Origin of the sequence: Companilactobacillus ginsenosidimutans (genome assembly GCF_001050475.1) — a bacterium.
Classification (GTDB): Bacteria; Bacillota; Bacilli; order Lactobacillales; family Lactobacillaceae; genus Companilactobacillus; species Companilactobacillus ginsenosidimutans.
In genome coordinates this window covers 977,225-1,438,597 of sequence record NZ_CP012034.1, presented here as the reverse complement: position 1 = coordinate 1,438,597, position 461,373 = coordinate 977,225, and the positions used below count along the sequence as shown (strand labels likewise).

437 protein-coding genes, 5 tRNA genes, 2 pseudogenes, 1 riboswitch and 1 other annotated feature (2 of these 446 only partly in view) are annotated in these 461,373 nt (G+C 37.0%); of the genes and pseudogenes, 323 read left to right on the top strand and 121 right to left on the bottom strand.

The features are described 5' to 3' along the window. Positions 1–223, bottom strand: the beginning of a protein-coding gene (locus ABM34_RS07425) for a C69 family dipeptidase (protein WP_048704669.1). The gene continues 1,190 nt to the left of window position 1, outside the view; only the first 223 of its 1,413 coding nucleotides appear in the window; the start codon lies at positions 221–223; its stop codon lies beyond the left edge, outside the window. 278 nt (positions 224–501) lie between these two features. Here ABM34_RS07425 and ABM34_RS07420 point away from each other — a divergent pair, with 278 nt between their 5' ends. The 5 genes from ABM34_RS07420 (at position 502) to ABM34_RS07400 (ending at position 4,324) form a co-directional block, all read left to right on the top strand. Further along, positions 502–1,365 (top strand): hypothetical protein, encoded by an 864-nt coding sequence (locus ABM34_RS07420; protein WP_048704667.1) that lies wholly within the window; start codon positions 502–504, stop codon positions 1,363–1,365. 215 nt (positions 1,366–1,580) lie between these two features. Then, the gene (locus ABM34_RS07415; RefSeq protein ID WP_048704665.1) at positions 1,581–2,504 is read left to right on the top strand and encodes a TerB N-terminal domain-containing protein; all 924 of its coding nucleotides are present in this window, start codon (positions 1,581–1,583) and stop codon (positions 2,502–2,504) included. Between the two features lie 95 nt (positions 2,505–2,599). Next, the gene (locus ABM34_RS07410) at positions 2,600–2,956 is read left to right on the top strand and encodes a DUF898 family protein (protein ID WP_048706439.1); all 357 of its coding nucleotides are present in this window, start codon (positions 2,600–2,602) and stop codon (positions 2,954–2,956) included. 399 nt (positions 2,957–3,355) lie between these two features. Then, positions 3,356–3,802 carry a hypothetical protein gene (locus ABM34_RS07405; protein WP_048704663.1) on the top strand — a complete coding sequence of 149 codons (447 nt, stop codon included), beginning with the start codon at positions 3,356–3,358 and terminating at the stop codon, positions 3,800–3,802. 6 nt (positions 3,803–3,808) lie between these two features. Next, positions 3,809–4,324, top strand: a complete 516-nt coding sequence (locus tag ABM34_RS07400; RefSeq protein WP_048704662.1) for an SHOCT domain-containing protein — start codon at positions 3,809–3,811, stop codon at positions 4,322–4,324. Positions 4,325–4,366: 42 nt separating this feature from the next. Here ABM34_RS07400 and ABM34_RS07395 read toward each other — a convergent pair whose 3' ends face one another. The 3 genes from ABM34_RS07395 to ABM34_RS07385 are packed head-to-tail and all read right to left on the bottom strand — an operon-like array spanning position 4,367 to position 6,874. Continuing rightward, complete coding sequence (locus ABM34_RS07395) at positions 4,367–4,795, bottom strand: hypothetical protein (protein ID WP_048704660.1); 429 nt, start codon at positions 4,793–4,795, stop codon at positions 4,367–4,369. 59 nt (positions 4,796–4,854) lie between these two features. Continuing rightward, positions 4,855–5,289 (bottom strand): universal stress protein, encoded by a 435-nt coding sequence (locus ABM34_RS07390; protein WP_048704658.1) that lies wholly within the window; start codon positions 5,287–5,289, stop codon positions 4,855–4,857. A 19-nt stretch (positions 5,290–5,308) separates the two neighbouring features. Then, a complete protein-coding gene (locus ABM34_RS07385) occupies positions 5,309–6,874 on the bottom strand; it encodes an Nramp family divalent metal transporter (RefSeq protein WP_048704656.1) in 1,566 nt (521 codons plus the stop codon). 265 nt (positions 6,875–7,139) lie between these two features. Between ABM34_RS07385 and ABM34_RS07380 the strand changes: the two genes are divergently transcribed. The 4 genes from ABM34_RS07380 to ABM34_RS07365 all read left to right on the top strand — a co-directional run bounded on the left by ABM34_RS07380 (position 7,140) and on the right by ABM34_RS07365 (position 10,486). Beyond that, on the top strand, positions 7,140–7,520 hold the full coding sequence (locus ABM34_RS07380) for a hypothetical protein (protein ID WP_048704655.1): 381 nt from the start codon (positions 7,140–7,142) through the stop codon (positions 7,518–7,520). A gap of 17 nt (positions 7,521–7,537) precedes the next feature. Further along, a complete protein-coding gene (locus ABM34_RS07375; protein WP_048704653.1) occupies positions 7,538–8,383 on the top strand; it encodes a helix-turn-helix transcriptional regulator in 846 nt (281 codons plus the stop codon). 220 nt (positions 8,384–8,603) lie between these two features. Next, complete coding sequence (locus ABM34_RS07370; RefSeq protein ID WP_048704651.1) at positions 8,604–9,860, top strand: MFS transporter; 1,257 nt, start codon at positions 8,604–8,606, stop codon at positions 9,858–9,860. 62 nt (positions 9,861–9,922) lie between these two features. Further along, positions 9,923–10,486 (top strand): GNAT family N-acetyltransferase, encoded by a 564-nt coding sequence (locus ABM34_RS07365; RefSeq protein WP_083988279.1) that lies wholly within the window; start codon positions 9,923–9,925, stop codon positions 10,484–10,486. Here the strand turns inward: ABM34_RS07365 and ABM34_RS07360 are convergent. Next, positions 10,464–11,330: a LysR family transcriptional regulator gene (locus ABM34_RS07360; RefSeq protein WP_048704648.1), complete on the bottom strand. Its 867-nt coding sequence runs from the start codon at positions 11,328–11,330 to the stop codon at positions 10,464–10,466. The two genes, ABM34_RS07365 and ABM34_RS07360, sit on opposite strands and share 23 nt — an antisense overlap. A 102-nt stretch (positions 11,331–11,432) precedes the next feature. On the opposite strand from ABM34_RS07360, the gene ABM34_RS07355 reads away from it, so the two are divergent. Both ABM34_RS07355 and ABM34_RS07350 read left to right on the top strand, forming a co-directional pair. Next, a complete protein-coding gene (locus tag ABM34_RS07355) occupies positions 11,433–12,455 on the top strand; it encodes a YeiH family protein (protein WP_048704646.1) in 1,023 nt (340 codons plus the stop codon). 78 nt (positions 12,456–12,533) lie between these two features. Then, on the top strand, positions 12,534–12,986 hold the full coding sequence (locus ABM34_RS07350; protein WP_048704644.1) for a hypothetical protein: 453 nt from the start codon (positions 12,534–12,536) through the stop codon (positions 12,984–12,986). A gap of 120 nt (positions 12,987–13,106) precedes the next feature. Here the strand turns inward: ABM34_RS07350 and ABM34_RS07345 are convergent, their stop codons facing one another. Continuing rightward, the gene (locus tag ABM34_RS07345) at positions 13,107–14,234 is read right to left on the bottom strand and encodes an NAD(P)-dependent alcohol dehydrogenase (RefSeq protein WP_048704643.1); all 1,128 of its coding nucleotides are present in this window, start codon (positions 14,232–14,234) and stop codon (positions 13,107–13,109) included. Between the two features lie 427 nt (positions 14,235–14,661). Here ABM34_RS07345 and ABM34_RS07340 point away from each other — a divergent pair, with 427 nt between their 5' ends. Beyond that, positions 14,662–15,246, top strand: coding sequence for a peptidylprolyl isomerase (locus ABM34_RS07340; protein ID WP_048704642.1), 585 nt, complete (start codon positions 14,662–14,664; stop codon positions 15,244–15,246). Between the two features lie 19 nt (positions 15,247–15,265). On the opposite strand, the gene ABM34_RS07335 is transcribed toward ABM34_RS07340, so the two are convergent. Then, positions 15,266–15,622, bottom strand: coding sequence for a DUF2200 domain-containing protein (locus ABM34_RS07335; RefSeq protein ID WP_048704641.1), 357 nt, complete (start codon positions 15,620–15,622; stop codon positions 15,266–15,268). Positions 15,623–15,713: 91 nt separating this feature from the next. Between ABM34_RS07335 and ABM34_RS07330 the strand changes: the two genes are divergently transcribed. From ABM34_RS07330 to ABM34_RS07310, 5 genes are all read left to right on the top strand, one after another. Continuing rightward, a complete protein-coding gene (locus ABM34_RS07330) occupies positions 15,714–16,358 on the top strand; it encodes a Vat family streptogramin A O-acetyltransferase (protein ID WP_048704639.1) in 645 nt (214 codons plus the stop codon). 76 nt (positions 16,359–16,434) lie between these two features. Further along, positions 16,435–17,292 (top strand): GRP family sugar transporter, encoded by an 858-nt coding sequence (locus ABM34_RS07325; RefSeq protein ID WP_048704638.1) that lies wholly within the window; start codon positions 16,435–16,437, stop codon positions 17,290–17,292. Between the two features lie 244 nt (positions 17,293–17,536). Next, a complete protein-coding gene (locus ABM34_RS07320) occupies positions 17,537–18,142 on the top strand; it encodes a TetR/AcrR family transcriptional regulator (RefSeq protein ID WP_048704637.1) in 606 nt (201 codons plus the stop codon). A 15-nt stretch (positions 18,143–18,157) separates the two neighbouring features. Further along, positions 18,158–19,006: an aldo/keto reductase gene (locus tag ABM34_RS07315; RefSeq protein WP_048704636.1), complete on the top strand. Its 849-nt coding sequence runs from the start codon at positions 18,158–18,160 to the stop codon at positions 19,004–19,006. Positions 19,007–19,090: 84 nt separating this feature from the next. After that, complete coding sequence (locus ABM34_RS07310) at positions 19,091–19,447, top strand: DUF1516 family protein (RefSeq protein ID WP_048704634.1); 357 nt, start codon at positions 19,091–19,093, stop codon at positions 19,445–19,447. Positions 19,448–19,768: 321 nt separating this feature from the next. Here the strand turns inward: ABM34_RS07310 and ABM34_RS07305 are convergent, their stop codons facing one another. Together ABM34_RS07305 and ABM34_RS13550 are read right to left on the bottom strand one after the other, a co-directional pair. Beyond that, on the bottom strand, positions 19,769–20,578 hold the full coding sequence (locus ABM34_RS07305) for a Cof-type HAD-IIB family hydrolase (RefSeq protein ID WP_048704632.1): 810 nt from the start codon (positions 20,576–20,578) through the stop codon (positions 19,769–19,771). Positions 20,579–20,756: 178 nt separating this feature from the next. Further along, positions 20,757–21,284 (bottom strand): type II toxin-antitoxin system RelE/ParE family toxin, encoded by a 528-nt coding sequence (locus ABM34_RS13550; protein ID WP_064505409.1) that lies wholly within the window; start codon positions 21,282–21,284, stop codon positions 20,757–20,759. 330 nt (positions 21,285–21,614) lie between these two features. Here ABM34_RS13550 and acnA point away from each other — a divergent pair, with 330 nt between their 5' ends. From acnA to icd, 3 genes are read left to right on the top strand one after another with little or no spacing between them, the layout of a single operon-like run. After that, a complete protein-coding gene (acnA, locus tag ABM34_RS07295) occupies positions 21,615–24,227 on the top strand; it encodes an aconitate hydratase AcnA (RefSeq protein ID WP_048704630.1) in 2,613 nt (870 codons plus the stop codon). A gap of 32 nt (positions 24,228–24,259) precedes the next feature. After that, positions 24,260–25,369, top strand: a complete 1,110-nt coding sequence (locus tag ABM34_RS07290; RefSeq protein WP_048704629.1) for a citrate/2-methylcitrate synthase — start codon at positions 24,260–24,262, stop codon at positions 25,367–25,369. 20 nt (positions 25,370–25,389) lie between these two features. Beyond that, positions 25,390–26,646 (top strand): NADP-dependent isocitrate dehydrogenase, encoded by a 1,257-nt coding sequence (gene icd, locus ABM34_RS07285; protein ID WP_048706433.1) that lies wholly within the window; start codon positions 25,390–25,392, stop codon positions 26,644–26,646. A gap of 355 nt (positions 26,647–27,001) precedes the next feature. Here the strand turns inward: icd and cobT are convergent, their stop codons facing one another. Then, the gene (cobT, locus tag ABM34_RS07280) at positions 27,002–28,039 is read right to left on the bottom strand and encodes a nicotinate-nucleotide--dimethylbenzimidazole phosphoribosyltransferase (protein ID WP_048704627.1); all 1,038 of its coding nucleotides are present in this window, start codon (positions 28,037–28,039) and stop codon (positions 27,002–27,004) included. Positions 28,040–28,336: 297 nt separating this feature from the next. Here cobT and ABM34_RS07275 point away from each other — a divergent pair, with 297 nt between their 5' ends. Beyond that, on the top strand, positions 28,337–28,762 hold the full coding sequence (locus tag ABM34_RS07275; RefSeq protein WP_048704625.1) for a hypothetical protein: 426 nt from the start codon (positions 28,337–28,339) through the stop codon (positions 28,760–28,762). A 23-nt stretch (positions 28,763–28,785) separates the two neighbouring features. Here ABM34_RS07275 and ABM34_RS07270 read toward each other — a convergent pair whose 3' ends face one another. Both ABM34_RS07270 and ABM34_RS07265 read right to left on the bottom strand, forming a co-directional pair. Beyond that, positions 28,786–30,435, bottom strand: coding sequence for a hypothetical protein (locus ABM34_RS07270; RefSeq protein WP_064505408.1), 1,650 nt, complete (start codon positions 30,433–30,435; stop codon positions 28,786–28,788). A 154-nt stretch (positions 30,436–30,589) separates the two neighbouring features. Next, positions 30,590–32,431, bottom strand: coding sequence for an FAD-binding protein (locus ABM34_RS07265; RefSeq protein WP_048704622.1), 1,842 nt, complete (start codon positions 32,429–32,431; stop codon positions 30,590–30,592). A gap of 192 nt (positions 32,432–32,623) precedes the next feature. On the opposite strand from ABM34_RS07265, the gene ABM34_RS07260 reads away from it, so the two are divergent. The 3 genes from ABM34_RS07260 to ABM34_RS07245 all read left to right on the top strand — a co-directional run bounded on the left by ABM34_RS07260 (position 32,624) and on the right by ABM34_RS07245 (position 36,201). Next, positions 32,624–33,487: an aldo/keto reductase gene (locus tag ABM34_RS07260; RefSeq protein WP_048704621.1), complete on the top strand. Its 864-nt coding sequence runs from the start codon at positions 32,624–32,626 to the stop codon at positions 33,485–33,487. Positions 33,488–34,120: 633 nt separating this feature from the next. Next, positions 34,121–34,906, top strand: a complete 786-nt coding sequence (locus ABM34_RS07255; protein WP_048704619.1) for a glucose-1-dehydrogenase — start codon at positions 34,121–34,123, stop codon at positions 34,904–34,906. Positions 34,907–35,424: 518 nt separating this feature from the next. Continuing rightward, positions 35,425–36,201 (top strand): hypothetical protein, encoded by a 777-nt coding sequence (locus tag ABM34_RS07245; protein WP_048704615.1) that lies wholly within the window; start codon positions 35,425–35,427, stop codon positions 36,199–36,201. Between the two features lie 45 nt (positions 36,202–36,246). Here ABM34_RS07245 and ABM34_RS13515 read toward each other — a convergent pair whose 3' ends face one another. After that, positions 36,247–37,545, bottom strand: coding sequence for a glycoside hydrolase family 73 protein (locus ABM34_RS13515; protein WP_053084455.1), 1,299 nt, complete (start codon positions 37,543–37,545; stop codon positions 36,247–36,249). 546 nt (positions 37,546–38,091) lie between these two features. After that, positions 38,092–38,511: a MerR family transcriptional regulator gene (locus ABM34_RS07235; protein WP_083988276.1), complete on the bottom strand. Its 420-nt coding sequence runs from the start codon at positions 38,509–38,511 to the stop codon at positions 38,092–38,094. Positions 38,512–38,695: 184 nt separating this feature from the next. Between ABM34_RS07235 and ABM34_RS07230 the strand changes: the two genes are divergently transcribed. Next, entirely contained in the window at positions 38,696–39,298 is a 603-nt protein-coding gene (locus tag ABM34_RS07230; RefSeq protein ID WP_048704614.1) for an NAD(P)H-binding protein, read from the top strand. Between the two features lie 70 nt (positions 39,299–39,368). Here the strand turns inward: ABM34_RS07230 and ABM34_RS07225 are convergent, their stop codons facing one another. Continuing rightward, positions 39,369–40,187: a helix-turn-helix domain-containing protein gene (locus tag ABM34_RS07225; protein WP_048704612.1), complete on the bottom strand. Its 819-nt coding sequence runs from the start codon at positions 40,185–40,187 to the stop codon at positions 39,369–39,371. 144 nt (positions 40,188–40,331) lie between these two features. Between ABM34_RS07225 and ABM34_RS07220 the strand changes: the two genes are divergently transcribed. Further along, complete coding sequence (locus ABM34_RS07220; protein ID WP_048704610.1) at positions 40,332–41,339, top strand: NADP-dependent oxidoreductase; 1,008 nt, start codon at positions 40,332–40,334, stop codon at positions 41,337–41,339. Positions 41,340–41,653: 314 nt separating this feature from the next. Here the strand turns inward: ABM34_RS07220 and ABM34_RS07215 are convergent, their stop codons facing one another. Continuing rightward, entirely contained in the window at positions 41,654–42,676 is a 1,023-nt protein-coding gene (locus ABM34_RS07215) for an LCP family protein (RefSeq protein ID WP_048704608.1), read from the bottom strand. Between the two features lie 163 nt (positions 42,677–42,839). Continuing rightward, on the bottom strand, positions 42,840–44,192 hold the full coding sequence (locus tag ABM34_RS07210; RefSeq protein ID WP_048704606.1) for an aminotransferase-like domain-containing protein: 1,353 nt from the start codon (positions 44,190–44,192) through the stop codon (positions 42,840–42,842). A 45-nt stretch (positions 44,193–44,237) separates the two neighbouring features. On the opposite strand from ABM34_RS07210, the gene ABM34_RS07205 reads away from it, so the two are divergent. Continuing rightward, the gene (locus ABM34_RS07205; protein ID WP_048704605.1) at positions 44,238–44,876 is read left to right on the top strand and encodes an FMN-dependent NADH-azoreductase; all 639 of its coding nucleotides are present in this window, start codon (positions 44,238–44,240) and stop codon (positions 44,874–44,876) included. A 355-nt stretch (positions 44,877–45,231) separates the two neighbouring features. Here the strand turns inward: ABM34_RS07205 and ABM34_RS07200 are convergent, their stop codons facing one another. Then, on the bottom strand, positions 45,232–45,693 hold the full coding sequence (locus ABM34_RS07200; RefSeq protein ID WP_048704603.1) for a Fur family transcriptional regulator: 462 nt from the start codon (positions 45,691–45,693) through the stop codon (positions 45,232–45,234). Between the two features lie 283 nt (positions 45,694–45,976). Between ABM34_RS07200 and ABM34_RS07195 the strand changes: the two genes are divergently transcribed. The 7 genes from ABM34_RS07195 (at position 45,977) to ABM34_RS07165 (ending at position 55,118) form a co-directional block, all read left to right on the top strand. Further along, complete coding sequence (locus ABM34_RS07195) at positions 45,977–46,666, top strand: VIT1/CCC1 transporter family protein (protein ID WP_048704602.1); 690 nt, start codon at positions 45,977–45,979, stop codon at positions 46,664–46,666. 21 nt (positions 46,667–46,687) lie between these two features. Next, on the top strand, positions 46,688–47,392 hold the full coding sequence (locus ABM34_RS07190) for a VIT1/CCC1 transporter family protein (protein WP_048704601.1): 705 nt from the start codon (positions 46,688–46,690) through the stop codon (positions 47,390–47,392). A gap of 157 nt (positions 47,393–47,549) precedes the next feature. Then, positions 47,550–48,977 (top strand): prolyl oligopeptidase family serine peptidase, encoded by a 1,428-nt coding sequence (locus tag ABM34_RS07185; protein ID WP_048704600.1) that lies wholly within the window; start codon positions 47,550–47,552, stop codon positions 48,975–48,977. 49 nt (positions 48,978–49,026) lie between these two features. Continuing rightward, positions 49,027–50,463, top strand: a complete 1,437-nt coding sequence (locus ABM34_RS07180; RefSeq protein WP_048704599.1) for a prolyl oligopeptidase family serine peptidase — start codon at positions 49,027–49,029, stop codon at positions 50,461–50,463. Between the two features lie 174 nt (positions 50,464–50,637). After that, on the top strand, positions 50,638–52,641 hold the full coding sequence (locus tag ABM34_RS07175; protein ID WP_048704597.1) for an Ig-like domain-containing protein: 2,004 nt from the start codon (positions 50,638–50,640) through the stop codon (positions 52,639–52,641). Between the two features lie 160 nt (positions 52,642–52,801). Next, complete coding sequence (locus ABM34_RS13355; RefSeq protein ID WP_048704595.1) at positions 52,802–54,805, top strand: hypothetical protein; 2,004 nt, start codon at positions 52,802–52,804, stop codon at positions 54,803–54,805. Positions 54,806–54,872: 67 nt separating this feature from the next. Beyond that, the gene (locus ABM34_RS07165; protein WP_048704594.1) at positions 54,873–55,118 is read left to right on the top strand and encodes a DUF3923 family protein; all 246 of its coding nucleotides are present in this window, start codon (positions 54,873–54,875) and stop codon (positions 55,116–55,118) included. A gap of 131 nt (positions 55,119–55,249) precedes the next feature. On the opposite strand, the gene ABM34_RS07160 is transcribed toward ABM34_RS07165, so the two are convergent. The 3 genes from ABM34_RS07160 to ABM34_RS07150 all read right to left on the bottom strand — a co-directional run bounded on the left by ABM34_RS07160 (position 55,250) and on the right by ABM34_RS07150 (position 57,374). After that, the gene (locus ABM34_RS07160; RefSeq protein ID WP_048704592.1) at positions 55,250–56,275 is read right to left on the bottom strand and encodes a lipoate--protein ligase; all 1,026 of its coding nucleotides are present in this window, start codon (positions 56,273–56,275) and stop codon (positions 55,250–55,252) included. A 71-nt stretch (positions 56,276–56,346) separates the two neighbouring features. Then, positions 56,347–56,988: a TetR/AcrR family transcriptional regulator gene (locus tag ABM34_RS07155; protein ID WP_048704590.1), complete on the bottom strand. Its 642-nt coding sequence runs from the start codon at positions 56,986–56,988 to the stop codon at positions 56,347–56,349. A 104-nt stretch (positions 56,989–57,092) separates the two neighbouring features. Further along, positions 57,093–57,374 carry a hypothetical protein gene (locus ABM34_RS07150; protein WP_048704589.1) on the bottom strand — a complete coding sequence of 94 codons (282 nt, stop codon included), beginning with the start codon at positions 57,372–57,374 and terminating at the stop codon, positions 57,093–57,095. A 344-nt stretch (positions 57,375–57,718) separates the two neighbouring features. Between ABM34_RS07150 and ABM34_RS07145 the strand changes: the two are divergent. From ABM34_RS07145 to ABM34_RS07135, 3 genes and pseudogenes are all read left to right on the top strand, one after another. After that, a pseudogene (locus ABM34_RS07145) lies at positions 57,719–58,488 on the top strand ((S)-acetoin forming diacetyl reductase). A gap of 306 nt (positions 58,489–58,794) precedes the next feature. Continuing rightward, on the top strand, positions 58,795–59,283 hold the full coding sequence (locus ABM34_RS07140; protein WP_048704587.1) for a cysteine hydrolase family protein: 489 nt from the start codon (positions 58,795–58,797) through the stop codon (positions 59,281–59,283). 124 nt (positions 59,284–59,407) lie between these two features. Beyond that, positions 59,408–59,935: a ClbS/DfsB family four-helix bundle protein gene (locus tag ABM34_RS07135; protein WP_064505407.1), complete on the top strand. Its 528-nt coding sequence runs from the start codon at positions 59,408–59,410 to the stop codon at positions 59,933–59,935. Between the two features lie 87 nt (positions 59,936–60,022). On the opposite strand, the gene ABM34_RS07130 is transcribed toward ABM34_RS07135, so the two are convergent. After that, positions 60,023–61,132: an SLC13 family permease gene (locus ABM34_RS07130; RefSeq protein ID WP_048704584.1), complete on the bottom strand. Its 1,110-nt coding sequence runs from the start codon at positions 61,130–61,132 to the stop codon at positions 60,023–60,025. Between the two features lie 228 nt (positions 61,133–61,360). Then, a complete protein-coding gene (pgtP, locus tag ABM34_RS07125; protein WP_048704583.1) occupies positions 61,361–62,719 on the bottom strand; it encodes a phosphoglycerate transporter protein PgtP in 1,359 nt (452 codons plus the stop codon). 258 nt (positions 62,720–62,977) lie between these two features. Between pgtP and ABM34_RS07120 the strand changes: the two genes are divergently transcribed. The 3 genes from ABM34_RS07120 (at position 62,978) to ABM34_RS07110 (ending at position 65,216) form a co-directional block, all read left to right on the top strand. Then, the gene (locus ABM34_RS07120) at positions 62,978–63,169 is read left to right on the top strand and encodes a hypothetical protein (protein ID WP_048704581.1); all 192 of its coding nucleotides are present in this window, start codon (positions 62,978–62,980) and stop codon (positions 63,167–63,169) included. Positions 63,170–63,274: 105 nt separating this feature from the next. Next, complete coding sequence (locus ABM34_RS07115; protein ID WP_048704579.1) at positions 63,275–63,760, top strand: PH domain-containing protein; 486 nt, start codon at positions 63,275–63,277, stop codon at positions 63,758–63,760. Next, entirely contained in the window at positions 63,750–65,216 is a 1,467-nt protein-coding gene (locus ABM34_RS07110) for a PH domain-containing protein (protein WP_048704578.1), read from the top strand. The genes ABM34_RS07115 and ABM34_RS07110 overlap by 11 nt, the downstream gene beginning before the upstream one ends. 40 nt (positions 65,217–65,256) lie before the next feature. Here the strand turns inward: ABM34_RS07110 and ABM34_RS07105 are convergent, their stop codons facing one another. Then, positions 65,257–66,201: a Dyp-type peroxidase gene (locus tag ABM34_RS07105; RefSeq protein ID WP_048704577.1), complete on the bottom strand. Its 945-nt coding sequence runs from the start codon at positions 66,199–66,201 to the stop codon at positions 65,257–65,259. A 168-nt stretch (positions 66,202–66,369) separates the two neighbouring features. Here ABM34_RS07105 and ABM34_RS07100 point away from each other — a divergent pair, with 168 nt between their 5' ends. Next, positions 66,370–67,380 (top strand): choloylglycine hydrolase family protein, encoded by a 1,011-nt coding sequence (locus ABM34_RS07100; RefSeq protein WP_048704576.1) that lies wholly within the window; start codon positions 66,370–66,372, stop codon positions 67,378–67,380. Positions 67,381–67,497: 117 nt separating this feature from the next. Here the strand turns inward: ABM34_RS07100 and ABM34_RS07095 are convergent, their stop codons facing one another. Continuing rightward, positions 67,498–68,397, bottom strand: a complete 900-nt coding sequence (locus ABM34_RS07095; RefSeq protein WP_048702931.1) for an IS3 family transposase — start codon at positions 68,395–68,397, stop codon at positions 67,498–67,500. Continuing rightward, positions 68,394–69,068 (bottom strand): helix-turn-helix domain-containing protein, encoded by a 675-nt coding sequence (locus ABM34_RS07090; RefSeq protein ID WP_157023232.1) that lies wholly within the window; start codon positions 69,066–69,068, stop codon positions 68,394–68,396. The genes ABM34_RS07095 and ABM34_RS07090 overlap by 4 nt, the downstream gene beginning before the upstream one ends. A gap of 819 nt (positions 69,069–69,887) precedes the next feature. On the opposite strand from ABM34_RS07090, the gene ABM34_RS07085 reads away from it, so the two are divergent. From ABM34_RS07085 to ABM34_RS07075, 3 genes are all read left to right on the top strand, one after another. Next, a complete protein-coding gene (locus ABM34_RS07085; RefSeq protein WP_048704574.1) occupies positions 69,888–70,616 on the top strand; it encodes a GntR family transcriptional regulator in 729 nt (242 codons plus the stop codon). Between the two features lie 91 nt (positions 70,617–70,707). Further along, a complete protein-coding gene (locus ABM34_RS07080) occupies positions 70,708–73,065 on the top strand; it encodes a phosphoketolase family protein (RefSeq protein WP_048704572.1) in 2,358 nt (785 codons plus the stop codon). Between the two features lie 701 nt (positions 73,066–73,766). Then, the gene (locus ABM34_RS07075) at positions 73,767–73,952 is read left to right on the top strand and encodes a hypothetical protein (protein ID WP_048704570.1); all 186 of its coding nucleotides are present in this window, start codon (positions 73,767–73,769) and stop codon (positions 73,950–73,952) included. 51 nt (positions 73,953–74,003) lie between these two features. Here the strand turns inward: ABM34_RS07075 and ABM34_RS07070 are convergent, their stop codons facing one another. After that, positions 74,004–74,720: a DNA alkylation repair protein gene (locus tag ABM34_RS07070; RefSeq protein ID WP_048704568.1), complete on the bottom strand. Its 717-nt coding sequence runs from the start codon at positions 74,718–74,720 to the stop codon at positions 74,004–74,006. 365 nt (positions 74,721–75,085) lie between these two features. On the opposite strand from ABM34_RS07070, the gene ABM34_RS07065 reads away from it, so the two are divergent. Next, entirely contained in the window at positions 75,086–75,742 is a 657-nt protein-coding gene (locus ABM34_RS07065) for an HD domain-containing protein (RefSeq protein WP_048704566.1), read from the top strand. Here the strand turns inward: ABM34_RS07065 and ABM34_RS07060 are convergent. Together ABM34_RS07060 and ABM34_RS07055 are read right to left on the bottom strand one after the other, a co-directional pair. Continuing rightward, positions 75,739–77,817 (bottom strand): HelD family protein, encoded by a 2,079-nt coding sequence (locus ABM34_RS07060; protein WP_048704564.1) that lies wholly within the window; start codon positions 77,815–77,817, stop codon positions 75,739–75,741. The two genes, ABM34_RS07065 and ABM34_RS07060, sit on opposite strands and share 4 nt — an antisense overlap. A gap of 665 nt (positions 77,818–78,482) precedes the next feature. Further along, on the bottom strand, positions 78,483–79,283 hold the full coding sequence (locus tag ABM34_RS07055) for a tyrosine-protein phosphatase (RefSeq protein ID WP_048704563.1): 801 nt from the start codon (positions 79,281–79,283) through the stop codon (positions 78,483–78,485). A 69-nt stretch (positions 79,284–79,352) separates the two neighbouring features. On the opposite strand from ABM34_RS07055, the gene ABM34_RS07050 reads away from it, so the two are divergent. The 15 genes from ABM34_RS07050 to ABM34_RS06975 all read left to right on the top strand — a co-directional run bounded on the left by ABM34_RS07050 (position 79,353) and on the right by ABM34_RS06975 (position 92,873). Next, complete coding sequence (locus ABM34_RS07050) at positions 79,353–80,489, top strand: glycerate kinase (RefSeq protein WP_048704561.1); 1,137 nt, start codon at positions 79,353–79,355, stop codon at positions 80,487–80,489. A gap of 70 nt (positions 80,490–80,559) precedes the next feature. Then, positions 80,560–81,045, top strand: a complete 486-nt coding sequence (locus ABM34_RS07045) for a universal stress protein (protein WP_048704559.1) — start codon at positions 80,560–80,562, stop codon at positions 81,043–81,045. A 241-nt stretch (positions 81,046–81,286) separates the two neighbouring features. Further along, positions 81,287–81,832 (top strand): DNA-3-methyladenine glycosylase I, encoded by a 546-nt coding sequence (locus ABM34_RS07040; RefSeq protein WP_048704557.1) that lies wholly within the window; start codon positions 81,287–81,289, stop codon positions 81,830–81,832. A 42-nt stretch (positions 81,833–81,874) separates the two neighbouring features. Beyond that, complete coding sequence (locus tag ABM34_RS07035) at positions 81,875–82,366, top strand: hypothetical protein (protein WP_053084454.1); 492 nt, start codon at positions 81,875–81,877, stop codon at positions 82,364–82,366. Between the two features lies 1 nt (position 82,367). Then, on the top strand, positions 82,368–83,186 hold the full coding sequence (locus ABM34_RS07030; protein WP_048704555.1) for an ATP-binding cassette domain-containing protein: 819 nt from the start codon (positions 82,368–82,370) through the stop codon (positions 83,184–83,186). Further along, entirely contained in the window at positions 83,176–83,850 is a 675-nt protein-coding gene (locus ABM34_RS07025; RefSeq protein ID WP_048704553.1) for a hypothetical protein, read from the top strand. The genes ABM34_RS07030 and ABM34_RS07025 overlap by 11 nt, the downstream gene beginning before the upstream one ends. Positions 83,851–83,926: 76 nt before the next feature. Then, positions 83,927–84,451 carry a GNAT family N-acetyltransferase gene (locus tag ABM34_RS07020; protein ID WP_048704551.1) on the top strand — a complete coding sequence of 175 codons (525 nt, stop codon included), beginning with the start codon at positions 83,927–83,929 and terminating at the stop codon, positions 84,449–84,451. Positions 84,452–84,576: 125 nt separating this feature from the next. Beyond that, positions 84,577–85,746 (top strand): metallophosphoesterase family protein, encoded by a 1,170-nt coding sequence (locus tag ABM34_RS07015; RefSeq protein WP_048704549.1) that lies wholly within the window; start codon positions 84,577–84,579, stop codon positions 85,744–85,746. 13 nt (positions 85,747–85,759) lie between these two features. Continuing rightward, positions 85,760–87,664: an asparagine synthase (glutamine-hydrolyzing) gene (asnB, locus tag ABM34_RS07010; protein WP_048704548.1), complete on the top strand. Its 1,905-nt coding sequence runs from the start codon at positions 85,760–85,762 to the stop codon at positions 87,662–87,664. A 362-nt stretch (positions 87,665–88,026) separates the two neighbouring features. Beyond that, entirely contained in the window at positions 88,027–88,278 is a 252-nt protein-coding gene (locus ABM34_RS07005; protein ID WP_048704547.1) for a hypothetical protein, read from the top strand. After that, complete coding sequence (locus ABM34_RS07000; protein ID WP_048704545.1) at positions 88,275–88,649, top strand: type II toxin-antitoxin system PemK/MazF family toxin; 375 nt, start codon at positions 88,275–88,277, stop codon at positions 88,647–88,649. Before ABM34_RS07005 ends, ABM34_RS07000 begins: the two co-directional genes overlap by 4 nt. A 43-nt stretch (positions 88,650–88,692) precedes the next feature. Further along, positions 88,693–89,523: an aldo/keto reductase gene (locus ABM34_RS06995; RefSeq protein WP_048704543.1), complete on the top strand. Its 831-nt coding sequence runs from the start codon at positions 88,693–88,695 to the stop codon at positions 89,521–89,523. Between the two features lie 150 nt (positions 89,524–89,673). Next, positions 89,674–90,528, top strand: a complete 855-nt coding sequence (locus ABM34_RS06990; protein ID WP_048704542.1) for a DegV family protein — start codon at positions 89,674–89,676, stop codon at positions 90,526–90,528. A 644-nt stretch (positions 90,529–91,172) separates the two neighbouring features. Next, positions 91,173–92,393 carry a carboxylate--amine ligase gene (locus ABM34_RS06980; RefSeq protein ID WP_048704538.1) on the top strand — a complete coding sequence of 407 codons (1,221 nt, stop codon included), beginning with the start codon at positions 91,173–91,175 and terminating at the stop codon, positions 92,391–92,393. 15 nt (positions 92,394–92,408) lie between these two features. Next, positions 92,409–92,873, top strand: coding sequence for a universal stress protein (locus tag ABM34_RS06975; RefSeq protein ID WP_048704536.1), 465 nt, complete (start codon positions 92,409–92,411; stop codon positions 92,871–92,873). On the opposite strand, the gene ABM34_RS06970 is transcribed toward ABM34_RS06975, so the two are convergent. Beyond that, positions 92,870–93,142 carry a hypothetical protein gene (locus ABM34_RS06970; protein WP_048704534.1) on the bottom strand — a complete coding sequence of 91 codons (273 nt, stop codon included), beginning with the start codon at positions 93,140–93,142 and terminating at the stop codon, positions 92,870–92,872. The two genes, ABM34_RS06975 and ABM34_RS06970, sit on opposite strands and share 4 nt — an antisense overlap. A 17-nt stretch (positions 93,143–93,159) precedes the next feature. Between ABM34_RS06970 and ABM34_RS13180 the strand changes: the two genes are divergently transcribed. After that, the gene (locus ABM34_RS13180) at positions 93,160–93,300 is read left to right on the top strand and encodes a hypothetical protein (protein ID WP_157023241.1); all 141 of its coding nucleotides are present in this window, start codon (positions 93,160–93,162) and stop codon (positions 93,298–93,300) included. Positions 93,301–93,367: 67 nt separating this feature from the next. Here ABM34_RS13180 and ABM34_RS06965 read toward each other — a convergent pair whose 3' ends face one another. Next, entirely contained in the window at positions 93,368–93,913 is a 546-nt protein-coding gene (locus tag ABM34_RS06965; protein ID WP_048704532.1) for a hypothetical protein, read from the bottom strand. Positions 93,914–94,386: 473 nt separating this feature from the next. Here ABM34_RS06965 and ABM34_RS06960 point away from each other — a divergent pair, with 473 nt between their 5' ends. Next, the gene (locus ABM34_RS06960; RefSeq protein WP_048704530.1) at positions 94,387–94,707 is read left to right on the top strand and encodes a hypothetical protein; all 321 of its coding nucleotides are present in this window, start codon (positions 94,387–94,389) and stop codon (positions 94,705–94,707) included. Between the two features lie 296 nt (positions 94,708–95,003). Here the strand turns inward: ABM34_RS06960 and ABM34_RS06955 are convergent, their stop codons facing one another. Then, positions 95,004–95,534, bottom strand: a complete 531-nt coding sequence (locus ABM34_RS06955; RefSeq protein ID WP_048704527.1) for a DUF1697 domain-containing protein — start codon at positions 95,532–95,534, stop codon at positions 95,004–95,006. A 218-nt stretch (positions 95,535–95,752) separates the two neighbouring features. Between ABM34_RS06955 and ABM34_RS06950 the strand changes: the two genes are divergently transcribed. The 11 genes from ABM34_RS06950 to ABM34_RS06900 all read left to right on the top strand — a co-directional run bounded on the left by ABM34_RS06950 (position 95,753) and on the right by ABM34_RS06900 (position 106,857). Then, positions 95,753–97,660 carry a M13 family metallopeptidase gene (locus ABM34_RS06950; RefSeq protein ID WP_048706424.1) on the top strand — a complete coding sequence of 636 codons (1,908 nt, stop codon included), beginning with the start codon at positions 95,753–95,755 and terminating at the stop codon, positions 97,658–97,660. Positions 97,661–98,031: 371 nt separating this feature from the next. After that, entirely contained in the window at positions 98,032–99,705 is a 1,674-nt protein-coding gene (locus tag ABM34_RS06945; RefSeq protein WP_053084453.1) for a subtype B tannase, read from the top strand. Positions 99,706–99,943: 238 nt separating this feature from the next. Then, entirely contained in the window at positions 99,944–100,594 is a 651-nt protein-coding gene (locus ABM34_RS06940; RefSeq protein ID WP_048704526.1) for a M57 family metalloprotease, read from the top strand. A 673-nt stretch (positions 100,595–101,267) separates the two neighbouring features. Further along, positions 101,268–101,714, top strand: a complete 447-nt coding sequence (locus ABM34_RS06935) for a MerR family transcriptional regulator (protein WP_157023238.1) — start codon at positions 101,268–101,270, stop codon at positions 101,712–101,714. Positions 101,715–101,838: 124 nt separating this feature from the next. Beyond that, positions 101,839–102,159, top strand: coding sequence for a carboxymuconolactone decarboxylase family protein (locus ABM34_RS06930; RefSeq protein ID WP_048704524.1), 321 nt, complete (start codon positions 101,839–101,841; stop codon positions 102,157–102,159). Between the two features lie 5 nt (positions 102,160–102,164). Continuing rightward, on the top strand, positions 102,165–102,581 hold the full coding sequence (locus ABM34_RS06925) for a cupin domain-containing protein (protein WP_048704522.1): 417 nt from the start codon (positions 102,165–102,167) through the stop codon (positions 102,579–102,581). A gap of 1 nt (position 102,582) precedes the next feature. After that, positions 102,583–103,326 (top strand): SDR family oxidoreductase, encoded by a 744-nt coding sequence (locus tag ABM34_RS06920; protein ID WP_048704520.1) that lies wholly within the window; start codon positions 102,583–102,585, stop codon positions 103,324–103,326. Positions 103,327–103,358: 32 nt separating this feature from the next. After that, entirely contained in the window at positions 103,359–104,306 is a 948-nt protein-coding gene (locus tag ABM34_RS06915) for a D-2-hydroxyacid dehydrogenase (protein ID WP_048704519.1), read from the top strand. 66 nt (positions 104,307–104,372) lie between these two features. Beyond that, the gene (locus tag ABM34_RS06910; protein WP_048704517.1) at positions 104,373–104,819 is read left to right on the top strand and encodes a Fur family transcriptional regulator; all 447 of its coding nucleotides are present in this window, start codon (positions 104,373–104,375) and stop codon (positions 104,817–104,819) included. Between the two features lie 276 nt (positions 104,820–105,095). After that, a complete protein-coding gene (locus ABM34_RS06905; protein ID WP_048704515.1) occupies positions 105,096–105,722 on the top strand; it encodes an ATP-binding cassette domain-containing protein in 627 nt (208 codons plus the stop codon). Next, positions 105,709–106,857 (top strand): EMC3/TMCO1 family protein, encoded by a 1,149-nt coding sequence (locus tag ABM34_RS06900; protein WP_048704513.1) that lies wholly within the window; start codon positions 105,709–105,711, stop codon positions 106,855–106,857. The genes ABM34_RS06905 and ABM34_RS06900 overlap by 14 nt, the downstream gene beginning before the upstream one ends. 303 nt (positions 106,858–107,160) lie before the next feature. Here ABM34_RS06900 and ABM34_RS06895 read toward each other — a convergent pair whose 3' ends face one another. Together ABM34_RS06895 and ABM34_RS13350 are read right to left on the bottom strand one after the other, a co-directional pair. After that, entirely contained in the window at positions 107,161–108,030 is an 870-nt protein-coding gene (locus ABM34_RS06895) for a metal ABC transporter solute-binding protein, Zn/Mn family (RefSeq protein ID WP_048704512.1), read from the bottom strand. A gap of 27 nt (positions 108,031–108,057) precedes the next feature. Beyond that, on the bottom strand, positions 108,058–108,195 hold the full coding sequence (locus tag ABM34_RS13350) for a putative metal homeostasis protein (RefSeq protein WP_198141143.1): 138 nt from the start codon (positions 108,193–108,195) through the stop codon (positions 108,058–108,060). Between the two features lie 501 nt (positions 108,196–108,696). Here ABM34_RS13350 and ABM34_RS13490 point away from each other — a divergent pair. Beyond that, the gene (locus tag ABM34_RS13490) at positions 108,697–108,819 is read left to right on the top strand and encodes a hypothetical protein (RefSeq protein ID WP_257719933.1); all 123 of its coding nucleotides are present in this window, start codon (positions 108,697–108,699) and stop codon (positions 108,817–108,819) included. 527 nt (positions 108,820–109,346) lie between these two features. Then, the gene (locus ABM34_RS06890; RefSeq protein ID WP_048704510.1) at positions 109,347–109,562 is read left to right on the top strand and encodes a helix-turn-helix domain-containing protein; all 216 of its coding nucleotides are present in this window, start codon (positions 109,347–109,349) and stop codon (positions 109,560–109,562) included. 102 nt (positions 109,563–109,664) lie between these two features. Here the strand turns inward: ABM34_RS06890 and ABM34_RS06885 are convergent, their stop codons facing one another. The 3 genes from ABM34_RS06885 to ABM34_RS06875 form a co-directional block, all read right to left on the bottom strand. After that, complete coding sequence (locus ABM34_RS06885) at positions 109,665–110,912, bottom strand: glutamate-5-semialdehyde dehydrogenase (protein WP_048704508.1); 1,248 nt, start codon at positions 110,910–110,912, stop codon at positions 109,665–109,667. Between the two features lie 18 nt (positions 110,913–110,930). Continuing rightward, positions 110,931–111,734, bottom strand: a complete 804-nt coding sequence (gene proB / locus ABM34_RS06880; RefSeq protein ID WP_048704506.1) for a glutamate 5-kinase — start codon at positions 111,732–111,734, stop codon at positions 110,931–110,933. 139 nt (positions 111,735–111,873) lie between these two features. Continuing rightward, entirely contained in the window at positions 111,874–112,491 is a 618-nt protein-coding gene (locus ABM34_RS06875) for a histidine phosphatase family protein (protein WP_048704505.1), read from the bottom strand. Positions 112,492–112,806: 315 nt separating this feature from the next. Here ABM34_RS06875 and serC point away from each other — a divergent pair, with 315 nt between their 5' ends. Both serC and ABM34_RS06865 read left to right on the top strand, forming a co-directional pair. Further along, on the top strand, positions 112,807–113,892 hold the full coding sequence (gene serC, locus ABM34_RS06870; RefSeq protein WP_048704503.1) for a 3-phosphoserine/phosphohydroxythreonine transaminase: 1,086 nt from the start codon (positions 112,807–112,809) through the stop codon (positions 113,890–113,892). Further along, positions 113,892–115,061, top strand: coding sequence for a phosphoglycerate dehydrogenase (locus tag ABM34_RS06865; RefSeq protein WP_048704502.1), 1,170 nt, complete (start codon positions 113,892–113,894; stop codon positions 115,059–115,061). The genes serC and ABM34_RS06865 overlap by 1 nt, the downstream gene beginning before the upstream one ends. 63 nt (positions 115,062–115,124) lie before the next feature. Here ABM34_RS06865 and ABM34_RS06860 read toward each other — a convergent pair whose 3' ends face one another. After that, complete coding sequence (locus tag ABM34_RS06860; RefSeq protein WP_053084452.1) at positions 115,125–116,057, bottom strand: ABC transporter substrate-binding protein; 933 nt, start codon at positions 116,055–116,057, stop codon at positions 115,125–115,127. Positions 116,058–116,203: 146 nt separating this feature from the next. On the opposite strand from ABM34_RS06860, the gene ABM34_RS06855 reads away from it, so the two are divergent. From ABM34_RS06855 to ABM34_RS06800, 13 genes are all read left to right on the top strand, one after another. After that, positions 116,204–116,998 carry an ABC transporter ATP-binding protein gene (locus ABM34_RS06855; RefSeq protein WP_048704500.1) on the top strand — a complete coding sequence of 265 codons (795 nt, stop codon included), beginning with the start codon at positions 116,204–116,206 and terminating at the stop codon, positions 116,996–116,998. Next, positions 116,995–117,993, top strand: a complete 999-nt coding sequence (locus ABM34_RS06850; RefSeq protein ID WP_048704499.1) for a FecCD family ABC transporter permease — start codon at positions 116,995–116,997, stop codon at positions 117,991–117,993. Before ABM34_RS06855 ends, ABM34_RS06850 begins: the two co-directional genes overlap by 4 nt. Continuing rightward, positions 117,990–118,988, top strand: coding sequence for a FecCD family ABC transporter permease (locus ABM34_RS06845; RefSeq protein ID WP_048704497.1), 999 nt, complete (start codon positions 117,990–117,992; stop codon positions 118,986–118,988). Before ABM34_RS06850 ends, ABM34_RS06845 begins: the two co-directional genes overlap by 4 nt. 56 nt (positions 118,989–119,044) lie before the next feature. Beyond that, on the top strand, positions 119,045–119,335 hold the full coding sequence (locus tag ABM34_RS06840) for a hypothetical protein (RefSeq protein ID WP_048704495.1): 291 nt from the start codon (positions 119,045–119,047) through the stop codon (positions 119,333–119,335). Between the two features lie 317 nt (positions 119,336–119,652). Continuing rightward, positions 119,653–120,750 (top strand): carbamoyl phosphate synthase small subunit, encoded by a 1,098-nt coding sequence (locus ABM34_RS06835; protein WP_048704494.1) that lies wholly within the window; start codon positions 119,653–119,655, stop codon positions 120,748–120,750. Then, positions 120,734–123,901 (top strand): carbamoyl-phosphate synthase large subunit, encoded by a 3,168-nt coding sequence (gene carB, locus ABM34_RS06830; protein ID WP_048704492.1) that lies wholly within the window; start codon positions 120,734–120,736, stop codon positions 123,899–123,901. The genes ABM34_RS06835 and carB overlap by 17 nt, the downstream gene beginning before the upstream one ends. A 680-nt stretch (positions 123,902–124,581) precedes the next feature. Continuing rightward, the gene (locus tag ABM34_RS06825) at positions 124,582–125,499 is read left to right on the top strand and encodes a LysR family transcriptional regulator (RefSeq protein WP_048704491.1); all 918 of its coding nucleotides are present in this window, start codon (positions 124,582–124,584) and stop codon (positions 125,497–125,499) included. A 101-nt stretch (positions 125,500–125,600) separates the two neighbouring features. Next, positions 125,601–127,076 (top strand): FAD-dependent oxidoreductase, encoded by a 1,476-nt coding sequence (locus tag ABM34_RS06820; RefSeq protein ID WP_048704489.1) that lies wholly within the window; start codon positions 125,601–125,603, stop codon positions 127,074–127,076. 153 nt (positions 127,077–127,229) lie between these two features. Continuing rightward, positions 127,230–128,192, top strand: a complete 963-nt coding sequence (locus ABM34_RS06815; RefSeq protein WP_048704488.1) for a 2-hydroxyacid dehydrogenase family protein — start codon at positions 127,230–127,232, stop codon at positions 128,190–128,192. Between the two features lie 72 nt (positions 128,193–128,264). Then, positions 128,265–128,423 (top strand): hypothetical protein, encoded by a 159-nt coding sequence (locus tag ABM34_RS13545; protein WP_335337485.1) that lies wholly within the window; start codon positions 128,265–128,267, stop codon positions 128,421–128,423. 3 nt (positions 128,424–128,426) lie between these two features. After that, positions 128,427–129,176 (top strand): amidohydrolase family protein, encoded by a 750-nt coding sequence (locus ABM34_RS06810; protein ID WP_335337490.1) that lies wholly within the window; start codon positions 128,427–128,429, stop codon positions 129,174–129,176. 108 nt (positions 129,177–129,284) lie between these two features. After that, the gene (locus tag ABM34_RS06805) at positions 129,285–129,761 is read left to right on the top strand and encodes a GNAT family N-acetyltransferase (protein ID WP_048704486.1); all 477 of its coding nucleotides are present in this window, start codon (positions 129,285–129,287) and stop codon (positions 129,759–129,761) included. 545 nt (positions 129,762–130,306) lie between these two features. Beyond that, positions 130,307–131,086 carry a hypothetical protein gene (locus ABM34_RS06800; RefSeq protein ID WP_048704484.1) on the top strand — a complete coding sequence of 260 codons (780 nt, stop codon included), beginning with the start codon at positions 130,307–130,309 and terminating at the stop codon, positions 131,084–131,086. 82 nt (positions 131,087–131,168) lie between these two features. Here ABM34_RS06800 and ABM34_RS06795 read toward each other — a convergent pair whose 3' ends face one another. From ABM34_RS06795 to ABM34_RS06785, 3 genes are read right to left on the bottom strand one after another with little or no spacing between them, the layout of a single operon-like run. After that, on the bottom strand, positions 131,169–131,357 hold the full coding sequence (locus ABM34_RS06795) for a hypothetical protein (RefSeq protein WP_048704482.1): 189 nt from the start codon (positions 131,355–131,357) through the stop codon (positions 131,169–131,171). A gap of 14 nt (positions 131,358–131,371) precedes the next feature. Next, positions 131,372–131,566, bottom strand: a complete 195-nt coding sequence (locus ABM34_RS06790) for a hypothetical protein (protein ID WP_048704480.1) — start codon at positions 131,564–131,566, stop codon at positions 131,372–131,374. A gap of 16 nt (positions 131,567–131,582) precedes the next feature. Continuing rightward, positions 131,583–131,807, bottom strand: coding sequence for a hypothetical protein (locus ABM34_RS06785; RefSeq protein WP_048704478.1), 225 nt, complete (start codon positions 131,805–131,807; stop codon positions 131,583–131,585). 219 nt (positions 131,808–132,026) lie between these two features. Here ABM34_RS06785 and ABM34_RS06780 point away from each other — a divergent pair, with 219 nt between their 5' ends. From ABM34_RS06780 to ABM34_RS06765, 3 genes are all read left to right on the top strand, one after another. Then, positions 132,027–132,449 (top strand): hypothetical protein, encoded by a 423-nt coding sequence (locus tag ABM34_RS06780; RefSeq protein WP_048704477.1) that lies wholly within the window; start codon positions 132,027–132,029, stop codon positions 132,447–132,449. A 989-nt stretch (positions 132,450–133,438) separates the two neighbouring features. Further along, the gene (locus ABM34_RS06770) at positions 133,439–135,805 is read left to right on the top strand and encodes a M13 family metallopeptidase (RefSeq protein WP_048704474.1); all 2,367 of its coding nucleotides are present in this window, start codon (positions 133,439–133,441) and stop codon (positions 135,803–135,805) included. A 261-nt stretch (positions 135,806–136,066) separates the two neighbouring features. Next, entirely contained in the window at positions 136,067–136,333 is a 267-nt protein-coding gene (locus ABM34_RS06765) for a Txe/YoeB family addiction module toxin (RefSeq protein ID WP_064505406.1), read from the top strand. Between the two features lie 63 nt (positions 136,334–136,396). On the opposite strand, the gene ABM34_RS06760 is transcribed toward ABM34_RS06765, so the two are convergent. Then, on the bottom strand, positions 136,397–136,648 hold the full coding sequence (locus ABM34_RS06760) for a type II toxin-antitoxin system RelB/DinJ family antitoxin (protein ID WP_048704472.1): 252 nt from the start codon (positions 136,646–136,648) through the stop codon (positions 136,397–136,399). Between the two features lie 370 nt (positions 136,649–137,018). Between ABM34_RS06760 and ABM34_RS06755 the strand changes: the two genes are divergently transcribed. Together ABM34_RS06755 and ABM34_RS06750 are read left to right on the top strand one after the other, a co-directional pair. After that, on the top strand, positions 137,019–137,285 hold the full coding sequence (locus ABM34_RS06755; RefSeq protein ID WP_048704469.1) for a hypothetical protein: 267 nt from the start codon (positions 137,019–137,021) through the stop codon (positions 137,283–137,285). Positions 137,286–137,365: 80 nt separating this feature from the next. After that, the gene (locus tag ABM34_RS06750) at positions 137,366–138,118 is read left to right on the top strand and encodes an alpha/beta fold hydrolase (RefSeq protein WP_048704467.1); all 753 of its coding nucleotides are present in this window, start codon (positions 137,366–137,368) and stop codon (positions 138,116–138,118) included. 514 nt (positions 138,119–138,632) lie between these two features. Here ABM34_RS06750 and ABM34_RS06745 read toward each other — a convergent pair. Both ABM34_RS06745 and menB read right to left on the bottom strand, forming a co-directional pair. Further along, entirely contained in the window at positions 138,633–140,090 is a 1,458-nt protein-coding gene (locus ABM34_RS06745; protein WP_048704466.1) for an o-succinylbenzoate--CoA ligase, read from the bottom strand. Positions 140,091–140,107: 17 nt separating this feature from the next. Further along, a complete protein-coding gene (gene menB, locus ABM34_RS06740) occupies positions 140,108–140,923 on the bottom strand; it encodes a 1,4-dihydroxy-2-naphthoyl-CoA synthase (RefSeq protein ID WP_048704463.1) in 816 nt (271 codons plus the stop codon). A 24-nt stretch (positions 140,924–140,947) separates the two neighbouring features. Here menB and ABM34_RS06735 point away from each other — a divergent pair, with 24 nt between their 5' ends. Next, positions 140,948–141,328 carry a PaaI family thioesterase gene (locus tag ABM34_RS06735; RefSeq protein WP_048704462.1) on the top strand — a complete coding sequence of 127 codons (381 nt, stop codon included), beginning with the start codon at positions 140,948–140,950 and terminating at the stop codon, positions 141,326–141,328. A 1-nt stretch (position 141,329) separates the two neighbouring features. Here ABM34_RS06735 and ABM34_RS06730 read toward each other — a convergent pair whose 3' ends face one another. Beyond that, positions 141,330–141,857 (bottom strand): HdeD family acid-resistance protein, encoded by a 528-nt coding sequence (locus ABM34_RS06730; protein WP_048704460.1) that lies wholly within the window; start codon positions 141,855–141,857, stop codon positions 141,330–141,332. A gap of 197 nt (positions 141,858–142,054) precedes the next feature. On the opposite strand from ABM34_RS06730, the gene ABM34_RS06725 reads away from it, so the two are divergent. The 3 genes from ABM34_RS06725 to ABM34_RS06715 all read left to right on the top strand — a co-directional run bounded on the left by ABM34_RS06725 (position 142,055) and on the right by ABM34_RS06715 (position 146,848). Beyond that, positions 142,055–143,779, top strand: coding sequence for a pyruvate oxidase (locus ABM34_RS06725; protein ID WP_048704458.1), 1,725 nt, complete (start codon positions 142,055–142,057; stop codon positions 143,777–143,779). A gap of 175 nt (positions 143,780–143,954) precedes the next feature. Then, entirely contained in the window at positions 143,955–145,325 is a 1,371-nt protein-coding gene (locus ABM34_RS06720) for an aspartate aminotransferase family protein (protein ID WP_048704456.1), read from the top strand. Positions 145,326–145,345: 20 nt separating this feature from the next. Further along, positions 145,346–146,848 carry an APC family permease gene (locus ABM34_RS06715; RefSeq protein WP_048704454.1) on the top strand — a complete coding sequence of 501 codons (1,503 nt, stop codon included), beginning with the start codon at positions 145,346–145,348 and terminating at the stop codon, positions 146,846–146,848. A 445-nt stretch (positions 146,849–147,293) separates the two neighbouring features. On the opposite strand, the gene ABM34_RS06710 is transcribed toward ABM34_RS06715, so the two are convergent. After that, entirely contained in the window at positions 147,294–147,722 is a 429-nt protein-coding gene (locus ABM34_RS06710; RefSeq protein WP_232298631.1) for a type II toxin-antitoxin system HicB family antitoxin, read from the bottom strand. 120 nt (positions 147,723–147,842) lie between these two features. Beyond that, positions 147,843–148,082 carry a hypothetical protein gene (locus ABM34_RS06705; RefSeq protein WP_048704453.1) on the bottom strand — a complete coding sequence of 80 codons (240 nt, stop codon included), beginning with the start codon at positions 148,080–148,082 and terminating at the stop codon, positions 147,843–147,845. A gap of 586 nt (positions 148,083–148,668) precedes the next feature. Between ABM34_RS06705 and ABM34_RS06695 the strand changes: the two genes are divergently transcribed. The 4 genes from ABM34_RS06695 (at position 148,669) to ABM34_RS06680 (ending at position 154,019) form a co-directional block, all read left to right on the top strand. Continuing rightward, on the top strand, positions 148,669–150,135 hold the full coding sequence (locus ABM34_RS06695; RefSeq protein ID WP_048704449.1) for an amidase: 1,467 nt from the start codon (positions 148,669–148,671) through the stop codon (positions 150,133–150,135). Positions 150,136–150,238: 103 nt separating this feature from the next. Then, positions 150,239–151,075 carry a transporter substrate-binding domain-containing protein gene (locus ABM34_RS06690; protein ID WP_048704447.1) on the top strand — a complete coding sequence of 279 codons (837 nt, stop codon included), beginning with the start codon at positions 150,239–150,241 and terminating at the stop codon, positions 151,073–151,075. A 3-nt stretch (positions 151,076–151,078) separates the two neighbouring features. Continuing rightward, the gene (locus ABM34_RS06685; RefSeq protein ID WP_048704446.1) at positions 151,079–151,747 is read left to right on the top strand and encodes an amino acid ABC transporter permease; all 669 of its coding nucleotides are present in this window, start codon (positions 151,079–151,081) and stop codon (positions 151,745–151,747) included. Positions 151,748–153,680: 1,933 nt separating this feature from the next. Further along, a complete protein-coding gene (locus ABM34_RS06680; protein ID WP_048704444.1) occupies positions 153,681–154,019 on the top strand; it encodes a hypothetical protein in 339 nt (112 codons plus the stop codon). A gap of 53 nt (positions 154,020–154,072) precedes the next feature. Here ABM34_RS06680 and ABM34_RS13485 read toward each other — a convergent pair whose 3' ends face one another. The 5 genes from ABM34_RS13485 to ABM34_RS06665 form a co-directional block, all read right to left on the bottom strand. Continuing rightward, complete coding sequence (locus tag ABM34_RS13485) at positions 154,073–154,198, bottom strand: hypothetical protein (protein WP_257719945.1); 126 nt, start codon at positions 154,196–154,198, stop codon at positions 154,073–154,075. A gap of 194 nt (positions 154,199–154,392) precedes the next feature. Beyond that, entirely contained in the window at positions 154,393–154,542 is a 150-nt protein-coding gene (locus ABM34_RS13175) for a hypothetical protein (protein ID WP_157023234.1), read from the bottom strand. A gap of 481 nt (positions 154,543–155,023) precedes the next feature. Next, entirely contained in the window at positions 155,024–155,923 is a 900-nt protein-coding gene (locus ABM34_RS06675; RefSeq protein ID WP_048702931.1) for an IS3 family transposase, read from the bottom strand. Then, positions 155,920–156,594, bottom strand: a complete 675-nt coding sequence (locus ABM34_RS06670) for a helix-turn-helix domain-containing protein (protein WP_157023232.1) — start codon at positions 156,592–156,594, stop codon at positions 155,920–155,922. Before ABM34_RS06670 ends, ABM34_RS06675 begins: the two co-directional genes overlap by 4 nt. Before the next feature lie 546 nt (positions 156,595–157,140). Then, entirely contained in the window at positions 157,141–157,986 is an 846-nt protein-coding gene (locus ABM34_RS06665) for a hypothetical protein (protein WP_048704443.1), read from the bottom strand. Between the two features lie 304 nt (positions 157,987–158,290). Between ABM34_RS06665 and ABM34_RS06660 the strand changes: the two genes are divergently transcribed. The 10 genes from ABM34_RS06660 to ABM34_RS06615 all read left to right on the top strand — a co-directional run bounded on the left by ABM34_RS06660 (position 158,291) and on the right by ABM34_RS06615 (position 173,664). After that, positions 158,291–158,500 carry a DUF1659 domain-containing protein gene (locus tag ABM34_RS06660; RefSeq protein ID WP_048704441.1) on the top strand — a complete coding sequence of 70 codons (210 nt, stop codon included), beginning with the start codon at positions 158,291–158,293 and terminating at the stop codon, positions 158,498–158,500. A 27-nt stretch (positions 158,501–158,527) separates the two neighbouring features. Beyond that, positions 158,528–158,740, top strand: a complete 213-nt coding sequence (locus ABM34_RS06655; RefSeq protein ID WP_048704440.1) for a DUF2922 domain-containing protein — start codon at positions 158,528–158,530, stop codon at positions 158,738–158,740. A 391-nt stretch (positions 158,741–159,131) separates the two neighbouring features. Continuing rightward, the gene (locus ABM34_RS06650; protein ID WP_048704438.1) at positions 159,132–160,628 is read left to right on the top strand and encodes an SLAP domain-containing protein; all 1,497 of its coding nucleotides are present in this window, start codon (positions 159,132–159,134) and stop codon (positions 160,626–160,628) included. 631 nt (positions 160,629–161,259) lie between these two features. Then, entirely contained in the window at positions 161,260–162,759 is a 1,500-nt protein-coding gene (locus tag ABM34_RS06645) for a hypothetical protein (RefSeq protein ID WP_048704436.1), read from the top strand. A 167-nt stretch (positions 162,760–162,926) separates the two neighbouring features. Next, positions 162,927–163,751, top strand: a complete 825-nt coding sequence (locus tag ABM34_RS06640; RefSeq protein ID WP_048704435.1) for a hypothetical protein — start codon at positions 162,927–162,929, stop codon at positions 163,749–163,751. A 257-nt stretch (positions 163,752–164,008) separates the two neighbouring features. Then, the gene (locus ABM34_RS06635; protein WP_048704433.1) at positions 164,009–165,586 is read left to right on the top strand and encodes a hypothetical protein; all 1,578 of its coding nucleotides are present in this window, start codon (positions 164,009–164,011) and stop codon (positions 165,584–165,586) included. 634 nt (positions 165,587–166,220) lie between these two features. Beyond that, positions 166,221–167,690, top strand: a complete 1,470-nt coding sequence (locus ABM34_RS06630) for a hypothetical protein (protein WP_048704431.1) — start codon at positions 166,221–166,223, stop codon at positions 167,688–167,690. A gap of 416 nt (positions 167,691–168,106) precedes the next feature. Continuing rightward, complete coding sequence (locus ABM34_RS06625) at positions 168,107–169,465, top strand: hypothetical protein (protein WP_048704430.1); 1,359 nt, start codon at positions 168,107–168,109, stop codon at positions 169,463–169,465. A gap of 294 nt (positions 169,466–169,759) precedes the next feature. After that, entirely contained in the window at positions 169,760–171,319 is a 1,560-nt protein-coding gene (locus ABM34_RS06620; protein ID WP_048704428.1) for a hypothetical protein, read from the top strand. A gap of 779 nt (positions 171,320–172,098) precedes the next feature. After that, on the top strand, positions 172,099–173,664 hold the full coding sequence (locus ABM34_RS06615) for a hypothetical protein (protein ID WP_048704426.1): 1,566 nt from the start codon (positions 172,099–172,101) through the stop codon (positions 173,662–173,664). 123 nt (positions 173,665–173,787) lie between these two features. Here the strand turns inward: ABM34_RS06615 and ABM34_RS06610 are convergent, their stop codons facing one another. Continuing rightward, positions 173,788–174,003, bottom strand: a complete 216-nt coding sequence (locus tag ABM34_RS06610) for a hypothetical protein (RefSeq protein WP_048704425.1) — start codon at positions 174,001–174,003, stop codon at positions 173,788–173,790. Between the two features lie 180 nt (positions 174,004–174,183). Between ABM34_RS06610 and ABM34_RS06605 the strand changes: the two genes are divergently transcribed. The 22 genes from ABM34_RS06605 (at position 174,184) to arsC (ending at position 198,049) form a co-directional block, all read left to right on the top strand. Continuing rightward, positions 174,184–174,423 (top strand): hypothetical protein, encoded by a 240-nt coding sequence (locus ABM34_RS06605; protein ID WP_048704423.1) that lies wholly within the window; start codon positions 174,184–174,186, stop codon positions 174,421–174,423. Positions 174,424–174,603: 180 nt separating this feature from the next. After that, positions 174,604–176,790: a glycoside hydrolase family 73 protein gene (locus tag ABM34_RS06600; protein ID WP_048704421.1), complete on the top strand. Its 2,187-nt coding sequence runs from the start codon at positions 174,604–174,606 to the stop codon at positions 176,788–176,790. Positions 176,791–176,956: 166 nt separating this feature from the next. Continuing rightward, positions 176,957–177,661 carry a hypothetical protein gene (locus tag ABM34_RS06595; protein WP_048704420.1) on the top strand — a complete coding sequence of 235 codons (705 nt, stop codon included), beginning with the start codon at positions 176,957–176,959 and terminating at the stop codon, positions 177,659–177,661. Between the two features lie 174 nt (positions 177,662–177,835). Beyond that, on the top strand, positions 177,836–178,321 hold the full coding sequence (locus ABM34_RS06590; protein ID WP_048704418.1) for a sigma-70 family RNA polymerase sigma factor: 486 nt from the start codon (positions 177,836–177,838) through the stop codon (positions 178,319–178,321). Positions 178,322–178,431: 110 nt separating this feature from the next. Then, positions 178,432–179,409 (top strand): peptidoglycan recognition protein family protein, encoded by a 978-nt coding sequence (locus tag ABM34_RS06585; RefSeq protein WP_048704416.1) that lies wholly within the window; start codon positions 178,432–178,434, stop codon positions 179,407–179,409. Between the two features lie 151 nt (positions 179,410–179,560). After that, the gene (locus tag ABM34_RS06580; protein ID WP_048704415.1) at positions 179,561–181,066 is read left to right on the top strand and encodes a DUF6056 family protein; all 1,506 of its coding nucleotides are present in this window, start codon (positions 179,561–179,563) and stop codon (positions 181,064–181,066) included. A gap of 345 nt (positions 181,067–181,411) precedes the next feature. Then, positions 181,412–182,380, top strand: coding sequence for a peptidoglycan recognition protein family protein (locus ABM34_RS06575; RefSeq protein WP_048704413.1), 969 nt, complete (start codon positions 181,412–181,414; stop codon positions 182,378–182,380). Positions 182,381–182,650: 270 nt separating this feature from the next. Further along, entirely contained in the window at positions 182,651–183,607 is a 957-nt protein-coding gene (locus tag ABM34_RS06570) for a peptidoglycan recognition protein family protein (protein ID WP_048704412.1), read from the top strand. 271 nt (positions 183,608–183,878) lie between these two features. Then, positions 183,879–184,694 (top strand): YdcF family protein, encoded by an 816-nt coding sequence (locus ABM34_RS06565; RefSeq protein WP_048704410.1) that lies wholly within the window; start codon positions 183,879–183,881, stop codon positions 184,692–184,694. Positions 184,695–184,706: 12 nt separating this feature from the next. Next, a complete protein-coding gene (locus ABM34_RS06560; RefSeq protein WP_048704409.1) occupies positions 184,707–185,759 on the top strand; it encodes an AI-2E family transporter in 1,053 nt (350 codons plus the stop codon). A gap of 81 nt (positions 185,760–185,840) precedes the next feature. Continuing rightward, on the top strand, positions 185,841–187,409 hold the full coding sequence (locus tag ABM34_RS06555; protein ID WP_048704408.1) for a hypothetical protein: 1,569 nt from the start codon (positions 185,841–185,843) through the stop codon (positions 187,407–187,409). Positions 187,410–187,489: 80 nt separating this feature from the next. Next, the gene (locus ABM34_RS06550) at positions 187,490–188,179 is read left to right on the top strand and encodes a 2,3-diphosphoglycerate-dependent phosphoglycerate mutase (RefSeq protein ID WP_048704406.1); all 690 of its coding nucleotides are present in this window, start codon (positions 187,490–187,492) and stop codon (positions 188,177–188,179) included. Positions 188,180–188,596: 417 nt separating this feature from the next. Next, a complete protein-coding gene (locus ABM34_RS06545) occupies positions 188,597–189,220 on the top strand; it encodes a nitroreductase (RefSeq protein ID WP_048704404.1) in 624 nt (207 codons plus the stop codon). A gap of 510 nt (positions 189,221–189,730) precedes the next feature. Then, positions 189,731–192,127: a phosphoenolpyruvate synthase gene (gene ppsA / locus ABM34_RS06540; RefSeq protein WP_048704402.1), complete on the top strand. Its 2,397-nt coding sequence runs from the start codon at positions 189,731–189,733 to the stop codon at positions 192,125–192,127. A gap of 147 nt (positions 192,128–192,274) precedes the next feature. Next, positions 192,275–192,472, top strand: coding sequence for a type II toxin-antitoxin system HicA family toxin (locus tag ABM34_RS06535; protein WP_048704401.1), 198 nt, complete (start codon positions 192,275–192,277; stop codon positions 192,470–192,472). Between the two features lie 15 nt (positions 192,473–192,487). After that, on the top strand, positions 192,488–192,757 hold the full coding sequence (locus tag ABM34_RS06530; RefSeq protein WP_048704399.1) for a helix-turn-helix transcriptional regulator: 270 nt from the start codon (positions 192,488–192,490) through the stop codon (positions 192,755–192,757). Between the two features lie 248 nt (positions 192,758–193,005). Next, complete coding sequence (locus ABM34_RS06525; RefSeq protein WP_048704398.1) at positions 193,006–194,427, top strand: hypothetical protein; 1,422 nt, start codon at positions 193,006–193,008, stop codon at positions 194,425–194,427. A 93-nt stretch (positions 194,428–194,520) separates the two neighbouring features. Further along, entirely contained in the window at positions 194,521–195,324 is an 804-nt protein-coding gene (locus ABM34_RS06520; RefSeq protein WP_048704396.1) for a hypothetical protein, read from the top strand. 85 nt (positions 195,325–195,409) lie between these two features. Continuing rightward, positions 195,410–195,874 carry a VOC family protein gene (locus ABM34_RS06515; RefSeq protein ID WP_048704395.1) on the top strand — a complete coding sequence of 155 codons (465 nt, stop codon included), beginning with the start codon at positions 195,410–195,412 and terminating at the stop codon, positions 195,872–195,874. Between the two features lie 157 nt (positions 195,875–196,031). Further along, positions 196,032–196,715: a GTP pyrophosphokinase gene (locus ABM34_RS06510; protein ID WP_048704393.1), complete on the top strand. Its 684-nt coding sequence runs from the start codon at positions 196,032–196,034 to the stop codon at positions 196,713–196,715. Positions 196,716–196,886: 171 nt separating this feature from the next. Continuing rightward, positions 196,887–197,624, top strand: a complete 738-nt coding sequence (locus ABM34_RS06505; protein ID WP_232298630.1) for a matrixin family metalloprotease — start codon at positions 196,887–196,889, stop codon at positions 197,622–197,624. Between the two features lie 23 nt (positions 197,625–197,647). Further along, on the top strand, positions 197,648–198,049 hold the full coding sequence (arsC, locus tag ABM34_RS06500) for an arsenate reductase (thioredoxin) (protein WP_048704392.1): 402 nt from the start codon (positions 197,648–197,650) through the stop codon (positions 198,047–198,049). Positions 198,050–198,093: 44 nt separating this feature from the next. Here the strand turns inward: arsC and ABM34_RS06495 are convergent, their stop codons facing one another. Beyond that, entirely contained in the window at positions 198,094–198,765 is a 672-nt protein-coding gene (locus ABM34_RS06495) for an HAD family hydrolase (protein WP_048704390.1), read from the bottom strand. 194 nt (positions 198,766–198,959) lie between these two features. Between ABM34_RS06495 and ABM34_RS06490 the strand changes: the two genes are divergently transcribed. The 7 genes from ABM34_RS06490 (at position 198,960) to ABM34_RS06450 (ending at position 204,363) form a co-directional block, all read left to right on the top strand. Then, complete coding sequence (locus ABM34_RS06490) at positions 198,960–199,334, top strand: GntR family transcriptional regulator (protein ID WP_048704388.1); 375 nt, start codon at positions 198,960–198,962, stop codon at positions 199,332–199,334. Further along, a complete protein-coding gene (locus ABM34_RS06485) occupies positions 199,327–200,037 on the top strand; it encodes an ATP-binding cassette domain-containing protein (RefSeq protein ID WP_048704386.1) in 711 nt (236 codons plus the stop codon). The genes ABM34_RS06490 and ABM34_RS06485 overlap by 8 nt, the downstream gene beginning before the upstream one ends. Continuing rightward, a complete protein-coding gene (locus ABM34_RS06480) occupies positions 200,030–200,812 on the top strand; it encodes a hypothetical protein (RefSeq protein ID WP_048704384.1) in 783 nt (260 codons plus the stop codon). Before ABM34_RS06485 ends, ABM34_RS06480 begins: the two co-directional genes overlap by 8 nt. Before the next feature lie 148 nt (positions 200,813–200,960). Continuing rightward, entirely contained in the window at positions 200,961–202,442 is a 1,482-nt protein-coding gene (locus tag ABM34_RS06475) for an MFS transporter (RefSeq protein WP_048704382.1), read from the top strand. A gap of 229 nt (positions 202,443–202,671) precedes the next feature. Continuing rightward, positions 202,672–202,947: a hypothetical protein gene (locus tag ABM34_RS06470; RefSeq protein ID WP_048704380.1), complete on the top strand. Its 276-nt coding sequence runs from the start codon at positions 202,672–202,674 to the stop codon at positions 202,945–202,947. Between the two features lie 710 nt (positions 202,948–203,657). After that, on the top strand, positions 203,658–203,849 hold the full coding sequence (locus tag ABM34_RS06455) for a hypothetical protein (protein ID WP_048704376.1): 192 nt from the start codon (positions 203,658–203,660) through the stop codon (positions 203,847–203,849). Between the two features lie 43 nt (positions 203,850–203,892). Next, complete coding sequence (locus tag ABM34_RS06450; RefSeq protein ID WP_048704374.1) at positions 203,893–204,363, top strand: glutathione peroxidase; 471 nt, start codon at positions 203,893–203,895, stop codon at positions 204,361–204,363. Positions 204,364–204,564: 201 nt separating this feature from the next. Here ABM34_RS06450 and ABM34_RS06445 read toward each other — a convergent pair whose 3' ends face one another. Together ABM34_RS06445 and ABM34_RS06440 are read right to left on the bottom strand one after the other, a co-directional pair. After that, complete coding sequence (locus ABM34_RS06445) at positions 204,565–204,930, bottom strand: type II toxin-antitoxin system PemK/MazF family toxin (RefSeq protein ID WP_048704372.1); 366 nt, start codon at positions 204,928–204,930, stop codon at positions 204,565–204,567. Continuing rightward, positions 204,908–205,216: an antitoxin of toxin-antitoxin stability system gene (locus ABM34_RS06440; protein WP_232298629.1), complete on the bottom strand. Its 309-nt coding sequence runs from the start codon at positions 205,214–205,216 to the stop codon at positions 204,908–204,910. Before ABM34_RS06440 ends, ABM34_RS06445 begins: the two co-directional genes overlap by 23 nt. A gap of 120 nt (positions 205,217–205,336) precedes the next feature. On the opposite strand from ABM34_RS06440, the gene ABM34_RS06435 reads away from it, so the two are divergent. Beyond that, positions 205,337–207,586, top strand: a complete 2,250-nt coding sequence (locus ABM34_RS06435; protein ID WP_048704370.1) for an ATP-binding cassette domain-containing protein — start codon at positions 205,337–205,339, stop codon at positions 207,584–207,586. 330 nt (positions 207,587–207,916) lie between these two features. Here ABM34_RS06435 and ABM34_RS06430 read toward each other — a convergent pair whose 3' ends face one another. The 3 genes from ABM34_RS06430 to ABM34_RS06420 all read right to left on the bottom strand — a co-directional run bounded on the left by ABM34_RS06430 (position 207,917) and on the right by ABM34_RS06420 (position 209,529). After that, positions 207,917–208,198, bottom strand: coding sequence for a helix-turn-helix domain-containing protein (locus tag ABM34_RS06430; protein WP_048704368.1), 282 nt, complete (start codon positions 208,196–208,198; stop codon positions 207,917–207,919). A 32-nt stretch (positions 208,199–208,230) separates the two neighbouring features. Then, on the bottom strand, positions 208,231–208,506 hold the full coding sequence (locus tag ABM34_RS06425; RefSeq protein ID WP_048704366.1) for a helix-turn-helix domain-containing protein: 276 nt from the start codon (positions 208,504–208,506) through the stop codon (positions 208,231–208,233). A gap of 174 nt (positions 208,507–208,680) precedes the next feature. Further along, positions 208,681–209,529: an alpha/beta fold hydrolase gene (locus tag ABM34_RS06420; RefSeq protein ID WP_048704365.1), complete on the bottom strand. Its 849-nt coding sequence runs from the start codon at positions 209,527–209,529 to the stop codon at positions 208,681–208,683. Positions 209,530–209,708: 179 nt separating this feature from the next. On the opposite strand from ABM34_RS06420, the gene ABM34_RS06415 reads away from it, so the two are divergent. After that, positions 209,709–210,251 (top strand): TetR/AcrR family transcriptional regulator, encoded by a 543-nt coding sequence (locus ABM34_RS06415; RefSeq protein WP_048704363.1) that lies wholly within the window; start codon positions 209,709–209,711, stop codon positions 210,249–210,251. A 1-nt stretch (position 210,252) separates the two neighbouring features. Here the strand turns inward: ABM34_RS06415 and metF are convergent, their stop codons facing one another. Together metF and metE are read right to left on the bottom strand one after the other, a co-directional pair. Further along, entirely contained in the window at positions 210,253–211,131 is an 879-nt protein-coding gene (metF, locus tag ABM34_RS06410; RefSeq protein WP_048704360.1) for a methylenetetrahydrofolate reductase [NAD(P)H], read from the bottom strand. A 1-nt stretch (position 211,132) separates the two neighbouring features. Then, a complete protein-coding gene (gene metE / locus ABM34_RS06405; protein ID WP_048704359.1) occupies positions 211,133–213,391 on the bottom strand; it encodes a 5-methyltetrahydropteroyltriglutamate--homocysteine S-methyltransferase in 2,259 nt (752 codons plus the stop codon). A gap of 141 nt (positions 213,392–213,532) precedes the next feature. Between metE and ABM34_RS06400 the strand changes: the two genes are divergently transcribed. Further along, the gene (locus tag ABM34_RS06400) at positions 213,533–214,462 is read left to right on the top strand and encodes a LysR family transcriptional regulator (protein ID WP_048704357.1); all 930 of its coding nucleotides are present in this window, start codon (positions 213,533–213,535) and stop codon (positions 214,460–214,462) included. A gap of 493 nt (positions 214,463–214,955) precedes the next feature. Here ABM34_RS06400 and ABM34_RS06395 read toward each other — a convergent pair whose 3' ends face one another. From ABM34_RS06395 to ABM34_RS06370, 6 genes are all read right to left on the bottom strand, one after another. Then, positions 214,956–215,321: a type II toxin-antitoxin system PemK/MazF family toxin gene (locus tag ABM34_RS06395; RefSeq protein ID WP_048704355.1), complete on the bottom strand. Its 366-nt coding sequence runs from the start codon at positions 215,319–215,321 to the stop codon at positions 214,956–214,958. After that, positions 215,299–215,526: a hypothetical protein gene (locus ABM34_RS06390; protein WP_048704353.1), complete on the bottom strand. Its 228-nt coding sequence runs from the start codon at positions 215,524–215,526 to the stop codon at positions 215,299–215,301. Before ABM34_RS06390 ends, ABM34_RS06395 begins: the two co-directional genes overlap by 23 nt. 654 nt (positions 215,527–216,180) lie before the next feature. Beyond that, positions 216,181–217,092: a LysR family transcriptional regulator gene (locus tag ABM34_RS06385; protein ID WP_048704352.1), complete on the bottom strand. Its 912-nt coding sequence runs from the start codon at positions 217,090–217,092 to the stop codon at positions 216,181–216,183. 14 nt (positions 217,093–217,106) lie between these two features. Beyond that, positions 217,107–218,525, bottom strand: a complete 1,419-nt coding sequence (locus tag ABM34_RS06380) for an anion permease (RefSeq protein ID WP_048704350.1) — start codon at positions 218,523–218,525, stop codon at positions 217,107–217,109. A 2-nt stretch (positions 218,526–218,527) separates the two neighbouring features. Further along, a complete protein-coding gene (locus ABM34_RS06375; protein ID WP_048704348.1) occupies positions 218,528–219,928 on the bottom strand; it encodes a flavocytochrome c in 1,401 nt (466 codons plus the stop codon). 18 nt (positions 219,929–219,946) lie between these two features. Continuing rightward, positions 219,947–221,332: a class II fumarate hydratase gene (locus tag ABM34_RS06370; protein ID WP_048704347.1), complete on the bottom strand. Its 1,386-nt coding sequence runs from the start codon at positions 221,330–221,332 to the stop codon at positions 219,947–219,949. A 318-nt stretch (positions 221,333–221,650) separates the two neighbouring features. On the opposite strand from ABM34_RS06370, the gene ABM34_RS06365 reads away from it, so the two are divergent. Continuing rightward, entirely contained in the window at positions 221,651–223,213 is a 1,563-nt protein-coding gene (locus ABM34_RS06365) for an MFS transporter (RefSeq protein WP_048704345.1), read from the top strand. A 516-nt stretch (positions 223,214–223,729) separates the two neighbouring features. Here the strand turns inward: ABM34_RS06365 and budA are convergent. Beyond that, positions 223,730–224,443 (bottom strand): acetolactate decarboxylase, encoded by a 714-nt coding sequence (gene budA, locus ABM34_RS06360; protein WP_048704344.1) that lies wholly within the window; start codon positions 224,441–224,443, stop codon positions 223,730–223,732. A 16-nt stretch (positions 224,444–224,459) separates the two neighbouring features. Beyond that, the gene (gene alsS, locus ABM34_RS06355) at positions 224,460–226,136 is read right to left on the bottom strand and encodes an acetolactate synthase AlsS (RefSeq protein ID WP_048704342.1); all 1,677 of its coding nucleotides are present in this window, start codon (positions 226,134–226,136) and stop codon (positions 224,460–224,462) included. 92 nt (positions 226,137–226,228) lie between these two features. Here alsS and ABM34_RS06350 point away from each other — a divergent pair, with 92 nt between their 5' ends. From ABM34_RS06350 to ABM34_RS06340, 3 genes are all read left to right on the top strand, one after another. Next, positions 226,229–226,660, top strand: coding sequence for a MarR family winged helix-turn-helix transcriptional regulator (locus tag ABM34_RS06350; protein ID WP_157023231.1), 432 nt, complete (start codon positions 226,229–226,231; stop codon positions 226,658–226,660). A 511-nt stretch (positions 226,661–227,171) separates the two neighbouring features. Continuing rightward, the gene (locus ABM34_RS06345; RefSeq protein ID WP_048704341.1) at positions 227,172–228,320 is read left to right on the top strand and encodes a hypothetical protein; all 1,149 of its coding nucleotides are present in this window, start codon (positions 227,172–227,174) and stop codon (positions 228,318–228,320) included. Between the two features lie 84 nt (positions 228,321–228,404). Continuing rightward, positions 228,405–229,907, top strand: a complete 1,503-nt coding sequence (locus ABM34_RS06340) for a hypothetical protein (protein WP_048704339.1) — start codon at positions 228,405–228,407, stop codon at positions 229,905–229,907. 30 nt (positions 229,908–229,937) lie between these two features. Here the strand turns inward: ABM34_RS06340 and ABM34_RS06335 are convergent, their stop codons facing one another. Next, positions 229,938–230,927 carry a cation diffusion facilitator family transporter gene (locus tag ABM34_RS06335; RefSeq protein WP_048704337.1) on the bottom strand — a complete coding sequence of 330 codons (990 nt, stop codon included), beginning with the start codon at positions 230,925–230,927 and terminating at the stop codon, positions 229,938–229,940. Positions 230,928–231,157: 230 nt separating this feature from the next. Here ABM34_RS06335 and ABM34_RS06330 point away from each other — a divergent pair, with 230 nt between their 5' ends. The 6 genes from ABM34_RS06330 (at position 231,158) to ABM34_RS06305 (ending at position 236,371) form a co-directional block, all read left to right on the top strand. Then, positions 231,158–231,718 (top strand): TetR/AcrR family transcriptional regulator C-terminal domain-containing protein, encoded by a 561-nt coding sequence (locus ABM34_RS06330; protein WP_048704335.1) that lies wholly within the window; start codon positions 231,158–231,160, stop codon positions 231,716–231,718. A gap of 132 nt (positions 231,719–231,850) precedes the next feature. Next, on the top strand, positions 231,851–232,927 hold the full coding sequence (locus ABM34_RS06325) for a hypothetical protein (protein ID WP_048704334.1): 1,077 nt from the start codon (positions 231,851–231,853) through the stop codon (positions 232,925–232,927). A gap of 377 nt (positions 232,928–233,304) precedes the next feature. Beyond that, positions 233,305–233,979, top strand: coding sequence for a helix-turn-helix domain-containing protein (locus ABM34_RS06320; RefSeq protein WP_157023198.1), 675 nt, complete (start codon positions 233,305–233,307; stop codon positions 233,977–233,979). Beyond that, on the top strand, positions 233,976–234,875 hold the full coding sequence (locus tag ABM34_RS06315; protein ID WP_048702931.1) for an IS3 family transposase: 900 nt from the start codon (positions 233,976–233,978) through the stop codon (positions 234,873–234,875). The genes ABM34_RS06320 and ABM34_RS06315 overlap by 4 nt, the downstream gene beginning before the upstream one ends. Before the next feature lie 169 nt (positions 234,876–235,044). Beyond that, a complete protein-coding gene (locus ABM34_RS13345; protein WP_198141163.1) occupies positions 235,045–235,683 on the top strand; it encodes a hypothetical protein in 639 nt (212 codons plus the stop codon). 187 nt (positions 235,684–235,870) lie between these two features. Beyond that, positions 235,871–236,371 (top strand): NADPH-dependent FMN reductase, encoded by a 501-nt coding sequence (locus ABM34_RS06305; RefSeq protein ID WP_232298628.1) that lies wholly within the window; start codon positions 235,871–235,873, stop codon positions 236,369–236,371. 318 nt (positions 236,372–236,689) lie between these two features. Here the strand turns inward: ABM34_RS06305 and ABM34_RS06300 are convergent, their stop codons facing one another. Continuing rightward, entirely contained in the window at positions 236,690–237,157 is a 468-nt protein-coding gene (locus ABM34_RS06300) for a VOC family protein (RefSeq protein ID WP_048704332.1), read from the bottom strand. Between the two features lie 64 nt (positions 237,158–237,221). Continuing rightward, on the bottom strand, positions 237,222–237,632 hold the full coding sequence (locus ABM34_RS06295) for a peptide deformylase (protein WP_048704331.1): 411 nt from the start codon (positions 237,630–237,632) through the stop codon (positions 237,222–237,224). Positions 237,633–237,720: 88 nt separating this feature from the next. On the opposite strand from ABM34_RS06295, the gene ABM34_RS06290 reads away from it, so the two are divergent. The 5 genes from ABM34_RS06290 to ABM34_RS06270 all read left to right on the top strand — a co-directional run bounded on the left by ABM34_RS06290 (position 237,721) and on the right by ABM34_RS06270 (position 241,031). Continuing rightward, complete coding sequence (locus ABM34_RS06290; RefSeq protein WP_048704329.1) at positions 237,721–238,605, top strand: hypothetical protein; 885 nt, start codon at positions 237,721–237,723, stop codon at positions 238,603–238,605. Between the two features lie 25 nt (positions 238,606–238,630). Further along, positions 238,631–239,470 (top strand): glycosyltransferase family 8 protein, encoded by an 840-nt coding sequence (locus tag ABM34_RS06285; protein ID WP_083988273.1) that lies wholly within the window; start codon positions 238,631–238,633, stop codon positions 239,468–239,470. Between the two features lies 1 nt (position 239,471). Then, positions 239,472–239,696: a DUF2829 domain-containing protein gene (locus ABM34_RS06280; RefSeq protein ID WP_048704326.1), complete on the top strand. Its 225-nt coding sequence runs from the start codon at positions 239,472–239,474 to the stop codon at positions 239,694–239,696. Further along, positions 239,696–240,430 (top strand): 3-oxoacyl-ACP reductase, encoded by a 735-nt coding sequence (locus ABM34_RS06275; RefSeq protein ID WP_048704325.1) that lies wholly within the window; start codon positions 239,696–239,698, stop codon positions 240,428–240,430. Before ABM34_RS06280 ends, ABM34_RS06275 begins: the two co-directional genes overlap by 1 nt. Before the next feature lie 88 nt (positions 240,431–240,518). Beyond that, complete coding sequence (locus ABM34_RS06270; RefSeq protein ID WP_048704324.1) at positions 240,519–241,031, top strand: QueT transporter family protein; 513 nt, start codon at positions 240,519–240,521, stop codon at positions 241,029–241,031. 508 nt (positions 241,032–241,539) lie between these two features. Here ABM34_RS06270 and ABM34_RS06265 read toward each other — a convergent pair. Then, positions 241,540–242,229, bottom strand: a complete 690-nt coding sequence (locus ABM34_RS06265; protein WP_053084451.1) for a MarR family transcriptional regulator — start codon at positions 242,227–242,229, stop codon at positions 241,540–241,542. A gap of 277 nt (positions 242,230–242,506) precedes the next feature. Between ABM34_RS06265 and ABM34_RS06260 the strand changes: the two genes are divergently transcribed. The 4 genes from ABM34_RS06260 to pglX (ABM34_RS06245) are packed head-to-tail and all read left to right on the top strand — an operon-like array spanning position 242,507 to position 250,982. Continuing rightward, entirely contained in the window at positions 242,507–243,100 is a 594-nt protein-coding gene (locus ABM34_RS06260; RefSeq protein ID WP_048704322.1) for a DUF1819 family protein, read from the top strand. Position 243,101: 1 nt separating this feature from the next. Then, positions 243,102–243,680, top strand: coding sequence for a DUF1788 domain-containing protein (locus tag ABM34_RS06255; RefSeq protein WP_048704320.1), 579 nt, complete (start codon positions 243,102–243,104; stop codon positions 243,678–243,680). A gap of 14 nt (positions 243,681–243,694) precedes the next feature. Continuing rightward, positions 243,695–247,390 (top strand): BREX system P-loop protein BrxC, encoded by a 3,696-nt coding sequence (gene brxC / locus ABM34_RS06250; RefSeq protein WP_048704318.1) that lies wholly within the window; start codon positions 243,695–243,697, stop codon positions 247,388–247,390. A gap of 58 nt (positions 247,391–247,448) precedes the next feature. Further along, positions 247,449–250,982: a BREX-1 system adenine-specific DNA-methyltransferase PglX gene (pglX, locus tag ABM34_RS06245; protein ID WP_048704317.1), complete on the top strand. Its 3,534-nt coding sequence runs from the start codon at positions 247,449–247,451 to the stop codon at positions 250,980–250,982. 56 nt (positions 250,983–251,038) lie between these two features. On the opposite strand, the gene ABM34_RS06240 is transcribed toward pglX (ABM34_RS06245), so the two are convergent. Both ABM34_RS06240 and pglX (ABM34_RS06235) read right to left on the bottom strand, forming a co-directional pair. Then, positions 251,039–252,127 carry a tyrosine-type recombinase/integrase gene (locus ABM34_RS06240; RefSeq protein ID WP_048704315.1) on the bottom strand — a complete coding sequence of 363 codons (1,089 nt, stop codon included), beginning with the start codon at positions 252,125–252,127 and terminating at the stop codon, positions 251,039–251,041. Next, positions 252,127–254,331: a BREX-1 system adenine-specific DNA-methyltransferase PglX gene (pglX, locus tag ABM34_RS06235; RefSeq protein WP_417924673.1), complete on the bottom strand. Its 2,205-nt coding sequence runs from the start codon at positions 254,329–254,331 to the stop codon at positions 252,127–252,129. Before pglX (ABM34_RS06235) ends, ABM34_RS06240 begins: the two co-directional genes overlap by 1 nt. A 66-nt stretch (positions 254,332–254,397) precedes the next feature. On the opposite strand from pglX (ABM34_RS06235), the gene pglZ reads away from it, so the two are divergent. From pglZ to ABM34_RS06195, 8 genes are all read left to right on the top strand, one after another. Beyond that, on the top strand, positions 254,398–256,929 hold the full coding sequence (gene pglZ / locus ABM34_RS06230) for a BREX-1 system phosphatase PglZ type A (protein ID WP_048704312.1): 2,532 nt from the start codon (positions 254,398–254,400) through the stop codon (positions 256,927–256,929). A gap of 14 nt (positions 256,930–256,943) precedes the next feature. Beyond that, positions 256,944–259,004, top strand: coding sequence for a protease Lon-related BREX system protein BrxL (gene brxL, locus ABM34_RS06225; protein WP_048704310.1), 2,061 nt, complete (start codon positions 256,944–256,946; stop codon positions 259,002–259,004). A 53-nt stretch (positions 259,005–259,057) separates the two neighbouring features. Beyond that, positions 259,058–259,157: riboswitch (TPP riboswitch) on the top strand. 71 nt (positions 259,158–259,228) lie between these two features. After that, positions 259,229–260,029: a hydroxyethylthiazole kinase gene (thiM, locus tag ABM34_RS06220; protein ID WP_048704309.1), complete on the top strand. Its 801-nt coding sequence runs from the start codon at positions 259,229–259,231 to the stop codon at positions 260,027–260,029. Beyond that, positions 260,022–260,849 (top strand): bifunctional hydroxymethylpyrimidine kinase/phosphomethylpyrimidine kinase, encoded by an 828-nt coding sequence (gene thiD / locus ABM34_RS06215; RefSeq protein WP_048704308.1) that lies wholly within the window; start codon positions 260,022–260,024, stop codon positions 260,847–260,849. The genes thiM and thiD overlap by 8 nt, the downstream gene beginning before the upstream one ends. Then, the gene (gene thiE / locus ABM34_RS06210) at positions 260,839–261,480 is read left to right on the top strand and encodes a thiamine phosphate synthase (protein WP_048704307.1); all 642 of its coding nucleotides are present in this window, start codon (positions 260,839–260,841) and stop codon (positions 261,478–261,480) included. Before thiD ends, thiE begins: the two co-directional genes overlap by 11 nt. A gap of 66 nt (positions 261,481–261,546) precedes the next feature. Next, positions 261,547–262,872: a hypothetical protein gene (locus ABM34_RS06205; protein ID WP_048704305.1), complete on the top strand. Its 1,326-nt coding sequence runs from the start codon at positions 261,547–261,549 to the stop codon at positions 262,870–262,872. A gap of 893 nt (positions 262,873–263,765) precedes the next feature. Then, positions 263,766–265,856 (top strand): SpaA isopeptide-forming pilin-related protein, encoded by a 2,091-nt coding sequence (locus ABM34_RS06200; protein ID WP_048704304.1) that lies wholly within the window; start codon positions 263,766–263,768, stop codon positions 265,854–265,856. Between the two features lie 845 nt (positions 265,857–266,701). Then, positions 266,702–267,841: a DMT family transporter gene (locus tag ABM34_RS06195; RefSeq protein WP_048704302.1), complete on the top strand. Its 1,140-nt coding sequence runs from the start codon at positions 266,702–266,704 to the stop codon at positions 267,839–267,841. A 10-nt stretch (positions 267,842–267,851) separates the two neighbouring features. On the opposite strand, the gene ABM34_RS06190 is transcribed toward ABM34_RS06195, so the two are convergent. Then, positions 267,852–268,475 (bottom strand): helix-turn-helix transcriptional regulator, encoded by a 624-nt coding sequence (locus ABM34_RS06190; protein WP_048704300.1) that lies wholly within the window; start codon positions 268,473–268,475, stop codon positions 267,852–267,854. Positions 268,476–268,666: 191 nt separating this feature from the next. Between ABM34_RS06190 and ABM34_RS06185 the strand changes: the two genes are divergently transcribed. The 13 genes from ABM34_RS06185 (at position 268,667) to ABM34_RS06125 (ending at position 282,788) form a co-directional block, all read left to right on the top strand. Continuing rightward, the gene (locus ABM34_RS06185; protein ID WP_048704299.1) at positions 268,667–269,290 is read left to right on the top strand and encodes a GyrI-like domain-containing protein; all 624 of its coding nucleotides are present in this window, start codon (positions 268,667–268,669) and stop codon (positions 269,288–269,290) included. Positions 269,291–269,419: 129 nt separating this feature from the next. Continuing rightward, positions 269,420–269,689, top strand: a complete 270-nt coding sequence (gene rpsN, locus ABM34_RS06180; protein WP_048704298.1) for a 30S ribosomal protein S14 — start codon at positions 269,420–269,422, stop codon at positions 269,687–269,689. A 227-nt stretch (positions 269,690–269,916) separates the two neighbouring features. After that, positions 269,917–270,975: a M24 family metallopeptidase gene (locus tag ABM34_RS06175; RefSeq protein WP_048704296.1), complete on the top strand. Its 1,059-nt coding sequence runs from the start codon at positions 269,917–269,919 to the stop codon at positions 270,973–270,975. A gap of 336 nt (positions 270,976–271,311) precedes the next feature. Next, positions 271,312–271,446, top strand: coding sequence for a teichoic acid D-Ala incorporation-associated protein DltX (locus ABM34_RS13050; protein WP_417924672.1), 135 nt, complete (start codon positions 271,312–271,314; stop codon positions 271,444–271,446). Between the two features lie 18 nt (positions 271,447–271,464). Next, positions 271,465–272,982 (top strand): D-alanine--poly(phosphoribitol) ligase subunit DltA, encoded by a 1,518-nt coding sequence (dltA, locus tag ABM34_RS06170; protein ID WP_048704294.1) that lies wholly within the window; start codon positions 271,465–271,467, stop codon positions 272,980–272,982. Continuing rightward, positions 272,975–274,195, top strand: a complete 1,221-nt coding sequence (gene dltB, locus ABM34_RS06165; RefSeq protein ID WP_048704292.1) for a D-alanyl-lipoteichoic acid biosynthesis protein DltB — start codon at positions 272,975–272,977, stop codon at positions 274,193–274,195. Before dltA ends, dltB begins: the two co-directional genes overlap by 8 nt. Positions 274,196–274,206: 11 nt before the next feature. Further along, positions 274,207–274,446 carry a D-alanine--poly(phosphoribitol) ligase subunit DltC gene (gene dltC, locus ABM34_RS06160; protein WP_048704291.1) on the top strand — a complete coding sequence of 80 codons (240 nt, stop codon included), beginning with the start codon at positions 274,207–274,209 and terminating at the stop codon, positions 274,444–274,446. A gap of 3 nt (positions 274,447–274,449) precedes the next feature. Further along, positions 274,450–275,703, top strand: a complete 1,254-nt coding sequence (gene dltD, locus ABM34_RS06155; RefSeq protein WP_048704289.1) for a D-alanyl-lipoteichoic acid biosynthesis protein DltD — start codon at positions 274,450–274,452, stop codon at positions 275,701–275,703. Between the two features lie 628 nt (positions 275,704–276,331). Next, complete coding sequence (locus tag ABM34_RS06145) at positions 276,332–277,531, top strand: quaternary amine ABC transporter ATP-binding protein (protein ID WP_048704285.1); 1,200 nt, start codon at positions 276,332–276,334, stop codon at positions 277,529–277,531. Then, complete coding sequence (locus tag ABM34_RS06140; protein ID WP_048704283.1) at positions 277,524–278,372, top strand: ABC transporter permease; 849 nt, start codon at positions 277,524–277,526, stop codon at positions 278,370–278,372. Before ABM34_RS06145 ends, ABM34_RS06140 begins: the two co-directional genes overlap by 8 nt. 9 nt (positions 278,373–278,381) lie before the next feature. Beyond that, on the top strand, positions 278,382–279,287 hold the full coding sequence (locus tag ABM34_RS06135; protein WP_048704281.1) for a glycine betaine ABC transporter substrate-binding protein: 906 nt from the start codon (positions 278,382–278,384) through the stop codon (positions 279,285–279,287). 329 nt (positions 279,288–279,616) lie between these two features. Further along, the gene (locus ABM34_RS06130) at positions 279,617–280,477 is read left to right on the top strand and encodes a helix-turn-helix domain-containing protein (protein WP_048704280.1); all 861 of its coding nucleotides are present in this window, start codon (positions 279,617–279,619) and stop codon (positions 280,475–280,477) included. Between the two features lie 13 nt (positions 280,478–280,490). Next, positions 280,491–282,788, top strand: coding sequence for a nitric-oxide reductase large subunit (locus ABM34_RS06125; protein WP_048704278.1), 2,298 nt, complete (start codon positions 280,491–280,493; stop codon positions 282,786–282,788). Between the two features lie 462 nt (positions 282,789–283,250). Here ABM34_RS06125 and ABM34_RS06115 read toward each other — a convergent pair whose 3' ends face one another. Further along, entirely contained in the window at positions 283,251–283,874 is a 624-nt protein-coding gene (locus ABM34_RS06115) for a pyridoxamine 5'-phosphate oxidase family protein (protein ID WP_048704275.1), read from the bottom strand. 531 nt (positions 283,875–284,405) lie between these two features. On the opposite strand from ABM34_RS06115, the gene ABM34_RS06110 reads away from it, so the two are divergent. Beyond that, entirely contained in the window at positions 284,406–285,584 is a 1,179-nt protein-coding gene (locus ABM34_RS06110) for an ammonium transporter (protein WP_048704273.1), read from the top strand. A 230-nt stretch (positions 285,585–285,814) separates the two neighbouring features. Here the strand turns inward: ABM34_RS06110 and ABM34_RS06105 are convergent, their stop codons facing one another. Both ABM34_RS06105 and ABM34_RS06100 read right to left on the bottom strand, forming a co-directional pair. Continuing rightward, positions 285,815–286,714: an IS3 family transposase gene (locus ABM34_RS06105; protein ID WP_048702931.1), complete on the bottom strand. Its 900-nt coding sequence runs from the start codon at positions 286,712–286,714 to the stop codon at positions 285,815–285,817. After that, positions 286,711–287,385, bottom strand: coding sequence for a helix-turn-helix domain-containing protein (locus ABM34_RS06100; RefSeq protein ID WP_157023198.1), 675 nt, complete (start codon positions 287,383–287,385; stop codon positions 286,711–286,713). The genes ABM34_RS06105 and ABM34_RS06100 overlap by 4 nt, the downstream gene beginning before the upstream one ends. A 580-nt stretch (positions 287,386–287,965) precedes the next feature. On the opposite strand from ABM34_RS06100, the gene ABM34_RS06095 reads away from it, so the two are divergent. The 8 genes and pseudogenes from ABM34_RS06095 (at position 287,966) to ABM34_RS06060 (ending at position 297,574) form a co-directional block, all read left to right on the top strand. Beyond that, positions 287,966–289,129, top strand: a complete 1,164-nt coding sequence (locus tag ABM34_RS06095) for a 2-isopropylmalate synthase (RefSeq protein WP_053084450.1) — start codon at positions 287,966–287,968, stop codon at positions 289,127–289,129. Further along, entirely contained in the window at positions 289,126–290,205 is a 1,080-nt protein-coding gene (gene leuB, locus ABM34_RS06090) for a 3-isopropylmalate dehydrogenase (RefSeq protein ID WP_048704272.1), read from the top strand. The genes ABM34_RS06095 and leuB overlap by 4 nt, the downstream gene beginning before the upstream one ends. Further along, positions 290,183–291,556: pseudogene (leuC, locus tag ABM34_RS06085) on the top strand (3-isopropylmalate dehydratase large subunit). The gene leuB and the pseudogene leuC overlap by 23 nt, the downstream one beginning before the upstream one ends. Before the next feature lies 1 nt (position 291,557). Beyond that, complete coding sequence (gene leuD, locus ABM34_RS06080) at positions 291,558–292,142, top strand: 3-isopropylmalate dehydratase small subunit (protein ID WP_048704271.1); 585 nt, start codon at positions 291,558–291,560, stop codon at positions 292,140–292,142. Positions 292,143–292,220: 78 nt separating this feature from the next. Continuing rightward, positions 292,221–292,961, top strand: coding sequence for a sulfite exporter TauE/SafE family protein (locus ABM34_RS06075; protein WP_083988271.1), 741 nt, complete (start codon positions 292,221–292,223; stop codon positions 292,959–292,961). Between the two features lie 90 nt (positions 292,962–293,051). Further along, a complete protein-coding gene (locus ABM34_RS06070; protein WP_048704270.1) occupies positions 293,052–293,972 on the top strand; it encodes an aldo/keto reductase in 921 nt (306 codons plus the stop codon). 183 nt (positions 293,973–294,155) lie between these two features. Further along, entirely contained in the window at positions 294,156–296,126 is a 1,971-nt protein-coding gene (locus ABM34_RS06065; RefSeq protein ID WP_048704269.1) for a hypothetical protein, read from the top strand. Between the two features lie 215 nt (positions 296,127–296,341). Further along, positions 296,342–297,574, top strand: coding sequence for an MBL fold metallo-hydrolase (locus ABM34_RS06060; protein ID WP_048704268.1), 1,233 nt, complete (start codon positions 296,342–296,344; stop codon positions 297,572–297,574). On the opposite strand, the gene ABM34_RS06055 is transcribed toward ABM34_RS06060, so the two are convergent. Next, positions 297,575–298,750, bottom strand: coding sequence for a CynX/NimT family MFS transporter (locus tag ABM34_RS06055; protein ID WP_064505403.1), 1,176 nt, complete (start codon positions 298,748–298,750; stop codon positions 297,575–297,577). 137 nt (positions 298,751–298,887) lie between these two features. Between ABM34_RS06055 and ABM34_RS06050 the strand changes: the two genes are divergently transcribed. Then, a complete protein-coding gene (locus tag ABM34_RS06050; protein WP_048704267.1) occupies positions 298,888–299,313 on the top strand; it encodes a CopY/TcrY family copper transport repressor in 426 nt (141 codons plus the stop codon). Between the two features lie 62 nt (positions 299,314–299,375). On the opposite strand, the gene ABM34_RS06045 is transcribed toward ABM34_RS06050, so the two are convergent. The 12 genes from ABM34_RS06045 to ABM34_RS05990 form a co-directional block, all read right to left on the bottom strand. Continuing rightward, the gene (locus tag ABM34_RS06045) at positions 299,376–299,702 is read right to left on the bottom strand and encodes an AzlD domain-containing protein (RefSeq protein WP_048704265.1); all 327 of its coding nucleotides are present in this window, start codon (positions 299,700–299,702) and stop codon (positions 299,376–299,378) included. Next, positions 299,689–300,396, bottom strand: coding sequence for an AzlC family ABC transporter permease (locus ABM34_RS06040; protein ID WP_048704264.1), 708 nt, complete (start codon positions 300,394–300,396; stop codon positions 299,689–299,691). Before ABM34_RS06040 ends, ABM34_RS06045 begins: the two co-directional genes overlap by 14 nt. Positions 300,397–300,814: 418 nt before the next feature. Then, a complete protein-coding gene (locus tag ABM34_RS06035; RefSeq protein WP_048704262.1) occupies positions 300,815–301,408 on the bottom strand; it encodes an NAD(P)H-dependent oxidoreductase in 594 nt (197 codons plus the stop codon). Between the two features lie 18 nt (positions 301,409–301,426). Next, positions 301,427–302,644, bottom strand: coding sequence for an MFS transporter (locus ABM34_RS06030; RefSeq protein ID WP_048704260.1), 1,218 nt, complete (start codon positions 302,642–302,644; stop codon positions 301,427–301,429). Positions 302,645–302,790: 146 nt separating this feature from the next. Beyond that, entirely contained in the window at positions 302,791–305,562 is a 2,772-nt protein-coding gene (locus tag ABM34_RS06025; RefSeq protein ID WP_048704259.1) for an efflux RND transporter permease subunit, read from the bottom strand. Positions 305,563–305,679: 117 nt separating this feature from the next. After that, a complete protein-coding gene (locus ABM34_RS06020; RefSeq protein ID WP_048704257.1) occupies positions 305,680–306,237 on the bottom strand; it encodes a TetR/AcrR family transcriptional regulator in 558 nt (185 codons plus the stop codon). Positions 306,238–306,265: 28 nt separating this feature from the next. After that, positions 306,266–306,739 (bottom strand): nucleoside 2-deoxyribosyltransferase, encoded by a 474-nt coding sequence (locus ABM34_RS06015; protein ID WP_048704256.1) that lies wholly within the window; start codon positions 306,737–306,739, stop codon positions 306,266–306,268. A gap of 341 nt (positions 306,740–307,080) precedes the next feature. Beyond that, on the bottom strand, positions 307,081–308,121 hold the full coding sequence (arsB, locus tag ABM34_RS06010) for an ACR3 family arsenite efflux transporter (RefSeq protein WP_048704254.1): 1,041 nt from the start codon (positions 308,119–308,121) through the stop codon (positions 307,081–307,083). 59 nt (positions 308,122–308,180) lie between these two features. Beyond that, positions 308,181–308,492 carry an ArsR/SmtB family transcription factor gene (locus ABM34_RS06005; RefSeq protein ID WP_048704252.1) on the bottom strand — a complete coding sequence of 104 codons (312 nt, stop codon included), beginning with the start codon at positions 308,490–308,492 and terminating at the stop codon, positions 308,181–308,183. A gap of 126 nt (positions 308,493–308,618) precedes the next feature. Then, the gene (locus ABM34_RS06000; RefSeq protein WP_048704250.1) at positions 308,619–309,470 is read right to left on the bottom strand and encodes an amino acid ABC transporter substrate-binding protein; all 852 of its coding nucleotides are present in this window, start codon (positions 309,468–309,470) and stop codon (positions 308,619–308,621) included. A gap of 12 nt (positions 309,471–309,482) precedes the next feature. Further along, positions 309,483–310,121: an amino acid ABC transporter ATP-binding protein gene (locus tag ABM34_RS05995; RefSeq protein WP_048704249.1), complete on the bottom strand. Its 639-nt coding sequence runs from the start codon at positions 310,119–310,121 to the stop codon at positions 309,483–309,485. Between the two features lie 18 nt (positions 310,122–310,139). Further along, complete coding sequence (locus tag ABM34_RS05990) at positions 310,140–310,793, bottom strand: amino acid ABC transporter permease (RefSeq protein WP_048704247.1); 654 nt, start codon at positions 310,791–310,793, stop codon at positions 310,140–310,142. Positions 310,794–310,956: 163 nt separating this feature from the next. Beyond that, positions 310,957–311,178, bottom strand: a binding site (T-box leader). A gap of 151 nt (positions 311,179–311,329) precedes the next feature. On the opposite strand from ABM34_RS05990, the gene ABM34_RS05985 reads away from it, so the two are divergent. The 4 genes from ABM34_RS05985 to ABM34_RS05970 are packed head-to-tail and all read left to right on the top strand — an operon-like array spanning position 311,330 to position 314,154. After that, positions 311,330–311,647 carry a PadR family transcriptional regulator gene (locus ABM34_RS05985; RefSeq protein WP_048704245.1) on the top strand — a complete coding sequence of 106 codons (318 nt, stop codon included), beginning with the start codon at positions 311,330–311,332 and terminating at the stop codon, positions 311,645–311,647. Further along, on the top strand, positions 311,637–312,299 hold the full coding sequence (locus tag ABM34_RS05980; RefSeq protein WP_048704244.1) for a DUF1700 domain-containing protein: 663 nt from the start codon (positions 311,637–311,639) through the stop codon (positions 312,297–312,299). Before ABM34_RS05985 ends, ABM34_RS05980 begins: the two co-directional genes overlap by 11 nt. After that, entirely contained in the window at positions 312,292–313,281 is a 990-nt protein-coding gene (locus tag ABM34_RS05975) for a DUF4097 family beta strand repeat-containing protein (protein ID WP_048704242.1), read from the top strand. The genes ABM34_RS05980 and ABM34_RS05975 overlap by 8 nt, the downstream gene beginning before the upstream one ends. A gap of 54 nt (positions 313,282–313,335) precedes the next feature. After that, entirely contained in the window at positions 313,336–314,154 is an 819-nt protein-coding gene (locus tag ABM34_RS05970) for a DUF975 family protein (RefSeq protein WP_048704241.1), read from the top strand. A 299-nt stretch (positions 314,155–314,453) separates the two neighbouring features. Here the strand turns inward: ABM34_RS05970 and ABM34_RS05965 are convergent, their stop codons facing one another. Both ABM34_RS05965 and ABM34_RS05960 read right to left on the bottom strand, forming a co-directional pair. Continuing rightward, positions 314,454–316,226, bottom strand: a complete 1,773-nt coding sequence (locus ABM34_RS05965; protein WP_048704239.1) for an oleate hydratase — start codon at positions 316,224–316,226, stop codon at positions 314,454–314,456. 220 nt (positions 316,227–316,446) lie between these two features. Next, positions 316,447–317,112 (bottom strand): metal-dependent transcriptional regulator, encoded by a 666-nt coding sequence (locus ABM34_RS05960; protein WP_048704237.1) that lies wholly within the window; start codon positions 317,110–317,112, stop codon positions 316,447–316,449. 119 nt (positions 317,113–317,231) lie between these two features. On the opposite strand from ABM34_RS05960, the gene ABM34_RS05955 reads away from it, so the two are divergent. From ABM34_RS05955 to ABM34_RS05930, 6 genes are all read left to right on the top strand, one after another. Continuing rightward, positions 317,232–317,753: an HdeD family acid-resistance protein gene (locus ABM34_RS05955; RefSeq protein ID WP_048704235.1), complete on the top strand. Its 522-nt coding sequence runs from the start codon at positions 317,232–317,234 to the stop codon at positions 317,751–317,753. A 49-nt stretch (positions 317,754–317,802) separates the two neighbouring features. Then, positions 317,803–317,876 (top strand) — tRNA-Thr (locus ABM34_RS05950). A gap of 165 nt (positions 317,877–318,041) precedes the next feature. Next, entirely contained in the window at positions 318,042–318,980 is a 939-nt protein-coding gene (locus tag ABM34_RS05945; RefSeq protein ID WP_048704234.1) for a hypothetical protein, read from the top strand. A 120-nt stretch (positions 318,981–319,100) separates the two neighbouring features. After that, positions 319,101–321,314 carry an alpha-galactosidase gene (locus ABM34_RS05940; RefSeq protein ID WP_048704232.1) on the top strand — a complete coding sequence of 738 codons (2,214 nt, stop codon included), beginning with the start codon at positions 319,101–319,103 and terminating at the stop codon, positions 321,312–321,314. Positions 321,315–321,583: 269 nt separating this feature from the next. Then, positions 321,584–323,527 carry a sugar MFS transporter gene (locus ABM34_RS05935; RefSeq protein WP_048704229.1) on the top strand — a complete coding sequence of 648 codons (1,944 nt, stop codon included), beginning with the start codon at positions 321,584–321,586 and terminating at the stop codon, positions 323,525–323,527. A 164-nt stretch (positions 323,528–323,691) separates the two neighbouring features. Beyond that, positions 323,692–324,075 (top strand): hypothetical protein, encoded by a 384-nt coding sequence (locus ABM34_RS05930; protein ID WP_053084449.1) that lies wholly within the window; start codon positions 323,692–323,694, stop codon positions 324,073–324,075. Between the two features lie 271 nt (positions 324,076–324,346). Here the strand turns inward: ABM34_RS05930 and ABM34_RS05920 are convergent, their stop codons facing one another. Both ABM34_RS05920 and ABM34_RS05915 read right to left on the bottom strand, forming a co-directional pair. Continuing rightward, complete coding sequence (locus ABM34_RS05920) at positions 324,347–325,306, bottom strand: beta-galactosidase small subunit (protein WP_048704226.1); 960 nt, start codon at positions 325,304–325,306, stop codon at positions 324,347–324,349. Beyond that, positions 325,290–327,179, bottom strand: a complete 1,890-nt coding sequence (locus ABM34_RS05915; RefSeq protein WP_048704224.1) for a glycoside hydrolase family 2 TIM barrel-domain containing protein — start codon at positions 327,177–327,179, stop codon at positions 325,290–325,292. Before ABM34_RS05915 ends, ABM34_RS05920 begins: the two co-directional genes overlap by 17 nt. A 292-nt stretch (positions 327,180–327,471) precedes the next feature. On the opposite strand from ABM34_RS05915, the gene ABM34_RS05910 reads away from it, so the two are divergent. Genes ABM34_RS05910 through ABM34_RS05895 form a run of 4 tightly spaced genes read left to right on the top strand, consistent with a single transcriptional unit; the run spans position 327,472 to position 332,173 of the window. Then, a complete protein-coding gene (locus ABM34_RS05910) occupies positions 327,472–328,638 on the top strand; it encodes a galactokinase (protein ID WP_048704222.1) in 1,167 nt (388 codons plus the stop codon). 33 nt (positions 328,639–328,671) lie between these two features. Then, positions 328,672–329,676, top strand: coding sequence for a UDP-glucose 4-epimerase GalE (gene galE / locus ABM34_RS05905; protein WP_048704221.1), 1,005 nt, complete (start codon positions 328,672–328,674; stop codon positions 329,674–329,676). Further along, the gene (locus ABM34_RS05900) at positions 329,676–331,148 is read left to right on the top strand and encodes a UDP-glucose--hexose-1-phosphate uridylyltransferase (RefSeq protein ID WP_048704219.1); all 1,473 of its coding nucleotides are present in this window, start codon (positions 329,676–329,678) and stop codon (positions 331,146–331,148) included. Before galE ends, ABM34_RS05900 begins: the two co-directional genes overlap by 1 nt. Positions 331,149–331,171: 23 nt before the next feature. Next, complete coding sequence (locus tag ABM34_RS05895) at positions 331,172–332,173, top strand: LacI family DNA-binding transcriptional regulator (protein ID WP_048704217.1); 1,002 nt, start codon at positions 331,172–331,174, stop codon at positions 332,171–332,173. A gap of 664 nt (positions 332,174–332,837) precedes the next feature. Here the strand turns inward: ABM34_RS05895 and ABM34_RS05890 are convergent. Continuing rightward, positions 332,838–333,638 (bottom strand): alpha/beta hydrolase, encoded by an 801-nt coding sequence (locus ABM34_RS05890; protein ID WP_048704215.1) that lies wholly within the window; start codon positions 333,636–333,638, stop codon positions 332,838–332,840. 572 nt (positions 333,639–334,210) lie between these two features. Here ABM34_RS05890 and ABM34_RS05885 point away from each other — a divergent pair. The 3 genes from ABM34_RS05885 (at position 334,211) to ABM34_RS05875 (ending at position 338,583) form a co-directional block, all read left to right on the top strand. Next, positions 334,211–335,188, top strand: a complete 978-nt coding sequence (locus ABM34_RS05885) for an ABC transporter substrate-binding protein (RefSeq protein WP_048704213.1) — start codon at positions 334,211–334,213, stop codon at positions 335,186–335,188. Between the two features lie 388 nt (positions 335,189–335,576). Then, positions 335,577–336,437, top strand: a complete 861-nt coding sequence (locus tag ABM34_RS05880; RefSeq protein WP_048704212.1) for an aldo/keto reductase — start codon at positions 335,577–335,579, stop codon at positions 336,435–336,437. A 283-nt stretch (positions 336,438–336,720) separates the two neighbouring features. Next, positions 336,721–338,583 carry a collagen-binding domain-containing protein gene (locus ABM34_RS05875; RefSeq protein WP_053084448.1) on the top strand — a complete coding sequence of 621 codons (1,863 nt, stop codon included), beginning with the start codon at positions 336,721–336,723 and terminating at the stop codon, positions 338,581–338,583. Positions 338,584–338,605: 22 nt separating this feature from the next. Here ABM34_RS05875 and ABM34_RS05870 read toward each other — a convergent pair whose 3' ends face one another. Then, on the bottom strand, positions 338,606–339,439 hold the full coding sequence (locus ABM34_RS05870) for a class I SAM-dependent methyltransferase (protein ID WP_048704210.1): 834 nt from the start codon (positions 339,437–339,439) through the stop codon (positions 338,606–338,608). A 95-nt stretch (positions 339,440–339,534) separates the two neighbouring features. Between ABM34_RS05870 and ABM34_RS05865 the strand changes: the two genes are divergently transcribed. From ABM34_RS05865 to ABM34_RS05855, 3 genes are all read left to right on the top strand, one after another. Then, on the top strand, positions 339,535–340,089 hold the full coding sequence (locus tag ABM34_RS05865; RefSeq protein ID WP_048704208.1) for a M15 family metallopeptidase: 555 nt from the start codon (positions 339,535–339,537) through the stop codon (positions 340,087–340,089). A 145-nt stretch (positions 340,090–340,234) separates the two neighbouring features. Beyond that, entirely contained in the window at positions 340,235–340,432 is a 198-nt protein-coding gene (locus tag ABM34_RS05860) for a type II toxin-antitoxin system HicA family toxin (protein ID WP_048704206.1), read from the top strand. Continuing rightward, the gene (locus ABM34_RS05855; protein WP_232298625.1) at positions 340,422–340,844 is read left to right on the top strand and encodes a type II toxin-antitoxin system HicB family antitoxin; all 423 of its coding nucleotides are present in this window, start codon (positions 340,422–340,424) and stop codon (positions 340,842–340,844) included. The genes ABM34_RS05860 and ABM34_RS05855 overlap by 11 nt, the downstream gene beginning before the upstream one ends. An 85-nt stretch (positions 340,845–340,929) precedes the next feature. Here the strand turns inward: ABM34_RS05855 and ABM34_RS05850 are convergent, their stop codons facing one another. Beyond that, on the bottom strand, positions 340,930–341,124 hold the full coding sequence (locus ABM34_RS05850; protein ID WP_048704204.1) for a hypothetical protein: 195 nt from the start codon (positions 341,122–341,124) through the stop codon (positions 340,930–340,932). Further along, positions 341,121–342,200 (bottom strand): acyltransferase, encoded by a 1,080-nt coding sequence (locus ABM34_RS05845; protein ID WP_048704203.1) that lies wholly within the window; start codon positions 342,198–342,200, stop codon positions 341,121–341,123. Before ABM34_RS05845 ends, ABM34_RS05850 begins: the two co-directional genes overlap by 4 nt. Positions 342,201–342,308: 108 nt before the next feature. Here ABM34_RS05845 and ABM34_RS05840 point away from each other — a divergent pair, with 108 nt between their 5' ends. The 3 genes from ABM34_RS05840 (at position 342,309) to ABM34_RS05830 (ending at position 344,885) form a co-directional block, all read left to right on the top strand. Beyond that, a complete protein-coding gene (locus tag ABM34_RS05840; RefSeq protein WP_048704201.1) occupies positions 342,309–342,974 on the top strand; it encodes a CPBP family glutamic-type intramembrane protease in 666 nt (221 codons plus the stop codon). A 579-nt stretch (positions 342,975–343,553) separates the two neighbouring features. Next, entirely contained in the window at positions 343,554–344,546 is a 993-nt protein-coding gene (gene moaA, locus ABM34_RS05835; protein WP_048704199.1) for a GTP 3',8-cyclase MoaA, read from the top strand. A 3-nt stretch (positions 344,547–344,549) separates the two neighbouring features. Further along, positions 344,550–344,885 carry a metal-sulfur cluster assembly factor gene (locus tag ABM34_RS05830; protein ID WP_048704197.1) on the top strand — a complete coding sequence of 112 codons (336 nt, stop codon included), beginning with the start codon at positions 344,550–344,552 and terminating at the stop codon, positions 344,883–344,885. Here the strand turns inward: ABM34_RS05830 and moaC are convergent. Further along, entirely contained in the window at positions 344,863–345,363 is a 501-nt protein-coding gene (gene moaC, locus ABM34_RS05825; protein WP_048704195.1) for a cyclic pyranopterin monophosphate synthase MoaC, read from the bottom strand. The two genes, ABM34_RS05830 and moaC, sit on opposite strands and share 23 nt — an antisense overlap. Positions 345,364–345,438: 75 nt before the next feature. Between moaC and ABM34_RS05820 the strand changes: the two genes are divergently transcribed. Continuing rightward, positions 345,439–346,605 carry a SufD family Fe-S cluster assembly protein gene (locus ABM34_RS05820; protein WP_048704193.1) on the top strand — a complete coding sequence of 389 codons (1,167 nt, stop codon included), beginning with the start codon at positions 345,439–345,441 and terminating at the stop codon, positions 346,603–346,605. A 346-nt stretch (positions 346,606–346,951) separates the two neighbouring features. On the opposite strand, the gene helD is transcribed toward ABM34_RS05820, so the two are convergent. Beyond that, a complete protein-coding gene (helD, locus tag ABM34_RS05815; protein WP_048704191.1) occupies positions 346,952–349,225 on the bottom strand; it encodes an RNA polymerase recycling motor HelD in 2,274 nt (757 codons plus the stop codon). Between the two features lie 279 nt (positions 349,226–349,504). Here helD and trpS point away from each other — a divergent pair, with 279 nt between their 5' ends. The 7 genes from trpS (at position 349,505) to ABM34_RS05780 (ending at position 354,642) form a co-directional block, all read left to right on the top strand. Then, entirely contained in the window at positions 349,505–350,527 is a 1,023-nt protein-coding gene (trpS, locus tag ABM34_RS05810; RefSeq protein WP_048704190.1) for a tryptophan--tRNA ligase, read from the top strand. A gap of 125 nt (positions 350,528–350,652) precedes the next feature. Beyond that, positions 350,653–351,087 carry a MarR family winged helix-turn-helix transcriptional regulator gene (locus tag ABM34_RS05805; RefSeq protein ID WP_048704187.1) on the top strand — a complete coding sequence of 145 codons (435 nt, stop codon included), beginning with the start codon at positions 350,653–350,655 and terminating at the stop codon, positions 351,085–351,087. Between the two features lie 101 nt (positions 351,088–351,188). Next, entirely contained in the window at positions 351,189–352,643 is a 1,455-nt protein-coding gene (locus tag ABM34_RS05800) for an MDR family MFS transporter (RefSeq protein ID WP_048706388.1), read from the top strand. Continuing rightward, positions 352,643–353,365, top strand: coding sequence for a DUF4811 domain-containing protein (locus ABM34_RS05795; RefSeq protein WP_048704185.1), 723 nt, complete (start codon positions 352,643–352,645; stop codon positions 353,363–353,365). The genes ABM34_RS05800 and ABM34_RS05795 overlap by 1 nt, the downstream gene beginning before the upstream one ends. A 234-nt stretch (positions 353,366–353,599) precedes the next feature. Continuing rightward, positions 353,600–353,968 carry a DUF2975 domain-containing protein gene (locus ABM34_RS05790; protein WP_232298624.1) on the top strand — a complete coding sequence of 123 codons (369 nt, stop codon included), beginning with the start codon at positions 353,600–353,602 and terminating at the stop codon, positions 353,966–353,968. A gap of 9 nt (positions 353,969–353,977) precedes the next feature. Beyond that, entirely contained in the window at positions 353,978–354,445 is a 468-nt protein-coding gene (locus ABM34_RS05785) for a DUF2975 domain-containing protein (RefSeq protein ID WP_048704182.1), read from the top strand. Beyond that, on the top strand, positions 354,442–354,642 hold the full coding sequence (locus ABM34_RS05780; protein ID WP_048704180.1) for a helix-turn-helix domain-containing protein: 201 nt from the start codon (positions 354,442–354,444) through the stop codon (positions 354,640–354,642). The genes ABM34_RS05785 and ABM34_RS05780 overlap by 4 nt, the downstream gene beginning before the upstream one ends. A gap of 766 nt (positions 354,643–355,408) precedes the next feature. Here ABM34_RS05780 and ABM34_RS05770 read toward each other — a convergent pair. Further along, on the bottom strand, positions 355,409–356,236 hold the full coding sequence (locus ABM34_RS05770) for a 2-keto-4-pentenoate hydratase (protein WP_048704177.1): 828 nt from the start codon (positions 356,234–356,236) through the stop codon (positions 355,409–355,411). Beyond that, the gene (locus ABM34_RS13480) at positions 356,193–356,321 is read right to left on the bottom strand and encodes a hypothetical protein (protein ID WP_257719944.1); all 129 of its coding nucleotides are present in this window, start codon (positions 356,319–356,321) and stop codon (positions 356,193–356,195) included. Before ABM34_RS13480 ends, ABM34_RS05770 begins: the two co-directional genes overlap by 44 nt. A 576-nt stretch (positions 356,322–356,897) precedes the next feature. Here ABM34_RS13480 and ABM34_RS05765 point away from each other — a divergent pair. The 3 genes from ABM34_RS05765 (at position 356,898) to ABM34_RS05755 (ending at position 359,306) form a co-directional block, all read left to right on the top strand. Next, positions 356,898–357,545 carry an ABC transporter ATP-binding protein gene (locus ABM34_RS05765; RefSeq protein ID WP_048704175.1) on the top strand — a complete coding sequence of 216 codons (648 nt, stop codon included), beginning with the start codon at positions 356,898–356,900 and terminating at the stop codon, positions 357,543–357,545. After that, positions 357,538–358,311: an ABC transporter permease gene (locus tag ABM34_RS05760; RefSeq protein WP_048704174.1), complete on the top strand. Its 774-nt coding sequence runs from the start codon at positions 357,538–357,540 to the stop codon at positions 358,309–358,311. Before ABM34_RS05765 ends, ABM34_RS05760 begins: the two co-directional genes overlap by 8 nt. Positions 358,312–358,382: 71 nt before the next feature. After that, entirely contained in the window at positions 358,383–359,306 is a 924-nt protein-coding gene (locus tag ABM34_RS05755; RefSeq protein WP_048704173.1) for a Ppx/GppA phosphatase family protein, read from the top strand. Here ABM34_RS05755 and ABM34_RS05750 read toward each other — a convergent pair. After that, positions 359,303–359,812: a YbhB/YbcL family Raf kinase inhibitor-like protein gene (locus ABM34_RS05750; protein WP_048704171.1), complete on the bottom strand. Its 510-nt coding sequence runs from the start codon at positions 359,810–359,812 to the stop codon at positions 359,303–359,305. The two genes, ABM34_RS05755 and ABM34_RS05750, sit on opposite strands and share 4 nt — an antisense overlap. Before the next feature lie 37 nt (positions 359,813–359,849). Between ABM34_RS05750 and ABM34_RS05745 the strand changes: the two genes are divergently transcribed. The 11 genes from ABM34_RS05745 to ABM34_RS05695 all read left to right on the top strand — a co-directional run bounded on the left by ABM34_RS05745 (position 359,850) and on the right by ABM34_RS05695 (position 370,875). Then, the gene (locus ABM34_RS05745; RefSeq protein ID WP_048704169.1) at positions 359,850–360,806 is read left to right on the top strand and encodes a hypothetical protein; all 957 of its coding nucleotides are present in this window, start codon (positions 359,850–359,852) and stop codon (positions 360,804–360,806) included. A 24-nt stretch (positions 360,807–360,830) separates the two neighbouring features. Continuing rightward, positions 360,831–361,532 carry an NAD-dependent protein deacylase gene (locus tag ABM34_RS05740; protein ID WP_048706387.1) on the top strand — a complete coding sequence of 234 codons (702 nt, stop codon included), beginning with the start codon at positions 360,831–360,833 and terminating at the stop codon, positions 361,530–361,532. 64 nt (positions 361,533–361,596) lie between these two features. Then, complete coding sequence (gene metG / locus ABM34_RS05735) at positions 361,597–363,618, top strand: methionine--tRNA ligase (RefSeq protein ID WP_048704168.1); 2,022 nt, start codon at positions 361,597–361,599, stop codon at positions 363,616–363,618. Continuing rightward, a complete protein-coding gene (locus ABM34_RS05730; protein ID WP_048704166.1) occupies positions 363,618–364,382 on the top strand; it encodes a TatD family hydrolase in 765 nt (254 codons plus the stop codon). The genes metG and ABM34_RS05730 overlap by 1 nt, the downstream gene beginning before the upstream one ends. A gap of 1 nt (position 364,383) precedes the next feature. Further along, positions 364,384–364,962, top strand: a complete 579-nt coding sequence (rnmV, locus tag ABM34_RS05725; protein ID WP_048704165.1) for a ribonuclease M5 — start codon at positions 364,384–364,386, stop codon at positions 364,960–364,962. Beyond that, on the top strand, positions 364,949–365,839 hold the full coding sequence (gene rsmA, locus ABM34_RS05720) for a 16S rRNA (adenine(1518)-N(6)/adenine(1519)-N(6))-dimethyltransferase RsmA (RefSeq protein WP_048704163.1): 891 nt from the start codon (positions 364,949–364,951) through the stop codon (positions 365,837–365,839). The genes rnmV and rsmA overlap by 14 nt, the downstream gene beginning before the upstream one ends. Before the next feature lie 80 nt (positions 365,840–365,919). Continuing rightward, positions 365,920–366,192, top strand: a complete 273-nt coding sequence (locus tag ABM34_RS05715) for a Veg family protein (protein ID WP_048704162.1) — start codon at positions 365,920–365,922, stop codon at positions 366,190–366,192. A gap of 190 nt (positions 366,193–366,382) precedes the next feature. Next, entirely contained in the window at positions 366,383–367,225 is an 843-nt protein-coding gene (gene purR / locus ABM34_RS05710) for a pur operon repressor (protein WP_048704160.1), read from the top strand. 74 nt (positions 367,226–367,299) lie between these two features. Continuing rightward, the gene (gene glmU / locus ABM34_RS05705; protein ID WP_048704159.1) at positions 367,300–368,688 is read left to right on the top strand and encodes a bifunctional UDP-N-acetylglucosamine diphosphorylase/glucosamine-1-phosphate N-acetyltransferase GlmU; all 1,389 of its coding nucleotides are present in this window, start codon (positions 367,300–367,302) and stop codon (positions 368,686–368,688) included. Positions 368,689–368,703: 15 nt separating this feature from the next. Further along, a complete protein-coding gene (locus ABM34_RS05700) occupies positions 368,704–369,681 on the top strand; it encodes a ribose-phosphate diphosphokinase (protein WP_048704157.1) in 978 nt (325 codons plus the stop codon). A 162-nt stretch (positions 369,682–369,843) separates the two neighbouring features. Then, the gene (locus tag ABM34_RS05695) at positions 369,844–370,875 is read left to right on the top strand and encodes a hypothetical protein (RefSeq protein WP_048704156.1); all 1,032 of its coding nucleotides are present in this window, start codon (positions 369,844–369,846) and stop codon (positions 370,873–370,875) included. A gap of 417 nt (positions 370,876–371,292) precedes the next feature. Here ABM34_RS05695 and mscL read toward each other — a convergent pair whose 3' ends face one another. Further along, the gene (gene mscL / locus ABM34_RS05690) at positions 371,293–371,703 is read right to left on the bottom strand and encodes a large conductance mechanosensitive channel protein MscL (protein ID WP_048704154.1); all 411 of its coding nucleotides are present in this window, start codon (positions 371,701–371,703) and stop codon (positions 371,293–371,295) included. Between the two features lie 163 nt (positions 371,704–371,866). On the opposite strand from mscL, the gene ABM34_RS05685 reads away from it, so the two are divergent. Beyond that, entirely contained in the window at positions 371,867–372,400 is a 534-nt protein-coding gene (locus ABM34_RS05685; protein WP_048704153.1) for an SLAP domain-containing protein, read from the top strand. A gap of 301 nt (positions 372,401–372,701) precedes the next feature. On the opposite strand, the gene ABM34_RS05680 is transcribed toward ABM34_RS05685, so the two are convergent. The 3 genes from ABM34_RS05680 to ABM34_RS05670 all read right to left on the bottom strand — a co-directional run bounded on the left by ABM34_RS05680 (position 372,702) and on the right by ABM34_RS05670 (position 376,659). Next, positions 372,702–374,393 carry a glycerol-3-phosphate dehydrogenase/oxidase gene (locus ABM34_RS05680; RefSeq protein WP_048704151.1) on the bottom strand — a complete coding sequence of 564 codons (1,692 nt, stop codon included), beginning with the start codon at positions 374,391–374,393 and terminating at the stop codon, positions 372,702–372,704. A gap of 111 nt (positions 374,394–374,504) precedes the next feature. After that, entirely contained in the window at positions 374,505–375,845 is a 1,341-nt protein-coding gene (locus tag ABM34_RS05675; RefSeq protein WP_048704149.1) for an HD domain-containing protein, read from the bottom strand. Continuing rightward, entirely contained in the window at positions 375,835–376,659 is an 825-nt protein-coding gene (locus ABM34_RS05670; RefSeq protein WP_048704148.1) for a lipoyl protein ligase domain-containing protein, read from the bottom strand. The genes ABM34_RS05675 and ABM34_RS05670 overlap by 11 nt, the downstream gene beginning before the upstream one ends. 56 nt (positions 376,660–376,715) lie before the next feature. Between ABM34_RS05670 and ABM34_RS05665 the strand changes: the two genes are divergently transcribed. From ABM34_RS05665 to ABM34_RS05640, 6 genes are all read left to right on the top strand, one after another. Beyond that, positions 376,716–377,156: a YwiB family protein gene (locus tag ABM34_RS05665; RefSeq protein ID WP_048704146.1), complete on the top strand. Its 441-nt coding sequence runs from the start codon at positions 376,716–376,718 to the stop codon at positions 377,154–377,156. Positions 377,157–377,202: 46 nt separating this feature from the next. Continuing rightward, on the top strand, positions 377,203–377,862 hold the full coding sequence (gene rpoE, locus ABM34_RS05660) for a DNA-directed RNA polymerase subunit delta (RefSeq protein WP_048704145.1): 660 nt from the start codon (positions 377,203–377,205) through the stop codon (positions 377,860–377,862). 163 nt (positions 377,863–378,025) lie between these two features. Then, positions 378,026–379,639 carry a CTP synthase gene (locus ABM34_RS05655; RefSeq protein ID WP_048704143.1) on the top strand — a complete coding sequence of 538 codons (1,614 nt, stop codon included), beginning with the start codon at positions 378,026–378,028 and terminating at the stop codon, positions 379,637–379,639. Positions 379,640–379,690: 51 nt separating this feature from the next. Further along, a complete protein-coding gene (locus tag ABM34_RS05650) occupies positions 379,691–380,971 on the top strand; it encodes a UDP-N-acetylglucosamine 1-carboxyvinyltransferase (RefSeq protein WP_048704142.1) in 1,281 nt (426 codons plus the stop codon). 248 nt (positions 380,972–381,219) lie between these two features. Beyond that, entirely contained in the window at positions 381,220–382,719 is a 1,500-nt protein-coding gene (gene abc-f, locus ABM34_RS05645) for a ribosomal protection-like ABC-F family protein (RefSeq protein ID WP_048704140.1), read from the top strand. A 100-nt stretch (positions 382,720–382,819) separates the two neighbouring features. Next, positions 382,820–383,068: a type B 50S ribosomal protein L31 gene (locus ABM34_RS05640; RefSeq protein WP_048704138.1), complete on the top strand. Its 249-nt coding sequence runs from the start codon at positions 382,820–382,822 to the stop codon at positions 383,066–383,068. A gap of 57 nt (positions 383,069–383,125) precedes the next feature. Here the strand turns inward: ABM34_RS05640 and ABM34_RS05635 are convergent, their stop codons facing one another. Then, positions 383,126–384,352 carry a multidrug efflux MFS transporter gene (locus tag ABM34_RS05635; protein ID WP_048704136.1) on the bottom strand — a complete coding sequence of 409 codons (1,227 nt, stop codon included), beginning with the start codon at positions 384,350–384,352 and terminating at the stop codon, positions 383,126–383,128. 88 nt (positions 384,353–384,440) lie between these two features. Here ABM34_RS05635 and ABM34_RS05630 point away from each other — a divergent pair, with 88 nt between their 5' ends. The 4 genes from ABM34_RS05630 to alr all read left to right on the top strand — a co-directional run bounded on the left by ABM34_RS05630 (position 384,441) and on the right by alr (position 389,013). Further along, positions 384,441–385,802, top strand: a complete 1,362-nt coding sequence (locus ABM34_RS05630; RefSeq protein WP_048704134.1) for a UDP-N-acetylmuramoyl-tripeptide--D-alanyl-D-alanine ligase — start codon at positions 384,441–384,443, stop codon at positions 385,800–385,802. An 80-nt stretch (positions 385,803–385,882) separates the two neighbouring features. After that, positions 385,883–387,430 (top strand): degradosome RNA helicase CshA, encoded by a 1,548-nt coding sequence (gene cshA, locus ABM34_RS05625; protein WP_048704133.1) that lies wholly within the window; start codon positions 385,883–385,885, stop codon positions 387,428–387,430. Between the two features lie 111 nt (positions 387,431–387,541). Further along, on the top strand, positions 387,542–387,898 hold the full coding sequence (gene acpS / locus ABM34_RS05620) for a holo-ACP synthase (RefSeq protein WP_048704131.1): 357 nt from the start codon (positions 387,542–387,544) through the stop codon (positions 387,896–387,898). 2 nt (positions 387,899–387,900) lie between these two features. Next, entirely contained in the window at positions 387,901–389,013 is a 1,113-nt protein-coding gene (gene alr, locus ABM34_RS05615) for an alanine racemase (protein WP_048704129.1), read from the top strand. Positions 389,014–389,287: 274 nt separating this feature from the next. Here the strand turns inward: alr and ABM34_RS05610 are convergent, their stop codons facing one another. Both ABM34_RS05610 and ABM34_RS05605 read right to left on the bottom strand, forming a co-directional pair. After that, complete coding sequence (locus ABM34_RS05610; protein WP_048704127.1) at positions 389,288–389,797, bottom strand: DUF6933 domain-containing protein; 510 nt, start codon at positions 389,795–389,797, stop codon at positions 389,288–389,290. Between the two features lie 361 nt (positions 389,798–390,158). Beyond that, entirely contained in the window at positions 390,159–392,489 is a 2,331-nt protein-coding gene (locus ABM34_RS05605; RefSeq protein WP_048704126.1) for an ABC transporter ATP-binding protein/permease, read from the bottom strand. A 181-nt stretch (positions 392,490–392,670) separates the two neighbouring features. Between ABM34_RS05605 and ABM34_RS05600 the strand changes: the two genes are divergently transcribed. Continuing rightward, positions 392,671–393,213 carry a TetR/AcrR family transcriptional regulator gene (locus ABM34_RS05600; RefSeq protein ID WP_048704124.1) on the top strand — a complete coding sequence of 181 codons (543 nt, stop codon included), beginning with the start codon at positions 392,671–392,673 and terminating at the stop codon, positions 393,211–393,213. A gap of 65 nt (positions 393,214–393,278) precedes the next feature. Here ABM34_RS05600 and cbpA read toward each other — a convergent pair whose 3' ends face one another. Both cbpA and ABM34_RS05590 read right to left on the bottom strand, forming a co-directional pair. After that, positions 393,279–393,941: a cyclic di-AMP binding protein CbpA gene (cbpA, locus tag ABM34_RS05595; RefSeq protein ID WP_048704122.1), complete on the bottom strand. Its 663-nt coding sequence runs from the start codon at positions 393,939–393,941 to the stop codon at positions 393,279–393,281. A gap of 93 nt (positions 393,942–394,034) precedes the next feature. Beyond that, positions 394,035–395,018, bottom strand: coding sequence for an L-lactate dehydrogenase (locus tag ABM34_RS05590; protein ID WP_048704121.1), 984 nt, complete (start codon positions 395,016–395,018; stop codon positions 394,035–394,037). 146 nt (positions 395,019–395,164) lie between these two features. Here ABM34_RS05590 and pth point away from each other — a divergent pair, with 146 nt between their 5' ends. From pth to ABM34_RS05510, 16 genes are all read left to right on the top strand, one after another. Then, positions 395,165–395,722, top strand: a complete 558-nt coding sequence (pth, locus tag ABM34_RS05585; RefSeq protein WP_048704120.1) for an aminoacyl-tRNA hydrolase — start codon at positions 395,165–395,167, stop codon at positions 395,720–395,722. A 25-nt stretch (positions 395,723–395,747) separates the two neighbouring features. After that, positions 395,748–399,278: a transcription-repair coupling factor gene (gene mfd, locus ABM34_RS05580; RefSeq protein WP_048704119.1), complete on the top strand. Its 3,531-nt coding sequence runs from the start codon at positions 395,748–395,750 to the stop codon at positions 399,276–399,278. Beyond that, the gene (locus tag ABM34_RS05575) at positions 399,275–400,843 is read left to right on the top strand and encodes a putative polysaccharide biosynthesis protein (protein WP_048704117.1); all 1,569 of its coding nucleotides are present in this window, start codon (positions 399,275–399,277) and stop codon (positions 400,841–400,843) included. Before mfd ends, ABM34_RS05575 begins: the two co-directional genes overlap by 4 nt. Beyond that, the gene (locus ABM34_RS05570) at positions 400,843–401,085 is read left to right on the top strand and encodes an RNA-binding S4 domain-containing protein (RefSeq protein ID WP_048704116.1); all 243 of its coding nucleotides are present in this window, start codon (positions 400,843–400,845) and stop codon (positions 401,083–401,085) included. The genes ABM34_RS05575 and ABM34_RS05570 overlap by 1 nt, the downstream gene beginning before the upstream one ends. A 101-nt stretch (positions 401,086–401,186) precedes the next feature. Beyond that, positions 401,187–401,582, top strand: a complete 396-nt coding sequence (locus tag ABM34_RS05565; protein ID WP_048704114.1) for an FtsB family cell division protein — start codon at positions 401,187–401,189, stop codon at positions 401,580–401,582. Between the two features lie 22 nt (positions 401,583–401,604). After that, positions 401,605–402,009, top strand: coding sequence for a S1 domain-containing RNA-binding protein (locus ABM34_RS05560; RefSeq protein WP_048704113.1), 405 nt, complete (start codon positions 401,605–401,607; stop codon positions 402,007–402,009). Positions 402,010–402,070: 61 nt separating this feature from the next. Next, a complete protein-coding gene (gene tilS, locus ABM34_RS05555) occupies positions 402,071–403,390 on the top strand; it encodes a tRNA lysidine(34) synthetase TilS (RefSeq protein WP_232298622.1) in 1,320 nt (439 codons plus the stop codon). A 2-nt stretch (positions 403,391–403,392) separates the two neighbouring features. Continuing rightward, complete coding sequence (hpt, locus tag ABM34_RS05550; RefSeq protein ID WP_048704111.1) at positions 403,393–403,938, top strand: hypoxanthine phosphoribosyltransferase; 546 nt, start codon at positions 403,393–403,395, stop codon at positions 403,936–403,938. A gap of 80 nt (positions 403,939–404,018) precedes the next feature. Then, complete coding sequence (gene ftsH / locus ABM34_RS05545) at positions 404,019–406,241, top strand: ATP-dependent zinc metalloprotease FtsH (protein WP_048704110.1); 2,223 nt, start codon at positions 404,019–404,021, stop codon at positions 406,239–406,241. Between the two features lie 50 nt (positions 406,242–406,291). After that, positions 406,292–407,173: an Hsp33 family molecular chaperone HslO gene (gene hslO / locus ABM34_RS05540; RefSeq protein ID WP_048704108.1), complete on the top strand. Its 882-nt coding sequence runs from the start codon at positions 406,292–406,294 to the stop codon at positions 407,171–407,173. A gap of 71 nt (positions 407,174–407,244) precedes the next feature. Beyond that, complete coding sequence (dusB, locus tag ABM34_RS05535) at positions 407,245–408,249, top strand: tRNA dihydrouridine synthase DusB (protein ID WP_048704106.1); 1,005 nt, start codon at positions 407,245–407,247, stop codon at positions 408,247–408,249. 55 nt (positions 408,250–408,304) lie between these two features. Then, positions 408,305–409,795: a lysine--tRNA ligase gene (lysS, locus tag ABM34_RS05530; protein ID WP_048706382.1), complete on the top strand. Its 1,491-nt coding sequence runs from the start codon at positions 408,305–408,307 to the stop codon at positions 409,793–409,795. A gap of 84 nt (positions 409,796–409,879) precedes the next feature. Continuing rightward, positions 409,880–409,952: transfer RNA gene (locus tag ABM34_RS05525), tRNA-Val, on the top strand. Between the two features lie 30 nt (positions 409,953–409,982). Further along, positions 409,983–410,065: transfer RNA gene (locus ABM34_RS05520), tRNA-Leu, on the top strand. A 35-nt stretch (positions 410,066–410,100) separates the two neighbouring features. After that, a tRNA-Thr gene (locus ABM34_RS05515) sits at positions 410,101–410,173 on the top strand. 4 nt (positions 410,174–410,177) lie between these two features. Beyond that, positions 410,178–410,249, top strand: a tRNA-Gly gene (locus tag ABM34_RS05510). 183 nt (positions 410,250–410,432) lie between these two features. Here the strand turns inward: ABM34_RS05510 and ABM34_RS05505 are convergent. After that, positions 410,433–411,362, bottom strand: a complete 930-nt coding sequence (locus ABM34_RS05505; protein WP_048704104.1) for an IS30 family transposase — start codon at positions 411,360–411,362, stop codon at positions 410,433–410,435. 756 nt (positions 411,363–412,118) lie between these two features. Here ABM34_RS05505 and ABM34_RS05495 point away from each other — a divergent pair. From ABM34_RS05495 to ABM34_RS05480, 4 genes are all read left to right on the top strand, one after another. Then, positions 412,119–414,638 carry an ATP-dependent Clp protease ATP-binding subunit gene (locus ABM34_RS05495; protein ID WP_048704101.1) on the top strand — a complete coding sequence of 840 codons (2,520 nt, stop codon included), beginning with the start codon at positions 412,119–412,121 and terminating at the stop codon, positions 414,636–414,638. 261 nt (positions 414,639–414,899) lie between these two features. Beyond that, positions 414,900–418,520: a DNA-directed RNA polymerase subunit beta gene (gene rpoB, locus ABM34_RS05490; RefSeq protein WP_048704100.1), complete on the top strand. Its 3,621-nt coding sequence runs from the start codon at positions 414,900–414,902 to the stop codon at positions 418,518–418,520. A 34-nt stretch (positions 418,521–418,554) separates the two neighbouring features. After that, positions 418,555–422,232, top strand: a complete 3,678-nt coding sequence (gene rpoC / locus ABM34_RS05485) for a DNA-directed RNA polymerase subunit beta' (RefSeq protein ID WP_048704098.1) — start codon at positions 418,555–418,557, stop codon at positions 422,230–422,232. Positions 422,233–422,338: 106 nt separating this feature from the next. Next, the gene (locus tag ABM34_RS05480) at positions 422,339–423,163 is read left to right on the top strand and encodes an alpha/beta hydrolase (RefSeq protein ID WP_048704097.1); all 825 of its coding nucleotides are present in this window, start codon (positions 422,339–422,341) and stop codon (positions 423,161–423,163) included. On the opposite strand, the gene ABM34_RS05475 is transcribed toward ABM34_RS05480, so the two are convergent. Continuing rightward, positions 423,164–423,832: a prepilin peptidase gene (locus ABM34_RS05475; protein ID WP_048704095.1), complete on the bottom strand. Its 669-nt coding sequence runs from the start codon at positions 423,830–423,832 to the stop codon at positions 423,164–423,166. A 238-nt stretch (positions 423,833–424,070) separates the two neighbouring features. Between ABM34_RS05475 and rpsL the strand changes: the two genes are divergently transcribed. From rpsL to fusA, 3 genes are read left to right on the top strand one after another with little or no spacing between them, the layout of a single operon-like run. Next, complete coding sequence (gene rpsL, locus ABM34_RS05470; RefSeq protein WP_048704093.1) at positions 424,071–424,484, top strand: 30S ribosomal protein S12; 414 nt, start codon at positions 424,071–424,073, stop codon at positions 424,482–424,484. Between the two features lie 31 nt (positions 424,485–424,515). Beyond that, positions 424,516–424,986: a 30S ribosomal protein S7 gene (gene rpsG, locus ABM34_RS05465; RefSeq protein ID WP_048704091.1), complete on the top strand. Its 471-nt coding sequence runs from the start codon at positions 424,516–424,518 to the stop codon at positions 424,984–424,986. Positions 424,987–425,019: 33 nt separating this feature from the next. Next, on the top strand, positions 425,020–427,116 hold the full coding sequence (gene fusA / locus ABM34_RS05460; RefSeq protein WP_048704090.1) for an elongation factor G: 2,097 nt from the start codon (positions 425,020–425,022) through the stop codon (positions 427,114–427,116). Positions 427,117–427,168: 52 nt separating this feature from the next. Here fusA and ABM34_RS05455 read toward each other — a convergent pair whose 3' ends face one another. Continuing rightward, positions 427,169–428,338: a CPBP family intramembrane glutamic endopeptidase gene (locus tag ABM34_RS05455; RefSeq protein ID WP_048704088.1), complete on the bottom strand. Its 1,170-nt coding sequence runs from the start codon at positions 428,336–428,338 to the stop codon at positions 427,169–427,171. A 464-nt stretch (positions 428,339–428,802) separates the two neighbouring features. Between ABM34_RS05455 and rpsJ the strand changes: the two genes are divergently transcribed. The 44 genes from rpsJ to ABM34_RS05235 all read left to right on the top strand — a co-directional run bounded on the left by rpsJ (position 428,803) and on the right by ABM34_RS05235 (position 454,664). Next, positions 428,803–429,111, top strand: a complete 309-nt coding sequence (gene rpsJ / locus ABM34_RS05450) for a 30S ribosomal protein S10 (protein ID WP_048704087.1) — start codon at positions 428,803–428,805, stop codon at positions 429,109–429,111. 31 nt (positions 429,112–429,142) lie between these two features. Beyond that, entirely contained in the window at positions 429,143–429,778 is a 636-nt protein-coding gene (gene rplC / locus ABM34_RS05445; protein WP_048704085.1) for a 50S ribosomal protein L3, read from the top strand. Positions 429,779–429,795: 17 nt separating this feature from the next. Then, complete coding sequence (gene rplD, locus ABM34_RS05440) at positions 429,796–430,419, top strand: 50S ribosomal protein L4 (RefSeq protein ID WP_048704082.1); 624 nt, start codon at positions 429,796–429,798, stop codon at positions 430,417–430,419. Next, entirely contained in the window at positions 430,419–430,706 is a 288-nt protein-coding gene (rplW, locus tag ABM34_RS05435; RefSeq protein ID WP_048704081.1) for a 50S ribosomal protein L23, read from the top strand. Before rplD ends, rplW begins: the two co-directional genes overlap by 1 nt. A 16-nt stretch (positions 430,707–430,722) precedes the next feature. After that, the gene (gene rplB, locus ABM34_RS05430) at positions 430,723–431,556 is read left to right on the top strand and encodes a 50S ribosomal protein L2 (RefSeq protein WP_048704079.1); all 834 of its coding nucleotides are present in this window, start codon (positions 430,723–430,725) and stop codon (positions 431,554–431,556) included. A 34-nt stretch (positions 431,557–431,590) separates the two neighbouring features. After that, on the top strand, positions 431,591–431,869 hold the full coding sequence (rpsS, locus tag ABM34_RS05425) for a 30S ribosomal protein S19 (RefSeq protein ID WP_048704078.1): 279 nt from the start codon (positions 431,591–431,593) through the stop codon (positions 431,867–431,869). A gap of 19 nt (positions 431,870–431,888) precedes the next feature. Continuing rightward, on the top strand, positions 431,889–432,242 hold the full coding sequence (gene rplV, locus ABM34_RS05420; protein ID WP_048704077.1) for a 50S ribosomal protein L22: 354 nt from the start codon (positions 431,889–431,891) through the stop codon (positions 432,240–432,242). Between the two features lie 17 nt (positions 432,243–432,259). Beyond that, positions 432,260–432,931 (top strand): 30S ribosomal protein S3, encoded by a 672-nt coding sequence (gene rpsC / locus ABM34_RS05415; RefSeq protein ID WP_048704075.1) that lies wholly within the window; start codon positions 432,260–432,262, stop codon positions 432,929–432,931. A 3-nt stretch (positions 432,932–432,934) separates the two neighbouring features. Continuing rightward, positions 432,935–433,366, top strand: a complete 432-nt coding sequence (gene rplP, locus ABM34_RS05410; RefSeq protein WP_010624918.1) for a 50S ribosomal protein L16 — start codon at positions 432,935–432,937, stop codon at positions 433,364–433,366. After that, on the top strand, positions 433,356–433,550 hold the full coding sequence (gene rpmC / locus ABM34_RS05405) for a 50S ribosomal protein L29 (protein WP_048704073.1): 195 nt from the start codon (positions 433,356–433,358) through the stop codon (positions 433,548–433,550). Before rplP ends, rpmC begins: the two co-directional genes overlap by 11 nt. 23 nt (positions 433,551–433,573) lie before the next feature. Beyond that, positions 433,574–433,846 (top strand): 30S ribosomal protein S17, encoded by a 273-nt coding sequence (gene rpsQ / locus ABM34_RS05400; protein ID WP_048704071.1) that lies wholly within the window; start codon positions 433,574–433,576, stop codon positions 433,844–433,846. Between the two features lie 31 nt (positions 433,847–433,877). Next, positions 433,878–434,246, top strand: a complete 369-nt coding sequence (rplN, locus tag ABM34_RS05395; RefSeq protein ID WP_048704069.1) for a 50S ribosomal protein L14 — start codon at positions 433,878–433,880, stop codon at positions 434,244–434,246. 32 nt (positions 434,247–434,278) lie between these two features. Further along, complete coding sequence (rplX, locus tag ABM34_RS05390) at positions 434,279–434,563, top strand: 50S ribosomal protein L24 (protein WP_048704067.1); 285 nt, start codon at positions 434,279–434,281, stop codon at positions 434,561–434,563. 16 nt (positions 434,564–434,579) lie between these two features. Then, entirely contained in the window at positions 434,580–435,122 is a 543-nt protein-coding gene (gene rplE / locus ABM34_RS05385) for a 50S ribosomal protein L5 (protein WP_048704065.1), read from the top strand. A 15-nt stretch (positions 435,123–435,137) separates the two neighbouring features. After that, a complete protein-coding gene (locus ABM34_RS05380) occupies positions 435,138–435,323 on the top strand; it encodes a type Z 30S ribosomal protein S14 (protein ID WP_048704063.1) in 186 nt (61 codons plus the stop codon). A 30-nt stretch (positions 435,324–435,353) separates the two neighbouring features. After that, positions 435,354–435,752 (top strand): 30S ribosomal protein S8, encoded by a 399-nt coding sequence (gene rpsH / locus ABM34_RS05375; RefSeq protein WP_048704061.1) that lies wholly within the window; start codon positions 435,354–435,356, stop codon positions 435,750–435,752. A gap of 30 nt (positions 435,753–435,782) precedes the next feature. Then, on the top strand, positions 435,783–436,313 hold the full coding sequence (gene rplF / locus ABM34_RS05370; protein ID WP_048704059.1) for a 50S ribosomal protein L6: 531 nt from the start codon (positions 435,783–435,785) through the stop codon (positions 436,311–436,313). 16 nt (positions 436,314–436,329) lie between these two features. Beyond that, positions 436,330–436,695, top strand: a complete 366-nt coding sequence (gene rplR / locus ABM34_RS05365) for a 50S ribosomal protein L18 (protein WP_064505402.1) — start codon at positions 436,330–436,332, stop codon at positions 436,693–436,695. 18 nt (positions 436,696–436,713) lie between these two features. Then, positions 436,714–437,214 carry a 30S ribosomal protein S5 gene (gene rpsE, locus ABM34_RS05360; protein WP_048704055.1) on the top strand — a complete coding sequence of 167 codons (501 nt, stop codon included), beginning with the start codon at positions 436,714–436,716 and terminating at the stop codon, positions 437,212–437,214. 17 nt (positions 437,215–437,231) lie between these two features. Then, entirely contained in the window at positions 437,232–437,417 is a 186-nt protein-coding gene (rpmD, locus tag ABM34_RS05355; protein WP_010624907.1) for a 50S ribosomal protein L30, read from the top strand. 30 nt (positions 437,418–437,447) lie between these two features. Next, positions 437,448–437,888 carry a 50S ribosomal protein L15 gene (gene rplO / locus ABM34_RS05350; protein ID WP_048704053.1) on the top strand — a complete coding sequence of 147 codons (441 nt, stop codon included), beginning with the start codon at positions 437,448–437,450 and terminating at the stop codon, positions 437,886–437,888. After that, positions 437,888–439,183, top strand: coding sequence for a preprotein translocase subunit SecY (gene secY / locus ABM34_RS05345; protein WP_048704052.1), 1,296 nt, complete (start codon positions 437,888–437,890; stop codon positions 439,181–439,183). The genes rplO and secY overlap by 1 nt, the downstream gene beginning before the upstream one ends. 24 nt (positions 439,184–439,207) lie before the next feature. Beyond that, complete coding sequence (locus ABM34_RS05340) at positions 439,208–439,861, top strand: adenylate kinase (protein WP_198141162.1); 654 nt, start codon at positions 439,208–439,210, stop codon at positions 439,859–439,861. Between the two features lie 102 nt (positions 439,862–439,963). Further along, positions 439,964–440,182 (top strand): translation initiation factor IF-1, encoded by a 219-nt coding sequence (gene infA / locus ABM34_RS05335; RefSeq protein ID WP_010624903.1) that lies wholly within the window; start codon positions 439,964–439,966, stop codon positions 440,180–440,182. 35 nt (positions 440,183–440,217) lie between these two features. After that, complete coding sequence (gene rpmJ / locus ABM34_RS05330; RefSeq protein ID WP_010624902.1) at positions 440,218–440,334, top strand: 50S ribosomal protein L36; 117 nt, start codon at positions 440,218–440,220, stop codon at positions 440,332–440,334. Positions 440,335–440,356: 22 nt separating this feature from the next. Continuing rightward, positions 440,357–440,722 carry a 30S ribosomal protein S13 gene (rpsM, locus tag ABM34_RS05325; RefSeq protein WP_048704044.1) on the top strand — a complete coding sequence of 122 codons (366 nt, stop codon included), beginning with the start codon at positions 440,357–440,359 and terminating at the stop codon, positions 440,720–440,722. Positions 440,723–440,738: 16 nt separating this feature from the next. Next, positions 440,739–441,125, top strand: coding sequence for a 30S ribosomal protein S11 (rpsK, locus tag ABM34_RS05320; RefSeq protein WP_010018549.1), 387 nt, complete (start codon positions 440,739–440,741; stop codon positions 441,123–441,125). A gap of 62 nt (positions 441,126–441,187) precedes the next feature. Further along, positions 441,188–442,129, top strand: coding sequence for a DNA-directed RNA polymerase subunit alpha (locus ABM34_RS05315; RefSeq protein WP_048704042.1), 942 nt, complete (start codon positions 441,188–441,190; stop codon positions 442,127–442,129). 30 nt (positions 442,130–442,159) lie between these two features. Then, positions 442,160–442,540, top strand: a complete 381-nt coding sequence (rplQ, locus tag ABM34_RS05310; protein ID WP_048704040.1) for a 50S ribosomal protein L17 — start codon at positions 442,160–442,162, stop codon at positions 442,538–442,540. A 157-nt stretch (positions 442,541–442,697) separates the two neighbouring features. Next, entirely contained in the window at positions 442,698–443,528 is an 831-nt protein-coding gene (locus ABM34_RS05305) for an energy-coupling factor transporter ATPase (protein ID WP_048706381.1), read from the top strand. After that, positions 443,504–444,358: an energy-coupling factor transporter ATPase gene (locus ABM34_RS05300; protein ID WP_048704039.1), complete on the top strand. Its 855-nt coding sequence runs from the start codon at positions 443,504–443,506 to the stop codon at positions 444,356–444,358. The genes ABM34_RS05305 and ABM34_RS05300 overlap by 25 nt, the downstream gene beginning before the upstream one ends. Then, the gene (locus ABM34_RS05295; RefSeq protein WP_048704037.1) at positions 444,359–445,159 is read left to right on the top strand and encodes an energy-coupling factor transporter transmembrane component T family protein; all 801 of its coding nucleotides are present in this window, start codon (positions 444,359–444,361) and stop codon (positions 445,157–445,159) included. It abuts the gene before it with no gap. Beyond that, entirely contained in the window at positions 445,156–445,899 is a 744-nt protein-coding gene (gene truA / locus ABM34_RS05290) for a tRNA pseudouridine(38-40) synthase TruA (protein WP_048704035.1), read from the top strand. The genes ABM34_RS05295 and truA overlap by 4 nt, the downstream gene beginning before the upstream one ends. A gap of 127 nt (positions 445,900–446,026) precedes the next feature. Beyond that, positions 446,027–446,470, top strand: a complete 444-nt coding sequence (rplM, locus tag ABM34_RS05285) for a 50S ribosomal protein L13 (protein ID WP_048704034.1) — start codon at positions 446,027–446,029, stop codon at positions 446,468–446,470. 13 nt (positions 446,471–446,483) lie between these two features. Next, a complete protein-coding gene (gene rpsI, locus ABM34_RS05280; protein ID WP_048704032.1) occupies positions 446,484–446,876 on the top strand; it encodes a 30S ribosomal protein S9 in 393 nt (130 codons plus the stop codon). A 206-nt stretch (positions 446,877–447,082) separates the two neighbouring features. Continuing rightward, positions 447,083–447,910 carry a metallophosphoesterase gene (locus ABM34_RS05275; RefSeq protein ID WP_048704029.1) on the top strand — a complete coding sequence of 276 codons (828 nt, stop codon included), beginning with the start codon at positions 447,083–447,085 and terminating at the stop codon, positions 447,908–447,910. Positions 447,911–447,976: 66 nt separating this feature from the next. Continuing rightward, positions 447,977–448,540, top strand: coding sequence for an SOS response-associated peptidase family protein (locus tag ABM34_RS05270; protein WP_048704028.1), 564 nt, complete (start codon positions 447,977–447,979; stop codon positions 448,538–448,540). Between the two features lie 361 nt (positions 448,541–448,901). Then, a complete protein-coding gene (locus tag ABM34_RS05265; protein ID WP_417924663.1) occupies positions 448,902–449,954 on the top strand; it encodes a phosphate/phosphite/phosphonate ABC transporter substrate-binding protein in 1,053 nt (350 codons plus the stop codon). An 18-nt stretch (positions 449,955–449,972) separates the two neighbouring features. After that, a complete protein-coding gene (gene phnC / locus ABM34_RS05260) occupies positions 449,973–450,728 on the top strand; it encodes a phosphonate ABC transporter ATP-binding protein (RefSeq protein ID WP_048704026.1) in 756 nt (251 codons plus the stop codon). Then, complete coding sequence (locus ABM34_RS05255; protein ID WP_083988269.1) at positions 450,728–451,531, top strand: ABC transporter permease subunit; 804 nt, start codon at positions 450,728–450,730, stop codon at positions 451,529–451,531. Before phnC ends, ABM34_RS05255 begins: the two co-directional genes overlap by 1 nt. Beyond that, positions 451,528–452,394, top strand: a complete 867-nt coding sequence (locus tag ABM34_RS05250) for a PhnE/PtxC family ABC transporter permease (protein ID WP_053084447.1) — start codon at positions 451,528–451,530, stop codon at positions 452,392–452,394. The genes ABM34_RS05255 and ABM34_RS05250 overlap by 4 nt, the downstream gene beginning before the upstream one ends. A 13-nt stretch (positions 452,395–452,407) precedes the next feature. Next, the gene (gene phnX, locus ABM34_RS05245; RefSeq protein ID WP_048704024.1) at positions 452,408–453,196 is read left to right on the top strand and encodes a phosphonoacetaldehyde hydrolase; all 789 of its coding nucleotides are present in this window, start codon (positions 452,408–452,410) and stop codon (positions 453,194–453,196) included. Positions 453,197–453,200: 4 nt separating this feature from the next. After that, positions 453,201–454,298 (top strand): 2-aminoethylphosphonate--pyruvate transaminase, encoded by a 1,098-nt coding sequence (phnW, locus tag ABM34_RS05240; protein ID WP_048704022.1) that lies wholly within the window; start codon positions 453,201–453,203, stop codon positions 454,296–454,298. A gap of 108 nt (positions 454,299–454,406) precedes the next feature. Continuing rightward, the gene (locus ABM34_RS05235) at positions 454,407–454,664 is read left to right on the top strand and encodes a hypothetical protein (RefSeq protein ID WP_048704021.1); all 258 of its coding nucleotides are present in this window, start codon (positions 454,407–454,409) and stop codon (positions 454,662–454,664) included. A 38-nt stretch (positions 454,665–454,702) separates the two neighbouring features. Here the strand turns inward: ABM34_RS05235 and ABM34_RS05230 are convergent, their stop codons facing one another. Continuing rightward, positions 454,703–455,572 (bottom strand): DegV family protein, encoded by an 870-nt coding sequence (locus ABM34_RS05230; protein ID WP_048704019.1) that lies wholly within the window; start codon positions 455,570–455,572, stop codon positions 454,703–454,705. Between the two features lie 210 nt (positions 455,573–455,782). Between ABM34_RS05230 and ABM34_RS05225 the strand changes: the two genes are divergently transcribed. Continuing rightward, the gene (locus ABM34_RS05225) at positions 455,783–456,028 is read left to right on the top strand and encodes a hypothetical protein (RefSeq protein WP_048704017.1); all 246 of its coding nucleotides are present in this window, start codon (positions 455,783–455,785) and stop codon (positions 456,026–456,028) included. 45 nt (positions 456,029–456,073) lie between these two features. Here ABM34_RS05225 and ABM34_RS05220 read toward each other — a convergent pair whose 3' ends face one another. Together ABM34_RS05220 and ABM34_RS05210 are read right to left on the bottom strand one after the other, a co-directional pair. After that, positions 456,074–457,492 (bottom strand): amino acid permease, encoded by a 1,419-nt coding sequence (locus tag ABM34_RS05220; RefSeq protein ID WP_048704015.1) that lies wholly within the window; start codon positions 457,490–457,492, stop codon positions 456,074–456,076. A gap of 346 nt (positions 457,493–457,838) precedes the next feature. Beyond that, positions 457,839–458,768: an IS30 family transposase gene (locus ABM34_RS05210; RefSeq protein WP_048703591.1), complete on the bottom strand. Its 930-nt coding sequence runs from the start codon at positions 458,766–458,768 to the stop codon at positions 457,839–457,841. 324 nt (positions 458,769–459,092) lie between these two features. Here ABM34_RS05210 and ABM34_RS05205 point away from each other — a divergent pair, with 324 nt between their 5' ends. After that, a complete protein-coding gene (locus ABM34_RS05205) occupies positions 459,093–459,404 on the top strand; it encodes a hypothetical protein (RefSeq protein ID WP_048704012.1) in 312 nt (103 codons plus the stop codon). A gap of 40 nt (positions 459,405–459,444) precedes the next feature. On the opposite strand, the gene ABM34_RS05200 is transcribed toward ABM34_RS05205, so the two are convergent. Next, positions 459,445–459,969, bottom strand: a complete 525-nt coding sequence (locus tag ABM34_RS05200) for an NADPH-dependent FMN reductase (RefSeq protein ID WP_048704010.1) — start codon at positions 459,967–459,969, stop codon at positions 459,445–459,447. Between the two features lie 87 nt (positions 459,970–460,056). Between ABM34_RS05200 and ABM34_RS05195 the strand changes: the two genes are divergently transcribed. Together ABM34_RS05195 and ABM34_RS05190 are read left to right on the top strand one after the other, a co-directional pair. Beyond that, a complete protein-coding gene (locus ABM34_RS05195) occupies positions 460,057–460,524 on the top strand; it encodes a MarR family winged helix-turn-helix transcriptional regulator (RefSeq protein ID WP_048704008.1) in 468 nt (155 codons plus the stop codon). Positions 460,525–460,644: 120 nt separating this feature from the next. Next, positions 460,645–461,373: the start of a M13 family metallopeptidase gene (locus tag ABM34_RS05190; protein WP_048704007.1), read on the top strand. The gene runs 1,497 nt beyond the window's last position; only the first 729 of its 2,226 coding nucleotides appear in the window; its start codon is at positions 460,645–460,647; its stop codon lies off the right edge, out of view.

Here is a 461,373-nt window from a genome sequence, read left to right as displayed (position 1 = left end):
GAATTGATGTGTAGCGAAGTGGGTTGTCAGGAAGCTCAACCTTAACTTTGCTAATAACTGATTGGTAGTGTTTTGGTTGATCCTCAGGATTAACAACTACAAAACGCTCTGGATCCAAAGCTTCATGACCATCATCGTTACGAGAAATGATAGTAGAGCCATCAATAGAGGCCTTCTTACCAACTAAAATAGTAGTACATGAGCCCTTAATTCTTTTTGTCATTTTCAGAAGCACTCCTTTTTGTTATTCATGTTTCATTATAACCTTTGTGGAATTAGTTCTAAACCGTCCGCAAATTTATTCATAGAAAAATCATTGTTCAGCAATATGTAGAATTGTGTCAGTTTCAAGTTAGATTAACTATAAAAGTAGTGTAGTATATTTATTGATAGAAATACTTATAACTATTGAATGAAATACAAGTAATGTGAAGTTAGAAATAAAAGAGGGCAACTAGCTGTTACTAGCTGCTCTCTTTTATTTGGTGGGGAGAAAATTAATTGGAAACAAGGACATCAAAATATCATAGCAAGACAAATAAGCCATTATATAAAAGATGGTGGGTATATTTAATAGCAATATTCGTATTATTCATACTATATCGAGGAATTTCAAATTTAGTTGAAAAAAATTCAATGTATTTAGAAGTTCATAATGCCCATGATACTCTTAAAGACGGATCAGGTGTAAAAGTTACATTTGATACTAACAAAAATAATTCATATAAAGTAATGAATGTGAAAACGAAAAAAGTTGAAGTCAAAGATAAGGCGGATACGGGTAAAGTTGTTTTAGTTGTCCATTATCCTGGGAAATACAAGATAACTGTTTCTGATGGTCGATACAGTAAGTCAAAAACTTTTTCTGTAAAAAAGGGTACAGTGGAAATTATAAATAAGGTCACACATTCTGAAGATAAGAATTCTGAACCAGATGACGATGAAGCGGAGGATGATTCTTCCAAGTCGGAAATGGCATTTGGAATAGCAGCAATTGTGGGAAATGACGATATGGTTGCTGATATTACTGTAAATTCTGTCCAGAGAGTATCTCCTGATGATGTTTCGGTTACAGATATATCACATAATTATGAAGGCATGCAACAGTATGTAATAGTTAATTACCATGTATCGGCAATAAAGGGAGATATCACCATGGATGATTTTGATGGGTCTGAACTATCTGTTGCAGATTCTAATGGAACAATTGGAACAGCTTCTAGTAATCGTGACAACGGTATCCCCGATACACTATCCCAGGGTCAGAATGCTGATCTTAGAATTGGTATTGGACTCAAGCATACTGGTGATAATGTAACTGTCACATTCAATGATTCAGTATGGAAGGGTCAAATTACTCAATAGTAAGAAAGCACCATTCCAAATAATTCAATATTAATTACAATTAAAACGTTGTACAAAACCATTGATACAGATGAGTTTTGAACAACGTTTTTTTCATGAATTATAGAAATTATTCGTTACCAAATTGGTCTAGATATATGCTAAATTTTAACTTAGATAAGTAAGTATTGATTGGGAAAACATGCTTACATTACACACGTACAGGGAGAAAATATATGAGCTTTTTGGCAACGATTTTTGGGAGAGATTTATTGTCACGTGATTTAGCACATCAACATGCTAATCACTATGTAAAACGAATTAGAGTTGGTTCACACCACTTTGATATTTCAACGGAAATTTTGGATTTGTTGTGGTTTGGTGATGGACGTCGCAAAAATACTGAAGACTTTGAAGCTAATTCAATCTCAGAGCCTTCAGAAATTTTAACTCATGATCAGATTTATCGTGAAAATATTGATGTGGTGGGGAGTTATCCTACTTTTCATAACCTTGGACCTGGTCAGAAGTATTCATTCTTGAAATGGTTAGAAGATATTGAGCGTAAAGACGACATTGGCTTTGCCTTTCTACTATTGTATGCACTTGAACGTCGCATTTATATGGGTAGTAAGGTGGAACCTGCAGTTAATTTGATCTGCAAGATGCACCAACAAATTGAACATGAAGGTTTTATTCGTAAATCTTCTGACACGCTGGTTTGGGCGGCCTATAAGTACAAACGTGTGGAATTTTTGAATTGCCTTAAGGAAGACGAAATTCCTGAACACACTCAAATATTGGTTAAGTTGTACACGCATGGTTATTTGTCAGCTAAAGATATTATGTTGATTTCTGAAAAATTGGGGATGGATAATCAACGTTATATTACCGGAAAACCAAGCTTATTTGAGGAAATTTTGAATCGTAAATTGGCTGAAAAATATGCTGAAGGACATTTCTCGATTAACAATCTAACTCATTCTGGTGACACTACAATTGATGTTTTTCTATCAAACTTTTCCATACCTAAGGATGAACGTCGCATGAAGATTCCTGATTTATTGAAGAATAAAGATGTTCGCAAGCCACTTCTACGAATGTTGGAAGAAACCAGTACGGAAGTTCAAGAAGAATTAATTGGACATCATGGATATTAATTTTTAGGGGGTGATTCTCAAAATATAAATTCGTTCTATCCAGTTAAAAAATCTGTTACACGGGGGAAATAATGGATCAACAATTTGATGGAAACATGGATGTCGCTACACAAGGAAGAAATGCTGCTAGTGGCGAAATGAAGCATGGAAGGAATTCGTTTTTTGATGGGGGACTCTTAAGCTATATTTTGAACACGATTATTGGAATATTGATAACTGTGTGTTCATTTGGAATTCTATATCCTTGGGCAGTTTGTATTGCCTACGGATGGAAAATTAATCACACTGTAATTGAAGGTAAGAGAATGCAATTCACAGGAAGTGCAGTTGGACTTTTTGGAAATTGGATCAAATGGTTACTTCTATCAATCATTACTTTAGGAATTTACTTGTTCTGGGTCAATCTCAGAATTGAAGACTGGAAAGCTAAGAATACAGTTTTCGTTAATTAATATTGCTTTTATTTGTCTGTAAATTTAAAAATGAAATTGAGGGGATGCTAGACAGCATCCTTTTTTAGCTGAGTCATCTGTTTCCAAGCTTAATCAGTAGGTTATTGATAATATCCATGTGATAATTGTAGTAGGTGTTGGAACGTGAATTACAAAGCACATAAATTATCAATATAGTTAAAAGTGCCAGAGCAAGTAATAGTAATTGTTTTCCAAATATATATTGTTGAACACAATCAGCTTAGATGGTAGTCTTTAGGTGAATGAAATAGTTGCTAACTGTTTACAGTCAATGCGACCAAGAAAGCGTCCTCCTAATTGGGGGATGTTTTTTTTGACAAATAATAGTGAAAATATTTTGAATGCTTGGAAATGGAGTAATTTTTAGAGGTAACAATCATGGCAAGACAATGTTTAATTTGTAAAAAGAATCTATCGTTCATTTCACCGGGAATCCTCGTGCGTGATGGGCGTGTTTGTGCTGATTGTATTGAAAAAGCCGGTTTGTCTGCATCAGATGCAGCAATCATGACTAGTGCAGAAATTTCAGCAGTAATCAACGGAGTAGAACCACCTAAAGAAATAAAAATCGATCCTGAAAAGTCACGTCAGGATACTTCAACTAGGGATTTGAACAAAAACTCTGCTCAGAATATTAACCAGCCTAATAGTAGAGCTGAGAAACGTTCAGTTAAACCCAAACCTGCTAAAACTCCAAAGCAGGAGTATGCCGATGTTTATAAAGAAAAGCTTGCTCTGATGAATTCACATCAAGCTACGACACTTGGTAGCTTGGTATTTGATGATCAGGATAAGAAAGTTATGATTAAGAAGTCATTTGGATAACCATACATGATTTATGATTATTCAGACCTTGTTAGTTTCCATCGGAATACTGTCTACAAAAATGTTAGTAAGCATCATCGAATTACTCGTGGCGCTGTTGGTGGAGCGTTATTTGGAGGTGCTGGTGCGGTGGTTGGTGCTATGACTGGTGGAAAAGATTATCGTGCTGTTAAAAAGATGTCTGTGTCGGTGTATTTCAAGAATGGTCCTGAATTTGAACAGAAATATGTTCAATTTGAAACTAAGGAAGATAGTTGGAGTTATCGAACTGCCTCTAGTTCTGCGTCTCAATTGGAAGGACATTTGAGATTTATTATCAACCAAAATGCAACTCCAGTTCAGGTTGTCGCTGCACCAGACTCAAGACAGCAACCACAGCCTGAAAACGAATCTAAAGTTGAAAACGATACAAGTGATAAGGAATCATTTGATCAACTAAGAGAGCTCAAGAAGCTTCTAGATGAGGGCGTCATAACTCAAGATGATTTTGATAGTAAGAAAAAGAAAATATTAGGAATCTAAAAAAGCGTGCTGAAAACTTCTCAGCGCGCTTTTGCTTACTTATTAGGCTATATCTTCATCGTTATCTTTGACTAATTTTTTGTATAATGTAATTGCTCCCAACACTACAACTACTGCTGCGGCTAGGGTATAAACAACCGCAAATATATAATCGATCACAAGAATATATTTAGCATGGTGGGTTGCGGTTACGATGGAAATAAAATCGGTTATTGGTAGGAGTGTTAGGGCGACTACTCTTGGTAGAGCAAACGCTTCTTTGGGTTTGTAGAAGAATACTACAATTACTACCAATAGGGACAGGATAACGCCTAATCCCCAGCCATTAAATGCACGGAGCATGTTCATTGTTTCTGGCGCGTCACGGGTGATGACAACCAATTGATGCATTGCAAACCAGATGAATGCACTAACCGCAATGATGCAAAGTAGTACAATTGTTTTTTTCCAAAAAGTGTATAGCTTTTCCAAATTGATAATCCCCTTAATTACAGAAAAAGGCAGCCGTTAGGCTGTCTTTTTCGTGCTTATTATCTGAATATCATTACTGATATGTCAGCGTATTTTGCCATATAGGCTGCTTGTGAACCGAAATGCTTTTTGACACCTTTGCGAGCTTCAGAACCGATTACTAGTAAGTCAGGTTTGACTGCTGGAATAATAGTTTTGATGATTGTCTCGCCAGGTTGTCCTTCGTCAACTACAGCTGTGACGTTTTTAACGCCGGCAGCTTCGGCTAACTTTTTGTAATCGAGAATATGCTTTTCTAGATCAGCACGTTCTCCGTGGACAAAGTCTTTACTTAAGACTTCAAATACATTCATCTCATTGCTTTCCAAAACGGAGGCGATGAATAACTCGGAATCGTCTTCTTTTGCAGTGTGGATGGCGTATTTGAGTGCTAACAATGAATCTTCGGAGTCGTCTACACCGACTAAAATTCGTTTGAAAATATTATCACTCATACTTTTCCCCCAGAAAAATTTATTTTGTTTCTAAAGCAACTTTTCTTGCGAAACGTTTGTTTCCTCGACGTAATTCTACAATCGTCCATACTAATAATGCTAGCACACCAGCGATTAATACGTAGGCAATACTGTCAGCAATGTGAAGTTGTAGGGCTGTTGGGTGTTCACCGAAAAATGCTTCAATTTGAGCTGGCAAACCTTTCATGTTTAAGACAGTTAAGGCGATTACTGAGAACCAACCGAAAATTTTCACCCACATGGCATTTTTAAAGCGTTCTCCCATTTCTACACGACTGTCAGTCATAAGTAGTAATGGCAACATTGAAAATGGTAGGGCGAAAGCTAGGAATACTTGTGAGTTGTTCATCAATGTATTCAAGGCTTGATGTTCTTCAACAGCAGTTTTCCCACTTGTTAATAGAACACAGATTAATACTGGAACAACTGATAGTAAACGTGTGATCAAACGACGTAACCAGATTGGCATTCTTAAGTGAACGAAACCTTCCATGATTACTTGACCAGTTAAAGTACCTGTAATAGTTGAGTTTTGACCGGATGCCAATAGGGCAACGGCGAATAATGTAGCAAGTGCACCTGATTTGGCAACACTGATTAATAATGGGTTACTTAATGTTGATGTATCTTTAAGCGCATCGTATAGACCGAAGAATGATGGATCAGAAACGGCACCATTCTTGAATACTGCAACACCCATGATTAGTAATAGGGCATTTACGAAAAAGGCAGCTGTTAATTGGATATTTGAATCCCAAGCTGTAAATTTAACTGAACGTGCAACTTCATCTTCATCCTTGTGGTTAATCTCACGTGTTTGTGAGATAGCTGAATGTAAGTACAAGTTGTGAGGCATAACTGTAGCACCAATGATACCTAATGTACCAGCTAATGGTGTCATACCACCAACGGCATGTCCCTCAGAGAATGCTTCAGCTGATGGTACTAAACCTTTGATAATTGCTCCCCAGTTAGGATCTGAAAGAGCTACTTGATAACCGAAAACGAAAATAATAACGAGAATCAAAGCAACAACGATTGCTTCAATTTTTCTAAAACCAATTTTTGTTAAAAGTAATAATAGTAGAACATCGAATACGGTGATGAATACGGCTACTACTAATGGAATGTGGAACAGTAGGTACAACGCAATGGCTGCACCAATTACTTCGGCGATATCTGTCGCCATAATGGCTAACTCGGTTAGGATCCATAGAACAATCCCTAGTGACTTACTTGTTCTGGCACGAATTGCTTGCGCCAAATCCATTTGAGTCACAATCCCTAGTTTGGCTGCCATGTATTGTAGAAGCATGGCGACCAAACTAGAAATCAGGATTATCGACATTAACATGTATTGGAAATTTTGACCACCAGTGATAGATGTTGACCAGTTACCTGGATCCATGTATCCAACTGCGACCAGAGCACCGGGACCTGAGTATGCTAACAGCGTTCTCAAGAATCCCTTGCCCTTTGGTACCTTAACTGTACCGTTGATTTCTTCCAAGGAAGGTCCGTTAGCGTAGGTTAACAGCCCCTTAGATTTTTTATTATCTGACATAAATATAGTTCCCCTTTCACTTGTCCACTACATTCTAGTCCATCTATTAGAAGAGGTAAATAACAAATTTAGGGTAGACTAATTTATTAGTTATACCCAATAAACATTATGGAAACGCTTAATTTGTCGTCGGAGTAATGTTTATAGTGTTGTACATTTGAAAAAATTTAGCTTAAAATAAATAAATAAATAAATTCAAATACGCAATAACAATACAATTTGAAATTATTTGTCAAAAAATTAAATAGAATTGAGGGAGAAAGTGATGAAAGCCATAATTAGTATGGATTTATCAGACGTACCGATCGTGCCAGATGACGTAACAGTATTCACCGTCTTGAATAAAGCAAACAAGAAGTGGGCAGATAAGCACAAAGGAGTAGGAATTCACTTCACCAAGATACCTGCATACGTCAAAACTGGGGACAAAGTGGTAAATACCTTCGTGCAAAAAGTTTTACATATTAAGGATGTAGTTGAGTATGAGAATATGCTGCATTTCGTGTATTTCTCACATCTAGTTTCGCATTACATTTCCAATAAAAATTTTGATAAAATATTATTCCAAAATCAAGACCTCTGTGAGAAGGTATTACTTCAATTTAATAACAATGAGAAGTATATTGATAAAGTAGAAATACTTTAAAAAGTGAGGGTTAATTCATGGATCAAGACCAAATCTTTGCTACCGTATTCGAGTTACTTAGAAACGATGAATTAACCAACGAGGATTTATGTGTCTATTTAGATGCATCCCCTGCGGAAGTTCGAAGTTACATTCAAATTCTCAAACAATCAGGAATCAATATTGTCGAAGATTTCAACTTTGATGATAGCTATCGATTAGTCGCAGACGAAGTGATGGAGAAACGGTTCTTGAGGTTTGAGGATTTTTTAAACTTGCGAACAATGGATTATTCGAATCGAAAGTTATCGTCGAAAACCTCCTATGTTAGATTTGCTAACCTGTTAAACGATGCACAGGTGGAAATTCCCTATGATGATTTAGGATTAGAATACTTGCCGGAAAATCAGCGATTAGGTTATGAAATCGCAACTGCTTTTGTTGCTAAGATGAAGCATAAGATTATTCATCTCAACTATGTAGATGTTGCTGGGGCAAAAACTGTAAGAGATATCGAGCCGATGGAAATTTTTTATCGCGATGAATCATGGTACATTTGGGCATACTGTCATCTACGAAGTGCACTTCGTATTTTCAAAATCACCAAAGAAATTAGTATGGAAGAGACCGCGGAAACCTTTATACCACGTCCTTTCAACATAATTGAAGGGACAAATGATCCACGCAATTTTAATGAACGTTATTTTGTAACGCTCGAATTCGAGAAATCAGTTCGAAAACAAGTTCGTACCGATTTCAGACGAGATAAACTCGTTGAATTGCCAGATCGAATTCTAGTTTTGGAAAAAGATTTGTATAATCCAGACTACGCCAAAAAGTTTTTAAGCAAATATGGTAAAAAAGTTGCCGTAAGTTATCCGTAATACGAAAGGCCAATCACTATTAACGTGCAGTGATTGGTCTTTTTGAATTTCAAAATTTAGCTAATTGATTGTATTATTAAGCGCAGATGTAACTGAAATAAGATTTTTCTCAAAAATGGTGTTTTAATCAAGTTAGTGATGTATTTTACAAACATTCTTGACTAGTCCATCCTCAACATTAGTAGACCAGGGTTTTGTTTAAGAGAAGGGAGGGCGGAACATGTCTGACAATCAACCAATAACCAGAAGCTGGCAGAAAAATATTTATCCGTTTTTAACCGGACAGTTTGTCTCAGGCGTCACAAGCATGATTGTTCAATATGCCATCATTTGGTACCTAACCAAACGCACAGGTTCAGCAACCATTTTGAGCTTGGCAACTTTAGTAGGAATGCTGCCAATGGTGTTGTTGAGCCCATTAATTGGTCCCTTCGTCGACCGTCATAATAAAAAAGGATTATTAATAATACCCGATATTGTGTCAGCCTCAGTGGCGATTGTCCTTTCCATCGTTGCACTTATTAATACTAATATCCCAATTTGGATAATATTTATCGGACTGTTCATTCGTTCTGTTGCTCAGACCTTCCAGATGCCAACAATCCAGTCGATGATGCCGCCAATGGTACCAAAGAAGCAGTTGACTAGGGTGAATGGTCAACTAGGAGTGGTCCAAAATTCCAATTTGATTATCGCACCCGCTTTGGGCGCATTGTTATTTGCGATAGTTCCTCTACCTTTATTAGTATTACTGGATCCAATAGGTGCAATGTTTGCAACACCAATAAATCTCTGGATAAGAATTCCTGAACATCCAGTGTTTGACCAAAAGATACGATTAATGGATGACGTGAAATTTGGATTGAATAAGCTCCGTGGCAAAAAAGGTTTATGGATATTAACGCTGTTGGGAACAGCCTATACGCTGCTATTCATGCCGGCAACGACAATGTATCCATTGATGACACTCTCATATTTTCATGGAAGTGTTGGTGAAGCAGGTATCATTGAAGGAATCTTTTCTGGAGGGATGTTGATTGGTGGCGCGATAATTGGTGTCTTTGGAAAATGGAAAAACCGTGTGCTGCCAATACTTCTGTCAATGTCAGTCTTGGGTATTGCCTTTATTTTTAGTGGTAATTTATCGGGCGACATGAAAGGCCTTATTTGGTTTGGAATTCTGAATGGAATTGCTGGAATCGCCTCACCATTTTTCAGTACGCTTTTAATCGCCATGCTTCAACAAAGCTTCCCATCAGAAATGTTAGGCAGGGTTATGGGAATATTCAATTCATTGATGAATATATCCGGCCCAGTTGGATTGATTCTAGCAGGTCCTTTAGCTGATAAAATAGGTGTTAATAGTCTGTTTATTATTGCAGGCATTGGGACTTTGATTTGCGGATTACTATTAATAGCAATTCCAGTTGCACGCAAATATGATGTCAATTTACAGATTTCACTGGATGAAAAGTAGAATACTATTTTTAATGCATCTTCAATTTGTTATAGTGGCAATGAAAATACAAAAGAGAGGTAATCAATATTTTAACTAAGAAGATAATTACTCGATCATTACCTGAATACAAGCAAGCTAAGAAATTATATTTTGAAGCATTTCCAAAAGCAGAACGTGAGCCTTGGTTTTGGCTAATGTTACGTTCCAAAAAACAATATATCGAATTTATTGGATTCTTCAATAACGGCAAACTTGTTGGTACTGCCTACAATATGAGTAAAGGTGACTTGACGTATATCTTTTATTTGGCTGTTAACCCAGAACTTCGTGGTGGTGGATACGGAAGTAAAATTTTGAAAGACATTGTTCAAATGTATGCCGGACATCGTTTTTGCTTGAGCGCTGAAAAGCCTGATTCGAAAGCTGCCAATGCAGAGCAACGTGAACGTAGAATAGCGTTTTACAAACGAAACGGATTCAATGATTTTGGAAAAGTCGCAGTCGAAGATGGTGTAACATATACTATGCTGTCATATGGTGATGCTGATTTTGAGAAACAAGAATATATTGATCTACAAGCTTATTTCTCTGGAATATTTACTCCGTTTGCCAAGATTAAATTTATTGATGAAGAACAGAACTAACTAATTGCTGATAGGTGTCAGTAAAATAACTATTTTTTGAAAAAACTAGATGGATAGGGTGCTCAATTGAGAGCCCCTTGAGATCTAGTTTTTTTAGCTGGCCATTTTCAAGTTCAGTTTTAACCAATGATTCATAAATAAAACTAATACCAGGGCTTTGCTTCAAAAGTTGGATTATGACATTTGGACTGGCAATTTCGACGATGTGTTGAAAATCTGATATTTGGTGATTTTGTGTTCCTAGCCAATGTTCAAAAATTTCACGACTACCAGAGCCTGGTTCCCTTACGAAAATATTTTGTGAGAATAATTCTTCTATTATATACTTCGATATTCTCAAATGAGGATTAGCAACACAAATAAAATTCTCGTTTTGTATGAAGATAGAATCGAATTCATCTTTATTGAAATTACCTTCGATCAATCCAAAATCGACTTTGCCGTCACGAATGTCTTGTAAAATATGTTCAGTATTATTGATTTTAGTAGTCAATACCTTTGATTTCCCAGCCAAATGGTGGATGAATTTCGGTAGCAAAATTGAGCTCAGTGATAGAGTACAGCCCATTTTGAATGGATTAGAATTGTCTGTTTGCTGAAGGATATCAATTATTCGGCCACCCTCAATTTCAACTTGCTTACAATACGCAGCTAATTTTTTTCCCTCATTAGTCAGACTTATTTTGTGATTGGTAGAATCAACTAGTTTCAAATTTAGTTCATCTTCCAAAGAATAAATTTGTTGGGATACCGCTGGTTGAGTGATAAATAGTTTTCGGGCAGTCGCAGTGAACGAAAGTGTTTCAGATACGACTATCAAAGTTTGAAATCTTTTATCTAACATATATTCTCCTTATAAGTACAACTTATATCATTACAATAAATACTAATTTTTACTTATACTAATTTTACTTTACAATTTAAATTACGCAAAGGGGATGGATATATGTTTGTTAAATTTATGGAACGTGGATTTATTTATGCAATATTAATGACTCTGGTATGTTCAATATTAGGAACACTTTTAGGCGGATTGCCTTACCTGTCAATCATTGGGGCGTTAGTCATGTCATTAATTCTCGGGATGGCTTTCCAATTATATCGACCAGCAATTCAAAAAGCTGAAGTCGGAATCGGATTTATCTCCAATAAATTTTTACGATTAGGAATTATCCTATTGGGATTTAAATTGAACCTAATTGATTTGGCTCACGCCGGTGTTAAAACAATTCTTGTTGCAATGGTAGTTGTAACAGGTGTCATAATTCTGACGTACAATATCGCTCGAAAACTTGGTGTGAACAAACAGCTGGCTATCTTGACAGCTAGTGGGACTGGAATTTGTGGAGCTGCGGCCGTTATGGGGATTTCACCGCAAATTAAAGTTAGCAAGGATCAAGAACATAATAAGCGAAATGACGAAGTGCTAGCCGTTGCTATTGTGGCAATTTTAGGGACACTCTTTACTTTGATTGAAATATCGATTAAACCGTTGCTACATATGTCACCTTCACAATTTGGGGTTATGGCTGGTGGCTCACTACATGAAATTGCACATGCAATTGCTACCGGTGGAGCTGCAGGTCCAGTTAGTTTGGATGCAGCTATTATTACTAAGCTTTCTAGAGTGTTGATGCTTGCACCAGCAGCCTTGATTATTGGAATTTGGTATCACCATTCTGAGAAAAATTCAACTGATAATACTAAACAGAAATTACCTATTCCTTGGTTTATGGCTGGGTTCTTATTGGCCAGTGTTATCGGCACGTTCGTTCCTATGCCAGCCAATGTGTTGAGTTGGTTAGTTAAATTAGCTTATCTGGTTCTAGGTATGGCTATGGCTGCATTGGGAATGTCAGTCAACTTCAAAGCGTTCGTAAGTAGTGGGAGAAATGCCGTTATAGCAGCGTTATCATCTTCAGTTATATTATTAGCATTCATGATAATCGTAGCTAAATCATTCTTTTAATTAATTCATCGATATTTCTTCACAATTCTAGGCTAAACTTATATTTTACGAGTCGCAAATAAGTTGAGGTATGGTGTTTTGAAGAGGTTTTCGATTCAACAAATTCAGCATAAGTGGATCTTGGCAATTTCAGTTGTAATTTTTTTCAGTACGTATCTAATTGATCTGATGAGTCCACGTGAAAAGCCAGTCAGCCTGTTTATTATTGGATGTGTATTGGCAACGCTTGTCGCCGCAGTGTGGGCAATCGTTAATTATATTAGTCACCTACAGGTTAATCCACTATATAAGACTGACAATGAAGTAAGCAATCGACAACCAATTTTCCAATCCGAGCAACATCAATATTTATGTTTCTGGGGTGGAATTGGAATTTTAGTTGGTGTTATTATTTTTATCTTTTGCCTGCATCCAAGTTTCAGATTACCGATAGTTGTTGATATAGGTGCAACTTTAACAGCCTATGGAGCTGGATTTTATTTAACATTTTTCATGTATCTGTTATTAGATTGGTTACTTGGACAAAAATAAAAAGCGTTGAGACGAGGATCTCAGCGCTTTTTTTGTTAAGAAATGTGAAGAGTTGGGGTAATAGTTGTCTGGGGACAGGATGCTCACCAGGGGGATGGCTAAAGGTTGCCCCAGCTAGAATTAAACCGTGTAGTCCTCGTCGATAATGAGAACTGGTTTGATAACTTTACCACTGGCAGAGTCAGCATTTGCTTGATTTATTTCATCAAATTTATAAAATTTCTCTAGTTTATCAAACGGGAATTTGCCATCTTTCCAGAATTCGATTAATTGTGGAATTGATTTTTGTGGAACTGCATCTCCCATTAGGACACCGATAACTGATTTTTCGTAGGCTGTTAAGTCAGCAAAGGGATGTTCAATCTTGAATTCATGTCTTGTAACAGCTAGTGGAGCAACTTTACCACCAGATGTTAATGAATCGAAAGCTTGTTGCATGACAGGAGAAATACCAGTAGTGTCAATTGCATAATCGGCACCACCGCCTGTAATCTCACGGATTCTTGCGACTGCATCTTCTTCTTTACTATTGATAGTGTAGTCTGCACCGATTTCTTTAGCAGTCTCCAAACGTGAAGGAACAACATCAACACAAATTAATTTGGAACAACCGCTGATTTTACCAGCCATGAGGGCACCTAAACCAACAGCACCAGTTCCGAAGATTACTAGTGAACTACCAACTTCAGGTTTCAATCCATTGAAGACGGTTCCTGATCCGGTAACAAATCCACAGCCGAGAGGTCCAACTTTTCTGAGGTCAATATCGTCATCAATTACAGTAATATTTCTATCATCAACAATTGTTTCTGTTGAGAAAGCTGATTGGTTGAAGAAATTGTGTACAGGTGTTCCGTCTAATTTTGAAAATGGAGTACCACCATCACCGTTAACACCTTCCATGTTTAAAGCATTCCAGTTAAGACATGCTGCTGGACGACCATTTAGACAGTTTTTACAGTAGCCATCATAATCGTAACAAAGGATAACGTGATCGCCTGGTTTACAAGAACGAACAGCTGTACCAATTTCCTCAATAATACCTGAACCTTCATGACCAACGACACCAGGGAATGGATAATCCCCACCTTGACCATTTCTAACAGCTTCATCGGTATGGCAGATACCACTTGCGACGATATGGATTTTAACCTCATGAGGCGCTAATTCTGGGGCTAAGTTAAGTGTTTCTAGTTTGAATTCACCATTTAGTTCTTCAAGAACTGCTGCTTTAATTTGATTTGACATGGCTCTTTCATCTCCATTTTTTATTTTGGTAACGCTTACATTCTCAATATAATGTCCATATACCAATTAGTCAAATGTGAATCACAACGTAGGCAACTCTGCAATCGGTTGCCTGACACCATTTATATTGGATTAACATTGTGATTGTGAAATTAACGCCAAACAAATTATAAAATGTATATCATCTATAACTAGCCCGTCTTAAATGAAATTTGTTGAAAATGATTAGTTTAAATATATGTCATGTATTATGAATTTCTAAACAGCAAACAAATTTCACAAAACATAAAAAAATATTTTTTTATTTTAAAATACCAACAAACAATGGGTTTATTGAAGAAATCATTTTCCCAAAGTCTTTTGATGGATTGTGCTCTTGAAATACAGTATTATCATATTGATATAGTAATTAAGGGAGAAATTATAAATGGCATATCCACAATTAGATTTAGATAATCAAACTGGAACAAAAGTCACTATGAAGACTAATCACGGTGACATTAAGATTCAATTATTTGACGAAATTGTTCCTAAAACCGTTAAGAACTTCGTTGAACTCGCAGAAAAAGGTTATTACAACGGAGTTATTTTCCATCGTGTAATTCCTGATTTTATGATCCAAGGTGGCGACCCAACTGGTACTGGTGCAGGTGGTGAAAGTATTTACGGCGGTCAATTTGAAGATGAGTTCAGCGATGAACTTTTCAATCTTGACGGTGCGTTATCAATGGCTAACGCTGGTCCTAACACAAATGGCAGTCAATTCTTTATTGTTTCAAACGAGAATATGCCTAAGCGTATGTTAAAAGATATGGCTCGTTCAAACTATCCTGAAGAAATCATTGCTTGTTATAAAAAGGGTGGTACACCTTGGTTGGATCACAGACATACCGTTTTTGGTCAAGTTTTTGAAGGATTGGACGTTGTTCAAGAGATCAGCCGTGTTAAACGTGATGGAGCTGACAAGCCTAAAGACGATGTTGTAATAAACGAAATTGAAATCAGCAAATAAAAAATGATGCCGAAAGGCATCATTTTTGTTTTCTCAAAATATTTTCCATCTTTTTACCTTTAGCAACTTCATCAACTAATTTATCAAGGTAACGGATTTTCTGCATCAATGGATCTTCAATGTTTTCAACTCTTACTCCACAAATAACTCCAGTAATTAGCGACGCACTGGGATTTATTTCAGGTGCTTGGTCGAAAAATTCGGTCAATGTCACGTTCTTATCAATTTGTTTCTGAAGCGATGCTTCATCATACCCAGTTAACCAATAAATGACTTTATCCAGATCATCGACATTTTGGTTTTTTCGATCGACTTTCTGAACGTACAGTGGATAAATTTTACTGAAGGGCATTTTATAGAGTCTTTCGCCTGCCATGATTAATCTCCAATCATCATTTTTATCTATTATACCAATTAAATGTAAGCGTTTGTGTTACGATAAAATTAATTAGCAAGAGGGTGATTTTATGGCGTTACCAAATCCTAATTCGATTTATCCAAACCAGAATTTGCGGGAGATGGTTTTTGTAAAAAATGTGATCACGCGTCCTAATATCGAGGTAGGTGATTATACCTATTATGATGATATTAATAATCCTGAAAATTTTGAGAAGCATGTTACACATCACTATGAATTTCTCGGTGACAAGCTGCTTATTGGAAAATTCTGTTCAATTGCATCTGGAATTGAATTTATAATGAACGGAGCTAATCACGTGATGAAGGGTATCACAACCTATCCGTTTAATATTTTCGGTGGCGATTGGGCTGACAAAGTTCCAGAACTGGAAGACCTCCCACTTAAGGGTGATACAGTCGTTGGAAATGATGTTTGGTTCGGCCAAAATGTCACCGTCATGCCAGGTGTTCACATTCATGATGGTGCTATAATCGCCGCAAATAGTACGGTTACAAAAGATGTTGAACCTTATGCAGTAGTCGGTGGTAATCCTGCTAGATTTATTAAGTATCGTTTTACAGCTGAAGAAATAATGCTTTTGGAAAAATTAGCATGGTGGAATAAAGACATCGATTGGGTGTCAGACCACATTACAGAATTAACCACAAAAAAGATTAGTGTTACTAATCTTCAAAAATGGATTAATGAATAATTCTTGCAATAAATTATTTTGAGTTTTATGATGTTTTTTATGTATCCGTAACTTACAAATGAAAAGAGTGATTTTAGTGGGTGTTTTGTTAGCGCTTATTCCAGCGTTTGGTTGGGGTATTCAACCCCTCATTGCCAGCAAGGTAGGGGGTAGTCCTTCAAACCAAATATTTGGTACAGGTTTAGGTTCAGCAATTATTGGTTTAATTATTTATTCAATGTACGGAAGTGTTTCGGGAATTAATTTCTGGATCAGTTTTGGTGCCGGATTCCTTTGGTCTTTAGGCCAAGTTGGTCAGTACATTTCTTACACACAAATAGGTGTGACACGGACCATGCCTATTACCACAGGTCTACAGGTGGTAGGTACTTCACTAATTGGGGTTATCATTTTCGGCGAATGGACTGGTGTGACAGCTAAATTAATCGGCTTGCTAGCAATTATTTTGGTAGTAATCGGTGTAACATTTACTGCTGTTCAGGAAAAACAACAAGGCGCATCAGCTAAGGGTTCAATGACAAGAGCCTTGGCTGTCTTGGTTCCAACTACTATTGGTTATTGGGCATACGGGGCACTTCCTAAAGCAGTCGATGCTTCGGGAATCCACTTGTTCTTCCCAGAAATGTTGGGAATTTTCGTTGGAGCCATCATCTTCAACTTGGTTACAACGAAAGGTAAGAGTTTCGTACAAAAAGAAAGCTGGATGAATGGTCTTATCGGAATAGACTTTGGTATTTCGTCACTAGCATACTTATTTGCAGCTCAAGCAGCCGGAGTAGCAACTGCCTTTGTTATCACTCAATTGAATGTTGTTGTGGCAACACTCGGCGGGTTGTACATCTTGCATGAAGTTAAAACTCCAAAAGAGTTAACTTATACCTTGTCAGGATTAGCACTTATCGTTGTCGGTAGTGTTATGACTGCATTTATATAATTAAAGAGCGAAAAAAGCATGGTCTTAAATACGGAACACAAGACGACCATAAGCGGAGTGGGTGTGTAACACCCCGCAGCTCTGGGCACCTTGTGTGCAGTATTCAATGCCTCTTTTCGCGTTTCTGATAAGAAAATCAAACTTGGAAATTATCCAAGTTTATTTTTTTATAATTTCAGTGACTCACGGTCATTGACTTATAGTCACTTTAGAATTAATATACTTGTCGAAAGGAATGATCCTATTGAATAAACGACAAGAACAAGCCAAAGCTACAGAGGAAAAAATCAAGCAAACAACAATGAATTTGCTTGAGACACATAGTTTTGCTGATTTATCAGTTGAGGACATCACGAATGCTAGTGGTGTTGCCAAAGGTACTTTTTATCGATATTTCAAGAAGAAGGAAGATATTATTCTGACTCTTGGATCACAATCTTTCGTTGAGCTAGAAAGTTCGAGCTTAAATCTCAACAAGAGTGATATTTCGCAACGAATGCGATATTATTTTATTCACTTTATGGAACTTGTTGAGAAACAAGGAATTGAGTTAGCTCGTCAATGGGTTAGTTACGTAGTTGTCCCCAAATATTTGAATCATAAATTTACCAAATGGGATACGGACACCGCAGCTATTCGAAAAATTTTACAAGACGGTATTGACCATCGTGAGTTGAAAGAAGACACCCCTGTTGAGACTTTAGCCAATATTCTTGGTACCGAATTATATGGAATGGTTTCTGTCTGGTGCATGACTGGTGCAGATTTCACTCCAACTGATTGGACCGTAAGATTTTGTGATGTTCAACTACCGCAATTGATTGAGCCTTATCTAACTGAACAAAAATGATTTGAGGAGGAAATTATGGATTACGTTACTTTAAATGACGGCATGATGATGCCACAACTTGGTTTGGGTGTTTACCAAATCGATGATCAAAATGTTACAAAGCAAACTGTTATGGATGGTTTGAAAAATGGCTACCGCTTGATTGATACAGCTTCAGCATACTTCAATGAGGAAGGTGTTGGCGAAGGAATCAAAGCTAGTGGTGTTGCTCGTAAGGATATTTTCTTGACATCAAAACTTTGGTGGCAAGATTATGCCTATGAGGATGCCAAGAAGGGTATCGATACTTCTTTGGAAAAATTAGGTACCGATTATCTTGATTTGTATTTGTTACATCAGCCAGTTGGCGATATTTTTGGTGCTTGGAGAGCTCTTGAGGAAGCTCAAAAAGCTGGTAAGATTCGTTCAATCGGTGTTTCTAATATGAATTCAGGACGCTTGACCGACTTAATCGCCAATAGCTCAGTAGTTCCTTCCATTAATCAAGTTGAGATACACCCATTCTTCCAAGAAAAAGATCAAGTTGAATATATGAAGAGTCAAAATGTGACTCCAGAAGCCTGGGGTCCATTGGCTCAAGGAGCACACGATATTTTTAACAATTCAATTTTGAAAGAAATTGGTGAGAAATATAATAAATCCGTTGCTCAAGTGGTTCTTCGCTGGTTATTGCAACGCGGTGTTGTTGTAATTCCAAAGAGTACTCATGAACAACGTTTGATTCAGAATATTGATGTATTTGACTTCAAACTTTCGGACGACGATATGAATAAGATTGCTACATTAGATTTGAACAAGGGTGTTGCAGATTATTCAGATCCTGATTTTGTTAACATGCTTCTGAAGTTGCGTGTACGTAACTAAATATTATTTAAGGCAGAATTCCAACGAATTCTGCCTTTTTAATTATTAATGTTATGATTAAATATATTCAGGAGGGATATATTTATGGCTATTTTATGGACACATTTAATTACTTGGATAGTAATGGCAATCACGATTTGCATGGCACTATTCACTAATTCACATAATAAAGTTTACGAAATGATCACAAGAGTAGGATACATTGTGATTATCGTTACTGGTATTTTGATGTTTGGTAACGCTTGGAAGGTAGAACCAACGTTATTAATTGTAAAAATCATTTTAGTACTAATCTTTATTGCATTAACAGAAATCGCCTTTGCACGTAAAAACACAGGAATGCTTTCTACTCAGTTGATTTGGGCAGTAGTTGTATTTTGTATTGTCGTTGCTTTGGTTGGATTTGCACTTTCTGGCTGGTATCCGTTTGTTACTAAATAGGGGTTAAAAAACGGTTCACTGCCGTCCTCCGGTCAGAATTTTTGGGGCCGTGGACGCTGTGGGCACGTTCGGAATCCATAGTGCGGTATCCCGAAGCGGCCTCCATGTAAGCATGCCCCACGGCATGCCAACATGGATTTCACGGCTTTGGCCCCAAAAATTCTGACCTGCGGACTAAGGTAGAGTACCAAAACATTATCTTTTTTGGTGATGATGTTCACTCTAGTCTTCACGATACTCGGATGTTAGTAAGAATATATCAGGTAAATATTAAAAAAAGAGATTTAGTCATTCTTGACTTAAATCTCTTTTTTTATTTCCCTAAATTTTCGGTAAATAGTGTTCCAAAGCATATCCCACTCCGTCTTCCTCGTTTGATTTGGTAACAAATCTTGCTACTTTTAATACCTCCGGCAGTGCATTTTTCATAACTACTGGGTGGGCTACCATATTTAGCATTGGTAAGTCATTGTGACCATCGCCCATTGCTAACATTTCTTCTGGCTTGAGTTTTTCTTGATCAATTACGAATTGAATTCCTCTAGATTTTAATGCTTGATCACTGGTTATTTCTAGATAGGTATCGCTGGATTGCTGGATGCTGACACCTGTTAAATGTTGGGATTCTAAATACACTTTCAAATCGTGCATAGTTTGTTTATCAAAAATAATCATCATTAGTTTGAAAATTTTTGCATCGGGATTGTTGAAAAATTCTTTTGAATTCATGATTGTTGGTTTTCGGTTTGTGTAGTTTTCTTCAAGGCGGATTCCATCGTCAATTCTTTCAGAATACCAATCATTCAAACTGTACCAACTTAGACTTACGTCCTCGAATTTTGTCTGTATAATATTAAAAACTTTTTCAGCAATATCCAAGTCAATGTGACGTTCACTTAAAACATTTACTTCTCCATCAACTTTTTGGAAAATCAGTCCTCCATTAAATCCAATTTGTGGTGCGGTTAGATTTAGCTTAGTCATCACATCGTCCATTTCCATTGGTGCTCTGGCTGATACAAGTGTGAAGGGGAGGTTGGTCTCTTTGATAATTCTGACGTTGGTGTCAGTAATGTTGCCTGCATCGTTGAGAATAGTCCCGTCCATGTCCGAAAAAATGTGTTTAATCATAGAATTTTACCTTTCGTGTTATGTCTGAAATAGAATAACTTCTGAAACGTGTTTTAGGTCAAGAAGTATATATATTCAAAATCACTTAATAAAGATAGACACAGAAAATGGAAGCTAGATAGTAGCTTCCATTTTCTTCATTTACTTGCGTTAACAATCACTCAACGATGAAATCTGTTCAGGCTCTCTTTTGATCTTTTGATTTCTGCATGACACTTGTGTCATCAGAGCTTGATTTTTCTAAAATAGGTAAAGCCTTTAATCTCTTCATTTCTTCTTCGTAAGCTTTTCGAACCACTGGATCTTTTAATTGTCCTTTTAAATAATCATCAAATTTAACGTTTGCCATTTTTTCACTCCTAAAATATTCTCTTCTGATTTTTATTGCTCTATCAATTTGTCTAATTGGTGTTCTCTGGGTCTTTTTTGTAAAACCGTGGGTGATGATGTAAGAGTTATTAGAAATACTAAAATATAACAGTCGCTGGATGTTGTGATTTAAGCTAGATCTAATTTCGAAAATATTTGAATCGAGTTTCTTTACAATTTGCTTATTAATCGCGATCAACATACCCTCGCTCTTAATATACTTTAGCTGAGAAATTAACTTACCTCGATCTTTCCTTGGCAAAGAGTCCATAAACTCTAATCCCTCATTATGACCATTTTTTCGTTCATAAAATGTAAATTCTGGTTTCTTAACCACTAGTATACGTCCGCCTTTTCGGTTAAGCAATATATTGGGTCAAGTGTAATCACTGTACATTTTTCTAATTTAATTTTAATATTTCGACTAAAATATAGGATTGGTCATGAATTGAATTATCATATCCAAATTAATTATTTTTTTAAAATGTGTCTATATATGATTTTTATTAAGCATAAGCATCATATTTACTTTGTTTAATAAAGTTAAAATGCTGTTTTGCCATTTTTAAATAAATTCTCACTTCAAAAAATGATGATTCATTAACATAAAAATTAAGATGGTGTTAGACTTATTAGAAATAATCTAATTTATAGGACGAGGTGCGAAATGGAAGATAATTACGAAAAACAGTTCCATGTTAATGGAAGGACTTATTCCTTTTACGATATTGCGGGATACTTGGCTGCACATCACCAGCAAGTTTCTAAGATGCCGTATTCAATCCGAGTTCTCTTGGAATTAACTTTGCGCCACAGTGCCACAAAACCAATTATAAAAAAATTTCTACCATCGTTTATCGATTGGGATAAGAATCATGACGAAGATGTTGCTTATAAACCTGAACGTGTAATCTTGCAAGATTTTACCGGTGTTCCAGCACTTGTCGATCTCGCCGCTATGCGTGATGAGGTTAAGAAACGTGGTGGTGATCCAAATAAAATTAATCCGGATGTGCCAGTTCACTTGGTTATTGATCACTCCGTTCAAGTTGATATGGCAGCTAATGAACAAGCATTCGATTTCAATGTTAAGAAAGAGTTCAAACGTAATCATGAGCGTTATACATTTTTGAAATGGGCGCAAAATAGTTTTGATAACTTGACGATAATTCCACCTGATACCGGAATTATTCACCAAGTTAATTTGGAATACTTATCTGAAGTAATTCGTCAGGAAAAAGTTAACGGGAAGATGGTTGCTTTTCCAGATACATTAGTTGGAACTGACTCACACACGACCATGATAAATGGACTAGGTGTTCTAGGCTGGGGCGTTGGTGGAATTGAAGCTGAGGCTAGCATGTTGGGGCAAGAATCATATTTTCCAATGCCTAATGTTGTCGGTGTTAAGTTGACGGGTAAATTACCTGATACAGCTACTGCTACTGATTTGGCGTTAACTATTACTAACCTTTTGAGAAAACATAATGTTGTTGGAAAATTTGTTGAATTCTATGGACCTGGCTTGAAGAACCTTCCTTTAGCAAACCGTGCAACTATTGCTAATATGGCGCCAGAATACGGTGCTACTTGTGGTTTCTTCCCAATTGATGATCAAACATTGGCTTACATGAAATTGACTGATAGATCACCTGAACAAATTGAATTCGTTGAAAAATATGCCAAGGAAAATGGCTTTTTCTACGATGAATCTGAAGATGCTTACAGACATTACTCTGAGAACGAATCGCTTGATTTAGGTATTGTTCAAAGCAGTTTGGCTGGTCCAAAGCGTCCTCAAGACCTTATTTATTTGAAGGATATGCCTAGTCATTTTAGACAATATGATGAAATGGGAGATTTCCCAGTTAACGTTGAAGATACTGACTTTAAGCTTCGTCCCGGTGACTTAGGAATTGCTGCTATTACTAGTTGTACCAACACTTCTAATCCTGAAGTTTTGATTGCCGCTGGACTGCTCGCACAAAAGGCGGTCGAGAGGGGTCTTAAAGTTCCGAAGTATGTGAAGACTTCATTTGCACCCGGATCACGTGTTGTTACTAAGTATCTTGAAATTTCTGACTTACAAAAATATTTGGATGCCTTAGGCTTCAATATTGTTGGTTACGGATGTACAACTTGTATTGGTAACTCAGGTAAGTTAAAGGAGAATCTGCAGTCGAAATTGGCTGACAATCCTTATCCAATCGCTGCGATTGAAAGTGGAAATAGAAACTTTGAAGGTCGTGTAAATCCATTGACCAAAGATACTTTCTTGGCTTCACCACCACTAGTTGTGGCTTACGCGCTTGCTGGAACTGTCGATATTGATATTACGAAAGATCCCCTTGGGAATGACAAAGATGGAAAACCAGTTTACTTCAAGGAATTGTGGCCAGATGTAAATGAGATTAGTTCTGTTATACACAAATATCTCAGTCCACAATTATTCTCAACAAACTATGCTAATATTTTTGATCAAAATAAAACTTGGAATGATTTGCCCGCTGCTAAGTCGACTACTTATCCTTGGGATGAAAAGTCGACTTACATTGCTAATCCACCATTGTTTGAAAACACTGAAACTAGTGATTTGAAAGATATGCGTGTGTTAGCTAAATTAGGCGATTCAATCACAACTGACCACATTTCACCAGCTGGATTTATTGGAAAAACTTCACCTGCTGGTAAATATTTGTTGGCACACGGAGTTCAAATGCCCGATTTTAACTCATACGGTTCTCGCCGTGGTAACCACGAAGTTATGATGCGAGGGACACTTGGAAATGTTCGTCTCCAAAATGAACTGACACCTGATAAATTAGGTGGCTTTACTCATTCATGGTTGACTGATGAAGATACAACTATTTATGAAGCTGCCATGGATTACAAGAAACACAATGTTGATACTGTAATTTTGGCTGGTAAAGATTATGGGATGGGTTCATCTCGTGACTGGGCCGCAAAGGGTGTGGAACTTCTTGGTGTTAAAGCTGTTATTGCGGAAAGCTATGAAAGAATTCACCGTTCAAACTTGGTTATGATGGGTGTTTTACCTTTGCAATATAAACCAGGCGACAGTGCTAAATCACTCGGATTAAAGGGTGACGAACAAATTTCAATTACACGTGATGACAAAACAGCGCACGTCGTAGCTAAGAATAATGATCATACGATTAAATTCGACACTAAAGTCAGATTTGATGCGCCAATTGATAAGAAATATTATCAAGCCCACGGTATTTTGCCGATGATGGTTGATAACAAATTAGGAGTTTAGACAATTGAAAAATTGATAAGGAGGTATTGAAGATGGATCATCCAAAAGGATTAGCAGGGATTGTTGTTGATGAAACTCATATCAGTTCAACAAAAAATGAACGATTAACTTATGCGGGTTATTCTGTAGAAGAAATGGCCAAAGCACACGCGAGTTTTGAAGAAGTGGTGTATTTGCTCTGGAAGACACACCTTCCTAATAGAGAAGAACTGGAAGATTTTCGCAAGGATTTGGTAAGCAAAATGGTCTTGCCAGCTGAAACAATTCGTCTTTTGCTGTATATCGCTAGAGAGCCACAGCATCCGATGAGTATTTTGCGTACAACTACTTCGCTACTTGGGACAACCAATGATGTTGATCACGATGAACCGCCCAAGATTTTGGCGAAAATGTTAACGGCAATCGCTGCAATTATTCGGATTCGTGATGATAAGCCATTTCTCGAGGTTGATCCAGATCTTGGAGTTGCTGACAATTTTCTCTACATGATGACTGGGAAAAAGCCAGATTCTGAATTATCTCAAATGTTTAATACAGTTATGATTTTGCACGCGGACCACGAATTCAATGCCTCGACATTCACCGCCAGAGTTGTCGCTTCAACTTTTTCAGATTATTATTCATGTCTAACTGCTGCAGTCTGTGCATTGAAAGGACCTCTACACGGCGGTGCAAATGAGCGTGTTTTCGAAATGCTGATGGACATCGTTCAAGGCGACCAAGATCCAATCGATTTTGTTAAGGATCAGATGGCGCAAGGTCGCAAGATTATGGGATTTGGCCACAGAATTTACAAGCATGGTGACCCTAGAGCCTGTATTCTAAAAGGTATTGCTGAAAAACTTGCTGAAGAAACTGGGAATATTGATTTGTACAATATCCAACAGACTTTGGCTGACTACATGCTCGAGAAAACTGGTCTACATCCAAATGTCGACTATTACACTGCTTTGATTTATCACTGCTTAGGGCTTGAAAAGGAAACTTTCACTTTGGTATTTGCAGCTTGTCGGACATCTGGTTGGTTAGCTCACGTCATGGAACAACGACGTGAAAAAACTTTGATTCGTCCGAATTCTGAATATGTGGGACCAACGGATAGAAGTTATATAGATGATACTTGCATCAAGGAGGTTCTATAGTGAGTTCAGAAAAAATTACTATGCAAAATGGAAAACTTGTCACACCTGATGAACCAACTATCCCTTTTATAGCAGGGGATGGAATTGGTCCAGAAATTTGGTCAGCAGCAAAAGTAGTCTTCGATGCAGCCGTAAAACAAGCTTATAACGGGAATAAAAAAGTTGACTGGAAGCCACTTTTAGCCGGTGAAGTTGCATACAAAAAAACTGGCGAATGGTTACCTCAAGAGACACTCGATACTTTAGTTGATAACTTGGTTGCGATTAAAGGTCCCTTGACGACTCCAATTGGCAAAGGCCACAGGTCCATTAATGTTACATTACGTCAAAAATTGGATCTTTACGCTTGCTTCAGGCCGGTTAAATATTTTAAAGGTGTACCATCACCAGTAACACATCCTGAAAATGTTGATATCGCGGTCTTCCGAGAAAATACTGAAGACATTTATGCTGGAATTGATTTTTCGGCAGGTAGTGATGAGGCAACTGGATTGCTAAATTTATTGAAAGAAAATAACCAATTAGATAAAGTTAGATTCCCTAAGACTTCAAATTTTGCGATAAAACCTGTATCTTCCGAAGGATCAAAACGAATTGTCCACGCGGCACTGGATTATGCCTTCCGACACAATTTGAAGAAACTTACTTTGGTTCATAAGGGTAATATTATGAAAAAAACAGAAGGTGGCTTCAAACAGTGGGGATACGAAGAGGCTGAAACGTATGGTGATAATGTATTTACCATGAATGAATACGCTGAAATTAAAGCAGAAAAAGGTCAAGAAAAGGCTGATGAGGCTTTGACGGCTGCTGAGTTTGCTGGAAGGTTAATTGTAAATGACGTGATAACCGACAATTTCTTCCAACAAGCTTTGTTACATCCGGAAAACTTTGACGTGGTTGTTACGATGAATTTGAATGGTGATTATATTTCTGATGCCTTGGCTGCACAAGTTGGCGGTATTGGAATTTCACCTGGTGGCAATATTAATTATCAGACTGGTCAGGCTATTTTTGAGGCCACTCACGGAACTGCCCCTCAATTTGCTGGTCAAAATAAATTGAACCCTACTTCTTTAATGTTGTCGGGCGCTATGATGTTTGATTATATTGGCTGGCATGAAGTTGCTACATTGATTGAGCAGGGCATCGGGGATGCTATTGCTGAGAAGCATACTACGATGGATTTTGCCCGCAATGTCAGGGGTTCTGAAGAGTTAAGTACTAGTGGGTTTGGTGATTTTGTTGCTAAGAATATAGAGAAAACTCGAGTGTAGGGGGTTCACTGCCGCACTCCGGTAAGGTTCCGCGGGGGCCGTGGACGCTGTGGCTCGTTCGGAATCCATAGTGCGGTATCCCGAAGCGAGCTTATTGTAAACGAGCCTTTTGGCTCGTCAACAATAAATTCACGGCTTGGGCCCCCGCGAAACCTTACCTCCGTGCTGAATTGGTACTAAACTCTTTAGTTGGTGGGGTTATTAGTTGACTGCTGCCATTTGCTTACTTATTTTTAGTTGGTGGGTTTGGGGTTCACTTTATAGTGTTCTTAGTAAAAATTTGGAAAATTGAGAAATGATGGTTTCAAAAAGAAGCTTACTCCGTCTGGAATAAGCTTCTTTTTTGGTATTGAGGTTATTTTGCAAAGTGTACGTTTAAATCTTTGAGTGTTGCCATATTTTTTATTAGTTGATCTATTGCGTCTAACCAGGGTAGTAATAGTGCTGCGCCTGATCCTTCTCCTACAGCTAAATCTAGGTTGTAATTTGCTTCTAGATTGAGTGCTTCTAATGCTAATTTTGTTCCTAATTCGTGTGATGCGTGTGAGGCTATTACGTGTTTTCCGATCCCGGGGATGAACTTCTGGGCTAGGATGCATGATGAGTAGGTTAGGAATCCGTCTAGTACTATTGGTACTCCTGAGTTTGCTGCTTCAATTATTGCTCCGGCCATGGCTCCAATTTCGAATCCGCCTACTTTGCTTAGGATATCAATGGCATCATCTGAGTCGCAATTTCTGTTTTTCAATGCAGTTTTTACAACTTCGATTTTGTGTACCAATCGTTCGTCAGAAATGTTTGATCCACGACCGACTACTTTTTCGGCTGGTAGATTTAAGGCTGCGGCAATGATGGCACTGGCTGAGCTTGTGTTGGCGATGCCTAACTCGCCTATTAGTAAAATATCGTTACCTTCGTCGATTGCTTGTTTAGCGCAAGCCATGCCAATTTTGATTGATGTTTCGGCTTGGTCACGCGTCATGGCGTCCTCGTGAACCATATTTTTAGTTCCATTTGAGATTTTACAGTCAATGATTCTGGAGTCGTGAAAGGTGTAATCAACTCCAACATCGGTAACTTTCAAGTCGCAATGATTTAACTTGGTCAAAACTCCGATTGTTGTGGTTCTTTTGACTGAGTTAATGGATTGAAGAGCAGTGACTTCTTTAGGTGTAGCGGAAACGCCTTCTTCAACAACTCCGTGATCTGCAGCAAAAAGTAGACAGCATCGCTTGCTGACATTGATGTGAGTTGTTCGTTCGATACCGGCTATTTTTACGGCTAAGTCCTCTAAATTACCCAGTCCAGCAATGGGTTTGGCAAGTCCATCTAACAGTTTTTGCATATTGATTTCCGTATTGTGATCAATGTTTACAGGTGATATTTGTATCATGTTCGACCTTTCGAAAGCGCTTTTATAAAATAATTATAGGTTAAAACGATTTCAGAATGGTTTGAGAACACAAATCCACCAAAATATTGTTAAACACCACATATTTCTAAAATGTGGTTATTTGTTAGATTTGATAATCAATCAAATTGAATAAAATGATCGAATTTCCTGAGTAATAAGATAATAAAATTATATTTTTACCAAAAATTATTTCTGAATATGACTGCTAATTAGTTGTATACACCCCGTGGTTGAGCTGTTATTCTGATGCTAGAAAAAGGTTCAGGGGAGATTATTATGAAAAGTGTCGGCAATGTTTTGACGATATTGAGTACAATTTTTGTACCAGCATTTGTGGTGATATTTATACTTGGGGTTCCACCAATCGTACAAATTTTAATAGGAGCAGCATATGTATATTGTTTGTATAAAATCATTAAACAATATATGTTTTCAAAAATATTAATTTGGAATGGATATTGTTATTGGTATTTGAAAAGCCTGTTAAATACCATAGATTTTAAAGCGGTTGTTTATAGTTTGAGCATTCAAGATCATGTCAAATTACACGAAAGAATCTCCTCCGGAGAATATGAAAAAGTGTTGGATTTGATTCCGGAAGAACAACGTTTGATGATTGAACAAGTTCAGAAAGATCATTTCAATCAGCGTATTGTTAAAACATGTCAAGGCATGGGAAATTTCACACACAAAAGAGCATAGGAAATTAATCCTATGCTCTATTTTTACGGCATCGTTTGTTTGCGACGCCAGATGATGAAAAAGCAGTAAAGTGTTGAAATGAGTGAAACAGTCAAACTCAATTTTTGAACTGTTGTGTAATGATATTGAACTGAAACTGTTCCGGAACCGTTAAGGTAAATTTTGGTTTGCCCGTTGTCGTTGTTTAAGACTGGAGTAGTTGAACTACCGGTGCCAGTGACCTTTGCTTGATATCCCTTGTAGAAAAATAGGGGTAAAACGACTTTTGCATCTTTATTTTTAGTATTGAAAGAGAATTTAACGTTATTATTCGTAATTTCTTTATGTGAGACTGAAACATCAGTTGAATCATAGCCGAGCAACCTGGGTTCGTCAGTCTTGATTTCATTGTAGTTGATCTCGCAAGGTAAATATTCGTGGCCAGCGCCAATCAAATAAGTGCTGATATTGTTGTAAGTCGAGTATTGATTCATGCGCCATGGTGAAGCTTGGGTCGTGAATTGTGCAAACGCAACAGTAAGACCCATCAATCCAACCATTAAAGCAGTCGTCGCATATTTAATTTTGAATAAATTGAGGTCGTCGTTAGCAATAAAGTAGGCGACAATCAATGAAATCAGTGAGAAAAATCTCCATGGAAATTGGAATGATGCAAAGATTGAATTTCGAATGGAATACCATGGGAAAAATTGTGTGCAGGATATGAAAAGAAAGAGCGCAATTAGTGTCAAACTAATATTCTTACATTTGATGAAGTTGTAGATGGTGTAAACCACGAGCCCGATGAATATTACGAATCCAATGTTTACAGTGCCCGCGTGAAATACTTGGTTTGAGAACGAATGTGCCACTAGTTCTGTAAGCGGCTGTGTTTCTTCATAAATTCGAATTAAAGGGTCAGTTGAGACGGTGAAATCTTGACTGATCATTTGTTCTAGGATCGGTGCGTAAATTCCAAATACAATTCCGATTGTCAGCCCGGCGGCTTTGAGAATATTTCGAATTGCATTTTTGTTCCAGAAATATTTAATGTTCAATAAAACGAATAGAACACAGAAACAAAGAATCATGAACAGTGAAATTAGGTGAGACAATCCAATCCCAATCATCGCGAACGAGAAAATATACCACTCATTTGTGTCACCTTTTTTGAATTTTAATAGTTCGGACAGTACGAGTGGGAAGAAAATCATTCCCATTAACTCTCCTAGATCTTGACGACTATAAAGTACTTGAAGGCGATATGTACTAAGGAAGTATATGAAGGTGAAAATCAAGTTATTCTTGGTTGAAAAATTCAACCTTTTTCCAGCAATGTAAGTAATAAACAGTGTGAAGAAATTTATTCCCACTTGGGTTAATAAGTAGGTCACAAGGACTGGAACCCCGAGCAGTCTAAGAATGGCAGCTGGGTATAAAAATATATCAGGATAAAATAAACTTGCAGCGTATCCATATCCACCTGCGAAATACTCGTCTACTTTGGGTAGGAAATTGAAATGTTGAATCGAAGTTGTCAGTGCTCCTATTCGATTAATGTGGAAACGATAGTCTCCGGTCGAAAATGCATAGCCCGGATGCCAATTGACGAGGAGAACGACCAAAATACTTATTAATAAAAAAATCGAATATAGGTATCTTTTTTGATTTAATTTCTGCATTAAATTATTCATGGTTATATCCTAATAGTTTTAATATGATAAGTCGATAGTAATTTATTTGTTGATCAAGATACTATAAATATAGCACTATATATATCATGTATATAAATTATTTTGGAGAAAATAAAAAGCCCGGTAAGCTAGGCTTATCGAGCAATTTTACATCTTATGCAGGTTGATTTGCTTTTGATAGTGCATCTTTTACAGCGTCTTTAATAGCACGACTTGAGGCTGATGCTCCGGAAATTGAATCAACATCGTAAGTATTTTGATCAACGATTCTCTTTGGTAGTTCTGCAAGTGCGTCTGAGGCAACATCATCGCTTTCGCTTTGTTGAAGGATTTCAACATTTTGGATGTTGCTACCATCATCAACTGTGACTCTGACGACTACTTCGCCACCCATACCAGAATTACTTTTACCTAAGTATTGGTTGTCAGCAGTTGTGAATTCTTCGTTGTTAGGCTTGGCATCACTACCTAAGTTGACTGCTACAGCGACTGGTTCTGCAGGTTGATTATTTTCTGCAGGTGCAGTCGTTTGATAAGTTGCCTTTGGTACAGCAGCGTTTTCTCCAGCTATTTTACCGAAAATAAGGCATTCAGCAAGGTTTTGACCACCTTGATATTCGTTGGCGTTGATACCACCAAATTCACCGGCACTGTATAGATGTGGAATTAAGTTGCCACTTGGGTCGAGAACTTCGGCGTGTGTATTACGACGAGCTCCACCTTGTGTGTTCAAAACGTTGTGTGTCAATGGTGCGGCATAGAAAGGACCATCTGAGAAGGCAATCATTGATTCTGGATCACGTCCCCAAGCATAATCTGTGCCATTTTCGGCGAATTGATTGAAGTTTTTAACTGTCTTGTTCAATGTCTTAGGGTTAACATCAATTAGTTTTGCTAAATCTTTGATGCTATCGGCTTTTGTCAGTACGTTAAAGAAGTCCTTGTATGGTAAATCTTTAGCAGCTTTAATTCTATCGTATTGTGCTTGATCGAAAATTAAGTAGGGATGTACATTTGTTGCAGGAACACGCCAGTGACCATTTTGGAAAATGTGACCGTGACGATTTGATGTACTTTCGTCGAAGTAACGGCTACCATCATCACCAACAGTAATTACACTACCATTAACAATTTCTGGGAAGCTGAGGATTAACTGTGCGCGAGTTCCTTCAGGAACATCAAATGCTAGTCCGTGAAGCAATCCTAGTGATTCATAGTTGTGCATGTGCCACATGTCTGCACCGATTTCCTCAGCCATTTTGACACCGTCACCCTTATTGTAAATTGAGCCAAGTGGTGCGGCCTTAAATGCGCCAGTATAATCTTGCATCATTTGCTTGTTGTTTTCGAAACCACCCATGGTCATAATGACACCATTCTTAGCACGGATATTACGGACAACATGCTCACGCTCAATTTGAACACCAATAACTTCTTTTGTGATAGGATCTTGAATCAAATGTTGAGCTGGAGACTTATACCAAACATCAATCATATCCGCACGGTCCAATACTTTTTGACGCAAAATTTTCCATAGGGCAGCATCGAAAATCCCGTCATGAACCATCAAGTAATTGTTGGCTTCACTGCCGCCATATTCGGGGTATTCAGCAATCATTGAAGCAAAGATTGAGTCGGCTGAAAATTTGTCTTTGGCGTTGATTGGGGATTCGACACCGAGATATTTTGTTAAATAATTTGGCATATCGACCATACCCTCAACGTATGTGTCGATCATGTCTTCATCTAAGTCCATTGGCTTAGTTAAGTTCTTATAATATTCTTTTTCACCGTCAAAATTGTCACCGCAGTTAATTAGTTGTGCGGCGTAACGAGTGTTACCACCTTCGTGGCCTTCTGGGGCTGAATCGACTAATAGTGTCTTTGCTCCATCATCCGCTGCAAAACGGGCAGCAGTGGCACCTGCTCCACCAAATCCTAAAACTACAACGTCGTAGGAAGCGTCCCAACGACCTATATCATGTTGACTAACCATTATAATTCCTCCAAAAAATATTCTTGAATTCACAGTTTGTGAAAACCTTTACAACATCAATTTTACGCTAAATTTTATAAAAATAAAGGATTCGATAAATGAGAAAAAATATATTTTTGAAATAAATGTTGCGTTCGAGTATGGTCGAAGGTATACGATTGATATTGAAATTGATCGAAAGAGGGTTAATAAATGACAAAATTAGATGAAACATACACATTAAACAATGGTTTAGAAATTCCTAAAGTAGCTTTTGGTACATGGCAAATGCCTGCTGAAAAGACTCGCCAATCAGTTCTTGACGCCTTGGAAGCCGGATATCGTCATATCGATACTGCTTTAGCATATGGAAATGAAAAAGAAGTGGGACAAGCTGTCCGTGACTCAGGAATTCCCCGTGACCAAATTTACGTCACATCAAAATTGCCTGGTGAAACAAAGACATATGAAGGTGCCAAGAAGGATTTTGAAACAACTTTCAACAATCTAGATATCGACTACCTTGACTTGTACTTAATTCACGCACCATTCCCATGGCAAGAAATGGGTAACGTACCAGCTGATCCTGCAAAATATGACAAAGCCAACCAAGAAATTTGGAAAGCAATGGAAGAAATCCTAGCAACAGGAAAAGTTAAGTCAATCGGCGTGTCAAACTTTAATGTCAGAGACATGAAAGCATTGATCGACAACTCAAACGTAAAACCAGCAGTTGACCAAATCCAATATTACGTAGGATACACAGAACCAAAGATTTCTGCATATGCTAAAGAAAACGACATTCTAGTAGAAGCATATTCACCACTAGCAACAGGTAGAATGCTAAGCAACCCAACAGTAGAACGCATCGCAGAAAAATATAAAGCCAGTGTAGCTCAACTAGCAATCCAATTTGTAATTCAAAACGGAGCTCTACCACTGCCAAAGGCAACCCACAAAGAACACATCCTCGACAACGCAAAACTCGACTTCAAGATTTCTGAGGAAGATATGGAAAAACTAAATAGCTTATCAGATACCGCCGTTGACATGTGGCATAATGGACACCAAGAATAAAAAGAGCCAAAAATCACACGCCCTTCAACACGGAGCACAAGACGACCATAGCGGAGAGGGGTGCGTAACACCCCCGCAGCTCTGGGCGCCTTGTGTGCAGTGTTGAGTGTGATTTTTAGCGTTTCCGCTACATAAAAGTGAACAAAGTAAAACCAATCATACTCAAAAAATCATTCAAAACCAATCCCACAAATAATAAGTTCACCTCAATTTCCAATCATAGGAGTACGTAACACCCCCGAAGCTCTGGACGACTTATATGTGTGCCCCAGTTTTGTTTTTAGCGTTTCCACAGTAATCAAGGGGAGCGAATCACTAAACTAAAATTAACAATCATTAAAACAGTCACAACTAACACCTACAAACTCAAGTGACCGATAAATACGAATTTAATCACGAAAAAAAGACATTCGAACTTTGAATGTCTTTTTGACTATCACAACAAAAACTCACCACCGCAAAACTAAATTCCAAGCAAATAAAACTTTTTTCAAAAAAGTTGTTGCCTTCGACCTAACTGGAAGGTCTACTATAAGCTTCGTTCAAAAGATATGTGGCAATTTCGTTGACAAAACAGCCGGCATATCATCTAATAGAACCGAACATACCAAGTAAAAGAAGAGAGGGAATCCTATGTACACAGATTTGAATGGAAAAGTAGCCGTCGTAACTGGCGGATCAAAGGGAATCGGGCACGCCATTGCCAAGCGTTTCGGACAAGAAAAAATGTCCGTTGTAATCAACTACCACAGTGATAAAGCAGGTGCAGAATCAGCTGCCAAATCAGTCACCGACGAGGGCGGAAAAGCAGCAATTGTCCAAGCCGACATCAGTACTGAAGAAGGAGCAAAAGCCCTTTTGGATGCTGCTGTCGAAAACTTCGGCGGCATGGACATTTGGATCAACAACGCCGGAATGGAAATCAAGTCACCAACTCATGAATTGAGTCTCGATGACTGGAATAAAGTGACAGCAGTCGACCAAACAGGAGTATTCCTCGGATCAAAAGTTGCCCTAGATTATTTTGTAAAAAATAATAAAAAAGGAAACATCATCAACATGTCGTCAGTCCACGAAGCAATCCCATGGCCAACATTTGCCAGTTATGCCGCCGCAAAAGGTAGTGTAAAACTATTCACCAAGACAATCGCAATGGAATACGCCAACCAAAACGTAAGAGTAAACGCCATCGGCCCAGGAGCCATTAACACACCAATCAACGCCGAAAAGTTTGCCGACAAGAAACAATACGACAAAACAGTATCAATGGTACCAATGAACAGAATAGGAACCCCAGAAGAAGTAGCAGCAGGAGCAGCCTGGCTAGCATCAGACGAATCCAGCTACGTAACAGGAATTACACTGTTTATCGATGGAGGGATGACACTTTATCCCGCTTTTAAAGATGGGGAAGGATAAAAAATAGAGCCAAAAAACAAACGCACTTGGGCACGGAGTGTAAGATGCGACACAGCGGAGAGGGCGCGTAACGCCCCGCAGCTTTGTCCAGCTTACACGCAGTGTCCAGTTTGTTTTTTAGCGTTTCCGCTACATGAAAGTGAACCAAGAGAATATAATCATATTCAAAAAGTCGCTCAAAACCGATATCACCAATCAAGATTTCACTTAAAAATTCAAGCAGAGGGGTGCGTAACACCCCCGCAGCTCTGGACGACTTATATGTGTGGGTCAGTTTTGTTTTTAACGTTTCCGCTACATGAAAGTGAACCAAGAGAAAATAATCATAGTCAAAAAAATGTTCAGCACAAGAAGATTATTTGGAGTTCACAACAAACTCAGAATAGTGTAAACCAAAGCTATAGTTTAAAATTAACCAACCACCCAAACAAAAGTCAAGATTGTCCAAACCACAATCTTGGTTTTTCATACCCAAAATCTGCTATAGTGTACAAAACCCCAAAGGAGCCACCAAACCCATGACAAAATCCCAAGACATCAACAAAATAGCCAACTTTCTATCCCAAAGAGATATCCCAAATCTAGAAGTTGAAACTCTAAAATCTCAATACGGAGTAACAAGATTCGATGTCTGTGTACTGTTTGGTGGCAGTATCATAACTGGCGGAAATCTATTTGCTCAAGCAATCAAAAATCAAATTGCAAAGCACTACGTAATAGTAGGGGGCGCAGGTCACACAACACCCGATTTGATTAAAGTGGTAAACGAACTATATCCCGAACTAGATATAACAGGGATGTCAGAAGCGGAAATTTTTCAGAGGTATATCCAACATAAATATAATGTTCAAGCAGATTGTTTAGAAACAAAGTCGACTAACTGTGGTAACAATATAGATAATTTGCTCAGTCTCCTAGACGTACACAAAATAAACCTACAGACGATTTTAATGATGCAAGATTCAACGATGATGTTGAGAATGACAGCCAGAATGAACAAAATGGCTCCCAATGTCTTAGTGACTGATTTCTCAACGTATCAAGCAGAGGTTGAAGAAGTAAATGGAGAACTTCAATTTACCGAAAAGATTCCTGGCATGTGGTCAATGGAGCACTATATCAGTCTTTTACTTGGAGAAATATCCAGGTTAACAGACGATGAAAATGGATATGGTCCAAAAGGTGAGAACTTCATCTTACACGTGGACATTCCAAGTGATGTCGATGCGGCATACAAGCGTCTTTCCTTGATATATCCAAATTTAATCAGAACAGCAAATCCAAAGTTTGCATAAAAAAATTCGACTAGATCAAATGATCTAAGTCGAATTTTTTTTATCTTAACCTTGTGTAATTGTAGCGTATGTATCTTTGATCCATTCATTAGTAGAAACACGATAATAAGTGTGACCATCTACGACACGAGTCTTATCAACAGCCCAGTAATTGTCGTTAGCTAAACCACGATTACTATCTTTCATCTTGTTGTTTTCATGGAAAGATACGAGTGGAACGGCATAACTATCAGGGTTAGTAGCCTTGATAATCTTGTGTGTTGTCTCGCCTTCAGTTGAAGATTTCAATTGAATATCTGCAGCCTTAACGTATTCTTTAGTTGAAACACGGAAGTAAAGTTCACCTTGGTTTGAAAGAACTTTACCAGTTACACGCCAGTTTGATCCATTTGGTAATGTACGTTTTGTAGGATAATTTGGGTCAGCCTGAACATACATTTTGGCGCCATTAGCGTTTTTGATTGTACCGATATCTTCATAGTTGAAGAATTCACCATTAAGTGGTGCATCCATACCCGCATCAACTTCTGGTTCTTGAGGAACTGGTTTAGAGTCCCATCTTGTTAAATCATATGAGTCGATGATGTTATTCAATACTGAAGCATAGTTAGGTGCAGTAGCGTAACGACCTTGCAACCAAGCAGTAGCATCACGGTATGAACGAGTATTTTCTTTCCAAGTACCTTTGTAGAAAGCACCATTCCAAGTTAAACCATAACGAAGTTTTACACCGTTATCGTTGAATGATTCTTCATAAGTAGGGTATTTGGCAAAAGCAGCATTGATATAGTACCAACCATAAGTTGAACTATATTCAGCTGTTCTCATATAAACTGATTGGCCATTGTAACTACCTTTAATACCGAAAAGGTTATGGTTAGGTGGCAACGCTAAAGCTGATCCACCCCAGCCAGATTCAATAATAGCTTGAGCCATCATAACTGAAGCATATAAGTTATATCTTTGAGCTGAACGTTGAGCCATAGGTCCAACTGATTCAGCCCAACGTTGTTGAGAAGACCATGAACGTGATAAAACATTAGCTTCAGCAGCTTCAAGACCTTCCATATCCATAGAGTGAGCCACAGTAGGATCAGCTTTATCAACATGAGGTCCCACAATAGTATTAGCCGCACCATTACCAGTAGCCACATCTGGATCTTCAGAAGCCTCAGTAATAACAGCATCACTGTCAGAAGTATCTTCCTTAGTAGGTGTAACTTCAGTTTCATTATTTGTATTTTGATCTGTATCAGTAGTTTCAGCAGAAACAACACTAGGTACAGCCACTGTTGCTAAAGTATTTAACACCGCAACACTAGTTAGTAGCAAGTTTTTACGCATTTAATTTCTCCTCCTGCATTTCTTTGCTGTTACAGAATACAAAAATTTAAAGCCAGCTTCAACAGAACACGACGTATTGTAAAGTGATGTTCACATGGTTGTAATTTATTATAATATTAATAAGCTTATGCGAATATGTAATCGAAATCATATGTTCCAAAAAAATTGAAAAAATGAATAAAAAAAGAGGAGACCACCGAAGGGCAGTCTCCAGGAACGTGAAATAATGATTTAAATTCCTGAATCTTTTGATATTTTCAAATAAAAGATATCGATATCAAATAAAAAACCAAAATATTACATAAAACAAAATAAACAAACATCCAGAAAATACCAGAAAAAAAGTTACGCGGAGAACCAGACGGAGAAGGGAAATCGATTTGACCTCAGTGGTGAAATTTGAGTTAGTCGGGGAACCGTCCCGACTTACCTCAAAGGCCAAGTTTGGAAACATCTCGCACTATGAGATGGTTTCAAATTGTGCCCACCACGTTCCAGGTCAGAAATCGATTTCCCTTCGCAGTCGACAGTGAACCGCCCCAAAACCTATTTTTCGGCAGATTTTTCTCGAATGTTAGAAGGCTCAAACGAATCGGGCTGATGATTAATCAACAAATCCGCATAATGAGCAACCTTGAAATTAATAGTTTTCAAATGATTTTGTAACTCATTAATCTCATCAAGAGTTTTCTGTTGTTGCTTAAGCATAATCTGATAACGCTCAGGAACAGTATCTTCACCCTCAATAACCAAGTCAAAATATTGCTTGATTTGGTCCAAAGGCATACCAGTTGCACGCAAACACGTAATCAATTTAACCCATTCAAGATCTGCATCATCAAAAACACGATTGTTGTTCTTATCACGTTTTACAAAAGGAAGTAACCCGTGATCATGATAATAACGAACAGTATAAGTTGTAAGATCCATTTTTTTAGCTACTTGTTGAACAGTATATGTTGCCAAATTAAACACTTCTTTCTACTTCGACTAACTGTAATAATGAAGTAATTGTACAACTGATATATGTGATGTCAATATGGTGGCATAAGTAAATAAAACTTTTTTCAAAAATATTTAAAATAACTGTTGCCTTACACCAACTATAAGGTAATATAATGAATTTTGTTAATAAGAGGAGGTCATGATTATGACTAATGTATTGATTATTGGAGCCACTGGTTCCGTAGGTAGCACAACTAGAAGTTATTTTTTGCAAAACACAGATGACAAGCTAACTTTAATGGCTAGACATGCAGCCAGATTGCGTAAGGTGAATCCAGATCGTGAGAAAACTATTTCTGGTGATGTAACTGATCAAGCTGTTCTAGCACAAGCCTTAGAGGGACAGGATGTTGTATTCGCAGCCTTAAGTGGAAATTTGGGTACGATGGCACAATCAATCGTTACTGCCATGGACAAGTCAGACGTTAAACGTCTTTTGTTCATCACATCAATGGGAATTTACAACGAGATTCCTGCTTCAATGGGTGGAGGAAACTTGAATTCTAACCCAATGCTCAGCTCGTATCGTAAAGCTGCAGATATTATTGAAGCTTCAGATTTGGACTACACAGTTATCCGTCCTGGTTGGTTTGATAACAGTGACGACACCGATTATGAAATCACTAAGAAGGGTGAACCCTTTGGTGGACATGATGTTTCAATTACCAGTATCGCTGATTTAGTAGTGAGATTGGCACATGATCCAAAACTAGGATTGCGTGATAGCTTAGGAATTAATAGGAAATAACAAAAAGGTTGTGACAATGTCACGACCTTTTTTTCGTTTCCAGACCTAACTATAGGACGACGATTTTGGTTTATATATCTTCAAAAACATTTTCCTCATATAAATCTGTGAATAAGTTTGAACGCTTTGAAGCTTCAATCTTCTCGACATCGTTGTTCAATTTCTCGGCAATCAGTGACAGCAAATAATATGAGTTAGCCAGCATGTAATGTGAGTTGTGACTAGTGATAAACTTGATGCCGTCCTTGAGCTTGTTTGCAGAGCCTTCATAATCCTGCAGCTCATAATCAATTAATGCCGCCAAGTAGAACAAGATGTTCTGATCTTCGTCATATTTCAATTTTTCCAAATTATTGAAAGCTAAGTCTTGATTTGCACGCGCCAATTTACCCTTATGTTGAGTTGCGTGCGCATACGCCAAAGAAATATATGCCAAGCGCGTAAGAGTACTGGGTTCACGATCATTAGCTTCAGCTATGGAAAGTTTTCCAGAGGTAAAGGCGTCATCCGTGTGGCCAGTTTGCATTTGCGCAACCGCCAAATAGTAATAGTAGGCTTGAGTTTGGGTACCTTCTTCGAGTTGGTCAATGACCTCATCTTGTTGAAGAAAATCCAGTAACTGTTGATACTTATGTTCTCCACACAATTTGGATAGGGTGTCGTTAAAATTTTTTTGGGAGCTAATATCAAAATTATTAGCCAAACCAATTTGGTTGAGATCGATATTCAATCTTTTCGCCAACTGAATAAAAATCGCAGCGTTTGGTAAGTATTCGTTATTTTCAATAGCTGACAACATTGATTGTGAGCAAATACCACTAGCGACAGATTTCTGAGTCTGATGCTGGTCATGTCTAATTGATTTAAGAAGTGTTCCTAATTTTTCCAATATACAGCCTCTGTGTTTTGTAATTAATCGAAGTTTATCATAGAAACTTACTGGTAACAAATATTGTGATTTGTAACCAGAAGGTGTATATTTGTTTCAACAAGTAACATAATGACTAGTTTGTCACCAAATGAAGGAGAGCCCATGAAAGCTGCACAATTAGATTCGTATAATAAAAATTATCAATTGACTGTTAGAGATATACCTACACCAAAAATTTCCGATACAGAAGCATTGGTTCAAGTGAAATACGCTGCTGTCAATCCGCTGGAAAACTTGATTGGTACTGGTAGCGTCAAAATTATTCAAAACTATAAAATGCCACATACAATGGGAAATGAAATAACAGGTGAAATTGTAGAAATTGGTTCGAAGGTTAATGCCTTCAAAGTTGGGGATGTGATTTATAGTCGATTACCAATTAAAACTGGTGGTGGCTTTGCCGAATTTGTTGCCGTTGATAGCGATGCAATTGCTTTATTACCTAAGAATTTAAATCCACAAAACGGTGCTGCGGCGCCTTTAACCGGATTAACAGCTTATCAAGGATTACATGAAGAACTCAACGCCCATGCTGGTCAAACGGTGCTTATTCCCGGTGGGTCAGGTTCATTTGGTCAAATGGCAATTCCCATTGCTAAAGACATGGGACTGCACGTTATCGTCACAGGTAGTGGTGCACAAAAAGAACGCACAATTGCGATTGGCGCTGATGAATATCTAGATTATAAAACTGAAAACTACTGGGAAAAATTGAAAGATGTTGATTTAGTTATTGATACACGTGGTGTTCAAGAACTTAACCACGAACTTTCGGTAATCAAACCAGGTGGACGTTTGCTTTCTCTAATCATGGGACCAAACAAACAGTTTGCAAAAGATCGTGATTTTGGATTTGTCAAAAGCTTTTTATTCTCAATGAATGGTAAGAAATTTGATAATGCTGCTGCTAAAAAGGGTGCTAGTTATAGATTTATATTTGTCCGCAGTGATGGCGAACAACTTAAGAAAATTACCAAAATAATTGAAGATAACAATATTGTTCCAGCAGTTGATCCAACTGAATTTACTTTAGATGATATTAATGATGCCCTCAAACTAATTACCTCTGGTCGTCCAAAGGGAAAAGTTTTAATAAAAGTTTCAGACTAATAGACTATAGTGGGTGTAAATGATATCGAAATTATTATAATGTTCAGGAGGTACTGCTATTTTCAAAAATTGGATTCTCCCTAACATCTCAAAGTCTTGCTGCAGTATTCAAAGTAGATACAGACTCTAACCCCAAACGCAGATGCTTCAATTCGATTACTGATTATGCAACAGTTATATTCGCACGGTCAATGCCAAACACTTATCGTTTTGTTAAGTCAAAATTGGTGTGGTTAAAGCATCAAAAAGGAATGATGTATATAAAGCTAATTAATAAAAAACAGTCGAGAAAATTTTCTCGGCTGTTTTTGTGTCTAATGAGTATTATTTGTGTAATAAGTAGTATTCAAACCATTTGTATCATAATCAGTATCGTCATTATTTTTAAAGAATTTACCATTCAACTTGTTCAAAGTGGTTTCAGTATTACTAATTGTTTCAGTAGATAATCCGAGGGATGTTCTCAATGTGTCAGAACCATCTTGAAGATTATTAGTTGGAGCAACTTGATAAGAACTACCGTTGATCCAAGCGGTCTTACCTTGCAAGTGACCAGTATCGAAATCAGTTGAAACACTGTGATATTTCATTGGTATTTGTCTGATTTCCTTATCCGTTAAGTCGGTATTGACGTCAACACCTAATTTTTTAATCAGACCGGGCAATTTTACCAGATATTCAGGAGTCTTAAGTTTCTTAACAACGGCTTTCAAAACTTGTTGTTGACGTTGTTGACGACCATAGTCGCCACGGGGATCTTGATATCTCATACGTGCATAAGTGAGAGCTTCTTTACCATTCAAATGATGCTTACCTTTTTGAATAGTTACTCCGTCAAAACTAACCTTCATTGGAGAATCGACATCGATTCCACCGACATAATCGACAGTGGTTTTAATAGCGTTCATATCAACTGCCATACTGTAATCGATGGGAACATTCAATAATTCACTAATAGAATTTTTTGCCATGGTGCTCTTACCAATATTGTACGCGGCGTTGATTTTTTGAACATTTTTCTTCTTGTCACCAACCATTTCGGCCAAAGTGTCACGAGGAACAGAATACATAGTAGCTTTATCAGTTTTTGGATTAACTGTAATAACAATAATAGTATCGGACATTCCACGGTCAGTACGACCATCAGCACCAGTATCGGCACCTAAAAGTAAAATTGAAAAAGGTTTACCATTTTGAATCTTATTTGAAGCACTAGTTTTACTAGTATGAATACCATCAAGGGCGTTGTCGATACTCTTGTAATAACTGAATCCAGCAATCAGAGCAATAACAATAACAACTCCAAGAGCAATTAGAATTCTTTTTATGTGTTTCATATAAATATTCCCACCTTAAATTAACGTGTCATCTGAAGATGTAATTATAGAATATTTTGTACCAGGAAAGCAAATTGAGTAATATTTTCAAAACTGGCACCCTGAATAATTTACTAACTGGACCTTTGAAAATCCCTTAAACAATCTAAACTAGTACTTGTGTTCAAAGCAACTGGTCCCAAACTTCTGCCAAAGCCTTGACTCCATCGATAATTTTATCATCGTCAACTTGTCGGAAACTCATGATGATGCTTTTATCATCTTTAGGCTGGTTATGCCAACATCGGTCGGGATTAACAATTCCAACACCAACTTCACTGGCAGACCGAATTAGTTTGGAGATTGATTGGTCTGTTTGAAGCTTAGCCACAATAAATGTACCAGTATTCGTGCCAGTAAATTCAATTTTTGACCCCAGACTCTTTTTTAAAGAAGCAATTAATAACTCACGTCGGTTACGATAAACAATTGTTAATTGTCGAATATACCTTTCCAAAGAATCGTTAGCAATCATACGACTAAGAATTTGTTGCTGCCATAAAGAATTTCGATTGGGAAGTTTTCCATACTTTTCTTTATAAATGGGGAGCAGTTCTTTTGGCAAAACAAGAATCCCCATGCATAGAGCAGATCCTAAAGTATCGTCGTAATTAGTATAGTAGAAACTCTTTCGACCATCCAAAAAGTGATGGATTGCTGGAGTCTGATTACCATCATAAATCAGTGTTCCATCAGTATCGAGTTCAATCAAGTAACGGTTATTTTTAATCAGCCATTTTGAAAAAGTTTGACGCTCATCGTTATCAAGACCATGCCCATCTGGAAAATTATGAGTCGGACAAATTACGTATGCTGATGCTTCAGGCAAACAATCGATATCGTCAAAGTCTATGACATCGACACCTAGCCGATTCCAGATGCCACTAGCATTTGGAGCAATTGGATTTGCCACAGCAATTTTATTTTCAGCCAAGTTAGGAATTAGATTCGCAATAATTCCCGCAGCTTCGTTGAATCCATTCGTAACAACAATTTGGTCAGCGTCAACATCAATATTTTTCAATCGTGCCAAGTAATTTACTAGTTGCTCTCGATATTGTAAATCTCCATTTGCTGGTTGAATATGAGTCAAACCACCGAGCATCATACTTTGTTCAGCATCAAGCCAAGCTCGTTTTGGAAATAAAGTCATGCGATCATAATCATCAGTGAAATCGTATATAAATTTTTCTTGAAGAGGCTCTTGATCAGTAATGTTGGACTGAGCTGAAAAAATTGGAAGGTGAGTGGCGACATGATATCCAGCACCCGGCCTACTTTCCAAATAACCTTCAGCTACTAAGTCTTGGAATGCATGGTCGACAGTATTTCGACTGACGGAAAGAGACTTTGCCAAAAATCGAGTGCTCGGTACAGCTTGCGTAGGAAGACGGACACCAGTTTCAATTTCCGCACGTAATTGTCGATACAATTGTAGATAAATTTGTTCATGACTATCTCGGTTAATATGGAACATTAGATCACCACCTCAAATAAATTGTACTAGAAAGGTAATAACAATATGAAGGTTTTAATTATAAATGCACATCCAGATTACAATAATCCAGCTAGAACGATTAATAAACTAGAAAAACACAGCATCGAAATGATTAACAAACTTGCTCCAGAAGACGAAATTGAAGAGTTAGAACTTTACAATCCTAAAAACAATATTCCGGAAATTTCAGCAGAAACATTAAATCATCCAGAAATAGTCGAGCCAATCCAAGATAAACTAATAAACCAATGGAAAAGATCCGACTTAATCCTAATAATGATGCCACTACACAATTTCAATGTAGTAACAAAATTAAAAGATTACATAGATAACATATTCATAGCGAAGAAAACCTTCAAATACACGGCAGAGGGATCGGTAGGCCTATTAGACGGACATCAAAAAGTAGCCTACATCCAATCCAGCGGAAGTGACTATGAGCATGATTTAAAATACGTAAACGCCGACTTCGCCCCAAACTACATAAGAACCATAATGAATTTCATGGGAATAATACAAATGAAATTAATAAGAGCCCAGGGCATGGATCTAGTAGGAAGTAACAGATCAGCAATAGTAGAAAAAGCAATGCAAGAAATAACACACTATCTAACCGATGCGTTAGCGAGGGATGAAGTACCAGAGGGTAGCGTAACAAAGTGAATATGAAATAGAACAAAAAATAAGGTCGAAAACAATAAATTTTGTTTTCGACCTTATTTTTTTTGTACTCAATTTTTAACAAATTTACATATAAAAACCAAATCCACACCCAAAAAGATAAAGCTTAGAATACCACCAAGCTTATAAACAGAGTGAGAACTAGGTGGAGGAAGGAAATAGATTTTGGCTCAGCCGCCAAATTTCACTTTGCTGACGAAGTCAGCTTAGTGAAAGGGTCGCTTTGGAGATATTTCGAACTTTGAAATAGCTTCAAACGATCCCGGCAGCGTTCCAGCCAAAAAATCTATTTCCTTCCGGAACCGGCAGTTTTCGCACATCTGCTTTTAACACCAACCTAACCTCGAGAAATTCCAAGCTTAATCTGACACTCAGGACACAAACCGTAAACCTCCATATGATTACCAGAGATCATATACCCAGATAACTCAGCAGTTTTCTTTTCGAATTCCTTCTCATCTTTGCCAAATCCCTCATATGAAACATCAACAATTTTTCCACAGTTAGTACAAATAGCGTGGTAGTGGGGAGTTCCGAAATAATCGTAATGAGTACTTCCATCGCCATTTTGAAGTTCAATGACGAGTCCTCGTTCAACGAATGTATTCAATGTGTTGTAAATGGTTGATGCACCTAAATTGGGAAGCTCCTTATTTAAAGCAGCGTGAATCGTGTCAACTGATGGATGATTATGATGACTAGCAAGATATGACAAAATTACATGACGCTGTGGAGTGACACGCAACTTGTTGTCTTTTAAAACCTTTAAAGTCTCGTCTGCAACATTCTTCGTAGCCATAAGAGTACTTCCTTTCTTATTATCAATGATTATTAATTTTTCTTATCGATAATGATTACAAGATGATTATACTTCTTAATTGTAAGTCAGTACACTTTAATGTTTATTTATCAGAAAAATCTTTTATAAACCAGTGATTAATAGTTTACATTTATTGGTCATAAGGTTAATATAGAGTCGCTAACAGATAAGAACCATTCCAATGTAGCTTTAAAACTTGATTAGAATCAATTCAATTTTATTCGAACTCAAATAAGATTAACGGTGTAAAGGGGCGAGAAAAATGGAAAAAGCCAAGAAGAATAGAAGCCTTGCTGAAAAAATTAATGTTATGCGTGCCAGTGTTATGGGTGCTAATGATGGCATTGTTTCAGTAGCAGGTATTGTCATCGGTGTTGCCGGTGCCACAAATAATAATTATGCAATATTTTTAGCCGGGATCGCCGGAATGTTAGCCGGAACAATTTCAATGGCAATGGGCGAATGGGTATCAGTAAGTACCCAAAGAGATTCAGAGAAAATGGCTGTTTTAAAAGAAAAATCTGCTCTCGATTCACATTATCAAGAGGAATTTGATTTTATTAAAAATAAATATCAGAATACTGGAATCCCAGGTGAACTCGCCGCGAAAGCTACAACCGAGATGTTAGACGGAGATCAACTTGACACAGCAGTCAGAGAACGTTATGGATTTAATCCTAAAGAAAAAACTAGCGCCATCGCCGCAGCTTTAGCGTCAATGATTTCATTTCCAACCGGATCATTACTCCCACTATTATCAATTACACTTTTTCCAGAGAGAATTAAATTAGTTGCGACAGTAATTGCCGTCGTTATCGCATTAGTAATTACCGGATATTCAGCCGCAGCATTAGGTAATGCAAATAAATCTCGTGCCGTCTTGAGAAATGTAGTTTCAGGATTATTAACAATGATCGTCACATATGGAATTGGATTGTTGTTCGCACACTAATAGGAAAGGGATAAATACAGGATGAAAACAATGAGTATTCCAAAGCCAAAAAAACGCAAACAAACAATGGCAGAACGGTCAAATACCTTACGTGCCGGAGTCTTAGGTTCTAATGACGGAATCCTAACCGTTGTCGGTGTTCTATTCTCAGTCGCCGTAGCAACAACCAATCAATTCACAATATTTATCGCCGGCCTTTCCGATTTACTAGCATGTGCCTTCTCAATGGCATCAGGCGAGTATGCCTCAGTCAGTTCACAGAAGGATACGGAAAAAGCTGTCGTTGAACAAGAAAAAGAATTATTGAAGACTGATTTCCAAAGTGAACTTGATGCAGTTGCTGAATTTTATGTCAATCGTGGTGTCACTCAGGCAACTTCCTACGACATTGCAAATGCACTAATGAAAAAAGACGCTTTAGGAACTGTTATCAGAGTTAAATACGATCTAGAATTAGGCCACTACATGAGTCCTTGGAATGCAGCGTTCTCATCACTAATCGCAGCATCTTCAGGTGGTATTTTCCCACTTGCTGCAATGACTTTGTTGCCAATTGGATGGCAGTGGCAAGGTACAATTTTAGCGGTTATTGCTTCAGTTGCTTTGACGGGTTACTTGAGTGCCAAATTAGGTGATGGATTAGTCAAAACAGCCATCATCAGAAATGTCATCGTTGGTATCATCACAATGTTTATTCACTACGGAGTCGGATTATTATTAAGATAATTGAATAATCATAGACTTGAATTTCTACTTAATTAGAAATTCAAGCCTTTTTTTTGATAGATTTTCTTTGTAAAAGAGCATAAAAAAATCCATTATTTGTGTAGTAAACTGTGATTGTACGTTAACGGTTACATTGTTGTACAGGAGGGGTTTTATTATGCATAAAATGGGGAGACTTTTTGCGTGGCTGACTTTTGTAATTGCATTAGTTTGTGGCGCTCAGCTTGTCACAAATACAGCGACGGTTCATGCGCAACTCATTAATTCAGATTATCTGATGATCGAACACGCATATGATTGGGGACCGGCCGTTGATCAGGTGGTGATACGAGTTAATCAACCAATCAAGGGGACAGATTTAAACGCAAAAACGTTCAGTGTTAGCAACAGCAACGAGTATATTGACAGTACCCCAAGAACAGTCACGAAAGCTTATTTATCAGATATTGATGGAAAAAAAGTTGATTCCACTAGTAGCAGATTTATAACGTTAAACATGACTGTGCATCCAACCTTGAATGTTGCCAGAGCTCTGTCGTATAGGAATGACTCCGGATTAAGCATTCCAGTGAAAATGCAGTACCAAATCACTCAGGAACACAAGCTTTATACACAGTCGGGACAAGTGATTGATGATATTGCACCAATCCAAACTGACACCCAAGTTAAAGCTCCGCAGGCAAAAGTTTTCTCGCCAGAGCGTTCATTTACTTACCAGGACAAACATTTTGGAACACAGTATATGAATTACACAACTTATTCACCTAAAAATGAGCAAAAGCATGCCTTGGTTATTTGGCTTCACGGTGCTGGTGAGGGTGGTTATGACAACAATCAAGTTGGATTATATGGAACAAACTTAGTTGACCTTGCAACAAATAAGTTCCAAAAATATTTCGACGGTGGTTTTGATATTTTGATTCCACAAGCTAAGACTTATTGGATGGATTCTAGGAAAACTACTGTTGAGAATAGGGATGATATTGGTGGCTTGGGGACTAAAGATACCACGTCTGAAGATGCCATTACTCAACACACTCGTTACGAGGATGCGCTTGATGCACTGATTCAGGATTATTTGGCCAGCCATCCTAAGGTTGATCGAAGTCGGATTTACATTGGTGGATGTTCAAATGGTGGTTATTTAGCAATGAGAATGTTAGTGAAGGATCCAAGCAAGTATTCGGCAGTATTTCCTATTTGCGAAGGTTATCTTGATAAAAATATCAGCGATTCTGATATCTCAGCTATCAAAGATACACCAATTTGGTTCACACAATCGGCTGGAGACAAAGTTATCGATTCGCAACAAAATGGAATTCCAACTTATAAACGGTTAGTTGCTGCCGATGCTAAAAACGTTCACTTTACACTATTAAATGGTGTTTATGATGAAACCGGTCAATTTAAAGATTTGGATACTGGCAAACCATATCAATATAATGATCACTTCTCATGGCTAAATGTTTTGGATGATTATCCCGCCACAGAATTCGACGGAACACAGACAAAGAATAGTAACGGAACAGACACTACAGTGTTTAGTTGGTTAGCAAAGCAACATAAAGTAACATCTTGGAAATAATTATTGATACTCTACAATTTTCGACAAAAGTAATATAGGGGGTTAAGCAATGAGATTTAAAAAAGTATTTCTAGTTTTAGTCGCATTCATAGCTTCAATTTGTGGGCTACAATTCATGGGGAATTATGAATCAGTCCACGCCGATTCAGTGAACTCAAATTACCAAATGGTTGCTCACGGATATGACTGGGGACCAGCCATAGACCAGGTGGTCATTAATACCAGTACGCCAATTAACTCACAAAAGTTAAGCACGGATACATTTAATGTAAGTAATAGCGATACCTATATTCCTAGTACAAAAAGAACTGTTACCAAGGCTTATGTGTCTGATGCAAAAGGGAATCCGGTCGATTTCGCCAGTAGTAGATTCATTACACTGAATTTACAAGTTGACCCAGATTTAACCGTTTCAAATCCATTTTATTTTCACCAGGATTCGCAGTTAAATATTCCTGTTTCCGTACAATTTCAAATTACGCAAAATAGTCCTCTGTTTACCTCATCAGGTGCAGAAATAACAAAGATTGCTCCAACTCCAAGAACGACGGATGTTTCATATCCAGAATTAGATAAATTTTCCAAAAATTATTCGTTCACGTACCAAGATAAACATTTTGGGACGACGAAGATGCAATACACTTATTACCAAGCTCCAACCGATCAGAAGCATGCGCTGATTATTTGGCTTCATGGTGCTGGTGAGGGTGGCTGGCAGCCTAAGCCTGTCTCACTTCTTGGTAGCAAGGCGGTTACTTTGGCTCAAAATAAGATTCAAAGTTATTTTGGCAATGGTGCTGATATTTTGGTTCCTCAGGCGAGAACTTATTGGCTCGACACGAGAACTGCTAATGAAGCTGGTGCTGATGATTTCGGTGCTTTAGGGAGTAACAGCACGACTTTGGGCTATCCAAACACTGTTGATGGCAACCAGCAGCGTTCACGTTATGAGTCAGGTTTGACTGAATTAATCAAAGAATATATCAAGAGTCATCCCAACATCGATCAGAATAAAATTTATATTGGGGGATGCTCAAATGGTGGCTATATGGCGTTGAGAATGATGATTATTCATCCTGATAAGTTCTCAGCAGCTTTCCCAACATGTGAAGCTTATCTTGATAAAAATATTTCAAATAAACAAATTTCTACTATTAAAAATGAGAATATTTGGTTTACTCAATCTAGAAATGATCCGATAGTAAATCCACAAACGAGCACAGTTCCAACATATAAACGGTTAATGGCTGCCGGTTCAAAGAATGTTCATTTCACATTTATGGATGACGTTCATGACAGAACTGGCTTGTATAAAGGTAAAGACGGATTGCCATATCAATATCTCGGACATTTTTCTTGGATCGATGTGCTAGATGATTATCCAGCACCAGATTATGACGGTTCGCAGTCTGAGAATCCTGATGGCACACCAACTACAGTGCTAAGCTGGGTCAGTCAACAGACAAAGAAAACCAACTGGAAATAATAAAATATTTCTAACAAAAAATACTGAGATTTTTCTCAGTATTTTTTTATTTCCAAAAGAATTCGAATATATTTTTATACTAATTTTGTACTGTTAAATAGTTTCATAATTTCGTATACTATATTGAATTCTAAATGGAATATACCAATTGAAATTGATAATAGGCGGTAAAAAATGATTAACATTACATTTAAAGTAACCGTTGGATTGTTAGCGACTTTTGGCTGTTACATATTGTTTCAAAACAAATTAATTGCTAATAATGTTTTTGCTGGTCAAACGGAAGAAATTAATCAAAATAATAATGAAGTTTCTGAACAGACTAATGGAGAAAGTGAGATTGATGTGGTCAATTTTAATAGACCTATTTCACCCAATCCTGTACATGTTCCTGGTTGGTATTTTGTCCCGGGGTTTATTACTCAACCAATGAAGGAATATAATGTCCATTTAAAAAATGATTTTCAAATTACGGCTAAAGTTGGTTTGAATAATACTGCCAGTAGTGGGTTTGGTGGAAATTATTTCTCATGGTTCGTTTCTTCAGATGGGGTGAACTGGGATAAAGTCAGTCAAAATAAACATTCTCGCGATACAATTGATACCTCTGTGTTAACTGATTCATCTGATACAGAAGGAGTCAGATATTATCAAGCTTATTCGGAGGTTCAACCTCAAGTATTCAACAAGCCGATTTATTCTGAAATTGCGACTGTTCATTTTATAAAGGGAGACGTTAATGCGACAGAGATTAAAGTAAATACAAGTAAAGATTATCTAGTTTCCAATCCCAACTTTGATCAATATATTTCGGCAAGTGCCATAACACAACCCAAGGGAGCTACTGGAAGAGTCATTTGGAGTTCAAGTGATACAAATTTAGCAACGGTTGATCCATATACTGGAAAAATTACGGCAAATCCTAACAGGAAAACTGGTACTGTGAAAATAAATGCGGAAATAATTAATCCACGATATATGCGAAACAGCAATGTTTTTGGTTATAAAGAACTGCAAGTAAAAAAAATGCTGGAAATCGACGGGGAAACAAATTTTCAAAATACAGTACTGTTCAGACTAAATCCCGATTTTGATTTATCGAAATCAAAAATTGAATGGTTTCAAAAACTAGATAACCAAGTACATAAATTTACTAATATTTCCGATCAGATAATTAGCAAGGAAATCAAATTACAAGATAATAATTCTGAAATTTATGCTGTGATTACACCCTTGGATATTGATGATAAGCCACTACCAAACAACGCTACGGAATCAAATCATGTGAAAATCCAGGTTAAGGATATGCCACCAGGTGCTAATAGAAATGTGCATATTAGACAATCGTTGTCCAATATTTCTATTTACGGGAATTCAGAAAATATTGGTGTTCATCAATTACTTAAGCACAAAATTACATTTAATGATGATTCCGAAACATATGGCTATAATGATGACAATGTTGATGGAAATTTGAGAATTCCAATTAGTATAAATGAAACCAACATAAAAATAGAGTCTATTCCAAGTGGATACGTTCCCGATTATCGTATTGAGAATGACGGATTACACCAAGATATTATTTTTGAAAACTTTCCGATTAAGCGACATTTTGGTTTTGATTTAATTGTAAGTACGAGAGTTGATAAAATAATAGATTCTTCTTTTGACTACAATCCAGTTTATAAATACAGAACCCTCTTTAACACTGATGAAACCGTCATTGGAAAGCCAGTTCACGCTGAATTTAGCACGAATACTATTGAAATTAATCCAAAGGACATCAATTTTGGGGAACATTCTAAATTGGAAAAAGATGATGTTAATCGTGAACAAGATCTGGATAATGAAAAATTTGTGGACATACGTGACAAAAGAATTAAATATTCTCCTATTTCACTTTTTGTTTCAAGCAGTGGATTCCAAAGGAAGGGAGCACCTGTTAGAAACGTTCCAATTACTTTGGCAAACTATGATGAAAACGGGATAGAAATTTCTCCAAAAGGAAATTATTTCGAAGTTGCAAGCTCAATGAATAATTCACCGTTAAAGTCAGTTTTTTGGAATCGAAAGCAAGGGCTAAAACTAAAATTTAACAAGCTAAATTTTCCTGACGGTGACTATCACACAACGCTTTACTGGACACTTGAAGACTCAATCAATTCACAAACTAAATAATATTCGGAATAAAGGCTGAAAAATATTCAGCCTTTTTTGTTTTGAAAAAAATTTATATGAATTTATATATCAAACTTGCTGTGTTCAATCCATGGTTCCATAGATATAATATCGATAGAAAAAATCTTATGGAAAGGATTACATAAATATGAGATTTAACATGAATATGAATTTTAATCATTCAAGATTAGTGCTGAGATTATTGTTCTTAGTACTTATTGTATTTTCATTTATTTGGATTAAGAATGATCATTTTAAATGGGATAAAGTAAACGCTGAAACAAACGATTTCGCCGTTGTAGAAGGTAAGGAAGATAGTGAAGAAATTCAGGTTTCAACGCTGGAGGACGATGGTAAGCAGACAAAGGTTCATCCATATCGGGAGCCATCGCCACCACCAATTCACTTTGTTGGATTAACTTTTCGATCTGGATATCGAATTCAACCTAAAAAGGAATATTATTTACACACGAATGAAAAGTATTTGATACAGACTAGAGAAACTCATCCATTTGAATTATTTGCTCCAAATTACAAGTGGTATGACAAAAACGAAAGTTATGGGTGGAAAGAGATTCCCGATGAGACCTCGGAAAATATTGAGGTGTCATCCAAAAAGCCAAGGACAGTATACTTACAGGCAAGTACACACTATGGGCATCTGTTTTCAGATGATTATATTTATTCTGAAATGGCAATTCTGCATTTCACATCGGAGACAATTAATGCGGCATCCGTAAGCGTTACAACCGACGCGGATTATTTGTTTGTTAACAAAGATTTTAAAAACCAAAAAGCTCATGCGCAGGCTCATTTGAATCCAAAGGACTCAACTGCAAAAGTAAAATTCAAAAGTAGTGATACAAAATTAGCAACAGTTGATTCAGAGCTGGGTGAAATATCGGTCAATCAAAATCATCATGTTGGAAAACTTTATATTGAAGCATTGGCAGAAAATGCTGACGGGACGACAGCAATAGGTCGCAAAGAAATTGAAGTAGGGTGGTTATTAAGTGGAACTGAACATGCCGCAATCGGTACTAGTGCTGAATATCATTTGAACGGCGTTCCTAAAGACAATCAGGCAATAATTCGTTGGCATACTGTTACAAGGTCGTTCTTCATTGATCATGACAGAGTAGAAAAATCTGGAAAAGATTCAAAATTTGTCATTCCAAATGTAAGTCGTAAAAATAATAATACGGATGTGTATGCAGAAATTATTAGGAAGAATCCTACTAATGGTGAAACAAAATCTGTGAAATCAAATGTAATTAATCTTAAAGTCTCCGGGACAGAAAAACATCCTTCCATTCACACTAGGCAGACGATTAAAAATATTACACACCCGTATGCGGATTCGTCAGATGAAAAGATCAATAACGTTGTTCCTGGGGATGAAATATTACATTCTTTAAAATTGGTAGATGTTTCGTACAGCACGGATGTTACTGGGAGACCCGGAGAATTACATTTTCCTATTGTTGAAAATGAAAAGATAGAGAGTGTAACTGTTAATGGGAAGGATCTAACTTTGGATGAAGTTCTGTTTAAGGATAATGAAGGGAAACAATCAATAACTATCACAAACGTGGTGATTCCTCATAAAGAAACTGTTGATGTTGAGATTAGATCTAAAATTACCTCAACTAAAGTAAAGGAATATATTTATGAACCGGAGTATGCCTATGTAAATATTACCGACGAGGAATTATACGAGAAGTTCAATATAAATAAATCTGAATTTAACGAGAACACTTTAGAAATTAATGCTTTACCAATTGATTTTGGGACTAGCTTAAAAGTTGGAAATAAGCTTGTACATAGAGCATCAGAAGAGGAATTTCATCCTGTGTTAGATGTAGTGGATAAGCGCAGACATCCGCCTAAGACCACTTTGGGTATTCAAGTAGTCGATGAATTTAAACATGTTGATGATTCAAGTAAAATTGCACCTATTAGTTTCAGATACTTCAAGAGTAAAGACGAGCACGTTACCATTGGGAATGACGTTTATACAGTTGGTGACACAGTCTTTGATGAAAAAATGAATTCGGTTCAATGGCACAAAGATCATGGGCTTAAACTATTTATCCACCACGGCGACTTCGATGACGGACAATATCAGTCAACATTACTTTGGACGATAAGTTATACGCCATAGCCTTGTATAAGTCTAAAAAGGAATATATACTTAATATAATTATTTTATATATTTCGGGGGCTATACTATGCTAAATTTTAAGTTTTGGTGGGGATTGAATATTTTCTGGGTAATTGTTTTTGCATCAGTATTTGTCTTCATAATGAATAAACAAATTGTCCTTTCTGGACCTGTACGTGTTTATCAAATGCGTATGGTTGCTTTGGCAATTTTGTTATACTTCTCAGGAATTATTGGGGTAGGACAAGTTCTTTTCTACCACTACATTAAAAGTAAAATGAATATGGATAAACTTGAGGGTAAAGATAAATAGATTTAAGTACAAAAAGGGCGGTATCCGTTAGGATATCGCCCTTTTGTTTATAAACGTGTAACCAAAGGCTGCAACCTCCGCTTAGCTACAGGCTATGCTCGGTGGCAGAACGCCTTTTGTTACACTCTTTTTTATTTTGATAATAATAAATCGACTAGTGGTTTAGGCTCGATGTTGCCCAAATTGGCTTTCAAATCGACTTTTGATAAGGCATCTGTTAGTCCAGCTTCATCAAATGTTGCACCTAATAAAGCTTTCTCAATTAGGCTGATGTCACCACCGGTAATGAAATCACCGTAGATTTTGACGTCTGAGATTTTTGTGTCTTTTAATGAGAAGTTAAAGGCGACGGTACCGATATCAAAGTGTTTTGATACATAATCGGTGAAGCCGGGGTTTTCACCATAGTTCCAAGCGTCAGTATCGTATTTACCTTGAAGGCGTGAGTCGATGACTTCCCAGTCATGATCGTTTAGTTTGTATGTTTCGATATCATCTAATGAGTCGGCTTTGAAAATACGTTTTAATAGTTCAACTTTAAATTCGTCGGCTGACATGCTTCTGAATGGTTCATCCAAATAATCCTTGATGTTGGTAATACGTTTGTTGACGGATTTAACACCCTTGGATTCAAGCTTATCTTGTTCAGGAGTCAGCACTTCGCTGGCTGTATCCATGCTCAAGTCGAACATCAAAGTTCCACCAGCAGCGTATGAGTGACCAACTTTAAACATGGTCATTCCAGAAAACTTTTTGTCATCAACAACGATATCATTACGACCGCGCATTTCAACGCCCTTGGCACCCATGTCATGCAAAGCGTCAACGATAGGTTGAGCAAAGTAGCTGTAGTCACCAAAATGGTCGTCGTTATCAATAATAATATTTTCGAAGACAAGATTTCCAAAGTCGTGATATACAGCACCACCACCTGAAGTTCTACGTACTAGTTGAATGTTATTTTTCTTCAGATATGGGAAATTAACTTCAGCGTAGGCGTTTTGATGGACCCCAACGATAACAGATGGGTTGTTGATATACATAATCAATCCGTGTCCAGGTAACTTAAGATCATTAACCAAATAATTATCTAAAGATTGATTCACAATTGCGTTGTAAACAGGCTTACCGTCTCTTGATGTATCGATGAAAAACATAAAAACACTCCCTCATAATTTGTCATTAGGAATATTGTATGCCTTTACATGTCAAATCCAAAGCGATAAGGCTAAGGAGTCAGACCTTTTGTGACAAATTTAATTGTGTGGTCTAATTCTTTATCCTCGTTAAATTTCATATCAGGGAATATTAAATAATGTTCAGCAATATAACCGAATAACGCTGAAAAAATAAATCTAAATATCTCAGTATTATCCCAATTGACCATTAGCTTACGTTTTTTTAAGTCATTGGAGACGTCATTGAAGCTCTTCATATATTCATACGGAATAGCTTTTACCATTTTCTCGCGAATGCGCAAATCATAAATAAATTCATCGACGAAAATTTTCACCACGTTAAGATTATTTTTAACAAAGATATTTCTATTATTCATTAGTGTGGCTACAAAATCGTGAACAGTAGGGTAGTGAGTTTGTAAGGTTTCCTTTGAAAATTCATTTACAATTTTTGGCAAAATATTTCTGGAAAGTGGATTTAAGATTGAGAAAAGTAATTCTTCTTTGTTTTTAAATTTTTTGAAGATACTTCCTTCTGAAACACCAGCGTTATCAGCGATTTCTTTAGTGCTGGTATTCGAATATCCTTTGGCAGCAAATAATTGAATTGCTGATTTAAAAATCTTTAATTGCTTTTCGGTTAGTCCATGTGTTTCGGGTGATCCTTGATAAATACTTATAATATCGTTCATAGTAAATTCCTCACTTATTGGACAGTTACTAATAGTCTAAAACAAAAAGAGCCAAATAGCATGCTATTTAGCCCTTAGGTAGGAAAAACTTATAAATAGATTTATTAAGCTTGGTGAGTGGTGTGACTTGAGCTGTTTACGCCATGGTAACCAATGTAGAATTGAACAACTGCGACAACGATATTTACATAATTTAAAACATTGAACCATGTGTCAATGCCAGCTGTCTTTGTTGCTGCAAAGTATACCCAGAAACCAATAACGATGGCTGCGACATTAATCCATGCAAATGTTTTCTCAAGATTTGAGTTGTCCATCACGAACCACATCCAGATAACGTTAACTACGAACCAGACTGCTAAGATCCAAAACATTGTTGTAAACATAATAATCAACCTCTATTCCTAAAATAATTTCTTAATAACATTCGCAGTGAGTACTCACTATCTCAACTGCAACTTCAGTATAGTTCAATTTAGATGGATGTCAATAATCAAACACAAATAAAATCAAAATATTTGTATTATGTTTATTAAATTTTGTTTATTATGTGATAAATGGGTTATGGAAACTGCTGTTAGGGCAAGACTCTTCATATGTGATGGTTAAATTATTAAAATATTAATTTCAATATATTGATACTTTATACGATGCTTTTTGTCGCTTATCGAGTTATAATTTAATTTGTAAAGGCTTTCAAAATACATATTTTCAGAAGGAGTTCTTTCATATGGCACAAAAAGTAGCAATGATTACAGGTGGAGCACAAGGAATTGGTAAGGCAATCGCTGAAAGATTATCAAAAGACGGATTTGCAATTTCTGTCGCAGACTTTAATCTGGAAGGTGCTCAAAAAACTGCAGATGAATTGAACAAAAATGGAAAGGCAATTGCTGTAAAAGTGGACGTTTCAGACAGAGATCAAGTATTTGCAGCAGTACAAAAGACAGTCGACGAATTAGGTGACTTCAACGTTATTGTTAATAATGCTGGATTAGGACCAACAACACCAATTGACACAATTACTCCAGAACAATTTGAAAAAGTATATGCAGTTAATGTAGGTAGTGTTTATTGGGGAATCCAAGCAGCGCACAAAGCCTTCAAAGATTTAGGTCACGGTGGAAAAATCATCAGTGCCTCATCACAAGCCGGACAAGTAGGCAATCCAAACTTAGCATTGTACAGTGGAACAAAATTTGCATCAGAGGAATTACCCAAACAGCCGCTCGTGATCTAGCAAAAGAAGGCATCAACGTAAATGCATATTGCCCAGGAATCGTAAAAACACCAATGATGATGGACATCGCACACCAAGTAGGAAAAGAAAACGGCAAAGACGACGAATGGGGAATGCAAACATTTTCCAAAGACATCGCCCTAGGACGCCTATCAGAACCAGAAGACGTAGCAAACTGTGTAGCATATCTAGCCGGACCAGACTCAGATTACATGACAGGGCAAGCTTTGATTATTGACGGAGGGATGGTGTTTAACTAAATAGAGCCAAAAACAAAACGCACTTGACCCATGCATATAAGATGGCCATAGCGGAGAGGGGTGCGTAACACCCCCGCAGCTCTGGACAGCTTATATGTGTGGGTCAGTTTTGTTTTTAGCGTTTCCGCTAGATAAAAATGAACCAAGAAAACGAAATCATATTCAAAAAGTTGTTCAACATTAATCCCACCAACTTGAAATTAAAAACAAACAAATAGAATCAAATCCAACCACCTCAAAAACAGGGACACGCTAACCCAGCAGTTCCTGTTTTTTGCTACAATAAACACCAGAGGTGACCAAAAAATGCCAAGAGAAGCACAAGTACTAATAGTAATGGATATGCAAAAAGGATTTTCCGACGCGTACTATTTCAATGAACTAGTAGATAGAATCAACGACCGTATAAAAGACTACAAAGATTCTGATAAGCCGGTAATCTTCATTCAACACAACGAAAAGGGACTAACTCAAGGAACAAAAGATTGGGAACTGGCAGATAATTTAAATGCTAAACCTGATGATCTAACTGTCCAAAAGACACATCTAAATGCTTTTTATAAAACTGAATTAAATGATTTATTAACAGAAAATAATTTAGATCAATTAGAAATTTGTGGGTTACAAACTGAGTACTGTTGTAACGCTACTATCACGATGGCTCACGGACTAGGTTACCAGATTACCATGCAGCCAGAAATGACAACCACATATGACAATGATTTTATGACCGCAACGCAAACAATTGAATTTTTTGAAGATATATGGAATGGCAATTTTTTGAAATTTGTATAACGATATTTTTATAAAAATATATGCTATGAGCATATTTTCTACTATTACCTTTTAACAGGACTATAATAGATTCTGTGGGAGTCTGGTCTGAAGTCTTTCAATTTCAATGAAGGGTGGCGAAAATATGCAGGGATATAAAAATTCAGCTGATTTAATCGAGAATTTGAAATCAAGTTATCACAAATTCATTGACGAGTACGAAGGAATCACAGATAACGTGGCGGACGACAAAATAGCTCAAGTAGATAAAACACCTCGTGAGATGCTTTCGTATCAAGTCGGGTGGCTCCATATGATTCTGGCCTGGGAACAAGCAGAGGAAAGTGGACAAGAAATTACAACACCAACCCCAGGTTACAAGTGGGATCAAATGAGACAGCTGTATGAGGACTTCAACGTTAAATATGGCGCTGAAGGATTAGTTAATGAGGAAAAAGAATTAGGCACCCTAGTCAAAGAATTAGTAGAATGGGTCGATAAGATGCCAGAGGATGAGTTGTTAAAACCCGGTCAAAGAAAATGGGCAACAACTAAGGCAATGTGGCCTGTAGCTAAATGGATTAGGATTAATGCCATTTCCCCATTTACAAATTACAGCCGACAAGTACGCAAATGGAAAAACTTTACATTGCGTCAAAAAGCTGCAAACTAAGTAGTTTTTTTAGGTTAAATCAAAAACACTTCTGAGAAAATTAAGTACAAGTTTTGTACTTTTATTTTTTCAGAAGTGTTTTTTTGTTTAGGTCGGAATTAAGTCAATCAGGAAGAACCCAATCGTTCCGAGAATTATTAATAATGTAAAGTTGACGATTGAGAATGATGCCATATATTTCCCGGCATTTCCCTTGAAGTAATAACGGTATTGCTTAAAGGCTAGTAAGTTAGCTAGTGATGCAACAACAGTACCCAATCCACCAATATTAGTACCTAAGAAAATTGCATGGATATTAGTTGAAAATTTTGACATCAAAATTGTTGTTGGAACGTTACTAATGAATTGACTGGTGATAATAGAAGTTAAGTATGTACCAGTTTTAGTTTGAATCAATCCTGACAAGTGGTTAACAATTGAAGGATCACGGTTGATATTACCAACTGCAATGAAGAAACACATGAATATCAGTACAATCGAGTAATCCACGACTTGTAAAATTTTTGGATTGATGAATACTACCAATAATAGTGCTGCGACAAGTGAGGCCCACATTGGAATAGCTGAGAAAATCCCTAAGAAAATCACCACGGTGACACCTAGAGTCAATGTTAGATGTGGGATGTTCAGATCAACTTCTGGTAATTTGTGTAATTCAATTTTATCTTTTGGAAAAAACTTGGTTACTCCAAACACGGCGATGTAGTTAATTATCGTAATTGGAAGAGACATAATGAAAAATTGACTAATTCCTAAGTTGAAATGAGTTAGTAAGAATAGATTATGCGTATTACCAAATGGTGTGAAGATACTACCTAAGTTGGATGCCAACGCAATTAGGATGACAGGATATACAGGATTGATCTTCAAACTCTTGGTTATTTTGTAGAATAGTGGAACCAATGTCAGAATCGTGACATCGTTAGTTAAGAACATTGCTCCGAAAAAAGCTAAATTAGCAAGCATAAAAACGAGCTGTTGCTGTGTTTTAGCTCGTCTGGTTAGATATGCGGCGTAGTACTTCAATAAATCAAGGTAATCATAAATCTGGATAATTATCATCATTGATAACAATGAGGTAATAGTTTTCCAGTTAATATCTGAAAGCTGCGGTGGACTGATGAACGATGTGATAATCGCCGCAGCACCAGCAATCCACAACACCTTGTCCGAGAAAACTCGTTTTAAGACATTCATATATGTTCTTCCCCTAGGAAATGTACCCTCTATAAAATTAGTGTAAAAAAAATAGCGTTGCCTATATTATACATAATGATATTGATTTTTATTTATAATAACTAGCTGAATAAAATCCAATATTCATTGTGAACTTTAGAAGGTGAGGGGTCAACAGCAATAAACCTAATATTTAAATAATTATAGGAAATAAAAAAAGAGATTACCAATTAGGCAATCTCTGGGAATTTATTTTCCGTCTTTTGGAACAACTTCTTGACCACGTAAATTCCAAGTTACTGCGAATAATGCTGCAGCAATTAGACATGATGCGAAGATTGTAATGAATCCGGCTGTCCAGCCAAGGTGGTCAACTATGACACCCATAATGGCGTTAGCAGCAACTGAACCGAATAGGTAACCAAACAGTCCTGTTAGTCCAGCAGCTGTACCAGCGGCCTTCTTAGGTACTGAATCAAGTGCTTGTAGTCCAATTAACATAACTGGTCCATAAATTAAGAATCCAATCATGAATAGAGAAATGTTGATCATAACTAAGTTTGTAGCTTTCCAGTACATGATAACGAAGATACTAACAACTAGCATGAAACAGAAGCCAGCAGGTCCACGACGCCCATGGAATAGTTTATCTGATACCCAACCAGCAAAGATTGTTCCTGGAATACCAGCTAATTCGTAAATCATGTATGAATTTGAAGAACCTGCTAAAGAAATATGTCTCATTTCAGTTAAGAAAGCAGGAGCCCAGTTTTCAACACCATAACGTACGAAATATACGAAAATGTTGGCACAAGCAATAATCCAAACCCATTTGTTGTTTAAAACGTGTTGGAACAAGATTTCTTTTGCAGAAAGCTCTGTTTCAAACATTTCATGTTCTTCATTTGGGAAATCATCCTTGTAAGTTTCAATAGGTGGTAAACCTTGTGATTCCGGAGTATCCCGAATTAAGAAGTAAGCTGCGATGGCAACGATTATACCAACGATAGCAGGGATGATAAATGCACCAGTATATGATTTCATACCAGTAACATGTGCGGCGAAGAATGCAATACCACCGGCAGCAAGTGGGGCCATAAGACCACCACCGACATTATGTGCAACGTTCCAAACAGATGTCCAACCACCACGTTCTGAAACTGAGTACCAGTGAGTTAAAACACGACCTGAAGGTGGCCAACCCATACCTTCAAACCAACCAATCAAGAATAGCAAAATAAACATTGCGGTAATTGATTGAGTAAGAGCAGGAATGAAACCAAACATCAAATTAATGATAGCTGTAAGAATCAACCCAAGTGGTAGAAATATTCGTGCATTACTACGGTCAGAAATTATTCCACTAAAGAATTTACTGAACCCGTAGGCGATGGAGACGGCTGAAAATGCTACCCCCAATTGCGTCTTGGAAAATCCTTCGTTTACTAACTTAGGAATTACCAAAGAGAAATTATTGCGTAATAAATAATAACCAGCGTAACCAATGAAAATACCTAAGAATACTTGCCAACGTAATTTCTTATATGTTGGATCAATTTTATCCTTTGGTACCATCTTTTTGGCAGTTGGTGGTGTCAAAAAGCCCATAGTGTTCCCCCCTATAAAAATATATTGAATAACTGTTGAAAACAGTAACCGTTTACATAATGAACAAAATAATATACAAAGTCAATGATATTTATAAAATTTTGTTTCATGCTTAACAAAAATGTCATATTATACAATTTGATTACAATGATTATGATTATTTTGCCATATTGATGAAAGTATTAATGTAGAGCATTTTCAGTTTTAAAATGAAACAACGATTGGTATAATTAAAGTGCCAAAAGGGGGACAAAGATTATGAATATATTCCGTATTGCCTTATTTATTTTAGCCTCAATGATTCTAACGATTATTGAAATGACAGTTGATCCTTCGTTTTACGTTGGCCGGATTTTCCTAGGACTGTCGGTTGCTTCACTAGTAGTATTTGTACTAATGTTTATTAGACAAAATTGGCGTTTGGAACCAGAAAAGATTAAGAAACACTAAATGTAAAAAATGAATATAAAAATAGAGCCGTTCAAAATAAATTGGGCGGCTTTTATAATATCTCTAATATTGATATGCTTATAGAAAATATCATGAGGTTGGGATATGGATAATATAAAGAAACTACCAAAGGATGTTAAAAAGATTTGGCGTCTTTCGGCTACCTTTGATTTTGTAATAGTTTTATTAGTGATGGCTGCATTTTTATTTTGGTATGCAGCAGCTCCAGTAGGGATGAAAAACACCTTGATGACGATATCGATGATTATTCTAGCATTTGGTATTCTCGACTATATCTTTGAATTGGCCTTGGTCGAATATCGATGGAATTTTTGGACTTATTATATCGATGATAGACAAGTGGAACTTCATCACGGATTCTTTTTCAGAAAACAAATTATTATTCCAATTGCTAGAGTTCAAAACGTCACCTTAAAACAAGGACCCATCTTGCGTTGGAAAGATTTACAAAAAGTTAACATTGTTACAGCCGCCGGACATAGTGAAATTAGTGGCTTGAAAACTGATGAAGCGGACAACTTGAAAGAGATAATCATGAAGTTGGCTCGGGAGGCTAGAAATGATATCTAAGCCTCGACACCTTCATATAGCCGCATTATTATTTTTCCTATTCGACACAATAAAACAAATGGTCATACCTTTTGCTGCCGGTTTGTTTGGGGCGACTAGCTCGGATGATGACGTATTGATGATCTGGATAGTCGTGGTGTTAGTACTATTTATCATCGCGATAACGGTGCTAAAGTTTATCTTTTTCACCTATCAAATTTTGGATGATGAAATAATTGTAAAATATGGTGTGTTCGTAAAAAAGGTCAATCATGTACCTTACGAAAGAATTCAAAATATCACGACTAACCAATGGTTTTTCCTAAAGCCGTTCAACTTAGAAGAACTGGAAATCGAGACGGCTGGTCATTCAGATAAGCCCGAGGTTCAGCTGAAGGCTGTCCCAATAACATTGAAGGATGAGATCAATCATCATAGACGAAATGAGTCAGTAAAACTCAAAACTTCTGAGGTTAATGAAAATGTTCAAGAAAAACCAGACAAAATTACTGAGAATATTGGCAATACGTATACAATCAGTTGGCGAGATTTAGTCAAATTTGCACTAACATCACCAGCATTTCTGACCGGAATTGTGGTGGTTTTGGCCGCATATGGAAAAATTCAGAATGGAATCAGCCAAACGCTATATAAGAATATTGCCCAACAAGCCTCTCACATTGGTGTCCTAATCATTATCGGAATATTGGTTGCAATACTTCTTGTATTTTACATTGGCTCCGTAATCGCATTGATAATTCAGTATTATCACTTCAAATTAACTGAAAAAGACGGACAATTTATAACCGAACGCGGATTGCTACGGACACGCAAAACTACCATCAAAATGGATCGTGTTCAAGCAGTAATGCTGAAACAACCGCTACTCAGAAGCTTTCTGAAAATTGTCACCGTGCAATTAGTAATAATTTCCAATTCGAAAAAGGGTGATTCGGAAAAAGATATCATCGTCATGCCAGTAATCGCTCAGCGTGATGTAAATAAATTTTTGAAACAATTCTTTCCAAAGATACCTGCAGAACAAGTGTCAGCCTTTAGTCCGGATCATCGCACATTCTTTTACGATTTACGCAACGCAACATATTTTGCATTGGTAACCGTTGTATTGACTATCGGATTTTTACATTCGATAACTTGGCTCTGGGTAACTTTGGTCATTGCTGAATTATTGTTCTGGTACACTCCGGCATATTTTTCGGCCAAACGATCTAAAGTTGAAGTAGTCACGGACGACTTTCTAGTTATCAGGAACAACAAAGTTTTAACAAATCAGGTATTCTTCATACCTAGGTCGAGCGTTCAATTCATTGAGAAGCGTCAAAGCATTTGGCTAAAACACAAGGATATGTCTAGTTTGAATGTCAATGTTCGCTCAGGAGCCACTCAAAAGAAGATTAAAGTTAATTATCAAAATGATTCTGACATTGAACAAATTGTTAATTGGTATAAGCACTAAAAAAACGATATCCGCTGGATATCGTTTTTTGTTATGGTTTTTAATATTCACCTTCGGCAATTATATCCAAAGTTGTTTTTGATGGAATGAAGAATAAGGTGCCTGAAATAGGAGTACTGAAATCGAGAAGACGATCACTCTTAGTAAACATGTTAGTCAACATATTATTAGTAATGTGGAAACTCTTCGAATAACCAATAAAGTAAGTACCAGTTTCATCTTTAGAAGGATTTGAAAATGGCACATTCATTCTAACAATCTTGTGCTCGACGCCTCCTTCTTCATCTTTGGAAACGATGTTGTGAGCATTAGGCGATTTTTCGTCGTCATCTAATTCACGGTCAGAGAATTTGCGACGTCCAATAGTTTTTTCTTGTTCGTCAGTAGGAAGACTCTTCCAAGCATCCATATTGTGCATATATTTTTGTGAAAACGCATATGATCCGTCAGCAAATTCTTTGTCCTCATCACTATCAATCAAAGTGTAATCCATTGATTCAACACCAGCTGGATTTTCAGTGCCATCGATAAATCCAACAATCGCACGTCCTTCAAGATACCTAAATCCATGAGTTTCATCTTCAACAGTAGTAATTGGACGAAGAATTTCCATAAATTGGTCAAGAACTTCATATGTAACAGACTCAACTTTGGCACGAACATGCAAGAAAATATCACCAGGAGTTGAAGGTGCAGTATATTTAGGTCCCTTGATTTCTTTAAAAGTAGTTAGTTCCTTTGGCTTTGGAGCGTTTGGAAATAAGTAATCCCAAGCATCTGAGCTAAATCCCCAAGCAACAGCGAGTTGGTCGTTTTGGTTTCTGATGCGCATACTATTGATGATTGAATTAGACATGTCAGCAAATTCAGCGATAACTTCACGATCCTTATCTAAATCATCTTTTTTCAAATTTAAAGTAACGAAAGTAACACTTTCACCAGCATCCTTATATACATCTTGTGCATCTTTGATATTTATTGACATAAAATAACCTCCGCAAACATATTTATCTTACGATATTACTATATAACAAAAACGTTGGTAGTTTAAATATCAAATGTTTAATTTATTGATTTTGAGCCAATTTTGTTACACAATATGTGGTTAAGTAGACAATGTAATATACATGTTGAAAACGGAAGGATGACGAATATGTGTACAAGTCTAAGTTATGAAGCATTAGATGGAACAAAATTTTTAGCAAGAACTATGGATTTCGCATTTGTATTAAACGGAAATCCAACATTTCTTCCTAGGGACTACCAATGGATTAATTCACTCGATAAAAAAACTTATAAGAACAAATATGGAATCATGGGTACAGGCGCAAAGTATCGTGATAACTATATGGTTGCTGACGGCTTCAATGAATATGGATTAGCAACAGCAGAATTATATTTTGCTGGTGAAGCTGAATATGAAACAGAACCAACAGAAGGCGCAATCAATGTAGTTTCAGAAGAATTCATTTTGTGGATGCTAGGAAACAACAAGACAATCGATGAACTTCGCGAAAACTTGAAGAACGTTCACATTATCCAATCTGATAAGGGCGTGATGGGTAAGAACCAACCACTACACTGGGTAGTTACTGATGTATCTGGTAAAACATATGTCATCGAGCCAAGAGCAGGACACCGCCTAGAATTAGAAGAAGATCCAGTAAACGTAATGACAAATGCACCAGAATTTGGTTGGCATTTGAAGAACCTTTCAAACTTCTTAGCCATGAAACCAAAGTCATACGAAGCACAAACATTTGGAACATATACAGTAGAACCAAATGGTGTCAACGGACTAGAAGTATGGCCAGGAAGCTACACATCACCAGACAGATTTGTCAGAACAGTATTTACACGTGAAAATATGCCACAAGCAGCCAATGCAACTGAATCAGTTAATTCAATTATGCATATGCTTGATGGTGTCACAATTCCTAAGGGTGTAAAAGTTAAAGACAACGGTGATTCGGATTTTACTCAATATCAAATGATTATGGATATTTCACACAGATCTTGCTACTTTATTCCTTATGGAAACAGAACTGTATACAAGACTGATATGACTAACGATTTGTTGGAGAATCAGACTGAACCTAAGGAGTTTATCGTAGAGCCTGAGCAACAATTCGTCGATTTGAACGAAGAAGATGTTAAAGCATAGAGTTATATTGGATTGTTTGTTTGGAGGTTCACTGCCGCCTGCAGAAACAAGAAAATTTAGGTTGCTGTGTGAACTTGCGTTGTCAAGTTGACATTTAAACAATTAAAATATTATAAACTACTTTGCAATGGCTTTATTCCAGCATTCTTCTGGAGTAAGGCCATTTTTTGTTGGCAATCTATCAATGTTATTGAAATAATCAATTCCATCTTGTACTAGCTTAATCAGTGCTTCTAAAGTTGCTGGTCTTGGATGACTATCCATCCAGATTCCCTTAAAATTACTCCACCAGCTCTCCATTGGTGAATTATCATATGGGGTGCCTGGTCTTGAAAAACTTCTTATTACTTTGTGTTCATCCAACAATTTATTAAAGCTAACGGCTGTGAATGCAGGTCCACGATCAGTATGTACCATTGGATGAACGTCGCCCATTTCCTCAAAAGTTTCTTTGAACATCGCAATTTCAGCTTCTGCAGTCTCTGATGGACTTATAAAAGATCCAATTATTTTACGACTGCACAAATCTAGTATTCCACTGAGTTTTACTTTGTGTGTTTCTTTGATTCCAAATTCCAATTGGGTTGAATCAGATAGCCAAACCATGTTTGGTTTTTCCACTTCAAAATTCTGGTTTAATACATTGTCTTTTTCATGCTGATCATTGTCATCTTTACGACTTCGCTTTTTTGCTTTTGATTTACAACTAATACCTTCACTTCTCATTACACGCCTAACTTGGTAGTACGTGACCTCAAAATCTAGAAGGTGTTCCTTTGTAATATGAGAAAGAATCTTTCCCGCACCAATTCTTTGAAAATGATCTTTATATGTCTTAAGAACAACTTCAGTCAATAAATCATTTTTGTGTTCCCAATCTGTCTTCCTATGATGTAAGAACTTATTTAACGCTTGTCTAGAAACACCTATATGGTCTAATAGAATAGATTTCCATCCATGATTACCTTCGCTGACCTCCATTATTGCCTGGTAAGACAGCTTTCGTTGTGAATTCACCCCCTGTGCTGAAGTTCGTTTAATTTTTTTTCAAACGCCGCAATGGCTTCTTGTTCATTCAATTTTGCTTTGATTTCACGGTTTTCAAGTTTCAATTTCTCTAGTTCACTAATCTCTTCTGCTTTATGATGAATCCTATGGCCACGCTCATCTACGAGAGCTTTATAGCCATCACCTTGGACTTTCATAACCCAAAGCCGAGCTTGTTGATAAGAAACATCAAATCGTTCAGATGCTTCTGAATAGGAATGATGTTTATTAAGAATGAATTCTACAACTTCAATTCTTTCATCTATCGTTGTTTTTCTTGGCACAGCAGTGACCTTCTTCCTGACAGGCGTAGCCTTAAGAGTCTTGCCATTATTATACTGTATCAACCACATTCTGAGTTGTTTAGATGATTTCACTCCGAATTTTTCACATACTTGCTTTAGATTACCTTCACCATTCGCATATGCACGAACAGAGTTGATCTTTGTTTCAGCACTATAAAACGTACGTGATTTACTATTCCTTAGTCCTTCATAACCATTCTCTTTGTAGTAATTATTCCAGTCCCTAAACGTTTCGGGACTGATTCCTTTGGTTTTCGCAAATGTCTGTCGAGGTAAATCAGATTTTTCAAATTCCTTGATAAGGTTATATTTTTCTTTTTGAGTATATTTCCACATATTAATACCTCCGAAGTGATCAAAATTATTACATTTCAAATGTCAACCACATCGTAAGTATCTCAGTGGGGACCGGTTGGAGCCTCAGTGCGGTCTCCAACCTCGATTTTGAACTTTGAGAAGTTCGCTCAAATTTCAAAATCGTCCCGTGGTGTTAGGGCTTTCGCCCTAACGCCACTTTCACTGCTACCTAAATTTTTTGCTTCTTCCGGCTGGATTTACCTCTAATATCTTTTTTGGTGGGTGGTGGCAGTTCACTGGTATTACTCATGAGGATGACGAGTTAGTATAATGTGAGCTCGCAAACTGAACATATATGTGTTCAGAAAATAGAGAATAGAAACTAATAATAGGAAATTCGAGAAAAAATCGAGTTTCCTATTTTTTTAGCACTATTTTTGTTTGCTGGGCTGCAACCATGAAGCCAAAGTGCTGCAAACAAAGACCAATGCTCAAGCATAGGAAAAACAAAAAAGGGCTGGTCATTAACTCAAATTAGCCTGGAGGTCTGGCGCTACCGGGGCCCAAGCCGTGGAGTTATCGTTAGCTTGCCATAGGGCAAGGTTACGATAAAACCGAGTTCCAAGACTTTTCCGGTCTTGAAAAGGCTTGGAATCGTGTTCACAGCGACCACGGCCCCGGTAGCGCCAGACCGGAAGGCGGCAGTTTATCCACCACACTCCAAACTCACCACTACAAAAAAAGAAAACGCTAACACCAACTGGACTGGAAAAACAATCAAATATAAGATACAATGACACCAACAAAAAGAACCCAAAACAAAATTTGGTACGACCCAATAAATTAGGGAGAAAAAATGTGGCTGATTTAATATATAAAAAAATAATAGATTCGCTTAAAAAAGAAATCGATCAGGGTAAATTTCCTGACATGAGATTGCCTGATGAACGATCATTAGCTGAAAATTATAGTGTAAGTCGGAGTTCGATTAAGCGCGCACTTGGCACTATGGCTGAACAAGGAATAATTTTCAAAAAGAGGGGTTCGGGTACGTTTATTAATCCGCTCTATTTGAAGCAAGATTCTTACTTTAATTATAGTGGAAAAAATTTGGGTATTACTGACAGTTTTAAGGTTAAGGGTCAGAAGCCTGGAATTAAGGTTTTGAGTTTTGATGTTGTTCGTCCTGATGCTGAATTGCAAGATAACTTATTCCTGAAGCCTAGTGAGTTCGTATACTCCTTCAAGCGCTTGCGCTTGATTGATGATGTTCCATTTATGATTGAGACTGGTTATATTCCAATCAAATTGGCGCCGGAATTATCTGAAGATGTTGCTTCAGAATCTATTTTTAATTATGTAGAATCTGAATTAGATCAAGAGGTTAATAAGACTTATTTGACTATTTCTGCGGCTCCTTCTGATGAGGAAGGTCAGAAACTTTTGAGTTTGAAAGCTAATGAACCGGTTGGATTGATGGAAGGTATTTTCTTCCTGAACGACGGTACTCCATTCGAATTTTCTACGATGAAATTACACTATAAATATTTCAAATATGATTCATTTGTTGACCTTGGCAGCCGATAATATTAATTGGGACGGTCCAATTAATTAAATGGTTGACTTTTATAAAGAAACCGTATATTATACTAGATAAATACATAAGGAGCGTGTACTAATGACAGACTATTCATCTAAAGAATATTTAAACTTAGTAGATAAATATTGGCGCGCAGCCAACTACATTTCTGTAGGACAACTTTATTTTAAAGATAATCCATTATTAAAACGTGAAGTTAAAGCGGACGACATTAAGGTTCACCCAATCGGACACTGGGGAACTATTGCTGGTCAAAACTTTATTTATGCTCACTTGAACCGTATCATCAACAAGTACAACGTAAACATGTTTTATATTGAAGGACCAGGTCATGGTGGCCAAGTTATGGTTTCTAACTCATACTTGGATGGTAGTTACACTGAAGCTTATCCTGAAATTACACAAGACGAAAAGGGTATGCAAAAATTGTTCAAACAATTTTCATTCCCAGGTGGTGTAGCTTCTCATGCCGCTCCTGAAACTCCAGGATCAATGCACGAAGGTGGAGAATTAGGTTACTCACTTTCTCACGGTGTTGGTGCTATCCTTGATAACCCTGATCAAATCGCTGCTGTTGTTATCGGTGATGGTGAATCAGAAACTGGTCCACTTGCTGCATCATGGTTCTCAAACACATTTATTAATCCAGTTAATGATGGTGCTGTATTGCCTATCCTTGACTTAAATGGATTCAAGATTTCTAACCCTACAATTTTGTCACGTAAATCTGACGAACAATTGAAGGAATACTTTACTGGTATGGGTTGGGATCCTATCTTTGTTGAAGGCGATGACCCTGAGAAGATGCATCCTGAAACTGCTAAAGCTTTTGACGAAGCAATCGAGAAAATTCAATCAATTCAAACAGAAGCTAGAAAACACTCAGCTGAAGAAGCTAAGATGCCTAACTGGCCTGTAATTATTTTCCGTGCTCCTAAGGGCTGGACTGGTCCTAAAGAATGGGATGGTGTTCCTATTGAAGGTTCATTTAGAGCTCACCAAATTCCAATTCCTGTAGACCAAAATCACATGGAACATGTTGATGCCTTGCTTGACTGGATGAAGTCATACAAGCCAGAAGAATTGTTCAATGATGATGGTTCACTAAAAGATGATATTAAGGAAACAATTCCTGCTGATAAAATGAGAATGGCATCAAACCCTGTTGTTAATGGTGGTCTTGATCCAAAACCTCTTAAATTACCAGATTACAAAAACTACGCATTGAAGATTGACAAGCCTGGTCAATTTGATGCTCAAGATATGATTGAATTAGGTAAATATCTTGGCGATGTTATCCGTGACAACGAACAAACATTTAGAATGTTCGGACCTGATGAAACAATGTCAAACCGTCTATATGGCGCATTTGATGCTTCACCTCGTCAATGGATGGAACCAACACATGAACCTAATGATCAATTTGAAGCACCAGCTGGCCGTATCATTGATTCACAACTTTCAGAACACCAAGCTGAAGGATTCCTTGAAGGATACACATTGACTGGTCGTCACGGTATCTTTGCATCATACGAATCATTCTTAAGAGTTGTGGATTCAATGCTCACACAACACTTCAAGTGGTTAAGAAAAGCTGATGAATTATCATGGAGAAACAAGTATCCTTCATTGACAGTTCTAGCAACATCAACAGCTTTCCAACAAGATCACAATGGTTACACTCACCAAGATCCAGGTATCATTACTCACTTAGCTGAAAAGAAACCTGCATTTATCCGTGAGTACTTCCCAGCTGACACAAACTCATTGTTAGCTGTTATGCCACAAATCTTAAATGACCAAGAAAAAATCAACTTGTTAGTTACTTCAAAACAACTACGTCCACAATTCTTTAACATGGATGAAGCTGAAGAGTTAGCTGACAAAGGTTACAAGGTAATCGACTGGGCATCAAATGGTAATGAAGATCCTGATATCGTTATCGCTGCTGCTGGTACAGAACCAACAATGGAATCACTTGCCGCAATCGACATTCTACGTAGACAAAAACCTGACATTAAGATCAGATTTGTAAATGTAGTAGATCTACTCAAGTTGCGTTCACCAAAAGTTGATCCAAGAGGATTAACAGATCAAGAATTCAACGAAATCTTCACAGTAGACAAACCAGTACTATTCGCATTCCACGGTTTCGAAGATATCATCAAAGAAATCTTCTTCGATCGCGACAACCACAACCTTTACGTACACGGATACCGTGAAAATGGTGACATCACAACACCATTTGACATGCGTGTAGTAAACCAAATGGACCGTTTCCACTTAGCAGAAGAAGTAGCAAACGCCGTACAAGGTGCCGCAGCTAGTGACTTTGCCAACGAAATGGAAGCAATGGTTGATAAACACAACAAGTACATCCGCGAATACGGAGACGACCTTCCAGAAGTAAATAACTGGAAATGGGATCAAGAATAAAAAATAGAGCGTAAACTCACACGCTCTTAAACACGGAGCACAAGACGGCCATAGCGGAGAGGGGTGCGTAACACCCCCGCAGCTCTGGACGACTTGTGTGCAGTGTTTAGTGTGAGTTTTCGCGTTTCAAAATAGAGCGTAAAATCGAACGCACTTAACCCCGGAGCATAAGACGGGGCAGCACGGAGTGGCGCCCGTCAGGCGTCCGCAGTGTTGACACGACTTGTGCAGTAGGGGTTAGTTCAATTTTTCGCGTTTCCACCACAAAAGGTAGGATGCGAAACTCTATCTCCAAAACAGAGGTGTAACCAATATTCCACCTCAAACCCCGCACCACATTTGTTAAAACCAATAAATACATACTCCAATACAAAATAGATCTCCAATCGAGATCAAAAAAAGAAACCAGTGCCCTCCAAGCACTGGTTTCTTTACGTCTGATCTCAAACATTAGATAAAACTTAATTAGATTTAATTTTATCATCATATAAATGAAACTAAATCTCATAAACACTACGAAACACTATGTTTTTTCACAATCACTTTCTAATAATTCTTCATATACTAGAAACCCTATTTTAACAGTTCTCGAGCGCTTTCAAACTATTGAAAAAACTTTGTCAAAAGCTGTTGAAAGTGAAGAAATTCCATGTTAGTTTAGTGGTGTAGGAAAAAAACTTAAATAGAGGCGGGTGGATATTATGACAACACAAGTTATTACTTCATTGATCAAATTAGCATTGGCAGCAATTTTCGTTGCAATCACATTATTATTTTTCGTGATTCAAAGCCGATACACCCTACCTTTGGCAGCTATCTTCGCGGTAGTCTTTGCCGTATATGCAACAGGTAGAATCGCCAGAAAAGGATTGCTTAAACTAAGTTAAATCAATCTCACAAGAAAAGGTCAGGACAAATGTCCTGGCCTTTTTTCGTGTCTAATTATTTATTAATGACTGCAATTTGTCTTTTTCATCAGCAGTCGTGTGAGTAAGTGATTTAATCCGGCGAACCGTTAGTTTAGAAAGTTTTGATAGCGGATCATCCGATATTATCGAATAGATTTTACCCGGATCTTTTGGGAAAGCAGCTGAGAATAACCAGGCTTGAGCCATTTGTACGTAATATTCATCACTCTTAACACTTAGAGTCAGCTGAAGAGATTCATCAATATAATCAGGAGTGAGATAAAATTTCAAAAGAAAAACCAGCCCAGTACGTTGGAACCAGAAGTTGTCGCTCTTCAAATACTTTTTAACAACGACTAAAAATTCATCTCGAAATTTCAAAATCAATTTAAAATGCACAACCATATCAACAATCGACCAAGCGTTAGCCTTGGACAAATATTCAGTACAATATTGTTCAAACGCCTCAAGAGGTAACTTTAAGTTGGCAAGAACATAACCCTGAATAATCACAACTTCATAATTCTCCGAACCAGCTACCTTCAAGAATTCCTTTGGATTACCTTTACTAATAGATTTCCCAATCTTTTGAAGTTCACCCATTTTAATCCCAATAAGAGGATAATCAGTAACAATGATTTTTTCTTGACGAGTACGATAATTTTCATCACCAAGAGATTCCAATTCAGTTAAAAAGTTTCGATAATTTTCGTCCGTCCAAATCACTGATTCCAAGTTATTTATCATTTTTATTTATCCTCACAAATAGAATATGTAACTCATAATAGCAAGTATATCTCATACTCAACATTGTAATGATTACTAGTCGGAAGAGCTGAGAAATATTCAGAGGCAGTGAAAGTGGCGTTATGGCTTTAGCCATTACACCACCGGGCGAGTTTGAAGACTTTCGTGAACTTCGAAAGGCTCCAAACCGAGTTTCGAGACCGCACTTCAGGCTCGAAACGTCCCGCACAGCCGAAGAATATTTCTCAGCTCTGGAGACGGCATATATAGCCAACCCCTGAATTAAATTCAATATTATGTTTAATTGACGCCAATCGCAATACTTATGTAGAATATAACCACTATTTCAAAAGAGGGGTAAAAACATGGAACAAGCCGAGCAAATACAAAAGATTCAGAACTACTCCCACCAAAAAATGTCAGGCGACACAACAGGACATAACTTTGACCACATCCAACGAGTAGTCAAAATGGCCAAACGTCTATTGCAAGAAGAAAAAACGGACCCCTTAATAACCATAGCGGCTGCCTATTTGCACGATGTTGCGGATGATAAATTAGTTGATGATCCAGCTGAATTAGAGCAAGAGATCCGTGAATTTTTAAAAACCATCGAATTGACTGATGAGCAAATTGAGGAAATCTTGTACATCACTCACAACCTAGGATATAGTAAATCGCTCAGTGCCAATCCACCCAAATTATCTCTATCAGGTCAAGTTGTTCAAGACGCCGATCGATTGGATGCAATAGGTGCAATTGGGATCACACGTGCGGTTTATTATGGTGGCGCAAACGGTGAAATAATTTATGATCCTGAAATTAAGCCACGTACAAACATGGATAAAAAAGAGTACCGGAATCTTACTAATGAGACTATCATCAATCATTTTTATGAGAAACTACTTAAGCTAGAAGGTATGATGAATACACCAACTGCTAAGAAAATTGCCTCAAAACGTCAAAAGTACATGAAAGGATTTTTGAAAGAATTTTATGTCGAATGGGATTCAGAGGCTTAGGCTTCGCCAAGACTGTTAACAAATAATCGTTTTGAACCACGAGAGAAGGCAGTGTACAGTCGATTGTTTCCAAAATTTCCGCGGTAGTATTCAGAATTCACATTGGTAACAATTACATTATCAAATTCCAAACCCTTTGCCAGACTTAAAGGAAGTACCACAACTCCTGAGTCTGGTAATTTTTCTTTCTTGGAAGGAAGAACTAGTGTATCGAGCCCCACTTGCCCAATAATATCTTGAGCCTCACTGTCTGAGTCAGTGATTATTGCTGAGAGCTCATCTGATGACAAATCAGAGATTTGTTGAGAAATGTTACCTGCAAGTTCTTCAATAGTTTTTGCCTCCGCAAATACAGGTTTCTCTCCGCCTTCTTGAACTGTATGAATCAATTCAGGAAGTTTAGCAGAACCGTATTTGACAAATTGAGCAGTGATCTCACCGCTTGAACGATAGCTGGTGAACAAGTTTCTCTGTGTAACTGAAACATTGTTTTCCTCAAATAGATTCTTCAATCCATCGAAGGTTAGAGGATGTTCAACATCGGTAATTGATTGAAATTCGTCACCAACCAGTGTCCATTGAGCCTTTGGGAAAGCTTTGATCAAGAAGTATATTTGTTCCAAAGTATAATCTTGAATCTCGTCGATCATCACGAATCTCAAATTTTTTCTAGCCAAGTCGAGAGTGATTAGACGAGTAAATGCGTAATCTAGTTTATTAAGTTGATCAGATTCCAGCATTTCTTGAAGAATATTTGAAATGTTCACCCATTTTTTCAAATTGATGACCTTCAAAACTTTTCGATATTTGAATTCCAACATTTTTTTAGTGGCTCGTTGAGTCTCTTCATCCGAGTTAGGAGTTATCAACTTTCCGAAAATCTTCTCCTGTTGAGCATCAGATAATGCTGTTAAATCAGATTGTGCTTGCTTAGAAGTCGATGCCTTAGCGATACCCTGATTGATTTTTTCTTCAAGTACAGAAGTCAGGGCAGTAATTCTTTTTTGCAACGTCATCGTTTTTGGAGTTTGGTCGAATAATGACTTGATTCTGGTTTTTGAAAAAATCATATTTCCATTTAACTTAAGATTTCGGAAGTCATTTTTCGATAATTCGAAATTTGGAAGTTTTTCAGACAATTTCGACAAATGAGAGGAAGGTTCATCAAAAGCAATATCAATGTCAATGAACTGATCTAATAGTTGAGAGAAGGTCATTTGTTGAGGAGAAGTCTCGCCTAAACTTGGTAAAACTCGATTGATGTAATTAGTGAAGAGCTTGTTCGGTGTTAGTAACAAGACATCTTCTGAAATTAAGTTTTCTCGATAACGGTATAACAAATAGGCAATTCGTTGCAGGACGACCGAGGTTTTACCACTACCGGCAATTCCATTTACTAATAATGCTTGAGAGCTGGTATCACGAATAATCACATTTTGTTCACGCTGAATTGTGGCCGTGATTGAACTCATTTGATTGCCCTTATTTTGTTGAAGAGTTTTAACCAATAAAGGATCTTGAATTGCTACGTCAGAGTCGAAGACATTTTCTAGCACATCTTCGTGAACTAAAAATTGTCTTCGTTTATCAACTGTAACTGGGATGTCCATATTATTTGCAGAATAGCTAGTTTCACCTAATCGATTGTTGTAGTACAAGTCTGCTAAAGGCGAACGCCAATCAAGTACGACTGGATTATCTGCATCGGGTGAAAAACCAGCGGGACCAATATAAAAGGGGATGCTGGCTTGTTCATCGGGATACAATAAATCAATTCGCGCAAAGTAGGCTGACGGTAAAAGTCGAATTATCCGTGCCTTCATTTCTTCCATATTGGATTGTTTGGTGTTGAAGGCATCGATTTCCTTGTTCATGGATTCCATTGCGGCGAAGGTGTCGAGGTTATCTGCGTAGCTGTCGAAATTTAAGGCGACTCGCTTGCCGGAATTTTTTTTGAAATCTACGGCGGTGTCTTTGTTTTTTGACAGGGCGGTATTTAGCTGTTCGAGCGTTGTTTGCAACTGTGTGTATACCTTTGTTAAATGAGTTTGTTCTGCGTTAAAAGTTTTGTCCATATGGTTGTCCCCCTAGCCTAGTTATTACATATTAGTACCATAGCTACCTAATTAACAGTCTTGTTCTTTGGGTGGGGATGCTGCATAATTATATATGGGAGATTTGTTGTTTTATGCCGTCTGCAGAGCTGAGAAATATTCTTCGGCTGTGCGGGACGGTCCGAGCCTCAGTGCGGTCTCGGGCCTCGGTTTGGAGCCTTTCGTAGTTCGCGAAAGTCTTCAAACTCGCCCGGTGGTGTAATGGCTAAAGCCATAACGCCACTTTCACTGCCTTCGAATATTTCTCAGCTCTTCCGACTAGTTATCGGGAATATGTAATTAGTGCGGCTTCCTTTGTGTTTTTAGTTAAAACCTTTAAGCCTATGTGTATTTATTAATTCGTTCATTTAAAAGATAATTAATTTTTCCAAAATAAAAAGACCGGGAAGAAATCACTCTTTCAGGTCTTTTTTTATTTGAGTAATCAAAACTTGAGGGGGAATCGATTACTATTTGTTTTATATTATGAGAATTATATTATTTTGAATTATGAGAATTATTATGAAGAGGTATAAGTTAAGGATATCTTTCTTCGTTCCTTAGCTTATGTATACATAATAACCAGAAAATATGAAGAAATTATGATGCTTTTGCAATTTAAATTGGAAAAACTTATTACAGATTTGTTATGCTAAATAAATTTTCTTCAAATCACTTACTTCGTTGTCGCTAACTTTAAGGTCTGTTCTGATATAATTAGCTAGACTACCGGATGTTTCCTCAATTGCTTTTTGGGCGGCATTCAAATAATTTTCGTTAACTGTTAGTAGGGCACGGATTGACTCTACTAGGGTTGGATCTTTGGCCTCAACTTGTTTCAAAACATTGGCAACGTATACTTTGCTGGCAGTATTTGTCAACAAATAATCTTCTTTGATGGTTGGTAATGGAACGCCTAATGTGTATAGGAAGAAAACGGCACCCATTCCGGTTCTATCTTTTCCTGCTGTACAATGGAATAAGACGACGTTATTGTCTTTTTCGTTTCCTAACAATTCGTCAAAAAATTTACGGTATGCGCCTCGGGCTTGGTCTTCAACAATCATGTTGCGATATACTTCAAGCATATGGTTGTATCCGTCGTGTGGGTCGAAATCGATTTCAGGAACGACTCTGTCTTGAATTTTTGAAGCTTCGGTTTGGTCCTCACTAAATACTGGAAGTGAAACATACTTTGCTCCAGATGGTACACGGTCGGGTTTCTTAGTGATTTCGTCTGAAGAACGGAAATCAACGTCGGTTTTTACGCCGTAGTCTTTTAAATAAGTGATGTCATTATTAGTTAAGTCGCCTAATCCGGCTGAACGTAGGACTTTGTGGTATTTTACTAATTTGCCTGAAGTAGTTTGGTAACCGCCAAGTTCACGGAAGTTGATGCCGGCTTCAAGGTCTAAAATGCGACGTGCACTTTCAGTTGCTCTGTCCATAAAAAGAACCTCTCTTCTCAAAATTAAGTTTAAAGAATATATATATTATAGCAAAAGGAAGATTTATCCATGAAATTTCTGATCGCTCCCGGAAAATATCATGATTCGTCTATCAGCTCCAAGATGGTTGGACAAGCGATATATAGTGGTATCTCTCGGGCTTTACCTGATGCACAAATTGTCACTATGCCAGTTACGGATAGTAAATATGGAATGCCTGCTCTAGTTGCCCACACTATCGGTGGTCGCTGGGTTGATTTACCTTTTTTTGATGCCTTTTGGCAAAACAAAATGGGCAGGTATTTGTTAACAAACATTGATAGTCAGGATACCGCAATTATTGACACAGAACAAATAGTAGGTCCTGAACTTGCAATTTCAAAAAGTCGAAATGATTTATTCCACGCTACTAGTTATGGAATTGGTGAATTTATCGTTGACGCTGTTACTAGTGGTTTAAAGGAAATTGTTATTAATCTTGGGACTTCAGAAACATTTGATGGTGGATTAGGAGCCCTTCAGGCACTCGGAGCGAAGATTTATGATGAAGGTGGGGACTTAATACCGGAAGGTGAGAATCCTCTTATAAACGGATATGAGATTGATCTCGATGAAGTGTATCGATTATTGCGAAAAGTGAAGATAACTGTCCTTTTGAGTTATTCATATAGTCACGATAATAATCAACAACGAGATTATTTATCAGAAACCCAAAAAGATTTTTTAGAAGATAATCTACTTTATGTTACAGAAAAAATTAATCAGAAGTATAATCTAGATATACACCCAATGCCGCACTCTGGTTCAATCAAAACATTGGCTGGCGCTTTTGCCATGATAAGGGCTCACATTTCTAGGTCGTCCTTTGAATGGGTCGCAAATGTAACCGGTATGGACGAAACAATTCGTTCTGCCGATGTTATGATAACTGCCACAGATGAGGTTTCTGCCGAATCAATGCATGACGAAATTCTTTTCCACTTAAGTAAAATTGCTGGCTACTCAAAGATGCCAACATTTGTCTTATGTAATAACTTTATCGATGATTTTGAGGATTACGAGCAATTATTCACAGGAATATTTTCAACTCAAATGACTAGATATGGCGAAAAGAATAACGATGAACAATTATTTTTTGAACATTATGAGTCGATTGCAAATCAGTTGGCCAGAACATTGGATGCATTTCATAACGGAAATCATTGAAATAAATAAAATTATGCATTAATCTTAAGGTAAATACTTATGATTAAGGGCATTGTTGGAGGATTAAATTATGGAACAAGACTACGAAAAGATTTTGGTGCCAGTTGATGGTTCAAAAGAAGCTGAAATGGCATTTCATAAAGCCGTAAAAGTTGCACAAATGAACAAAGGTCATTTGGACGTATTGACAGTTCTTGATACAAAACAATTCATCGGATTACATGGTGGAATGTTAAATGGGGATGTAATTTACCAACTATCAGAAGATGCTCAAAAATATCTTAACGAATTAAAAGATGAAGCCGTAAAAGAAGGATTCGACGAAAAGAAAATCGACATCCACGTACGTTTCGGTGAACCAAAGACAGTCATCGCACAAGAATTCGTTGAAGAATACAAAAATGATCTAATCATGATCGGATCAACAGGTATGAACGCAGTAACAAGATTACTTGTTGGTTCAGTATCAGAGTACGTAACAAGAAACGCTCGTACTGATGTTATTATTGTCAGAACAGATGTTGATAATAAAAAAATTACTAATAAGAAAAAGTAAAGTTAGAGCGTAAAAAAGCATGCCCTTAAGACCGGAGCATAAGACAGAAAATGCGGAGTGGGTGTGTAACACCCCGCAGCGTTTTTTGGCTTATGCCGTAGGCCTCAATGCTTTTTTTCGCGTTTCCACTATAATCAAAAGAAGCGTTTTACTTTAGACAAACAAAAATATTTTATTCAAAGAGTTAAGTACACAAAAAAGGTTGGAAAATATTCCAACCTTTTTATTTGGGAGAAACCATATGAGATGTGAATGGGCAAACAGTTCAGCCGAAATGCAGCAATATCACGACAATGAATGGTGCAAACCGAGTCATGATGAAAGATATTTTTTTGAAATGTTGACTCTTGAATTGTCTCAAGCTGGGTTATCATGGTCTACAGTGATTAAACGTCGCCAAGGCTATCGAGAAGCATTCTCTGATTTTGATATTGATAAAGTTGCAAAGTATGATGATGACAAGATTGCTGAGTTGCTTCAAAATCCAGCTATTATCCGTAACAAATTAAAGGTGAACGCTACTGTCAACAACGCTCGTCAGATCGTTGAAATGCACAATAATGGCAAAAGCTTTGCTGACTATATATGGTCCTTTACAGACGGCAAGATTATTGACCATCACATAACTGCTGAAGACGAAATGCCTGCGCAAGATGAACTTTCTCAAAAGATCAGTAAGGACTTGAAGAAACGTGGATTTCGTTTTGTTGGCCCAACGATTATTTACTCATATTTGCAAGCAGTTGGGGTAATTAATGACCATTTAGAGCAATGCGATTTTAAATGAGACGATTTTTCAGTATAATGTAACCTAATTGGAGGAAATAAAATGAATTCTGAAACTATTAGTGAGTTTGGCGAATGGATGGACGAGAACCAGAAGTCTATTGAGGACAAGTCTGTTCAATTCGATCCCCAACGTGTGTTTGATGTTATCGACAATCTGGAAGTTTTGAGAAAGCCTATCAAGGATTATTTTGACATGACTGAAGAAGACTACTATGAAAATGAATCTGATCACAGATTGACTTTGCAAAACCCTGATCAAAAATTGAGTGAGCTTAAAGACCGTGTTTTGGTGAACCACATTGATGGTTCTTTGGCTGACCACAAGGTTAATTTTACATACAATCATGAGAACCCATTTCCTGAAGAAGTTTACTCAGTTAAGATTGATGTCGACTTAGTAAATTATTCATTTATTGTAATTGGCGCTGTTTTTGCTAACACAATTGTTGCTGATGTCCGCAACTCAATCTCAAAAGATGCTATCCTTTCAATTGGCTTGGCTGCAAAAGCAATCGCAGATTGGCAAGCATAGTATGAAAATATTAACCGTAAAGGATTTATCATTTGAAAATGAAGGTTACTTTGCATTCAAGCATGTAACCTTTTCTTTATCTCAAAATGAATCTATCGAAATTTCTGGCGACAGTGGCACTGGTAAATCTGCCTTGTTGGAAACTATTGTTGGTTTAAACACGCCCGATAGTGGGACGGCTAAGTATAGTTCTGGTGCTAGAATTAGTTTCATGCCACAAATTGAAACTCAGCACGTTGATATTCCAGTTGGAGAATATTTAGAAACTAGTCGTCAGCTTGCTGGAAAATTGGCGGTCGACAGTGATCAGCTGAACGATTTATCCGCTTATATGGGGATGCGTCCTTATATAGATAGAAAGGTTTCTTCATTATCATTGGGATTGAAACAGCGTGTCAGCTTTCTACAAGCAGTTGCTACACGGCCAAGTGTCTTGATTTTGGATGATCCATTTTCCTTTCAAAACAGTTTTTACGCACACAACATGGTCGATATTTTTAAAGATCTGCAAGATCATGGTTCAGGAATTATTGTTACTACTTCTAAACGTGATCCTATTAATGATGATTATTTTGATTCACGTTATGTCATGGAAGCTAAGTCATTAGAGGCTTTACGTAAAAATCATGACTGGTATTTGTTGTCGTTTAAAGCAACGACTGACTCAATGGCTATAACTAAAGAATTAGCTGGATATATGGCTAATTCATTTGGAAATATTATTGAGTTGAAAGTTCCGGTCGTTCAAAAGGAAAGCGTCATTAGAACAATGCTGGAAATGAATTACTTGTTTGAGGGGATGATGAATCTTGAAGTTTAGACTATTATTTACACATTTCTCTAAATCGTTAGTTGAAGATTTAGTTTATCCTATCTTACTTATTTTTATGGTTATGTTTGAGCTAATGTTCAATATTCTAATTGGAAGCTCAGCCGCCGTTAAATTCCCAAGTATTATTATTTTGAACTTCTTCTTTGCAATTATATTAACTATGTATTTTTTAAAGAAAGATACAGTTGAAAATAAATATTTAAAACAAAGAGTGAATAATTATTCTTTATATGTCAGCACCCAAATGTTAGTGATGATGCTTGCTAGTGTGGTAACAGGAATTGTTTCTGGTATTTTCACATTTCTATTTTCGGCATCACCAGCTGGAAATGGAATTATGTTTTTAACTTTGATGACTACAGGAATTATTGGATCGGCGATTGTCTTTACTTGCCGTTCGTTATTTACTAGTCATAAATATACCGCTGCAATTTGCTTACTAATCATAGTATTTTTCTCGTTAGCAGATAGTAATAATGAAATATTAAATTATATAAATTGGATATTACCACCAATCTCAAACATTGCTGTTACCTTCCAAGAGAAGTCTAATATGACCGTTTTATTTCCACTTGTTATTAGACAATTTGTTTATTCGATAATTCTTTTTGTTATCAGCGGATTGTTCAACAAAAAAAATTATTCAAAGTAACAAAAAATGCTTGCCATTGAATCTTCTTTTTGTTTAAATATCGGAATGAAGAATTTTAGTTAATGGAGGTCGTAAAATGAGTAGCATCTATTTACGTCAAGCAAGAGATGAGGATTTACCAAAAGTTCTAGGTATTATTGCCGGTGCCAAAAAGACATTACGTGATCGTGGTGTCGATCAATGGCAAACTGGTTATCCTGATGAAGCAATTTTGACACAAGATTTAAAAGATGGAATTAATTACGTTATGTTATTAGACGGTGAAGTTGTGGGAACAGCCGCACTTCAACAAGGAATCGAACCTAACTATGAAGAGCTAGTCAATGGGGAATGGGACAAAGATTCTAACAAAGAATACTCAGTTATTCATAGAATCGCCGTTGAACCAGGTCACCAAGGACAACATTTATCAGCTGCCTTGATTCGTCAACTACTAACAATGTCATATCAACTAGGTTATACAGATGTGAGAATTGATACACACCCTGATAACTTAGTAATGCAACACGTTATTACAACTAATGGATTCATCGAAAAAGGTGAAATCAGTATGGAAGAGGACGAAGGCGTTCGTAAAGCATATCAAATGCTCTTACATTAATGTAAGGTTCAATATACCTAAAAAAGTTGTACAATAATTATAGTGAGAAACCATCGATTATGATGGTTTTTTTGTTTGTTGCGATTTAAAACATGATAATATTTAGCTGATTAGGAGGATTTATTATGAAAATTAAATTTCTTACTAAAAAAATGTTTCGTAGAAGACCTTCTGAGTTTATTTCTGTTCAAACAGACAATTTTCTGAGAAAATTGAAATCAAGGCCATTCTTTACTGAATATATCAGTAATGTTTTCATGAAAAACGTCAAGCCAAACATCACAGACAAGAGTTTAACGTTGTCAGTTTTAACTGACTCACATGAAAAAGCCGTAGCGAGTGCATCATACTACGGCCTTAATGGCGTGCGTCATATTATTGAAGCAAATGAAGCCAGCGACAAGCTCCCAGTGGATTACAATATTCACTTGGGTGACATGATTGACGGCAGCGACAAGCCAGAAATCAGTCGTGGATTATTGCAATTTACCATGGAAAATTATCAAAAGAGCATTCATCCATTTTTTGTGCTCGAGGGAAATCACGATGAAAATGACAAGTATGATGAGCATAAATTTGTCAATTCAGCCTCATTTGGACGTGATGACTACTACAACATTGTTACCAAAGCTGATTTCGAACAACCTGAAATTAAGCGATTGAATTCAGTTTCAAAAGTTGCCTGGATTGATAAAGGGGACATCCGTGTCATTTTTCTTAACACAAGTGATATTCCTTATATCTTGAATGGTGGTACTAAGAAATACGATTTTAAAAAGGTTCGTGGAATCCGCGAGCAACAATTAGATGATTTAATTTCTATTCTAGAAAAAACGGTCGACAAACATGTCGTCGTATTTGGTCATGCTAACTTGATTAGCCCAGCTGGTAGATCAGCATTGAACTTTAATGGTGATTTAGTCCAACAGATTTTTACCAGCTTCAACAACAAAGATATTGGTGAGTTAAAAAATGAATTGTCAGGAGATTTTGGAGTTGATTTACACTTTAACTTCACTGATACCGGCATTTCAAAGATTTCCAACTACATTTGTGGTCATATGCATTATGAAAAGTACTTCAAAGTTGCGGGAATTAATCATATAATATTAAATTGTTCGGCTTTAATGGGGAAGCAACATGGCCTAACTACTGATTACAATAAAAAGTGGGACAGAAGATATAATGAAATCTCTGAATTAGCAGGGTATTTCATCAACATCAATCCTGATAAAATGCTGTTGCAGATTTTTGGATATGGCGCAGCAACTAGATTTGTAAGTTTTGAAATTTAAGGAGAAGTAAAATATGTGCGGTATCGTCGGTTTTGTAGACAATAAAATTGCTGATAAGAAACCTGTTATAGAGGCAATGATGGAAACGATTAAACATCGTGGTCCAAATAGTTCAGGGGAACTAGTTAATGAAGACACGGCACTAGGATTTCGTCGATTAAGTATTATCGATATTAATAGTGGTATGCAACCAATTTATAATGAAGATAAAAGTAAGGCCATTATTTTTAATGGAGAGATTTATAACTATCAAGATATTAGAAAAGTATTGATCGAAGACGGTCACACCTTTACTACAGAAACTGACACAGAAGTATTACTCCATGGTTTTGAAGAATGGGGTATGGAAGGCTTACTCAAACAAATTCGCGGAATGTTTGCCTTCGTAATTTATGATCTAAAAACAGGCGATATCACCGGAGCACGTGATTTCTTTGGTATTAAGCCACTTTACTATTACAACAAAAACGGTACATTCATTTTTGGCTCAGAGATTAAGTCATTCTTGAAGCACCCTAATTTTCAAAAAGAGTTAAATAAAGAGGCTTTGAAACCTTATTTGACATTCCAATATTCAGCTTTAAATGAAACATTCTTCAAGAACGTTTTCCGTATTCCAGAAGGTCACTATTTCACTTTCAAGAATGGAAAACTTCACATCAAGAAGTATTGGGATATTGATTTCAAAGAAAATCATTTAAGTTTTGAAGAAACTGTTCAAAAAATTGATGAAACATTACGTGATTCAGTTAAAGCTCACGAAATTGCTGATGTTCCAGTTGGTTCACTTCTATCAAGTGGTGTCGACTCAAGTTACATCACTGCAATTTCAAAACCTCAACACACATATTCAATCGATTTTGATACAAGTACCTATGAGGAGGGATCTGCAGCTAAATTGTTAGCTGACAAACTAGGTCTCGAAAACACTCGTGGAGTAGTAACTTCAGAAGAAGCAATGAAGTCTATTCCATTGATCCAATATTACATGGATGAACCTGATTCAAACCCTTCATGTGTGCCATTATACTTCCTAACAAAACTAGCAAAGAGGGACGTAACAGTTATTCTTTCTGGTGAGGGAGCAGACGAACTATTTGCTGGATATGCAAATTATGGCTTCCATTCTCATTCAAAAACTGTCAGAGTTTTTGCTGAAGAATTAAAGAAATTGCCTAAGGGTATCCGTTATAAGCTAGGTCACGGCTTCAAGAAGCTACCTAACTTTCCCGGAAGATTGCATTTATACGAGTCAACAGCCAAAGCTGAAGAATTTTTCATTGGACAAGCAAAAGTATTCAGTGAACAAGAAGCAGCTGCAGTTGTGAAACCAAAATTTGAGAAATCACGATCTGTAAAAGATATCGTTATGCGCAGTTATCGTAAAGTAGCAGATTACCAAGACGAAGTTAAAAAGATGCAATATCTAGATCTTCACCAATTCATGGCAAACGACATTATTCTAAAAGCTGACCGTATGAGTATGGCCAACTCAATGGAATTAAGAGTTCCATTCCTAGATAAAAAAGTTGCTGAATTAGCAGAAGGAATCCCAACAAAATACTTACTAAACAGTAAAGACAGCAAGTATGCACTTAGAGTAGCAGCAGAACGTGCCTTGCCAGCAGAGTGGGCAAAACGTGAGAAACTAGGTTTCCCAGTACCAATCAGAGACTGGATGCACACAGAAAAAATCTACAACGAAATCCACGAACTATTTAGCCAAGACTTCGTAGCTGAATTCTTCGACCAAAATAAAATCATTAACATGTTAGATGGCTTCTATCACGGATTAAATGATGACAGACGTAAAATCTGGACGATCTATACATTCTTAATCTGGTATACCGTATACTTCATCAATGACGGTAAGAAACCTCAGGTTGATCCAGAGGTTTTTGTTAGTGCAGCAGAGTAGAGCCAAAAATCAAGAGCCAAAAATCACACGCTCTTAAACACGGAGCATAAGACGACCAAAGCGGAGAGGGGTGCATAACACCCCCGCAGCTCTGGGCGACTTATGTGCAGTGTTTAGTGTGATTTTTAGCGTTTCCACTATAAACGGGGCAAACGTATAGCATATCCAAAGTGAACCCCAACCAGCAAAATACAAACATCAAAAGAGCCCGCGCAAGCGGACTCTTTTTTCCTTCTCTATAGGTTTTCAAGATCGTTTATGTGTGAATAAATTTCCCACCCTAACGTATATACAAATGTATTGCTTTAGTTATGATATGAGGTATAATACTATTACACAACATCAATGGAGGTACATATATCATGACTAAAGAAGTAATACTAAGAAAATCAGGAAATAGTCTTATTTTGACCGCACCAGCAGATCTAAGCGAAAATGTGGGTCAGAAGTATAGTGTAATGGAGAAAAATGACGGTTCTATCATCTACATGCCTGTGAAACACGTAAATATCTTCAGCAGTCCTGAACTTCAAGATTATGATTTTAGAGCTGATTTGAATAATATACCGGAAGCATCAGAGTTGAAACCCGTTGGTAAGGAGCGCTTAGAATGAGTAAATATCCATTACAAGGTGATGTCATAATAATAGACGCTGAGCCACATGCCGGCAGGGAATCAGGCGGCCATGATGTTGAATCGGGAAACATTAGAAGACATATGGTTGTGATGAGTTCAGACGATTACAATAGAAGAACTGGTTTGGTTTTAGCTTTGCCTATAACAACATCTGATAGAGCCAGTGGCTCACCAGCGTACTATCCAATTCTGATTCCTGGTGGAAGAAATGGTGTTAAAGGATATGTATTCCTATGGCAACTACAAAATTATGATTACATTGCCAGGCATGGACGGGTCGTAAACAGAATCAGTACAAATCAGTATCAAGATTTGCTATTGAATGTAAAAGATATGCTGGATATTTAGTAAAATGCTAAGCTAAATATAACTACCAGAGGAGGAATACCAAATGGAAACATATACATTAAAAGACGGTCTAACAGTACCAAAAGTAGGATTCGGGACCTACAAACTAAATGGATCCCATGGAGTAAACGTAATAAATTCTGCAATAGACCAAGGCTACCGTCTACTAGACACTGCTTTCAACTACGAAAATGAAGGAGCAGTGGGAGAAGCAGTTCGTCGTACTTCAGTACCACGTTCAGAACTAATAATCTCATCAAAACTACCAGGCAGGCATCACGACTATCATGAAGCAATCGACACTATTGAAGAATCACTTTATCGAGCAGGATTAGATTACTATGACATGTACCTAATCCACTGGCCAAATCCAATTGAAGATCACTATGTAGAAGCATGGCAAGCATTAGTTGATGCACAAAAATTTGGTTTAGTTCGTTCGATTGGGGTTTCAAACTTTTTACCAGAACACTTGGACAGATTAGAGAAAGAAACTGGTGTAATGCCAGTAATCAACCAAATTGAATTACATCCATACTTCAATCAAGCACCACAAAGAAAATATGATGAAGAGCATGGAATTTTAACTCAAGCATGGAGCCCACTCGGTCGAGCAAGTGTAATGCTAAATGATGCCACGTTAAAAGAATTAGCCGCCAAATATAACAAGAATGTTGGACAACTAATTTTGCGTTGGGAAGTACAACTTGGCACATTACCAATTCCTAAATCATCAACACCATCAAGACAAGCTGGCAACATCGATATCTTTGATTTCCAAATTAGCGATGAGGACATGTCAGTCATCAACAAATTGACCAAGTTCAACGGTCGCACACATGATCAAGACCCTTCAAAATATCAAGAGTTTTAGGCAAAATATTTTAAAAATATTTTAATATTCTGAAGTCTTTTAGTATCTAATCCGAGTTTTTCCAGTTATAATTACCTATAAAGTAAGAGTAATACTATTAGCTCGAGCAATCAAAATTTCAAGATTGCGGACAAAGAAGGGTACTAAATTATGACTGAAAGAATCGCGGTATTCGTCGACTCATGTTGTGATATTCCTGAGGAATATTTGAACAAACCCGGCGTATACGAATTACCAATGCAAATTATTTATAAAGATAGAAACTACTTAGATAGGGTAAATATAACTCCAGAAGAAGTTTATGATAACCTACCCACGGAGATACCAAAGACATCGTTACCTTCCGGAGACAGCATTCAACGGACTCTGGACGAAGCATTTGTTGATGGATACACAAAAATAATCTCAATTTCTATCTCATCAAACCTAAGTGGAACCTTCAATTTTCTAAACACCTTTTTAGAGGACGATGATCGGTTCACTTATAAATCCTTCGATACGAAACAAGTAGCCATAACTGCTGGCTTAATAGCAGTAGTGGCAAAGGATCTAATAGATAAAGAGAAAACTTTTGAAGAAGTAGTAACTGGAGTAGAAAAAGCCTGTTTAAACGCAAGAGGCTACTTCTGCATCCCAACATTAACCTACCTAAGAGCCGGAGGAAGAATCGGTCGAGTATCATCAATGGTAGGAGGCGTCCTAAAACTAGCCCCAATCATAACTTGCAATGAAGAAGGCATCTATACCGCCATCGGAAAAGCCCGAGGAATGAAAAGAGGACAAAAAATCATGCGCGAAAAGATATCTGAAGATATCGGAGACTGTCAGAATTATTATCTAGCAGTAGCACATGGTGCAGATGAAAAAGCCGGTGGACAAATGTTAGCAACACTAGAAGAACACGGAATACACGGAACCAAGGAATTCTTCAGCAAAGTAGGACCAGCATTAGGAGTCCACACAGGACCAGGACTAGTCGGAGTAGCCGTAGTTCCAATGGATTAAAAGAGTAAAGAAAGTAACAAGAAAAAGTTAAGAAAACAATAAAAATGACCCCGTCCAATTAAAAAGGAAGAGGTCATTTTTGCATGAATAAAAGCACCTAACCATGGCATTAACCACCCAAGAATATAAGAGCAATCCCAGAGTGATCATGAAACGGTTTTGAACTGAATATCTAACTCAATGTAGTGCAAGTAGGCAATAATGCACAATCAAAGTAGTAAAAGTATTGCAATAAAACAGTGAACCACCGGCCCAAACAAAAAAAGGAATTGTATTTGAAACCCAATTCGCAGGTGAAGTTCGCCGGGGGCTCAGCCGCGGCATCCTTGGTTGTTCGTTGGCGTAGCCAACTATATGACTGTTGCGCACGAGCTTTAGCTCGTACGTTCCTACTAAAATCGGGTCACAGCGTTCCAGCCCCCGCCGAACTTCACCGGAGAACGGCAGCCAACCTCCACCAAAATATAATTAAACCAATAAAAATACAATTCTACCCACAACTATACAAAAATAAACCAAAAACCAAATATGGTATAATCAAACGTGATTGTAAATAAATAAAATAAGAGAATTATAGTGAGAGGCTGATACCTATCGAAACTGAATCAGGAAAGAAATTCACACCTGTCCTTTTAGGTAGTGATATGAACGTATACGGAATGGCCCGTGCTTTCCATGACCAATATGGGGAAACCGTACAAGCCTATGCTGAAGCCCAATTGGCACCTACCCGTTATACTAAAATACTAAATCTAACACTTTTTTCCGGTTTTGCTGAAGACCCAGTTTTTATCGAAAAAATGCGTGAAATTGCTAAAAAATATGAAAAACATGAAGAACCAGTTATCTTGATTGGCTGTGGGGACGGTTATGCCGAACTCATCAGTAAGCACAAGGAAGAATTATCAAAGACATTTATTTGCCCATATGTCGACTATGACTTGTTAAAATCATTGAACAACAAGGAAAGCTTTTATAAAGTTGCCGACGAGCACAAATTGCCACATCCACTTACAACAATTGTTACAAAAGCAATGTATGAGGATCACGACGAAATCAAAGTGCCTTATGACTACCCAGTTGCTTTGAAGCCAGCTAATAGTGTGGAATGGTTAGATATTCATTTTGAAGGCCGCAAGAAGGCTTTTACGATCCATTCTGATGCTGAGTTCAAGGATATTGTTGGTAAAATTTATGACAACGGTTATACGTCAGATTTGATTTTACAAGACTTTATTCCTGGGGATGACTCTAACATGCGTGTGTTAAATGCCTATGTTGATAAGGAGCATCATGTGAAAATGATGTGTCTTGGTCACCCAATTTTGGAGGATCCAACTCCACAAGCTATTGGTAATTACGTTGCCATCGTGCCTGAATTTAACCAAGATGTTTATGACTTGGTTCAAAAATTCCTCGAAGACATCAAATTTACTGGATATGCTAACTTCGATATGAAATTTGACTCGCGTGACAACACGTTCAAATTCTTTGAAATCAATCTACGTATGGGTAGAAGTAGCTTCTTCGTTACCTTGAATGGCTATAACCTTGCTAAATATGTAGTGGAAGATTATATTGAAAATAGCCTAGAAAATGAACCAACCGTTTATGCAAATAAGAATAAAGCACAACACAAGCTTTGGTTAGGCGTGCCTGTTAAAGTGTTCCGCAAGTATGCTGCTGATAACGAAGCTAGTCATTATGCTGAAGATCTTATTAAACAAGATAGAGTCGGCACAACCGTTTTCTACGACAAAGACCGTTCTTTCAAGCGTTGGTTGCTACTAACTTATATGTTCCATAACTATGTAAAACGTTTTGACACATACTTCGAAGCTAACAAGGGACGAGATTTCAAATAATTAGGAGGCTGTACAATGGATGAATTAAAGGGATACAAGGTCACAAAGATTGAATACGATAGGATACTTATTTGTGTTGATTCAGACGACTTCGTTTCATCGAAGAATGCCTTTAACTATGCCTGTTCACTTGCGAAACACTACAATGCCAAATTAGGAATTGTATCTGTTTTGGAAACAGGTGACTTGAACATTTTCCAATCACTTGATAAGGATACCTTGTCAGAACGCCGTAATGAGATCAAGGAACTTCTTGAAACATACGGTGAGAAGGCAAAAACTTATGGTGTGGAAGATATTCATTTGATGGTTACTGAAGGTAATCCTGGTCATGTTATTGTTGAACAAGTAATTCCTAAGTTTGAACCGGACTTGGTTATTGTTGGTGTTGAGGAGAAGAACCGTAATCGTAATACTATTGGTTCTCAAGCTGCTCGTATTGTCAATGATTCTAAGGTTTCGGTTTCTGTGATTCGCTAAACTGATGCCGTCTGCGGAGCTGGAAAAAATTCTTCGGCTGTGCGGACCGGGGCAAGCCAAGGTCTTGCCCCTCGGTTTGGAGCCTTTCGAAGTTCGCGAAAGTCTTCAAACTCGCCCGGTGCTTTAATGGCTAAAGCCATAACAGCACTTTCACTGCCGGAGAATTTTTCCAGCTCCTCCGACTGGGTTTTCGGATACTTCTTGTTTTTGTTCCACTTAGCTATATAAATTATTTTAAAGGAATCCTGATGGGTTCCTTTTTTTGTCAAAATTGGGAGGTATTGTCTTGGATAGGAATGGCGTCAAGTTGATTAAATTTGGTAAGTCTTGTAGTTTTGAGATTGCTGAAGAAGATTTGAAATTGTTGCATGCTGATGATAATACTGTTTTTCTAAATTTAGACAAAAAAAGACCATACTTTCGTTAGATTATGTCTAACAATTGTATGGCACTTTACTCATACATACCTTCTTAAATAAGTTGTTAATTCTAAATTAGTAAACTGTTACAGGGCGTGAAATATTAAAATGTGGACGGGTTAGATGCATGGTTGGATCTGCAGGAACGACCTGTCCATCTATACCTACTACATGATAACCTTTGGATGCTCTGACCGAATATTGTTCGTCTACACTTGGTACATTTAACAATCGATCTCCTCCAACATTTCTTCCATCTACTTGATAGTTCCATAAATAATCCATCAACGCATTATCTGTATTACTCGAATGGAATATAAAAACAATTTGTCTGTTTTCTACCCTGATATCAAGTCTATAAAACAAATCTCCAACCCATTGGGAAATTCTTGATCCATTTTTTGATGGTTTAGTAAATGTAACTTTCATAGTAGATTGAGATATTGTTTTATCATTGGGATCATCCGACTTACTTTGGTAGAGATATATGTTTGGATTAAATACTGTTTGTATATGTGGATAAGCATTTGTATCAGTGGTTGATGAAGCTCTGGCCACGTTCCCAGTAAATAGAACTGTTGTCATTAGCAAAGTAAAAAGTAAAAAATACATTTTTTTCATTATTTTAATTCCCCCTTTTTATGCTTTAAAGTTAACACCAAATATTACAAAATAAAGTAAAAAAAAATAAGCATTTCATATTTGAAGCGATTATTTGCCTTACGAAACAATTGAATAATATATTTTATTTATATATTCATAATGCTAGTCGTCAGAAACAAACAGATATTAATGCCCAAAATCTAATTATTAATAGAGACAGACTGAATAAAAAAACAAAAAATATTATAGAAATTATATTCCGTTTTATTGATGAGAAAAATATAATCCTTGCTCAATTTACAACTAAAGGAGTAGGTTGGTATTGAAACAACAAAAGAAGACAATAAGGCAAACCCCATGAATCAGAGGATCCGATTTTCGTAAACTTGTTAATCTAAGCATAATGAGACGATATTTATCACGAGACCGGAAATACTGAGTGTTTTTATCTTAAAAACAACAATCAACAGATTATACTTGAGGTGAAACAGATGCACAATTCATACATGATTCAATTGATTGAACCTGCAAACTTGAAAGTAATTGCTCATTTTCATTATTTAGTTAGATGTAAAATTGATGGTAAACAATTTTACTTGGACCAGATGATAAAAGGAGAGAATGGATTTTACGATTGTTTAGAAAAACCCAAGAAAGTGGAACTGTTCGGAGAACTTGGCTCTCATTTGTATATAAGAGGTAAAACAATGAAGTTAGGAAAAATCTTATTTGAAGGTTATCCAATAGATACTTCAGATGTGGAGGATATTCGTTCCACTGACTCTGTTCAAATATATAAAGAAATTAATTAAAATAACAATTCAATTAGAATTAATCGTTCTTTGTAAATAGATGATGAAAAAGCATAATCAAATTAATATTAGTTTTTGACAGCCATAGCTTGTTCCCTGTATTCAACAGGGGGCAAGCTATTTTTTCTGCCTGCGATTGCTCCAGAAAATCTTATATTAGCTATTTCTGTATTGCATTCTTTCATTAATCGCATTTTAAACTCCACACCAAATTTAGAAAAAAAGTACCATACTTTCGTTAGATTATGTCTAACAATTGTATGGCACTTTAAAATTCGGGTGTCTTTTTGCGTAATTTAGAATAGAGTCGCTAATTTTGTGGTTGTGTTGAAGTTTCTTGCACTGGTTTGTTTGTAAAAGTCCGTTCCTAGTAGCTTTGAATAGAAAGATTTGCTGTAATTTATTTTGAAAGTTGAGGTCCAAAAGATTGCGTTTTGCGTAATTTTTACTTGATCGTACTCAGTCAGTTTTGTTGGTAGCCATTCGTCCCATTTCGCCTCGTAGGAATTCAATTTGAATAGGGCATTATGGCGCAATGTTTTATCTTGTCCCCACCATTCTGGTGCTTGCTCCAGGTCTGTTTTGTATTCGGATTCGGATAGGACTCGAAAGTCGATTGGGAAGTCGAAGTTTGACACTAGTATGTCAGTTACTTGGGATTCAACTTTTTCCAAAGGTCGGTCTGATGTTATGAAGAGGTTGCCACTGTTGATGTAGGTATGGACGGCTTCGTATCCAGCGGATGTAAACTCGTCTCGCAATGTTTGCATGGGGACTCTGCTGTGTCCGCCGACGTTTATTCCTCTAAACAATACTAAATATTTCATAATTCCCCCCGCAAATGTGTTGCTTTGATATTATATCGAATCGCGATTTGAGTCAAAGTGTTCAAGATTGGTATAATTAGTTTTAACAATATTTTTAGAAAATGAGCTTTGCGGTTCATTATTTTTTGTTATAAATATTTTAGTGATATAGTAGAAGTCAAATAATTAGTGGTGGTGAAGTAATGTTTACACGTAAAGTAGTAGGTGGTGCCGGCGATATGGTCGATGCAAAGCCTGCCAGCTATAAAGATAATTTATATTTAGCAGTTAATGGTGAATGGCAAGAACATGCTGAAATTCCTGCTGACAAGCCTCGAACTGGTGGATTCATGGACCTTGATGAGGATGTCGAAAAGACTATGATGAGCGAGTTCCACGAGTTTGCTACACATGAAGATAAGGTTGATGACAAGCTTTTGCTTGAGGCAGTCAAGTTGTATCGTTTGGCAAATAATGTTGAACACTTGAACAAGTTCCATCAACAACCAATTTTGAAATATATTCAACGTATTACTGATTTGAAGGATTTAAAGGATCTCTCTGATCACCTAGTTGATTTGTCAAAAGACAATTATCCACTTCCAATCGATGTCTCAATTGACGCTGACATGAAGGATACATCGACTAACATTGTGTATATTCAAGGTGCAGGGTTAATTTTACCTGATAAAACTTATTATGAGGACGACAACGAGTCCGGCGAGACTTTGCTCAAGAAGTTCAGTGAAGTCTCTGTTAAGTTGCTTTCGATGATTGGATACGACCTCGACAAAGCTCAGTCTATCGTAGATAAAGCTTTAGCATTCGACAAGATTCTCGTTCCAATCGTTAAGAGTCAAGAAGAATGGGCTGACTACACTAAGGTTTACAACCCAATGCAGTTTGGTGAATATGTGGTTAAGACTGATAAATTGGACTTAAAAACTCAAGTTACAGAACTCATTAACGACACTCCTGAAAAAGTTATTATTGAGGAACCTCGTTATTTGGACAATATCAACAAAATAGTTAATGATGCTAATTTTGAAGACATTAAGGCTTGGATGATGGTCACATATTTGACTGACAACGCATCTAATTTGGATGAAGAATTCCGTCAAACTATTGGTGAATATTCATTAGCTTTAAGTGGCGCACAAGAGCTTCAAAACAGAACTAAGTACGCTTACAACAAGGCTTCAAGAGTTTTCAGTCAAGTTGTTGGAACTTATTACGGTAAGAAATACTTTGGCCCAGCAGCCAAAGCAGATGTTCAAAAGATGGTCAAAAAGATGATTTCTATCTATGAGCAACGTATTTCAGATAACACTTGGCTTGGTGAAGACACCAAGAAAAAGGCTATTGTTAAGCTAGAAAAGATTGCCATTAAAGTTGGTTATCCCGACAAAATTGATGCTATTTACTCAAGATATCATGTTGAGGAGAATTCATCATTATACGAAAATATGATGGGATTCGATCGCATTGCAAGACAAGATGAGTTGGACAGTTATCATCGTCCAGTTGACCGTGAAAAATGGCTAATGCCAGGCCACATGGTTAACGCCTGTTATGATCCATCAAGAAATGACATCACTTTCCCCGCAGCGATTTTGCAAATTCCATTTTACAGTTTGAAGCAAACAAGTAGCCAAAACTACGGTGGAATCGGTGCTGTAATTGCACATGAAATTTCTCATGCATTCGACAATAATGGTGCTCAATTCGATGAATATGGAAATATGAACAACTGGTGGACTGACGATGATTACGCCAAGTTCAAAGAATTAACACAAAAGATGATCGACGAATTCAACGGCATTCCATATGCAGGTGAAAAAGTTAATGGAAAACTAGTAGTAAGTGAAAACGTAGCCGACGTCGGTGGATTACGCTGTGCACTAGAAGCAGCCAAAACCGAATCCGACTTAAACCTACACGAGTTCTTCATAAACTGGGCACGAGTATGGCGCCTAAAAGCAACCAAAGAATTCAACGAACTACTACTAAAAACCGACGTACATTCACCAGGCCCATTACGTGCTAATGTCATGGCACAGAATATGGACGAATTTTACAAAGAGTTCGAGGTAGGAGAAAAAGATGGAATGTGGTTAGCGCCAGATAAACGAGTAAATATCTGGTAGAGCCAAAAATCACACGCCCTTAAACACGGAGCATAAGACGACCATAGTGGAGTGGGGTGCGTAACACCCCCCGCAGCTCTGGGCGACTTATGTGCAGTGTTTAGTGTGATTTTTAGCGTTTCAACTATAAATGGGGCAACCGTATAGCATGTCTAAAGTGAACCGCTCGCCCCTAACTCCAGCTTCACCCAAAAAAACGCTAAACCTAACTAAAAGGTCCACAACCGCTCAATAACACCAACGGTTGTGGACCTTTTTCTATTCCAAAATGTAATACAACCGCACAAAACAGGAATATTACAAACCAAACATCAACCCCAATCCCCCAAATTACTATGCTATGATTTTTGTGACAAAAGGGGGATACAAAAGTGAAAAAAACTACCATAGCTTTATTTACTATGTTTCTAGCTGTCTTAGTTCTTGCTGGATGTTCGAGCAATAAGAGTTCGTCTGACAGCAAAACTATCAAGGCAGGAGATCTATCTTCAACAAGTTACAAAAAATCTCAATCTTATTATCGTGGAGGCACATCTTATTCCGGTAAGAATGTTAGCTTAAATTTTGATAAGGCTAAGTACACAATCAAGACGGTTACTTCCGGTAACAAGAAGATTAAAGTTCGTGCTTATGAAAACATCGTTTATGTAAGTAAGCCAGTTGATAAAAAATATCAAACTATGAATATTTATATTCCAGTTGCTTACTTCCAAGGTAAGAAAATTAACGGGTTTACCAAGAAAACTGCTCCAATCCTAATGCCAAATTCAATCGGTGGATACATGCCGGGTGAAGCTCAAACATTAGGTACAAGTTCTACATCAACTGATTCAACAAGTACCACAGATGCATCAACAACAGCAATAGCCGCAAATCCAGCCGCCCCAGGTGCTGGTGGTGCAGGTACTAATGCAACTGGTGGTGCTCCTGCTGGTGCTGGTGAACGTGCCATTGCAGAAGGATATATCGTTGCTGCTCCAGGTGCTCGTGGCAGAACTACCAAGAACTCAGATGGTAAATATACAGGTAAAGCACCAGCAGCCATTGTCGACTTGAAAGCTGCAGTTCGTTACTTGAAACTAAATTCTAAGAAGTTGCCAGGTAATGAAAATCACATCTTATCAGATGGAACGAGTGCCGGTGGTGCCATGTCAGCATTACTTGGTGCCAGTGGTAACAACAAAGATTACGCACCATATTTGAAAGCAATCGGTGCCGCAGATACATCAGATAATATTTATGCATCATTTGTATTCTGTCCAATCATGAACCTTGAAAATGCTGATTCAGCTTACGAATGGCAATTTAATGGAATTAACAGTTATGTGAATGGAATGCACATGCCTGGTGAAACTCCAGCTCCAACAACATTAACTTCTAAGCAAAAATCAATTTCCAATGATTTAAAGAAAGAATTCCCAGACTATGTGAATGGCTTGAAGCTTAAAGATAGTGACGGAAATGTTTACAAGATGAACAGTAATGGTTCAGGATCATTCAATAACCTAATCAAAGATACGATTAAGAATTCAGCTCAAACTGCCATTGATAAAGGTAAGAATATCACCGAAAAGAAATATCCATTCTTAACAATCAAGAACAAGAAAGTCACAGATGTTAACTTAACTAAGTACAACAAGGCAGTCGGTAGAATGAAAGCAGCACCAGCATTTGATGGTGTCGACCTTTCAAACGCCGAGAATCAAGAAATGGGTACAGCTACAGTTAACAAGAAACACTTTACAAAATACAGTCAAGACAACAATACTGCCAAAAACAAGACAGCAATTGCTGATTCAACAGTTGTAAGTTTGATGAATCCAATGGATTACATCGGCACAAATAACGCCAATTCAGCAAGCCACTGGTACATCAGATACGGTGAAATGGACGCCAACACATCAATAGCCGTACCAACAATCTTCAGTCAAAAACTAAAGAATTCCGGAAAAGATGTAAACTATCACCTCGAATGGAATAAAGGCCACGCTGGAGATTACAACTTGAATGAAATGTTCAAATGGTCAAACAAGATTATGAAATAAAACAGAGCGTTTGTTGGCATGAACTGATAACGGAGCATAAGACACGACGACGCAGAGAGGGCGCGTAACGCCCCGCAGCTTCGTCTGGCTTATGTGCAGTTATCAATGCCAATAAACGCGTTTATGAAAGAGTGGGGAGATAATTTAACCTCACTCTTTTTGATTTACGATTCAAATAATACCTTCAAAAACTCGGACTATAATAAACACGATAATAATTCTAAGAGGGAGAATTTTTATGAAAATAAGAAAAATAATTGTATCGGGCTTAGCTGTACTAACATTATTAGGAGTCGCCACATCAATAGCACCAGCCCAAACATCCAGTGCAGCACAAAGTTCCACAGTAACAAAAATTCAAGCATCAGCAAAACAAGATTCAAACGTAATCTACAAGTTGGATGACCCTCAAAATGTCACAATTTCGATAGCTTCTGGACTATCGACACAAGTAAGAAAAGCCATCCAATATTCAGTGAACCAATGGAATTCCACTAAATTAGTCAATATCAAAACATATAAAGGTACTAACAAATATGGGGCCGACATTATGATAAGCAATACCAGCCCAAAGTCAGACGTCTGGGGTGACTCGTTAAATGCCTATACAGAAACAGATAATCCCGACGTAAAAGAGTTGTTAAAAACCCAAATCACATTAGATTCAGGACTACGTGCAGGACAATACGACGAGGCAGCAGTACAGCACACAATCATGCACGAAATGGGACACGCACTAGGGCTAGATGACAATTATCTAGATCAAAACGCCATAATGTATTACACAAGTGACTATCAATCAAGCACTGATCCAACAACAAAATTGAGCGCCAGTGATTATCAAGCACTTAAATTGATTTATGGTACAAACGCAAAGGTTTCAGCGTAATCAATGTAGATAATATATTTTTATAGAGTGGGTTGCTACCTACTCTTTTTATTTTGGCACTTAGCAAATTTCATATTCGAGTAGATAAAATACAGGATATATCCAAACCCACAAGAAAGAATATGACGACCATCACAGATGGAGGAATGAAATCGATTTGGGCTAAATGGCCAAATTATTCTTAGTCGAGTGGACTTCTCGGCTTAGAATAAAGCACAGTTTGAAGACTTTTCGTACTTTGAAAAGGCTCCAAATGCGCTGGCCATGTTCCAGCCCAAAAATCGATTTCATTCCGGAATCGGCAGTGAACAACCAACTAAAAATAATTACATCTATAAAATAATTAAACACAAATAATAATTATATTTAAGCTTGAATTAAGGTGGAAGAGCAATAATAACCACATCAACTCAAGGAGGAATCATCTATGATCATTCTAAACTCATTAAGAGCAGGCATTACCACAGGCTTCCGCACAGCCGGAAATGACATTGCTGCCGTAGGTCAATTTTTCGACAACGTAACTAGCTTCCGTTAAAATATCAAATAAAAGCAGAAGAGAGTATATTTCTTACTCTCTTTTTTTTAATAGTAAATATAAATATTTATATTTAATCAAATTTGTGCTAGACTTAAAGCTAACTTCAGATAAATTACGAAAAGAGACATAATTATGACTACAGAGACAATGAAAGAAACAGAAAAACACTACCGCATTGGTGACTTCGCCGAGATGACTGGACTAACAAGTCCAACACTTAGATATTATGAAAAAGAAGGCTTAGTGAAACCTCATCGTTCAGAAAATGGTTTGAGATATTACACTGACTCAGATGTTGATTGGATCAAATTCCTCTTACATTTGAAGAGTACAGGAATGTCAATTGAACAACTTAAAAAATACGTTGAATGGCGTGCAGAAGGAGATTCAACTATTGGTAAACGTCTAGATTTACTGAAGAAAGTTCGTAATGACTTTTTAAAGAAAATGGACGATTTAGAACACAGTATGACAATTTTAAATGACAAAATTGATTGGTATGCTGGAAAAGATAGTGGAGAAATCAAAGATAGTGAGGAATTCTCTACTTATTTGAAAAATATGAATCACGCTGAATAGGTATCAGAACAGACTTTTAAAAAGTTTGTTCTTTTTTTTTCGAGAAATCCATTGACTTCGAGTGCACTTTAAGGTGTTTACTGAGGTCAATCAAAAAAATGATATTCAAAAAGGAGAAATAATTATGGCAAAACAAACAGCTGGACATGATATGCTTGGAGATTTTGCTCCCCAATTTGCTGAACTAAATGATGATGTATTATTTGGACAAGTTTGGGATAAAGAAAATGAGCTTTCTGCCCATGATCGTTCAATGATTACGATCGCAAGTATTATTTCTGCAGGTAATACAGAACAACTTGAAGCACATTTACGTATCGGTAAGAAAAATGGAATTACTAAAGAAGAAATCGTAGCTGAAATTACACACTTGGCATTTTATGCAGGATGGCCAAAGGCTTGGTCAGCATTTAACCGCGCTAAAGAAATTTGGAAGGAAGATTAATTAATATGGCTAAAAATGAAGAATTAAAAACAAACGGAGTTTTTCCAGTAGGTGACAAGAATGACGCTTATGCTCAATATTTTATTGGTCAAAGTTATTTGAAGGGACTTGTTAGTCCTGAAGCTAACATCGATTTTGGTGTTGGAAATGTAACTTTTGAACCAAGTTGTAGAAATAATTGGCACATCCACCACAACGGATATCAAATTCTATTGGTAACAGGTGGCGAAGGCTGGTATCAAGAATTTGGTAAGCCAGCTCAATTACTAAAACAAGGTGATGTTGTTGTTATTCATGAAGGTGTAAAACACTGGCATGGTGCTACTAAAGACAGTTGGTTCAGTCATGTTGCAATTACATCAGGTGAATCAGAATGGCTCGAAGAAGTCACAGATGAAGAATATGACAAATTAGGAGAATAAAATGACAGTAGAAAATAAAGTAGTTGTTATTACAGGAGCATCATCAGGAATTGGTGAAGCTACTGCTAAACTTTTAGCGTCGAAGGGTGCCAAAGTTGTTTTAGGTGCTAGACGTGAAGGTCGCCTCCAAGAGATTGTTGACGATATCAAAAAAGATGGTGGGAAAGCAGCCTATCACGTGACAGATGTCACTGTTCCTGAACAAGTTAAAGCTCTAGTTCAAACTGCTAAAGACGAATTTGGTGGATTAGACGTAATTTTTAATAACGCTGGAATTATGCCTACTTCGCCAATTAGTGCTTTGCATACGGACGAATGGGACCAAATGATTGACATTAATTTGAAAGGTGTATTAAATGGAGTAGCAGCAGTTATGCCTGACTTTGTTTCTCAAAAACACGGACATATTATTACTACTTCATCAGTTGCCGGAATTAAGAGTTTTCCAGGAGCTGGAGTTTATGGAGCAACCAAATTTGCTGTCCGTAATTTGATGGAAGTTATCCGTACAGAAAGTGCCCAAGAGGGTACTAACATTCGTACTTCAACTTTGTACCCCGCAGCTATTAATACAGAGTTGTTGAATACAATTACGGATAAGGATGCTAGAAACGGCATGGATCAACTTTATGATGCCGTCGGAATTGCACCAATTTCTATCGCCAGAGTTGTTAATTTTGCAATTGACCAACCTGAAGAAGTTAATGTTAACGAGTTTACGATTTATCCAACAAAACAAGCATAACCTGCCCAAATTTAAAAGCGTGAGGCAGGAAAATGAAGATTTTAAGTTTTATTGATCTTACTGAACAACAACAAAGTGAAATTCTCGAGTTGTCGAAAGATATCTCCCTGGAGGTGAAATCTCCAGAAGAGGCCTCAAAAGAAGATTTGACGGAAAGTGATGTCATCTATGGCTGGTCAAATCGCCTAAATGATCACTCTGTTGCTAATGGTCACTTGAAATGGATTCAAACTATTCGTGCCGGGGTCGACGCACTTCCACTGGATCATTTACGCGAAGAAGATATCGTTGTAACTAGTGGATCTGGCGCAAATGCTATAAATATTGCTGAACAAACTTTGGCATACATGCTGATGTTTGTTCGCAAGCTACATCTTTCAATGCGTGATCAAGATAATGATTACTGGAATGTTGACGAACCATACGATGAAGTTTTTGGAAAAAAAGTTTTAATCGTAGGTGCCGGAAATATCGGTAGTATTCTTGGGAGATACTGCAAGGCTCTAGGGATGTCGACAATTGGAATTAGAAGAACGGCCAAGCCAACTGAATACATGGATGAAATGATGTCGATGGATCAGTTGAGTGAAGCCGTTGGAAAAGCTGATTTCGTGGTTAACATTTTGCCTGATACGAAGGATACAGTGAATATTTTTGACAAAGTAGTGTTTGAAAAAATGCAAAAAAATAGCATCTATATCAATATTGGCCGTGGCAAAACCACAGATACCAATGATTTAATAGATGCTCTTGAAAGTGGACAAATTGCCGGGGCAGCATTAGACGTGTTCGAGCCGGAACCATTGCCAGCTGACAATCCACTTTGGGATATGAAAAATGTCATCGTAACACCACATAATGCCGGTCGCAGCAAACATTATGCCGAACGTGCATTTAAAATTTTCAAAAAGAATTTGAAATCGTTACTCGAAAATGGAGAAGTTGCAGAGAACGTCGTTGACTTGAAGCGTGGCTACTAATCGTCTAAATAGTAAATATTACTAACTTGTAGTATAATTTTCGTAATATATAAGGAGATTAGTGACATGACTCAGACGCAAGGAACATATAACGAAGCAATCGAACTTTTAAAAAATGACAATGTACGTATTACTAAACAGCGAACTAGCATGCTAGATTACCTGTTTAACAAGCGGGATTACTATGTCCCAATAACAGAGATTGATCATAAACTTCGTCAAGAATATAGCCGAATGAGTTATGAAACAGTCTACCGTAATGTTGAAATGCTAGAAGAACTGCACGTAGTAGAAACCCGAATGTTCAACAATGGACTACGAGCCAAATATCAATGCGATTTCAACAACGTCTACCACAGCCACTTCATTTGTGAAAATTGTGGTCGAGTAGTAGAACTAGAAGCCCCATCAATAGATGCAGTTCAAAGCATACTACCCAATTTCAAAATAGAGTCACAACACTATGAAGTCATGGGGCTATGCGATGACTGTGCCGAAAAAATGAATGCTTAGACAAAAATGCTCAAACACGAGAATGTGCTTGAGCTTTTTTTGTGCTTGCGATTATCATATAATAAGCTAGAAATTAATCATTATATGAATTGAAAACGTTTACACGACGTTTATTATCAACTATACTTAAGTTAATTAATATATTTGTAAATGCTGAGTGTTGACAAGCGAGGGGACTCAAACACAAGACGACACAATGTTTATTCTAAAAAGTTACTGAAATCAATAGTAGTGCAGGTGCATAACACCTGTATTTTTTTATAGGGGAGTGTTTTTATGCTAGTAGTTAAAGGATTAAACATAGGTCATGAAATTAGGTTAATTAATGATTTCAATTTTTCATTTAAGGAAGGCAATATTTACGGATTTGTCGCACCAAATGGTTCAGGAAAGACAACTTTTTTTAGATCAATTTTAGATTTAATTCCATCTCAAGGTGGAGACGTGACATTGAATAATATCCAAATAAAAAATAGCAAGAACGATATCTTTTACTTCGAATCCTCAAATTGGTTTGATAAAAATCTATCAGGATTGGAATATCTAAAATTCATAAAGAAAATGTATAACTCTGAAAAATCAATTGAAAAGTTAATAACATATTTCTCTATGGAAAGTTTTATTAAAAAACCCATTGGGAAATATTCATTGGGTATGAAACAAAAAGTATTGTTTTCAATGTACGTTATGAGTGATGCGACATTATTAATCATGGACGAAATAACAAATGGTTTGGACGAAGAAAGCAGGGCCTTATTATTTCAACAATTATTGAATTTAAAACAGTCTGGGAAAATAATTATCATTTCATCTCATTATTTAGAAGACGTTCATGATTATAGCGACTATATTATGAAAATAAATCATGAAGGCATCGAGGTGAATAAAAATGACATACTTTAATTTTTTGTTCAAGAAAGTTATTAAAAATAAAATTAACCTTATTCCCTTGATTATTATGATTCTTACAATTTGTACTTGTTTCTTTTTCAACAATAATAACGCCAATACTTATAGTTATGAGAATGATGCTGTACGGGAAGTAAAATTATCTAAGAAGAATATTGCTGAATATTCTGCATCCTCCATTAAAGATAATGAACATAAAGAAATAGATCAGAGTAATTTAAAACAGCAAAAGGAAATGTTACATCAGAACGAGAGAAAGTTAAGTGATATCAAAAATGATGATTTTCAAGAAGCCTATGATATTGATATTTTACAAACAAGTAAAGATTTTGAGATCAACAAAGATTCACAAGGCGGAAGCTCATCCGGCGAGTTAGGGCAAGCAATAAGAAGAGATAATCTGAGATTTCAATATTTAAAAGTGAATAACATTGAGAAAAACTCTGATTATTACCCGACTAAATCTATTACTTTTACAACATGGATACTGCAAAACATCGTACCTGTAATCTTCACAATATGCTTGATATTTATTCTGAGTCAAATTTTCTCGGACTCATATATTGATAAGATTGATATTACGAATCTCATTCCAATTTCCAGAAGAAAGAAATTATTTATAGAGACATTATTTGGAACCACTATTTCTCTCGCATCATTATTCTTGTTCATCTTGATCTCATACTTAATTGGTTTTTCACTTGGAGGAAGTACAAGTTGGAAGTATCCATTTTTATCATGGCAGTCAAATAACGACATGTATTTTCAAGGAACAGAGATCGTATTTTTCAAATCAATGTTGTTATCAGCTTTGTCGATAATAATCTTGGTTGAACTCGTTTACCTAATTACTTATTTGATTAGAAATAAAGTAGCAACGTTATTTGTAAACTTGTTACTGATATGTGGTTTAATTGTTGGATCCATGATTATTGAACCAATTCAAAAAATATCAAAATATCTTCCAACCACATATTTCAATAGTGTAAGTGTAGTCTCAGGACAGTTCTCGAAACAGATAGGTAATTTTTCCGTTAGTTATTCCAGTGGTATATATTGTCTAGTTATTTCGGCAATTATACTTCTAGTGATTTTGTTACTAACAACTCAAAAGTTAAAAAAATACTGAAAGCCAATAAAAGGCCAAACACAATTAAAAGTGTTTGACCTTTTTTGAGTTCATCGATAAATTCCAAATGATGAAACATTGAAACAAGTATTGATATAAATACACTAGTCGGAAGAGATGGGGAAATTTTACAGGCGGTGAAAGTGGTGTTATGGCTTCAGCCATATTACACCACCGGGCGAGTTTGGAGACTTTCGTGAACTTCGAAAGGCTTCAAACCGAGTCTCGTGACCGTACTATGGCACGAGATGTCCCGCACAGCCAGTAAAATTCTCCCCATCTCTGGAGACGACAGCAACCAGCCTACTTCAAAACATCTAAAATCTCATCCAAAGTACCATTCATCCAACTATAATAACCAACATCACTAGGAAGCGTTTCAGTCAAGTAAACGATAGGGATATTATTTTCTTTTGCGGTTGTCTTAATCTTATCAACCGTCCCACTACTTACCTGCTTATTAACCACAATAAAATCAACCTCATGATTCTTCAAACCATTCTGAATATCACGAATATCCTTAATGGAAGGATCGTTTCCATCTTCAATCGCCTTAGCGAAATGGTTGTCTTCAACAGAAACACCTAAATCTTTCAAAAGGTAGTCGGGCAATGGCTCAGTAACATAAGCTTTCTTACCATTAGCTATCTTTTTAATTTGATTTTCTTTATCAATCAGCTTATCTAATTTTTTATCGTAAGCTTGGTAATTTTTCTTATAATAATCCTTATTCAAATTATCCATTTCGGAAATTCGCTGGTAAAAGATTTTTGCCAATTTTTTCATATAACTGACATTGAACCAAACATGTTCGTTAGATCCATTTTTTAAATGAAGCACGTCATTTCCAAGACTGAGCAAGTCGTCTTGTTTATTATTCGATTCAACCAATTTGTTGATCCAATCATCATAGCCTAATCCATTTGAAACTATCAGGGGGGCTTTGGCTACGTTTTGAGAAACGTCAGATGTTGGCGTGTAACTGTGTGGATCAACATTGACGGATTTAATAATTGATTCAACTTTATATTTGTCACCAACAATACTCTTCACTGGTTCATAGTAAGTGTTAGTAGTGGTCAAAATAGTCTTCTCAGTCGAGTTTTTACTACAACCAACCAATAAGACTAGTGACAAAATAAATATTCCTAAAAGGTACTTGTTTCGTTTCATAATGATACTTCTCTCCCTTAAAAAAAGTTAATTCAGCACTTTTGCCTGTTTTAATGTTTGTTTTTGTTTTGCCTCTTTAATAATTTTCAGGGCGCGACGTCTAGTTTTAATGTTGGTACTGTGTGCTTGACGGTAAGCACTAGCTAAATCTAATTTTTCTTTCATAGCAATCCTCTTTTCCAAATGGTAATTGTTACGATTAAGAGTATAACCTGAACTTAATTAAAAGACAAATTTATTATTTGATGACGTGATTGTAATATTACAAAATTAAAAAGTTAGTATGATTTAAGCCTTCCTTAAGGTGGAAAAGCGAAGATGTAATACATAAAGGAGGTAGCTAATATGATTATTCTTAACTCAGTACGTGCCGGATTTTCAACTGGTATTCACACAGTCGCTAACGATGTTAATGCTGTAGGTCAATTTTTTGATCAAGTAACACGTTTCTAATTTAACCCTAAACAAAATCTATTAAAACAAACATATTATACGGAGGATTCATTATGATTATTTTAAACTCATTACGCGCAGGAATTTCAACAGGCTTCCACACAGCTGCTAACGATGTAAATGCTGTCGGACAATTGTTCGACAACGTAACACGCTTCTAATTTAAAACTAAAACAGAAATACCATATTGATCATACGAAAGAGGATACAGAGATGAATAATTTTCCAAATGATTTTCACGATGCAGTACAACAAGCTGCACAACCAGCACCACAAGGTAGACCAGAACCATTGAAACCCTTTATTGATAAGGCATTGAAACCTATGCCTCGTTAGTAAGACCGAAGAGTAGCTTTGCTACTCTTTTTTTGTACTAAATTTTATTTATCGATTGACATTTGAGCCGTCGTTATATAACGTATAACATGTATTATATAGCAATGTCACAATCTCAATGTTCAATTGTTATATAAATAATGTTTTAAAAATCAACTAAATATGTAATCAATCTACCACGGGCTTTGGTGCGACCCAAAGTCGAATTTATTTAATTTTCACTTTCTCCCTTTTATAATGAACTTGTGAGATTTATAAACAAATACAAATATCTGACTTTCTATTTTAATTAGAAGATACAAATTCTGATATAATAATTATTCATTTTATGTTTATTTAGTGAAAATGGATTTGTAAAAAATGATGATATTTTCAGTGAACAAGTCAAATATACGCTTAGCACATCTTATCTGACGTAATTTATACACAGGTATTGAGCTAATGATTTCTTGATAATACAATAATTAAGGCAAGTTTATAATTGGAAAAAAAAGTTCGCAAAAAATTAGTAAAGCGGAGTGATAAGATTGTTGACTAATTCTGGATTGGTGTCATACCTTGTTATTCATAAGATCAGACAAAAAGCAATTGCGGAAGCGTTAGACGTTTCAATTTCAACCGTTTATCGTAAGATTAAAGGCTTAGGCTTTACGCAGCAGGAGATATTCGTGCTAAACCAAAAGCTGGAGATTCCTGTCCACACCTTTTTTGATGAGATTATTGAACTGAGTGAACACAAATAATAATTAAATATTCAATCCAATGTAAGTATTCGGATAAGAATTTTCAGACGGATATTTGTATTGCAAAAAAAGAGATCAACCTTAAAAGTTGATCTCTTTTTTTTACTCTCTAATTTGTCCGCTACCATTAACTAAATACTTAGTGGTTGTTAATTCGTGAGCTCCCATAGGGCCACGTGCGTGTAATTTTTGAGTACTTATTCCAATTTCGGCACCGAAACCGAATTTTCCGCCATCGGTAAATCTTGTCGATGCATTTACATAAACGACGGCTGCATCGATTTGCTTTTGAAACTTACGAGCGCTTGCATAGTTTTCAGTAATAATTGATTCGCTATGCTTAGTGTTGTATTTATTTATGTGCTCAATGGCTTCGTCGAGTCCTGTGACAACTTTAATGCCGATAATGTAGTCGTTATACTCGGTGTACCAATCTTCCTCTGTGGCAGGAATTACGTCTGGTAAAATCGATTTAGTTTTCTCGTCGCCACGAATCTCAACTTTATTCTTCTTCAATTCTTCAGCAAGTTTTGGAAGAAATTCTTCAGCAATATTTTCATTGACCAAAACTTTTTCAGCTGCGTTGCAGACAGAAGGGCGTTGCACTTTTGCATTAATAATAATCTTCAAAGCTTTATCCTGATCAGCAGATTCGTCAACATATATGTGACAGTTACCAGCACCAGTTTCAATAATAGGAACCTTAGCTTTGTTAACTACCATCTTGATAAATTTCCCACTACCACGTGGAATCAAGACATCAAGATAATCACTTAATTCCATCATGCTTTGAGCAGTTTCGTGGCTAGTATCATGCAAAAGTTGAACAGCATTTTCGTCTAATCCTGATTCTTTCAATGAGGCACGCAGAGTATCGGAAAGGGCAATGTTAGAGTTAATTGCTTCTTTACCTCCACGTAAAAAGGCAGCATTTCCGGACTTAAAGCACAATCCGGCAGCATCAACAGTAACATTTGGGCGAGCTTCAAAAATAATTCCGATAACACCCAATGGTACACGCTGTTGGATAATGTCCAGATTGTCTTCGGTTGTCCAACCACGGTCAACTTTACCAATAGGATCTTCTTGATCAGCAATTGAGCGAAGTCCATCAGCCATCCCTTTAATTCGGTCAGCATCGAGTAAAAGTCTATCTTGCATAGCTTTAGACATGTCACTTTCTTGAGCGGCCTTTAAATCTTTTTCATTAGCGTTCAAAATTGTGGCGGCGTTTTTTTCCAGGTCGTCAGCCATTTTGCGGAGGGCAGCGTTCTTGTCCAGCGTCCCCAGTTGACTCAATTGAAACTCAGCTTTTTGAGCCTTTTGGCCCATTTCATTCAAATTTGTCATAATAACTCACTCCTATACCTAAATGTCAGAGAAAAGTGTACCGATATTTTCCCCAGCTAAAATATTTAAAATAATATCAGGGTCCTTACCATCGGCTAAAATCATTTGTTGATGATGTTTCAAAATCATTTTGGCAGCCTTCAACTTAGTCGTCATCCCACCAGTTCCAAATTTACTTCCATGTCCACCAGCAGCCGCAATAATCTCCTCATCAATAGCATGAACAGTGTCATATTTAACAGTTGCCGACTTTTTGGGATTACCATTATAAAATCCATCAATATCAGAAAGCATGACCAGCAAGTCAGCGTTGATCAAATTGGAAACTATGGCGGAAAGTTGGTCATTGTCACCAAACTTAGTATGATGATCCATTTCAGACACCGTCATCGAATCGTTTTCGTTAATAATAGGAATGGCGTTTGGAACTTGAAGTAACTCCTGAAAAGTATTCATCACATTAGTGTGACTTTCAGGGAAATTGATAACATCTTTCGTCATCAAAATTTGAGCAGCAACCATATCATTTTTCTGCAAGGCTTGATTGTACAGCTGAATTAATTCGGTTTGACCAATAGCGGCAACCGCTTGTTGCTTAGAAATTTTGAATGGACGTTCATCCAATCCCAAAACACCCATACCAACTCCAATGGCACCAGAAGAAACCAAAACAACTTCCTTGCCAGCTTTCTTCAAAGTGCTAAGTACATTAGCCAAACTCTGAATAACATGCATATTAGGTTGACTATTATTGTGAATCAAAGTACTCGTACCAATTTTAATAACAATTCGTTCTGCGTGAAGTTCTCGTTTATTTTGCATTAGCGTAGAGCGTAAATTGACAGGCACTGAGAGCGGAGCATAAGACGTAACAATACGGAGTGGCGCCCGTCAGGCGTCCGTAGTGTTGTTCGACTTATGCAGTAGCTCTCACTGTCAATTTGCGCGTTTCCATCCTTCCTTAATTAAAAAATTGATTATAGTATTCCAAATAAGTTTCGTCCGCTGACACAGCGTCGATTTTTGTTACGCTGGTATTTTGCGGCTCTGGCAAACTCATAAGGTTACTGGGTCGAAGGACATCCAAAGCAAATGCTTTAACGGTAAATCCATGGGTTACGACGATGATCTTTTCATCGGGATATTTAGCGACAGTCTCAACAAGGAAATCGTGTGTCCGGCCAATAACATCCTCAAATGTTTCACCATCACTTGAATATTTAGTATAAGTTGGCAAAACATCATTCCAATAATCATTGTAGACATCAGGATATTTTTGACGGAGGTCAGAGTTCTTTTGACCGTCCCATTGTCCGTATGAAATTTCTAATAATCGATCATCAAAGGTGATAGGGAGATTATGAGCGGCATTCAAAATCTCAGCTGTTTTTCGCGTACGATCCAACGGGCTACAAATAATCCGGTCGGCAAAACTAATATCAAATTTATCAGCAAGATTATGAGCTTGCTTTTCGCCGACTTCATTCAAATGGGTGATATCAGTATTGATAGTCCCTTGCTTGAGACCTAAGGCGTTGGCACTAGTTTGTCCATGTCTTATCAAGTAAAATTCCGTCATAATTTCTCCTTAGATATAATTAATTAACACAATTATGCACCGTTTATTAAACTATATCTAGTTGACAATTTAAATTCTAATTGTTACAGTGGCTTTAAGTTAATTGGAGGTTTTTTAATTATGTTTGATAAATTCAATAATAGCCTAACAGTATCCTCCTTGTCTACACGTAAACACATGTAGGCTTATTAACCGTTGTAAACCTCATGTAAGTATAGACATTCTATCTGTGAGGTTTCTAATGTTTGCACAATTGTCCTCACAGAAAGTGTCTGTGAGGGCTTTTTTTATAAAAAAAATTTAAGGAGAGAAACGATGACAATTTACAATTTTTCAGCTGGTCCCGCAACCATGCCCGATCCAGTCATAGCACAGATTAAGGCCGATATGCCTTCATACAAAAATTCGGGAATGAGCGTAATGGAGATTTCTCATCGTTCCGCACTTTTCGATGACATCATCAACACAGCTGAACAAGACATGCGTGATTTGTTGAAAATTCCTGATAATTACAAAGTACTATTTTTCCAAGGAGGCGGAACCCTCCAGTTCACCACTGCACCAATGAATCTCGCCACAAAGTATCATAAAATTGGACTCCTAGACAGTGGTCACTGGGCTGACCGAGCCGGCGACGAAGCCAAGAGAGTCGGCGTCAAAGTTGATGTCTTGAATTCAACTAAAGATATTAAATACACAAAACTACCTATTATAAAAAATTTGACACAAGATACTTACGATTATGTGCATGTATGTTTGAACAATACAATTGAGGGAACGGCTTATTCTACGCTGCCAGATACTGGTGCAACCACATTAGTAGGTGACATGTCATCTAACTTTATGGGACAACAATATAATATTGAAGATTTCGGTGCCATCATGGCCGGTGCCCAAAAGAATCTGGGAATTGCTGGATTAACGTTAGTCATCGTTCGTGACGACTTAATTGGCAAAGTTCAAAACTTACCAAGCATGCTAGATTACGATTTATTCGCTAAGAAAAATTCAATGTTCAATACACCACCAGTTTTCGCGATTTACGCAGCTGGATTAGTCTTGAAGTGGCTTAAAGAACAAGGTGGCGTTGCCGAAATGGAAAGACGCAACCGAGCAAAATCTGACTTGCTATATAACTTTTTGGATGAGTCGAAACTATTCACTGCTCCAGTTGAAAAGGCCGACCGCTCATTAGTAAATATTCCTTTCGTAACCGGAAATCCTGACTTGGATGCGAAATTGATTGCTGAAGCAACTGAGGCTGGTCTATTAAATATCAAAGGTCACCGTTCAGTTGGTGGGATGCGTGCTAGTTTGTACAATGCGATGCCATATGAAGGTGCGCAAGCACTGGTCGATTTTCTAGATAAATTTGAGAAAAATAACAGGGGGACGAACTAATGTATCAAGTAAAAACATTTAACGCCATTGCTAAAACGGGATTGGAAACTTTCGATGATAATTTCAAGATTAATCAGAGCGAAACTCCGGATGCCTATTTAATTCGTTCTGTTAACTTATTGGAAGAAAAATTCCCAACCAGTTTAAAAACAATCGTCCGCTGTGGAGTAGGTTTCAATAACGTGCCATTGGATCGAGCTACTGAAAATGGAATTGCCGTCTTCAACACACCGGGAAGTAATGCGAACGCTGTTAAAGAAATAGTTATCTCATTAATGATTGCCACAGCCAGAAATCTTTTCGCCGCAAACGATTATTCAAACAAACATACCGAAGCCGATATTTCTCAGAGAACTGAAAAAGACAAAACTAAGTTCAACGGAACAGAATTAGCCGGAAAACGACTAGCTGTTATTGGATTAGGAAATGTCGGTGCTAGAGTTGCTAATGCAGCTTTGGCTTTGGGAATGAAAGTCATCGGATACGATCCATACTTATCATCAAATGCTGCATGGCGAATCGATAACAAAGTAAAACGTGCCAGTTCAATTAGAAGAGCAGTCAAAAACGCTGACTTCGTAACAGTCCATGTTCCAAAGAATGACGATACAATTGGCTTGATCAGTACTACTGAAATGACCGCTATGAAAGATGACGTAGTCTTATTCAACTATTCAAGAATTGGAATCGTTGATAATAAAGCCGCCGTTGAAGGTGTTAAATCAGGTAAAATCAGTCATTACAACACTGACTTCGGCGAACCAATCTTAGCCGACCAACCAAATATCACAATTACTCCCCATATTGGTGGCTCAACTCTAGAAGCTGAATCAAACGGAGCCGTTCAAGGTGCCAACACTGTGATGAATTACTTGGAATCAGGAGATACGACTAATTCAGTTAATTTGCCACAAATGAATTTACCATTTGAGGCTCAATATCGTTTAACTTTGATCCACAAAAATGTACCTAACATGGTTGGTCAGATTTCGACGGAAATGGCTAATCGAGGTATTAACATTGAGAATATGTCGAATGCCGCTCGTGGTAGTGTTGCTTATACGATTATTGATGTTAATTCTATTGAGTCTGATGACCGTGAAGATTTGTTGAATAGACTTAATTCAATTAAGGAGATCCATCGAGTGAGAGTTATTGAACATAGTTAAGAAAAAAGACCCATTCCAGCAAAATCTGGAATGGGTCTTTTCATGTATTTGTGATTTAAATGACTATTTGGTGATATCAGATAAGACGTTATTAATCATTTGGGTATAAGCGATAGGTCCCTTGTATTGCCAACTTGAGTCGTTTCCATATTGGTAAACGTGATGATCTTTAACGGCAGAAATGTTTGTCCAGACTGGATCGTTAAACATGTCAGCACCCTTATCACTATTAACCAAGAAAATATAATCAGCGTCTAGTTTAGCTAATTTTTCTAATGAGACAGCTGACCAGTCAGCCGTAGCTTTGTTAGAAACCTCTTTAACTAGACTTGGTTCTTTCAACTTCAAATCGTCGTACAGCAATGTACCACTTGAGGATTTGTCACTGACGATAAAAGCTTGATTATTAGTGACCCATATTACTGCAGCTGATTTATTTGGAGCTTTTTGTTTTAATTCTGAACGTGCTGAAGTGACTTTATTATCATATTTTTTCAAAACTTGTTTAGCTTTAGCAGTTTTATTGACAGCCTTGGCTACGTCAAGGAATTGGGCTCTCCAGCCAACTTTGTCGTCATTTTTCACGACATAAGTTGGAGCAATTTTTTCGTATTGCTTATATTTGCCATTTTGGACTTGAGAGTCTGTGCCCATTAAAATTAAATCAGGTTTTGCTTTTGTGACAGCTTCGTATGGTAGAGCGTAGTCAATGGTGGGCACACCCTTTAAATCTTTTTTCAAATACTCTTGGGTGCTAGCACCATTTTTCACGGACCATTGGACGACTGGTTTTACTCCAACGGAAACTAAGTAATCCTCTAAGTAGCTTCCGACAACACGCTTGGGAGTTGTCGGAACATTAACTTCATGACCCATAGAATCTTTTAGTTCCCTCGTACCATTGTTGGAGCTACTTGTATTACTGCATCCGGCTAAAAATGCTAGCATGAACATTGCGATAAATAATGTGGTAGTGAAAAGTCTTTTTTTGTTCATAATTTTTCCCCTATCAATCTTAGTAATTACCCTTAATTCCTTTATTTTTAAAGAAAATAATCGTAAAAAAGTCTAATATATATAATGATTATATATACATTATATAACAAAAATATATAGAAAACTCAAAGCAGGGGATGACGACTATGGATATTATTGAAACTAAAAAAGTTTGTGTTAGTTACGAAAAGAAACTAACAATTCATGATCTGTCGATTCAAATTCCGAAGGGGCAAGTTACTACTTTGATTGGTCCTAATGGCTGTGGAAAGTCAACCTTGATTAGAACTATGGCTCATTTACTCAAACCATGTGACGGGGCTGTTTTTTTAGATAGTCAAAACATTGAAAATAAAAAGAATAGCGAAATCGCCCATCAAATGGCGGTTTTACCACAGACTAGTGATGTGGCGAATGATTTAACTGTCCGTGAATTAGTCACATTCGGTCGGATACCATATCGGAAGCATTTCGCAAATTTGTCGAAGATTGATCGAGAGAAAATTGATTGGGCATTGGAGAAAGCCTCATTGCAAGACTTACAAAACAGATTGTTGAGCACTCTTTCTGGTGGTCAATGTCAAAGAGCCTGGATAGCCATGGCAATTGCTCAAGACACCGACACAATAATTCTTGATGAACCGACAACTTATTTAGATTTAACACATCAACTGGATGTCATGTTATTAATTAAGGAATTAAATGAGAAGGAACATCGCACGATTATTATGGCATTACATGATTTAAATCATGCGGCAAGATTTTCCGACCAGCTGATAGCCATCAAAGGTGGGGTTTTACAAACTGCCGGTTCAGTCAAACAAGTCATAACTCGTGATAATTTGCGAAATATTTTTGATATCGATGCCAAAATTGTTCAAGAAAATAATCGACCAATGATTTTGACATATGATCGCTGGAAGAATGGTGAAGCCGTGTGAACCGCAGTGTAAAGTATTCGCTCCAAATTACGGTAAGCTTAATTATTTTGCTATTGTTATTACTTTTTAGTGTCAGATATGGTGCCAACCAAAATTCTGATAACACCGTTTTTAATGCAATTTTTCATTACGAAGCTTCAAACGTCGATCAACGAATAATCCGTGAAATTAGAATTCCCCGTGTGATTGGTGCCATGCTAATTGGCTCAGCTTTGGCTGTTAGTGGTGCCTTAATGCAAAGTGTCACCAAAAATCCTATGGCTGATTCGGGTTTGTTGGGAATTAATGCCGGTGCAGCTTTTATGTTGACGATTTGTTTTACATTTTTTCCTAAGATTTCGACGATTAACACAACGATTTTTTCTGTTTTTGGAGCTGCAATCGCCGCCGTGTTAGTTTCATTTATTAGTATGATGAAAAAAGCTAAGATGAGCCCAACTATTTTAGTCCTTTCAGGGATGGCTATTAGTGCCTTCTTCACTGCGATGAGTGAAGGAATTGCTTTGGTTGCTCACCTCAAACAAGATTTAGCTTTCTGGCATTTTGGAGGAGTTTCAGCCGTAAGTTGGGCTCAACTTCAGCGACTAGGACCTTGGATAGTCGTCGCGTTAATTGCAGTTATGTTCATGAGTTCAAATATGAACTTGTTGGGATTAAGTGATGATACTATCAAAAGCCTAGGTAAAAATGCTGATCCTATCCGGTTTCTAGCGTTAATTTGTGTAGTCATTTTGTCGGGAATCTCAGTTGCATTAGTCGGGGCAGTTGCCTTTGTTGGACTAATAGTTCCACACATTGTTCGATTCATCGTCGGCAGCGACAATCGCAAAGTAATTCCGATGACGGTGCTATTGGGTGCAGATTTGACCGTTTTAGCCGACTTAATCGCCAGAACTATTGACCCGCCTAACGAGACTCCTTTTGGGATAATAATTTCTCTCGTAGGTGTACCTTTCTTCATCTATCTCGCAAGAAAGGACAGTAGACAAATATGACGAAAAAAATTAAATTGACTAACTGGCTAATCGTGCTGGTTATTTTGATGATTGTTTTTGCGGTAATTAATCTAAATACTGGTCAGATGAAAATCGCTCCCGATAAAATAATGAATTTAGTATTTGGACATGGCTCGTATTACGATTCTATTGTTATTTTTAACTTCCGCTTGCCTGAAATTGTAATTACATTACTAGTTGGATTTGCGCTGGCAATTGCTGGAAGTGTTATCCAAACGACGACACAAAATCCGATGGCTGATACTAGTTTTCTGGGGATTAATGCTGGTGCGGGAATTGCCGTGATGCTATTTGTGGCACTTGTTAAAAATCAAGATGGTAACTTATATTTATTACCTCTGATGGCGCTAGCTGGCGCGTTATTGAGCGCTGGATTAGTATTCATGCTGGCTTATAAACGCGATACTGGAATTACATCTAATCGCCTGCTATTAACTGGTGTTGCCTTAGCAGGACTGTATTCGTCGATTATGGTGTTACTTACGTTGAAACTATCGCCAGAAAATTATCAGTTTGTTATGAACTGGTTAGCAGGTAGTATTTGGGGAACGAGTTGGGACTTTGTTTTATTGAGTCTACCGTGGTTTATCATCTGTGTAATTTTTATTTTTAGTAAACAGCGAGTTTTAGACACCTTCAATTTATCAGACGATGTGGCTCAATCCTTAGGAATCAATCTTAAACGAGAAAGAATCATTTTAATTGCGGCTGCAGTGATTATGGCTGGCGTAAGTGTTTCAATCAGTGGTGGGATTGGTTTTATTGGTTTGATTACTCCAAATCTTGCTCGAAGAGTAGTAGGGTTCAAACATTCAAAACAACTAATATTATCTGGCGTCCTAGGTAGCTTTATGTTGCTGTGTGCGGATACGGTCGGAAAACTTATTAGTTCTACTAGTGAAATTCCGGTCGGTATTTTAGTCGCCGTAATTGGTGCTCCATATTTTATTTACATATTAGTCAAGACACGTTAAATCTTGCCAAAAAGCCCGAATTAGATTACAACTAGTGTAAAGGAGGGTGACTGGATATGTATAAAGTGTTAGTAGTACTTCACGATGGTGATGAATACATTCGAATGAACAAAGTATTTGTTGAAAACATGCCTGTTGCTGGGCAATATATCATTCATTCTGATGGGTTGCCCTATAAGGTTGAAGAAGTAACCTCATTTGTCGGTTACGTTAGCAGTAAAGGTGCCACAACAATTTTAGTCGTCGTTCCAGCCGACAAAGATGCAGCTGTGAATGATTTGTATGGAATTGATATAGAACGAGATATGGATGATCCGGAATATAATCCTCCTAAAGAGGATAAATAACAGTAAATATTTAGTTAAGATTATTAGAAAATAATATAAAAATTTTTGTGAGAGCTGATTTAATAATAATCTGCTCTCTTTTTTTATTAACGAATATTAAAAATATTTTTAATCTAATTTCACAAAACTGTTTCAATGTTTCTTCAGTAGTTGTACAATTTAATACAATCACGAAACAAAAATGGGATTGTCATGGGCAATGTTCGTGTTAATCCCTTATTGATGTGGTTAACTTTATATGAAAGCTTCAGAGGTATATTTTTTTTGCCTTCTTTAGCATTTCAACAGGTCAGTTTATAGACGAAAGGGGCGGAATAATGAAGCGTTACTTGGTATTAGAAGATGGCAATATTTATCCAGGACAAGCATTCGGTGCCGAAACTGCCGCAGTGGGCGAGTTAGTTTTCAGTACTGGTATGTCCGGCTATCAAGAATCAATAACAGATCAGTCATATAATGGCGAGATCTTAATGTTTACTTTCCCACTAATAGGTAATTACGGTATTAACCGCGATGACTATGAATCAATTACTCCAACTTGCAAAGGTATAGTAGTACATGAACTGGCCCGACGAGCTAACAACTGGAGAATGGACTTATCACTGGACGAATACTTACAAGAGAGTGGCATCCCTGGCATCAGTGGTGTTGACACTCGTGCTGTTACTCGACACATTCGTGCTAAAGGTGCTTTGAAAGCAACTATTGTTGACGAAGTTACTGAAAACACAGTGAAAGATCTCCAGAACACTGAATTACCAACAAATCAAATTGCACAAAGTACTACACCAAGTGCCTATCTAGTACCAACTCATGGGCGTAAAGTTGTATTGATCGATTATGGTTTGAAGCACTCGATTCTAAGAGAATTATCCGACAGACATTGTAATTTGATGGTCTTGCCAGCAGATGCTACTGCTCAACAAGTACTAGACCAAGATCCAGATGGTGTCATGTTAACTAACGGACCCGGTAATCCTAAGAGCGTACCAGCTACTTTGGAAATGATTCGTGAAGTTGAAAAATATGTACCTGTGTTTGGTATTTGTATGGGACATCAATTATTTGCTCTCGCAAATGGTGCTGACACCTTCAAAATGAAGTTCGGACATCGTGGCTTTAATCATCCTGTAAGAGATTTAACTACTGGTCGAATCGATTTTACTTCTCAAAACCATGGTTATGCTGTTGATCGTAACTCACTTGATGGAACTCAATTAGAAGTAACTCATGAAGAAATCAATGACAAAACTGTTGAAGGATTGAGACATAAGATCTATCCGGCCTTTTCTGTGCAATATCACCCGGATGCAGCTCCTGGTCCTCACGATGCAGATTATTTATTCGATAGATTCATGAAGTTAATTGATGATAATAAAGCGAAGGGGACAATCACATATGACCAAAAGAACTGATATTTCAAAAATTATGGTGATTGGTTCTGGTCCGATTATCATTGGTCAAGCAGCTGAGTTTGATTATTCCGGAACACAAGCTTGTCTTGCATTGAAGGAATTAGGTTACCAAGTAGTCTTGGTTAACTCAAACCCTGCTACTATCATGACTGACACCGAAATTGCTGATAAAGTTTATATCGAACCAATTACCTTACAATTCGTTTCACAAATTTTGCGTAAAGAAAAACCAGATGCAATCCTTCCCACATTAGGTGGACAACAAGGATTGAATATGGCCAAGGAACTTGATGATTCTGGTATCTTGAAAGAATTAGATATCGAATTATTGGGTACTAAGATGAGCGCAATTGATCAAGCAGAAGATAGAGAAAAGTTCCGTTCATTAATGAATGAACTCGACGAACCAGTTCCTGAATCTGCAATTGTTCACGAAGAAGAAGAAGGAGTTGCCGCAGCCAACAAAATTGGTTATCCAATTATCGTTAGACCAGCTTTCACCATGGGTGGAACTGGTGGTGGTATCGCCAACAACGAAAAGGAACTCCGTGAGATCTTACAAAACGGACTGAGCCTTTCTCCGGTTACTCAATGTATGTTGGAACAAAGTATTGCTGGATATAAAGAAATTGAGTTTGAAGTTATGCGTGATGCAAATGATAATGCAATGGTTGTCTGCAACATGGAAAACTTTGATCCAGTCGGAATTCACACTGGTGACTCAATTGTTTATGCTCCCGTTCAAACTTTGTCAGACCGCGAAGTCCAAATGCTTCGTGATGTCTCACTAAAAATTATTCGTGCCTTAAAAATCGAAGGTGGTTGTAACGTTCAGCTTGCCCTCGATCCTAATAGTTTCAAATATTATGTTATTGAAGTTAATCCTAGAGTTAGTCGTTCCAGTGCTTTGGCATCAAAAGCTACTGGTTATCCAATCGCCAAAGTTGCTGCCAAAATTGCTGTCGGCCAAACTTTAGATGAAATTATCAACCCAGTAACAGGAACAACTTATGCCGAATTTGAACCAGCTTTGGATTATGTCGTATGTAAGATTCCTCGTTGGCCATTTGACAAGTTTGTCAACGCTGACCGTCGCCTTGGTACACAAATGAAGGCAACTGGTGAAGTTATGGCCATCGGTAGAAATATTGAAGAAGCTACTTTGAAAGCTGTCCGTTCATTGGAAATTGGTTTGGTATCACTAGACAAGCCAGAGTTGCATGACATTTCTGATGAGAAATTGGATGAAGGATTAGTAGTCCCTCAAGATGATCGACTATTTTATCTAGCTGAAGCAATTCGTCGTGGATACAAGATCGAGAAAATTGCTGATATGACAAAAGTTAATTTATTCTACCTTGATAAATTGCTTCATATTGTTGAGATTGAACGTGAATTACGCGACAATCCACAGGACCTAGATATTTTGCTCGACGCTAAGAAGAATGGGTTTGCTGACAAATCAATCGCCAAGATTTGGGATGTCGATATTGATTCAGTTCAAAAACTTAGAGAAGATAACAAAATCACACCAGTTTACAAAATGGTTGATACATGTGCCGGCGAGTTCGATTCACAAACACCTTACTTCTATAGTACTTACGAATTCGAAAACGAAAGCATTGTCGATAAGAAACCTTCAATCATCGTAATCGGTTCTGGTCCAATCAGAATTGGTCAAGGTGTCGAATTCGATTACGCCACAGTTCATTCAGTTAAAGCTATTCAAAAGGCCGGCTACGAAGCAATCGTTATGAACAGTAATCCAGAAACAGTTTCAACTGATTTCTCAATTTCTGACAAACTTTACTTCGAACCATTAACGCTTGAAGATGTCTTAAACGTTATTGAACTCGAAAAACCAGAAGGTGTCATTCTTCAATTCGGTGGTCAAACTGCTGTTAACTTGGCCGAACCACTTTTGGCACACGGCGTTAAAGTTCTTGGTACAAAGGTTGAAGATATCAACCGTGCTGAAGACCGTGATGAGTTTGAAAAAGTTATCGTTGCAAATAAGATTGCTCATCCAACTGGTGATACAGCCAGTGATGAAGGCAATGCTGTTAAAATTGCCGAACGTGTTGGTTATCCAGTTATGGTCCGTCCTAGTTATGTTCTAGGTGGCCGTGCAATGGAAATCATCAATAAAAAAGAAGAATTAAATTATTACATGCACAATGCCGTTCGAGTTTCACATGATCACCCAGTTTTGATTGATCATTACTTGATGGGTCAAGAATGTGAAGTTGATGCAATTTGTGATGGATCAGATGTCTTGATTCCTGGAATAATGGAACATATCGAAAGATCCGGAGTTCACTCAGGTGATTCAATGTCAGTTTATCCAGTTCAAACTTTGTCCCAGCACGTGCAAGATCAAATCGTCGATTACACAGAAAAATTGGCTCATGATTTGAACTGTATTGGTATGATGAATATTCAGTTCGTTGTTCAAAATGACCAAGCATATGTAATTGAAGTTAACCCAAGAGCTAGTCGTACAGTGCCATTCTTGAGTAAAGTTACTGATATTCCAATGGCCCAAATTGCCACAAAAGTTATCCTCGGTCAAAGTTTGAAGGATCAAGGATACAAGAACGGTGTTGCACCAGTTGGCGACTTGATTCACGTTAAAGCACCAGTATTCTCATTCTCAAAACTAGCAGACGTTGATAGCTTGTTAGGACCAGAAATGAAGTCAACCGGTGAAGTAATGGGAACTGATAAGACATACGAGAAGGCATTATACAAAGCTTTTGAAGCAACCAAGACACACATTCCATCATCAGGAAAAGTTATCTTCAGCATTAAGCCAAGCGACATGGAAGAAGCAACCGGATTAGCAGAAAGATTTGCTGATTTAGGATTCGACCTATTGGCAGTCGGCGACACAGCCGAAGCGCTGAAGAAAGATGGACTCGACGTTGATAGCTTTGACGATTCATTCGAAGGTATGATGACCTTGATTGGCGACAAAGAAGTTGGGGTCGTTGTTAATACTATTGATGATGAAGAAGCCGGTGAAACGGATGGGAAAGTTATGCGTGGCGTAACGACTGAGCATTCTGTACCATTGTTTACGGCGTTGGATACTGTCGATGCAGCATTGAAAGTTTTGGAAGCACAAAGCTTTTATATTCATTCTATTTAGGTTTGCGTTTAGTTCAAGAGCTCTAAGTTCGTTGGATAGAGTTGGACTGCCGCCTGGAGGTTCCGTTCGAGGGGGCTGGAACGCTGGCGACGCCATTTGAAGGCTTTTCACAGCCCGAAAAGTCTCCAAACTGGGTCTTTTACTAACCGTACTTCGTACGCTAAGTAAAATTTGCCGGCTGAGCGCCCCTCGTACTCCACCTCCAGGCTGAATTCAGCACTGTTCGGGAGTTACTTAAATATAAAAATTTGTGATGGGTACGTTCTAGAGAAATCTAGAGTGTATCCATCTTTTTTCATTTATATTTAATTTGGAGTATCCAGATGCCGACGATATAAGTACTGAGCATGCTGTTTATGTTTATTCTATTAGTAATGTAAAAATTTCCAGTGTTTGACACTGCGTCAAAAGGCAAATTTGAAACCAAAAGTGAGCGGTGGTATCTCTACGGGGACCATTGCGATTAATCCTTCCATTATTTTTAATGGAGGGATTTTTTGATATGGTTAAAAGAATTTGAGAGTCTTGAATCACAAATTAATACACTAAAAGCACATGGAATGAAAGATAATGATTATGATTGTTATAAAAGATTTTTGACTTAAATTGTAATCTTATTATCTTAACCGGACTAACGATATACTGAAGATATAAATTTATTTATTCAGCGAGGTAACTTTATGAATACTAAAGATCTCCAAATTTTTACGACCACATATAAGAGTCACTCGTTTTCTCAAGCTGCTGAGAAAATCTTTATGTCCCCTCAAGGGGTTTCTAAAACTATCACTAAATTAGAAGATGAGTTAGGTGTTGTTTTATTTGATAGAACAAAACAAGGTATCAAGCCAACTAATTCTGCCAATATGCTTTTTGAGAAAGCCACTGATTTAAGAGTCATTTTCCAAAGTATTTCTATGGCTGATTCGGATAATAACCTTCATCAAGAGATGATTAATTTGTTTATTGCTGATGACTTTTCAAATTACTTAGGTTTCGATTTTTTCTATAATTTCCAATTAGATAATCCTACTAAAACATTAAACTTTGTAGAATTTCCTGATTCTACTTTGAATAATGCATTGATTAGCCATGGGAATATAGGATTTATTGAAGGCCCCATCGATTTTAAAAAATTTGAGGGAATATATTTTACTACTAACCACTATTGTGCAATTTTGTCGCAACATCATCCTTTAGCAAAGGCAAAGGAAATAAATGTTAAAGATTTAAACCATGAATCCTTAGCGACTAAAAGTAAAGAGTTTCAAATTTTTAATGCTCACTTGAGTGAACTGGTTAAACATCAAGTTTTCCCAATTCATACTTTGCAGACATCAAATAATGACTTCATTGTTGAATTTGCCAGAAGAAATCTAGGAATCGGAATTGTTCCTGATTATCTATTAAGTTTGCCCCATTATAAAGAGCTGGCTAACAGTGGTGAAGTAATTCAGAAGGGTTTGTCTGGTGCCAAATTAAAAAGGGATATCTACTTCGTGCAAGTTAAGAATAAGAAGTTAACAACTGGAGAAGAGCTTTTTAAAGAATATGTCTTGGATTATTTGAAAAATAAGCAATCAGATATTGAGTTGTAACTTTTAGTTGAAAGGTAGTACCCAGAAAGTATCTTCAACAATATAAAGAAAGGGGTTACATTCTACTTGTGAATATTTTAATAATTCAAGGGGATGTAATCATGTCATTAACTAAAAATAAATCTTATGATCTTGTAATTATCGGAGCCGGTGCATCTGGCTTTACAGCAGCCTACCAAGCTGCCAAAAACGGCCTTTCAGTAGTCGTGCTGGAAAAAGGCCGTCATACAGGTGGAAGTGGTGATTGGGTCGAAGGAATCTTTGCTGTTGATTCAAAAATGCAAAAAGCGAAGAATGTCGAATTAACTAAAGACGAAGTTTTGAATGAAGAGCTCGAGTACTCACATTATGAAGCTGACACTAATAGTTGGAAGCAATATATTGATCACAGTGCTGAAATGATTGATTGGTTGAAGGATCTTGGCGTTAAATATGTCGACGTTAAAGGTCTAGGTTCTGGACATGTTACTTGGCATTTGATGGAAGGTAATGGGAAACAAGCTATTCATACTGCTATTGAGCCAAACACTGTTAAGGCAGGAGCTGAAATTGTTACTTCTGTTGCAGCTAAGTCCTTAATCAAAGATGATCAAGGTAAGATCTGTGGAGTTGAAATACAAGATCAAGCAGATCGGCATACTGAAAAAATTAATACACGTGCTGTTATTATTGCGACAGGTGGCTATTTAAATAATCAACAACTTATCGATCAAGATACTAATTACAATGCCAAACAGTTGATTCCTGTAAATTCTGGAAAGAATACCGGTGATGGATTAAAACTTGCTTGGGATGTCGGTGCACAAAAATATCGAATGGGTATGGCTATGCTTTTTGGAGGATATGTTAAAGACACAACTAATCCATCATATATTTATCGGACATCAGATATGAATGGAGCCGTTACTCAACAATCATTGCTTTGGGTAAATGAAAAGGGTGATCGTTTCACTAATGAAGAAGTAGTTGATAATTTTGCTCATGCCGGGAATGCATTATTTACACAAAACAAGATTTTTGCTGTTATTGATCAAGGAACGATTGATCATCTAATGAATGTAGGCCTATACAAAGATATGGGAACATATTTCACAACACAAAAGACTCTCGATGGTCTACAAAAAGAAATCGACGATTCATTGGATAAGAAACTTCCATTCATTTATAAGGCAGAAACTCTTGCCGACCTTGGTGAAAAAGCTGACTTGCCAAATCTTGAAAAAACTATCGATCGATACAATCAACTTAGTCAAAAAGGGGAAGATACTGATTATCATAAAAATTCTAAGTTCATGGTTAGTCTTGAAAAGGGTCCATACTATGCTTTTGAATTAGGAATCGGTGCCTTTTGTACAATGGGTGGTTTAAAAGTGGACCTTGATAATCGTGTTCTAGATAATGATGGACAAGTTATTGACGGCTTGTACGCAGCTGGAAACGATGCAGCCGGTATGTTAGTTGGAGACACTTATGGTCCAAATATGCCAGGAACAGAAGGTGGATACGCATTCTATTCAGGTCGTCACAGTGCCAATACAGTTGCTAAATATTTGAAAGATACTGCAGTTTTAAATTAATATTGAATATCCATTTGTAATAAATGAATAAAAGCACCTCTGGGGTAATACAACTCTCGGAGGTGTTTTTGTTTTAATCTGAATTTTATTTGGGTTGTATTTCATATTTATTGAAACCATAATGGAATTAATAACTGCTTGGAGGTTTTATCTATGACAAATGTTTATTTGACGGCCCGTTTTCCTCGGATTGCTTTTACTAAGTTGGAAACTAATGGTTTTACGGTTGATTACTATACCGGTAGGGATTTGATTTCACACTCCAAATTGTTGCGAAAGGTTGCTAAAGCAGACTTTCTGATCACCACTTTATCGACTGTGGTCGATTCTGAGATTATTGACGCTGCTCCCAATTTGAAATTGATTGCTAACTTTGGAGCTGGTTTTAATAATATTGATACTGAATATGCTAAATCCAAAGGGATCTTGGTAACAAATACTCCCAAGGTTTCTACTAATTCCGTCTGTGAATTGACGATTGGTTTGATGCTTGCATTGAGTCATCGTGAGGTTGAAGGTGATCAGATGATGAGAAAAGACGGCTTTCCTGGCTGGTCTCCATTGTATTTTCTTGGTCATGAAATTGCTGGTAAGGAATTGGGGATTGTCGGTCTTGGAAATATTGGTTCGGAGCTAGCTGTTAAGGCCAATGCTTTAGGGATGAAGGCTTCCTACTTCAAGCCACATCAATTATCTGAAGATGAAGAAAAGGCTCAGAACGTGACTTATAAGCCATTTGATGAATTAGTTAAAACTTCCGATTTCATCAGTATCAATGCTCCTTTAACTGATGAAAATCATCATCAATTTAACGCTGAAGTCTTCGATAATATGAAAGATTCAGCATTCTTGATAAATGTCGGACGTGGTCCAATTGTTGACGAAGCCGCGTTGTTAAAAGCTTTGAAAGCTAATAAAATTGCCGGTGCTGCCCTTGATGTATATGAGAATGAGCCCGTATTTGATAAAAAATTTACCAAGCTGAAGAATGTTATCTTAACGCCACATATTGGGAATGCGACAGTTGAAGCACGTGACGCAATGGCAGAAATTGTTGCTGACAATGTAATTTGGAGCAGTAAAGGTAAGGAACCAAAATACGTCGTAAATAAGTAATTCGAATTGACATAAACAGCACTTTAAGTTGTAAAGTCAGTGTATTAATTTAATTATTAGCAGGGAGGCCATATGACAAAAATAGATGCGTTTGCACACATCCTGACAACAAAATTTCTTTCATCAATGGAAGCAATTGACCCAACAGTATTAGATAAGTTCCCATTCATGAAAAATGTAGTTCTAACAAATATCGATAAGCATGTGGCAAGTGTTCCAGAAGGAGTTTAACAAATACTCTCATTTGTAAATCTAAATCCAGAAGATTTCACAGATCCAAAAACAGCCGCAGAATTATGTCGACAAGCTAACGATGAATTAATTGAAACCATTAACAACCACCAAGCCAAGTTTCCATTTGGTGTCGCAATGGTTCCAATGAATAACATTGAAGAAGCATTAAAAATAATAGACGACCAAGTAGTTGGAAATGATGAGATAGTCGGGATTCAACTATTCACCAGAGCAATGGGCAAGACAATCGCCGATCCAAGTTATGAACCAATCTTCAAGAAAATGAGTGAAATTGGACTACCAGTCTGGCTACATCCAGTGTTCGACTCTAGAAAATCAGACAACAACATAACCTTTAGTTGGGAATATGAATTGACCCAAGCAATGAACGACATAGTAACAAATGGAATATTCCAAAGATATCCAAATATCAAAATAATCGTCCATCACGCCGGAGCTATGGTCCCATTTTTCTCACAAAGAATTAAGCACATAATGACAAAAGACAATTATCAAGATTTCCAAAAATTTTATGTAGACACAGCAATACTAGGAAATCCCAAAGCATTAGACCTAGCCTTCGATTTCTTCGGAGAAGACCACATAGTCCTAGGAACCGATGCACCATTCGGAATTCCACCAGCAGGAGCAACCGAAGTAATCATAGACGCCATTGAGAAAATGGAAATAACAGATAAACAAAAAGAAAAAATTTATACAGATAACATAAATAAGCTAGTAGCCAAATAAGGCACTAGCGTTTTTTGATCCGTAATAATGTTGAATTTTTGAAAATGTAAAAGCAGGGGAATATAACGAAGTAAATTTATATAGAAATTTGAAATCAGATGATTAATCGTGAGTTTACAATTACAAAAATATGATAAAGAAATAATCACACAGTCCATGATTGATAATTACAAATTGGGTTCAAGTGAAAATATAGGAGGTCCCGAATCGATTATTCAAAGGTCCCGATACAATTCAAATATGAGTCCAATAATGATATTAAATGATAACAAATTAGTAGGATGCCTTTGTCTGCACATAAAAGATGGTCCAGTGACGTACGGTGGAAATTTTGACACAGATATATTATTACGGGCATTCTCAGTTGATAGAAGATGCAGACGAAAGGGCTATGCCAAAGCAGCCTTGTTGGAGTTGCCGTCGTTCGTAAGAGAAAATTTTCAAAATATACAAAGATTAGTTCTGGCGGTAAATCATAGTAACATTGCTGCCCAGAGATTGTATGAAAGAGTTGGATTTACTGATTCAGGTAAAAGAATCATGGGCAAGCTAGGAGAAATATATATCTATTACGAAGTCATTTAAAAAAATATTAAATGAGTGTAAATTTGATTTGATGAACTTAAAGGACTTTGACTTTGCTAACCAGATATAACGCAGGCATGCAAACAGTCCACACCACCCACCGAAAAAGAAAAGTTTGAGAAGTACTAGCCCGGAGGTCAGGTTCCGCGGGGGCCCAAGCCCTGAGTTTATTGTTGACGAGCCAAAGGGCTCGTTTACAATAAGCCCGCTTCTGGATACCGCACTGTGGATTCAGAACGGGCCACAGCGACCACGGCCCCCGCGGAACCTGACCGCAGGGCGGCAGTGACCCTCCAACCAATAAGTGAACAAGCTGTGAACAATGCTTTTCACAAAAACCTCATAAAGTTATAAGTTAACTTTAAGGTAGCGATGCAATAATTAGTACTTGTAAGGGAGGCAATCAACACAGCCAACCTTACATCCTCCTCATAACTCATAATTTTAAATACAAATTCTCATGTAAAACAAAGTGGAGTGATAGCCACCGAGTTTTCAAAATTCTCATTAATTTTTACAATAAACAAAAATAGAAGGTGTTACTTATGATTGAACCTAAAATTTATTTTCCGCAGGTTACCATAAATAAGATGAATGTTCCTTTCACAATTAAATTGGCGGTTACCAAGCGCGACCAAATCGTTGACCGTATCTTGGATACAACTGCAAAAATGATTGCTAAGGATTTGGATGAAATCGATGATAAGTTTTCACCTTTAAAAACGAACTCATTAATTTCTAAATTCCATCGTGGTGATTCGGAGTCGTTCTTTCAAGATACGATGTTCCAAACGGTTTACAATCAATGTGCAATCGCAAAAGTAGCCACAAATGGCTACTATGATGCTTTTAAAAATGACCGATTTGATCCAACTGGAATCCTCAAGGGTTGGTCTATTGAAACAGAATTTCAGAAGCATTTGAAGCCGTTATTAGTTGACCCTGCTATCGTCGGAGTTTCGCTGGGCTCTGATGGTGACACACAGTTGGCAACCAAAGCTAATAATAATTTTTCTTGGAACGTAGTTGTCACAAATCCTGATAATGGATGCGGTATTGTTGCTGAGTACAATATTGCAAATGGTGCGATTGCTACGGCTGTTGCTGATAATGCTGATATTGATACCCCTACACAAATTACTGTGCTATCGAAGGGTCTGACTGAGGCTGCTGTGCTGGCTAACGCTGGTTTGACTGATAGGACTGCAGAAGTTGAAACATGGATTGAAAAGTCTCGGCTGACTGGCCTATTGATTGCTAGAAACAGTGGCATGACGGTGTTTACACATGGACAATTTGATAATGTTGCACAAGCTCAAATGTAAAATATAAATACATTCATAGATTTAAAGGCGCTCAATGTTTGTGAGCGTCTTTTTTTGCAAAATAAAAATCGATTAACCTAAGTTAACCGATTATTTTTGTGTCATTTTCAAATTTTATTGCTTGGAAATATTGTTTTGCCCACACAATTCCAAATAGTAAAAGTGATGTGTCTAGGAATATTGACTCGGTGCTGTAAAAGCCGAATATAACTGTCAAAATTGCCACTGAACAAACAATAACCCAATAAGTAATATCTAGTATCCGAGACATCGATAACACCTCCGTCAGTGTTTCTTACTCGTTCTCGATACAGAATCGTCAATCTTGGTGCTGAAGAATGAGATTAGAATAAATGCGGCAACGGAATCGCCGATGAGTGCTGCACCAGATCCGGCTCCAAATCGAATATTTAAAAATATCAGAATTATTAGTATTAACAAGCTTGTTGAATCGACAAAAAAATTTAAAAATTTTGTCATTATTTCGCCTCAGAAATTATTTCTTAATATGAAGCTCATTTAAAAATTTCTTGCGAATATTGTGCATGTTCGAAGTTAAATCACTTTGTTCCTTCATGATTAAATAAATGGTAGTCCCAATCAGGAGGATGATTGCTAGCAAAACTAGTAGGGAACTGTCAGAATATAGCAGAAAGAACCAAATTATTGCTAAAGTGATTAAAATCAGTCGAATAAGATAATCAATCCATTTGTTGAGCATAGCTATCACTTCCAATTATTCTTCTCAGGAATAATAACCCCTCAGAAAAATGAAACTAGCGCAATAAACGATAATTCAATTAGTCAGAAATGAGCTAATCCATACCCCGATTGTGAAAACGAAATTTGTTGAAAAATGTTTTAATTTCTTCTTCTATATATATAGTAAAATATTATGATACAGATTAGTTTTAAATTATCACGATAAAAGGGGAAAGATATGCAAAAAGTTATCGACAGATGGAATACATTTTCACGAGTCGGGAAAGGTATTCTAATATTTATCGTAACAACACAGTTGCTGTTCACGTTCGGGATGTATGCAATGTTCACAAACCGCATTAACATCGCTGAAAAGACTTATAGTATCAGTACAATCGATCATCCGAGGTATGAGGCAGCAAGATTTGAATTTACTAAGAATGGTGAATTCAAGGGGACAACTAAATATGAACCAACTGTTTACAAGTTGAAGTACAAATTTGATCAGAAATCGATCACTGTTTTTGACAAGGTAGATAAGGAAGTCCAAATGCATTTTACCGATTTGAAGAAGAAATCTGATGGAACAATTTTGGCAACTTACCGAGTTAAGGATTCAAAAACAGCTGTGAAGATGAAGTTCACTCCGATTGATAAATAACACAACAAGCCTTATCAATGCTGACATTCGTCGGTCATTGATGAGGCTTGTTTTTTGTGAAATATTCGACATGAATTTTATTAATTTTGAAAACAAAAAAAGAGCAGAGGCCTACCACAAACCTCTGCTCCTCGGGATATGTAAGTTGAGGGACTACCACGAACCTCTATTACAAAAGTTGAGAAGGAATACTTCTGAAAATTATGAATTGAAAGGTGTACATTGAGGATGTACTTTCTAACTTCATAAGACATAATGACTAGGTCATTATATTCATCAGGATCTCTCCTAATGAACAACCCATATTATATATGCTAATTGGGCAAATTACTAGAAAAAAGCTAATCAAAATGTGTATCTTAATATAACTGTAACATGATAATAAGTATCATTATTTACTAATATCAGTGGTGGTACATACCAATATATGAGAACGTATTCATCTGTCAAATTTGACACAAAAGTTCGTGAAATAGCGAGCTAATTTCACAAAATAATTATAGTTATTGACCAACTAATGTGTTATCAGGCAATAGATATATTTGTTGCTTTTATTATATGGAGGTTATATAATCATTCTGTTGTCAGTACTAAATCGGTCTAAACGGCGCCTACCACAATAGTTGTTTAGACTGATTTTATCAGTTGTCACCGGTCATATCCCTGGATTTTACCCAATTTTCAGATCGGTGATTCGACGACTGGTTAATTCCTTTTGATAACAGATAAACTAATATATAGCAGTTTTTAAACCTTTTTCTTTGAAGGACTACCACAGACCTGAATTACAAAAGTTGAGAAAATTGAAAACTGTGCGGATAAGCAATTGTGAGGATACTTCGGTATTTTTATAATTGCTTTTTTGTTTGTCATTATTTATTAATCAGTTATCGAAAAAAATATTTTTATTTTTAGATAACAAACTTTACTTGTTTGGGTAGATTATTAGGGCGTCAAAACAGATTTTGACAGTAGGAGGAATTCCCTTTATGAAACTAAACAAGAATCTTATTGGCGTATTTACTTTTTCCGCTGTAATTCTTGGGGCAATCACTACTACACAAACTGCTAAAGCTGACACCGTTTCTGATTCTCAGCAAACTTCAACAGTAAGTAGCGCATCTACCGCAACAACCACAAGTGCATCAATTGCAACTCCAACTAGTACAAGTTCTTTAACTAGTTCCGCACAATCTGCAGTTACCGCACCTGTGAGAGTGGAAAATTCAACTTCAAATATAATTTATAATGCTTTACCAACAGCAACAGGAACTACCACAGCACCAAGTTCAGATCCTGGAACACAAACTGGTTCAGAGTATCCTTCAGGTTCTGAATATCCAACTGGATCTCAATCCAGCACACCGGTCTACACTCAGACTGGCGATTCATCAATTTCCGATTCGACAAATACCAACGGAGGTGATTGGAATGGGGATGTTGTTTATTCACGTCCGCAAGACAACTTTTATATGTATGAAAATGGTAGCTGGGTGAATGACACTGATGTCAATGATGCCACACCTGAACAAGGTACTTTCAATACTGTGACCGGAAATATTGCCAATCAAGTTGAACAAGATTTTATCAACTTTTCAAATGGTGATGACGATTCACCTGATAATGCAATGAATGAAGCTACTTGGTATTATCAATTAACTTCTAACGACGATTTGAGCAACGTTGGTGTAATTACACCGGATTTGAGCAATGAAGTTAATAGCATCTTAGATTTGAAAAATATTCAAGGTGTGAACCAAGCTTTTACCAATATGATTGGTAAAGATCAGCCGACTCCGTTTTCGATAATTATTAATCGTGATCAAAATGATCCGACAAAGAATGCATTGTATTTCTTTGGGGCACAGCCGTTGATGTTGACTGACCAAGGTATCGGATCAGACCAAGAAAATGCGGTTGTTAACTTTTTGCAATCAGCCGGATATTCTGACGATGAGATTCAAGATATTATTACGGGCACAGTCAACTATGATCAATTGTTGATGAATCTCGAGAGTGCGCAAGACTTGGCTGCAGATCCAAATGCTGCCGCCAATTATACTCAAATGAATTTTCAAGATTTGGCAAATATGTCAAACTATATTAATTTTAACGGCATCGCAGATACGTTAACCGGAACAATTCCTGATTACGTGTATGAGATGACACCTTCATATTTCAATAATATTGCAAAATTAATTAATCCTAGCACCTTCAATGATTTGAAGGGATGGCTAGTTTCAGATTTGATTTTGTATCGTGCCGGAGAACTTCAAAATATTACTAGTGGATTCCAAGATTTCTTACAAGAAACTTCGCCTTCACTGAGTCAACAATATTTGGAAGATCCTGACAATTTATCTCCACAATTACAACAGGCTGCCGCATATTATTTAACACAGTCAGCCTTTACAGATGCATTTAGCCAATACTACGGCCCACAAATTGTGACACCACAAGTTGAAGCCGCAGTAACTAAGATGACAAAACAAATTATTTATTCATATTCGCAACAAATTATTAATAGTACATGGCTAGATACAGCAACTAAACGTAATGCTTTGGGCAAGCTTAGCCGGTTGAAAATTAATATCGGCTATCCTTCAAGTACTGACTTCGACTATTACAATCGAGTTGATATCGAAGGAAATAATTCCGCATACGTCAACTATCGTAATTTAGTTGGTGCACAAGCATTACAGAATTTTGCCGATTTCAAAAATCCTGTCGACAGAAACGCTTGGACACAAGGAGATTCAGCACTTGTCCCAGATGCTTCTTATGACAGATTGACGAATTCAATCACGATCAACGCGGGTATCATGCAAAGTCCGTTCTTCAGCCTCAGCAATACTGCTTCAGAAAACTTAGGAGGACTTGGCGTGATCATCGGTCATGAATTGACTCACGGCTTCGACGCCACAGGTTCTCTATATGATGGCAATGGTGAGTTAAATGATTGGTGGTCAAGCGCTGATCGTGCAAGATTTAATCAAATGGTCGATAACATGGCCGCCGAGTTTAATGGAATTCCTTACGGTGGTGGCAGTGTGAATGGTGTTCAAACTGAAGATGAGAACATTGCCGACAATGGTGGTTTGAATGTTGCTCTAGCAACACTTGAACAAGATGATCCCGGTTATAACTTACAACAATTTTTCGAAAATTATGCCTATGGTTGGAGATCTAAATATACCTCTGACTTGCAAGCAGACCAGCTTCAAGATGTCCACACACCTGATAGCATACGTGTGAACACCAGTCTTCAAAATATTCAGGCATTTTACGATGCCTTTGATGTAAAGCCAGGTGATGGAATGTATCTCGCTCCTGATCAACGTGTCAATATTTGGTAATCAAGAGCACCAGCAACAATAATTTCTAGATTAAATTATTATCCCTCCTCCTCGAAAAAAATTGTGATAGGTTTTTTCAAAAGTCTGAGTCTACCAACCTCAGGCTTTCTTTTTGTCTTGATTTATCAATAAATAAATTTTAATTATACTGACAAAGTATAGTAAATAAACGTTAATTGACAGTAAGGAATGATACGATTGTAGTTACGATGGAGAGGAAGGTAAACGGAAAAATACACAAATAATTTAAAGAGAAAACCAATGGATAGCTATAATGTTCAATTCGCTAAAAGTGCGATAAAAGATTACGACAACTACATTTTGAAAAACGAAAAATTAAAACACAAGTTCGATAATTTAATTGTTTCGATATTCGAAGATGGCTACTTCGTAGGTATTGGTCAACCAGAGCCTTTAAAATTTGGGTATTCCGGATATTGGTCAAGAAGATTGAATCATAATGATAGACTTATTTACACAGTTGCAAATGATAAAGTTTTAATAATTTCAGTTAAGGGTCATTACTAAAAATGTCAAAAAACCGTGGGAATTTTTAAATCCCCACGGTTTTTTAATCCTATTTTAGTTATATTATTTTTTAATGTTAATCGTTCTAGTTACTGTATCGCCATCTTCTATTTCTTTCATTCGCTTTATTAATTCATATTTTGGAATTAATGATTCATTACGTAGATCGAATGGAAGTCCACCAACCGCAATACTTTTCTTAAGAAAGATATTTAGAGCAGAGGAAAGGTTAAGACCTAAATCATTAAAAATTTTTGCTGCCTCATCTTTTTCTTTTTTGTTTGCTTTGAATGAAATTGCTATATCTTTTTCCATCTTCTTCACCTCGCAATAAGAGTATACTGACTTTCAACTATGAAAGTCAATTAAATTAACTAACATTGACTATATTAATACATGTCAAAGTATTGTTAATTGTAAACCATATGCAATTTATCCCTATTAATATAAGTAAAACCATCATAATTAATTGAATCTTCAAAAGACTTTGTCCTTTTGAACTGCTTGATTATATGCTAATGGTATCAAGTTTTGATATATATCTTTATTAAGAATGGATTATTTCACATACTAAATTAAGGCACAATGTACGTTGCAAGGGGTGGTTCCCTTGAGATTTAAGGCTTGGTTTGAGGGCAAAAATCTTCAGTTCACAAAGATGTGAATTGGGAGTGGAGTAATTATTATGGACAATCGAACATTGATCACTAGTCTCGATGAGTCTGTAGCTCAATTCAATATTGTCACGGAAACAGAATTGATTGATATAGCGATGAAGTACATTGCAGAATTACAAACTCAAGAGACAACATCCACGCTAATTAATTTTCGAGCGTGTCTCAAAAACTATGACGAAAAAACAAAACACGAACATAGCGAAAGCATCAATGATTTAATCTTCAAGATTGATGCATATTTAGATGATCAAGTAGAAGAATGCACTGAAACTTAAGTGCATTTTTTTTGTGCTCCTTTAAAAATATCGATAAAATAATATAAATGATATTATGAAGAGAGAAATGAGGTGAGCTGATGATAAAAATCTATCGACGTCAATTACAAGATGTCCCAGTGCTGGAAGTTGTTGAAGAGGAGTACCGTTACAGCAAGACTCCACTGGTAATTTTTTATCATGGCTGGCGGTCTGACAAGGAACTTGTTTTGACCCAAGCTAGAAAATTAGCAAGCAAAAATATCCGAGTAATTCTACCTGATGCAATGAATCATGGGACTAGAGTCCACGAAATTTCATCCATTCCATCATTTACCTTCTGGAGCACAATTCAAGGCAACTTGGCAGAATTCTCGCTAATCAAAAATTTTTATCAAGATAGAGATTTAATCAAAGATGGAAAAATTGGTGTCGGTGGATATTCCATGGGAGGGATGACCACCGGAGCTCTATTAACGCAGCATCCAGAAATTACCGCTGCCACAATCATCATGGGAAGTCCAAAGCTCAACGACTACGCAAAATTAGTCAGACAATCAGCCAAAGCACACGATTTATATATACCCGGCGACATGAAAAAGTTAACCAGTTGGATCGACGACTATGACCTAAGCAATTACCCAGAAACCATAGCCGGACGTCCACTACTTTTCTGGCACGGAACAGAAGACGAACGGATCCCATATCAAGAATCCAAATCATTCTTCGACGAAATCCAAGGCCAACCATACGCAGAACAAGTAGCTTTCATAACCGGATACAAAGCAAAACATCTAGTAGAACCACCACTAATGGACAAAATAGCCAACTTTTTTGAATATTATTTGGAATAGTTTTCATAAAATTCCATGAAAACAACAATATTTTCAATAAAATAATTGTGAAATATTAAATTATTTGCGTTATCAATTATCGATAATTATTTTTGTTTAAATGAGAGACTAAATATTTTGATGGGCAGGTATACTGCACTTGTACCTTAATTAAGAGAATAAAAGAATATAAAAAATAAGCGTGAGATCATCACACAAAATAGAGCCAAAAATCAAACGCACTTGGGCACGGAACATAAGACGCCCATAGCGGAGTGGGTGCGTAACACCCCGCAGCTCTGGACGACTTATGTGTAGTGGCCAGTTTGATTTTTAGCGTTTCCACTGTATAAAAGGCAAAGACCAGTTCACTAGACAAGAGTTAACACAAAAAAAGACTCAACTCTAACGAATTAAATCTTCGCCAAAGGTAAAAACCATATTCTCGGTACAAACGAACCCTCCCATCAATACAGCAACAAATCACAAAAATAGCTCGATTCCAATAAGGAACCGAGCTTTCTTAGTATCTAAATCACATAACCTCAAACTCAACTTCATCAAGTTTCCGTCGAAGAATCTTCCCACTAGCAGTAAGTGGCATAGCTTCAATCAAACGAAACTCGCGAGGCACCTTATAATGAGCCAACCGATTGCGTCCATACTCAATCAAATCCGGACCATTCAAAAATGCATCCGAATCAACAGTAATGTAGGCAACTGGAACTTGCCCCCAGTCATCGTTAGGAACACCAACCAGCGCAATACTTTCCAGTCCATCAATCTTAGCGTAGACATTTTCAACTTCTTCGGGATAAATGTTTTCTCCACCAGAAATGATCATGTCGTCTTTTCGACCATTGATGTATAAAAAGTTTTCTTCATCTAAATGTCCAAGATCACCAGTCTTGTAAAATCCATCCGAAGTCATCTTAGCGGCGAACAATTCAGGCTGGTTTAAATATCCTTTAGCAACGTTAGGAGCTTTAATCTCGATATCACCAATACCATCGGCGTCAGATTCAGCGATTCGCAGTTGAACTGGGAACAAAGCTTGTCCAGATGATCCAACTTTACGTTGAGCATCTTCAAAGTTTAAAGCGACCACATTAGAACAAGTTTCGGTCATACCGTAAGACTGAATAACGGGAATTTCTAACATCTGGCAACGTAACAAAGTCCAGTTGTCGATGGGTCCGCCACCTAAGAAAACACAGCGGAAATTGGAGTTGAAATTCTGTCCTGGTTTTAAATCATTCAGACAGCGTTTCAACATGGTTGGGACTAGAGAAATTATTGAGGCACGTTCATTAATCAAAATTTTATTAATATAATCAACATCAAATTTATCAATTAAATACACAGGGATGCCGTACAACAGTGAACGCATCATGATGGAAAATCCAGAGATGTGATACATCGGAACAGTCATCACCCATGAATCTTCGTCGTTAATTCGCAAGTTCAAAGACATTCCAAAGGCAGAATAGAAGTGATTACCAAACGTTTGCAAAACGCCCTTAGGACGTCCAGAAGTGCCCGACGTATACATGATGGTTGTGACAGCATCGTTATCGAACTCAGCAACGGGCTGATAACTATCCGAACGATCCATCGACAGTAATTCCGACATTCTAGTTTTGGCAACATCAATGTTCTTCAATTGCGAGGAATCAAGGTTATCGTCAATTAATACTAACTTTGCGCCGGAGTCGGTAATCTGAAACGACAACTCATCTTCAGACAAGCGTGTGTTCAAGAAAACAATTTCTGCACCGATTTGTTGAACCGCAAGGGTAGCAATATAACCGTTGAAAGAATTTCCTGTGAAGATGGCTACTCGGTCACCAGCTTTAATGTCGTCGTTAAATAACTTGCTGGCGTACAACTGGACGGTGTCGTTTAATTCGGCGAAGGTGAAGTCTGTGTATTGATAAATTAAGGCAACCTTGTTTGGACTCAAGGCTGCGCGTTTAGTGAGCCAGTTTTCCAAAAAGTTATACCTTCTCTCTATGGGAATTTTGGAAATTTATCGAAGTCGGGATCACGTTTTTCAAGAAAGGCATCACGTCCTTCTTTTCCTTCATCAGAAGTGTAGAACATCATAGTTGAGTCTCCGGCTAATTGCTGAAGTCCGGCAAGACCATCTGTATCGGCGTTCATAGCTGCTTTGATAAAACGAATAGCGGTAGGTGACTTCTTCAAAATCTCGTCACACCATTCCAAGGTTTCTTTTTCAACATCAGCGAGTGGAACAACTTTGTTGATCCAACCCATTTGGAAAGCCTCGTCAGCTGTATAAGGCTTGCATAGGAACCAAACTTCTTTGGCACGTTTGTGTCCGATAACACGTGCTAAGTAGGCTGAGCCATATCCGGCATCGAATGATCCGACTTTTGGACCAGTTTGCATGAATTTTGCGTTGTCAGCAGCGATGGTCAAATCGCAAACTAGTTGCAAGATATTTCCACCACCAACAGACCATCCGCGAACCATGGCGATAACTGGCTTTGGAATAATTCTGATTAAATGTTGTAAGTCCAAAACGTTCAAACGGGCAACGTGGTCAGAACCGACGTAACCCCCGTTACCACGGACACTTTGGTCACCACCAGAACAAAATGCGAGGTCTCCTTGACCGGTCAAAATGATGACTCCAATGGTTGAATCGTCACGGCAATAATTGAAAGCGTCAATCATTTCTTGTACAGTATCAGGTGTGAACGCATTTCTTTTTTCGGGACGATTGATAGTAATTTTTGCTACTTTATCCATTCGTTCGAAAAGAATTTCTTTATAATCTTTAATAGTTTCCCATTTGCTCATAAAAATAACCTCCGAGGTGTAAAAATGAATTTGTTAGAAAATTTAGGGATTAATGTCACTGATCAATCGAAGACCCGTGTAATCCTAAAAATGAAGCTTGAAGATAAACATATGCAACCATACAAAATTATGCATGGTGGCATTAGTACTGTTCTCGCTGAAACCGCTGCTAGTATTGGAGCCAATTTGAATATTGACGGTGACGACGAAGTTGCCGTGGGTGTTGATATTATGACTCACCACTTAAACCCTGTTAAAGAAGGGGTTTTAGTTACTGAAGCCACACCTGTTAGGGTAGGTAATACTATCCAAACTTGGACAGTGACAACTCATTTAGAAGGACATGCTATCAGTACAAGCTTGAGTACGGTTACATTGAAAAAAGTACCGCTAAAAACAGTATAGACTATTTCTTATTTGAATATAGTCGTGAGTTGATAATTTCAAAAAACGCCAAGACAATCAAGGCTACACCAAACAATTGATATAGGAAGATAATTGTTTTTGAGGGGTTCAAAATAAAGACGATTCCGGCAATAATCAACAAGGCAGAATAAAGGTAATCTAGCCAAGGAGTGACGTTGACGGTTTTTCTTGTCTCGTGAGAGTCACGGAACTGGTTGATACCATTGGCCAGTAGTAGGATCCCCAAGACTGGTGGAACTAATGAAACTAAAAATTTTGCAACAAACAAAATCAGCACTGCCACAATTAACGCGATAATTCCGAATCCGAGACTGATATTATTTTCACCAGTTTTTCGGCGGATGCTAATTCCATCGAATAAAGCTAAAACTCCGTAAATTGCCACGTAAGCTGAGACTAGATAGATGATGAAGTCCAAACTTTTTGTTGGCTCGAGCACAATAACAATGCCCGCTGTCGCAAGAAAAACAAACCGCAACCAACGGTATAGTTGGAATTGTTTGACCATTATTTCACTTCCTAAAAGTATTTGTATATTAATAATATCAGAAATTCATATGAAAAAAATTCCAAAGATTAGATATGAATTTCACAATTAATATTTAATTTTCAAGAAACCACTGTAAACAAAAGGTCGGACTGAATACTTTTATTGTGAAAAAATAGTGGTAAAGTATATATTGATATCGTTATAGGAGGCAAATTATGAAAGTACGCGCATCAGATAAGATGGTAGATATTATGTCCAAGTGGGGCATAGACAATATTTTTGGAATCCCTGGTGATTCTGTTGATACAACGATTGACGCAATGTATCGTGCTCAATCAAAGATTAAATTCACACATGTTTTGCACGAAGAGGTTGCAGCCTTATCTGCAGCTGCTCATGCTAAATTGACTGGAAATATCAGTGCATGTTTATCAATCGGTGGACCAGGTGCTATTCACTTGTTAAACGGATTGTATGACGCCAAAATGGACCACGCTCCAGTCTTGGCAATCTTAGGTTCAGTTCAATCAAAATTGATCAATACTGACTTCTTCCAAGAAGTTGATACTCACGTGTTGTTCGAAGACGTTGCTGTATACAACAAAATCGTTATGGATCCACAATCACTACCAAGAATAGTTGATGAAGCTATTAGAACTGCCATCTCAAAGAGGGGTGTAGCTGTACTTACAATTCCTGATGACGTTCCAAACCACATGATCAACGACAATTACCAACCAAACGTTGACACATTCAAGTTGGAAGATTTACATATCGACGACAACTCAATCCAAAAAGCTTTGGACTTAATCGAGTCACATTCAAATCCAATCGTTCTTGCCGGACGTGGTATTGAGAATGCTCAAAAAGAAGCACTCGAATTCGTTGAAAAATTCAAGATTCCATTTATCCAAACTATGCCTGCCAAAGGTTTAATCGATGATTCACATCCATATAACTTGGGACAATTAGGTAAGTTGGGTACTAAACCTGCTTTTGAAATGATGAGAAAAGCTGACTTAGTAATTATGCTAGGTACAGATTATCCATATGCACCATATTTGAACAAGACTGTTGATGCTATTCAAGTTGATAACGATGAGGATAAACTTGGTAAGCGTCGTAATGTTACGGTTGCCATTCAAGGTGACACTGCTAAGGTGCTTTCTGAATTGAATAAGAAGGGTAAAGACGTTGAATCACGTCCATTCCTAGACACAGCCATGGGCAAGATCAAGCTATGGCACAAGTGGTTAAAAGACGTTTACTCAAAGAACCACAAGGGTGTACTTCCTTCATTAATGTTCCACAATGCTTCAGAAATGGCTCCAGACAATGTTGTTTGGTCAATTGATGTTGGTACTTCAACAGCCTTTGGTGCTAGATTTATTGAAGCTAAGCATACACAAAGATATACAATTTCAGCTTGGTTAGGAACAATGGGCTGTGCACTACCTGGTGCTATCGCAAGTAAGATTGCTTATCCAGACCGTCCAGTTTATGCCATTGCTGGTGATGGTGCCTTCTCAATGGTTATGCAAGACTTCGCTACAGCCGTTAGATATAATTTGCCAATGGTAATGATCGTCTTGAATAACAAATTGTTAGCTTTCATCGAATACGAACAACAATCAGCCGGTGAACAAAATTATGGTATCAGCTTGCCTGACATCGATTTTGCCAAATACGCTGAAGCTGCTGGTGGTATTGGTGAAACAATTACAACCGACAAACAATTCAAAGAAGCTATGGAAAAATATCGTAACCCAACAAAACCAGTTCTCTTGGATGTTGCTGTTACTGATGAAGCTCCACTTCCTGGTAAAATCATGATGGATGAAGCTAAGGGCTATGCTAAATATGGTTTTGTACACGTCAAAGACCAAAAGTCATTCCCTGCATTGCCTCCATTCAGAGAAATTATGAGATCATTCCTTTAAAATTAATTAAACTTATTTTAAGAAAAAAGGACAACCGCAAACTAGTGTGGTTGTCCTTTTTGTGTACCCAAAATTGACTTTTTTATCCAAAAATTGTTAATTTTTATTGCTTGTAAATTAGAAAAAGATTAGAATATCCTTATTTACCAAAAACACTACTTAAGGAGGTGTAATTATGGAAGCTAAGAAAGTTGACCATAATCACGAAAAAGACAAACGTCTGATCGAACGTGAGAATCAATATTTAGCCTCAGCTGAGCGGATAAATTACTATGATCTAGTAATTGATTCAGCTCACGGAGCTGTTCTAAAAGACGTGGATGGGAATGAGTATATTGACTTGTTGGCAAGCGCATCAGCCATCAACGTCGGACATACGAATGATTTGGTGGTCAAAGCCATTCAGGACCAGGCAGAAAAGCTTATCCATTACACACCTTCGTATTTTCACCATGAACCAGAACAACAATTAGCTGAAAAGTTAGCAAAATTAGCACCAGGACCAACTCCTAAGAAAGTAATCTTCGGAAATTCCGGTTCAGATGCCAACGATGCAATAATCAAATTTGCACGGGCTTATACTGGACGCCAATATATGGTATCTTATATGAATTCGTATCACGGATCGACATACGGTTCGATGGCATTATCTGGAGTTTCTTTGAACATGACTAGAAAAATGGGTCCACTAATGCCCGGAGTAGTACACGTTCCATATCCAGACTTGTATCGCACCGAACCAGGAGAAACCGAGCACGATGTGGCCGTCAGATTTTTCGAAGCATTTAAGCAACCGTTTGAATCATTCTTGCCAGCCGATGAAGTCGCCGCAGTTTTGATCGAACCAATTCAAGGGGATGGCGGACTCGTCAAAGCACCCGAAGAATATATGCAAATGGTCTATAAATTTTGTCATGATAATGGTATTTTATTCGCAGTCGACGAAGTCAATCAAGGAATGGGCCGCACCGGTCACATGTGGGGTATCGAGAACTACCACGACATCGAACCCGACCTGATTTCCGTCGGCAAGTCAATCGCATCCGGCATGCCACTCAGCGCAGTCGTCGGGAAAGCCGACGTCATGAACAGCCTAGGTTCACCCGCGCACACATTTACCACCGCTGGCAATCCAGTGTGCTGTGCCGCAGCCTTGGCAACCTTAGAAGTTTTAGAAAAAGATAGTTTGATTGAGAAATCTAAACGTGACGGTGAATATGCCAAAGAGCGCTTCACTGAAATGCAGTCGCGTCACCCTAATATTGGGGATGTCAGAATGTTTGGTCTCAATGGTGGAATTGAGCTAGTTGAAGACCAAGAGACTAAAGTTCCTGACGCAGATTTCGCAACCAAAGTAATCACATATGCTTTTGAACACGGAGTAGTAATTATCACCTTGCGCGGAAACATCTTACGTTTCCAACCACCTTTGGTAATCACACGTGAAGAATTAGATCAAGCGCTAGATGTACTAGATGATGCATTTACCGCCGTAGAAAATGGGGAAGTAAGTTTACCAGATACCGATAGCAAGATTGGCTGGTAGTTACAATTGGAGGAGTTTTTATGAGTAATTTATGGAGTAAAATGAATCGACGAGAGGATCCAAATATATATGAAGATAAAGATGCCCATCTATCTCGTGTTTTAACGGTTAAGGATTTCTTAGCCCTAGGTGTTGGTACAATTGTCTCGACATCAATCTTTACACTACCCGGCGTTGTTGCCGCACAACATGCCGGTCCAGCCGTTTCACTTTCTTTCTTAGCAGCCGCTATCGTTGCTGGTATGGTGTCTTTCGCCTATGCTGAAATGTCATCAGCTATGCCGTTCGCCGGTTCAGCCTATTCATGGATCAACGTTGTCTTTGGAGAATTCTGGGGCTGGATTTCCGGTTGGGCACTATTAGCCGAGTACTTTATTGCCGTCGCGTTCGTTGGTTCCGGGCTGTCCGCGAATTTCCGTGGGCTAGTCGGACCGTTAGGCCTCCGCTTTCCGAACGCGTTATCGAATACACTAGGTTCAAACGGTGGTATTCTTGATATCACCGCAGTCGTCGTAATCGCATTAGTTGCGTTTCTTCTATCATATGGTGTTTCAAACGCAGCACGTGTTGAAAATGTTCTAGTTGTATTAAAAGTTCTAGCTGTTCTTGCTTTCATCGTAGTAGGTTTAACTGCAATTCATCCACAAAACTATGTACCATTCATTCCTGCATATCACGCAAACGCTGACGGTTCAGCCTTTGGTGGTTGGCAAGGAATCTATGCCGGTGTTTCAGAAATTTTCTTAGCATATATCGGATTTGATTCAATCGCTGCAAACGCAGCTGAAGCAAAGAATCCCGAAAAAACCATGCCAAGAGGTATCATCGGTTCATTAATCATCGCCGTAGTTCTATTCGTTGCCGTAGCTTTAGTCTTAGTCGGAATGTTCCACTATTCTAAATACGCAAACAACGCTGAACCAGTTGGTTGGGCATTACGTGAATCAGGACACGGAACAATCGCAAGTATCGTTCAAGCAGTTGCCGTTATTGGTATGTTCACAGCCTTAATCGGAATGATGATGGCCGGATCACGTCTACTATATTCATTCGGACGTGACGGAATGCTTTCAAAATGGTTAGGTAAATTAAACAAACACAACCTACCAAACAACGCATTAATCGTCTTAACAGTAGTTGGAATCATAATCGGAGCAGTATGTCCATTTGCTTTCCTAGCACAACTAATTTCCGCAGGTACATTGATTGCCTTCATGTTCGTTTCACTAGGAATTTACTCAGTACGTCCTCGTGAAGGAAAAGATATCCCAATGCCAGGCTTCAGAATGCCATTCTACCCAGTATTACCAGCAATCGCCTTTCTTGGCGCATTAACAGTTTTCTGGGGACTTGATATCCAAGCTAAAATGTATGCCGGAATTTGGTTTGGTATTGGGCTTGTGATTTACTTTGGTTATGGAATTCGTCATTCTTATTTGAATAAGAAGAACGTTGAGAAGTCGTTGACTGATTTGGATCGGGCTGAGGCTGCTGAAGAAGGGGAAGATAATTATAGTAAGTAGTTTGGTTTGATGTTCACTGCTGTCTTCCGGTCAGGTTCCGCGGGGGCCGTGGTCGCTGTGAACACGATTTTAAGCTTTTCCAAACCCGGGAAAATCTTAAAACTCGGTTTTTTCCTAAGCTTGCCCTATGGCAAGCAAAGGAAAACGCCACGGCTTGGGCCCCCGCGGAACCTGACCTCCAGACGAGGGTATCATCCACCTCAGTTTTTGGGTGGGTGGTTATGCTCCATTTTCGCCCTTTGGGCTGAATGGTTGTTTACTGCGGTTCTTGCCTGTTTTGGTGGGTCACTTCCGCTCTTGCTTATATTGTGAGTTCCTTCAGACTCTGAATATCTGCCAAGTAAAAAATTAAATAAACAAAACATAAAAGTAAAAATATATTATTAATTCCAAAATAATAAGCTCATCCCAATTTGTGGGGTGAGCTTATTTGTTTGTCTTTTTATTAATCGTCATCAATATTCAGTGCACGTTTTAGTGCATCAGTCGCTACTTTGGATACATTAATATTATTTTTCTTAGCTAGATTGCTGATGTATTCAGGTACAGTAATTGTTTTCTTTACTGTTCTTGTATTTTTCTTAATCCAGCGGGTCATGTCGACTGTAATGTAGACGAGTTTATCGTTGTCTTTCAGTTTCCAATTACTTGGATCTACGGTTTCTGGATAGTCTGAGCCATTTATCATCGTTGCAATGGCATCTTCAGTCCAATATGCCGTGTCAGTTAGAGTTGTTCCTTGAGTGATCATTCCAGGGATGTTAGGTGAAGTTGCGACGTAATAATGACCATCATCATTGTATTCAGAAATAATAACAGGGTACAGCAGAATTCCGTTCTTCATGTTGTTCGATTCTTCAGACTTATTAGTCATGATATTATCCTCTAATCTAAAGAATACATACTTTGTATGTACCAAACAATTGATTTGAGAAATTCATTCAAAATTGAGCACTAAAAAAGGTATCGCATAATTCACGATACCCACACACATCTATTTATCTTTATCTAAATCAATTCCCAAGTGAGCCACAGTTTCTTCTAAGCTGTATTCCACACCATCATCGTCTTTCATAGCAGCTTCAAGATCGGCTAAATCCAGAGCATCCTCCAACCATTCAGATAGAGCGCCCTGGGCGAACTCATCTAAGTTTTCCTTAGACTTATTAAGATACTCATTCAATTCAGTATACAAGTCCTCATCAATAGAAATAGTTAAGCTTTTCTTTGCCATTTTGGAACCCTCCTGTGAATAACCATAGTTTCATCTTTATATGTCATGAACACAAATGATAAGACAAGAAATGATGAAATTAAGTCAATATAGACTGAGTGGCACTTCTCTGGTTGTCATTTTAAAAAAATATAATTGATCATGAAGAGGGTATTCTCGGGCGTGATAAAAAATATAGTCACTGACTTAATTAAATGGAGTGCAAATAATAACAGTTTAGAATCAAAAAAGAAAAATATTTTGATTAAGCAATGGAGCAAGTGTTTAACCAACTTAGAACATGATTATGTTGAAAAATCAGAGTGCTGTTCAGATGGAGGAAGGAAATCGATTTGGCCTCAGTGGTGAAATTTGAGTTAGTTGGGGAACTATCCCAACTTACCTCAAAGGCCAAGTTTGAAGACACTGCGTACTGTGCAGGGGCTCCAAATTGTGCCCACCACGTTCCAGGCCTAAAATCGATTTCCTTCCGGAATCGGAATCCAGCACCACCCATATTTTTCAACGACCAAATCATATTCCAAGTTGCATTTAACCACCACATCCAATATGCTATAACCAAAATATAACATGAGGTGAGATTAATATGGCTTTTGACGCGACTTCTTTAGCACAGCTTATCCGCACCAAACAAATTTCCCCACAAGAACTAATCAACACAACCTACGATGAAATCAACCAACTAAATTCCCAATTAAACGCAGTAATTCACCGAAGAGATGAAAAAGTAAGAAAAGATGCTGAACACATATCAAATGGTCCCTTTGCCGGAGTACCAACCCTCTTAAAAATCCTAGGTCAGTCCCTAAAAGGTGAACCCAGCACAGCCAGTTCAAAACTTCTAAAAGATTCAATCGCCACCCAGACAGATAACTTCGTACAAACCCTTCAAGATTCAGGCTTACTAATCCTAGGACAAACCAATGCCCCAGAGTTTGGTTTCAAAAATATCACCGACCCAAAACTTTACGGACCAACTCATAATCCCTGGAATCCCGACTATTCCGCAGGTGGTTCGTCAGGTGGAGCTGCCAGTGCAGTTGCCTCAGACATGGTATCGATTGCTGCCGCAAGTGATGGCGGAGGTTCCATCCGAATTCCAGCTTCATTTTCTGGTCTGATCGGATTGAAACCTACACGAGGTCGTGTTCCAGTCGGACCAACAGGTTGGCGTGGTTGGCAGGGTGCTTCGATTAACTTTGCCTTAACACGTTCAATTCGAGACACTGCTACATTGCTGGATCAGCTTCAGACTGTTCAGCCAGCAGCACCATTTCAGACACCATTAATCACACCCGGATTCCCAAATCAACTTACTCAGCCAGTTTCTCGCACCCTCAAAGTTGCATACAGTATGGAATCTCCAGTCGGCACGCCCGTTTCTGATGACGCAAAACTCGCAGTTAAACAAGCCGTCGAATTCCTTGAATCACAGGGGATTGCAGTTGAAGAGTCCGCACCTAAGACAGATGGTATTGCTTTGATGAAAGCTTATTACATCATGAATGGTGGGGAGACGGCGGCGATGTTTGATGGCATCAACCAAGCCCTTGGTCGTGAAACCACAATGGACGATATGGAGTTAACCACTTGGACTATTTATCAAGCAGGGAAACTAATTTCTGCAGTTGACTACAGTCACAGCCTTGATTTGTGGGATCAATCCAGTTATATAGCGGATCAATTTTACGACCACTATGACTTGTTGCTGACACCTACCACTGCCTTTACCGCTCCAAAAATTGACCAAGAGTTGATGTCTGACACGACACTTGAAAAAATGCGACATGTTACTGATTTTGATAAACAGGAGCGGCTTGATTTGGTCTGGGAGTTCTTTGAACAGAGTTTGGCCTTGTCACCATTCACACAACAGGCCAATTTGACTGGGCAACCGGCCTTGAGTTTGCCTACCTATGTCAGTGAAAATGGGTTGCCACTGGGAATTCAGTTCACGGCTCGTAAGGGTAATGAGGCACAGTTATTGCAAATTGGTAAGTTGTTTGAGGATGAACAGAAGTTACAATTTTTGCATCCTACCGAACAAATTTAGGCCTAAAGTTTAAATTAACCTTAACTTTAACTGTAAAGCATAGTGAAACCGTTTTCTTCCTTATATAATGTTCACGTTCTGAACAAATAAGGAGGATTCATATATGTTAAAGAAGTGGATTAAGGCAATTGGAGTATTAATGTTTTTCGGATTAATTCTGGCAGGGTGCGGGAACAAATCCGACTCAGCTAAGGACAGCAATAAACCTCTCGTAGTCGCAACATCAGGAACATTATTCCCAACCTCGTATCACGACACCAAGTCACAAAAACTTACAGGATACGACATCGAAGTCGTCCGTGCAGTCGCCAAGAAAATGGGACGCAAAGTAACCTTCAAAGAATATAACGTCGACGGCCAACTCACAGCAGTCAAAACAGGCAAAGCCGACATCGCCGCAAACGATTTTTCCGTATCACCAAAACGTAAGGATCAATACTTCTTCTCAACACCTTACAAACACTCATTTAGCAGCATCATGGTCAGAAAGTCAGATGACTCAGGCATCCACACATGGGCCGACATCAAAGGCAAGAAAGCCGCCGGAGAAGCAGGCACAGGCTACCAACGCCTAGCCAAGAAACTTGGAGCAACTTTGGTAAATTATGATAACGTATCAAACGATGTTTATTTGAAAGATGTCAAAAGTGGCAAAACAGATATGATCATGAACGACTATTATCTACAAAAATTGGCACTAACAGCCGTTCCAGATAATGGCTTGAAGCTCCTCGATAACATGTATTACAACACTCCAGAAGACAAGTCTGGTGCCGGAATGGTCATGAAGAAAGGCAACACAGACCTTCAAAAACAAGTTAACAAAGCTCTAAAAGAATTAGATGAAGATGGTACATTATCTAAGATTTCTAAGAAATTCTACAATGCCGATGTAACCAAGAAACCAACCGAAAAAATTTCTAGAACCTTCGGGGAATAGATAATGTCAGTTTTACACTATTTAACAGTACCAGGATATTTTGACGCACCACTCGCGTTTTCATCAGTACCAAAAATATTATTAGGCTTCCCAATGTCCTTAGCGTTGACAGCAATCAGCTTTTTCTTGGCCAACGTACTAGGATTTTTCCTAACCCTAGCGCAATTAAGTAAACGCCGTTGGATAAGATGGCCAGCCAGATTGTACATTTCCTTCATGCGAGGAGTGCCAATGCTAGTAGTATTGTTCATCATCTATTTCGGATTTGGAGCAGAGGCACTGCCAGCAGCAGTAATCTCATTCACAATAATCTGCAGCGCCTTCGTATCCGAAGTATTCCGCTCATCATTTTCCGCCGTGCCAATCGGCCAGTGGGAAGGTGGGTATTCAGTCGGAATGAGCTATCGACAAGTAGTCAGACACATCGTCTTTCCACAAGCATTCCGAATCTCCATCCCAGCACTCGGCAACATATTGCTAGACCTGTTCAAAGGAACATCTCTAGCAGCAATGATCACCGTCGGCGAAATGTTCATGCAAGCAAAAATAATCGCCGGCGCCAATCAAGATTACATGACCATATATATAACAATCGCTTTGATCTACTGGTTCTTCTGTTGGTTAATGACAGTTGGGCAGGGATGGTTGGAGAGATATTTGAAATTGGATTGAGTTGGACCTCTGATCTGCGTGTATGCGTGGGTTGGGGGTTTTTGGTTTTTGGGGAAATTGATGTTGTTGGGGTAGGAAGGTTGGTGTCAGGTTTGGGATATGTGCGGGGAGATGGGATTTGTTAGCGGAACTGGTAGGCAGAGCTCCGCACAGTGTAGCAATAGTAAATATGAAGCATTGGCAATCTTTCTTGAATTCTGATCAGTGGTCTCTCATTAATGCAATCTAGCGGAAACGAGCAAATCACGGCAACTACCTCCGCTTAACATGGCCATGGGCTGAATCGCCTAGTGCGCGATTAAGTCCATGGCTATGTTAATGCTCAGTAGCTGAACGCCGTGATTTGCTCTCTACACAAAAAAAGGCGCCACTTCTGGGGGGAAGTGGCGCATCTCTTGAGGGAGGGAGGAATGCTATATTATTATAAAAAATCATTTATATTTTGGTTTAATTAAGGTTTAGGTTGTAAATAAGATTTCTTTTTCTTATTTACAAGTGCAGAATACTGCCGAAATGTGAAGAAAGTGTGAAGTTGTGTTCCTGAAAAGAAAAAAATGGCAAAAAAAAAGACGTCAGCTTGTGACGTCCTCCCTCAATAGGGATATTTATCCTAGAGACCTGCGAACAAGTTTCCGAAGATAAGTGAACCATACATTAATAAACCATTAAAGATAACTGATAACATTTGATTTCCTCCTCCCATTACATAATACAAACATTATAACTCATTTCATTAATTGAAACATAGTATCTTATGTTCGTAATATAATTTTAACATTGTGATAATAATATTTGGAAATTATGAAACGATTCCAAGTACACTATGACAATGGATTGATGGAACTTTAATAAAAAAATACATTATCTTGTATTGCCGTATTGCACCTTCAAATATAAAACTTTTTTTAAATTATGACTAAATTGTGGTAATATATATCTATCGATTAGGGCGAATATCATTTTTACCTGTCGAAAAACAAACTTATAGGAGGAAATACATATGTTTTCATTTTTAAATGGTCAAGTAAGTAACTTCGCTAGTGAAGTTAAAGATGTACTTTTAGGTTGGGCTAGTGGATTGTTCAACCACCAATAAAAAGTAATTAAGATCTCCGTCAGCAATTTGCTGATGGAGATTTTTTTTTGTAAATTTTATTTTTAGTATTGGTTTATGTAATTCTGCAACATTGCTTTATCACAACGGTAATAATTCCGTAATGCTATCTTAATACACATTATTCGTGATTGTGGTAATATTGATTTATCGAATGGGGATCGTAAGTTTACCTTTCGACAATTGAACTTAGAGGAGGATACAAATATGTTTTCATTTTTATTTGGTCAAGTAAGTAACTTTGCAAGTCAAATCAAGGACGTACTATTAGGTTTCTTGGGCGGCTTATTCTAAGCTACCACTTATAATAAATTCAACAGAGCTTTTCAATTTCTCGATGGGACTACCACAAGATTGAATTAACGCATATTCGCCCACTCTGTTGTATTCTGACCACCAACTTCAGTTGGTGGTCTTTTTTTGTCGAATTTAAAAAATATTTTTATCATGCACAGAGTTCACGGTAACAGATCTATTAGAAAATAATTGCAGAATCACCTTGTTGACGCTTGCGGTATTAAATGTTTGACTTCAGGTAAATTAGAATGCAGCTGACGCCTTTAACACATGATCCCTTGGAACGGACATTGCAATAACTGAGAAGTGGCGCAAAGATTGTCCGGCCTTGATTCAAATTGATGTAATGAAATTTGGATGCTGAAATGCGAGCTATAGATGAAACACCTGTTTTACATTCTGATTTACAAGTTAGTTAGTGTGGCCATGCAACTAATGATTATCTTTATTGAGATTATTTCTGTGTAGCTTTTTTATTCCAAAGTTATCTGAATAATCCATCAATAGAAAGGATGTAGGTAAATGAGAAAAATAGACTACAAAAAATATCCACGTGATATGTCATTTTTAATCAAGGAAATAGTATCTGAGAAGGGAGAGTTTTCTAGAGAATCACTCGAAAATAATATCAGACAGTTGCGAGGCTATAGAAATATTCCATCTGATAAACTACAGAGACTGATTTTTGATGATAAATTGCAATTATCTTTTCAAGGTGAAGATGAGAGGGAATCAATTCTAGACAAACTTGTTATTCACTATAATGAAGTAACGAGTGATCCAATTGATTTTGATAATGAACCGAGTCAAGCACATCAGCATAATGTATTAATTGGATTCATTAGAAACCTATTTAACTAAGAGGGCACTGGGACACATCTGGGTGTGCCTGTACCCTTTTAGTTAAGTATTCTTTATTGTGGAATAAACCAATTAATTCTAAACATGTGAAGCTTAAATAGTAGAACCATCATCTTAAATGAATACTTAACACCTTGATTAGTTAGATATTGTTCACTCATTAAAAATGTTACTATCATAAATTATTTTTCTTCAACTTCATGTGATTGACCAACGAAGTTGTTTTTTTAAGAAGGGCCTACCATCTGATGATGAACTTGTCGATAACCAGAAGTAGATCATGCTGTATCAGGTAGTAATTCAATGGCGCTCATATGGCTTTCTGAATAATACTTTCCATGGATATCTAATACTGATTTCAAAAGACTCATAGCTAGAGTTCCTTGATGGTCATCAACAAATCAGAAAGATTCTTAACTCCCTTATTTAAATCACAACAGTTATCTTGATTTTTTTTACTTGATTGAGCCTGTCTTTGCATCATCTTTAATTCATGAACTATTATTTGATTTGCAGCCAACATGACAAAATCGCTCTTTTTTATATCAAATTTGTGGTTATCCAATTATTTTTGAACTGAAATCAAATTTTTAGTTTTTATGTTTACTCATCACTCTTAACATTGCTAGCTGATGTGCAATATGCTGATTTCTATAAATAATTCTTCTTATCAATAGTGCTAATGCTTTTATCCATGGCCGCGTTGCATAAATTGTTTTTTCCACCATTGAACAGGAACTACGTCAAGTTATTTGCCGTAATTTAGTACAAATGGTTGCTAATAAAGTTATTCCAACCGTCAATGCAATCGCTCTGAGAAGCCTTAGAATAATAAATTGAAATCTATCGTCAATCAACAGGGACATTAGTCAGGATATTGTTGCTTTTGTTAATGATTTATCCCATTGATCACAAAGGGACTTAAATGATAAGCCTTTAGGTGTTTTTTTACCAAATGAACTTGCGTTGTCAAGTTGACATTTAAACAATTAAAATATTATAAACTACTTTGCAATGGCTTTATTCCAGCATTCTTCTGGAGTAAGGCCATTTTTTGTTGGCAATCTATCAATGTTATTGAAATAATCAATTCCATCTTGTACTAGCTTAATCAGTGCTTCTAAAGTTGCTGGTCTTGGATGACTATCCATCCAGATTCCCTTAAAATTACTCCACCAGCTCTCCATTGGTGAATTATCATATGGGGTGCCTGGTCTTGAAAAACTTCTTATTACTTTGTGTTCATCCAACAATTTATTAAAGCTAACGGCTGTGAATGCAGGTCCACGATCAGTATGTACCATTGGATGAACGTCGCCCATTTCCTCAAAAGTTTCTTTGAACATCGCAATTTCAGCTTCTGCAGTCTCTGATGGACTTATAAAAGATCCAATTATTTTACGACTGCACAAATCTAGTATTCCACTGAGTTTTACTTTGTGTGTTTCTTTGATTCCAAATTCCAATTGGGTTGAATCAGATAGCCAAACCATGTTTGGTTTTTCCACTTCAAAATTCTGGTTTAATACATTGTCTTTTTCATGCTGATCATTGTCATCTTTACGACTTCGCTTTTTTGCTTTTGATTTACAACTAATACCTTCACTTCTCATTACACGCCTAACTTGGTAGTACGTGACCTCAAAATCTAGAAGGTGTTCCTTTGTAATATGAGAAAGAATCTTTCCCGCACCAATTCTTTGAAAATGATCTTTATATGTCTTAAGAACAACTTCAGTCAATAAATCATTTTTGTGTTCCCAATCTGTCTTCCTATGATGTAAGAACTTATTTAACGCTTGTCTAGAAACACCTATATGGTCTAATAGAATAGATTTCCATCCATGATTACCTTCGCTGACCTCCATTATTGCCTGGTAAGACAGCTTTCGTTGTGAATTCACCCCCTGTGCTGAAGTTCGTTTAATTTTTTTTCAAACGCCGCAATGGCTTCTTGTTCATTCAATTTTGCTTTGATTTCACGGTTTTCAAGTTTCAATTTCTCTAGTTCACTAATCTCTTCTGCTTTATGATGAATCCTATGGCCACGCTCATCTACGAGAGCTTTATAGCCATCACCTTGGACTTTCATAACCCAAAGCCGAGCTTGTTGATAAGAAACATCAAATCGTTCAGATGCTTCTGAATAGGAATGATGTTTATTAAGAATGAATTCTACAACTTCAATTCTTTCATCTATCGTTGTTTTTCTTGGCACAGCAGTGACCTTCTTCCTGACAGGCGTAGCCTTAAGAGTCTTGCCATTATTATACTGTATCAACCACATTCTGAGTTGTTTAGATGATTTCACTCCGAATTTTTCACATACTTGCTTTAGATTACCTTCACCATTCGCATATGCACGAACAGAGTTGATCTTTGTTTCAGCACTATAAAACGTACGTGATTTACTATTCCTTAGTCCTTCATAACCATTCTCTTTGTAGTAATTATTCCAGTCCCTAAACGTTTCGGGACTGATTCCTTTGGTTTTCGCAAATGTCTGTCGAGGTAAATCAGATTTTTCAAATTCCTTGATAAGGTTATATTTTTCTTTTTGAGTATATTTCCACATATTAATACCTCCGAAGTGATCAAAATTATTACATTTCAAATGTCAACCACATCGTAAGTATCTCAAAAAGCTGTTAGTTGTTTTATGACCCGTCAGTTCAAAATCGAATTAGTTTAAAGAAAAGTAACTCTTTCTTAGCTTTTATCAAAAAAGTGGATAAAAACTTAAAAAATATAAATAAATAAAAAAATATTCAATATAATTATTTTCATATCATCTTTCTTGTATTACAATTAATTTGAATTTTAAAACAAGGAGGAACTATATTATGCTTACTGCTTTTAATTATGTACTAGTATGTGTCGCTGGTGGAATTTATGACGAATTTTTAGACGGCACAAAATAATTAGGTTTCCTAATAGATATGGGACTGATAATTTAAGTACGATACAAAAAAATGTCGCATTTCAATAAAATTGAAATGTGACATTTTTTGTATAAAATTTAAACTAGAAACGGTGAGTGAGGTCGTTATTCCCAACAAAAAGCAATTCACTCTGATAACAAGAATGAATTGCGATGAAAAGCGATATATTAAATTAATACCTAATTTTTAACATCTGATGCCTTAATAGTAGAACGACCATCTTTTGCTGCGTTCTTAATTGCTTTGACGATATCGTTGTCGCTCCATGCTGCAACATTCTTAACACCTTGATCAGTTAAATCTTGTCTGGCCTTAGAAATGTCGCTATCAGAAATTGTTTTACCATCCACTTTACGTGATTGAACATCGAAGTCACCTTTAGAAGCAGGATTGCTACTGTCTGATGATGAGCTTGATGCATTGTTGTTTGTATTGTTCTTTGATGAATCGGATGAGTTTGATGTTGAAGCGGAAGAAGTATTATCTGCTAAAAGATCAACTGCCTTCTTATAGATATCAGAATAATACTTACCATTGATACCTTTGAAATCTAATACAGTCTTCAAAAGACTCATTGCCTGTGAACTTTGACCACTATCAACCATATCGGAAGCATTCTTAACACTCTTATTTAAATCACTACGGTTTGATTTGATCTTTTTAACTTGATCAAGCATGTCCTTGGCACTATCTTTCATGGCTGAACTACCATTTGATTGGCTACGAACATCATTTAATTGATCCTTAGCTGTATCAAAATCGTGATTGTCCATTGATTTTTGAGCTGATACCAAGTTTTTAGCTTGTTCTTTGTTAGCTTTTGCTGACTTATCACTTTTAGCATCATTAGCAGATGTGTAATAAGCTAAAGCTTCTGAGTAATTCTTCTTACTTACAGCACTATTACCATTATCCATGGCTGTGTTGTATAAGTTATTGTTTCCTCCATTAGAACTGGAACTACATCCAGCAAGTAATAGTAGTGAAGCACTAATAGTTACTAATAAAGTTATTGTCCTTTTCATATATACCCTCCAAAGATGTAATACTCGAATTATACCATGAGAATACAAAAAGAGCAGGCGCGTTGGACGCCTGCTCTTCTGACTAAATTGTAATTCGTTAGGAATTGACAAATTAGAACAAACTTCGATGAGAAATTTGTTAGGAACGAATACCAGTACTTAATATAACTCTATTTAATAAATTTTTAAATAGTATTAAGAAAGAAATATTTCCGATTTGACAAATTCAAACGTTATTAACTGTGTAAGTTAGCTGAGCTGGCCAGCAAGAAACCTTACAAATACAAGGAATGAGGTAATAACTATGGATTGGGAAAAGACATCACTGAAAGTTGAATTTATTAACGAAAAAAATTATAAGAACGGTAAAATGACCCGTACCTTTAATAATATTGTACCAAATCCAACATCAGAACAGATCGAATTATTCATTGAAGGTATCCTATTGTTAACTAAAGGGGATACTTTGGGTAATACAGAAATTCTCACACATAATAAATATATTAGTAAATAATAATTTTAATAAGGGGAGTAACTATATATGAAGAAACTACAACTAAGTTTTAAGACAGAAGATGGCAAGAACCGCAACTTGATCCTTAATTACATGAATGAAAGCTTAGATGACATCACTACTAAGCAAGCAATGGGTAAAATTGTTGCTAGTAAGATATTTTCTCAAAAAGATGTACTATTATTTGCAGAGGCATTGGCTGCAAAATACGTGGATCGTGTTGAAAACCCTATCTTTTAGTAACATGACAAAAATTCATCAAATTGTAACATTTCTTAATAACTTGATAAACGGGTTTTTGAAATAGTCTGTAGGTATTGTCTCGCAAGGGTTTGCGATGATGATACCTATTTTTTTATATTTCAAATTAGTGTCAAATATAAAAAAGTATCAATTTTGCACTTTCCAAAAGATGAAATATGTTGTAATATCAATCCGTTGGTATTTAGGTATGACACATATTATAAATTGATTCACCCAAATTACTTTTCAACTGTATTATTAATTCATTACTTCCTATCACGGTAATATTTATAATACGTATTTAATTATTATTGAAAAATAATCAATAGAATGTTAGTTTATAAATGTACTACCTAAGAATTATGAGAATTTTGAGGAGGAATACCACATGAAAAAATCTATTAAATACGCTGGAGTTGCTGCTGCTACATTGTTAGCTGTTGCACCTATCGCAGCACCTGCCTTTAACGGCTCAAGTGTTGCACCTACAACTGCTAATACAGCAAAGGCTACTTACGGCACTGCTTCACAAGAAGATGCATTTAACGCATTCGATGCAACATTCAAAGACTACAACAATGCTACACAAGCTGACTTCCTATACGGAGCAACTTTTGCAGGTCTAGAATCACAAAACCGTTTCACATATTCAGCTGTTAAGTTGGCTAATGGTATCGTTAAACCATTACACCCACAATATCAATCAGTTCTTAACGACCTTGATGTTGCAGCTCAACTAAATGAAATTGTCTTCGTTGTTGTTCCCGCAAACGGCGAATCAACTTCTGAATGGAAGAGTGACATGGTTGCAGCCGGCGAACACGGTGGTAAAGTTTCATACCGTATCGTTGGTTTAGCAATGTCAGATGTTAAAGATCACGCTACATGGTCAAACCAACAATTAGTTAAGTACTTTGGTGCTTACCAATTGAACGGTCACGCATTAGACAAGACAGTTACAGCTAAGACAGCTGTATCACAAGACGAAATCCACGCTATGAACATCAACTTCGACACACCTGTTGACGGTTTTGTTGGTGAACAAAAGAGTGATTTCGATTCAAACGGTAAATACCCTGTAACTATTACTGACAACAAGGGTAACAAGGTTGATGCTGAAGATATTACTTCAACATACTTCAACGGCTTAGATGCTGCTACAATCATCAATGGTACAGAACTACCTAAGGCTGGTACTGTTACTCAAAAGATGACAATCAAATTTAACCGTAACGAATATAGAGGAGCATTTGCTGACTTAGACCAAATCAACATTAACGGCCAAGGATTCTCTGGTGGTTTATTGTCAAAAGTTTGGGACAAAATCAACAACTCTGTAACAGTTACACGTACAATTAACGTTGGTCTTGACAACTACTCAGACTCATCAGTTAACGGTGTTGTTACAACACCTGTACAAGACATGGGCAACAACACTGTTGTTACACACTTGTATGATGGTAAAGGTAACAAGATTACTGGACGTGCTTTAGCACAAGGTACTGACTGGTTTACAGATACAAAACGTGTTAACAACAACGGTGGAGAAGTTATGTACCGTGTATCAACAAACGAATGGGTTAAAGCTAGTGATGTATCATATGCCGACAAGACAACTGATACTGACAATGGTGGAGACACAGATACACCTTCAGGTTTAACTGACGTTACAGCATTACCAGCTGGCTCAACAGTTTCATTAGCTGGTCCTGCAGGCTTCGTATACGCTTTGTATAACTTAGAAGGCGCAACTGCTAACCGTGGTTTAGCCGGTGATTCAGCTTGGTCAACAGACCAAACTGCTAAAGATGCTAACGGTAATGTTTACTACCGTGTATCAACAAACGAATGGATCATGCAAGGTACAGGTGTTACACTTAACTAATTCTTAGTTTAGTGGATGTCTTTACTACTTAATTGAAAAATTTAATTAGAAAGAGCTCACAGTGTGTGAGCTCTTTTTTTGTATTCATTTACAATATTATAGAAGAAACAAGAAGATCTAGAACTCATTACAGTTCTAGATCTTTTTATTCTTTAAAAAAATTAATTTACATAAGAATGCTGATTTATCAATGTTTTTAAGCCTTCAATATATTTGTATAAATTTATTAACGTAAACATATTCGATATATAAAATTAAATAATATTTTTTTCTATATAAAATTCAATCAAATATGAAGTTTAGTAGAGCTTACAAAAATCTCATGATATATATAGGAAGAAACTTCGAAAAAATCTTATAAATAACCTTCAAAAATATTTTCAAAACTTCTGAAACGTGTGCCAAATAAGGACTTGTGGACTTTGCAAATTTATATTTTTAAGTTAATATTTCAGCGTTGGTATTAGGTATTAAATAATTACAAATTAATTGAGGGATAGTGGTCAGGGAATCCATCCAAGGTTTCATCCAAAAGTAATGATCATTCAACTAGATTTCTTGATTATTTATGCCGATATTGACGTAATCGTATTATCTAGAGTTATGAGAAATTTGAGGGGGAAATACCAAAATGAAAAAATCTATTAAATACGCTGGAATTGCAGCAGCAACATTACTAACAGTTGCTCCTATCGCTGCACCAAGTTTATCAGGAGTTGCTAACTTACCTACAGCTACTCAAACAGCAAAAGCTACATATGGTCCTGCTGCATCAGAGGATGCTTACAATGCCTTTGATTCAACATTCAAGGATTACAACAATGCTACACAAGCTGATTTCTTATATGGTGCAACATTTGCCGGATTTGAATCACAAAACCGTTTTCCATACGGTGCAACAAAATATCTTAACGGAATTTTAAGACCATTACACCCACAATACCAATCACCACTTAATGATCTTGATACAACTGCAGCTTTAAATGAAATTGTCTTCCTAGTTGTTCCTGCTAATGGTGAATCTACTTCTGACTGGAAGCAAGAAATGACAGCAGCAGCTGAACACGGTGGGAAAGTTTCATACCGTATTGTTGGTTTATCATTACAAGAAGTTAAAGAACATGCACTATGGTCAAATCAAGAATTAGTTAAGTACTTCGGTGCTTACCAACTCAACGGTCACGCATTAGATAAGACCGTTACTGCTAAAACTGCTGTACAACAAGATGAAATTCACGCAATGAATGTTAACTTTGACACTCCACTTGATGGTTTTGTTGGTGAAAACAAAGCTGACTTCCGTTCAAATGGTAAATACCCAGTTGTTATTAAAGACAATAAGGGTAACAAAGTTGATCCAGAAGATGTTACAAGTACATTCTTCAACGGATTAGATTTAGCTACATTGATCAATGGTTCAGAACTACCTAAGCAAGGTGTTGTCACACAAAAGATGACAATCAAATTTAACCGTAATGAATATCGTGGTTTGTTCGCTAACATGCAACAAATTACCATCAATGGAAAAGTTTACTCAGGTGGACTACTTTCAAAGATTCTTGACAAAGTTAACAACTCAATCACAGTTACACGTCAAATCAACGTTACACTTGATAACTACACAGATACAAAAGTTAACGGTGTTGTTACAACCCCAGTAGTTAACATGGGTGACAAGAATATCTCAACTAACCTTTATGATGGTAAAGGAAATGTTATCGCCGGACGTGGTTTAGGTCAAGGTACTGACTGGTTTACAGATATCAAACGTGTAAACAACAACTCTGGTGAAGTAATGTATCGTGTATCAACAAATGAATGGGTTAAAGCCAAAGATGTTTTATTCGCTGCCAAGGACACTGACAACGGTGATGGAGATGGCAACACTTCTGATGGTGCAGGCCTTACAGGTATCGAAGCATTGCCAGATCACTCAGTAGTAACATTGGCTGGTCCCAAGGGATTCCTATACCCTCTATATCACAAAGACGGTTCTAAATCAGATCGTTACTTAGCTGGTCCTTCAGAATGGTTAGCTGACAAGAAAGCTAAGGATGCTGACGGTAAAGTATACTATCGTGTATCAACAGACGAATGGGTACTAACTGGTGACGGTGTTACTTTAGGTTAATTAGAATACGGAAAAAGACTCACGAATGTGAGTCTTTTTTTAATGCGATGGTAAAATGAGACAACTTTGCAATTATGTTAAATTATTACAAATACCTTTAAATAAGTTGTTTAATATAATACTATTAACGTAGACATACTGGAGTATGTTGAGGAGGGATATTACATATGAAAAAAATCACAAAATCATTGTTAATTTCTGCAACTGTTCTACTATCACTTGCACCAGCTGCTACTTTGGCAACAGGCGCAACAACAGCTCATGCTGAGGATGTTTATTATGACAAGGCTGGACATTTCGAAGGCCCATCAATCAATGTTACTTATAACAACGATGTTCAAGTACAATCAGGTACAGGTATGTATGCATTAACAAAGATTAATGCATCAGATCTTGGTGCCACTTCAATTTCTGATAACCAATCAATCGGTGCTACAGGATATGGTGACAACAAGTTGTATACAACACGTGAGGGTGCTACATACATGAGAACTGCAGACCTTACAAAAGATACATCAGTACAAAAAGACACAACTTACTATCAAAGAGTTTATCTAAAGGTTAATGGTTTGGATACAAACAACGCATTGTTATCAATGCAAATTCCATACTCACCAGCAAAAATCACATTTAATGGTGCAGAAATGAATTACACTAACTACGCAAATGGCAACGGCTACTTCATTATCGTTCGTGCAGTTTCAGGTTCAGACACACCAGGACAATCATCATCTAACTTTTATGACATCCCAACAAAGGGTACTGTAAAGGTTACTTCATCAACACCTGCACGTCTTTATGACGAAAAAGGTAACGCCATCGGTACAAGAGCATTAGGCCCTAATACTAACTGGTTTACAGACACACAACGTGTTGCACGTGATGGTCAAGTATTCTACCGTGTATCAACATCAGAATACGTTGCTGAAAAAGATGCCGGATTCATTCCAGCAGCACAAACAAATACAGCAACATCAGCATTAGCTGACTAATTTGTATATTATAGAAGAGAACTCAATTGTGAGTCCTCTTTTTTTTACGCTCAATTTATAACACTAAATGAAATAATCATGAGAAATCTCGGGAAAATATTAATATAATATGTAAAAATATTTTGTTAAATCGATAAAATATACAATATCGTTCTATACCAAATTCCACATTGTTTTCAGGTTAATTCTTCCATATACTTTTTAGCTGTGGGACAGCCCACTAATAAAAAAGATTTAAATCCAGGGAGGATTTATACATGAAAAAGGGAATTAAATACGCAGGAATCGCTGCTGCTACATTATTAACACTAGCTCCAGTAGCTGCACCAGTGGTAGGCGCAGGTACACAAACAGTTCAAGCTGCTGCAGAAACACCAGCAACAAAAGTTACTTTGAACACACCAGCTACAGATACTGACAAAGTTGATTTGTTCATGTCACAATATAAAAATGGCAAGCTATCAGGTATTCAATTAAAAACTTTAGTTCAACAAGCTGTTGCGGGTGATTTTTATCAAAAAGATGTGATGCATGATGCCTTTGATGCGGATGCAGCTGCTTCTGCTTTCAATAAAGATTTGAGAGATCATACAATTGATAACCTATGGACAAACACATCAGTTAAAGTTTCACTTCTTGACGCAAATGGCGCTCAGTTGAATAAACATGATTTGAAAAAAATTTACAAATTCGGAACAGGCAGTGAAGCAACTGTTACTCCTGAAGCTGTCAGAGTTCAATTTGATATGACATATGTTCAAAAGACAGATGACAAAAATCAAATCAAGCACAATGTTAAAGATTTTACATTTACAAATAGAGATGATGTAACACCTGCAGAAGACACTCATGAAGTTAAAACATTAAATGCTTCATTTGAAAATCCATTGATGGTTAAGAGTGGTTCAAAAACTGTTAATGCAACATTGTCAACTTCAGCAAAAATTAACTTATCAGATCAAACTGGTAAAGAAGTTAAACATGATAGTGTTGAAATCAGTGATATTTACAAAAATAAAAAAGCAGCAATCAATAAATCACAAGAAACTGATGACAAATTGAATGACAATGTGTTTGGTGCCAAAGGAAATACATACTATCAAGCAGTTGATGTTACAATTTCAGCAAAACAACTTGGTTTTATTGATGGAACAACTACTGCAAATAGTTTAAATGCCATTGTTAATAATTACCTAGCAGGTGAAGATGGATACGCAATCAAAATTAATGGTGAAAACGCAAAATCATATGAATATAAGTATGATAAAGGTGACGATACAGCAAACCCATCATTGACAATCTCATATTTACGTCAAGTTAAAGTGGGCGATCCAGCATCTGATTGGAAAGTAGAAGATATTGACGGTATTGTTACAGTTGGAGACAAAGTTGCTTCAATGGTAAATACAAAGAATGAAACAGTTAAAAACCGTTCACTTGGTGAAGATACTGCGTGGAGAAATGATAAGAAACGTACAAATTCAAACGGCGATGTTCAATACCGTGTATCAACAGACGAATGGGTTGATGCAAAGAAAGTTTCATACATTGCTAAAGATGAGAATATTGACGGAAATGGTAACACAACTTCTCCTGAAATCTCATTTACAGATGTAAAAGACGTTAAGGGTAAGATGGTTGTAAAACTTGACAATGCTAAGATGGTTTATAATCTTTCTAAATCAAATGGTAAAGCTGCTACACGTGGTATTGCAGGAGATTCAAGTTGGTTAGTTGATAAGACTGCTAAGAATTCTGATGGTGACACAGTTTACCGTGTATCAACAGACGAATGGCTAACTGCAGGTGAAGGCCTAACAGTTATTACTGACTAATTTTAATTAAATTTAGTTCAGAACTATCCATTTGAATTTGAATCAAATTTGATTTGAATTAATAATTAAGAAATACGCATCTGAGAGATCACATGATCGCAGATTGCGGGTCCAAGAGCTTTTATATTTTTTGACTCTTTAGTTGATGTCTTATGATGAGGCCATTAACTACTCAACAGCGTATCCCTTGATACGTCGGACCCTGATTTGGGTTAGACCAATGTAATAAAACCGACCTTTTTTACAGAAGTGGGGCTGTACGGTTTTAAACAAAAGGAAACATCAATATCTATCCAACAAAGAGATCTGCCATTTGGCAGGTCTTTTTTGTATTCAGAAATGTTAATAGTTTGTGAAATATAAAATAATACTCAAACAGGTTACATTTGTGTTAATAACTTTCTCAGTTAAACTTTAGAAATATAATTATTGGATATAAATTTGCACCAAAATGCAGAAAAGGGGCATCTATGTATTTCAAAAGTATTTCAATGCTACATTAACATTACAGTTATGAATAATATTAGTTGTTAAATTGATTCACAATAAATAAACACATATACTAGGTGTTGTGGAAAGATACCACATTTCAAAAAATTATTTCAAAAATTTTAAATCCTGGGGAGGATTACAAATGAAGAATAATATTAAATACGCTGGAATTGCTGCCGCTGCTCTATTAACAGTTGCTCCAATTGCTGCACCAATCGTAAATTCAACAACTAATGTACAAACAGCTCAAGCTGCCACTGTTGATTCAAACGTTACAACTGTCTTGAATCAATTTTTCAATTCAAGTTTGAACAATTCAAAGACATATTCAGTTAAAGATGCATTTCCTAGTTTCTCAGATATTGCTAGTAACTGGGGTACTGAAGAAGGAGCCTCAAAAGCTAAAACAGACTTATCATATACTGACTTAATGAATTTAGCTCCTATGAGCGATTTGAATAACGCAAACTTGACATTGTCTTCAGATGCAATCAATACACTTAAAGAAGCAGGTGTAACATTTGGTGTTACAGGTGTTGATTCTAATGGCAAACCTATGTTGAAGCAAAACTTTACACGTGAAGCCACACAAAATGGTAAGAACGGTGGAACTTCATATCTACAAGTTACTGCTTATAAAGATGGCAAAGCTATTGATGGCCAAAGTAAATCTTATGCATTTATAAAGAATACCGATGTTGATGAAGGTGTAACACAATTAGGTGTTAACTTTGAAAACCCATTGGATGTTGATTTAAATTCATCAACAACTACTCCATTATTAACAACTAGTGTTGACGCAAACATCACTGACCAAAAGGGTAATGATGTTAAAATTACAAAAGTTAACCCATCAGCACAAATTTATACTAAGTCAAAAGATGCATTAGATAACACAAACCAAAACACATTTACTGGTAAGACATTTGATCAAGATGGCGCAACATATTACCAAGCTGTTGAACTTACTGTAGATTCAGCGGTTAATGTTCAAAAGATTTTTGATAGCATGCAAGCTCAAAATGGTGGTTCAATCACTCTTAATGGAACACCTGCTGTAAAAGCTAACCTTTCACAATTTAATGGAAATACAATTCGTTTCGTTCGTGAAATCAACGTTGGCAAGACAACAACTACACCTGACAATGGTGAATGGGTTGAAACTGACAACAAAGGTGTTGTAACTGTTAAAACTTCACCACTAGCTAAGTTGTACGATGATGATAACAAGATTACAAACCGTTCTGTTGCAAACAATTCTGGTTGGCAAACAGATAAGTATCGTACAAACTCTAAGACTGGTGTTGTTCAATACCGTGTATCTACTCACGAATGGGTAAATGCATCTGATGTAGACTTTACAAGTAATGAAGTTACAGGTTATGGATTAGGTAACTTTAATGATATCGGCGATCACGTTGTCTCACTTGACGGTCCTGATGGATTTGTATATACATTGTTCACCGCTGCTGGTAAACAAGCTAGCCGTGGATTAGGTGGTAACACTGCTTGGTATACAAACAGAACTGCCAACGATGCTGCTGGTAATACATACTACCGTGTATCAACTGACGAATGGGTACGTGCAGGTAACGGTGTAAACTTTAAATAATCTAATTCCAACTCATAATTCGAATTAAATATAAAAATATAACTAAAGTCATCAAATATAATTTGGTGGCTTTTTTCATGCTCTGATTTAGTTATGGACAGATGATGAGAATGTGTGGCGTAAATAGAATTTAATTTTTTATACAAAATATTATACTTGGTGAAATATAGTTTGAATAATGATGTTATATCCAAGTTAATGAGTGTTACAACAGCAATATAAGCAGTGTATAAAGCATTTAATTTATAATTATTAAGACTAATTCCTATTGTAAATTTTGTGTAAATTTAAAGTTAAGTAGAAGTTAAGAAACAAAAATATCGATTGTGGAAAATGCCCATTAGCAATATTCTCAAATTGCGCAAACGTAGCGCTACAGCACCACATACCACGTTTCAAATTTGGGAGGGAATACCATGAAAAAATACACATATTTAGGAATTACAGCCGCTACATTGTTAGCCATTGCTCCAACAATCGTGACACCAACAAACATTGCACACGCCGCAGATGCAACGCAACAGAGCGTTCCTGTTCAAGGACAGGGAAATACTACACAGGATCAAAACCAAGCTCCTGTCGCTCAACCAAGGAGTGTTGAGACTTTTGATGATACACAACAAGGTACAGATACTATTGCACCTGCTGGTTTTTGGGGCAATCTTGCCAGTGGCATCAAAAATATGGCAACTGGGGCAGTTAATACGGCCGTTCACACTGCGACGGGTTTTGCAGAGGATCAAGCAAAAAAAGGTTTACAAACTGTTGTACAAAAATTTGAAGATGGAGGCAAACAGTTAGCTTCCAATGTAATCAATTCTATAACTGGAAAGAATAAGAAGAATCCAGCAAAAGATGATACTAACTCGACAATGTCAATTGATGATGCGTTAACATCTTTATCCAACGTTGTTTATGATGATAACAATCCAATGCCTGATTTTTCTGAATTTATAACTTTATATAAAACACCTATTCATAATGATAAGTTTAACCAGCTTGGATTAGTCAATTATGGTTTTGACCCTGATGCTGTTGCAACTATTGGAAAAGCCTTGACAGATAATAAAGCAACTATCGAATTTGGAGGCATTCTTGATGCTCAAACATTACAAAATCAAATTAATGCTGCAAAACAAGGTAAAGGAAAACAATTTAAGATTAGCGTAACTTTAACAGATGCCTCAAATAAAAAACATGCAACCAATATTATTTTCAAGAACAATGCCGGATTGAACAAGGTTAATAATAACAATCAACAGAAAAAACCTAACCAAACATCAAACGTTTCAACTGATGCTGCTGATTGGCAAATTATTCAAAGCAAAGGCTCGGTTACCGTAGGTAATGTTTCAGCTGAACTTCAAGATGATTCTGATTTAACTACTTCACGTGGTTTGGCTCCTAGATCTGGCTGGGCAACCAACGAGTACAGAATCAATCCTAAATCCGGTGAGATTGAATATCATGTTTCTACACACGAATGGGTACGTGAGAAATTCTTGACTGTGACACAAAAATCATCAAATCTTGCTACGACTGCTTTCTCTGGTGAAACGAACTTCGATGGTAAGCAAAATGTTAGACTTGCTGGTCCTGCCAAATATACTTACGCTTTATTTAAGGCTGATGGATCGCGTTCGGTTCGCAGTATTGCTGGTGACACGACATGGTTCACTGACAAGTTTGCGACTGACGACAACGGCAATACTTACTACCGTGTTTCGACTGACGAATGGATTAAGCTTGGCGAAGGTGTTAGTTTGACGAACTAATATATCCGCTGGTTATGTGGAAATATTGTTTGTTGATATAACGCCACGAAAGTTGTAGCTTTTGGTTCAATCGTTCGATATTATAAGAGATGGAAAATATACACCACTAATTTTTTTGATTAAGGATTAGTACCTGAAAGGCCACCCCCTTGCCGGAGTTGGCCTTTTTTGTTGTCTAAGAAATTGTTAAACATAAAAATATTGTTTGTTTGATATTATCTATTCTTATATAATTTTATTTACGCGGCTAATCTTAAGGTTAGCTTCGAAATTTCAAATCCTGGGGAGGATATAATGAAAAAAATTAAGTATATAGGAATAGCTACTGCCACATTGTTAGCTGTTTCACCGGTTGTTACTAACGCTGTTAGTCAACCACAAACAGTGCAAGCTGATGGCTTTTCAGATTTTGTAAATGTTATTAAATCAGCTTTTAAAACTGCAGCAAGTGATTTGAAGGACAAAGCAGCACAAGCAGGAAAAACGGAAGCTGCTAAGACTACAGCTGAACAAGATGCTGCAACTGCTATATCTGATTTAAAAGATGTTGTTTATGATGAGGATAATCCGCTTAATAAAGCTAGTCTTCAAGTACTTTTAGACAATAATAATAAAAAAATCAGTGCCTATCAGCTTAGTCAAATTCTTACACAGACAGGTGCTATTAAAGGGGATACAGCTGGATCAGAAACTCTTAAGAAAATTGCTAGTGCTAATTTGGACGTTACAATTTCTGGAGCAAAAGATGACAATAATTTCCAAAAATTAATTGCTAATATGGCAAATAATGGAAATGGGGAATCATTCCAAATCCTCATTACTGCAAAGGACCCCGCAGCCAAAGATGCAACAACTAATGTTGCCAACCACTTCCTTACATTTACAAACAATACAAAGGAAACTGTACAAGCAAGTTCACTTAATGTTAAATTTACCAATCCTTTAAACGTTGATTTAAATTCAAAAACTGTTGATCCAACATTGACAGATAGTGTTACTGATACAAAAGTTACAGATACTAACAATACAAATGTTACTTATACTTCAAACCCTGGTAACTTGTACAACAATACTTCTGATGCTCGTGCTAGAGGAAATAATTACGCTAAATTAGGTGCTGATTTCAATGTTGATGGAGCAGTATACTATCAACCAGTACAACTTAAATTTGATGATAAAGCTGTTAATGTTTCAGCAATGCTTGAACAAATGCACCATGATGGTTCTACTCAAATTACTTTAAATGGCACTGCAGCAAGTGATGTTGATATTGATGCTTCAACTAATTCTGTTTACTTCGTTCGTGAAATAAAAGTTGGATCATCAGATGTAGATCCTGATGATAACAACAATGGTGATACAGACACAGATACTGACACAAACACAGACAACGGTACATGGGATACAACTTCACAAGCTGGTATCGTTACTGTTGGTGGCTCAAATGCTGCTTTATCAAACGATGATAACGCTGTGACTTCACGTATGGTTGCTGCTAACTCAGCATGGCAAACTGATCAATATCGTGTAAATTCAAAAACTGGTGTTAAACAATATCGTGTTTCTACTCACGAATGGGTTAACGCTTCTGACGTAACTTTTGCTGTTAAAGATACTTCAGCTGGTTTACACAATGTTACTGATCTTTCAGGTAACCACACAGTTTCATTAGACGGCCCTGAAGGCTTCGTTTACGCATTGTTTAGCGTTAACGGCGACCGTTCAAATCGTGGCTTAGCTGGCTTGTCGGCATGGTTCACAGATAAATCAGCCACTGATGCACAAGGTAACACATATTACCGTGTATCAACTGATGAATGGGTAATGGCAAGTACTGGTGTTCACTTTAACTAATTCATTGTAATCAAAAAAGGTCAACTCGTATGAGTTGGCCTTTTTCAATATAACAATAATGATAATCGTGACTAGCACTATTACCACGAACGGCCGAACCGTCCTTCCACTAATGTAAGTTTATATTTTTCTAGTCAGTAAAACCAATGATTTCAATATATCTTCATGTTATATGCTATGATTAATCCACGACAGAGGTTTGGAGAGCGGTGGCAAATTCTAACTCAGAGGCGATGCCTATGCGGGTAAACTGCATACGTTATAAGCATTCTAGGAAAGGAAGAGCCATAACTACGATCCTATATTTGATACTGGGTGTCTTGACTATGTTAATACGTATTTCTTTGGAAACTTGTATCTTTCTGAAGGTATTAAGATGGGTCATCATTTCCTGGCGGTCATTTATCAAGAAATTAAAAAAAAAGTAGACCCTTAACAACTTTGGAAGGTTGAGGTCTACTCTGAATTAACCATGCCACCGTTTCTCTAAGCGGCTGTCTAAAAGGGTAAGCTGTGACATAGCTTGCTCTTTTTTGATACGACTGAATTATAACATGTGGTATTGAAACTTACAATTGAAATCAAGGTTGATAACAATACATGTCATGGGCTTTATTATCCCCAATCATGACAATATTTTGGCATACTAATTCAACTGTAATAGAGACCTTAAAGTTAATTCTCAATAAATTACAAATTTGATTGATTAATCACAATATATTTTATATTCTTTTATAAGTAGAGGGCTTATACAATTGAATATAAAGGGGTAAATAGGGATGAGAAAAATAAAATTTGCCGGATTAGCAGCAGCGACGTTGCTTGCACTAACGCCGGCAACAACAACCACGTTTGCATCAAGTACTAATGGGGAACAAGTACGTACTAGTCAATCTGTTGGAGCATCAAACAGTTTGAGTGATATTTTCAATACAGTAAAAGGTGTTGTGGATAAGATTATTCAAGCAGTTCAAAACAACAACAAACCTGCTGTAACGCCAACACCTGCTGATAATGCAGTTGCTGTATTAAATGGATTGAAAAATGTTAATTACGATGAGAATCACCCAGTTTTACTGAAATCATCAGAAGTAAGTAAATATTATGGAACCATAACTGGTTACCAACTTGCTGAGCTTTTACATTTATTAAATCTAACCACTCAGACACAAGGTCAAACAATTGATACGAGTGGATTAAGCTATTCAATCGGTAGTGATGGATTGAGTACTGGCGATTTGAATAAAAAAATCGATAACATTCTGAACGGGAATGGGCTGTCCGTAAAGTTAACGATTACTGCTAAAGATTCGTCAGGTAACGTAAAAGCTAGCAAAGATATTATTTTTACAAATAATACAAAAACAATTTCACAGACTAACAACTTGAAGATTGATTATAAGACGCCAATTAATGTTGCAGTTGGTAGCAATACAATTGATCTGAGTTTATCTGGCAGTGGTATGTCAAATACAACCGTTACCGATAATAATGGAAACAATGTTGCATATTCTGCTGATCCTGGTCAATTCTATTCAAATGCTGATAATGCAAGAGATTTCAAAAATCCAATTAATCTAAACGGTAAGTTCACACAAAAGGGTGCTAAGTACTACCAACCAGTTACACTTGATTTTGGAAGTAATAGTGGTGTAAATGTCTATCAAATTTCTCAAAATGTGTTCAATTATGGTAGTTCAGTATTCAAACTAAATGGAAATAATGTTGTTGGTAACCAAATTAATCAAAATGGAAAAACTAACTCAGTAACATACGTACGTGAAATCACAGTTGGTGTCGATCAACCAAATAGTAATAACAACAATAACAATCAAAACAATAATAATAACAATCAGAACAACAACCAAAATCCAGCTCCATCAGTTGGCGTTTGGAAGTCAACTGACCAATCTGGTGTCTTGACTGTCAACAGTAGTGTTGCTGACTTGGTTGACGGCAGCAGTTCATACACTGCTCGTTCACTTGCTCCTAATTCTAGATGGGTAACTGACCAATATCGTGTTAACTCTGCAACTGGTCAAAAACAATATCATGTTTCGACTAATGAATGGGTTGATGCTTCTGATGTTACATTCCGTGATCAAGCTACTAGATTCTTCACTAACGTCTTGCAACTTCCTGGTTTCCAAACTGTTTCATTAGCTGGACCAGATGCATTTATCTATCAACTATTTAACCAAGATGGAATTCGTGTAGATCGTGGTTTGCCTGGTAATACTGCTTGGGCAACTGACCAACGTGCTACTGATGCACAAGGTAATATTTACTACAGAGTATCAACTAACGAATGGATCCTTCGTGGTAATGGAGTTTCTGTTTACTAATTTATAAATGTAAAAATCCTTCACTTATCAATTTGATAAAGTGAAGGATTTTTTTGTATGTAGAAAAATAATTAAATATTTTAAATTGTTATTTGATATAACAAATAAATCAAAACTTCTAAATCAGGACTTGTTTTTCCTTGTGAAGAACAGGTAAATTCCTTCTGCTATTCCAACTAATACTAAAATTAGTATCACCCAAAAGAACAATACCCAACCGGGATGCATGACCCCAATCGAGTTCATCCAATTTGTGAATGGTGTTTTACCAATGGCTGTGATTACTAGGATGATTAACAATCCTGAGATTCCAAAGGCGCGATGTGGGCTTCTTTTCATGTTGATCCCTCCTAGTTATATTTATTAACATAATTATACTATGGAAGGAATAAAACATCTTAAGTGTTACATTAAAATGTCGATAATTTTAAAAGTTTACTAAGAGTAAGACTTCCAGCCTACTTTTTGGAAAGTTAATGTATAATGAACATTAACGAGTAATAAAAGGGTGGTAAAACAATGCTTGAAAATGTAAATGGTATCGTCAAGGTTAACCAAGACGAGCGTTATGTTGTCTTCCTATTCGATACTTATGAAGCAAACCGCAAGATGTTACAAGACAAATTTGTTAAAGGCCAATCTTCATGGTATACCGACGCAAAGGGTACTGGTGATGACGGTAAGGTCTTTTATCGTATTGCTCAAGACAACGAGTGGATTGAAGCAGAATACGTTGATTTCATCGAAACTAACGATTAATAGTTCAGACTAGCCAGTATTTTTTGGCTAGCCTTTTTGATTTTTGACGTAATTAATTTTCAAATCTTAAGTTTTTATATGGTAATTGTTTAGATAAAGTTACATTTGGTAGCTACTTATTGATGTTAAAAAACGCTCACAGTAAACTGATGTTAAGAATAAAAATTGGGGGAAACGCTAATGAATAAAAAATGGGTAGTCTCAACAGCCTTTGCAAGTTTCCTTGCGGCTGTTGGAATTTCAACGACCACGTCCCATGTAAGAGCAACAGTTTCTGCGAACGATAAAGATGAAACTGACAACGATGCTGATCAACAAGACATGTCGACAACTGGTGCAATCAAAGACCCCACAGTTGCAAGTGTCATGGATGCCCAAGGAGCACCCGTTACTGAATCAACTCCAGTGGACGAAACGAATACAACAGAAAGTTCAGATGTAACACAATCAGATGCATCTCAGAATGCTTCTGATACTTCTAAAGATACTTCAACAGACTCAACACAAACTGATGCTACACAATCAAGGACTGATGAGTTTGCTGCTTCTGAAGTTCAAGGTGTAAGTGTTGCTCCTGGACAAGCTGAATCCGATAATACATCAGAAAGCAGTCAATCTGCCGCTACTCAAAGTAGTGCAGCTGATCCTGCTACTGAGGCTTCCAGTTCTGCTGATACTGCGGTTGCTACAGCTGCTTCTGATTCTTCTGCACAAGCTGCAGATGCTTCTTCAACATCTAATACTGACACTGGTTCAACAGTTAAAACTGCGCCTGGTTTTACCAGCGAAGTGCAAGCTGCTATTGCTGCTTCTCCTGAAACTAACTCTCAAGTGTTGCCTACGAACGACGGTACTGTGCTCGAGCGTAGTGCTACTTCTGACGGCTCTGTTACTCAAGCTGCTACTAATTCTCAACAGGATGAATTCTTGGCTATGGCTGCTCCGATGGCACAAAAGGCTGCCAGCGAATACGGCTTATATGCTTCTGTTATGTTAGCTCAATCGATTCTTGAATCTGGCTGGGGTCAATCTGACTTAGCCTTGGACGCTAACAACTTGTTTGGTATTAAGGGTGACTACAATGGTGCCTACGTTTCTATGCCTACGAGTGAGTGGAGTGCCGATCAAGGTTGGTACCAAATTTATGCTAACTTTAGAAAATATCCTAGTTTCTACGAGTCATTCCAAGACAACGGAGACAAGCTTCGTAATGGTTTAGCTTGGGATTCTTCATACTACAGTGGTACTTGGGTTGAAAATACTTCATCTTACAAGGATGCAACTGCTTGGTTGCAAGGTCGTTATGCGACTGCTCCTAATTATGCGGCTTCTTTGAATAGTATTATTGAGACTTACAATTTGACTCAATATGATACTGATTCTGAATCAAATCCTAATTTGACTGACAATAACAATTCTACTGATACTGGTAATGAAACTAACGTTAATGGTGTTCAAACTAAGATTGATGATGCTGCTGTTGTTACAAATCTTGAGAATGCTCAAATTTATGACAACGCTAATATTAATACTCCTTCTGCACGTGCTTTGGGTTACGGAACTGCTTGGAAGGCTATTTCGAAAGTTGTTGATCCTAGTGGAAATGTCTTCTACCAAGTTTCAACTAATGAATATGTTTTGAGTACTGATGTTCAACTTCAATCTGAAGGTGGCACTGAAACTGAACCTCCTGTTTCTATCAATGATACTGTTCTCGTTACTGGTGACACTGGTGCGACTGTTTATAGTGCCGCAAATATGAAGTCACCTACAAGCAAGATTTTGCCATACTCATCTGAATGGAAGACAACTGCTTATGTAACTGACAACGATGGCAACACATTCTTCTATGTTGGTACTGACGCTTATGTTCTAGCATCTGATGTTGTGCAAAAATCTAAGATTACAAATGACGATTATGTGAACGATGTTACTGTTAGTTACCCTGATATTTTGAAAGTTATCACTGCACCTAGTGCAAAGTTGTACGATACAAAACACAACTTGCTTTCAACTAGTTTAACTAATGGAACTAACTGGAGAACCGACAAGAAGTCAACGCACGCTGATGGCTCTGTTTGGTATAGAGTTTCAAACGACCAATGGGTTAACGCTTCAGACGTTCAAGTATTAGGTTCAAACTACATTACATCTGTAAAAGGTACTGTAAAAATCAACTATATTCCTGGATATGGAATTAGTGTTTACAACAGTCCTGCAGTTAACAACAAGTTCATCGGAACTCGTTTAGCTGACGGAACAACATGGAAAGTAACTTCAAAACAAATCGTTGATGGCGAGACATGGTACGAAGTACCAGCTGGCTGGGTCAACGGAAAGTATTGTTTGTTTACTCCACTAAATTAATGGCTTTTTTGAGCCGGGTCCGGATTTTCGGGCTCGGTTTTTTGTTTGCTCAAAAAATATCCCTTTCAATTAATGTGTAGAGGAGGCGATCATCATTTCAAAATCCAATTTATTTCAATTTCACGATGAGATTTTAAGTCGTGAATTTTTATTGAAGAAAAGTACAATGGAAAAATTATACATCCATGAAGATTTTGTAATAGACAATAATATGATTGCAGTTATAGCAACCGACGATTGTGACTATGGTAAGTCCATCGTGATTCATAACAAGCTTGGGGTATTTTTTGTAGACAGAACAACAAAGGAATTGATGAATGAGTATCATGATGAGTTTAGCTTTGGATTCGAGATTTCACGAACTATTGCTAAAGAAAATGGTATGAGAGGATTATTGCCATTAGTAAATGGTAAGAATGTATATATGCCATTATCAGGTAAAAGAGGTGGAAGCCCTGACTGGATTGGATTACATTTTCTTGAAGATGCCAAACAATATGCCAATTATGCTGTTTTTACAACTGAGTCAGGAATTAAAATTGCACTGAGTTATACGAAGATTGATTTAAATAGACAAGTTCATGATGCATGTTTAATAAGTGAACTTCATTTGAGAATGATCCAAATTTTTTCTCAACAATTTGGTAGGTTTACTCTTTTCGAGGAAAATGTTGGACTGACCGATAAGTATAATCACTGTGAATGTAAATATCATCTGAAATTGCCAACTTCATGGCGTCAGATGATGCGTTATATCGACAATCACCAGTATTATCTTGCATATCAAATGTCATTTTTTGACATCGGAAACACCAAGGAACAGGGAGCCAGAATGAAAATGGGAATAATCCGTAAAATGAATCATTGGTAGTCGTTATTTGATTCAAAGTGTTTATGTTATAAGGTTTCATATATTTGGATATTTACTTTATTCCTTTTATAGCTTGTGGGTTTGTTATAAGTGACAATTATTATTACAGATAGTAATTAAGTTATATTAGCTCTACCACAAGCGCTTGTGAGTACATCTTAGGAGAGACTCACAATGGATTTACAAGAAGGTTTTACCAAAGCAATTGAAAATGATTTATTAATTCACGGTGTTTTAAAGCGACTTCATATATATCAAACGAATGATAATTATCAGGACTATGTTCAGGAGGCGAGGATAATCTTCGCTGAATCATTCGTGGAATACTCGCAGACTGACACTGATTTAGATAAATTCAATGTATACATTTTTCAAAAGCTTATCTGGCGGATGACTGATTTGTTGCGGAAGGAGCAGCGGTTCTCTGATGTTCATTCGTTGGAGGTGTTTGATTTTGAGCGGGTTAAGTTGGACCAAGCGGAATTTTTTGAAGAATTGGACCTGGATTGTTTATCGGAATTTGAGAAGAAGTTGTTTTATGATGCTTTTATTGCTGAAATTTCTATTCCTAAATTGGCGCGGATTTATGGTTGTAGCGACCGTAATCTGCGGTATCATCGCGATGCTATCAAGGCTAAGTTGCGTAAACTGCTTTCATAAGTTTTGGAATTTAATACTTAAATTTTACGTTAAGATTACATACGCGTGACTTTACGTTTTGGTACAGACCATTTTGATAAGATTTAACTATAAACAAATTTGGGGGATTTATGATGTTTTCAAAAAAATTAATTGCTGGTGCTGTGACTTCTGTTGCTTTAGCGGGGATGGGTTTTGTATCGACTGAGGTCGCTATTCCTATGGCTGCGCAAGAAGCTCGTGCCAATAACACTTGGGTAAACGACTATATTAGATATAACAATATCAAACCGGTTCAGATTCAAAATCAAGAGGGGACTTTCAATCGCTGGTTCGGTTATCGTGGTGGTGTTGGTAGACCTGAGGGTGTGGTGATTCACGAAACTGCAACTCCAAACGTTGGTGCTGCACAATACGCTTATGCTTTCAACAAGAACTGGCCTCACCTTTATACTTATGTTCATGCATTCGCTGATGATAAAGCTATTTTAAATATTCACAACACTGATTATGGTGTGTGGGGTGCTGGTCCTTCTGCAAATAATCGTTATATTCAAATCGAACTTTGTGAAGTTGGAACAACTGATCAGTTTGCTAGATCGATTTCTAACGACGCTTACTACACTGCTGCTAAATTGATTCAATATGGCTTGCCATTTATTCCTGGTAAGACAGTCTTGAGTCACCACGATGTCTCGAACACATTTGGTGACACAAACCATGTTGATCCAGACGGCTACTTTGGCGCTTGGAGCTATGATATGAACCAATTCTATGATTTAGTTGGTAAATATTACAACAACTTAAAGGCAACTGGTAGTGTTGACGGTGCTGCTCAACCAGCACCTGCTCCTGCTCCAGAGCCTGCAAAACCGAATCCAAACGTAACAAAAGGTTCAATTTGGGCTGACAATCCAGCAAGTTACAGTGTGCCATTGATGGCATTCCGTGCTGATGGAACTGCTAAATTGTCTAACCGTGGATTGGGTAACAAGACTCCATGGGCAACTGACCAAAGCCGCATGTACAATGGTCACAAGTTCTATCGTGTTTCGACAAACGAATGGGTAGAAGATACATACGCAAAATATACACCTGCAAATTATTAATATAAGTGATGAGAAAGCTGGACTAGTTCCGGCTTTTTTTGTGCAATTTTGAATAATTTATTTTATTAAAGATTATTTATTTTGGTATCGAATCTGCATTATATTGCTTGTAGGTAGAGGTGGGGGATGTCTCTGACTGGAGTACATCATCATGAAATCAGCAGCATCTCATAAAAATAAAATCATCCAAATATTAATAATGGTAGCCTATGCCATTTATTTTGCCGTGCTGCGAGTTTTCATCGTACCATTTGGAGATGACCAGTTTTGGTGGGGACCAAAAGGCAAGTATTTGCTGGACCATCATTTCTTCACCCTAAAGGACCAAACAGTCATAGGCGGCAGCTCAAACGGACGCTACCTTTCTAACATCACCATGATCTTCAGCATGCACCATCCAATCGTGACCTACTTACTATTTGGGATCATGAGCGCATTACTAGTCTGGCTAATCTATCGACTAGTAGGCGGCCGCCCAATAATATTCCTACTCGCACTCGTCTTCCCATTCACCCTCAGCCGCCCGTTCATGACCGGAACCTGGTTCTGGTATTCCGCATTCATCAATTACATTACCGGAATAATATTCGTCATGGCATTTTTGGTTATCTTAAAGCGCGATTTCATTGAAAAACGAGATTGCACAGGTATTTGGGTTAGTGTCATTTGTGCGGTAATCGGAATACTTGGTGGCTTAGTCGTCGAACACATTACGTTGTATCAAATAGCTATTGCGATTTTCATCGTATGGTACTCATATACACGTCGAAGAGAACTCGAACTTTATCAATTGACTTATTTATTTGGAGCAATTATCGGTGCCATAATAATGTTTTCCAATAGGACTTATTGGTCACACACGGATTATCGAAGTTCGACTTTGTCTTTAACTGCGATTCGTCACGTCTATGTTCAATCGTCACATTTTTGGATGATAAGTTTGAACTTATTTATAATAATCGTAATAACATCAGCTGTATTTATATTATTAATACAGAAGAAGCACAAACAATTAGCTGACCTAGTAATGATGAGCTTGTCAGTTGTATTTGCAGCTTACTATTTGGTTGCTAACATCGTTTTCAAACGACTGTTTAGCTTGGATAGTTTCTTGCCATTAGTTAGCCATAAATTTGCGGCTTTCGATAGCATTGTCTCAATTTTATTCATCTTGTATATGTTCTTGGCAGTTGCTTTTGTGACGACTAATAATAAATTACGCACAAAATTAGTTTTCTGTCTTTTCTCATTCATATTTTTAATTGCTCCATTTTTGATCATCATTCAGCCAAACTCCTCAAGAGAGTTTTTCGATGGAGTTGTATTCCTATATATATTCGGACTGTTACTTGTTAAACAAATTAAATTTTCACGAAAATGGATTTCAGTTGGTCTCAGCAGTTGTTTTGCATTTGTTTTGGTGATTGCTGCGTCGGTTGTTATGTATCAGAACATTGTCGATCATGATAATTATATTGATGACGATAATCACGTTGAGGCTGTCGGCGCAATTGCACCTCAAAATCGTGTTAAGTATCCACAATACTTTCCTAACGGGGATGCATACGGAACGACAGAAGGCGCAATCTATTGGAGAAAATATAAGCAATATACATTTCTGGAGCGTTTGTGGAATTTTCAATATACGCAAAGATAATATTTTATATATATGAGACGAAGAAATTCGTCTTTTTTTGTAGCCCAACATGGTATCAACTTGACCATAAAATTAACTTAAACTGCATTTTTGAAAGCGTTACATTTATCGAACTGTAATAAATTATCAATGAGGCAAGTTGATCTGATATATATCTGTAAATGCCCAAATAATAGTCTTCTGGTAATTCTAGTTCGTGTCCTAACAAATAATAAATTCAAAAACAATCGTTTTAATACTTAATAATTACCTTATTATTACAATTTTATTACTTCACACATATACCATTAAAAACTTGTTAAGATGGACTGGTTAAGAAATATTTACTGTGGGAAGGGTTATTCTATGTTTTCAAAAAAGAAGATGATTGCAAGTATCGCTACTGCTGTTGCCTTTGCAGGTGTGGGATTTGTTGCAACTAACGATGTTGCTCCACAAACATTTGCACAACAAGAAGTTAAAGCTGATTCTTGGATCAATAATTATATCGCTGAACAAGGTATTCAACCTGTTCAAATTCAATATCGTGAAGGAACTTTCAACAATTGGATTCCTTATGAAAATGGTGTTGGTAAGCCAGAAGGTGTTGTTGTTCACGAAACAGCTACACCAGGTGCTACTGCTGAAGATGAGACTTCATACTTCAACAACAATTGGCCAACAATCCAAACTTATGTCCACGCATTCGTTGATGCTTCAGAAATCATCAACATTCACAGTGCTGACTATGCCGTTTGGGGTGCTGGTCCAACTGCTAACTCAAAGTACATCCAAGTTGAACTTTGTGAAGCAAGCACAACCGATCAATTTGCACGTTCAATCGCCAACGATGCCTACTATGTAGCATTTAGATTGCACCAATATGGTTTGCCAGTTGAATATGGAAAGACAGTTCTTTCACATGATCAAACATCTAAGATGTATGGTGAAACAAATCATACTGATCCAACAGGTTACTTCGCAAACTGGAACTACGGCATGGATCAATTCGTAGCTCAAGTTAATACATATTACAACCAAATGAACGGCTCAAACACTAATGGTGGAACAGATACAGGTTCAGGTAACACCAACAGTGGTAATGGCGTATCATCAAACGGATCAGAAGGAACTATCAGTGTAAGTAATCCAGCAAGTTTCATGGTTCCACTCGTAAACTTCAACAACGACAAGCCATCAAAAGCAAATCGTGGATTAGCTAACAACACACCTTGGTATACAGACCAAACAAAGACATACAACGGTCACAAGTACTATCGTGTATCAACAAACGAATGGGTCATCGACACATACGCAACTTTCACAGCTAAATAAATTTGAATATATATGAGATGTGATTATAATTAAATTGTTAATCACGTCTTTTTTTAGTCCCACTAAGCGGCTTTGCCGCGTAGTGGAACTTATGGGGCAGCCTCGGGCTGCCGTATTCCTTAAAGCACTTAAGGGCTTTGCCGCATAGTGGTACTTATGGGGCAGCCTCGGGCTGCCGTATTCCTTAAAGCACTTGGGACTACCGTATTACATAGTGACTATTTATTATATTTATGAGGACAAATATTTTTATCTGGGGGAGATACAAATATGCTTAAAGTTAAAAAAATAATTGCTAGTTTAACCACAGCAATAGCACTTGCTGGAGTTGGTTTTCTAACAACAAATGTCGTTCTACCACAATCGACTAATCAACAAGAAGTAAAAGCTGATTCATGGATCAACCAATATATCGATGAGCAGGGTATCAAGCCTGTTCCTATCACTTATCAAGAAGGTACTTTTAGTGAATGGTTCGGTTACGAAAATGGTGTAGGTCATCCAGAAGGCGTTTTAATTCACGAAACAGCCGATTTAGGTGTATCTGCAGCTAGATTTGCACAAAGCTTTAACAACGGTTGGCAACAACGTCAGGCATACGTTCACGCTTTTACTGATGACGTACAAACATTGAATATTCATAACACTGATTATGGTGTCTGGGGTGCTGGTCCAACAGCCAATGCTCGTTACATTCAAATCGAGTTATGTGAAGTTTATACAACAGATCAATTTGCTCGTTCAGTCGCAAATGACGCCTACTATGTAGCTACAATGTTGCACAAATACGGTTTACCAGTTCAATATGGAACGACCGTTGTAACACACGCTCAAGTAGCTCAATGGTTCCACGAAACTGACCATACCGATCCAACAGGCTACTTTGCTAAATGGGGTTACGGAATGGACCAATTCATTCCACTTGTAAATACTTATTACAATGAAATGACAGATGGTGATATCTCAATTGCTTCTGGTTCAACAAATGACGGTGGCGTTTCTGGCTCAGGTCAAGAAGGTACTGTCAAAGTTGATAATTCGTCTGGCTACTCAGTTCCATTGGTTTCATTCGATAAATCAGGTAATGCTTCGAACTCAAATCGTGGTTTAGCAAACGATAGTGGTTGGTATACTGACCAACAAAAGACTTACCGTGATCACACATATTACCGTGTTTCAACAAATGAATGGGTAATGGATTCATATTGTCACTACACAGCTAAATAAATTTATATGTGGATATAATTTTAAATATAAAGATTAAAAAAGGTCAGCTTTTTAGCTGATCTTTTGTTTTACGATGAGTTTTCAAATTCACTATTTTATGGAAAGTCGTTGTATAATGTTAATATTCAAGAACTTTAGTCTTAGATTTTGAAGTTAAATACTCGATTTTTACCTTAATTTATACTGTAGATGGTTAGGAACTCGGGAACTTCCGGCATTATGCAATCTACAAACATTAAAGATTTAGGAAATATCGAATGAGGGAATACACATGTCATTTTTAGCTTATATCATCTTCGTGGCTGTGCTTGAGGTCGCGCTGGTATTCAATGTCAGATATTTATTTAGCCGACATCCTGCACCAACGTTAATCGCAGTCATCATCTTTATATTAGGCTTGATACCGCCAATTATCAGACTCCAGAAATTACCACACCTATCGCCACTTTATACAATCTTTCTGTCGTTTATTTTCAGCGTTGATTTAATGTTTTTACTTATAATGGGAATTTATTCTTTTTATGTAAAACATTATTCACGGGATGAAAAAATTGATCATGCTGACTACATTGTTGTTTTGGGTTCAAAATTTATGAGTAAAAGAATTCCACCTATTTTGATGAGTCGGCTAGAAAAAACTTTAGAGGTTTATCATTCAATGGATGATAAACCTTTGATAATAGTTAGTGGCGGCAGAAGTTCTATATCAAAAATACAAGAATCCACTATCATGAGAGAGTTCTTACTCGAGCAGGGGGTTCCAGATTCTTCAATTATTGTTGAGGGTAAATCAATCAACACTGCTGAGAATCTCGAATACTCTTCTATTTTAATAAGAAATCACTGGGAAGCTGACTCTAATCCATCAATTGTAATTGTGACGAGTGAATTCCATATTCCTCGTGCTAAGCGTTTAACAAAACGAATTGGTTTGGCTGCCAATTTTGTTCCATCAATAACTATGCCAATTTTCAAATGGCCAGCAATGTTCCGTGAGTTCACTGCTATAATCTGGTATTATAGATACACTATTGAAACTGTTATGCTGATGATAATAGTTTTGTTAATCTGTACCTTTGTTCCTTAAGGAGATTTGCGAATGAGTATTTATGATAAATTTGTTGCCAACAAAAGACTAAGAAGAACGGTCTTGTTGCTTCTAGTCATCTTTGTATTTTGGCTGTTCCGTAGCATGTTGAGTTTATTTCTACTGACATTTATTTTTACGTTCTTGTCAGTTCAATTTGTAAGATTCGTCCAAAAGCATGTTAATATTCCGCCGATTTGGATAATTGCGCCGGTGTATATATTGATAATTGCATTATTGGTATTTGCAATTACCAATTACGTTCCACAATTAATTCATCAGTCGAGTAAAATAATCGATTCGCTAACCAAATTTTACGAGAGTAAAGAGGTTAGAGATAACAAGTATTTATCTTACGTTTATGACTATTTACAACAGATCAATCTTGATAATCAGATCAAGACTGCAACATCTCAATTGGTCAACTACATTACTAGTGTTGGAGCAATTGGTTTAAATATTTTCTTATCATTCATTTTGAGTTTCTTCTATACTACTCAAGTGGAAAATATGAACTCATTCGGTCGTCAATTCTTAACCAGCAATTATGGTTGGTTGTTCGAAGATATTCGTTACTATGGTCAAAAATTCATCAATACTTTCGGTGTTGTTATTGAAGCACAATTGATGATTGCCGTTGTTAACACAGTTTTGACAACAATTACGCTACTTGTAATGAAGATGCCAGGAATAATTGCTTTGGCAGCGATGGTATTCATTCTGTCATTGATTCCAGTTGCCGGAGTTATTATTTCATTGATTCCACTCAGTTTTGTCGCATATTCGGTTGATGGATTTAAGTATGTTATTTATATCATCATCATGGTTATTGTTATTCACATGATTGAGACATATTTCTTGAATCCACAATTTATGTCATCCATGACACATTTACCAATATTCTTCACGTTCGTTATTTTGATCGTATCCGAAGAATTACTTGGTGCATGGGGTCTTATCATAGGTATTCCAATATTTGTTTTCTTCCTAGATATCTTAGGGGTTCACCAAATAGGTGGCAACAAGAAGCCGAAAAAGCGGCAGTTTAGGTTGAAAAAGTCATAAATTACACGAAAAGTACCCAATTGGGTACTTTTCTTTACTATAATGGAAGTTATAGTTAATCGTTTAGATAGGAGATTTGCCATGTCGTTTTTTGATAGAAATAAAAAATCCGCAGATAATGGCGGAAACCACCTTGAAAATAGTGAAGATACTACTCAAGTAAATAACAATCAATTCAGTAGTGTACCTCCATATCCACAACAGTCTGCCACAAGTGCAACTGCCGCACCAATCCAACCGGATCCACAAGTTGATCCTAACGTTGCTCAAAATGTTTCTTCAAACACTGATCAAAGCGTCGATGCTCATGCAGCGTTCAATTCTGAGTCACACATTACTGACAACGTACCTGATCCACAAAACTCAGTGACACCAGAAACACATCCTGCTGACAATAACTTTTCTCAAAATACATCAGTTCAACCTGATGGTCCTGAATTGAACGGTTATTATTACGAGGAGCAACCAGTTCCTGAAAAGGATAATAACGACTGGGTAAGTACTGAAGAGGATTTGCAGGGGATTATCAACCAAGAAAATGACGTGAAGAAGCAGTTGCGCTATCAATTGTTGTCGGCTCGTAGCTACTACAATTATGTTTTGCGTAGTCTTGGTAATGATCAAGAAAACGCTCGTACGGAGACGAATTCTCAAGTTGAAAAGATTAATACTTCTTTGAAAAAATGGTTTGATACCGACGATATGGCCAACGAAATTTTTCTTGATCCAAATCGTAATTACTTTATTTTCCATGATCACTTGGAAGTTAATCCAGATGACGGTGAGCGTCAAATGTGGCGTAAGTTAACGAAAACTTTTGATAACCATGGTTTTTTGGCAAATACGATCACTGTTTCATACGATGATCTCGCAAACCAAACTTGGACCGACTATCAAAACTCAGACTTGGTAAATCCTAATTCTTATTTGTTGAACATGTACAATGATTTACAAGGTCGTAACAACAATGTGGCTGTTTCTCCAGCTGAAATTCCATTTGAAGAAAATTATCGTATTGAGCACGATACTGATAAAAATATTGATAAAGTTTATGACGAGGACAACTTGATTATGGAAGTTGCTCGTAATAATCGTGGTCAATTGAAGGTTATTCGTCACTATGACAAGGACAAGTTGTTGAGTCGTGATATTTTTGATGTTAATGGAGTTAATTCTGCTACTCAATTTTACGATCCACAAAATCCTAATCGTGTTGTCCGTGAAAACTTCTATCGTCAAGACGGTACGCTTGTGATGATTAAGAGTTACACAGATTCTGAACCTTTCATCCAATTATTCTCTCAAGGTAATGTTTTGATTAGCACCTTTAAGAATGATGAAGAGTTAATTTTCTGGTGGTTAAAGAATCAAGCTCTTCGCAACATGCAAGCTACTATTTTCGTCTCAATCGATTCAATTTTTTACAAAAAGTTATTGGAACTTAGAAAATACAGTGTCGAGATTATTCCTATTATTATGACACAAGACCAGAATGCTGGAATTGTGACTGATTTGTTGAATGGTACTGACAAGGTTACTGCTGTTTTCGCTGGTAACGACAATGTTAATGGCTATTTGAATAAAAATGCCAAAGTTAAAATGGATATTTCGACATTGGAAGATGTTGAGACTCCAATTTACAAACACTAAAAGTGGTCCCGTACCACTTTTTTTTATTGGCTAAATCGTGTAATATATAACTTGTTAAAGAAATGAAAAGAGGAAATGAAATGGCAAAATTAGTTTTCATTCGTCACGGACAAAGTGAATGGAATTTATCTAATCAATTTACTGGCTGGGTTGACGTTGACCTTAGTGAAGAAGGCGTTAAACAAGCACAAAATGCTGGTAAACTTCTTAAAGAAGAAGGCATTGAATTTGATCAAGCCTATACTTCAGTATTAACACGTGCTATCAAGACATTGCACTATGCTCTTGAAGGCTGTGGCCAACTATGGATTCCAGAAACAAAAACATGGAGATTGAACGAACGTCATTACGGTGCTCTTCAAGGCTTGAACAAGAAAGAAACAGCCGAAAAATACGGTGATGAACAAGTTCATATCTGGAGACGTTCATACGATACTTTACCACCATTATTGAAAGCTACAGACGAAGGTTCAGCAGCTAACGATCGTCGTTACGCAAACTTGGACCCAAGAATTGTTCCAGGTGGAGAAAACCTTAAAGTTACTTTGGAACGTGTTATTCCTTTCTGGGAAGACGAAATTGCTCCTAAATTGTTAGACGGCAAGAACGTAATTATTGCTGCACATGGTAACTCATTACGTGCCCTAACAAAATATATCGAAAACATTTCAGACGCTGACATCATGGACGTTGAAATGGCAACTGGTGAACCAGTTGTTTATGACTTGGACGACAAGTTACAAGTTGTAAGTAAGAAGAAGCTTAATTAATAACTCTTAATGGCTATGCCATTTAGAGTTATTTATGGGGCAGCCTCAAGTTGCCGTATTCCATACCAATCAAAAATACGACCGCACATATTGTGTTGGTCGTATTTTTTTGTATTATTTAATTTAATAAAGCTGATATAATAGTACCTATTAAACTTGTTTGCACAGCTGATGGTAGTTTTGGAGAGCTGAACAGGTTCTACGGAGCTGATGGTAGTTTGGAGAGCTGAACAAGGTTCTACGGAGCTGATGACAGTTTTGTGGAGTTAAACAAGGTTCTACAGGCTGCCGTAATCCATGAACTCAAAGATCTCACGAAGTGAGGTCTTTTTTTGTTGCAAGTTATTAGTTTGTTGTTGCCTTCCACCCAACTATAAGGTTTATTGTAGGAGTATTAATCATTGAGGGAGTGCAATAATGACAAATTTAACACGTAATTCAACAAGAAGTTTTTCTGACAAACAAGTTAATTTAGATACTTTGAAATCCATAATTAGTGAAGCTCAACAGGCTCCATCATGGGAAAATAGTCAACCATATCATGTATTTTTGGCAACTGGTGATACCGCTGCAAAGATTCGAGCAGCTCATGAGAAGAACGTCAATAACAAAACTAAGAGTTGGACAGAGGTTGTGCCTCCACAGACTTGGACTCCGGCTGCTGACGCAAATATTTTGGACTGGCAATATCAGGCTAGCAATCATCCAGAGAGCAAAGAGTTTGGTGGTTTGAATACTACTTTATTTAATGCTCCAGCGATCGTTTATATTACTATAAAGAAGGATGCCTCTAACTATGTTGCTTACGATGCAGGTGCCTTTGGTTATGGAATGTTATTAGCTGCTCAAAACCATGGTTTGGGTGCTATGCCAGCATATGGTTTTGTTCGCTATCCTGAAGAAATCCATGAGTACTTTGAGATTCCTGAAGATGAGGCTATTTTCATGGGAATTGGATTAGGCTATGCATCAGAAGATGAAATCAATCAATTCCGACCAGGACGTAACGATTTAGATAAGATCCTACAAATTAAAGGTTAGTTTCGTTTTTAACAGAATTTATTAGAGTCCAAAAATTGCTTGATGAATATAATTTTATCAAGCAATTTTTTTAGCTTATTTGCTTCTCCTGAATATTGAATGGATTATGATGCCATGACAAGTTCAAATGGAGGCAGGCCTTCTTTAGATTGAAAAAGAAATTTCGTATGAATTATACTCTTTGGTCAAAAAGAAATTCTTGGATAGATTTTGCATTTATTTTTTCACTAATATGATAATAAGCTAATAAGTCAGTAATAAGTAGTAGTAAGCTGGACAAGTCAGCAATAAGTCAGCAATAAGGTCGACATGCATGAATTTAGGATCTGCCAACATATTACAAAAAAACTGTAAAACACAACACGATATATCACGTTATATATATTAAATAATACATAATATTTAAAATACACCTTTACAATTCGTGAATAAATGCACTACAATAATGTTGTAACTGAAAACGTTTTCACAATATTAATCATTTATTTTTTCATTATAGGAGGGAATTTCATGACTAGTCGTGATACAGCAAATGTTTTATGGTTTAACGAATTACATCGAGACGATGTTAACTTGGTTGGTGGTAAGTCTTCTTCACTTGGTGAGATGACTTCATCAATGGATGTTCCGGTACCTTATGGTTTCGCAACTACTGCCCATGCATACCGTTACTTTATGGATGCTACTGGACTAAATGATAAAGTTAACGAATTGTTAAATGGTATTAAGGATTATGAAAATTCTGATGAACTTCGTAATGCTTGTAAGCAGATTCGTGATTTGATTGTTAATGCTAAAATGCCTGCTGATTTGGCTGAAGGTATTGAGAAATCTTATGCTGAACTTGCTGAAAAAGTTGGACAAAAAGATCCTTTCGTTGCGATCAGATCATCAGCCACTGCTGAAGATTTACCTGATGCTTCATTTGCCGGTCAACAGGAATCATACCTAAATATTAAGGGTGCTGCTGACGTGGTTAACCGTGTTCAAGAATGTTATTCATCACTATTTACAGACCGTGCTACATATTACCGTCACAAGCAACAATTCCCATATGAAAAAGTTGCTTTATCTGCAGCTGTTCAAATGATGGTATTTTCAAAGGCTTCAGGAATTATGTTCTCTGTTGATGTTTCTAACGGTGATGATACTAAGATCACTATCGATGGAATTCGTGGATTAGGTGAATATATTGTTTTAGGTAAAGTTACACCTAACCACTTTATTATCGACAAGAAATCAATGACGATTGTTGATAGAAACGTTGTTAAGCAAACTATTCAGTTAAACCGTATTTCTGATGGTGGAACGGTTGAAGATGCTGTCCCAGCTGACTTACAAGAAAAACAAGTTTTGACTGACGACCAAGTACTCGAATTAGCTGGATATGCTAAGAAGATTGAAGAGCACTATGGCTGCTACATGGATATGGAATACGCTTTGGATGTTAATACTAACCGCTTGTGGATTGTTCAAGCTCGTCCAGAAACTGTTTGGTCACAACATAATAAGGATAAGAAACCAGATACTGGAGATGATAACGTGGTTGCACAATCAGATGCTAAGGTGGTTGTTCGTGGATTACCAGCTAGTCCTGGATTAGCAAGTGGTACTGTTCACGTCATCGACGATCCTAAGGATATCGACCAATTTAAGAGTGGTGAGGTTCTTGTTACATTGATGACATCACCTGATTGGGTTCCAGCTATGAAGAAGGCTGCTGCTATTATCACAAATAATGGTGGTATGACTTGTCACGCTGCTATCGTTTCTCGTGAAATGCAGATCCCATGTATCGTTGGTACTGAAAGTCGTAAGATTGCTGCTACTGATGCACTTCACAATGGCGACGTTGTTACTGTTGATGCCAAGAATGGTGTTGTTTATGCAGGTAAAGTTGAAAGTCTGCTAAAACCTGCCGCAACAAATCAAGCGCAAGGTCAAGTCGTTGCTGCAGAAACATTTGCCCCAACAGGTACTGGTGTCATGATGAACTTGGGTGATCCTGATTTGGCTGACAAGTACTCATCACTTCCTGCTGATGGTATTGGTTTGATGCGTGAGGAGTTCATCTGGACTTCATACATTCACGAACACCCTCTATATTTGATTGAGAAGGGTGAGCCTGACAAGGTTGTTGATATGTTGGCCGAAGGTGTGGCAAAAGTTGCTCGTGCTATGGCTCCTCGTCCCGTTGTGCTACGTTTATCTGACTTTAAGTCAAGTGAATATCGTAACCTCAAGGGTGGAGATAAGTACGAACCCAACGAACCTGCTGACTTACTAGGTTGGCGTGGTGCTTCACGTTACTACGATCCCAAATATATTGACGCATTCAAGCTTGAATTAGCTGCAGTTAAGAAAGTTCGTAACGAATTTGGATTGAAGAACTTAAACGTTATGATTCCATTCGTACGTAAAGTTGACGAAGCTAAGAAAGTTACTGAAATCATGAAAGAACAAGGTTTGGAGAGAAACCAAGACTTCAAGGTTTACATGATGGCCGAAATTCCTTCAAACATTATTTTAGCTGACAAATTTAACGAGTATATTGATGGATACTCAATTGGATCAAACGATTTAACAATGTTACTTCTAGGTTGTGATCGTAACAATGATACAGTTTCACCATTGTTCGACGAGCGTAACCTTGCAGTTAAACGTGCAATCCGTCACTTAATCAAAGCTGCTCACAAAGATGGCAAGACAGTTTCAATTTGTGGACAAGCACCATCAGAGTTCCCGGACTTTACAAACTTCTTGATTCAAAGTGGTATCGATTATGTTTCAGTTAACCCAGATATGGTTAAAGAAACAAAACGTAACGTTGCTCACTTCGAACAAAGAATTATGTTAGATAAGGCCACAGGCCGTGGTTTGGAAGATCCTACAGATTATGAATGGTAGGAATGAGTTTTAATGAAAATATCCTCCGCATTGGATTCAGTGCGGGGGATGTTTTTTGTGTTGTAAAATGCTGATGAAGATACTAATGTTACAAACTATGCGATACTGGTATTAGTTGATTAAAAGGAAGAAGTTAAATTAAATAAAATGGCATTGAAACCACACAGGTTAGTGAAACTATTAAAACAAAATGGATTTGTGAAGAAATCCCAAAATGGGTCGCATTTGAAGATGTATAATCCTAAGACAAATGTGACTGTGCCAGTTCCAATTCATAATGATAAGGAACTGGAACATGGTATTGAGAGTAAAATTTTGAAGCAGGCTGGGATTCGACACACCTAAGGAGATATTAATGGCATGTTGATATTGACGAATGAAGATTTAATCGCAATTCATCCGGGATATTATATTAAACAATATCTTGAAGATGAAAATATTTCTCAACAAGTTTTTGCTAAAAACTTGAATGTGAGTATAAGTGTAATTAGTCAGCTAACATCAGGTGAAGTAGAATTGGATACTCAACTTATTTCAAAATTATCTGCGTATTTTCATACTTCAAAACGTTTGTGGATTAATTTGAATGCTAACTATAAACAGACTATGAAGAAGATTGAGCATGGTTAATAAACTAAATTCAAAGGAAAGAATATTTGTATGGACTGGGAATATAAATTTAATGAAGAAATATTAGATCGTGGATATGACTATTTTGAACGGGGACTTGTTGGCAATATTAAAAAATCTGGAAACACTATTGTCGCTGACGTTTCAGGATCAAGTATTTATTTTGTTGAGGTTAAGATTAAGGGTAACGAACTGATCTCAGCTGATTGCGAGTGTCCATATGCTGCTGGTCATAAATATTGTAAGCATTGGCTGCAGTCCTTTTTGCTATCTTTGATGGTGAAGAGAAGTCTGCCAACCCAATTGAGAGCGATGATAAGGCTGTTGAAAAAATTGTTGCCGAAGTTTCTGATGCGGATCTTCGTGAGTTCTTAGTGAATGCGCTGAAGTTTGATTCTAATTTGCTTAATCAATTTAAGATGCGTTATATGAAAATGTCTAAAGATGAATTCGATTATTTAAAAAATGATGTGAATACCATCTTTAGAACTTATAAAGATAGATATGGTTTCATTGATTATGGAAATGCTACAGATTTTGGAATTGATTTGTCCCACTTTATTCAAGAAGATGTTCAATCTCTTGTTGATAATGGCGAATTGGAATTTGCATTCAAATTAATCAACTATATCGCTGTGAAAATGTCTAAAACTGATATCGACGACTCTGATGGTGAAATTGTTGACCTTATGGAAGATTGTTCAGACATTTGGAGACAAATCATTTCTGCAACAAATGACATAAAATTTGAACGGAAAATATTTAAATGGTTCCAAACTCATATGTATAAGTTAGAGTTTTTTGACGATACTATTAATGACATATTATTCTCTGAATTTAATGAAACTGAATTTCTAAAAAAGAAATTAACTTGGTCTAAACAAAAATTTCTTGAAGCAAAAGCTGATAAGGAGTCATATTCTGCTAAGTTTGAAGCGCAACGAATGGCATTACACTATGTAGATATGTTAAAAGAATTAGATTATCCAGCTGATACTATAAGACAGTTCTTGTTGGAAAATAGTGATTTTGCAGGTGTTCGCAGAATGTACGTTGCCAATCGTATTGATCATAAGGATTACACGGAAGCAATTCGATCATTGATTGAAGGAAAACAAGTGTTTAGTGATTTAAGTGGAATTGTTTACGATTATAGTATTCAACTAAAAGATTTATATAAAAAACTTGGATATGATGATGATTATCGAAAAGAGCTTTGGGAACTGGTTACGAAAAGTAGTAATCCGGATATGAAATTATATCGGGAACTAAAATCATTATTCTCTGAAAAAGAATGGCCAGCACAGCGAGAAAAACTTTTTGCTGATATGCCAAAGAGAGCTGAACTTCAAGAAATTTATTTAGAGGATAAATTATATCCTCAGTTGTTGGATTCAGTATTATCAGAGCGGGGTTTGTTTGGTGTTACGAGATACGAGTCAACTTTGAAACCAATATATTCTGCAAAGTTGCTTCAAAAATATGTTCAAGTTGCCACTGATATGGCAACAATTACTGGAACAAGACAGCATTATCGCGATATTGTAAAAGTATTAAAGCGCATGCTTAATTATCCAGGTGGAAACGCAGCTGCTGATGAACTTATTGAGAAATGGCAGGAAGAGTATAAGATGAGGCCAGCTATGATGGATGAATTGAATAAATTTTAGTAACTAGTTCATATTTGAATTTCTTCATAAAATAATTAGTGAAAGTATATAGTTTCTTGATATACTTTTACAAGTTATTTAGGGGGAGATTAAATGAGAAAGAAAGTTACAGCTATATTTATTGCTTTATTTTTATTAGTTGTTGCCGGTTGTAGTGCAAAAAATACTACTGAAAAGAAGTCTAGTAATGATAAGACAAAAGTAGAGTCTATGTACTACGATAGTTTGTCTTCAAAAGATAAAAAGAGTATGAAGTTCAAGTTTACTGAAGCACAAGATGAAACTCAGGATAATACTGCTGATCCAGTGTTTGTTGTGTCGATGAAAGTTACTAATAACACTAAAAAGAATATCAAATTCGATAGGTCAAAGTTCTTAGTTTTTGTATCTGAACAAACTAAATTCAAATCTGCTAAGACTGGGGTTTTCACAGTTAAAACCGGAAAAAGTACAACAATTCATCAACTTTTTGAAAATGTAGCCGAACAGGCATTAGTAGGTGGTGGAAGCCAGTTTATATATTTGAATAATGATAATAAGCTTGCTGATGCTAACTTTACGATTAAAGATAAAACTGCTTCAAAGTCAGATGATTCCGAAAGTTCAGCACAGAGTGATACTTCAGCCTCACAGCCCGATGGCAGGCCTTCATATAAGGATGCAGATGGGAATCACACTGCAACTGGGAGTTATTATGATGATAATAATCCAACAGCCGGCTGGGATGAATCTAACTTAGATCCTGCACATGATGGTAAAAGATTAGACAGAATAATTGCATGGACTGAACATTACAAGCAAGTTGGACTTGATCAAGGGATGTCAGATGAAGATGCCCAAAGTTATGCCATGGATATTGCTCAACAAAAAGAAAATGCTTATGAGCAAAACAATTAATATTTAAGACTGTAACTACACATAATTGTGTAGTTATTTTTTTGTAATGAGTTATGATTATTGCATACACAGGAGGGCTAATATTATGAATAAAATTGTTCCTAGTCTTTGGTTTGCTGACAATAATTGTGAGGAGGCAATTCACTACTACTTGGATGTTTTTCCAAACTCAACTTTGGATGATGTGAAGTATTATCCTGATGAAAAATTAGACGAACATTTTGAAGGTATGACTGGCAAAATTCTGACTGCTGTATTCCACTTGAATGGGCAAAAGTTTATGGCGCTTGATGGCGGACCATATTTCAGATTCAATGAGGCAATTTCATTTACTATTGAATGCGCTGATCAAGACGAAATTAACTATTATTGGGAAAAACTTTCCCACGTGCCTGAAGCTGAACAATGTGGTTGGGTCAAAGATAAATTTGGAATGTCATGGCAAATTGTTCCAGAAAATATGGGTGAACTAGTTCAGACGCCTGCTCAAGTTCAAGCAATGATGAAGATGAAAAAAATTAATATTGCTGAATTGGAAGCTGCTAGATAATCGATTAATCTTCAAGAAAATTATCTATAATCTTCATTATTCTTTCATTGAGTCTGTTGTAGGATATATTTATCAGGCAGACATCTAAATTTTTGGAGTGTTACCTTGTGAGTAGCGCTCCATTTTTGTTTGAAATATGTAAATTAGAGGATATTAAATGATACTTGAACGTGAAAATCAACTGAATCTTAATGATATAAAACAACAGATGAAACAAATGACGAATAATGAACGTGACGGTGAAAATTTATCCAAGTTAGTTAGTTACTATCAATTGTGCAAGGCGGCTGTTAATGAATTTGGCGCTAAGCTGGAGAATTTAGATTCCGATTATCAAGTTAGACATGATCATAATCCAATTCATCATATTGAGGTCCGAATGAAGGATCCCGCTAGTTTGCTGGGAAAACTTGAAAGAAAGGGTTTAAACCCAGATATCAATAATATTGTTGGAAATATTTATGATGTCGGTGGAATGAGGGTAATTACCAATTATTTAGACGATGTATACACGGTCGAGAAAAATCTATTGGCTCAGACTGATGTGAAGCTGTTGAAGAGGAAAGACTACATTAAGAATCCTAAGCCAAGTGGTTACAGAAGCCTGCATCTTGTCGTGACTGTTCCAGTATTCCAATCCGACAGTGTTCAAGAGACACCAGTAGAAATTCAAATTAGGACAGTTGGTATGGATATGTGGGGTAGTTTGGAACATAAGCTGAGATATAAAACTGATGTTGATGAAGGTAAGGTTTCAAAATTCTCTGAAAAACTTCAAGGTTATTCTGATGAAATAAATTCAATTGAGAATAATATGCAGAAAATTTTTCATGATTTATAAAATTCTAAAAAATTTTGAGGTTAGTCGTCTTGAAGAATTGGCTGACGAAACAAACGTTAATACTAAAGAACCATGGGAAAAACCTCTGGCTTAATTTGTTTTATAAATATATTTTCCTGAAAAATCAGTTATAATCAGAATAATGAATAATCTGATGAAAGTGAGAGTCATATGCGTCATTTTAAAAATTTACTGGGAATATTGATTTTTGGCGTATTGATATTCGAACTAGCGACTTATCCGAAATGGATGCCGTTGGTCGAACAACAAAAACTCAATTTCTCAAGCTTTGGGAAAATCGAAAATACCTTGTCGAGTGAATTGGCGAAATATTTGCCTAAATCACTTAATGGAAAGCTAGTGGCTGAATCTAGCCAGCAAGAAATTATTAAGAAGAAAACCAATCAACAGGATCTGTCCAACTCGACAACTCCTATAGAATCAATTGTGAAGGGTGTTCCATTAGCAAATACTTACTACTATAGTTTTGCCGAAGGAACTCCTAATTCCGTTAAACAAGTTTTCTCTCTGGCAATTGCTACATACAACAATACTGGAATTGTAAAACTTGTTCCAGGAACTGGTGAAGCGGGGCAAAATACTGTTGTATTTTCAACTTATTATACAACTGAAGATGATCCCGATGTACAACAATCCACTGAAGAGTTGGGTAAAGGTGGACCGGAAATTTTCAAATCATCAATTAGTAGTTACAATCATGGACGCGCACTAATTAATTTACAATATCCAGATGAAGCAATTTCTCAAGCTGTTGCAACGCATGAGCTAGGCCATGCGCTGGGACTTGGACACAGTAAAGATCCTCAATCAGTCATGTATCCGATGGATAAAGGGATGACTGCTTTGACGCAGAACGATATCAACACTTTACATGCTATTTATGATTAACAACTCGAAAGTAGGAACCTGAAATGAAACAAATTTATTTTTTATGTACTGGAAATTCGTGCCGCAGCCAAATAGCTGAAGGATTTGGCCACAAATATTTGGGTGATGAATGGATTGTTAGTAGTGCCGGAGTTGAAGTTCACGGTCTAAATCCGAATGCTGTGAAAGTTATGTCAGAAATTGGAATTGATATTTCGAATCAGACTTCCAAATTGATTGACCCTGAGTTTTTAAAAAATTGTGACTTAGTTGTAACTCTCTGTGGAGATGCACGAGACAAATGTCCTGCTTTGCCTTCAAAGACCAAGGCACTGCACTGGCCACTTCCTGATCCTGCTCAAGCAACTGGTACTGATGAAGAAATTCTTGGCGCCTTTAGGGATGTCAGAGATCAAATTAAAGATTTAGTTTTAACAATTAAATAGTAACAATAAAGGGATATCCGTTTGGATATCCCTTTTCTAGTAGCTTATACAACGACAGTGTACATATTTTCAAAATTTTGAATTCGACGAGCGATAATTAATTCGGAGGGGAGGGCAATATTTGGTTCATCTGGATCGTTAACCATTATGGTCTCGGCAACTTTGGCATTGTGTGCTCCTTTTAATCCAGTCAATGAATCTTCAAAAATCATTGTAGTATTTGGCTCACCATCAACATTTTTAATTGCCTGCAAAAACATATCAGGTTCTGGTTTTCCAGGAAGAGTACCATCATTTGCCACGACCTTGTTGATATCAAACCATTTCTCTAAATGAAGATGTTTGAAGAAGAATTCAACATTATACATTTCTGAGGCGGTGGCAATATTAATGTTAATGTTATTTTCGATGCAATGATCAAGAAAATCTGGCAAGCCTTTGACTAATTTGAATGATTCAGGCCGAGAAAGACAAATTTTACGATATATGATTTCCTTGGCTTGAGAGTAGTTATCGACAGTTGAATCTTTTAATTTGTGGTCAGCAAAATAGTTGAACGTATATTTATTGTTACGTCCACAAATTTGGTTTTGAAATTCTTCTTCGGTCATCCGGTGCTTGAATTCTTTGCTCAAAGTCATCTCCCAAGCCTGATGTTGTAGTTGGGAGTCAAAAATCATCGTCCCATTAAAATCGAAAATAATTGTCTTAATCATTGGCGCCCTCCAGAGTTGCAATATGTTTATGATACCGCTTTCATTCTTTTGGCGCTAGAGTTTGTGAAATTAAGACAAGAAATTGATATTTTATAGACCTTTATCCACTTTGATCAAATAAATTCTTGCATTTTTGGTGTAACAGTTTTATAGTGTACTAGTAAACTAATACACTAGGAAATGAGGTGGAGGATGTGAAATTTGACGACAAGATTCCGATTTATCTTCAAATTCAAAGTTATCTTTACAATCAAATAATCATTGGCGATATTCAACCTGGTGAGAAATTGCCATCTGTTCGCCAACTAGCAGTGGACGTTACAGCCAATGTAAACACAGTTCAGCGTTCACTAACTGAAATGGTGAATGACAAAATCATTGAATCTCAACGTGGTAAAGGAAATTTTGTGACGACTGATATAGAGCTAATAAATGATTTAAAAAGTAAATTAGTTCTCGAACAAATTTCTATAGCATATGAGCAATTACATTCATTGAACTTGACTGATCAGGAAATATTATCCGAATTTAAAAAATATATTGAAGATAGGGGTGCTACAAATGTCTGAAATTTTAAAGATTAAAGACTTAAATTACAGTCACCGACTGAAGAGAATTTTGGAAAACGTCAATTTAACTCTCCAAAGCGGCAAGATAATTGGATTACTTGGAGAAAATGGTGCTGGTAAAACGACTTTAATGCGTCTAATCACTGGAGTTGCCCAGGGAAAAGGTATTATCGAAGTAAACGGCGTAACTAAAGTTGCTGAACGTAAAAGTAAAGTCAGTTACATGGACCATTTAGGCGCATTTCCATTAAGCACTCGTTTGGAAAAAATTGTTAAGTTTTATGCCACTGTATATGAAGATTTCGATTCGAAACGTTTTGACGAATTGGCCGAATTCCTAAATATCGAACGCTCATTAAAACTTTCTGCATTATCAAAGGGTAATAAAGAAAAATTTGTTATTGCATTAACTCTTTCTCGTCAATGTGATTTGTACTTGCTGGACGAGCCTTTTGATGGTATCGACAGTATGAGCCGTAAGGATATTATTAACAGTATTATCAAATGGAAGCCTGAAAATTCGACTATCGTAATTAGTGATCACTATGTTTCCGAGATTGCTCCACTGCTTGATGAAATTGTCGTGATTAAAGATGAAACAATCAACTGCCAAATTGCTGCTGATAAGATTCGTGAAGATAAGGGTATGGAGATCGAAGACTTCTACGAAAGTTTGTACAGAGGGGGTAAAAATAATGACTAGTTTTAAAGACTTTTTCAAAGTTTCAATGGCTGACAAATTCCGTGAGATGAATTTCATACTATTGATTAACTTACTTGCTGTCGTTGTGTCAGCTATCTGGATACTAGTAACTGGACATTTTTCAAATGATACATTTTTACAAGTTACTTTATCATGGTCATTCTTTGCGATGTTTGTTGCGTTTATCAGATTGACCGTCAGACATGAAAAAACATATACTCGCGATAGTTACCGACTGATTCCTATTGGTGATACCAAGTTTTACTTAACAAATCTATTAACTTCATTTGTTGGATTTATATATGTTGGTGTGATTGAATTGGCCGCATTTGCTTTAACAGCAGCATTTAACTGGCAAAACTATATGGACTCATTGAATTTGGTCACTATGATGAATGGTCAGACAGATGTTCCTTGGAATAAATTAATTGTAGGAATGTTATTAATGATCTTATTGATGGTTGGTGTACTTATTTTGACATGGTCAACAATCTCACTCATTCATTTGTTAACACGTGTTGGAAATAGCTTTCTTCCATATTCAAGAAGTCGAATCATTAGTTTTATTGTCTATGTTGTAGTTATCTTAGTTGTTCTTAGAATCGTTGGGTATGTAATGAACTTCATGCAAGATTCAATCTTCATGATGAATAATTCAGGAGATGCTTGGTCATTTACATTGAACTTATTAGGTATCTTAGTTCTAGCAGCTCTCGAAATCGTACTCAATATATACTTGATGAGTCGTTGGGTTGAAACAGTTTCTGAATCATAATAAAAATAAAAGTCCTCTTGCGAGGGCTTTTTTATTTTCTGAAAAAGATATCATAATTGACTATGAATTTTCATAAGTCTAAAATTTTAAGTTATATAGTAAACATTTGCGTAATATGTTGTATGGGATTAAATAAGGGGAAATTACTTTGAGCAGAAATAGAAAGTTTATCGTTACATTCGCATTGATTTTGTCCAATGCAATGGCAGGTCTTGATGCGACAATTATTAATACAGCTCTACCGGCAATTATTAGTGATCTGCACGGAATTCAATTTATGGGATGGCTAGTGGCCATTTTCCTATTGGGGATGGCAGTTTCGACACCACTTTGGAGTAAATTTGGCGAGCGACGAGGGAATAAGACCGCCTATATCTCCGCTACAATAGTATTCATGGTTGGAGCATTGTTCCAAGGATTAGCACCAAATATTACTTGGTTCATCATCGCGCGTGGATTCATGGGAATCGGTGCCGGTGGTATGAATACAATTCCATTTATTATCTACTCACAAATTTTCAAAAACCTCAGACGACGTGCACAGGTTATTGGCGTCGCAGCCGCAAGTTTCAGTGGTACTTCAATCATTGGACCTCTATTAGGCGGATGGATTGTTGATCAATTCAGTTGGCATTGGGTGTTCTTCATTAATTTACCAATTGCGTTGATATCCATTTTAATTATTGTATTCTTCTTCAAAATTAAACAGAAACTCAATAAGTCGAAAATTGACTATCACGGCGCAATTTTAATGGTGCTTGGATTAGTTTCTATTTTAGTTGGTATTCAAGAATTAGGTGTTAGTCCAATATATGTGACACTAGCTTTCATCTTCGTAGGAATAATTTTGGTCACATGGATGGTCTTTGTTGAGAACAAGGCTGAGGATCCAATCGTGCCAAATCGATTGTTCAAGAATCCTCAATTGGTAGTCGATATGATTTTATTCGCAATATTATGGGGAGCTTTTGTGGCGTTCAATATTTATGTGCCAATGTGGGCGCAAGGTATTTTGGGACTGAGTGCGTTAATTGGTGGTATGACTCAAATTCCTGGTTCGGTGACTAATTTTGCTGGATCTGAATTGGGCCCAGTTTTTCAAAGAAGGTTGGGACGGTACAATATTATTTCTATTGGTACTGCAGCTTTCTTAGTGGCCTTCATTGGCTTATTTTTTGCCGGTCAGCACACTAGTTATGCTTTTCTATTAGTTATGGGTACCTTTGAAGGATTTGGTCTAGGACTCTGTTTTAACGTTTTACAGGTGGCCGTTCAGTATGATGCTGAACCAAGGGATGTTCCGATTGCTACTTCATTTGCATACTTGGTCAGGATTTTATCTCAGACATTTATGTCATCTATTTATGGTGTTATTTTGAATCATGCGCTGTTTGAGGGCGTTGAAAAAAGTCATGGCAGCATCACTATGTCAATGATGAACAAATTGAGTGACTCAAAAGCTGCAACCAGACTGCCACAACATTTATTGCCAGAAATGAGAACTATCTTGTTTTCGGGAATCCATAACATTATGCTGACGGCACTTATCTTGTTAATTGTTGTCGCAATACTGTTAGTTGTTTTGTATCGTATGGGATTTACAAAGACAGTTAAATCTCACGATATGTAATTTTAAATTTGGGCGAAAAAAAAGAGCCTCGGTCACTCCGAGTGCTCTGCGGCGTCATCCCAAATGGGAGCGTCAATACATATAGTGTAACATATCCACTTCATTGAATCTTCAATATTGATTATTTTGTGAAGATATTATTAAACACATATCTTAATTGGTATAGGTATGATAGTATCTACATATAAACGGAAAGCAAGATGAAAATTTACAAAGCAGGTGTGTATTTATGGAGTTAAATGATAATACAGAAGCTAAGAAGGTTTTGTCAGAGCTTTACACAGACATTAACGCGAATAAGGAAATTGATAAGGATAACTACACAAAAGATTTAGTGTTGAGAACCTATAATTTAGTAGATGATAACTACTCATTCACGTATCTTTTTGGTCGTCTTAAGGATGACGAACGCGTTATGAAGACAATTGGTCAACTTCGTATTGTTAACAATTACGAAGACCAAATCAAGTGGATGGCTAAGGGTGCTACATTCGCATTGTACTAAAAATAGAATATGATTGTGATCCCACTTTGGTGGGGTCTTTTTTTGTTTTAATTGGCATTGGACTAGCTAAATATGCCGTCTCCAGAGCTGAGAAATATTCTTCGGCTGTGCGGGACGTTCCGAGCCTGAAGTGCGGTCTCGAAACTCGGTTTGAAGCCTTACCAAAGTGCGGTAAGTCTCCAAACTCGCCCGGTGGTGTAAGGGTGGCATGGTTCGCCGCCCTAACGCCACTTTCACTGCCTTCGAATATTTCTCAACTCTTGCGACTGGTTTTGATCAAAAATGACAAGTTTGGTCAAGTTTGAAAAAAATAATATCAGCGGGACTACATTTAAATTATTTGATGAATATTTTAATGAGTATTTCAAAGCAGTAAGCTATAAAAGCAAAGAAGTCAGGTAGAATTCCAAATGGGCCTTCAATTTTATCGACTTTCTCTCGATATTTTTCAAAAATATTTATTAATTTATCTTGTTTTCTAAAAAAGTAAAATATCGAGAATATAATTCCAAAACCTATTACGACAAATGCATATACTACAGGATAGATTGGATCGTGAATAAACATTTTGGATTACCTTCCTATCATGTATTTCTTACGAATAATGTATACTTGTAATATCGTTTAGCATCAAAAGATTAAGAAATCAGTTATAAGTTATTATGTCCATTCACATGTGAATGGACATAATAAGGAAATAGGGGAATTATATGGCTAAAGCATTGAGGAAAACAATCAGATTTTTTGTATACGAATTAGTGGTACTTGGAGTTATTTATTATGGATTGGTTATAACAGGTGTTATGACAAAAAACTTTAATTATTGGATATTACTCATTGCATTAGTAATACTTTTTGTTGCTCAGTGGGTATATTTTAATTACAAACAAAAAAATAATTGAAGCAGTATAATAACCAAAAGCTTGAACGGAGAGGATGACCAATATGACAACAATTTATGATTTTTCAGAGACAGAAATGAACGGTAAAAAAATCGATTTCAATGACTACAAGGGTAAAGTCGTATTAATCGTGAATACTGCCAGTAAATGTGGGTTCGCACCACAACTAGAATCTATGGAAACTTTATATAAAAAATATCATGATCAAGGATTCGAAATATTAGGTTTACCATCAAATCAATTCCATCAAGAATTAGATTCTGATGAAGCAACTAGTGATTACTGCCAAATGCATTATGGAGTAACTTTCCCAATGACGGAGAAAGTTTCTGTTAATGGTAGTGACGAAGATCCATTGTTCACATATTTAAAAGACGAAGCTGGTCATGGAAAAATCAAATGGAACTTTACCAAGTTCTTAATTGGACGAGATGGACAGTTGGTGCATCGTTATGCTCCAGTTACTAAACCTGAGAGTTTTGAAGATGAAATAAAGGCAGAGTTAGCAAAATAGAGAGTGGAGAAGAAATAGAGAGCGGAGACTTTTGGCTTCCGGAACTCGTTTCCGCTATAAAAATAGATCGGTTAACAATTGAATTGGTAGCAGGTAAATTTCTCTGGAGCAAACAGCGGAGGAGAAATTACCAACCTTAGAACTGAACACCACAAAAAAAGGGACTCCAAACAGGGTCCCTTTTTGTTGTCAAAAGAAATACTAATATCTTAATATTTTTTTCAAAATATTGTTTACCCTGAAAAAATCCAATCCATTCAAGGTACTAATGTATTGAACGTTTCTTTCATGTATGTCGAAACTATGGATTTGCAATGGATTAACATAGCCGTCTACTTTTGAATTGAATATTGGGACAAAAAATTCTGAGTAGCGCATCGCCGAATGTTCAGCATGCGTGATTGGAGTAACAATTACCAGTCCAGTTAATTTTGAATATCCTTGAGTACTTAATACTACGGCAGGCCGTCTTTTACCAATCTCTTTACCAATGGATGGTAAGAAATCAATATAAACAACATCTTGCCGATTGGGAACATATTCGTTAATCTGGTAGCTCTTTTCCAACTAAGTATCCTCCAAATAAGTCTTTCTCCTGATGCTTATATTTTTCAATGAACTCTTCATCATCAAATGGATTAGGTCCAACTGGTGAATAGATAATAAGTCCCTCGCGACTTTGGAATACATCATATTCCTCTGCTAATGGTTCGATATTATTTGGTACGGTCAATGTATTTGAATTTCCAACTTTACGGATTTTTACAGTCATGTTTTCTATCCTCTCAATTCCTTGTGTATACAGAGTATACATTGGAAAAAGTTGAAAATCAAAATTATCGATTGATTTCAATAGTGATCCTCCTTTCTTGGTATAGGGATAAATTACACAAGTTTTCCTTAAACAATTCCCTTATTTGTGATACTCTATTAACCCGCAACAAAGTACTCAAATTCGTTTGGAGGTTTTGCCATGTCTAATGATCAATATATCGAGATAGTGAATGACCGTGAGAATAATTTGAAAAATGTTAGTTTGAAGATTCCTAAAAATAAGCTAACTGTTTTTACAGGTGTATCAGGTTCGGGAAAGTCGTCGATTGTCTTCGACACAATTGCCCAAGAAGCTGGACGTCAGTTAAATAGTACTTATTCCAGTTACACAAGATTATTTTTACCAAAATATAAACGACCTGATGCCGACGAAATTCACAATTTGTCGACAGCAATTATCATCGACCAGAAACCATTAGGTGGAAACGCGCGTTCAATTTTGGGAACAATAAGTGATATCAATCCGTTGTTCAGAATCCTTTTCTCAAGATTTGGACAACCTAAATATGGGGATGCTAGCAACGCATTTTCATTTAATGATCCACTTGGAATGTGTCCTAAATGTGATGGCGTCGGTCGAAGCTATGTTTTGAAATTAGACAAGGCGATTGATTACAATAAGTCGCTTGCTGAAGGCGCAGTCTTACTTCCAGGTTACACAACTAAGAATTCTTATTACTTACAAACTATCCTAACGAGTGGTTTGTTTGATAACGATAAGCCGGTCAAAGATTTTAATAAGCAGGAAATGGATGACTTATTAAATGGAAATAAGAAAGTCAAAGTTCAAATTAAAGGCGTTGAACATGAAGTAAATTATGAAGGAATTGAACATCAATTTTATCGTGTTAACTTTACTGCCAGCGGATCAACTAGTGATAGTGCTAAGAAGCGTATGGCAAAATTTGCTGAAATGGCTGAATGTGCTGAGTGCCATGGAATGCGCTATAACAAGAAAGTTCTAGCTTCGAAGATTAATGGTAAAAATATTTTCGACTTAACAAATATGCAATTAGATGATTTATTGAAGGAAATGGACAATTTTAAGTCCGGTCAAATGACTTCAATCGTAAATGATATTCAAAGCAGAGTAGGCGACTTAGTCGACATCGGACTGGACTATCTAAGTCTAACTAGAGAGACAACGAGTTTATCTGGTGGTGAATCGCAGCGTGTTAAAACAGTTAAATACCTGTCCAATAGTCTAACTGGTTTGACATATATTCTCGATGAACCCAGTACAGGCTTGCATCCAAGGGATGTCCACCGCCTAAATGACTTGCTGCTGAAACTTCGTGATAATGGAAACACTGTTCTAGTAGTTGAACACGATCCAGACGTTATTAAAATTGCAGACCACATTATTGATCTTGGACCAAAAGCAGGTATTCATGGTGGGAAAATAACTTATACAGGTACATATGAGGGCTTATTGACATCGGATACATTAACGGGTAAATATTTGAAGAATCATTTGCCAATAAATGACAGTCCTAGACCCGCAGACAAGTTCATTGAGAGCTCAAAGAGTTCACTTCACAACTTGAAAAACGTCTCACTCCGTATTCCTGAAGGCTTGTTCACAGTAGTTAGTGGTGTGGCTGGTTCCGGTAAGAGTACTTTAGTTGAACAAGTGTTTTCAAAAGAGTATCCCGACTCTGTCATAATCGATCAAACGCCACTTCATGCCAACAGTCGTTCAAATTCAGCCACCTATACCGGCATTATGGCTGAGATAAGAAAACTTTTTGCCAAAGCCAATGATGTTAAAGATGGATTGTTCAGTTATAATTCCGACGGAGCATGTCCTGAGTGTAACGGTAAAGGGACAATTGAAATGAACCTTTCGTTTATGGAAAACTCCGAAATTGAGTGTCCCATTTGTCATGGTGGCAGATACGATTTGAAAGTTCTCGATTACAAATTGAAGGGCAAGAACATCGTTGAAGTGATGAACATGACCATCGAAGAAGCGGTCGATTTCTTTGAAGATAAAAAAATTAGTTCTAAATTAGCAAGTATTCAAAACGTTGGCCTCGACTATTTGTCATTGGGACAAACGCTCAACACCTTGTCTGGTGGAGAAAGCCAGCGTTTGAAGATCGCCAAGGAACTGAACAAGAAGGGCAACGTCTTTATTCTGGACGAGCCAACTACAGGATTGCACGTTTCTGATATAGAAAATATTATCCGAATTATTAATGATTTAGTGGATAAGGGCAACACAGTGGTGGTAATTGAACATAATACTGATGTGATGCGTAGTGCCGACTGGATTATCGATATGGGACCCGATGGTGGATCTCGCGGTGGTTCGATCTTGTATGAAGGAGTTGTTTCTGGGATTAAGGATGTAGCTAAGTCTTATACAGCTAAGTATTTATTCTAGCTAGGTTTCGGGTAGGAGGTGGTGGTTCACTGCCGTCCTCCGGTCAGGTTCTTGGGGGCCGTGGACGCTGTGGGCACGTTCCCTAGCCATAGTGCGGTCTAGGGAATCGGCCTCCATGTAAGCATGCCCCATGGCATGCAAACATGGATTTCACGGCTTTGGCCCCCAAGAACCTGACCTGCGGACTAGACTTGAATCACCTCCAGTTTTTGTGGGATGGGATGTAAACTTACATATCTTGGGTGAAACTAATCGTTCAATATACAAAATAGAGGATAACCACGTCAATGCGGTTGTCCTCTATTTTTGTTTTGGAACATAAACTCTGAATTATAACTCTTCAAGTTCTATGGAAAGCTTGTGGTTGAAAACATTGGCTATTTTTGATAGCTCATCAATATCAACACTTGCATTGCAACTTTCAATGTCTTTAATTCGGGAAACTGGGAGATTTACTTTTTTGGCAAACTCATTTGCTGACAGTTTCTTGCTATCACGGAGAGTCCTAATTTGAATGGCAATTTCAACTCTAACTGAATCTTCATTGTACATTTGTAAAAAATTCGGATCATTATCACACATCTCTTGTATTAACTCATCAGTTTGGGTCATTTTGTTACCTCTATTTTCCAAATTTTAGGACTCTATTCAAAACTAACTCTCAAAGTACGACCAGTAGAGTGGGCAATCTCAGCTAACATGCCAATCGAAACATTAGTTGAGCCGCTTTCAATTCTGGTAATGGTTGTCTGTGACTTGCCAACAATCTTGGCAAAACGGGCTGGACTCATTTGTAAACTTTCACGAAGATGGCGTACCTCGACTGCAGCATCATGAATTGCTGCAGCTTCTGCGAAGGCCTTTTTGAACTTGGAATCATTGGTACTGAGCACATTAACGGAGCTAACAGTTTTCGTCATTTTTCCACCTCAAAAATTTATTTTCAGTATAAACATAGTCGATTTTCACAAACTTTTCAATAGATTATCATGTCATATATCAATGAATTTATTAAGTAGATATTATTTGTTGATGCAATAGGGATGTTAGTAGAAAAAAGGCGTTGAATGAAATTTATTCATTCAACGCCTTTTTTATTTTTCGCCATAAAATTCGTTAGCACTTTTTACAAATGATTCGTGATATTGTGCGATGGCACCGTGACCGGCATCAGTATAAATAATCAATTTACTGTTGGACAATCTGTCTTTTAATTGATAAGTATTAGGAGTAGTAGGGACCATAATGTCGTTGTCACCATTTACTACCAAAATTGGAGTCTTGATGCCTGATAAATCAGCGGGATTTTCTTTGCCCCATTTATTGATAGCTTTTAATTGAGTTCTGTATGCAAACCAGTTAATTGTTTTATCTCTGTCGTCTTTACGCAAATACAGACGAACGATAAAATCAGCAGCACTCTTTTTACCATTTTCTGTCCTTGTGAAGAAGAGGTAAGTTTTAATATCTTTAAAAGTAACTAAGGATCTTAATAATGAGGCGTCTGATAGTTTTGTAACATTTTCAATACCTTCACCACCTTTAGGGCCAGTACCAGCAAGGATTGCACGATTTACTAAATCTTTGTCTCGCAATAATACTTCTTGAGCAATCATTCCACCCATTGAAAATCCTAGAAGATCGACCTTAGTCAATTTTAGAGCATGGATAAAATTAATCGTGTCCTCAGCCATTGCTTGGATACTGTTGGAGGCTTTACCAGTTGAACTGCCGACGCCACGATAGTCAAAAGTAATTACCCAATGATCTTTTGCAAGTCCATCAATAATTGTTGGGTCCCAGTTATCAAGATTGGCTGATAAATGGTTCAATCCAACGATAGGTGTACCTGTTTTAACACCCACTTCACGGTAGACATAAGTAATTCCGTTGTCAGCAGTCACCTTTTTATTAGTAGCAGTAATGTAATGTGAGTTATCCATGTGATTCTCCTCTAGACAGTTTTTTTAGATTTAACTTACGAATAAGTCCGGTAACAAATTTCCACATTTGTAACTTCTTTGCTATATTATCTTGATTGGTAACAAAAGTCAAATATTGTCACTGAAAATCTTTTTTATGATAAAATCAATATAAACATATACATAGAGAGATAAATAATATGCCACAAAAAACTAGAGAAAAGATTTTAACTACAGCAGAAAAATTAATAATGGATACTGGCTCCTCAGATGTTACTCTGGATCAAATTGCTGGTGAATTGGGGCTAACGCATGCCGCATTATATAAACATTTTCGAAACAAGCAGGCACTTTGGGAAGCTGTCGCTTCAGCTTGGTTTGAGCGTGAAATAATTAAAAAAATTCAAGTCTCCAATGCGACTTCTAAAGAGGAACAACTGCATGATTGGCTTTGGTTGTTCGTTAACGCAAAAAAAACAGCATTCAATACAAATCCTAAAATGTTTGCATTGAATACTGAATATATTGATAGTAATCCTCGTGCACTGCGAAAAGTGTTAGAAGGTGCATATAAAGAAATTAATTTAATAATGGATTATCCGACAGATGATTTTGATAAATCTGAATTAATATTAGCAGCTTTTGCTATATTTACTCTGCCAAATTTCAAAGATACTTGGAATGATCCGGACTATCAAAAAAGATTTGAAATGTTATGGGATTTAATTCAAAAAGGAATTTAATTTACTCCAACTCAGCGGTTGGAGCTAAGTTAAAAAGTGAAGCAGTATTCTCATAAATATGTTTGGCAGTGTCCGATTTGTTCATGGTATAAAGATGGACGCCGTCAACATCATTAGTAACTAAGTCAACAATTTGATCGACCGCATAGGCAATCCCAGCTTCTTTCAAGGCAACGGGGTTGTCTTTATATTTGTCCAAAATTGCTAAAAACTTCTTAGGCAAGTGTGCAGAACAATTCTCAACAACGTGGAGAGCTTGTTTGCGATTAACGATTGGCATTATCCCTGCCAGGATAGGGACGTTAATCCCTGCAATGGCGCATTCTTCTTGGAATCGATAGAACTGCTCATTATCATAAAAAAGTTGAGTGATGAGTTGATCACATCCGGCATCAACCTTTTCTTTTAGATGTCTAACATCATCAATCCGATTCTTTGAATCAGGATGAACTTCTGGATAACAAGCGCCTGACACCTCGAAAAATGGTTTCTGCTGCTTGATAAATTTTGTCAAATCACTGGCATATTTGAAGTCACTCTCTGGTGCGAAACCGTCGATGATGTCTCCGCGTAATACTAAAACTTGATTGATGTTCAATTCTTCCAGTTCGTCTAGAATACGAGCTACTTGTGTCTTTGTGACATAAGCTGCTGGCATGTGGACCATTGTTGGACATTTCAATGAATCGTGGACATACTTGGCGAGATCTATGGTAGTTTTTTCATAATCTAGTTTATGGTTACTACAAGTAACACTAATAAAACTTGGATCGAGATTTCGTAATTCGTCTAATGTACTAGTTAGGTTTTCGACCCCGACTTTGGAGTTTGGAGGAAATACCTCAAACGACAAACGTGGTCTGGTAGTGTTTTTTGCCATATTACAGTTCCTCTTTTACTTCTGCTCGAACTTCCTTAGCTGCTTGAGTAAGATTTTCAACACTGGCTTTTGCTTCCTTAACACCACGTGTTTTCAATCCACAGTCAGGGTTGATCCAAACTTTTCCTTCTGGAACCTTCTCGATGATTTTATGGATAGTATTCTTAATCTCGTCAACAGATGGGATTCTTGGAGAGTGAATATCGTAAACACCAGGGCCCACTTGAAGTTTGAAGTGTTCCTGTTGTAAAGCGTCGAGAATTTCTAGATTTGAACGTGAAGCCTCAAATGAGATAACGTCAGCGTCCATGTTTTGAATAGCTGGAATGATGTCTGTGAATTCGCTGTAGCACATGTGAGTATGGATTTGAGTAGTAGGTTTAACCTTGCTGTGAACCAGTCTAAAGGCAGGCACAGCCCAATCTAAGTATTCTGAATACCAATCTGTTTTTCTAAGTGGTAGTTTTTCCCGAAGAGCAGCTTCATCAATTTGAATAATTTTAATTCCGTTCTTTTCAAGATCTAGAACTTCATCTTGAATGGCTAAAGCAATTTGAATAGTTGATTCACGTTGAGAAATATCTTCACGTGGAAATGACCAATTCAAAATTGTGACTGGTCCAGTTAACATACCTTTTACAAGCTTGTCAGTCTTGCTCTGAGCGTATTTTGACCATTTGACGGTAATTGGCTTATCACGAGCTACATCGCCCCAGATAATAGGAGGCTTAACACCACGAGTACCGTATGATTGAACCCAACCATTTTTACTGAAGAGGTATCCTTCAAGATTTTGACCAAAGTATTCAACCATGTCATTACGTTCGAATTCACCGTGAACTAAGACGTCTAAGCCAATATCTTCTTGCCATTTGAGCCATTCATCAATGTGGCCAGCAATAAATTTGTCGTATTCCTCTTGAGAAATTTCATGCTTGCGAAATTGAGCACGTGTGCGCTTAACCTCTTTAGTCTGTGGGAACGATCCAATGGTAGTAGTAGGAAGGAGTGGTAGGTTAAATTCCTTCTTTTGGATTTCGGCACGTTGTTCAAGCGAGGGATGTCTCACAAATGAATCATCATTCAATGCTGCAACACGTTCGTGAACCTTAGGATTTTCAGTCACCCGAGGCTTCTCAAATAATTTCTTGTTGCGAGCTTCAGCATCCTTATCCTTACCGTCCAAGATAGCTTGCAACTCAACCAACTCAGATAGCTTTTCCTTAGCAAAAGCAAAGTGCTGCTTGATTTCTTCAGGAAATTCTTCATTTTCAATCGTAAATGGCACATGAAGTAATGAGCAAGACGTTGATATGACTAAATTTTTCACTGGCAATGACTTCAATAAATTGATGGTGTCTTCATAGTGATTGCGCCAAATGTTTTTTCCGTTTACAACCCCAGCGTATAAAATCTTGTCGTCAGGGAAACCTGATTTAACAAGTTCCAGAGTTTTACGGCCTTCATGAAAATCAAGACCAATACCTTCAACAGGTAGATCAATCAAATCCTCATATACATCACGAACGTCGCCAAAATAAGTTTGAATCAAAACCTTTAAACCGGCTTTATTTTTCAACAAATCTTGATAGACCTTTTTGAACAAATCATAACTTTCACCAATAACGTCCTTGACTAATTCAGGTTCATCAAGCTGAATCCACTCAGCCCCTTGAGCAGCTAATTTTTCAAAAACTCCTTGATACGCTGCAACCAATTTATCGACGAATGCTTCTGGTTTTGAATCATGGAATTCACTCAAACTAAGTAATGTGAAGGGACCAACAATTACCGGACGAGTTTGAATTCCAGCATCTTTGGCTTCTTGATACTCGTCAAAAATTTTTGTGTCAGAAAGTTTGATGTCAGTATCTTCATAAAATTGAGGAACTAGGTAGTGATAATTTGTATTAAACCACTTCTTCATGGGGAGAGCCTTGATGTCACCTTTGTCACCTTGATAGCCACGAGCTAATGCAAAGTAACGATCCAGTTGTGACAAGTTAAGCTGTTTAACAGCATCGGGAACGATGTTAAATAAATATGCAGTGTCGAGTGTGGTGTCGAAGAATGAGAAATCATTGCTAGGAATCTCATCGATACCAGCATATTTCAAAAGTTGCCAATGCTTAGCACGCAAATCTTTGGCAGCAGTTTGAAGATCATCTTCAGTGATTTCATTGCGCCAATATTTTTCTGTATTAAATTTAAGCTCACGGTTTTCACCAATACGAGGAAAACCAATAATTGATGTAGTCATAAAAATTACCCCTTTGAATAGTAGTTGTTGATGAGATAAAGGTAACATCATATTTGATTATTTAATAACTGATAAAAACATGGACTGGTTATAGTTTGAAACTATAAGGTGGATTATAATGATAAAAACAAGGAGAACACTATGAGAATCCAACAACTAGAGTACTTAGAAACCATCGTAAAAACCGGCTCAATCAACGAAGCTGCCAAACAGCTGTACTTAACACAACCCAGTTTATCCAATGCTATCAAGGAATTGGAATCGGAGATGGGAATCCAAATTTTAATCAGAAGTAAATTAGGAGTTTCGCTAACAAATGAAGGACGAGAGTTTATGATCTACGCCAGACAAGTGTTAGATCAAGTCCAATTGTTGCAAGGCAGATACGAAAAGAAAGCCGTCCGAAAAACAGCTTTCTCAGTATCAGCCCAACATTATGCATTCGTGGTTCATGCTTTTGTTGAATTAATTAAGACTGTCAAAGCTGACGAGTACCAATTTACACTTCGTGAAACTGAAACGAAGAACATTCTAAGTGATCTGACAAGTTTTAAAAGTGAAATAGGAATTCTGTACTTAAACAATTTCAACAGGCAGGTACTGCAAAAGCTTTTCAAAGAACAAGACCTTGAGTTCACGCCACTGTTTAAAGCGTCACCACACGTGTTCGTGGGGAGTCAGAATCCTTTGACTAAGAAAAAAAGTGTGACACTAGATGACTTAGTTGACTATCCATATTTGTCATACGAACAGGGCGATAATAACTCATTTTACTTTTCAGAGGAAATTCTAAGTACTTTGGATCGTAAAAAAAATATCAAGGTTAGTGACCGTGCTACGATTTTTAATCTGATGGTTGGGTTGAATGGTTACACGATTAGTTCTGGGATTATTAGTAATAAGCTCAATGATGATAAGATTGTTGCTATTCCTTTGGAGGTGGATGATTCTATGACTCTTGGTTGGTTGAAGCATAACCAATTGGAGTTGAGTTCTACTGCTCAGGCTTATTTGTCGATGCTGAAGGAGCATATTCGGGGGTATGGGTTTGAGATTATTGATGAGGGTTAGTTGGATATGCCGTCTCCAGAGCTGAGAAATATTCTTCGGCTGTGCGGGACGGGTCGAGCCTCAGTGCGGTCTCGACCCTCGGTTTGGAGCCTTTCGAAGTTCGCGAAAGTCTTCAAACTCGCCCGGTGCTGTAAGGGGGCTTCGCCGCCCAACATCACTTTCACTGCCTTCGAATTTTTCTCAGCTCTTGCGACTAGTTATGTTTAGTCAATGGATTTACATCAAAAAAATCTCCATGTGGATAGGATTTATATTTCTTACTATTTAACTAATAGTAATTATGATTACCAGAGGGTACAATTGCAGTTTATTCTTCATCGTCTGATACAGAAGTATTTCCATTGGTATTTAATGGAAACTCACGAAAACAATGTTCACGTGCTCTAGTTGGCGGTTCATCTTGGTATACATCAACAGACGAATATGGTTATTAAATCTAAATTTTAACCATGCTAAAAAAACAACTGCCAGTAATTTCATTGGCAGTTGTTTTTTATTGGATTATCCAATTAAGTGTGTCCTTGATTTTCCTGAAAGTAGAATTATCAAGAACATCTATAAATTCAATGTTTCTGTTTTCGTAATCCACCGTGTAGAAATTAAAAGTATTCACATTTCCAGTAAGAGTTCTAGTTTTGAGAGGTACAGATAATTGTACAGGGTTTACATCTGAATCGTTAGAATAATGAATTAATGCAATAATCACCAAACCACTAATTGAATTGTATCCTCTATTACTAATGACAACTGCAGGAGATCGATGCCATTTTTCTTTTTTTGTTAAAGGGTTCAAATTAATATAGATAACATCTTTTTGATGTGGAATATATGATTTTTCACCATGAAATTTCTTTTCCAACAAATCCACCTCTGGTTGCTTCCGTTTGTTTTGACCGGTGAGTACGGATGAATTCCTCGTCTTTAAAAATATTTACATCATCTGGAACAATAGAAACACTACCATCTGCATCCACCAAAATAAGTTGTCCAATCATTTCAGGTGTTATACCAGATGTATCATGTGTTTTTGAACCTTCACTTTTTTTAATCCTTTTTTTATTCATAAATCTTACCTCCAAGAAAAAATTATTCGAAACTTACAACGGTATTCATCTTCATTCTCCAATCATAATATATTACGTGTAACTGAGAAATATTCTCTTTCAAAATCTTACATGTTGACAATCAATCTGAAAAATTACTTATTGAGAAAAAGAAATGAACGATTTATATTCAATTTGAAGTCTATACTCTTTTGTCCCTCAAAACTAAGAAATACATAATCCAGTCAAATAAAACCTTAATAGTACAATAGGCCATTAAGAAAATATATATAGATGATAGAAAATTTAATGACGATCAAATCGTCCTTATTGTGTAATCATACGTATCACTGAACTTAGCCCGAGAGGGTGGAAGTGAACAACCACCCCCAAAAAAGAAGATTAGATATTGCACCAATCCAACCCGGAGGCCAGGTTATTTGGGGCCCGAGCCGTGGCGTTCATGTTTGCCTGCCAAAGGGCAGGCTTACATGAAAACCGAGTTTTGAGATTTTCCCGGGTTTGGAAAAGCTCAAAATCGTGTTCACAGCGACCACGGCCCCAAATAACCTGACCGCAGGGTGACAGTGAACCTCAACAACACCAGTCCAACACTAACAAAAAAGACCTGCACAATTATGTACAAGTCTTGTCTATATACAAATATATCTAATCCTAATAATGATCCGAAGAAATATTATCAACCGCAATTTCTTTCAAAATGGAAACCAGCAACTGTTCCTCATCCTTCAAAATATAATCACTACGATAAACAATCGAGATATTAAAGTTCTCGGGAATAGGATTCTTAATCTCCAAACAAGTAATGTTTTCATCATACTTGTTAATCTCATCGCGAACCAAAATTCCAATACCGATGTCGGCACGAATCAAACTTTTGTACCATGAAATATCTGGTGTCTGCTGAATGATTTCAGGAGAAATTCCAGTATGTTCGAAGTAGTCATGCAAAATTTGACCATGAATAAATTGACCGGCGAAGTCGATGAATTTTTGATCCCCCAAATCTTTGAAGTCGATGGCTTCTTTTGATTGGGCTAGGGGATTATCGGAGCTGACGATTAAGCTGAAGGGTCTTGTTCCTAGATGAATTGCTTTGAAGTTGGGATTGTTGATTGGTAACAATGAACCGATAATGGCGATATCAATGTCACCGGATTCCAACTGATTGAATAAAGTGTGCGAACCACTTTCGAAAATATTTAATTTATCTAATAAGTTAGTTTTAGCTATTTCGCCAACTACCTGTGGAAAATATAATGTTCCAATAATTGGCGGTAAGCCAAACTTAATTTTTTTACTATTAGCAGCTTCGATCTCCTTATGAGCTAGGTCGAGGCTTTTTTGAATGGATAATGATTGTTCGAAAAGGAGATACCCGGTTCTAGTTATTTCAGTTTTTTGATGTACACGATCGACTTGAACAAGCTTAGTCGTGAATTCTTTTTCCAAACGTTTAATTGCTTGGGTGATTGTTGGTTGAGACACCTTAAAAATTTCTGCGACTTCGGTGTAATTACGTTTCTCAACTAATTTTCTGAAATAATCTAAATCCCGAGTATTCATATTTTCCCCCACTATTACCACATTCCGATTAGTTTCATCCACATTGAACCAATTACAATCCAGATTACAAAGTAAAGTATACCGAGAACTAAGTTCATTCTCCACCATTCACCTTGTTTTACGTATCCTGAACCGTAAAGAATTGGTGCTGGTCCATTACTATAATGTGTTGTTGATGAACATAAGTTACCGAAGAATCCTAGCATCAATGCACCAAGCATTGGTGGAACTCCGGCGGAAATTGCGACAGCTAAGAAAGCTGAGTACATGGCTGAGATGTGGGCTGTGGAACTTGCAAATAGGTAATGTGAGTAGAAGTAAGCTACTAACAAGATGATTAGGACAAAGATCCAGTTCATACCTTTCAAGCTTCCACCGATTGAATTACTCAACCAAGGGATGAATCCAAGTTTGTTTAGTTGAGAAGCCATCATAACGAGGACTGAGAACCAAACTAATGTATTCCAAGCACCACTTTCATTCAAAACATCTTTCCAATTGAGGATTCCAGTTAGAATTAATAATGATAGAGCGATGAATGCTGTAAGTGTTGCGTCGATACCAAGAACTCCTCCAAGAATCCAAAGTAGTAGGGCAACTACGAAGATTCCCGACATGAATTTTTCAGGGGTACTGAATTTGCCCATGCTTGCGAGCTGTTTGTCTGCCCATTGCTTTGCATCAGGTGTTTTCTTGATTTCTGGTGGATACATTTTGTAAATTACGAACGGTATTACTATCAATGAAATGAGTCCTGGAACGATACCAGCTATGAACCAACCCATCCAAGTCACTTTAACCCCCATTTGTCCGGCAAGTGATTGAGCTAGTGGGTTACCAGCCATAGCTGTTAGGAACATTGCGGCTGTGATCATGTCACCGTGAAACTCTGAGAAAATTAGGAATGAGCCCATTTTTCTTTCGGTGCCTTTTTTAGGATCTGAGCCAAATTCTTCAGCAAGTGATTTGATGATAGGGTACATGATACCACCGGCACGAGCTGTGTTACTTGGTGTTGCAGGAGCAAGAATTAGGTCAACACCTAGTAATGAGTAGGAGAGACCTAACGTACTTTTACCAAAGGTTCGAACGAAGATGACGGCAATCCGTCGACCAAGTCCAGTTTTGATAAAACCACGTGAGATGAAGAATGCCATAGCGATTAACCAGATACTTCCGTTACCAAATCCGGCAATGGCAGTGTCCATTTTGACTGTTCCAGTTAATACTGTGATGGTGAAACCTATGATGGCAACAGCACCAATAGGTAGTGGTTGTGTGATACAACCAATGATTGTTGCCACGAAGATTGCGAACATGTGCCAAGCCAAAAGGCTGACACCTGCAGGTTTAACTGGTGAGAGCAACCAGATAATTAAACCAACGATGATGGGTGCGAGAAATTTTTTATAATTTAATTTCTCTAAAGTCATCTTTACTTACCTTGTCCTGTTTGTAAGTACTTGAAAGATTGTTGACCAGCTTGTCTCCCAAAAATAACAGTTTCAGCAATGGAATTACCACCGATACGGTTGTTCCCATGTAAGCCTCCAGCTATTTCCCCAGCTGCAAATAATCCCTCAATAGTTTTGTCGTTTTCATCTAACACTTGAGTTTTGTCGTTAATTGCGACTCCACCCATTGTGTAGTGAACGGCAGGTGCAATATGGATTGAGAAGAATGGTCCGTTGACAATTCCACGATCCATACCTGTTGTTCTTCCGAATTCTTTATCCCCAGATTCTAGTGCAGAATTCCAAGTAGCAACAGTTTCATTCAATGTTTTAGCGTCCATATTGATTTTTTCAGCTAATTCATCCAAAGTTTGACCAGTTGTAACTAAGCCAACGTGGTCATAAAACTCGATAGCTTTAACACGATCACGGATACCTTGATCAAGAATCAAATAAGCGCCTTTTTCGTTTAAGTTATCAATTGCTGCAGTAACATTCTTTCTAGTATCAAGTTCATTTACAAAACGTTTTGCTGACTTGTTAACAAGAATAGCGCCTTCACCACGAACAGCTTCACCGATCAAAAATGGATGATCAGTATCTTGTTGAACGGTAGGGTGAACTTGAACTTGGTCCATATCGACAAGTTTTGCGCCAACGTCACTAGCAAGTGAAATACCATCACCTGTAGCACCAGGTTGATTAGTTGTCTTGTAACCTTTTAGGTCAGGACGATATTTTACAAGTAGTTCAGGATTGGCACCAAAACCACCAGTGGCAAGAATAACAGCGTCAGCCATGATGTTAGTGGTTTTAGCATCAATATCTACTTCAACACCACTGATTTTTCCAGCAGTTTGAAGTAACTTGTTAACGTGAATATCAGTAAATAAAGGAATACCTTCTTTTTCAATTTGCTTAAGAAGTTCCGTAACCAAGAAGCCACCGATAGGAGCCATTGAGCTAGGACGGTGAGTTCTCAAGACACTCATACCACCAGTTGTTGTCAGGTCATCCAAGATAATTCCGTGACCAGCCAACCAGTCGATTGCTAAAGCTGAATGAGTTGTAAAATATTTCAACAATTCAGGATTGTTTTTTTTGCCGCCACCTTTGAAAGTGTCGTTGTAGAAGTCTTCCATATTGTCGACGATTTTGTGATCGAGTTGAACTGTTGTTTCGGAAGCGTTCATACCAGATGAAGCACGTGTTGTGTTACCACCGATTGCCGGCATTTTTTCAAGAATAACTGGGCTGAGACCCAATTCGTGTGCTTGTAATGCGGCAGTAAGGCCAGTCCCACCAGAACCGACAATGATTAAGTCATAATTGACTTTTAATTCTTTAATATTAGTAGGTTGAAATTTATATTTTTCTGCCATAATTTCCTCACTTAAAAATTATTTTTGATCAATGTTTGTCATATTGATGGGAACGACCCATTCGTCAAATTGTTCAGGTGTTAGTAAGCCTGACTTAATTGCTGCCTCACGAAGAGTTGTGCCAGCTTTTTCAGCATCTTGCGCAATTGTTGCACTTTCGTGATAACCAATGTGTGGTGATAGAGCTGTAACAGTCATCAATGATTGCTCAACGAGTTCTTCCATTCTATCTGAGTTAACTGATAGGCCGTGAATCATCTTGTCTGCGAATCCTGTCATTGTTCCGGCAAGCAGTTCAGCTGATTCAAGGAAGGCACTGATAAGAACTGGTTTATAGACGTTCATTTCGAAGTTACCTTGGCTAGATGCAATGTCAACAACGACATCATTACCCATGACACGAACGGCAGCCATCGTAATTGCTTCAGCTTGTGTAGGATTAACTTTACCAGGCATAATCGATGAGCCAGGTTCGTTTGCGGGGATGTTCAATTCGCCATAACCTGAACGTGGGCCAGAAGCGAGGAATCTAACATCGTTAGCAATCTTCATCAAATCGGCGGCCAAAGTCTTGATAGCACCGTGAACAACGTTTAATCCAGAGTGAGCAGCAAGTCCGTAGAACTTGTTAGTGTCAGCAGTAAATTCAATTCCGTACAATTTACTCATTTCTTTAGCAATGATGTCAGCAAAGTGTGGAGCAGCGTTCAATCCAGTACCAACAGCAGTTCCACCCATAGCAAGTTCGCCGAGTGTCTTGTTCAATGTTTTAATATATGAAAGATCGTGTTCAAGCATTGAAACCCAACCACTTACTTCTTGTCCAAAAGTTAATGGAGTAGCATCTTGCAAGTGAGTACGACCAATTTTAACTGTGCGCCAGTATTTTTCTTGTTTAACTTTCAATTCATCAATTAAGTGTTGCAATGAATCTTCAAGATTATCAACCGCAATAGCAGCAGTAATGTTCATAGCTGTTGGGAAAATATCATTTGAACTTTGACCTTTATTAACATCATCATTAGGCAAAATTTCAATGTCACTATTGATTGTGGCTGCCATGTGGGCAACTACTTCGTTAGTATTCATGTTAGTTTGTGTACCAGAACCTGTTTGGTAAACAACCAATGGAAAATCTTTTCTCAAATCTTCATCGCTTAAAGCAAGCAATTTGTCGATTGATTCAACAATCAAATCAGCCTTGTCAGCGTCAATTGATTTCAATTCTTTATTAGCAATCGCAGCAGCTTTCTTAATTTGTAGCAAAGCCTTAATAATTTCTAGTGGCATTTTTTCGCCAGTAGGGAAATTGTTACGTGATCTCTCAGTTTGTGCGCCCCATAAAGCTGTTTCTGGGATTTTCACTTCGCCTAAGGTGTCAGATTCGATTCTAAAGTTTGTCATGTTGATGTCCTCCAATTTTTTTTGATCGAATGATACTTTGTGATGTTTATATCATAAATTCACATCATCCTCATAGTCAAACACTGATTACGTCATTAATATTATTTATGAGGTTGATATATCAATGAACAACAAACGCTTTCATTTATTGAATATAAATAATTATATAAAAATAAATGTTTATTCGTTCACAATGGCAGTTATGAATGGCTTGTTTAACAGTATTTGTTTATCAATTTGAGAAAAATGATTAACAATTTCTTAAGTCTGATATATTTAAAGTAAGAACTAATTTGTTATTTAGGACGGATGAGAAATATGAACTCAACCAAACAAAAGAATAGTCGCAGATGGCTAGCTTTAACAGCATTATGTATTGCGGTATTCATGTCATTACTGGATTCAACAATTGTTAATGTCGCCTTGCCAACAATTCAACAAGAACTAAAAGTTTCTTATGCGGAACTTCAATGGGTTATGAACGCCTACACATTAGCATTTGCAATGTGCTTATTATTGGCGTCCAAATTCGGCGACTTGTTCGGAAGAAAACGAATATTCCTGATAACTCTATCCATATTCACATTAGGATCATTAGGGTCATCCATGTCTCAAACGGCATTATTTTTAAATGTCTTTAGAATGATACAAGGTATTGGTGGAGCAGGGATGATGAGTTTATCCATGACCATCGTTACTGAAACATTTGATGACAACGAGCGCGGCTTAGCCTTCGGAGTCTGGAGTTCAGTAGTTGGGGTGGCCACAGCGTTAGGACCAGTCATTGGCGGATATTTAATAAAGATATTCACTTGGCGTTCGATTTTCTACATCAATTTGCCCATCGGAATCATCGCCTTGTTAATGGCATATAAATTTGTTGATGAAAGTTATGGTAATAAGGAAGAAAAAATTGATTGGTGGGGGATGATAATTTCCACCGTCATGATTTTTTGCTTAGTGTTTGGCCTAGTTCAAAAGGAGACTCATATTAATTGGACGTGGATGAACTCGCAAGTAATAAGTTATTTCATAATCGGAATCGTATTAGTAATAGTATTTATAATCCTAGAAAAAAGAATTAAAGAACCAATGATCAACTTAGAAATCTTTAAATCATGGTCATTCAACGGCACAGCTATTGCCTCTTTCTGTTTAGGAGCGGGACTATATGCGTTCTTTACATACATGACAATTTGGATGCAAAGTTATTTACGCTATACCCCAGAACAAACAGGTATCAGACAATTAGCAATTGGTTTAATGAGTCTAATAATCGGACCAATAGCTGGAATACTTTCAAACCGACTAGCCAAAAGGTGGTTAATAGGCGGTGGATTAATAATTATCGCACTAGGGTTATTTGAAATTCAAAGAGTTGTTTCACTACAAGTCACTTACTTAGATTACGTTTCAGGATTCATCATAATAGGTATCGGGAACGCAATAGTAAATCCACCACTTTCTGCAGCAGCCATGGAGAGTGTCGATCCCAACTTAATAGGAATTGCCAGTGGAGTAGTCAATGTCTTTAGACAACTAGGAAGTACTTTTGGGATTGTTATATTGGGACTAGTTTTGTCGAATGGTTATCAAAATGGGCTTAACCGTTATGTTGGTGATTTGGCTTTAGCCAAGTCAACTAAGTCTGGAATTATTAATGAGCTTATTTCTGCTGGTCCGACTGGTAGTGAAGGTGTATTGAGAAGTGCCTGGTCTAATTTGCAGCAGTTGGATGGGGGAAGTGGTTTGTTTGCTTCGCTGAAGGCTGGTGTTTGGAGTGGGTTTGATGTTGGTTATGTTTTAGTTATTGGTGTTAGTATTTTTATTTGTTTATTTGGAGCTGTTGTTGCTTTGGTTAGTATTCGAGATCGTCGGTAGTTTTGATGGTTTGGTAGTTCTGGTGGAGGTATGTTGTTTTGTTGGTGGGTTCACTGCCGCACTTTCGTGCTAAGTGGGTTGGACGTGTATTGTTTGCCCTTTCCGTTCCTTGAGTGAAACCAAACGTAGATGATAATGTATTGTATTAATAATGATTTTTTATATTTTAATAAGCGTAAGTAATCACAAATGAAAATTAGGAAACACAAAAAAATGACCTTACTCCAATCGGAATAGGGTCATTTTTGAATTGATTTTGGTTTAATTTACCAGACCAAAGGTCAGGTGTTACATTTTAGATTTGTAGCAAATTTAGCCCGCAGGTCAGGATTTTGGGGGCCAAAGCCGTGAGATTTTCCTTTGCCTGCCAAAGGGCAGGCTTAGGAAAAGGACGCATTTGGAGACCGCTCTTTGGCTCCAAATCGTCCCACAGCGTCCACGGCCCCCAAAATCCTGACCGGAGGGCGGCTATTCACCACCACTCCCCCGAACTAAACAAATCTAAAATAAACGCCACTAACCTTCAGCTTTATGAATTGAACCTAAAATATCATCAGATGAAAAATCATGATGCTTGTATGCAGGATTATCAATTGGTAAATGCTGCAACAAACTGTCAAAACACTGGAACACAACATTACCCGAGACCGACTCGAAATCAAGAATGTGTCCACCGAAGTCATGTGCATCTGACATGAAATGACTGTGGAAACCGGCAACTGCTGCTCCGTCAAATACTTGTGGAGAGTAGTAGCTTAGTAATGTTCCTTCAACAGTATCACGTTCAAAAATACTTTGAGCTTCGGCTGTTTTTGCTAATGTGTCGTATGGTTTAGAAGATTTCTTAACTGCACGGGTCTTAATGTTTTTGAAAGTTCCTTTGATTACTACTGAATAAAATGTGTTGGCACTGGCTGCCTTTTTGTCGATTAATTCTTGTAGCTCGTCACGTTTGATGTCTTCGACGTCCATCATTTCGTTGTAGGCTGCAAAGTGTGAGTTGGCAAAGGGTAGTGTGAATGAATCATCGACTATGTTTACATTTCCTGCACTGTCAACTTGATATGGAACGCCATCTAAGATGATTAATTCTCCGTCAAGTCCTTCTCCAGTACCGATTCCGGTGTCGCCATGTTCTAGCAACTCCTTCATCGTCAATGTTCCGTCCAATAATCCTGGAACTAATAATGCTAAGGTTCCGTGCTGATACAATACATTTGAATTCTTCATATGAACTTCCTTCCGATTAGCTTAAGTAGTCTGGTAATAATGTTGATAATAATTTGATGTTGTCGCTGTAATCGACAGGGATGTCAATAACTGTAGGGCCTTCTGTGGCAAAAGCTTTTTCGAGGGCACTTGTTAATTCGCCAGCATTATCGACGTGAATTCCTTGTGCTCCAAAACTTTCTGCATATTTGGCAAAGTCAACTGTACCGATTGCTACACCTGAGTTTCTACCGTATTTAGCTTCTTCTTGGAACTTAACCATATCGTAGTAACCGTCATTCCAAACTAGTTGAACAATGTTTAAGTTCAAGCGGACAGCTGTTTCTAGTTCTTGTCCTGAGAATAAGAACCCACCATCACCAGCAACTGATACAACTGGTTGGTTAGGACGTTCTAGTGCGGCTGCGATTGCCCAAGGTAGTGCTACACCAAGAGTTTGCATACCATTACTGAATAAAAGATGTCTTGGCTTGTAACTTCTGAAATGGCGAGCCATCCAGATGTAATGTGAACCAACATCAACGGTAACAGTAGTGTCATCGTTAACTTGGTTTTGAAGAGCGTGAATAATTTCTAGTGGGTGCACACCCTTTGGATCTTCACGTTCAGGAATGATATCTTTTGATAAAAAGTTTTTTTGGATTTGGTGCAAGTGATTTTTTAGTTCGTCACTTAAAGTAATTCCGTCAGGTAAGTTATTAGCAATATCGTCAAGTGTTTTCGCAATATCAGCGTGAACAATTAATTCTGGTTGATATTCATTTGAAATTTCTGGAGCGATACTATCAAGGTTGATGATTTCACCTGTACGGTCAACATTCCAAAGACGGGCTTCGTATTCAACTGGATCATAACCAATTGCAATAACTAAGTCGCTGTCTTTAAGAATTGCGTCTCCGATTTGGTTTCTGAATAAACCAACACGGCCGAAATAGTTCTTTTCTAGATCACGGTTAATAACACCGGCACCTTGGAAAGTTTCGACAACAGGAATTGAAAATTTCTTAAGTAAGTTTTGGATGGAGTTTGTAACTTCAGAACTAGATGAACGCATACCCGCAAGAATAACAGGTAACTTGGCATTCTTAATTTTTTCAACAATAGTCTTGATGGTAGCTTGGTCGGCACCACCTTGTGCGATTGGTGAAAGTGTATTGATTTCTTTAGTTGTTACTTCATCTTCGAGAACGTCCTTTGGTAGTGAGATGAAAGTTGCTCCAGATTTTGGTGCCATGGCAGTTTGGTAGGCATTCGCAAATGTCTCAGAAATATTGTTGGCGTCTTGAACTTCAACGCTGTCTTTAGTGGCTGTACTCATAAGTTCCTTACTAGGAATACTTTGGTGAGTTAATCTTGCAACGTCGTTACGGGGAACTTGCCCACCAAGCGCAACGACAGGGTCACCTTCAGAAGTTGCTGTGATTAGACCGGTTGCGAGGTTCGATACACCAGGTCCAGAAGTAGTAGCGACTACACCAGGTTTACCAGTTAGTCGACCAATACCAGAAGCCATGAAGGCTGCGTTTTGTTCATGTCTTGTAATAATTAATTTAGGTGCATTTGGGTTGTCGCTGTATTCCATTAAGTCGAAAAGCTTATCGACCTTTGCGCCAGGAAGACCAAATACATATTTGATCCCTTGGTTCATCATTGATTGAAATAAAGCGTCTGCACCGTTTCTTTTATCTGCCATAAAAGTCTCCTTGTGAATATGATGTTAAAATGCTATTGTTTAAAGATAAATCGTTGGTGTTGATTTGTCAACACGTAAAACTTGGAGCTCATATGAAAAATATTGGATATTTGGCACAAGATATTTCCATCTTACATAGACAGTATTATAAAGATACACGGGAGCAGTTCAATCAACTAGAGCTCAATCCAACAGCCGCCTGCATTTTGCTGACAATTGGAGATTATCCCAACATAACTCAAAATCACGTAGCACGACAATTAGTCGTCGATAAAGGCTTAGCCACGCGAGAAATTAATAAAATGGAAAAACTGGATTATTTGACGAAACAAAATGGAGTCGGAAAAACTAAAGTTTTACAACTAACCCAATTGGGCAGCCAAGTAGTAGAAAAAATTCAAAAGATTCGAACTGACTGGTGGGAGAATAAATTTTCCGAGACGGGATTGAACTCAGATAGTCCACTGGTCTCGGCTATTGAGACTGTTGTTGAAAGCTTTACCGCCGAAGAAGAAATTGATTAGAGTAGTAAGATCCGATTGAAATTAAAAGATATTATGCGCGGAAACTCAAGCATAATGCCTTTTTTCTTGTGCTAAAAAAATGGGGGATAGAGGTGGAATGCCGTCTGGAGGTTCCGTACTGCGGGGGCGGAACACTATGGGCAACAAATGGGCCAAAGTGCGGTCCCATTGGCTTGCCTTGTTGTAAGGCCGGCTTATGGCCGACCAAACAACAGCAGGAACGTACGAGCTAAAGCTCGTGCGCAACAGTCTTGGTGTTGGCTCCGCCAACGAACAATCAAGGATGTCACGGCTGGCTCCCCGCAGTACTCCACCTCCAGACTTAATTTGCGGTTTATTTTTTTAGCACAAAAGGATTCTGTTAAGTCCGAGGTCACTTGCTGCTTTACATATGGTTCACTGTATAAATGTTTAAGTTCACTGCAAAAAAACGTTATAACATGTGATATTTGCATACTTTTTCTTACAACTCATGTATGCTTTAGCTATTAAGATTGTGAGGACTTTTTATATGCGTAAATTTGATGTTGATCAATTGGATGGTCATTTTTATTTTGTTATTAAGTCGCCTTTGGAGGAATTGAGTTCTTCTGAGTTATTGAAGCTTGTTCAGGGCTTTTATTCTGGTGAGTCGACTGATTATATTTTGAAGAGTCATCATATTGATTTGGATTCCAAAAGGATGCGGTCGGTTTTTCCTTATGTTGAAATTGATGAGGTGTGTCCGTATGATGGGACTCCTTTGGTTATGAAACTTCCTTCTGTTAATGCGGTTGATTCATGGGCTGGGGATGAGGTTTGTCGTACTTGTGGTCACCGTAATGTTGATCCAACTTCTGGACGTATTTGTGAGTGTGATGGTTGTGTTAGCAAGCGAAAAGTATTTAATTCTGAATTGAGGGAAGAATATTCTTCTGAAAATCATTTTGTTCCTGAATATTCGGATTTACCATTATATGCAAAACTTGAACTTGCCACTTTCGTTCGTGAGATGAATGTCACTGATGTTGAGAATATTTTGTCATATGATTACGTTGAACCGCTGTTCTTTTATGATTATCTATTTCAGCTTACATATGAGAAAGTTATCGAACCTTCTGCTCAAAATCCAGTTGAACGATTCAAGTCAATGTTTCCAAAGAATGGGTCTCTGAATTATGACTATGGTAAAATTGATTGGCGGTTAAATGTCCAGGCTGAGGACGTTCCTGATGATGAGTTGGTTGAATTTCTTGGTCATCCTGATCATAATATTTTGCAGGAGAAACGAGAATCTGATGCGTTTTACCATTTAACAATCCGCAATATTTTGCTTTCGATATTTGTCGATATTTTTGATAAACAATTGGATCCTAAAGATAATTATCACGACTTGGAACAGATGAATATTGAAGATTGGCTGATTTCAAATTCACCTAAAATTGTTGCTAGTGCGATTGTTGAAGCTCGAGTTGAACCTGATGACTTTGAATTTGACGACCCAGATTTTGATCCAATTCATGCCGTTTCTTATTATATTCAGCATCCTGATGAAATTAGTGATCAAGCAGTGGAAGAAGCAACATTTGACAATAGGTTGAATCAACCTGTTTGCCAAATTTTCTTTAACGATGTTTTATTAATGCCTGATTGGATGGATAAGTTAGTTCCAATTAAGTAGAAATATATTGTAAAAATACCCCACATCCTTTTATTTTTAAGCATCTATTGTATGCTAAAAGTAATAGGATTGTGGGGTTTTTATATGCGAACTTTTGACTATAAGAAAGCTGACCGTAAATATTATTTTCTTAAAGATTCTCCATTGGAGAAGTTGAGTTCTGATGAATTGTATAAGTTTCTTTATACATATTATTCTCAGACAATAATGGACGAAGACGTATTAGCAAAACATAATATTGATTTTGATTTCAACAAAATAAAGAGATTTCTTCCAGCAGTTTCCATCGATGAGAAATGCCCGTATGATGGAACTCAACTTGTTATGAAACTTCCTTCATTAAATGCCGTTGACTGGTGGGTTGGTGACCAAGTATGTCTTAAATGTGGTCATCGAAATATTTTTCAAAATGATCGATTGTGTAAGTGTAAAGGCTGCAAGAAACGACGAGATGAATTTTCCAATAAACTTGCACAAAGATATCAAGCCCCTAATCATAGTTCAATGAATTATGAAAATTTATCTTTGAACATAAAGGTTAAATTAGCAGTTTTTGTTCGTCAAATGAAAGTGACAAACATTGAGGATATTAAGCCGATTTCTGAAATTACCCATTCATTTGAGGATGATTATACGATTGAATTACTTGATGCAGGGGTAATTGAGCCTTCTATATATTCACCACTTGAGTATTTTGATGTTGATTCTTTACAGCAAGATCAGCTCAAATATGACCTTAATAAAGTAGGGTGGAGATTGAATCTAGATACATTTCGTAAATCAGTCAAAAAATTTCTTGTGAGAATAGCAAATCCCACTAATGAAATTTTATTTAATAGCCAGGAAACCAATGGTGTTTATAGAAATATTGTTGAAAATGTTCTATATAAAATATTTGAGGATACTTTTCCATTCATTGATGAACACGAGTGGTATCAAAATGAAGCAAAAGAGGCATTACAAGACTGGCTCCAAGAATATACACCGCGAGAAATTTCTAATGCATTCTTGTCGTCAATTCCAGATGGGAATGATATGGATAAGTTAGAGAATTTTGAAACTACACAACCAATACAGATTGTTTCACCCAAATTGTCTGAAAAATCTACTGCTGCTGATAAAAACAAAATCATCAAGTATGCATTTGGCAAGGACCCCTTGGATTTAGAAGTGTTTCGAATCTTTTTCAATGAGATGTTTTCAAAACCAGATTGGATGAATGAATTGATTCCGAAACCAAATACAGAATTAACTAGTATCAATAGTGATACGTTAGACCAATTGTCATCTCAAGAAAATGACAATACACTCGATATCCCTAAAATTGAAGCTGGAGCCACAAAATTTTTAATTACTGATCATGGAGTAATTATTTTTTATGGTAAGACTGAGAAATTGATTACCACACAACTAGCTGCGTACCAATACTTCAGCACATACAATGATGTGCCAATGGACTCAAATAAGTGGTGGGTCGGACTTACCAAAGAATTTGAGATTGATGAATTTTATTCATTACATTTTATATTCAATTTGATTAATGATTTGCGTAGATCCAATATTCCAGACATGCTAAAAGATGCATAATTCAAATTTCTGAATTATGCATCTTTTTTATTATTTAAGCGACTCCGGGTCGGGGATGATGGTAATTGTGACATCAAAAACGTTGAAATCTTTGTGGAGTTTTCGCTCTATTTTTTCGTTGGTGCTGTAGATTTCCATTGCGGTTGCTTTAGGATCAACCATTATGAACATATCTACAAGTAAAATATTGCCGTTATAACGACTTCTTAAATCAACAACTCTGTGAACCTTTTTGAACTTCTCGGCAGCCTCCTTCATTTGAAGCTCGAGGACTGGATCGACGTAATCTGCTAAGTTTAATGTTGATTCTTGGAAAATTTGGATTCCTTGCCAAAGAATGAAAACACCAATTACGATACTGACGGCACTATCAATCCATGCTAGGTGAAGTGCATATGAAACTAAAACTGTAATCATCGTCCCCAAACTGGTTACGACATCACCGAGGCTGTCTTTTGACGCAGCAAGTAGCGAACCGTTACCTAACTTTTTCCCGTAATGATGATTTATGTAATAAACTCCAAACATCATGACTGTGGCAATCCCGGCACCTAATGCAGAAATTAGATTTGGTGCTGCTTTGCCTTTTAGATGGAATAATCCCGTACCACCAGTGACAATAATTTGTAGACCAATTAATACGATTATAAAACTCGTTATAAGCGTGAAAACTGTTTCCAGTCTAAAACGAGAGAGCTGCATGGAGTCTTGACTACGAACACTTTTTGCCGGTAGATCCCGGCCAATAATGTCGTCATCGTTAATATTGGTCGCTTCACGCAAGCCAATAATCAAAACACCAGTCGAAATGACGCCAGATAAATTATTCAGAGCATCAGCGCGTAATGCAACAGAATCACCAATAACAGATAGCCAATATTCAACCACAGTAATAAGAATATAAATACCAATATTAATCCACAGATATTTAATAGCAGCAGTAAGTTTATCAACCTCACGTTGCCGTTCAACTTTTTGATGATGATCCTCACGCAATAAATATTTATTTAGTTTGTCCATAATTAGAATTCCTTTTGATGTAACGTACAAAACTTATTATAGGTTTTTGTTGGCGAAATAAAAGTGTGAGTATATTGTAAATGTTTATGCAGGAGGGCAAGAAATGTGTGATTATAAATTGTGGAAATAGAAAAATGATTCTTGAGATTTACTAGCCTGACCGGAAGGTTGCAGTGAACTCTATACAAAATCAGCATATAATGAAATTAATAATGTTGAGGTGAAATTAGATGGCCAATTATACAAAAATAGAACTTGATATTATTAGCTCATTCAAAAATTTGATGACTGATCATGAATTTGAAAATATTTCAGTTGCGGAAGTTGCCAACGGAGCAAATATTACTCGTAGAGGATTTTATAATCATTTTAAAGACAAATACGATTTAGTAAATTCAATCTTTGAATCTGAAGTGTTTCCTGAAGTTATGAAAGTCACCACTCTTGATGATTGGTTCAAGGGTTCTATTTTTATCTGCAATTATCTCAAAAAGAATCGTGACTATTACCAGAAATTGTTATCTGTTAATGGTCAAAATTGTCTGAAGACAGAATTTTATAAACTGACTCAAATTCAGATGACCATGTTGATTCCGGAACTTCTTGGTGGAAGAAAGCTTTCAAAGGGGGATGAACTTTTCCTGATCGATTACTATTACAATGCCTATATGGAAATAACTAAGGAATGGCTGACTGGGAAATATGAGTTTGACACTGACCAGTTTGTTGCTCGATGGCGTCGACTTTTGGAACATTCGCTACATGACTATCTTGATAATTTTACTTACTAGCTTCACACATAGAACAAAGTGAGAAACCTTTCACATATGACCGTTAATGTAAATTGATAAATATTTCACAAAGAACTATTCTTTCACTGTAAGCACTAATAATCAATGTTTCTTTGAAAGGAGCTCATTATAATGAGTAAAACTAAAGTAATCATTTGGGGATTAGGTAACGTTGGACGTTCAGCAGTTAGAATGCTGGCCGAGCGTAAAAATTTATTCGATTTGGTAGCTGCAGTTGATGTGGATCCAAATAAGATTGGCAAGGATGCCGGTGAGGTTTTTGACTTTGATCCAGTTGGGGTTAAAGTTACGGATGACATTGATGCCGCACTAAAATTAGACGCTGACATGGTTCTAGATTTTTGTCCTACCGAAATGGATAAAAAAGGTACATTTATGCCTTCGGCTATCCGCCTAGCTAAATCGTTGGACGCAGGTAAAAATGTCATCACCACAATTCCTGTCTATCACTGCCAAGACAGCCAGCCTGAGGTATATGAATTTTTGAATGAGCACGCAAAGGCTAACAATGTAGCATTCGTACCATTTGGATTATTACCTGGCGACTATGCATCATACATGCCACTAGTAATCGCTGGTGCAATGGGAAGAGTCGACCAAATCAGCGTTCAATCAGGTGAAGATGACTGGCACAACACATCAGGTTGGGTTGACGTATTCCAATACGGCGCAGACATCGACAAGTATCCAAAGCCAGATTCAGACGAAGACTTATTGGCAAAATTTATCTACGCATATTATTCATCAGGTGTCTACGAAATGGCCGACAGAATCGGTTTGAAGTACGATGAATTCAAACCACAACACGAAGTTTTCACAGCTCCAATGGATTTGGAAACAATCAAAGGTACAGTAAAGAAAGGTACAATTTATGGACACAGATTCACCATGGCCTTATATGACAATGGAAAAGAAGTAGCAGCATTACGTTATGTCCACAAAGTTTGCCACAAGAAGACTCCAGAATTACCAATCAATAATACAATTCACTTGGAAGGCCTACCAGGCCCAGTAAATGCTGAAATTGACGGCTTGATTCCCGAAAGAGAAGGCTACGTAACATCAGCAGCCCCAGCCGTTAACTTAATCAACAGCGTAATGGATGCTGGAAAAGTAGGGTACGTAGAAGCATGTGACCTACCAGTAGCAATTCCAGCTAAGTTAGATAAAGATCAAGTTAAAATTTAATTAAAAATGGATTCACTCAATAAGTAAGAGTGAATCTATTTTTTATGTTCCGAACTTGAACTATCCTTTTATCTTTCACTACCAATAAAGAAAAGAAGCGTACAATACGTGAAATTTTCATAAAACCAAACAATCGCAACTATAGAGGAATCATGTAAATGATACTTGAGAAGCACAAGCCTGGAGGTCAGGTTCTGCGGGGGCCCAAGCCGTGTCGTTCATGTTTGCCTGCCATAGGGCAGGCTTACATGAAAACCGAGTTTTGAGATTTTCGCGATCTTCGAAAAGCTCAAAATCGTGTTCACAGCGACCTGAGATACTTACGATGTGGTTGACATTTGAAATGTAATAATTTTGATCACTTCGGAGGTATTAATATGTGGAAATATACTCAAAAAGAAAAATATAACCTTATCAAGGAATTTGAAAAATCTGATTTACCTCGACAGACATTTGCGAAAACCAAAGGAATCAGTCCCGAAACGTTTAGGGACTGGAATAATTACTACAAAGAGAATGGTTATGAAGGACTAAGGAATAGTAAATCACGTACGTTTTATAGTGCTGAAACAAAGATCAACTCTGTTCGTGCATATGCGAATGGTGAAGGTAATCTAAAGCAAGTATGTGAAAAATTCGGAGTGAAATCATCTAAACAACTCAGAATGTGGTTGATACAGTATAATAATGGCAAGACTCTTAAGGCTACGCCTGTCAGGAAGAAGGTCACTGCTGTGCCAAGAAAAACAACGATAGATGAAAGAATTGAAGTTGTAGAATTCATTCTTAATAAACATCATTCCTATTCAGAAGCATCTGAACGATTTGATGTTTCTTATCAACAAGCTCGGCTTTGGGTTATGAAAGTCCAAGGTGATGGCTATAAAGCTCTCGTAGATGAGCGTGGCCATAGGATTCATCATAAAGCAGAAGAGATTAGTGAACTAGAGAAATTGAAACTTGAAAACCGTGAACTCAAAGCAAAATTGAATGAACAAGAAGCCATTGCGGCGTTTGAAAAAAAATTAAACGAACTTCAGCACAGGGGGTGAATTCACAACGAAAGCTGTCTTACCAGGCAATAATGGAGGTCAGCGAAGGTAATCATGGATGGAAATCTATTCTATTAGACCATATAGGTGTTTCTAGACAAGCGTTAAATAAGTTCTTACATCATAGGAAGACAGATTGGGAACACAAAAATGATTTATTGACTGAAGTTGTTCTTAAGACATATAAAGATCATTTTCAAAGAATTGGTGCGGGAAAGATTCTTTCTCATATTACAAAGGAACACCTTCTAGATTTTGAGGTCACGTACTACCAAGTTAGGCGTGTAATGAGAAGTGAAGGTATTAGTTGTAAATCAAAAGCAAAAAAGCGAAGTCGTAAAGATGACAATGATCAGCATGAAAAAGACAATGTATTAAACCAGAATTTTGAAGTGGAAAAACCAAACATGGTTTGGCTATCTGATTCAACCCAATTGGAATTTGGAATCAAAGAAACACACAAAGTAAAACTCAGTGGAATACTAGATTTGTGCAGTCGTAAAATAATTGGATCTTTTATAAGTCCATCAGAGACTGCAGAAGCTGAAATTGCGATGTTCAAAGAAACTTTTGAGGAAATGGGCGACGTTCATCCAATGGTACATACTGATCGTGGACCTGCATTCACAGCCGTTAGCTTTAATAAATTGTTGGATGAACACAAAGTAATAAGAAGTTTTTCAAGACCAGGCACCCCATATGATAATTCACCAATGGAGAGCTGGTGGAGTAATTTTAAGGGAATCTGGATGGATAGTCATCCAAGACCAGCAACTTTAGAAGCACTGATTAAGCTAGTACAAGATGGAATTGATTATTTCAATAACATTGATAGATTGCCAACAAAAAATGGCCTTACTCCAGAAGAATGCTGGAATAAAGCCATTGCAAAGTAGTTTATAATATTTTAATTGTTTAAATGTCAACTTGACAACGCAAGTTCAACCACGGCCCCCGCAGAACCTGACCGGAAGGCGGCAGTGAACCTTCTCACACGCAAATTAAAATGCTAAACTTAAGTTGAAATATAAAACATATTATTTTGAATTATTGGGGATGTTATATATGAAAAACTCAAAAATGGCATTATTTAGTTGGATCTTAATTTTCGCCATCGCAGTAACCGAGCTAATAGCAACAATCATGATGGGGTTAGATAAAAGCTATTTTGGCATAGTCGTACATCTGATTATCGGAATCGCAATAGTAGTAATTGGACTACGAGCAACATCAAGACTACATTTCCAAAACGACATCAGTAAAAGTGTATTCTCGAAAAACTATGTTTATACATTACTGACATCAAATTTAGTCATGTTATTGATAATTTCTATTCATGATGTTGACCACATGCGTCAAGCAATGGGGTGGGGCTACCAATTTACAATCGGCCTCCTGCTAGTAAACATCATTGTCTACTTGCCAAATCTGATTTCAATCTACTTAGTTGGAAAAGATAAATTCAGTGGAATCATTTGGACAGCAGTCAGTGGACCAATAATTGCAGTAGCATTTTTGAAACTACACTTATTAGGAGCCTGGATACCAGTTTGGGGTCCATGGAATCGTTCATTCTTCGCACTCGGAGTCGATAAATTAAGTTGGTGGATACTCGTAATTACCGCCGTAGCAGGAATTGTAACCGGAATGATAGCAATCTATTGTTTAGGACGCATTCAAGATCGTGAGAAGTATGTAAAATAATTAAGCTGATTAATTGACGAACACGTGTCAGTCCTCTAGTCTATATATTATAATTATGTTTCTTATATAAAATAATAATATGAATGTTGAGGGAAAAGGATGAAGATAGGTGTAATTTTAGGAAGTTCCAGAAGTAATTCGCTAGGCGAAAAAGATTTTTAAATATTTGAAGTCAGTAAATCAAAACATGGATGATGTTGAATACACATGGATTGATTTAAAAGATTATCCACTACCATTGTATGATCATGAAGAAACACCATTGGAGAATGAGATCAAGGATTTAAACAGTGCTGAATCCAAATGGTTAAATGTGTTACAAGAACAAGATGGATACATCATCATGACACCAGAATATAATCACGCAATTACCGGAGCCCTAAAAAACGCCCTAGACTTCGTCGGTGGACAAGTGGCAAGAAAACCAGTTCAAGTAATAGCATACTCACACTTTAGTGACGGAGGAATAGTAGCCGCAAATCACATCCTACCAATTCTAACAATGCTAAAAATGATGGTAGTACCAGATCCAGCTCTACTTTGGAATGCAGATCCAAATTTCACAGATGGGGGAGAACTAGTACCAGCAGCTGAAAACAGTGACCACTTCGCCAAAAGATTGAATGAAGTATTCGATGAAATCAACTTTTATACAAGAGTGTTCAAAGAAAATCCTTACAATAATTAAAGAAGAAATTGAACTAAATATTCGCTTAAGTAAGAAAATCAAATAGCACAATAAAAGATATGGCCGAAAACAAAAATAAGTTTTCGACCATATTTGCGTATATATATATTAAAAAGCGAAAATACCACAAAGATTAATGGATCTAGATGGAGGAAGAAAATAGATTTGGCCTCAGTGGTGAAATTGTGCTTTGCTGACGAAGTCAGCTTAGTGAAAGGGTCGCTTTGGAGACATTTCGAACTATGAAATGGCTTCAAACGATCCCGGCAGCGTTCCAGCCCGAAAAATCGATTTTCTTCCGGAATCGGCAGCATCCATCTATTCATCTTTGTGGTCTTGAGACAAAGACCAAGGCGACTCGTGCAACATCCACTGTACTCCAAACTTATCAGTAAAGGCACCCATCTTACCACCCCAGAACTGTTCAGCAAAAGGCATCGTGATTTCCACCTCGCCAGATTGTTTCAACTTCTTATACAAAGCGTCAGCAGCATCGTGACTTTCTTTGTCTTCACTGTCGATATCTAACATCAATTGAAGTCCCTTAACAGGAGTTGAGTCTCCGTTAAAAGCATCAGCACATTCAAATTTCATTCCTAAAATAGTGAATCCACCATGCATTGTCATGCTGTCCAAGTCAGCATTTGTTGGTAAATGGAACATTTCAGCTTGTTCCTTTTTAGGACTTAGACGGTACACATCAGTAGCGTCAAAGACTCTTTCATAGTATTCAATAGCTTCTTTGGCATTTTTAAAAGCAAAGTATGGGTAAACTTGAGTTCTCATCCTATATCATCTCCACATTATTTTTACTTTTTGAGTATAACATTAAGCGCTTTCAATGGAAGAACTAAATTAGAGTACCATCGAAATGATCAATTTCATGTTGGATAATTTCTGCAACAAAACCGTTAAATTCTTGCGTATGTGGTTTGAAATTTTGATCTTGGAACGAAACTTTAATATTTTTATATCGAGTAGTTTCGCGCTCACCTTGAAGTGATAGACAGCCTTCACTAACCGTGAATGGCTCAGTTTTACTCAATATTTTCGGATTAATCATCGGCACATTCACCATACCGACATTTACCGCAATTATCTGCTTGTTGACACCTATCATATTGGCTGCCATACCGACACAGTCTTTTTTATGGGAAGCAAGGGTGTCTAACAAATCGGTGACAACTTGAGAATCAGCTGGTGTTGCTGGGTCGGATGGAATTGAAAGTGACATCCTGTCTGTATTAATTGGTTTAATCATAATTTTTCTCCTGTGGTCTAATTATACCCAAATCGTCGAATTCTTCCATGATACAATTAGGACAATATAAGAATTGAGGGATGCTTTTATGAAAAAGTTTATTTCCGTATTAGTTTTACTAGTGTCAATTATTTTTGTTGGAATAGGGATGCAACAAAATACTGCATCTTCTACACCAATTCTTCCAGAGGACCTTCAAACTACTGCTGGTAACAGTTATGAAGGTAATGGGAAATTGGTCGACGATGCTCCAGTTTACTCGCTTGATAATGGGGAAATGACATTAACTGGACGGGTCTTGAAAAAGGGCGATATGTACAAGCTTTTACAATTATCTGAGAATAATAAATTTTACCGAGTTTCCGCAAATGAGTGGATACCTTCTGATTACCACTATGTTGAAGTTCAACCGGATTACAATCTTGATATGAAGAGTGTAACTATCGCAAATGGTCGCGACGGAATTATCGATGTAACCAATACTTCCGAATACGCTACAGCTTTGTTTGAGATTTCTGACAAAAAGATGATCTATACCGGAGAGCATTTAGGACAAGGTAAGTGGGCATATTTTGATAAAATTTATGGTGTACGTGTTGGTGACAATTTGAACGAATCTGCCAGATTCTTACAAGTTTCAACGAACCGTTGGATCAGAATAACTCCAGAATTGAGATTTCCGCTGATGAATAGTTCAGTTCCCACTAATCCAGTCGATGATCCACATGGAAAGATGGTACTCACGACCAAGGGACTAACAACTTTATACGAAAGAGTTTCTGGTACTAATGATTTTCGCAAGAAAACTGATCGTAGATTAGCTCCCGATACTGCCTGGTTCTCCAAATTATTTGAGGGTGGAGAATTTGGTTCCGGTGACGATGCTGTAGTAAGTGGATATTATCAAGTTTCAACTGACGAGTTTGTCGATTATAAAGATGTAACCGTACGCTTCTTACCAGACGACTTTTAGTAATTTTTTTGAAAAGAGGATGAGGATGAACTTATTATTTGCGATAGATGACAATGTTAGCACGCAATTGATGACGTGTTTGTATTCAATTGTGAAGAATACTCCAAATGAAAAATTTGATGCGTATGTCATTCAAAAAGATAAATTGAAGTCAACTGCAGAGATTGAATCTTTTTGTGGAAAAATTGGTGTCAATTATCATGCAATTATTGTTGATCCAAAGATTTTCGCTGATGCACCGACGACTGACAGGTATCCAGAAACAATTTATTATCGCTTGTTAGCTCATGAATATTTGCCTAAATCAGTCAATCGTATTCTGTATTTGGACGTTGATATTTTAGTTATCAATTCATTAAAACAACTATATAATAAGCAACTCGGAGACAATCTTTACGCAGCATCCAGTCATTCGGGATTGACCAACAACATGACTGAGCAATTTAATAAGTTACGACTTGGAAATTATGAAGCTGAAAGTTATTACAATTCTGGCGTACTGTTGATGAATTTGGATGCTATCCGTGAAACTGTTAAGGCTACTGACATATTCGACTATATTAAAGAAAACAGTTTGACCTTATTCCTACCAGATCAAGATGTTTTGAATGCTTTGTATGGCAATAAAATTGTCAAAGTTCCAGATGAACTTTACAATTACGATGCCAGAATGAGTAGTATTTATAACTTGCTTGGTGATGGAAAATGGGACTTGGATTGGGTAATTGATAATACCGTTATCCTGCATTTCTGTGGACGTGACAAGCCTTGGAAGCGTGAATATAATAGTCGTTATGCTGGATTGTATAAACATTATGCTCACCGAGCATCGATGTTAATTAATGAAAAAATTATGGAGAATTAATATGACATTTGAGAAAATTTTGCCTCACATTAAAAATGGTGAAAAAGCTGTAAGAACTGGTTGGGAAGGCACTGAACTTTTTGTTATTTTACAACAGGAAGGTAAGTTTGAAGGGGATGTTTTGAATCCTTACTTCTTGATCAAAACTGAAGACGAAGCATACAGTATGTGGTCACCAACTGACTGTGATATCCTCGCTACTGACTGGGAATTGGTCACAGAATAATGGCTGAAGACTTCAGTGGGAAAATCGTAGTAGTCACTGGTGCAGCGTCTGGAATTGGATTGGAACAAGTTAAACTTTTTCTAGAGAATAATGCTGTAGTGATTGGGATTGATAAAAATGCTGTTCCCTTGATCAACGATAATTTAGTTACAATTATTGGGGATGTCACTGGAACTTTGGTGTTTGAGAAGTTGACGAAATTACTCGAAAATTCGTTTAAGAAAATCGATATCGTCTGTAACACTGCCGGTGTGCTGGATGATTATCGCCCAGTAATGGACACTTCGATTGAACAGTGGAATGACACTATTCAAACAGATTTAACTAGTCAATTTTTATTAATAAAAGCGACTTTGCCGTTGATGTTGAAGCAGAAACACGGTGTTTTCGTCAACATGGCATCGATTGCTGGTCTAGTTGCTGGGGGTGGCGGTGTTGCGTACACTGCTGCCAAGCATGCGGTGATTGGTATGACAAAACAGTTGGATATTGATTACGCTGCTCGGGGAATTCGTGCTAACTGTATTGCTCCGGGCGCAATTGATACGCCGATGAACGCTGCCGATTTTGCTGGTGACGGCAAGATGGCTAAATGGGTTGCTGATCAGACTCCAGCCAAACGTTGGGCGAAACCTGAAGAAGTTGCTGAGTTGACGCTATTTTTGGCTAGTTCACGTGCTGATTATATTCATGGCAGCGTGATTCCAATTGACGGCGGTTGGACTGCCAAGTAGAATGTACTGAGGTGCAAAATGCATCACTGCGATACTTATTTCCTTTGATCGTAGTTATTTAGTGGCGATTGCCATAAAGGAGCTAATAATGAAAAATATTTCTAGAACATCAAGTTCGACTGTGAAAACTATTGTGAGTACAGCTGTCATTGCGGCCATGTATGTGGCGGTAACGATGATAATTCAACCTTTTGCTTATGGACCAATTCAGGTTCGTTTGTCCGAAATGTTCAACTATCTAGTGCTGTTTAAGAAGCGATATGTTTGGGGAGTCACACTTGGTGTTTTTTTGTCTAATTTTATGTCACCAACTTGGACTTTAGATGTTCCAATTGGGACAATTTCTACTCTGATAGTTTTGTTCTTTATTCTTTGGTTATGCCGTTTTACTAAGGATTTGAGGGTTAAGTTTGTTATTATGGCTGTGGTTTTTGCGCTTTCTATGTTTACTGTGGCGGGCGAGTTGTATATTGCTTTTAAGACTCCGTTTTGGGTTAGCTATCTTAGTATTTGTGCTGGTGAGTTGTTGTCTATGGTTATTGGTGGGGTTGTTATGTTTGAAGTTAATCGTAGATTGGATATTAGTAGTTTTCGGATGTGATTTTTTTATGTGGTTCACTGCCGCCTTCCGGTAAAGTCCGGCGGTGGCTGGAACGCTGTGATGCGATTTTTAGTAGGAACGTACGAGCTAAAGCTCGTGCGCAACAGTCATATAGTTGGCTACGCCAACGAACAGCCAAGGATGTCACAGACCGAAAAATCTCAAAACTCGCATTTTGCCTAACCCTGCCCCATGGCAGGCTAACGCAAATTCCACGGCTGAGCCACCGGCGGACTTTACCTCCAGGCTGGGGGACCAAAATTCCATCATTTTTTGTGTGGGGTGGAGGTTCACTTTTATACTTGTGTTATTTATTTTTGTTAATACTTTATTGAGATTCACTTTTAAAATGCTTTAACTATTTTGTTTGTAAGTGCCATGGTGCGTACGAGCTTTCGCTCGTGCGTGATTATATGGAAATAAAAGATCCCCTTACTTTGAGATGAAGATTTGCTTCATTTCTTGGTAAGGGGATTTTTGTTTGAAATGTGTATGTTGTTTGTTGCGGTTAGAACATGTTGCCGAATCTGAAGTCGGCGTGTCCCATTCCTCTTGGGCCGCAGCCGCGCATGTGGTGCATTCCGCCCATCATTGGTCCGTGGTGGTGGATGCCCATTTTACTCATCTTTTCCTTCATTTCCTTGCGCATGGCTTTCATGTCCTCGGGTGACATGTCTTCGAAATTGTCGCCGTATTTCGCCATGATGTCGTCGCGCATCTTTTGCATGGCCTCGAACCGATCCATAGGGTCTACGAAACTGTCAGCTTGTTGCTTGAACTCATCGTCCCAGCCGGCTGAAATTTTTTCCAGGTTATCCTTCAATTGTTGTTGGTCAACATCAGATAATCCTTCGAAAAATTTTTCCGTGACATCAGCATCTTTAAATGACGCATTCTCCTGTGCAGCTTTGCGACCTTGGTCAGTTAAACTAACACGCTTGATACGCTTGTCATCCGGAGCCTCACTACGAGTAATGTCACCCTTGTCCTCCAACTTCTTCAAAAGCTCAGCAAGAGAGCTAGGACGCAAGTCCAATACTTCTTGAAGATAACTTTGAGACAAATTGTCCTCAAGATTGAGAATCGATAGGACACGTTGTTGTCCAGTCAAACGTTGCTTATTTTGGTGCATATATTGATTACTAGCTTTGCTGATGAAGTGTAATTGCTTCATTAAATCATCTGTAAGTTCAGTCATATAATTTCCTCTTTTCTACAAATAGTAAAAAACATTCGGTACCGAAATATATTTCATGAATGAGTATACTTCGGTACCGAATGAATTGTCAATAGATTGAGTCAAAGTATGTAAGAAAATATCATGAAAACGTAACACCAGTGAGATCTAGTTTAAGTTAAAATTAATATTAGACAAGTTTGTTGTCAGATCATCTGGAATTATTTCGCAATTGCTATATATTTCTAATATACTTGTTAGTAATAGCAAATAGATTTTGCGGAAAAGTGGTAATTGCATGCCAGAATATAGCGCAAATATGATTTCTCATAGTTTTTGGCAAGATGAATTTACTTTATATATTGATTTTTTGAATGACGATTTCACTGATGCTGAAATTCGGAAAATGGCTGTTGAGGATAATTGCTTTCAACAGAAAACTGAAGCTCGAAGTATTGATACATATCGGACATTGAAAAGACGTATTGGTAGTTTGGATGACGACTATCTTGAGCTTTATCCTAGTCTCGATGTTTCTAATAAGAAACTAGTAAATATAATTTCCATTATGCTTATGGATAAGTTGTTTGACGAATTCATGTATGAAGTATTTCGCGAAGAAATCATGCTTGGTGATTCTATGCTACATGATTATGAAATTGAGGCTTTCTTTACAAGGAAGCAAGTGGAAAGTGATCAAGTTGCAAATTGGTCAGATCAAACTATTACCCGATTAACTGGATTATTTAAAACATTTAATCGTAATGCTGGATTGATGATTGACAAGGGTTCTTACGACGAAATTGTTCGTCCATTTTTAGATTTTAGACTTGAAGATCTGCTTCAAGAGAAAAAACAATTTAGACAATTGGCTTCATTGACAGGGAGATAGTATGTCAAGTACAAACGATAAGTTAAACCATTTAAGGCAAAAGATTAAAGACAGTGACTTCCAACATAGTAGGGGACTTTCAAATGAAGTTTCGTATTATATTTTGGCATATGATGCTGAAGATGAACTACAGGTTAGGGAAGAAGTCAAAAGTATTGAAAGTCAGTTAAACCACGAGACTGTCGGTGTCGATATTTTGGAATTTAATGTTTATGACATTATGTGGAAGATTCTCGATGATATGGGAATCAAAGATGATGTTCTGGAAATGGAATCTGATGAAGGGATGTCATATTTGATTGAACAATTGAATAATGCACTTGAAATGACTGATTCAGAGAATATGTTTGTTAAATATATGAAGGACCATATTCCTGATAAGGATGTTGTCATCTTTGTTACTGGAATTGGGGAAATTTTTCCATTGATTAGAGCACACAAGATATTGAATTCAATGCATCAGATTATTGACGACGTTCCAGTTGTGCTATTTTATCCCGGGAAATATAATAGTCTCAACCTAAGTATGTTTGGTGAAGCCATTGAGGATAACTACTACAGAGCATTTCAGATTGATTAATAAAGGGGAAAATCATGCAAATTAAAGATATATTCGCGAAACCTATCAATCGTGATATCAAAGGTGTTATCACAATTGGTGATGATCAAGATTCCAATATTAAACAGGAATTAGAAGAATACGTAGTTACTAATGAGTTGGAAAGACACTTTAGTGATTTCTTCAAAGCATATGCGGCAAGTATCGGGAATGACACTCCTAATATGGGTGTTTGGATTTCCGGTTTCTTCGGTTCTGGTAAATCTCACTTCCTTAAAATTTTATCTTATCTACTTGAGAACCGTGAAGTTTCTGGTAAGAATGCCATTGACTACTTTAAAGATGACAACAAAATAAAAGATCAAATGACAATCAATGACATGGAAAAGACAGCTGCTAATCAAAATGATGTCATGTTGTTCAACATTGATTCAAAAGCCAAGAATGGCAACAAAGAACAAAAAGATGCAATCTTAAATGTTTTTCTACAAGTATTCAATGAACATCAGGGCTTAATCGGTGAGGACTTTTGGCTTGCTGATATGGAACGTGGTCTTAAAAATCAAGGAATGTATGACAAGTTTCAAGAAAAATTCAAAGAGCTGGATAAGCAAAATCGTGATTGGATTGAGATAAGGAGTAGTTTTGCTTTTATTAAAGGAACAATAAAAAATACATTGGTTGAAATTGGATATCTTTCAGAAGATGACGCTGAAGGATTCGTTGAACAAATGCGTAAGGATTATCCAATAAGCGTTGAATCATTTGCTAAATTGGTAAATGAATATATCGAATCTCAACCTGATCCAAATTATCATCTAGCATTTCTAGTTGATGAAGTTGGCCAATACATTGGTGATAGTCAACAACGTATGTTGAACTTACAAAGTATTGTTGAAGACCTGGGTACATACACTCATGGTCGTGCCTGGGTTATTGTGACAAGTCAACAAGCAATCGATCAAGTGACTGATAATATTAATGGTCAAGATTTTTCTAAGATTCAAGGTAGATTCAAAACCAGAATTGCCATGTCATCGGCTAATGTTGATGAAGTTATTCGTAAGCGTTTATTGGAGAAAACACCTGAAAGTGAACAACTTTTAAAAAATGATTTCGACAATGATCAACACACTATCAATAACTTAATTAGTTTTGATGGAGAAGTTGAACGTAAGAAGTTTAGCGATGATAAATCATATGCGGATGTATATCCATTTGTCCCTTATCAATTCGAATTGTTACAAGATACCTTAACGGCAATTAGAGAGAACGGATCAGATGGTAAACATTTAGCCAATGGTGAACGTTCAATGTTGGCGGTATTCCAAGAATCCGCTCAGCAACTTGAAGAACGTGATACGAGAACCTTAGTGCCATTCAGTATTTTCTTTAATGGGTTAGATCAATTCTTGGATCATACACATAAGATTGTTATTACCAGAGCTGGAGATAACGACTATATTAATCCGACTAAAGAATCAAATCCTTTCCCAGTTCAAGTTTTGAAAACGCTGTTTATGGTCAAATATGTATCCAACTTCGATGCTACTTTGAATAATGTTGTTACTTTGATGATTGATTCAATTGATACCGATAGAATTGAATTGGAAAACAAAGTAAAAGAAGCACTCAGAATTCTTATGAGCCAAGAACTAGTTGAGAAAACTACGCATGGTTATGAATTCTTAACAGATGCTGAACAGGATATTAGTAAACAAATCTCCAAGCAAAATATTGATTCAAGCGATGTTTCAAAGGCAATTGGTGAATTTGTATTTGCTAACTCCAATATCAATAAGAAATACACTTATCCTAAATTGGGTGGCCAATATACATTCAACTTCAATCAGTACGTTGACGATTATCCGATTGGAAATCCTAATCATGAGATGAGTATCAAGGTCAATACGCTTGATAGTGAGTCAAACAGGGATGAGATTGAACTGAGAAGACTTTCCCAGTCTCCAGACGATCCACAAATTATCATCGATATGCCTGCTGATGGTGAATATGCTGAGAACTATAAACAGTATTTAAAAATCAGAAGCTTCTTGATGGATCCATCTCAGTTATCATCAGATGAACGTTCACAAAGAATTATTGATTTGAAACGTGTCGAGTTAAGGACACTGCAACAAAATGCTAATGATGAACTAATAAACTCACTTGAAGATGCTGATATCTATGTAAATGGAAATAAAGTTGAGACTAAAGGTGGGTTTTCCAAACGACTTGAAGATGCAGAAAATAAGTTAATTGACGAAATTTATCGTAAGTTGAATTATATTGATGCAATTAAGTCTGACAAGGATGTTGTTTCTCTGTTTAAACAAGATGGTGGAATGAACGTTAAAACTTCAGAAAATATTCAAGCGTTGAAGTCAGTACAAGAGAAAATCAACTTTGATTACAATGGACATAATAAGGTTTCGTACAAGACAATAATTGATCGGTTTGCTGGTATTCCTTACGGCTATCGTGAAATTGATACAATTTGGCTAGTTGCTAAATTATTTGCGGATGCAAAATTAAAAGTTTATGTGAATGGTGAGCCAATCAACATTAATGATGCTAATTCAGCCAATCAAACTGCCAATTATTTCTTGAAGAAGCAAAACATTACAAAAGTTCAATTAGAGCCAAGAAGTGAAATCTCTCAAACTAAGAAAAATGATTTGAAGGAAGTTGCTAAAGAGGCATTTACTAAGAAATCATTTAGTTCTGATGAAGATGACGTTATTGTTCGCGAGTTTAAACAAACTCTGAAGAATAGGTTGGATCTTGTTCAAGGATACATGCACGAAAATTCAGCCCTAGATAGTGGTTATAGTTATCCCGGCTTAGATTTATTAGGTCAAGGTGAAACTTTGATTAAATCTTTGCTTGCTAGAAAAGATACCGATGAATTTTATGATTTTGTAAGCAAGAATAGGGATGATTTCTTAGACTGGAATGAAGACCTAGAATCCTTTGGAATTTCTGAGTTTTACGCGAATGGAAATATGAAGAAAATTTGGACTGACGCACAACAAAAAGTTCAAATTTATCGGGGCTCAAAGGAATTTATTGTTGGTGATGAGTTATCACAAATTGTTGATAAGATAAACAAAATTATCGATTCCAACAAACCAACTGGAAAAGTTCAAGATCTGAAGGCATTGTCTGAAGAATTTAATGATGTATACAACAAAGAATTTGATTCAATCTTACTAGAAGAAGAAAAACAGATTGATGTTGAACGCACTGATACTTTGGATTATGCAAATAGCAATTCGTTACTCGATCAATTTAAAGAAGAGATTGATAAAACTTTTGATCAATTTATTGCTAATGCCAAGTCTGCCCAAACATTGAATGAATTGTGTATTATTCCAAATCATGCCAATGTTACTAAAGAACGTATTCTACAAAGTATTGATAGAACCGTTGCTCAGAAAAAGGCAGAAAAGGAGAAGCAACAAGTAACAAATACCTCCTCAGATACGAATCCATCACAGGATGATAAAAAACCTGGGAATGGTGATAATGAAGAAATTCATGAAGATCAGCCAGTACCGACTCCTGTAGTAGAGGTTCACGTACCTAAACATGTTAGTTTACAACAACTTGCTATTGGTCGTTCTTGGGATTTGAAGACTGAGGCTGATGTAGATGAAAAATTAGCTCAACTCAAGAAAGAATTAATGGAACAAATTAAAAATAACGATTCAATCAAGTTGGATCTTTAATAATAAACCTTAATTGACCACCTATTAGGGTGGTCATTTTTTTAAGAAGGGAACACTAATGGACAAAACTGCAATTAAAAATTTTGCAATTAAAGCTAGAAATACATTAATTGAAGATATCAATTTAAAGACATCAATTCTAGGCATTGATGAGAATGGGATTTCTGAAAAGTTACCTACCTCAACAAATGAAATTGAATATTACATTGATGATCAAAATCCGATCACCGGGTCAGATATTCGTAAACGTCAAAAACTAGTTAATGAGTTAAACAAACGCAGTAAGAAAAATGATTTCAAGACAGCATATAATGACCTAGTTGAAGAGATTGCGTATACCTGGTTTAACCGCATCATTGCTATTCGTTTCATGGAAGTGAATGACTATTTGCCAAGCCGTACTAGAGTTCTTTCAAGCTCATCTAATCGTAATGAACCCGATATTATGATTAACCCAGTTGAGTTAGAAGATTATTTAGGTAGATTTAGTGATGAAGAGCGTTCATTGATTTCTAAGGCACAAGATACAGAAATGCCAGTTGATATGGATAACTTGTATCAAATGTTATTTATCAAGCAGGCTAATGCTTTGAACAAGATATTACCTTATTTATTTGAGAAAACTAACGATTATGCCGAATTATTGTTCACTCCAAGCTATCACGATGGTGTGATTAAGAGTTTGATTGACGATGTTAGTGAAGATGATTTTAACGTTGATGTTGGTGGTCAGGTTGAGATTATTGGGTGGTTGTATCAGTACTATAATGATGAACCTCACGACCGTGTGGTAAATATTCTAGGTGGCGCAGTTAAGAAAGCTGATATCCCTGCAGCAACTCAGCTTTTCACAACAGATTGGGTTGTAAGATACATGGTTGATAACTCGCTTGGAAAATATTGGCTTGAAAGAAATCCTGATAGCAACTTGAAGTCTGAGCTCAAATATCTTCTACCTTCTGAAATTAAATCAGAAACGAATAATATCGATATTGAGGACATCAAACTAATCGATAACGCTATGGGTTCAAGTCACATTTTGGTATATGCATTTGATGTATTTATGAAAATATATTTAGAACAAGGTTATTCAGAACGTGATGCTGCGATACTAATTCTTACTAAGAATTTATTTGGTTTGGAAATTGATAAGAGAGCATATCAATTAACCTATTTTGCATTAATGATGAAAGCAAGGCAGTTCAACCGAAGACTGTTTAGAAACGAGATTATCACCCCAAATGTTTATGAATTTGAGGACTCTGACAATATTTCAGATGAGCTGGTAGATTCTCTGCCAGATGACGTTCAATTGGATACTAGCGAGTTAATTGAATTATTTAGCAATGCTAAAGAGTTGGGATCCATCATAAAAATTGAAAAGAATTATGATTTTGAAAAGATCTCTAAAGAGGTTTCGGAGGTAAAGTCTGAAGGACTAGATGTATTCGGTATCCAAGAGTCCAAAGTAAATTTGCTGAACCTTATTAATATTGCAAAAACAATGAGTCAAAAATACGATGTAGCAACAACAAATCCTCCGTATATGAACAAGATGGATAAAGAACTAAAAAAGTATGTAAAAAAATACTACGCTGATTATTCTGGCGACATGTTCTCAATATTTATCTATCTAAATAGCAATCTAGTTAAACCTGGTGGCTATTCAGCATACATGACACCATTCGTCTGGATGTTCATTAAAACCTATGAGAACTTACGTAATTACATTGTAAAAAACAAAGAAATATCAAGTTTAATCCAAATGGAGTATTCAGCATTCGAAGAAGCCACTGTTCCAATTAATACGTTCGTATTAAAAAATGTGCCAAACGAAGAAAAAGGTACATATATTAAACTATCCGACTTCAAAGGCGGCATGGAAGTACAAAAGAACAAGGTATTAGAAGCAATTTCTGATCCAAACTGTAATTACGTTTATCGAACTAACCAAGCGAACTTTGAAAAGATTCCGGGGATACCAATTTCTTATTGGGCTAGTGATTCTGATATTATGATTTTCAAAAAGAATACGCCCCTGTCGAAAGAATCTTCGGTAAAAAAGGGAATGATAACGGGGAATAACAGTTTCTTCTTGCGCTATTGGTACGAAGTCGCATTATCAAATATTGCGTTTGGTATTTCGAGCTTAAGGGAATTAGAAAACAGAGAATACTTACCCATAAATAAAGGTGGTAAATTTCGTAAATGGTTTGGAAATCACGAGAATATTATAAAATTTGATTCAAAATCTTATCAAATGATAACTCAAAATAATGGGCATAGAGCTTCAGATTTTTATCTTCATTCTAGTATTACTTGGACAAAAATAACTAGTGGGAAAATTTCGTTCAGGTACTCAGAAAACGGATATATCAATAACGATGCAAGCATGTCAATATTTAATGACGATAGATACAATCTCTATACACAACTGGCAATCTTAAATTCAAAAGTTTCTGATCGTTTCCTGGGATTGTTGAATGAAAGTATGAATTATACCGCTGGAGATGTCTCAAGAATTCCAATCCTCAAATTGAATGATTCTATAAATGATAAAGTAAGAGAAATATCAAAACGAACAATTGAAATTTCCAAATTTGATTGGAACTCACAAGAGAACTCCTTTAATTATTATGGAACACCATTAGTAAGTTTCATCGCTGACGAGAAGCGAACACAAGTTGATGGAAAACTAAGAAATGCATTCAATATCTGGAAACAAGAAGCTCAAGAAAGGTTTGATCAACTTAAATCTAATGAAGAAGAATTGAATAAGATTTTTATTGATTTATATGGTCTTCAAGATGAACTGACTCCAGAGGTTGATGATAAGGATGTTTCAGTTAGATTGGCTGATGAAGTACGTGATATTAAGGCATTCTTGTCCTATTTCATAGGGGTAACTTTCGGAAGATATTCATTGGATCAGGATGGAATAGCGTTTGCCGGTGGTGAATGGTCTGATGACAAATATCAATCCTATAAGCCTAATGAAGATAACCTAATCGTATTAACAGATGATAATTACTTTAATGATCAAAGAGATATTATTAACCGTCTAAAAGAATTCTTGTCAGTCACATTTGGTGCGTATACTGTTGATGAGAATTTAAACTATATTGCATCAATCATTGGTAAGAAGGCGGATTCTGATGAAGATTCTATTAGAAGATATTTTGTTGAAGATTTCTTTAAGGATCACAATAAGATATATCAAAAGAGACCAATTTATTGGGAATTGACTAGTGGTAAAAATAATGGATTTAATGCACTTATGTATTTACACCGTTATGACGACAATGAAATGGCAATGATAAGAACTAATTATTTGCATCCTCTTCAAGGATTATATGAATCTCGACTAGATCAGATTAATAAAATAAGTGATACCGAAACTGTTGCAAAAGAAAAAAAGAAATTAGAAAAACAAGTTAAGCATCTGAGTTTACAATTAGAGGAACTGAAAAAATATGATCCTTTAATTCAACATATTGCGAATCAAAAAGTTGAGTTAGATTTGGATGATGGCGTTAAAGTTAACTACGAGAAATTACAATGTGGGGAAAAGATTTTAACCAAAATAAGTTAGCTAAAAGAGGACTTTCCAATTAGGAAAGTCCTCTTTTGTGCCAAAAAATGTGGCAATTAATCGTTGTCGATATTTAGTATTGAAATGATTTTATCTTGGTCCTGATACTCAAGCTCTTTAATTATATGGAGATATGTAGATTGAGTTGTTGAAACGCTGCTGTGTCCGAGTCTCCTGGATACCGAAAGGGTTGAAACGCCCTTATAAAGTAGAATTGATGCATGTGTATGTCGGAGTCCATGAAATGTAATTCTTGGTATTTTTAAGTCCTTAAGTTTACCAGTTAGTACTTTATTTATTTCTGCGCTTACCATTACATGTTTTTTTGAATCCATGAATAATAAGTCATCCGAGGTTAAATTTGATTTTCTAATGTATTGTCTGAGTTTGTTTGCTGAACTTTTATCAATAATAATTTCTCTGTTAGATGATTTTGTTTTTGTTTTTTTAAAACCAGTTTTGTATTTGTAGTCCCAGGTCTTATTGATATGCAGGGTACTTCGGGAGTAATTAAAGTCATTTACTGTGAGGCCGACAATCTCCCCATAACGCATACCAGTGACGCAGGCTATGTAAATTATCATTTCCGCACTACGATTTGTGTTTAGATTACTGACTAATTTTTTCCATTGATTGTAGTTTAATGATTTAAGCTTCTTCGGAGGGTCAATACCTACGATTACGGCTTTTCTAGTAGGGTCACTAACAATTATTCTTTCATCAATTGCATCAAGAATACATGCACGTAATTGTTTGTGTAAACAAGAAACGGTTCGTCGAGCATGTGTTTTTCCGAATTCATTGAGCTTTTTCTGATAAATCAACTTGGTTATTTCCTTTAGTTTGAGGTTACCAAAGAGTTCAGAAGCATGCTGTGAAGTGTTTTGGTACTTGTTGTAAGTGATCTCAGATACTTTACCTTTTTTATAGACATTAATCCATCTGTCAAAATATGACACCAAGGTTTCATCACCTGATCGAACAGTATAAAGGTTGGGGTGAGTGCTTTGAAGCAAGCTTGCTGCCATAACAGCTTCAGATTTCTTGATAAATCCGGACTTTCTTAACTTTTTATATTTACCATCAACATCCTTATACGATATTTCGTATTGCCAAACGTTTCCTCTTTTTTGATAACTAACCATTATATTTCCCTCCATTGCGAATAAATTGCCACAATTTTGGCACAATTGGTTAGTTCAACCAATATTTTATTGGGTAATGATAGATTCTCGTCAGCGATGTGAATTAGTAATGGAAGTCTTAAAAAGTCCCACGACCACTCATTTGAATTGTAATCATTTTTAGAAATAAGAATATTATCAGTGCTTAACTTGAAAATCACTTTTTCAAATTGTCGATTAAATAAGTAGGGGATTTTTCTGATTGCAGTTGGATTGTAATCTAAAGTTGGTGAAAGAATATTTAAAATATAGGTCGAAATAACTGAATTAAGAAGGCTCAATAAGTATGGTAAGTTTTTAGAAAAAATCATAGGTCCTTTACTATCAAAAACAAATCCATTCTCTGAATATCGGAATGAAGGATTTCCTGAACTAAGTGATGACCAAGTGAGACCTTCTTGAAAAATATATTGAGGATTTCTAAGTCCAAACTTGGGAAAATTTTTTAATTCAGCAGCATCATTAAACCAATTAATTAAATAGTCATGGTTTCCATACCATTTTCGGAAAGAACCACCTTTGTTATAAGGAAACCATTTTTTATGTGATTTAATTGATTCAGTTACATCTTCACAATTAAATTTAACCTTCGAAAATGAGACCTCGGGCCATAGTCTAAGGAATCTGGAGTTGTCTCCCGTAAAGCTGCCTTTCTTTACGTCGGCCACATCCTCGACAGTTTCCGTTGATCCATACAGATTTAATAGTTCATCTGAAGCCCAATAAGCAATTGGCATACCCGGAATCTTTTCAAAGTTCGCTTGGTTAGTTCGATAAAGGTATTTAGATTTTGGATTATTAACCGCTTCTAAGAATGCTGTCTCTTTCTTTTGTTGCGATGGAAAATCGATTAGTCTTTCATAAGTTCCCACATAATTTGTTACTTTGGTGTTTTGATAAACGAATGCTGTGGATTGAACCACTTCACCGCCAATTTCTTCAAAGGCTCTTGTTCCTAAATGAGCCATATTGATTAGAGCGTTGTTTTTGAGCTCTTTTCTTAAATCCTCAAAGCTCGATAAGAACATCCATGAATGCTGAGTTACCATGGCATAATAACCATTTTCCTCAACTAGCTGAGCCATTCTTTGCATGAATGCACCAAACAAATCTGCTTTTCCTTCTTTGAAATACTTTTTGACATATTTACTCAGAACTTGATCCATTTTTCCTGAACCCATATAAGGCGGATTTGTGATTCCAATGGTAAATTTACTAGTCAATAATTTAGAAACATTAATTGCGTCTTGCAATTGTCCGGTATTTTTAATGGAATCCACATCATCAAAAGTCATTTGTTGATTCTCTGAAGTATTATTAACTTCTGGATTAACAACTTCCCAATCAATGACGTTATCAAATTTGATTAAAGAACCGTATTCATTTCCATTTTCATAATGTTTAAGAAGGTTACTAAAAGTAGGCTCAACGTTACTAGGTAAGTGACTTATAAATGAATCTACACTATCTTCTGATAACTCGGGGATGTCATAAACATTCAATTTTAAATCATTATTCAAAATACGTCGATTGTACTGACGTCCCTTCATCATCAAAGCAAAATATGATAGTTGAAACGCTCTTGTATCAATGTCTAATCCATATAAATTTTTCTCAAGTATATTAGTTGCTGCTTCACGCTTTGAGTATCCTTCTGATTCGTATATATCCATTAATACTTCAAAGGAGTAGACCAGCACATGACCGGATCCCATTGCGGGATCTATTAATGTTAAATCTTCTGGCTTTGTATTTTGGAGTTTGGAATTACTCTGAATATTGATGTATTCCTCACTTTGTTGTTCAGCGGAAGGCATGAAATACTTCCAATTAAATTGTTTTGCGACATCTGCTTCGGAGCTTTTGTTACCCTTGGCTTGTAACACATTTATCCAGTATCGGCCCAGCGAATTCTCAACCATATATTTTACAATCCAGTCTGGGGTAAATAGTTGAGTTACTGCTGGAATGTCGGATTCGGAATACTTTTTCTTCTTAAAAGCTCTATCTTTTGGCTCAGTATTATAGTACTGATACAACCAACCAATAATCTCCACCTGACCACCAACATCGACGTTAAAATCATCTACACTAACATCGTCAATCAGATCCTTAATCACGCCATCGTGATAGCTTGGAGTGAACAATAATTTTGTGTTAAATATGTGTCTATCAAAGCATAATACTGTATGATTTAATTAACAGATTTTACTAGTAAGGGGAACACTAAAATGGCTGACGTTGACCTAAAACAGGTTGTTGAATCTTTGAAAAATAAATTCCAAGGTAGATATCAATTTATCTTCTGGTATGACAATGACGCTGAATTTGAAGATAACATTGAAGAATTATCGACTGACTTGGAAGATATAGCCAAGGTTGTGGTACTTCAACCTGGACATCAACTTGAGACTAAGATTAAATTAAATGCCATTGATGATGATAAAAAGGTGCTGGTTTATTCTCCTGCAGCTCAACCGATTCTTGATGAAAATCATTTAAGAGATATGGTGAGATATTCGGATACATTTACTGCCGATTCAAAAGAGATTCTTCGTAAGGATTTGGGATTGCCTGAATCTATGCGAGATTTTGTGGCAAATCATATGGATTTCTTTGGAAACAAAGAACGTCGTAATGCCTTTGCAACTTTTGAGTTAAGCAGTTATCAGGAGAACCCAGAATGGTCAATCATGGCAACAATTGTGAAGCTCAAGACACCATTGTTCAGCTTCTTTGACATCTTACAAGTTATCATGACTGCTAATCTTAATGATAATGAGTATTTGGCACAATTTGAGAAATTCAATGTTTTAGATACGTTTTGGGATACAGTCAAATATGAATTCAACTATAACAAAGAACATGATTTGGTGAAATTTAGTTCTGCCATGTATCTGACGACAACATTTAAGCAGATGGATGTTCAATTTCCTAAGTCATTATCTGAATATGATTTAAGTGAGAAAGTTGCTAACGTACAGACATTTATGCAGCAATTCGGTACTAAGTCATATCAATCATCTGGTGATACATATTCTGATGTTGAAGCTGCAGTTTGGGCATTTATTAATGGTGGCTCAATTTTTAAAGATATGGATATTAACGTTATTGCCAAATCAGATGTATTCAAGTACTTTGATTGGTTAGTTTTGAACTGGATTCAGGACAGATTAGGTCTTGAGGATTTGGATGCACAAATTAATGGTCAACTCATCGATGTATTGATCAAGAAACGCTCAGATATGCATTTTGGACATGTTGATCCAATTAAGTCGTATTATCAGATGATGAAGATGGCGTATTTCATTGTCTTGATGTCTCAAGATGAACCGGAGCAAAGTTTCGATAACATTGTGGGTAGTTATGTTGATGGTGGATTTGAGATGGATACTTACTATCGTAAATTCATTTACTACTACCAAGAAACTGATCAGCCTGAAGAGTTTGAGAAGACTAAATTGCTGATTGAAGATGTTTATGTTAATTCATATTTGGATAAACAATTATTGGCATGGAATAAGAATTTCCATTTTGATGCCATTTCACCACGCAAGCTTCAACGTAATTTTTACAAAAACTATGTTGAACCTGAGACTAACAGAATAGTTGTTATTATTTCTGATGCATTTAGATTTGAAGCTGCTAAGGAACTTCAAGACGAGTTGGGTAAATCTTCTCAAGTTAGTGAGCAGAAAATGGATTATATGATTACTGGATTGCCATCTGTAACTTATATGGGTATGCCGTCATTATTACCTAATGAAACGCTTTGTTTGGACGAAAAGAAGCTCCTCGTTGATGGCGGTGAAGCTACTGATATGAAGAGTCGCGAAAAGATATTACAGTCAGCAAATCAAGATAGTTGTACTTTTCCTCTTGATGATTTGAAGGGCGCTAGTACAAAAGATATTCGTGAGTGGTTTGCAGGTAAACAAGTTGTTTATATCTACCACAACCAAATTGATGCTATTGCAGATAATCGAAAAACTGAAGATGATGTATTTAAGGCTACTGAAGAGACTATCAATGATATTAAAAAGCTGATATTACGTCTTCGCAGTAGCAGTATTAACCATTTTTATGTTACAGCTGACCATGGATATATTTATCGAGATGCAAAACTTTTACCTGAGGATAAAATTGATGTCTCTCATGTTGAAAACGATGCTAAATCTCAGCGCTACATGATTACATCAGAGACGATTGATGAACCTGGAATTGGATCTCAAAAACTATCAGACATTTTGAATAATAATGATGATAGAAGCGTTTATTATCCAACTACTGCTAATATTTTCAAATCCGCTGGATCATATAATTACGTTCATGGTGGGAGTTCACCTCAAGAAATGATTGTGCCTTTGTTGGAAGTTAAATCTAATAAGGGTAAAACTGATGAAGAAGATGTTAAACTTTCGATTGTCAGCACTTCAAATAAGATTACTTCTCTAGAGGTCAAAGTTAGCCTGATGCAGGTTACACCAGTTAGTGCAACTGTGAAGCCAGCTGTTTATAGTTTGTATTTCGTTGATGACCAGAATCAACTTATTTCAGGTCAGGTTACAGTGAATGCAAATAAAGGTGAAGATTCGACGGTACAGGATCGAATTTTCTCTAAGCAAATAGTGTTAGCAGATAGGACTTATGACAAGTCTAAAAAATATTATTTAGTTATTAAAAATACGCGAAATGGAGTTGTTGAATCAATTCCTTACATCATGGATATCACGATTCCGGGTGGATTTGGTTTTGACATTTAGCGAGAGGAACAATTATGACTGATTCAAATTCAAATGAAGCAACAAATGATGTTTTATTAGATAAATTGATAAAAACCTTGCCAGGGAAATTTGTTCGCAAAGATTTGACCAACCGGATTAAGGAAGGGGCAAATGTCCCTACTTATGTCCTTGAATATTTGTTGGGGATGTATGCTAACAGCACTGATGAAGCACAAATTGAGCGTGGAGTTGAGAACGTTAAGAAAACTCTGGCAAATAATTATGTTCGACCTGATGAGGCTGAAAAAGTTAAGTCTAAAATTCGTGAACTTGGCTCATATACTGTAATCGACAAACTAACTGTTCATTTGAATGAACACGCTGATCGATATGAAGCCTTGTTTAGTAATCTAGGAATCGATGGAGTGCCGGTTGACAGCAGATATCCTCAAGACTTTGAAAGATTACTTGGCGGAGGAATTTGGTCCATTGTTCGCTTGAGATATGCTTATGATGAGAATAATAAAAATGAATCTCCATTTGTCGTTGACTCATTGACACCTATTCAAGTCGCAGATTTAAATATGCCAGAAGTTTATAAAGCTAGATCGGAGTTCACTACGGATGAGTGGACGGATTTGATTTTACGTACTATTGGTATGGAACCAACACAATTTTCAAAGCGTGAAAAATGGTTGTTTTTGGCAAGGTTAATACCGTTTGTGGAAAATAATTATAATGTGGTTGAGCTTGGGCCCCGTGGAACTGGTAAATCTCATGTTTATAAAGAATTATCACCAAATTCGATTTTAGTTTCTGGTGGACAAACGACCGTTGCAAATTTGTTCTACAACATGGGTCGTAGACAAGTTGGACTAGTAGGAATGTGGGATATCGTCGCTTTTGATGAGGTTGCTGGTATCACTTTCAAGGATAAAGATGGCGTCCAAATCATGAAGGATTACATGGCATCTGGATCATTTGCCCGTGGTAAGGATGAAATCCAAGCTAGTGCAGCAATGGTTTTTGTCGGTAATATTAATCAGAGCATTGACGTTGTGATGCGAACTTCTAACTTGTTTGAACCATTTCCTGAGGTTATGGCGACTGATTCTGCATTTCTTGATAGGATTCATGCCTATATCCCTGGTTGGGAAATTCCAAAATACAAACCATCATTCTTTACAAAAGGATATGGATTAATAACTGATTACTTTGCTGAAATCATGCGAGAATTGCGTAAGCAGTCATTTTCCGATGCCATAGATAAATACTTCAAGTTGGGTGGCCAACTCAATCAGAGGGACACTATAGCTGTTAGAAAGACTACCTCCGGCATGTTGAAGTTGCTATATCCAAATGGCGAATATGGCAAACCCGAAGTTCAAGAAGCTTTGGAGTTTGCATTAGAACTTCGTCGGCGAGTTAAAGAGCAATTAAAGAAAATTGGTGGAATGGAATTTTTTGACATTAATTTTTCGTACATCGACAATGAAACATTTGAGGAACATTATGTCTCAGTGCCTGAGCAGGGATCCAATAGTTTAATTCCCGAGGGTACAGAAAAACCAGGTCAAGTTTATACTGTTACCTATGACAAAAATGAACGATTGAGTTTATTCAAAATTGAAACTCAGATGATAGCCGGAAATGGTAAATTTGAAAAAACTGGGATCTCTGGAAATCATAAAGCATCGGAAGCCATGGATACTGCATACAAGTATTTGAAAGCTAATTCAAAATCCGTTAGTTCAAGCATCAGTTTAACCACTCATGATTATGTGGTAAATGCAGTAAATCTGAATAATAGTGAGATGACCAGCAGATTGTCACTTGCTACATACATTGCCTTAGTATCGATTTCAATGAGTAAGTCTACTTTAGATAGTTTGGTTATTCTTGGCGAACATACAATTGGTGGTTCACTGGTGAAGCTTGATAATCTTGCAGATACTTTGCAAGTTGCACTGGATTCAGGTGCTAAGAAAATATTAATTCCTAACACTTCTGCTGCTGATTTAGGGTCAGTTCCTTCAGAATTATTGGGAGCATTTACAGTTATTTTTTATGATTCGATTGAAGATGCAGCATTCAAAGCATTGGGTGTAAAATAAATCTGCGCCAAATATTATATTTTTAAATAATTTCATGATAAACTTAAATCATACTTTAGCACTAGGGGTGTTTCGAGAGAGACTGAGACGGCTATGCCGATCCCTTTGAACCTGTGAGTTAATGCTTGCGTAGGAAAGTGCGATAATCTGGGCAAACTTATGCCACGATTCTTAATCCTACGATTAGAACCGTGGCTTTTTTTGTACTTTTGGAGGAATTTACGATGAAACTCGATTTATTGCAAAAAGTTAGAACTGACAATCCGATGATTTTAAATATTGCGAATTCAGTTACTCAAAGTGATGTCGCCAATGGAATTAGCGCCATTGGAGCGTCTCCATTAATGACAAATTACGATGCAGAGTTGAAGACCCTTGCCCAGATGGCAAGTGGCGTCTGCATCAACATCGGGACGCTCGACGAACGTCAAAATGAGCTTAGCAAAGATCTGTTGAAACTAGCATTAGATTTCAACAAGCCAGTTGTACTTGATCCAGTCGGAATCGGAGCAGTACCAGAACGATTGGCATTCGTTGAGGACTTATTCAAAGTAGCCAAGCCAACGATTATTCGTGGTAATGCTGGTGAGATTGCCAGTTTAGTTGGAGTTTCATGGTCCGCCAAAGGTATTGATTCAATCGATGAGGGGCAAACTAAGTCCGTCGATGAAATTGCCAAAGCCTGTTCGAAAAAGTTTGATTGCGTAACAGTCGTAACTGGTGTCACTGACACAATTGCCACTAGAGACCTAATTTCACACACGTTTAACGGAAATAAGATTTTTACAACAAGAGTGGGTACTGGCGATATGCTTTCATCTATTATCGCAGTATTCGCAGCTGTTTCTGATGGTAACTATTTTGAAGGTGCCAAGATGGCATGTCTTATTTTTGGATTAGCTGGAGAACTAGTAATGACAGAAACACCAAATATTGGACCTGCTGCCTTTTCAACACGTTTACTTGATCAACTTTATACGATTAATACTGAAGATATAAAGAGATGGGGGAAATATGATGAATGATGTAAATAGCTTTCCACAAGCATTGACCATCGCTGGAACTGACAGTGGTGGCGGTGCTGGTATTATGGCTGACATGAAGACAATGCAGGAATGTGGTGTCTTTTCGACTGCAGTGGTTGTCGCTGTGACGGCGCAAAATACAATTGGTGTTCAGAATTTTCAGGCAATTTCTCCAAAATTGATTTCGGAACAGTTTGCTTCATTAAACGATGATTTCAAAATCAAGGCCTGTAAGACCGGAATGTTGGCTGATGCTGAACATGTTGAAGTCGTTTATGACAATTTGAAGAAATATGACTTTGGTCCATTCGTATTGGATCCAGTTATGATTGCTAAAGGTGGCTCACAATTACTTTCTGATGAAGGTATTGATGCTATCAAAAATAAATTGATCAAGCTTGCCACATTAGTTACACCAAATATGCCCGAGGCTGAGCGTTTGATTGGCAGTAAGATTGAAAGTCAAAGTGGGATGCTCGTTGCCGCCAAGAAGATTCAAGATTTGGGAGCCAAAAATGTTTTGATCAAAGGTGGCCATGGCGATTCAGAAATGGTTCGTGATGTTGTGCTTTTGGAAAATGGTGAGAGTTTCAAGATGAGCAGCAAGAGAGTTCACACAATCAGAACCCACGGAACGGGCGATACAATTTCGTCTGCGATAGTTTCAAGACTGGCATTAGGCGATGATATGAAATCTGCCATTTTATATGGAAAAGATTTTGTTGAGGCAGCAATTAAAAATACCATTCAAGTTGGTCATGGTCACGGTCCACTAAACCACTGGGCATATAATGCCGAGGGTGCCTTCGATGAAATTTAAATCAGAAATGCTTCAAGCTTATTTTGTGTGTGGAACTCAAGATATTGGTGACCGAGATTTACCAGCTATATTGAATGAAGCAATCGCTGCCGGAATTACCGCCTTTCAATATCGTGATAAAGGTGAATCCAAGCTAAATGATGAGCAGCGTTATCAACTAGGTGTGATACTTCGTGATATTTGTAATAACGCACAAATTTCCTTTATTGTTGATGACGATGTCGATTTGGCAAACAAGTTAAATGCTGACGGGGTTCACGTTGGACAAAAAGATGAGCGAATTACGAAAGTGGTTCGGGATGCCAATCCGGATATGATGATTGGACTATCTTGTCAGACCATTGAGCAAACCGAAATTGCTAACGAAATAGATCGTGTCGATTACATCGGCGCTGGACCAATATTTTCCACAAATTCGAAGCCTGATGCAGTGGCTCCGATGGGACTAGAACTGATGGAAGATATGGTGAATATTAGTGATGTGCCAATCGTAGCAATCGGTGGTATTGACAACACCAACTTACAATCGTTAAAGAATAATGGAGCTGTTGGTGCGGCATTCATTACTTTAGTCACACAGACTGATGATATAAATCGAAGTGTAAAAAATGTTTTAGATGTATTCAAATAAGACGTATGGATAAACACATGCGTCTTTTTGCGTATAATCAGGGTAACGAACTGTGAGGTTATAGTTATGCGACAAAATTTCGAAACTTTTTCTGTTGGCGTATTAAATTTGTTGGCAAATGCAGGGGTGGTCATTCCATATTTCTTTTGTCTAATGTTATATACCCAAAATAGTGGGAATCCAGTTTATGCGTTGCCTTTTTTAATGCTATATACATTCAGATGTATTGGCATGTTGCTAACTGTCTATATAAATTGGACCGCAGCAACAATGTTAAACGTCTCGAACGTCACGGGGATTATTGGTTCATTATCAATGTTGTTTGCGGGCAATCCATTTTTTGGAATTCTCGGTGGAATACTCCTAGGACTTTCATCAAGTTGGATCTGGCCATATTTTTTAACGATGAGGTCACGTGGAAAACTAGATGAGAATTTTAAGATAACTATAAATCATTGGATGGCCGCATTAGTTGCCATGATTATTCTAGTTGCAATCGGATATCTTTCAGATAAGATGCAAATTTTGAATTTAGCGTTTGGATTTTTGGCAATTGTCTTCGTCTTTAGCTGGTTTGGTGGGATTTATATGAAACGCCAAATTGATTTTTATTCAAACAGTGACTATAAGATTAGTATCCACAATCCTTCAAAATTAGTATTGGCACTAATATTCCTAGTAGTACTCGTAATTTTAATGTTCTCAATCCGCTACACAAGGCTAACAAATACCTCTAGTGTGATGGATTTACTTATTTGTTTGTTAGCTGTGATTGTTTTGGCAACCTTAATTTATTTTCAATTAGATATTCACCGAAAAATTTTTCCACTGAGCTTAGCAGCATTAACTCGCGGTGTAGTAATGAACTTCGTCCTGCTTTATTCGATTTTTGATAGTACGTTACGATTCAAATTCAATTCAACTATGATTATATTTGTAATTTACATGGTAGGATTTGAGCTTGGTCCAACGTTGTTGAAAAAGTTCACAGAGTGGAGATATCCAGTGTTAATTATTGGAATTATCTTCACAATGTGGGATCCAACATACTTCTTCGGACTGTTACTGTGCGCAATCTTTATAGGTGCTGATAATGTGATTTTGAATGATTCTTTGTATACGCATCCTAACTTAAATGGCGAGAGGGCATTTTTAATCAAATATCAGCTTTCTAGTGTTGGAAATATTTCTCAGCAACTAATCTATATGAGTGTCATTTATATTTTGAGTTTTGCGATGAACGTCAAAGTGCTTTCGTTCTTTGATAAATCAGTCTCAGGAGCAACGTATTCATTGTTAACTAATATTCATTTATTTATTTCAATTTGGATTATTTTTGTGTCAGCGATTACCTACTATTCAACACGCCGATTTAAACTTTCTTCAAAGTAATTTATGAATATCATTTAGGAAATATTATTCAAATTAATATTTATCAGAAAACGTATCAAAATGGGAAAATAATAATATGTATATTGAGAACTGAAAGCGCCTAATGATTGGTATTATATGTCTACGCTATTGAATGTGAATTGCTTAACGTTCATAGCCGGAAATTACATTAGAAGATTAAATGTTACTCTACTAGCAAGAAGTAGTTTACTAGCGGTTTAAACACTTAATGGAAGTTTGGCACATACGAAAGTATTGCCGCTGGCGAAATTCTGGCTTGAATTTCACCTTGATGCAAATTTCCCTTATTAACAACTTCGAAGAATTGATTCCTCCCAATCAAGGTTGCTGTCCTTGATGAGTCAGTTCGAGATTTAACAAACGAATGGATCAAGTATATTAGAACTTTAGCGAATACGATGATTCTGAATATCTGATATTTATTTTATTATTAAAGTGACTTTGTTTTAAAATATCGTCTGCTGCGATGACAAACTCACTGACACTACAACATCTTAATTACGAGACCTCCCATCTTTATTAAGAAAAATGTTGCGGAAATAAAATTATCAACTTACTTCGGAATGATTTGTGTCACGCCGTGATAAGATTTCAAATATGCTAACTGGTTTATGGAAAAGGCTATCTCCCAATAGTTTTGACCAATTTTGAACCAGGATGAACCGCTATTCAGTTAACTACACCTGAAATGTAAACTTCAGCCTGTAGTGTGATCGAAAGTCGACTTTTTAGTCGGCTTTTTTATTTTGTATAGATATACTTTTTATGAATTATTCGTTGACTGTTAAAATGTACCTCTGGCGCGCCCAGGATATATACTTGACTCGATTTAGAGATTAAATCAATCCATATTTTTAGGGAGATGGTTTTGTATGAAATACAGAATTTCATCGATAATGTTATCCGTGGTGGCTGTAGTACTGGCCATCTTCACATGGACAACATTTAACTCGCAAACATCTCAAGCCGCGAAGATTCCTATGTCGGGAACCTCCGGTGAGGATGCTTTAATTACTGATGCCAATGGGGAAAGTGTAAATCCTAATGGACCGCTTTATACATGGGATCACTACACGGTTTCGTATAACTGGCAAATTCCTGATGGGGTTCACGTAAATATTGGTGACACAGCAGAATTTGAATTACCCGAAGGCTTAGCAACCTTAGTAGATAGGAATATTCCAATTTATAACGAACAAAATGAACAAATAGCAGTCTTCACAATTAAAGCTGGTGAATCAACCGGTACCATGACTGCAACAGCTCAATTTGATTCAAATATTGAAAATCGTAAAGGAACACTTACATTACATGCCAAAGGGATAAGTAATCCAATTACTTCAGTTGATCCGAAAGATTGGGTTATGAATAAAGTAGGTTGGATTTCTGGACGTGATCCGAATAATGATAATGCGCCAACAGAATTTACTTGGAACATTGCCTTTAATCCGGACGAATCAAGCTTAACTAATGTTCAAGTTATTGATACATTGAGCCCTGGTCAATCTTATGTTCCATATTCTGCTTATTGTCCAACTGGTTCATATGAAGGCGGTAAGTTCATTCCAGATGGCGGACTTTTGACACCTAAAGTTACAGTCGATGGACAGAAAATAACTTTTGACTTCGGAGATGTTGATAAAGCTGTCAACATGCAATACGTAGTCAAAGTTGACGATCCAAACGCCGTACCGGCAAAATGGACAAACAACGCACAAATGGTTGTTGCTGGTGTCGTCACAAAAGAAGTTGGATCAGCAATTACTTGGAGTGGTCAAGGTACAGGGACAGGAACAGCTGTTGGTAGCGTTAAGTTAACAAAAGTTGATTCTGAAGATAATGCCATTCTGGTACCCGGGGCCACCTATGATTTGCTTGATGCAACCGGAGATGTAATCCAAAGTGGACTTGTCACAGATTCAATGGGAGCAATAAACTTAAGTCGATTGCACTCGGGTGATTATAGTTTCGTTGAAACTAGCAGTCCTGAAGGATACACAGAGAATCTCGATCCAATTCCGTTCAAGATTTACCCTGGATCAACAACTCAAGTTCAAGTCACTGCTCAAGATACCAGAGAAGTTGAAGATGAAGATAGCACTGGTAGCTTGATGTTAATCAAAGAGGATGCAGAGACCAAAGCTCCATTACCCGGAGCAGTTTACACACTTCTTGATGCCAGCGGCAAAACAGTTACAGAAGATGTAACTACAGATGCCAACGGAAAGATTTTTCTTCCAGACTTAGAGTCAGGTTCGTACACTTTAGTCGAAAAGACAGCTCCAGAAGGCTACGAACTTGATACAACACCAATTAAGATTGATATCACGCCTGGTGAAGTAACAAAATTCACCGCAACTGACAAAGTAGCAATCGTTGACCCAGGTACTGGTACATTAAACTTGGTAAAAGTTGACTCCGATAAAGACACAACAACTTTACCAGGCGCCGTATACACACTCAAAGATTCCGAAGGTACCGTGGTAAAAGATGATCTAACAACTGATGAAAAAGGTATTATCGATTTACAAGATTTAGCACCAGGAACATACACCTTAGTCGAAAAGATTGCACCAGAAGGCTATGAGCTTGATACAACACCAATTACCGTTACAATCACAGCCAACGAAGCAACCAATGTTACTGCAAAAGACAAGGCCGAAGTAACTCCACCCGTTACAGAGCCCGAACCAACACCAGAACCACAACCTGAACCAGGTCCAGAACCCGGAGTAACAGAACCAGTTAAACCAGGTGAACCAGGCACAGGCGGAATTCTAGAACCAACATATCCATCAACTTCAATGCCAGGATCTACAATTAAAGAGTCATTGAAGACTCCATCAAAGGGCAAGTATCCTCAGACTGGTAATACTGAGAATACTATCGCTACTATTATTGGTATTATTCTTGCTGGATTTATCGTATTTATGATGTACTTCAGAAAACATCGTAAGGTTTAAAATATAGTATGATTGCGGGTCGACTTTAGTCGGCTCGCTTTTTTTGTTGTTGGGTGGTTGGGTTCACTGCCGCCTGGAGGTTCCGTACGAGGGGGCTGGAACGCTGGCGACATCATTCCAAGCCTTCCAAGGTTCGGGAAGTCTTGGAACTGAGTCTTTCACTAAGTCGACTTCGTCGACTAAGAGAAATTTGCCGGCTGAGCACCCCTCGTACTCCACCTCCAGGCTAGTAATGCTCAAACTTGCCGTGTTTGGTGGGATAGAGATCATATTTTTGTTGGTCGTTTATAATTCGATTAAGTGTTGAATAAGTATGATTTGATACATCACGTATTTTTCATTGGCAATCTATAATGCAAATTTGCATACAGAAATAAAATTCTAAATCGGTTAGCTAGTAATCTTATTTCTTATTCTTTGGTCTTTGGATAAGATATGCCAATCAAAAAAAAAATAAAAACCAATACTAGTGCATATAAACCAAATCGACGTAATTAGTACTGGATTTTATGTCCGTTTTACAAGATTAGAGTTCAGATGGAAGTAAAGTCCGCAGGGTAGTTTCGCCGGGGGCTCAGCCGTGGAGTTCTTGTTGACGAGCCATAGGGCTCGTTTACAAGAAATGCGAGTTTTGAGATTTTGCCGTACTTGCAAAAGCTCAAAATCGCATCACAGCGTTCCAGCCCCCGCCGAAACTACCCGGAGGACGGCAGTGAACTTCCAACCAAACTCCCACATCTTTAAAACGGTTTCATAAAATAACCTCCGCTAATCACACAAGCAACCATCAAAAAGGAGTAAACTAAAATACATAACTAACAAAAAATTGGGGATGCTTTTAAGTTTTGAAAATCAAATCGATACTATTAATTCTTATACCGACTTTCTTATTTAGTTCGATGGAAATAGCACTGAAAATCGCCGGGGGAACCTTCAACCCAATCGAATTGAACTTCATTCGATTCTTGATAGGTGGGCTAGCACTGTTGCCATTCGCATGGTCATATTTGAGAAAACACAGTATCTTGTTATCAAGATCAGACTTGCTACGTTGTGCAGCGACTGGATTTGTCATTGTTGTTGTCAGTATGTCGCTTTATCAATTATCAATTCAGATGACAGACGCTTCAATCGTTGCCATCATGTTAAGCGCCAATCCAATCTTTGGTTTGATAATTGGATTTATCTTTTTACATGAAAAATTATCTAGAACTAATATCTTTGCACTTGTATTAACGTTAATTGGATTGCTCGTAATTATCGATCCATTCCATTTGAAAAATCCAATTGGTATCACCTTAGGATTATTATCTTCGATCATCTTTGGTGTTTATGGAGTTATGTCCCGGGTTCACAGTCACAAAATTGGAATTAACGCACTGACTATGACATGTCTGTCATTCTTGTTCGGTGCAGGGGAACTTGCAATTTTGATGGGAATTAGTCATACACCAATTGCTTCAGTTATCCCAAGTCATTACAGCGAGTTTGTTAACATTCCATTTTTCCAAGGAATCAGTTGGTCAACATTGCCACTTATTTTATACATTTCAGTCTTAGTTACTGGAGCTGCTTTTGGATTATACTTTGTCGCAATGGACGAAGTTGGAGTTGTTCAAGCTTCACTTATTTTCTTGGTAAAACCTGCTCTTGCACCAGTATTAGCCTTGGCCGTATTAGGCGAAGCTATTGCTACAAGAACAGTAATTGGTATCATAATTATTTTATTAGGTTCAGCAATAACACTTATGGGTGCCAAAATTGCCTACGGCGTTATCGGATTATTTGTTCGTGATTCCAAGCTTCCAAAAGAACAAGTTGAGGAAGAAATGGAACATGATATGGCTAACGAACCTGATGATGATTCAGAGGTTGAGGATGCAAATTTTAAGAGCACAATTAAAAATACAATTGAAACTCAAAAAGAAGTACATCAAGCTTTGAAAGAATCAATACATTCTAATTCAATGCAAAAAAACAGCTAGGGAAAAATTCCTAGCTGTTTTTGTTTCCTTGTTCTACGAAATATTGGAATATTCTATTTTTTGTAATCTTTCCGACAACCTTACGGGAGTTTTCTTTTTCAACTACTGGAAGAGAGTCGACCTCATGTTTGAGTAATAGTTTTCCAACTTTCATGATAGTCATATCAGAAGTGACCGTAATCAAATTTGGCATGCGTGTCATCACCATACTTGCAGTCATTGATTCAGTGTCGCCATTATTAACAGTTACCGCCAATAAATCTTTTCTGGAAATTAATCCGAGCAGATCTTTGTTATCGTCGATCACATAGAGTGATCCGGTATCTCTTAAGAATAGGCTGTTGACGCATTCTTGGAGTGAAGTGCTGGGCTCTACGAAGGCAGGTCGCTTGAGAATATCAGTGATTTTTTTATCGTATAAATTACCGTAGCTGATCTGGGCGTTTTTCATACCTGTATATTCATAGCCGACTTTGGGGCGTGACCCGAGGATGCCGACAGCTGTTAGCAACCTGAGGTCACCTCGTATAGTTGGGACAGATAAGTTCAATTGGTTGGCAATCTTTTCACTCGTGAGAGGACTATTCTTTTTAGTCATCGCAATAATTTCTTTTTGTCTCTTCGTAAGCTCCATCGTATCACCCCGACAAATTCCTAAATGTATTTGTATTTGACTGTGATTATTATATATATAACCACATTTTCTTGCAATAACACGTTATATATATCCACCGATAAATACCGCCGTATTGACCAATTGAACATTTTGATTACAATTAAATTTGTATTGTACGGAACTCATTATTTATGGACGGAGCTCGTAAAATGAAATATGACGTTAAAAATCAGGAGAGAAATCTTTATTTACCCAAACAGAAACCAGTAATCGTTTCTGTACCCGAACAAAAGTTCATCTCGTTGCATGGAATCGGTGATCCAAATGGGGAAGGCTTCAAGGAGAAAATTGAGACACTTTACCCAGTTGCCTATGGACTCAAGTTTGACTACAAGAAGTACAGCGAGGATAAGGATGTTGAGTTTGACGATTATGTAGTTCCCCCACTTGAGGGTGTCTGGTCACTGACTCCAGCCGGCCAGAAGTTAGATCATTTGGATAAAAATGAATTTGAATATGACATCATGATTCGTATTCCTGACTTTATCCCAGCTGGATTAATAACATTATCTATTGCAGCTACCAAGGAAAAGAAAAATCCTTCATTAATTGATGAGTTAGAGATTAAGACTTATCCAGCAATGGAAGCAGCTGAAATTCTTCACCATGGAAGTTACGATGAAGAGCCGGCAAGCTTTTTACAAATCGACGAATTCGTTGTTGCTAATAATAAGAAGAGAGCTTCAAAAATTCATCGAGAGATTTATTTGTCAGACGCTCGACGTGTTGATAAAGACAAGCTAAAAACTGTTTTGAGATATCGAATAAAATAATTGATTTATTTTGAACAAAATTCTTGATATTTAATTTAATTCCTGCTATTCTCGTCAATAGACTTAGTAATTATTACTATTAACAAACGACTTCCCGAAGTAGAAAATTTGAAAAGAGTAGGTACGTGAATGGCACGTAAAGCAAAAATTGAACGTGAAAAACGTTTGCACGAAACTGTTGCAAAATATGCAACACTCCGCGAGGAACTAAAAGAAAATGGTGACTATGATGCATTGAGCAAGTTGCCAAGGGATGCATCTCCAACCAGATTGCACCACCGTGATAAAATTGATGGCAGACCACACGCTTATTTAAGAAAGTTTGGTATGTCAAGAATCAACTTTAGAAATTTAGCACATGCAGGACAAATTCCTGGTGTTCGTAAAGCTAGTTGGTAGATCGAATTAGGCCAGTCGCTTAAACAAATAATATATATCTGATATGTCATGAACCGTTCTTTTCAGGAACTGCGACTGGCCTGGACTAATTGAGGTTACAAACTCAAGAGGTCAACGATCCTCCTCATACACAAAACCCGAGAGACCATCTCGGGCTTTTTTTTGCCCAAAATTTTTGAAAAAGTGTAATCTAATAAGTAGATTATTGTTTGACGGAGGAATTAGGGATGGACAATTCGCGTGTAATTACAATTAAAAACTACCTACATGAAAATAAGGTTGATGCATATTTGATTACAGATAAAGAAGACCAATTTTACGTTGCCAACTACACTGGCGATGATGGTTTTGTCGTGATTGATGCAGAGAATAAATATATCGTAACTGATGCAAGATTCTTTGAACAAATCAAGCTCGAAGCGCCAGAATTTGAAGTTATCGATATTAACAAACAAAGCCTGGCTGACTTTTTGTCCAGCAAATATAAGTTGGTTGCAATAGAATCAGATAGTTTGTTAACTCAGGATTATCAAGCTATTGTGGCAAAAGGTGTGGAAACAGTTTCTGCCAACTTAGTAATTAAAAAGATGAGAATGTATAAGTCAACTGAAGAAATTGGTTATATTCAAAAAGCTGCCGATATCACTGATAAAGTATATGACCATATTATTAATTTTATGAAGGTGGGGATGACTGAAGTTGAAGTGGCTGACGAAATTGAAGCCACTGGTAAGAAGTTAGGTGCTCAAAAGCTTTCCTTCGAAACGATTGTTGCCTCTGGTGTTCGTTCGTCATTTCCTCACGGGGATGCTACAGATAAGGTGATTGAAGATGGTGACGTTGTCACGTTAGACTTTGGATTTGTCTATAACAATTATTATTCTGATACTACAAGAACTGTAGTTATGGGAACAGCAACCGAGGAAGTCAAAAAGGTGTATTCAATTGTCAAGGGAGCAGAAGAATTGGGTATCAAATTTGCGCCGATGGTTGAGACTTTTGGTGATCTAGACCGTGCCGTCCGTGGATATATTGATGACAGTGGGTATGGCAAATATTTCAATCACGGGACTGGTCACGGGCTAGGATTAGTTTGTCACGATTATCCTATTATAAGGACTTCGAATGATGATCAGTTGGAAGACGGTATTGTGTTCACTATTGAACCGGGAATTTATCTTCCAAATAAGTTTGGTGTTCGTATTGAAGATGATATTTATAAAGATGACAATGGAGAGACTGTGCACGTAACTAAGTCCACCAACGAACTAATTATTATTAAGTAAAAAATTTCAATTCATGTAAATATTTTTGGTCAAAAAGGCATCCGTCTAACGGATGCCTTTTTACTATAATACTTATATAGAGATATTAAAAAACCAATTAAACGCGAAGTTATCTTGAATAAATTGACACTTCACTTTGATAATGGTTAGATATTAAGTACGTGTTTAATGCTAACTTTAAGTTTAATAATGGCGGCTGAATATCTCGTCTTACAAATTTGTAAGGTCATTGTAAGAGGATTCAATGTAAAGCTGGATATAACAGAATTAAGATAGCCAGTATGAATTTGAAAGAACTTTGGAGTAAATGAGGTGAGTGATTTGAAGATTAAAATAATTAATTTCTTTAAAAATCCAATATCTGTATTTGTTCTACGAACCGTATTTTATTTTGCAATATTTGTAATTCTTCTGTACATCTACGGTTATAGCGGTGTTGGTAGTGCCAAATTTATTTACAACGATTTCTAGTTGAAAGAAGGGAAAACAATGAACGCAATTATCGATAGAATCACTCGCATTGCCCAACAAAATCCAGATCAAATCTGTTACAGAAACGGTGATGTAACCGCAACATATCGTCAACTGTCTGAAAATTCAGACAAGATTGCTAATTTTATTCAAAGGAAGTCACTTCCTGAAAAGAGTCCAATTATTGCTTTTGGTGGTCAACAATTTGAAATGCTATGTATCTTTTTAGGCGCCATCAAGGCTGGACATGCATACATCCCCGTTGACAATGGATCGGATTCAGACAGAATTCATCAAATTAACAATGTTGCAAAACCTGCGTTAGTTTTCAATTGGAGTGATAAAGAAGATTTCGGTATAGATACTCCAATTATTTCAAAGGAAGAGATTCAACAAGCTTTAAATTCAGGTGATGCAATCTATGATTCATCTAAGAGTGTTGGACCAGATGATAATTTCTACATCATCTTCACTTCCGGCACAACTGGTACACCAAAGGGTGTTCAAATTAGTACTAACAATTTGATTGATTTTGTCGATTGGGTAAACGACGAATATCATTATACGATTGATACCAAACTTATTTTACAAGCTCCATTTTCGTTCGACTTGTCGGTATTCTCAATTTATCCAGGATTAACTAATGGTGCTACTTTGGAGGTTCTCGATAAGAAAGCCAATAAGGATTTAGCATTATTACAAAAAACAGTTTTAAGTACTGAAGCAACAACTTGGATTTCAACTCCATCATTTTTTGAAATGTGCATGTTCTTCAGAGATTTCAACTCTGAGACATTACCAAATTTGAAGAAATTCATCTTCTGTGGTGAAGAGTTAACACATGTCACAGCCAAGAAATTATTGAGTCGATTCAAGGGAGCAGAGCTATATAACACATATGGTCCTACTGAAAACACAGTTGCAATTACATCTATTGAAATCACACCCGAGAATTTGGAAACATTTGATCGTTTGCCAATTGGGTACTTGAAGAAAAATATGGATCACCGTTTAGCCAATGTAGAAGAGCATGATGGTGAGACTGTTGGTGAATTAATTGTCAGTGGACCAGATGTTTCAAAGGGATATTTGAACAATCCAGTTCAAACTGAAAAGGCTTTTGAGAATATTGATGGCAAGATTTTTTATCACACCGGAGATATGGTCAGTGAAGATAAAGACGGTTTGCTATTTTATAAAGGAAGAACCGATTTCCAAATCAAGATGCATGGATATCGTATTGAACTAGAAGAAGTTGATTCATTGTTAGCCGGACTTGACCAAGTTAAACAATCTTGTACAGTGCCGCTTTACAACAATAAGAAGCAAGTTAACAAGATTATCGCTCACGTTGTTTTGGAAGACCAATTCCAAGATTCAGATGACAAAGAATTGAATCTCCAAATCAAGTCCGAATTAAAGAAGAATACGATGGAATACATGATTCCAAACGTCTTTAAATTCGTTAAACAATTGCCTATTAGTAAGAATGGAAAGATAGATAGAAAGGCATTGATAGGCGAAATAAATGCATAACATTACACCTTATAGCAGTCCAGTTTATTTTATATATTTACTATTACTGTTATTGCCAATCATTATTGGCCTTTACAATGGCAAGCGTTATCGAGTTTACGAGACATTAGCAACCGTAGTTATCTTGATTACCGCATTTTTTGGTGGAAATATGAGCCAAGGGATTTCACTGATTGCATATATTCTCTTCGAAATGTTACTGGTTCTTTCATACTTGCGGTACCGGACAAAGGAAAATTCTAAAAATAATTTCTGGGTTTTCTTCTGGGCAGTTGTCTTAGCAATAATTCCGCTGGTATTCGTAAAGTTAGATCCGTTGCTACAAAATCCAACCATCTCACTCTTTGCCTTCATGGGTATTAGTTACTTGACCTTCAAATCAGTTGAAATGATTATGGAGATTCGTGATGGAGCTATTAAAGAAGTTAAACCTTGGGAGTTCATCAGATTCTTACTATTCTTCCCAACAATTACTTCTGGACCTATTGATAGATTTAAGAGATTCCAAAAGGATGTTTTGAAGGTCCCAACACGTGAAGAGTACGTTGAAATGATGAAAACAGGTACACATCGTTTGATGTTAGGTTTCCTATATAAATTCATTATTGGATACGTATTCGGAACACTGATGTTACCAAAGGTTGAAGCTTTGGCAATGTCATATCGAGATTCAGGACCACTAGGACTATCTTGGTGGGTACTAGCATATATGTACGTTTACAGTATGTATTTGTTCTTCGACTTTGCCGGATATTCATTGTTCGCAGTTGGTATTAGTAACTTCATGGGTGTTAAGACGCCAATGAATTTTAATCAACCATTCCGTTCACACAACATCAAAGATTTTTGGAATAGATGGCACATGACACTTTCATTCTGGTTCCGTGATTTCATTTACATGAGATTAATGTTCTTCATGATGAAGAAGAAATTAATCAAGAGCAGAATTACAATGGCCAATATCGGCTACTTGGCACTGTTCCTGATCATGGGATTCTGGCACGGTGAAACTTGGTTCTACATTGTTTATGGTTTGTTCCACGCCGGGGCAATGATTTCAAATGATGCTTGGTTAAGATTCAAGAAGAAACACAGAAAGAGCATTCCACATAACAAATTTACCGAAGCCTTCGCAATATTCTTAACCTTTAATATAGTATGTTTCAGTTTCTTAATCTTTTCAGGATTTCTAAATACATTATGGTTTAACTAAGGAGAAAAATTATGGACGTAAAAGAAGGAATTATCTCAATTTTGAAAGACGTTACAGGACTCGATGATATTGGTACAGATGCTGATCAAGATTTATTTGCAGACGGCATCCTTGATTCAATGGCAACAGTTGAAGTACTCGTTTCATTACAGGACAAATTTGATATTCAAGTTCCAGTTTCAGAATTCGACCGTAGCCAATGGTCAACAGTAAACAAAATTGCTGACCGAGTAGGAGAATTGGAAGCCTAAACTATGAAGAAAAAACTGTGGATGATTTTTGGACCTGTAATTGTTGCGATTGCAGCGCTATTAATTCTTCTATGGGCACCTATCAACTTTAAAACCGTAACTCCAGAGAAGGTTAATCAAGCTGCAACATCATTGGACGCTCGTGTATTGAAGGGTGAAAATATAAAGAATAACGCGGAAGAAGAAAATTACATTCCAATCATTGGATCCTCAGAACTTTCAAGAATGGATCCATTCCACCCATCTTCCATGGCGCAGAAATATCATTGGAAAAATCAACCCTTCCTATTAGGTAATCCTGGTACAGCATCATTGACACAAGCAATGAATGTTAGTGGGATGACTAAGCTTAAAAATAATAAAGCTGTCTTCATAATTTCACCACAATGGTTCACTAAAAAAGGTGCCAGAAGTGATGCGTTCAAATACTACTTTTCTCCATTACAGTTAACGGGATTTATTCTCAACTCAAACCATGGTGATAAAGATTTGAATCAATACATCGCTAAAAGAATTATTCAGTTAGGCATCAGCAAGGGACCAATCGAAAATGATGCAGTTAGACGTATAGCAGCTGGCGAAAAAATCACATCATATGAAAGAACATATGTCGAATTAAGCCGCTCAAGCTTGCAAAGTCAGGATGCATTATTCGGTTCCTCATTCTTACAAGATCACCAAAACAAAATTAATAAAGCAACAAGTAAATTACCAGACAATTATGATTACAAAGACTTGAATAAGCTAGCCGTTAAAATGGCCAAAACCCATTCAAGAGAGAATGATCTGCAAATTGGAGATTCCTTCTATAAGAAGCAATTATTCCATAATATGAAGAGACTAAAGAATTCTCATACACATGCAGATTATTTGCACTCACCAGAGTACAACGATTTTGAAGCACTACTATATATGTTCAAACAAAACCACGTACAAGTAATGTTTGTAATCCAGCCCGTAAATAAAAAATGGATGGAATATACAGGAATGCCTCAAAGCTCTCTAACTAACTTTGACAAGAAAATCAAATATCAATTAAGAACCCAAGGATTCGACAACGTAGTCGATTTAACAAATGTAAAGAATCCAAATTATATTGCCGAAGATACAATTCACATGGGCTGGCGTGGATGGTTAATGCTAGATAAAAAACTAGCACCATACTACAAAGACAAAAAAGCCAATCCAGAACAAACACAGTATAAGATGGATCATTACTTCCTAACAGATACATGGGCCAATGACGTCGATTTTTAATCATAAGAGCGTAAATTCTCACGCACTTGACCCCAGAGTGTAAGGCCGGCCATAGCGGAGTGGGGTGCGTAACACCCCCGCAGCTCTGGACGACTTACACGCCGGGGTCAGTGAGAATTTTCGCGTTTCAAAATAGAGCGTAAACCCACACGCCCTTGAGAACGGAGCATAAGACACATCAACACGGAGTGGGGCCTGTTGGCCCCCGCAGTGTCGATGAGGCTTATGTGCAGTTCTCAGTGTGGGCTTTCGCGTTTCCACTACAAAGCGGGCAACCGTATCACCAAACAAGAAACAATCCTCAAAAGTGGAAGTCAGCACCACCCCGCACTAATATCCAGGCACTAGCCTTAAAACCAAATACTAATAAAAAACCAAAAACAGTTAACCGCTTCGCAATCGGTTAACTGTTTTATTTTGCCTAAAAAAACCATAAATATTAAGATTCCCTTAAATTTGTCAATAACGTATAGCGTTAACCCTCAGTACCGCTAAATCGGTCATTTGAGACGGAAACCCCGGCGTGTCGTTTGAATGGAAAAAGTATATTTGTTAAGGTAGATAAGCACAAGTGATTGTTTATTCGTGTAAATAATTGCTTTTTTTATTTCCAAGGATGGAGGATTAAATGACTGTAAAAGTTGAAGTTAAAAATTTAACTAAGATTTTTGGTAGACACGTCAATCGGGCTAAGGAATTACTCAAGAAGGGTGAAACTAAACCCGATATTTTAAAAGAAACTGGTGCGACCGTGGGGGTCGACCAAGCTAATTTTGAAATTAATGATGGTGAAATATTCGTAATTATGGGACTTTCCGGAAGTGGTAAGTCTACATTGATCCGTATGATTAATCGATTAATTGAACCTACCGACGGTGAGGTTTTAATTGACGGTGAAAACTTAATGACTATGGATAAGAAAACTTTACGTGATGTTAGACGTAAAAAAATGAGCATGGTCTTCCAAAGCTTTGGACTCTTGCCTAATCGTACAGTGTTGGAAAATGCTGAATACGGTTTGGAGATTCAAGGCGTTGATAAAGATGAACGTATTAAAAAAGCTAAAACTGCTTTGGACCAAGTTGGTATCACTGGTTATGATGATGAATATCCATCACAACTATCAGGTGGTATGCAACAACGTGTTGGTCTAGCACGTGCTCTAGCAAATGACCCACAAATCTTATTGATGGATGAGGCTTTTAGTGCGCTTGATCCATTAAATAGAAGCGATATGCAAGATCAATTACTTGATCTGCAAGAAAATATGCAAAAGACTATCATCTTTATTTCTCATGATTTAAATGAAGCCTTAAAAATAGGCGATCGTATCATGATTATGCGTGATGGTGAAGTTGTTCAAACTGGTACACCTGAAGATATTTTGACACATCCAGCAAATGAATATGTTGAAAACTTTATTGAAAATGTTGACCGTAGTAAGGTTCTTACTGCTGGAAACGTTATGATTCGTCCAGTGACAATTAATGTAGACAAAGCTGGTCCACGTTTGACCTTGAAACGTATGCGTAATAATGAAGTTTCTAATGCCTATGTTATTGACAATACTAGAAAACTTCTCGGTGTCGTTGATGCTAAGGATGTTATTAGTTTAATAAGAAATAACAGTAGCGATTTGCGCTCGGTAGTTAACCCAGACGTACCAACAACACATGAGAATAAGCCAATCTCCGACTTAATGGATGATATTTCTCACACAGGTATTCCAATTGCTGTTACAAATGACAAGCATCAATTACTTGGAATCATTGTTCGTGGTGCCGTTCTAGGTGCCCTTGCTGGAAACGAGGTGAAAGATATTGACTAATATTCCACAACTTCCATTAGCTCATTGGATAGATAATTTCGTAGATTGGCTCGTTCAATTTACTGGATTCTTCAATGCAGTAACGAATTTCATCGGTGCAATTAACAATGCCTTTCAATGGGTATTCGATATTATACCTATTTGGTTGTTCATCGTTATCGTATTAGCACTAACTTTCTATGTTAACCGTAATAATCAAAAATGGTCTCTATTAATTTTTGAATTTCTGGGACTGCTAATGATTTGGAACTTAGATTTCTGGCGTGATATGACTCAAACACTTACTTTGGTTCTCACGTCAAGTTTGATTGCTTTAGTCATAGGTATTCCGTTAGGAATTCTGATGGCAAAAAGTAATATCGCCGAAATTATTTTGAAGCCGGTACTAGATTTCATGCAGACAATGCCAGCTTTCGTTTATTTGATTCCTGCTGTTGCTCTATTTGGTATCGGAATGGTACCTGGTATCGTTGCTTCTGTTATCTTTGCCATGCCACCAACAGTGCGTATGACTAATATGGGTATCAGAGAGGTCCCTGACGAGCTTATTGAAGCCGCTGACTCATTCGGTTCTACTGAGTGGCAAAAGCTCTTCAAGGTCGAATTACCACTTGCTAAGACTAGTTTAATGGCTGGTGTTAACCAAAGTATGATGCTTTCACTATCAATGGTAGTTATCGCATCAATGATTGGTGCCATGGGACTAGGAACTAAAGTTTACTTTGCTGTTGGACGTAATGATGCTGGTAACGGATTTGCTGCCGGACTTGCTATTGTTATTTTGGCAATCATCTTAGATCGTCTAACACAAGCGCTGACACGTGATCGTAAGAAAGGGTAGGTGAAAAATTTGAAAAAATTAAAAATCGCCACACTCTTCTTTTTAACGTTACTGATTGTTCCTTTGATTGCAGCATGTAGTTCAACTGCTCAACCATACAATAGTAAAGAAAAAATCGGACCTCAAATTAATTACACTGTTACAGGTATCGATGCTGGTGCCGGAATTATGGCATCAACTCAAAATGCATTAAAAGATTATGGATTGGAAAAAAAGAATTGGCAGTTACAAACTAGTTCGACTGCTGCCATGACTAGTACACTTGATAAGGCAATTAAGGACAAACGCCCAATTGTTATAACTGGTTGGCAGCCACACTGGATGTTCACCAAGTTTCCAATTAAGTTCTTGAAAGATCCTAAGAACGTTTATGGTAAGGAAGAAAGTATTCATACTATCGTTCGTCAAGGTCTGAAGTCAGACATGCCAGAAGCATATACAATTTTGGATAGATTCCACTGGAATCCTACACAAATGTCGGCTGTTATGCTAAAAGTTAACAATGGAATGGACCCTCAAAAAGCTGCAAAACAGTGGATCAAGGCTAATCCAGACAGAGTTAATGAATGGACTAAGGGTGTTAAAAAAGTTCACGGTAAGTCTATTAAAATGACTTATGTAGCTTGGGACTCGGAAATTGCTTCAACTAATGTGGTTGCTCAGGTATTGAGAGACCAAGGGTACAAAGTAACTATCCAAGCCATGGAACAACAACCAATGTGGGCTTCAGTTGCTACAAAAGCTGCTGACGCACAAGTTTCAGCTTGGTTGCCTAAGACTTCTGGATTGTTCTATAAAGATTACAAGGGTAAATTTGTTGATTTAGGAGCAAACTTGCACGGTGCAAAAGTCGGGTTAGCTGTTCCAAAATATATGACAAATATCAATTCAATTGACGATTTAAAGAATAAATAAAAAAAATCCTACAAATTTTGTAGGATTTTTTTGTACGTTTAATTACATATCATGTTATTTTCACAAGCTTTTAGTTAAATTGTGAATGAAGGAAGATAGAAGTCTGTAAACGCTTTCTGCTATATGCACCAGTCAGTTCACAATAAGTTTTCACAATGTATATATTTTAGGAATATTATATATATAAAATGGTTATTTACAAACTAATGAAATGATACTAGACTAGTATAGAAATCAGCTATTAGGAATTATTATAACTTCTATAAAAGGAGATAATAATAGTATATAATTTAATTCGTATGAAATAAATTATGATTAGGGGTGGTCGCATGAACATTCAATCTTTTGTTGATAAAAGAAAAGAATTGGGGCTGTCGCAAAAAGAATTGAGTAAGGGAATATGCACTCAGGCGACATTGAGTAAATTTGAGAATAATGGCAAGATTCCTTCAATGAAAATTTTGATTCAACTTTGTAATCGACTGGGATTAGCTTTGGATGAGATTATTGGTATCGATAATCACAAAACAAAACACCAGATCATTGCGATGAACAAAGCTGAATTTAACTTGATTATTGAAGAGTATAAGAACTCATGGGAAATCTTGAATGAAATCAAATTGGATTCCATAAGTGATGATAAACAAGCAACCATGCAATATTATTACTTAAAAGGATATCTAAATGTTCTCGACAATGGGGATTTGTTGGAAGCCGTATTCGACTTCAATCAAATATTGTCGGATCTCGATGCCAAGGGAGAAACAATTTTTACCTTCTTAGCATTCGTCGGAATGGGTATGGTATATGCTCAACAAGGCGACGATGAGAAGAGTGAATATTATTTCAGCAAAGTGTTCAATGATATTTATGGAATGCCAATTGACGATGTAACAAAAATTTGGCGATACATCAATATTATTTTCTACTGTGCGCTTTATTATTCAAACCGCAAAGAATTTGAAACTGCTAATGCATTGCTTGATTATGCAGTTAAAATTTGCCAGGACAACCATGTGACTTATTATATTGCACGTATTTATGAGCAATTGGCTCTTAATGAATGTGATGTAAATGGTCAAAGTGAGTTGGTTTTGGATTTGCTTAATAAAGCAAAAGTATTCTCTGAATTCAATCATAATGAAAACGAATTGGTTAAGATCCAAAAACTGATTAAAGACTGCAAGTAAACGAGGGGATTATATGACGTCTTATAAAAGGCTAAACAAGACGTTGCTTTGGACTTTAGTTGTTGCCTTCACAATCTTGATTGCCGGTGGACTTTTGATTTTCAAAAACGAAGCTCCACGTCCTTCAAAGATTGTTAACGAACAAGGCTCAACTGTTGTTACAAAACAACAATTACTATCAGGTCAAGCTGTTTATGAAAAATATGGTTTGACTGATTACGGTACTTACTTAGGAAATGGTACTTATTTTGGACCTGATTATACAGCACAAGCATTGCATGTATACCTAAAAGGTATGGATCAATACTATGCTCAAAAGGATCATGGTAAGAACTTTAGCGAGTTAAGTACAGAACAAAAATCAGGTATTAAGGGGAAGATTCAAAAGGAAATTCGTGAGAATCGTTACAACGATAAAACTGACGAATTGACACTTACAACTGCACAAGTTGCCGGTTTGAATCATTTAACTAAATATTACCGTGATGAATTCCATAACAACCCTAAAGAGGCTGGTATGCCTGAAAATATGATCAAGAATAACACCGATGACTTTATGCATAACGGTGATAAAATTGATCAATTGACATACTTCTTCTTCTGGGGAGCATGGATGTCATCAACAAACCGTCCACACCAGACTTACTCATATACTAACAACTGGCCATATGATTTAGATGCCGGTAACGTTATGACAGCTGATGCAATGGTTTGGACTGCTATTTCAGCCGCATTGTTTGTTGTTGGTATGGCAATCGTTATTTTCTTCTACAAGAGATATTCATTTGATATGGACTTTAATGAAGCCTATAGCAAGATGGGTGAGATCAAGACTAATGAGCCTATCACACCATCACAAAGAAAAGCTGCTAAGTACTTCTTAATTGTTATGTTGATGTTCTTAGTACAAGTATTACTTGGTGAGTTAATGTCTCACTACTATGTTGAACAAGGATTCTTCGGACTGCCATTGCAAAATATTTGGCCATTTAACTTAGCCAAAACATGGCACTTACAATTAGTTATTTTCTGGATTGCTACTGCATGGTTAGCAACTGGTATTTACATCGCACCACGTGTTCGTGGTTCAGAACCAAAGCACCAAGGATTGTTAGTTGATATTCTATTCTGGGCATTAATCATCGTTGTTGGTGGTTCAATGTTAGGTGAATGGGGATCAGTTACAGGCGTTATCAATGGTAAATGGTGGATCTTCGGTCATTATGGCTGGGAATACGCTGAAATGGGTAAATTCTGGCAAATTCTATTTATCATTGGAATGTTACTTTGGGTTGTTATTTTATGCCGTGGTTTCATTCCTGCAATCAAGAACAAGATCAACAAGGACCGTTCAGTTCTATTGACACTTCTTCTTTGTGGTTCAATCGCTATTCCATTGTTCTACCTAGCTTCACTATTTATTTTACCTAACTCACATGTAACCTTTGCTGATTACTGGAGATGGTGGATCGTCCATCTATGGGTTGAAGGTATCTTTGAATCATTTGCTGTTATCTTAATTGGTTACTTGTTAGTTGATATGAAACTTACAACAATTAAGTCAACAGTTCGTGCATTGTACTTCCAATTGATCTTACTTCTAGGTACAGGTGTTGTAGGTATGGGTCACCATTACTTCTGGGAAGGTGACCACTCAATTTGGTTAGCATTAGGTGCATGTTTCTCAGCACTAGAAGTTATCCCACTATGTTTATTAATTTGGGAAGCTTACACACACTATCGTGTATATCACGACAGTCAAAAGAATTTCCCATACAAGGGAACATTTATGTTCTTAGTATCAGTTGGTGTTTGGAATGCCGTTGGTGCCGGTGCATTAGGTTGGTTAATCAACTCACCAGCAATCAACTACTTCGAACACGGAACACAATGGACTTCAGCTCACGCCCATGGCTCAATGGCCGGTGTTTATGGTTTCTTCTCAATTGCTATCATGCTCTTCGCAGCACGTCATTTGACAAAGACATCATTCTGGACAAACAAAGTTGAGAAATGGATTAAATGGGCATGTATCACACTTAATGTTGGACTAGCCGGAATGACATTCATTACATTGATGCCATTAGGTTTCATTCAACTTAAGGATGCTCTTGAACATGGTTACTGGCACGCAAGAGAAGCCAGTTTCTATCAACAACCAATTACTCGTGCACTAACTATCATCAGATCCGTTCCTGATGTTATCTTTACTGCCGGTGTTGTTATCTTGTTGGTTATTTTCATCAGGGTTATGTTCAATTTGAAGAAGTCTTCTGATAAGCTTGATCCTATTGATTATGAGATTAAATAGTTTTTAATTGGTCTTTCTGTGGATTTATCTGCGGGAAGGCTTTTTTTGTGGTTGGTTGCAGCGGTGTTTGGTTCACTGCTGTTCTCCGGTCAAGTTCTCTGGGGGATGGGAACGCTGTGATGCGAGATTTAACGGAACGTATGAGCTGAAGCTCATGCGCAACAGTTATAAAGTTGGCTATGCCAACAAACATTCAAGGATGTCACAACCCGAAAAATCTCAAAACTCGCCTTTGTTGTAAACGTGCCCCATGGCACGTCAACAACAATTCCACGGCTGCACCCCCAGAGAACTCGATCTCCGAACGAGAGTATAAATCAATCATCGTGTTTGGTGTGGTCCGGATGTTCACTGCCATCATTGGTAATATCTCGTCTATTGAATTGTTATTCATCGTATTACGGGTGTTCAGCTGATAAAAAAAACTTCTTTCAAATTTGATTGAAAGAAGTTTTTTTGAATTTAATTAGCTGATTTCGATGCACTCGAAATTGTATCTAAGGTATTATCCTCATTTGTTGAATCTGTACTTAGTATTGCACCATTTGTATCGTAATGGATTCCCTTTGATAGTGGAGCTTTTATACCGAGTGCGGTTTGCCATTCTTTTGTTGGATGATGAATTTTTGCGGTAATGTCGGTTACTGATATTTTCCAGACTGGAACGTTTTCCATTGTTTCGGCATGTAAAGCTACTGGTATATCTAATACATAGTTGTGGATGATGGTTCTCAATGCGTGTACTTTTTCTTTGTTATCCACAATTTTCTTAACTTGCCCTTTTCCCATTACGCTTCTAAACGCGGGACCAAATGCGCCTTCTGAAGGTGGAGTGTAAGTTAAAACTTCATGTCCACCGTCGGCTTCAAAACTGATGGAGGATTGCTTATTCAATGCCTCACCCTTATCACCATTGGAAGTGCCATGAATGAAAATCACATATTGTCCATTTGATGTTTCCTCGTAACCATAATTTACAGGTACGACAAAAGTTCCTTTATCGTTAGAAAGTCCTAGATGCAATATTTTGCAGTGATCCAATGTCCAATTAATGACTGAATGATCATGATAAACTTCGTTATTCATAAAATGCCCCCAAGTTATAAATAAAGTTGGGTTAATTATATACCTGCAATTAATTTTTGAAAGATGCATCTCCAAAATCCAAGAGTGAGATTAACAAAAAACATGAACGCAAACTCACAAGATAAAGTATTACAACAACACTAAAGTGAACACCGGTCCCACACAAAAAAAGTTTTGTATTTGAATGTACTCTAGCCTGGAGGTGGAGTACGAGGGGCGCTCAGCCGGCACATTTCTCTTAGTTGACGAAGTCAACTTAGTGAAAGACTCATTTCCAAGACTTCCCGAACTTTGGAAGGCTTGGAATGATGTCGCCAGCGTTCCAGCCCCCTCGTACGGAGCCTCTAGGCGGCAGTGAACCAAATACCCAATCACATCCAAAACAAAAATATAACTCAAAATAAAAAAACTCAACTATATAATTATGATATTTATAATCTTATTAAAGAAATATAATAAAAATGGTATACAAAACAAATAAACCAGTCTACAATAAATCATTAAAATCCAAACGAAAAGAATGTGATTGTTATGAACATCGTGTTTATGCTCCTATCAACAATGTTAGTCTTTCTAATGGTACCCGGAATTGCTATATTTTATAGTGGTTTCGTGCCAAAAAGAGATATAACCAGGATCCTATTCAATACATTTTTAATGTTTGGTATAGCAGGTTTGATGTGGATAGTTGTCGGATTTCCACTAACTTTTGGTGATAGTAGTCTCGGAATTATCGGTAATTTGAAGCATATATTTTTAACTGGAATTGATTTAACCGCTCCATATGGAAATACAGGTTTGCCAACAGACGTCTATTTATTGTTCCAAATGATGTTCGCGGTATTAACACCTGCACTGTTCCTCGGAGCAGTTGCGAGTCGTGCACGGATTAAATTTATTGCGCTGTTTGTAGTATTTTGGTCACTGCTAGTTTATTATCCATTAGCTCATTTTGTTTGGGCACCAAATGGATTTTTGGCTCAACTCGGAGTACTAGATTTCGCCGGTGGGACAGTTATTCACATCAATGCTGGTATCACAGCAATGATCCTTGCAATAACTTTGCGTGGACCATATAAATATAACAATGAAAATGTACCAGGAAATCCTATGTGGATATTAATGGGAACGGTTTTGTTGTGGATCGGTTGGTATGGATTTAACGCCGGTTCAGCTTTGAAAGTTAATACTCAAGCAATTGACGCTTTCTTTACAACAACGGTAGCAGCCTGTGCCGCGTTAATTACTTGGGCAATTTTGGAAAAGTTATTCAAAGCACGAGTTAGTGTCAACGGTATTTGTACTGGAAGTATTTGTGGATTGGTCGGCATTACTCCAGGGACAGGATACGTATCGGTGATTGGAGCGTTCATCATTGGTATTGTATCCGCGTTAGGAAGTTTCTACTTCATGAATAATTTGAAATATAAATTACATCTAAATGACTATCTAGATATTTTCGGAAGTCATGGAGTTAGCGGAATTATCGGATCCTTGTGTGTCGGACTTTTTGCCAACAAAACTATCGATAACAACGTAGTTAACAACGGATTGTTCTACGGCGGTGGATTAAAACTATTAGGAGTCCAATTCATAGGTGTACTTTTCACAGTGGCATTTGTATCAATCATAGGTGTCGTAATAGTCTTTGTAGTTAGAAGATTCTTCAGCAATGAAGTAGGAATCGATGCACCACTTAATTTAGCATAATGAAAAAAGTTGTATCAAACTTGGGAAATCAAGTAAGATACAACTTTTTTTTGGTAAGAAATATTGAAAGTAGCATTATATATAATTACTCGTATTAGACTTTGTTTTTTTTGACTAAACTAGTCGGAAGGTCTGGAAATATTTGTCAGCAGTGAAAGTGGCGTTATTGCGTCAGCTATAACTGAACTTGCGTTGTCAAGTTGACATTTAAACAATTAAAATATTATAAACTACTTTGCAATGGCTTTATTCCAGCATTCTTCTGGAGTAAGGCCATTTTTTGTTGGCAATCTATCAATGTTATTGAAATAATCAATTCCATCTTGTACTAGCTTAATCAGTGCTTCTAAAGTTGCTGGTCTTGGATGACTATCCATCCAGATTCCCTTAAAATTACTCCACCAGCTCTCCATTGGTGAATTATCATATGGGGTGCCTGGTCTTGAAAAACTTCTTATTACTTTGTGTTCATCCAACAATTTATTAAAGCTAACGGCTGTGAATGCAGGTCCACGATCAGTATGTACCATTGGATGAACGTCGCCCATTTCCTCAAAAGTTTCTTTGAACATCGCAATTTCAGCTTCTGCAGTCTCTGATGGACTTATAAAAGATCCAATTATTTTACGACTGCACAAATCTAGTATTCCACTGAGTTTTACTTTGTGTGTTTCTTTGATTCCAAATTCCAATTGGGTTGAATCAGATAGCCAAACCATGTTTGGTTTTTCCACTTCAAAATTCTGGTTTAATACATTGTCTTTTTCATGCTGATCATTGTCATCTTTACGACTTCGCTTTTTTGCTTTTGATTTACAACTAATACCTTCACTTCTCATTACACGCCTAACTTGGTAGTACGTGACCTCAAAATCTAGAAGGTGTTCCTTTGTAATATGAGAAAGAATCTTTCCCGCACCAATTCTTTGAAAATGATCTTTATATGTCTTAAGAACAACTTCAGTCAATAAATCATTTTTGTGTTCCCAATCTGTCTTCCTATGATGTAAGAACTTATTTAACGCTTGTCTAGAAACACCTATATGGTCTAATAGAATAGATTTCCATCCATGATTACCTTCGCTGACCTCCATTATTGCCTGGTAAGACAGCTTTCGTTGTGAATTCACCCCCTGTGCTGAAGTTCGTTTAATTTTTTTTCAAACGCCGCAATGGCTTCTTGTTCATTCAATTTTGCTTTGAGTTCACGGTTTTCAAGTTTCAATTTCTCTAGTTCACTAATCTCTTCTGCTTTATGATGAATCCTATGGCCACGCTCATCTACGAGAGCTTTATAGCCATCACCTTGGACTTTCATAACCCAAAGCCGAGCTTGTTGATAAGAAACATCAAATCGTTCAGATGCTTCTGAATAGGAATGATGTTTATTAAGAATGAATTCTACAACTTCAATTCTTTCATCTATCGTTGTTTTTCTTGGCACAGCAGTGACCTTCTTCCTGACAGGCGTAGCCTTAAGAGTCTTGCCATTATTATACTGTATCAACCACATTCTGAGTTGTTTAGATGATTTCACTCCGAATTTTTCACATACTTGCTTTAGATTACCTTCACCATTCGCATATGCACGAACAGAGTTGATCTTTGTTTCAGCACTATAAAACGTACGTGATTTACTATTCCTTAGTCCTTCATAACCATTCTCTTTGTAGTAATTATTCCAGTCCCTAAACGTTTCGGGACTGATTCCTTTGGTTTTCGCAAATGTCTGTCGAGGTAAATCAGATTTTTCAAATTCCTTGATAAGGTTATATTTTTCTTTTTGAGTATATTTCCACATATTAATACCTCCGAAGTGATCAAAATTATTACATTTCAAATGTCAACCACATCGTAAGTATCTCAAACACCACCGGGCGAGTTTGAAGACTTTCGTGAACTTCGAAAGGCTTCTAACCGAGGGCCAAGACCGCACTTGGGCTTGGCCCGTCCCGCACAGCAGACAAATATTCCCAGACCTGCAGACGGCATCCTTCAGAGTACCAAACTGTTCTTACTTTATTTTTTCTTAATTTTCCAAAATATCGATTGAAGCCGTGATTATTAGGCTTAAAGGAATTATCTATTTCTAAAATAATAATTAAATTAAAATTTATGGTTGAACATTAAAAAATCTAATGCTAGTATACAAATATCAAATAAGGAGGTTACATCACATGTTTAATACAACTAATGCCAAATCAGTAAAATCAAACAAATCTGTAGCCTTCTTACTAGCCTTATTGCTCTGACCAGGACTCTGACATATTATGTCGAGTCCTATTTGCGTTTAGGGAATGGGGCTTGACGAAACTTTTCACACCTCATTCTTGTAATGAGGTGTTTTTTTTATTTCAAAAAAGAAAATGGAGGAAGTTATTATGAGCAAATATATTCAATTTTTCGATACGACATTACGAGATGGAGAACAAACGATAGGCGTCAATTTCAGTATTGATGAAAAAGTTGCAATTGCTAAACAACTTGAGAACTGGGGAGTTGATGTGATCGAAGCAGGCTTTCCCGTGGCATCTAAAGGTGATTTTGAAGCGGTGACTGCAGTTGCTAAAGCAGTTAAACATGCAAGAGTTACTGGATTAGCTAGAGCCAGAAAAGGCGATATCGATGCCTGTGTTAAAGCAACATCCATGGCAACGCATAAACAGATTCATGTTTTTATTGCAACTAGTCCAATTCATCGTGAGGACAAGTTGAATATGACGAAAGAACAAGTAATTGATGCAATCACTTATAGTGTGGATTATGCACATAAATTTTTTGATATCGTGGAATTTTCACCTGAGGATGCTACTAGAACAGAGCCAGACTTTTTAGTTGAATCTATCCAGGCAGCAATTGATGCTGGAGCCACAGTAATCAATATTCCTGATACTGTCGGATATACCAACCCACAGGAATTTGAAAAATTGTTCAAGAATCTTCGCAACAATATTCCAATGTTTGATCAAATAACTTTTTCCGTACATTGCCACGATGATTTAGGTATGGCAGTTGCTAACAGTCTTGAAGCAATCAAAGCTGGTGCCACTCGGATTGAAGGAACTATCAATGGAATTGGTGAACGCGCTGGGAATGCTGCCCTGGAAGAAGTTGCCGCAGCAATGTATGTCCGCAAAGATTACTATCATGCCGAAAATAATATTGATATGGCAGAAACTAAGAAAACTAGCGACATGATCAGTCACTGTTCAGAAATGGCAGTGCCACACAATAAAGCGGTTGTTGGTGCCAATGCCTTTGCTCACGAATCAGGTATCCATCAAGATGGAATGCTCAAGAATCCACAGACATATGAAATTCTTACACCGGCAGTTGTCGGAGCAAACAAAACCAGTCTTCCACTAGGGAAACTTTCCGGCTCACATGCAGTAATGCAGAAACTACAAACAATGGGATATCAAGTTACACGTGATGATATGAAAGTTATCTTCCCACGATTTAAGAACATTGCCGATAACACTTCAATAGTTTCAGAATCGGAACTTAAAAATATTATGCGAGAGGTCAATAAGGTGACAGCATGATGGATAAGAAAAAAATAGCAGTGCTAAAAGGTGATTATATCGGACCAGAAATCATGAATGCTGGTTTGGAAGTCCTGAAGGCAGCAACGGAAAATCAGAATTTTGATTATGAAATTAATTCCGTTCCATTCGGGGGTGAGGCAATTGATTCCGAAGGAGTTCCATTACCAGACAGGACTTTGCAAGCTTGTAAGAACAGTGATGCCGTGCTGTTGTCAGCAATAGGTGGTCCAAAATGGGATAACGCAGCCAAACGCCCTGAAGCAGGATTGCTGGAAATTCGTAAGAAGTTAAACCTGTTCAGCAACATTCGTCCAACTCAGATCAGTGAAGCCATGCAAGATTATTCTCCAATAAAAATTGAGCATGAAGTGAACTTCGTTATCGTACGTGAATTGACGAGTGGAATTTACTTCGGAACTCCAAGGACCAAATCGGCAGCGGGTGCGGTTGATACGATGTCATATTCGACTGGTGAGATTGAACGTGTGGCGAAAGTTGCATTTGATATGGCGATGCGTCGAAACAAGCATGTGACTTTGGTTGATAAAGCAAATGTTTTGGCCACTAGCAAGTTGTGGCGCGAGGTCGTAGGACGTATTGCAGATTCGTATCTCAAAGTTGAATTTGACTGCAGTTATGTGGATGCGATGGCTATGAAAGTTATTTCTGAACCTGAGAAATTTGATGTGATTTTGACTGAAAATTTGTTTGGCGACATCTTGAGCGATGAAGCGGCAGAAATCACTGGATCATTAGGAACTATTCCATCGATGAGTGTAGGAGAAAATGGCCCGGCATTATATGAACCAATTCATGGTTCCGCTCCTGACATCGCCGGGCTGGGAATTGCTAATCCAATTTCGATGATCAAATCAGTTGCGATGATGTTGGAAAACTCATTTGATCGTGGTGACTTGGCCACTCGAATAAATAATGCAATTGAAGTTGCTATTAACAAAAAAGTCGTCACTCCTGACCTTGGTGGCAAGAGTACGACTACTGAAGTTACTTCTGAAATAATTAATAATATTAGGGAAAGTAGTGATAATTATGCCACAAACAATGTTCGATAAAATTTGGGATAAACATGTGATTGCTGGAAAAACTGGCGACCCACAATTGATATATGTTGACTTGCAACTATTACACGAAGTTACATCTCCACAAGCTTTCTAAGGATTACGAGAAAATAATCGCCAAGTCCGCCAACCAATGAGAAATTTTGCGACGATGGATCATAATGTTCCTACGGTCGATATTTTTAATATCAAAGATGCAATTTCGCGTAAACAAATCGATACTTTACAACACAATGCAGAAGAATTTGGAGTTAGATTGGCAGGTATGGGTTCTGAAGATCAGGGAATTGTCCACGTAATTGGTCCACAACTTGGATTGACTCAACCAGGCATGATTATCGTTTGTGGTGACTCACATACAGCAACGCACGGAGCTTTTGGTTCTATCGCATTCGGGATTGGTACTAGTGAAGTAGAGCATGTTTTGGCAACTCAAACTATCTGGCAAACGAAACCAAAGACTATGGGTATTCACGTTCACGGAAAACTTCCCAATGGAGTTTATTCTAAGGATATTATCATGGGTATTATTGCACGCGAAGGCGTGTCATTTGGAACTGGCTATGGTGTCGAGTTTTATGGCGATACAATTCGTAATATGAGCATGGAAGAGCGTATGACTCTTTGTAATATGGCTATTGAAGGTGGCGCCAAGATGGGCAGCGTTCAACCTGACCAAACTACTTTTGACTATGTGAAAGGCCGTAAATATGCTCCAAAGAAATTCGATAAAGCAGTTGAATATTGGAAACAATTTTATACTGATGACGAATCAGCTTTTGACAAAGTTATCGACTTCGATGTGTCAGATTTGGCTCCATTTGTCTCATGGGGGACCAATCCCGGAATGTCAGTTCCAGTCGACAAACCATTTCCAACAATTGAAAACGATGATGATAAAAAAGCCTATGAGTATGTTGGATTGAAACCAGGTGAAACAGCTCCCGAAATTCCAATTAGATTTGCCTTCTTCGGTTCATGCACGAATGGCAGACTTTCTGACTTGAAAGTGGCAGCTGAAAGTTTAAAGGGTCACCATATTGCTGACGGAGTCACTGCCTTGGTTGTTCCAGGGTCACGGGCAATTAAGGAACGAGCAGAAGAACTAGGTTTGGATAAAATTTTTAAAGACGCCGGTTGTGAATGGAGAGAACCTGGATGTTCAGCTTGCTTAGGGATGAATCCAGATCGAGTTCCAGCAGGGGTTCATTGTGCATCAACCTCGAACAGAAATTTTGAAGGGCGCCAAGGTGCTGGATCAAGGACACATTTGGCCAGTCCAGCCATGGTCGCAGCTGCAGCTGTTCACGGACACTTCATTGATATCAGAAAGGAAGCTATTTAATATGAAACCAATCACAGTAATTACTGACACATCAGTTCCTATAATGAAAGAAAATATTGATACTGATCAACTAATTCCCAAACAGTTTCTAAAGAATATTTTGAAAGTTGGTTATGGCAAGGACTTGTTTTACGATTGGCGATACTTGCCAGGCGGAAAGCCAAATCCTGACTTTGTCTTGAATGACAGCGACAGACAGAAAGCGACTATTCTGGTTACCGGAGATAATTTTGGCTGTGGATCATCACGTGAACATGCCGTCTGGGCATTGAAAGATTACGGCTTTAAAGCCGTTATTGCGGGTGGATACAGCGATATATTTTATATGAATAGTACTAAGAATGGATTGCTAGCAATTACTTTGCCAGAAGACCAACGGAAAATTTTGGCAGGAGCACCGGCGGACGAAAAAATAACCATAGACTTGCCCAACCAACAAGTAAGATATCGAGATTTCACTTTTGATTTTGATATTGATCCCCTTTGGAAACGCAAGTTTATCAATGGTTTGGACGACATTGCGATTACGATGGGTTACGAAAATAAAATTGAAGATTTTGAAAGCAAGATGCCAAATTTTAATTAGTATTTGTGATTGAACCTGGCTGTCTTTTACTACCAATCTTCGATACACTATTTAGTAGTAATCGAAGGGGATGGCAGGTTGACACAAACTGAAATACTAGTGATATTAATAATTTTGTTCGGAGCATTCATTAGAACTGTCTTCGGTTTTGGGGATGCACTCGCTGCCATGCCGCTTCTCACGTTAATTTCATTCGACTTGAAAACTTCGACGGCCTTGATTGGTGTGACAGGATTTCTAGTCGCAATTCCAGCAGCGTTCAAATATCGTACGTCAATAAATTGGGCAGTGATTCGCAGGATGGTGATTGGTTCAATTCTAGGAATTCCCGTCGGAATCGCACTAGTAAAGTATTCCAGCGCGGCGACAGTTGCCAGAGTTTTGGGTGGATTCCTGATAATTTATGGCCTGTATAGTTTTTTCAATTCATTCAGAGTAAGAAAAGTTTCAACTCAGTTGGATTCCAATTGGTGGGACTACTTTTTTGGATTAATCTCAGGTTTGTTAGGCAGTGCTTATAACAGTCATGGTGTGGCAATAGCAATTTATGGAACGTTGAAAAATTGGACGGCGGATGAATTCAGAGGAATTCTTCAGGCTCATTTTATGTGCGTAGGAGTGATTGTGGTTTCCAGTCAGGCTGTATCTGGATTTTGGAATATGGAAGTGGTTAAAATACTTTTGATTTCAATTCCGTTACTGTTGATTTTGATTCCTTTTGCAAATTGGGTCAGTAAAAAGATAAATAGCGTTCAGATGGTCAAATACGTCTATGCAATGTTAACTTTGTTCGGAGTTATGTTGATTATAAAAGGATAGCGATAAGATTATGAAAGTTAGCATAATCTTATTTTTTTTAAATAAATTGCGTTATGCTAAGGGTATTAATTTATAGTTGGAGGCATGCATATGGATAATTTAATTAAGGTTGGAAAGTCCGACGTTACTAGTAAGAAATTAGGACTAGGTACAAACAAAGTTGGTGGACACAACATTTTTCAAAATTTGAAGGACGAAGATGGTTACGCTGTTGTTAAAGAAGCAATCGACAGTGGCATTACTACATTAGACACCGCTTATATGTACGGTAATGGTCGTTCTGAAGAGATTATTGGCGACGTGATTCAAGACTACAATCGTAGCAAATTAGTTATCGCCACAAAGGCTGCCCAAAATCCTGACAACGACAACAAGCCAGACAATAGCCCAGAGTTTTTGAAAAAGGCTGTTGATGATGCGTTGAAACGTCTCAAGACAGACTATATTGATATTTTTTATATTCACTATCCAGACGAAAATACGCCAAAGAATGAGGCAGTCGCAGCATTAAATGAGTTGAAGAAAGCTGGAAAAATCAAAGCAATCGGCTTGTCTAATTTCTCATTAGACCAAATCAAAGAAGCCAATAAAGACGGCCTGGTAGACATCGTCGAAGACAATTACAGCTTGGTACATCGTGATGCTGAAAAGAGCTTATTCCCATATTTGAGAAAGAATAAAATCTCATTCGTACCATATTTCCCACTAGCCTCAGGATTGTTAACAGGAAAATACAATCTAGGGGATGCCAAGAAATTCAGCCAATTCACAGCTGACCAGTATAGTGACATCATGGATGCACTAGGCGTCGTACACAAGATTGCCAACAAGACAAACTCAAACATTGCCGAAGTAGTGTTGGCATGGTACATGCAAAATCCAGATATCTCAATCGTCATACCAGGTGCAAGAGTACCAGAACAAGTTGATCAAAATGTGAAATCATTAGATATCAATTTGAGAAATAGCGATTACCACGCAATCGATGAAGCATTTGCTGAATTTGCATAAAATTAAGAAACCACTGAATAACTTTTATTCAGTGGTTTTTTTGTAATTCATATTATTTAAGAAATAGTGTGAAATTAATATATAATTTGAAAACAATGTGATTTACATGATAACGATTTCATATGAGTATTTTCTTTTCCTTTGATTTATGCTTTTATTGGAAATATTTGGGGAGGAGTTCATATGAGTAAAATATTATCAGCATTTTTTATTGTGTTAACAGCCATTTGCTCATTTTTGATTGTAATTAATCATGATGAAAATACAGTGTCTGCAGATCAAGTTGATTGGACTCCCTCCGACAAACTAATAATATCTGCTGGTAAATCGGTAATGAACAGCGATGGAAGCACATCTGTTCCATTGATGTATTTTGGAGATATTAATGAAATTAATTCAAATAAGACGATTAACGAATATTTAGATGATAAATCTAATAATGTAATAGCTCCAAATAAGGCAACAATAAATTTTTCGCATAATATTACAATACCAAATTCACTTAATGTTGGAACTGACTTGTTGACAAAAGCAACGCATATTTATACATCCGCATCCGGTGACGGTGAAGCCAAGGATAATGTATCAGGATCACAAGGAACAAAGATAACGTTCAAATCAGGTCAGCAGTCAAATAATGACGGTTCAATTAATTCTGTTCCAGAAAATGTCCAGTTTTATTATGCATTCAATAAAGAGACTCAATCTCCAGAACAGAAGATTGAATATGATCAAACATTTAATCAAAATAAACTGAGAATTACAATCACTCAAAAATTTAACGGAGATAACCAAGTAGTAACTAATATAAATTTTCAAAATATTGGAACTAACGATATTTACCAATTTTCCGGGCAACTCATTAAGAAGATAGTTCTCAATAAGGACAATCAGGAATCTATTGATGAGAGTGGTAATAAACAAGGGGATTATTTAATTCCGACTGAAAGCAATGGGCAAATCCAGTATCAGACTAAAGATGAATCTGAAAAGTATAATATCCAGCTATTATCAAGTTTAGATGGAGGTAATAATTGGATAACAACCATTCCGACTTTTATTAAAGGGGTAACACCTAATGATGGATTGAACAACGTGCCATGGGCCCCCTTGTATCACAGAACACTGACTGGAGATTTCCTTTCAGATTTCTTGACAACTGGAAAAATAAAGCCAACGCCTGTCATAGAAGTTCATAAAAGTGCTGAACTTCAACTTCAGTCAGACATAGTTAGTTTTAAACCGGAAAGTAATTTATCCATTAGTTATGTTTCGTCAACAATTGCTTCGGAAAATCAACCACAATTGTTAGAAAAAACAGACAGTTCCAGAATATTAAAAATTACTAATCCGAGAGAAAATACAACTCCAGAAAAAGCTTATGGAATCAATAGTAATTCAGAGAGCTTTGATGTAAAAGGAACGTATTCGCCTTCAGGCGATGTCCCTTATGGAGATGATCTACATGTATTTGTAGATAATCAATATCGTCCAACTATAAAAATAAAAGTAGTTAGTAAAGGAAATAAATGGGAATTTCCCGCCAGTACATTGTTCGCAGGATTTCTGGATGGAGAGATTCATAATCTCTTCGTTGAGTGGGTCGATGGATCAAATGTGACAAGGTCTGATTACTTTTGGTTTGGAAGAACAATGGGTGAAACTGGTACAGTAGTTTCTCCCCCAAAACCAATAGTTCCCCCAAAGCCAATAGTCCCACCAACAGTCACTGTTCCACCAGCACAAACAATTCCAGCTACGTTGATGATTCCAGATAGTATTGATTTTGGAATACTGGATCAAGATAATAGTGATTATGATTCTGTAAAGCCAAAAATCGTAGGGAAACTATTAATTGATTTCCCGGTAAATCATACAATCAATCATACGACAGTTAATGTTGTTGCCTCTCAGTTCTATAACAGTCAAAACCAACAGGCCAATTTTGGACTTTATTGGGATGATAAAAACAAATATCAGACGGGAAATATCCACATTTCTAATAATGTACACGTTCCCGTTAAACAAGAATATCAACTAGATTTAACAAAATTATTGATCGATAAGCTAAAGCTAAGAATTTTACCTGGATTTTCAGTATCAAATGATACTTACACTGGTCTTCTCTATTGGACAATGACTCAATCGGTTTAGTTTCTGTATAATTAGCAATCATTGTTGTACGAAACAATAATGGTTGTTTTTTTTTATTAATTTTAAAATCATTGCTATATCGGTATTAATCACTCATAATACAAACTATATTCAAACACTATTCAAAATAATTCGGATATTCAATCTATTACTTGCGAATGTAATATTAATTATTTCAATTCCATTGATTATCACGAACTAATCTGGAGATTATGATGACTATACTTAAATTTGTGAATGGTTCACGCGATGTTGAAGGAAACATTGTCGAGATTACTAATGATTCCTCAAGGCTAATCATTGATTTTGGCATGGTGGGTGGTTTTAAGTCGAGTTCTCCAAAGAAATTGATCAAGTCTCATGTGTTGCCAAATTTTCCAGATTTATTTACTGATCAGAAACCTTCATACATTAATCAAGCAATCATCTTAACTAGTATGAATGTCGATAACTTTAATGCTGCCGTTTATCTTAGATCGGATATTACAATTTATGCATCAGAAACTAGTCTTGAATTATATAAATCTCTTGTTGAAAATAAATTGATTCAACCAATATCTGTAAAACTTAAACCTTTGCCACAGGAATTAGTTGTTGGAGAATTCACGGTTCGAAGTTTCTCTAGTGATTGTGGTGTTAAGGGTAGCCAGTCATTGTTGATTTCTGATGGTGAACACAGCATTGGTATTTCTGGGGATGTTAGATTAACAGGACCGAATAAGGATCAAGTCTTTCATTGGATAAGAAAATTCAATAAAAGGAAAATTGATTTATTTTTATTCGATTCTACGTCTTATAGCTTTTCTGACAATTGTCGCTTGTATATTAATAATGAAAATTCACTTAGAAGTCAATTTAAGGATTTAATTGTTCAACGCCGAGATTTGATTGTGATCAATGTTGATCCGTTCAATGTAGATAGACTTGAAAAGCTTTTTAGTAAAGCTAGTCATTTTGAAAGAAAACTAGTTTTAGAAGAAAAGTATGCATTGGTAATTCAATCGTTTCATCCTAAGCTGAACTTGGCAGTACTCAAAGAATCAATCAATAAAAAAACAACTTCAAGTAAATTTGAAGTTGTTTCATTGGACGATATTAAAAGTAACCCTAAGAATTATGTATTACAAAACAGTTTTGAAAATATCAATTATTTAGAGCGTGTTAATTCTGGACTGTATTTACACAGCAATGGATTTCCAAAAGTTAGTTATGGCCGCGATTTTGAAGACTTAAAGCAAAGTTTGAATAGTTACAATTTTCAATACATCGATTTTTCTGCCAGTGGACATGCATCCAAGCATGATTTAGTTTTTCTAGTTGATGCTGTTGGAGCCAAGCAAACAGTGCCATGGCATTCGTACCATCCTGAATTAGCTGCTAAAGCTATGGAATCACTAGATACGGAATTCATTCTGCCTAAAACTAATAAGAAAATTAAGCTGGAATAACTATTCAGCAATTGGTTTATGATGGTTAATCACAATTCCAGCGGTAACTAGGATTATCGACATTACTGTCATGATTATCATTGTTGGTGCCCAGCTGCCTGCTAGTCCGTGGAGATATCCAAAGACTACCGGTCCAAACGCTGCTAATAGGTAACCGGCTGATTGTGCCATTCCGGATACTTCGGCAGTTTGATATGGATTAGTTGTTTTATTAGTGAAGAAGTAGATTGCTTCGTTGAAGGCGATACCTGATCCGAAGCCAGTTAAGAATGAGATTACTACGAGTATCCAAGTTGTTTGGATGTTAAGTAAGAACATTAATGGTCCAAAGACGTATCCGATAATTAGGAAGGCGTCTAGAAATCTTCTTCCGTTTAACTTTGAGGCAAACATTGGAACTATGAATGAACATGGTAGACCACTTAATTGTAATAGGGTTAATAAGTTGCTTGATACTACTGGAGTTACTCCGTGACTTTCGAGGACTGATGGTGTCCAGGTTAGCAGTGAATAATAAACTAGTGACTGCAGACCGAAGTAAAGCGTGATTAGCCAACCCACTCTTTGATTCCAAACTGTTCGATAGTTGGGAATTTCTTTTGTGTTAGTTGTTTTGTCTTTTGTATTTGATTTTAAATTTGGTATCCAAAGTATCAATGCTAGGATACTTAAGGCTGACAGGATTGCTAAAGTAGTGCCAAGACTAATTTTTGTGATGAATATCCCTGCTAAGGCTGTACCGATGGCACCGATTAGTAACATTGACAGTGTATATAATCCAGTTCCCAGTGGGATTTTATTGGGTAGATGATCTTTGATCATCGCAGGAACTAGGACGTTTCCACTATCGATTCCAATACCTACTAAGGCTGTACCGATAAATAATGCCCAAATTGATGGGATGATTCTCAAATAACTTCCCCCAATTAGGATGATGAAAAATACAAACACTGTTAGTTCGTTACCAAATTTTTTGGCAATTTTAACGATAATTGGGCTGAAAACTGCAAAGGCAATTAGTGGAATTGAGGTTACCAATCCAACTAATGAGCTTGGAACTCCAAGTTCACTTTCAATGTTTTTTAGAAGCGGTGGAATGACAGTAATTGGTAATCGCAAATTGGCTGCAATTAGCATCATACTAAAGATAAACCAGCTTTGATTCTTGTTTTTCAAAAATAGATCCCCCTATAATTCAGTAATTCCAGTATATGCTAAAATCGAAATTCCACAAAGTGATATCAATTTTTGTTAGCTTGTCATTTGGCAAAATTAAGCTAGACTATTACTAACAAGCAAATTGAGGTCAAGTTATGGAAAATGTAAAAGATATTAATATCACTACTGCCGAGTGGCGGATAATGCGAGTTATCTGGTCATTAGGAACGGCCACTTCAAGAGAGTTAACTGATATTTTAGGTGAATCAATGGACTGGAAACCAGCGACTGTAAAAACTTTATTGAGAAGGTTGATGGATAAGGACATTATCAAGGCTGAAAAAGACGGTAATAAATTTATCTATTCAGCTACCATGCCTGAAGAAGATACAATTGAAATTACTACTAAACAGTTTTTCGACCAAGTTTGTGCCAAGAAAGTCGGGAATGCGATATCTTCAATTATTGATGAATCGGAATTGACACAAGCAGATATCGACAAAATAACAGAGTCACTATCTAAAAAGAGTCCCGTTACTAACATTCAGTGTAATTGCATACCCGGAAACTGTAATTGCTGATTATATTTAAAAAAACCAAAACAGGACACAATTCCAATTAAGAAATTGTGTCCTGTTATTTTTTAGAAATACATTCTGATTACGGCTAAAGAAATTACTCCAACTACCACAACAACTAATAGGCTACGACTAATTATCGCAGAAATGACAGTGGGAACTGAGGCAAACAAGTTTGGCCAATCAACAGTAGGCAAGTATCCGACATTTTGATGGAACAAATTTTCGAACCAAAGGGCTGACATAATTACGATAGGAACAAAGCTCAAGAACTCGATTACTTTCGGAGACAGCTTCACTTTACGCAAAATCCAAAATGGCATGATACGAGATAGCCAAGTTACTAGACCGGTACTAAATATGGTTAAAACTACAAAACTAAAAGAAGGCATTTTTCAATATCACTCCTAACGCACAGGCAATAAGTGTTACTACCAAAATTAGTAAACTGCTGGGGATGAAAATTAGTCCCACAAACACTAAAACAAGCGTGATTCCAATCATGATAAGTTGAAGATACATGTTGATTGAACGGTCACTAATTAATTGCAAGTATAATAAACCGATAAACATTGCAACCAAGGCAAAGTCCAGTCCAAATTTATTGGGATCGGTAATTAAGTTACCAAGGACAGCACCAATGAACGAAGCAATTGCCCAAGTGAAATAAGCCATCAAGTTAACAGTATTGAACCATTCGAAATTCAACTTTTCCCCAGTATGATTAAGCTTAGTCATACTCAAAGCAAAACTCTCATCAGTTATCAAACTACCGATAAGAATGTTTTTCAGAAGTGATTCATCTTTAAAATATCTAGCGACAGTAGTACTCATCAAAATCATTCTAGAATTAACCAAAAAGACTGAAAAAATCATAGTAAGCAGCGGACTATGCGCAACCAACAAACCAACCAAAACAAATTGAGCCGATCCAGAATAAGTAATTAATGACGTCAGAACAACTAAAAAAGTACTAAGACCAGTAGCTTTACCAACAACACCAAAAGCAATACCAATCCCCAAATAACCAAAGACAGTAGGCAAAGTGTCTTTGATAGCTGAACGAGTATCAAGTCTATCGTCCATAAAATCCCCCCTAAAAAATACAACAATCAAAATAAAGCTAGTAAGTAATTCTTCGAATTCGTTTTTATGTTCAAAATGATAAGTACAATATCAAAGTTAGATTACACAATAAAACAAGAAACAAACCCAGTCGGAAGAGCTGAGAAATATTCGAAGGCAGTGAAAGGGAAGAAATGGCGAAAGCCATTACATCCCCGGGCGTGTTTGAAGACTTTCGCGAACTTCGAAAGGCTTCAAACCGAGATCCGAGACCGCACTAGGGCTCGGACCGTCCCGCACAGCCGAAGAATATTTCTCAGCTCTGGAGACGACATATTTCCCCAACCCCGACCAACATAATAGTTATAAATTCTATCACTATCAGAAATATTTGGAATATAAAAATAGCAGATAACCGTAATGAAAACGGTATCTGCTATTATTTTTGTCCATTTTGATATAAATCAGCCAACTCGTTTAAAAAATTAACATGATTTTCCTTAGGAGTCTTATCAACTTTCCCATAGTGAATCCAGTTAGATTTCTCAGGTAGAATCCCTAAATCATCCAGCGTTCGATTAATGAAAACACCTTGAATTGGGTTGCCACATTGTTCAACCAAATAGTCTTTAGTGACAGTTGAAGTCGTAATAACCGTAACCCGATTAATATACGATAACAGTCCTTGCCAGGGTATTTCATCAGTTGAGTCATATGCGAATCCATGCAACATCACTTTGTCGATAAATCCTTTAAGCATGGCAGGGTACATGTGCCACCAAATTGGAAAAATGAAGACTAACTCGTCAGAGTCAGCAATCATCCTCTGGTACTTCGAAACCAGTGGATCACTAGTTTTGCCGCTACTGTATTTGGCTAGTTCTGAGCGCGACATTACTGGATCAAAGTTATCTCCATATAGGTCAATGACTTGTGATTCCTGATGTTTATCTGCAAAAATTTTCTCCATAGTTTCTTGGATTGCATGATTGAAACTATCTTGATAAGGGTGCGTATAAATTATTGTTTTCATTGGCGGAGCCTCCGATTGTTAGTACTTCTTATAGTTTACTCGTCTCAGGTTGCTGATGGAAAGCATGGCAATCAGACTAATTACGTAGAGTGTTGAAATGAAAATCATTACTGACATTACGTTGTGATTGTCGAGAATCCAGCCGATGGCCAAACTTGAGAATCCTCCGATACAGCGACCAGTGTTCATGATGACGTTGTTGGCGGTTGCTCTGATTTCGGTTGGGTAAAGATGACTGACTACTGCTCCATATCCAGCAAACATCCCATTTGAGAAGTATCCGACGATTGCACCGGCGATAATCAATGAGAACAAATTGCTAGGCAAAGTCAGAATGAAAACTCCGATGGCTGAACAGACTAAGAAGATTCCGAATGCTAGACGTGGTCCTAGTGTATCTAGAATCCAACCGAATGTGAACATCCCCGCACACATTCCCAAAATAGTAGCAATCATCCAAGTAGAGCTTGATACTGCAAGGTTAAGCTGTTTCTGCATGATGGTAGGTAACCAGTTCATCAATCCGAAGTATCCGGCAATTTGAACGATTGCCATAATCATCAAGGCAAATGTTTGATAACCGATTTTAGGTGTTGCAAATAATTCTTTGACGCTACCATGTTTAACTTTAGAGGTTTTAATGAAAGTGTCGCTCTCCTTTAAGTGGCGACGAATGAAGAAAGTAATAAATACTGGAATGACACCAAATAAGAATAGTGTATGCCAACCAAGTGTTGGAATGATTAATGTTGCCAAGACGGTAGCGATGATTGCACCGGCTTGTCCTGCCATTCCAACCCATGACGAGATACGTCCTAATTTGTCCTTAGAAAAGCTTTCTGCTAAAACAGTCATTCCTATACCATACTCACCGCCGCCACCAATACCGGCGAAGAATCGGCAGATATAGATAGCTGTTAGGTTGTGGGCGAAGTACATTGCCCCGGTCGCTATGGCAAAAATAAAGATGGTGTAAGTAAATGTTTTAATTCTTCCGATTCGATCGGCTAAAATTCCAAAAAAAATGCCACCTAGTAACATACCAATATTAGTAATCGTCGAGATTAATCCCGCCTGTGTTCCTGACAAATGAAGCTCTGAAATTATAGAAGATAGGGCAAATGATAAAAACATTATGTCCATATTTTCCAATCCAAAACCTGACGTCGTGGAAGCAACTACTTTCTTTTGATAGCTATCTAGATGGTTCGATGGTCCAGTTACTGCTGGTTTCATTAAATTTCCCCCAAAATGGATGCTCACGGGCATCCTTTATTTTGAATCTTGTTACAAGGTTAGCAGAATTTTGACGAAACCTCAACGGATAACTGTATTAAAAAAATCCCGTTCCGGATATACCAGAACAGGATTTTCGTTAATAATTATTTTTCTGAATCTTTACTATCTTTGTCATCTTTAGCATCGTCTGCTTTTGAATCAGTTACTGCATTATTTGCGGCAGCTAATTTTTTATCTTCTTTTCTATTTCTGAATAAGAAGATAATTGCTGGCAAGACAGTTAACGCACTGATTAGTGAGTAAGCTGTATCAAGCACAGTGATCATACCGAATGATCTTAGAGCAGGGAAACTTGAGAAGATGATAGCTGAGAAACCACCGATAACTGTTAAACCAGAAACGGTAATAGCTTGTCCAACGTGGGAGACAGCATCAATAATAGCTTGCTCCCGGGTGACATTGTTCAGTCGTTCCTCACGATATCTTTCAAGAATCAAGATGGTGAACTCAGTACCAATACCAAGAACTAATGAACTCAAGGCGATTGTAACTGGGTTATAAGATGTACCTGTTAACCAGAGTGTTAATGGTGATAGACCAAGAACAACTAAGATTGGGAATACAGGGTAAATAGCCAAACGGAATTCACGATATACAAGTAGCAATACGATAAAGATGATTGCTAAACCAGCGAACATGATGATGTTGTGGTTTGATGTAACGTTATCGACACCGATAAGCATCATAACTGTTAAACCAGCAGGAGATACGTGTAGCCCATTGTGACTTCCACCAATATCCTTGGAAATCTTATCCATCAACTTTTGTTGATCCTTAGTTGAAAGATGTTGGTTAACCTTGAATTGGATAGTAGCGTACTTGTTATTATCACTAACCATTGTTTGTTTCAATGAAGTAGGAATATCTTTGATTCCAGAATTCATTGTAGATTGGTCAGCACTAAGTGTTCCACCAAGTTGTTTGTAAGTAGTTGATACACTAGTTACACCAGTAATATCTTTGTACTTATCTTGTTCATCTTTACCCATCTTATCGATTCTCTTAACAGTGTCCTTATCACGAACATCGTCACCTTTAACTAGGTAATCGATATAAACAGTTGAACCAACTTGTTTTTGAAGGTACTTAGTATTTTGTAATTCACTCATATTCTGAGGAATCATCTTTAAGACATCAGTTTCAGTATTAATGTTACGTTCAACCGCGAAACCGAATGCGGCCAAGATAACAGCAATAACGAAGACCCATGTAGCATGCTTTGTAATGAAACGAGCATAACTTGCAAGCCATCTTGAAAGACGTGTTGTGTCAGAACCATTGTTCTTAGCTTTTCTTGCTTTGTTCTTAGCAAGGAATTTCTCACGTGATTTGTCTGACTTGTCGATCAATGTGAACACACTGAACATCATGAAGAACTCTACGATATAGGCACAGAATACACCAAGTGCAAGTGTAATACCGAATTGTTGCATCATAGGTGCTTTTGATAGGAACATTGTTAAGAAACTAAAGATCATAACAATAACAGCAATTCCTACGGCAGGTCCCATTTTAGAAATAGCGAGCTTAATAGATTTCTCCGAGTGCTCGGTCTTCCTATATTCTTCCTCGTATCGATTCTGGAACTGAACACCGAAGTCAGTACCAAGACCAATGATAATTGGCAATGTCGCCATTGTTGCAAGTGTAATAGGTAAGTTAAACCAACCCATAGCACCGAATGTCCAAATCATACCGATAAGCACGAAGCCTAATGGTAAAATTCTTCTTCTTACTGGGAAAATCAAAGCAAGAATGATAATCATGATAATTACGGCAATCACAACCATGACAGCCATATTTTGAATAACAACATTCTTAACTTGTCCGATAACAACAGGGTTACCAGCAGTTCTTACCTTAACTTTGCTGCTAAATCCAGCTTCGTTAACGGCTTTATGAACATCATTCATTAACTTAACGTTGGTGTTCATATCTGTTGTACTCTTAGTATTGATTTGTACAACAGCATGTTTACCATTCTTAGGTAGTAATTGTTGAATGGCAGATGGAACTTTACCATTGTTACTCAATAAAATGTCACGCAATAACGCAGTAGACATATTTTGGACCTTAGGTAACATTGGTAATACTGAAGCAGTTAAGCCGGCTTTTTGTTCATCATTTAATAATGTTAACGTATAGCCTTGAACTTGTTGTGTTTGTGCTGGGGAAAGCATACCCATCAATTGTGATGCTTGTTGACTAGTAGCTTGAGCAGCGGCAGCTTGTTGTTGAGCTGGAGGCAATTGGGCTAATTGAGCTTGTGCCTGTTGTGTAGCAGCAGCAACTTGTTGCTTTTGTACGTCTGTTAAAACTGTACCTGTAACATAAGATTGAACTTGTGCTTGTTGGTCAGTTGTTAGACCACTTTGAACTTGAGATAACAGCTTGCTCTTTTGTGAGCTACTCAAGTTTGCCATCAAATCTTTTTCAGCCTTAGGTGTCAAACTTATATTCAAACCTGACATGTTTTTAGCAGCTGATGGATTCTTAGCAATTTGTCCTAATTCATCGTTTAATAAATTTACGACATTAGTAGTACTACGAACATTGTCCATCTTGTCTAGTTTTTTATCTAACTTGGCAAGTTTCTTCATATTCGATTGTGATAGCACGTCATCTTGTTTACCTGAAACCATGACGTAAACGGCGTCTCCACCGAAGTTATCTTGATAAGTAGCAGTGTCTTTGTAAGCCTTAGAACTTGGATTAACGAAGACATCGTTACTAAATTTCATTTGAATTCTAGGCAATCCAAATGCAAGAAGAATGGTAATTGCAGCAATAATAGTGATCCACATTTTAGCGTGTTTGTGGACACTGTTACTGATTGCACCGAAAAACTTCTCCATAATAAAATTCATCCCTTCCTAAATATCTCATGATGAATAGTGTACCATTTTTGTTTTTATAAATAAGCCACAAAAAGAGGCAGTCCTCTTAAAATAAGACAACTACCTCAATTTGTTCTATTTTGAAATCCATTTTCTGAAAAAGTCTTCGGTAAATGATGTAAATTCATCTTTAGGAATCTTGAAATCATTATCCTCTAAATACTCAACTACACCCACCAGTGCACCAACTATAAAACTTATCATTAGTTCAGGTGTATGAGAATCCTTGATCATATTAATCAGTGGGTCATCATCGACGTTTTCATGACTTTCATATTTTCTTGTGACGATATCCTTCAAGATTAGGCGAAATTCGGGGTACATATTCGCCTTTGTTTGATACTGTGGAGAGACATGTCGCATGAAGTCATTGTTCTTTCCAATGAAATCCGCTATCTGATTGATGATGGTTTCGGTTGACTTGGTTTCAGCCAATAAATCATCCAATAAATATTCAAAAACTGCATGTAGAAGGGAAAATTTATCATTGAAATATCGATAGAACGTACTGTGGTTAATTTGTGATTCTTTACAAATATCTCCAACTGTAATTTTGTCGAATGGTTTCTTCTGTAAAAGCGAAATCATGGCTGTAACAATGGCACTTTTCGTTCTTTCGGTCACTTGTGACATAATTTTCCCTCCTATTATATATAGTTATTTAAAACACATTTATTTTCTCATATCTGGTCATTAAACTGTTAAAATCATAATCCTTGATTTTATTAATACTTTCTTGACCATTGAAGAAGGCAGTTAAACTACCGGCAAGCATTAAATTCAATGGTGGTTCTTTGTCGAATCTAACTCCAATGACAGGGATGCTATTGGCAAATGCGTAGCCACATTCCCAGGCTGTTCCAGAATCAGGCTCACTCAATTTTTCTTCAAGTTTATAGTCCAATTCGGCAACAACAATATCAGAAGTATTAATATTGTTGATATCATGTTTGAACACAGCTGTTTGACACTCAAATGATCCGAATTCAGCATCAGTGTATTCGTCTTTTCCAGGACGGAAGATATCACCAATAGTGTTATTTTGTTCTAGTAAAGCTGCAATCGTATTTAAACGATCAGTCTGTTGGTCACTAAAAAAGGGACCTGCTAAATATACTCGATTTAGTTTGCTCATTTTTTATCTCCTTTTTTGGCACACTCTTATTATACGCAAATTACAGCTCAGAGTGTAATATTAACGGAATGTTACAGTCGCTTTTCCGTCTAGTTAAATCGTCGAAAATCCATTTCAATTCACAAACTACCATGATATAACTGAAAGTAGCAAAGCACGGAGGTAGTTGTCATGGTGGAAAACGGTCGGGTCAATCAAGTATGTCGAAAAGACATTAAGAACAAAAGAAAAATGAATTATGTTGCCATAGCTGGAATTTTTCTAGCAGTATTAATATTTATATTGTAATTATTTATAGCAAAAAGGATTGTCTGGGGGGACAATCCTTTTTTTGTGGTAATTTACTGTTTAAATTTATTACGATACTTAAGTGCTACATTGACCAAACTTAATAATACTGGAACTTCAACTAGTGGTCCGATGACAGCTGTGAAAGCTTCTCCAGAACTGATACCAAAGACACCGACAGCAACAGCAATTGCTAACTCAAAATTATTGCTAGCGGCCGTCAGCGACAATGAAGCCGCGATAGGATACCTTGTTCCACGATGATGAGCAATACCAAATGATAAGAAGAACATGATAACGAAGTATAAGAGTAGTGGAATAGCAATTCTAACAACATCAAGTGGTAGTTGAACAACTTTCTCACCCTTCACAGAGAACATAACAATGATGGTAAAAATCAAAGCCCAAAAAGTAATTCGACTGATCTTTGGAACGTAAGTATTTTCAAACCAATCTTTACCTTTGAAGTGGATGATTAAGTATCTTGAGGATATTCCGGCTAAGAAGGGAATTCCTAAGTAGATCATGACGCTTTTTGCGATTGAAGACATGGGAACATTAACTGATTGTGATTGTAATCCTAGCCAACCAGGGATAACTGTGATGAATAAATAAGCGAAGAATGAGTAAAAAATGATTTGGAAGACAGCGTTGAAAGCAACTAATCCGGCGGTATATTCAGCATCACCTTGGGCGAGTTCACTCCAAACAATTACCATTGCAATACAACGTGCGAGACCAATCAAAATTAATCCAGTCATATATTCGGGATAGTTATGCAAAAAGATAACCGCCAACGCAAACATAACTAATGGGCCGACAACCCAGTTTTCAACTAAGGAAATGGTCAAGGTTCTCCAATCTTTGAAGACATGACCCATTTCTTCATATTTAACTTTTGTTAATGGTGGATACATCATCAAAATCAAACCAATAGCGATAGGTAGTGAAGTAGTACCAATTGACAATTTATTGATGACATTAGCGGTATTTGGCCAAAGGAATCCAATCATAACGCCAATTACCATTGCTAAAATAATCCACCAAGTCATATATCGATCGAAGATGGATAATTTCTTACTGGTTTTTTCCATAATATTAATTCCCCCTGTAATATATAGATGATTGTCTATCTATTTGATAAAAATGAATACTAGCAATTACCATTACAAGAAGATTTACCGGAATCCCCATTGCCTGATAAAATCTGTTTTGTAATAGCTAAAAAATTGCTAGAGAAATCTTTTTTCAATGAGTAGTGTTTCCACTTGCCTTCTTTATAACTTTCCACGATTCCAGCATCTTCTAGAACTTTCATATGGTGGGATAATGTGGGTTGAGTGAAACTGAAATTATCTAACAAGTCACAAGCACAGAGCGTTTGATTAGAAATAAGTTCCACAATTTTGAGACGATTCTCATCCGCTAAAGCTTTCAATGCATTTATGTAGTTTGTAGTGTCCATTATTTACCTCATATAGATATGTATCTACGTATGACTTCATCATAACGAAAGTATCATGTTCTGTCAAAGTGAAAAACATCACAGTAAAATAAAAAAACTGCATTCAGCATGAATGCAGTTACTTGTTTATTTTCTAGGGTGTACCAATGTATTTTTGTCAGTACCAAACCATTTATTGTTGATTCGTTGTAGCTCACCGTCATCAGCAAGTTTTTGGAAAGCAGCATCGATCTTATGTTTCATAGTTTTATCACCTTTACGCATACCAACAGCAAAATCTTCCCCAGTAAAGTTTCCTTGCATCACCCTATAAGAAGCAGGGTCTTTTTCGTGTTGAATATAGTAGTTAGCATAAACACTATCAATCAATAGTCCCTGAATACGTTTAGCATCAAGATCCATCAGCGCATTATTAAATGAATCATAGAGCACAGGGCTCTGATTTTTAATATACTGTTTGAGCATCTTAGGGTGTTCATCTAACAAACTGGCACCGGAAGAACTAGTTTGTACGCCGAGAGTTTTACCTTTCATATCCTTGAAACTAGTAATGTTATCAGCCTTTTTAGTAACAAGTACTTGTCGATTAGCCAAATATGGCTCCGAAAATGCCAGTTGTTTTTCACGTTCAGGAGTGATTGTGTATCCGTTCCAGATTAAATCAATCGTACGGTTACGCAATTCAGTTTCCTTCATATTCCAATCGATAGGCTGAAAGTCAGCATCAATACCATATTGCTTGAAGACCGCTTTTGCTAAATCAATATCGAATCCAACTAACTTACCATCTTTTTGACGGAATCCCATTGGAACAAAAGTATCATCTAAACCAATAATTACTCGACCACGTTTTTGAATGGTCGACCAAGTATCAGTGGTATTAGCTTCTTGTGCAACTGATTTCTTATCACCACAAGCACTAAGCACCATGGCAAAACAAGCTAGAAGGGTAATGACAGCGATTATTTTTTTCTTCATATATAGTCCCTCCTATTTGTTGATTGGCTTAACTTCAAGAATTTGGTCAGAAATATTTTTGGCAAATTCAGGATCGTGGGTAACGACGATTTGTGTGATACCAGTTTCTTTCAAATTTAGAATCACTTGACCAACAGCATCTCTTAAACTTGGATCTAATGCTGAAGTTGGTTCGTCATAACAGAGAATCTGAGGTTGCATCGCAAGTGCTCGTGCAATGGCAACACGCTGTTTTTGACCACCGGATAGTTCGAAGGGATATTGACCAGCGTGACTAGATAATTCGAGTTCTTTCAAAATTGATTCGGCGTTGTTGACGGCATCATCTTTACTTTGCTTAAGGACCATTTTAGGCGCCAATGTAACGTTTTCCATAACTGTTAAATGAGGGAATAAGTTGAAATCTTGGAAGACAACGCCAATAATTCTTTCTGTATCAGTACTTTCGGCAGGGTCAAAAGGTTTGTCATTCAAGATGAATGTTCCAGAATCTGGTCGATCTAATCCAGCAATACAACGTAGTAACGTCGTTTTACCTGCACCAGAAGGGCCGACAATACTAAGAATGGAATTATCTTTGACTTCAACGTTTAAGTTATTCAAAATCGTAGTTCCGTTGAAACTTTTAGTAATATTTTCAAGTTTAAGCATTATTAATCCTCCTAATTTTTAACGGTAATAGCTGTAGTGTTTTTCCAGTATTTTGAGTAGCCAAGTACAGACTAGTGTTAGTAATAAATAAATTACACCAACTAAGACTAATGGTAATAAAGTGACATCTCGAGAGCTGGCAATGTTTCCGGCACGCAATAAGTCACCTAATCCGATAACGTATACCAATGATGAATCTTTGACCAAGTTGATAACTTCGTTACCAATAGAAGGTAGGACGATTTTAACAACTTGAGGTACAACAATCTTTCTAATTGTTTGCCAATAGTTAAGCCCTAATACTTCAGCACCTTCGTACTGACCTTTACCGATAGCACCAAATCCACCTCTAAATATTTCTGCAAAGTAGGCGGTGTAGTTAAGAATGAAGGCGAATAGTGCTGCATCATATCTTTCGAAAACTATATGGAAAAATGGCATATTTGGTAAACCGTAGAAGACGAAAATAAGTTGGAGTAGCAATGGAGTTCCACGCATTACCCAAATATAAAATGATAGGATCCAACTTAATGGTTTAAATTTTGAATTTCTTCCTAATGAAACTAGGATTCCTAATGGCAAAGAACAAATAAGTGTCCAAAAGAAAATCTTTAATGTCATGACTGTTCCACTTAATAGTGAAGGTAATATTTCAGATATGTATTGCAGCATGATTTCTCCCCCTAATAAAAAAAGTATAAAAAAAGCCCTCTAGTTAAATAAACTAAGAGGGCGACTTTCGCGGTACCACCTCATGATTATCAATATCTCACGATACTGACCTCAATAAGTTAATGCTCGTACCAATAAAAAAAGCCCCCTAATCCAATTGGATTAAGAGGGCGACTTTCGCGGTACCACCTCTGGCTTCCTAAAGTCTCACAACTTTAGGCTCATGAAGTTACATTAACTTCAGTGATAACGGAACTACCGAAAAAGCCTACTATTACTTCAGCTAATTAACTTACAGATGTGTTTCACTGAGGACTGGATTGACTCGCACCAACGTCAACTCTCTGAACCAAGGGACTCAGCTACCTTCTGTCATCGTTTTTATACTTGTTTGAATGTTTAAATAATCGTACGACCTTATGGTTGAGTTGTCAAGTAGACAATAGAAGATATGGTTGACTTAAACTTTTTGGTACGTTATATTGTTGGTGTGATGATATTATACGACGTATAGTATTGAGAAATGAGGAGATAATATGGCAATTCAAGCTTCTACCGAAATCCTCGAAGGGTCAGTTTTGGCAATTTTATCCCAAGAAGATTACTACGGTTATACGATTACGAAGCAAATGCAAGAGAATTTTCCAATTTCAGAATCTACCATGTATCCAATCTTACGACGCTTGAAAAAGGACGGTTGGTTAACTACTTATGATCAGCCATACGAGGGTCGTAATAGACGATATTATAAAATCACTGATACAGGGTTAACCAGATTAGCTGAAATTAGAGATGATTGGAAACAATTACGGACAGTGACCGATAAAATATTGGAGGGAAACGATGGAGAATAAAGTGGTTGACGCTTATATTGATGAGTTACAAGGTTTTCTGAAACCATTAAACGCAGCCGAGCGGGATGATGTTTTAGAATTCTATCGTGAATATATCATAGATGCAAAATTAGATACTAATGATAAAATTATTAATGAATTAGGATCACCAAAGCACTTGGCACGCCGTGTCCTAGCAGACTATTCAATTAAAATGTCAGAACAGAATTATCAAGAAATCGATGATGGCAAGATTTCTGACAATGAAAAAATGAAGAAGAATGCGGGGATGATTTGGATAATTATTTTAGCCTTATTGGCTTCGCCTATCGCTATCCCCGTGGCTATTGCTTTGATCCTTGCAGTAGTTTTATTTGTTGGATTGGCGGTTACATTCACACTATTATTCATTTTCTTAGTTGCCCTATCTGTCGTGGGTGGAATTGGAGCAATAGTAGTGGGAATTGCAGTAATATTCCAATCATTTACTACAACGTTATTTTATGTTGGAGCGGGTTTAGCAATTCTGGGAGTTGACTTAATTTTAATTCCGCTGATTATCTCATTCTGTAGATGGGTCTGGGATGTAATCGTGATGTTCTTCCGTTGGATCGGTAAAAAATTAATTCACGGTAGAAAGACTCCAGTCAAGGAGGGCAAAGAAAATGCATAGACAAACAATGGTAACCGGTGTCTATTTACTAGTCGTCGGTGTAATTTTAGCAGTGATTGGATTTGCTACGAATGCTCCCAAGACAGTAGTTTGGGACCATGGGTTCAATGTTTCTCAAAATATTGAATATACAAAGAACGTCGATAAATTCTCAAATGTGATCATTAGTGGTAATGACGGTAATGTAGAAGTTAAATCTGGAGATAGTTTCAAGGTTTATGTCAAAGGTGACAAGCGACAAATACCTAAATACAAAATTCGCCAAAATACTCTTTTTATCAATAAACAAACTAGAGCAAAGGCGGGAATCATTACACAGCCACAACGAATTGTTGTTACCGTACCAAAAGACGAGAAATTAGATATGGTTGAGGCAAATGTTAGTCAAGACGATATTAGTTTAAATGGAATTACTGTCAATAAACTAATTGTTAATAGCTCGTCAGATTCCGATTATGGTTGGTTATACATAAATAATTCAAGAGTCTTAAAATCAAGCAAGATGAATTTGAATACATATCATCTTCAAACTTTTAACACCGAAATGAACAATTTGACGCTTGATGCTGGTGAATTGCCAGACGATTACAGTGCTGGAAATGATGCCGATGATATTGATTACGAGGACACAGTAGTTGATTCAATTCATTTAGAAAATTCATCATTCACCAATGCTAAGCTCTCGTTAGATCATTCAGATATTTATATTGAGGATTCAACTCTAAGTGGAACCAAATCTAAATCTTCTCATAGCCGCGTTAAAATGGACAACTCAGTATTAAAAGGTGTAAATGAATTTACCATTAGTAGTGGATTATTCTCAGGAAGAAAGAACAAAATTGATGGTTATGATTTATCTACTAATAAAGGCACAATTAAATTTTTAGGAAATAGAATTAAAGAAAATCAATATCAAGTAAATCAAAACGTCGACAATCTCCTACGTGTCAATGGTGAACGAGTTAGAATCGTTATCAAGTAAGGTAGTTAGAAAAGAATAGGTTTGTTATAATAGCGTTATTACGGAGGGATTCATATGAATAATGCTAATTTGAAACGAATTTCTGCCTCTGAAGTCAACCGAGAAGCACGACAATTATTATTTAAGAATTTTAAAGAAATGATTGTTCTGAATATTGTGCCCATAATACTCAGAATTGTCGGGATGTTTTTCCTCGTCAAAATGTACACCTCTTGGCTTTCAGGACTAGGTATCAGTCTAGCTAATCCTCAAGAAGCAAGTAAAAAAATGACTGAGATTTCACAAAACATCGTCAGTAACCCAAGTTCAGCTACAAAATATTCAATCAATATCACACCACAGACAAGTATTCTAATTTTCGCAGTTGGACTATTTTTCTTCCTAATCTGTGTCGGTATTGGATATTCAATGCTAGACAAATATCGCAACAAAGATTACCAGATCAAAACGATTGCTGATCAATTCCAAGTATTCTCAGGAAGATACTTTTTTGCAATTATCTTTCTAGCTCTACTATTCAACATAATGGTAGAAGCAGGTGCTGCAATTTATCTAATACCAGGAATCTGGTTCCTACTAATGTTTAGTCAAAGTTTTTACATCTACAAAGATGATACAGAAAAACAAGATAAAGTAGGCTTCAGACAAGTGTTCTCAGCCTTTGCCAGAAGTAGTTTGTTAGTAAGAGGATACAAATGGACATTACTAGTAATTTTCATCGAGTTTTTCTTGTGGGAAATCTTGAACTTAATTACGAGAGAAATTTTATCAGTAGTATTACACCCATACGAACAATCAGTATTGGCAGTATTCTATGATAAAGTCTCAAAAGCAAAATTATCTCAAGTTCAGGAACAACAAAACGCAGCTTAGGAAATTAATTAATACTCAGAATTACAAATTTTCCGAATAAGAGTTTTTTTAGGCACTATTCAGGTGGAGAAAGAAAAATGATTTGGGCTCAGCCGCCAGATTTCACTTTGCTGACGAAGTCAGCTTAGTGAAAGGGTCGATTTGGAGACAATTCGTTCTTTGAATTGGCTTCAAACGGTCCCGGCAGCGTTCCAGCCCGGAAATCATTTTTCTTTCGGAACCGACATCTTACTACTATTCACCAACCAAAAAAAGCTGAAACCGTTTTGGTTTCAGCTTTTTTTACTGTAAACATTTTTCTATAACAAATGAACTTTCTTGAGAAGTTGCTCAATATATGTACCTTTAACTTTCTCAAGTACACGTTTCTCAACCATTCTCTCACCGAATCCATCAAGCTTAATATCAGTAATCTTCTTTTTATCATTCAAGTAGTAGATTGCATCCATCAAGACACGGGCATCAAATGATGATGCGAATACTTCGGGAACACCACGGTCAACGTTTAGCAAAGTATAAACAGCTTCCATACCAGTTCTTACTGAATACTCAGTTGTGAAGACGGTGTCACGTTCTGTTTCGGCAAAGTTACCGATGAAGGCTAAATTCTTTGAACCTTCTGGAACAACTAGTGGACGGTCGCCAACTTTTCTAGGCATGAAGTAAGAAGTGATGTAAGGCATGTGTGCAGGGATTGTATTTGCACTTTCTGCGATGTCTTTGATTTGATCTTCTGGAACACCGATGTGGTACAAATATTCCTCACAAAGCTCGATACCAGTACATTCAGTGATCTTCTTCTTAATGTAGTTACCAGGTTGATCTGAGAATAGACCGTATACCCAGACAATTAACTCGTTATCCTTTTGTGCCTCAAAGTGGGGTTGTCTACTGATTGAGTAACCGTATAGCCAGTTGGAATCTTTGATGCTGACAGGTCCACTAGTTACGATTGAACCTGAGTGTGGGTCTTTCTTACTGATGGCTTTGATATATGGAACTACTCGGTCATCTGTGAAAGTTATGGTACCAGAAATTTGCCAGTTAGCGTCAGGAATATTTTTACAGAACTTGTCAGGGTGACCTAAGTCAGGTGATTGTTCAGCAAGTTTTTCCCAAAGAGCCCATGAATCTCCTAGTTCGTGCTCAACTGGGGCAGGGGTATTGTTGTCACCGTAAGTTGTACTCTCAGTAATTGAACCATTTGTGACAAAGACTAAGTCATTTGGAGTTAGGTTGATTGTCTTTTCATCGCCGTCTTGAACCATATCGATTTCAGTAGCGACTTTTTGATTGTTAGAAGTATCAAGTTTGACATTCTTAACGTGAGCATTGTATTGGAAATCAACACCCTTGCTCTTCAAAAAGGCAATTGTAGGTTTAACTAATGATTCGTACTGATTGAATTTTGTAAAACGTAGTGATGATAAGTTTGAAAGTGAGTCGATGTGATGAACAAATCTTAAGACATAACGACGCATTTCCATCGCACTAGCCCAAGGCTCGAAGGCGAACATTGTTGACCAGTATAGCCAGAAGTTTGAATCGAAGAATTCTTTTGAGAATACTTCATTGATCTTCTTGTCCCCAAGGTCTTCTTCCGGTGTCAAAGCTAATTTGAGTAATTCATCTACAGATTGTTTGGATAAAGTTAATTTACCCTCAGTAGGTAATTCCTTACCACGATCTTGGATGACTCTTCCTTTAGAAAAACTTGGGTCTTTCTTATTTAGCCAATAGAATTCATCCAATACAGATACATCGGGATTTTCTAGTGAAGGGATACTTCTATATAAGTCCCAAAGTGTTTCGAAATGAGGCTCCATTTCACGTCCACCACGAATGATGTAACCCTTGTTAGGATTCATAATTCCATCCATACTACCACCAGGTAGGGCTAATTCTTCCAAAAAGTGAATTTTGTCACCTTTCATCTGACCGTCACGAATTAAGAATGTTGCTGCAGCCATTCCAGCTAATCCAGAACCGACGATATAAGCTGACTTATTGTCGACACCCTCTGGTTTAACAGGCTTTGCGAATGCTTCATAATTTCCATTGCTATAATACATAAAAATCACCTCTCGAAAATAAATACAATAAGTAATCACAGATTAATTGTTATTGTTGTATATTATGACTTTAAAAAAGATAGTGAGTGGTTACATCTACAATATAGTTCTTGTTGAATGCGTTTACAACAAAGAATGTGAATAATTTAATAATCAAAAAATAGACCTCAATTGTTCCAAATAAAAATTGGGATAATTGAAGTCTATGTAAATTATGTAATTAAAAAGAAGATTGAGGACGTTTCTCAACAAAGATGTAATCAATTGCTTTAGCGCCAATTGTAATTTGAGAACCATCTTGTCTTTGAACAATCAAGGAACTATCAAACTTTTCGTGTTTAACAATTTTGAGTAGATCATCGATTTGAAGTCCCAGACTGTTGAAATATTGAAGAAATTCGTAATTATCTGACAATCGAACAATTTGAACTACTTCATCATCATCAATCATGCTTAATAGTTTGTCATCAGCATCAGTTTCGCCATGCCCATTGCCAGGAATAATTCCCCCATGAGGACAGCGTTGTGGATGATCAAGAAAGTCATTCAAGTGATTCATTAAATCTTCATCAGATAAATGTTCCATAATGTCAGCGTGATGATGGACGGAATCTACTGGGTATTTAAGACATTGATTTAGGAACACTTCCCACAGGCGGTGAGTTCTGACTAATTGTTCAGAAATCTTATTTCCTTTGTCAGTAAGCACAATTTTGTTGTATGGAGAGTGAGTTAAATATCCCTCGGCTGATAATGAATTCAACATTTCAGTAACAGAAGGGGCAGACACATTCATGATCTCAGAAATGCGCTTGTTCGTTACTTTAGTAAAATCATAATTTAATTCGTAAATTGTTTTTAAATAGTTTTCTTTATTAGGAGACAACTTTTCGACCTTTCGTATAGCCTAAAAATATTCTTAGTTATCTTATTATAACTCATTTTCTGTGTTAATAAATGGTAAAATAATATCATAGGTTAAATAAAGGGAAGGGGAACTTTTTTATGGAATCTTCAAAGCACAAATTTGACTGGTTCGGATTAATTATTGGTATTCTATCAATTTGGGTAGGATATGAGGTAATGACACATCCATTAAACAGTCTATCTGCCATCGCTATTATCCTAGGTATTTTCGCTATCGCAAGAGGTGTATACGAACTATGGTTTGGATCACAAATGAATAAATACTTAGGTACAGGTAGTGGTTTTACAATTTTTTCAGCAATTATTAGTATTCTAGTTGGTATTTTGTTCATTGCTAACCTCAAGATTGGTGTTGTTGCAACAATTTATATTTTTGCCATCTGGTTCTTAGTTGATTCAATTTTCCAACTATTTACAGCTAGACTTTACAGTTTCTTCGGAAAAGGTTACTACTGGTTGATTGTTATTTTGGCATGTTTTAGTTTGTTATTCGCCATCATTTTATTGTTCAATCCAGCACTAGCAGGTGGTTTTATTGTATTCATGTTAGCATTTTTCTTTATTGCAACAGGAATTGCAGAAATTATCGAAGCATTTTAAAACATTTTGTTTTACAGCGTGTATTAATTTGCTAAAATACTAGGTGAATGCCATCTTAGCTCAGTTAGGTAGAGCATCACCATGGTAAGGTGGGGGTCGTCGGTTCAAGTCCGATAGATGGCTTAACGCCTAAAGGTTTATCAAAGCCACTCGTAAAATGACGTACGTTCCCAAAGTTCTAATACTTTGGAGTTATACGTTATAACGGGTGGCTTTTATTTTACTATTGTTGATATTGATTGAAAAAGGTTCAAGATTCATGTTTGAATTTTTGCAGGGGGAAATTATATGAAAAAGGTCAAATTAGTTATTTTAGGATTAATAGTGTTATCTTCCATTGGATTTTCAAATTCGATGGTAGTAAATGCAGAGGTAAATGGTTCAAATCCTACAGAAAGTACTGATGTACCAAGTGAGATTCAAAGTTCCGTTGATGAGTTATTTGACAATCAAATGAGCAATAACATTACTGTCTCAGATGCAAGCTTTTCGAAGGCAACCATAAAGGAGATAAATAACAAATATTCTTTTGATGATTGGGGAAGAATACCTTTAGTTAGTAAATATGTGTTAACAGATACTCCTAGTTCTACTCAAATTGTTAATTTGAAGAATGTCACTTTTGAATCTCTGGGACAATACCCAGTACCATCATTAGGAAACTTTAATTATGGAGTATCGGTTCAAGCATTTTATAATGGGAAAGTAATTAAGAGTAAATTTATTCCTGTTTCGGATAATGTTGTGACTGAACCATATACAAATCCGGTAAATCTTGTTGGCACTGTGACTGCGACTCACAATGTTGCGTTACCATATGCACCCTTAACGGATACTGAAAATAAGGCGTCATCGAGGGCTCTAGCACCAAACTCTGATTGGTATACAGATAAGTTCATGATTAATAAAGCGAACGGGGATATATATTACAGAGTATCAACCAGTGAGTGGGTTAATACGCTTTATATTAAACCTCATGCAAATCCAAATTTAAAAATTTCAAATCGAATTCCGGTTTCTGAAGGACAGGAAATCTATACAGTTGGATCAGACAATGTTTCTGGTCAAACAGTTTATAAATCCAACGGTGAGTTATGGGATTATACTTTGCCAAAAGAAACTCAGTGGAAAGTTACTTCAATTGCATTTGATCAATTTGGAAGAGCGTATTGTGAAGTCTCTAATGATGCTTGGGTTGTTGGTAATAAAGCAAATCAATCTAATTAAATAAATTTACAGTTCTTAATTGGGGCAATCAAAATCGATTGCTTCTTTTTTTTACTTGATTTTAACTAAAAAAATAATGTAGGCTCGATATATGTAAGCGAATACAAGGGAGGAAGCACAATGTCTGTTAATGTTAATCAAAGTAGGGATGTATTTCATCTACAAACGGATAACACTAGTTATATTTTTAAGGTAATGTTAAACGGAGAGCTTGGCCAAATTTACTATGGATCAAGAATTCACGTTAAAAGCCAGTATGACAACATTACTACTCGGGAATTGCATGATGCCACGCCGGCATTTAGCGAGGATTATCCAGACTTTCAACCAGAATTGTTGAAGCAAGAATATGCTAGTCTGGGCAAGGGTGATTTTCGTTATCCTGCTTTTCAATTGACTCAGAGTAATGGAAGTCGAATTTCAGAATTTGTTTATGATGGTTTTGAAAATTCGAAAGGTAAAAGTCGATTGAACGGTTTACCTTCATCATTCGATGATACGGACGATGACGCGGAAACATTAACCATTCATTTGAAAGATAAAATTACCGGAGTGTTGTTGGATTTGAATTACACGATTTTTCCTCATCAAGATGTGATTGTTCGTAGTAGTTCGTTCAAGAATACATCAGATAAGGACATTGAGATTGATACAGCTTATAGTTCTCAGTTAGATTTGCCAGATTCGAACTACGATTTAATTCAGTTCTCAGGGAATTGGGCGCGTGAGCGTCATTTATATCGAAATCATTTACGCCCAGGAATACAGAGTGTTAGCAGTTTGAGAACAGCCTCAAGCCATCAACAAAATCCATTTATGATGTTGGCTAGACCAGAGACTAATGAAGATTCAGGTGAAGTATTTGGATTCAATTTGATTTATTCTGGCAATTTCAAGGACTCAATCGAAGTAGACCAATATGATACTAGTCGAGTTTTAGTTGGAATCAATCCCGATGAATTTGCATGGAATCTTTCAGCCGGTGAAAGTTTTCAAACTCCAGAGAGTGTGATTAGCTATACAGACCAGGGTAGCAATCAACTTTCTCAACAAATGGCTGATTTCTATCATGAACATTTAATCAATAAAACTTTCAAAAATCAGGATCGTCCTGTGTTGATTAACAATTGGGAAGCAACTTATTTTGATTTCAACGAAGAGAAGTTGATGACGATTGTTAACCAAGCACACAAAGTTGGTATTGAGATGTTTGTGCTGGATGACGGCTGGTTTGGCAAGCGTAACGACGATACGACTTCACTTGGAGACTGGTTTACCGACAAAGCTAAGTTCCCAAATGGGCTAAGTCATTTCAGTAACCAGGTTCATGATTTAGGGATGAAATTTGGTTTGTGGTTCGAGCCGGAAATGATTTCCCTCAAGAGTAAATTATATGAAGAACACCCAGATTCGATGGTGGGTGATCCCAATGCAAACCTTATTCCTGCCCGCCACCAGTTTGTCCTTGATATGACTCAAGACAAGGTCGTCGATTACCTTTTCGAAAAAATGAACGCCATTATTGACGACACCAAGTTGGACTATATCAAGTGGGATATGAACCGCAATATTACTGATATGTTCAGCTTAAACTTGAATAAAGCACAACAATTAGAGTTCGGACACCGCTATATTCTTGGAGTTTATCAACTTTATGCCCGTCTGACTTCAGCGCATCCTGAAGTATTATTTGAATCTTGTGCATCTGGTGGTGGACGTTTCGACCTTGGTATGATGTACTATGCTCCCCAAGCATGGACTAGTGATGATACCGACGCTGTTGAGCGTATCAAAATTCAATACGGAACTTCATACGGCTATCCTCAATCAATGATGGGTGCTCATGTTTCTGCTGTTCCTAATGATCAAAATGGACGTGTTACATCACTCGATACACGTGGGGCAGTGGCATTCTTTGGAGATTTAGGGTATGAACTAGATATCACTAAAATGTCAGATGACGAATTAGAAAAAGTTAAACAACAAGTTGAGTTTTATAAAGAATATCGTCATTTGTTCCAGTTTGGTAAATTTTACCGCATTGATAGTCCATTCGATGGTGATGGAAATGTTACTAGTTGGGAAGCTGTTTCCGCTGATAAAAAGACAGTTGTAATCGGAAGATACCAGTTGTTGAATCATCCTAATGCACCATATCAGAGACAGTATTTCAAAGGGATGAACCCAGATGCTCAATACCGTGTTAACGATAGTAAAGAGACATTTTATGGGGATGAACTAATGAACCTCGGATATTATGTTGCAGCACCTGAATTAACTGGGAATTATTCAAATGACTTCCATTCAGATTTATTCATTGCAAAACAAATTTAAGTTTCAATAAAGGTATCTTTGGTAGATTAACTATTGAAGATGCCTTTTTTAGTAAAAATATTTTATTGATGTTTTACCAATCCTGATTTACCTTGAAATCGGCCCCCATAACACTTATACAACAATAAATATTCAAATATATTTACTAATTTTATAAGAATATAGATAAATAATTGGGAAAGTTTTAGTAAACCGATATTGACTTTTTACCTGAAAACGATTACATTACAAGTATTGAATATTCAAATTAATAGATAGGGAGAATTACGATGGAGAATGAAAGCAGGGCTCGAAAGATAACTTCGAGAATTTCGTACTCATTTGGTGCCTTTGGACATGACGCCTTCTACGCTACACTTTCAACGTACTTTATTATTTTCGTTACATCACACTTGTTTGATAAAGACAGTGGGGGAACAAGTGCAAAGATGATTGCAGCAATTACATTCATTATTGCCGCATTAAGAATCGTCGAATTAGCAATTGATCCTTTGATTGGTAACGCGATTGATAATACACATTCACGTTGGGGACATTTTAAACCATGGATTGTTGCTGGTGGAACAATTGGTTCAATTGTTTTAGCAATACTATTTACAACAATGGGTGGATTGAATGTTTCAAACCCAATTCTATATTTAATTGTTTTCGCAATCTTGTATATTACAATGGATATTTTTTATTCATTTAAGGATGTTGGTTTCTGGTCAATGATTCCAGCAATTTCCTTTGATTCAAAAGAACGTGAAAAGACTGCTACATATGCTCGTGTAGGTTCAAATATTGGACAGAACCTTGTTGGTGTTGTTGTTATGCCACTTGTTCTATTCTTCTCAGCTAATTCTAATCACGGAAACGGTGATAACAGAGGTTGGTTTGGATTTGGATTAGTGATTGCCGTTGTTGCGCTTATTTCAGCGTTGGTCGTTGCTGTAGGTACACATGAGAATGATTCAGAATTACGTCAAAATGCAGAAAAAACTTCATTTAAAGACGTTTTCAAAGTTCTTGCGCGTAATGATCAATTAATGTGGATGGCATTAACCTATGGTATTTATACTGCAGGTATGCAATTAACAAATGCTCTAGAACTCTACTACTTTACTTATATTTTAGGCCATGCCGGACAATTCTCATTACTAGCATTGATCAACGGAGTTATCGGTATTGTTGCAGTTCTAATGTTCCCACCTTTGGCTCAAAAATTTAGTCGTCGTAAAGTGTTCTTCTCAGCAATAGCACTTATGATTATTGCCTTGATACTATTCGCCTTTGCAGGTAAATCATTACCATTAATTCTTACCGCAGCGGTATTATTCTACATTCCACAACCATTAATTTTCTTAGTTGTCTTAATGGTTCTAAGTGATTCTGTTGAATATGGCCAATTGAAGTTCGGTCACCGTGACGAATCACTAACGCTTTCAGTTCGTCCATTGTTGGATAAATTGGGTGGTGCCATCTCAAACGGTGTCGTAGGTCTAACTGCCGTCTTAGCCGGTATGACAGCCGGAGCAACTGCTGGAGATATTACAAGTCATGGTCAGGCAATTTTCAAATTAATTATGTTTGGTGTTCCAGCACTTCTAATCCTAATTGCTACATTTATCTTCTTCAAAAAAGTTAAACTTGATGAAACTATGCATGCTCAAATAGTTGATGAGTTGGAACAAACATGGCACAAACATTTGGACACTGACGAATCAATGGATCAAATTGAAAAAGAAGTCGGTGCAGATGCAACAATTGATTATCAAGCTCCAGTTTCTGGTACTTTGATGGAGTTGGATAAGGTCAATGATGAGACATTTGCCTCAGGTAAGATGGGTAAAGGATTTGCCGTCAAGCCTTCAGATGGTGGTGTCTACGCTCCGTTCAACGGTGTAGTCGAAGCAACTTTCCCAACACGTCATGCGATTGGATTAAGGTCCGATACAGGTGTATTAACACTAATCCATATTGGTATTGGAACCGTTGATATGCGTGGTACAGGATTTGTCCAATATGTTGAAAAGGGTGATCGCGTCAAACAAGGACAAGAATTGATTGAATTCTGGTCACCAGCAATTGAAAATGCTGGCTTGGATGACACAGTTATGGTTGTAATTACTAACTATGACAAGATTGAAACTCTTGATTTCACCAAGACTACAGGTGTTGTTGAACATGGTGAAAACATTGCTAAAATGTCACATGTTGATATAACTAAATAGATTATTCAAACTACGATGCCACCAGGTATCGTAGTTTTTTTTACGAAAAACTTTGAAATATTTCAGAAAAATGTGTTATTATCCTTGCAGTTAAAGAACGGATCGTTGGTCGCATATGTTAAGCGGCAAAATATCTCTTCAAAATCATAGGAAGAGGGATTACCTTGGAATTTAAAGAAAGATTAGCACAGAATTTATTGGAGACGCTTATCTTCATGGCAACCGCTTCATTTATTTCTGTAAATATAATTGCCCCAATCATTACGGGACTAACAATGGGATTCTCAATGTCAAACTGGGGAATGGTTTTGTTACGAATTCCAATAATTTGGATAAGTGCAATTCTACTATTAATCTTCATTCGCAGACCAGCAAGCAAGCTAGCAGGAAGAATATTAGATGAAAAATCCAATTTCAAAACATCAATTTTTGTAACAATGATATTCAACAGCATTAATAGTTCAAACATTAATAGCTCAACCAATCGCAAGAAGCGTAATGAAGTTATTACATCGTTAGTCGACATGATTGACAAAAGAGCAGTTTAAAAATAACAAAAAGTCCAAAGGAATAGTTTTCCCTTTGGACTTTTTACATTTGTATTTAAATTAAATAAACTATCGAGTCGATAATAAACTCACACACAACCTAGATGGAGGGAGAAAATCGATTCGGCCTCAGTAGCTAAATTATACTTAGCCGAGTGGTCTTCTCGGATTAGTATAAGGGGCAGTTTGAAGACTTTTCGTACTTTGAAAAGGCTCCAAATGTCCCAGCTACGTTCCAGGCCAAAGAATCGATTTTCTCCCGGAATCGGCATCAAATACGCATATTGAAATCAAAATCGATATCATCTCCAGCCGAGATGTGATACTTATTCTCAACATCTGTACCCCAGCTATCAATACCACCAACACCACGAACAGCTCCATAAACTCCAAGCACTGTTCTTCGAGCAAGTGGAAGTTCCTCAATATGAGTGGCATTCTCGAGCTCTTCAGCAGTATAAGGCAATAAACTGAAATTGAAGTTCTTCTCACCTTTATCAATCTTCAAACTAAAAGGTTGAGGATTGTTGTCTGCATTATTTTGTGTCGTGGTTCGTGTTATTTTCAGAGCACTAGTTTCCATATGCATTCCACATTCTTGAGGTACCAAGTATGGTGTCACTGGCATACCGTCAACGTGAAATTCACTTTTTTCAGCTCCAGCCATTCGATCAGGATATGTTTCTCCAGATAAGCCGGTATAGTCAAATCCTGTAGCCGTTGTTGGCATAATGAATCTGATTCCAAAGGCAGGTAGGTCAGGTAAATCTTTGTTGCCGTTGAAATGTGATTTGATGTTAATTTGTCCGTCTGGAGTGACGGTGTAGGCAATTGTCACTGTTGTATGAGGGACAGTATTTGTTAAATAAGTGTATATAAGTGAAACTTTCTCAGCAAACTCTTTATCTGAAAATTGATTGTTGAATGGTGCGACTGGAAGTTCTTCGAAAGTCTTTTCATCAACCGTAACTGAAATGCTTTCAACAGTCGAGAACATGTCGGCAGCGTACCATTGAGCGGATTTTACTGAGAAACCACTTCCGTGATCATTGTCGGTTGTTGCACGCCAGAAAGTTGGTGTTGGTGTGCGATAAATCCATTCTTTGTCGTGTGCAACTAGTGATTCTAAACCGCCGCGTTCATAACTGAAAATATAATGAAATCCATTTCCACCCACACCGAGAGTTCCATCACCATAGATGACGTGCAACTTATTATTTGTGTAATCCATAATAATATTTTACCTCCTGCATAGCTGGCTTTGGTGTTCGATCGGCAAACAATAATCCATCACCTGAGAATTCATAATCTGAGTGACGCTCGTCAAAGTCTCCACCATATCTGAGCACTTCTTTGTTTGAAATGGGGTCATGAACTAGTAAGGCTTGGTCAATGAAGTCCCAGATGAAGCCACCTTGATACATTGGATATTTATCAAGAAGGTCGTTGTATGAATTCATGCCACCAAGTGAATTTCCCATGTCATGCATGTATTCGCAATCCAAAAATGGTTTCTTAGGATTGTTTTTGAGGTAAGTCTCAATATTCTCAGGCTTTTCGTACATTCTACTTTCAACATCAGAGATTTCATCTTTCAATTCTGGAGTGTGGAAAACACCTTCGTAGTGAGTTAGACGAGAGTCATCGTGATCTTTGTAAAATTTATTCATCGCAGCAATGTCAGATCCAGCGTATGATTCATTTCCAAGTGACCAGAAGATGACAGAGACGTGATTCTTGAACATTTCATAATTAGTGCGAGCACGGTCTAAAACGACTTCTAGCCAGTGTGGATTGTCTCCCGGTACATTAAATGAAGGTTCAACCGCTCCGGATTTTTGCCAAGTACCATGTGATTCCAAATTATTCTCGGCCATCAGGTAAATTCCGTTTTGGTCACATAAGTAGTACCAAGGAATCTGGTCAGGGTAATGACAAGTACGGTCAGCGTTGATATTGTTGTCGAGCATTGTTTGGATGTCTGATTTCATATCATAAATTGTAATTGCTCGACCAGTCTTGGCACTCCATTCATGACGGTTAACGCCATGAATGATTAGACGTTTGTCGTTGACATACATGACTTTGTCGTCACGTAATTCGACCTTACGGAAGCCAATTTGGTAAGGTACGACTTCAACAGTTTTGCCGTCTGCATCCAATACTTCAATTAATAAATCGTATAAGTACGGATTGTCAGGTGACCACAAATTAACTTTTTCAAAAGTCATGGCGTCGAAAAAAACTTTGTCATTACCACTTTGTTCTTGCGTTGCGACTAGGTTATTTTCGGCGTCAGTTACAGTTAATTTTAAGGTGGAACTGGTTAAATTATCACCAGTTAGTTTTGATGTGACTTTCAATATGCCGGACTCAAAATCGTTATTGACGGTTGGACGAATATCCAGGTCTTCAACGTGAATGGCTGGTAACGCCATCAAATTAACGTCACGAAAAATACCGGAAAATCTGAACATATCTTGATCCTCGAGATGTGAAGCGGTGCATCGCTTGTATACTTGAGCAGCGAGTTTGTTTTTACCGTTCTTAATATAGGGAGTTAAGTCGAATTCTGAAGGAGTAAAACTATCTTCAGCGTAGCCGATAAAATGTCCGTTTAACCAGACATAGAGAGCTTCTTCGACACCTTGGAAATCAACAATAATTCGTTTGTTTTCAAAGTTATTCGGCAAATCAAATTCTTTTATATAAGATCCAACTGAATTATCTTCAGCATCGCTAAAGATACCAGGAGTTAACTTGTCAGAATTTAATGTATATGGTGGGCGACGGAAGATTTTGCCTTCCCATGGATACCAAGTGTTGATGTATTGAATCTGCGCATATCCTGCCAGCTCAATGTGGCCAGGGACATGGATTGAATCAAATCCGCGTGAATCGAAATCCATTTGGTAAAAATCTCGTGGTCGGTCAGCTGGTGTTTTAGCAAAATCAAATTGCCAATCGCCATTTAGACTTTTTACAAAACTACTATGTTTCCCAATCTCCGATTTAGTACCATAGAAATGGTGGTCACTATGGGCTGGGAGTTGGTTGACACGGAACGTCTCCGGGTCATCGAGCCAGTTAATATCAGCTTGCATAAAAAGGTGCTCCTTCCAAGTTTTATCTTTAAAAACGCTTACATGTATGATGATAAAGCATCAAATAATATTTGTATAGGATTTTTAGTTAAAATTTAAGTAAACAAATTTTGATATTTCTACTGTCGAAACCTTGATATGATGATATTTTGTTATTATTGTTTTAATATCACAATTTATATAAAACGCTACCACTTTTGATTTAAAAGGCTTTTAACCTGTTTACAAAACCACGGAAATGTTTTATAGTAAAGCTAATAAAATTTTAGTAAAACAACCGGAGGATTCAAAAATGAAAACCAGCGAGTTAAAACAAGAATTCACAGCAATCTTTGATGAGCAACCTGAAAGAGTGTTCTTTTCACCAGGACGTATTAATTTGATTGGTGAACATACTGATTACAACGGTGGCCACGTGTTCCCATGTGCAATTAGCCTTGGAACATATGGAGTGTACAAAGCTAGAGAAGACAACACAGTTCGTATGTATTCAGCAAATATTCCTGACCAGGGAATTGTCGAATTCGATATTAATGACTTGGCTTATGACAAATCAGCCGGTTGGACAAATTATCCAAAAGGGATGATCAAGGAAGTTTCAGAATCAGGTTACAAATTAGATCATGGCTTTGACTTGTTTGTTCATGGTAACTTACCCGATGGTGCGGGACTTTCTTCATCTGCTTCAATCGAACTATTGATGGGGGAAATTCTTAACGACGTTTTCGATTTGAAGATTGATCAATTAGATTTAGTTAAAGATGGTCAAAAAGTTGAAAACAACTACATCGGTGTTAACTCAGGAATCATGGACCAATTTGCCGTTGGAATGGGTAAAAAAGATCAAGCTATCTTACTTGATACAAATACAATGGATTACTCATACGCACCAGTGAAATTAGGCAATCACGTTATCGTAATTATGAACACTAATAAACGTCGTGAGTTGGCTGATTCAAAATATAACGAAAGACGTTCAGAATGTGAGGAGGCATTGAGTCGCCTTCAAACAAAATTGGATATCAAGTCACTCGGTGACTTAAATGAAGCTGAATTTGATGAAGCTGCTTACCTAATCAATGATGAAACATTAATTAAACGTGCTCGTCACGCTGTCTTTGAAAATCAACGTGCAATCAGAGCTACTGACGCATTGGCAAAAGATGACTTAACAACATTTGGCCACTTAGTCACAGCTTCACACGTTTCATTACACTTTGACTATGCAGTTACAGGTAAAGAACTTGATACACTTGCTGAAAATTCATGGAAACAACCTGGTGTTCTTGGCGCACGTATGACTGGTGCTGGATTCGGTGGTTGTGCAATTGCTATTGTTGAAAAAGATAAAGTTGATGCCTTTAAAGAAAATGTTGGCAAAGCTTATCGCGAAGCAATCGGGCATGATGCAGACTTTTACATTGCAGAAATTTCAGATGGACCTTTAGAGTTAAAATAATAGTTAATAAATAAAAAATTGGAGGAATTTCAAATGGCAATTTTAGTTTTAGGTGGCGCAGGCTACATTGGTTCTCATACAGTTGATCGATTAATTGAAAAGGGATATGACGTTGCAGTTGTAGATAATTTGGTTACAGGACACCGCGATGCTGTTAATGATAAAGCTCGTTTTTATCAGGGTGACGTCCGTGATGCAGATTTCATGAATAACGTTTTTGACCAAGAAGATATTGAAGGTGTTATTCATTTCGTAGCCTTTTCAATTGTTCCTGAATCAATGAAGGATCCATTGAAGTATTTTGATAACAACACAGCTGGAATGGTTAAACTTCTCGAAGTTATGCATAAGCATGATGTTAAAAAGATTGTCTTCTCATCAACTGCTGCTACTTACGGCGAGCCAAAACAAATTCCAATTAAAGAAACAGATCCACAAATTCCAACAAACCCATATGGCGAAAGTAAATTAGCTATGGAAAAAATTATGCACTGGTCAGATATTGCATATGGCATCAAATTCGTAGCTCTTCGTTACTTCAACGTTGCCGGTGCTAAGCCAGATGGAAGTATTGGTGAAGACCACCATCCAGAAACTCACTTAGTTCCTATTATTTTGCAAGTGGCTGCCGGAGAACGTGAACAACTACAAATCTTTGGTGACGACTATCCAACTGAAGATGGAACAAATATTCGTGATTACGTTCACGTTGTTGATTTGGCTGATGCTCACATTTTGGCATTGGAATACCTTAAAGAAGGCAAAGACAGCAATGCCTTTAACCTGGGTTCTTCAACTGGATTCTCAAACAAACAAATGCTTGATGCTGCTAGAGAAGTTACTGGTAAACCAATTCCTGCAGTTATGGCACCTAGACGTGCCGGTGATCCAAGTACTTTAGTTGCTGCAAGTGATAAAGCTCGTACAATTTTAGGTTGGGCTCCTCAATACGATGATGTTAAAGAAATCATCAAGACAGCCTGGAACTGGAAACAAACACATCCACAGGGATACAACGACCGTGGAGGCAAGGATTAATGGATACAATCGATAAATTTGTCGATCAAGTTATTGATTCTCCTTCAGACTTTACTGATCTAGATAGAATTTATGTACATAACAAAGTTTTAGGTTTAATCGGAGACGATGCGCCCGTTGAAGCAAAAGGTAATCAAGTTGTTGATTTAACTGATGCTTTAATAGCAACAGCAATCAAAAATGGCAACATTGAAGATTCAGCGTCAGATAAAGAGATTTTGGCAGATCAATTGATGGATATGGTCACACCACTTCCATCAGCTTTGAATCACACCTTCTGGGATTTATACCAAGAAAGTCCTGATGCTGCTACAAACTATTTTTATCAATTAAGTCGTGACAATGATTACATCAAGACTCGTGCGATTGCCAAAAATGTTGAGTACGAAGCTGATACAGATTTTGGTAAGTTAGAAATTACCATTAACTTATCAAAACCTGAAAAAGACCCTAAGGCAATTGCTGCTGCCCGTAATCAACCAGAAAATGGTTATCCTTTATGCCAATTGTGTATGCAAAATGAAGGGTACCGAGGACGTCTTGGTTATCCTGCTAGAACCAATCACCGTATCATCAGATTAACTTTAGATGGTGAAACTTGGGGATTTCAATATTCTCCATATGCATACTTCAGTGAACATTCTATTTTTCTTGATGAAGTTCATCGCCCAATGGTTATCAACCGTCAGACCTTCAGTATTTTAGTTCAAATTGTTAAGCAATTTCCCAATTACTTTGTCGGAAGCAATGCTGATTTGCCAATCGTTGGTGGATCCATGCTTTCTCACGAACATTACCAAGGTGGACGCCATGATTTTCCAATGATGAAAGCTCCAGTTGATCGTGCAATTGATCTGGGTGTTGACGGAGTTGAGGCTGGAATCGTGAAGTGGCCAATGTCAACGATCCGCTTGAGTTCAAGCAATACTACCGCATTAGTTGCTGCTGCTGTTAAAATTCATGATGCTTGGAAAAATTATTCAGATGAAAGTGTCGATGTTCGAGCATATACAAATGAAACTCGTCATCATACAACTACACCAATTGCTCGTAAAGTTGGCGATCAATATATTTTGGATATTGTCTTACGTGACAACCAAACCTCAGCTGAATTTCCAGACGGAATTTTCCATCCACATCAAGATGTTCAACACATTAAGAAGGAAAATATCGGCTTAATCGAAGTTATGGGACGTGCAATTTTGCCTGCTAGATTAAAGACAGAATTACAAGAGGTTGAAAAATATCTATTGAATGCTCATAATCAAATGGTTGAGATGCACCGCCCTTGGGCTGATGCAATAAAAGCCAAATATGATATTAATGAAAATAATGTCGAAAAAATTGTTGATCAAGAAGTAGGTAAAGTATTTGCCCGCGTCTTGGCTGATGCAGGTGTATTCAAGTGGGACGAACAAGGCGAAGCAGCCTTTGATAAGTTCGTTTCAACTGTAAAAACTTACACTGCATAATTTACTACCACGGAGGTATTTGCATGGCGACAACATTAAAAGATATAGCGAATAAAGTTGGTGTTTCGCTTGCGACGGTCTCGCGTGTTTTAAATTACGACCAAACACTTTCAGTCAGTGACGAAACACGACAAAACATTTTTAAAGTAGCGGATGATCTAAACTATTCAAAGAGCAAGCCACGTTCAAGTAGCTCGGTTGCTCGTAAGAAGTTAGCAATAATCCAATGGTATTCAGAATCCAAAGAACAAGATGACTTGTATTACATGTCGATTCGAATGGGAATCGAGCGCCAAGGACAAGCTAGACAGTTTGATGTAACAAGGATTTTCCAAAATGATACTGGACAGCTAGATGCAGACGTCGATGCCATAATTGCCATCGGGAAGTTTAGTCCCGAACAAGTTCAATCGATGAACGAACTTTCCGACAAAATTGTTTTTGTGGATGATGATCAATTTGCGGCCGGATTCGATAGTGTTCTGACTGATTTCAAGTTTAGCGTTGAACACGTAATCGATTATTTCTGGAATCGTGGAATCCATGACATCGGAATGATTCATGGATTGGAACGTACGACAGATCAATTGTTAGAAGTAAAAGATCAACGTATGTACGCATTTCGAGATGCGATGGAAAAACGTAAAGCTTATAACTCAAAATGGGTATTCCAGGGCGACTATACTAGTCAGTCTGGGTACCGCATGATGAAAGAAGCTATTGATAAGCTCGGGGATGACTTGCCACACGCTTTCTTTGTAGCTAATGATCCAATGGCAGCTGGAGCTTTAAAAGCTTTACAAGCGGCTAAAATCAAGGTTCCTGAACGAGTTAAACTATTTAGTTTTAACAATACTTCTTTGGCTAGTTTTGTTTATCCGGAGTTGAGTTCGGTTAATGTTGAGACTGAGTTGATGGGGGAGACTGCTGTTAATTTGGTGGTTAGTCAGTTGTCAACTGGGCGTCAGGTTCCGCAACGGATTGAGATTGGTACTCGGTTGGTTGAGAGGGATAGTACTAAGTAGGTGTTTTTGATGCCGTCTGCGGGTCTGAGAAAGTTCACCTGCTGTGCGGGACGGCCAGAGCCACAGTGCGGTCTCTGGCCTCGGTTTGGAGCCTTTCGAAGTTCACGAAAGTCTTCAAACTCGCCCGGTGGTGTAATGGCTGTCGCCATTTCGCCACTTTCACTGCTGGTGAATTTCTCAGACCCTCCGACTGGTTTTGGCGCTGAAATTTATCATTTGTTTGAATATGTTCAATCGATTTTGTAATAATGGTGGACCACATCGTGTCGCGACTACTTAGTTGGCAACAAAAAAAGCACTATTAATTTTAACTGATATATAAAAAAGCTATTTCATACCTGATATTTAATCAAGTTTGAAATAGCTTTTTTGGTTTAGCAATATTGTAATATAATAAGTTGTTTTTTGAATCAAATGTTAAATAAAGGCAGTTATCGACGCTACTTTATAAATGACCATCGAATCAGTCGGAAGAGATGAGCGGATAACCAGCTATGAGTGTGATGTTATGGCTTTAGCCATATTACATCACCGGGCGAGTTTGAAGACTTTCGTGAACTTCGAAAGGCTCCAAACCGAGGACCAAGACCGCGCGCTGTGGCTTGGTCCGGTCCGCATAGCAGGTTAATCCTCTCATCTCTGGAGACGGAAACCGAAACCCATCCTATAGATTCAATACTTGTGCTATTAATGCTGCTACTGTGTCGGAACCTTCTTGGTTACCGTGGATGGCATCTTCACCTGTTATGTGGATTTGTTTGAATGTGGCTACTTGGCCATCGAAAATTTTACGTCCTGATTCGGCACTGTCTTTTGAAACTACTCCGTCAGATGTTGAATCTTTTGGTTGAGATCCGATTACGTTGATTACGTTTAGGTCTTTTGGTAATTGGCCACTTCCTGCGATTAATTTGTTAAGGAATGCTGTGTTTTCTGCGCCATTTCCTGCTTGGAAGTTATATGGTGTTCCGACTGACATGAATGTGTTGAAGTGGAATGGAAATCCTGCTTTTCCAGCATTCTTTTCTAGATAGGTTGTTGTGATTGAACCACCGTTTGAGTGGGCTACGATGTCGGCTTCTTTAAATTTGTTTTTGAGATTGTATGTGCTAATTGCATCTCTTAGTGCGTCTGCGTCTTGAGCAATGACGTCTTCATGATATGCGTTAACAGGGAATGTTACGACTACGTAAGGTCTTTCACCGTTGTTAACGGTTCTAACATTTTGTCTCAATATTTGTCCGTAAGGATTGGCACTAAATTTAACTACTGTGTGCTCACTGTTAGGATCGATTTTTGAAATAGTTTTTTGCCATGATTCTTCAGTATCAAAGGCACCTGGCACAAAGAATACTGGGTTGTTGCTGTTGACCGTTGTTGCGGCATTAGCAGATTGTGTTTTTACGAAAAATAAAGCGAATACTGCTGAAATCGCAATTAGGAAAGGTAATATTTTTTTCTTCATATGTAATATCCCCGACTTTTTATAGGTTTAACATTATTAAACTACCAACAATAAGATATGAAGTAAATACTATTTAAATTAATTTAATTAGATTGTAACTATCGGTAAAATTTTGATAACCGCTTTGGAAGTTGCTATACACCAGTTTGACTGATAAAAACATTTCTATTTAATATTACTTTTATTACGTGAATTACAGCTCTGTTACAGTTACTTATCATTGTGTTAATTTTGATAAATGAATATTGTTTTTCCGGAAATTCAGTGCTAACATAGATTTTGTCATATGATAAATCTTTTTTAAGGGGGAGGAATATCCATGACATTTTTGACAAATTTGATCAGCTCATTTACAACATTTAACACTTCAGTATTTGGTGCTGTTAAATCATTATTTAGCTCATTATTCAGCGGTTTCAAACTATAATAGCTAGATCAAAATAAAATTAGAGGTATTTTACTTGCGGGATGGGTGAGTGAAATACCTCTTTTTTTATGGAAATTTATTATTTGGTAGCAACTTCATTGTAAAAACATTATTATAAGAGTATTGAAAAAAGGAGGAATTATATATGACAAGAGTTATGAAAAAACTCGGTCTTATTTTTGCGGCTGTACTATTACTAGTCAGCTCATTACCACTTTTGAACACTCAAAGCGCAAAGGCGGCAGATTCAACGACTGATGCTTCAGCCAATACAACCATTACGATTGGTACTACACAATCTGTTGCTTCACTACCACTTTACGTAGCCCAAGGTAGTAAGTATTTTGAAACACACAATGTCACTGTTGCTTTGAAACAATATAAAACAACAAGTGCATTAAACGATGCTATTAAAGCAGGAACTGTTAACGCGGCAGTTACTGATTTAGTTAACTTCACAACAATCCAAAAGAATAACAAATCATGGAAAATCGCTTCAGCAGTGACAGGTTACAACGGCTTAGTTGCTAACAAGAAGTTCAAGAATATCCACGATCTAAAGGGCAAGACCATAGCAATCAATAAGAAGGATGGTACAAGATTGTACTTAAAGAACCTTCTAAAAAAGAATCACATGAAATTATCTGACGTTAAACTTAAAAACGTCGCCGACCAAAGCACACGTACAAAAAATTTGAAATCAAAGAAAGTTGACGCTGCAGTAGTAGCCGATCCATTCATTTCAAATGCTAAAAAGAGTGGTGCCAAAGTCATTAACAAGCAAAATGCAAGCAACAAAAATGGTGATATCATCGCCGTATCAAGTGATTTAACAACCAAGAAAGTTACCGATGTTAACAATTTGTTTAACGGATTCGATGATGCTGTTAAAGACTTAAATAAGATGGGCTTAACACCATCTGACACATTGTTACTACAACTAGGAGCAACAAGAAAAGGTGCCGTAGCAATGAACGACTTAGACTTGAAATTTGCCAAAGCCAAGAGAGTCAAAATAGCTGATTACGATAAGACAGTTAACTATGCAAAATCATATAAACTAATCAAATCAAAACAATCACTATCACACTCACAAGTAAAAATTGATAAAGTAGCAAAATAATTTAACAATCAAAAAGTCGGAAGCTAACAAGCTCCCGACTTTTTTTTCGGTATTTGATTTTGATTTTAGCTGCAATATATTGATATAACACAAGAGAGCACCAATATCACGAAAAAGTGAGGAATATTAACTACTTTAGATGGAGGAGGAAAATCGATTTGGGCTCAGCCGCCAAGTTTCACTTTGCTGACGAAGTCAGCTTAGTGAAAGGGGCAGTTTGGAGATAATTCGATCTTTGAATTAGCTTCAAATGTCCCGGCAGCGTTCCAGCCCGCAAAATTGATTTTCCTCCGGAATCGGCAGTGATCCACAACATCCAAATCCCTCGACAAACGAACAAATAAATATGTTAATCTAAAAATATAATAATAAGCAGGAGGCAAAACAAATGACAGACGTACCAGAAATTGCTTTTAACAATGGTGAAACAATTCCTCAAATTGGATTGGGTGTATTTTTGATGAAAGACAAAGATGCCTTCATGCCAGCAATTCAATGGGCCATCGACGCCGGTTATCGTCACTTTGATACTGCAGCATTTTACGGTAACGAGCAGTGGCTTGGAGAAGCATTAAAGAAATCAGATTTAAAACGTGAGGATGTTTTTCTAACGTCGAAGGTATGGAATTCAGATCACGGGTATGAAGAAACGAAGGAAGCATTTGAAAAAACCTTGTCAAAATTGGGTACAGATTATCTCGACCTTTATTTGATTCACTGGCCAGCTGACAACTATATTGAAACTTGGAAGGCAATGGAAGAGTTGTATAAAGCGGGTAAAATTAAGTCCATCGGTGTTTCAAACTTCAAGGAACATCATCTTGACGATTTGATGGAGCATACAGAAATTAAGCCTGTAATTGATCAAATTGAAACACATCCATATTTCCAACAATCCGATTTAGTTAAATATTTACATGATCATGAAATTGCACACGAAGCATGGAGCCCACTTGGTCGTGGTTCAGATGGAATTTTTGAAGATGCTGTCCTCAAAGATATCGCCGCTAAACATCACAAGACAGTTGCCCAGGTTATTTTAAGATGGCATTTGCAACGTCAAACAGTTATTATTCCTAAATCAACTCACAAAGAAAGAATTGAAGAGAATTTCAATATTTTTGACTTTGAATTGACTAATGAGGAAATGAATAAGATCGCCACTTTGGACACTGGAAAGAGAATTTATGGTGATCCAGATGACAAAGAATGGTTGGCTGAATCTGCTAGTACACCACTACCAGACTAAAATCTTTTATAAAATCTTGCTTAGTTGCAAGATTTTTTTTATTTTGTCCCAATCATATTTGACGTTGTGAAATATTTGTTTAATAATCAAATTGTAATATTTATTAATACAAAAAATATCAATTTATAATAAATACCATATGAGGTTTTAAACTTAATTAGATGATGCAACCCTTGATTATCAAGTGATAAGCGAGTTTGAACACAAATTGTGATAAATTATCGGTTGATTTTTTTAGTTGTGAATAAATTCATTTTATTCAAGAATGAGGGGGATTTACAATTTGAATTCAAAATACGTTAAAGGAACAAAATGGGCACTTTCAAATGTTGCTACTTGTGCAGCAGCATTGTCATTTTTGATTGTTACCAACTCAACATTAGCTGATACAACGACTGATGGACAAGTTAGTCAAGATAATGTCAAAACTGCTGAGGTTCAACCAGCCACTGCCAATAACGATTCTGCAGTTACAGTAGAAAATGCAACTCAGAATGTTGAGGCAAACTCAAGCACACAAAATACTGATAATGTCGCTCAAGGACAAAATGTCGCTAAAACACAAGCTTCCACGCAACCGGTTGCTACGGTCGCAAACGATGAAGTGCCAGATGGTGGTTCTGTTTATGACGACTATCCAGATGCAGCAAATAACCCATTAGGAGTTGCAGCATATTTCCACATATTCTCAAATGATGCAACTTTGAACGCCCACACTAATGGTAATCTTGCTGTTAAAAATTTGGATGGTAATGTAAATTTCGGTACTAACATTCACGAGGAATTGTTGGATAAAGAGATTTCATACATCCAAAATATTACAAAGATTGCTAACAGTTCCTTTGTCTCAGCTGGTGATACTAGAACTAACAAAGTTATCTTCGGTGAAGGCGTGAATATTAATGTAAGTAATCCAAATCGTGTCAATGTTAATAATACTGACATAGACCACTTGACTTCTGCAGAAACTTACCAAGACAAGAACGGTAATTACTATATTGATTTTGCAAAAGAGTTCCAAAATTTGGCTGACAAGTCAACTAACTTTGCCAACGCACCAACACCTAACGAAACTATTACTAATTCAAATTTTGATGACATGAATAATCGTGTTATTGATGTTTCTGATTATGTTGTAAATGAAAAGAACCAAATTATTTTAAACTTGGATCCAGAAGTATTGAAGAGTAATACACCGCTACAAATTAAGGGTGTATCCAGTGATGAGAAGGGACCAACAATTATCATTAATGTTGATACTGCTGGTGATCCTAATTACTCTGTAAATTCACCAATTAAGATTCAATATGATGACGGTTCTGACAGAGATAGTCAAGAAACTGAATACTTTGGTGATAACCACTTGCTATGGAACTTTATTGATAGTACTGCTTCTGACAAGTTATACCACGGAACTATCAATATGGAAGCGGTTGTTCAAGGTAGTGTTCTTGCACCAAAAGCCACAATTAATGTTAACCACAATTTAGATGGAAACATTGTTGCCGACAAAGTTAATGTTAATGCTGAAACTCACAGATGGGATCTTCAAGATACAACTAAGGAAGATGACTATGACCTTCCAAATGTTGATTTACCTGAAGTAGAGTTACCAAGTGTTGAGGAGCCTGAACCAGAAGATCCAGATCCTGAAGAACCTGAAAATCCTGATATAGAGAATCCTGACGTTGAAGAGCCAGAAAATCCAGACACAGAGAATCCTGACGTTGAAGAGCCAGAAAATCCAGACACAGAGAACCCTGACGTTGAGGAGCCAGAAAATCCAGACACGGAGAACCCTGATGTTGAGACTCCTGATGTAGAGGAACCAGAAACACCTGACACAGAGAATCCCGATGTTGAGACACCTGACGTTCAAGAACCAGATGTTGATGAATCAACTGATGATGAAGAGGGCGAAGGAGATACTGGTTTGATTGATGTCCCAACAGACAACAAAGATAACGAAACCTCAAAAGATAAGACTGAAGCAGGTAATGATTTAGTGCCTGATGTTGCTTATCAAGATTCAAATAAACAAGGTACATTACCACAAACAAGTAACTCAAATTCATTGATTCTGACAGCTGTTGGTTTAGCACTTGCTGCTGGGCTTGCATTTGTTATCAGACGTAAAAGAGATTAAATCAAAAATGATCTAGCTTAGGCTAGACCATTTTTTTTGCAATAATTGCGAATGTTAGTGGGATGTGTGGATATTTTTTTGGTAGGATGAACCAATCATCCTTTTGACGCAGATAAGGTAGTGACTTCCATTCTGTTTTGTCATATTCTCCCAAAAATTCGATTGACAGTCCTGCTGCAACCAGCGCATTAATAATTTCTTCAAAGGTGTGATTCCAGTTGTGATTGGTGGTGTGTTCAATTTTATGTTCTGAACTATCAGTGTAGGAGCTGTCGCTATCATATGTGTCAGTGTGGTCGTTGAAATAGGTAGATGTGACGTGCATTGATCCGAAATTCAATGCGGCAAGAATTGGGTGGTCATCACGAATTAGGAATGTACCACCGTAGTTTAATAGATGTGCAATTGATTGTGCCCAATCTTTCAGATCCGGCAGCCACGTGATTGTACCCATGCTTGTAACTATGAAGTCAAACTGGCGACTTATTTTAGACGATGCAAATCTTGCGTCACCTTGCACATAATCGATGTCTATATGAGCTCTTTTAGCTAAATCTTTTGCGTAATCAAGTGCTGTATCTGAGAAATCCAGGCCAACAACTTTGTTTGCCCCCAACCGTTTCCACGAGAGCGTGTCTGTTCCAATGTGACACTGAAGATGGAGGACGTCTTGACCAGAAAGATTATGGTTAGGTAGAAATGGTTTCACGACGTCATAATCGTGTTGTGCAGTGATAGAAATCTTGTTTGAATCTGTAATTAAGTCTTCTACATCGTAAAATTTAGAATTCAAATGAACAGCTGCCCGGTCGTTCCAATTTAGTTGATTATCTTTAATATCTTTTTCAAAAGTCATATTTTCACCTCAATTAATCTTAGGTTAACAGACTATCGGTAGAATAAATATGTTTAACCAGATATACTTGATGGACAATCAATGGAGGTGCTTACATGGATACGAGGAAAACTGGCTTTACTAATATCCTGACGTTAGATTCCAGCATTATTGTCGACCTACGCTACGCCACCACGAATAATTTTACTGGTAAAGTGATCTATGATTTCACTACTGCAATTGCTAGAACTGGAACAGCACTTAAGCTTGCAGAGGCTAGCAAGATGTTAAAGAAGCAGGGATACCGAATAAAAATTTGGGATGCCTATCGCCCAGTAAAATCTCAAGAAAAACTGTTTGAAGTTTATCCACATCCGGAATTTGTAGCCAAACCTAATCCTAACTTTTCACATCAAAAGGGAGTTACGTTTGACCTGACAATTTGTGACATGGATGGAAATGAGTTGGAGATGCAAACAGAATTCGACAATTTCACAGAGGCTGCGCATAGGGATGCAAAGAGAACTTCGGAGCAAGAAAGAAACTATCAGATTATGAATGAAGTGATGATTGAAGTTGGATTCGTTGGTTATGAAAACGAATGGTGGGATTATCGAGATTCAGAAATGGATAGTTATGAACCAGCAACCGCCGATCCTAATCAATATTGAACGAAAAAGCATGCCAATCGTTTGGCATGCTTTTATTAAAATATATTCCAATATTATCCGTAATGTATTGTATAGAATATTTATTAAGCAATTTTCCATGTGTATTAATAAGTATGATATAATAATAAAGAATTGAGGAATATATATGCCGATGAAACCTAAGGAACTCTTAAGAGTACTTAAATCAGCAGGGTTCTTAGAAAAATCACAGAGAGGATCGCATTTAAAGCTTGTCAATTATACAACTGGGATAATTGTTGTTGTACCGATACATGCACGAGAATTAAAGATTGGTATGCAGAATGCAATTTTGAAGAAAGCGGGATTATTTGATGAGCGATAATATCGAAAGTGTGACAACTATGGTTGAAAAGAAAAATGTCTTAATATACCCAATTATTTTACATCCTGAGGACAAAGGTTATTCTGTCGAAATACCTGATGTTGCTGGTGGCATTTGGACTCAAGGTGAAGATATGAAGGATGCGGTGATAATGGCCGAAGATGCAATAGGTATTGCGTTAGCAGATCAAAATGAATTTCCCGAGCCAAGTGAATTAACCGATATTGAAAGTAAAACGGATGAAATTAAAATTCTGGTTACTGTGGATATTGAAGAATATCGAAGAAATAATCCTAAAACTATTAGAAAAAACGTCACTGTCCCAGAGTACTTAGTTAAGTTGGGAAAAGAAAATGGTATTAACTTTTCTCAAGTACTAACAGAAGCACTTAAAAACAAATTAGATATTTAGTTTTGAATTAATTTTAAAAGGCATTCCGAGAATTTTGAATTTTCGGAATGCCTTTTGTATGTATTATTTGTGTTATACAAGTGAATTAGTGCATCATACCAACAATCATAATGATTAATCCGACCAAATTGAGTAAACCGGTTATAATAACCAATTTAAGTAAGGGTCCTCGTTTAACATTGTGTTCTTTTTTGTAAGCACGATTTCTGTTCAAGACTGAAAAGTGAATTGTTAAAGTAATAATTAAAATAACTAAACCTGTGATAGTAGTGCCGTTCATGATTGTTTTCTCCTCGTTGTCCCCGTTAAGACGTAGTTAACACCTGGAATAAGGCTTAAGATCCAAATGATAATTGTGGCTAAAATTAAGACTGCAAAGTATTTGCTGAATGTTAATAGTAGACCGCCATTTGGCATACGTGCCATAAACCAAGGTTCTAAATATAATATTAATATATTATGAACTAAATAAATTCCGAAAACCAATGGTGATAGGAATGAAAAGACATTCTTAACTTTTCCTGAATTTACATGTTGTCCCCATTTTTTTACAAGGATATACGCACAGACCGACATAATTACGATGAAGACAGATGTAACGTAATATTGATTCCACATATCCATTGATTTGGGATAGATATTAGCAAATGCATTTCCACCAAACATAGCCGCAATCATTAATATGAACAACAACCAGCCATTTACCTTAGTTACATCCAATTTTGAAATCAAATATCCTAAAATAAAGTAGCCAACAAATCCCCCGACTAAGAAAAATCCACCAGCAGGTGAAAAGTCTAGTGCATGTGCATATTCTTTTGGTAGTAAGAATGATAATGATGGCATTAATGAATTAGTTATAAACCAAACTGCTGCTACATAAACTAAAATTTTATTGCTAGTACCATCAACAAATGCGCGTAACACCGGTGATAGGATGTATAACGCGATTAGAGGATACATGAACCAAAGTGTTGGTGACACAGGCTGATATATAAATGTTGCATACATTTTTAAAATATCGGGCATTGAAAACGAATGCGAATATAATCCGATGAAAAATGTTGATAGTAGAGACCAAGCTACAAATGGTATTACGACGTGCGGAATTCGTTTTTTCCATGTGTATGCTAGGGATGTTGTTTTGGGGCTGTTCAAAAGTAACATTCCTGAAATCATAAAGAATAGCGGTACACTGATGTGGGCAAAATAATTTAATATCTTAATTACTTGCCATTGACCAGTCCGGATGTGTAAGGTTGTGTCAATCGCTGAAACGTGGATAAAAACCACTAGAAAGATTGCTAAGACACGGATAAAATCTAAATAAAAAATTCTTCCCTTTTTTGCTTCCATATTAATCCTCCGTATAACTAACCATAATAGTGGAAAAGGCCACGAAAATGAAGTATCTGTGTATGATATAATGTTAAAAGTCAAAATTATTGAATGGAAGAAAGATATATGCGAGTAGGAGAAGCACCAGGAGTCGATTTGCGTAGGTATCTAATTTGGATTGCCTTTTCAGTTGTTACCTTGGCAATTAAGAATTTTACCGCTAACGCCAAGGGGTTAAACGACATCTTGGTCATTTTATTTTTCATCGTCGGAGTCTTCACACTAGGCCTCATGGTCAGAAGATTTATGCGAGAACGTAGTTCATTTGCTGAACCACGAAAAAGATTCATGGATTCATTAGTTCATAATATCGGATTTATAACTTTAATGATTGTTTTAATCATCGTTTTAAGAATGATGATTAGCTATTTACAAGTAAATGGAAAATTGCCCAAATTTTCGAATGATGACGTAGCAAGCTCGGATCAAAAAGTATTCATCTTCAATCTAATTGCCAACGTATTTATCATATCAATTCAACAACAACTAGTATCAACCGGCTTTTTCTTCAACTACTTCTTCAGAAAAAGTTCACCTGCCAGTGCAGTAGGGGGAATTCTAATAAGTGGATTAATAGCCGGAGCAATAACATTACCAGGCTCATTATTACAATTCTTCATGAACACAGTATTCGGATTCTGTTTTGCACTAACATATCTGTATACACAAGATGAAAAAATGCCAGTGATGCTGGGAATGATAGCCGCTTTGATCGGGACGATTATGATATAAAATAAAAAAAGAGCCAAAAATCAAACGCACTTGGGCACGGAGTGTAAGATGCGACACAGCGGAGAGGGCGCGTAACGCCCCGCAGCTTTATCCAGCTTACACTCAGTGTCCAGTTTGATTTTTAGCGTTTCCGCGACAAAACATAAAAGAACAAATTCAAGGTCCTAAAGATCTTGAACTAAGATCATTAAACAAGCAATGAATAAACAAGTCCAATCTCAGAGGTTGGGCTTGTTTTTTTACCAAAATGCTAATTAAATATTTTGAAGCATCACGATTTAAAACCCTAAAACAACCACACTGCATGGTTAAGGCCAGACTTTGTCTGGTCTTTTTCTATATAATTGAGTTCAAATAACACGCTCCTGATTTTTGTTAGTGTAAACGCGCAAAAAGACACTGAATACTGCACACAAGTCGCCCAGAGCTGCGGGGGTGTTACGCACCCCTCTCCGCTATGGCCGTCTTGTGTTCCGTGTTTAAGTGCGTTTGATTTTTGGCTCTATTTTAGGTATTTCCCCAATTCTTTCCTTCACCTGATTATCATATAATTAACTCAAGTACCAGAGGGGGTTTATTATGATATTCGACCAATACAAGAGAAAACACGATTACTTACGTCTTTCAATTACAGACCGCTGCAATTTGCGTTGTGTGTACTGTATGCCTAAGGAAGGTTTGCCTTTCTTTCCTTCTGATGAAGTTTTGTCTCAAGATGAGATTGTTCAATTAGTTGAAAATTTTGCTGAGATGGGTATTAGTAAAGTGCGTATTACCGGGGGTGAACCGCTGCTTAGAACAGATGTTGTCGAAATTGTTCGTCGCATCAAAAACGTTGACGGTATTGAAGATGTTTCAATTACCACCAACGGACTCTTCCTAGCAAAATTGGCTCAACAGTTGAAAGATGCTGGACTCGATCGTTTGAATATCAGTTTAGATACCTTCAATGCAAAACGTTATAAAGAAATCACTCGTGGTGGAAATATCCAACAAGTCCTCGACGGAATTAGCGTTGCCGCAAAACTAAATTTCAAAAAAATTAAACTAAATACCGTCTTAATCAAAGGCCAAAATGACGATGAAATCCTCGAATTCCTCAACTATACCAAGGATAACAACGTCAACGTCCGTTTCATCGAATTCATGCCAATCGGTAATTCTTTGAAGACTTGGAAAAAGGAATATGTTGGACTTCAAAATGTGTTCGACATTTGTGAATCGAATGGCCTGGATTATACCCCTATTGAACTGAAGGGTAACGGTCCTTCTGATAATTATCAGATAACTGGTTATGAGGGAAGTTTCGGTTTGATTCATCCTATTAGTGCTAAGTTTTGTGAGAACTGTAATCGTCTTCGTATTACAGCTGATGGTTATATCAAAGCTTGTTTATATTGGAATGAAGAAATTAATATTCGTGAAGCAATCCCTGACAAGAAGAAATTTAGAGCTCTAATCCAACGTTCACTCGACAATAAGCCACTAAATCATGAGATGGCTATGTCAGAAACAGATAGAATTATTGATAAAGCTCCAACTTGGAGACACATGAGTCAAATCGGAGGTTAACCTATGGACAACGCAATCGGACAAGGTGATGTATTCTCACCAATCGAAAATGAAGTTATGGAATCACTTGAGGATGTCATCGATCCTGAACTTGGTATCGATCTGGTTAATCTCGGCTTGATTTATGACGTTGTGGTCAACGAAAAATACTGCCTAATCACGATGACTTTGACAACGATGGGATGCCCACTAGGTAACTTGCTGGAGCAACAAATTATTGATGCTGCAACATCAGTGGAATCCATCGAGAAATGTCAAATCAATCTAGTTTGGCAGCCTGCTTGGAATGTTTCGATGATAAGTCGTTTTGGAAAAATTAGTCTTGGGATTCATGGCTAACTTGGTCGTCAAATATGAAATGACCACTCTTGCCACCTATTTTTTCTACTAAATGAACATTGCTAATAATCATGCCACGATCAATTGCTTTACACATGTCATAAATTGTTAGAAGGGCTGTTTGGACAGCAAGTAGTCCTTCAATTTCAACTCCGGTGACATGTTTAGTTTTAACTTGGGCAGTACAAGTAACAATTGATTCACCATCGTCTTCAAAATGAATATCAACGCCAGTTAGTGGAATTAAATGACACATTGGAATTAAAGAAGATGTTTGTTTAGCTGCCATAATACCGGCAACTTGGGCGACTGCTAAAACGTCGCCTTTTTTAATTTTACCCTCATGAATTCGTTGTAGAGTTTCTGGATGCATCTTTATTTCACCGGTAGCTAAAGCAGTTCGTGAAGTAACCTTTTTGTCGGTAACATCAACCATTTTTGAACGATTTTGATCATTGAAGTGAGTTAGTTTTTCCATTAATATAAACGCTTTCTTTTAAGTGATAACTAAAGTATATGAAAAGAATCAGTAAAATATCAAGGGGGATAAATAATGTCAGAAGAATTAGCTGAACAATTAGAACAATTTGCCAATGAACATGGTGAGCCACATTGGCTAGTAAAAAGACGCCTTGAAGCACTGACAGCAGTGAAATCTGCACCAGAGTTTTCAATAAGTCATTTTGATATGGCCGCAAGCGACAATTTACAAAAACAAACCCCTCAAAAAATTAAATTAACCAAAGAAGTTTTATCCGCAGCAAATATTGATGAAGATGAAATAGGATTATCCCAAATTGGCCAATCCAGTTTAGAAAATACACTTGATGAAGATGACGAAGAAGGAGGTGTGATTTTGACGGATATTTTTACAGCCTTCAGACAACATCCTCGTTTAATAGAAAATTACTTCATGAATAAAGTTTTGCCAGAAGGTAGTAACAAACTAACAGAATTACACACAGCCTTACTAAATAACGGAATGTTTTTCTACTTACCAAAAAACTATCAATTATCTGATACAGTGCACTTGAATATTATCCAAGACAGTTTTCACAACCAAGACTTAATAACACATATTTTTATCTATGCAGATCAAGGTAGTTCAGCAAACATAGTAGTTGACGCCAGAACAGTTGGAGACGAAACAAATCATGCAGATGTGATAGTCGAAATCTTAGCGCGACCAAAGAGCCAAATAAATTACACAGAAGCAACTCATTTTGGTAAGAACACTAAAGTAACAATAAACAGAGCGGCTCAAATCTCCAGAGATGCCCAAGTAAATTGGAAAGTAGCCCAATTCAATCAAGAGAACACAGCAGCTCACACAGAATCCAATTTAGCCCACAAGGATGCCAAAACAGACATCAAAATATATACACTCCAACAAGGAGATAAAAAAGTAGGCAGTGAATCAGCAATTTTCACCGAATATTTTGAAACAGAGAATCAAAACTATCAACAAGGTGATGCTGAAAAAGCCAAAAACATCGCAATAACCACAACAGTATCACCCTCAGACAAAAGAGATTTTAATTACATTTCCAATAACTCCGATGTTCAATACGAAATAGTAAGCAAGTGTAGCACAACAGATGGAGTAACCTTAAATCCAAAACAATACAAAAATGAAGACATGAAGCAAAAGTTCATCAAAGGAATCGAAACCCTAAATAATTCCGATTTAACAAAGATAGTTAAAGACAATCTGATTTAGAACAATCAAACAAATAAATGAAATACAAAAATAAGGTCAACGACATATTAGCCGTTGACCTTATTTGTTTTAAAAAGAATTACATACATCCATATATATAAATATCAAAGAGGGAGAGCCAAATTACAAAACTATCCCACCCAAACTAAATAGTTATTCATTCCTAGATGGAGGAAGAAAATCGATTTGGCCTCAGCCGCCAAATTTTACTTAGCGTACGAAGTACGGTTAGTAAAAGACCCAGTTCCGAGACTTTTCGTACTTTGAAAAGCCTTGGAATGGCGTCGGCAGCGTTCCAGGCCATAAAATCGATTTTCTTCCGGAATCGGAAGTGAACAACCACCACTTAGTTTGTTTGTAGTTTTGCTGTTTCGCGAGACCGAATTAAAGGGGACAACTCCTTATCCGCACAAAGCGTCAAACTATGCATAGCTCGAGTACAAATAGTATACAAAGTATCGCGACTACGAGAATCAGGATAATTATCAGCCGAAACATCGTGCGCAATAACAGCATCGAATTCCAATCCTTTGGCTAAATAAATCGGCATCACAATAATGCCCTTAGGAACAGACCTAAAGTCTGCATCCACCAAAGTTACTTGTGCTTCATCGCCATAATGAGCATAAACTTGTTCAGCTTGAGCTTCATTTCTAGTCAAAATTGCAACTGTTTCATATTTCTTATTCAGTTCTCGAGCACAGTCTTTTAATCCAGTGTAATAAACATTTTCATTTTCATAAACATGAATTTCTGGCTTTTCACCACGACGTGAGAAAGCTTTAATCTTTTCAGTATCAGGCAAAAGTTGGCTCGCAAAATTAGTAATCTCTGCAGTTGAACGATAGCTCTGGTTCAAAGTAATAGTCGTTAAACGTTTCTTATTAAATAAATCTGATACCGCAGTTACCAAGTCTTTATCACGATATGAACTAGTCAGTACATCCTGTGAACGGTCACCTAAAAGTGTCAATTTTGCTTCAGGGAAGGCATGCGAAATGTATTTCAGTTGAGCCATAGTGTAATCTTGAACTTCATCAATGAAGATGTGTTGAATTCCAGCATTGTAGCCACTGTCAGTCACATAATCGCGCAAGTAAAGTACAGCAACAGAATCACTCAATCCTAATTTATGAGCCTCAACGTTATGATCAATTGCTTCAATCATTGTGTCCCAAATTTCTTTAGAAACAATATTTTGATCCATGAGGCTAAGCAAATACAAATATTCTTCATATGGATTGAAGAAGTAATTGTTGATTAATGCGTTATAGATCGGCGCATAACGATCCTTCAAAAACTCTTCAGCAATAATTGAGCGTTGGTTAGTTGACTCTTCAATATTGTGGTCAGTAATAATTTGTTGGAAATCTTCATCAGATAAGTTGTCGATTTCAGCTTGTACCCAATCATCGTCACGGTCACGATGGATGCGTTTTTGAAGTCGCTTGATGAGAATATTCTTGGTTTTCAAAAATCTATCGGGAATGCTGAATGCTTTATTTTGTTTCTCATAGATTTCAGATATTTCATCTTTGGTAAAGAAGGGACGTCCTTCAAAAATAATATCTTCAAAATAAAGTAGATGATCTTTATTTTTGTTTTCCAAAGCCTCAAGGTCATTTAAGAATTCGGCGCTTTCCTTATATAAACGAATATCAATCATCGATTGAGGAAGATTGCGCTCATCTTTTTCATATCGTTCAAACAAGGTTTCAACTTGAATACCAGTTAAACGTAGCGAAATGAATTCATTAAGGGTAACCTGACGCATATTTCTTTCACCCAAACTAGGAAGGACTTCAGAAATATAATTACTAAATAACTTGTTTGGTGAAAATAGGATAATTTGGTCTGCATTCAAACTTGAACGACTGTGATAAAGCAAAAAGGCGACCCGTTGCAAGATAGCCGAAGTTTTACCACTTCCGGCTACCCCTTGAACAAGTAGTACATCTGAATCAATATCACGAATGATAGTATTTTGTTCATGCTGAATAGTGGCAACGATACTTTTTAAATATTCGTCACTGTATTCGGATAAAACTGATTGCAGAATTTCATCACCAACAGTTTCATTGGTATCAAACATATTACGAATCTTATTGTGAACGATTTGGAATTGACGCTTTCGTTTGAGATCAACTTCAGCTTTTCCAGTCGGAGTAGGATAGGAAACTTTTCCGAGTGTACCGTTGTAATAAATACCAGAAATAGGAGCACGCCAGTCGTAAATTAAGAAGTCTCCATCCTCATCTTGAAGAGTTGAAGTTCCAATATAAAGAGTGTCTTTTTCACCATCTTCAACGATATCGATTCGTCCAAAATATGGAGATCCTTGGAGATTCTTTAACTTTTGTTCGTTAGAATTTAAAATGTTTTCATTTTCGACGGCTAAATAAACCAGCTGTTTCTGTTGCTGGACAGAAGCGTTAGTTTCCATTTGGTCATCGACTTCAAATGTATTGACTTTGGTATTTTCACCATAGTTTTGTTCAATGTTGCCAGTTTCAGAGTGAGCCTTGGCTAAATCTGCTCTAACTTTGTCAATTTTGTTGTCGATAATTTCGGCAACTTCGTCGACTCTTTTTTGTTCTAGTTCTTTGTCGTTTGTAGTCATAAAATTACCTCGCGTTGACAATCCGGCATAAATTCCTTATGATTATATCGAATTAAAGTATATTAAATCATAGTCATTTTTAAGTACGAATTCAAGTAAGTTGAATCAGAGAGTAGCTTCTAGTCTGAAAAAGCTACCGACCTTGAGTTTGGAAATGGATATGGGTGGTAACCTTATAACCTAAAGTGGTAGAAGATATTCTACAAAACAGGTGGTACCACGCATGAGCGTCCTATTGATTAATCAATAGGACGCTTTTTAATTATAGGAGGAAAAACAATGGCAACTAATACAATTTTAACTGGTGACAGACCAACAGGTAAGCTTCACATTGGACATTATTTAGGTTCATTGAAAAACCGTGTTCAATTACAAAATGAAGGAAAATATAAAATGTTCGTCATGATTGCTGACATGCAAGCATTGACAGATAACGCAAAGAACCCTGAAAAAGTTCGTAACAGCTTAATACAAGTAGCATTGGATTATTTGTCAGTTGGAATTGATCCTGAAAAAACTACTATCTTAGTACAATCACAAATCCCTGCACTTAGTGAATTAACTATGTATTACTTGGATTTGGTTAGTGTATCACGTTTGGAAAGAAATCCAACCGTTAAAGCAGAAATCCAACAAAAAGATTTTGGCCAAAGTATTCCAGCTGGATTCTTAACATATCCAGTCAGTCAAGCTGCTGATATCACAGCATTTAAAGCCGATACAGTTCCCGTCGGTGACGACCAAGAACCAATGATTGAACAAACACGTGAAGTCGTTCGTACATTTAACCGTACCTACGATGCTGATGTTTTAGTTGAGCCAAAAGGTGTTTTCCCTCCAAAGGGACAAGGTCGTTTGCCAGGTATCGATGGAAATGCCAAGATGAGTAAATCACTTGGTAATTGTATCTATCTATCAGATCCAGAAGATGTCGTTACTAAAAAAGTTATGTCGATGTATACTGACCCAGATCACGTTCATGTTGAAGATCCTGGTAAAATCGAAGGCAATACCGTATTTACATATTTGGATGCTTTCGCTGAAGATCAAGATAAAGTTGCCGAATTAAAAGCACAATATCAAGCAGGTGGTCTGGGTGACGTTAAAGTTAAACGTTATCTCAATGAAGTACTTCAAGGCATCCTTGCTCCAATTCGTGCCAGACGTGCTGAATATGAAAAAGACATTCCTGCAGTCTACAAGATGCTTGAAGAGGGTAGTGCTAAAGCAAATATCGTTGCTAACCAAACTCTTAAAGAAGCTCGAGCAGCTATTGGTACAAACTACTTTGATCAAAAATAGTCAAAAAATTTAAAAAACGTTTTCAATAAAAAACATGCTACACAACACTTGATTTTATCAAGAGTTGTGTAGCATGTTTTTTGGCTCTAAAAATGAATTTATATTTTTAATTCGGAGATAGTATATTGGATTATTCGATTTTAACAGGTTTTGCAACGAGATATATGATGACAAAGAAAAGAACGTTATCGAACATTCTTAAGCAAAAAGATTTGAATACGATTGATGGAATCTTGATGGTGCTGATTGAAAAACATCCTGATTTCAGTCAAGAAAAAATTGGTGAGATAACCTTGTTTGACGGCGCTAGCATTGCCCGTGCACTCAAACGACTCGAGGCTAGTGGTTTCGCCGAACGAAAAGTTCACCCCACTAACCATCGTAAGAAGCTGGTGAATTTGACACCAGCAGGAAAAGACTTTCTCAAAGAGGTCAAGGCAGCTGATCACAAGATTTCGGACCAATTATTTGAGGATGTTTCTGAAGAGGATCAAAAATCTTTAGAAGTGATCTTGACGCATGTATTCAATAATTTTGATAAAATCGATATTCCGAAATAATTGAGGGCACGTAGCTTGTTTTTAAAATTTTGAGAAGAGGTATTACTATCGTGAATAGTAAACATTTAGATTTAAATGGGAAACCCTTCAACCGTAATCTTATGGTTCTTGTACTCCTAGTCGGTACTTTCTGTACTGTGCTGAACGGAACTATTTTGACTACAGCCTTTCCTACACTTATGAATCAGTTCAATGTTACGACATCGGCTGTTCAATGGCTTACTACAGGATTTTTGATGGTTAATGGTATCATGATTCCTGTTACTGCCTGGTTGAGTACGAATTACAGTACAAAGTCTTTGTACTTGTTCGCTATGTCAACTTTCTTGCTAGGTACAGTTTTATCATTTATTGCTCCTAACTTTGCAACAATTTTAATTGGACGTCTGGTTCAGGCGGTTGGTGTTGGTATTACAATGCCGCTTATGCAGATTATTATGTTAACAATTTTTCCAGCTAATCAACGTGGTACTGCCATGGGACTTGGTGGATTGGTTATTGGACTTGCTCCTGCCATCGGACCAACACTTTCTGGTTGGATTATTGATAACTTTTCATGGCGTGATTTATTCGGAATGATTATTCCTATCGTTATCGTTGTTATCATTGCCGCAATTTTCTTCATGCGTCCGGTTATCAAGACGAGAAAAACTAAGCTGGATATTCCTTCATTAATTCTTTCAACACTTGGATTTGGTGCATTACTTTACGGATTCTCATCTGTTGGTGATGATGGATGGGGTTCACCAGTGGTTCTAGTTTCAATTATTGGTGGACTTATCTTGATTTTGTTATTTGGTCATCGCCAATTACATATGAAAGAGCCATTCTTGGAATTACGAGTATTCAAGGTTAAGAAATTCAGTATTGCTGCCGCACTTTCATCAACAGTTAACATGGCTATGATCGGTGTCGAAATGATTTTGCCATTGTATCTACAGATTGTTAAAGGGATGTCAGCTTTCCATTCTGGATTGACACTTCTACCTGGTGCCTTACTAATTGGTGTTATGTCACCAATTACCGGACGTGCATTCGATAGATTTGGACCAAAAGATTTGGCACGTATGGGTATGCTCTTGTTGACTGCTGGGACAATTCCATTCTTATTCTTAACAAGAACAACGCCAACATTAGATATTGTAATTTTATATGCAATTCGTATGTTTGGTATCTCAATGGTCTTGATGCCTGTTACCACAGATGGTATGAACGCTTTGCCATTTGACTTAATGAGTCATGGTACTGCCGTAAATAACACTGTTCGTCAGGTATTTAGCTCAATGGGTACAGCTATTTTGGTCAGTGTCCTTACAAACGTTACAAACAACGTTAAACCTGGCAAATCATTGCTTCACTCAGCTCCACTTCAATATAAAGATAGCTTTTTCAATGCAACCTTAACTGGTTATCATGCAGCGTTTGCTGTCGCAATTCTATTCTGTGTTATTGCAATGGGAATCACATTCATGGTTAAAGATACAGCTAAATCAAAATCAGTAACTCTTGCAAGCAGTTCAAAAGATCAAGCAACAGAAAAGGCAGGTGACAAGTAATGATTCAAATTTCAATTCTTGTCTGTGCCGGACTAGCTTATTACTTCGCCGTATTTTTGAGAAATAAGCGTGTCGGTTATTCATTAATGTCAGTGTTCATTGTTTTATTTATCCTATCAATTGGATTATTAGTTGGTAACGAGTATGGCCATTATGGGATGGAAAAAGTTACAACTGATAAAACCATTCAAATTCAAACCGTAAAAAAAGGTTCAAATGTCCTTTTGTATAAGAAACTTGGTACAAATGGTAAAGAGAATGTTTATATTTACCGCACACCAAGTACAGAAAATGCAACGAAACCGAATACCACTAAAGTTGATGTCAACGTTAAAAACAGTGTCAAACACGGCGACTATAATATCGCCAAGCTAAGCCAAAAGACTCAACGTTGGGAGTATAAGAATGGTTTTTATTCATTCCTATTTAACCTTTCAAATAACAACAAAGAATTCATTAAGCAACAAAATACCTTCAAGGTTGGCCAAGATTGGTTAGTATTAACAACCAATCAAGCTGATAAGTTGAACAAGAAAATGAAAGATAAAAATGTTCAAGCACAAATGAAGGCTGAGGGAGAAGCCTACGTCAAAAAGACCGTAGCACAAGAAATGCAAGCCAATCCTTCAATGACAAAGGCCCAACAAGCTAAAGTTATCAAACAAGCTGAAGCAGATTTCAAAGTTCAAGCAGCTAAGAAAATTGCGGATACTTTAAAATAAATTATTATCCAGAGTGATGCCAAACAGGTGTCACTCTTTTTTGTTGAGAAATGATAAATATATATCGTTTATCGATAAATTATGGTAATCTTAATTCAAGAAATTGATGAGGTGTGATTTAGAATGAAGGGCGAAACAACCTTTTTAAAAATTGTGATTTTCCTAATGGGTCTTATTATGCTGGGGTTTTGCATAGTTATAGTACCTCACTATTTGATAGGCGCAAATAATGTTATGTCCAATTGGCCAATACTGACCGATTTATTAGGCGCAGGGATGTATCTTGCTGCAATCGTGTTCTACTTAGTCTTGTATCAAGGATATCGACTTTTGAAAATGATTGACCACAAATCCGCTTTTTCAAATGTGGCGGTCCAAGCACTAAGATGGATCAAAATTGAAGCTTATACAATCTGTGGATTAATGATACTTGAGTTACCTATCTTCTATATATTTGCAGATAGAGATGACTCACCGGGGATGTTGTTAGTTGGAATTGTTTTCGCCGGCGCACCATTGGTAATCGCAATATTTGCTAGCGTCTTACAAAAATTATTACATCAAGCAATCGAAATAAAAGCCGAAAACGATTTAACAATTTAGGAGGGTATTATGAGAAAATTCACACTATTCCTGAGATTTTCACTACTACTGTTATTTCTAGGACCAACATTTTTTGCCGGAGTAATATTCCCAACTTCGATTTATCTCCTGCAACAGGGCAAAGTACCAATGTATCAAATAGTTGCCTTCACAGTAGGAGTATATACTTCAGTGATCTTGACTTATGGAATAATCGCATGTGCGTGGTACTTAATTAATCGAGTTGATAAAAACGAAATACTGACTCAAAAATCCAGGTCGGCACTACGTTGGATTAAAAGGCTTGCAGTATCAATTTCTGCTGTCTACACACTCATGATTCCACTTTTCCTTGCGTTCTCGATTGGAGACTGTCTTCCGGGTCCCATCGTCGTGGACATCTTCCTGATTGGTCTGGGGATAACTATTGCTGCTTTTGCGGGGATGTTGGAAAAGATTTGTCTGAATGAAATGGAAAAGTCAGGTCAACTTGTATGATTGTGGTTAATTTGGATGTTATGCTTGCTAAACGAAAAATGAGTCTTACTGAGTTGTCTGAGCGGGTTGGAGTTACTATGGCTAATTTGTCTATTTTGAAGAATGGGAAGGCTAAGGCTATTCGGTTTTCTACTCTTTCTGCTATTTGCATGGTGTTAGATTGTCAGCCTGGGGATATATTAGAGTACAAAGATTAGTTTGGTGGCGGTTCACTGCCGTCTGCAGGGCTGAGAATATTTAGCATGCTGTGCGGGACGACCCAAGCCGAAGTGCGGTCTTGGGTCTCGGTTTGGAGCCTTTCGAAGTTCGCGAAAGTCTTCAAACTCGCCCGGTGGTGTAATGGCTGAAGCCATAACACCACTTTCACTGCATGTAAATATTCTCAGCCCTTCCGACTGGATTTGAGTCAAAAACATTTATTTGTTTTCAGTATAAAAATAAGGAAGATGTATCACGCTGACAAATTTTAGAGTGATATATCTTCCCTTTTTTTACATGATAATATTGATGCTTCCATGGTTTGACGTGACCTTCGTCTACGGGTACCAAATGAAATTAAAATTCAAAATATTTTCGTTAACAAAGTTTTGTCTTCACGGATTTCCTAATCCAATATGGATATAGGTAGTAAATGTCCAATTAATAGAGTGTGGATGAGATAAAGAGGTCTGAACAAGAAATTATTTATTGCACAATATTAGATGGAGAAGTGAAATCGATTTGGGCTAAATGACTAAATAATTCTTAGTCGAGTGAACTTCTCGGCTTAGAATAAGATGCAGTTTGAAGACTTTTCGTACTTTGAAAAGGCTCCAAATGTATCAGCCATGTTCCAGCCCGAAAATCGATTTCACTTCGGAATCGGTAGTTCAAAACGACAAAAAATAGAACCCTCTGTTCAAGAGAGTTCTATATATGTTGGTATTTCGGTATTTGTTCCTAAGTACTTTTCATTGATTCAATTTATTTAACATTAAGGTTAACGGTACCCAAGCCATTATCGAAAGTTGCGTGCCATTCACCTTTTGTTAATGATGGTGGTAATACGAAAGTACCTGACGATACTCGTTGATCCTTCAACAATGTTTTACCTTGTTCATCTAATTTATTTACTAGCCATTGTAATGATTTAAGTGGGTTTCCTAAAACTTCTGATGACTTGCCTGACTTCAAGTTTTCGTTGTCATGGTACAAAGTTGCTGTGACATTTTCCAATGCGTCGACATTTTCGAACTTGTTGGTATCAAATTCTTCACCGTAAACGACTAAGCCACTAACGGCACCGTCTGACATTACCATGTATTTTGATAGGCTAGGGAACCAGTCTTTAAATCTTGAATCGGGAACCTCCAAGGCTGGTGCTACGGTTGTTTTGTTCATCAAATCTTCTAGTGTGTCATTGGGGCTCAAATCTTCTTTAGCTTTAAAGCACATTTCAACCTCAACTAGTGGATCCATTAAATCGTTTAGATTTACTGTTGCTGGAGCTTTCAAGAATCTGTCTTTCATTTCTGCACCGTAGAGTGGTTCTGTTGAATCGAACATATCTTGTGTTTGTTTACTTGTTAATGAGACTTTATATCCACCAACTTCACCTTTCTTCAAACGAGTAAAGGCTTCTTGAACATGATGGGCAGTATTTTCATCAGGTGCGTAATCGCTCCAATCTGCTTCTGTTAAAGGCTCACGTGTGTTAAAGGCGTTCGTTAATGCGTTGGCAAAATTTTGTTGATCATCTGTTAGTGTGTTATTTGTTGCTTTCTTTGTAGTAGTTGTATTTGTAGTAGTCATAAGTGGTTCCTCCATAGGATTTTATATTTTTGTTTTGAATCTGAATCTGACCATCGTTTGAAATGTTGCTAATATTGCTTTCCATTTGGAACCACCTCTTTTATTTTTTTAATTTTAATTTAATCTAATTGCGTTGGTTGATCGCAGTTTAGGGAAAGGTGCAATGGAACGCAGACGCTCACGTCTGCATAAGTAACTCTACGTTGCGAAGCAACTAGAGTTACTAAAAAAAGAACGCCCTAAGCCGACTTATGTCGTCAAAGGACGTTCTCACGTGTTACCACCTTTATTCGTGCCATTATTACTAATGTCACCTTAAACAAACTGCGAACAATTTGTCGGCACGATAATGGGTGCAACCAGCATTTTCTACTTGGATAATCCTTTTGAAATGCAACTGACAGGCGATTAAGCTATTCTTGTATGTTGTTGTCTCGCATCTACCGGCAACTTTCTGAGATACTCTGAATTGCTTGTTTCCTGTTGAACGTTTTTGATTAAATTAATGATTGCTTGTAATTTAGTCCCATTCTGAGAGATTGTCAACCCTTAAATTATAAAATGATTAAAAATATCTAATTTTTGATATGCTTATTCTCTCGCTAATAGTAGTAAAAAAGATTAAACTCTTAAAGAGAAATTTTTTTTAGGGAGAAAGCCATTGGATAACATAATTCAAGTTAAAAGCCTAAATTACCAAGTTGATGATCAAAAAATATTGACTGACATCAACTTGAATGTCGAACGGAATTCCTATCTAACTTTTGTAGGTCCGTCTGGAAGTGGCAAAAGCACTTTGATGCGTATTATTGCGTCGATGATTAACGCTACCTCTGGGGAAGTTCTATTCAACGGGAAAAATTTGCGGGAGTATGATCCAACAACATATCGTCAAAAGGTCTCATATGCTTTTCAACAACCGACGTTGTTTGGAAAAACTGTTAAAGATAACTTGGAGTTTCCATTCTTAGTACGTAAGCAGGAATTTGACCGTGCTAAAGTAACTAGTTATTTGGAAATGGTTAACTTAACAGAGAAATACATCGAAAAAAGTGTGAATGATGTATCGGGTGGGGAGAAACAACGGATTGCTTTGCTGCGTAATTTGATTTTTCCACCAGAAGTATTGATAACTGATGAAGTTACCACAGGTTTGGACGCGGATAATAAGAATATTGTTCGTTCGTTAATTGATCACTTTAATCGTGATGAGGGCGTTACGGTCCTACGTGTGACTCATGATGATGCAGAAATTTCTGCGGCAACTCGTAAAATTACGATTGAAAAGGGGGGAATTAAAAATGACTAATTTGACCGTTTCAAATCAAACTCTAGCTTTAGGATTTATGTTGGTAATAATTGCATTAGTAATAGGATATACAGAAAAATTACGATTCAATAAAGATATATTAATCGGCGTTATAAGAGCTATTGTTCAACTGACAATTGTTGGATATGTTTTGAAATTCGTTATCAAAGCAAATGATGTCTGGCTGACTCTCGCCTGCTTCTTGATCATCGTTTTAAATGCTGGTTGGAACGCTGGTAAACGTGGAAATGGAATTCCAAAGGCAGTTCAAATTTCACTTTTTGCAATTGGAATTGACACCGTTATAACACTGGCAATACTTGTGTTTACTGGTTCAATTAAATTCATTCCATCTCAAATTGTTCCAATAACTGGAATGATTGCCAGCAACATTATGGTTGCGATTGGATTATGTTTTAGAAATATGAAACAAACTTTTTCAGACCGTCATCAACAAGTTTTGGAAAAATTAGCTTTAGGTGCTGATATTAAATTAGCATCAATTGATATTCTTCGAGATAGCATTAAGAGTGGGGTTCAACCAACAATCGATTCAATTAAAACTTTAGGATTGGTTAGTTTGCCGGGTATGATGTCAGGCTTGATTTTTGCAGGTGTTGATCCTGTTAAAGCCATTAAATATCAAATTATGATTGCTTTTATGCTTCTCGGAAGTACTAGTTTGGGATCTATTATTTCCTGTTATTTAGCATACAAACAGTTCTATAACGAGGAAAAACAGCTCAATGTAAAACTGTTTTCATAAATTTGCGTAAAATAGCCTACTATGTGGGCTGTTTTTTTTATATAATTGTTATTAATAGGATGTGATGTAATGTGAAGTTAGCAGTCATAGAAATTGGATCTAACTCCATTAGGACATCAATTTATAGATCTTCAAAAAAGAATCGTTTTAAAACACTTGACCGCTGGCGAGAACCTGTCCGATTAGGCAAGTCAATTGCGCAAAGTCGCCTTTTGACGAACGAACAAATCGAAGAAACAATTGATGTTCTAAAAGAATTTCAGAGTAGGATTCAGAGATTCGATGTGGATCAAATTAGTTTGATTGCTACTGCAGCAGTTCGATTAGCGAAGAATCAGCAACAGTTGATTTTCGCTGTCTTGAAGGAAACTGGACTCCAACTGGAGGTCATTAACGAAAAGGAAGAAGCTTACTATGACTACGTAGCAGTGAGAAATACTATGCGTATCAAAGATGCTTTAATTGTTGACGTTGGTGGTGGTAGTAGTGAAATTAGTTTGGCCAAAAAAGGACGTTTGAAACAAGGATTGAGTATTCCGATTGGGGCAATATCAATCTCAGATGTGCATTTGACTAGTGATCCAATCACCGAAAAAGAGTTACAAAGTGCTAGAAAAGCGATCAATGAACACTTAACCTCGTTAACATGGATGAGAACACCGGCTACATTTGTTGGCCTTGGTGGCACTATGCGTGCGTTGGCAAGTATTTTAAATCGCGAAGGGAAACGAAAGAAGACGCTCCACAATTCGATAATTTCTCTCGAACAAATTGATACATTATTCAATAGGTTGTTACATGCAACTAATGAAGAAAGAAGCCAAATCAAAGAACTCAGCGATGGACGCTTTGAAGTTATTTTAGGTGGAATGCTAATTCTTTCTGAAATAATCAAAAAAACCCCCTCTAAAGAAATTCGTTTCTCGAATTTCGGTGTTAGAGAAGGTTATGTCTTTAATTATTTTTATAAGGCTAATCGTCAAAAAGAGAATTAAGCTCTACTTGGAATTACAAATGATGCGGATTCGATGATGTGATTATCCATTTTGTGGAGGAGCTCATTCATCCAGAATCCTTCTTGCAAGTCTAAGGTTGTATCTAATGCATAGGCTTTTAACACATAATCATGAGTGATATCTGGTGGGTTAGGTCCTTCATATTTAACTTGTAAATCAGGATCAATGCCATTGAGTAACTTACTTGCGGAACTATTCTTTCCTTGAATAATTGAGCTATTGGCACTACGGCTGAAGTTTTCTGGTAGACTGGTTGATGAAACGGGAATATTTGCCATGGTCCAATGAATCCACTCAAATCCACATACTGGAATTGAATCAGGATCTGTTAGGGTAATTGCAAGTGATTTGGCGCTGATAGGTACATCTGAAAAATCAATCGGGAAACTAATAATTGGTTTCCCGTTTTTCATTTGATCTCCAGTCGCGTACTTGCCATATTTATCAGCCAATAGGCCATTCTGAAGAGGTACAGTAACTTTCATAGTAAACTCCTTCTGAAAAATATTTGAGAGGTAAAAAATGGAAAAAATAAATAAGAACGATTTATCTGACAATATTGTAGAACAAATTAATCAGATAGAGCAAACAAGTCATAAAACAGTTGAAGTATTTAGTGACTTTCAAGATCAGTCAATTTTGACCTTGGATCAAGCAAATCACACAATTGACGATAAAACTATCAAGGTTGAAATTACCAATGAACAATTTGCTAGTTTTGTATTATTACATGAGTTATATCATATTCAACTAGAAATCAGTGATGAACCATCAATCTCAGTTTCAGTTACAAGCGAGAAACCTGATGTAGATGGAAGAATTCTCTCAACAGCTAATTCAATTTTTGAAACGTTGGAACACAGCTTGATTATTAAAAAACAAATTGCTGATGGTAGTTTCAACGATGAAGTTAAAACTGAATATTTAAAAGGTATCGAGAAGACATTAAATCCTAATGTTGAAATCGATGCTGCGAATATGACTTTCTTCAGATCTCTAATTTTGTTTGATGCAGTAATTTTTGCCGACAAACGCGACGATAGTGAGTGGAAAGAAGAATATCGTGACTCATTCAAGTTTGTTACTAAGGCAGTTGAGATTGCTGACAAGAATGACTTGACAGTTCCATTCCAATTCCGTCGGGCACTAGTAAGCATTTTGGAAGCATATAATGATGTCATTATTTCTCATGGATATGAGGGGATGAATTATCACGACTTTTTGTCAATTACGCCAGTCGTTTCAAATCACCAATTGAGATTAGCTTTAAATCAGGTTTATCAAATCAAACATTCAAGCTTCAAGATGCGTGACACTCATCAAGATGCCTTTACACTTATCGCAATCAATGATGGACAAAGTGTTGCTGCATTAGGATTCGATGTTGACAAGGTAACTCCTGACTTTTACAAAGAATTTTATCAACAAACAGTACAAGAGACTTTTGAAGCCAACAATATCAATTATTTAATTAGATAGGGGATGGATTTCATGACAGATAAAATTGAAGAATTAAAGGAACTGATTGACCAAGCGCATTACGTGACTTTCTTGACTGGAGCAGGTGTTTCAACTCCATCGGGAATTCCAGATTATCGTTCTAAAGGCGGATTATACAAGCGTGAGAAATATGATTTTCCACCTGAATATATGTTGAGCCACGATAATTTAGTCAAGCATCCAGATATCTTTCACCAATTTGTCGTGGAAAACATGTACTTCCCTGATGCTGAGCCTAATATTATTCATAAAAAAATGGCTGAAATTAGTAACGAAAAGGGTGTCATTGTCACACAAAATGTCGACAAACTTCATACAAAAGCCGGCGCAAAGAATGTTGTGGAATTTCATGGAAATTTGTATGACCACATCCATTGTTTAAAATGTGGCAAGGAATTTGATTACAAGGAATATATTAAGGATTATCGCCATCATGAAGATGACGGGATTATTAGACCTGGTACGACAGTACTTTACGGTGAGGGAATTGATCCTACCAATCTTAACGATGCTGTTAAAGCGGTTGAAAATGCCGATTTAATCATTGTTGCAGGGACTAGTTTTAAAGTTTACCCATTTGCTGGATTGATTGCTTACCGCAGTCCCGAAGCAAAAATGGTTGCGATTAATAAAGAGAATCTCGGCTTAGACGAATCAGTTTTAGCTATTACTGATGATGCTGCCAATGTTTTTGACCAGCTTTAAGCGCTAATCATGTACGGTTGCGTATGATATACTAAATTACAATTTAATAGTGGAGGCTCACTAGATGACTAACGGTGACAAAAAAACATTTTACATAACTACACCAATTTATTACCCATCAGGTAAATTAACTATCGGTAACTCATATACAACGATTGCTGCCGATACTTTGGCACGTTACAAACGTGCTGAAGGATTTGACGTTTTCTTCCTAACAGGTACCGACGAACATGGACTTAAGATTGAAGAAAAAGCTGAAGCAAACAAGATGCAACCTCAAGAATACGTTGATATGATGGCTGCAAAAATCAAAGATCTCTGGAAATTATTAGAGATTTCGAATGACAAATTTATTCGAACAACTGACGATTATCACGTTAAGGCTGTTCAAAACATTGTTGAACGTCTTATCAAATCAGGAGACGTTTATTTAGGTGAGTATTCAGGTTGGTATTCAGTTGATGACGAAGAGTATTTCACTGAATCACAATTAGCTGAAGTTTATCGTGATAAAGATGGCAAAGTTATCGGTGGTAAGGCTCCATCAGGTCACGAAGTTTCACTAGTTAAGGAACCTTCATACTTCTTTAGAATGAGTAAATATGCTGATAGATTATTGAAGTATTACGAAGATAATCCAACATTCATTGAACCTGAAATTCGTAAGAATGAAATGATTAATAACTTTATCAAACCAGGTTTGGAAGATTTAGCTATTTCTAGAACGACTTTCAACTGGGGTGTTCCAATTCCAAGTAATCCTAAGCATGTTGTTTATGTTTGGATTGATGCTTTGTTGAACTATATTACAGCTTTAGGATATGAAACTGATGATGATTCATTGTTCCAACGTTATTGGCCTGCTAATGTTCAATTTGTCGGTAAGGAAATTGTCAGATTCCATACTATTTATTGGCCAATTGTTTTGATGGCATTAGGGATTGATTTACCAAAACAAGTTTTCGGCCACGGATGGTTGTTGATGAAAGACGGTAAAATGTCTAAGTCTAAAGGTAATGTTGTTTATCCTGAAATGTTGGTTGAACGTTATGGCCTTGATTCATTACGTTATTACTTAATGCGTGCAATGCCATTTGGTAACGATGGTGTCTTCACTCCAGAAGACTATGTTGATAAGATAAATTATGATTTAGCAAATGACCTTGGAAACTTGTTGAACAGAACTATTTCTATGATTAACAAGTATGAAGGCGGAAAAGTTACCACAGTTGACGATGTTTCTGATTTTGATAAGAGCTTGGTTGAGGCTTCGAAACAAGCTGTTACAGAATATCGTGAACACATGGATAAGTTTGAATTCCCTGATGCACTTGCTAGTGTCTGGGCATTTATTGGACGTGCAAATAAATATATTGATGAAACTAAACCTTGGATTTTGGCAAAAGATCCTGAGGGCAAGGCTGAACTAGCTTCAGTTCTTGGTCACTTGGTTGAATCATTACGATTGATTGCTTTGATGATTAGTCCTGTTATGACACAATCACCAAAGAAAATTTTCGCGCAATTGGGCTTGGATATTGATAAAGATACTGAATTGGCATTTGGTAAAACTTCTGTTGGAACCACAGTTACAGATGATCCTCAACCTATTTTCCCTCGACTTGATGCTGACGAAGAAGTAGCATACATCAAAGGTAAAATGGCAGAAGAACAAGCTAAGCATGGTGCTGGTAAGTTGAGTAAATCTGCCCAAGCTAAAGCCAAGGCACAAGCTGATGAAGATGGCGATTATCCTAAAGAAATCGAATATGATGACTTTGCAAAAGTTAAGATGGTTGTCTGTGAGATTCTTGATGTTAAACGAGTTGCTAACGCAGACAAGCTTCTCCAATTCAAACTGGACGATGGTTCAGGAATTGATCGTCAAATTCTATCAAGCATTTATGAATTCTATCCAGATTACGAAAAACTAATTGGTAAGAAAGTCATTGCTGTTACTAATTTGAAGCCTAGAAAGATTCGTGGCGAATGGAGTAACGGTATGCTATTGTCATCGGAAAAAGGTGACGATGTAATCTTGGCAACAGTTGATAATTCACACAAAAATGGAGCAATCTTAAGCTAATGCAAATTTTTGATTCACACACACATTTGAATGATGAAGCTTTTCAAGGTAAGACCGAGGAATATATCGATCGTGCTAAAGAACTAGATGTTGATGAAATGGCCATTATTGGGTCGAACGAAGCATTCAATATTGAAGCGATTCGTTTGGCACAAAACTATGAACCATTGCACGCAGTAGTTGGTTGGCATCCTGAATTTGCCAAGGAATACAATGAAGAGCAACTTGTTAACCAAATTAAGTTGCCTGAAGTTGTGGCAATTGGTGAAATTGGATTGGACTATCATTGGGAAGAGGATCCAGATCCTGAGATTCAGCAAGCAGTTTTGATTAAGCAGTTGGATGTTGCCCAACAATATGACATGCCAGTTTCAATTCACTGCCGTGATGCTTTTGACGATATGTACAAGATTTTAAAAAATCATGACATGTCAAAAAGCGGAATTATCATGCACAGTTTTAATGGAGATATTAATTGGTTGAACAAGTTCTTGGATTTAGGTTTGATGGTATCTTACAGTGGTGTGGTTTCATTTAAGAACGCACCTGAGGTACATGAATCAGCCAAGAACACACCACTTGACCGATTGTTGGTTGAAACTGATGCTCCATATTTAACTCCAGAACCTTATCGTGGACACCAAAATGAACCTGGATACACAAGATATGTAGTTGATGCAATTGCTAAACTTAAGGATTTATCTCCTAATGAAATTGCTGAACATACATTTAATAATGCTAGAAAAGTGTACAACTTAGATTAATATGACAAAAAAAATACAAGAAATAATCGTGGTCGAAGGTAAATCGGACACTAGTCGCTTGCGTGATTGTTTAGGTGATGTCGACACGATTGAAACTAATGGCTCGGCGTTAAGTGATGCGACTAAAGAAAGAATTAAAGTGGCTCAAAACAAACGCGGAGTCATTATTTTTACTGACCCAGATTTTAATGGTAATCGGCTTAGAACAATTATTTCCAAGATTGTTCCTAATGCTAAACAAGCTTTTTTGCCAAGAGATAAAGCTGTCCCAAAGAAGAGCGATGGCAGTTTAGGCATTGAGCATGCTAGTGATGCTGATATTAAGAAAGCATTAGACGACGTTTATACTATTAATGAGATGGATTTTCACAAGTATACTCAGACCGACATGCTTGACTTGAAACTTATCGGGGATGGCAACTCAAAGGTTCGACGTGAATTTGTTGGTGGTCAGCTAAAAATAGGCTACACAAATGCTAAACAATTTCTCAATCGATTGAACATGTTGCAGATATCACCAGCCGACTTAGTTGAAGCTATTAAAAATTTTGAAAAAGGACAAACAGATGACTCAAAATAGATTAAGTATTTCTGATCCAATTCGTACGAATGATATTTTACGCAAATATAAATTACGTGCTAAGAAGAGTTTGGGACAAAATTTTTTAACTAGTGAAAAAGTCTTAAATGATATTGTCGATGCTAGTCAGTTGAAGCCTGATGAAATTGCAATTGAAATTGGACCTGGTATTGGAGCCTTGACCGAAAAGCTTGCTCAAGTTGCTGAGAAGGTATTTGCTTTTGAAATCGATGATAACTTGATTCCAATTTTAGTTGATACATTGAGTGATTATGACAACATTGAAGTATTCAACGAAGATATTTTGAACGTTGACTTGGATCAATTTGTTAAGGATCATGGGATAGAAGGTAAGACCATTAAGGTTGTTGCCAACTTGCCATACTACATTACGACACCGATAATGTTGAACCTGATTAATAGTGATTATCCTTTCCAATCATTGGTATTGATGATGCAAAAGGAAGTTGCAGAAAGAATTACCGCAGATCCTGGTCACAGACAATATGGCTCTCTAACTATCGGAGTTCAAACTTTGATGAAGACGCGAATTGATCGCATTGTTGGTAAGAACTCATTTGTCCCTCGTCCCAAGGTTGATTCAGCAGTTGTAGTGTTGGAAAGATTAGAAAACGCCGGTGAAGGAATTGATGATCCTAAATATTTTAATAAGTTGATTCGTTCATCATTTGCACAAAAAAGAAAAAGTTTGATGAATAATTTGCTTAATTGGAAGGGTAGAACCGATGAGAATCGTGCTAAGATCACTCAAGTATTCGAAGACTGTGGTGTAGCCGACAATGCCCGTGCAGAGCAAGTTTCGATTGATCAATTCAAACAAATGGCGATCGATTTGGCGGCTAAATTCGATAAATAAAAAACGTTTACATTTATATTACATTGTTGAAAAAATAAAATAAACGTGATATAATTTCACTCCTAAGGAGTGATTATTATATGCCAACGTCATTGGAAACAATCAAGTCAAACTTGGATCAACATCTAGGTGAAAACTTGACCGTAGTTGCACAAGCGGGCCGTAAAAAGGTTATCCGCCGTCGAGGAACATTGTCAGAAACATTCCATTCAGTTTTTGTGGTCAACCTTGATCAAAATGAGAACTCTTTCGAAAGAGTTTCTTATAGTTATGCTGACCTACTAACAAAGTCGATCGATATCACATTTGATAGCGATGCAGACGCAAATGAGGAAGAAGCAGACGCAGAATAATAGAGCTTCTTAGTGGGATTACCAGAAGGTAATCCTTTTTTTGTTGGAATTTTTTAGGTAATCACGAACGATTTTAGTAGATTATCCGTAATTTATCTTGAAATTCTTAATTAAAAAGCGGAAAATAAGTGAATTGTTGGGAAAATTACTTTATAATTTTAAACATGATATGTTTTTAGGAGAATAAGTTATGAAAACACGAAGAAGCGAACGTTTGATTGACATGACCCGTTATTTATTAGAAAGACCACACACATTGATTTCATTGGCTTTCTTTGCGGACCGTTATGAATCAGCCAAATCTTCCATTTCCGAAGATCTAGGCATTTTACGAAGAACGTTTATGATTCGAGGAACAGGTGTACTTGAAACACTTCCAGGTGCCGGTGGTGGCGTTATATTTACACCTGGCATCTCCAAACGAGAAGCAACCGAATTCATCGAAGACGTCAAGAAACGTCTAACAGAGCCAGATAGAATCCTTCCAGGAGGATACGTTTATCTCACAGATCTATTAGCAGATCCAGGAGTTTTGCGTACCATCGGTAGAATGATTGCCACACAATATTCACAAAGCTCAATCGATGTCGTAATGACCGTAGCAACAAAAGGGATACCAATCGCCCAAAGTGTTGCAAGCTTTTTGAATATCCCATTCGTAATCGTCCGTCGCGACTCAAAGATTACTGAAGGATCAACAATCAGCGTCAATTATGCATCTGGTTCGTCAGACCGTATTGAGAAAATGGAGTTGTCAAAACGTAGCTTGGACGAGGGCTCGAGAGTTTTAGTAGTCGACGACTTCATGAAGGGTGGCGGTACTATTAATGGTATGCGCTCTTTAATCAACGAGTTTAACGCCATTTTCGTTGGTGTTACGGTTTTTGCTGAGAATGCACTGATTGATCCCGAAGTTAGAGATAACGATGTTACATCAATTTGTAAGGTCAAAGATATTGATCAAGAAAATAAAATAATTAACATCGAAAATGGTGATTATTTAGCTAAGACAGATTTCAGTTATTTTGAGTAAATCTTAATTGAGGCATTACCTAGAATAATGCTATTATATATGTATATATTTGTATGACTGAAAGGAAGTTTCCAATGTCTAATCGTTATGTAATAATCCTTGCAGCTGGTATGGGTACTAGAATGAAGTCTAAGTTATACAAAGTGCTTCAACCAGTAGCAGGTAAGGCTATGGTGGATCATGTCGTTACTCAAGTTGAGAAGATTCACCCTGACTTGATTGAAACAGTAATTGGTAACGGTGCCGAGAAAGTTAAAGATTTATTAGGTGATCGTACTTGTTACGCCTTGCAAGAAGAACAACTGGGTACTGCCCATGCGGTTCTACAAGCTGAGAAAGATTTAGGTGATAAGGATGGAATGACTCTGATTGTAAGTGGTGACACTCCATTGTTTACAGCTGATACTTTCCAAAAATTATTTGACTACCACGAAAAACAAAATGCTGCAGTTTCAATTTTGACTGCACATGCGCAAGACCCATTCGGTTATGGACGTATTATCCGTGACCAAAAAGGTAACGTTTCTAAAGTTGTTGAACAAAAGGATGCTTCCGAAGAAGAGAAAGCTATTCAAGAGATCAACACTGGAGTTTATTGTTTCGATAACAAGATGCTCTTTGAAAACTTACATTCAGTTAACAACGACAATGCTCAAGGTGAGTACTATTTGCCTGATGTAGTTTCAATTTTGAAGTCACAAGGTGAGAAGATTGTTGCTTATCAAATGAGTGATTTAAGCGAATCTCTTGGTGTTAATGATCGTGTGGCTTTATCACAAGCCGAAAAGTTGATGAGAAAACGTATCAACGAACAACACATGCGTGATGGAGTAACAATCGTTGATCCCGAAAATACATACATTGACGTTGATGTTGAGATTGGTAATGATACTACCATTGAACCCAATGTTAAGATTTTTGGCAAAACTAAGATTGGTTCTGACTGTTTGATTGGATTAGGTTCACGTATTCAAGATTCTATTGTTGAAGATGGAGTGACAATCATTAGTTCAACACTAGAAGAAGCTATCATGCATACCGGTAGCAATATTGGACCTAATTCACATCTTCGTCCAAAGGCTGACATTGGTAAAGGAGTTCACATTGGTAACTTTTGTGAAGTTAAAAATGCAGTTATTGGTGACAGAACAAAAGTAGGACACCTTTCATATGTTGGGGATGCTACACTAGGTACCGACATTAACGTCGGATGTGGTGTCGTATTCGTAAATTATGATGGTGTGAAGAAATTCCACAGTACAATCGGTGACCACTCATTCATCGGTTCTAATTCAAATGTTATTGCACCAGTTGAAATGGCAGATCATTCATTTATTGCTGCCGGATCATCTGTCAACAAGGATGTTCCTTTCCACGCAATGGCAATAGCTCGACCAAGACAAACCAATAAAGAGGATTATTGGGACAAACTACCACTATCAAAAAGTGAAGAATGGAAATAATAAGGTGAGATATTAATGGCATATAAAGATAATGAACGTCCGCTCAAAATTTTTGCATTAAATTCTAACAAACCATTGGCAGAAAAGATTGCTAAAGAGGTTGGTATTCCTCTTGGTAAATCATCTGTAACACGTTTTAGTGATGGTGAAATTCAAATTAACATTGAAGAAAGTATTCGTGGTGCTGATGTATTTTTAATTCAATCAACTTCTGCACCTGTTAACGATAACTTGATGGAACTACTAATCATGATTGATGCACTTAAACGTGCTTCAGCTCACTTCATCAGTGTTGTAATGCCATATTATGGCTATGCACGTCAAGATCGTAAATCACGTTCACGTGAACCTATTACTGCTAAATTAGTAGCTAATATGTTACAACGTGCCGGTGCAAACCGTGTACTAGCTTTAGATTTACATGCTGCACAAATCCAAGGATTCTTTGATATTCCAGTTGACCACTTAATGGGTGCTCCATTATTGGCTGACTACTTCTTATCAAATCATTTGGAAGAAGATGCTGTTGTTGTTTCACCTGATCATGGTGGTGTAACACGTGCTAGAAAATTGGCAGAATTCCTGAAGACACCAATTGCTATCATTGACAAACGTCGTCCTCGTGCTAACGTTGCTGAAGTTATGAACATTATCGGTAATGTTAAAGGCAAGCGTGCCATCATTATTGATGACATGATTGATACTGCTGGTACAATTACATTGGCATCACAAGCACTTATCGATGCCGGTGCAACAGAAGTGTACGCAAGTTGTACACACCCAATTCTTTCTGGTCCAGCTGTTGAAAGAATTGAAGCTTCACCAATTAAGAAGTTAATCGTTACTGATTCAATCAACCTTCCCAAAGAAAGAGTTATTGATCGTATGGTTCAAGTTTCAGTCGGACCACTTATCGGTGATGCAATTGAACGTATTCACAACAATGAGCCAGTCAGTCCATTGTTCAACACACGTTTCAAACGTAGTAAATAATAAATGTTAACCAAAGCTAATCTGTTAAGTCAGGTTAGCTTTTTTTTATTTATTAAAACAAAACCAATTAATATTTTGATATTGTGATATTATTAACATGGACAAGCAGGATTAATCAAGTCCAAATTTTGCCATAAAAGGCACTTAGGACAGGCGAAAACAATGAAACAGTACAAAGTAATCATCTGGGGTTTAGGAAACGTCGGAAGAGCTGCTGTTAGAATGGTTCAATCAAAGGAGTCATTAAAATTAGTTGGAGCAGTTGATACAGATCCAAAAAAGATTGGGAAAGATTCAGGTGAAATCTTCGATTTCGAAAAAACCGGAGTAACTGTTGAAGATGACATCGATAAAGTTTTAGACATGGATGCAGATGTAGTCTTGGATTACACACCTTTAGTTCGTGATGAAAAAGGTGGGTTCACACCGAGCGCAAACGATATTGTCAAAGTATTGAATGCTGGTAAAAATGTCATCACAACACTACCAATCTATTATTCACAAGTAACAACACCAGATCTATACAAAATGATTGATGATGCCGCTAAAAAAAACAACGTATCGTATTTACCAACAGGACTATTGCCCGGAGCATATGCATCATATATTCCAACAGTGTTAGCAGGATTGATGGGCCAAGTAGACAGCATCACAGTCCAATCAGGTGAGGACGACCAACACAACTATTCTAGCTGGGTAAAAGTTTTCGGCTACGGAATGGATCCAGAAAAGTTCCCACAAGACAAACTGAAAATGGGGATAGCATCATACTACGTATCAGGTGTATACGAAATGGGAGCAAGATTAGGATTCAAATTTGACGACATGAAAATCGAACACGAATGCTACACAGCTCCAGAAGACTTACATCCAATTTTCGGAACAGTGAAAAAAGGAACAATCAGTGGCCATAAATTTACAATGAGTGGAATGGTAAACGGTGAAAGAAAGGCCAGCCTAATCTACGTCCACAAAATCTGCAACGACGTAGCACCAAACCCACCAATTAAAAATAATATTCACATAGAAGGAATCCCAAAGGCACTAGACATCAGTATCGACGGACTAATGCCACTAGACGAAAGCTACGTAACCAGTGCAGCACCAAGCGTCAACGTAATCCCTCAAGTAGTAGAAGGAGCCAAAGGATTCTTACAAGCACTAGATTTGAAAGTAGTAACACCATTGCACTAAAATTATCAGAACCTATGTATTGAATTTATATATTGAATTTTACAGAGAAAAAGAGACCCAAAACGTTTTTAGTTTTGAGTCTCTTTTGCGATATCACTTGAATTTATGATTTTGACCTTGATTTTGAACTAGCCCTTGAACTTCCTAAACGAACAAAAGTTTCGAAAAGAATAACGATGAAACAGAATATCACTAAAATTAGATGGAGGGGGAAATCGATTCGGTCTCAGCCGCCAAATTTCACTTTGCTGACGAAGTCAGCTTAGTGAAAGGGTCGCTTTGGAGACATTTCGAACTATGAAATGGCTTCAAACGATCCCGGCAGCGTTCCAGACCGAAGAATCGATTTCCCCCTCCATCGGCAATAATCCGCAGATAAGAAAATCCAGCTCAATATTATTTTTTTACAAAACCACCCTAATAACGATCGCGGTGATTATTTTGTTGTTGTGATTGATATCTCAACAAATCACGAATTTGTTGAAGATACTCAAGTTGAGGATCAGTTTCTTGAACATTATCAAACTTACTAGAAGAACCATCACGACGCATCTTATTCATCAAACGAACAATAGTAAAGACAACGAACATAATGATTAAAAAGTTAATAAGTGCATTGATAAAATCACCAATTAAGAAGTTGGCACCAAAAACAGTGAACTTCATATCTGTAAGATCAATTCGACCGATTAATAGACCAATCAAAGGATTAAGCAAGTAGGTAGTTAATGCTGATACCAAAGTATTGAAAGCGGCACCAATAATAACACCGACAGCTAAATCGACAACACTACCACGTGAAATGAACTCTTGAAATTCTTTAAACATTTAGAATTCTCCTTTATTTTGCAACAGTATGCAATTACTTTACTATCAATTGAAAAAAAATTAAAGGGTTTTAAGATTAATTGCATATTACATCGAATATGATGTCTAAATAATGGTATATTTATAGTAGTAAGCAAAATATTCATAAAAGGGGTTGCAAAAAATGAAAATCACTAAACTAATCGTTGCCGGTGCCGTAGCATTAACTCTAGGCGGTATGACAACATCAACTGTCTTCGCCACAGCCGATGACAACAACGTCAGTGTCAATAATCAGTATGATTCTGATGGACAATATAACGGTGACTATCAAGTTATCAATGGGGAAGTACTAGCAAATAACCAAACAGTACTTTATAACTCAAAGGGAGAAGCAACAAGCAGAAGCTTAGCACCCGGAACTTATTGGATTGCTGACAGAATGTTAATGAGCCAAGGACAACCAACACTTTATCGTGTATCAACTGATGAATGGGTAAAACCAAGTGATGTAAAATTCATCAACCCAATCGGTAAATCATTGGTAACAGCTAGAAATGATGCAAATCTATACGACTCAGATGCCAACATAGTAGGAACACTCCCAGCAGGAATGCAATACATCACTGATCAAAGAATGACAGTACACGGAGTAATCATGTACAGAGTTTCAACTAATCAATGGGTAAAAGCTACAGACGTTAATATCACACGTTAATTTAACAGTTAACTAACAATCGAGAAAATAAAAATATAAAATAACAAATGGTCGAGAACAATATTAAATATTGAACTCGACCATTTTTGTGTCCTCTGTAAAGTAAATACTAAATATTCTAATAGATGTGTTTATTTGAATTGAAATTGTTCTGTTTAGAAGTATGTGTTTTGACAAAACTAGAGTGAACCTTGAACCCCAGAGAGAACAACAGAATTTTATCGAAAGCCAACCTCAACAACAGCAATTAACGCAAAAAAAATAAACTCCAATAAAAATAGAGTTTATTTTAGAAAAAACATTATGCTTCGTGAGCGGCATATGCATCTTTAATCTCGTGCAAGTCTGTTAATGCAAGCTTAGTATTAACTTCGTCAGTCATAGCTTTCTTAGTAGCTTCATCCCAGTTGTAGAAATCAGCCATATAGTTGATAACACCGTCTTTAACTTCTTTCATGTGATTGATGTTAAAGAGCATTTGGCTACTACGACGTAGCAAGTAATCAATAGGGTGTTCAACCATTTCGGCTTTAATACCATATTGAAGCATTGCCCAGTCGACACGTGGAAGTCCATCTTTTTCTTCACCATCTGGTAGAAGAGCATAGATATCAGCCACATTTGAACCGTAACGTTGAACAAGCTTTTCAGCATCTTCACGTTCTAGATCATAGTTTACGATACCTTCGTGAACCATCTTGTCAAAGTATGATGACCAACCTTCGTCACCACCAACATCTCCACCTGATAGTTGAAGATTTTCTGTTTGTTGACCTTGGAATGTGTAATCTGTTGTTTCAGCAAGTGATTCGCCAACTAAATCAACAATTTTTTCAGCCATCTTACGGTAACCAGTTAATTTACCACCGGCGATTGAAAGTAGTCCTGAATCTGATTGGAATATTTCATCTTTACGTGAAATTTCTGAAGGTGATTTACCTTCTTCTTGGATAAGTGGACGAACACCTGACCAGCCAGCTTCAACGTCATCTGGAGTAAGCTTTTGTGGAAGTTCAAACATTTGGTTAGCAGCTGCAAGGATGTATGTAACATCTGAAACTGTAATGTTTGGTTCTTTAGGATCTTCTTCCCATGTTGTATCAGTTGTACCGATATATGTTTTGCCTTCACGAGGAATGGCGAACATCATACGACCATCATGGAATGGTGTATCAAAGAATAATGAGTTTGAGATAGGGAACTTAGCATTATCGATAACCAAGTGAACACCCTTTGTTAAGTGAAGGTGTTTACCAGTGTTTGATCCATCAATTGTACGAATGTCATCAACCCATGGTCCACATGAGTTTACAACTTTCTTAGCATGGATTTCACCAGTTTCACCGGATTGCATATCTTCATATTTAACACCACAAACTTTACCGTCGGCATCATAAAGAAGGTCTGTAACCTTTGTATAGTTAGCAATTAATGCACCAAGTTCGCTAGCTTTTTTAGCAACTTCTAGTGTTAGACGTGCATCATCAGTTCTGTATTCAACATACAATCCTGATCCTAGTAAACCGTCTGATTTAACATATGGTTCTCTTTGAACTGTTTCATTTGGTTCAAGCATTGTTTTACGTTCTGATTTTTTAACTCCGGCCAATCGATCATAAACATCAAGACCAACTGATGTCATAAATGGTCCGTATGTACCACCAGCATAGAATGGGAGCATCATTTTCAATGGTGTTGTAATTTGTGGGGCATTGTTATAAACAATGGCACGTTCACTACCAACTTCGTGAACTTCTTTTAATGCAAATTGGGCTAAATAACGTAGTCCACCGTGGACTAGCTTAGTTGAACGACTTGAAGTACCTGAAGCAAAGTCACGCATTTCAACTAAACCAGTTTGGATACCACGTGATTGGGCATCAAGAGTGATACCACTACCAGTAATACCTCCACCAATTACAAGCAAATCCAATTCCTGGTTTTGCATAGCTTGTAAATTCTCGGCTCTAGTTTCGTTTGAAAATTCTTTCATGAAAGTTCCTCCTCGGGAAAATGTTCTATATACATAATAGTAAAATTGTCCAAAGTTTGAAAGCGTTTTTATTCGAAAAGACTAAATTTTTTAATAATAGAGCAAAAAATTCTAAATAATCATATCATTGTAAATATGTTTCTGAAATTTAGTGTATTCTTCACTGAAAATATCATCTGAATGTTCTTCCAACATTGCTTTGGGGAAGTAAAAGCGTTCATCACCTAAAATTTTACCGGTCAGAGCGTTTACTAAACGACTAACTGTCGAAAGTTCAATTAATGAACCATCATTTTGCATGATTTCGATTTGTGTACGACTTTTATGCTTACGAGGATTGTAAACATCGTAAGGCAAATCGTAACTTGTATTGGTTGAAGTATAGTATTGCTTATCAAATCCAGCCACTTCAACTATATCGGCGAGCTTAGGTAATTTATCTTGGGTTTCCTCTGTATATTGAGCAGATTTGAAAGGCTTTCTAGTGAGAAACTTATATGAAAGATCTTTGAGAATTTCGTCGGGATAATCTAACCAGAGAGTGAAATATGTATTGAGGATTCCATCGTCTAATGCTAGGTAATCATTGATATTAACCCTGTTTTCAAAAAATGGAACTAGCAAACTGGGCATTTCGAAGCCGTTCATTTGATTGTGCTCATACAAATCTTTGGCACGGCGAAGCAACTTAGTCAGGACAACTTCCATACCTCGAGAAACTGGATGAAAATAAACTTGTTGATACATTTGAAAACGTGAAAGGACGTAATCTTCCACTGCATGCATTCCGTTAGCATCAAAAGCGATTCCGCCCTTATATGGACGCATTACACGGAGAATTCTAGTTAGGTCAAACATACCGTATTTTGTACCCGTGAAATAAGCGTCACGCAGCAAATAGTCCATTCTATCGGCATCTATTTGGCTGGAAATCATTTGAACGACTTGCTTGTTTTCGTAAGTCTTTGCAATTACGCTAGCAACTTTTTCAGGAAAATCAGATGATACCTGTCTTAATACTTGATTGATTTCAGTTTCGGGAGAAGTGATTATTTGCTGTGTCCATTGCTCATGATCGGTATTGAAAATATGTTCGAAAGCATGTGAATAAGGGCCGTGTCCAAGATCATGAAGCAGTGCTGCACAGAGTGCGACTATTCTTTCATCGTCATTCCAAAGTCCGTCATCATCAGTTACTGAAGGATAATTACGCTGAAAGTTATCACAAATTAAACGTGTGATTTCATAAACTCCCATACAATGTGTAAAACGTGAATGTTCGGCACCTTGGAAAGTAAATGATGATGTCCCAAGTTGTTTGACCCGACGCAATCTTTGGAATTCCTTTGTATTGATCAAATCAAGAATTACTTTGTGTTGGACATGAATGTAATTATGGATTGGATCTCTAAAAACTTTTTCTCGAGGAAGCTTCTCAATGTTAATTGTCATAATTTTCTCCCAATAATTTTTTATTTTTATATACCAAATCTTCTAGTGTCTTGTCATAACTTTCTCGATAAGGTTGCGATGTCTCAACAATATTGAAACTAGAATTATCAATTGTATAGTTTTCTTTAGTAAGTGCGTTCAAGATTTTTTCTTTAGCTAGACCTACAGTTAGTTCTTGTTGTGTTAAAATATCTAAGTTTTCCATACAATGTATATCTATATTTGGAAAATCAATGCGCTCATTTTTGGGATAATCACTAATTTCGTAAAAATCTTTCATCAATTGTGACCGTTCATGTTGATTTCCAGTTATACTAATGTAGGCCATGATGGCAACAGCATCACCAGAACGTCTTTGCGATATTCCGGCTAATTTCTTGCCATCTATACTCAAATCAAATGTTCCAGGACAATAAGAACGTTCAATCGTACCAGTTTTTATCTGGTCTGAAAAAGCGGATTTCATTACAGAATACATTTTTCCATAGGCGTCATCGATTGATAATTCGTCTTTATTAGGAAGAAATAATGTGAAATTTAAGATGTTAGGATCTGTCACAACACTTAGTCCACCTGAGTTTCTAAGGTAATAGACATAGTGCTTATCCTCAAGCATTTGCAGACCACCATGAAGGTTATTAAGTCGTTGGTCTTGCAATCCAAGGATGACAGTTGGTAGAGTAGTCCAAAAATGTGCAACTGCTAATTTCTCTTCGGAAACAAATTGCAGAATAGCACCGGTATCCGCAAAAGGATTGAGCATAGTTTGCGCAGATTCAATATTTTGGCCGTATAATAAAATTTGCTTATTCACTTGATCACTTCTTTAAGTAGTATATTTATTAATTTTATCATGTGGGGTGTAATATTTTGGAAAATAATCGTATTGAAGTAAATGTTGATCTCGATATGTCAGTTTTTCAAGCTGGCGAGATGACTCACACAAAGATTTCTGAGCCGGGAAAATTTACTCGGATGGGAAATGCCATTTATCTTCAATTTAACGAGAGTATGGATCATGATGACCATGCTTCTATTTTAGTTAAGATTACTGAAAATGGTGATATTCATTTGAAACGAGAGGCAAAAAGTACTAATTTGGCCTCGATGCTTTATTTTACCAATCAGGATCGTAATGCTGCTAGTGTATACACTGAATATGGTGTGATGCAAATGAACACTTATACTAAGGATTCACTAGTCGAGATTACTGATGAACCGTTACATGGGAAAATAAATATTGATTATGACTTGATTTATGATAATAATATAGTAGGTAATTACAAGTTTAGATTGATTTTTAGCGTTTAAATCGATATTATTAAATGTAAGACGCTTTGAAAGGACGTGTACACGTTTGAAACTTGAAAAATTCAAGAATCAGAATAAAGAAGAATTATCAATGATCGAAGTTGCTTATGAAATCCTCGATGAAAGTAACAAAGAGGCTAAGAACTTCTCTGATATCGTTAATGAGATCCAAACATACTTAGGGAAGACTGACGATCAAATCAAAGATCACTTACCACAATTCTATACAGACTTGAATAACGATGGTAGTTTCCTTTCACTTGGTGAAAACGTATGGGGATTACGTAAATGGTATCCATTCGACTCTGTTGATGAAGAGGTTAATCACCCTGAAGACAACGGTACTGAAAACACACATAAGGCTGCTCAAAAAGTTAATGCTTTCTTGAGTGACGATGATGAAGACGATGACGTTGTTGATTATGATGACGACAGTGATTTGAGTCTTAATGACGATGATGACGAAGACGATACAACAGAGGGCAGTGGTCCAGACTTATCTAAGTTTACTAATACTGATTTATCAGTTGATGACGATGATGATGACGACGAACACGATACTGGTCTTGATGATGGTATTGAAGGTCAATTAACAGAATTTGACGCTGACGACGATGATACAGACATCGATTTATCTGATGAAGATGATGACGACGATGATGATGATTTGGAAGATGACAACGATTCTGACGATTCAAAGAAATAAGATTTGCAATTTTGAGATTTAAGGTTTGACGATTGCCCATTGAAACAGTATTATATTGTTTGGGCTCTATTAGATAGACTAATTACAAGTTCCCTGTTCTATATGAATAGGGAGCTTTTTTATTTTTTAAGAAATCCCTAGATATAATATGTGGAGGAAAGCTATGACGAAGTATATTTTTATTACAGGTGGAGTTGTTTCATCTTTAGGAAAAGGAATTGTGGCCGCATCTCTTGGTAGATTATTGAGAAACCGTGGACTTAAGGTTACAATGCAAAAATTTGACCCATACATCAACGTGGATCCCGGAACAATGAGTCCATACCAACACGGTGAAGTTTATGTTACTAACGATGGTACAGAGACTGATTTGGACCTTGGTCACTATGAAAGATTTATTGATAACGATTTGAACAAATATTCAAACGTTACAACAGGTAAGATTTATTCAGAAGTAATCCGCCGTGAACGTCATGGAGATTACAACGGAGCAACTGTTCAAGTAATACCACATATTACAGATATGATTAAACAAAAAATAACACGTGCAGCTACAACAACTGATTCAGATGTAATTATTACTGAAGTTGGTGGTACTGTTGGTGATATTGAATCAACACCTTATTTGGAAGCTTTGCGTCAAATGAAGGCAGACGTTGGTTCTGAAAATGTTGTTTATATTCACACAACTTTAGTCCCATATTTGAAGGCAGCCGGCGAAATGAAGACAAAACCAACTCAACACAGTGTAAAAGAGTTGCGTGGAATCGGAATTCAACCTAATATCTTGGTAGTTCGTACAGAAAAACCAATGCCACAAAATATGAAAGACAAAATTGCTTCATTTTGTGATGTTGACGCTGAAGCTGTTATTGAATCCCGAGATGCAAGTTCAATCTACGATGTACCATTGAATCTTCAAGCACAAGACTTTGATGATATCGTATGCCGATACTTACACTTGGAAACAAAACCATCTGATATGACTGATTGGAATAAGTTGGTTGATCGTATTCACAACTTAAAACACAAGACTAAAATCACATTGGTTGGTAAGTATACTAAGTTACAAGATGCTTATATTTCTGTAACAGAAGCATTAAATGCTGCAGGTTATGTATATAATACTGATATTGAGTTAGAAAAGATTTCTGCTGACGAAATCACAGAAGATAATGTTGCTGATATTCTAAAGGATTCAGATGGTATTCTGGTTCCTGGTGGATTTGGTAGCCGTGGACTTGAAGGCATGATTACAACAATTAAGTATGCCCGTGAAAACGATGTTCCTTATCTTGGAATTTGTTTAGGTATGCAGATGGCAAGTATCGAATTTGCTAGAAACGTTGTTGGAATCAAGGATGCAACAACTGGCGAAGTTGACGCAAATGCTGATAACAAGATTATCGACTTGATGGCAGACCAAAAAGATATTGAAAATGTAGGTGGTACTTTACGTTTGGGTGCATATCCATGTAAACTAAAGGAAGGTACTAAAACAGCAGCCGCTTACGATAACCAATCTGTTATCCAAGAAAGACACAGACACAGATATGAATTTAACAATGCTTATCGTAAGCAATTCGAAGAACATGGACTAGTATTCTCAGGAGTTTCACCTGATAACCACTTGGTTGAAATTATTGAAATTCCAGAAAACAAATTCCACGTCGCTGCACAATATCATCCAGAGTTCTTGTCAAGACCAACTAAGCCAGAAGGCTTATTCAAAGCATTTATTGGTGCTGCATCAGGTCTTGCTGAAGAAGATCTCTAGGAGTTAATACTTTTTAATTTGATCTAGTTAATAAAAGTTAGGGAAAAACTTATGCAAAAACTTGTAATTAATGGTGGAAAAAAATTATCGGGGGAAGTTACGATTGGCGGTGCTAAAAACAGTACTGTCGCATTGATTCCTGCGGCAATCTTATCCAGTACTCCAGTCGTGTTAGACTCCGTTCCACAAATTAGAGATGTAGCGAATTTACGTTCCATTTTGCTTGATATGAATGTAACCTCAGAAGTAAAGAATGATGTCTTGAAAATTGATCCTACTCAAATTCATTTTGCTGAATTACCAAGTGGTAAGGTCAGTAGTTTACGCGCATCATATTACTTCATGGGTGCCATGCTGGGCCGTTTTGGTAAAGCAGTAGTTGGTTTTCCTGGTGGGGATGATATTGGTCCACGTCCAATTGACCAACATATTAAGGGATTTGAAGCTTTAGGAGCTCATGTTGAAAATAAACATGGTCAAATGATTATTACCGCACCTGAAGAAGGTCTAAAGGGAGCAAAAATCTTTTTAGATATGGTATCTGTTGGAGCTACTATTAATGTCATTTTGGCAGCTGTAAAAGCCAAGGGTACAACCGTGATTGAAAATGCTGCAAAGGAACCAGAAATTATTGATTTAGCAACATTTTTGAATAATATGGGTGCAGTTATCCGTGGTGTTGGTACGGAAACAATTCGTATCGAGGGTGTAGATGAACTTCGCTCAAATAACTCTCATACAATTATTCCAGACCGAATTGAAGCTGGTACTTATTTGAGCTTGGCTGCCGCAAATGGCGGAGATATTTTAATTAACAACATCATCAGCGAGCATTTGGATGCATTCCTAGCTAAGCTCGATGAAATGGGTGTGAATTTGGAGATTGGTGAAGACAGCATTTATGTCAAACCATCACCAGACATGAAAGCAGTTAATATTAAGACAATGCCATATCCAGGCTTTGCTACCGATTTGCAACAACCAATAACTCCATTGCTTATGCAATCTAAGGGTGAAGCAATGATTATTGATACCATCTATCCAAAGAGAATTAAACATATTTCACAGTTACAAAAAATGGGTGGAGACATCTCAAGTGAAAATGATTTGATTTTTGTACATGGAGGGGCACAATTAACCGGTGCAACAGTATCAGCTGACGAGATTCGTGCTGGTGCATGTTTAATGATTGCTGGATTAATGGCTGATGGAACAACTACAATCACTAATGCTGAAAACATCCTACGAGGTTACGACCGTGTAGTATGGAAATTACATCAATTACAAGCTGATGTAGAGTTAATTGGCCATGATGATTTAAAAGAAAATTGACAAACTAATAAATTCTTGTTAATTTATTCGTATCATAAAAACAGAGAGGAAGTGCGCCGTTGAGAAATTAAGTTGAAATTCAAATTAATATACTAATACTACTAGTGTGTTATTTGGCTTTGACTTTCTACTTCTCAATAGCGTGTTTTCCTAAAAGAGATACTCAATTAGGACGCTATTTAGCGTCCTTTTTTGTTACGTTTTTTTAGCAAGTCAGCCTTATTTGCACTTGAAATGAGGGATTTTACATGGGAACAATACAAATAACTAATTTAACTTTTAAATATGATCAGATGTCTACTAACCTTTTCGACTCGGTTAATTTAAGTATCGATGAAAGCTGGAAATTAGGATTGATTGGTCGAAATGGTCGAGGTAAGACTACTTTATTGAATATTTTGAGAAATAAGTTAGATTACAGCGGCTCAATTGTAACTAACTTGAATTTTTATTACTATCCTCAAAACGTTTCTAATCCGGCTAAGTTGGCGGGGGATGTTGCTCTAGAACTTTCTGGTTTGAAAGATTATGACATTTGGAAGGTTGAGCAAGAATTAGACAAGCTCAAAATGGACCTTAGCGTGCTTGAACGTCCTTTCGAAAACCTCAGCCCAGGTGAACGGACAAAATTGCTGTTAGCCGTTATGTTCGTCGATAACAATGGTTTCCAGTTGGTGGATGAACCAACTAACCATTTGGATATTGAGGGAAGAGAGGTCGTAGCTAATTATTTACGAGGCAAGCAGGGATTTATTGTCATTAGTCATGACCGAGGTTTTTTAAATCAAATAATTGACCATGTTATTTCAATTAACCGCAATACAATCGATGTTTATCAAGGAGACTTTGATACATGGGAGCAACAAAAGGATATTCGTGATAATTCCGAAATGGCTGAAAAAGCACAGTTAAAAAAAGATATTAAGAAGATGGAAGCTTCAGCTGTAAAAAAAGAGAACTGGGCAAATCAATCGGAGCGTAATAAGAATAAAAACATCAAGATGGATCTCCATACTAATTTGGACAAAGGCTTTCTTAGTCACAAGTCTGCTAAGATGATGAAAAAAGCTAGTACCATGCAAAAGCGAGCAAATGAAGCTGTTGAAAAGAAAAAGGATTTGTTGAAAGATATCGAGATTGATGACCCGATAGTATTAAATTACGTCGAGATTTCTCATTTCAATCAATTAATTTCTGCAGAAAATTTTCAAATGGTAAATGACTCAGTTCAAACACCTGAGGTAAGCTTCGAAGTTAAGACTGGTAAAGTCACTGCTTTACTGGGCAGGAATGGAATTGGTAAGTCAACAATTTTCAAACGAATTATGGATTTTGATCAACCGTTTGAGCAACGTGGAAATATTTCTATTAAAAAGGGAATTAAAGTGTCTTATATGCCACAAGAGACAACGTTACATGGTACTATTAGACAAGTTGCTGAAAATAGTGAGATAGATGTTGAACAAGTTTTCTCAAACTTACGTAAACTTGGATTTGAACGTGAATTGTTTAATGATCCAATTGAACATATGAGCCAAGGTCAAAAGCGCAAGGTTGCCTTGAGTTTGAGTCTTTCACAGGAAGCTAATTTATACTTGTGGGATGAGCCATTCAACTATTTAGACGTTATTACACGTGATCAAATTATTGCAGCAATAAAAAAACAGCATCCTACAATGCTGATTATTGACCATGATATTGGGCTAATTGATACAATTGCTGATGAAAAAGTAATGTTGAAAGAGTAGAATTATATTGAATATCTTGGTTGTTCATGATATTATTTAATACCGTTAGTAAATTAATCTCTATCTCCGTAAAGGACTTAGGGCAAAGGAGACATTTATAATGAAACAAGGAATTCATCCAGATTACCACCAAGTTGTATTCATGGATTCTTCAACTGGTAAGAAATTCTTAGCAGGATCAACTGTTAACTCAGATGAAACAACTGATTATGAAGGAACTGAATACCCATTGATTCGTGTTGAAATCTCATCAGATTCACATCCTTTCTACACAGGTAAACAAAAGTTTGCTCAAGCAGATGGACGTATCGATCGTTTCAACAAGAAATATGGTTTGTCAAACAAATAAGGCCATCCTTTCTCGGATGGCTTTTATTTTTTTCTTTTTTACAGAAACTTGTTGTTTCTAGGCTTTTTTCTTTTTCGTCCGCAGGTGTGTAAATACCCATACGAAGTTGATTAATGCAAGACCACTTGTCGTCAAGAATACGGCTGAATAGCTTAGTGCACTTGAGACATAAGAACCTAGAAGTGGGCCACAGACATTACCAACTGATTGGAAGGACTGGTTGTAACCAAAGACTCGTCCCGTATACTGCGTATCGGTATTTTTTGCTAACAAGGTTTGTACTTGTGGTACTAAGCAGGCATCAGATATTCCAACGAAAAAGCGAAGAATTGCTAATTGCCAGATGTTATTTACGAAAGCTTGTGGAATATATACAAGTACCGCAAATATCAATCCACCAATTAAAATTTTTCCAGTACCAATTTTATCACCCAATGCTCCAAAACGTGGTGCAGCAATAATGTTTGCAATACCAGGCAGTGCGGCAACAACTCCGGCGATGAGGGTAACCTTGTCGGAACCGTGCATTAGTTGTTTAACATACAAACTGATGATTGGGTTGATGGAATTATTGGACATTTGAATAATCATAGTAGTAATAAACATTGCTAGAATAATATTCGGATTTTTCAACTTATGAAAGATTTCCGTAGTTGAGGCTTCCTGACCTTTTGGCACAGGTTTGAAATCTTCTTTAATGAAAATCACTGTCAAAATAAAGGCGGTAAAAAGTAATGATCCAGTTATCATAAATGGAATTCTGTAGCCGAAGTATTGGGCGATAACGCCACCTACTAAAGGTCCTAACAAAGTTCCTGAGATAACGCCGGTGTTTAATGTTCCAAGAGCTTTTCCACTTTCGGATCTTGGAGCTGTAGATGCAATTAAAGTATTTGCATTACTTACGAATCCTGAAAATACACCTTGCAAAAGTCTTAATACTACTAATTGCCATGGTGCCGTGACGAACGCTTGTAGAAAGATAACAATCGACATACCTAATGCGGCACGAATCAACATTAACTTTCGACCACGTCTGTCGGCTATTTTGCCCCAGATAGGTGAGATGATTGCCATAACCAAGAAGGTTGATGAAAAGGCAATACCGTTCCAGATGACCAATTGACTTTTTGTGAAATTCCCCAAACTATTAATGTATAATGGCATAAAGGGTGTTATCATACTAAAGCCAATACCTGTTACAAAGGTACTAAACCAGAGGACGATTAGATTTTTTCTCCAATAGTTATTCTCTTTTGGAGTATTTTGTGTATTTGAACTCATAAATACATCAAATCCTTTCTAAGTTAATTAGTATACTCTTTTCATTTTTTGGGAGAAAATATTTTTTTAGAACTGGGGAATAGTATTCATGAAAATGAAGTTACGAGAAGTTTATTCGGCTTTAAAAATAACCGCTGAAAATATACCAGATGTTCAAATTACCGGCGTTTGCTTTGATAGTAGAAAAGCTAAGACTGGTGATTTGTTCTTCCCACTAAAGGGTGATCGCGATGGACATGAGTTTATCGAAAGTGCGATTAACAACGGTGCTTCAGCAAGTATTTGGCAAAAAGATCACCAAATAACTAACAAGGCAATTCCTTATGTAGTTGTTGATGATGTAATGACTGCCTTCAATACTTTAGCCAAATATTATTTGTCGAAAGTTAATCCTAAAGTTGTCGCTGTAACAGGTAGCAATGGTAAGACAACTACCAAAGATATGATTGCTAGTGTCTTGGCTGTGAACAATAATGTTGCTAAAACTCCAAAGAATTTTAACAACGATATTGGTGTGCCATTTACTATTTTAAATATGCCAATTAACACTGAAGTTTTGGTAATTGAAATGGGAATGGATCGCCCTGGACAGATCGAAAAATTAAGCACCATAGCAACACCTGATGTATCGGTTATTACGATGATTGGGGAAGCACATATTGAGTTCTTTGGAACTCGTGATAAGATTGCTGATGCTAAAATGGAGATCACTCACCATTTACAAGAAGATGGTATGTTCATTTATGACGGGGATGAACCGCTCTTGAATGAACGCGCACAAAACGTACAACAAAAAATTTCAACTTTTGGTCGCAATGATAGTAATACTATTTTTGCTACAGAAGTACATAGTGATAAACAACAAACGACCTTTAAGACAAACCTTTGGCCTGAAATTGAATTTAGTATTCCTATTATGGGAGACTACAATGTCAACAATGCAATGGCTGCCTTGTTAGTTGGACAGAGATATCATATTAAAGTCGAGAACATGCAAAAAGCTTTGTCAGAGCTTTATGTGACTGAGAACAGAACTGAATGGTTGAAGGCTAAGAATGGTGCAGACGTCTTAAGTGATGTGTACAATTCGAACCCAACTGCCGCAAGTGAAGTTCTTGATAATTTGAAAAAATTATCTACAGGTCGTAAAATAGTTGTTCTTGGGGATATGCTTGAACTAGGCGATGCTTCCAAGCGACTTCATGAATCTTTAGCTGATCATATTGATCCTAAGGATTTTGAGAAAGTCTATTTAGTTGGCAATGAAATGAAAGCATTGTACGATTTACTAGTTCAAAAGTATGACCCAACGAATTTAAGTTGGTATAGCTCAGACCAGTTAGTTCAGCTAACTGAAAATATAAAAGAAGAAATGAACTCAGATGACACAATCTTGCTAAAGGCAAGCCATGGCATTCATCTTGAAAATGTCTTAAAAGAATTAATTTAAGTGTGTCGGTTGAGTAACATTGGATAACGTGGTAATGTAGAACGATTATGTTTTAAACCATGTTCAAACGGAGGATTTTTGTGAAATTTAGTGAATTAAAATTAGATTCAAAATTATTAGCTGCTGTCGATGAGGCCGGATTCGAAGAAACAACGCCTATCCAAGCACAAACTATTCCACTTGTAATGACAGGTGATGACGTGATTGGGCAAGCCCAAACAGGTACAGGTAAAACTGCTGCTTTTGGACTTCCAATTTTAGATGCTGTAGATACTAATTCTAGTGATATTCAAGCATTGATTATTTCCCCAACACGTGAACTTGCAATTCAAACACAAGAAGAATTGTTCAAGTTAGGACGCAACAAAAAAGTTAGAGTTCAATCAGTTTATGGTGGTTCTGATATTAGAAGACAAATTAATGCCTTGAAAAACCATCCTAGTGTTGTTGTGGGTACTCCAGGACGTATTAAAGACCACATCAGCCGTCACACACTTAAGTTACACAACGTTAAGACTGTTGTTCTTGATGAAGCTGATGAAATGTTAGACATGGGATTCGTTGAAGATATCGAAAGTATCTTGTCAAACGTTCCTCATGATCACCAAACATTATTATTCTCAGCTACAATGCCTAAGCCTATCATGAAGATTGCTGATAAGTTTATGACAAAACCTGAAATCGTTAAAATTAAGTCAAAGGAATTAACAGCTGATAACATTGACCAATACTTTGTTAAAGCCAAAGATTTCGAAAAATTTGATTTAATGACACGTATTTTCGATGTTCAAGCACCAGAATTGGCCTTGATTTTCGGACGTACAAAACGTCGTGTTGATGAATTAACACGTGGATTACAAGCTCGTGGCTACAATGCAGAAGGTATTCACGGTGACTTATCACAAGATAAGAGAACTAGCGTTTTACGTAAGTTCAAAGCTGGAAAACTTGATTTCTTAGTTGCAACTGATGTTGCTGCCAGAGGTTTGGATATTTCTGGTGTATCTCACGTTTATAACTACGATATTCCTCAAGACCCAGACAGTTATGTTCACCGTATTGGACGTACAGGTCGTGCCGGTAAGTCTGGTGTGTCAGTAACATTCGTTACACCTAACGAAATGAGTTACTTACGTACAATCGAAAACCTAACTAAGAAACGTATGACACCATTAGCACCACCAACTGACAACGAAGTATTAAAAGGTCAAATGGAAGGTGTTAAGGAAGATATCAAAGATACCTTGGCACACGATAAGAATCTAGATCGTTTCAAGGATGCAACTGAAGAGTTGTTAAATGAATATACTCCTGAACAATTAGTAATGGTTTACTTGAGTTCAGCAATCAAGGATGCTGAAAGTGTTCCTGTTAAGATTGCTCCAGAACGTCCATTACCAGGTCGCAAGCAAAGTCATAACCGTTCAGGTCATGGCAATGGCAAACGTCGTTTCAGTCATGGTCGTCGTAGCGGTGAAAGAAATGAACACCGTGGTGGCAGACGTGATGATCGTCGAGGCGGAAATGGTGGTCACAGTCGTGGTGGTAATAACAGTAACCACAGACGTAATGACAGCAAGAAACCAACACAATCAAAGAAAGCATTCAAGATTAGAACAAATCTTTAATCTAAAATTGAATTGTGTATCATTATAAAAATGATTAAAATATAAATAAATGAGGGGGAGAGCATTCATTTGCTTCCCTCTTTTTTGTTGAAAACAAGGTGAGAAACGAATATGATTAAAGGCTTAGGAATAGATATTGCAGAAATTGATCGTGTGAGGAAGATTTATGGACGACATCCAAAATTTGTCGACAAAATTCTTAATCCCGATGAGATTGAAGTTTTTAATAGTCTAAATACAGAAAAACAAAAAATGACATATTTAACTGGAAGATTTTCCGCCAAGGAATCTTTTACAAAAGCTATGGGAACTGGATTAGGTAAAATTGGGTTTCACGATTTAAGTGTTCTCAATCATCCATCCGGTCAACCTTATATCAAGACTGAAATCTCGAAGGGAAACATTCAAATCTCAATATCTGATACAGATGAATTGGTTATTACTGAAGTCATCATAGAGGAGGAATAATTATGATTCCATCACTTCACAGACCAGCAACAGTTGAAATTAACATGGCAAACTTAAAATCAAATTTGCATAATGAATTAAAATCCGTACCCGCAGGTACAGACGTTTTTGCCGTAGTTAAAGCTAACGCATATGGACATGGTTTAGTTAAGGTTGCCCAAGCAGAAATTGAATTTGGAGCAACCGGACTTTGTGTTGCTACACTTGATGAGGCACTTGAAATTCGTGACTCGGATGTAGTGGCACCAATCTTGGTTTTAGGAATAACACCCGTTAAATACGCTGAAATTGCGAATAAAGCAGATATTTCTTTAACAGTCGGCTCATTAGATTGGCTTGAAGAAGCAGCACGTGAGAATATTTATCAGCTCAAAGTTCATTTAGGTGTCGATAGTGGCATGGGTCGAATCGGATTTCGTGACCATGATTCAGTAGTTAAGGCATGTATGTTTTTGAAAAATCATCCAGAATCATTTATCCCAGAAGGTTTATTTACTCATTTTTCAACCGCTGATAGCCCTGATGAGAAATACTTTGAGAAACAAGTGAGTCGTTTTAAGGAATTAAAAAGCGATTTACCAATTAAATTCAAGTATGTTCACTGTGCTAACTCAGCAACAGCATTGTGGCATCAGGATTTAGCTGTCAATATGGTTCGTTACGGAATTGCATTGTATGGATTGAATCCATCACAAACAGATATTTCTCAATTACCATATGAATTGAAACCCGTTTTGAGTCTTCATTCTGAATTGGTTTATGTTAAAAAAGTTGGACCTGGCGAAAGTATTGGCTACGGCGCAACTTATACAACTAATGATGAAGAGTGGATTGGGACTGTTCCAATCGGATATGCAGATGGTTGGTTGAGACGAATGTCAGGATCTGACGTATTGATTGATGGAATCCGTTGCAAGATAGTTGGACGGGTCTGTATGGATCAATTCATGGTTAAATTGCCACATGAGATGCCCGTAGGGACAAAAGTTATCTTGATTGGTAAAAGTGGTAATGATGAGATTACAGCTACTGACGTGGCTCAATATGCCGGCACTATTAATTATGAAGTGCTTTGTTGCTTGTCTGAAAGGTTGCCAAGAGTATACCGCGAGTAGAGAGTGGAATGACACGGTTAGTTCCGGTCATAACAGTGAAAAGAGGCATGATTCGCGAACTATGCGGATCCTGCCTCTTTTTGCAGTTATGTATAGGAAGCTGTGTCATGGAACTCGTTTCGGCTATAAAAATAGAACAGTTACCCAAAGAATCGGTAGTAGGTAAATTTCTCAGGAGCAAACAGCGGAGGAGAAATTACCGACCTTCGAGCTTAATCACAAAACAATCAAAAAAAGCGAGTTCTCCATATTGTGAGAACTCGCTTTTCAAGTTTTACAGTTTATCCAAAGCTTCTGCAAATTTTTTATCAGGTGTGTCCCTTGAATTATCAGGATACTTAATAAGCAACTTGGAAAGTACCATTGATAGTTCTTGCTGATAAGTAACGTCTTGATATATATCTCCTCCACCAGTTCTAATTGCATTGTTCATGGCACCAATTGCATTTCTATTAACAGGTCCATTTTCTAAAAATTCTAGTTTTCCGCCTTGTTTCACATACTTTTCAAAATTTTCATTTGGTATAAAGAGATCATCACATAGTTGGAATAAAGCATCGTGGAATTCTTTTTGTAGATGGTGTTGTTTATCCGCATTTACATTTGCGAGAACTATTGTTACGTAAGATAAGTCGTTTGTTAGGAAGACTAGATTTTTTCTGTCTACCGGTAGATAGTTTGCGTGCCAAGCGAATAGGGGATTGATTTCTGAGTCGTCATTTACTGATACTTTGGGTAATTGCTTGAATATTTTGTTTGATTTTTTTGTGGGTTTTATGAACATTTGAGGTGTCCTTTTTTTTGTTAAGTATTAGAACTACAAGCTCTATCTAATTTTTAGTTTGCCATATTTGAATTGGTTTTGAAAGTATGGATGCAAAAAAGCCAGCCTTTTGGCTGACTTTTTTGTTTGATTTTGGTTAGAACGTGGGAGCTAACGTAGATAATTTCTCCTCCGCTGTCTGCTCCAGAGAAATTTATCTGCTACCGATTCTTTGGGTAACCGTTCTACGTTTATAGCCGAAACGAGTTCCGGAAGCCAAATGCCTCCGCTTAGCTACGAGCATCGATGGATGCACAAACCGCATCAATCGCTCCTCTAGGCTATGCTCAGCATTTTAACGGCTTCCTCCACTCTCTATGCTTTACTCGGACCGTAAAGCGGTTGCTGCATCCTTCTTCGCCGCCATTCGAGCAGGAATATGCCCACCTAGAACAGTAAGCACTGTACTAATCACGATCAGTATTAGCGCATGCACCGGATTCAACTGTGCAACATTGCTCAAATCAGTCATGCTCTTCAAAATCGCATTAATAGGGAAGGTAGCTAACCATGCGATGATGACGCCAAGTAGACCTGAAGATACACCTAAAATGACCGTTTCAGCATCAAATACACGAGTAATATCTTTCTTTCTCGCACCTAAAGCCTTCAAAATACCGATTTCTTTAGTACGTTCCAGAACAGATGTGTATGTGATGATAGCAATCATAATCATACTTGTTACCAGTGAAATACCCGCGAATGCTACTAGAACATAGGTGATAGCAGTCATCAAGCCACCAGTAAGCGTAGAAACTTGGCCAGCTAAGTCAGTGTAGATAACCTTGTTAGATTTCGACTTGCCCTTGTTGTACTTGTCCAAGTACTTCAAAACCTTGTCCTTGTTGTCGAACGTGTTTGGATAAATCATGATACTTGATGGAGTCGTTGAACCACCTAAGTAGCTCACCAAGCTAGATTTAGATACCGAAGCATCAATTTCTGCGCCTGTTAATACATTTGTATCTGAACTCTTTTGTGCTTTTACTATGTTAGAATTCTTATTCATCTGGATTATATCTTGTGTCAGTTTGTCGCTATATGCGATACCTGTAGCTAGTATATTCTCCGATGATTTTGACTTAACCTTCAAGATTCCAGCTACCTTCAATGTCTTGTTTGAAGAATCGTTGTACATTGATGAGAGGCTGGTATTTGGTGAATATGTTCCTAAAGGATTCTTTTGATAGTAGTTGTTGTTTGAAACTATTTTAAATTCTTTTCCGACAATTTTACTGTAATCGATCTTTTGTCCATCTTTTACTTTGATACCGATGTTCTTCAATCCGTTTACATTAGTTGAATTGTCGCTGTTTACGATTAAGACTACTTCATTTTCATTCTTAGGCATTGATCCGGAGAGGACTTTGTAGTGCTTACTCAAAAATCCTTTTCCATTGTTGTCTGTTGATGGATAAACTGAACCACCGACTCCGGTTGAGGCTGCCATTTGGCTCATGCCGGTTGAAGCTGTATTTGAACTTGCGTTTGAAAATTGGGCGGATTTTACTTTACCGTTTGTTTTTGTTAACAAGTTCATTCCGGTTGCATATGTGTAACCGATGTTTTTACTTAAACTTGGTTTCATGTCTTTAATGTAGTTTAAATAATCTTTGGAAATTTTGTTTGTGTGGACTGATTTCTCCGCTTGGCTCAATTTGGCTGTAACTTGCTTCGATTTTGGAGCCTTTTTCTCTTTGGTTGAACTGGCTGCACCGGTTTGAGTTGAAGCTGTTTGAGAAATTGTTACTGGGAATTGTGCCAATGTATTTGCTTGTGTTTTATCAATTTGTTTTTGGAAACCTGATGATAATGCTAGTACGATAGCAATACTTATGATCCCGATACTTGATGCGAAGGCTGTCAATGCGGTTCTGGCTTTCTTCGTTCTCAAGTTGGTGAAGGACAACTTCAAAGCTGTCCAAAATGTCATTTTTGTTTTGTTTAGCTTGAAAGTATCTTCTGCTTCATTTTCTGTGTAGGGATTTGAATCGTTTTGGATTTTACCATCGGCGAAGTTGATGATTCTATCGGCAAACTCGTCGGCCAAATCGGGGTTATGTGTAACCATGATTACTAGTCGTTCCTTAGATAGTTCCTTGATCAACTTCATGATCTCTTGACTAGTTTCGGTATCAAGGGCACCGGTTGGCTCATCACAAAGAAGAATTTCAGGATCGTTTGCAATGGCACGAGCAATGGCGACACGTTGCATTTGTCCACCGGATAATTGGTTAGGTTTCTTATTGATATGAGGACCTAATCCAACTCGTTCCAAAGCTGAAATAGCTTTTTTCTTCTTTTCTTCGTTTGGAACACCACTGAGAGTCATTCCCATTTCTACATTATCGAGGATACTTAAGTGTCCAATGATGTTGTAACTTTGGAAAATAAATCCAACTGAGTTGTTACGATATGCATCCCAGTCAGCTGCTTTGAATTCTTTAGTTGATTTACCTTTGATGACTAAATCACCAGAGTCGTAGATGTCTAATCCACCGATACCGTTTAACATGGTTGTCTTACCAGAACCTGAAGGTCCTAATATGGCAACAAATTCTTGCTTACGGAAGGAGACTGAAACGTCATCTAACGCCTTTGTGACTGAATCACCAACATAGTAATATTTTTTAATATGTTTTAATTCCAGCATTATAATACCTTTCTGAATTAAGTTTTAGTGGTACAGTATAATTTTTCTGTTACACTGTCATTATTGCAACACTATGTTTCATATAATAAGAATTTTATATCTACCATGCAACCACCAAATTCAAACAACGTGTTGCAATTACGACACTTTTGTTAAAAGTGTTGCATTTAGGAGAGAAGTTATGGTTGGAGTTAAAAATAATCGCCGCGCACAGTATACTCAACAAGTAATTCAAGATACGGTTTTATCGCTTTTAGAAAATAAAAGAATCAGCAATATCACTGTGACTGAGGTTTGCAAGATTGCTGATATTAATCGGACGACTTATTATCGCTATTACGATGATATTTTTCAATGTGTTGATACGATTGAAACTGAATTTCTCAATTCAATTGAAATTGATCAAAATATGTCTCCTACTGAGGCAATCTCGTTACTTTTAAATGCATTTTACGAACGACGAAAACTCAGTAATTTAGTATTTATTGAAGGGAAGACGAAGGTTCTCGATAAGATGCAGTCTGCTATGAGCGGTCGAAAACCTGATGTTGCTAACGACTTAGGTGGATATCAAGAAGTTTATGTCATGCTTGGTATGCAAGGCATTTTGAAAAAGTGGGTTAAGGACGGAATGCCTCAGACTCCTGATGAATTAACTAAAATCATTGTAAAAATATTTTTTGCCTCAAATCTTCAGGATTTGAGAAAGCAGTTGGATGTTTAGATTAAAAGAATTTATAACTAAAAAGGCCCTTATGAGAATTTTCTCATAGGGACCTTTGCTTTTTCTTAAAGTGTATTTTTGTCTAGAATCTTACCCGATTTAAGATCATCAATTTCTGAAACTACAAAGCTCTTTCTTTCTAGTTTGTGGATGATTTCTTTTAAGATATCAACAGTAACGCCGGCAGGTAAAGTGAACAATGTTCGACGAACAACTTCATTTGACTTGGCATCTAATGTGACACAAGCAGAAATTGAAGCGTATTTTGAAATCACTTTTGACATTTTAACTAGGTCACCACGATCACCGGATGAACTAACAGTTAGAACATAACTACTGATTTCCAAATTCCATGCATCTGATAACATGCTGAGTAATCTTGAGTGAGTCAAAATTCCGTAGAATAAGTTTGATTCATCTAATACAGCAATGTATGGCAAATCTTTGATGTTGAAGAAAACCTTGAAGAAAGGTGAATCAACATTAATTGTCTTTGTTGCATTTTTCATGAGGGTAGTTACAGGTAAACTCATGTCGCCGCCACGTGATTTGTGACGATAGATGTGCATCTTGTAAATATTTCCCCTGAATATTTGACCACTTTCATCTAAGATTGGCACACAACGAAAGCCTGAATCCTCTAGTACTTTCAAAGCTTCCTCTAGGGTGATGCTTTCCTTAACCGTGGTCAATCTTTCTTTTGTTTGAACTAATGATTTAACTAACATAGATATACTCTCCATCCGCACTCAATGTTCTTATAATACAGTAATTGAAGACAAAAAAAAAGAATGCCTAAGCATTCTTTCCTGTCAAAAGGATTATTGACGACCTTCGATACCTGTTGCTTCGAAACCATCTTTAAGAACTTTAGCAAGAGCGTCAGCAGAAATTTTCATTTGTGTGCTTTCTTCTGATGTTAATGGAACTTGAAGAATTTGTTTCAAACCTTTACGGTTAACGATTGCAGGTGAACCGATATAAACGTCTTTAACGCCATATTCACCGTTCATGTAAACAGATAATGGTAGAACTGTGTTTTCGTCTGAAAGAATTGCTTTAGAAATTCTTGCAAGAGCAGTACCGATTCCGTAGAATGTAGCACCTTTCAAGTTGATGATTTCGTAAGCACCTTTGATAACACGTTCTTGAATAGCATCAAGCTTTTCTTGTGTAACTTCTGGGTGGATTTCCATCCATTCTTTCATTGTGATTCCACCGATTGTAAGGTGAGACCATGCAGCAAATTCTGAATCACCGTGTTCACCCATGATGTAACCGTGGATTGAACGAGGATCTACGTCAAGTTCTTGACCAACGAATTTGTGTAATCTAGCAGTATCTAGTGATGTACCAGAACCAATAACACGTTCCTTAGGGAAGCCTGAAAGTTTCCAAGTAGCGTATGTAAGGATATCAACTGGGTTAGCAGCAACTAAGAAGATACCATTGAATCCTGATTCAACGATTGGGTCAACGATTGATTTCAAAATGTTAAGGTTTTTGTTAACAAGGTCAAGTCTTGTTTCACCTGGTTTTTGTGGTGCACCAGCTGTAATTACAACTAAATCTGCATCCTTAGCATCTGAGTATTCACCAGCATAGATGTTCTTTGGATATGTCCAAGGAGTAGCATCAGCAATATCAATTGCGTCACCCTTAATCTTATCCTTAGCAATATCGCAAATTACAAATTCTTGAGCGATACCTTGAAGTGTCATAGCGTATGCGTAAGTTGAACCTACAGCACCGTCACCGACTAAAAGTACTTTTTGATGATTCTTTTCATTTGTTGGAGTCGTCATTATAAAATATCATCCCTTCAAAAATAAATTATGTTCCGTATGTAATTATACAAATAATAAGTGGTAATGTACAATAACGTTACAAAAATATTGAAAAATTTTGTTATGTAAAATGCTATAATTGGACTTCGAAATGGGGAATTAACGTGAAATGCATTATTGGATTAGGTAATCCTGGTAAAAAATATGATAAAACTAAACATAACATGGGCTTCATGACTATCGACAAATTGATGGATAGTTATGGTCAAACTCAAATGAAAAAAGATTTTGACGCAGAATATTGTAAATTTAAAGTCGGTGGAGAGACTGTTTTTCTAGTTAAACCACTTACTTTTATGAATGATTCTGGTCGTGCAGTTCGACTTATAAAAGGATATTTTCAAATTGGTGATGACGAAATTTTAGTTATCCACGATGATCTAGATATGCCAATCGGAAAACTTCGTTTACGTTCTAAGGGTTCTGCTGGTGGTCATAATGGAATAAAGAGTATAATTTCAGCCATGGGTACAAAAGATTTCAAACGTATTAAAATTGGTATCCAACACCCACAACGTGCAACTGTTGTTAATTGGGTATTAACGCCATTTTCTAAAGATGACGCACCACAAGCTTTTAACGGAATTGACAACGCAGCTGCAGCTGCAGAGGACTGGATCGATGGCGCAAGCTTTGATCAATTAATGAACAAATACAATTAGGTACCTTATTGGAAGGGGGCCAAATGTGAATTTTAATAAATACATTTCCAATAAGCTCAATCTTGGGGAATTTATAGAGAACGTCAAACCCGATACGAAGAATGCGTTGACAGGTTTAACAGGCTCGACGATTTCCCTTTTTGCATTGGAAACTTTAACAAAAACAAACAAAAAGATTTTAATGGTTGAAAATACTAATTTTCATGCCAACAAACTTTATGATGACTTAAACTTATTAAATAGCGAGCAAGTTCATATTTTTCCTGTTGAAGAAGCAATTTCAACTGAGATTGCAACTAGTTCTCCTGATGAATTGAGTCAACGAATCGATGCACTCAGTTTCTTAATAGATGACAAACCAGGAATCTTAGTAACTTCGACTTCTGGTATTGAATATGCTTTATCAGCGAAGGAATTATTTAAGGAATCGCAACTCAAAATTGAAAAAAATGAAGAATATAACTTGGAACAGTTAAATTCCATTTTTGTCCAAATGGGTTATAGCAAAGAAAAATTAGTTGCTAAGCCGGGAGATTTTGCTATTCGTGGTGATATTGTCGATATTTATCCGCTCAATGTTGACGATCCAATTAGAATTGAATTTTTTGGTGACCAAGTTGATAAAATTAAATCATTTGATACTGAGACTCAACGTAGTATTAATGAATTAACTGAGATAAACATTTTGCCTGCAAAGGACCGTGTGGTTACAGAAGAACAAGCTCAAGCTGGGTTGGAAAAGCTTCGTAAGAGTTATGATAAGCAAATTTCGACTGATGATAAAGATGTTAAAAGTAATCTGGAAGTAACTTTTGGACAGACGATTGAGGCTTTGTCTGAAGGAATGCGTCCGGATAATTTGGGTAGCGTTATTGATTATTTGATCGAAAAACCTAGTAATTTACTTGATTATTTGAGCTCAGATGATTTTGTGTTTTTTGATGAATACAATCGCTTGGTTGAACAATCTAACGACAATGGAACTGACAATCAGGACTGGCTAACTAGTCAATTGGAATATGGGAAAGCTTTGCCGGAACAAAAGATTCGTCAAAGTTTTGTCGATATTGTCAAAGAAAATCATAATCCACAAGTATATTTGTCGACGCTTCAACAAGGTATGGGACGGATGAAACTTAATCAATTGAAGAATGTTCCAGTCCGTTCGATGCAACAATTTTTCAGCCAAATGCCGTTACTCAAATCTGAGGTTGAAAGATGGCAGAAGCAGAAATATACTGTCATGATTTTGATTAGTAATGAAAAACGTATCCAGGCAATCAATAATACGTTACAAGATTTTGGTATCAAAGCTTCCTTAACTACTACTGACAAAATCTTGCCGGAACGTACGCAAATTATGAATGCAACTTTATCATTGGGATTTGAAATACCAGATGAACACGTTGCAGTCATTACTGAAAAAGAATTATTCAACAAACAGCCTAAACGTCGTCGCCACCAAACTTTGGCCAATGCGGAACGTCTCAAGAGTTACTCAGAATTAAAACCTGGAGACTATGTAGTTCACGTCAATCATGGTATTGGTAAATTTATCGGCATGAAGACTATGGAGGTTGATGGCAAGCATCAAGATTATATTACGATTGAATATCGTGATGACGGTCGTTTGTTTATTCCAGTTACTCAACTGGATATGGTTCAAAAATATGTTTCTTCTGAAGGTAAATCACCACGAGTCAATAAACTTGGTGGTAAAGAGTGGGCCAAGACTAAAAATAAAGTTCAATCAAGTATTGAAGATATTGCTGATGACTTGATCGATTTATATGCCAAACGTGAAGCTGAAAAGGGATTTCCTTTTCCTAAGGATGATCAGATGCAACATGATTTTGACGATGCTTTTCCTTACCCAGAAACACCAGATCAGTTGCGGTCAATTGATGAGATTAAACGTGATATGGAAAAAGCCCATCCAATGGATCGACTTTTGGTTGGGGATGTTGGCTTTGGTAAAACAGAAGTTGCTTTACGTGCTGCTTTTAAAGCTGTCGAAGGAAACAAACAAGTAGTTTTACTAGCACCAACTACACTTTTGGCACAACAACATTACGAAACTATGCGTGAAAGATTTGAAGGATTCCCTGTGAATATCGCGGTACTTTCTCGTTTCCAGAGTCGTAAGCAAAGTAAAGAAATAATTGAAAAACTCGAAACTGGTGAAGTTGACATCGTTGTGGGAACACATCGACTTTTGTCAAAAGATGTTAAGTTCCACGATATTGGATTGTTGATTATCGATGAGGAACAGCGTTTCGGAGTTAAACATAAGGAAAAAATTAAGGAATTAAAGGCAAATGTTGATGTTCTAACATTAACAGCTACACCAATTCCTAGAACTTTAAACATGTCGATGCTCGGTGTTCGTGATTTATCACTGATTGAAACCGCCCCTAGCAACCGTTATCCGGTTCAAACTTATGTTATGGAGCAAAATTTTGATGTGGTCGCTCAAGCTATCAAGCGAGAAATGGAGCGTGGTGGACAAGTCTTTTATCTCCACAATCGTGTGGAAGATATGGAACGAACTGCCGACCAAATTCAAGCGTTGGTTCCTGAAGCAAGAATTGCCACGGCTCACGGTCGTATGAACGAGACCCAAATGGAAGGGGTTATTTCTGATTACCTCGAAGGTGACTACGACGTTCTGGTTACAACAACAATCATTGAAACTGGTGTTGATATGCCAAATACCAACACGTTAATTGTTGAGAATGCTGACCGATATGGTTTGTCACAGTTGTATCAAATTCGTGGACGTGTTGGACGTTCAAGCCGAGTGGCCTACGCATATTTGATGTATCGTCCCAATAAAGTTTTGACAGAAGTCGGCGAGCAACGTCTTGAAGCAATCAAGAATTTCACCGAATTAGGTTCAGGATTCAAGATTGCTATGCGAGATTTATCGATTCGTGGTGCAGGTAACTTATTAGGAAAACAACAACACGGATTCATTGATTCAGTCGGATTCGACTTGTATTCTCAAATGCTAAATGATGCCGTAGCAAGAAAACGTGGCCATACACGTGCCGAGAAAACTAACTCTGAAATTAATTTGGAATTAGATGCATACTTGCCAGCAGACTACATTACCGACGAGCGTCAAAAAGTTGAGCTTTACAAGCGAATTAGACAAATTGATTCGGTCGAAAATTATCAAGAAGTTCGTTCAGAATTAATTGATCGATTCGGTAAGTATCCTATTGAAGTATCTAATTTACTCGATGTTAGTTTATTGAAAGCTAACTTCGATGAAGCACTCGTCAAAAAAGTTATGATGAAAAATGGTATGATTGCTGTTACATTTGCCAAGAAAGCGGCAGATTACTTAACAGGAGATTTAGTTTTCAAATTCCTAGAAAACACCACTATGAAAGCTACTGTTAGAAATTCCGATGAGGCGTTTGTAATAACGTTGGATTCAGGTAGTGTTGGCAAGGATGAATGGTTTAGCCAATTACAAATTTTTGCTGAGAAAATGGCAATTAAATTTAATGAGCTTAAAAAACAGAAAGCTAAAGATAAGAAAAAATGAGAAGAGAAACAGTCTCTAAGGCCGTAAGAGGAACGTGGGTACTCACAGTTGCATCCTTGTTCTCCGAGCTTCTAAGCGCCATTTATCGCATACCATTACAAAATATTGTTGGCGATAGAGGATACTTTATTTATCAGCAAGTTTATCCAATTTACGGAATATTTTCGGTATTAGCATTAACCGGGTTACCAGTTGTATTGTCTAAGGCATTTGCCCAGCAAACAACCGAGGCTGCGCGGAACAAACTACTCAAAATGACCTTCGGGATACTACTAGCATTTTCAGTAATAGCCACACTGATCTTGTGGAAAGCCTCACGCTATCTAGCAATATTTATGGGTGACCCAAGTTTATTCCATGAAATTCGCACAGTCAGCTTGGCATTTTTGCTAATACCATTTGAAGCTAGCTTGCGGGGGATGTTTCAAAGTGACCTAGTCATGGAGCCAAGCGCCATATCGCAAGTGCTAGAGCAATTCTTACGAATAGTATTAATCATCGTTGCCGCCATATTGTTTGGAAAAGGCTGGCTAAACATTTATGAAATGGGAAGCCTAGCCAATGCCGGCGCATTCGTAGGAGGAATTTTTGCCGTATTAGTATTATTGTTCACCTTTTTTCGCACTCAGAAAAATTTTTTCAGCAGTAGTAAAGGAGTCAGTGTCAGCCTTGAAAAAGGTTTAGGATTAGAAATAGTCTTAATAATTTTCTTTACTGGTATTACTATCTTTTATCAGTTTATCGATTCATTCAGCATGATTAGATTATTAATGCTTAATGGAATGGGACTTAATCAAGCTGAAATTATGAAAGGTGTATTTGATCGTGCACAACCATTGATTCAGTTAGGGATCGTAATTTCCTTGTCATTTGTTTCGACGATCATGCCGCAATTACATCAGAAAAATGAGTCTGATCAAAACAAACCTTTGATTAAACGAATGGTCCGAGTGTGTGTGATTTTAGCTGTTGCTGAGACTGCTGGCTTGATTGCATTAATGCCAGATATAAATACAATGTTATTTACCGATGCTACAGGATCAGTCGCATTAGCAATATATATGTGTTCAATTTTTATAGTTTCGATAATTAATTTATTGGTCGCAGTTACAAGTGGAGATTCGAGCAAAAATCTTTCCAAGTTGCTACTGTTCATAGTATCGTTAGTCATTAAAGTTGGCTTGAACTTATTGTTAGTTCCACAATTGCACATTTCCGGTGCTGCAATCTCAACTGTAATGAGTGAGTTAGTGATTTTAGTAGGAATTTTGTTCATCTATCGTGCTAGCTTAGGTTTCTTGTTATTAAGTTGGGGATTTGTTTTTAAGACAGTTATTGCTGGATTGCTGATGGCCTTGACCATTAGAGTGCTTGAAAAAGTTTTTTTACATTTTATAGTTTTAACCAGAGCCACATCAGTCGTGATTAATCTGGTTTTGATTCCAATAGGAGTCGTAATTTTCGTTTTCTTAGTTGTCCAGTGGAAACTTTTGAACAAAAAAGAGTGGGAGATCCTACCACTAGGAAAACAATTAACAAAGTTTATTAAGATAGAGGATAAATAATGAGATTAGACAAATTTTTAAAAGTAAGTAGAATTATCAAACGTCGTACAGTTGCTAAAGAATTCACTGATAACGGTCGTGCATTAGTTAACGATCGCGTAGCAAAATCTTCAACAAACGTTGCTGAAGGAGACACGATTGAATTACATTTTGGTGAAAGAACCATGAAAGTTCGTGTACTGAATACTAAAGAAACAACTAAAAAGAATGAATCTGCCGATTTATTTGAAGAAGTAGAATAGGTTAATTCTTAACCAAAGTTTAAAAAATATAAAATTTTAACAAATAAGCTTGTAAAGTTGGTATACTCAATATAATGATTTTTCACGGGGGAATAAACGGCATGGAATTACGTAATATAGCAAATTCTAACGTCTCGGTGCTCAGACCGAAGCGCGACTCAGTCTCAGAGGCTAACGAAAAACAGTCAGATTATGCAGCAAAAGTTCATCAAAGACGATTAATTTTTATTGGCGCACTTTTTGCAATTGTTATATTACTTTTCGGTTCGCAAATTATTCTTTCTCAGAGACAATATTCTCAAACAAATCAAGAAGTTGTTGTTGGTCAAAAGAAATTAGACAAGCAAAAAGCAACTCAAAAAGATTTGAAAATTCAGCTTAATCAGCTACAAGATACAAATTATCTAGAAAAATATGTACGTGACAAATACATGTATACTAAACCTGGGGAACAAGTTTATAATCTGCCAGTGAATGACACTGCAGTACAAAAATAGGGAAAGGGATTTTTGAATTTAGATGACAGTTGAAGTAGGATCCAAAACAGAAGGTAAAGTTACCGGTATTACTAATTTTGGAGCTTTTGTAGACCTTGGCGATAATAAGAGCGGAATGGTTCATATTAGCGAGGTTGCAGATAGTTACGTCAAAGATATTCACGATGTACTAAAAGTTGGGGATACAGTTAAAGTATTGATTTTGAATGACAAAGACGGGAAGATTGCTTTATCTATTAAACAAGCTTCTGACAAGCCTAAGCCACATTATCAACACCGTGAGAGAAAACCTAGACCAGTTCAACATCATGCTGAAACTTTTGACGATATGATGTCAGGATACATGAAAGAAAGTGAAGAACGTCTAAGTACTCTTCGCAAAAATACTGAAGGTAAACGTGGTGGTCGTGGTGGCCGTCGCGGATAATTAATACAAATACAGGGGGTTGGAACAATTGTTCCAACCTTTTTAATTGGGAGCGAAAAACTTGGAAGTTAGCATGGTCACAAATGTTCGAAAAATTTTAAAACAGTATCATGCGCATAATGTTCTAATAGCAGTATCTGGAGGCGTAGATTCAATAGTGTTGACTGATATAGTCTCCAAAATTCATCCCAAAAATCACATGGCGGTAGTTAACGTTGATCATGATTTACGTCCAGAAAGCCAGTCCGAAGTGGAATTTGTTAAAAAGTTTTGTGAAAAAAGCCAATTGAAATTTTTTACTTCAAAATGGGATCATCACCAATCAAACTTGGGAATGGAAGCTGCGGCCCGAAAATTTCGATACGGATATTTCAAACAAGTTATGGATCAATATGGATTTGATACCTTACTGACCGCACATCATGCCAATGACTTATCGGAAAATATTTTGATGAAACTGATTCGTTCTGGAAATGTTTACGAAGTAACTAGTTTGAAATCTCATCGTGATTTTGGGAATGGTCAGTTATTACGACCATTATTAGGGTTTTCGAAAAATGTGATTAAACAGTATGCCAATAAGCATGATTTAAAACATGTACAAGATGAAACAAATTTTGAAGATATTACTATGCGAAATAGGCTTCGTAACGATATTTTTCCACAACTTCAAGAGGAGAATGGACAACTATTACGTCATTTCAAACTTTTTGATGAACAAGCAGGGGCCTTAATTGAGATTGCCAACCAAAGATTTGCTGAAATCGCTTCGCAAATGAAATTATTAAGTACGAATGGAGAAATTACGGGTAATTTATTACCAGTAAGGCAATTAACTTCTAATCAACAAACTCTATTTTGGGGTTATGTTTTTAAACAAAATTTGGTGGAATTATCTATTAGTAATAAACAGATTCAGCAAATTATTGATGTTGTTATGGGTGATAAGCCTAATGGAACAGTAAATCTTGAGCATAGTTGGAACTTCACCAGGATTTATGATCAATTTAAAATTTCTAGAATTGTTGGGGATTCAGATTTTGAAATTGAGATTGAATTGGGTCAAAAGTATTCTGTTAATAATAAAATATTTAGGCTCACAATTTCGACCGAGGAAAATGCTACTTTTTCAGTGGATGAAATTCCCAAGCATATTATTTTGAGAACGCGACAAACTGGTGATAGATTAACTATTAGTCCCTCAGAACATCAAAAACTTAGTAAACGATTCATAAATAAAAAAATATCCAAAGAGGAAAGAAATAAAATTCCGATATTATTATTTGATAATCAGATAATTTGGGTTGAAAAAATTTATAATTTAAGCGACTATTTAAAAAAGAGAAGAATATTCTTTAAAATTGATTTCGATGAGGTATGAGTATGAATTCCGATATAGAGAGAGTCTTAGTTTCCGAGGAAGAAATTGCTGAGGCAAATCGTCGTTTAGGCGAACAGTTGTCTCAAGACTACGCTGGCAAGAATCCGCTGTTTGTCTGTATTTTACGTGGTGCTGCGATGTTCATGATGGATTTAATCAAGAATATCGATATTCCACTTGAATACGACTTTATGGATGTTTCTAGCTACGGTGGTGAGAATACCGTTTCGACAGGGGATGTCAGGATTATAAAAGATCTTGATACTTCTTTGAGAGACAGGGATGTAGTAATTGTTGAAGATATAATTGACACTGGATTTACACTAGACCGTCTAGTTGAGCTTTTTAACACTCGACATGCCAAGTCAATTAAAATTGTTTCATTCTTAGATAAACCATCTAGAAGAATCAAACACGTCCATGTTGATTATAATGGTGTCAAGATTCCAGATGAGTTTGTTGTAGGTTATGGAATGGACTATGATGAGCGCTATCGAAATCTTCCTTATGTTGGTGTTTTAAAACAAGAGGTTTATTCAACAAAATAGCAAAAATAGCAGTACAATTATTATTGTGTTAATATCCACTAATGTTACAATATGTAACGTCTAAGCTTAGGAGGAAACATATGAAAAATAATCGAAATAGGCTTATCAACAATAGCCTGTTTTACATCTTGCTATTTGTAGTATTAGTTCTTGCAGCAAGTTGGTTTGCCGGTGGTCAATCTACCGAACAATCTAAGACTTTAAGCCAAGATCAATTTATTACTCAAATTAAGCAAGGCAAGGTTAAGAGCTTTAAAATTGAGCCTATCGGAGGAGCTTATCAAGTAACTGGTACTTACAAGAAAGCTCAAACTTCAAATGCGTCACGTTCAGTTTCATTGCTAGGACGTAGTAATTCTTCAAGTTCGAAGGTAACTCAATTTACTTCTACCGTTCTACCAAACAATGATACTTTGAAACAAATTAACAATGCCGCTTCGGCAAAACATGTAAAGACTACTGCAGCGCCAAAGTCGCAGTCTAGTCAATGGGTATACTTGGTTATTTCCTTTGTTGTCCCACTAGTATTGATTTTCTTTGTCTTCTTTGCCCTTATGGGTCGTGGAGGCCAAGGCGGTGGTGCCAACCGAGTTATGAGCTTTGGTAAATCCAAAGTTAAACCTGAGGATCCTAAGAAAAACAAAGTTAGATTCTCTGATGTTGCTGGTGCTGAAGAAGAGAAACAAGAACTTGTTGAAGTTGTTGATTTCTTAAAAGATCCACGAAAATATGTTTCACTTGGTGCTAGAATACCATCCGGTGTTCTTCTAGAAGGTCCTCCTGGTACTGGTAAAACATTGCTTGCCAAGGCTGTTGCCGGTGAAGCTAAAGTTCCTTTCTATTCAATTTCTGGTTCAGATTTCGTTGAAATGTTCGTTGGTGTTGGTGCATCTCGTGTTCGTGACTTATTCGAAAACGCTAAAAAAGATGCTCCATCAATCATCTTCATTGATGAAATTGATGCCGTTGGTCGTCAACGTGGTGCCGGTACAGGTGGCGGAAACGATGAACGTGAACAAACACTTAACCAATTATTGATTGAGATGGATGGATTTACTGGTAATGAAGGTGTTATCGTTATGGCTGCTACTAACCGTTCCGATGTCCTTGATCCAGCCTTGCTTCGTCCAGGACGTTTTGACCGTAAGATTTTGGTTGGTCGTCCAGACGTTAAGGGTCGTGAAGCTATTCTTAAGGTTCATTCTAAGAACAAGACCTTTACTGACGATGTTGATTTAAAGGTTATTGCTCAACAAACTCCTGGTTTCGTTGGTGCTGACCTAGAAAACCTACTAAACGAAGCTGCTTTAGTTGCAGCTAGACGTCATAAGACAAAGATTGATTCTTCAGATATCGATGAAGCTGAAGATCGTGTTATTGCTGGACCAGCTAAGAGAAACCGTGTTATTTCTGATAAGGAACGTCACATGGTTGCTTATCACGAAGCTGGACACGCAATTATCGGTCTTGTGTTAAATGATTCTCGTGTAGTTAGGAAAGTTACTATCGTACCTCGTGGACGTGCAGGTGGTTATGCCATCATGCTTCCTAAAGACGATCAAAACTTAGTAACTAAGAAAGAATTAACAGAACAAATTGCTGGTTTACTTGGTGGACGTACAGCTGAAGAAATTATCTTTGGTCAACAATCATCAGGTGCCTCAAATGACTTTGAACAGGCAACACAAATTGCCCGTACAATGGTTACTGAATATGGTATGACAGACCGACTAGGTACTGTTCAACTTGAAAAAGATGGACAACCTGTTGGTAGCGGTGGTTACCGTGCAGAGCCTACATATTCGCAAGACACTGCTAAAGCTATTGATCAAGAAGTTAAACGTATTATTGATGAAGCTCACGAACAAGCTAGAGAGATTATCGAAAGCCACCGTGACAAGCATAAATTAATTGCTGAAGCTCTATTGAAATACGAAACACTTGATGAAAAAGAAATTCTCAGTTTGTTTGATTCAGGTAAGATGCCTGAAAATGACTCAACACAAGAATTTCCAAGCGAAACAGCTAACTCATTTGAGCAAGCTAAGCGCGCTGCAGAAGCTAAGGATGCTGCAAAGCAAAAGACTGAAACAAGTTCAACTGATGAAGATTCAGATGACAACGATTATCATGATGATTCAAACTCAGGCGACACTTCAAGTTCAGACGATGCAAACACAGCACCAAAAGAAGATGCAGATAATAAGTCAGAAAACAAGCCATCAGAAGATAAGAAAGACGATGACGATCCAAATAAGATTGAATTCCCTTCCGAAAAAGATGATGACAATAATAAAGATTAACGAAAAAAGCGACTCGAAAGAGTCGCTTTTTCTTGCGAAGGAGTACTTAAATGGCAGACAAATTAATCAAAGCAGTTTCAACTAATGGAAAATTTCGCGTGTATGTAATTGATGCAACCAATACAATTGCTGAAGCTCAAAAAAGACATGATACTTGGTCAAATTCAACTGCCGCACTCGGCAGGACCATGATTGGAACAATTTTAGTTGCCACTTCAACCTTGAAAGAGGATGAAGTTTTAACAACAAGAATCGTTGCCGATGGTCCTGCTGGCGCAATCGTAGTTGATTCAAATGCACAAGGTGACGTGAAAGGATATATTCAAAACCCTCATGTGAGTCTTCCACTTAACGATAAACATCATATTGATGTACGTGGTGCAGTTGGTACACAAGGTACTTTGAGTATTACTAAGGATTTACATCTAAAGGATCCATTTACAGGACAAACACCGATTGTTTCCGGTGAAATTGGAGATGATTTTGCATATTACATGGCAAAATCTGAACAGATTCCATCAGCAGTTGGAGTTTCTGTATTCGTACATCCAAATGAAACCGTTGGAAAAGCTGGGGGATTTCTAATCCAAACATTGCCTGATGCTGGGGATGATGACATCACCCAAATTGAGAATAATTTGAAAATTGTTCCAAATATTTCTGAACTAATGAATGAGGGATTAACACCCGAGCAAATTATGGATAAATTGATGAATGGCATCGAAACTAAGATTCTATCCTCACAACCAATTCAATTTAAGTGTGATTGTTCTAAAGATAGATTTTCTAAGTCACTTGCAACCTTGTCTGATAAAGAGCTACAAGAAATGATTGACGAAAACCATGGTGCAGAAGCAGTATGCAAGTTCTGTGGGAACAAATATCAATTTTCTGAACAAGAATTAACTGAAATAATTGCTGATAAAAAGTAATGTTATTTGCTAATCAATTGCAATATTTGTTATCATGACAAGTTGTAATTGAAAAAATAGAGGTACCCACTATGGAATGGAAAATAGGTAATGTAACGATTCCGAATCAAGTAGTCGTTGCACCAATGGCCGGAATTACCAATGCATCTTTTCGATTAACTGCTCGTGAATTTGGGGCAGGATTAGTTGTTTGCGAAATGGTCAGTGACAAAGGAATTCAATTCCGAAATAAAAAAACTTTGAATATGTTGAAAATTGATCCGAAAGAACACCCAGTTAGTGTTCAATTATTTGGTGGAGATCAAGAAAACTTAGTTCAAGCTGCTCAATTTGTTTCAGAGAATACAAATGCGGACATCATTGACATCAATATGGGATGTCCCGTAAAGAAAATAACTAAAGAAGATGCTGGCTCCCGTTGGCTTCTTGACCCGGATAAAATTTATCAGGTGGTTAAAGCTATTAGTTCATCGATTGATAAACCTTTAACAGTCAAGATGAGAACTGGCTGGGATGCTGATCATATTTTTGCCGTTGAAAATGCACTAGCTGCCCAAGAGGGTGGTGCTGCTGCGATTGCCATGCATGGTAGGACCAAAGCACAATTTTATCAAGGCAAAGCTGATTGGGATATTTTGCATGAAGTGGCGCAGAACTTAACAATTCCATTTATGGGTAATGGCGACATTAAGACTCCTCAAGACGCTAAGTATATGATTGAAGAAGTTGGTGCGGATGCTGCTATGGTAGGCCGTGCGGTACTTGGAAATCTATGGAAACTTAATGCAATGGAGCATTATATTGAAACAGGAGAGTTAATTCCTGAGCCAGAACCTCGAGAAAAAATAAATACTGCTAAAATTCAGCTCGAACGTCTGGTAGACTTAAAAGGTGAGAAAGTCGGAGTTCCAGAATTCCGTCAACAAGCAGCTTATTATTTAAAGGGTATTCCACATGCTGTTCGTGCACGTGCGCAAGTAATGGAAGTTGATACTATGCAAGAAGTATTTGATATTCTGGATAACTTCATAGAAGACTACGAAAAACGCGAAGCTAGATCAAGTAGAGTTTCGTAGGAAAAGGGGAAGAAATTTGAGTAACCAAAAGAAGCAAACTGGTAAAGAGAAGCAAATGAACGACCAACTACGTGTTCGTCGTGAAAAGTTACAAGAACTTTATGATGAAGGCGTTGATCCATTCGGTTCACGTTTTGAAAGAACTGCCTTGGCACAAGAAATTCATGATAAATATGGTGATGAAGATAAGGAAACTCTTGAAGAACAAGATTTACCTGTTGTAATTGCCGGTCGTATGATGACTAAACGTGGTAAAGGTAAAGTTGGATTTGCTGATATCCGTGATAGAAGTGGCAAGATTCAAATTTATGTTCGTAAAGACGAAGTTGGCGAAGAAAACTATCATATTTTCAAGCGTTCTGACATCGGTGATCATTTAGGTATTCATGGAGAAATCATGAAAACTGATATGGGTGAGTTGACTATTAAGGCAACTCACGTAACTATGTTGTCAAAATCATTGCGTCCATTACCAGATAAATTCCATGGTTTAACAAATATTGAGCAAATTTATCGTCAAAGATATTTGGACTTGATTGCTAACCCTGATAGTTTTGATCGTTTCAAGAAACGCACAAAAATTATTTCAGCTATCCGTGAATATTTAGATGGTCAAGGATTTATGAGTGTTGAAACTCCAGTTTTGAATACTCAAGCTGGTGGGGCAACTGCTCGCCCATTCATGACACATCACAATGCTTTGGATATCGACATGTACTTACGTATCGCTCTTGAACTTCCATTGAAGAGATTAATTGTTGGTGGATTCGAACGTGTTTATGAAATTGGCCGTGCTTTCCGTAATGAAGGATTAGATACTCAACACAATCCTGAATATACAAGTTTGGAAACTTATGCAGCTTACTTTGATATGTATGACGTTATGAAAGAAGTCGAGGGCATGTTCAAACATGCTGCTGAAGCTGCTTTAGGAACATCAAAGGTTACTTATCAAGGTGAAGATATCGACCTTGGTAAACCTTTCAAACGTATTAAGATGGTTGATGCTATCAAAGAACAAACAGGTATCGACTTCAGTCAAGATATGGACCTTGAACAAGCTCGTAAGTTAGCTGATGAAAAAGGTGTTCACTATGAAGAGTTCTGGGGTGTGGGTCACATCATTTCCGAATTCTTTGATGAATTTGTGGAAGATACACTAAAAGAACCAACATTCGTTTACGAATATCCTCTAGAAGTATCACCTTTAGCCAAAAAGAGTAAGGAAAATCCTAATTTCACAGACCGTTTTGAAGTTTATATTTTAGGCCATGAATATGGAAATGCCTTTACAGAACTAAATGATCCAATTGATCAACGCAAACGTTTTGAAGCACAAGCTGAAGAACGTGCAAATGGTAACGATGAAGCAGAACATATAGATGACGACTTCGTCGAAGCTCTTGAATACGGTATGCCACCAACAGGTGGATTAGGTATCGGGGTTGATCGTTTGGTAATGTTGCTAACAGATGCACCATCAATTAGAGATGTAATCTTGTTCCCAACCATGAAACCAGAAGATAACAGTAATGAAGAAGAATAAAAATTTATTTTAAAAAGTCAGCGATTAGTCGTTGACTTTTTTGTTTGTTTTTAGGTATACTTATATAGTTGTTTCGCATTACTTGGAGGATTAGCTCAGCTGGGAGAGCATCTGCCTTACAAGCAGGAGGTCACAGGTTCGATCCCTGTATCCTCCATTAAGCTTTGGCTTAATGGTTTAAAGTTTTGCGGGTGTGGCGGAATTGGCAGACGCGCTAGATTTAGGTTCTAGTGTCATTTGGACATGAAGGTTCAAGTCCTTTCACCCGTATTAGTACTTATAAAAGTGCATAATTAGAAAATTATGCCGACTTAGCTCAGTTGGCAGAGCATCTGTCTTGTAAACAGGGGGTCGGAAGTTCGAATCTTCTAGTCGGCATTTTGCGGAAGTAGTTCAGTGGTAGAACATCACCTTGCCATGGTGGGGGTCGCGAGTTCGAATCTCGTCTTCCGCTTATTGAAAAATAAGCACAATTAATAAAAAGGATTGAAAACAGAATATGTTTTCAGTCCTTTTATTTTTGGACGAAAGTTTAAATTAGTTGAAGATGTTATACAAAAGTATCAAGAGCGCGGTTTCTGACTAAATCAGTTTTTTTTTATACATGCTCATCTTTTTGAAATGAGAGATTGCAAGTTTAATCCGAACACTTCAATACACAATCCCTAAACGTCTCAATGGCCGTGTTCCAGCCAAGTATTTTTAATGGTCGATTATTGATCAATTCTAATGATTCCAGCAACTCATCTTCAGAAACACTGTTGAAGTCTGTTTTCTTTGGAAAGAACCAACGTAGTTTTCGATTGAAGTACTCATTAGTTCCACGTTCCCATGGTGAATATGGATGACAGAAATAGACTGGAAGATTGTAATAATCGGCCAAGTCGTTGAATCCTGAGAACTCTTTTCCATGATCCACTGTTATAGATTTAATGTTTTCACCAAAGATTGATTTCATCTTTTTTATCGCTGAATTCATTGATTCCTTAGTACGATCATTGATCTTAATCGCCCAGACGAATCTTGTCTTACGTTCTACAAACGTTGCTAAGCAAGCCTTTGATTGTCCACGTGAAGATAGGACAGTATCAGCTTCCCAATGTCCAAAGGTCTTACGAGTATTAATTTCTTCGGGTCTCGTCTCTATGGTTTCATCAACTTTGAAAGTCCCACGTGTCTCATGTTTATGCTTTTTACGACGAGATTTATCTGGTAATAGTTCTGAATCAAAATCGATCAACCTCTGATAAATCCAGTTGTAGATGGATTTAAAACACAGGTTTAATTCACTAGCTATTTGTTCAGGTGACCAAGTTAGCTCAAGGTGTTGCTTAATCAGAATGGCATTATCCTTTGACAGTATTGATTGTCTTCCGCAATGGCGCCTCATTTTATCAGCGTGCTCTTGTGCCAGAACAGGGTCATACGGATTGACACGGCTGAGTTCATTACTAATTGTAGATTTGGACAACTTCATCCTTCTTGCAATTTCATTGTGAGAATTACCATCTTTTAATAATTGATATATGGCTCCGCGCTCAAACTGTGATAAAGTAGATATGCTCATAGTAAATGTCTTCTTTCTGGTCTGTTTAGTCGCTAACCATTGTAGAACATTTACTATGGGTTTTTGTATTTTATTTAGGTGTTCGGATTAATCTTACAATTCAACAAATTAAATACTATTTCTTAAAGTGCAAACGAATAAAAAAGGACGTGCAATCAATGGCCAACACCAAAAAAACTAAACATCAGATTAATGATGATCTAGGTGGAGACAGGAAATCGATTTGCCCTCAGTACTGAATTTTGAGTTGGTCGGGGAACTGTCCCGACCTACCTCAAAGGCCGAGTTTGAAGACACTGCGTTTTTTGCAGTGGCTCCAAATCGTGCCCAGTACGTTCCAGGGCAAAAAATCGATTTCCTGTCGGAACCGGCAGTGAACATCCAAACTAAATGTTTAGTAGAACCCATCAAGCTCAATCGCTTTACAAATAATGTAAAAAACTTTAATATAAATATCCTTAAACATTTAGGGACAGAATTATAAGGTCTGATTTTAATAATAATTTTTTAAGTTTATTAATGGCACAGGCCACCGTTCTTGTTAGAATAAGAGTAACCACATAAATATATTTCTAATCTAATTTGTGTGAAATATTCCGTAACAATGTTATTGTTTCATTAGATTTAAACGAATAGATGTTTAGGAGATCCGTGATAAAAAGGTGATAATTAGGTGGTTGATATTTATTGCTTGCAATTCTATTAAACAGAATTATACTTTCATCACAGATAAATTAATAAGTCGAGGTAACGAATATGGATAAAGTGTTTACCGAAAGCGCGAAAAACGCACTTGTCTTGGCTCAAGAGCAGGCTAAGACATTTCATCATAATGCTGTTGGAACAGAGCATATCTTGCTTGGCTTAACCATGGAAAATGATGGTATTGCCGGTATTACTTTGCGCGACCTAGCTGTAAGTGACCGAGACGTTCAAGAAGAAATTGAACATCTTACAGGTTATGGAGACACATCAGCAAACGCAGCAAGTGGAATTTACCTCCCTTATTCACCAAAAGGACAGCAAATCCTTTCTAGTTCAGAAAATGTTTCAAACCAATATAGCTCAAGCCGAATTGGAACAGAACACATCCTTCTTGCAATTTTGGATGATTCTGATAATTTAGCAAATCGTATTTTGACTAATCTCGGATTGAGTTTGACTAAAACAAAGAATTTACTTCTTAGTAAAATGGGAATGACAAATAAGACTTCACGTCGTGGAGTTGGAATGAATCAGAAGAAGAAGACTGCACAAGCGGGAACTCCTACTCTTGATGGTCTCGCTCGTAATTTGACGCAATTAGCAGCTGATAATCGTGTAGATCCTGTTGTTGGTCGTTCTAAAGAAGTTGAGAGAACTATCCAAATTCTTAGTCGTCGTACAAAGAACAATCCTGTATTAGTTGGTGAGCCAGGTGTTGGTAAGACTGCTATTGTGGAAGGACTTGCTGAGGCAATTGTTGCCAAAACTGTCCCTGCTGATATGCAGAATAAACGTATCATGATGCTAGATATGGGTTCATTAGTTGCCGGTACTAAGTATCGTGGTGAGTTTGAGGACCGTCTGAAGAAAATTATTGAAGAAATTTATGCTGATAAGCATGTCATTCTATTTATTGATGAGTTACACACATTGATTGGTGCCGGTGGTGCTGAAGGTGCTATTGATGCATCTAACATTTTGAAACCTGCTTTAGCTCGTGGAGAATTGCAATTAATTGGTGCAACAACATCAAACGAATATCAAAAATACATTGAAAAAGATACTGCTTTGGAGCGTCGTTTTGCCAAAGTTTATGTTGAAGAACCTACAGCTGAAGAATCAATCCAGATTCTCGATGGTTTACGTCCACGCTATGAACAACATCATGGACTAACAATTTCTGATGCTGCTGTTACTGCAGCTGTTAGACTTTCAACAAGATACTTGACGAACCGATTCTTACCAGATAAGGCCATCGATTTAATTGATGAGGCTTCTGCAAAGGTTCGTATCCACAATTCTGAACACAATAACAAGCTAGAAGAGTTGAACTCTCAATCGCTTGAGTTAATTGATGAAAAGAATGCCGCAATTCTGAACCAAGATTTCGGAAAAGCTGCGCAAATTCGTGAAAAAGAACAAGATATTCAAGAGAAGATTGAAGAGTACAAGCAGGCTGAAGAAAGTGGCAAGGCCAAAAAGCCAGTTGTCACTGAAGAAGACATTGCTGAGATCATTGCTGACTGGACAGGTGTTCCAGTTAAACAAATCACTCGTAAAGAGAGTGAACGTCTGTTGAATCTTGAAAAAGAGTTACACAAACGTGTTGTTGGCCAAGAAGATGCAATTGGTGCTGTTTCAAGAGCTATTCGTCGTGCTAGAAGTGGTATGAAGGATCCTGACCGTCCAATTGGTTCATTTATGTTCCTTGGACCTACTGGTGTTGGTAAGACTGAACTTGCTAAATCAATTGCTGAAGTAATGTTTGGATCAGAAGATAACTTGATCCGTGTTGATATGTCTGAGTACATGGAACAATACAGTACTTCCAAGTTGATTGGTTCAGCTCCTGGTTATGTAGGATTTGATGAAGGTGGACAACTAACTGAGAAAGTTAGAAATGAACCTTATTCAGTAATCCTGCTTGATGAAGTTGAAAAGGCTCATCCAGATGTGTTTAACATTTTGCTCCAGGTTTTGGATGATGGTATCTTAACTGATGCTAAAGGCCGCAAGGTTGATTTCAGAAACACAATTATCATTATGACTTCTAACTTAGGTGCACGTTCGCTTGATGAAGATAAGTCAGTTGGTTTTGGTGCGAAAGATGCCAGAAATGACTACAAGGAAATGCAATCACGTATTAACGAAGAGTTGAAGAAGTTCTTCAGACCAGAATTCTTGAATCGTATTGACGAAACAATCGTCTTTAAGTCTCTTAACAAAGAGCAACTTAAGGCAATCGCTAAGATCATGAGTAACAATCTTAGAAAGAGACTTGCAGAAAGAGAAATTCAATTATCAATTTCTCCATCCGCATATGATGACTTGGTTAAAGATGGTTACAATCCAGAGTATGGTGCTCGTCCTATGAGAAGAACAATCCAACGTGAAATTGAAGATCCAGTAAGTGAATTGTTATTGATGAATAACATTTCAGAGGGCGACACGATTAAGGTTGGTTCGAAGAAGGGCAAGCTTGATATTTCTGTAACTAAAGGCGAAAAGAAACCTGCTTCAAAAAATAATAAAAAGAAATTGAACGATAATAAAAAAGGCGCCAAAGTCTAACGAAAAATTAATGCTTAAGCATTGACAAAACGTATATAGGCTAGTAATATGGCAAATGAGATTTAAAGTTCAAAACGCAAACTACGATCTATTGTCCGTAGTGATGCCGTATAGAAAAAGCAAAGATAGAATTTAGTTTCTATTTTTGGTTTTTTTTTGCCCTAAATCAGGTAAATAAACCGTTTGCATACAATTTGTAACACAATTGTAATATTTCTTACGGCTACATTTTGAACAAAAATAAATGTTGAGGTGAAGAATTTGACTTTTCATAACGTAAATTATGGTGCACACCGTGTTCGTCGTAGTTATGCCAAGATCAAGGAAGTACTTCCACTACCAAATCTAATTGACATTCAAAAAAACTCATATAACTGGTTCTTAGACGAAGGTCTAAAAGATATGTTTGATGATGTTATGCCAATCGATGATTTTGCTGGAAACCTTTCTTTGGAATATGTTGACTACAAGCTTTTAGAAGAGAAATACACTGTTGAAGAAGCTAGACAACATGATGCCAACTACTCAGCTCCATTACATGTTACCTTGAAATTGACTAACCATGAAACTGGTGAAATCAAGACTCAAGACGTGTTCTTTGGTGATTTCCCAATAATGACAGACCAAGGTACTTTCATTATTAATGGTGCTGAACGTGTTATCGTTTCTCAATTAGTTCGTTCTCCTGGTATCTACTATAATGCTGATACTGATAAGAACGGCCGTGAGACATTTGGTACAACTGTTATCCCTAACCGTGGTGCTTGGTTGGAATATGAAACAGATGCTAAAGGTCTTGGTTATGTAAGAATCGATAGAACAAGAAAACTTTTGATTTCAGAACTAGTGCGTGCACTTGGTTTTGGTTCAGATGCTGAAATTCTTGATATCTTCGGTGAAAATGACACATTGAACCGTACTCTTGAAAAAGATGTACATAAAGATACTTCTGATTCACGTGTTGAAGAAGCCTTGAATGACATCTATGAAAGATTACGTCCTGGTGAACCTAAGACTGCTGATAGTTCTCGTTCATTGCTCTATGCTAGATTCTTTGACCCACGTAGATACGATTTAGCTGCTGTTGGTCGTTACAAGATCAATAAGAAGTTAAATCTTAAAACACGTTTGTTGAATCAAACATTGGCTGAAACATTAGCTGATCCTGATACAGGTGAAGTTGTTTTGGCTAAAGATACAGTTATCGACCGTGATGCTATGAGCAAATTGAGCCCATATCTTGACCGCGACGATTTCAAGACAACTACTGTTCAACCATCTGATGAGGGTGCACAAACAGATCCTGTTACTCTACAAATCATCAAAGTTTATTCACAAGAAGATAACGAAAAGGTTGTTAATATTATCGGTAACGGTCATATTGATGAACACAACCGTACAATTCAAGTTGCTGATATCTTAGCTGGACTTAATTACTTCTTGAACCTTAAAGAGGGAATTGGTTCAACAGATGATATTGATCACTTGGGTAACCGTCGTATTCGTTCAGTCGGTGAATTACTTCAAAACCAATTCCGTATTGGTTTATCACGTATGGAACGTGTTGTACGTGAAAGAATGTCAATTCAAGACTCATCAACTGTTACACCTCAACAATTGATCAACATTAGACCAGTTGTTGCCTCAATCAAGGAATTCTTTGGTTCATCACAACTATCACAGTTCATGGATCAGACTAATCCACTTGGTGAGCTAGAACACAAGCGTCGTCTATCAGCTCTTGGACCTGGTGGTTTGACTCGTGATCGTGCCGGATATGAAGTTCGTGATGTTCACTATACTCACTATGGCCGTATGTGTCCTATTGAAACTCCTGAAGGTCCTAATATCGGACTTATTAACAACTTGGCCAGTTACGCTATTGTTAATAAATATGGTTTCATCGAAACACCATATCGTCGTGTTTCATGGGATACTCACAAAGTTACTGATAAGATCGATTACTTAACAGCTGACGAAGAAGATAACTACATCGTTGCTCAGGCTAATACTCATTTAACTGACGATGGATCATTTGCTGAAGATACAATTTTGGCTCGTCATCAAGATGACAATATCGAAACAACAGCCGAAAAGGTCGATTACATGGATGTTTCACCTAGACAAGTTGTCTCTGTTGCTACTGCATGTATTCCTTTCTTGGAAAATGATGATTCAAACCGTGCCTTAATGGGTGCCAACATGCAACGTCAAGCTGTTCCTTTAATTAATCCACACGCACCACTTGTTGGTACAAGTATGGAATATATTGCTGCTCACGATTCTGGTGCTGCCTTGCTTGCTGATCACGCCGGAACTATTCAATATGTTGATGCTAAGAAGATCACTATTGAACGCAGTGATGATGGAACAATTGATGAATATAAAGTAACAAAATTCCGTCGTTCAAATAATGGTAAGAGTTACAACCAAAGACCTATCGTTCGTAAGGGTGAAGAAGTTAAGGCTGGCGACATTATTGCTGATGGTCCTGCCATGGAAGGTGGAGAATTGGCCCTTGGTCAAAACCCACTTATCGCTTTCATGACATGGAATATGTATAACTATGAAGATGCTATTGTTCTTTCAGAAAAATTAGTCCGTGAAGATGCATATACTTCAATTCATATTGAAGAGTATGAATCAGAAGCACGTGATACAAAACTTGGACCTGAAGAAATCACTCGTGAGATTCCTAATGTCGGAGAAGAATCACTAAAAGATCTTGATGAATTTGGTGTTATCCGTATTGGTGCTGAAGTACGTGACGGTGACATTCTTGTTGGTAAAGTTACACCTAAGGGTGTTACTGAATTATCAGCTGAGGAACGTTTACTACACGCAATCTTTGGTGAAAAAGCTCGTGAAGTTCGTGATACTTCACTTCGTGTACCACATGGTGGTGGCGGAATTATCCAAGATGTTAAAGTATTTACACGTGAAGCCGGCGATGAATTGAATCCTGGTGTAAACATGATGGTTCGTGTTTATATTGCACAAAAACGTAAGATTCAAGTTGGTGACAAGATGTCTGGTCGTCATGGTAACAAAGGTACTGTTTCAATCGTTGTACCTCAAGAAGATATGCCATACATGCCAGACGGTACACCAGTTGATATTCTTTTGAACCCAATGGGTGTTCCATCACGTATGAATATTGGACAAGTACTTGATCTTCACTTAGGTATGGCTGCTAGAAAACTTGGTATCCACGTTGCTACACCTGTTTTCGATGGTGTTAGTGATGATGAATTATGGGACATCGTTAAAGAAGCCGATATGGATTCAGATGCTAAGTCAATTCTTTATGATGGACGTACTGGTGAACCATTTAAGAACCGTGTTGCCGTTGGTGTTATGTACTACATGAAACTAGCTCACATGGTTGATGATAAATTGCACGCTCGTTCAATCGGACCTTACTCACTAGTTACTCAACAACCACTTGGTGGTAAAGCACAATTTGGTGGTCAGAGATTTGGTGAAATGGAAGTTTGGGCTTTGGAAGCTTATGGTGCCGCTTATACACTTCAAGAAATCTTGACATACAAGTCTGATGATATCGTTGGACGTGTTAAGACATATGAAGCTATCGTTAAGGGTGAAAGTATTCCTAAGCCAGGAGTTCCTGAATCATTCCGTGTTCTTGTTAAAGAATTACAAGCTCTTGGACTTGATATGAAGGTTCTTGATAGCAGTAAAAAAGAAATTGAACTTAGAGATATGGATGATGATGACGATACTGTAAGTATTGATGCACTATCTAAATTTGCTAAGCAACAAGAACAAAAACGTGCTGAAGAAGAAGCTAAAAAGTTGGAAGCAGAAGATAACCAATCATCTGTTCAAACTAACAATTCAACAAGTACAAAATCAGAATAATAGTCAAAATTTAGCATGTTAGGGAGGTTACCTTTTGATAGACGTTAATAAATTCGAAAGTATGCAAATTGGTTTGGCTTCTCCAGATAAGATCCGTAGTTGGTCTTATGGTGAAGTTAAGAAACCCGAAACAATCAACTACCGTACTTTGAAACCAGAAAAAGATGGTCTATTCGATGAAAGAATTTTTGGACCAACTAAAGACTGGGAATGTGCCTGTGGTAAGTACAAACGTATCCGTTATAAGGGTATTGTTTGTGATCGCTGTGGTGTTGAAGTTACACGTTCAAAAGTTCGTCGTGAACGCATGGCTCATATCGAATTAGCAGCTCCAGTTACACATATCTGGTACTTCAAGGGAATTCCATCACGTATGGGACTCGTTTTGGACATGAGCCCAAGAAACCTTGAAGAAGTTATTTACTTTGCTTCATACGTAGTTATTGATCCAGGTGAAGGTACAGACCTAGAAACAAAACAACTACTTACAGAATCTGAATACCGTAAGAAGCGAGAAGAATTTGGTAACAAGTTTGTTGCTAAAATGGGTGCTGAAGGTATTAGAGAATTGCTCAGCCAAGTTGATATGGCTGCAGAAGTTAAAGACTTACGTGAAGTTCTACATACTGCACAAGGTCAAAAACGTACACGTGCTATCAGACGTTTGGATATTTTAAGTGCTTTCCAAAAATCTGGTAACAAACCAGAATGGATGGTAATGGATGCTATTCCCGTTATCCCACCTGATTTACGACCAATGGTTCAACTTGAAGGTGGACGTTTTGCCACATCTGACTTGAACGATTTATACCGTCGTGTAATTAACCGTAACAACCGTTTGAAGAGATTGTTGGACTTAAATGCTCCTAACATCATCGTTCAAAATGAAAAGAGAATGTTGCAAGAGGCTGTTGATGCCTTGATCGATAATGGTCGTCGTGGCCGTCCAGTTACTGGACCAGGTAACAGACCATTGAAGTCACTTTCACATATGCTTAAAGGTAAGCAAGGACGTTTCCGTCAAAACTTACTTGGTAAACGTGTTGACTACTCAGGTCGTTCAGTTATCGATGTTGGTCCTACATTGAAGTTCTATCAATGTGGACTTCCTCGTGAAATGGCTTTGGAATTATTCAAGCCTTTCGTAATGCATGAATTAGTTAAACGTGAGATTGCATCAAACGTTAAAAATGCTAGAAGAAAAATTGATCGTCAAGATGACGACATTTGGGATGTTCTTGAAGATGTAATTAAAGAACGTCCAGTATTACTTAACCGTGCACCTACACTTCACAGACTTGGTATCCAAGCCTTTGAACCTGTATTGGTTGATGGTAAGTCAATTCGTCTTCACCCACTTGCTTGTGAAGCTTATAATGCCGATTTTGATGGTGATCAGATGGCTGTCCATGTGCCACTATCAGACGAAGCTCAAGCTGAAGCACGTATGTTGATGCTAGCTGCTCACCATATTCTTGCTCCTAAAGATGGTAAACCTATCGTTACACCATCACAGGATGTTGTTTTGGGTAACTACTACTTAACAATTGAAACAAGACATATGGCTGGTGAAGGTAAGATCTTTAAGGATCTTAACGAAATTAAAATTGCTTTGTTAAATGGTGATGTTCATTACCATACAAGAATTGGTATTTCTGTTGAATCAATGCCAAAGAAACCTTTCAAAGAAGATCAACGTAACAAGATTATGATTACCAGTGTTGGTAAGGCAATCTTTAACGAAATTCTTCCAGAAGATTTCCCATACTTAAACGAACCTACTGATGACAACCTTATCAATGGTGTTCCCGATAAGTACTTCTTAGGTAAGGGTGAAAACATTGAAGACCGTTTGGACGAAATGGAACTTATCGATCCACTTAAGAGTGGTTATTTAAGTGATATCATCGCTCAAATCTTCAAAGTTTACCGTGTTCAAAGAACATCAGAACTGCTTGATGATATGAAGGAATTAGGTTACACAATCTGTACTTATTCTGGATTAACTGTTGGTGTTACTGATGTTCCTAATTTAACTGAAAAACCACAAATCATCGATAAGGCCCACAAACAAGTTGCTTCAATTTCTAAGCAATTCCGTCGTGGTTTGATTACTGATGAAGAACGACACGATCGTGTTATTAGTGTTTGGAACGAAACTAAGGATGATATTCAACAAAGATTGATTGATTCCTTCGATCCAACAAATCCTATTAACTTGATGTCTGACTCTGGTGCCCGTGGTAATATCTCAAACTTTACACAGCTTGCAGGTATGCGTGGACTTATGGCTGCTCCTAATGGTGGTATGATGGAAATCCCTGTTATTTCTAACTTCCGTGAAGGCCTATCTGTTTTGGAAATGTTCATGTCAACTCACGGTGCCCGTAAAGGTATGACTGATACTGCGTTGAAGACAGCTAACTCAGGTTACTTGACTCGTCGTCTAGTTGATGTTGCACAAGATGTTATTGTCCGTGAAGAAGATTGTGGTACTGATCGTGGTCTAGAAGTCAGCTCAATTGTTGAAGGTACAGACATGATCGAACCATTGTATGACCGTCTAGTTGGTCGTTATACTCAAAAGACAGTTAAAGATCCTGCTACAGGTGACGTAATTGTTCCTCGTGGTGTAATGATGGATGAGGATATGGCTCAAAAGATTGTTGACGCTGGTGTTGAAACAGTTACAATTCGTTCAGCATTTACATGTAACACAAAACATGGTGTATGTAAGAAGTGTTACGGTCGTAACCTTGCTACTGGTGAAGAAGTTGAAATTGGTGAAGCAGTTGGTACTGTTGCTGCTCAATCAATCGGTGAACCCGGTACACAACTAACAATGCGTAACTTCCATACTGGTGGTGTTGCTGGTGGTGACGATATTACACAAGGACTTCCTCGTGTTCAAGAAATCGTTGAAGCTAGAAACCCCAAAGGTCTTGCAATTATTTCTGAGGTTGATGGTACTATTACAGCAATCGACGAAAACCCTGCAGAACATACAAAGGAAATTACTGTTGAAGGTAATATCGATAACAGAACTTACAGTGTTCCTTATACATCAAGTGTTGCCGTTGCCGAAGGTGACGTCATTACACGTGGTAGTAAGTTAACACAAGGTTCAATCGATCCTAAGGAATTAATCAAGATTACAAACGTTCAAACAACAGAAAACTATCTACTTGCTGAAGTTCAAAAAGTTTACCGTATGCAAGGTGTTGATATTTCTGATAAGCATTTCGAGGTTATGATCAGACAAATGCTTCGTAAAGTACGTGTTCTTGATCCAGGTGATACAGATGTATTACCAGGTGAATTAATGGATATTTCACAATTCACAGATCACAACCGTGATACTTTGATTAAAGGTGGAATTCCAGCAACAGGTCGTCCTGTATTGCTTGGTATTACTAAAGCCTCACTTGAAACAAACAGTTTCTTGTCAGCTGCATCATTCCAGGAAACAACAAGAGTTCTTACTGACGCTTCAATTCGTGGTAAGAATGATCCACTTCTTGGACTTAAAGAGAATGTTATTATTGGTAAACTTATTCCTGCCGGTACTGGTATGGCTAAGTATAACCACATGGAACCTAAGAAAACTGGTCCTATGGCTGCAAACTCTTTAAATGGGGCTTACACAATTTCTGACATCGAAGAGCAAATGAAAGCTGAAGATGCCAAAAAACAAGAGGAACGTAATAAGTAATTAAATTAATAAGTTGGTATGATTAAAATCATATCAACTTATTTTTTTGTCCAAATTTGTTAGAATGTAGTCAAACAGCGTTTGTAAATGCTGAGGAGGATTGACTATGTTTCAAAAAAAGACCTTGAATTATCAAGATAATAACTTTGATTTAGATACATACTTTTTGGATCCAATTAGTGATTTTGATCAAGAAATAAAAGATCCGCTCGCAATCATTATTCCGGGTGGTGCCTTCAAATTTCACTCTGATCGTGAAGCTCAACCGATTGCTATGAATTTTGCAGCGGCGGGCGTTCATTCAGTGGTTTTTCACTATCAGTTGTTAAAAGATGATAAATCGGTCTTTCCACTAGCATTACAAGAATTGGCCACAACATTAAACTGGATAAAAACTCAAGCATCATCACATCAAATTGATTTGGACAAAATATTATTGGTAGGATTTTCAGCTGGTGGAAATATTATTGCCAACTTCAATTCTTTGATGACAAATAAAGATACGCAAAGAAAGATTTTTCCAGATGATATTGAAGTGATGCCTTATGCCAATATAATGGGGTATTCCGTGGTCGATATGACAATTGGTTGGCCACCTACAATGGATGATGTTAAAAAAATTAGTCCCGATGATAAATTTTGGAAGCCGGAGGAAAGTTTAACTGAGTCAGGAAGGCCAACATTTATGTGGCAAACAATTACTGATCAAACAGTACCGGTAAAGAATTCGCTACTCTATGCTAATAAAATGGAAGAGTTGAATATTCCGTTTGAATTGCATCTATTCTCAAGTGGCCCTCATGGCATGTCATTAGCCACCTATCAAGTTCAAAAACCAGGTGGGGACCATTACTTGAATCACCAAGCATCAAAGTGGTGGGAACTATGCCTTAACTGGTTGAAACAAATTAATGTTTTACCAACTAATTAATTAAAAGATCAAATAGATGAGTCCTGTCGAGATTGTAAGATAAGGGATGAATCTAAATGATCTTTTTTTCTTTAGTAAGAAGGTTAGAAGACACAATAAACAAGCTAAAATAACGATTAACAAAATTTTTTCAAATCCAAGTAGGAATGTTAGCAAGGTAATGACTTCAACATCTCCAAGTCCAATTCCGAACCCAAAATATTCAAGTAGGTAGAGCGTTCCCCAAACTGCCAGTCCAGCAATGACGAATAGTGTATGAGTGTGGAGTAAAAAGCAAGGTACTACAAGCAAGTAATAAACTGGCAAGATATATCCATGGAAAATATCCATGAATGAAAAAAGTATCAACATAACAAATATTGGTATGACGAAGTATATATCTTTCTCAAGCGGGAGAATTGCTAATAAAAATAGCCCACCAAGTAGCTCACTGACTGGATATAAGATCGGAATTTTATAATGACACCAAATGCACTTACCAAATGTCATTAAATAGCCTAGAATAGGAATAGTGTGATTCCACGATAGTTGCCTTTTACAGTTGTCACAACAAGAACGTCTTAGACAAAACACGTTGCTGTTGGGGATTTCATAAGCCATAACTGTCAAGAATGAAACTATACTTGCTCCAGTAAAAAATAGTATCGAATATAAAATTATTTCCATCATGCATCACCTCATAGAGATATTACGCAATTACTTCAGATTTTTTCCACAAAGTCTTAAAAAGTAGCGTTGACAGTGCCCGAGATGGATGTTATTCTAATAGACGTGCTTTTATTGGCAGCAAGGACAATTTGTTTATAAATATAAGCTCAAAAGGTACGCCACTCATGTGGTTTATTATTTTTCCAAAATTGTGAACCACCTGGATGTGTGTACTTAAAATTTTTAGGAGGAACTTTGAATGCCTACAATTAACCAATTAGTACGTAAAGGCCGTAAGTCACAAACATCAAAGTCTGATGCACCTGCATTGAACTTCGGCTACAACAGTATGAAGAAAATAGCTACAAAGAATCCAGCACCCCAAAAACGTGGTGTTGCAACTCGTGTCGGAACAATGACACCTAAGAAACCTAACTCAGCCCTACGTAAGTATGCCCGTGTTAGATTATCAAACCTTATCGAAGTAACAGCATATATTCCTGGTATCGGACACAACTTGCAAGAGCATAGTGTTGTTCTTGTCCGTGGTGGACGTGTAAAGGATCTACCTGGTGTACGTTATCACGTTGTTCGAGGTGCTCTTGATACAGCCGGTGTTGACGGACGTATGCAAAGCCGTTCAAAATACGGTGCTAAGAAACCTAAGAAATAATTAGTAAAGAATATTAACGGAGGAATTTAATATGCCAAGAAAAGGTAGCGCTCCAAAACGCGATGTTTTGCCTGATCCAATGTATAACTCAAAATTAGTAACACGATTAATTAACCACTTGATGTATGACGGTAAAAGAGGTACTGCCTCAACAATTCTTTATCGCTCATTTGACATCATTAAGGATAAGACTGGTAACGAACCATTGGACGTGTTTGAAGAAGCAATGAACAATGTTATGCCAGTTCTAGAAGTTAAGGCTCGCCGTATCGGTGGTTCTAACTACCAAATTCCTATTGAAGTACGTCCAGATCGTCGTACAACTTTAGGTTTACGCTGGATTGTTAGCTATGCTCGTTTACGTGGTGAACACACAATGGACGAAAGACTAGCAAACGAAATCATGGATGCAGCAAACAATACTGGTGCTGCTGTTAAGAAACGTGAAGATACACATAAGATGGCTGATGCCAACCGTGCCTTCGCCCATTATCGTTGGTAGAATTCAGTAAACTGAGAGGAGATAAGATTTTTAATGGCTAATAAACGTGAATTTCCACTAGAAGAAACTCGTAATATCGGTATCATGGCTCATATTGATGCTGGTAAGACAACAACTACAGAACGTATCTTGTACTATACTGGTAAAATCCACAAGATTGGTGAAACTCATGATGGAGCTTCACAAATGGACTGGATGGCCCAAGAACAAGAACGTGGTATTACTATTACATCTGCTGCTACAACAGCTGAATGGAAAGGTAACCGTATCAATATCATTGATACCCCAGGACACGTTGACTTCACTATCGAAGTTGAACGTTCATTACGTGTGCTAGATGGTGCCATTACTGTTCTTGATGCTCAATCAGGTGTTGAACCACAAACTGAAAATGTTTGGCGTCAAGCTTCAACATATAGTGTTCCTCGTATCGTCTTTGTTAACAAGATGGATAAAATCGGTGCTAACTTTGACTATTCTGTAGAGACACTTCACGAAAGATTAGATGCTAATGCTCATGCTATCCAAATGCCTATTGGTGCTGAAGATAACTTCGAAGGTGTTATTGATTTAATCGAAATGAAAGCTGATCTTTATGATGAAGATGAGTTAGGTACAAAATGGGATACAGTTGATGTTCCTGATGACTACGTTGAAGAAGCAAAGAAGAAACGTTCTGAATTAGTTGAAGCTGTTGCTGACGTTGATGATGACATCATGGAGAAATACCTTGATGGTGCTGAAATCAGTAACGACGAACTACGTAAGGCTATCAGAACTGCTACTATCAATTTGAAATTCTTCCCTGTACTTGCAGGTTCTGCCTTCAAGAACAAGGGTGTTCAAATGTTGATGGATGCTGTTGTTGATTATCTTCCATCACCTCTTGATGTTCGTCCTTACAATGCTACAAATCCTAAGGATGATAGCCAAGTTGAATTGAAAGCTGATGACAGCAAACCATTTGCTGGTCTTGCTTTCAAGATTGCTACTGACCCATTCGTTGGACGTCTAACATACATTCGTGTATATAGAGGTTCACTAGAATCAGGTTCATACGTTCTTAACGCTACAAAAGACAAGCGTGAACGTGTTGGTCGTTTGCTACAAATGCATTCTAACCACCGTAAGGAAATCCCAGAAGTGTTCTCAGGTGATATCGCTGCCGTTATCGGATTGAAGAATACTACAACAGGTGACTCACTTACAGATCCTGACGAACCATTAATTCTTGAATCATTGGATATTCCAGATCCAGTTATCCAAGTTTCTATCGAACCTGATTCAAAGGAAGATAGAGATAAGATGGATATTGCTATCCAAAAACTTTCAGAAGAAGATCCTACTTTCCAAGCTGAAACAAACCCTGAAACTGGTGAAACATTGATTGCCGGAATGGGAGAACTTCACTTGGACATCATGGTTGACCGTATGAAACGTGAGTTCAAGGTTGCATGTAAAGTTGGTGAGCCACAAGTTGCTTACCGTGAAACATTTACTAAGTCAACACAAGCTCAAGGTAAATTCGTTCGTCAATCTGGTGGTAAAGGTCAATATGGTGACGTTTGGGTTGAATTTACACCAAATGAAGAAGGAAAAGGCTTCGAATTCGAAGATGCCATCGTCGGTGGTGTTGTTCCTCGTGAATACATTCCTTCAGTTGAACAAGGTTTGAAAGAATCAATGGAAAACGGTGTTCTTGCTGGATACCCATTGATCGATGTTAAGGCTAAGTTATATGATGGTTCATATCACGAAGTCGATTCATCTGAAGCAGCCTTCAAGATTGCTGCTTCAATTGCCTTACGTAACGCTGCTAAGAATGCTGGTGCTGTAATTCTTGAACCTATTATGAAGGTTGAAATTGTTACACCAGAAGATTACTTAGGTGATGTTATGGGACAAGTTACAGCTCGTCGTGGACGTGTTGAAGGTATGGAAGCACGTGGTAATGCACAATTGATTAACTCGTTTGTTCCACTTTCAGAAATGTTCGGATATGCTACAACTCTTCGTTCAGCAACACAAGGTCGTGGTACTTTCACAATGACATTTGATCATTACGAGAAAGTTCCTAAGTCAATTCAAAAAGAAATTATTGAAAAGAACGGCGGAAAAGCTGAAGATTAAGCCAAATAAAAAGATTCAAGGGACAATGTCCTTTGAATCTTTTTTTTGTGTACTAGTATAAATGGAATTTCATCTTAGTTTGCCGGATTGAAGTTTGATGTATTAGATACAAACCGATGATAATGAATACCGCGGACTCCACAAGTGAGAATAGAAAATCCACTGGCGAAACTTTTCCGGACATTAGTTGAGTTGATGTCGTTAAAAAGACTAAAGTATCAATCAGCGCATGAAATATTACCACTAGATAGAACATATCTGTATAAACATAAATACCAGCCAAATACAAACCAAATGAAAATGCGAATATCATTTGAATTAAGGTGTTACCTAAGCTTTGACCAGCAAGAGCGTTCATTCCATGTAGTAATCCAAATAGCAAACTGCTGATCAAGGTGGCAAAATAAAACTTGTTTCTACTATTATAAAAGATATTCAATACAATCGTAAGAACCGCAAATCTAAATACCAGTTCCTCGGCGATACCAGCTTCTAGACCACCAAAAATATTGAGAGGTGTAATACGAATATTGTTAAAATTGAAATGAAAGAATGATTGGATAATATTTCTGTTTCCAGAAAAAGCATTCCACATCGCAAACCAAAGTGTAAATATACTGATACTTAGTGTTACCCAGCAATTAGCATTTTTATTGAATTGAGACTTTGGGAATCCATAGCCCCATTTGTACATCATAATAAAAATCATGATAGAAAAGATTATCGCTCCGATGAAAATGGAATCAATCATCGTTGATATAAAATCATTGCCGGAAATAGTTGTTGATTCTACGATCAAATCCAGTGCTGAAGATGCCGTGTATACAAATGAGAATATAGCTACAATGATTTGCATGACTTTCGATTTTACCGGCGTAAGTAGTACGAATGTATAAGGGATATACATGAGAAAAGAATAGACGATAAGTAAAAACAACATTATCGGGTTGTTCCAGTCTGATACACCATTTGTCATTCTAATGATGAATGAAAAACTAAGTGGGATTAAGGATGCTTGTGTAATTATTTGGATGACGCGGTTAGAATTTTGCCACAACGTATTGTGATTACGAGGAACGATAAATAGTCCGAGAATATTAAAGATGATTAAGAAGTAATAGGCAGTATTTTTCGGTTCTACTGCGTAAAGAATTATTACGATAGAATTGAATATTAGTTGAGTGTAATAAAGTCGATAGAATAATGGGGTTTGTCGTTTCATGTGGACCTCTCCTGATTGAATAATTAATTTCAGTATCGCATAAAGACAGTTGAGTAGTTAAAAACTTGATTTACTTAATAAAAAGCCTAAAAGTAGGTATATCAATTTGTCACACAATTGTAATTAGATATCATCGAAAAAGATTGTATAATACCCAATGAACGATTTTTTAACTGTGTCGATTAAAAAATTATTTTGTATTAATTTTGAAAATAATTGCACAAAAGATTGCACCTGATTTTTGAGAGCTAACCATCAAAAATCCCTTGATAATGCTTTGGAAATCGTGTATTATAAGAAAAGTGCTTATTTCGCAAGAGAAGTATGCGCCTATAGGTATTTAATAAATATCGACGGCATAGAAGTGAGAGGTTGCGACACGCCCGGCCGCTTTGCCACGGCAGAGCTGTTGGATATTTTCACGGAGCCGGTCATCTTGAAAGAGACAAAAAGGAGGTAACCCCATGGCAAGTCAAAAGATTCGCATTCGTTTAAAAGCTTACGAACATCGTATTCTAGATCAATCAGCTGACAAAATTGTGGAAACAGCAAAGAGAACTGGTGCTGAAATTTCAGGTCCAATTCCTTTACCAACAGAACGTTCACTATATACAGTGTTGAGTTCACCACATAAGCATAAAGACGCTAGAGAGCAATTCGAAATGCGTACACATAAAAGACTTATTGACATCGTTAATCCATCACCTAAAACAGTTGATTCATTAATGAAGTTAGATCTACCATCAGGTGTAGACATCGAAATCAAATTATAATTACAAAAAATAAATTATTGGAGGTGCAAACATGGCCAGAAAAGTAATCCTTGGTAAGAAAATTGGGATGACTCAAATTTTCACTGAAAATGGTGAATTAGTTCCTGTTACAGTTGTTGAAGCAACACCAAACGTTGTTACACAAGTGAAAACAGTTGAATCTGACGGTTATGAAGCTATTCAACTTGGCTTTGAAGATCGTCGTGAAGTTCTAACTAACAAACCTGCCAAAGGTCATGCAGAAAAGGCAAACACAACTCCTAAACACTACACTCGCGAATTCCGCGATGTTGAAATGGGAGATTATGAATTAGGTGGAGAAGTTTCAGTAGACACATTTAATTCAGGTGATATTGTCGACGTTACAGGTACAACAAAGGGACATGGTATGCAAGGTAACATTAAGAGATTCGGTCAAGCTAGAGGTCCAGAAACACATGGTTCTAGATATCACCGTATCCCTGGTTCAATGGGTGCCATCATTAACCGTGTATTTAAAGGTAAGATGCTTCCCGGACGTATGGGTAACAATCGTGTGACAACACAAAACCTAGCAATTGTTAAAGTTGATGCAGAGAACAACGCAATCATGATCAAGGGTAATGTCCCTGGAGCAAACAATTCACTAGTTAAAATCCAAACAGCTGTTAAAGCTAATACAAAATAGGAAGGAGGAACTGAGTTATGACAAAAATCACAGCCTACAAAAACAGCGGTGCTGAAAACGGTACTGTTGATATCAACGATTCAATCTTTGGTATTGAACTAAATAATTCTGTAGTTACAGACGCAGTTATCATGCAACGTGCCAGCTTAAGACAAGGTACTCATGATGTTAAGAACCGCTCTGAAGTACGTGGTGGTGGTAAGAAACCATGGCGTCAAAAAGGAACAGGTCGTGCTCGTCAAGGATCAATCCGTTCACCACAATGGGTTGGCGGTGGTACTGTATTCGGTCCCACACCTAGATCATACGCATACCATCTTCCTAGAAAAGTTAGCCGTTTGGCATTGAAGTCTGTACTTTCACAAAAAGCTGCTGATGGTAACATCATCGTTATCGACTCAATTTCATACGACAAGCCAAACACAAAATCATTCGCACAATTACTTTCAACAGTAGGTGCTAATGGAAAGACACTTGTTGTTCTTGAAGACGGTAATGACAATGCTGCTTTATCAGCTAGAAACATTGATAAAGTTACAGTAGTTGCACCAGAAGGTGTAAACGTACTTGATGTTATCAACGCTAATAAATTAGTAGTTACTCAAGCAGCACTTTCTAAGATTGAGGAGGTGCTTGGATAATGAGCGCAAGAGACGTAATTATTCGCCCAGTCGTTACTGAAGGTTCAATGGATTTGATGGCAGACAAGAAATACACATTTGATGTAGCTCTTGATGCTAACAAAGTTCTTGTTAGACAATCTATTGAAGAAATCTTTGGTGTAAAAGTTAAAAAAGTAAATATCATGAATGTTTCAGGTAAGAAGAAGCGCCAAGGTCGTTATGTTGGTTTTACAGCAAAACGTCGTAAAGCTATTGTTACTCTTACAGAAGATTCAGATGAAATTAAGATTTTTGATGAAGAATAAATAAGGAGGACACATAATGGCGATTATCAAGTATAAACCAACCACAAACGGTCGTCGTAATATGACAGGTTCTGACTTTGCGGAGATTACTAAAACTACTCCTGAAAAGACTTTGTTAGAATCACAAAGCCATACTGCTGGTCGTAACTCATACGGTCATATTACAGTTAGACATCGTGGTGGTGGTCACAAGCAACACTACCGTATCATCGATTTCAAACGTACTAAAGATAATGTAGAAGCTACAGTTAAGGCAATCGAATATGATCCTAACCGTACAGCTAACATTGCATTACTACACTATTCAGATGGTGTTAAATCATATATCTTGGCTCCTAAAGGTCTTGTCGTTGGACAAAAAGTTCAATCAGGTACTGAAGCAGATATTAAACCCGGAAATGCTCTTCCATTAGCTAACATTCCCGTAGGTACAATTATTCATAACGTTGAATTAAAACCTGGTAAGGGTGGTCAACTTGGCCGTTCTGCTGGTACTTCAATTCAATTGTTAGGTAGAGATGGAAAGTACTCATTAGTACGTTTGCCTTCTGGTGAAGTTCGTATGATCCTTTCAACTTGCCGTGCTTCTGTTGGTGCTATTGGTAACGAACAACATGAATTAATTAAGATTGGTAAAGCTGGACGTAAACGTTGGTTAGGTATTAGACCTACAGTTCGTGGTTCAGTTATGAACCCTAACGATCACCCACACGGTGGTGGTGAAGGTAAAGCTCCTATCGGTCATCCATCACCTATGTCACCATGGGGTAAGAAGACTCTTGGTAAGAAAACTCGTTCAAAACATGCCAAATCTGAAAAGCTTATCGTTCGTCACAGAAAAGGTAAGTAATTATTTCGCAAGAATAATATAAGGAGGACATAAGATGAGTCGTAGTTTAAAAAAGGGACCATTCGCTGATGCACATCTTCTAAAGAAGATCGAAGCACAAGCCGATTCAGACAAGAAGTCAGTGATCAAAACATGGTCACGACGTTCAACAATTTTTCCTAGTTTCGTAGGATACACTATTGCAGTTCATGATGGACGTAAACACGTTCCAGTTTATATCCAAGAAGATATGGTTGGACACAAGTTGGGCGAATTCGTACCAACACGTACATTCCATGGTCATGGTACTGACGATAAGAAAACTGTTAAGTAATAAGAAGGGAGACTAAATGATGGCAGAACAAGAAATTACATCTGCAACAGCCAAAGTTAAGAACGTGCGTATTGCACCTCGTAAGGCTCGCCTTGTTATTGATTTAATCAGAAACAAGAATGCCGCTGAGGCACTTGCAATTTTGCAATTCACACCAAGAGCAGGCTCTCCTATTATTGCCAAAGCTCTTAAGTCAGCAATTGCAAATGCAGAACATAACTTTGATTTAGATGCACAAAACTTATTCGTTAGCGAAGCCTTCGTTGACGAAGGACCAACTCTAAAACGTTTCCGTCCTAGAGCTAAAGGTTCAGCATCACCAATTAATAAAAGAACAAGTAACATTACAGTAGTTGTAACAGAAAAAGATTAGTATTGGAGGTAACTTGAGTGGGTCAAAAGATTAATCCAGTCGGATTCCGTGTAGGTGTTATCCGTGACTGGGATGCCAAATGGTATGCAGAAAAAGATTTTTCAAAATTCTTACATGAAGATCTTAAGATTCGTAAGTATATTGAAGACAGACTTTCAAACGCTTCAGTTTCAAGAATTGAAATTGAACGTACAGCAAAGAACGTAACAATTTCTATCCACACTGCTAAACCAGGAATGGTTATTGGTAAGGGTGGTTCTGAAGTTGAAAAATTACGTAACGAATTAAACAAACTTGTTAATAGAAACATTCACATTAACATTATTGAAATCAAGAAACCTGACTTGGATGCAAAACTTGTCGGTGAAAACGTCGCTCGTCAACTAGAAGCTCGTATTGCTTTTAGACGTGCACAACGTCAAGCTGTTCAACGTTCTAGACGTGCAGGCGCAAAGGGTATCAAGATTCAAATCTCTGGTCGTTTAAACGGTGCCGATATGGCTCGTAGAGAATGGCATACAGAGGGAACTGTTCCTCTACACACATTACGTGCAGATATTGATTATGCATGGGTTGAAGCAAAGACTCAATACGGTAACTTAGGTGTTAAAACTTGGATTTATCGTGGTGAAATTCTTCCTGCTAAACCTCAACATAACTCAGACAAAAACGAAGGGAAAGGAGAATAATCCATGTTAGTACCAAAGCGTGTAAAGCACCGTCGTGAATTCCGTGGAAAGATGCGCGGAGAAGCTAAAGGCGGTAAGAACGTCGATTTTGGTGAATACGGTTTGAAAGCACTTGATTCAAGTTGGATCACTAATAGACAAATCGAAGCAGCTCGTGTTGCTATGACTCGTTACATGAAGCGTGGTGGTAAGGTTTGGATTAAAATCTTCCCTCACAAATCATACACTGCTAAAGGTGTTGGTGTTCGTATGGGTTCTGGTAAAGGTGCTCCAGCTGGTTGGGTTGCCGTAGTAAAACGTGAAAAAGTCATGTTTGAAATCGGTGGCGTACCTGAAGAAGTTGCCCGTGAAGCCCTAAGACTTGCATCAAACAAACTTCCTGTTAGAACTAAGTTTGTTAAAGCAGAGAAAGTAGGTGGCGCTGATGAAGGCTAGTGAAATCAAAGAGCTAACTGCTACTGAATTACAAGATAAAGTTAAGCAATATAAAGAAGAGTTATTTAACCTTCGTTTCCAACAAGCTACTGGTCAATTGGAAAACACAGCTCGTTTAAAGGCTGTCAGAAAGAATATTGCTAGATTAAGAACTGTTCAAAATCAAGTAAATAACGAAAAATAATAAACAGGAAGGGAGATATCACGTTGAGCGAAAAAGAAACTCGTAACAGTCGTAAAGTATACCAAGGCCGTGTCGTTTCAGATAAAGCAGAAAAAACAATTACAGTTGTTGTTGAAACTTACAAGAAACACCCAGTTTATGGCAAACGTGTAAGATACTCAAAGAAGTTCTACGTTCAAGACGAAAAGAACGAAGCTAAAGTTGGCGATGTTGTTCGTATTATGGAAACTCGACCTTTGTCAAAGACAAAGCGCTTCCGTTTATTAGAAATCGTCGAAAAAGCAGTTATTATCTAGTATTAAATACTGATGAGAGGAGGACTAATAAGTGATTCAACAAGAAAGCCGTCTAAAAGTTGCAGATAATTCTGGAGCTCGTGAAATTCTAACAATTAAAGTTCTCGGTGGTTCAAACCGTAAAACAGCTAATATCGGTGATATTATTGTCGCTACTGTCAAACAAGCAACACCAGGTGGCGTTGTTAAAAAGGGTGACGTTGTTAAAGCCGTAATCGTAAGAACTGTATCAGGTGCACATCGTACTGATGGTTCATATATCAGATTCGACGAAAATGCCGCAGTTATTATTAATGCTGATAAAACACCTAGAGGAACTCGTATCTTCGGACCCGTTGCTCGTGAACTACGTGATAGCGATTTTATGAAGATCGTATCACTAGCACCAGAAGTGCTATAAAAAGATCAATTAAATTCAGGAGGTGCTGAATAGTGTTTGTAAAAACTGGAGACAACGTTGAAATTATTTCTGGTGACGATAAAGGCAAGCAAGGTACTGTTATCAAAGCTTTGCCAAGCGCAAACAAGGTTATTGTTAAAGGCGTACATGTTGTAAAAAAACATTCAAAGCCAACTAACACACAACCTCAAGGCGGAATCGTCGACGTTGAAAGACCTATCGATGTAACTAACGTTAAAGTCGTTAAGGGATCAACTAAGAAAACAACTACAGCCAAGAAATCAACAAAATCAACTGATAAAAAAGAAGATAAGTAAGAAAGGAGAAAACTAAATGGTTAATGCATTAAAAGAAAGATATGTAAAAGAAATCACACCATCAATGATGGAAAAATTCAATTACACATCAATCATGCAAACACCTAAGATCGAAAAAATCGTTCTTAACATGGGTGTTGGTGACGCTATTGCTAACTCAAAGAACCTTGATGAAGCTGTTGAAGAATTAGGCTTGATTGCAGGTCAAAAACCTTTGATTACAAAAGCAAAGAAATCTATTGCCGGCTTCAGACTTCGTGAAGGTATGTCAATCGGTGCTAAGGTTACACTTCGTGGTGACCGTATGTACGACTTCCTTGACAAGTTAATCAATGTCGCATTACCTCGTGTTCGTGATTTCCGTGGTGTATCTACTCGTTCATTCGATGGCCGTGGCAACTACACACTAGGTCTTAAGGAACAATTGGTTTTCCCAGAAATTGATTATGATAAGGTTAACAAGATTCGTGGTTTGGATATTGTTCTTGTAACAACAGCTGAATCAGATGAAGAATCACGTGAACTACTATCACAAATTGGAATGCCATTTACAAAATAAAGGAGGGTCATTAAATTGGCTAAGAAATCTCAAATAGTACGTAACCATAGACCAGCCAAGTTCTCATCACAAGAATACACACGTTGTGAACGCTGTGGCCGTCCACATTCTGTATATCGTAAATTTAAACTTTGCCGTATTTGCCTTCGCAATTTAGCTCATGAGGGTCAAATTCCTGGTATGAGAAAAGCTAGTTGGTAGAAATTAACTATAAATAAGGAGGTAAATTAAATGGTCATGACAGATCCTATTGCAGATTACTTAACACGTATTCGCAATGCTAATATGGTAAAGCATGAATCTCTAGAAGTGCCTGCTTCAAACATTAAGAAGAGCATTACAGAGATTTTAAAGAATGAAGGATTTATCAAGGATTACGAAGTTGTCGAAGACAACAAGCAAGGCGTACTTCGTATTTTCCTTAAATATGGACAAGATCAACAACGCGTTATCTCAGGTTTGAAACGTATTTCAAGACCTGGTCTACGTAGTTATGTTGATGCTGATAATGTACCAAAGGTTCTTAACGGACTTGGTATTGCTATTATCTCAACTTCAAAAGGTGTAATTACTGATAAAGAAGCCCGTGCACAACACGTTGGTGGAGAAGTAATCGCTTATATTTGGTAATAATTTTTAAGGACAAGGAGGTGCACAAATTTGAGTCGTATCGGTTATAAAGTGATTGATATACCAGAAGGTGTAACAATTACAGAAAAAGATGAAAACATTACTGTTAAAGGCCCTAAGGGTGAAATAACAAGACATTTTAATCCAGCTATCAAGTTGACTATTGAAGGTAACGAAGCTAAGTTCACACGTGAAAGTGAAAATGATAAAGCTCTTCACGGAACAATGCGTTCAAACCTTAACAACATGGTTCTTGGTGTTACAGAAGGATTTGAAAAGAAACTTGAACTCAGAGGTGTTGGTTACCGTGCCCAAGTTAAGGGTACAAAGCTAACTCTTTCAGTTGGTTACTCACATCCTGTAGATATGGATGCACCAGAAGGTATTAAAATTGAATCTCCTTCAAATACTGAAATTAACATTTCAGGTATTAGTAAGCAAAAGGTTGGACAATTTGCTGCTGAGATTCGTGACGTACGTCCTCCAGAACCATATAAGGGTAAAGGTATTCGTTATGTTGACGAATATGTACGTCGTAAAGAAGGTAAAACTGGTAAGTAGTAAATAATTCTATGAGGTGAAAATTGTGATAACAAAACCAGATAAAAACAAAGCACGTCAAAAGCGTCAAAAACGTGTACGTGCTAAGATCTCTGGTACTGCTGAGTGCCCACGCTTAAATGTGTTCCGTTCGAACAAAAACATTTACGCTCAATTAATTGATGACGTAAAGGGTGTAACGCTAGCAAGTGCCTCAACTCTTGATAAAGAAGTCAAAGACGGTTCAAAAGTTGAACAAGCTGAAGCTGTTGGTGCATTAATTGCCACAAGAGCTAAAGATGCAAAAATCAGTGATGTAGTATTCGATCGTGCAGGTTACTTATACCATGGTCGTGTACAAAGCTTAGCTGAAGCTGCTCGTGAAAATGGGCTAAAATTCTAGAAGGAGGAAACCAAACTTATGACATATATCGATCCATCTCAATTAGAGTTAGAAGATCGCGTTGTTTCAATCAACCGTGTTACTAAAGTTGTTAAAGGTGGACGCCGTCTACGTTTTGCAGCCATCGTAATCGTTGGTGACAAGAATGGCCACGTTGGTTTCGGAACTGGTAAAGCTCAAGAAGTTCCAGAAGCTATTCGTAAAGCTGTTGAAGACGCTAAGAAGAACTTAGTTAATGTTCCTATGGTCGGATCAACAATTCCTCACGAAGTAATTGGTAGATTCGGTGCCGGTAAAATTATGTTGAAACCTGCTATTGAAGGTTCTGGTATCGCTGCTGGTGGTTCCGTTCGTGCCGTTATGGAATTAGCCGGTGTTGGTGATATTACAAGTAAATCACTTGGTAGAAATACACCAATCAACGTTATCCGTGCTACAATCGAAGGACTAAAACAAATCAAAACTGCTGAAAGTGTTGCAGACATGCGCGGAATTTCAGCTCAAAACTTGCTTAACTAGAAGAAAGGTGTGTAATAATGGCTAAACTTAAGATTACTCTTATTAGAAGTGCAGCTCACCGCCTTCCTGCTCAACGTAAAACTGTTAAAGAACTAGGACTTGGAAGAGTCAATAGTTCTGTTGTTAAGCCGGATGATCCTGCAATCCGCGGTGCTGTATTAAAGATTGCTCATTTAGTTAGTGTTGAAGAAGTTAAAGATTAATAATTCATTCATAGATTAGGAGGTGCAAGAATGGAACTACATGAACTTAAGCCTACTGAAGGTTCAAGACATTCCAGAAAACGTTTAGGTCGTGGTACTTCAAGTGGTACTGGTAAGACTGCTGGTCGTGGACAAAAAGGTCAATTAGCAAGATCAGGTGGTAAGACTCGTATCGGTTTTGAAGGTGGACAAATGCCTTTATTCCGTCGTATGCCAAAACGTGGATTTAAGAATATCAACCGCAAAGAATATGCAGTTGTTAACCTTAAAGACTTGAACAAGTTCAGTGATGGTGCCGAAGTAAATCTTCAAACATTGAAAGAAGCTGGAATCGTTAAGAAAGAATTTAACGGTGTTAAGTTACTTGCCAATGGTGAAGTAAGCGCCAAATTAACTGTTAAAGTTGCAAAAAGCTCTGACGCCGCTACCAAAGCTATCGAAGCTGCTGGTGGCTCAGTCGAGGTGATCTAATGTTTAGAACTATCAGAGATGCTCTAAAGGTTAAAGAAATTAGACAAAAAATCTTCTTTACCCTTATGTTACTTGTGATTTACCGTTTGGGTTCACAGATAACTGTTCCCGGTGTTAATGCCGCTGCGATGGATAAGGTCAGTTCTACTGGTCTTGTCCCATTGTTGGATACAGTTACTGGTGGTGGTTTATCAAATTATTCCATCTTCTCAATGGGTGTTTCACCATTCATCACTGCTCAAATCGTTGTCCAATTGTTACAAATGGACATCGTTCCAAAGTTTGTTGAATGGAGTAAACAAGGTGAAGTTGGTCGTAGAAAACTAAACCAAGTAACTAGATACTTAACTATTGTGTTAGGTTTCGTACAATCAATTGGTATTACTGCTGGTTTCAATACACTTAGTGGTCTGGGATTAGTTAAATCTCCAAACGCTCAAGCGTTCATTACAATCGGTGTTATCCTAACTGGTGGTACTATGTTGCTAACTTGGATTGGTGAGCAAATCACTGATAAAGGGTTGGGTAATGGTGTTTCAGTTATTATCTTCGCTGGTATCGTTGCGAGATTCCCTAATGGAATGGAACAAATTTACCGTGATTATATTAAGAACGCAAACACCGGAGACCTAGCAAAGAACATTGGTTTTATCGTTGGATTAGTTATTCTAATTTTAGTTGTTGTTCAGTTTGTTACATATGTACAACAAGCTAGTCGTAGAATCCCTATTCAATATACAAGACGTGCCGCAGGTAGCGGAAGCGAAAGTTTCTTGCCACTAAAGGTTAACGTTGCTGGTGTTATTCCTGTTATCTTCGCTAGTTCATTTATTGTTACACCACAAACTATTTTGATGGCGTTCCAAGCAAATCACAGTGGAGACAGCTGGTACCAAGTACTATCAGAAATATTCAGTATGCAAACAACTACAGGATCACTTCTATATACATTGTTGATTGTGTTATTCACTTTCTTCTATGCATTCGTTCAAGTTAATCCTGAAAAGTTATCAGAAAACTTGCAAAAACAAGGTGCATATATTCCTGGCATTTGGCCTGGAAATGAAACAATTAAATTTATGAATGGTGTCTTACTTAGATTATCTACAGTAGGTTCAATCTTCTTAGGTTTAGTTTCATTGCTACCATTGCTTGCAGCTAACTTGTTCAACCTACCTCAATCAATTGGTTTAGGTGGTACAAGTTTACTTATCATCGTTGGTGTTACAGTTGAGATGGATCGTCAACTTAGAGGTCTATTGATGAAACGTGAATACGTTGGGTTTATCAGATAAGTAAATTGTTGGGAGATGTTAAGAATGAACATTATATTGATGGGATTGCCTGGTGCTGGTAAAGGTACACAAGCAGAAAAGATTGTTGAAGATTTTGAAATTGTTCATATTTCGACTGGTGATATGTTCAGACAAGCTATGGCCGATAAGACTAAAGTTGGTTTGGATGCCAAGTCATATATTGACAAAGGTGAGTTAGTTCCCGATGAAGTAACAGAATCTATTGTTGAAGAACGTTTAGGCAAAGATGATGTTCAAAATAGCGGATATATGTTAGATGGATTTCCAAGAACTATCGATCAGGCTAACGCTTTACAGACAATTGCAAAAAATGTAAATAAGCCAATCGGTGGTGTAATATATATAGATGTTAAACCAGAGGTTCTTGTTGAACGTTTATCTGGTAGATATATCTGCAAGAATTGTGGAGCAACTTATCACAAAGTTTACAATCCAACAAAGGTTGAGGGTACTTGTGATGTTTGCGGTGGTCATGAATTTTACCAACGTGAAGATGACAAACCTGAGACAGTTAAGAACAGATTAAAAGTTAACATCGAAATGAATACTCCACTTATCGATTTTTACGACAAGTTGAACTTGTTACATAAGATCAATGGTGAACAAGAAATTGACGATGTATATAAAGAAGTTAAAAAGGTTTTGCAAAGTTTGTAAAACTTTTTAACTTTGGTTTGTTTACAACAGCTCAAATTTATTGTATAATTTGGCGCTGTATGCAAATGAATTTATCCCGCTAATCATTGGAGGTTAATATCTTTGGCAAAAGATGATGTCATTGAAGTAGAAGGTACAATTTCAGAAACATTGCCTAATGCGATGTTTAAGGTGAAACTTGAAAATGGTGCTACAGTTCTAGCCCATGTGTCAGGTAAAATCCGTATGCACTATATTAGAATTTTACCCGGCGATAAGGTCACTGTAGAATTGTCACCTTATGATTTAACCAAGGGAAGAATTACATATAGATATAGATAAAAAAATGTATTTTAATGGAATGGAGGTTCCACAATATGAAAGTAAGACCATCCGTTAAACCTATGTGTGAACACTGTAAAGTAATTAAGAGACGCGGTCGCGTTATGATTATTTGCTCTGCAGATCCAAAACACAAACAAAGACAAGGATAATAAAAATAGGAGGTGCTAATTAATGGCTCGTATAGCAGGTGTAGATTTACCTCGTGATAAGAGAATCGTAATTGCCTTAACTTATATTTTCGGTATTGGCAATACTACTGCACAAAAAGTGCTTAAAAATGCTGATGTTTCTGAAGACGTTCGTGCAAGAGACTTAACTCCTGATCAAGAAGATAAGATTCGTGCAGAAATTGACAAGATTCCTGTTGAAGGTGACTTGCGTCGTGAAACAAGTATGAACATCAAGAGACTTCAAGAAATTGGTTCATACCGTGGTATGAGACATCGTCGTGGATTGCCCGTTCGTGGACAAAACACAAAGAACAACGCTAGAACTCGTAAAGGCAAGAAAGTTTCTATTGCCGGTAAGAAAAAGTAGGATAGGAGGTTAATTCATGGCTCAAAACAAAGGTCGCAAACGTCGTACAAAGAAGCATATTGAAGCTGGTGTTGCACATATCCACTCAACTTTCAATAACACACTAGTTATGATTACTGATGTTAACGGTAATGCCGTTTCATGGTCATCAGCTGGTGCACTTGGATTTAAGGGAAGCCGTAAGTCAACACCATTTGCTGCACAAATGGCTGGTGAAGCAGCTGCCAAAGAATCAATGGAACATGGTATGAAAACAGTAGAAGTAGCTGTTAAAGGACCTGGTTCAGGTCGTGAAGCCGCAATTCGTTCATTACAAGCCACAGGTTTGGAAATTACTGCAATTCGCGACGTCACACCAGTTCCACATAATGGCTCACGTCCTCCAAAGCGTCGTCGTGTATAGATGGTTTCATACCCATATGAACTAAGCTACACACATTTCGTTTTGAAAGGGGAACTAACCGAATGATCGAATTTGAAAAGCCAACCATTACACCTGTTGAAGAAAGTAATGATCATGGTAAATATATTATTGAACCGCTAGAAAGAGGATACGGTACTACATTAGGTAATTCATTACGTCGTGTATTACTTGCATCATTACCTGGTACAGCGGTTTCTGATATTCAAATAGATGGTGTCTTGCATGAATTTTCTGCTGTCGATGGTGTCATCGAAGATGTTACACAAATCGTGCTTAACATCAAGAAACTATCATTGAAGTCATACGCTGAAGAAGGCAGTTTAAAAGCTGAGATCGATATTACTGGTCCTGCAACTGTCACAGCTAAAGACGTCAAAGCAGATGATGATCTGGAAATTCTTGATCCTGAACAATACATTTGTACTGTTGCTGAGGGCGGACATTTCCATATGCAAATGACAATTAAAAATGGTCGTGGATATACTCCTGCAGAACAAAATAAGACCGACGAAACACCTATTGGTGTTTTACCAGTTGACTCAATTTTCACACCAGTTGAAAAAGTTAACTACCAAGTTGAAAATACTCGTGTGGGTAAAAGAAACGACTTCGATAAATTGACAATCGATATCTGGACTAATGGTTCCATTGGCCCTAGAGAAGCTATTAGTTTGTCTGCTAAGATTCTTACAGAACACTTAACTAGTTTTGTAAATCTTACCGAAGAAGCTAAAAGTGCCGACATGATGATTGAAAAAGAAGAAACACAAAAAGAAAAGAAACTTGAAATGACTATTGAAGAACTCGATTTATCAGTTCGTTCATATAATTGTTTGAAGCGTGCCGGTATTAATACTGTGCAAGAGCTTACTGAAAAAACTGAAGCTGATATGATGCGTGTTCGTAATTTAGGACGTAAGTCATTAGTTGAGGTTAAAGAAAAGCTTTCTGATCTCGGATTATCATTAAAGCAAGAAGATTAAAAATATCAAATTCAAACAGGAGGTAAACACATGGGCTACCGTAAATTAGGACGTACAAGTTCTCAAAGAAAAGCAATGTTGCGCGATTTAACTACTGATTTAATCATTAATGAACGTATTGTTACTACACAAACTCGTGCTAAAGAAATCAGCCGTACAACTGAAAAGATGATAACTTTAGGTAAACGTGGAGATTTGCATGCTCGTCGCCAAGCAGCTTCATTTGTTAGAGACGAAGTAGCTAACATTACAGAAGATGATGACGCAGTTGTAGTACAATCAGCTCTTCAAAAGTTATTCAGTGATATTGCCCCACGTTACAAAGAACGTAACGGAGGATACACACGTATCTTGAAGACTGCACCTCGCCGTGGTGATGCTGCACCTATGGTTATTATTGAACTAGTTTAATAATAATATGAAGTTTCATTAATAAAAAATCAGTCATTCTGATGAATTAGTGAGTGTTAAGATGATGGTTACCACCGTAACTAAGTCTATCTCTGAGATCTCCGACAACGGAGACACTAATTTGTCGAATGATTTTTTTTTACCCAAAGGTGAACTAATGACTAATATAATTTCTATTAAAGATGTTTTTTATAAATATCCTGGTGCTTCAAAATACGCTGTTAATGGTGTTAGTTTGGACCTTCAGGAAAATGAATGGATTTCTATCGTTGGTAAAAATGGTAGTGGAAAGACTACATTGACTCGATTGATTGATGGATTGGAAGAATGTGAGTCGGGAACCATTGAAGTTGACGGACAAGTTATGAATGAGGATACTATCTGGGATGCGAGAAGAAAAATTGGAATTGTTTTTCAGAACCCGGATCATCAATTTGTTGGTGCTACTGTGGAAGATGATGTTGCGTTTGGACTTGAAAATCAGGGTATGCCTCGTGATAAGATGGTTGTTGCTGTTGATGATGCTTTAAAAATGGTTGATATGCAAGACTATAAGAAAAGGGATCCACAGTCATTATCCGGTGGGCAAAAACAGCGTGTGGCAATTGCCGGAGTGTTAGCAATTAAACCACAAATTATCATCATGGATGAGTCGACAAGCATGCTAGATCCCGATGGACGAAAGACAGTTATCAATTTGATTAAGGAATTACGTTCTCAACAAAAATTAACTGTAATTTCCATAACACATGATATTGAAGAGACACAACTTTCTGATAGAATTATAGTATTGAACTCAGGGAAGGTCGTAAAGGATACTACTCCTGCTGATCTTTACAATTTGGGCCCACAATTGACAGAGTATGGATTAGAAGAGCCTTTCACTAATTTAGTTGCTGCTGGTCTTAAAGACGTTACTTCCTTTAACGGATATCTGAGTGAGAAAGGATTAATAGACGAATTATGCAAATTGAATTCAAACATGTAACTCATTCATATGAATCTAGTAATCCAATGTCTGGACTGGGATTATCCGATGTTTCTTGTACCATTGAAGATGGAGCGTTTACCGCTATTGTTGGAAAAACAGGTAGTGGAAAATCAACATTGGTGCGTCACATTAACGCTTTACTCAAACCAACCAGTGGGTCATTAATCGTTGGTGATAGAGAAATTACGCCGGAAACTGATAACAAGAATCTGAAACCACTTCGGAAAAATGTTGGAATGGTTTTTCAATTCCCGGAAAGTCAGTTATTTGAAGATACAGTTGAAAAAGATATTATGTTTGGACCGAAAAATTTTGGTGTCTCTGAAGAAGATGCTAAGATAGCTGCAAATAAAATGATTGATGTTGTTGGTCTTGGAAAAGATTACCTTCAACAGTCACCATTTGATCTGTCAGGTGGGCAAATGAGACGTGTTGCAATTGCGGGTGTCCTTGCTAGTAATCCTGAGACTATAATTTTGGATGAACCCACAGCCGGGTTAGATCCCGTTGGTCGAAAAGAGATTATGGACCTGTTTAAGCAACAACAGGCACAAGGTAAGACAATTCTCCTGATTACACACAACATGGATGACGTGGCAAACTATGCAGAGAAAATGATAGTTATGCATGATGCAAGCATAGTTGCTTCCGGAACACCAACCGAAATTTTTAATAATAAAGAATTGCTTGAGAAAAAATATATCAGTTTACCACAAAGCGCGATGTTTGCTCGGAAACTACAAGACAAAAATTTCCGATTTGATAAGCTACCAATTACTATCAGTGAATTGACTGCTGAAATAAAAAACCAAATTAATGGTGATTAAATGGACAAATTAATAATAGGACGGTATTTACCTGGGGAATCATTGATTTATCGGCTTGATCCTCGGTTAAAATTCTTAATTACATTTTACTTCATAGGAATAGTCTTTCTTGCTAACAATGTGGCTTCGTATGCCTTCTTGCTAGTATTTGTACTGTTCGCAGTTTATGTTTCAAAAGTTAATTTGTCGTTCTTCATCAAAGGACTACGGCCAATGTTTTGGCTGATTCTATTTACAGTCGCGTTACAGGCGTTCTTCACGCCCAGCAGTCATCCAATTTGGCATTGGGCATTCTTAACGTTGTCAAAAGAAGGTTTGGTAATTGCTGCATACATCTTTATGCGTTTCGTCTTAATCATTTTTATCTCCACCTTGTTAACATTAACAACCACACCTATCGAAATATCCGATTCAATCGAGAGCATTCTCAAGCCTTTGAAGGTTGTAAAGTTCCCAGTAACACAGGTAGCTTTAATGTTGTCGATTGCATTAAGATTCGTGCCGTTGTTAATAGATGAGACGACCAAAATAATGGATGCACAGCGTGCACGTGGTGTCGACTTCGGCGAAGGTGGACTAATCAAACGAATCAAGTCGTTCGTACCTATTTTGATTCCACTTTTCGTAAGTAGTTTTTCAATTGCCTATGATTTGGCCATAGCCATGGAGTCACGTGGTTATAAAGACGGCGAGGGCAGAAGTAAGTACCGTGTACTAAAGTGGTCCAGACGCGATAATTTGACCATATTATTCATGGTCGTCATCACAATAATTTTATTATTGCTACGGAGCTACAAATGACAAACTATAAATTGACTATTGCCTATGATGGTTCAAACTTTCATGGCTTTCAAAGACAGCCAGATCAGAGAACAGTTCAAGGCATTTTAGAAAAAGTTTTATCCAAGATGACTAAAGGTAAACATGTCGAGGTACTTGGTTCAGGTAGAACTGATGCGGGTGTGCATGCTTTTGGACAAGTTGTTTCGTTTCAGTATCCAGGTAATATTCCTGCCGATAGCATGCTAAAAGCTGTGAACTCTTTATTGCCACTGGATGTAATAACAAAAAAATCAGAAATAGTCGCGGATGACTTTCATGCCAGATTTGGTGTTAAAAAGAAAACGTACTCTTATAGAGTAGACTGTGGTCATTACACTGATCCGTTTAAGCGATTTTATACAGGACATTATCCGTACTCACTCGATGTTCATAAGATAGAGGATGCAATCGTTGACCTCATTGGAGAACATGATTTCACAAGTTTTGCTGCATCTGGTGGGGTTATTGAGAATAAGGTTCGTACCATCTATGATGCAAATGTTAAGTATTTAGAAGATAGTAATGAATTAGTATTCGAGTTTACAGGTAACGGGTTTTTATACAATATGGTGAGAATATTAGTTGCCACGTTATTAGAAATAGGTAACGGTCGACGTCCAGTACATGATTTTCAACGGTTATTTGAAGTAAAAGATCGTCAAGAAGCCCGTGGAACAGCACCTGCTAGTGGGCTATATTTAAAAGAAGTTTTTTATTGATAAATACAAGTTATGATATTGACATATGTGGGAATACCAAGTAATATTGTACCTGGTATTGTTTGCCCCACGATAAGCCCCGGAATCTTATTGAGTGTCAAACAGACAGAAATTTGGAGGAAAACAAATGCGTACAACACCATTAGCAAAAGCAAGTGAAGTTGAACGTAAATGGTATGTAGTTGATGCAACTGACGTTGTTCTTGGTAGAATTTCATCAGTTGTTGCTGCTATTCTTAGAGGTAAGAACAAGCCAACTTACACACCTAACGTTGATACAGGTGATAATGTTATTATCATCAATGCAGAAAAAGTTAAATTAACAGGTAAGAAAGCTAAGAATAAGATCTATTATTCTCATTCAGACCACCCAGGTGGGTTGAAGAGTATTAGTGCTGGTGAAAAGAGAGACAAGACACCAGAACGTTTGATCGAAGATTCAATTCGTGGTATGTTGCCACATAACAGTCTTGGCCGTCAACAAATTTTGAAGTTGCATGTTTATGCAGGTTCAGAACACAAGAACCAAGCACAAAATCCAGAAGCATTGGATATCAACAAACTAATCTAAGGAGGAAAAAATTTTGGCAGATGTATTTTATGCTGGAACAGGCCGTCGCAAAGACTCAGTTGCGCGTGTTCGATTAGTTCCAGGAAACGGTAAGATTACTATTAACAAGAGAGATGTCAATGACTATATTCCTTTTGACAATTTGATTGCTGATATGAAACAACCTTTGGATATTACTGAAACAGGCGCAAACTATGACGTTATTGCTAACGTTAATGGTGGCGGTTTTTCAGGACAAGCTGGAGCAATCAGACATGGTATTGCAAGAGCACTTCTAAATGTCGACCCTGACTTTAGATCAGCACTTAAGAGTGCTGGACTCTTAACACGTGACCCTCGTATGAAGGAACGTAAGAAACCAGGTCTTAAGAAAGCTCGTAAGGCTTCACAATTCTCAAAACGTTAATACAAATCTCAAATATTATACTTTTGAAGCACTCGTCGTTAGACGGGTGTTTTTTTGTATCGATTTTTTGATGATTTTTATAAAAAGTTCGATTGCCATATCGTGGGGAAAGTTAATGAATTCTGAGTATACTAATTGATGTCATTCGTTTTGAAGATCAATTTACCATCAATACAGTTTTAAACTTTTATCTTGGAGGATGAAGAATGCAAACTATCTTAGTTGGTGATATTCATTTAAAATCAAGAATTATGTTACCTATGGTCGAAAAGGCTGTGAATGAGCACGGGGCAAAACAGATTATTCTAATGGGAGACTATTTAGATGATTATGATTGTGAGCATAATCCACAATTATATTTAGACGAGTTGAATTATTTGATTGGGTGGAAAAAGAAGATGGAATCTGCTGATATCAAAGTAATTCCGTTGCTAGGAAATCATGATGCACCTTACCTAACGGGTGAATTAAAAAATTATTCATTGCACGAAAACTTCTATATGTTGCCAAATAATCAGGATATATCTGAGGTTATTTCTCAAAAGCTCATAGAGTTGGGTATTCAAATATCATTTCAACTAGATGATTTCTTGGTATCACATGCCGGATATATTCGAGGAAGTAAGCCCAAAAGATGGCATCACAGGAAATTAACTTTAGATGAAAAAGATATTCGTTGGGTCAGTGAAATAGCTAGCCAAGAGGGTTCAAGAGGTGGCCTTGGTCCGACTGGTAGTGTCATTTGGGCGGACTTCAGCGACTTAATCAAATTACCGTCAATCGATGTCACAAATCAAATTGTGGCACACACTCCACAAAGCAAAATTATTTTTGAATATGAACGTGAAGTTCATTATCAATTAGTTGATATCGACACTTTTAGTTTGAAACCTATAGAGGAATATCCATACGTTGAATATATAGGGAATGGAGAACTTCTTCTGTATAATAATGGTGAATTAAGTGCTATTGGTACTGATTGGAGAAACAAAGATATTTTAGAAAACTTATACCAGCAGAGACAACAGGATTAAATTCACTCGAGTATAATGGTAATTAAATTTAACATTATATGTATTAATAAAGTGGAGGATTAACGAATGTGTGGTCGATTCATGTTTGAACCAGAACAAAATCCTGAGGTTTATCGCATTTACAATTTAGCATTAGGCAATGGATATCATCCAAAGACTGGTGAAATTTTTCCCACAGATGAAACAGCATTGATAGTTGCTGGTGAAAAACAAGTTAAGGTTGTAGGTATGAAGTGGGGATTCCCTGGATTTAAACCTGGGCAGAATTTAATAAATGCTCGATCTGAAACAGTTAGACAAAAGCCTATGTTTGCCGATTCGTTTAATAAACGAAGGTGTGTTTATCCCACAACAGGTTTCTTTGAGTGGTCGGAGGATAAGACAAAATTCAGATTTAATTTTGACAATAAACCTACTACTTTGTTTATTGGTGGATGCTTCAATTACTTCAATGAGGTTCCTCAGAGCATTTTATTTACTACTAAACCAAATGAATCAATGATAAAGATACATGATCGTATGCCACTTATTTTGGCTAAGGATCAGATTAATCGTTGGATTTATGATGACAATTTTGCTGAAAAAATGCTTAGTGCGGATATGCCTATGCTTGATTCTCAAGAAAATTAAATAATGACGCATTCCTAAATTGTGGAATGCGTCTTTTTTTATATGTATCAACACAGTAACCGGCAAGTATCAATTTTTTCAGATATACAAATACATGTTTTCGTTGTTGTTGTCGTTCTAATGGAATTTAATTTGCTATTTTCATTAAAATGATACAAGAATATATAATTTTCATTTTCTTTCATTGTGTGTTCTATCACCTTTAAACTGCCTATTATCAACTTTGTAAAGACCATGTAAAGAAAATATAAAGCCAAATCTTTACAATGTGTAGAAATCTTTACATTTAATAAACATTGTATATACATTCACTTGGTAGTCTATTAGATGTTCTAAAAAAATATGTTGTAGGAAAGTTGGTATGGTTTTTATGAAAAAAGGGCGGTTTTTAACGATTTGTTTAGGGGTAATGTTGATGGCCTTATTAGGTGGAACATTAGCCGGATGCTCAGGAAAGAGTAGTTCAGCAAATGGTGGTAGTGATTCAAAGAAGATTTCAATTGTATTTTACCCAAATGAATCAGCAAAAGACTACTTAGCTTCACGTAATGAATTAAAAGCTAAATTAGAAAAAGCTACTGGTAAGAAAGTTGAAATTAAAACAACTACAGATTATAACGTAGCTATCGAAGCAATCGCTTCAGGTAAAGCTCAATTAGCATTTATGGGTGCTGATGGATATATCAAGGCTCGTGGCTTAAACAAAGCTGTTGAACCATTACTTACAGAATCTGGTCCAGATGGTACATTCAAGGGTGCTTCATATCGTTCATACTTGATGGTTCCTGAAAAGGAAGCTGACAGTTACAAGAAAGATGGTAAGTTCAATATTGAAGGTATCAAAGGTAAGAAGATTTCATTCGTTTCATCAAGTTCAACTTCAGGTTTCGCAGTTCCAACATATGAAATTCAAAAAGCATTTAAGTTGAAGAACAAAGATTCATTCACAGAGGGTGGCAAGTTCTTCAGTAAAGTTCTTTATGGTAACTCACATCCAGGTTCAGCAGTTAACTTGTTGAAGGGTGACGTAGACGTTGCAGCATTCGATGATATTGATTTAACACCATTCATGAAAGTTACTTCTGGTGACTATGGTGAAGCCGGTGCCAAGTTCACAGTTCGTGACGATGCAGCTGCTCCATTCACAGATTTCCATGGTAAGAGTGTTGTAAGTATCTCAGTTCTTCCAGTTCAAAATGGTCCTCTAGCAGTTAATACAAAAGCACTTGGCGAAAAAGATCGTAAAGCTATCCAAGATCTATTTACTTCAGAAGAAGTATCTAACGATGCTAAGTTATTTGCTAAAGATGGTTCAAAACAAGCAGCATTGTTCCACAAGAAGGGTCCTAAGTCACAACTTCTTAAAGTTGACGACAACTGGTACAAACCAACTCACGAATTAATCGGTAAATAGTATATAGGAGGCATTACGATGCTGGAAGTAAAAAACTTAGCGAAGAGTTACCAAAAGGATAAACCAGCTTTGACTGATATTTCTTTTAAAATTGATCCAGGTAATTTTGTAGCAATCATTGGCCCATCAGGGGCAGGTAAAACTACAATTCTTAGAAGCTTGAATCAACTTATCAAGGATGATGATGGTGAGATTCTTCTTGACGGTGAAGATATTCGTTCGGCAAATAAGAAGGAATTGAGAAAATTACGTCGTCAAATTGGAATGATTTTCCAAAACTACAATCTTGTTGAAAGATTAACTGTTCTAGAAAACGTTCTTCATGGTCGACTCGGATATAAGTCAACACTTGCAGGCGTAATGGGTCACTATACTGAAGATGAAAAGAAAGAAGCATTGGATCTTCTTGACAAAGTTGGTCTATCAGAATTTGCGCTTCAACGTTGTTCTGAATTAAGTGGTGGTCAAAAGCAAAGAGTAGGTATCGCCAGAGCATTGATTCAACATCCAAAGGTTATCCTTTGTGATGAACCAATTGCATCCCTGGATCCTGCTTCAGCACAAAATGTAATGAAGTTACTTAAACAGTTGACTGACGAATATAACATTATTTGTATTGCTAACTTGCATCAAATTGATTTGGCAAAACAACACGCTGATCAAATTATTGGTATTCGTCACGGTGAAATGATTTTTAATGATTCAGCGGACAAGTTAGATCAAGCAGCAATTGCTGAGCTTTATGGAGCAGCTGCAGCTAAGGAGCTAGCTTAATGAATCAACAAAAATTAAGTGCAACACATTACCTTGGCAAAAAGAGATTGATGCAAACTGGTGTAATAGCAATTATCGGGGCTATTTACGTTGTAGGATGTTTCATTTTACAATTTGATACATTTGAAGGAGCATTGTCTATTCCCAAGGCATTCTCCTGGTTGTTAATTAATTTCCAACCAACTCAAAATTCAATGTCGTACTTGCCACAAATAATGACAAAGTTGTTTGAAACTGTTTTGATGTCAATTGCATCAGTCGTTGTAGCCGGAATTATTGCAATTTTCTTTGCAATCGTTGGCTCTAAAGCAACTGGTATTAATAAGTTTACTCAAATACTAGTACGTGGTATTGCATCGTTCTTTAGAAATATTCCTTTAGTTGCTTGGGCAATGATCTTATTGTTCTCATTTAAACAAAGCAACTTTACTGGTTTTCTAGCTTTATTATTAATGACTGTTGGTTTTCTAATGCGTGCATTTATGGAAATTATTGAGGATGAAGCAGGTGAAGCTATGCTTGCTTTAAAAGCTACTGGAGCAAGCTATTTCCAGGTTATTTTCCAAGCTGTTATTCCTCAAATAATTCCAAGTTTAATTAGTTGGATTCTCTACATGATCGAAAATAACGTTCGTGATGCAACGCTTGTAGGTATTTTGACTGGTACAGGAATTGGATTTATCTTCGATTTGTATTATAAGAGTTTCCGATTTGATGCAGCAGGGATGACTGTTCTTGCAATCATTGTTGTTGTAATCGTACTAGAAACACTATCGAATCAAATCAGAAAGGTGATCTTATGATTTCAAGAGAAGGCTCAAAGCCAATCATTCAAAAACCTTCATTTAATAGAGATCCTCAACCAAAAAAAATTAAGCTTCGTAAAACTTCTGCATCCACGTGGATGATTAACTCAGTTTTCATTGGCTTGATTCTAATTACAATTTATAGTTTGACACATCTCAACACTGAAAACGTTAAGTTGGGAGAAGCTTTCAAGGGTCTCATGATGACTTTTGAGCAAATGTTTGTACAACCAAATGCTGGTTCAGATGGATTTATGGTATTACTTGAAGCTTTAGGTGTCAGTGTATTACTAGCAATTTTGACGACAATTATTGGTGCAGTCGTCGGTTTCTTCCTAGCTGTTCTAGCTTCGAGAAACTTAACAAATGCATACTTAGGTGCGGGGATTAGAGCAGTCATGGCGATTGTTCGTGCAATTCCAACAATCCTTTGGGCATTGATTTTCTCAATTGCTGTTGGATTAGGTCCAACTGCAGCAATCCTCGGACTTAGTTTTCATAGTGTTGCATATTTAACTAAAGCGTATTCTGAAAGTATTGAAGAAATCGATCCAGCAATAATCGATGCGCTTAAAGTTACCGGATGTAAATTCTGGACAATTGTTTTCCAAGCTGTTTGGCCAACTATTATTCCTTCACTCGTTTCTTGGACATTCATCCGTTTGGAAATCAATTTTGCGAATGCAGTTGCCGTTGGAGCCGCTGCAGGTGCTGGTGGAATTGGATATCAACTATTTGTTACAAGTGGTTTGAGTTTCGATTTCCATGAAGTAGGATACATCGTATATATGGTAATCTTCACAACTATGATTTTGGAATTTGTTGCTGTTAAGATTAGACAACATTATTTGGCAAAGTAAGGGAGTTTATTAAATGATTGAAGCTGTAATTTTTGATTGGGCCGGAACTACTGTCGATTATGGTAGTTTGGCACCAGTGGTAGCTTTCAAAGCTGCATTTAACACTAAAAGCATTTACCCAACTGATGAAGAGATTCGTCAATTTATGGGGATGTCTAAGTGGGATCATATTGGAGAAATGTTGCAATTGCCAACAATTCGCCAACAATGGGAAGATGAGTACGGTGAACTTCCCACTGAAGATGATCGTAAAGAATTATACACAATGTTCGAGTCTGCATTGATGGCACATTTGGTTAAGCAAACTGAATTGAAGCCACATTTATTGGACACAATTGATTTTCTTGAAGATTCAGGAATTCAATATGCAACCACGACAGGTTATACACCTGAAATGATGGATGCCGTTCAACGTGGAGCAAGCAATCTTGGCTACAAACCTGATATTGTGTTGACGTCTGCTGATGTAAATAATAATGGTCGTCCAGCACCTGACATGATTGAAAAAATTCTTTTTGAACTTGGAGAAATCAAGCCAGAGGAAGCACTTAAAGTTGGAGACACAATTGTTGATATCGAAGAAGGTCGCAATGCCGGCGTTCAAACTGTTGGAATTATCGATGGTAGTAGCTTGATGGGACTTAACGAATCAGACTTCAACAATTTAACTGAAGATGAACGTGAAGCTGTCCGTGCAGAGGTTCGTCAACAATTTGAAACTGTTGATGCAGATTATATAATTAATGATCTTTCAGAATTACCAGAAGTTATCAAGAGTTTAAATCAACTAAAGGAAATGTAAACTAATGGAAAATGATTACTTATTACTAACACCAGGACCACTTACTACTAGTGAAACTGTGAAAAAAGCTATGAACAAGGATTATTGTACTTGGGATGACGATTATAAGATTATTACTGAATCGATTCGTTCATCATTGCTAAAGATTGCTCAAGTTGATCCTGCTAATTACACAGCTGTTCCTATCCAAGGTAGTGGAACATATGGAGTAGAATCTGTAATTAGTTCTGTGATGCCTGAAGATGGAACTTTACTTATTGCAATGAATGGTGCATATGGTGAAAGAATCGCTCAAATGGCAGATGTTTATGGTATTAATCATGTTGATTTGAAAGTGGATGAACAACAACCAGTTACTGCTGAATTAGTAAAAGCAGAAATTGAGGCTCATCCTGAAATCACCCATTTTGCAATGATCCATTGTGAAACTACGACTGGTATTTTGAATCCAATTGAAGAAATTATTCCTTGGGTTAAAGCTCAAGGTGTTGTAACTATTGTTGATGCTATGAGTAGTTTTGGCGGTATTCCTATCAACGTTCAAGAGTTAGAAATTGATTTCTTGATTAGTAGTACTAACAAATGTATTCAAGGTGTACCTGGCTTTGCGTTTGTGATTGCTAATAAGTTGATTCTGAAGGGTACTAAGGGGAATGCTCGTACACTTTCATTAGATTTGTATGATCAATATAGCGAAATGGAAAAGAACCATGGTAAGTGGCGCTTTACATCTCCAACTCATGTGGTTCATGCTTTTGCCCAAGCTTTGACCGAATTAGAGGTTGAGGGTGGGGTTGAAAAGAGACATCTTCGTTATTGTGAGAACCAACGTAAATTATCACAAGGAATGGATAAACTTGGTTTTAAACAGTTGATTGATGATGAATTTCAATCACCAATAATTACTTCATTTAGATATCCTACTGATGATTTTGATTTCTCTGAATTTTATCAAAAATTAAAAACGGCAGGGTTTGTAATTTATCCTGGTAAAATTTCAATGGTTCCTACTTTCCGTATTGGTAACATTGGGGAAGTATACGACAAAGATATCGATTCATTATTAGGTGCAATCGCAAAGATTTCCAACGCGACTGTATAAATAAAAAGCTGATTAACGGTCTAATATCGTTAATCAGCTTTTTTGCTGCGTGCTATCCAGTATGTTGTATGCTAAAATGTTCACAATTGAGTGTTAACGGAGGATATCATGACAAACCTTAATGAGAAGCAATCTATAAATTTAACAAAAAATAATTTTTTAACTGTTTATCCTGAATTTTTGCACCGATTTTCACATATGAGCATTGATATGCAAGATTTTATTATTGCTGACAAAACTATCATTAATTTGTATGCAACTCGCGAGGAGAATGATCCTCTGGACATTGCATTTGATAAGAAGAATGACGCTAAGGTTGAAGATCAAGTAAATAATCTCATTGAACAATTTAATGAAGTACATTAAAAAAGAAGCAATATCCGAGGGGGATATTGCTTCTTTTGCTATTTCATTACTTCTTCTGAGTACCCGAGAACAAATGCGTTAGAACCAAGATGTGCCCCGATAACTGGAGTGATTTGACCAGTTTCAATATCTATATCAGGATACTTTGCTTGCATTCTTTCTTTCCACTCTTCGACTGAAGCCAAATTGTTGGTTCCTGTAAGGTACATGTGAAGTTTGTAATCGCGTTCTTTTCTTACTTCTTCAAATTTATTTTCGATGAACTTCATTGCGCGTCTCATAGTGCGGATCTTATTTGTCGCTACAATCTTGTGTTCTGGGTTATTCATTGTTAACACTGGCTTGATGTGTAATAAGCTTCCCGTAAATGCAGCAGCATTTGTCAAACGTCCACCATGAACGAGGTTCTTCAAGTCATCAACAATAAAGTACTCGCCGATAGTTTTCTTTTGTGTATCGACTTTCTTAAGGATGTCATCAATATTTTCTCCCTCAAGGGCAAGCTTAGACGCATATTTTACTAAGTATCCCATTGGCTGGATTGATAAGAATGAATCAACAGCATGCACTGTTGGACCATTGTAGTCTGCAAGTGCAGTCACAAGGTTGTTATAAAAACCGGTGATTCCACTTGTAATATGGATACTGATGATTTCGTCATAACCTTTGGCTGCAACTTTATCATAGAAATCAAACATCTCTTGCATGCTTGGTGGAGCAGTTGTCGGAAATTCCTTTGCTGTTGCTAGTCCATCGTAAAATTGTTTATCAGATAAGTCGATACCCTCGTGATAAAACTTACCGTCCAATTGAACTTCGAAATGGATCATAAATACGTTACCCATTTTTGCTAAATCTTCTTCGCTTAGTCCTGATGTACTATCAGTGACGATTGCAATCTTACTCATCGTATGATTCTCCCTAAAAAATTATCCCCATTAAGTGTGTTCAGTTTTTAGAATAAATGATGTGTTTAATCCAAACCTCACACTTGTTATTCATAAAAAAATTACCATTGAAATACCATTGTGTCAATTAATCCTTAAGTTTTCAATGAGTATTTAAAAGTATACAAAGAATAATTTGATGATATAATTTTTCTCAAAAGGAGGTCAAAAATGTTCACACTTTTGGCAGCAAATTCTACAAGTACGATGCCACTTCTAATTGCCGTTTTGGTAGCAGTTTTTGTGATAATTTGGTTATTGTTTAAAACGGTTGGATTTATATTCCGTCATCCAATAATTGGAATTCTTTTGATAATCTTTGGAGTATTAGGTTTATGGAATTATGCCATTATCGGAATCGGTGTATTAGTCGGTGGAATTGTATTTTTAATTATTTCATATTTTTTCAATCAATAAATTGGACACAAAAAAAGTTGAGATTGCTCTCAGCTTTTTTATTTTCTACTTTGTTTCTTGGTTCATTAATGAATGTTTCCTAGCATAACCAAAGTAGATGCACATACCGATTGCGAACCAAACAATGAATCTGATCCATGTTTCCCAGTTTAACCCGACAACTAGTAGTAAACAGAAGGCAATGGCAATGATAGGTGTAAATGGAACACCAGGTGCTTTGAATCCACGGTGCAATTCAGGGTGTTTCTTACGCATCCAGAGAATACCTGCCGAAACAAGAATGAAGGCTGTTAGGGTACCAATATTTACAAGTTCTGAAAGAATGTTTAAGTTAATGAATCCCGAAACGATAGCAGTTGTGATTCCGAAGAACCATGTGCCTTTATAAGGTGTTTGGTGACGGAGACTGATTTCACCGAAGAATTTAGGGAATAGTCCATCACGTGACATTGAATATGTAATTCTTGATTGACCGTATAGCTGGACTAATATGACGGTAGTCATACCAAGAATTGCTCCAAGACTGACTAACATTGATAGCCAACCTTGGCCAGTTTTAGCTAAAACAGCAAGGATTGGTGCATCCAAGAATTTTGCGAAGACTGTGTATTTAACAACACCAGTCATGACAAGTGTCATGGCAACGTACAAAACAGAGGCGATTAATAATGAATATAAAATACCTCTTGGAAGTGTCTTTCTAGGATTGATTGTTTCTTCAGCACTTGAGGAAACCGAGTCAAATCCGATGAATGAGAAGAAGACGATAGAGGCACCAGGAATAATACCTGAAGCAGTACCCTTGTGGAATGAATACCATCCGTAAGGTGAGAATGGTTGCCAGTTTTTAGCATGTACAAACCAAACTGTTGCTGCAATGAAAATAATGATAACACTAACTTTGATAGTAACCATGATATCGTTTAAATGTTTTGTTTGGTTAATACCCATTGCGATAATACTTGTAATTAAAATAATGATTGCGAACGCTGGAAGATTAAAGTAAGTTGTGACACCAGGAGTAGTACCAGCTGCAGCGGTTAATACCTTGGGGATATGCCAACCAAGATTTCCGACGAAGTTGACGAAATAACCTGACCATCCAGCACCAACAGTTGCGGCACCAAGTGCGTACTCCAAAATTAAATCCCAGCCAATAATGAAGGCTATAATTTCACCAAAAGAAATATATGAATAAGTATAGGCTGAACCAGCTACGGGAGCCATCGAAGCAAACTCAGCATAACAGAGACCAGCGAACCCACAACAAATTGCGGCGATGACGAATGATAAAGCTAGAGCCGGTCCTGCAGTTAATGCGCCTTTACCAGTTAAAACAAAGATCCCAGTACCGATAATGGCTCCGATTCCGAGTAACGTTAAGTCAAACGTCTTCAGAGTCCTTTTTAAGGGAGACTGTCTAGCCAGCAAGACATTGATATCTTTTTTTCTAAAAAGATCCATATCTAACACCACCTTTTATAAATTGCCTTATTTTAGCGTCGAAATAATAATTATTACCAATTTTTTGAATTTTCATAAATAAGGCTATAAATGCCTTGGTGGTAAGGTTTGTTTTTGTGAAAACAAGAAAATAAAAATAATTTTTTCCAATTACGAAAAGATATTTAGGCCAAACTAACAAAATAATTTCATTTAGGATGATGTATAAGTCGATTTTTTAAACATAAATTAATTAAACATAAAAATATTTGTAATGATTATTTTCAGGACAATTTAAGAGTTGTGGTTAGAGACAGCTTGACCTTCAAATATGACCTGAATTATTTAATTATGAGAGATTGCAAGTTTAATCCGAACACTTCAATACACAATCCCTAAACGTCTCAATGGCCGTGTTCCAGCCAAGTATTTTTAATGGTCGATTATTGATCAATTCTAATGATTCCAGCAACTCATCTTCAGAAACACTGTTGAAGTCTGTTTTCTTTGGAAAGAACCAACGTAGTTTTCGATTGAAGTACTCATTAGTTCCACGTTCCCATGGTGAATATGGATGACAGAAATAGACTGGAAGATTGTAATAATCGGCCAAGTCGTTGAATCCTGAGAACTCTTTTCCATGATCCACTGTTATAGATTTAATGTTTTCACCAAAGATTGATTTCATCTTTTTTATCGCTGAATTCATTGATTCCTTAGTACGATCATTGATCTTAATCGCCCAGACGAATCTTGTCTTACGTTCTACAAACGTTGCTAAGCAAGCCTTTGATTGTCCACGTGAAGATAGGACAGTATCAGCTTCCCAATGTCCAAAGGTCTTACGAGTATTAATTTCTTCGGGTCTCGTCTCTATGGTTTCATCAACTTTGAAAGTCCCACGTGTCTCATGTTTATGCTTTTTACGACGAGATTTATCTGATAATAGTTCTGAATCAAAATCGATCAACCCCTGATAAATCCAGTTGTAGATGGATTTAAAACACAGGTTTAATTCACTAGCTATTTGTTCAGGTGACCAAGTTAGCTCAAGGTGTTGCTTAATCAGAATGGCATTATCCTTTGACAGTATTGATTGTCTTCCGCAATGGCGCCTCATTTTATCAGCGTGCTCTTGTGCCAGAACAGGGTCATACGGATCGACACGGCTGAGTTCATTACTAATTGTAGATTTGGACAACTTCATCCTTCTTGCAATTTCATTGTGAGAATTACCATCTTTTAATAATTGATATATGGCTCCGCGCTCAAACTGTGATAAAGTAGATATGCTCATAGTAAATGTCTTCTTTCTGGTCTGTTTAGTCGCTAACCATTGTAGAACATTTACTATGGGTTTTTTTATTTTATTTAGGTGTTCGGATTAATCTTACAATTTAAGTTATATTAATAAATATTAGAGTAAATTGAATGGAAATTAATAAATAAAAAAAGTTCCCAAGAATGCGTTTTCATGGGGTTTAAATTGATTGTTACTCTTTCAAAACTACCTTATACTCAATATGTAAGGCAAAGTTTTACAAATTGTTTTACAATTACTGACAATATTTATCAGGTTTTACATGATATAAATAGGTAAAAGTGATAAGGAGTACGAACAATGATAATGTTAAAAGTTAGTGATGAGCGTCAATTGAATCAAGCAATATCGGCTAAAGTGAATAATTTACAAGTCACTGATCAAGCTTTTGATATTTGTAAGGAAGCAGTAGATCGCACCAACGAAAGTATTGCAGTGAATAATAATAAGCAAAATGCTTTTGACGGATTGTACAAGCGAATGAGACTTGCTTTGCAACGAAAAGATATGAAAAAAAGAAAAATGCTCCAAGAACAAATCACTAGTCAGTATATGATTAGAGAAGTTCCAAATGATAAAGCATATGAATTAGTAAGAGATACCTTAGTTTAAAAATAAAGACCGTGTAATCAATTATGATTGCATGGTCTTTTTAATTTAATAGTCGTTCGAATTCTGATTGAATTGTAGAAACATCTGCAGAGTATTCTTCAAGTTCAGAAATGTCGAAGTTTTTTGTATCGATAGTCAACCCCAAATTTGTACTTAGTACATTCATGCGTAATCCACGTAATACAAGATTTAAGGCGATTTGAGCTTGAAACCCACCATGTGATCCATAAACTATGGTTGATACTGGCATTCCTGCCCATTCTGTATGTAAATAGTCGAGTGCATTTTTTAGAACTGCCGGATAACCCCAATTGTATTGTGGATATAAAATGATAATTCCGTCCAACTTCGAAATTTTCTCTGACCATTGCTTTGTGTGCTCTTGCATATAATTATGTTCTGCCGGAATATTTGGTTCATCGAGAAATGGTAAATTTTCAGTTTCCAGATCAATAACCTGCAAATTTAAAGTTTTCGAATTGAACTGCTTGCTGATCCAATCACCAATGTGCTTTCCGATCCGATTGGGTCGGTTTGTCCCAATAATTAATCCAATGTTTTTCATAGTTTGCCTCTTTAATATTTATTCATATGAATAGAAATAGTTTACAACCTATCAAAAAAATGTCAAGATGTATTCGGGTGAATAAATATGATAAATGAAATTTTAAATCTACTAAATATTTTTATCTCCAGGGATGAGAAAAATGATAAAGAAAAACAGTGGGCGATTCAACAAACTACTTCAGTTGAATTAAAGAAAATAATTTCTAAAATGGGCACTCGTGAATTCAGAATAATTGGTCTGTTTGAGATTAATAATGAAGTCTCGTTAAAAGAGCTACCAAAGTCGGTAGGGGCGTCTCAAGCATCAACATCACGGAGTGCAACAAAGCTGGAAAAGCTTAATCTAGTCATCAAACATAAAACTGAAATTAATAACAAAGAATGGCTACTTAGTTTAACTGACCTTGGAAAACAAATTCTCGGAATTAAACAGAAACTTGATGATAGAAACCGAACTCAACTGGCTGAGATTGTTTCTGATTATTCTGATGAAGAATTAGCTCGTTTTACTGAATTATTACGGAGAATAAATAAGATGGATTTTAATTTGTAGTCAAATTTGACGGAAATATTTCCACTTAAATATTAATTGTAAATTAATCATTATTTTTATTACCTATATATTGCCAATTGGTCTTAATAGGTTGAAAATATGACTAACGGGGGAAATATCATGAAAATCCAAAGTCAATTTCTAAAAGCTACGATGTTCGCAGCCGTTTTGTTGGGTGCAACAGTCACGACTCAAAATGTTAAAGCAGATGATACAAATACTGCCTTAAAACCAGAGGCCAATACTGTCTCTGACACTAAACAAACTACAAAAGTTTACAATGGATTTTCGTCCGAAAATAACTCTGATCAATCAGCGCAAGCTGCTTCAAATCAGTCTGCGGATGTGAATACTGATAATTCCTCGACCAATTCGAGTATTGATTCTAATAAAACTACTAACAAATTTAAGCCACAAAATAATTATTATGATTATGTTAATCATCAGTGGATTCAAGACAATAATTTATTATTAACTCAAAAAGATGCTGGAACTATAATATCAACCCAGGATGCGGTTAATCAGGCAGTGAAAACAAAGTTTTATAACTATGTGAATGGTACTGAAACAACGACTGATCCAAACATGATTAAAGCTGTTAATTACTATAAGTCCATTGCTAACGGCTTGTTTCAAAAGCCAGCTGATTATGCTATAAATGGACAACCAGATATTATGAGTGAAGTTAATAAAATTGACAGTATTGCTGATTTATCAGATCTGAACAGTCAGTTGAATGATTTGCTTCGTGCAGGTGTTAGATTGCCTTTTGGAATAAAAGTTGATATTGATCAAAATAATCCTGAACTTCGTGCAATTTACTTTTATGGGGATACTCCATTATTAATT

What these genes read in the sequence shown, in the direction of transcription:
- rpsE (WP_048704055.1), top strand. Translation starts at nt 436,714, where the DNA reads ATGACATATATCGATCCATCTCAATTAGAGTTAGAAGATCGCGTTGTT.
- ABM34_RS05885 (WP_048704213.1), top strand. Translation starts at nt 334,211, where the DNA reads ATGACAAGAGTTATGAAAAAACTCGGTCTTATTTTTGCGGCTGTACTA.
- ABM34_RS06715 (WP_048704454.1), top strand. Translation starts at nt 145,346, where the DNA reads ATGAGTAATTTATGGAGTAAAATGAATCGACGAGAGGATCCAAATATA.
- fusA (WP_048704090.1), top strand. Translation starts at nt 425,020, where the DNA reads ATGGCTAATAAACGTGAATTTCCACTAGAAGAAACTCGTAATATCGGT.
- ABM34_RS13480 (WP_257719944.1), bottom strand. Translation starts at nt 356,321, where the DNA reads ATGGAAAGCAATATTAGCAACATTTCAAACGATGGTCAGATTCAGATT.
- ABM34_RS07290 (WP_048704629.1), top strand. Translation starts at nt 24,260, where the DNA reads ATGGATCATCCAAAAGGATTAGCAGGGATTGTTGTTGATGAAACTCAT.
- ABM34_RS06765 (WP_064505406.1), top strand. Translation starts at nt 136,067, where the DNA reads ATGGATAGCTATAATGTTCAATTCGCTAAAAGTGCGATAAAAGATTAC.
- ABM34_RS07005 (WP_048704547.1), top strand. Translation starts at nt 88,027, where the DNA reads ATGACTAAAGAAGTAATACTAAGAAAATCAGGAAATAGTCTTATTTTG.
- ABM34_RS06845 (WP_048704497.1), top strand. Translation starts at nt 117,990, where the DNA reads ATGACGAAAAAAATTAAATTGACTAACTGGCTAATCGTGCTGGTTATT.
- serC (WP_048704503.1), top strand. Translation starts at nt 112,807, where the DNA reads ATGACAATTTACAATTTTTCAGCTGGTCCCGCAACCATGCCCGATCCA.
- arsC (WP_048704392.1), top strand. Translation starts at nt 197,648, where the DNA reads ATGAAACAAATTTATTTTTTATGTACTGGAAATTCGTGCCGCAGCCAA.
- ABM34_RS07000 (WP_048704545.1), top strand. Translation starts at nt 88,275, where the DNA reads ATGAGTAAATATCCATTACAAGGTGATGTCATAATAATAGACGCTGAG.
- rpsL (WP_048704093.1), top strand. Translation starts at nt 424,071, where the DNA reads ATGCCTACAATTAACCAATTAGTACGTAAAGGCCGTAAGTCACAAACA.
- ABM34_RS05955 (WP_048704235.1), top strand. Translation starts at nt 317,232, where the DNA reads ATGGAATCTTCAAAGCACAAATTTGACTGGTTCGGATTAATTATTGGT.
- ABM34_RS06825 (WP_048704491.1), top strand. Translation starts at nt 124,582, where the DNA reads ATGAATACTAAAGATCTCCAAATTTTTACGACCACATATAAGAGTCAC.
- ABM34_RS06070 (WP_048704270.1), top strand. Translation starts at nt 293,052, where the DNA reads ATGGATAATTTAATTAAGGTTGGAAAGTCCGACGTTACTAGTAAGAAA.
- ABM34_RS05305 (WP_048706381.1), top strand. Translation starts at nt 442,698, where the DNA reads ATGACTAATATAATTTCTATTAAAGATGTTTTTTATAAATATCCTGGT.
- ABM34_RS05695 (WP_048704156.1), top strand. Translation starts at nt 369,844, where the DNA reads ATGAAACAGTACAAAGTAATCATCTGGGGTTTAGGAAACGTCGGAAGA.
- ABM34_RS07315 (WP_048704636.1), top strand. Translation starts at nt 18,158, where the DNA reads ATGGATTACGTTACTTTAAATGACGGCATGATGATGCCACAACTTGGT.
- ABM34_RS07385 (WP_048704656.1), bottom strand. Translation starts at nt 6,874, where the DNA reads ATGTCAGATAATAAAAAATCTAAGGGGCTGTTAACCTACGCTAACGGA.
- rplW (WP_048704081.1), top strand. Translation starts at nt 430,419, where the DNA reads ATGAGCGCAAGAGACGTAATTATTCGCCCAGTCGTTACTGAAGGTTCA.
- icd (WP_048706433.1), top strand. Translation starts at nt 25,390, where the DNA reads ATGCAAAATGGAAAACTTGTCACACCTGATGAACCAACTATCCCTTTT.
- ABM34_RS07140 (WP_048704587.1), top strand. Translation starts at nt 58,795, where the DNA reads ATGCCAAGAGAAGCACAAGTACTAATAGTAATGGATATGCAAAAAGGA.
- ABM34_RS06380 (WP_048704350.1), bottom strand. Translation starts at nt 218,525, where the DNA reads ATGACTTTAGAGAAATTAAATTATAAAAAATTTCTCGCACCCATCATC.
- ABM34_RS06295 (WP_048704331.1), bottom strand. Translation starts at nt 237,632, where the DNA reads ATGATTAAACCAATTAATACAGACAGGATGTCACTTTCAATTCCATCC.
- ABM34_RS06385 (WP_048704352.1), bottom strand. Translation starts at nt 217,092, where the DNA reads ATGAATACTCGGGATTTAGATTATTTCAGAAAATTAGTTGAGAAACGT.
- ABM34_RS05830 (WP_048704197.1), top strand. Translation starts at nt 344,550, where the DNA reads ATGGACAACGCAATCGGACAAGGTGATGTATTCTCACCAATCGAAAAT.
- ABM34_RS06345 (WP_048704341.1), top strand. Translation starts at nt 227,172, where the DNA reads ATGCGTAAATTTGATGTTGATCAATTGGATGGTCATTTTTATTTTGTT.
- rnmV (WP_048704165.1), top strand. Translation starts at nt 364,384, where the DNA reads ATGACAAAAAAAATACAAGAAATAATCGTGGTCGAAGGTAAATCGGAC.
- ABM34_RS06510 (WP_048704393.1), top strand. Translation starts at nt 196,032, where the DNA reads ATGATACTTGAACGTGAAAATCAACTGAATCTTAATGATATAAAACAA.
- rpsS (WP_048704078.1), top strand. Translation starts at nt 431,591, where the DNA reads ATGAGTCGTAGTTTAAAAAAGGGACCATTCGCTGATGCACATCTTCTA.
- ABM34_RS06485 (WP_048704386.1), top strand. Translation starts at nt 199,327, where the DNA reads ATGTCTGAAATTTTAAAGATTAAAGACTTAAATTACAGTCACCGACTG.
- ABM34_RS06590 (WP_048704418.1), top strand. Translation starts at nt 177,836, where the DNA reads ATGGATTTACAAGAAGGTTTTACCAAAGCAATTGAAAATGATTTATTA.
- ABM34_RS07255 (WP_048704619.1), top strand. Translation starts at nt 34,121, where the DNA reads ATGTACACAGATTTGAATGGAAAAGTAGCCGTCGTAACTGGCGGATCA.
- ABM34_RS07310 (WP_048704634.1), top strand. Translation starts at nt 19,091, where the DNA reads ATGGCTATTTTATGGACACATTTAATTACTTGGATAGTAATGGCAATC.
- ABM34_RS05195 (WP_048704008.1), top strand. Translation starts at nt 460,057, where the DNA reads ATGATAAATGAAATTTTAAATCTACTAAATATTTTTATCTCCAGGGAT.
- ABM34_RS07120 (WP_048704581.1), top strand. Translation starts at nt 62,978, where the DNA reads ATGAATATATTCCGTATTGCCTTATTTATTTTAGCCTCAATGATTCTA.
- ABM34_RS06025 (WP_048704259.1), bottom strand. Translation starts at nt 305,562, where the DNA reads ATGGAGAAGTTTTTCGGTGCAATCAGTAACAGTGTCCACAAACACGCT.
- ABM34_RS06955 (WP_048704527.1), bottom strand. Translation starts at nt 95,534, where the DNA reads ATGAAATATTTAGTATTGTTTAGAGGAATAAACGTCGGCGGACACAGC.
- ABM34_RS07245 (WP_048704615.1), top strand. Translation starts at nt 35,425, where the DNA reads ATGACAAAATCCCAAGACATCAACAAAATAGCCAACTTTCTATCCCAA.
- ABM34_RS05920 (WP_048704226.1), bottom strand. Translation starts at nt 325,306, where the DNA reads ATGGATTACACAAATAATAAGTTGCACGTCATCTATGGTGATGGAACT.
- ABM34_RS07380 (WP_048704655.1), top strand. Translation starts at nt 7,140, where the DNA reads ATGAAAGCCATAATTAGTATGGATTTATCAGACGTACCGATCGTGCCA.
- ABM34_RS05495 (WP_048704101.1), top strand. Translation starts at nt 412,119, where the DNA reads ATGGATAAAGTGTTTACCGAAAGCGCGAAAAACGCACTTGTCTTGGCT.
- helD (WP_048704191.1), bottom strand. Translation starts at nt 349,225, where the DNA reads ATGACTACAAACGACAAAGAACTAGAACAAAAAAGAGTCGACGAAGTT.
- ABM34_RS06795 (WP_048704482.1), bottom strand. Translation starts at nt 131,357, where the DNA reads ATGTCTCGGATACTAGATATTACTTATTGGGTTATTGTTTGTTCAGTG.
- ABM34_RS06915 (WP_048704519.1), top strand. Translation starts at nt 103,359, where the DNA reads ATGAAGATTTTAAGTTTTATTGATCTTACTGAACAACAACAAAGTGAA.
- ABM34_RS07165 (WP_048704594.1), top strand. Translation starts at nt 54,873, where the DNA reads ATGCTAAATTTTAAGTTTTGGTGGGGATTGAATATTTTCTGGGTAATT.
- thiE (WP_048704307.1), top strand. Translation starts at nt 260,839, where the DNA reads ATGAAATTTAAATCAGAAATGCTTCAAGCTTATTTTGTGTGTGGAACT.
- ABM34_RS06895 (WP_048704512.1), bottom strand. Translation starts at nt 108,030, where the DNA reads ATGAAACGAAACAAGTACCTTTTAGGAATATTTATTTTGTCACTAGTC.
- ABM34_RS07275 (WP_048704625.1), top strand. Translation starts at nt 28,337, where the DNA reads ATGAAAAGTGTCGGCAATGTTTTGACGATATTGAGTACAATTTTTGTA.
- ABM34_RS07360 (WP_048704648.1), bottom strand. Translation starts at nt 11,330, where the DNA reads ATGTTAGATAAAAGATTTCAAACTTTGATAGTCGTATCTGAAACACTT.
- ABM34_RS13485 (WP_257719945.1), bottom strand. Translation starts at nt 154,198, where the DNA reads ATGATAGTAACATTTTTAATGAGTGAACAATATCTAACTAATCAAGGT.
- ppsA (WP_048704402.1), top strand. Translation starts at nt 189,731, where the DNA reads ATGACTAGTCGTGATACAGCAAATGTTTTATGGTTTAACGAATTACAT.
- ABM34_RS05610 (WP_048704127.1), bottom strand. Translation starts at nt 389,797, where the DNA reads ATGTTCATAAAACCCACAAAAAAATCAAACAAAATATTCAAGCAATTA.
- ABM34_RS05275 (WP_048704029.1), top strand. Translation starts at nt 447,083, where the DNA reads ATGCAAACTATCTTAGTTGGTGATATTCATTTAAAATCAAGAATTATG.
- dltB (WP_048704292.1), top strand. Translation starts at nt 272,975, where the DNA reads ATGCATAACATTACACCTTATAGCAGTCCAGTTTATTTTATATATTTA.
- ABM34_RS07105 (WP_048704577.1), bottom strand. Translation starts at nt 66,201, where the DNA reads ATGTCAATAAATATCAAAGATGCACAAGATGTATATAAGGATGCTGGT.
- moaC (WP_048704195.1), bottom strand. Translation starts at nt 345,363, where the DNA reads ATGGAAAAACTAACTCACTTCAATGATCAAAATCGTTCAAAAATGGTT.
- ABM34_RS06190 (WP_048704300.1), bottom strand. Translation starts at nt 268,475, where the DNA reads ATGGAGCTTACGAAGAGACAAAAAGAAATTATTGCGATGACTAAAAAG.
- ABM34_RS07015 (WP_048704549.1), top strand. Translation starts at nt 84,577, where the DNA reads ATGAAAATTAAATTTCTTACTAAAAAAATGTTTCGTAGAAGACCTTCT.
- secY (WP_048704052.1), top strand. Translation starts at nt 437,888, where the DNA reads ATGTTTAGAACTATCAGAGATGCTCTAAAGGTTAAAGAAATTAGACAA.
- rpsM (WP_048704044.1), top strand. Translation starts at nt 440,357, where the DNA reads ATGGCTCGTATAGCAGGTGTAGATTTACCTCGTGATAAGAGAATCGTA.
- ABM34_RS06205 (WP_048704305.1), top strand. Translation starts at nt 261,547, where the DNA reads ATGCGACAAAATTTCGAAACTTTTTCTGTTGGCGTATTAAATTTGTTG.
- ABM34_RS05845 (WP_048704203.1), bottom strand. Translation starts at nt 342,200, where the DNA reads ATGGAAGCAAAAAAGGGAAGAATTTTTTATTTAGATTTTATCCGTGTC.
- ABM34_RS05965 (WP_048704239.1), bottom strand. Translation starts at nt 316,226, where the DNA reads ATGTATTATAGCAATGGAAATTATGAAGCATTCGCAAAGCCTGTTAAA.
- ABM34_RS06630 (WP_048704431.1), top strand. Translation starts at nt 166,221, where the DNA reads ATGAAGAATAATATTAAATACGCTGGAATTGCTGCCGCTGCTCTATTA.
- trpS (WP_048704190.1), top strand. Translation starts at nt 349,505, where the DNA reads ATGGCAACTAATACAATTTTAACTGGTGACAGACCAACAGGTAAGCTT.
- ABM34_RS06470 (WP_048704380.1), top strand. Translation starts at nt 202,672, where the DNA reads ATGGAGTTAAATGATAATACAGAAGCTAAGAAGGTTTTGTCAGAGCTT.
- rplV (WP_048704077.1), top strand. Translation starts at nt 431,889, where the DNA reads ATGGCAGAACAAGAAATTACATCTGCAACAGCCAAAGTTAAGAACGTG.
- ABM34_RS06770 (WP_048704474.1), top strand. Translation starts at nt 133,439, where the DNA reads ATGAAACTAAACAAGAATCTTATTGGCGTATTTACTTTTTCCGCTGTA.
- pgtP (WP_048704583.1), bottom strand. Translation starts at nt 62,719, where the DNA reads ATGGGCTTTTTGACACCACCAACTGCCAAAAAGATGGTACCAAAGGAT.
- ABM34_RS07130 (WP_048704584.1), bottom strand. Translation starts at nt 61,132, where the DNA reads ATGAATGTCTTAAAACGAGTTTTCTCGGACAAGGTGTTGTGGATTGCT.
- ABM34_RS06305 (WP_232298628.1), top strand. Translation starts at nt 235,871, where the DNA reads ATGGATGATGTTGAATACACATGGATTGATTTAAAAGATTATCCACTA.
- ABM34_RS06115 (WP_048704275.1), bottom strand. Translation starts at nt 283,874, where the DNA reads ATGAATAACGAAGTTTATCATGATCATTCAGTCATTAATTGGACATTG.
- ABM34_RS05265 (WP_417924663.1), top strand. Translation starts at nt 448,902, where the DNA reads ATGGTTTTTATGAAAAAAGGGCGGTTTTTAACGATTTGTTTAGGGGTA.
- purR (WP_048704160.1), top strand. Translation starts at nt 366,383, where the DNA reads ATGAAAACACGAAGAAGCGAACGTTTGATTGACATGACCCGTTATTTA.
- ABM34_RS06240 (WP_048704315.1), bottom strand. Translation starts at nt 252,127, where the DNA reads ATGGTTAGTTATCAAAAAAGAGGAAACGTTTGGCAATACGAAATATCG.
- ABM34_RS06100 (WP_157023198.1), bottom strand. Translation starts at nt 287,385, where the DNA reads ATGTGGAAATATACTCAAAAAGAAAAATATAACCTTATCAAGGAATTT.
- brxC (WP_048704318.1), top strand. Translation starts at nt 243,695, where the DNA reads ATGCAAATTAAAGATATATTCGCGAAACCTATCAATCGTGATATCAAA.
- ABM34_RS06290 (WP_048704329.1), top strand. Translation starts at nt 237,721, where the DNA reads ATGAAAAAGTTTATTTCCGTATTAGTTTTACTAGTGTCAATTATTTTT.
- ABM34_RS05605 (WP_048704126.1), bottom strand. Translation starts at nt 392,489, where the DNA reads ATGCTGGAATTAAAACATATTAAAAAATATTACTATGTTGGTGATTCA.
- ABM34_RS06420 (WP_048704365.1), bottom strand. Translation starts at nt 209,529, where the DNA reads ATGGATAACTCACATTACATTACTGCTACTAATAAAAAGGTGACTGCT.
- ABM34_RS07400 (WP_048704662.1), top strand. Translation starts at nt 3,809, where the DNA reads ATGATTTATGATTATTCAGACCTTGTTAGTTTCCATCGGAATACTGTC.
- ABM34_RS07215 (WP_048704608.1), bottom strand. Translation starts at nt 42,676, where the DNA reads ATGAAACACATAAAAAGAATTCTAATTGCTCTTGGAGTTGTTATTGTT.
- rplE (WP_048704065.1), top strand. Translation starts at nt 434,580, where the DNA reads ATGGTTAATGCATTAAAAGAAAGATATGTAAAAGAAATCACACCATCA.
- galE (WP_048704221.1), top strand. Translation starts at nt 328,672, where the DNA reads ATGGCAATTTTAGTTTTAGGTGGCGCAGGCTACATTGGTTCTCATACA.
- ABM34_RS07340 (WP_048704642.1), top strand. Translation starts at nt 14,662, where the DNA reads ATGGCATATCCACAATTAGATTTAGATAATCAAACTGGAACAAAAGTC.
- acnA (WP_048704630.1), top strand. Translation starts at nt 21,615, where the DNA reads ATGGAAGATAATTACGAAAAACAGTTCCATGTTAATGGAAGGACTTAT.
- ABM34_RS06285 (WP_083988273.1), top strand. Translation starts at nt 238,631, where the DNA reads ATGAACTTATTATTTGCGATAGATGACAATGTTAGCACGCAATTGATG.
- ABM34_RS06280 (WP_048704326.1), top strand. Translation starts at nt 239,472, where the DNA reads ATGACATTTGAGAAAATTTTGCCTCACATTAAAAATGGTGAAAAAGCT.
- brxL (WP_048704310.1), top strand. Translation starts at nt 256,944, where the DNA reads ATGACTGATTCAAATTCAAATGAAGCAACAAATGATGTTTTATTAGAT.
- ABM34_RS05910 (WP_048704222.1), top strand. Translation starts at nt 327,472, where the DNA reads ATGAAAACCAGCGAGTTAAAACAAGAATTCACAGCAATCTTTGATGAG.
- ABM34_RS05300 (WP_048704039.1), top strand. Translation starts at nt 443,504, where the DNA reads ATGCAAATTGAATTCAAACATGTAACTCATTCATATGAATCTAGTAAT.
- ABM34_RS06650 (WP_048704438.1), top strand. Translation starts at nt 159,132, where the DNA reads ATGAAAAAATCTATTAAATACGCTGGAGTTGCTGCTGCTACATTGTTA.
- ABM34_RS07160 (WP_048704592.1), bottom strand. Translation starts at nt 56,275, where the DNA reads ATGTTTTTCATCGATACATCAAGAGACGGTAAGCCTGTTTACAACGCA.
- ABM34_RS06930 (WP_048704524.1), top strand. Translation starts at nt 101,839, where the DNA reads ATGGCAAAACAAACAGCTGGACATGATATGCTTGGAGATTTTGCTCCC.
- ABM34_RS05770 (WP_048704177.1), bottom strand. Translation starts at nt 356,236, where the DNA reads ATGACTACTACAAATACAACTACTACAAAGAAAGCAACAAATAACACA.
- ABM34_RS06570 (WP_048704412.1), top strand. Translation starts at nt 182,651, where the DNA reads ATGCTTAAAGTTAAAAAAATAATTGCTAGTTTAACCACAGCAATAGCA.
- ABM34_RS05780 (WP_048704180.1), top strand. Translation starts at nt 354,442, where the DNA reads ATGATTGTGGTTAATTTGGATGTTATGCTTGCTAAACGAAAAATGAGT.
- ABM34_RS06905 (WP_048704515.1), top strand. Translation starts at nt 105,096, where the DNA reads ATGCTAGTAGTTAAAGGATTAAACATAGGTCATGAAATTAGGTTAATT.
- acpS (WP_048704131.1), top strand. Translation starts at nt 387,542, where the DNA reads ATGATTAAAGGCTTAGGAATAGATATTGCAGAAATTGATCGTGTGAGG.
- ABM34_RS06705 (WP_048704453.1), bottom strand. Translation starts at nt 148,082, where the DNA reads ATGGCAAAGAAAAGCTTAACTATTTCTATTGATGAGGACTTGTATACT.
- ABM34_RS05985 (WP_048704245.1), top strand. Translation starts at nt 311,330, where the DNA reads ATGGCAATTCAAGCTTCTACCGAAATCCTCGAAGGGTCAGTTTTGGCA.
- ABM34_RS06920 (WP_048704520.1), top strand. Translation starts at nt 102,583, where the DNA reads ATGACAGTAGAAAATAAAGTAGTTGTTATTACAGGAGCATCATCAGGA.
- ABM34_RS06585 (WP_048704416.1), top strand. Translation starts at nt 178,432, where the DNA reads ATGATGTTTTCAAAAAAATTAATTGCTGGTGCTGTGACTTCTGTTGCT.
- ABM34_RS06455 (WP_048704376.1), top strand. Translation starts at nt 203,658, where the DNA reads ATGGCTAAAGCATTGAGGAAAACAATCAGATTTTTTGTATACGAATTA.
- ABM34_RS06620 (WP_048704428.1), top strand. Translation starts at nt 169,760, where the DNA reads ATGAAAAAAATTAAGTATATAGGAATAGCTACTGCCACATTGTTAGCT.
- ABM34_RS06425 (WP_048704366.1), bottom strand. Translation starts at nt 208,506, where the DNA reads ATGACGAAAACTGTTAGCTCCGTTAATGTGCTCAGTACCAATGATTCC.
- ABM34_RS05865 (WP_048704208.1), top strand. Translation starts at nt 339,535, where the DNA reads ATGGATACGAGGAAAACTGGCTTTACTAATATCCTGACGTTAGATTCC.
- rsmA (WP_048704163.1), top strand. Translation starts at nt 364,949, where the DNA reads ATGACTCAAAATAGATTAAGTATTTCTGATCCAATTCGTACGAATGAT.
- ABM34_RS06035 (WP_048704262.1), bottom strand. Translation starts at nt 301,408, where the DNA reads ATGAAAACAATAATTTATACGCACCCTTATCAAGATAGTTTCAATCAT.
- ABM34_RS06835 (WP_048704494.1), top strand. Translation starts at nt 119,653, where the DNA reads ATGAAGCGTTACTTGGTATTAGAAGATGGCAATATTTATCCAGGACAA.
- moaA (WP_048704199.1), top strand. Translation starts at nt 343,554, where the DNA reads ATGATATTCGACCAATACAAGAGAAAACACGATTACTTACGTCTTTCA.
- leuD (WP_048704271.1), top strand. Translation starts at nt 291,558, where the DNA reads ATGAAACCAATCACAGTAATTACTGACACATCAGTTCCTATAATGAAA.
- ABM34_RS07055 (WP_048704563.1), bottom strand. Translation starts at nt 79,283, where the DNA reads ATGGACAGAGCAACTGAAAGTGCACGTCGCATTTTAGACCTTGAAGCC.
- phnX (WP_048704024.1), top strand. Translation starts at nt 452,408, where the DNA reads ATGATTGAAGCTGTAATTTTTGATTGGGCCGGAACTACTGTCGATTAT.
- ABM34_RS13355 (WP_048704595.1), top strand. Translation starts at nt 52,802, where the DNA reads ATGAATATGAATTTTAATCATTCAAGATTAGTGCTGAGATTATTGTTC.
- ABM34_RS07375 (WP_048704653.1), top strand. Translation starts at nt 7,538, where the DNA reads ATGGATCAAGACCAAATCTTTGCTACCGTATTCGAGTTACTTAGAAAC.
- ABM34_RS05700 (WP_048704157.1), top strand. Translation starts at nt 368,704, where the DNA reads ATGGCATATAAAGATAATGAACGTCCGCTCAAAATTTTTGCATTAAAT.
- ABM34_RS05590 (WP_048704121.1), bottom strand. Translation starts at nt 395,018, where the DNA reads ATGACGACTCCAACAAATGAAAAGAATCATCAAAAAGTACTTTTAGTC.
- ABM34_RS06095 (WP_053084450.1), top strand. Translation starts at nt 287,966, where the DNA reads ATGAGCAAATATATTCAATTTTTCGATACGACATTACGAGATGGAGAA.
- ABM34_RS06015 (WP_048704256.1), bottom strand. Translation starts at nt 306,739, where the DNA reads ATGAGCAAACTAAATCGAGTATATTTAGCAGGTCCCTTTTTTAGTGAC.
- ABM34_RS05505 (WP_048704104.1), bottom strand. Translation starts at nt 411,362, where the DNA reads ATGAGCATATCTACTTTATCACAGTTTGAGCGCGGAGCCATATATCAA.
- ABM34_RS06750 (WP_048704467.1), top strand. Translation starts at nt 137,366, where the DNA reads ATGATAAAAATCTATCGACGTCAATTACAAGATGTCCCAGTGCTGGAA.
- ABM34_RS07345 (WP_048704643.1), bottom strand. Translation starts at nt 14,234, where the DNA reads ATGTCAAATCAAATTAAAGCAGCAGTTCTTGAAGAACTAAATGGTGAA.
- ABM34_RS06020 (WP_048704257.1), bottom strand. Translation starts at nt 306,237, where the DNA reads ATGTCACAAGTGACCGAAAGAACGAAAAGTGCCATTGTTACAGCCATG.
- ABM34_RS06580 (WP_048704415.1), top strand. Translation starts at nt 179,561, where the DNA reads ATGAAATCAGCAGCATCTCATAAAAATAAAATCATCCAAATATTAATA.
- ABM34_RS06615 (WP_048704426.1), top strand. Translation starts at nt 172,099, where the DNA reads ATGAGAAAAATAAAATTTGCCGGATTAGCAGCAGCGACGTTGCTTGCA.
- ABM34_RS06005 (WP_048704252.1), bottom strand. Translation starts at nt 308,492, where the DNA reads ATGGACACTACAAACTACATAAATGCATTGAAAGCTTTAGCGGATGAG.
- ABM34_RS06685 (WP_048704446.1), top strand. Translation starts at nt 151,079, where the DNA reads ATGTCAGTTTTACACTATTTAACAGTACCAGGATATTTTGACGCACCA.
- ABM34_RS06990 (WP_048704542.1), top strand. Translation starts at nt 89,674, where the DNA reads ATGACTGAAAGAATCGCGGTATTCGTCGACTCATGTTGTGATATTCCT.
- ftsH (WP_048704110.1), top strand. Translation starts at nt 404,019, where the DNA reads ATGAAAAATAATCGAAATAGGCTTATCAACAATAGCCTGTTTTACATC.
- ABM34_RS05785 (WP_048704182.1), top strand. Translation starts at nt 353,978, where the DNA reads ATGAGAAAATTCACACTATTCCTGAGATTTTCACTACTACTGTTATTT.
- alr (WP_048704129.1), top strand. Translation starts at nt 387,901, where the DNA reads ATGATTCCATCACTTCACAGACCAGCAACAGTTGAAATTAACATGGCA.
- ABM34_RS06925 (WP_048704522.1), top strand. Translation starts at nt 102,165, where the DNA reads ATGGCTAAAAATGAAGAATTAAAAACAAACGGAGTTTTTCCAGTAGGT.
- ABM34_RS05860 (WP_048704206.1), top strand. Translation starts at nt 340,235, where the DNA reads ATGCCGATGAAACCTAAGGAACTCTTAAGAGTACTTAAATCAGCAGGG.
- rplD (WP_048704082.1), top strand. Translation starts at nt 429,796, where the DNA reads ATGACAAAAATCACAGCCTACAAAAACAGCGGTGCTGAAAACGGTACT.
- ABM34_RS06555 (WP_048704408.1), top strand. Translation starts at nt 185,841, where the DNA reads ATGTCGTTTTTTGATAGAAATAAAAAATCCGCAGATAATGGCGGAAAC.
- ABM34_RS05880 (WP_048704212.1), top strand. Translation starts at nt 335,577, where the DNA reads ATGACAGACGTACCAGAAATTGCTTTTAACAATGGTGAAACAATTCCT.
- rpmD (WP_010624907.1), top strand. Translation starts at nt 437,232, where the DNA reads ATGGCTAAACTTAAGATTACTCTTATTAGAAGTGCAGCTCACCGCCTT.
- ABM34_RS06815 (WP_048704488.1), top strand. Translation starts at nt 127,230, where the DNA reads ATGACAAATGTTTATTTGACGGCCCGTTTTCCTCGGATTGCTTTTACT.
- ABM34_RS06800 (WP_048704484.1), top strand. Translation starts at nt 130,307, where the DNA reads ATGATTGAACCTAAAATTTATTTTCCGCAGGTTACCATAAATAAGATG.
- ABM34_RS06670 (WP_157023232.1), bottom strand. Translation starts at nt 156,594, where the DNA reads ATGTGGAAATATACTCAAAAAGAAAAATATAACCTTATCAAGGAATTT.
- ABM34_RS06255 (WP_048704320.1), top strand. Translation starts at nt 243,102, where the DNA reads ATGTCAAGTACAAACGATAAGTTAAACCATTTAAGGCAAAAGATTAAA.
- ABM34_RS05455 (WP_048704088.1), bottom strand. Translation starts at nt 428,338, where the DNA reads ATGAAACGACAAACCCCATTATTCTATCGACTTTATTACACTCAACTA.
- ABM34_RS05790 (WP_232298624.1), top strand. Translation starts at nt 353,600, where the DNA reads ATGTCCAATTGGCCAATACTGACCGATTTATTAGGCGCAGGGATGTAT.
- ABM34_RS06910 (WP_048704517.1), top strand. Translation starts at nt 104,373, where the DNA reads ATGACTCAGACGCAAGGAACATATAACGAAGCAATCGAACTTTTAAAA.
- rpmJ (WP_010624902.1), top strand. Translation starts at nt 440,218, where the DNA reads ATGAAAGTAAGACCATCCGTTAAACCTATGTGTGAACACTGTAAAGTA.
- ABM34_RS06335 (WP_048704337.1), bottom strand. Translation starts at nt 230,927, where the DNA reads ATGGACAAACTAAATAAATATTTATTGCGTGAGGATCATCATCAAAAA.
- ABM34_RS06760 (WP_048704472.1), bottom strand. Translation starts at nt 136,648, where the DNA reads ATGGAAAAAGATATAGCAATTTCATTCAAAGCAAACAAAAAAGAAAAA.
- ABM34_RS07205 (WP_048704605.1), top strand. Translation starts at nt 44,238, where the DNA reads ATGAAGGTTTTAATTATAAATGCACATCCAGATTACAATAATCCAGCT.
- thiM (WP_048704309.1), top strand. Translation starts at nt 259,229, where the DNA reads ATGAAACTCGATTTATTGCAAAAAGTTAGAACTGACAATCCGATGATT.
- ABM34_RS07405 (WP_048704663.1), top strand. Translation starts at nt 3,356, where the DNA reads ATGGCAAGACAATGTTTAATTTGTAAAAAGAATCTATCGTTCATTTCA.
- ABM34_RS07135 (WP_064505407.1), top strand. Translation starts at nt 59,408, where the DNA reads ATGCAGGGATATAAAAATTCAGCTGATTTAATCGAGAATTTGAAATCA.
- pglX (WP_048704317.1), top strand. Translation starts at nt 247,449, where the DNA reads ATGGACAAAACTGCAATTAAAAATTTTGCAATTAAAGCTAGAAATACA.
- dusB (WP_048704106.1), top strand. Translation starts at nt 407,245, where the DNA reads ATGGAATGGAAAATAGGTAATGTAACGATTCCGAATCAAGTAGTCGTT.
- ABM34_RS06505 (WP_232298630.1), top strand. Translation starts at nt 196,887, where the DNA reads ATGCGTCATTTTAAAAATTTACTGGGAATATTGATTTTTGGCGTATTG.
- ABM34_RS07175 (WP_048704597.1), top strand. Translation starts at nt 50,638, where the DNA reads ATGATTAACATTACATTTAAAGTAACCGTTGGATTGTTAGCGACTTTT.
- ABM34_RS06640 (WP_048704435.1), top strand. Translation starts at nt 162,927, where the DNA reads ATGAAAAAAATCACAAAATCATTGTTAATTTCTGCAACTGTTCTACTA.
- ABM34_RS05210 (WP_048703591.1), bottom strand. Translation starts at nt 458,768, where the DNA reads ATGAGCATATCTACTTTATCACAGTTTGAGCGCGGAGCCATATATCAA.
- ABM34_RS06695 (WP_048704449.1), top strand. Translation starts at nt 148,669, where the DNA reads ATGGCTTTTGACGCGACTTCTTTAGCACAGCTTATCCGCACCAAACAA.
- ABM34_RS06865 (WP_048704502.1), top strand. Translation starts at nt 113,892, where the DNA reads ATGTATCAAGTAAAAACATTTAACGCCATTGCTAAAACGGGATTGGAA.
- ABM34_RS07030 (WP_048704555.1), top strand. Translation starts at nt 82,368, where the DNA reads ATGAAAATATTAACCGTAAAGGATTTATCATTTGAAAATGAAGGTTAC.
- ABM34_RS13515 (WP_053084455.1), bottom strand. Translation starts at nt 37,545, where the DNA reads ATGCGTAAAAACTTGCTACTAACTAGTGTTGCGGTGTTAAATACTTTA.
- ABM34_RS06325 (WP_048704334.1), top strand. Translation starts at nt 231,851, where the DNA reads ATGAGTAAAACTAAAGTAATCATTTGGGGATTAGGTAACGTTGGACGT.
- dltC (WP_048704291.1), top strand. Translation starts at nt 274,207, where the DNA reads ATGGACGTAAAAGAAGGAATTATCTCAATTTTGAAAGACGTTACAGGA.
- ABM34_RS05230 (WP_048704019.1), bottom strand. Translation starts at nt 455,572, where the DNA reads ATGAGTAAGATTGCAATCGTCACTGATAGTACATCAGGACTAAGCGAA.
- ABM34_RS07050 (WP_048704561.1), top strand. Translation starts at nt 79,353, where the DNA reads ATGAAATTTCTGATCGCTCCCGGAAAATATCATGATTCGTCTATCAGC.
- ABM34_RS06330 (WP_048704335.1), top strand. Translation starts at nt 231,158, where the DNA reads ATGGCCAATTATACAAAAATAGAACTTGATATTATTAGCTCATTCAAA.
- cbpA (WP_048704122.1), bottom strand. Translation starts at nt 393,941, where the DNA reads ATGTTAGTTAAATCATTAGTTCAAACAAAAGAAAGATTGACCACGGTT.
- ABM34_RS06350 (WP_157023231.1), top strand. Translation starts at nt 226,229, where the DNA reads ATGAAAAATATTGGATATTTGGCACAAGATATTTCCATCTTACATAGA.
- abc-f (WP_048704140.1), top strand. Translation starts at nt 381,220, where the DNA reads ATGGGAACAATACAAATAACTAATTTAACTTTTAAATATGATCAGATG.
- ABM34_RS07045 (WP_048704559.1), top strand. Translation starts at nt 80,560, where the DNA reads ATGGAACAAGACTACGAAAAGATTTTGGTGCCAGTTGATGGTTCAAAA.
- ABM34_RS06415 (WP_048704363.1), top strand. Translation starts at nt 209,709, where the DNA reads ATGCCACAAAAAACTAGAGAAAAGATTTTAACTACAGCAGAAAAATTA.
- ABM34_RS06940 (WP_048704526.1), top strand. Translation starts at nt 99,944, where the DNA reads ATGAAAATAAGAAAAATAATTGTATCGGGCTTAGCTGTACTAACATTA.
- phnC (WP_048704026.1), top strand. Translation starts at nt 449,973, where the DNA reads ATGCTGGAAGTAAAAAACTTAGCGAAGAGTTACCAAAAGGATAAACCA.
- ABM34_RS05225 (WP_048704017.1), top strand. Translation starts at nt 455,783, where the DNA reads ATGTTCACACTTTTGGCAGCAAATTCTACAAGTACGATGCCACTTCTA.
- ABM34_RS06495 (WP_048704390.1), bottom strand. Translation starts at nt 198,765, where the DNA reads ATGATTAAGACAATTATTTTCGATTTTAATGGGACGATGATTTTTGAC.
- ABM34_RS07040 (WP_048704557.1), top strand. Translation starts at nt 81,287, where the DNA reads ATGAGATGTGAATGGGCAAACAGTTCAGCCGAAATGCAGCAATATCAC.
- ABM34_RS07335 (WP_048704641.1), bottom strand. Translation starts at nt 15,622, where the DNA reads ATGGCAGGCGAAAGACTCTATAAAATGCCCTTCAGTAAAATTTATCCA.
- ABM34_RS05840 (WP_048704201.1), top strand. Translation starts at nt 342,309, where the DNA reads ATGCGAGTAGGAGAAGCACCAGGAGTCGATTTGCGTAGGTATCTAATT.
- ABM34_RS05475 (WP_048704095.1), bottom strand. Translation starts at nt 423,832, where the DNA reads ATGATGGAAATAATTTTATATTCGATACTATTTTTTACTGGAGCAAGT.
- ABM34_RS05250 (WP_053084447.1), top strand. Translation starts at nt 451,528, where the DNA reads ATGATTTCAAGAGAAGGCTCAAAGCCAATCATTCAAAAACCTTCATTT.
- ABM34_RS06110 (WP_048704273.1), top strand. Translation starts at nt 284,406, where the DNA reads ATGAACATCGTGTTTATGCTCCTATCAACAATGTTAGTCTTTCTAATG.
- phnW (WP_048704022.1), top strand. Translation starts at nt 453,201, where the DNA reads ATGGAAAATGATTACTTATTACTAACACCAGGACCACTTACTACTAGT.
- ABM34_RS06735 (WP_048704462.1), top strand. Translation starts at nt 140,948, where the DNA reads ATGAATTTGTTAGAAAATTTAGGGATTAATGTCACTGATCAATCGAAG.
- ABM34_RS06680 (WP_048704444.1), top strand. Translation starts at nt 153,681, where the DNA reads ATGAGAAAAATAGACTACAAAAAATATCCACGTGATATGTCATTTTTA.
- ABM34_RS07185 (WP_048704600.1), top strand. Translation starts at nt 47,550, where the DNA reads ATGCATAAAATGGGGAGACTTTTTGCGTGGCTGACTTTTGTAATTGCA.
- ABM34_RS06655 (WP_048704440.1), top strand. Translation starts at nt 158,528, where the DNA reads ATGAAGAAACTACAACTAAGTTTTAAGACAGAAGATGGCAAGAACCGC.
- ABM34_RS06660 (WP_048704441.1), top strand. Translation starts at nt 158,291, where the DNA reads ATGGATTGGGAAAAGACATCACTGAAAGTTGAATTTATTAACGAAAAA.
- ABM34_RS05340 (WP_198141162.1), top strand. Translation starts at nt 439,208, where the DNA reads ATGAACATTATATTGATGGGATTGCCTGGTGCTGGTAAAGGTACACAA.
- ABM34_RS06050 (WP_048704267.1), top strand. Translation starts at nt 298,888, where the DNA reads ATGGAAAATGTAAAAGATATTAATATCACTACTGCCGAGTGGCGGATA.
- ABM34_RS06625 (WP_048704430.1), top strand. Translation starts at nt 168,107, where the DNA reads ATGAAAAAATACACATATTTAGGAATTACAGCCGCTACATTGTTAGCC.
- budA (WP_048704344.1), bottom strand. Translation starts at nt 224,443, where the DNA reads ATGAAGAATTCAAATGTATTGTATCAGCACGGAACCTTAGCATTATTA.
- ABM34_RS07080 (WP_048704572.1), top strand. Translation starts at nt 70,708, where the DNA reads ATGACAGACTATTCATCTAAAGAATATTTAAACTTAGTAGATAAATAT.
- ABM34_RS07060 (WP_048704564.1), bottom strand. Translation starts at nt 77,817, where the DNA reads ATGGACAAAACTTTTAACGCAGAACAAACTCATTTAACAAAGGTATAC.
- ABM34_RS05255 (WP_083988269.1), top strand. Translation starts at nt 450,728, where the DNA reads ATGAATCAACAAAAATTAAGTGCAACACATTACCTTGGCAAAAAGAGA.
- ABM34_RS06270 (WP_048704324.1), top strand. Translation starts at nt 240,519, where the DNA reads ATGAAAAATATTTCTAGAACATCAAGTTCGACTGTGAAAACTATTGTG.
- ABM34_RS07260 (WP_048704621.1), top strand. Translation starts at nt 32,624, where the DNA reads ATGACAAAATTAGATGAAACATACACATTAAACAATGGTTTAGAAATT.
- ABM34_RS05205 (WP_048704012.1), top strand. Translation starts at nt 459,093, where the DNA reads ATGATAATGTTAAAAGTTAGTGATGAGCGTCAATTGAATCAAGCAATA.
- ABM34_RS07075 (WP_048704570.1), top strand. Translation starts at nt 73,767, where the DNA reads ATGACAACACAAGTTATTACTTCATTGATCAAATTAGCATTGGCAGCA.
- ABM34_RS06565 (WP_048704410.1), top strand. Translation starts at nt 183,879, where the DNA reads ATGTCATTTTTAGCTTATATCATCTTCGTGGCTGTGCTTGAGGTCGCG.
- ABM34_RS06065 (WP_048704269.1), top strand. Translation starts at nt 294,156, where the DNA reads ATGAGTAAAATATTATCAGCATTTTTTATTGTGTTAACAGCCATTTGC.
- ABM34_RS05970 (WP_048704241.1), top strand. Translation starts at nt 313,336, where the DNA reads ATGAATAATGCTAATTTGAAACGAATTTCTGCCTCTGAAGTCAACCGA.
- ABM34_RS05480 (WP_048704097.1), top strand. Translation starts at nt 422,339, where the DNA reads ATGTTTCAAAAAAAGACCTTGAATTATCAAGATAATAACTTTGATTTA.
- alsS (WP_048704342.1), bottom strand. Translation starts at nt 226,136, where the DNA reads ATGGCAGATAAAAGAAACGGTGCAGACGCTTTATTTCAATCAATGATG.
- ABM34_RS05715 (WP_048704162.1), top strand. Translation starts at nt 365,920, where the DNA reads ATGCCAACGTCATTGGAAACAATCAAGTCAAACTTGGATCAACATCTA.
- ABM34_RS05270 (WP_048704028.1), top strand. Translation starts at nt 447,977, where the DNA reads ATGTGTGGTCGATTCATGTTTGAACCAGAACAAAATCCTGAGGTTTAT.
- ABM34_RS13490 (WP_257719933.1), top strand. Translation starts at nt 108,697, where the DNA reads ATGAATAATTTTCCAAATGATTTTCACGATGCAGTACAACAAGCTGCA.
- ABM34_RS06840 (WP_048704495.1), top strand. Translation starts at nt 119,045, where the DNA reads ATGTATAAAGTGTTAGTAGTACTTCACGATGGTGATGAATACATTCGA.
- metG (WP_048704168.1), top strand. Translation starts at nt 361,597, where the DNA reads ATGACTAACGGTGACAAAAAAACATTTTACATAACTACACCAATTTAT.
- ABM34_RS06275 (WP_048704325.1), top strand. Translation starts at nt 239,696, where the DNA reads ATGGCTGAAGACTTCAGTGGGAAAATCGTAGTAGTCACTGGTGCAGCG.
- ABM34_RS06780 (WP_048704477.1), top strand. Translation starts at nt 132,027, where the DNA reads ATGCAAAAAGTTATCGACAGATGGAATACATTTTCACGAGTCGGGAAA.
- ABM34_RS06175 (WP_048704296.1), top strand. Translation starts at nt 269,917, where the DNA reads ATGGACAATTCGCGTGTAATTACAATTAAAAACTACCTACATGAAAAT.
- ABM34_RS06885 (WP_048704508.1), bottom strand. Translation starts at nt 110,912, where the DNA reads ATGACAAATTTGAATGAAATGGGCCAAAAGGCTCAAAAAGCTGAGTTT.
- ABM34_RS06520 (WP_048704396.1), top strand. Translation starts at nt 194,521, where the DNA reads ATGAGAAAGAAAGTTACAGCTATATTTATTGCTTTATTTTTATTAGTT.
- ABM34_RS06040 (WP_048704264.1), bottom strand. Translation starts at nt 300,396, where the DNA reads ATGGACGATAGACTTGATACTCGTTCAGCTATCAAAGACACTTTGCCT.
- ABM34_RS05800 (WP_048706388.1), top strand. Translation starts at nt 351,189, where the DNA reads ATGGTTCTTGTACTCCTAGTCGGTACTTTCTGTACTGTGCTGAACGGA.
- ABM34_RS07110 (WP_048704578.1), top strand. Translation starts at nt 63,750, where the DNA reads ATGATATCTAAGCCTCGACACCTTCATATAGCCGCATTATTATTTTTC.
- ABM34_RS07190 (WP_048704601.1), top strand. Translation starts at nt 46,688, where the DNA reads ATGAAAACAATGAGTATTCCAAAGCCAAAAAAACGCAAACAAACAATG.
- leuB (WP_048704272.1), top strand. Translation starts at nt 289,126, where the DNA reads ATGATGGATAAGAAAAAAATAGCAGTGCTAAAAGGTGATTATATCGGA.
- ABM34_RS06390 (WP_048704353.1), bottom strand. Translation starts at nt 215,526, where the DNA reads ATGAATAAAAAAAGGATTAAAAAAAGTGAAGGTTCAAAAACACATGAT.
- ABM34_RS05745 (WP_048704169.1), top strand. Translation starts at nt 359,850, where the DNA reads ATGGAAAAAATAAATAAGAACGATTTATCTGACAATATTGTAGAACAA.
- ABM34_RS13345 (WP_198141163.1), top strand. Translation starts at nt 235,045, where the DNA reads ATGAAAAACTCAAAAATGGCATTATTTAGTTGGATCTTAATTTTCGCC.
- ABM34_RS05795 (WP_048704185.1), top strand. Translation starts at nt 352,643, where the DNA reads ATGATTCAAATTTCAATTCTTGTCTGTGCCGGACTAGCTTATTACTTC.
- ABM34_RS05915 (WP_048704224.1), bottom strand. Translation starts at nt 327,179, where the DNA reads ATGCAAGCTGATATTAACTGGCTCGATGACCCGGAGACGTTCCGTGTC.
- ABM34_RS06185 (WP_048704299.1), top strand. Translation starts at nt 268,667, where the DNA reads ATGAAATATGACGTTAAAAATCAGGAGAGAAATCTTTATTTACCCAAA.
- ABM34_RS05980 (WP_048704244.1), top strand. Translation starts at nt 311,637, where the DNA reads ATGGAGAATAAAGTGGTTGACGCTTATATTGATGAGTTACAAGGTTTT.
- ABM34_RS07200 (WP_048704603.1), bottom strand. Translation starts at nt 45,693, where the DNA reads ATGGCTACGAAGAATGTTGCAGACGAGACTTTAAAGGTTTTAAAAGAC.
- ABM34_RS05975 (WP_048704242.1), top strand. Translation starts at nt 312,292, where the DNA reads ATGCATAGACAAACAATGGTAACCGGTGTCTATTTACTAGTCGTCGGT.
- ABM34_RS06265 (WP_053084451.1), bottom strand. Translation starts at nt 242,229, where the DNA reads ATGACTGAACTTACAGATGATTTAATGAAGCAATTACACTTCATCAGC.
- ABM34_RS07100 (WP_048704576.1), top strand. Translation starts at nt 66,370, where the DNA reads ATGTGTACAAGTCTAAGTTATGAAGCATTAGATGGAACAAAATTTTTA.
- ABM34_RS06610 (WP_048704425.1), bottom strand. Translation starts at nt 174,003, where the DNA reads ATGAAAAGAAGCCCACATCGCGCCTTTGGAATCTCAGGATTGTTAATC.
- ABM34_RS06300 (WP_048704332.1), bottom strand. Translation starts at nt 237,157, where the DNA reads ATGAGAACTCAAGTTTACCCATACTTTGCTTTTAAAAATGCCAAAGAA.
- ABM34_RS05640 (WP_048704138.1), top strand. Translation starts at nt 382,820, where the DNA reads ATGAAACAAGGAATTCATCCAGATTACCACCAAGTTGTATTCATGGAT.
- ABM34_RS06480 (WP_048704384.1), top strand. Translation starts at nt 200,030, where the DNA reads ATGACTAGTTTTAAAGACTTTTTCAAAGTTTCAATGGCTGACAAATTC.
- ABM34_RS07305 (WP_048704632.1), bottom strand. Translation starts at nt 20,578, where the DNA reads ATGATTAAACACATTTTTTCGGACATGGACGGGACTATTCTCAACGAT.
- ABM34_RS06975 (WP_048704536.1), top strand. Translation starts at nt 92,409, where the DNA reads ATGGATGAATTAAAGGGATACAAGGTCACAAAGATTGAATACGATAGG.
- rplC (WP_048704085.1), top strand. Translation starts at nt 429,143, where the DNA reads ATGGCCAGAAAAGTAATCCTTGGTAAGAAAATTGGGATGACTCAAATT.
- ABM34_RS06435 (WP_048704370.1), top strand. Translation starts at nt 205,337, where the DNA reads ATGTCTAATGATCAATATATCGAGATAGTGAATGACCGTGAGAATAAT.
- ABM34_RS06515 (WP_048704395.1), top strand. Translation starts at nt 195,410, where the DNA reads ATGAATAAAATTGTTCCTAGTCTTTGGTTTGCTGACAATAATTGTGAG.
- rpsK (WP_010018549.1), top strand. Translation starts at nt 440,739, where the DNA reads ATGGCTCAAAACAAAGGTCGCAAACGTCGTACAAAGAAGCATATTGAA.
- ABM34_RS05200 (WP_048704010.1), bottom strand. Translation starts at nt 459,969, where the DNA reads ATGAAAAACATTGGATTAATTATTGGGACAAACCGACCCAATCGGATC.
- ABM34_RS06260 (WP_048704322.1), top strand. Translation starts at nt 242,507, where the DNA reads ATGCCAGAATATAGCGCAAATATGATTTCTCATAGTTTTTGGCAAGAT.
- ABM34_RS05680 (WP_048704151.1), bottom strand. Translation starts at nt 374,393, where the DNA reads ATGAAAGAATTTTCAAACGAAACTAGAGCCGAGAATTTACAAGCTATG.
- ABM34_RS06575 (WP_048704413.1), top strand. Translation starts at nt 181,412, where the DNA reads ATGTTTTCAAAAAAGAAGATGATTGCAAGTATCGCTACTGCTGTTGCC.
- ABM34_RS06145 (WP_048704285.1), top strand. Translation starts at nt 276,332, where the DNA reads ATGACTGTAAAAGTTGAAGTTAAAAATTTAACTAAGATTTTTGGTAGA.
- ABM34_RS05900 (WP_048704219.1), top strand. Translation starts at nt 329,676, where the DNA reads ATGGATACAATCGATAAATTTGTCGATCAAGTTATTGATTCTCCTTCA.
- ABM34_RS13350 (WP_198141143.1), bottom strand. Translation starts at nt 108,195, where the DNA reads ATGAAAGAAAAATTAGATTTAGCTAGTGCTTACCGTCAAGCACACAGT.
- ABM34_RS06665 (WP_048704443.1), bottom strand. Translation starts at nt 157,986, where the DNA reads ATGAAAAGGACAATAACTTTATTAGTAACTATTAGTGCTTCACTACTA.
- ABM34_RS05850 (WP_048704204.1), bottom strand. Translation starts at nt 341,124, where the DNA reads ATGAACGGCACTACTATCACAGGTTTAGTTATTTTAATTATTACTTTA.
- pglZ (WP_048704312.1), top strand. Translation starts at nt 254,398, where the DNA reads ATGGCTGACGTTGACCTAAAACAGGTTGTTGAATCTTTGAAAAATAAA.
- ABM34_RS06375 (WP_048704348.1), bottom strand. Translation starts at nt 219,928, where the DNA reads ATGGCAGAAAAATATAAATTTCAACCTACTAATATTAAAGAATTAAAA.
- ABM34_RS06720 (WP_048704456.1), top strand. Translation starts at nt 143,955, where the DNA reads ATGGAAGCTAAGAAAGTTGACCATAATCACGAAAAAGACAAACGTCTG.
- ABM34_RS05935 (WP_048704229.1), top strand. Translation starts at nt 321,584, where the DNA reads ATGGAGAATGAAAGCAGGGCTCGAAAGATAACTTCGAGAATTTCGTAC.
- ABM34_RS07390 (WP_048704658.1), bottom strand. Translation starts at nt 5,289, where the DNA reads ATGAGTGATAATATTTTCAAACGAATTTTAGTCGGTGTAGACGACTCC.
- ABM34_RS06530 (WP_048704399.1), top strand. Translation starts at nt 192,488, where the DNA reads ATGTTGATATTGACGAATGAAGATTTAATCGCAATTCATCCGGGATAT.
- dltD (WP_048704289.1), top strand. Translation starts at nt 274,450, where the DNA reads ATGAAGAAAAAACTGTGGATGATTTTTGGACCTGTAATTGTTGCGATT.
- ABM34_RS05855 (WP_232298625.1), top strand. Translation starts at nt 340,422, where the DNA reads ATGAGCGATAATATCGAAAGTGTGACAACTATGGTTGAAAAGAAAAAT.
- ABM34_RS05560 (WP_048704113.1), top strand. Translation starts at nt 401,605, where the DNA reads ATGACAGTTGAAGTAGGATCCAAAACAGAAGGTAAAGTTACCGGTATT.
- ABM34_RS06995 (WP_048704543.1), top strand. Translation starts at nt 88,693, where the DNA reads ATGGAAACATATACATTAAAAGACGGTCTAACAGTACCAAAAGTAGGA.
- ABM34_RS06340 (WP_048704339.1), top strand. Translation starts at nt 228,405, where the DNA reads ATGCGAACTTTTGACTATAAGAAAGCTGACCGTAAATATTATTTTCTT.
- ABM34_RS07035 (WP_053084454.1), top strand. Translation starts at nt 81,875, where the DNA reads ATGAATTCTGAAACTATTAGTGAGTTTGGCGAATGGATGGACGAGAAC.
- rpsJ (WP_048704087.1), top strand. Translation starts at nt 428,803, where the DNA reads ATGGCAAGTCAAAAGATTCGCATTCGTTTAAAAGCTTACGAACATCGT.
- ABM34_RS07090 (WP_157023232.1), bottom strand. Translation starts at nt 69,068, where the DNA reads ATGTGGAAATATACTCAAAAAGAAAAATATAACCTTATCAAGGAATTT.
- ABM34_RS06125 (WP_048704278.1), top strand. Translation starts at nt 280,491, where the DNA reads ATGACGTCTTATAAAAGGCTAAACAAGACGTTGCTTTGGACTTTAGTT.
- ABM34_RS06560 (WP_048704409.1), top strand. Translation starts at nt 184,707, where the DNA reads ATGAGTATTTATGATAAATTTGTTGCCAACAAAAGACTAAGAAGAACG.
- thiD (WP_048704308.1), top strand. Translation starts at nt 260,022, where the DNA reads ATGAATGATGTAAATAGCTTTCCACAAGCATTGACCATCGCTGGAACT.
- ABM34_RS05995 (WP_048704249.1), bottom strand. Translation starts at nt 310,121, where the DNA reads ATGCTTAAACTTGAAAATATTACTAAAAGTTTCAACGGAACTACGATT.
- ABM34_RS06550 (WP_048704406.1), top strand. Translation starts at nt 187,490, where the DNA reads ATGGCAAAATTAGTTTTCATTCGTCACGGACAAAGTGAATGGAATTTA.
- mscL (WP_048704154.1), bottom strand. Translation starts at nt 371,703, where the DNA reads ATGTTTAAAGAATTTCAAGAGTTCATTTCACGTGGTAGTGTTGTCGAT.
- rpmC (WP_048704073.1), top strand. Translation starts at nt 433,356, where the DNA reads ATGAAGGCTAGTGAAATCAAAGAGCTAACTGCTACTGAATTACAAGAT.
- rpsN (WP_048704298.1), top strand. Translation starts at nt 269,420, where the DNA reads ATGGCACGTAAAGCAAAAATTGAACGTGAAAAACGTTTGCACGAAACT.
- rplP (WP_010624918.1), top strand. Translation starts at nt 432,935, where the DNA reads ATGTTAGTACCAAAGCGTGTAAAGCACCGTCGTGAATTCCGTGGAAAG.
- ABM34_RS05685 (WP_048704153.1), top strand. Translation starts at nt 371,867, where the DNA reads ATGAAAATCACTAAACTAATCGTTGCCGGTGCCGTAGCATTAACTCTA.
- rplO (WP_048704053.1), top strand. Translation starts at nt 437,448, where the DNA reads ATGGAACTACATGAACTTAAGCCTACTGAAGGTTCAAGACATTCCAGA.
- proB (WP_048704506.1), bottom strand. Translation starts at nt 111,734, where the DNA reads ATGCAAAATAAACGAGAACTTCACGCAGAACGAATTGTTATTAAAATT.
- rplB (WP_048704079.1), top strand. Translation starts at nt 430,723, where the DNA reads ATGGCGATTATCAAGTATAAACCAACCACAAACGGTCGTCGTAATATG.
- arsB (WP_048704254.1), bottom strand. Translation starts at nt 308,121, where the DNA reads ATGGAAAAAACCAGTAAGAAATTATCCATCTTCGATCGATATATGACT.
- rplM (WP_048704034.1), top strand. Translation starts at nt 446,027, where the DNA reads ATGCGTACAACACCATTAGCAAAAGCAAGTGAAGTTGAACGTAAATGG.
- ABM34_RS07195 (WP_048704602.1), top strand. Translation starts at nt 45,977, where the DNA reads ATGGAAAAAGCCAAGAAGAATAGAAGCCTTGCTGAAAAAATTAATGTT.
- ABM34_RS06200 (WP_048704304.1), top strand. Translation starts at nt 263,766, where the DNA reads ATGAAATACAGAATTTCATCGATAATGTTATCCGTGGTGGCTGTAGTA.
- rpsG (WP_048704091.1), top strand. Translation starts at nt 424,516, where the DNA reads ATGCCAAGAAAAGGTAGCGCTCCAAAACGCGATGTTTTGCCTGATCCA.
- ABM34_RS05820 (WP_048704193.1), top strand. Translation starts at nt 345,439, where the DNA reads ATGTCAGAAGAATTAGCTGAACAATTAGAACAATTTGCCAATGAACAT.
- ABM34_RS05235 (WP_048704021.1), top strand. Translation starts at nt 454,407, where the DNA reads ATGACAAACCTTAATGAGAAGCAATCTATAAATTTAACAAAAAATAAT.
- ABM34_RS06600 (WP_048704421.1), top strand. Translation starts at nt 174,604, where the DNA reads ATGAATAAAAAATGGGTAGTCTCAACAGCCTTTGCAAGTTTCCTTGCG.
- ABM34_RS06875 (WP_048704505.1), bottom strand. Translation starts at nt 112,491, where the DNA reads ATGACGGAATTTTACTTGATAAGACATGGACAAACTAGTGCCAACGCC.
- metF (WP_048704360.1), bottom strand. Translation starts at nt 211,131, where the DNA reads ATGGCAAAAAACACTACCAGACCACGTTTGTCGTTTGAGGTATTTCCT.
- rpsH (WP_048704061.1), top strand. Translation starts at nt 435,354, where the DNA reads ATGGTCATGACAGATCCTATTGCAGATTACTTAACACGTATTCGCAAT.
- ABM34_RS07020 (WP_048704551.1), top strand. Translation starts at nt 83,927, where the DNA reads ATGAGTAGCATCTATTTACGTCAAGCAAGAGATGAGGATTTACCAAAA.
- cobT (WP_048704627.1), bottom strand. Translation starts at nt 28,039, where the DNA reads ATGATACAAATATCACCTGTAAACATTGATCACAATACGGAAATCAAT.
- ABM34_RS05945 (WP_048704234.1), top strand. Translation starts at nt 318,042, where the DNA reads ATGAAAAAGGTCAAATTAGTTATTTTAGGATTAATAGTGTTATCTTCC.
- ABM34_RS05760 (WP_048704174.1), top strand. Translation starts at nt 357,538, where the DNA reads ATGACTAATTTGACCGTTTCAAATCAAACTCTAGCTTTAGGATTTATG.
- ABM34_RS05655 (WP_048704143.1), top strand. Translation starts at nt 378,026, where the DNA reads ATGACGAAGTATATTTTTATTACAGGTGGAGTTGTTTCATCTTTAGGA.
- ABM34_RS05635 (WP_048704136.1), bottom strand. Translation starts at nt 384,352, where the DNA reads ATGAGTTCAAATACACAAAATACTCCAAAAGAGAATAACTATTGGAGA.
- ABM34_RS07415 (WP_048704665.1), top strand. Translation starts at nt 1,581, where the DNA reads ATGAGCTTTTTGGCAACGATTTTTGGGAGAGATTTATTGTCACGTGAT.
- ABM34_RS06370 (WP_048704347.1), bottom strand. Translation starts at nt 221,332, where the DNA reads ATGACAAACTTTAGAATCGAATCTGACACCTTAGGCGAAGTGAAAATC.
- ABM34_RS06730 (WP_048704460.1), bottom strand. Translation starts at nt 141,857, where the DNA reads ATGGTCAAACAATTCCAACTATACCGTTGGTTGCGGTTTGTTTTTCTT.
- ABM34_RS06430 (WP_048704368.1), bottom strand. Translation starts at nt 208,198, where the DNA reads ATGACCCAAACTGATGAGTTAATACAAGAGATGTGTGATAATGATCCG.
- ABM34_RS05650 (WP_048704142.1), top strand. Translation starts at nt 379,691, where the DNA reads ATGCAAAAACTTGTAATTAATGGTGGAAAAAAATTATCGGGGGAAGTT.
- lysS (WP_048706382.1), top strand. Translation starts at nt 408,305, where the DNA reads ATGAACGACCAACTACGTGTTCGTCGTGAAAAGTTACAAGAACTTTAT.
- ABM34_RS06130 (WP_048704280.1), top strand. Translation starts at nt 279,617, where the DNA reads ATGAACATTCAATCTTTTGTTGATAAAAGAAAAGAATTGGGGCTGTCG.
- ABM34_RS05730 (WP_048704166.1), top strand. Translation starts at nt 363,618, where the DNA reads ATGCAAATTTTTGATTCACACACACATTTGAATGATGAAGCTTTTCAA.
- ABM34_RS05575 (WP_048704117.1), top strand. Translation starts at nt 399,275, where the DNA reads ATGAGAAGAGAAACAGTCTCTAAGGCCGTAAGAGGAACGTGGGTACTC.
- ABM34_RS06755 (WP_048704469.1), top strand. Translation starts at nt 137,019, where the DNA reads ATGGACAATCGAACATTGATCACTAGTCTCGATGAGTCTGTAGCTCAA.
- ABM34_RS06855 (WP_048704500.1), top strand. Translation starts at nt 116,204, where the DNA reads ATGGATATTATTGAAACTAAAAAAGTTTGTGTTAGTTACGAAAAGAAA.
- ABM34_RS05890 (WP_048704215.1), bottom strand. Translation starts at nt 333,638, where the DNA reads ATGAAGAAAAAAATATTACCTTTCCTAATTGCGATTTCAGCAGTATTC.
- ABM34_RS06790 (WP_048704480.1), bottom strand. Translation starts at nt 131,566, where the DNA reads ATGACAAAATTTTTAAATTTTTTTGTCGATTCAACAAGCTTGTTAATA.
- ABM34_RS06645 (WP_048704436.1), top strand. Translation starts at nt 161,260, where the DNA reads ATGAAAAAATCTATTAAATACGCTGGAATTGCAGCAGCAACATTACTA.
- ABM34_RS06785 (WP_048704478.1), bottom strand. Translation starts at nt 131,807, where the DNA reads ATGCTCAACAAATGGATTGATTATCTTATTCGACTGATTTTAATCACT.
- ABM34_RS05990 (WP_048704247.1), bottom strand. Translation starts at nt 310,793, where the DNA reads ATGCTGCAATACATATCTGAAATATTACCTTCACTATTAAGTGGAACA.
- ABM34_RS05565 (WP_048704114.1), top strand. Translation starts at nt 401,187, where the DNA reads ATGGAATTACGTAATATAGCAAATTCTAACGTCTCGGTGCTCAGACCG.
- ABM34_RS06965 (WP_048704532.1), bottom strand. Translation starts at nt 93,913, where the DNA reads ATGAAAAAAATGTATTTTTTACTTTTTACTTTGCTAATGACAACAGTT.
- ABM34_RS06710 (WP_232298631.1), bottom strand. Translation starts at nt 147,722, where the DNA reads ATGACTAATAAGTCTGAAGAATCGAACAACATGAAGAACGGAATTCTG.
- ABM34_RS06535 (WP_048704401.1), top strand. Translation starts at nt 192,275, where the DNA reads ATGGCATTGAAACCACACAGGTTAGTGAAACTATTAAAACAAAATGGA.
- metE (WP_048704359.1), bottom strand. Translation starts at nt 213,391, where the DNA reads ATGACTACATCAATTATTGGTTTTCCTCGTATTGGTGAAAACCGTGAG.
- ABM34_RS06635 (WP_048704433.1), top strand. Translation starts at nt 164,009, where the DNA reads ATGAAAAAGGGAATTAAATACGCAGGAATCGCTGCTGCTACATTATTA.
- ABM34_RS06045 (WP_048704265.1), bottom strand. Translation starts at nt 299,702, where the DNA reads ATGCCTTCTTTTAGTTTTGTAGTTTTAACCATATTTAGTACCGGTCTA.
- ABM34_RS06860 (WP_053084452.1), bottom strand. Translation starts at nt 116,057, where the DNA reads ATGAACAAAAAAAGACTTTTCACTACCACATTATTTATCGCAATGTTC.
- ABM34_RS06030 (WP_048704260.1), bottom strand. Translation starts at nt 302,644, where the DNA reads ATGAAACCAGCAGTAACTGGACCATCGAACCATCTAGATAGCTATCAA.
- ABM34_RS07330 (WP_048704639.1), top strand. Translation starts at nt 15,714, where the DNA reads ATGGCGTTACCAAATCCTAATTCGATTTATCCAAACCAGAATTTGCGG.
- ABM34_RS06960 (WP_048704530.1), top strand. Translation starts at nt 94,387, where the DNA reads ATGCACAATTCATACATGATTCAATTGATTGAACCTGCAAACTTGAAA.
- ABM34_RS07150 (WP_048704589.1), bottom strand. Translation starts at nt 57,374, where the DNA reads ATGTTTACAACAATGTTTTGGATCTTAGCAGTCTGGTTCGTAGTTAAC.
- ABM34_RS06365 (WP_048704345.1), top strand. Translation starts at nt 221,651, where the DNA reads ATGAACTCAACCAAACAAAAGAATAGTCGCAGATGGCTAGCTTTAACA.
- ABM34_RS05600 (WP_048704124.1), top strand. Translation starts at nt 392,671, where the DNA reads ATGGTTGGAGTTAAAAATAATCGCCGCGCACAGTATACTCAACAAGTA.
- ABM34_RS06725 (WP_048704458.1), top strand. Translation starts at nt 142,055, where the DNA reads ATGAAAGTACGCGCATCAGATAAGATGGTAGATATTATGTCCAAGTGG.
- hpt (WP_048704111.1), top strand. Translation starts at nt 403,393, where the DNA reads ATGAATTCCGATATAGAGAGAGTCTTAGTTTCCGAGGAAGAAATTGCT.
- ABM34_RS05295 (WP_048704037.1), top strand. Translation starts at nt 444,359, where the DNA reads ATGGACAAATTAATAATAGGACGGTATTTACCTGGGGAATCATTGATT.
- ABM34_RS07355 (WP_048704646.1), top strand. Translation starts at nt 11,433, where the DNA reads ATGTTTGTTAAATTTATGGAACGTGGATTTATTTATGCAATATTAATG.
- ABM34_RS05940 (WP_048704232.1), top strand. Translation starts at nt 319,101, where the DNA reads ATGTCTGTTAATGTTAATCAAAGTAGGGATGTATTTCATCTACAAACG.
- ABM34_RS05570 (WP_048704116.1), top strand. Translation starts at nt 400,843, where the DNA reads ATGAGATTAGACAAATTTTTAAAAGTAAGTAGAATTATCAAACGTCGT.
- ABM34_RS07155 (WP_048704590.1), bottom strand. Translation starts at nt 56,988, where the DNA reads ATGAACGATATTATAAGTATTTATCAAGGATCACCCGAAACACATGGA.
- ABM34_RS06400 (WP_048704357.1), top strand. Translation starts at nt 213,533, where the DNA reads ATGAGAATCCAACAACTAGAGTACTTAGAAACCATCGTAAAAACCGGC.
- ABM34_RS06000 (WP_048704250.1), bottom strand. Translation starts at nt 309,470, where the DNA reads ATGAAGAAAAAAATAATCGCTGTCATTACCCTTCTAGCTTGTTTTGCC.
- carB (WP_048704492.1), top strand. Translation starts at nt 120,734, where the DNA reads ATGACCAAAAGAACTGATATTTCAAAAATTATGGTGATTGGTTCTGGT.
- ABM34_RS06900 (WP_048704513.1), top strand. Translation starts at nt 105,709, where the DNA reads ATGACATACTTTAATTTTTTGTTCAAGAAAGTTATTAAAAATAAAATT.
- ABM34_RS05315 (WP_048704042.1), top strand. Translation starts at nt 441,188, where the DNA reads ATGATCGAATTTGAAAAGCCAACCATTACACCTGTTGAAGAAAGTAAT.
- ABM34_RS05630 (WP_048704134.1), top strand. Translation starts at nt 384,441, where the DNA reads ATGAAAATGAAGTTACGAGAAGTTTATTCGGCTTTAAAAATAACCGCT.
- ABM34_RS07210 (WP_048704606.1), bottom strand. Translation starts at nt 44,192, where the DNA reads ATGTTCCATATTAACCGAGATAGTCATGAACAAATTTATCTACAATTG.
- ABM34_RS06820 (WP_048704489.1), top strand. Translation starts at nt 125,601, where the DNA reads ATGTCATTAACTAAAAATAAATCTTATGATCTTGTAATTATCGGAGCC.
- ABM34_RS05750 (WP_048704171.1), bottom strand. Translation starts at nt 359,812, where the DNA reads ATGAAAGTTACTGTACCTCTTCAGAATGGCCTATTGGCTGATAAATAT.
- ABM34_RS07115 (WP_048704579.1), top strand. Translation starts at nt 63,275, where the DNA reads ATGGATAATATAAAGAAACTACCAAAGGATGTTAAAAAGATTTGGCGT.
- ABM34_RS06320 (WP_157023198.1), top strand. Translation starts at nt 233,305, where the DNA reads ATGTGGAAATATACTCAAAAAGAAAAATATAACCTTATCAAGGAATTT.
- hslO (WP_048704108.1), top strand. Translation starts at nt 406,292, where the DNA reads ATGGCAGACAAATTAATCAAAGCAGTTTCAACTAATGGAAAATTTCGC.
- ABM34_RS13175 (WP_157023234.1), bottom strand. Translation starts at nt 154,542, where the DNA reads ATGTTGGCTGCAAATCAAATAATAGTTCATGAATTAAAGATGATGCAA.
- ABM34_RS06605 (WP_048704423.1), top strand. Translation starts at nt 174,184, where the DNA reads ATGCTTGAAAATGTAAATGGTATCGTCAAGGTTAACCAAGACGAGCGT.
- rplQ (WP_048704040.1), top strand. Translation starts at nt 442,160, where the DNA reads ATGGGCTACCGTAAATTAGGACGTACAAGTTCTCAAAGAAAAGCAATG.
- ABM34_RS06595 (WP_048704420.1), top strand. Translation starts at nt 176,957, where the DNA reads ATGGAAAAATTATACATCCATGAAGATTTTGTAATAGACAATAATATG.
- ABM34_RS05675 (WP_048704149.1), bottom strand. Translation starts at nt 375,845, where the DNA reads ATGACAATTAACATTGAGAAGCTTCCTCGAGAAAAAGTTTTTAGAGAT.
- ABM34_RS06690 (WP_048704447.1), top strand. Translation starts at nt 150,239, where the DNA reads ATGTTAAAGAAGTGGATTAAGGCAATTGGAGTATTAATGTTTTTCGGA.
- ABM34_RS05870 (WP_048704210.1), bottom strand. Translation starts at nt 339,439, where the DNA reads ATGACTTTTGAAAAAGATATTAAAGATAATCAACTAAATTGGAACGAC.
- ABM34_RS13545 (WP_335337485.1), top strand. Translation starts at nt 128,265, where the DNA reads ATGACAAAAATAGATGCGTTTGCACACATCCTGACAACAAAATTTCTT.
- menB (WP_048704463.1), bottom strand. Translation starts at nt 140,923, where the DNA reads ATGAGCAAATGGGAAACTATTAAAGATTATAAAGAAATTCTTTTCGAA.
- ABM34_RS06545 (WP_048704404.1), top strand. Translation starts at nt 188,597, where the DNA reads ATGACAAATTTAACACGTAATTCAACAAGAAGTTTTTCTGACAAACAA.
- asnB (WP_048704548.1), top strand. Translation starts at nt 85,760, where the DNA reads ATGTGCGGTATCGTCGGTTTTGTAGACAATAAAATTGCTGATAAGAAA.
- ABM34_RS07065 (WP_048704566.1), top strand. Translation starts at nt 75,086, where the DNA reads ATGGAACAAGCCGAGCAAATACAAAAGATTCAGAACTACTCCCACCAA.
- ABM34_RS07220 (WP_048704610.1), top strand. Translation starts at nt 40,332, where the DNA reads ATGAAAGCTGCACAATTAGATTCGTATAATAAAAATTATCAATTGACT.
- ABM34_RS07265 (WP_048704622.1), bottom strand. Translation starts at nt 32,431, where the DNA reads ATGGTTAGTCAACATGATATAGGTCGTTGGGACGCTTCCTACGACGTT.
- ABM34_RS06060 (WP_048704268.1), top strand. Translation starts at nt 296,342, where the DNA reads ATGACTATACTTAAATTTGTGAATGGTTCACGCGATGTTGAAGGAAAC.
- ABM34_RS07180 (WP_048704599.1), top strand. Translation starts at nt 49,027, where the DNA reads ATGAGATTTAAAAAAGTATTTCTAGTTTTAGTCGCATTCATAGCTTCA.
- ABM34_RS07270 (WP_064505408.1), bottom strand. Translation starts at nt 30,435, where the DNA reads ATGAATAATTTAATGCAGAAATTAAATCAAAAAAGATACCTATATTCG.
- glmU (WP_048704159.1), top strand. Translation starts at nt 367,300, where the DNA reads ATGTCTAATCGTTATGTAATAATCCTTGCAGCTGGTATGGGTACTAGA.
- ABM34_RS06935 (WP_157023238.1), top strand. Translation starts at nt 101,268, where the DNA reads ATGACTACAGAGACAATGAAAGAAACAGAAAAACACTACCGCATTGGT.
- ABM34_RS06950 (WP_048706424.1), top strand. Translation starts at nt 95,753, where the DNA reads ATGGTCGATGCAAAGCCTGCCAGCTATAAAGATAATTTATATTTAGCA.
- truA (WP_048704035.1), top strand. Translation starts at nt 445,156, where the DNA reads ATGACAAACTATAAATTGACTATTGCCTATGATGGTTCAAACTTTCAT.
- dltA (WP_048704294.1), top strand. Translation starts at nt 271,465, where the DNA reads ATGAACGCAATTATCGATAGAATCACTCGCATTGCCCAACAAAATCCA.
- ABM34_RS06450 (WP_048704374.1), top strand. Translation starts at nt 203,893, where the DNA reads ATGACAACAATTTATGATTTTTCAGAGACAGAAATGAACGGTAAAAAA.
- ABM34_RS07370 (WP_048704651.1), top strand. Translation starts at nt 8,604, where the DNA reads ATGTCTGACAATCAACCAATAACCAGAAGCTGGCAGAAAAATATTTAT.
- ABM34_RS06980 (WP_048704538.1), top strand. Translation starts at nt 91,173, where the DNA reads ATGAACGTATACGGAATGGCCCGTGCTTTCCATGACCAATATGGGGAA.
- ABM34_RS05895 (WP_048704217.1), top strand. Translation starts at nt 331,172, where the DNA reads ATGGCGACAACATTAAAAGATATAGCGAATAAAGTTGGTGTTTCGCTT.
- ABM34_RS07070 (WP_048704568.1), bottom strand. Translation starts at nt 74,720, where the DNA reads ATGATAAATAACTTGGAATCAGTGATTTGGACGGACGAAAATTATCGA.
- ABM34_RS07410 (WP_048706439.1), top strand. Translation starts at nt 2,600, where the DNA reads ATGGATGTCGCTACACAAGGAAGAAATGCTGCTAGTGGCGAAATGAAG.
- ABM34_RS05220 (WP_048704015.1), bottom strand. Translation starts at nt 457,492, where the DNA reads ATGGATCTTTTTAGAAAAAAAGATATCAATGTCTTGCTGGCTAGACAG.
- ABM34_RS07230 (WP_048704614.1), top strand. Translation starts at nt 38,696, where the DNA reads ATGACTAATGTATTGATTATTGGAGCCACTGGTTCCGTAGGTAGCACA.